At 63.5% G+C, this 341730-nt stretch carries 319 protein-coding genes, 3 tRNA genes, 2 pseudogenes and 2 riboswitches (1 of these 326 running past the window's edge); of the genes and pseudogenes, 185 read left to right on the top strand and 139 right to left on the bottom strand.

The features are described 5' to 3' along the window. A partial coding sequence (locus BBF93_RS15435) for a transposase (protein ID WP_162786651.1) occupies positions 1 to 173 on the bottom strand: 173 nt, incomplete at its 3' end. A gap of 217 nt (positions 174 to 390) precedes the next feature. Here BBF93_RS15435 and BBF93_RS15430 point away from each other — a divergent pair. Beyond that, a complete protein-coding gene (locus BBF93_RS15430; protein WP_114106517.1) occupies positions 391 to 741 on the top strand; it encodes a DUF2200 domain-containing protein in 351 nt (116 codons plus the stop codon). A gap of 11 nt (positions 742 to 752) precedes the next feature. On the opposite strand, the gene BBF93_RS15425 is transcribed toward BBF93_RS15430, so the two are convergent. Both BBF93_RS15425 and BBF93_RS15420 read right to left on the bottom strand, forming a co-directional pair. Continuing rightward, positions 753 to 3212 carry a DUF3488 domain-containing protein gene (locus BBF93_RS15425; RefSeq protein WP_114106516.1) on the bottom strand — a complete coding sequence of 820 codons (2460 nt, stop codon included), beginning with the start codon at positions 3210 to 3212 and terminating at the stop codon, positions 753 to 755. 103 nt (positions 3213 to 3315) lie between these two features. Continuing rightward, positions 3316 to 4827: an inorganic phosphate transporter gene (locus BBF93_RS15420; RefSeq protein WP_114106515.1), complete on the bottom strand. Its 1512-nt coding sequence runs from the start codon at positions 4825 to 4827 to the stop codon at positions 3316 to 3318. Positions 4828 to 5096: 269 nt separating this feature from the next. On the opposite strand from BBF93_RS15420, the gene BBF93_RS15415 reads away from it, so the two are divergent. After that, complete coding sequence (locus tag BBF93_RS15415) at positions 5097 to 6578, top strand: sigma-54 dependent transcriptional regulator (protein WP_114107116.1); 1482 nt, start codon at positions 5097 to 5099, stop codon at positions 6576 to 6578. A gap of 24 nt (positions 6579 to 6602) precedes the next feature. Here the strand turns inward: BBF93_RS15415 and BBF93_RS15410 are convergent, their stop codons facing one another. From BBF93_RS15410 to BBF93_RS15400, 3 genes are all read right to left on the bottom strand, one after another. Further along, a complete protein-coding gene (locus tag BBF93_RS15410; protein ID WP_035600297.1) occupies positions 6603 to 7586 on the bottom strand; it encodes a bifunctional helix-turn-helix transcriptional regulator/GNAT family N-acetyltransferase in 984 nt (327 codons plus the stop codon). An 85-nt stretch (positions 7587 to 7671) separates the two neighbouring features. Then, entirely contained in the window at positions 7672 to 8862 is a 1191-nt protein-coding gene (locus BBF93_RS15405) for an MFS transporter (RefSeq protein WP_114106514.1), read from the bottom strand. Positions 8863 to 8989: 127 nt separating this feature from the next. After that, a complete protein-coding gene (locus BBF93_RS15400; RefSeq protein WP_035600294.1) occupies positions 8990 to 9907 on the bottom strand; it encodes a hydrogen peroxide-inducible genes activator in 918 nt (305 codons plus the stop codon). 120 nt (positions 9908 to 10027) lie between these two features. Between BBF93_RS15400 and BBF93_RS15395 the strand changes: the two genes are divergently transcribed. The 15 genes from BBF93_RS15395 to BBF93_RS15325 all read left to right on the top strand — a co-directional run bounded on the left by BBF93_RS15395 (position 10028) and on the right by BBF93_RS15325 (position 26298). After that, positions 10028 to 10585: a peroxiredoxin gene (locus BBF93_RS15395; protein ID WP_035600292.1), complete on the top strand. Its 558-nt coding sequence runs from the start codon at positions 10028 to 10030 to the stop codon at positions 10583 to 10585. Between the two features lie 126 nt (positions 10586 to 10711). Further along, a complete protein-coding gene (locus tag BBF93_RS15390) occupies positions 10712 to 11254 on the top strand; it encodes a carboxymuconolactone decarboxylase family protein (RefSeq protein ID WP_035600291.1) in 543 nt (180 codons plus the stop codon). A 412-nt stretch (positions 11255 to 11666) separates the two neighbouring features. Then, on the top strand, positions 11667 to 12161 hold the full coding sequence (locus tag BBF93_RS15385) for a division/cell wall cluster transcriptional repressor MraZ (RefSeq protein WP_051612654.1): 495 nt from the start codon (positions 11667 to 11669) through the stop codon (positions 12159 to 12161). Next, the gene (rsmH, locus tag BBF93_RS15380; protein ID WP_114106512.1) at positions 12161 to 13189 is read left to right on the top strand and encodes a 16S rRNA (cytosine(1402)-N(4))-methyltransferase RsmH; all 1029 of its coding nucleotides are present in this window, start codon (positions 12161 to 12163) and stop codon (positions 13187 to 13189) included. The genes BBF93_RS15385 and rsmH overlap by 1 nt, the downstream gene beginning before the upstream one ends. Next, positions 13186 to 13566, top strand: coding sequence for a septum formation initiator family protein (locus tag BBF93_RS15375; RefSeq protein WP_051612653.1), 381 nt, complete (start codon positions 13186 to 13188; stop codon positions 13564 to 13566). The genes rsmH and BBF93_RS15375 overlap by 4 nt, the downstream gene beginning before the upstream one ends. Then, entirely contained in the window at positions 13563 to 15194 is a 1632-nt protein-coding gene (locus tag BBF93_RS15370; protein WP_035600288.1) for a penicillin-binding protein 2, read from the top strand. The genes BBF93_RS15375 and BBF93_RS15370 overlap by 4 nt, the downstream gene beginning before the upstream one ends. Continuing rightward, entirely contained in the window at positions 15191 to 16627 is a 1437-nt protein-coding gene (locus tag BBF93_RS15365) for a UDP-N-acetylmuramoyl-L-alanyl-D-glutamate--2,6-diaminopimelate ligase (RefSeq protein ID WP_114106511.1), read from the top strand. The genes BBF93_RS15370 and BBF93_RS15365 overlap by 4 nt, the downstream gene beginning before the upstream one ends. Then, complete coding sequence (gene murF / locus BBF93_RS15360) at positions 16624 to 18060, top strand: UDP-N-acetylmuramoyl-tripeptide--D-alanyl-D-alanine ligase (RefSeq protein ID WP_114106510.1); 1437 nt, start codon at positions 16624 to 16626, stop codon at positions 18058 to 18060. The genes BBF93_RS15365 and murF overlap by 4 nt, the downstream gene beginning before the upstream one ends. Continuing rightward, positions 18060 to 19253, top strand: coding sequence for a phospho-N-acetylmuramoyl-pentapeptide-transferase (gene mraY / locus BBF93_RS15355; protein WP_035600281.1), 1194 nt, complete (start codon positions 18060 to 18062; stop codon positions 19251 to 19253). Before murF ends, mraY begins: the two co-directional genes overlap by 1 nt. Before the next feature lie 10 nt (positions 19254 to 19263). After that, entirely contained in the window at positions 19264 to 20679 is a 1416-nt protein-coding gene (gene murD / locus BBF93_RS15350) for a UDP-N-acetylmuramoyl-L-alanine--D-glutamate ligase (protein WP_035600279.1), read from the top strand. Then, a complete protein-coding gene (locus tag BBF93_RS15345; RefSeq protein WP_114106509.1) occupies positions 20676 to 21827 on the top strand; it encodes an FtsW/RodA/SpoVE family cell cycle protein in 1152 nt (383 codons plus the stop codon). The genes murD and BBF93_RS15345 overlap by 4 nt, the downstream gene beginning before the upstream one ends. Beyond that, positions 21820 to 22920 (top strand): undecaprenyldiphospho-muramoylpentapeptide beta-N-acetylglucosaminyltransferase, encoded by a 1101-nt coding sequence (gene murG, locus BBF93_RS15340; RefSeq protein WP_114106508.1) that lies wholly within the window; start codon positions 21820 to 21822, stop codon positions 22918 to 22920. Before BBF93_RS15345 ends, murG begins: the two co-directional genes overlap by 8 nt. Continuing rightward, a complete protein-coding gene (locus tag BBF93_RS15335) occupies positions 22917 to 23276 on the top strand; it encodes a hypothetical protein (protein ID WP_114106507.1) in 360 nt (119 codons plus the stop codon). The genes murG and BBF93_RS15335 overlap by 4 nt, the downstream gene beginning before the upstream one ends. A gap of 16 nt (positions 23277 to 23292) precedes the next feature. Next, positions 23293 to 24717 carry a UDP-N-acetylmuramate--L-alanine ligase gene (gene murC / locus BBF93_RS15330; RefSeq protein ID WP_114106506.1) on the top strand — a complete coding sequence of 475 codons (1425 nt, stop codon included), beginning with the start codon at positions 23293 to 23295 and terminating at the stop codon, positions 24715 to 24717. Between the two features lie 93 nt (positions 24718 to 24810). Next, positions 24811 to 26298, top strand: a complete 1488-nt coding sequence (locus tag BBF93_RS15325; RefSeq protein WP_114106505.1) for an MFS transporter — start codon at positions 24811 to 24813, stop codon at positions 26296 to 26298. A gap of 9 nt (positions 26299 to 26307) precedes the next feature. On the opposite strand, the gene BBF93_RS15320 is transcribed toward BBF93_RS15325, so the two are convergent. From BBF93_RS15320 to BBF93_RS15310, 3 genes are all read right to left on the bottom strand, one after another. Then, positions 26308 to 26928: a TadE/TadG family type IV pilus assembly protein gene (locus BBF93_RS15320; protein ID WP_114106504.1), complete on the bottom strand. Its 621-nt coding sequence runs from the start codon at positions 26926 to 26928 to the stop codon at positions 26308 to 26310. Then, entirely contained in the window at positions 26928 to 27494 is a 567-nt protein-coding gene (locus BBF93_RS15315; RefSeq protein WP_233349159.1) for a TadE/TadG family type IV pilus assembly protein, read from the bottom strand. The genes BBF93_RS15320 and BBF93_RS15315 overlap by 1 nt, the downstream gene beginning before the upstream one ends. 102 nt (positions 27495 to 27596) lie before the next feature. After that, positions 27597 to 28040, bottom strand: coding sequence for a pilus assembly protein N-terminal domain-containing protein (locus BBF93_RS15310; protein ID WP_162786593.1), 444 nt, complete (start codon positions 28038 to 28040; stop codon positions 27597 to 27599). Positions 28041 to 28346: 306 nt separating this feature from the next. On the opposite strand from BBF93_RS15310, the gene BBF93_RS15305 reads away from it, so the two are divergent. The 10 genes from BBF93_RS15305 (at position 28347) to BBF93_RS15260 (ending at position 39014) form a co-directional block, all read left to right on the top strand. Continuing rightward, on the top strand, positions 28347 to 28526 hold the full coding sequence (locus BBF93_RS15305) for a Flp family type IVb pilin (RefSeq protein WP_114106502.1): 180 nt from the start codon (positions 28347 to 28349) through the stop codon (positions 28524 to 28526). A gap of 143 nt (positions 28527 to 28669) precedes the next feature. Beyond that, positions 28670 to 29185 carry a prepilin peptidase gene (locus BBF93_RS15300; protein ID WP_114106501.1) on the top strand — a complete coding sequence of 172 codons (516 nt, stop codon included), beginning with the start codon at positions 28670 to 28672 and terminating at the stop codon, positions 29183 to 29185. Between the two features lie 98 nt (positions 29186 to 29283). After that, complete coding sequence (gene cpaB / locus BBF93_RS15295; protein ID WP_114106500.1) at positions 29284 to 30129, top strand: Flp pilus assembly protein CpaB; 846 nt, start codon at positions 29284 to 29286, stop codon at positions 30127 to 30129. Positions 30130 to 30131: 2 nt separating this feature from the next. Further along, positions 30132 to 31739 (top strand): type II and III secretion system protein family protein, encoded by a 1608-nt coding sequence (locus BBF93_RS15290; RefSeq protein ID WP_035600266.1) that lies wholly within the window; start codon positions 30132 to 30134, stop codon positions 31737 to 31739. Positions 31740 to 31752: 13 nt separating this feature from the next. Next, positions 31753 to 32463 (top strand): CpaD family pilus assembly lipoprotein, encoded by a 711-nt coding sequence (locus BBF93_RS15285; protein ID WP_035600265.1) that lies wholly within the window; start codon positions 31753 to 31755, stop codon positions 32461 to 32463. A gap of 34 nt (positions 32464 to 32497) precedes the next feature. Further along, positions 32498 to 33901 carry an AAA family ATPase gene (locus tag BBF93_RS15280; protein WP_114106499.1) on the top strand — a complete coding sequence of 468 codons (1404 nt, stop codon included), beginning with the start codon at positions 32498 to 32500 and terminating at the stop codon, positions 33899 to 33901. Positions 33902 to 33926: 25 nt separating this feature from the next. After that, entirely contained in the window at positions 33927 to 35408 is a 1482-nt protein-coding gene (locus tag BBF93_RS15275) for a CpaF family protein (protein ID WP_199288418.1), read from the top strand. Beyond that, a complete protein-coding gene (locus BBF93_RS15270; protein WP_233349158.1) occupies positions 35408 to 36439 on the top strand; it encodes a type II secretion system F family protein in 1032 nt (343 codons plus the stop codon). Before BBF93_RS15275 ends, BBF93_RS15270 begins: the two co-directional genes overlap by 1 nt. Positions 36440 to 36452: 13 nt before the next feature. Continuing rightward, positions 36453 to 37472, top strand: a complete 1020-nt coding sequence (locus BBF93_RS15265) for a type II secretion system F family protein (protein ID WP_114106498.1) — start codon at positions 36453 to 36455, stop codon at positions 37470 to 37472. A 39-nt stretch (positions 37473 to 37511) separates the two neighbouring features. Then, the gene (locus tag BBF93_RS15260; RefSeq protein WP_114106497.1) at positions 37512 to 39014 is read left to right on the top strand and encodes an aldehyde dehydrogenase family protein; all 1503 of its coding nucleotides are present in this window, start codon (positions 37512 to 37514) and stop codon (positions 39012 to 39014) included. Between the two features lie 12 nt (positions 39015 to 39026). Here the strand turns inward: BBF93_RS15260 and BBF93_RS15255 are convergent, their stop codons facing one another. Further along, the gene (locus BBF93_RS15255) at positions 39027 to 39893 is read right to left on the bottom strand and encodes a tetratricopeptide repeat protein (protein ID WP_114106496.1); all 867 of its coding nucleotides are present in this window, start codon (positions 39891 to 39893) and stop codon (positions 39027 to 39029) included. A gap of 120 nt (positions 39894 to 40013) precedes the next feature. Between BBF93_RS15255 and BBF93_RS15250 the strand changes: the two genes are divergently transcribed. Further along, positions 40014 to 41384 carry a M17 family metallopeptidase gene (locus BBF93_RS15250; RefSeq protein ID WP_114106495.1) on the top strand — a complete coding sequence of 457 codons (1371 nt, stop codon included), beginning with the start codon at positions 40014 to 40016 and terminating at the stop codon, positions 41382 to 41384. A gap of 97 nt (positions 41385 to 41481) precedes the next feature. On the opposite strand, the gene BBF93_RS15245 is transcribed toward BBF93_RS15250, so the two are convergent. Then, positions 41482 to 42138, bottom strand: a complete 657-nt coding sequence (locus BBF93_RS15245) for a hypothetical protein (RefSeq protein ID WP_035600249.1) — start codon at positions 42136 to 42138, stop codon at positions 41482 to 41484. A 63-nt stretch (positions 42139 to 42201) separates the two neighbouring features. Between BBF93_RS15245 and BBF93_RS15240 the strand changes: the two genes are divergently transcribed. From BBF93_RS15240 to msrA, 4 genes are all read left to right on the top strand, one after another. Beyond that, entirely contained in the window at positions 42202 to 43065 is an 864-nt protein-coding gene (locus tag BBF93_RS15240) for an SDR family oxidoreductase (RefSeq protein WP_114106494.1), read from the top strand. An 87-nt stretch (positions 43066 to 43152) separates the two neighbouring features. Then, on the top strand, positions 43153 to 48150 hold the full coding sequence (locus BBF93_RS15235) for an alpha-2-macroglobulin (protein ID WP_114106493.1): 4998 nt from the start codon (positions 43153 to 43155) through the stop codon (positions 48148 to 48150). Between the two features lie 16 nt (positions 48151 to 48166). Further along, positions 48167 to 50233 (top strand): penicillin-binding protein 1C, encoded by a 2067-nt coding sequence (gene pbpC, locus BBF93_RS15230; RefSeq protein ID WP_233349157.1) that lies wholly within the window; start codon positions 48167 to 48169, stop codon positions 50231 to 50233. 150 nt (positions 50234 to 50383) lie between these two features. Continuing rightward, positions 50384 to 51031 carry a peptide-methionine (S)-S-oxide reductase MsrA gene (gene msrA / locus BBF93_RS15225; protein ID WP_035600245.1) on the top strand — a complete coding sequence of 216 codons (648 nt, stop codon included), beginning with the start codon at positions 50384 to 50386 and terminating at the stop codon, positions 51029 to 51031. A gap of 5 nt (positions 51032 to 51036) precedes the next feature. Here the strand turns inward: msrA and BBF93_RS15220 are convergent, their stop codons facing one another. After that, on the bottom strand, positions 51037 to 52614 hold the full coding sequence (locus BBF93_RS15220; RefSeq protein ID WP_114106492.1) for a glycosyltransferase family 39 protein: 1578 nt from the start codon (positions 52612 to 52614) through the stop codon (positions 51037 to 51039). A gap of 261 nt (positions 52615 to 52875) precedes the next feature. Here BBF93_RS15220 and BBF93_RS15215 point away from each other — a divergent pair, with 261 nt between their 5' ends. From BBF93_RS15215 to aguB, 3 genes are all read left to right on the top strand, one after another. Beyond that, positions 52876 to 56046 (top strand): carboxypeptidase regulatory-like domain-containing protein, encoded by a 3171-nt coding sequence (locus BBF93_RS15215; protein WP_035600241.1) that lies wholly within the window; start codon positions 52876 to 52878, stop codon positions 56044 to 56046. Positions 56047 to 56138: 92 nt separating this feature from the next. Next, positions 56139 to 57122 (top strand): agmatine deiminase family protein, encoded by a 984-nt coding sequence (locus BBF93_RS15210; RefSeq protein ID WP_114106491.1) that lies wholly within the window; start codon positions 56139 to 56141, stop codon positions 57120 to 57122. Positions 57123 to 57138: 16 nt separating this feature from the next. After that, on the top strand, positions 57139 to 57981 hold the full coding sequence (gene aguB / locus BBF93_RS15205) for an N-carbamoylputrescine amidase (protein WP_114106490.1): 843 nt from the start codon (positions 57139 to 57141) through the stop codon (positions 57979 to 57981). A gap of 15 nt (positions 57982 to 57996) precedes the next feature. Here the strand turns inward: aguB and BBF93_RS15200 are convergent, their stop codons facing one another. Next, entirely contained in the window at positions 57997 to 59733 is a 1737-nt protein-coding gene (locus tag BBF93_RS15200; protein ID WP_162786592.1) for a diguanylate cyclase, read from the bottom strand. 206 nt (positions 59734 to 59939) lie between these two features. After that, complete coding sequence (locus BBF93_RS15195) at positions 59940 to 62324, bottom strand: transketolase (protein WP_114106488.1); 2385 nt, start codon at positions 62322 to 62324, stop codon at positions 59940 to 59942. 138 nt (positions 62325 to 62462) lie between these two features. Between BBF93_RS15195 and BBF93_RS15190 the strand changes: the two genes are divergently transcribed. Beyond that, positions 62463 to 62894, top strand: a complete 432-nt coding sequence (locus tag BBF93_RS15190) for an ester cyclase (protein WP_035600232.1) — start codon at positions 62463 to 62465, stop codon at positions 62892 to 62894. A gap of 5 nt (positions 62895 to 62899) precedes the next feature. Here the strand turns inward: BBF93_RS15190 and BBF93_RS15185 are convergent, their stop codons facing one another. Then, complete coding sequence (locus BBF93_RS15185; protein ID WP_035600230.1) at positions 62900 to 63223, bottom strand: hypothetical protein; 324 nt, start codon at positions 63221 to 63223, stop codon at positions 62900 to 62902. A 110-nt stretch (positions 63224 to 63333) separates the two neighbouring features. Here BBF93_RS15185 and murI point away from each other — a divergent pair, with 110 nt between their 5' ends. Beyond that, the gene (gene murI / locus BBF93_RS15180) at positions 63334 to 64206 is read left to right on the top strand and encodes a glutamate racemase (RefSeq protein WP_114106487.1); all 873 of its coding nucleotides are present in this window, start codon (positions 63334 to 63336) and stop codon (positions 64204 to 64206) included. Here the strand turns inward: murI and BBF93_RS15175 are convergent. Beyond that, positions 64149 to 65345, bottom strand: coding sequence for a type III PLP-dependent enzyme (locus BBF93_RS15175; protein ID WP_035600227.1), 1197 nt, complete (start codon positions 65343 to 65345; stop codon positions 64149 to 64151). The genes murI and BBF93_RS15175 overlap by 58 nt on opposite strands. 271 nt (positions 65346 to 65616) lie before the next feature. On the opposite strand from BBF93_RS15175, the gene BBF93_RS15170 reads away from it, so the two are divergent. Beyond that, entirely contained in the window at positions 65617 to 66714 is a 1098-nt protein-coding gene (locus BBF93_RS15170; RefSeq protein ID WP_035600315.1) for a substrate-binding domain-containing protein, read from the top strand. 18 nt (positions 66715 to 66732) lie between these two features. Here the strand turns inward: BBF93_RS15170 and BBF93_RS15165 are convergent, their stop codons facing one another. Beyond that, the gene (locus BBF93_RS15165) at positions 66733 to 67839 is read right to left on the bottom strand and encodes a glycosyltransferase family 1 protein (RefSeq protein WP_035600225.1); all 1107 of its coding nucleotides are present in this window, start codon (positions 67837 to 67839) and stop codon (positions 66733 to 66735) included. Between the two features lie 192 nt (positions 67840 to 68031). Here BBF93_RS15165 and putA point away from each other — a divergent pair, with 192 nt between their 5' ends. Further along, positions 68032 to 71166: a bifunctional proline dehydrogenase/L-glutamate gamma-semialdehyde dehydrogenase PutA gene (putA, locus tag BBF93_RS15160; protein WP_114106486.1), complete on the top strand. Its 3135-nt coding sequence runs from the start codon at positions 68032 to 68034 to the stop codon at positions 71164 to 71166. A 10-nt stretch (positions 71167 to 71176) separates the two neighbouring features. After that, positions 71177 to 72061 carry an RsiV family protein gene (locus BBF93_RS15155; protein ID WP_114106485.1) on the top strand — a complete coding sequence of 295 codons (885 nt, stop codon included), beginning with the start codon at positions 71177 to 71179 and terminating at the stop codon, positions 72059 to 72061. 10 nt (positions 72062 to 72071) lie between these two features. Here BBF93_RS15155 and BBF93_RS15150 read toward each other — a convergent pair whose 3' ends face one another. The 3 genes from BBF93_RS15150 to BBF93_RS15140 all read right to left on the bottom strand — a co-directional run bounded on the left by BBF93_RS15150 (position 72072) and on the right by BBF93_RS15140 (position 73568). After that, a complete protein-coding gene (locus BBF93_RS15150) occupies positions 72072 to 72566 on the bottom strand; it encodes a DUF6265 family protein (RefSeq protein WP_114106484.1) in 495 nt (164 codons plus the stop codon). Positions 72567 to 72651: 85 nt separating this feature from the next. Continuing rightward, positions 72652 to 73080, bottom strand: a complete 429-nt coding sequence (locus tag BBF93_RS15145; RefSeq protein WP_114106483.1) for a PaaI family thioesterase — start codon at positions 73078 to 73080, stop codon at positions 72652 to 72654. Continuing rightward, positions 73077 to 73568 (bottom strand): PaaI family thioesterase, encoded by a 492-nt coding sequence (locus tag BBF93_RS15140; protein ID WP_051612650.1) that lies wholly within the window; start codon positions 73566 to 73568, stop codon positions 73077 to 73079. Before BBF93_RS15140 ends, BBF93_RS15145 begins: the two co-directional genes overlap by 4 nt. A 113-nt stretch (positions 73569 to 73681) precedes the next feature. On the opposite strand from BBF93_RS15140, the gene BBF93_RS15135 reads away from it, so the two are divergent. The 8 genes from BBF93_RS15135 (at position 73682) to BBF93_RS15100 (ending at position 82147) form a co-directional block, all read left to right on the top strand. Beyond that, positions 73682 to 75013 (top strand): NAD(P)/FAD-dependent oxidoreductase, encoded by a 1332-nt coding sequence (locus BBF93_RS15135; RefSeq protein WP_114106482.1) that lies wholly within the window; start codon positions 73682 to 73684, stop codon positions 75011 to 75013. A gap of 35 nt (positions 75014 to 75048) precedes the next feature. Next, positions 75049 to 75723 (top strand): M23 family metallopeptidase, encoded by a 675-nt coding sequence (locus BBF93_RS15130; protein WP_114106481.1) that lies wholly within the window; start codon positions 75049 to 75051, stop codon positions 75721 to 75723. Between the two features lie 41 nt (positions 75724 to 75764). Then, positions 75765 to 76448, top strand: a complete 684-nt coding sequence (locus BBF93_RS15125; RefSeq protein ID WP_114106480.1) for a DUF6498-containing protein — start codon at positions 75765 to 75767, stop codon at positions 76446 to 76448. Between the two features lie 198 nt (positions 76449 to 76646). Further along, complete coding sequence (locus BBF93_RS15120; protein ID WP_114106479.1) at positions 76647 to 78395, top strand: hypothetical protein; 1749 nt, start codon at positions 76647 to 76649, stop codon at positions 78393 to 78395. Between the two features lie 165 nt (positions 78396 to 78560). Continuing rightward, positions 78561 to 79193 (top strand): trimeric intracellular cation channel family protein, encoded by a 633-nt coding sequence (locus tag BBF93_RS15115; RefSeq protein ID WP_114106478.1) that lies wholly within the window; start codon positions 78561 to 78563, stop codon positions 79191 to 79193. Positions 79194 to 79420: 227 nt separating this feature from the next. Further along, complete coding sequence (locus tag BBF93_RS15110; protein ID WP_035598407.1) at positions 79421 to 80050, top strand: TetR/AcrR family transcriptional regulator; 630 nt, start codon at positions 79421 to 79423, stop codon at positions 80048 to 80050. An 85-nt stretch (positions 80051 to 80135) separates the two neighbouring features. Beyond that, the gene (locus BBF93_RS15105; protein ID WP_035598405.1) at positions 80136 to 81173 is read left to right on the top strand and encodes an alpha/beta hydrolase; all 1038 of its coding nucleotides are present in this window, start codon (positions 80136 to 80138) and stop codon (positions 81171 to 81173) included. Beyond that, positions 81173 to 82147 carry an NADPH:quinone oxidoreductase family protein gene (locus BBF93_RS15100; protein WP_114106477.1) on the top strand — a complete coding sequence of 325 codons (975 nt, stop codon included), beginning with the start codon at positions 81173 to 81175 and terminating at the stop codon, positions 82145 to 82147. The genes BBF93_RS15105 and BBF93_RS15100 overlap by 1 nt, the downstream gene beginning before the upstream one ends. Before the next feature lie 43 nt (positions 82148 to 82190). Here BBF93_RS15100 and BBF93_RS15095 read toward each other — a convergent pair whose 3' ends face one another. Continuing rightward, a complete protein-coding gene (locus tag BBF93_RS15095; protein ID WP_114106476.1) occupies positions 82191 to 83684 on the bottom strand; it encodes a M20 family peptidase in 1494 nt (497 codons plus the stop codon). Between the two features lie 121 nt (positions 83685 to 83805). Between BBF93_RS15095 and BBF93_RS15090 the strand changes: the two genes are divergently transcribed. Next, on the top strand, positions 83806 to 85209 hold the full coding sequence (locus tag BBF93_RS15090; RefSeq protein ID WP_162786591.1) for an MFS transporter: 1404 nt from the start codon (positions 83806 to 83808) through the stop codon (positions 85207 to 85209). A 2-nt stretch (positions 85210 to 85211) separates the two neighbouring features. On the opposite strand, the gene BBF93_RS15085 is transcribed toward BBF93_RS15090, so the two are convergent. Then, positions 85212 to 85823 (bottom strand): DUF924 family protein, encoded by a 612-nt coding sequence (locus tag BBF93_RS15085; RefSeq protein WP_114106474.1) that lies wholly within the window; start codon positions 85821 to 85823, stop codon positions 85212 to 85214. Then, positions 85820 to 86596 (bottom strand): bifunctional 2-polyprenyl-6-hydroxyphenol methylase/3-demethylubiquinol 3-O-methyltransferase UbiG, encoded by a 777-nt coding sequence (gene ubiG, locus BBF93_RS15080; RefSeq protein ID WP_114106473.1) that lies wholly within the window; start codon positions 86594 to 86596, stop codon positions 85820 to 85822. The genes BBF93_RS15085 and ubiG overlap by 4 nt, the downstream gene beginning before the upstream one ends. A gap of 94 nt (positions 86597 to 86690) precedes the next feature. Between ubiG and BBF93_RS15075 the strand changes: the two genes are divergently transcribed. The 4 genes from BBF93_RS15075 (at position 86691) to ispG (ending at position 92523) form a co-directional block, all read left to right on the top strand. Continuing rightward, positions 86691 to 87938 carry an aspartate kinase gene (locus BBF93_RS15075; protein ID WP_114106472.1) on the top strand — a complete coding sequence of 416 codons (1248 nt, stop codon included), beginning with the start codon at positions 86691 to 86693 and terminating at the stop codon, positions 87936 to 87938. Between the two features lie 24 nt (positions 87939 to 87962). Further along, entirely contained in the window at positions 87963 to 90230 is a 2268-nt protein-coding gene (gene ptsP, locus BBF93_RS15070) for a phosphoenolpyruvate--protein phosphotransferase (RefSeq protein WP_035598388.1), read from the top strand. 100 nt (positions 90231 to 90330) lie between these two features. Next, the gene (locus tag BBF93_RS15065; RefSeq protein WP_114106471.1) at positions 90331 to 91302 is read left to right on the top strand and encodes a helix-turn-helix domain-containing protein; all 972 of its coding nucleotides are present in this window, start codon (positions 90331 to 90333) and stop codon (positions 91300 to 91302) included. A gap of 81 nt (positions 91303 to 91383) precedes the next feature. Further along, a complete protein-coding gene (gene ispG / locus BBF93_RS15060) occupies positions 91384 to 92523 on the top strand; it encodes a flavodoxin-dependent (E)-4-hydroxy-3-methylbut-2-enyl-diphosphate synthase (protein WP_035598382.1) in 1140 nt (379 codons plus the stop codon). Between the two features lie 8 nt (positions 92524 to 92531). Here the strand turns inward: ispG and BBF93_RS15055 are convergent, their stop codons facing one another. Beyond that, positions 92532 to 93065, bottom strand: a complete 534-nt coding sequence (locus tag BBF93_RS15055; RefSeq protein WP_114106470.1) for a DUF1254 domain-containing protein — start codon at positions 93063 to 93065, stop codon at positions 92532 to 92534. After that, the gene (locus tag BBF93_RS15050; RefSeq protein WP_114106469.1) at positions 93065 to 93667 is read right to left on the bottom strand and encodes a DUF1214 domain-containing protein; all 603 of its coding nucleotides are present in this window, start codon (positions 93665 to 93667) and stop codon (positions 93065 to 93067) included. Before BBF93_RS15050 ends, BBF93_RS15055 begins: the two co-directional genes overlap by 1 nt. A 117-nt stretch (positions 93668 to 93784) precedes the next feature. Between BBF93_RS15050 and BBF93_RS15045 the strand changes: the two genes are divergently transcribed. The 7 genes from BBF93_RS15045 to clpB all read left to right on the top strand — a co-directional run bounded on the left by BBF93_RS15045 (position 93785) and on the right by clpB (position 102146). After that, positions 93785 to 95062 carry a hypothetical protein gene (locus BBF93_RS15045; RefSeq protein ID WP_162786590.1) on the top strand — a complete coding sequence of 426 codons (1278 nt, stop codon included), beginning with the start codon at positions 93785 to 93787 and terminating at the stop codon, positions 95060 to 95062. A gap of 38 nt (positions 95063 to 95100) precedes the next feature. Then, positions 95101 to 95532 (top strand): MAPEG family protein, encoded by a 432-nt coding sequence (locus tag BBF93_RS15040; protein WP_114106467.1) that lies wholly within the window; start codon positions 95101 to 95103, stop codon positions 95530 to 95532. Positions 95533 to 95580: 48 nt separating this feature from the next. Beyond that, on the top strand, positions 95581 to 96654 hold the full coding sequence (gene prfA / locus BBF93_RS15035) for a peptide chain release factor 1 (protein WP_199288417.1): 1074 nt from the start codon (positions 95581 to 95583) through the stop codon (positions 96652 to 96654). Next, the gene (locus tag BBF93_RS15030; RefSeq protein ID WP_162786589.1) at positions 96654 to 97541 is read left to right on the top strand and encodes a retropepsin-like aspartic protease; all 888 of its coding nucleotides are present in this window, start codon (positions 96654 to 96656) and stop codon (positions 97539 to 97541) included. The genes prfA and BBF93_RS15030 overlap by 1 nt, the downstream gene beginning before the upstream one ends. Beyond that, positions 97538 to 98395 carry a peptide chain release factor N(5)-glutamine methyltransferase gene (prmC, locus tag BBF93_RS15025; protein WP_162786588.1) on the top strand — a complete coding sequence of 286 codons (858 nt, stop codon included), beginning with the start codon at positions 97538 to 97540 and terminating at the stop codon, positions 98393 to 98395. Before BBF93_RS15030 ends, prmC begins: the two co-directional genes overlap by 4 nt. Before the next feature lie 220 nt (positions 98396 to 98615). After that, the gene (locus BBF93_RS15020; RefSeq protein ID WP_114106464.1) at positions 98616 to 99350 is read left to right on the top strand and encodes a DUF4167 domain-containing protein; all 735 of its coding nucleotides are present in this window, start codon (positions 98616 to 98618) and stop codon (positions 99348 to 99350) included. Positions 99351 to 99527: 177 nt separating this feature from the next. After that, the gene (clpB, locus tag BBF93_RS15015; protein WP_114106463.1) at positions 99528 to 102146 is read left to right on the top strand and encodes an ATP-dependent chaperone ClpB; all 2619 of its coding nucleotides are present in this window, start codon (positions 99528 to 99530) and stop codon (positions 102144 to 102146) included. Between the two features lie 68 nt (positions 102147 to 102214). On the opposite strand, the gene BBF93_RS15010 is transcribed toward clpB, so the two are convergent. From BBF93_RS15010 to BBF93_RS14995, 4 genes are all read right to left on the bottom strand, one after another. Then, positions 102215 to 102508, bottom strand: a complete 294-nt coding sequence (locus BBF93_RS15010; protein WP_114106462.1) for an addiction module antidote protein — start codon at positions 102506 to 102508, stop codon at positions 102215 to 102217. Beyond that, complete coding sequence (locus tag BBF93_RS15005; RefSeq protein ID WP_114106461.1) at positions 102498 to 102800, bottom strand: type II toxin-antitoxin system RelE/ParE family toxin; 303 nt, start codon at positions 102798 to 102800, stop codon at positions 102498 to 102500. The genes BBF93_RS15010 and BBF93_RS15005 overlap by 11 nt, the downstream gene beginning before the upstream one ends. Before the next feature lie 88 nt (positions 102801 to 102888). After that, a complete protein-coding gene (locus tag BBF93_RS15000; RefSeq protein WP_162786587.1) occupies positions 102889 to 104208 on the bottom strand; it encodes a M23 family metallopeptidase in 1320 nt (439 codons plus the stop codon). A 188-nt stretch (positions 104209 to 104396) separates the two neighbouring features. After that, positions 104397 to 105767, bottom strand: a complete 1371-nt coding sequence (locus BBF93_RS14995; RefSeq protein ID WP_114106459.1) for a M23 family metallopeptidase — start codon at positions 105765 to 105767, stop codon at positions 104397 to 104399. A gap of 198 nt (positions 105768 to 105965) precedes the next feature. Between BBF93_RS14995 and BBF93_RS14990 the strand changes: the two genes are divergently transcribed. The 9 genes from BBF93_RS14990 (at position 105966) to BBF93_RS14950 (ending at position 114210) form a co-directional block, all read left to right on the top strand. After that, entirely contained in the window at positions 105966 to 109271 is a 3306-nt protein-coding gene (locus BBF93_RS14990) for a YdbH domain-containing protein (RefSeq protein ID WP_114106458.1), read from the top strand. Between the two features lie 76 nt (positions 109272 to 109347). Continuing rightward, the gene (locus BBF93_RS14985) at positions 109348 to 109539 is read left to right on the top strand and encodes a YnbE family lipoprotein (RefSeq protein ID WP_035598353.1); all 192 of its coding nucleotides are present in this window, start codon (positions 109348 to 109350) and stop codon (positions 109537 to 109539) included. A gap of 26 nt (positions 109540 to 109565) precedes the next feature. Then, complete coding sequence (locus BBF93_RS14980) at positions 109566 to 109916, top strand: YdbL family protein (RefSeq protein ID WP_035598352.1); 351 nt, start codon at positions 109566 to 109568, stop codon at positions 109914 to 109916. A gap of 135 nt (positions 109917 to 110051) precedes the next feature. Beyond that, positions 110052 to 110282, top strand: coding sequence for a hypothetical protein (locus tag BBF93_RS14975; RefSeq protein ID WP_035598350.1), 231 nt, complete (start codon positions 110052 to 110054; stop codon positions 110280 to 110282). A gap of 99 nt (positions 110283 to 110381) precedes the next feature. Next, positions 110382 to 111029, top strand: a complete 648-nt coding sequence (locus BBF93_RS14970; protein ID WP_035598348.1) for a histidine phosphotransferase family protein — start codon at positions 110382 to 110384, stop codon at positions 111027 to 111029. 87 nt (positions 111030 to 111116) lie between these two features. After that, complete coding sequence (locus tag BBF93_RS14965; RefSeq protein WP_114106457.1) at positions 111117 to 111482, top strand: response regulator; 366 nt, start codon at positions 111117 to 111119, stop codon at positions 111480 to 111482. 69 nt (positions 111483 to 111551) lie between these two features. Then, a complete protein-coding gene (locus BBF93_RS14960) occupies positions 111552 to 112388 on the top strand; it encodes a protein-glutamate O-methyltransferase CheR (protein WP_114106456.1) in 837 nt (278 codons plus the stop codon). An 86-nt stretch (positions 112389 to 112474) separates the two neighbouring features. Beyond that, positions 112475 to 113659: a tRNA 2-thiouridine(34) synthase MnmA gene (gene mnmA / locus BBF93_RS14955; protein WP_114106455.1), complete on the top strand. Its 1185-nt coding sequence runs from the start codon at positions 112475 to 112477 to the stop codon at positions 113657 to 113659. Beyond that, a complete protein-coding gene (locus tag BBF93_RS14950; RefSeq protein ID WP_114106454.1) occupies positions 113659 to 114210 on the top strand; it encodes a chloramphenicol phosphotransferase CPT family protein in 552 nt (183 codons plus the stop codon). The genes mnmA and BBF93_RS14950 overlap by 1 nt, the downstream gene beginning before the upstream one ends. Positions 114211 to 114221: 11 nt before the next feature. Here the strand turns inward: BBF93_RS14950 and BBF93_RS14945 are convergent, their stop codons facing one another. The 3 genes from BBF93_RS14945 to carB all read right to left on the bottom strand — a co-directional run bounded on the left by BBF93_RS14945 (position 114222) and on the right by carB (position 119135). Next, positions 114222 to 115283: a mitochondrial fission ELM1 family protein gene (locus BBF93_RS14945; RefSeq protein ID WP_114106453.1), complete on the bottom strand. Its 1062-nt coding sequence runs from the start codon at positions 115281 to 115283 to the stop codon at positions 114222 to 114224. Between the two features lie 29 nt (positions 115284 to 115312). Then, complete coding sequence (greA, locus tag BBF93_RS14940) at positions 115313 to 115786, bottom strand: transcription elongation factor GreA (RefSeq protein WP_035598329.1); 474 nt, start codon at positions 115784 to 115786, stop codon at positions 115313 to 115315. Positions 115787 to 115856: 70 nt separating this feature from the next. Then, positions 115857 to 119135: a carbamoyl-phosphate synthase large subunit gene (gene carB / locus BBF93_RS14935; protein WP_114106452.1), complete on the bottom strand. Its 3279-nt coding sequence runs from the start codon at positions 119133 to 119135 to the stop codon at positions 115857 to 115859. A 267-nt stretch (positions 119136 to 119402) separates the two neighbouring features. Between carB and BBF93_RS14930 the strand changes: the two genes are divergently transcribed. Genes BBF93_RS14930 through BBF93_RS14920 form a run of 3 tightly spaced genes read left to right on the top strand, consistent with a single transcriptional unit; the run spans position 119403 to position 122342 of the window. Further along, entirely contained in the window at positions 119403 to 119849 is a 447-nt protein-coding gene (locus tag BBF93_RS14930) for a hypothetical protein (protein ID WP_233349155.1), read from the top strand. Beyond that, positions 119846 to 121069, top strand: coding sequence for a hypothetical protein (locus BBF93_RS14925; protein WP_114106451.1), 1224 nt, complete (start codon positions 119846 to 119848; stop codon positions 121067 to 121069). Before BBF93_RS14930 ends, BBF93_RS14925 begins: the two co-directional genes overlap by 4 nt. A 1-nt stretch (position 121070) precedes the next feature. After that, positions 121071 to 122342, top strand: a complete 1272-nt coding sequence (locus BBF93_RS14920) for a hypothetical protein (protein ID WP_114106450.1) — start codon at positions 121071 to 121073, stop codon at positions 122340 to 122342. 189 nt (positions 122343 to 122531) lie between these two features. On the opposite strand, the gene BBF93_RS14915 is transcribed toward BBF93_RS14920, so the two are convergent. Both BBF93_RS14915 and BBF93_RS14910 read right to left on the bottom strand, forming a co-directional pair. Next, positions 122532 to 122876 carry a YMGG-like glycine zipper-containing protein gene (locus BBF93_RS14915; RefSeq protein WP_114106449.1) on the bottom strand — a complete coding sequence of 115 codons (345 nt, stop codon included), beginning with the start codon at positions 122874 to 122876 and terminating at the stop codon, positions 122532 to 122534. A gap of 71 nt (positions 122877 to 122947) precedes the next feature. Then, the gene (locus tag BBF93_RS14910; protein ID WP_114107108.1) at positions 122948 to 123682 is read right to left on the bottom strand and encodes an MBL fold metallo-hydrolase; all 735 of its coding nucleotides are present in this window, start codon (positions 123680 to 123682) and stop codon (positions 122948 to 122950) included. A gap of 112 nt (positions 123683 to 123794) precedes the next feature. Here BBF93_RS14910 and BBF93_RS14905 point away from each other — a divergent pair, with 112 nt between their 5' ends. The 6 genes from BBF93_RS14905 (at position 123795) to BBF93_RS14880 (ending at position 131104) form a co-directional block, all read left to right on the top strand. Continuing rightward, complete coding sequence (locus BBF93_RS14905; protein WP_114106448.1) at positions 123795 to 124763, top strand: M48 family metallopeptidase; 969 nt, start codon at positions 123795 to 123797, stop codon at positions 124761 to 124763. A 399-nt stretch (positions 124764 to 125162) separates the two neighbouring features. Next, positions 125163 to 125762: a TetR/AcrR family transcriptional regulator gene (locus BBF93_RS14900; RefSeq protein WP_051612529.1), complete on the top strand. Its 600-nt coding sequence runs from the start codon at positions 125163 to 125165 to the stop codon at positions 125760 to 125762. An 89-nt stretch (positions 125763 to 125851) separates the two neighbouring features. Next, positions 125852 to 127042, top strand: coding sequence for an amino acid aminotransferase (locus BBF93_RS14895; RefSeq protein ID WP_114107107.1), 1191 nt, complete (start codon positions 125852 to 125854; stop codon positions 127040 to 127042). Between the two features lie 242 nt (positions 127043 to 127284). Beyond that, a complete protein-coding gene (locus BBF93_RS14890) occupies positions 127285 to 127680 on the top strand; it encodes a hypothetical protein (protein ID WP_233349154.1) in 396 nt (131 codons plus the stop codon). Between the two features lie 197 nt (positions 127681 to 127877). Next, on the top strand, positions 127878 to 128144 hold the full coding sequence (locus tag BBF93_RS14885) for a GIY-YIG nuclease family protein (protein ID WP_233349153.1): 267 nt from the start codon (positions 127878 to 127880) through the stop codon (positions 128142 to 128144). Positions 128145 to 128449: 305 nt separating this feature from the next. Further along, a complete protein-coding gene (locus BBF93_RS14880; RefSeq protein WP_114106446.1) occupies positions 128450 to 131104 on the top strand; it encodes a M1 family metallopeptidase in 2655 nt (884 codons plus the stop codon). An 85-nt stretch (positions 131105 to 131189) separates the two neighbouring features. Here the strand turns inward: BBF93_RS14880 and BBF93_RS14875 are convergent, their stop codons facing one another. The 3 genes from BBF93_RS14875 to BBF93_RS14865 all read right to left on the bottom strand — a co-directional run bounded on the left by BBF93_RS14875 (position 131190) and on the right by BBF93_RS14865 (position 133066). After that, positions 131190 to 131981, bottom strand: a complete 792-nt coding sequence (locus BBF93_RS14875) for an SDR family NAD(P)-dependent oxidoreductase (protein ID WP_114106445.1) — start codon at positions 131979 to 131981, stop codon at positions 131190 to 131192. A 78-nt stretch (positions 131982 to 132059) separates the two neighbouring features. Beyond that, positions 132060 to 132638, bottom strand: a complete 579-nt coding sequence (locus BBF93_RS14870) for a hypothetical protein (RefSeq protein ID WP_114106444.1) — start codon at positions 132636 to 132638, stop codon at positions 132060 to 132062. Next, on the bottom strand, positions 132635 to 133066 hold the full coding sequence (locus tag BBF93_RS14865; RefSeq protein ID WP_035598311.1) for a PaaI family thioesterase: 432 nt from the start codon (positions 133064 to 133066) through the stop codon (positions 132635 to 132637). Before BBF93_RS14865 ends, BBF93_RS14870 begins: the two co-directional genes overlap by 4 nt. A gap of 112 nt (positions 133067 to 133178) precedes the next feature. Here BBF93_RS14865 and BBF93_RS14860 point away from each other — a divergent pair, with 112 nt between their 5' ends. From BBF93_RS14860 to BBF93_RS14840, 5 genes are read left to right on the top strand one after another with little or no spacing between them, the layout of a single operon-like run. Beyond that, positions 133179 to 134339: an acyl-CoA dehydrogenase family protein gene (locus BBF93_RS14860; RefSeq protein WP_035598308.1), complete on the top strand. Its 1161-nt coding sequence runs from the start codon at positions 133179 to 133181 to the stop codon at positions 134337 to 134339. Continuing rightward, entirely contained in the window at positions 134339 to 135574 is a 1236-nt protein-coding gene (locus BBF93_RS14855; RefSeq protein WP_233349152.1) for a serine hydrolase, read from the top strand. The genes BBF93_RS14860 and BBF93_RS14855 overlap by 1 nt, the downstream gene beginning before the upstream one ends. A gap of 1 nt (position 135575) precedes the next feature. Beyond that, positions 135576 to 136184 carry a hypothetical protein gene (locus BBF93_RS19580; protein WP_162786585.1) on the top strand — a complete coding sequence of 203 codons (609 nt, stop codon included), beginning with the start codon at positions 135576 to 135578 and terminating at the stop codon, positions 136182 to 136184. Continuing rightward, positions 136177 to 136434, top strand: a complete 258-nt coding sequence (locus tag BBF93_RS14845; protein WP_114106442.1) for a DUF3253 domain-containing protein — start codon at positions 136177 to 136179, stop codon at positions 136432 to 136434. Before BBF93_RS19580 ends, BBF93_RS14845 begins: the two co-directional genes overlap by 8 nt. Before the next feature lie 25 nt (positions 136435 to 136459). Continuing rightward, positions 136460 to 136837: a TfoX/Sxy family protein gene (locus BBF93_RS14840; protein WP_035598298.1), complete on the top strand. Its 378-nt coding sequence runs from the start codon at positions 136460 to 136462 to the stop codon at positions 136835 to 136837. A gap of 2 nt (positions 136838 to 136839) precedes the next feature. Here BBF93_RS14840 and BBF93_RS14835 read toward each other — a convergent pair whose 3' ends face one another. Both BBF93_RS14835 and BBF93_RS14830 read right to left on the bottom strand, forming a co-directional pair. Further along, positions 136840 to 137328, bottom strand: a complete 489-nt coding sequence (locus BBF93_RS14835; RefSeq protein WP_035598295.1) for a DUF3291 domain-containing protein — start codon at positions 137326 to 137328, stop codon at positions 136840 to 136842. Between the two features lie 99 nt (positions 137329 to 137427). Beyond that, positions 137428 to 138228 (bottom strand): enoyl-CoA hydratase/isomerase, encoded by an 801-nt coding sequence (locus BBF93_RS14830; protein ID WP_035598292.1) that lies wholly within the window; start codon positions 138226 to 138228, stop codon positions 137428 to 137430. 165 nt (positions 138229 to 138393) lie between these two features. On the opposite strand from BBF93_RS14830, the gene BBF93_RS14825 reads away from it, so the two are divergent. Beyond that, positions 138394 to 139830: a coniferyl aldehyde dehydrogenase gene (locus tag BBF93_RS14825; RefSeq protein ID WP_114106441.1), complete on the top strand. Its 1437-nt coding sequence runs from the start codon at positions 138394 to 138396 to the stop codon at positions 139828 to 139830. 66 nt (positions 139831 to 139896) lie between these two features. Here BBF93_RS14825 and BBF93_RS14820 read toward each other — a convergent pair whose 3' ends face one another. From BBF93_RS14820 to BBF93_RS14810, 3 genes are all read right to left on the bottom strand, one after another. Continuing rightward, entirely contained in the window at positions 139897 to 141165 is a 1269-nt protein-coding gene (locus tag BBF93_RS14820; protein ID WP_114106440.1) for a dicarboxylate/amino acid:cation symporter, read from the bottom strand. Between the two features lie 15 nt (positions 141166 to 141180). Further along, positions 141181 to 141597, bottom strand: coding sequence for an endonuclease domain-containing protein (locus BBF93_RS20085; RefSeq protein WP_114106439.1), 417 nt, complete (start codon positions 141595 to 141597; stop codon positions 141181 to 141183). Positions 141598 to 141692: 95 nt separating this feature from the next. After that, on the bottom strand, positions 141693 to 143897 hold the full coding sequence (locus BBF93_RS14810; protein WP_051612525.1) for a lytic transglycosylase domain-containing protein: 2205 nt from the start codon (positions 143895 to 143897) through the stop codon (positions 141693 to 141695). 100 nt (positions 143898 to 143997) lie between these two features. Here BBF93_RS14810 and dapA point away from each other — a divergent pair, with 100 nt between their 5' ends. Continuing rightward, positions 143998 to 144879 (top strand): 4-hydroxy-tetrahydrodipicolinate synthase, encoded by an 882-nt coding sequence (gene dapA / locus BBF93_RS14805; RefSeq protein WP_035598289.1) that lies wholly within the window; start codon positions 143998 to 144000, stop codon positions 144877 to 144879. A gap of 9 nt (positions 144880 to 144888) precedes the next feature. Beyond that, positions 144889 to 145374, top strand: a complete 486-nt coding sequence (gene smpB, locus BBF93_RS14800) for an SsrA-binding protein SmpB (RefSeq protein ID WP_035598287.1) — start codon at positions 144889 to 144891, stop codon at positions 145372 to 145374. A gap of 4 nt (positions 145375 to 145378) precedes the next feature. Here the strand turns inward: smpB and BBF93_RS14795 are convergent, their stop codons facing one another. The 4 genes from BBF93_RS14795 to BBF93_RS14780 all read right to left on the bottom strand — a co-directional run bounded on the left by BBF93_RS14795 (position 145379) and on the right by BBF93_RS14780 (position 150132). Next, positions 145379 to 146656 carry a cytochrome P450 gene (locus BBF93_RS14795; RefSeq protein WP_114106438.1) on the bottom strand — a complete coding sequence of 426 codons (1278 nt, stop codon included), beginning with the start codon at positions 146654 to 146656 and terminating at the stop codon, positions 145379 to 145381. An 82-nt stretch (positions 146657 to 146738) separates the two neighbouring features. Then, positions 146739 to 147782, bottom strand: a complete 1044-nt coding sequence (locus BBF93_RS14790) for an alcohol dehydrogenase family protein (protein WP_114106437.1) — start codon at positions 147780 to 147782, stop codon at positions 146739 to 146741. Between the two features lie 26 nt (positions 147783 to 147808). Then, on the bottom strand, positions 147809 to 149035 hold the full coding sequence (locus BBF93_RS14785; protein ID WP_114106436.1) for an acyl-CoA dehydrogenase family protein: 1227 nt from the start codon (positions 149033 to 149035) through the stop codon (positions 147809 to 147811). Positions 149036 to 149079: 44 nt separating this feature from the next. Next, entirely contained in the window at positions 149080 to 150132 is a 1053-nt protein-coding gene (locus tag BBF93_RS14780; RefSeq protein WP_370454425.1) for a phosphotransferase family protein, read from the bottom strand. A gap of 61 nt (positions 150133 to 150193) precedes the next feature. Between BBF93_RS14780 and BBF93_RS14775 the strand changes: the two genes are divergently transcribed. Beyond that, a complete protein-coding gene (locus BBF93_RS14775; RefSeq protein ID WP_114106434.1) occupies positions 150194 to 150832 on the top strand; it encodes a TetR/AcrR family transcriptional regulator in 639 nt (212 codons plus the stop codon). Between the two features lie 17 nt (positions 150833 to 150849). Here the strand turns inward: BBF93_RS14775 and BBF93_RS14770 are convergent, their stop codons facing one another. Genes BBF93_RS14770 through BBF93_RS19575 form a run of 4 tightly spaced genes read right to left on the bottom strand, consistent with a single transcriptional unit; the run spans position 150850 to position 154486 of the window. Further along, the gene (locus tag BBF93_RS14770; RefSeq protein WP_114106433.1) at positions 150850 to 151434 is read right to left on the bottom strand and encodes a hypothetical protein; all 585 of its coding nucleotides are present in this window, start codon (positions 151432 to 151434) and stop codon (positions 150850 to 150852) included. Further along, positions 151431 to 152087: a uracil-DNA glycosylase gene (locus BBF93_RS14765; RefSeq protein ID WP_035598270.1), complete on the bottom strand. Its 657-nt coding sequence runs from the start codon at positions 152085 to 152087 to the stop codon at positions 151431 to 151433. The genes BBF93_RS14770 and BBF93_RS14765 overlap by 4 nt, the downstream gene beginning before the upstream one ends. 48 nt (positions 152088 to 152135) lie before the next feature. Continuing rightward, positions 152136 to 154052, bottom strand: a complete 1917-nt coding sequence (locus tag BBF93_RS14760) for a gamma-glutamyltransferase family protein (protein ID WP_114106432.1) — start codon at positions 154050 to 154052, stop codon at positions 152136 to 152138. Further along, on the bottom strand, positions 154049 to 154486 hold the full coding sequence (locus tag BBF93_RS19575) for a TIGR02301 family protein (protein WP_051612523.1): 438 nt from the start codon (positions 154484 to 154486) through the stop codon (positions 154049 to 154051). The genes BBF93_RS14760 and BBF93_RS19575 overlap by 4 nt, the downstream gene beginning before the upstream one ends. Here BBF93_RS19575 and BBF93_RS14755 point away from each other — a divergent pair. From BBF93_RS14755 to BBF93_RS14745, 3 genes are all read left to right on the top strand, one after another. Then, on the top strand, positions 154466 to 155461 hold the full coding sequence (locus BBF93_RS14755) for a D-2-hydroxyacid dehydrogenase (protein ID WP_162786583.1): 996 nt from the start codon (positions 154466 to 154468) through the stop codon (positions 155459 to 155461). The genes BBF93_RS19575 and BBF93_RS14755 overlap by 21 nt on opposite strands. Positions 155462 to 155485: 24 nt before the next feature. Next, on the top strand, positions 155486 to 156664 hold the full coding sequence (locus BBF93_RS14750) for a PQQ-dependent sugar dehydrogenase (protein ID WP_035598264.1): 1179 nt from the start codon (positions 155486 to 155488) through the stop codon (positions 156662 to 156664). Positions 156665 to 156728: 64 nt separating this feature from the next. Further along, a complete protein-coding gene (locus BBF93_RS14745) occupies positions 156729 to 157736 on the top strand; it encodes a magnesium transporter CorA family protein (protein WP_035598261.1) in 1008 nt (335 codons plus the stop codon). Between the two features lie 21 nt (positions 157737 to 157757). Here the strand turns inward: BBF93_RS14745 and BBF93_RS14740 are convergent, their stop codons facing one another. Continuing rightward, entirely contained in the window at positions 157758 to 158741 is a 984-nt protein-coding gene (locus BBF93_RS14740; protein ID WP_035598258.1) for a nitronate monooxygenase family protein, read from the bottom strand. A 216-nt stretch (positions 158742 to 158957) separates the two neighbouring features. Here BBF93_RS14740 and BBF93_RS14735 point away from each other — a divergent pair, with 216 nt between their 5' ends. Beyond that, the gene (locus tag BBF93_RS14735) at positions 158958 to 159173 is read left to right on the top strand and encodes a hypothetical protein (protein WP_035598255.1); all 216 of its coding nucleotides are present in this window, start codon (positions 158958 to 158960) and stop codon (positions 159171 to 159173) included. A 163-nt stretch (positions 159174 to 159336) separates the two neighbouring features. Then, on the top strand, positions 159337 to 159597 hold the full coding sequence (locus BBF93_RS14730) for a hypothetical protein (protein ID WP_035598252.1): 261 nt from the start codon (positions 159337 to 159339) through the stop codon (positions 159595 to 159597). Between the two features lie 133 nt (positions 159598 to 159730). Here the strand turns inward: BBF93_RS14730 and BBF93_RS14725 are convergent, their stop codons facing one another. The 3 genes from BBF93_RS14725 to BBF93_RS14715 all read right to left on the bottom strand — a co-directional run bounded on the left by BBF93_RS14725 (position 159731) and on the right by BBF93_RS14715 (position 162376). Then, positions 159731 to 160516 carry an SDR family NAD(P)-dependent oxidoreductase gene (locus BBF93_RS14725; protein WP_035598248.1) on the bottom strand — a complete coding sequence of 262 codons (786 nt, stop codon included), beginning with the start codon at positions 160514 to 160516 and terminating at the stop codon, positions 159731 to 159733. A 169-nt stretch (positions 160517 to 160685) separates the two neighbouring features. Then, positions 160686 to 161135: an NUDIX hydrolase gene (locus tag BBF93_RS14720; RefSeq protein ID WP_114106430.1), complete on the bottom strand. Its 450-nt coding sequence runs from the start codon at positions 161133 to 161135 to the stop codon at positions 160686 to 160688. Then, complete coding sequence (locus BBF93_RS14715) at positions 161132 to 162376, bottom strand: class I SAM-dependent RNA methyltransferase (protein ID WP_114106429.1); 1245 nt, start codon at positions 162374 to 162376, stop codon at positions 161132 to 161134. Before BBF93_RS14715 ends, BBF93_RS14720 begins: the two co-directional genes overlap by 4 nt. A gap of 82 nt (positions 162377 to 162458) precedes the next feature. Between BBF93_RS14715 and BBF93_RS14710 the strand changes: the two genes are divergently transcribed. Continuing rightward, positions 162459 to 163466, top strand: coding sequence for a patatin-like phospholipase family protein (locus tag BBF93_RS14710; protein ID WP_114106428.1), 1008 nt, complete (start codon positions 162459 to 162461; stop codon positions 163464 to 163466). Between the two features lie 87 nt (positions 163467 to 163553). Continuing rightward, positions 163554 to 163967 (top strand): hypothetical protein, encoded by a 414-nt coding sequence (locus BBF93_RS14705; protein ID WP_051612521.1) that lies wholly within the window; start codon positions 163554 to 163556, stop codon positions 163965 to 163967. Here the strand turns inward: BBF93_RS14705 and rsmD are convergent. Beyond that, a pseudogene (rsmD, locus tag BBF93_RS14700) lies at positions 163964 to 164530 on the bottom strand (16S rRNA (guanine(966)-N(2))-methyltransferase RsmD); the annotation flags it as partial. The gene BBF93_RS14705 and the pseudogene rsmD sit on opposite strands and share 4 nt — an antisense overlap. 138 nt (positions 164531 to 164668) lie before the next feature. Between rsmD and BBF93_RS14695 the strand changes: the two are divergent. The 3 genes from BBF93_RS14695 (at position 164669) to BBF93_RS14685 (ending at position 167668) form a co-directional block, all read left to right on the top strand. Further along, the gene (locus BBF93_RS14695; protein WP_114106426.1) at positions 164669 to 165337 is read left to right on the top strand and encodes a crotonase/enoyl-CoA hydratase family protein; all 669 of its coding nucleotides are present in this window, start codon (positions 164669 to 164671) and stop codon (positions 165335 to 165337) included. Between the two features lie 74 nt (positions 165338 to 165411). Further along, positions 165412 to 165873 (top strand): nucleoside deaminase, encoded by a 462-nt coding sequence (locus BBF93_RS14690; protein ID WP_233349151.1) that lies wholly within the window; start codon positions 165412 to 165414, stop codon positions 165871 to 165873. Positions 165874 to 165928: 55 nt separating this feature from the next. Then, on the top strand, positions 165929 to 167668 hold the full coding sequence (locus BBF93_RS14685; RefSeq protein WP_051612520.1) for a cation:proton antiporter: 1740 nt from the start codon (positions 165929 to 165931) through the stop codon (positions 167666 to 167668). Positions 167669 to 167675: 7 nt separating this feature from the next. Here the strand turns inward: BBF93_RS14685 and BBF93_RS14680 are convergent, their stop codons facing one another. Together BBF93_RS14680 and BBF93_RS14675 are read right to left on the bottom strand one after the other, a co-directional pair. Then, positions 167676 to 168569 (bottom strand): LysR family transcriptional regulator, encoded by an 894-nt coding sequence (locus BBF93_RS14680; protein ID WP_035598226.1) that lies wholly within the window; start codon positions 168567 to 168569, stop codon positions 167676 to 167678. 165 nt (positions 168570 to 168734) lie between these two features. After that, positions 168735 to 169481, bottom strand: coding sequence for a sulfite exporter TauE/SafE family protein (locus tag BBF93_RS14675; protein WP_035598219.1), 747 nt, complete (start codon positions 169479 to 169481; stop codon positions 168735 to 168737). Between the two features lie 130 nt (positions 169482 to 169611). On the opposite strand from BBF93_RS14675, the gene BBF93_RS14670 reads away from it, so the two are divergent. From BBF93_RS14670 to BBF93_RS14655, 4 genes are all read left to right on the top strand, one after another. After that, positions 169612 to 170913, top strand: a complete 1302-nt coding sequence (locus tag BBF93_RS14670) for an acyl-CoA dehydrogenase family protein (RefSeq protein WP_114106424.1) — start codon at positions 169612 to 169614, stop codon at positions 170911 to 170913. Positions 170914 to 170982: 69 nt separating this feature from the next. Beyond that, entirely contained in the window at positions 170983 to 171696 is a 714-nt protein-coding gene (locus tag BBF93_RS14665; protein ID WP_114106423.1) for a hypothetical protein, read from the top strand. Positions 171697 to 171739: 43 nt separating this feature from the next. Then, positions 171740 to 173053: an MATE family efflux transporter gene (locus BBF93_RS14660; RefSeq protein WP_114106422.1), complete on the top strand. Its 1314-nt coding sequence runs from the start codon at positions 171740 to 171742 to the stop codon at positions 173051 to 173053. Between the two features lie 85 nt (positions 173054 to 173138). After that, positions 173139 to 174428, top strand: coding sequence for an acyl-CoA dehydrogenase family protein (locus tag BBF93_RS14655; RefSeq protein WP_114106421.1), 1290 nt, complete (start codon positions 173139 to 173141; stop codon positions 174426 to 174428). Here BBF93_RS14655 and ttcA read toward each other — a convergent pair whose 3' ends face one another. After that, complete coding sequence (gene ttcA, locus BBF93_RS14650; protein WP_114106420.1) at positions 174429 to 175316, bottom strand: tRNA 2-thiocytidine(32) synthetase TtcA; 888 nt, start codon at positions 175314 to 175316, stop codon at positions 174429 to 174431. Positions 175317 to 175321: 5 nt separating this feature from the next. Beyond that, positions 175322 to 176725, bottom strand: a complete 1404-nt coding sequence (gene trmFO / locus BBF93_RS14645; protein ID WP_114106419.1) for a methylenetetrahydrofolate--tRNA-(uracil(54)-C(5))-methyltransferase (FADH(2)-oxidizing) TrmFO — start codon at positions 176723 to 176725, stop codon at positions 175322 to 175324. A gap of 98 nt (positions 176726 to 176823) precedes the next feature. Here trmFO and BBF93_RS14640 point away from each other — a divergent pair, with 98 nt between their 5' ends. After that, positions 176824 to 177639, top strand: a complete 816-nt coding sequence (locus BBF93_RS14640) for a hypothetical protein (protein ID WP_114106418.1) — start codon at positions 176824 to 176826, stop codon at positions 177637 to 177639. A gap of 55 nt (positions 177640 to 177694) precedes the next feature. Further along, positions 177695 to 178675: a hypothetical protein gene (locus tag BBF93_RS14635; protein WP_114106417.1), complete on the top strand. Its 981-nt coding sequence runs from the start codon at positions 177695 to 177697 to the stop codon at positions 178673 to 178675. Between the two features lie 22 nt (positions 178676 to 178697). Here BBF93_RS14635 and uvrA read toward each other — a convergent pair whose 3' ends face one another. Further along, on the bottom strand, positions 178698 to 181679 hold the full coding sequence (gene uvrA / locus BBF93_RS14630) for an excinuclease ABC subunit UvrA (RefSeq protein WP_114106416.1): 2982 nt from the start codon (positions 181677 to 181679) through the stop codon (positions 178698 to 178700). 226 nt (positions 181680 to 181905) lie between these two features. Here uvrA and ssb point away from each other — a divergent pair, with 226 nt between their 5' ends. The 15 genes and pseudogenes from ssb (at position 181906) to BBF93_RS14555 (ending at position 199129) form a co-directional block, all read left to right on the top strand. After that, complete coding sequence (gene ssb / locus BBF93_RS14625; protein WP_035598195.1) at positions 181906 to 182394, top strand: single-stranded DNA-binding protein; 489 nt, start codon at positions 181906 to 181908, stop codon at positions 182392 to 182394. 37 nt (positions 182395 to 182431) lie between these two features. Next, positions 182432 to 183277: an OXA-1090 family carbapenem-hydrolyzing class D beta-lactamase gene (gene blaOXA / locus BBF93_RS14620; RefSeq protein WP_162174035.1), complete on the top strand. Its 846-nt coding sequence runs from the start codon at positions 182432 to 182434 to the stop codon at positions 183275 to 183277. A 324-nt stretch (positions 183278 to 183601) separates the two neighbouring features. After that, a complete protein-coding gene (locus tag BBF93_RS14615) occupies positions 183602 to 184801 on the top strand; it encodes a DUF932 domain-containing protein (protein WP_114106415.1) in 1200 nt (399 codons plus the stop codon). A gap of 130 nt (positions 184802 to 184931) precedes the next feature. Then, positions 184932 to 187079, top strand: a complete 2148-nt coding sequence (locus BBF93_RS14610) for a ParB/RepB/Spo0J family partition protein (RefSeq protein WP_114106414.1) — start codon at positions 184932 to 184934, stop codon at positions 187077 to 187079. Positions 187080 to 187160: 81 nt separating this feature from the next. After that, positions 187161 to 188192 (top strand): toprim domain-containing protein, encoded by a 1032-nt coding sequence (locus BBF93_RS14605; RefSeq protein ID WP_114106413.1) that lies wholly within the window; start codon positions 187161 to 187163, stop codon positions 188190 to 188192. A gap of 292 nt (positions 188193 to 188484) precedes the next feature. Next, complete coding sequence (locus tag BBF93_RS14600; RefSeq protein ID WP_114106412.1) at positions 188485 to 189411, top strand: DUF2493 domain-containing protein; 927 nt, start codon at positions 188485 to 188487, stop codon at positions 189409 to 189411. 300 nt (positions 189412 to 189711) lie between these two features. Beyond that, on the top strand, positions 189712 to 189870 hold the full coding sequence (locus BBF93_RS19695) for a hypothetical protein (protein ID WP_199288416.1): 159 nt from the start codon (positions 189712 to 189714) through the stop codon (positions 189868 to 189870). 204 nt (positions 189871 to 190074) lie between these two features. Beyond that, positions 190075 to 191430, top strand: coding sequence for an IS1380-like element ISKpn23 family transposase (locus tag BBF93_RS14595; protein ID WP_003168745.1), 1356 nt, complete (start codon positions 190075 to 190077; stop codon positions 191428 to 191430). Between the two features lie 192 nt (positions 191431 to 191622). Beyond that, positions 191623 to 191709: riboswitch (ZMP/ZTP riboswitch) on the top strand. A 47-nt stretch (positions 191710 to 191756) separates the two neighbouring features. After that, positions 191757 to 191825 (top strand): annotated as a pseudogene (locus BBF93_RS14590) (QacE family quaternary ammonium compound efflux SMR transporter); the annotation flags it as partial. Continuing rightward, positions 191819 to 192658 carry a sulfonamide-resistant dihydropteroate synthase Sul1 gene (gene sul1, locus BBF93_RS14585; protein ID WP_000259031.1) on the top strand — a complete coding sequence of 280 codons (840 nt, stop codon included), beginning with the start codon at positions 191819 to 191821 and terminating at the stop codon, positions 192656 to 192658. The pseudogene BBF93_RS14590 and the gene sul1, both read left to right, overlap by 7 nt. A 331-nt stretch (positions 192659 to 192989) precedes the next feature. Next, positions 192990 to 194102, top strand: a complete 1113-nt coding sequence (dndB, locus tag BBF93_RS14575) for a DNA sulfur modification protein DndB (RefSeq protein ID WP_114106411.1) — start codon at positions 192990 to 192992, stop codon at positions 194100 to 194102. Next, a complete protein-coding gene (gene dndC / locus BBF93_RS14570) occupies positions 194102 to 195586 on the top strand; it encodes a DNA phosphorothioation system sulfurtransferase DndC (protein ID WP_114106410.1) in 1485 nt (494 codons plus the stop codon). Before dndB ends, dndC begins: the two co-directional genes overlap by 1 nt. Beyond that, the gene (dndD, locus tag BBF93_RS14565) at positions 195583 to 197592 is read left to right on the top strand and encodes a DNA sulfur modification protein DndD (protein ID WP_114106409.1); all 2010 of its coding nucleotides are present in this window, start codon (positions 195583 to 195585) and stop codon (positions 197590 to 197592) included. The genes dndC and dndD overlap by 4 nt, the downstream gene beginning before the upstream one ends. Next, positions 197573 to 197947: a DNA sulfur modification protein DndE gene (gene dndE, locus BBF93_RS14560; RefSeq protein WP_114106408.1), complete on the top strand. Its 375-nt coding sequence runs from the start codon at positions 197573 to 197575 to the stop codon at positions 197945 to 197947. The genes dndD and dndE overlap by 20 nt, the downstream gene beginning before the upstream one ends. 6 nt (positions 197948 to 197953) lie before the next feature. Next, positions 197954 to 199129 (top strand): cysteine desulfurase family protein, encoded by a 1176-nt coding sequence (locus tag BBF93_RS14555; protein ID WP_114106407.1) that lies wholly within the window; start codon positions 197954 to 197956, stop codon positions 199127 to 199129. Here the strand turns inward: BBF93_RS14555 and BBF93_RS14550 are convergent. The 5 genes from BBF93_RS14550 to BBF93_RS14530 are packed head-to-tail and all read right to left on the bottom strand — an operon-like array spanning position 199119 to position 205469. Beyond that, a complete protein-coding gene (locus BBF93_RS14550; RefSeq protein ID WP_114106406.1) occupies positions 199119 to 200939 on the bottom strand; it encodes a DUF262 domain-containing HNH endonuclease family protein in 1821 nt (606 codons plus the stop codon). The two genes, BBF93_RS14555 and BBF93_RS14550, sit on opposite strands and share 11 nt — an antisense overlap. Positions 200940 to 200969: 30 nt before the next feature. Continuing rightward, on the bottom strand, positions 200970 to 201455 hold the full coding sequence (locus BBF93_RS14545; RefSeq protein WP_114106405.1) for a hypothetical protein: 486 nt from the start codon (positions 201453 to 201455) through the stop codon (positions 200970 to 200972). Between the two features lie 2 nt (positions 201456 to 201457). Continuing rightward, a complete protein-coding gene (locus BBF93_RS14540; RefSeq protein WP_114106404.1) occupies positions 201458 to 203392 on the bottom strand; it encodes an AAA family ATPase in 1935 nt (644 codons plus the stop codon). Next, positions 203392 to 203547, bottom strand: coding sequence for a hypothetical protein (locus BBF93_RS14535; RefSeq protein ID WP_233349150.1), 156 nt, complete (start codon positions 203545 to 203547; stop codon positions 203392 to 203394). Before BBF93_RS14535 ends, BBF93_RS14540 begins: the two co-directional genes overlap by 1 nt. Positions 203548 to 203567: 20 nt before the next feature. Beyond that, positions 203568 to 205469: a DEAD/DEAH box helicase family protein gene (locus tag BBF93_RS14530; RefSeq protein ID WP_233349149.1), complete on the bottom strand. Its 1902-nt coding sequence runs from the start codon at positions 205467 to 205469 to the stop codon at positions 203568 to 203570. Positions 205470 to 206100: 631 nt separating this feature from the next. Here BBF93_RS14530 and BBF93_RS14525 point away from each other — a divergent pair. Beyond that, a complete protein-coding gene (locus BBF93_RS14525; RefSeq protein ID WP_114106402.1) occupies positions 206101 to 206430 on the top strand; it encodes a DUF736 domain-containing protein in 330 nt (109 codons plus the stop codon). A gap of 68 nt (positions 206431 to 206498) precedes the next feature. On the opposite strand, the gene BBF93_RS14520 is transcribed toward BBF93_RS14525, so the two are convergent. Further along, complete coding sequence (locus BBF93_RS14520) at positions 206499 to 206726, bottom strand: helix-turn-helix domain-containing protein (RefSeq protein WP_114106401.1); 228 nt, start codon at positions 206724 to 206726, stop codon at positions 206499 to 206501. A gap of 170 nt (positions 206727 to 206896) precedes the next feature. On the opposite strand from BBF93_RS14520, the gene BBF93_RS14515 reads away from it, so the two are divergent. The 22 genes from BBF93_RS14515 (at position 206897) to BBF93_RS14410 (ending at position 224717) form a co-directional block, all read left to right on the top strand. Then, the gene (locus BBF93_RS14515) at positions 206897 to 207166 is read left to right on the top strand and encodes a DNA -binding domain-containing protein (protein WP_233349148.1); all 270 of its coding nucleotides are present in this window, start codon (positions 206897 to 206899) and stop codon (positions 207164 to 207166) included. A gap of 133 nt (positions 207167 to 207299) precedes the next feature. Beyond that, complete coding sequence (locus BBF93_RS14510; protein ID WP_114106399.1) at positions 207300 to 207521, top strand: transcriptional regulator domain-containing protein; 222 nt, start codon at positions 207300 to 207302, stop codon at positions 207519 to 207521. 13 nt (positions 207522 to 207534) lie between these two features. After that, complete coding sequence (locus tag BBF93_RS14505; RefSeq protein ID WP_233349147.1) at positions 207535 to 208080, top strand: DUF2285 domain-containing protein; 546 nt, start codon at positions 207535 to 207537, stop codon at positions 208078 to 208080. A 127-nt stretch (positions 208081 to 208207) separates the two neighbouring features. Next, positions 208208 to 208474, top strand: a complete 267-nt coding sequence (locus BBF93_RS14500; RefSeq protein ID WP_370454385.1) for a helix-turn-helix transcriptional regulator — start codon at positions 208208 to 208210, stop codon at positions 208472 to 208474. After that, positions 208471 to 208971, top strand: a complete 501-nt coding sequence (locus BBF93_RS14495; protein WP_114106396.1) for a DUF2840 domain-containing protein — start codon at positions 208471 to 208473, stop codon at positions 208969 to 208971. The genes BBF93_RS14500 and BBF93_RS14495 overlap by 4 nt, the downstream gene beginning before the upstream one ends. Continuing rightward, complete coding sequence (locus tag BBF93_RS14490; RefSeq protein ID WP_114106395.1) at positions 208968 to 209513, top strand: S26 family signal peptidase; 546 nt, start codon at positions 208968 to 208970, stop codon at positions 209511 to 209513. Before BBF93_RS14495 ends, BBF93_RS14490 begins: the two co-directional genes overlap by 4 nt. A 37-nt stretch (positions 209514 to 209550) precedes the next feature. Then, positions 209551 to 209886: a DUF736 domain-containing protein gene (locus tag BBF93_RS14485; RefSeq protein ID WP_114106394.1), complete on the top strand. Its 336-nt coding sequence runs from the start codon at positions 209551 to 209553 to the stop codon at positions 209884 to 209886. Positions 209887 to 209890: 4 nt separating this feature from the next. Then, the gene (locus BBF93_RS14480) at positions 209891 to 210679 is read left to right on the top strand and encodes a lytic transglycosylase domain-containing protein (RefSeq protein ID WP_233349146.1); all 789 of its coding nucleotides are present in this window, start codon (positions 209891 to 209893) and stop codon (positions 210677 to 210679) included. Positions 210680 to 210917: 238 nt separating this feature from the next. Beyond that, positions 210918 to 212675: a DUF3363 domain-containing protein gene (locus BBF93_RS14475; RefSeq protein ID WP_114106392.1), complete on the top strand. Its 1758-nt coding sequence runs from the start codon at positions 210918 to 210920 to the stop codon at positions 212673 to 212675. 17 nt (positions 212676 to 212692) lie between these two features. Next, entirely contained in the window at positions 212693 to 214666 is a 1974-nt protein-coding gene (locus BBF93_RS14470; protein ID WP_114106391.1) for a conjugal transfer protein TraG, read from the top strand. A 9-nt stretch (positions 214667 to 214675) separates the two neighbouring features. After that, a complete protein-coding gene (locus tag BBF93_RS14465; protein WP_114106390.1) occupies positions 214676 to 215101 on the top strand; it encodes a CopG family transcriptional regulator in 426 nt (141 codons plus the stop codon). A 170-nt stretch (positions 215102 to 215271) separates the two neighbouring features. After that, positions 215272 to 216255 carry a P-type conjugative transfer ATPase TrbB gene (gene trbB, locus BBF93_RS14460; protein WP_114106389.1) on the top strand — a complete coding sequence of 328 codons (984 nt, stop codon included), beginning with the start codon at positions 215272 to 215274 and terminating at the stop codon, positions 216253 to 216255. Next, positions 216252 to 216584, top strand: a complete 333-nt coding sequence (locus tag BBF93_RS14455) for a TrbC/VirB2 family protein (RefSeq protein WP_114106388.1) — start codon at positions 216252 to 216254, stop codon at positions 216582 to 216584. The genes trbB and BBF93_RS14455 overlap by 4 nt, the downstream gene beginning before the upstream one ends. After that, positions 216584 to 216853: a VirB3 family type IV secretion system protein gene (locus tag BBF93_RS14450; RefSeq protein ID WP_114106387.1), complete on the top strand. Its 270-nt coding sequence runs from the start codon at positions 216584 to 216586 to the stop codon at positions 216851 to 216853. The genes BBF93_RS14455 and BBF93_RS14450 overlap by 1 nt, the downstream gene beginning before the upstream one ends. Beyond that, positions 216850 to 219291, top strand: coding sequence for a conjugal transfer protein TrbE (trbE, locus tag BBF93_RS14445; protein ID WP_114106386.1), 2442 nt, complete (start codon positions 216850 to 216852; stop codon positions 219289 to 219291). Before BBF93_RS14450 ends, trbE begins: the two co-directional genes overlap by 4 nt. Before the next feature lie 5 nt (positions 219292 to 219296). Further along, a complete protein-coding gene (gene trbJ / locus BBF93_RS14440; RefSeq protein ID WP_114106385.1) occupies positions 219297 to 220010 on the top strand; it encodes a P-type conjugative transfer protein TrbJ in 714 nt (237 codons plus the stop codon). Position 220011: 1 nt separating this feature from the next. Continuing rightward, on the top strand, positions 220012 to 220257 hold the full coding sequence (trbK-alt, locus tag BBF93_RS14435) for a putative entry exclusion protein TrbK-alt (protein WP_114106384.1): 246 nt from the start codon (positions 220012 to 220014) through the stop codon (positions 220255 to 220257). Further along, the gene (trbL, locus tag BBF93_RS14430) at positions 220254 to 221561 is read left to right on the top strand and encodes a P-type conjugative transfer protein TrbL (RefSeq protein ID WP_114106383.1); all 1308 of its coding nucleotides are present in this window, start codon (positions 220254 to 220256) and stop codon (positions 221559 to 221561) included. The genes trbK-alt and trbL overlap by 4 nt, the downstream gene beginning before the upstream one ends. A gap of 6 nt (positions 221562 to 221567) precedes the next feature. Beyond that, positions 221568 to 222251 carry a conjugal transfer protein TrbF gene (gene trbF / locus BBF93_RS14425; protein WP_114106382.1) on the top strand — a complete coding sequence of 228 codons (684 nt, stop codon included), beginning with the start codon at positions 221568 to 221570 and terminating at the stop codon, positions 222249 to 222251. Beyond that, positions 222248 to 223279 (top strand): P-type conjugative transfer protein TrbG, encoded by a 1032-nt coding sequence (trbG, locus tag BBF93_RS14420; protein ID WP_114106381.1) that lies wholly within the window; start codon positions 222248 to 222250, stop codon positions 223277 to 223279. Before trbF ends, trbG begins: the two co-directional genes overlap by 4 nt. Further along, positions 223276 to 224493, top strand: coding sequence for a TrbI/VirB10 family protein (locus tag BBF93_RS14415; RefSeq protein WP_233349145.1), 1218 nt, complete (start codon positions 223276 to 223278; stop codon positions 224491 to 224493). Before trbG ends, BBF93_RS14415 begins: the two co-directional genes overlap by 4 nt. Beyond that, complete coding sequence (locus BBF93_RS14410; RefSeq protein ID WP_114106380.1) at positions 224490 to 224717, top strand: DUF2274 domain-containing protein; 228 nt, start codon at positions 224490 to 224492, stop codon at positions 224715 to 224717. The genes BBF93_RS14415 and BBF93_RS14410 overlap by 4 nt, the downstream gene beginning before the upstream one ends. A gap of 3 nt (positions 224718 to 224720) precedes the next feature. Here BBF93_RS14410 and BBF93_RS14405 read toward each other — a convergent pair whose 3' ends face one another. The 8 genes from BBF93_RS14405 to BBF93_RS14370 form a co-directional block, all read right to left on the bottom strand. After that, on the bottom strand, positions 224721 to 225026 hold the full coding sequence (locus BBF93_RS14405; protein ID WP_233349144.1) for a hypothetical protein: 306 nt from the start codon (positions 225024 to 225026) through the stop codon (positions 224721 to 224723). Between the two features lie 11 nt (positions 225027 to 225037). Then, positions 225038 to 225970, bottom strand: a complete 933-nt coding sequence (locus BBF93_RS14400) for a LysR family transcriptional regulator (RefSeq protein WP_114106379.1) — start codon at positions 225968 to 225970, stop codon at positions 225038 to 225040. A 77-nt stretch (positions 225971 to 226047) separates the two neighbouring features. Continuing rightward, the gene (locus BBF93_RS14395; protein ID WP_114106378.1) at positions 226048 to 226914 is read right to left on the bottom strand and encodes an SDR family NAD(P)-dependent oxidoreductase; all 867 of its coding nucleotides are present in this window, start codon (positions 226912 to 226914) and stop codon (positions 226048 to 226050) included. A gap of 23 nt (positions 226915 to 226937) precedes the next feature. Then, complete coding sequence (locus tag BBF93_RS14390) at positions 226938 to 228356, bottom strand: coniferyl aldehyde dehydrogenase (RefSeq protein WP_233349143.1); 1419 nt, start codon at positions 228354 to 228356, stop codon at positions 226938 to 226940. Further along, entirely contained in the window at positions 228353 to 229681 is a 1329-nt protein-coding gene (locus BBF93_RS14385) for an aspartate aminotransferase family protein (protein ID WP_162786582.1), read from the bottom strand. The genes BBF93_RS14390 and BBF93_RS14385 overlap by 4 nt, the downstream gene beginning before the upstream one ends. After that, a complete protein-coding gene (locus BBF93_RS14380; RefSeq protein WP_114106376.1) occupies positions 229674 to 231062 on the bottom strand; it encodes an aspartate aminotransferase family protein in 1389 nt (462 codons plus the stop codon). The genes BBF93_RS14385 and BBF93_RS14380 overlap by 8 nt, the downstream gene beginning before the upstream one ends. Next, complete coding sequence (locus tag BBF93_RS14375; protein ID WP_114106375.1) at positions 231059 to 231985, bottom strand: alpha/beta fold hydrolase; 927 nt, start codon at positions 231983 to 231985, stop codon at positions 231059 to 231061. Before BBF93_RS14375 ends, BBF93_RS14380 begins: the two co-directional genes overlap by 4 nt. Next, positions 231985 to 234279: a TonB-dependent receptor gene (locus BBF93_RS14370; protein WP_162786581.1), complete on the bottom strand. Its 2295-nt coding sequence runs from the start codon at positions 234277 to 234279 to the stop codon at positions 231985 to 231987. Before BBF93_RS14370 ends, BBF93_RS14375 begins: the two co-directional genes overlap by 1 nt. A 100-nt stretch (positions 234280 to 234379) precedes the next feature. On the opposite strand from BBF93_RS14370, the gene BBF93_RS14365 reads away from it, so the two are divergent. Both BBF93_RS14365 and BBF93_RS14360 read left to right on the top strand, forming a co-directional pair. Beyond that, the gene (locus BBF93_RS14365; protein WP_114106373.1) at positions 234380 to 235903 is read left to right on the top strand and encodes a N,N-dimethylformamidase beta subunit family domain-containing protein; all 1524 of its coding nucleotides are present in this window, start codon (positions 234380 to 234382) and stop codon (positions 235901 to 235903) included. Positions 235904 to 235931: 28 nt separating this feature from the next. Continuing rightward, the gene (locus BBF93_RS14360; protein ID WP_162786580.1) at positions 235932 to 236582 is read left to right on the top strand and encodes a TetR/AcrR family transcriptional regulator; all 651 of its coding nucleotides are present in this window, start codon (positions 235932 to 235934) and stop codon (positions 236580 to 236582) included. Here BBF93_RS14360 and BBF93_RS14355 read toward each other — a convergent pair. The 5 genes from BBF93_RS14355 to BBF93_RS14335 form a co-directional block, all read right to left on the bottom strand. Further along, positions 236567 to 237535 carry a phosphotransferase enzyme family protein gene (locus BBF93_RS14355; RefSeq protein WP_114106371.1) on the bottom strand — a complete coding sequence of 323 codons (969 nt, stop codon included), beginning with the start codon at positions 237533 to 237535 and terminating at the stop codon, positions 236567 to 236569. The two genes, BBF93_RS14360 and BBF93_RS14355, sit on opposite strands and share 16 nt — an antisense overlap. Before the next feature lie 18 nt (positions 237536 to 237553). Continuing rightward, positions 237554 to 238774, bottom strand: coding sequence for an aspartate aminotransferase family protein (locus BBF93_RS14350; RefSeq protein ID WP_114106370.1), 1221 nt, complete (start codon positions 238772 to 238774; stop codon positions 237554 to 237556). 429 nt (positions 238775 to 239203) lie between these two features. After that, on the bottom strand, positions 239204 to 240412 hold the full coding sequence (locus BBF93_RS14345; RefSeq protein ID WP_114106369.1) for an integrase family protein: 1209 nt from the start codon (positions 240410 to 240412) through the stop codon (positions 239204 to 239206). Between the two features lie 128 nt (positions 240413 to 240540). Further along, positions 240541 to 241179 carry a glutathione S-transferase family protein gene (locus BBF93_RS14340; RefSeq protein ID WP_114106368.1) on the bottom strand — a complete coding sequence of 213 codons (639 nt, stop codon included), beginning with the start codon at positions 241177 to 241179 and terminating at the stop codon, positions 240541 to 240543. Between the two features lie 31 nt (positions 241180 to 241210). Next, the gene (locus BBF93_RS14335; RefSeq protein WP_114106367.1) at positions 241211 to 242266 is read right to left on the bottom strand and encodes a kelch repeat-containing protein; all 1056 of its coding nucleotides are present in this window, start codon (positions 242264 to 242266) and stop codon (positions 241211 to 241213) included. Positions 242267 to 242442: 176 nt separating this feature from the next. On the opposite strand from BBF93_RS14335, the gene gyrA reads away from it, so the two are divergent. From gyrA to queA, 4 genes are read left to right on the top strand one after another with little or no spacing between them, the layout of a single operon-like run. Beyond that, positions 242443 to 245223: a DNA gyrase subunit A gene (gyrA, locus tag BBF93_RS14330; RefSeq protein ID WP_035598186.1), complete on the top strand. Its 2781-nt coding sequence runs from the start codon at positions 242443 to 242445 to the stop codon at positions 245221 to 245223. Between the two features lie 52 nt (positions 245224 to 245275). Next, the gene (gene coaD, locus BBF93_RS14325; RefSeq protein WP_035598184.1) at positions 245276 to 245773 is read left to right on the top strand and encodes a pantetheine-phosphate adenylyltransferase; all 498 of its coding nucleotides are present in this window, start codon (positions 245276 to 245278) and stop codon (positions 245771 to 245773) included. Continuing rightward, positions 245770 to 246648 (top strand): peptidylprolyl isomerase, encoded by an 879-nt coding sequence (locus tag BBF93_RS14320; protein WP_114106366.1) that lies wholly within the window; start codon positions 245770 to 245772, stop codon positions 246646 to 246648. The genes coaD and BBF93_RS14320 overlap by 4 nt, the downstream gene beginning before the upstream one ends. A 35-nt stretch (positions 246649 to 246683) precedes the next feature. Next, positions 246684 to 247739, top strand: a complete 1056-nt coding sequence (gene queA / locus BBF93_RS14315) for a tRNA preQ1(34) S-adenosylmethionine ribosyltransferase-isomerase QueA (RefSeq protein ID WP_114106365.1) — start codon at positions 246684 to 246686, stop codon at positions 247737 to 247739. A 12-nt stretch (positions 247740 to 247751) separates the two neighbouring features. Here the strand turns inward: queA and BBF93_RS14310 are convergent, their stop codons facing one another. Continuing rightward, a complete protein-coding gene (locus tag BBF93_RS14310) occupies positions 247752 to 248216 on the bottom strand; it encodes a GIY-YIG nuclease family protein (protein WP_114106364.1) in 465 nt (154 codons plus the stop codon). Positions 248217 to 248264: 48 nt separating this feature from the next. Continuing rightward, positions 248265 to 248888, bottom strand: a complete 624-nt coding sequence (locus BBF93_RS14305) for a ribonuclease HII (protein WP_114106363.1) — start codon at positions 248886 to 248888, stop codon at positions 248265 to 248267. Between the two features lie 259 nt (positions 248889 to 249147). Here BBF93_RS14305 and BBF93_RS14300 point away from each other — a divergent pair, with 259 nt between their 5' ends. Then, positions 249148 to 249573, top strand: a complete 426-nt coding sequence (locus BBF93_RS14300) for a hypothetical protein (RefSeq protein WP_206742150.1) — start codon at positions 249148 to 249150, stop codon at positions 249571 to 249573. 104 nt (positions 249574 to 249677) lie between these two features. Next, the gene (locus tag BBF93_RS14295) at positions 249678 to 250451 is read left to right on the top strand and encodes an SDR family NAD(P)-dependent oxidoreductase (RefSeq protein WP_114107100.1); all 774 of its coding nucleotides are present in this window, start codon (positions 249678 to 249680) and stop codon (positions 250449 to 250451) included. A 25-nt stretch (positions 250452 to 250476) separates the two neighbouring features. Here BBF93_RS14295 and BBF93_RS14290 read toward each other — a convergent pair whose 3' ends face one another. Next, positions 250477 to 251199 (bottom strand): DUF3108 domain-containing protein, encoded by a 723-nt coding sequence (locus BBF93_RS14290; protein WP_162786579.1) that lies wholly within the window; start codon positions 251197 to 251199, stop codon positions 250477 to 250479. A 113-nt stretch (positions 251200 to 251312) separates the two neighbouring features. After that, entirely contained in the window at positions 251313 to 252296 is a 984-nt protein-coding gene (locus BBF93_RS14285) for an alpha/beta fold hydrolase (protein WP_035598176.1), read from the bottom strand. Between the two features lie 179 nt (positions 252297 to 252475). Between BBF93_RS14285 and BBF93_RS14280 the strand changes: the two genes are divergently transcribed. Further along, the gene (locus tag BBF93_RS14280; RefSeq protein WP_114107099.1) at positions 252476 to 253264 is read left to right on the top strand and encodes an enoyl-CoA hydratase/isomerase family protein; all 789 of its coding nucleotides are present in this window, start codon (positions 252476 to 252478) and stop codon (positions 253262 to 253264) included. Positions 253265 to 253268: 4 nt separating this feature from the next. On the opposite strand, the gene BBF93_RS14275 is transcribed toward BBF93_RS14280, so the two are convergent. Then, on the bottom strand, positions 253269 to 253637 hold the full coding sequence (locus BBF93_RS14275) for a VOC family protein (protein ID WP_114107098.1): 369 nt from the start codon (positions 253635 to 253637) through the stop codon (positions 253269 to 253271). A gap of 122 nt (positions 253638 to 253759) precedes the next feature. Here BBF93_RS14275 and BBF93_RS14270 point away from each other — a divergent pair, with 122 nt between their 5' ends. From BBF93_RS14270 to BBF93_RS14260, 3 genes are all read left to right on the top strand, one after another. Beyond that, positions 253760 to 254737: a quinone oxidoreductase gene (locus tag BBF93_RS14270; RefSeq protein WP_114106361.1), complete on the top strand. Its 978-nt coding sequence runs from the start codon at positions 253760 to 253762 to the stop codon at positions 254735 to 254737. Between the two features lie 69 nt (positions 254738 to 254806). Next, positions 254807 to 255274, top strand: coding sequence for a hypothetical protein (locus tag BBF93_RS14265; RefSeq protein WP_035598170.1), 468 nt, complete (start codon positions 254807 to 254809; stop codon positions 255272 to 255274). 98 nt (positions 255275 to 255372) lie between these two features. Continuing rightward, the gene (locus BBF93_RS14260; RefSeq protein ID WP_114106360.1) at positions 255373 to 256155 is read left to right on the top strand and encodes a hypothetical protein; all 783 of its coding nucleotides are present in this window, start codon (positions 255373 to 255375) and stop codon (positions 256153 to 256155) included. Here BBF93_RS14260 and BBF93_RS14255 read toward each other — a convergent pair. Genes BBF93_RS14255 through BBF93_RS14245 form a run of 3 tightly spaced genes read right to left on the bottom strand, consistent with a single transcriptional unit; the run spans position 256143 to position 258131 of the window. Continuing rightward, a complete protein-coding gene (locus BBF93_RS14255) occupies positions 256143 to 256982 on the bottom strand; it encodes a hypothetical protein (RefSeq protein ID WP_233349142.1) in 840 nt (279 codons plus the stop codon). The genes BBF93_RS14260 and BBF93_RS14255 overlap by 13 nt on opposite strands. 4 nt (positions 256983 to 256986) lie before the next feature. Further along, positions 256987 to 257922 carry a M23 family metallopeptidase gene (locus BBF93_RS14250; RefSeq protein WP_051612516.1) on the bottom strand — a complete coding sequence of 312 codons (936 nt, stop codon included), beginning with the start codon at positions 257920 to 257922 and terminating at the stop codon, positions 256987 to 256989. Next, positions 257922 to 258131: a DUF2093 domain-containing protein gene (locus BBF93_RS14245; RefSeq protein ID WP_035598164.1), complete on the bottom strand. Its 210-nt coding sequence runs from the start codon at positions 258129 to 258131 to the stop codon at positions 257922 to 257924. The genes BBF93_RS14250 and BBF93_RS14245 overlap by 1 nt, the downstream gene beginning before the upstream one ends. Positions 258132 to 258286: 155 nt before the next feature. On the opposite strand from BBF93_RS14245, the gene recA reads away from it, so the two are divergent. From recA to BBF93_RS14225, 4 genes are all read left to right on the top strand, one after another. After that, complete coding sequence (gene recA, locus BBF93_RS14240; RefSeq protein WP_035598156.1) at positions 258287 to 259378, top strand: recombinase RecA; 1092 nt, start codon at positions 258287 to 258289, stop codon at positions 259376 to 259378. A gap of 178 nt (positions 259379 to 259556) precedes the next feature. Then, positions 259557 to 262202, top strand: coding sequence for an alanine--tRNA ligase (alaS, locus tag BBF93_RS14235; RefSeq protein ID WP_114106359.1), 2646 nt, complete (start codon positions 259557 to 259559; stop codon positions 262200 to 262202). Between the two features lie 115 nt (positions 262203 to 262317). Next, positions 262318 to 262761, top strand: a complete 444-nt coding sequence (locus BBF93_RS14230) for an Rrf2 family transcriptional regulator (protein WP_035598150.1) — start codon at positions 262318 to 262320, stop codon at positions 262759 to 262761. A gap of 4 nt (positions 262762 to 262765) precedes the next feature. After that, on the top strand, positions 262766 to 263653 hold the full coding sequence (locus BBF93_RS14225; RefSeq protein WP_114106358.1) for an NAD(P)/FAD-dependent oxidoreductase: 888 nt from the start codon (positions 262766 to 262768) through the stop codon (positions 263651 to 263653). Between the two features lie 41 nt (positions 263654 to 263694). Here BBF93_RS14225 and BBF93_RS14220 read toward each other — a convergent pair. From BBF93_RS14220 to BBF93_RS14205, 4 genes are all read right to left on the bottom strand, one after another. After that, a tRNA-Pro gene (locus BBF93_RS14220) sits at positions 263695 to 263771 on the bottom strand. A 126-nt stretch (positions 263772 to 263897) separates the two neighbouring features. Further along, a complete protein-coding gene (locus BBF93_RS14215; RefSeq protein WP_035598144.1) occupies positions 263898 to 264263 on the bottom strand; it encodes a hypothetical protein in 366 nt (121 codons plus the stop codon). 27 nt (positions 264264 to 264290) lie between these two features. Beyond that, positions 264291 to 265121 (bottom strand): universal stress protein, encoded by an 831-nt coding sequence (locus tag BBF93_RS14210; protein ID WP_162786578.1) that lies wholly within the window; start codon positions 265119 to 265121, stop codon positions 264291 to 264293. A gap of 87 nt (positions 265122 to 265208) precedes the next feature. Further along, positions 265209 to 266264 carry a Glu/Leu/Phe/Val dehydrogenase gene (locus tag BBF93_RS14205; RefSeq protein WP_114106356.1) on the bottom strand — a complete coding sequence of 352 codons (1056 nt, stop codon included), beginning with the start codon at positions 266262 to 266264 and terminating at the stop codon, positions 265209 to 265211. A gap of 148 nt (positions 266265 to 266412) precedes the next feature. On the opposite strand from BBF93_RS14205, the gene BBF93_RS14200 reads away from it, so the two are divergent. Further along, on the top strand, positions 266413 to 267867 hold the full coding sequence (locus BBF93_RS14200; RefSeq protein WP_114106355.1) for a TrkH family potassium uptake protein: 1455 nt from the start codon (positions 266413 to 266415) through the stop codon (positions 267865 to 267867). Here BBF93_RS14200 and BBF93_RS14195 read toward each other — a convergent pair. The 8 genes from BBF93_RS14195 to BBF93_RS14160 form a co-directional block, all read right to left on the bottom strand. Then, complete coding sequence (locus tag BBF93_RS14195; RefSeq protein WP_035598137.1) at positions 267864 to 268688, bottom strand: sulfite exporter TauE/SafE family protein; 825 nt, start codon at positions 268686 to 268688, stop codon at positions 267864 to 267866. The genes BBF93_RS14200 and BBF93_RS14195 overlap by 4 nt on opposite strands. Before the next feature lie 77 nt (positions 268689 to 268765). Next, on the bottom strand, positions 268766 to 269002 hold the full coding sequence (locus tag BBF93_RS14190; protein WP_035598134.1) for a hypothetical protein: 237 nt from the start codon (positions 269000 to 269002) through the stop codon (positions 268766 to 268768). A 73-nt stretch (positions 269003 to 269075) separates the two neighbouring features. Continuing rightward, on the bottom strand, positions 269076 to 270200 hold the full coding sequence (locus BBF93_RS14185; RefSeq protein ID WP_157532772.1) for a hypothetical protein: 1125 nt from the start codon (positions 270198 to 270200) through the stop codon (positions 269076 to 269078). Positions 270201 to 270308: 108 nt separating this feature from the next. Beyond that, positions 270309 to 270725, bottom strand: a complete 417-nt coding sequence (locus tag BBF93_RS14180) for a DUF1489 family protein (RefSeq protein WP_114106354.1) — start codon at positions 270723 to 270725, stop codon at positions 270309 to 270311. A gap of 49 nt (positions 270726 to 270774) precedes the next feature. Next, positions 270775 to 271482 carry a hypothetical protein gene (locus tag BBF93_RS14175; RefSeq protein ID WP_035598125.1) on the bottom strand — a complete coding sequence of 236 codons (708 nt, stop codon included), beginning with the start codon at positions 271480 to 271482 and terminating at the stop codon, positions 270775 to 270777. Positions 271483 to 271647: 165 nt separating this feature from the next. Next, positions 271648 to 272919 carry an amidohydrolase family protein gene (locus tag BBF93_RS14170; RefSeq protein WP_114106353.1) on the bottom strand — a complete coding sequence of 424 codons (1272 nt, stop codon included), beginning with the start codon at positions 272917 to 272919 and terminating at the stop codon, positions 271648 to 271650. After that, on the bottom strand, positions 272916 to 274319 hold the full coding sequence (locus BBF93_RS14165; RefSeq protein ID WP_051612513.1) for an amidohydrolase: 1404 nt from the start codon (positions 274317 to 274319) through the stop codon (positions 272916 to 272918). Before BBF93_RS14165 ends, BBF93_RS14170 begins: the two co-directional genes overlap by 4 nt. Positions 274320 to 274415: 96 nt before the next feature. Then, positions 274416 to 274826: a hypothetical protein gene (locus BBF93_RS14160; RefSeq protein ID WP_233349141.1), complete on the bottom strand. Its 411-nt coding sequence runs from the start codon at positions 274824 to 274826 to the stop codon at positions 274416 to 274418. A 68-nt stretch (positions 274827 to 274894) separates the two neighbouring features. Here BBF93_RS14160 and BBF93_RS14155 point away from each other — a divergent pair, with 68 nt between their 5' ends. Then, entirely contained in the window at positions 274895 to 276268 is a 1374-nt protein-coding gene (locus BBF93_RS14155; RefSeq protein ID WP_114106352.1) for an acyltransferase, read from the top strand. A gap of 12 nt (positions 276269 to 276280) precedes the next feature. Here BBF93_RS14155 and gcvPB read toward each other — a convergent pair whose 3' ends face one another. From gcvPB to BBF93_RS14110, 9 genes are all read right to left on the bottom strand, one after another. Next, positions 276281 to 277852 (bottom strand): aminomethyl-transferring glycine dehydrogenase subunit GcvPB, encoded by a 1572-nt coding sequence (gcvPB, locus tag BBF93_RS14150; protein ID WP_199288414.1) that lies wholly within the window; start codon positions 277850 to 277852, stop codon positions 276281 to 276283. Beyond that, positions 277852 to 279195: an aminomethyl-transferring glycine dehydrogenase subunit GcvPA gene (gene gcvPA, locus BBF93_RS14145; RefSeq protein ID WP_114106351.1), complete on the bottom strand. Its 1344-nt coding sequence runs from the start codon at positions 279193 to 279195 to the stop codon at positions 277852 to 277854. The genes gcvPB and gcvPA overlap by 1 nt, the downstream gene beginning before the upstream one ends. Positions 279196 to 279198: 3 nt before the next feature. Next, positions 279199 to 279570, bottom strand: coding sequence for a glycine cleavage system protein GcvH (gcvH, locus tag BBF93_RS14140; protein WP_035598119.1), 372 nt, complete (start codon positions 279568 to 279570; stop codon positions 279199 to 279201). 18 nt (positions 279571 to 279588) lie between these two features. After that, entirely contained in the window at positions 279589 to 280743 is a 1155-nt protein-coding gene (gene gcvT / locus BBF93_RS14135; RefSeq protein WP_114106350.1) for a glycine cleavage system aminomethyltransferase GcvT, read from the bottom strand. 171 nt (positions 280744 to 280914) lie between these two features. Then, a riboswitch (glycine riboswitch) is annotated at positions 280915 to 281006 on the bottom strand. Between the two features lie 51 nt (positions 281007 to 281057). Beyond that, positions 281058 to 281834, bottom strand: a complete 777-nt coding sequence (locus BBF93_RS14130) for an isocitrate lyase/phosphoenolpyruvate mutase family protein (RefSeq protein ID WP_114106349.1) — start codon at positions 281832 to 281834, stop codon at positions 281058 to 281060. Between the two features lie 123 nt (positions 281835 to 281957). After that, entirely contained in the window at positions 281958 to 282323 is a 366-nt protein-coding gene (locus BBF93_RS14125; RefSeq protein WP_035598112.1) for a DUF6768 family protein, read from the bottom strand. Further along, positions 282320 to 282871, bottom strand: coding sequence for an RNA polymerase sigma factor (locus BBF93_RS14120; protein ID WP_035598110.1), 552 nt, complete (start codon positions 282869 to 282871; stop codon positions 282320 to 282322). Before BBF93_RS14120 ends, BBF93_RS14125 begins: the two co-directional genes overlap by 4 nt. A 50-nt stretch (positions 282872 to 282921) precedes the next feature. Then, positions 282922 to 283989, bottom strand: a complete 1068-nt coding sequence (locus tag BBF93_RS14115; RefSeq protein WP_114106347.1) for an endonuclease/exonuclease/phosphatase family protein — start codon at positions 283987 to 283989, stop codon at positions 282922 to 282924. A 91-nt stretch (positions 283990 to 284080) separates the two neighbouring features. Continuing rightward, positions 284081 to 285217, bottom strand: a complete 1137-nt coding sequence (locus BBF93_RS14110; protein WP_114106346.1) for a YcjF family protein — start codon at positions 285215 to 285217, stop codon at positions 284081 to 284083. Positions 285218 to 285356: 139 nt separating this feature from the next. Between BBF93_RS14110 and BBF93_RS14105 the strand changes: the two genes are divergently transcribed. Next, positions 285357 to 285815, top strand: a complete 459-nt coding sequence (locus BBF93_RS14105; protein WP_162786577.1) for a transposase — start codon at positions 285357 to 285359, stop codon at positions 285813 to 285815. Positions 285816 to 285919: 104 nt separating this feature from the next. Here BBF93_RS14105 and argS read toward each other — a convergent pair whose 3' ends face one another. Both argS and BBF93_RS14095 read right to left on the bottom strand, forming a co-directional pair. Continuing rightward, entirely contained in the window at positions 285920 to 287689 is a 1770-nt protein-coding gene (gene argS, locus BBF93_RS14100; RefSeq protein ID WP_114106344.1) for an arginine--tRNA ligase, read from the bottom strand. Between the two features lie 3 nt (positions 287690 to 287692). Further along, complete coding sequence (locus BBF93_RS14095) at positions 287693 to 288280, bottom strand: hypothetical protein (protein WP_233349140.1); 588 nt, start codon at positions 288278 to 288280, stop codon at positions 287693 to 287695. A 114-nt stretch (positions 288281 to 288394) separates the two neighbouring features. On the opposite strand from BBF93_RS14095, the gene ispH reads away from it, so the two are divergent. Both ispH and BBF93_RS14085 read left to right on the top strand, forming a co-directional pair. After that, positions 288395 to 289342 (top strand): 4-hydroxy-3-methylbut-2-enyl diphosphate reductase, encoded by a 948-nt coding sequence (gene ispH, locus BBF93_RS14090; RefSeq protein WP_114106343.1) that lies wholly within the window; start codon positions 288395 to 288397, stop codon positions 289340 to 289342. A gap of 107 nt (positions 289343 to 289449) precedes the next feature. Next, positions 289450 to 289917: a transposase gene (locus tag BBF93_RS14085; protein ID WP_114106342.1), complete on the top strand. Its 468-nt coding sequence runs from the start codon at positions 289450 to 289452 to the stop codon at positions 289915 to 289917. A gap of 214 nt (positions 289918 to 290131) precedes the next feature. On the opposite strand, the gene BBF93_RS19570 is transcribed toward BBF93_RS14085, so the two are convergent. Together BBF93_RS19570 and BBF93_RS14080 are read right to left on the bottom strand one after the other, a co-directional pair. After that, a complete protein-coding gene (locus tag BBF93_RS19570; protein ID WP_162786576.1) occupies positions 290132 to 290770 on the bottom strand; it encodes a DUF6338 family protein in 639 nt (212 codons plus the stop codon). Positions 290771 to 290955: 185 nt separating this feature from the next. After that, entirely contained in the window at positions 290956 to 291447 is a 492-nt protein-coding gene (locus BBF93_RS14080; protein WP_114106341.1) for a flavodoxin family protein, read from the bottom strand. A 615-nt stretch (positions 291448 to 292062) separates the two neighbouring features. Here BBF93_RS14080 and BBF93_RS14075 point away from each other — a divergent pair. Beyond that, positions 292063 to 293010, top strand: coding sequence for a rhodanese-related sulfurtransferase (locus BBF93_RS14075; protein ID WP_114106340.1), 948 nt, complete (start codon positions 292063 to 292065; stop codon positions 293008 to 293010). Here BBF93_RS14075 and BBF93_RS19860 read toward each other — a convergent pair. From BBF93_RS19860 to BBF93_RS14050, 5 genes are all read right to left on the bottom strand, one after another. Further along, positions 292994 to 294049 carry a hypothetical protein gene (locus BBF93_RS19860; protein WP_233349139.1) on the bottom strand — a complete coding sequence of 352 codons (1056 nt, stop codon included), beginning with the start codon at positions 294047 to 294049 and terminating at the stop codon, positions 292994 to 292996. The genes BBF93_RS14075 and BBF93_RS19860 overlap by 17 nt on opposite strands. A 150-nt stretch (positions 294050 to 294199) precedes the next feature. Further along, positions 294200 to 294718, bottom strand: coding sequence for a hypothetical protein (locus tag BBF93_RS14065; protein ID WP_114106339.1), 519 nt, complete (start codon positions 294716 to 294718; stop codon positions 294200 to 294202). Between the two features lie 4 nt (positions 294719 to 294722). Next, on the bottom strand, positions 294723 to 295460 hold the full coding sequence (locus BBF93_RS14060; protein ID WP_162786575.1) for a TlpA disulfide reductase family protein: 738 nt from the start codon (positions 295458 to 295460) through the stop codon (positions 294723 to 294725). 135 nt (positions 295461 to 295595) lie between these two features. After that, positions 295596 to 296804: an acetyl-CoA C-acyltransferase gene (locus tag BBF93_RS14055; protein WP_035600530.1), complete on the bottom strand. Its 1209-nt coding sequence runs from the start codon at positions 296802 to 296804 to the stop codon at positions 295596 to 295598. Between the two features lie 161 nt (positions 296805 to 296965). Next, positions 296966 to 298558, bottom strand: coding sequence for a phosphoenolpyruvate carboxykinase (locus BBF93_RS14050; protein WP_114106337.1), 1593 nt, complete (start codon positions 298556 to 298558; stop codon positions 296966 to 296968). 433 nt (positions 298559 to 298991) lie between these two features. Between BBF93_RS14050 and BBF93_RS14045 the strand changes: the two genes are divergently transcribed. Beyond that, positions 298992 to 300164, top strand: a complete 1173-nt coding sequence (locus BBF93_RS14045; RefSeq protein ID WP_035600534.1) for an aminotransferase — start codon at positions 298992 to 298994, stop codon at positions 300162 to 300164. Here BBF93_RS14045 and BBF93_RS14040 read toward each other — a convergent pair. The 4 genes from BBF93_RS14040 to BBF93_RS14025 all read right to left on the bottom strand — a co-directional run bounded on the left by BBF93_RS14040 (position 300152) and on the right by BBF93_RS14025 (position 304240). Further along, positions 300152 to 301798 carry a ShlB/FhaC/HecB family hemolysin secretion/activation protein gene (locus BBF93_RS14040; RefSeq protein ID WP_084324355.1) on the bottom strand — a complete coding sequence of 549 codons (1647 nt, stop codon included), beginning with the start codon at positions 301796 to 301798 and terminating at the stop codon, positions 300152 to 300154. The genes BBF93_RS14045 and BBF93_RS14040 overlap by 13 nt on opposite strands. A gap of 30 nt (positions 301799 to 301828) precedes the next feature. Beyond that, positions 301829 to 302860: a hypothetical protein gene (locus tag BBF93_RS14035; RefSeq protein ID WP_157532871.1), complete on the bottom strand. Its 1032-nt coding sequence runs from the start codon at positions 302858 to 302860 to the stop codon at positions 301829 to 301831. Between the two features lie 311 nt (positions 302861 to 303171). Next, the gene (locus BBF93_RS14030; RefSeq protein WP_035600538.1) at positions 303172 to 303582 is read right to left on the bottom strand and encodes an NUDIX domain-containing protein; all 411 of its coding nucleotides are present in this window, start codon (positions 303580 to 303582) and stop codon (positions 303172 to 303174) included. Positions 303583 to 303724: 142 nt separating this feature from the next. Then, the gene (locus tag BBF93_RS14025) at positions 303725 to 304240 is read right to left on the bottom strand and encodes an RcnB family protein (RefSeq protein WP_162786574.1); all 516 of its coding nucleotides are present in this window, start codon (positions 304238 to 304240) and stop codon (positions 303725 to 303727) included. 140 nt (positions 304241 to 304380) lie between these two features. Between BBF93_RS14025 and arfB the strand changes: the two genes are divergently transcribed. Both arfB and BBF93_RS14015 read left to right on the top strand, forming a co-directional pair. Next, positions 304381 to 304815, top strand: coding sequence for an alternative ribosome rescue aminoacyl-tRNA hydrolase ArfB (gene arfB, locus BBF93_RS14020; RefSeq protein ID WP_035600541.1), 435 nt, complete (start codon positions 304381 to 304383; stop codon positions 304813 to 304815). Positions 304816 to 304892: 77 nt separating this feature from the next. Further along, on the top strand, positions 304893 to 305855 hold the full coding sequence (locus BBF93_RS14015) for a UDP-glucuronic acid decarboxylase family protein (protein ID WP_035600543.1): 963 nt from the start codon (positions 304893 to 304895) through the stop codon (positions 305853 to 305855). Here the strand turns inward: BBF93_RS14015 and BBF93_RS14010 are convergent, their stop codons facing one another. The 5 genes from BBF93_RS14010 to BBF93_RS13990 form a co-directional block, all read right to left on the bottom strand. Continuing rightward, a complete protein-coding gene (locus BBF93_RS14010) occupies positions 305856 to 306605 on the bottom strand; it encodes a DsbA family protein (RefSeq protein WP_035600545.1) in 750 nt (249 codons plus the stop codon). Between the two features lie 89 nt (positions 306606 to 306694). After that, positions 306695 to 308128 (bottom strand): M48 family metalloprotease, encoded by a 1434-nt coding sequence (locus tag BBF93_RS14005; RefSeq protein ID WP_035600547.1) that lies wholly within the window; start codon positions 308126 to 308128, stop codon positions 306695 to 306697. Between the two features lie 91 nt (positions 308129 to 308219). Beyond that, positions 308220 to 309227, bottom strand: coding sequence for an ABC transporter ATP-binding protein (locus tag BBF93_RS14000; protein ID WP_114106335.1), 1008 nt, complete (start codon positions 309225 to 309227; stop codon positions 308220 to 308222). Continuing rightward, on the bottom strand, positions 309224 to 310789 hold the full coding sequence (locus BBF93_RS13995; RefSeq protein ID WP_035600552.1) for an iron ABC transporter permease: 1566 nt from the start codon (positions 310787 to 310789) through the stop codon (positions 309224 to 309226). Before BBF93_RS13995 ends, BBF93_RS14000 begins: the two co-directional genes overlap by 4 nt. A gap of 32 nt (positions 310790 to 310821) precedes the next feature. Next, entirely contained in the window at positions 310822 to 311898 is a 1077-nt protein-coding gene (locus BBF93_RS13990) for an extracellular solute-binding protein (RefSeq protein WP_035600555.1), read from the bottom strand. A 230-nt stretch (positions 311899 to 312128) separates the two neighbouring features. Between BBF93_RS13990 and BBF93_RS13985 the strand changes: the two genes are divergently transcribed. Genes BBF93_RS13985 through BBF93_RS13975 form a run of 3 tightly spaced genes read left to right on the top strand, consistent with a single transcriptional unit; the run spans position 312129 to position 314811 of the window. Beyond that, positions 312129 to 312392: a hypothetical protein gene (locus tag BBF93_RS13985; RefSeq protein ID WP_035600557.1), complete on the top strand. Its 264-nt coding sequence runs from the start codon at positions 312129 to 312131 to the stop codon at positions 312390 to 312392. 23 nt (positions 312393 to 312415) lie between these two features. Further along, positions 312416 to 313582, top strand: a complete 1167-nt coding sequence (locus BBF93_RS13980) for an FAD-dependent oxidoreductase (protein ID WP_035600560.1) — start codon at positions 312416 to 312418, stop codon at positions 313580 to 313582. A gap of 56 nt (positions 313583 to 313638) precedes the next feature. Continuing rightward, on the top strand, positions 313639 to 314811 hold the full coding sequence (locus BBF93_RS13975; protein WP_035600562.1) for an acyl-CoA dehydrogenase family protein: 1173 nt from the start codon (positions 313639 to 313641) through the stop codon (positions 314809 to 314811). Positions 314812 to 314823: 12 nt separating this feature from the next. On the opposite strand, the gene BBF93_RS13970 is transcribed toward BBF93_RS13975, so the two are convergent. Then, positions 314824 to 315450, bottom strand: a complete 627-nt coding sequence (locus BBF93_RS13970) for a sulfotransferase family protein (RefSeq protein ID WP_114107092.1) — start codon at positions 315448 to 315450, stop codon at positions 314824 to 314826. Between the two features lie 142 nt (positions 315451 to 315592). Between BBF93_RS13970 and BBF93_RS13965 the strand changes: the two genes are divergently transcribed. Then, positions 315593 to 316297 carry a hypothetical protein gene (locus BBF93_RS13965; RefSeq protein WP_114106334.1) on the top strand — a complete coding sequence of 235 codons (705 nt, stop codon included), beginning with the start codon at positions 315593 to 315595 and terminating at the stop codon, positions 316295 to 316297. Positions 316298 to 316303: 6 nt separating this feature from the next. On the opposite strand, the gene BBF93_RS13960 is transcribed toward BBF93_RS13965, so the two are convergent. Then, entirely contained in the window at positions 316304 to 317224 is a 921-nt protein-coding gene (locus BBF93_RS13960) for a hypothetical protein (RefSeq protein ID WP_114106333.1), read from the bottom strand. Between the two features lie 42 nt (positions 317225 to 317266). Then, a complete protein-coding gene (locus BBF93_RS13955; RefSeq protein ID WP_233349138.1) occupies positions 317267 to 318037 on the bottom strand; it encodes an RNA methyltransferase in 771 nt (256 codons plus the stop codon). A 146-nt stretch (positions 318038 to 318183) separates the two neighbouring features. Between BBF93_RS13955 and BBF93_RS13950 the strand changes: the two genes are divergently transcribed. Then, positions 318184 to 318268 (top strand) — tRNA-Tyr (locus tag BBF93_RS13950). Between the two features lie 40 nt (positions 318269 to 318308). Here BBF93_RS13950 and BBF93_RS13945 read toward each other — a convergent pair. After that, positions 318309 to 319403 carry an acyltransferase gene (locus tag BBF93_RS13945; RefSeq protein ID WP_114106331.1) on the bottom strand — a complete coding sequence of 365 codons (1095 nt, stop codon included), beginning with the start codon at positions 319401 to 319403 and terminating at the stop codon, positions 318309 to 318311. 223 nt (positions 319404 to 319626) lie between these two features. Between BBF93_RS13945 and BBF93_RS13940 the strand changes: the two genes are divergently transcribed. The 7 genes from BBF93_RS13940 (at position 319627) to BBF93_RS13910 (ending at position 326681) form a co-directional block, all read left to right on the top strand. Further along, positions 319627 to 319700, top strand: a tRNA-Gly gene (locus BBF93_RS13940). Between the two features lie 279 nt (positions 319701 to 319979). After that, positions 319980 to 321812, top strand: coding sequence for an SLC13 family permease (locus BBF93_RS13935; RefSeq protein WP_035600577.1), 1833 nt, complete (start codon positions 319980 to 319982; stop codon positions 321810 to 321812). Positions 321813 to 321931: 119 nt separating this feature from the next. After that, a complete protein-coding gene (locus BBF93_RS13930; protein WP_114106330.1) occupies positions 321932 to 323359 on the top strand; it encodes a circularly permuted type 2 ATP-grasp protein in 1428 nt (475 codons plus the stop codon). Between the two features lie 3 nt (positions 323360 to 323362). Continuing rightward, positions 323363 to 324304 carry an alpha-E domain-containing protein gene (locus BBF93_RS13925; protein WP_114106329.1) on the top strand — a complete coding sequence of 314 codons (942 nt, stop codon included), beginning with the start codon at positions 323363 to 323365 and terminating at the stop codon, positions 324302 to 324304. Between the two features lie 10 nt (positions 324305 to 324314). Next, positions 324315 to 325118, top strand: a complete 804-nt coding sequence (locus BBF93_RS13920; protein ID WP_035600584.1) for a transglutaminase family protein — start codon at positions 324315 to 324317, stop codon at positions 325116 to 325118. 24 nt (positions 325119 to 325142) lie between these two features. Further along, on the top strand, positions 325143 to 325874 hold the full coding sequence (locus BBF93_RS13915) for a proteasome-type protease (RefSeq protein ID WP_035600588.1): 732 nt from the start codon (positions 325143 to 325145) through the stop codon (positions 325872 to 325874). A 63-nt stretch (positions 325875 to 325937) separates the two neighbouring features. Continuing rightward, positions 325938 to 326681, top strand: coding sequence for a YdiY family protein (locus BBF93_RS13910; protein WP_114106328.1), 744 nt, complete (start codon positions 325938 to 325940; stop codon positions 326679 to 326681). Here BBF93_RS13910 and BBF93_RS13905 read toward each other — a convergent pair. The 3 genes from BBF93_RS13905 to BBF93_RS13895 all read right to left on the bottom strand — a co-directional run bounded on the left by BBF93_RS13905 (position 326678) and on the right by BBF93_RS13895 (position 328921). Next, positions 326678 to 327379: a hypothetical protein gene (locus BBF93_RS13905; protein WP_114106327.1), complete on the bottom strand. Its 702-nt coding sequence runs from the start codon at positions 327377 to 327379 to the stop codon at positions 326678 to 326680. The genes BBF93_RS13910 and BBF93_RS13905 overlap by 4 nt on opposite strands. Further along, positions 327380 to 327697 carry a hypothetical protein gene (locus BBF93_RS13900; RefSeq protein ID WP_114106326.1) on the bottom strand — a complete coding sequence of 106 codons (318 nt, stop codon included), beginning with the start codon at positions 327695 to 327697 and terminating at the stop codon, positions 327380 to 327382. It lies immediately after the preceding gene. A gap of 207 nt (positions 327698 to 327904) precedes the next feature. Next, on the bottom strand, positions 327905 to 328921 hold the full coding sequence (locus BBF93_RS13895; RefSeq protein WP_199288413.1) for a 2'-deoxycytidine 5'-triphosphate deaminase: 1017 nt from the start codon (positions 328919 to 328921) through the stop codon (positions 327905 to 327907). A gap of 61 nt (positions 328922 to 328982) precedes the next feature. Here BBF93_RS13895 and metZ point away from each other — a divergent pair, with 61 nt between their 5' ends. Both metZ and apaG read left to right on the top strand, forming a co-directional pair. Beyond that, positions 328983 to 330182 carry an O-succinylhomoserine sulfhydrylase gene (metZ, locus tag BBF93_RS13890; RefSeq protein ID WP_114106325.1) on the top strand — a complete coding sequence of 400 codons (1200 nt, stop codon included), beginning with the start codon at positions 328983 to 328985 and terminating at the stop codon, positions 330180 to 330182. Positions 330183 to 330207: 25 nt separating this feature from the next. Beyond that, positions 330208 to 330624, top strand: a complete 417-nt coding sequence (gene apaG, locus BBF93_RS13885) for a Co2+/Mg2+ efflux protein ApaG (protein ID WP_035600601.1) — start codon at positions 330208 to 330210, stop codon at positions 330622 to 330624. 21 nt (positions 330625 to 330645) lie between these two features. Here apaG and BBF93_RS13880 read toward each other — a convergent pair whose 3' ends face one another. Both BBF93_RS13880 and BBF93_RS13875 read right to left on the bottom strand, forming a co-directional pair. Beyond that, positions 330646 to 331722 (bottom strand): hypothetical protein, encoded by a 1077-nt coding sequence (locus tag BBF93_RS13880; protein ID WP_114106324.1) that lies wholly within the window; start codon positions 331720 to 331722, stop codon positions 330646 to 330648. A 118-nt stretch (positions 331723 to 331840) separates the two neighbouring features. Next, the gene (locus BBF93_RS13875; RefSeq protein WP_114106322.1) at positions 331841 to 332647 is read right to left on the bottom strand and encodes a PhoH family protein; all 807 of its coding nucleotides are present in this window, start codon (positions 332645 to 332647) and stop codon (positions 331841 to 331843) included. Positions 332648 to 332909: 262 nt separating this feature from the next. On the opposite strand from BBF93_RS13875, the gene BBF93_RS13870 reads away from it, so the two are divergent. Beyond that, complete coding sequence (locus BBF93_RS13870; protein WP_114106321.1) at positions 332910 to 333440, top strand: gamma carbonic anhydrase family protein; 531 nt, start codon at positions 332910 to 332912, stop codon at positions 333438 to 333440. A gap of 56 nt (positions 333441 to 333496) precedes the next feature. On the opposite strand, the gene BBF93_RS13865 is transcribed toward BBF93_RS13870, so the two are convergent. Both BBF93_RS13865 and BBF93_RS13860 read right to left on the bottom strand, forming a co-directional pair. Beyond that, complete coding sequence (locus BBF93_RS13865; protein ID WP_114106319.1) at positions 333497 to 334102, bottom strand: hypothetical protein; 606 nt, start codon at positions 334100 to 334102, stop codon at positions 333497 to 333499. Further along, a complete protein-coding gene (locus BBF93_RS13860) occupies positions 334102 to 334713 on the bottom strand; it encodes a PilZ domain-containing protein (protein ID WP_035600616.1) in 612 nt (203 codons plus the stop codon). The genes BBF93_RS13865 and BBF93_RS13860 overlap by 1 nt, the downstream gene beginning before the upstream one ends. 167 nt (positions 334714 to 334880) lie before the next feature. Between BBF93_RS13860 and BBF93_RS13855 the strand changes: the two genes are divergently transcribed. Continuing rightward, a complete protein-coding gene (locus BBF93_RS13855) occupies positions 334881 to 336518 on the top strand; it encodes a choline dehydrogenase (RefSeq protein WP_114106317.1) in 1638 nt (545 codons plus the stop codon). A gap of 164 nt (positions 336519 to 336682) precedes the next feature. Here the strand turns inward: BBF93_RS13855 and BBF93_RS13850 are convergent, their stop codons facing one another. Further along, on the bottom strand, positions 336683 to 337231 hold the full coding sequence (locus BBF93_RS13850) for a PAS domain-containing protein (protein ID WP_035600620.1): 549 nt from the start codon (positions 337229 to 337231) through the stop codon (positions 336683 to 336685). 410 nt (positions 337232 to 337641) lie between these two features. Here BBF93_RS13850 and BBF93_RS13845 point away from each other — a divergent pair, with 410 nt between their 5' ends. Beyond that, positions 337642 to 340236 carry a TonB-dependent receptor gene (locus BBF93_RS13845; RefSeq protein ID WP_233349136.1) on the top strand — a complete coding sequence of 865 codons (2595 nt, stop codon included), beginning with the start codon at positions 337642 to 337644 and terminating at the stop codon, positions 340234 to 340236. Positions 340237 to 340299: 63 nt separating this feature from the next. Here BBF93_RS13845 and BBF93_RS13840 read toward each other — a convergent pair whose 3' ends face one another. Then, complete coding sequence (locus BBF93_RS13840) at positions 340300 to 340680, bottom strand: DUF4345 family protein (protein ID WP_035600621.1); 381 nt, start codon at positions 340678 to 340680, stop codon at positions 340300 to 340302. Positions 340681 to 340787: 107 nt separating this feature from the next. Between BBF93_RS13840 and BBF93_RS13835 the strand changes: the two genes are divergently transcribed. Together BBF93_RS13835 and BBF93_RS13830 are read left to right on the top strand one after the other, a co-directional pair. Further along, the gene (locus BBF93_RS13835) at positions 340788 to 341501 is read left to right on the top strand and encodes a rhomboid family intramembrane serine protease (protein ID WP_114106315.1); all 714 of its coding nucleotides are present in this window, start codon (positions 340788 to 340790) and stop codon (positions 341499 to 341501) included. A 114-nt stretch (positions 341502 to 341615) separates the two neighbouring features. Continuing rightward, positions 341616 to 341730 carry the beginning of a CBS domain-containing protein gene (locus tag BBF93_RS13830; RefSeq protein ID WP_035600624.1) on the top strand. It continues 320 nt past the right edge of the window, so 115 of the gene's 435 nt are visible here — the first part of the coding sequence; the start codon lies at positions 341616 to 341618; its stop codon lies beyond the right edge, outside the window.

Raw genomic sequence — 341730 nt, 5'->3', positions numbered from 1 at the left:
GCTTTCATCTCAGACATCAGCGAGGCGTCCATGCCGCCATACTTGCTGCGCCAGTTGTAATAGGTTGCGTTGCTGATCCCATGCTCGCGGCAGAGATCAGGCACAGGCACGCCGCTCTCGCCCTGTTTCAGGATCGCAAGGATCTGGGGCTCGGTAAATCTCGATTTCTTCATTCTCGTCTCCGTCGATAATCAACGCCGGAGAAGTCCAGTTTTCAAGTCGATTAATTTCTGGGAGGATTACCGGATCATCTAGATCGTGTTCCTTCAGGTTGGCAAGCGCTTTCTAGTTTTCCGGGAATGCCCCAACCGGAGCGAGCGGCGGCGCGCTGGTTTGGGCTGTCCAGGCGGGCGTGACGCGGTTAAGTTCTCCGCCAAAAGGGAGGCACAAATGGCCGGGCACCGCATCTTCTCAATGGCATTTGCCAAGGTCTATCCGGCCTATGTCGCCAAGGCTGAAAAGAAAGGGCGCACGCAGGCGGAGGTGGACGAGATCATCCGTTGGCAGACGGGCTACAGCCAGGCGCAGCTGGACGCGCAGATTGCGGCGGGGGTGGACTTCGAAACCTTCTTCGCAGAGGCCCCGGCGATGAACCCGGCGCGGGAGCTGATCACCGGCGTCGTCTGCGGCGTGCGCGTGGAGGCGGTCGAAGACCCGCTGATGCGGGAAATCCGCTACCTGGACAAGCTCGTGGAAGAGTTGGCCAAGGGGAAAGCTATGGGGAAGATTTTGAGGAGCTAGTGCTGAAAGGTTCAGTTCACAGGTTCTTCTTCTTCGATCTCAACAAGGTCTGTTTCCTCCGGGCAGAAAGGATCACAGCCGCCCTCGTTGGAACATCCTAGTCTCTTGTAGGCATCTTTTGCGGCGGGGCGCGCTTTGGTTTTCGCCTCGATCCTGCGCATCAGGTCCAGATATTCGCAGATTTCCTTCGGCATTGAGCCGGAAACGCCATACGTCAGTGCGTGTTCCGCTATTGCCGCATAGCACAAGGCGCGCTCATCCTGGATGCCGAAGTATGGAGGGCTGTAAGCCCCGCTATCCGCAGTGACGGTGACGCCAAACCGCTTATGAACTTCAGACGTCCAGCGGGTGAACTTGCTGTCTCGTGGAGGGCATGTTTGGGCAACAAGCGCCCAGAAAGCGAGGGGGGCTGTCGTTTGAGCAAGTAGTTCGACGATCTCGGTCCTGACATAGTGGAACTCTGCATAATCGCCGCAATGCTTCAGGAGACGCATCAGGTTGAGAATGTCCATGTCGGACAGGTTTTTCGGTCCGGTTTCGCGGTCAGCACCGAGCAGTTCTTCTAGCACCCCTTCGATCCGGGGTTTCTGAAGGCGCCGCCACTCCGCATTGGTATGCAAATAGTCACGACGGGGTCTCCCGTTCGCGCTTTGAGATGACGTCCAGCTTCCATCCCAGCGGTCAGCCAGCAACTCAAGCTTTCTGGTTGGCTTGCCGACGATTACATCAAACATTGTCACCATCCACTCTGCGCCAGCGCGAACTTCTTCTTCAGGGTGATCCAGCAAATCCGTCAGTCTACGTTCATTGTAAGGTGTTTCTGGCAAACCAAGCACCGATCTGCGTTCAAGGTGCTTTTGCACTCTCTCCTCGAATTTGAGGCTGGGTATGAATGCGCTTCCTGCGGACTGCATGCCTTCCTTGAAGAACTGTTCTTCGAGGAAGGGATCGAATGCATCTATTTGTCCTGCATCATACAATCTTTGTTGCGTACGATTGCGCTGCCAGATGCCGATTGCCTGAAAGAGTGCTGCCATGATCACAAGATCGACCATCGCGCGTGAAAGAAATGTCAGGTGCTTCCCAAGCGCACTTGTTTCGCTTGGCTCGATTGGGCGTTTCAGATCAACCTGATAGATTTCCCACCAATCAACGAAGGGTACAGCTTTCGCAAGTTCGGCTCCGAAGAAGCTTAGCCAGGCGAAGAATGCGTTACTGACATCGGCGCCCTCCACGGGCTCGAAGGCGTCGCGTTGCCATCCCCAAAGCTGGTGCAGGGACAATGGGACGAGCACGAAAAGGAATGCGTAACCCAAAAGGGCTTCATCCTTCAGATCATTGTCAAAACCGATCTGGATTTCGCGTGCATCCGTTTTCAGGAGCCGGGAGGCGGTTTCACGATCTTCTTCAATCCACGCCCAGCGCCTGCCCAAGGCTGCCACCAGCAACATTCCGATGGCAATCGGCACGAGCCCCCAGGGGGCGGCAAGGACAAAACCAAGAGCAGTCAGCGGCAGTAAAATGAAGATAACCAGCAGGTGTGGAAGCCCCTTTTGGGTCGCGCCACTAAGTGGCGCGACGAGGCGCACCAAGCCTGAATCCAGCCAGCTAACGAAGACCGCCGGAGCTTCGAGCGGCGGCGCGCCTCCCGCCAGAATTTTTCCCTGGGCTGCGCGGCGCTCCTGCTGACCGACAAAGAACCGGCTGATATGCGGCACGAAAATGAAGGTCACGAACAGGGCAATCACAAAGAACGTGATCCAGAATGTGAGAACACCTGACAGCGCTGACCCGGCGTCCCGCGCCCCTGCCGCCCAGTTTGCTAGCAATACTATCAGGCCGACGAGGGCAAAACTGACCCAGAAGGAGGCTGGCGAAACTGCGTCACTTCGGAAGAGCTTGCCCGGTGGGCCTGGAAGGAGGGCGCGGTGTGAAAGTTCGGTCCGGGCGTAAAGGTAGGTCGCTCCAGCTGCCGGCAAGAAGGCTAACGCGAGGGTGCCTAGGAACACAATGATCGGGAGCGGAGTAGTTGCCGCCATCGTAGAGTCCACCAAGGCGATATCCGGCCACAGCTGGATAGAGTGAAGTGTCGACAGATACGCCACAGCCGTTAGAGCCGCCAATGCAACGATCAGCCAATAAAATAGCTCACGGAATCCGCGGTGCACCAATGCGTGATCATCCGGGCGGCGCTTAATCGGTGCCTTCGAAAGGGCTGGCCCCAACCGTCCCCATATCTGAAGCATCCGCGCCATGTTGGCGGTGAAGAGGCCGGTGATCAGGGTGGCGAGGGCGAGCCAGTCGGCGCGGACATTGGCTGGGGCGACATCTGGGAAGAAGGGCGCGGCCAGGAGGAAGGCGCCGGTGGCGGCGAGCGCCAGGCCGCAGAAGATCGCCGTTGCGCTCCAGCTCCATTCTGCCCGGAATTGTTTATAGCTGCCCCTGCTCGCGGCTGTGCCCTGGCGGCCCATGTCACGCGTCTCCTCACCCGATGTACCCCTCTTGGATTTCTACCTTTACGCTTTGTTAACCTTCGCGCAAGGGGAGAGTTTTGGGTGGGCGGGGCGGAGGGGATCAGACAATCCTGAAGAGGTGTTGCAGCGTCAGGTAGATAGCGCCGGAGAGGGTGGCGCTGGCGGGGACGGTTATGATCCAGGCGGCGGCGATGCTGGTGACGTGCTGGCGGCGGACGAGCTTGCGGGCCGATTTGCGCCGGGCGAGGCCGGAGAATTGGGTGGACGCGCCATTGGGCGATTTCATGTGAACATAGGCGACGCGCGTTTGCGACGTGGCGGTGAACCATTCGCGGAAGAAGCCGACGCCGAAGATCGCGCCCACGGCGATGTGGGTGGAGGACACGGGCAGGCCGAGCCAGCTGGCGATGATGACGGTGACGGCGGCGGCCAGGGCGACGCAATAGGCGCGCATCGGATTGAGCTTGGTGATCGAGTCGCCGACCATGCGGATGAGCTTTGGTCCGAACAGCATCAGGCCGAAGGAGATGCCCGAGGCGCCGATCATCATCACCCAGAGCGGGATGGTCACCCGGTCTGACACCTCCCCATCCTGCAGGGCGTGGACGATGGCGGCGAGCGGGCCGATGGCGTTGGCCACATCATTGGCGCCGTGGGCGAAGGAGAGGAGCGCGGCAGAAAAGATCAGCGGCCAGATGAACAGCTGGCGCAGCGACTGGTTGCGGTTTTCCATGCCTTCGGACTGGCGGCGGATCAGCGGATGGGTGAGTGCCCAGGCGACGAGCGCGATGGCGAGGCCGATCAGCAGGGAGTGGGGCAGGGAAATCTTGACCAGCTTGCTGACGCCTTTCAGCGCCATATAGGTGCCGAAGGCGCCAGCCATGACGGCGATCAGCACGGGCACCCAGCGGCGGGCGGCGGCGATCTTGTCTTCCCGGTAGATGATGGCGATCTTGATGAAGGCGAGCACGGCCGCCGCGATGATGCCGCCCATCACCGGGGAGATGACCCAGGAGGCGGCGATGCCGGCCATCACCGGCCAGCTGACGGCGCCGAAGCCGGCCGCCGCGATGCCTGCGCCCATGACGCCGCCGACGATGGAGTGGGTGGTGGAGACCGGCGCGCCCAGGATGGTGGCGAGGTTGATCCAGAGGGCGGCGGAGATCAGCGCCGCCATCATCAGCCAGACGAAGGTTTCGGTGTTGGCGACATTGGTGGGGTCGATGATGCCGCGCGAGATGGTGGAGACGACATCCCCGCCCGCGAGCAGGGCGCCGGCGCTTTCACAGATGGCGGCGATGATGATGGCGCCGGTCATGGTCAGCGCCTTGGAGCCGACAGCCGGGCCGACATTGTTGGCCACATCATTGGCGCCGATATTGAGCGCCATATAGCCGCCGATGGCGGCGGCTGCGACGATCAGCAGGCCATTGGTCTGGTTGCCGAACAGCGTGCCGCCGATCAGCACGATCGCGGCGAGAAAGAGGAAGGCAAAGCCGGGAGCCACCAGGCCGCGCGCCAGGGTGGCGGTGGCGGCTTCGGCTTTCCCGATCTTCGCAAGGTCTTTATCGAGCGTCTCCTTGACGATCGTTGGTTCCTTGCCATCCACCATTGAAGCCCCCGCGCTCGAGACGATGTGAGGCGCAGAAGCCGCAACCGCCGGCAATTTGCAAGCCGAACCGCCCGAGATTCCGGCGTGCAACTGCAGATGTCATACGGTTGTCACAAAACCCCCGGGCGGTGTCCGCGAAGATTTCGATGAAATTCAAACGGCTGGCGAAACCGTAACTCCATGCGTCTGTGTCAGAACGGGGCGTAACGAAACGGCACGGGGCGCCCGAGGGAGGCGTGCCGGCCGCAATGGATGAAAAGGGTGTGACCATGGCCAAGACGATCCTGGTGGTCGATGATGATCCGACGCAGCGCCGCCTGCTTCAGGCAGCCGTCGAGAAGGCCGGCTTTGCCTGCCGCACAGCGCCCGATGGCGAGACGGGCCTGCAGCTGGCGTCTGACGCGCGCGAAGGCGTGGATGTGGTGCTGCTGGATCTGACGATGCCGGGCCTTTCGGGCATGGAGACGCTGGAGCGGCTGAACACCAAGCGCCCGGACCTGCCGGTGATCATGCTGACGGCAACGAGCGGCATCGACACGATCGTGCAGACGATGCGGCGTGGGGCGGTGGACTTCATTGTGAAGCCGGCAAACCCGGAACGTGTGGTCGTCTCGATCCGCAACGCGCTGAAGATGCAGAGCCTGACGGGCGAAGTGAAACGCCTTTCGCGCAAGGCCGAAGGCGGCATGAAGTTCGAGGACATGATTGCCTCGGCTCCGGCGATGCGCAGCGTGATCCGCATGGCAGAGCGCGGTGCGGCGTCGGATATTCCGATGCTGATCCTGGGCGAAAGCGGTGTGGGTAAAGAGGTGGTTGCGCGCTGCATTCAGGGCGCAAGTGCGCGGGCGGGCAAGCCGTTCGTGACGGTCAACTGCGGCGCCATTCCGGAAAACCTCGTGGAGTCGATCCTGTTCGGCCATGAGAAAGGCGCGTTTACGGGGGCGGTTTCCAAATCCCCCGGCAAGTTCGTTGAAGCCGATGGCGGCACGCTGTTCCTGGATGAGGTGGGCGAGCTGCCGCTGGACGCGCAGGTGAAACTGCTCCGTGCCCTGCAGGAAGGCGAAGTGGACGCTGTGGGTTCGCGCCGCCCGACCAAGGTGGACGTGCGCATCATCTCGGCGACGAACCGCGACCTGGCTGGTCAGGTGAAGGCCGGCACGTTCCGCGAAGACCTGTTCTACCGCCTCAACGTGTTCCCCATCGACATGCCGTCGCTGCGCGAGCGCCGGGAGGATATTCCGGCACTCGTTGACCATTTCATCGCGCGCTTCAATGCCAGCGAGGGCACCAAGGTGACCGGCGCGGGCGAAGACACGCTGCAGATGCTGTATGCCTATGACTGGCCGGGCAACGTGCGCCAGCTTGAAAACTCTGTCTTCCGCGCTGTGGTGCTGTGTGACGGGGACGAACTGCGCCCGCAGGATTTCCCGCAGATTTCCAGCATGATGGGCGAAGTGAAGATGCTGCCCGCCATGCCGGCGCGCGCATCAGAGCCCCCGCCGGTGCCGGCCAATGACGCCCGCCCGGCAAGCGTGCCGATGGTGGGGGATGTGCCCGTCGCCATCAAGGACGCCGATGGCGAGATCCGCAGCCTGCAGGACATCGAGCGCGATCTCCTTCAGTATGCGATTGATTTCTATGACGGCCATATGAGCGAAGTCTCCCGCCGTCTCGGCATTGGCCGCTCGACGCTTTACCGCAAGGTGCGGGAATACGACCTCGACGTGCGCGGCGAACGCGAAACGGGTTGATGTGACTTTTGAAGCCGGCCCGGATCAGGTCCGGGGCGGTTTCGAGAGATCGTAGGACATCGCCACATTGGCCCGCGCATAGCTGGCGCCATAGCGTGCCATGATGCCAGCGTCATGCACGAAGCCGGCCTTTTCATAGAGATGGATGGCGGCGGCGCATTTTGAATTAGTGAGCAGGAACAGCTCGCCAATCGGCATCTGGCGGGCCCGTTCTATCGTCCGGTCAAGGAGGAATTCGCCTGCCTTCAGGCCGCGGGCGGAGGCGCGCACGCCCATCTTGGTCAGCTCGAAGATGTTTCCCTCCACCGGCATCAGCGCGCAGGTGCCGATGATGCCGAGGCCCTCTGCCTCAACGAACAGGATCTCTCCGCCCGGCGCGAGAATTTTTTCGCGCGGGTTTTCGATGATTTCGATGTCCTTCTTTTCCAGCGTGAACATGGCTTCCACCCATTCTCGGGTGATGGCGTCGAACTCCGGCGCGAGGCGGTCATCAAACTCGACCAGCCGCAAAGCCGGGCGGCTGCTGGCGCCCTCGTCGCGGATACGGTCGTGCAGGGAGCGTTGCTGAAGCGCGCCTTCCAGCCGGGCGATCCAGGAGAGGAAGCCGGTTTCTTCGCCTTCACAGAGCCCCTGCGCGGCGCGGCGCACCTGCGGCCAGAGATCGGCTTTCAACTCTTCCAGCAGGGATTCGCCCTCGGGCGTGAGGCGGATTAGCTTCTGGCGGTTGTCGCCCTTCACGCGGCTGGTCGTGGTGATGCCGATTTTCTGCAGGGCGTTGTGGATGCGGGTCACGGCCGGCTGGCTGATGCCGACGGCTTCGACGGCTTCGGTGACGCTCATCGGGCCATAGGTTGTGAGCGCGGCGAGCAAGGGAAAATGCGTGCCCTGAATGGGCAGGCCGCGATCAGCAAACACTTTGGTGGCGTCGGCCTGCATCTTCTCGGCCAGGCGCTTCAACCGGCTGCCGAGGGCGAGGTAGCCCATCTCTGCAAGAACGTCTCTGGCCATCAGGGCCTCCTTCAAATCATGAGTTATATAACCCGTTATATAATGGGCGTGTCAAGCGGGCGCGCGTGCGGGCGCTACAGGGATGTCAGGGTTGAGAAACAGGGTGGATCGGCTGGCGGGTGGCGCGCCAGGTGAGGGCGAGGCCGGCGAGGATGATGACGACCATCAGCCAGTAGAGTTTCGTCTGCGCCTCGATGCCGCCCGGCGCGAGGGCGTCATAGGCGAGGCCGGCGGCGAGGCCGGTGACGGCCATCGCCGGGCCGAAGATCAGCGCGCCATTGGCCGAATAGGCGAGCGAGAGCTTGTCATCCGGCAGGGCGGCCTGAAGGAAACGCATCGTTCCGATATGCGTCATGGCGAAGCTCGCGGCGTGCAGCGTCTGGAACACATAGACCGCTTCCACCGGCAGGACGAAGCCAGCGGCGGTCCAGCGGATGAGGGCGCCGAGGCCGCCGATCCAGAGCATGGTGTAGTAGTTCATGTTCATCAGAAGCTGGCGGGAGACCAGCAGCAGCAGGATTTCCGCCGCCACGCCGATGGCCCAGAGCGCGCCGATATGGCTGCCATCGATGCCCTGCGCGATCCAGATATTGGAGGCGAACGCATAGTACGCCCCATGGCTTGCCTGGATCAGGGCGGCGGCGAGCAGGTACACGAACACGCCGGGTATCCGGTAGAGGGTGAAGGAGTCGGTGAAGGTGGAGATCAGCGGGCGGCGGGCGACGGCGGCGCGGGCGCCCTGCTTGGTGAAAAGGGGCGCGATGGCGGCGACGACGCAGGCGGCGATCAGATAGACCAGAACCCAGTCCGGCCCCCAAGCGCCGAGGATGGCGCCGCCGGCGAGATTGGCAATGACAAAGGCGGCCGAGGCGATGGCGCGGCCTTCGCCATAATCGGGCCGGCCATTGCGGGTGCCGAAGACCAGGACCGCTTCAAACAGCGGGCCCATCACATTCATGGCGCTGTAAATCACGACGCAGAGAAAGAAATCGACCGCGCGCGGCGTATCCGGAAAGAGCAGCACATACCCGCCCAGCGCGATTGCCATGACGGCGGCCAGCGTGCCGCGCAGACCGTGATCCTGGGCGATTCCGGCCGTCAGCGGGCCGGCGAAGATGCGGATGAGGATGGCAAGCGTGCTGGCGCCGGCAATCTCGGCGCCGGACATGCCGGCGGCGCGCTCCATCCAGACCGGCAGGTAGGGCAGGTTTGCGCCGAGAACGAGGTTGACAGCGCCCGCCGCCAGGGCGGCGCGCCAGGATGCGCTCAGGCCCATGATGGCTTACCGCTGACCCCTGCTGCGTGCCCCCTCATGGCTTATGCAAAGTCCCTTGTCCGAAGCCCCGATTTTCCGCTGATACTCTGCTTGGTGAGTGTGCGGTAGGGGCCCGGCTCAAGACTTTTCAGGTCATGGCGCTGCCATCGGGCCGCAGGCGTTCGCGTACCAGTTCGCCGAGCTTGCGGGCTTCGGCTTCGCGCGGGCTGCCGGACTTCCAGGCAATGCCGACCTGGCGGCCGATGATCGGGTTGACGAAGGAGCGCACGGCGACATCCGGGCCGAGGGTGAGGCCGTTATCCGCAGCCAGGCGCGGGATCAGCGAGACACCAAGACCGCCGGCGACCATGTTGACCAGCGTGCCGAGCGAGGTGGCGGCGACCTGCTCGCGCCCGGCGCCGGCCTTCAGGCGGCAGACCGAGACAGCATGGTCGCGCAGGCAGTGGCCATCTTCCAGCAGCAGCACGTCTTCGCCCTGAAGGTCTTCCGGAGAGAGGCCGTTCTTCCGGCTGAGCGGGTGGCTGGCCGGAGCGGCGAGCAGGAACTCGTCGTCGAACAGGGTCATCACCTCGATACCGGGCGCTTCCCAGGGCAGCGCGATGAAGGCGGCGTCGAGCGTCCGGGCGCGCAGCTGGTCGATCAGGCGATGGGTGCGGTCTTCGGTGAGGTAGAGTTTGAGGTCGGGATAGCGCCGGGTGAGCTGGCCGACGATCTGGGGCAGCACGAAGGGCGCGATGGTGGGAATGGCGCCCAGATGGAACGGGCCGGAGAAGAGGGCGCCGGCGCTGGTGACCGCCTGGACGAGGGCGTGGGCGTCCGCCAGCAGGGCAGAAGCGCGCGCGACGGCTATTTCCCCGGCATGCGTCAATGTGGCACCGCGGGATTCCCGCTCGGCCAGGGCAACCCCGAAGAGATCTTCCAGCTCCTTTATGCCCGCCGAAAGGGTGGGCTGGGTGACGTGACAAGCCTCGGCAGCACGGGAGAAAGAGCCCGTTTCACCCAGGGCGACGAGGAATTGAAGCTGGCGGAGCGTCGGAAGGATCATAGGGATAATCTATACGATAAATCGGAATTATCAATTTTCTTTATTGCGTGCACTGCACCAATTCGGGAGCTGCCTGCAGCCACCGAAGCAGGCCAGCAAACCGTTTGAGGAGACCTCCCTATGCTTGGCATCGGCCAGAAACTGCCTGACTTCCAGATCACCGGCGTGAAACCGAAATTCATGCAACACGAACAGAATGGCGAAAGCGCTTTCGAGCCGCTGACCCAGGACAGCTTCCCCGGCCTCTGGAAAGTCATCTTCTTCTACCCGAAGGACTTCACCTTCGTCTGCCCGACCGAGATCGCCGAATTCGCGCGTCTTGCCCCGGAATTTGCTGACCGCGATGCGGTTGTGCTCGGCGGCTCGACCGACAACGAGTTCGTGAAGCTCGCCTGGCGCCGTGAACATGGCGACCTGAAAGAACTGCCGATCTGGCAATTCGCAGACACCAACGGCTCGCTCGTCGATGGCCTCGGCGTGCGCGAAGAAGGCGCCGGCGTTGCTTACCGCGCCACCTTCATCGTCGACCCGCACAATGTCATCCAGCACGTCTACGTCACCAACCTCAACGTTGGCCGTAACCCGCAGGACACCCTGCGCGTGCTCGACGCTCTGCAGACGGACGAGCTCTGCCCGTGCAACCGTCCGGTTGGCGGCAAGACGCTCGAACTCGCCTAAGCGAGACTGAATGCCAGCTGGTTCCGGGCCTTGCGCCTGCCCCCACGTCCCCCCGCCCATGGCGGGCGCGGCCGGGACCAGCTGGTTATTCGCCTTTCCATTTTCGAAGACTGACAGGAGTGCGCGATGTCGCTTGAAACCCTGAAGACCCTGATTCCGGACTATGCCAAGGATATCCGTCTCAATATCGGTTCTCTGGCGAACGAAACGATCCTGAACGACCAGCAGAAATATGGCTGCTACCTAGCCTCTGCTCATGCTGTGGGCGAGCCCCAGACGCTGCGCGCCATCGAAGCCGAAGCGCGCGGCAAGCTCTCGGCCGAAGCGCTGACTGCAGCCAAGGCCGCCAGCGCCATCATGGGCATGAACAATGTCTATTACCGCGCCACGCACCTGGTTTCGAACACCACCTACACCACACTGCCCGCCCGCCTGCGGATGAACGTGATCGGCAATCCGGGCGTGGAGAAGGCCGATTTCGAGCTGTGGTCGCTGGCGGTGTCGGCGATCAATGGCTGCGGCATGTGCCTCGACGCGCATGAGGCCGAGCTGCGCAAGCACGGCATGACCAGCGAGCAGATCCAGGCGGCGATCCGGATCGGCGCAGTGGTCAACGCTGCGGCGCGCATCCTGGCGGCGGAAGCGGCGCTGGCGGCAGAGCCTGCCTGACCGCGCTTCGCGAATCCCGAATGGGAGCCCCTGGGCCTTTATGGGCCCGGGGGCTTCTTTTTGGGCGGGGAGGGGCCGGGTGTGGGCAATACCCCGCCGCGCGCATGTATTCTTGGTAAGGAAACCGGCAAAAGCTGCGCGATTGCATCTCTGGCGGGCAAGCGATGCGGCATCGCAACACGGGCACCTAAGCCCCGGTTTCTGCTAAGGTTTTGCAGGGTTTCCCATGTCTGCCCATTTGAGAGTTGCGTAGCGTTCCGATGATGAGCGCTTTTTGTTCCTCAATTGGTCCAATGTGGAAATTCTGATTCGCCAGTGGTGCCCATTGAGGCCCATGCGTGCCCATGATACTCCAAATTTACACATGGTTTACCCATGGCGGGGTTTAGGCAGATAAGATTGGGCTAGGCGGGTGTTTGTTTCCACCTATGAGGGCGCTATTGACGCAAAGGGCAGGGTTTCGATCCCTGCACCTTTCCGCGCCGCATTGGGCGGGTCAAATCGCGTTTTCATCTGGCAGGCCCCGGATGGGTCCGGCGCGCTTGAGGGTGGCGGCGAGGAGCTGATGGAGCTCTACCGCGAGACCCTGGCCGAACTGCCGCTGCAATCGCCTATCCGCGAAGCCATCGTCACCTGCATCATCGCCGCGTCGGCCGATCTCAAGATCGACGATACCGGCCGGGTGAAGCTGCCCGAGGATCTCTGCGAAGCGGCAGACCTCAGTGGCAAGATCAAGTTTTCCGGCCAGATGGACAGTTTCCGCATCTGGAACCCGGAGCGCTTCAGCCTGCATCAGATGCGGATGCGCTCGATCGTCAACGCGCCTGAAACGCTCGATGCCTTTGCGTCGGCCTATAATAAGGTGCGCCAGCGCCGGGCCGCGGCCGGACGTGGGGAGGCGGGCTGATGTCGACACGCGCCACGCCCCGCACGCCCGCTGAGCCCGGCCATCTGCCGGTGATGCTGGCCGAAGTGCTGACCGCCCTCGCCCCGGCCGATGGCGATGTCATCATTGACGGCACCTTCGGCGGTGGCGGCTACACCACTGCCATCCTGCAGGCGGCGCGTTGCACCGTACTCGGCATTGACCGCGATCTCGACGCGATTGTCCGGGCCGAGAAGATGGCGGAGGTCAATCCCCGCCTCGTGCCCCTGCTCGGCTGCTTCGGCGATCTCGACACCCTGGCTGAGCAGGCGGGCCATTCTGCCGTGGACGGCGTTGTGCTCGATATCGGGGTTTCCAGTTTTCAGATCGACCAGGCCGAGCGCGGTTTTTCCTTCATGAAGGATGGCCCGCTGGACATGCGCATGGGCGGAAGCGGTCCGTCTGCGGCCGATGTGGTCAACAGAATGAGCGAAAAGGGCCTGGCGGATGTGATTTTCCGTCTGGGCGAAGAGAAAAACGCCCGCCGGATTGCCCGTGTTCTGGTGCAGCGCCGGGCGGAGGTGCCGTTCGAGACGACGGCGGATCTCGCCTCTGTGGTTGAAGACGCGGTCGGCGGGCGGCGCGGCGCGCGGGTTCACCCCGCCACGCTGACCTTCCAGGCGATTCGGATGTATGTGAACGACGAGCTGGGCGAGCTGGCGCGCGGCCTGCGCGCGGCCGAGCATATCCTCAAGCCGGGCGGGCGGCTGGTGGTTGTCACCTTCCATTCGCTGGAAGACCGGCTGGTGAAGCAGTGGATGAAGCAGAAAGCGGGCGCTGTGCCGTCTGGCTCGCGCCACATGCCGCTGCTCTCCAAGGGGCCGCAGCCGGCCTTTGAACTGCAGGAAAACAAGGCGGTGCAGCCGTCTGAAAAGGAAGTGGAAACCAATCCACGCGCACGGTCTGCAAAGTTGCGGGCGGCGATCCGCACCAACGCGGACGCGGCCCAGGATGAGGCGAGCGACGGTATGAACTTGCCGCCGCTCGCGGAGCTGGAGAAGTCGCGATGAGCCGCAAGGTATTTTTCTTTGGTCTTCTGGTTGCCGGGTTGCTGATCTTCAGCCTCTACCGGGCCAAATATGGCGCCAAGGACACCGCCGCCGAACTGATGGCGGTGGAAGCGCAGATCGAGGAAGCCCAACGCGAAAAGGCGCTTCTGGAAACCGAGCTCGCCCATATGAGCCGGCGGGACTGGATTGAGGAATATGCCCGCAAGGAGCTGGGCATGGCCCCGCCCAAGCCCGGCCAGATGGCCAATGAGGGCGACCTTGATGAAGTGGTCGGCCCGCCGGTGACCACGCTGCAGGTCATGTCGGTATCCAGTGAGGCCGCTGACACGGCGGACACGGATGAAGATGCCGGCAAGGCTGCGGAGGCGCCCAGATGAGCGAAGCCTCCCGGCATCGTACACGGCTCGCCGGGCTGGCCATCGGCCTGCTCTTCGTGCTGATGGCGGGCCGGGGCGGTTATCTGGCCCTGTCGGACGCGCCGTCCAATGCAGCGGCCCGGCCGATGACGGCAGCGCTTCAGCAGCGTGCGGACATTGTGGACCGGAACGGCGAATTGCTGGCCACGTCGGTTGTCTCCTGGTCGCTCTGGGCCAATCCGAGCCTGATCTGGGATGGCGCGGATGTCGCCGGGCAGCTTGTCCGTGTGCTGCCGGACCTGAACGAGGCCGACCTTGCTGCTCGCCTGTCTGATCCCAAACGCAAATTCGTCTGGGTGAAGCGCGGGCTGACGCCCCGCCAGCGCGAGCAGGTGGCGGCGCTTGGCCTTGAGGGCCTTGATTTCCGTGAAGAGGCCCGCCGGGCCTATCCGCGCGGCGTGCTGGCCGGGCAGGTGCTCGGCTATACCAATGTCGATGGGAAGGGGATCGCCGGGGTCGAGCTGGCGCAGGAGGCCGCACTTCAGGGTGGGGTGGCGCCTGTCCGGCTGACGTTGGATATCGGCGCCCAGGCGGCGCTGGAGGCAGAGCTCGCCACGGCGGCGATGGATTATGACATGAAGGGCGGCGCCGCGATCCTGATGGATACGCGCACCGGCGCCATTCGCGGCATGGCAAGCTGGCCGCCATTTGATCCCAACCGCGCGAGCGATACGCCTGCGGACGACCCTTCCCGCACCAACCGGGCGATCAGCGCGGTGTATGAGCTCGGCTCGATCTTCAAGCCGTTGACGATTGCTGCCGCGCTGGACGTGGGCGCGATCAAGCCGGAAGACCGGTTCCCGGTGGGCCAGCCCCTGCTGATCCAGGGACGCCGCATCTCCGATACGCACTGGTTTGCCCGTGAGGCGGACGTTTGGAAAATCCTGTCGGAAAGCTCCAACATCGGCACGGTGCAGGTGAATTACGCGCTGGGGGCCCAGCGCCAGCAGCAGTTTCTGGATCTGGCCGGCCTCACCCGCCGCGCGCCCGTCGGCCTGCCCGGCTCGGCCGCGCCGCTTGTGCCCGCGCGCATGGATGAGGTGACGGCGGCGACGGTTTCCTATGGCCATGGCATCTCGGTGACGCCGATGGCGTTTCTGGTGGCGTTTTCTGCCTTCGGGAATGACGGGGTGATGGCGGCGCCGGTGCTGGTGGAGGATGAGGCCGCACCGAAGGCTGAGCCTGTGCGCCTTTTCTCCCAGCAGACGGCGCATCTGGTGACCGAGATGATGCGCCAGAGCGTGGTGAATGGGACAGCGCGCCGCGCCGAGGTGCCCGGATACCGCGTGGCGGGAAAGACGGGTACGGCGGAGAAGCCGATCCCCGGCGGCTATGCCAAGGACCGCAATGTTGCGAGTTTTGCTGCGGTATTTCCTGCAGACAGCCCCCAATATGCCCTGATTGTGACGCTGGATGAGCCCAAGGCCATCGAGGACGGAACCATGACCGCCGCTGTGAACGCTGCGCCGGTTGCCGGGCGTATCATTGAGCGCGTGGCGCCGCTTCTCGAGGTCGATCCGCGCTTTGAGGATCTCCGGCCTGCCACCGCGCCGCCCAGACCCCTCTCCCAGAACAGGAGTGAACTTTGAACCTCTCGGACCTTTTCCCGCTCGCTGAGAATGGCGAGACCGAGATCCTCGGAATGACCGCTGACAGCCGCAAGGTTCAGCCGGGCTGGCTGTTTGCGGCCCTCAAGGGCAGTGTGCATGATGGCGGGCGGTTTGTGCCCCAGGCCATCGCGCAGGGCGCCGCGGCGATCCTGTCGGATGGCGATGCGGGCGAGGTGTCCGTGCCGCATGTGATTGCCGACGAGCCGCGCCGCGCGCTGGCGCTGGCGGCCAAGCGCTTCTATGGCGCGCAGCCGGAATTCGTGGTGGCCGTCACCGGCACCAATGGCAAATCCTCAACAGTCGATTTTGCCCGCCAGATATGGGGCCGGGCAGGGATCAAGGCCGCCTCGATGGGCACGCTGGGCGCCATCGGGCCGAGCGGCAAGATCGATATCGGCCACACGACGCCCGACCCGGTAACCGTCAGTGAAACGATGAAACTGCTGGCCGCCCAGGGCGTGACGCATTGCGCGATGGAGGCCTCCAGCCATGGCCTTGAGCAGCACCGTCTTGACGGGGTGGATCTCTCTGCCGTCGCCTTCCTGAATCTCACCCAGGACCATCTGGATTACCATCCGACGATGGAGGCCTATCTGGGCGCCAAGCTGCGCCTTTTCCGTGATCTGGCGCCCAAGGGCATTCCAGCCATCGTCAACGCGGACAGCGATCATCGCGAGATTGTCGAGGAGACGGCGCGCAAGGCCGGGCTTCAGGTGGTGTCATTCGGCTGGCGCGGCGAGGATCTCTGGATCGACGAGCTGATGCCGAAAGCGACCGGGCAGACGCTGTTCCTCTACTGGAAAGATGTGGAGCAGAAACCGATCGAGCTGCCGCTGATCGGCGAGTTCCAGACGCTGAACGCGCTGGCGGCCGCTGCGCTCTGCCTGTCGCTCGGCATGGAATTCCCGGCCGTGGCCGAGGGGCTTGCCAATCTGAAGCCCGTGAAAGGCCGTCTCGAATTTGTCGGCAAGACCGAGACGGGTGCTGCCGTGTTCGTGGACTATGCGCATACGCCTGACGGGCTGGATGTGCTGCTGCGCGCTGTCCGTCCGCATACGGCGGGACAGTTGAAGGTGATCTTCGGCTGTGGCGGCGACCGGGACGCGAAGAAACGCCCGATCATGGGTGAGATTGCCAGCCGCCAGGCCGATGATGTGATCGTGACAGATGACAATCCCCGCTCGGAAGATCCGGCCAGAATCCGCGCCTCGATCCTTGGCGGTGCGAAGGGGGGCCGCGAGATTGGCGACCGGGCCGAGGCTATCCACACCGTGATCCGTGAGCTGAAAAAAGGCGACACGCTGGTGATCGCCGGCAAGGGGCATGAGACGGGCCAGATTATCGGCTCGCAGGTCTTGCCCTTCTCTGACCAGGATGAGGCGCTGGCCGCCCTGAAAGCGAGTGCGCGATGACAGCCCCGCTCTGGATCTCCAGCGATATCGAACTCGTCACCGGCGGCGCGGCCAGCGCCCCCTTTGAAGTGACAGGCTCGATCTCCATCGATACGCGCACCCTGCAGAAGGGCGACCTCTTCGTGGCGCTGAAGGATCAGCGCGACGGGCATGACTTTGTGGAGGCCGCCTTCAAGGCGGGGGCTGCCGGCGCGCTTGTCTCCCGGCCCATGCCGGGCGGACCGGTAGTGCAGGTTGAGGATGTGCTGGACGCGCTGACGCAGCTGGGCATCGCGGCGCGCGTGCGCTGCGGCGCCCATCGCACGGCGGTGACGGGCTCTGCCGGCAAGACATCCGTGAAGGAGATGCTGGCGCAGATCTACCGCGCCTTTGGCCCGGCCCACTGGAACGTCAAGAGCTTCAACAATCACTGGGGCGTGCCCCTGACGCTCGCGCGGATGCCGGAGGAAACCCAGCGCGCCGTGTTCGAGATCGGCATGAACACGCCCGGAGAGATTGCCCCGCGCAGCCATATGGTGCGCCCGCATACCGGCATTGTGACCTGCATTGCGGCCGCCCATCTTCAGGGGCTTGGCTCGGTGGAGGGGATCGCCGAGGAAAAGGCGAACATCTTCGCTGGCCTGGAAGCGGGCGGTACAATCATTCTGCCGGCGGACGATAAATTTCTGGACTATCTCTCCGAACGGGCACGGAGTTTCTGTCCCACGGGCAATGTCGAGACGTTCGGAACCTCGCCCGATGCCACTGCCCGCATCGTGGCCTATGAAACCGATGGCCGCACCAGCCGCGTGGACGTGGAAATCGTCGGTCGCCGGGTGAGTGTGACGCTGGATGCTGTCGGCGCGCACTGGGCGCAGAATGTCGCCGCCGCCCTGCTCGCGGCCAGCCAGTCCGGTCTCTCCGTCACCGAATGTGCCGAGGCGCTGTCGGGCTATGCCCCGCCGCCGGGCCGGGGCACTTCTGAAACGCTGAACCTGCCGGAAATCGGCGAAATCACGCTGATCGATGACGCCTACAACGCCAACCCTGCCAGCATGCGCGCCGCCCTCAAGGGGCTGGCCCAACGCGCAGGAGCGCGCCGTCTCGCTGCGCTGGGCGACATGCGCGAAATCGGCGATTCCTCAGCCGAGGAGCACCGCAACCTTGCCGGGCCGATCGTTGAGGCGGGGGTTGATGGCGTCTTCCTGGCTGGTGCTGAAATGCAACACCTTTCCGAGGCGCTTCCGCGGGATCTGCAGCAGATATCTGCTCCGACCGCGGATGAGTTGTGGAATCAGCTGCAAAAAGCACTGCGCGCTGGGGATGTGCTCTTGATCAAAGGGTCGAATGCGTCCGGGATGGGACGAATAGCGGACCGGCTGCGCCAATGGAGCCAGCCGGCCGGATTGGGCAAGATGGATGGCGGCTCAGAAGGAGCTGCGAGGGTAAGCTGATGCTGTATGAACTGCTGGCCGCGGACAGCGGCGTATTCAACCTGCTGAATTACATTACCTTCCGCACCGGTGCGGCAGTCGTCACGGCATTTCTGGTGACGGTGCTGATCGGTGAGGGGCTGATCAACTTCCTGCGCGCGCGTCAGGGCAAGGGCCAGCCGATTCGCGATCTCTCGCTGGAAGCGCAGCTCTCGAAGAAGGGTACGCCCACCATGGGCGGCCTGCTGATCTGGGTGGGCCTGATCGTCGCCGTTGCCCTCTGGGGCAACTGGCAGAACCCCTATGTCTGGGTCACGCTCGTCGTCACCTTTTCCTATGCCTTCCTCGGCTTCCTTGACGACTATGCCAAGGTCACCAAGCAATCGACCGATGGGGTGTCTGCCGGGGCGCGCCTGATTGCCGGCTTCGGCATCGCGGCGCTCGCCTGCGCCATCATCATGGGCCTGCACGGGGCGCACACGCCCGCCGGCCATGCCGAATGGGGGCCGCTCAATCCGCTGGCAGAATGGATTGCCGGCTTTGCGCCGAAAACCTCTGTGCAGCCGGCCGACCCGAATTTCTCCGGCGGCGTGGCGGTGCCCTTCGTCAACAACTACTTCCTGCCGCTGGGCGGCTTCTTCATCCTCTTCGGCATGATCGTCATCGTCGGCGCGGCCAATGCGGTGAACTTCACCGACGGGCTCGACGGCCTCGCCATTGTGCCGATGACGTTTGCCGCCGCTGCCTATGCGATGATTGCCTATCTCACCGGTAACTTCGTGTTCGCCTCCTATCTCGGCATCCAATTTGCGCCGGGCGCGGGTGAGCTTGCCGTGATCCTTGGCGCGGTGATCGGGGCAGGTATGGGCTTTCTCTGGTTCAATGCCTATCCGGCGAAAGTCTTCATGGGCGACACCGGCTCGCTTGGCCTGGGCGCCATGCTCGGCGTGGTCGCCGTGGCGACGAAACATGAATTTGCGCTGGTCGTGATCGGCGGCCTGTTCGTGCTGGAGGCGCTTTCGGTGCTGACTCAGATTGGCTGGTTCAAGATCACCAAGCGCCTGACGGGCGAGGGCAAGCGCATCTTCCTGATGGCGCCCCTGCACCACCATTTCCAGAAGAAGAATTGGCCGGAAACGCGCGTCGTCGTGCGCTTCTGGATTCTCTCCGTCCTGTTCGCCCTGATGGGCCTTGCCACCCTGAAGCTGAGGTGATGCAGGCGCCATGATCCCCATTACCGAATACGCTGGAAAAGACGTTGCGGTGTACGGCCTTGGCCGCACCGGTCTCAGCGCGGCCAAAGCCCTCAAGGCTGGCGGCGCGCGCGTCCATGCGTGGGATGATAATGAGGAAAGCCGCGCAAAGGCCGAAGCGGCCGGCATCGCCCTCTCCGACATCAACAAGCGCGACTGGCAGACCTTTGCTGCGCTCGTCCTGTCGCCGGGCATTCCGTACAAATTCCCCCAACCTCACCGCCTGGTGCGGATGGCGGAGATGACCGGCGTTCCGGTGATCGGGGATATGGAACTCTTCGCGCGCGCCGTGCAGGCACTGCCCGAGCGGGCGCGGCCGAAGATCGTCGCGATCACCGGCACCAATGGCAAGTCCACCACCACGGCGCTGATCGGGCATATACTGAAACAGGCGGGCCGCGATGCGCGCGTTGGCGGTAATATCGGCACCGGCGTGCTCGATCTCGCCCCGCTGCATTCCAATGCCATCTATGTGCTGGAGATGTCGTCCTACCAGCTCGACCTGGTGAAAAGCCTGCGCTGCGATGTGGCCGTCTTCATGAACCTCTCGCCTGACCATCTCGACCGGCATGGCGGCATGGATGGCTATCAGGCCGCGAAGATGCGCATCTTCCAGAACCAGACGGAGAAGGATGTCGCCGTCATCGGGTTTGACGATGTCTATTCCCAGTCGATCGCCATCGGCCTGTCGGCCAAGGGGCCGCAGAAGGTGGTGCAGATTTCCTCTACCTACACGCTGGGCAAGGGCATCAGCGCGGTGGACGGCCGCCTTTATGACAATCAGTCGGGCAAGGCGGAATTCGTCGGCAAGCTGGATGAATGTCCGGCGCTGATCGGACGCCACAACTATCAGAACGCCGCGGCGGCGTATGCGGCGTGCCGGGCGCTGGGCCTTGATCCGGGTACGATCATGGCGGGACTGCGCTCCTTCCCCGGCCTTGCCCACCGGATGGAAGCGGTCGGCGAGATCGGCGGCATCCGCTTCATCAACGATTCCAAGGCAACCAACGCCCAGGCTGCCGAACAGGCGCTGCGCGCCTTCAAGAACATCTACTGGATTGCCGGCGGGGTTCCGAAGGCGGAGGGCATTGCCCCGCTCGCCCCGCTCTTTCCCAACATCACCAAGGCCTACCTGATCGGCCAGGCCGAAGATGCCTTCGCCGCTACGCTGCACGGCAAGGTGCCCAGTCAGGTGTGCGGCGCGCTCGACCGGGCGGTGGAGGCGGCCTATCGCGATGCCAAGGCGGCCGGAGAGCCGGGCGCGGTCATCCTTCTGTCGCCTGCCTGCGCTAGCTTTGATCAGTTCAAGGATTACGAGCAGCGGGGCGACGCGTTCCGCAGCCTTGTGCAGGGCATGATGCCGGCCAGTCTCAAGGTGACCGCGTGAGCTACACGGCCAACGCACCGCTTCTGCCGCGTTCGGATGCATCCTGGTTTACCGAATGGCGCCGCACGCTGGATTGGGGGCTGGTGGCCGGCGCCGTTCTGCTGATGGGGATCGGTCTCCTGATGTCGCTCGCTGCCGGGCCGTCTGCCTCTGCGCGGATCGGCTATGGCGACGCCTATTACTTCGTCTACCGGCAGGCGGGACTGGCGGCCCTCAGCTTTACGATCATGATGAGTTTCAGCGCGCTTGACCGGAAATGGGCGCGGCGCGCGGCAACCGCGATTTTCTTCGTCAGTATCATGATGATGATTGCCGTGCTTGGCATCGGGCATGAGGCCAAGGGCGCCCAGCGTTGGTTACGCTTTGCCGGCTTCTCCATCCAGCCGAGCGAGACGGTGAAGCCGGCGCTGATCCTACTCTGCGGTTGGCTGCTGGCGCAGCGCGAGCTTTATCCCAAGGGCCCCTGGGCGCTGGTGGCCTTCATCTTCTATGCGGTGACGCTCGGCCTGCTGCTGCTGCAACCGGATGTCAGCCAGTCGGTGCTGCTGACGGCCGCCTTTCTGACGACCTTCTTCGTCAGCGGCCTGCCCAAGCGCTGGGTGGGGATCTTTGGACTGGGCGGCGGCGTGCTGGCGATAGCGCTCTATAATCTGCTGCCTTATGTGAAGGCGCGGGTGGATGTGTTCGTGAACCCGGCTTCGGTGGACCGCTACCAGCTCGACAAGGCGGCCGAAGCCATCAGCCGGGGCGGCCTGTTCGGTGTCGGGCCGGGGGAAGGGCTGGTGAAGGCCCGCCTGCCGGACGCGCATACCGATTTCATCTTCGCGGTGATGGCCGAGGAGTTTGGTCTCGTGGCGATTGTGGTGCTGATGGCGATCTTTGCGATGATGGCGATCCGCGGTTTCCGCGCGGCTGCCCGTATCGAGGACGGCTATGCCCGCACGGCGGCGGCGGGCCTCTTCACCCTGTTCAGCCTCCAGGCGGCGGTCAATATCGGCGTGAACCTGGCCGTTCTGCCGCCAACCGGTGTGACACTGCCTTTTGTCTCCTATGGCGGCTCTTCCATGGTGGGTATGGGATTGACGCTCGGCCTTGCGCTTGCTCTCGTCCGCGGCGAAGGCACAAGGAGCCGTGGCCAGTATGGCTGACACACCCGATTCAAAACTCGTCATCATCGCAGCCGGGGGCACCGGCGGTCACATGTTCCCCGCCCGCGCCTTTGCCGATGAAATGCGCGCGCGCGGCTGGAACACGGCGCTGATCTCCGATTCCCGCGGCCTGAAATACGCTGCCGACTTTCCGGCAGACTGGAAGGAAGAGATCGAGGCGGCCAGCCCCAATTTCCGCAAGCCCTGGACGGTGCCCGGCGCGGCGTTGAAGATCAATGCCGGCATTGCCCGGGCCCGCCGCCTGATGAAGCAGCATCTGCCGGCGCTGGTCGCCGGTTTCGGGGGCTATCCGGCCTTTCCCGCGCTGGCGGCGGCGCGGCGCCTAGGCGTCCCGATCATCATCCACGAACAGAATGCCGTGCTTGGCCGGGTGAACCGCCAGTTTGCCAAACATGCCAGGCTGGTGGCCAGCGGCTTTGAGCGGCTCGACCGCCTGCCCCCCGGATCGGCGCACATGCCGATCGGCAATCCCGTGCGCGCCCCCATCCTGGAAGCCGGTAAGGTTCCCTATCCGCCTACGGACGAGACGCTGAACATCTTCGTCACCGGTGGCAGCCAGGGGTCGCGCATCATTGGCGAAGTCGTGCCGCTGGCGATCGCCAATCATATTCCCGCGCCGCTGCGTGTGCGCCTCAAGGTGGTCCAGCAGGTGCGCGAGGAACAATATGAGATTGTCTCGAACATCTACCGCAATGCCGGTGTTGCCTGCGAGCTGTCTGCCTTCTTCCGCGACATGCCGGAGCGTCTCGCTGCGTCCCATCTGGTGATCGCGCGCTCGGGCGCCGGCACGGTGAGCGAACTGGCCGCTGTCGGGCGCCCATCGATCCTCATTCCGCTCGCCATCGCCATGGATGACCATCAGGCGGCGAACGCTGAAGCGCTGACCGAGGTGGGCGCCGCCGACATGATCCTGGAAGCCAATGTGACACCCAAGCTGCTGGGCGAGCTGATCTCAGCGCGCCTCTCCGACGGGCCAGACCTTGCGGCGCGCGCTGCCGCGGCAAAGTCTGCAGCCCGCCCGGATGCGGCCCTGAAACTGGCGGAAATGGCGGAGAGGATCGCGGAACTATGATCCGCCGCTCTGCCTACATTGCACTCGTCTTCGGCCTGTTCCTCACGATCTTCGAGGTCGTGCGTAATTGGGGCCATTGGCTGCCCTGGCCGTTCTGGCTGGTCAGCTTCATTACGGCCGGGGCGCTGATCTGGGGCGCCATCCGCACGCTGTATCAGGGCTCCTCCCGCATGCTGTCGGCGGCGTGGGGTGTTACGGTCGGGATTTTCTGGATGTCGTATTTCACGCATGTGCAGGTTCTGGTCGAAGGCGTCGGTGTGCATAAGGGCGAAGGTCCGATGACACTGGTGATGGGCCTGATGCTGATCGTTGCGATTGCGGGGCTTTTGTTGTCACTGACGCGGCGGACGATTTAGAGGCGCGAGGTTTGCCATGACCACCCCAACCCCGTTTCCGGTAGGCCCGGCGCATATCGTCGGCATCGGTGGCATCGGTATGTCGGGCATTGCCGATGTGATGCTGACCATGGGCTATGAGGTTCAGGGCTCGGACGTGGCCGACAGCGCCAATGTCGAGCGCCTGCGGGCGCGCGGGGTGAAAGTGTTCATCGGCCACAAAGCCGAGAATGTGACCGGCGCGGGCACGGTGATCATCTCCACCGCTATCCGCCGCGATAATCCGGAAGTGCAGGCCGCGCGCGCTGCAGGCATCCCGGTTGTGCGCCGGGCCAACATGCTGGCCGAGATCACCCGCCTCAAATACACCGTCTGCATTGCTGGCACGCATGGCAAGACGACCACCACCTCGCTGGTCGCCTGCCTGCTGGACGGGGCGGGCATAGACCCGACGGTCATCAATGGCGGCATCATCCATGCCTATGGCTCGAACTATAAGGCGGGCGAAAGCGACTGGATGGTGGTGGAAAGCGATGAGAGCGATGGCACCTTCGCCAAGCTTCACCCCACCTGCGCCATCGTTACCAATATCGACCCCGAGCATATGGACCATTACGGCACCATGGAAAATCTGCGCGAGGCGTTCGACACCTTTGTCGAGAACCTGCCCTTCTATGGCTTTGCTGTTCTCTGTACGGATCACCCTGAAGTACAGGCGCTGGCTGCCCGCGTCACCGACCGGCGGCGCATCACCTATGGGTTCAACCTGCAGGCCGATGTGCGCGCGGTGAGCCTGCGCACCGATCTTTCCGGCGCGCATTTCGACGTCGAAATCCGGCGCGGGGCCGGCGAGCCGCCCCGCCGGATCGCAGGGCTGACCCTGCCGATGGCGGGCGAGCATAACGTCCAGAACGCGCTGGCGGCCATCACCGTGGCGCTCGAACTCGGCGCGAGTGATGACCAGATCCGGGGCTCTCTGGCAAAGTTTGGCGGCGTGAAGCGGCGCTTTACGCCGGTGGGCGATTGGGTGCCCGCTGCGGGGCAGGATCCGGTGAAGATCATCGATGATTACGGCCACCACCCGGTCGAGATTGCCGCGGTGCTCAAGGCCGGGCGCGCCATGCAGGGCGACCGCACGCTGATCGCTGTCTGCCAGCCCCACCGGTATTCGCGGTTGAGCGACCTCTTTGAGGAATTTTCCCGCTGCTTCGATCAGGCCGATCATCTTCTGGTCGCCCCTGTCTATGAGGCGGGCGAGACGCCCATACCCGGCATCACGCACGAAGCCCTTGTCCGCTCCATCCAGCGCCACGGCCATCGCAGCGCGCAGGCATTGTCGTCGCTCGCCGATCTGCCCGAAGCGGTCAAGGCGCTGGCGGGGCCGGGCGCGATGGTTGTCTGCCTGGGAGCAGGGGACATCACCCGCTATGCCGGGGAGCTTGCCGGCAAGCTTCAGGGCTGACGCTGGGTCACAGACAAAACCGCCTTCCGCTTTGTGCAATTGCGACTAGTCTCGCCGCACAACGCGCGGAGCACACGCGCCGGGAGGATGCGAATGGCGCAAGCGATTGTGGATGCCGGTGGCGGCAACCTGGCTCATACTCACAAGGGAGAAGGAGGCGCGCTCGGCAAGACCGGCTTCTCCTGGGCCTGGTTTGAGGCGGCGCGCAATCCCTACTACATCCTGATCGTCATCTATGTGTTCGCGCCGTATTTCGCGCGGGACATTGTCGGCGCCGACATTCTCGCCAGCGGCAAGCTGGATGGGCTCTCGCCTGAGGAGGCCCGCCGCGTTGCGGGCGCCGAAGGCCAGGCGATGGTTGCCAATCTTTCCAAGACGGCAGGCTATATCGCTGCCCTGACCGCGCCCTTCCTCGGCGCCGCGTTCGACCGGGGCCTGCGCCGCAAGCCGCTGATCTTCTTTTGCCTGTCGCTGATCTCGCTGGTGGGAATTTCCCTCTGGTGGGCCATTCCGGGACCGGTCGGCCTCTCGACCGGCGCGATCATGTCGCTGCTGATTATCGCCTATGTCTGCTACAGCTATAGCGAGGTGGCGCACAATTCGATGCTGCCGGATGCGGCGCGGCTGGACGCTTTGCCGGCCGTATCGGGACTTGGCCTTGCGCTCGGCAATGGCATGGCGACGCTGATGTTTGTCGCCATCGTGTTCATGTTTGCGCTGCCGGAGGTGCTTGGCTGGCCCTTTTCCGCCCCCTTGTTTGGAATTGATCCGGCCCAGTACGAACAGTTTCGCATTGCCGGGCCGATCTGCGGGGTCTGGATGCTGGCCTCCATGATCCCGTTTTTCCTCTATGCGAGGGATACGGGCGTACGGGGCACTTCGCCGGTACGCGCGATCCGGGAAGGCGCCCAGGGCGTGGTCCGCACCATTCGCCAGGCGGCGCATCACCGCGAGGCGTTCAAATTCCTCATTGCCCGGACCATCTATGCGGACGGGATGTTCGCGCTGCTGACCATCGGCGCGGTGTATGTCAGTCTGTTCCTCGGCTGGGGCCTGATCGAGTTGACCATCTACGCCATCTGGGCCTCGGCCTGGGGCGTGGCGGGCGGCATCTTCGGTGGTTGGCTGGACCAGCGGCTCGGTCCCAAGAATGCGCTGATCGTCGAGATCGCCGCGATTGTGCTGATCCTGTTCCTCGGTCTTTCGGTCACGCGAGACTCTGCCTTCTTCGGCCTGGTGCCAAACGTAAAGGTATGGGACGCGCCATTCTTCTCCGGCTCATCGGATCTTATCTATCTGTTCCAAGGCGCGCTGATTGCCATCTTCGCCACGGCGAACATTTCCTCGAGCCGGTCGATGCTGATCCATGTCGCGCCGGCGCATATGCGGGGCGAATTCTTCGGCCTGTTCGCGATCGCCGGAACGGTGACGGTCTGGCTCGGGCCGCTGCTGATCGAGCAGTTCACGCGCTGGTCAGGCGATCAGCGGATCGGCATGTCGGCCATCGCGCTGCTGTTCTTCCTCGGGCTCGCGGTGTTGCTGACGGTCAAGTCTGATCCGCCCCAGCGGCGCGCCGCCTAGCGTAATCTCTCAGCTCGCTGGGCCGAAGGCAGGCGGGCCGCCGCCGCTCTTGCGGATGCGTTCGATATTCGAAACACGCCGGGGGCGGAGATAAAAGGTGTCGCTCATCGTTATCGATGTATCGATCACGACGCTGAAGCCGCTTGTATAGTCATACTCGATCTCGGTCAGGATCACCGAACCGGGCTGGGGCACAATGCCATCAGGCACCGGCACGATGGAATTGACCACGCGCGGCTCCATCTTGTAGCCGTCTGACCAGGCAACCCGCTTCTGTCCATTGCCGCTATCGACGATGGATGTGATCCGCATGCGGGTTTCCGATGCCGGATAGGGCTGCATCATTACCGTGGCGGCGTTGTAGAGCTCTCGCATGTCCTCATCGGATACCGAGGCGAGGCGTGAGGTGAGATCCCCCAGGCTGGAGGCTGTTGCCGTAACGCGGCGATCAGCGCGCATTATGAAGCTCAGCTCGATACAGCCGAAGAAGATCAGCACCATGAGGGGCGCAATAAAGGCAAATTCGACGGCAGAAACACCATCCTCATTGCGAAGAAGACTTTTCAGGCCAAGTCGCCGGGGCGCGTTCTTCCGCTCCAGGCGGGCTTTGAAATAGCGATTGAGCAGCATTAGGATTCGCTCCCGAAGGGCTCGTTGCGGAACACTACATTGGACTGGATCAGGTGTTTGTGGCCGGCCATGTTGGCGAGGGGGGCGCTGAGGATCGGGGTCATCAGATCCCACTCATAGAATACGCGCACGGCCACGATATCGTTGGGGCCGCCCGGAATGAACCCGAATTCCTCGCCATTGATGGCGCCCGCGTCGTTTAGAGGCGAGCCCGTTGGCACGGAGCTGAAGCCATCAATGGTCTGGACGTCGAAATAAAGGCGGTTCTGGCAGTCCATCATACCCATCAGTTCACTGCAGAGCAGCTCGCGGAACTCTTCAGGTGTCATGCCCGCCTGCTGCACAGCGCCCGTGCGCAGCGGCCGGGCGGCATCGGCAATACCATGGTCAAGGATCGCCGCCATGATGAAGATCATGCAGACTTCCAGCAGGCCAAAAATCAGGAAAAAGAAGGGAGCCGCGATCAGCGCAAACTCCACCGCAGCGACGCCCCTGCGGTCGCTGGCGTAATCGCGAAGGCGCGCGTGAAGGCGCGCCGCAAGGCTGTATCGGATGCTGGGCATCATCAGGCTATTCCCCCCAATGGGATCAGCCTGAGGCTTTATCATGTTCCGGTTTGTGGCCCGTTGATCAGGTCGATGCAATTTTACGCATTGCCTGGCTGGCGGTCAGTTGCCTTCGGTCAAGGCCTGGGCTTGCAGCTGCTGCTGTATGAGCCCCGAGAAATAGGCCGGATCATCCCCCAGCGTCAGCGCTGACCGGCAGACCGGGGCGCAATCATAAGTCTGGTTCTGGCCGGCGCGGTTGATGGTCACCAGGTTGGAAGAGTTGGCGGTGACGACCACTTCGGCGCTGTAAACCTCTTCACCGGCCTTGTTGAACACCATCAGATTGGTGGTGCCATAGCTCTTGCCTGTCACGAAGATCAGCCGCTCGTCATGCACGGCGACATCGGCAATGTTCTTGTTGCCCACCACGATGCTGGAGGCAGGGCCGGAAAGGCGCAGGGGCACTGTTTTGGAAGCCTCGATGGACAAGTGCTGTGCCTGGGCGGCGCCGGAGAGAAGCAGGCTGGCGAGAGCAGCAAGGGCAGGCTTCACGAGGATCTTCATTATACGGAAACTCCGGCGCATGTTTTCCGGAACCTCGCCTATTTTGGTTTCCTATTTCCTAATGCCCCGCCGGCATGGCGAAAGCATTCCGCCGGGAAGGGGGATTTTCAAGGTATATATATAAGGAATCGCGCGCGCGTAGGGCCCGGGCTTGCTGCGGCGTAATCAGTAAACAACCCCCTGATTTCGCTTCATGAATTTTCTGACTCCGGAAACGAGATCTCAAAGTTGCGCGTGTAGAACCATTTCTGTTCCGGGAATAAAAGTTTCTAGCCGGAACTGTCAAACGCATGATGGGAGTTTCCAATGTTTGCACGTTTTCTGAAAGACGAGTCCGGCGCCACCGCAATCGAGTATGGCCTGATCGCCGCTCTGATCGCTGTTGCCATTATCGGCGGTGTTTCCGCTCTTGGTAGCTCGGCCAACGACACGTTTAACAACGTTTCGGACGAGATCAGCAAAGGCGCTGCTGCTCCTTCGACCTAATCGAAGTTCAGTTCGTATGAGAGAGCCGCCGGTCTTCCGGCGGCTCTTTTCATTTGTGCTGTGTGCCGTGTGCTGCGCTTCAAGCCTTCTTTCAGTCTTTTGCGGCAGACTGCTCACATAAACAAATAAACGGGAGATGCCAGATGGTGCTCATGATCCTTGCTGCCCTGTTCCTCAGCCTCTGTGTTGTGGCGGCGCTGTTTGATGTGAACCAGCTGAAGATTCCCAACTGGCTGAACCTCACGCTGGCGGGGCTTTTTGTTTCGGCTGCGGCTGTTTCAGGCCTACCGCTCGAAATCCTGGGGGGGCATCTGATAGCGGGTGGTCTCGCCTTCGTGATTGCCTTCGGCCTCTTCGCCTTCCGTATCTTCGGGGGAGGAGACGCCAAGATGATCCCGGCTGTTGTGCTGTGGATGGGCCCGGCGGCGGCGTTTCCCTTCGTTTACTACATGGCGCTGGTCGGCGGGGCCTGCGCGCTCGTCATCCTGATGGTCCGCCGCACCACGCCGGCCGAACTGATCCCCGGCTTCATGCGCGCTCCTTTTGAAGAAAAGGCGGGCGTCCCCTACGGCGTTGCCATTGCGGCCGGCGCGCTCCTGGCCGGCGTCAAATCGCCCCTCCTCGCAGATCTATTCCGTGTTGCGGGATTTACCGGTTAACGATCCTTTAGGCGGCGCGTGCAATTTTCCCCACAGTATGAACTGGCTGGCCGTATGCGTTTACCTTTGCATACGGAATTGGGAGGGAGAGGCGCCGCATGTCGCCGATACGCATTATTATCCTGTTGCTGGCGCTTGTGGCAGCCGGCGGGGCAGCCCTGCTTGTAAGCCGCATGAGCCAGCCGCAGGTCGTCACCGAGACGGTGACCCGCGACAACACCATCGTCCAGACAGAACAGGTCTCCGAGATCAAGGTTCTGACCGCCAAACGGGACTTCGCCATCGGTGAACAGATAAAGGCCGAAGACCTCCAATGGTCGGTCTGGCCAGAGAAAGGCGTTGTCGAAGGTCAGTATACCGAAGCGGCGGCCCCGAATGCGATCGAGGAGATCGCTGGCGCAGTTGTAAAAATGCCGGTCTACAAGCGCGAACCCCTGATGCCCCAGCGCATCGTCAAGCGCGGCGAGGCGGGCCTTCTGCCGGTGCTCATGGGCGCAGACATGCGCGCTGTCTCGGTTGGTATATCGCCTGAGTCTGCCTCGGGGGGCTTCATTCTGCCCAATGACCGGGTGGACCTGATCCTTACCTATGAACAGAAGCCGACCGCCAATAATGGCCTGACGGAAGAGCGCACCGTTTCCAAGATCATCCTTCAGAATGTGCGTGTGCTGGCGATTGACCAGGCCTATGCACCCGGCGCGCCGGAAGAGTCCACGCGTATCGGCCGCACCGCAACGCTTGAGGTAACCCCCTCCGAAGCAGAGCTGGTGGCCCTGTCGCAAAGCAAGGGACAGCTTTCCCTCGCACTGCGTCCGCTCAGCGAGGAAGCCGTCAGCGCCGCGCGCACGCCGCGCCTCGAGCTGAATGGCGGCGACGATGCCGGCAGCGCCGTGATGATTATTCGCAACAGCAGGCCGACCCTTACGGCCATGGGGAGCAACTGATTATGCGCATGATGAAGGCGCTGACCTGCGCTACCCTCATTACAATCGCAGCAGGCCCGCTGGCGGTGGCCCAGACCGTGCCGAACGGGATGGGAACCAGCATCACGAAGCCGGGCGACCAGGCCGTTTCCCGCCGGGTGACGCTCGGGGTCGACAAGTCGATGATCGTCGATCTGGAAGCGCCAGCCGCCGATGTGGTGATTTCCAATCCCGAGATCGCGGACGCCGTTGTCCAGACCGCGCAGCGGATCATTTTCCGCGGTATCCGGTTCGGCCAGACCAATGCGCTGATCTTCGACCGGGCAGGGCGCACGCTGCTCGACCTCAACATTTCCGTTGAAACCGATCTTGCCTCCCTTGAGGACACCATTTCCCGGCATGTTCCCGATGCGCGGGTAAAGATTGAAAGCATCAATGGCAGCATCATCCTGACCGGGATGGTGGATAATCTCTCCCAGTCCGATCAGGTCAGCCGTCTGGTCAAGGCCTTCTTCCCGGAAGCGGCTGCCGGCGGCAGCCTTCAGATCGTCAATATGCTGAACGTCAACGCGGCGGATCAGGTCCTGCTTGAAGTGCGCATCGTCGAGATGCAGCGCAGCGTAATCAAGCAGCTGGGGATCAATCTTTCCGGCTCCACCAGCTTTGGAGAACTTGCCAGCCAGTCGCTGCAGCAGGTGTTCCAGGGCGGCCTGCCCTTGTTCTTTGATCCGGATACGGGGCAGTACAATACCACCGGACAGGGCAATGCCGTCGAGATGCTCCAGCCCGACAGCCCCTTCACCAATTCCTTCTCCGGAAGCGCGTCCAATGGTTTCAACGTTCAGGGCCAGGCTCTGGGCGGGGTGTCTCTGAAAACGGGCTACACCAACTACAATAATGGCCGCTTGCAGTCCTCTGTCGGGGCGGCGATCGACGCGATGGAGCGTATTGGCATTGTCCGTACACTGGCGGAGCCCAACATCGTGGCAATGTCAGGTGAGAGCGCGAAATTCCTCGCGGGCGGCGAGTTCCCGGTGCCGGTCGGCCAGAACCAGAACGGCCAGATCACGGTGGAGTTCAAACCTTACGGGGTCGGCCTTGCCTTCACGCCGGTTGTCCTCTCCGAGGGGCGCATCTCGCTGAAAGTGTCGACTGAAGTGTCCGAGCTGACTTCACAAGGTGCCTTCCAGGGCGCGGCGCAGACCTTTACCGATCCGGATGGCAACACCACGATCATTCAGGGCGCCACCCTGCCAGCCCTTTCGGTGCGGCGGGCAGAGTCCGTGGTCGAACTTCCTTCGGGTGGCTCGATGATGATGGCGGGTCTCATTTCGGTGAAAGACCGCCAGACCGTCGATCAGCTGCCTGGTCTCAAGAAGCTGCCAATTCTGGGCGCCCTGTTCCAGTCGCGGGATTTCCTCTCGGATGAAACCGAACTGGTCGTGATGGTGACGCCCTATCTCGTCGGCCCGGCCAGCAAGGCGAACATGAAATCGCCCGCCGACGGTTATGCCAACGCCTCGGACGCCAAGACCATTTTCTTCGGCAAGCTGAATGAAACCTATGGCCGCGATGGCGCCCCCATCAAGGCTGACGAATATCGTGCCCCTGTGGGCTTTATGGAAGAGTAGGGCAAGACAGACCATGACCCGTCAGATCCGTTCGCTACCAGCTCTCATCGCCCTCGGCGCCAGCGCCGCGGCCATAACGGCCTGCGCCAGCGCCGCGCCGACCGCCGTGCCAGCGGCTTATCTTGAAACCTCACCGCTCGATCTCAATGCCATTCAGGTCGAAAAGCGCACCGAGTTTCTGGAAGTCGCCATCGATGCGCAGTCCAGCGAGCTTTCCAGCAGCGACCGGGCGCGTATCCGCGAATTCCTGGCAGGCTATGTGAAGCGCGGCCATGGGCCCCTGGTCCTGTCGATGCCCCAGGCCTCGGCCAATCCGCAACTCGCGGTCGCCGCCGTGGCAGAGGCCCGCGCCATCGCCTGGGATCTCGGCGTTGAGTATGAAGAAATGACAGGCCGCGCCCATGGCGCGGGCTCGCCCGTCAGTGAGCCGATGATCCTGGCCTATCAGAGCTATGAGGCGATTGCGCCCTATTGCCCACCCAAGTCGACGGTGGATTTCAGCAATATCGATTCCAACAACCAACTGCCGACGCTGGGCTGTTCGGTCCGCACCAATCTGGCCGCCATGATCATTGATCCAGGTGACCTTCTCGGGAAGCGCGCGCTTGACCCGTCTGATCTTTCCCGCCGCGAGGTCATTCTGGAGAAGTTCCGTGCTGGGGAATCCACGGCGTCCGAACGGTTGAGCCAGGAGTCCGGCGCTGTCTCGTCGGCAGTTCAGTAACGTCTAGGCGCAAGCCTCGGGGAGCACAAAGAAGATGGGTAAAGACAATCCGATGTTCGAAGACGACATCGACCCTGAGTTCGAAGATGTCTTCGGCGAAGAGGGGCCATCGACACCGATAGGCAAGGCGACGGCGGCAATCTTTGGGGAAGCGCCCGCGGCAGCTGCGCCCGTGCAGCCGGTGGTGGATTTCGCGGCTCGTCCGGCCAACTACAATATGCCGGTTTTCTCTTCCGGAGATGAGGGTGGCGACGCCCTGCTGCCGGCCATTTCGATCAAGCTGTTCTATGAGCGTGAAGAAACCCGTCTGCTGATGGAACTTTGCGCGCAGGACCGGCGCATGGGACGGGCCACCGTCGAGTGCCTGCCTGGCGGCATTCCGTCTGCGATCCATTATCTGCAGGGGAACCCCACCCCCAACCTCATCCTCATCGAGTCCGGCTCGGTGGCCGAGCAGGTGATCGCCGAGGTCGACGCGCTGGCCGAGCATTGCGACGAGCATGTGAAGGTCGTCGTCATCGGATCGGTCAACGACATCATGCTCTACCGCCAGCTGATGGCGCGGGGCGTATCGGAATACCTTGTTCCCCCGTTCCAGCCGCTTCAGATCATCCGCGCTATATCGAGCCTGTTTACCGATCCGGACGCGCCCTTTGTTGGCCGCCAGATATCCGTGGTCGGTGCAAAGGGCGGGGTAGGGGCGTCCACCATTGCCCACAACCTTGCCTGGTCGCTGGCGGAGAACATCAAGGTCAACACCACGCTGGTCGACCTCGATCTCTCCTTCGGCACCACCGCGCTCGACTTCAACCAGGAAACGCCCCAGACGATCGCCGATGCACTGCTGGCGCCGGAGCGGGCTGACGACGCGGTGATCGAGCGCCTGCTGGCGCGCGCCACTGAGCGCCTCTCCCTGTTCACAGCGCCGGCCCATATCAACCAGATCATCGATATTCCCGATGATGCGTACACGACCGTCATCCAGGGTGTGCGCCGGAACGTGCCCTTCATGGTGCTGGATCTGCCACATGTCTGGAACCAGTGGCTGCGCACCACGCTGATTCAATCTGACGAGGTAATCGTGGTCTGCCAGCCAGATCTGGCCTCGCTGCGCAATGGCAAGAACCTGATCGACCAGCTCAAGGGCCACCGGGTCAACGACAACGCGCCCCGGCTGGTGCTGAACATGTGCGGTGTGCCCAAGCGGCCGGAAATTCCGGTGAAGGATTTCGCCGCCGCCATCGGCGTGGAGCCCGAGATCATCGTGCCCTTCGACCCGGAAGTGTTCGGCACGGCGGCCAATAATGGCCAGATGATTTCCGAAACCGGCCCGGCCTCACGCCCGGCCATGGCCATCGATCAGCTGGCTGCGGCGCTCAGCGGGCGGGCGATCCAGAGGGTGGAGAAATCATTCCTCAAGAAACTGCTGGGTAAGTAGGGCGTTCAAGAAAACGGGATAGATCATGGCTTTTGGCAAACGCTCGGTTACATCTTCCGCAACGCTGCCGTCACCGGCGCCTGCGGCGGCGCCGAAGCCGGCTACCCCAGCGCCAGCCGCGCCGGCTGCGCCGGTCAAGCCGCGCGCGCCCGAGCCTGCACCTGTTGCGGCAGCAAAGCTTAAGACCCCGGAGGTGAAGCCCGAGCCCGTCCGCAAGGTCAATCAGCATTCCGATCAGTATTACGCGACCAAGACCACCATCTTCAACGCTCTGATCGACACGATTGACCTCTCCCAGCTCGCCCAGCTGGACACCGAGAGCGCGCGTGAGGAAATCCGCGACATTGTCGTCGAGATCATCAGCATCAAGAATGTCGTGATGTCGATCTCCGAGCAGGAATACCTGCTCGACGATATCTGTAACGATGTGCTTGGCTATGGCCCGCTTGAGCCGCTGCTGGCGCGGGATGACATTGCCGATATCATGGTCAACGGCGCCGACACAACCTATATCGAGGTCAACGGCAAGATCGAACGGACCAATATCCGTTTCCGCGACAATGCGCAGCTGATGAACATCTGCCAGCGGATCGTCAGCCAGGTTGGCCGGCGCGTGGATGAAAGCTCACCGATTTGCGACGCGCGCCTGCTTGACGGATCCCGCGTCAACGTGATTGCCCCGCCGCTCGCCATTGACGGCCCCACGCTCACCATTCGTAAGTTCAAGAAGGACAAGCTGAAGCTTGACGATCTGGTCCGCTTCGGATCGATCAGCGAAGCTGGCGCGGAGATCCTGCGCATTATCGGTCATAGCCGCTGCAATGTTCTGATATCGGGCGGTACGGGCTCAGGCAAGACGACGCTGCTCAACTGTCTTACCGGCTTCATCGAGCCGGGGGAGCGCGTCATCACCTGTGAAGACTCCGCCGAACTTCAGCTGCAGCAGCCCCATGTGGTGCGCCTCGAAACCCGCCCACCGAACATCGAGGGTTCGGGCGAAGTCACCATGCGCGAACTCGTAAAGAACTGTCTGCGTATGCGTCCCGAACGGATCATCGTGGGCGAGGTGCGCGGTCCTGAAGCGTTCGACCTTCTGCAGGCCATGAACACCGGCCATGACGGCTCGATGGGTACGCTGCACGCCAACAGCCCGCGCGAAGCGCTCAGCCGTGTGGAATCCATGATCACCATGGGCGGTTTCTCCCTGCCGGCAAAAACCATCCGTGAGATGATTGTCGGATCGATTGACGTGGTCGTTCAGGCGTCGCGTCTGCGCGATGGCTCCCGCCGCATCATGTGTATCACCGAGGTGCTTGGGCTTGAGGGCGACACGATCGTTCTTCAGGATATCCTCAAATACGAGATCGACGGCGAAGACGAGAACGGCAAGATCACTGGCCGCCACAGGGGCATGGGCATCGGCCGGCCGCGCTTCTGGGAGCGGGCCTCCTACTATAACCTTGAGCGCGAACTCGCCGCTGCTCTTGATGAGGTCAATGGCGGCTGATGGCTGGTTCAATGGTTCCCTACATTGTCGCGGCGCTCGCCTTCCTGGCGATTGTCGGCCTGGGCCTTGTGCTTACCAGCAACAATGACGACGCGGCCCGCAAGCGTGCCAGGGCGATTAGCGCTGGTCGGGGAGGGGGGCAGGTCAAGGGCGGCAAGGTTGCTGACGAAAACGCCCGCCGCCGGGCAAAAACGCAGGAGATGCTCGAAGGGCTGCGCAAGCAGGACAAAGAGCGCCGCCGGAATGATCCCATGCGGAATATCGGGTCCAAGCTCACCCAGGCGGGTCTTGAGATACCCGTGCCGATGTTCTGGTTGCTTTCGGCTGTGTGCGGGCTGGTCTGTGCCGGGGTTGTCTATATTTCCGGCGCCGATGGTCTGGTTATCAACGGCATTTCCCTGAAAAGCCGGCCCGTTCTGGTGGCGGCGGCCTTCTTCGGCGGCACGCTGGGCGTTCCGCAGTTCATCCTGAACTTCCTCATCAAAGGGCGCCATACCAAGATGGTGAACCAGTTCGCCGACGCGCTGGACATCATTGTGCGCGGCGTGCGGTCAGGTTTGCCGCTGAACGAATGTATCCGCGTCATTGCAAAGGAAAGCCCCGAGCCGCTGCGCAAAGAGTTCATGACCTTCGCCGACAACCTGGCCATGGGCGCGGGTCTCGACCGTTCGCTGGCCGCGCTTTACAAGCGCATGCCGCTACAGGAGATCAACTTTTTCGCCATCGTGCTGATGATCCAGTCGAAGGCGGGCGGTAACCTCTCCGAAGCCTTGCACAACCTCTCCTCTGTCATCCGCTCCCGCAAGATGATGCGCGAGAAGGTGAAGGCTCTCTCTTCGGAGGCCAAGGCCTCTGCGATGATTATCGGCTGCCTTCCTTTCGCGGTGGGCCTGATGGTCTTCCTCACCACACCCGATTACATCATGGAACTCTTCCGTACAGAGACAGGGCACGTCATCCTCGTGATGGCTGCCGGCATGATGGGCACGGGCATCACGGTCATGCGCAACATGATCAACTTCGACATGTGAGGCGCGGCGCGGGATGTATGAGTTTCTGCTCTCCTTCACCAAACCCCAGACGCTGGCCGCATGGCTGGTGGCGGCGGCCGTGTTCGGCACCTTCGTGACGATTTTCCTGCCCTATCTGCAGGGCAACAAACTGGAAACCCGCCTAAAGGCAGTGGCCAGCCAGCGCGAAAAACTCCGTAAGCAGAGCCGCGCGGCGCTGGAAAAAAAGGGTCTGCGCCGCAAGGACGACAGCGTTGTCGGGTCGATTTCCTCCAAGCTCAACCTTGCCCAGGCGCTGGAAGATCCCAACGTTGTCAAACTGATGAACCAGGCCGGCCTGCGCGGCCCGGGGCCGATCTCGGCCTTCTATTTCGCGCGGATGGCCATGCCCTTCGCCGGGGCAGGGCTGACATTCTTCTACATCTTCTTTGTCAATGACTTCGGCCTCAGCCAGTTCATGAAATATGGCTCGGTCATCTTCGGTGCCGCCGCCGGCTTCTATGCGCCAAACCTCTATATCTCAAACCTTGCCCAGAAACGGCAGAAGTCGATCATGCGCGCCTTTCCAGACGCGCTCGACATGCTGCTGATCTGCGTCGAGGCCGGCATGTCGATCGAGATGGGCTTCAACAAGGTCAGCCAGGAAATCGGCTCGGCCTCTCCCGAGCTTGCCGAAGAGTTCGGCATCACGGTGGCTGAGCTTTCCTATCTGCCAGACCGCCGCCAAGCCTATGAAAACCTTGCCCTGCGCACAGGGCATGAAGGCGTCAAGGCCGTCTGTATGGCACTGGGCCAGGCGGAGCGGTACGGTACGCCGCTGGGCGACGCGCTGCGCCTGATGGCCAAGGAAAACCGCGAAATGCGGATGTCGGAAGCCGAGAAGAAAGCCGCCGCGCTTCCCGCAAAGCTGACCGTGCCGATGATCCTCTTCTTCCTGCCCGTGCTGTTCCTGGTCGTGCTTGGCCCTGCCTACATCAAGTACAATGCGATGCAGGAGGATAATGACGCGGCCCCGCAGGTTACCCAGGTTGTGCCTTCCCGCGATATGGCCTGAGGGCTTTCCCCCGCCGCGCCGGGCGGCTAGACCGCTGGCATGACCCCAGTTGACCTTGCTGCCGCCAGCCTCGCTCGCCTTGGCGTTCCCATGCCCGCCGCCAAGGGCGGCCTTTCCTGCCGCTCGCCGCTTGATGGCTCCGTGCTCGGATATCTTCCCGCCGCTACAAGCCGGGACCATGAGTCCGCTGTCAGCGCAGCGGCCGATGCCTTTGTCGCATGGCGTGACGTGCCAGCCCCCCGGCGAGGGGAACTTGTTCGCCTGTTAGGGGAGGAGCTGCGCGCCGCCAAGGATGACCTGGCTGCGCTCGTCACGCTGGAGGCGGGCAAGATCCCTGCCGAGGCGGCCGGCGAAGTGCAGGAGATGATAGACATCTGCGATTTCGCCACCGGGCTCTCCCGTCAGCTGCATGGTCTCACCATCGCGTCGGAACGCCCCGGGCACCGGATGATGGAAACCTGGCATCCCGCCGGCATCACCGCCATCATCACTGCCTTCAACTTCCCCGTTGCCGTTTGGGCCTGGAACGCTGCGCTCGCCCTTGTCTGCGGCAATCCCGTGATCTGGAAGCCATCGGAGAAAACTCCGCTCACCGCGCTCGCCGTCAGCGCCGTGGCCGCCCGCGCCGCAAAGAAGTTCGGCGGCGTGCCCAATGGCCTCCTCACCTGCCTCATCGGCGGCGCGGAGACCGGCGCCCGTCTGGCTGCGGACGAACGCGTGGCCGTCCTCTCGGCCACCGGATCCACCCGCATGGGCCGCGCCGTGGCGCCCGTCGTCGCCGCCCGTTTCGGCAAGGCGATCCTGGAACTGGGCGGCAACAATGCTGGCATCGTTTGTCCGTCTGCGGATATGGACCTTGCGGTTCGCGCGATTGCCTTCTCCGCCCTCGGAACTGCCGGCCAGCGCTGCACCACCATGCGCCGCCTCTTCGTGCATCATGCTGCAAAGGAGGTGCTGATGGCGCGCCTGCAGACTGCCTTTGCCTCGGCAAAGGTAGGCGATCCGCGAGGGGAAGGGGTGCTGCTTGGCCCGCTGATCGATGAGGCCGCAGCTAAAGCCATGCAGACGGCGCTCGAAGAAGCCCGCGCCCTCGGCGCCATTGTCATGGGCGGCGAGCGTCTTCCTGGTCCCGGCGTCTATGTCCGGCCGGCCCTCGTGGAAATGCCCTGTCAGGCGGGGCCCATGCTGCGCGAAACCTTCGCGCCGATCCTCTATGTTCTGCCCTATACGGATCTTGCTGAAGCTATCGCTCTCAACAATGCGGCCAGCGCGGGTCTCTCCTCGGCCATCTTCACCACAGACCTGCGCGAAGCCGAAACTTTCCTCTCGGCGGCAGGCTCTGACTGCGGCATTGCCAATGTGAATATCGGCACATCCGGCGCTGAGATCGGCGGGGCGTTCGGCGGTGAGAAGGAAACCGGGGGCGGGCGCGAATCCGGCTCGGATGCCTGGAAGGGCTATATGCGGCGCGCCACCAATACCATCAACTATTCCCGTGCCCTGCTGCTGGCGCAGGGCATCCGCTTTGACCTGCCAGACTAATCCGCAGGCAGATTACTGGTTCAGCGTACCGCGCAGCTGGCGCTTCGTGCCCGGTGCCGTGGAGGTGGACGTGTTGCCCCCGCCGATCAGCGCGTCATAGGTGCGTGCCGGCTGCACCAGCCCGCGCAGCAGGGCGGCATTCTGCTCGGCCACCTTGTCCGGGGCGTTCTGCGCGCTGACTTCCTTCATCTCGTCAAACCGCCCCTGCAGGCCAATCACGAGGGCCAGGTTTTCCGTCACCCGGCTGCCCGCGCCCGGCTGGGCGGCCGCCGCGCGCAGCTGCGCTTCTGCGCCTGCCAGATCGCCTGACAGCAGTAGCGAAAGCCCGTAATTGGTCAGGGTCGTCACCCGGTCGGGCTCAAGGGTCAGGGCGCGCTGATAGTTCATCTGCGCCTGCCGGTGCATTTCCAGCTGGTCAAACGCCGTGCCCAGCGCCGCCCAGCCATCGGCCCGGTCGGGCGCGGCGCGCGTCACCTGCTCAAAGCTCGCCCGGGCGGCTTCATAATTGCCCTCCGACATCAGGATGCGCCCGTTCACCATCATCAGGTCAGCATTGCCGGGATGGAGGATCAGCGTCTTGTTAACCACATCCTTTGCCCGCTCCTGGCTGCCCATGGCGCGCAGGGCGACGGCAAACTGCAGGGCATTTTCAACGTTCTGCGGGTCTTTCTGGTATTCCTTGCCCCAGAAATTCGCGCGGGTGAGGGGATCGGCCCGGTTGGCGGCCTCGCGTTCCTCCGGTGAGGCCGGGGCCAGCGCGGCCTCCATCGCCTCGGCCAGCGCCTTCTCTTCCTTGGTCATCCCGGTGGACGCGCAGGCGCTGCTCAGCGCGGTCAGCGCGAGCGCAAAACCAAGAAGGGGCTTTTTGGCACTGGACATCAGCAGGCTCCGTGTATGTATCCCTGAAGGTCAGGCAGACATTGCCCTCGCCTGGGTCAAGTTTCGGTTAACGCCGCAGCCCCAGCCATTAACCACCGAGAAGCCCGGAAAGGCGCCGAAATGCATAAATCCTTCACCGCCGAAGCAACCGCTCCCGTCCAGGTCTGGCTCTATACGGCCAGCCAGTTCGGCGCCCTGGAGAACGATCCGTTCCCCAATGCGCGGGCGATTGCCGGGGCGCAGGGCTTCACCGGCGGGGCAGGGCAGACCGTGCTTGTGCCCGGCCCGGACGGGCGCACGGCGCATGTTCTCTATGGCCTTGGCGCCGGGCGAGACCAGCTTGCCGCCGCCGCTCTGTCGGCAAAGCTGCCGGCTGGTGACTATGAAATCGCCTCTGCCGGGGGCTACTCCTTCGCCAGCCTCGCTGCCGGCTGGGCGGACGGGGCGTACCGTTTCGACGGCTACAAGACCGAGAAGGCCGCCCCGCCGCGCCTCCTCGTTCCGGCCAGCGAAAACGCCGCCCGCCTGTCACAGGAGGCCGACGCCGTCGCCGCGCTGCGTGACCTCGTGAACACGCCGGCCGCTGATATGGGCCCCGAACAGATCCACGCTCGCATGACAGCCCTGGGCGAACGCCATGGCGCCCGCGTTGCCGCCGTGGTGGGCGAAGCCTTGATCGAAGAGAACTACCCCATGGTCCATGCTGTTGGCCGCGCGGCGGCGAAGGCCCCGCGCTTCCTGATGCTGGAATGGGGCACGCCCGGCGCGCCGAAAGTCTCGCTCTGCGGCAAGGGCATCACGTTTGATACCGGCGGCCTCAACATCAAGACCGGTGACGGCATGCGCATCATGAAGAAGGATATGGGCGGGGCCGCCCATGCCATCGCGCTGGCCCAGCTGGTGATGGAAGCGCGCCTGCCTGTCCATCTGCGCCTCTTCGTGTCAGCCGCCGAGAACGCCATCGCGGGCGACGCCTTCCGGCCCGGAGACATCCTGCAGAGCCGCAAGGGCCTGACCGTCGAGATCGACAATACAGACGCTGAAGGCCGCCTCGTTCTCGCCGATGCGCTCGCCCGCGCCAGCGAGGACCAGCCCGACCTCCTGATCGACTTTGCCACCCTTACCGGCGCGGCCCGCGTGGCGCTGGGGCCAGACCTTGCCCCTCTTTATACAGATGATGAGCAACTTGCCGCCGACATTCTCGCTGCCTCGGAAGAGACCGGCGATCCGGTCTGGCGCATGCCGCTCTGGGATCCCTATCTTGCCTATCTGCAAAGTCCCGTCGCTGACCTTGTAAACTCCGGCGGCGCCGGCATGGCCGGCTCAATCACGGCAGCGGTGTTCCTGAAACAGTTCGTTTCGGCCAAAAGCTGGGCCCATTTCGACATATGGGCCTGGCGCAAAGCCAAATATGGCCGCCCGGACGGTGCCGCCGCCTGTGGCCTGCGCGCCGTCTTCGCCATGCTGGAAAAACGCTATCCGGCTGTTTGATTCCGCCGCATCCCGGTTGGCCGGTTGAACTTCCGGCCTCTCCGGTTTGTCGCCGCCGACGGCCACACTTCTGCAGAAACCGGAAGGGGCGGAGGGCTCAGTTCCCCGCCTTGATCCGCATGGCTTCGCGCACGCGGCCGCGTACCAGCAGGGTGTCGATATTCTTCGGGTCGGCGGCCATGGAGGTTTCAACATCCTTCAGGGCGAGGTCGAGCGCGTCCTTGTTGAGGTGAACTTCGGCGCGCATCTGGTGGGCAATCGCGTCGCCAGGCTCGTTGGCAATGGCGGTGTTGAGATCCACCAGCGCCTCATCCCATTTGTCGATCAGCATATAGGCCGTTGCCCGGTCGAGCAGCAGGTCGTTCTCGCCTGGTGCCAGTTTCAGCGCTTCGGAGAAGGAAACGGCCGCCGCCTCTGCCGCGCCGATCTGCAGCCAGGCATTGCCCGCCTGTGAAAGATACACCGCGCGCTGCTCCATCGTGCCGCCATCGCTCGACATCGAGAGGTTTTCCAGCCGCACGGCGCCTTCTTCCACACTGCCAAGGGCAATCAGGGCGAGCGCGGTACACTGGCGCGCGCCGGGGCGGTTGCCTTCAAAGGTCCAGGCCAGGCCATCCTCATAGGCCTCTTCCGGCGTCCGCTCGATCTTGGCTACGCAAGCTTCCAGCCGTCTGGCTTCAGCAGCGGCAAACTCGGCGCCGGCATTCTGCTGCAGGAAAAGCGCCGCACCGGCGGCCATGGCAATCAGCGACATGGGCAGGACACTCCAAAGCCTCTATCTCATTGTTCTTAGGCGCAATCGGAGCACCCTTGGCAAATGACATCTCAGCCATCTCTGCTGTTTGTTTTCGGACTTGGCTACTCTGCCCAGCAGTTGGCCAGCCGCCTGATGGCAGCAGGCTGGCAGGTCGCCGGAACCGTCCGCAGCGAGGCCAAGGCTGCCGCGCTCCGGGCGCGGGGCATCGCGGCGCAGGTCTGGCCGGGGGAGGGGCCGGTGGACATACCGCCGGGCGCGCACTGGCTGGTCACCCTGCCGCCCGGCAAGGAGGGCTGCCCGGCCGCGCTGGCCGCCGCAAGCTGTCCGGATTTGTCCGAAAGTGTCACCTACCTGTCCACAACGGGCGTCTATGGGGACATGAAAGGCGGCTGGGTGACCGAGTGGAGCCCGGTTTCGCCGGCCTCGCCAAGGGGCGCGGCGCGGGTGAAAGCTGAAGGACAATGGCAGGCGCTGACGGGGGGCAAGGCCCGCCTTGTCCGCCTGCCGGGCATCTACGGACCCGGCCGGTCTACCTTCGACCGTCTGCGTGACGGCACCGCCCGCCGCGTTGTGAAAGAAGGCCAGGTGTTCTCCCGTGTGCATGTCGATGACATCGCTTCAGGCCTGGAGGCGCTGATGCTTTGCCCTGAAGTTACGGGGGTTTTTCATCTTTGCGACGAGCTGCCCGCCCCGCCGCAGGATGTCATCACCTATGCCGCTGAGTTGCTTGGCGTCGCCCCTCCGCCGGAAATTGCGTTTGAGGACGCAGACCTATCTCCCATGGCAGCGAGTTTTTATGCCGAGTGTAAGCGCGTCTCCAATACGCGCGCCAAGGCCGCCCTGGGCTGGCGCCCGGCCTATCCGACGTACCGGGAGGGCCTCGCCGCGATTCTGGCCGCAGAGTCCGACAAAATATTTCCCTGATTTTCGCGCCTTAGCCGCATTCGCGCCCTGTTGGCGCCGACCTTATCGGGTGTAAGGTGAGGTGGGCGGACTTCGGAGGACGTATTCATGGCATTGCAGGCTCGCGGGACTCTTAAGGGTCTCAAGACGGTTGTTTTTTCTCTGCTTTTGGCGGGTCTCGCCGCATGTGGCGGCTCTCAGACCGGCAAGACGGCGGATGAAGACGCTGATGCCACCGTGATGGTCGAACGCTCTCCGTCTGACCAGGTGGCTGCCCGCAAACGCGAAGAAGCCCGCCGCAAGGCGCGTGAAGCCGAGACGCAGGACTTCTCCTATTTCCGCTACCGGATCGATACCTCGACCGAACAGCCGCTTGCCTGCTTTGTCTTTTCTGCCGCGCTTGATCCGCAGACCGACTATTCTCCCTATGTCGAGTTCCGCCCCTCTTTCCGCGCCGCCCTCACCGTGGAAGGCCGCGAACTGTGCGTCGGCGGCCTCGCCTTCGGCACCAGCCGTACCGCCACCATCCTCGCCGGTCTCCCCGCCGCGGACGGCCGCACCCTGAAGCGCGGCGAAACAGTCCCGATCGACTTTGCAGACCGGCCCGCCTTTGTCGGCTTCAAGGGCACGGGCGTGATCCTTCCCCGCGAGAATGCCGACGGCCTGCCGGTGGAAACGGTGAACGTTGATGAGGTGAAAGTCACCGTCACCCGTATCAACGACCGCGCCATCGTGTTCAAGAATGTCAGCGAAGGGCAGACGACCCGGCAGGGGCAATGGTCCTGGCTTTGGGGAGAAGACTCGCCGGAAGATGTGGGCGAGGAAATCTTCACCGGCAAGATGGATGTCGCGAACGTCCAGAACGCGCCCGTCATCACGGTGTTTCCGCTGCAGGATGTTGTCGGCCCGATGAAGCCCGGCGCGTATTTCGTCCGCGTTGAAGATGCCGCCAAGATCACTGATAGCGAAGGCCCGGCCGCCGCCTCTGGCCGCTGGATCCTGCTGACCGATCTGGCGCTGACAGCCTATTATGGAGAGCAGGGGCTCGACGTGACCCTCCGCTCCCTGAAGGATGGCAAGACTGTCAGCGATGCCACCGTCCAGCTGATCGCGTCCAACAACACGGTTCTGGCTGAGAAGAAGCCGGATTCTTCCGGCCGCATTTCATTCGACAAGCCGCTGATGAGCGGCAAGGGCACAATGGCGCCCCGGCTGGTCGTTGCGACCAATGCGAGGGGCGAACTCGCCGCGCTCGATCTCAACCGGTCGCCGGTGGACCTCTCCGAATACACCGTTGGCGGGCGGCGCACGCCCGGCCCGGTGGACGCTTATGTCTATTCCGATCGCGGTATCTACCGCCCGGGCGAAACGGTCGAGCTGACGGCAATGCTGCGTGACCGGGCCGGCCGCCAGGTTACCGGCCGCAATGGCCATCTCGTGATCTATCGCCCGAACGGGCTTGTCGCCTCCAAGACCCGGTTCACCGATCCCAAATCCGGCGCGGTGACCCAGAGCTTCGCAGTTCCGCGCGGTGCCTCGCGCGGCGAATGGCGCGCCAGCATCGAGATCGACGGTCTCGAGGCGCCTGCGGGTGAGATGCGTTTTGCGGTCGAGGATTTCGTGCCTCAGCGCATTGCGGTGGATGTGACCGCCGATCAGGAAAAGCCAATGAAGGCAGGCGCCACGCGCCCGGTCGATATTGCCGCCCGCTTCCTCTATGGCGCGCCCGGCGCGGGCCTGACGGTGAAAACCGAAGCGCGGATGGAGCCTGACCCCAAACCCTTCAAGGCATTTGAGGGCTTCACCTATGGCCGCCATGACCAGACGTTCGAGCAGCAGATCCTCGAATTTGACGACGTGACCACCGATGGCGCGGGCAAGGCGCTGGTGCGCCTGTCGCCCGGCACGGCTGGCTCCAATTCCGGTATTCCGCTGCGCCTCAATACGGTTGTCAGCGTGCTGGAGCCCGGTGGCCGCGCCGTGTCCGAAAGTGTCCGCGTGCCCTACCGGCCGGAGAACCTTTATGTCGGCCTGAAGCCGGGCTTTGACAGCTCTGTGCAGGAAGGCGGCGAAGCGAAATTCGAAGTCGTCGCTGTGAATGCTGATGGTCAGGCCTCGGCCCAGCGGCTCAGCTGGAAAGTGCTGCAGGTGGACTTCCATTATGACTGGTACAGGGAAGGCGACAGCTGGAACTGGCGCCGGTCGCGCACGGTCACCAAGGTGAATGAGGGCGTCGTCAACACGCCTGCGGGCGGCACGGCGGAGATAAAGGTGCCCGCGCTCGACTGGGGTAGCCATGAACTCGTCGTCGAGGGCCAGGGCGCCAATGCGTCGGTCGGCGCCTCTACCAGCTTCTATGTCGGCTGGGGCGGCTGGACGAGCGCGGACGGCACCGAAGCGCCCGACCGCGTGAAGGTTGTCGCCGCCGAGAAGACCCCTAAAGTGGGCCAGAATGCCGAGCTGACGATCCTGCCGCCCTATGACGGCCAGGCGCAGGTCGTCGTCGCTACAGACCGTGTGCTGTCGGTTCAGAACCTGGCCGTCAGCGCGTCGGGCACCCGCATCACCCTTCCGGTTACGGAAGAATGGGGTGAGGGCGCCTATGTCATGGTGACGGTCTATTCGGGCCGTGATCCGGTCCTGCGGGCAAAGCCGCGCCGCGCCGTGGGCATTGCCCATGTGCCGGTAGATATGGCCGCGCGCACCTTTGCCCTGACGATCAATTCGCCTGACCTTGCCCGTCCCCGCGCGGAGCAGGTGGTGGAGGTCGACATCAAGGGTGGGCCGCGCGAGCCGGTCTTCCTGACTGTGGCCGCCGTGGACGAAGGCATCCTGCAACTTACCAAGTTCAAGTCGCCCGATCCGGTGGCCCATTATTTTGGCCGCAAGGCGCTCGGCGTGGAGCTCTATGACGATTACGGGCGCCTGCTTGATCCCAATCTCGGCATGCCTGCAGAGGTTCGCTCCGGTGGCGACCAGCTTGGCGGGGAAGGGCTCTCGGTTGTTCCGGTGAAGTCGGTCGTGCTCTATTCCGGCCTCGTCGAGGTTGGCCGGTCGGGCAAGGCGCGCATTCGTCTTGATATCCCCGAATTCAACGGCCAGCTGCGGATCATGGCGGTGGCCTGGTCGAAAGCCGGGGTTGGGTCTGCCGACAAGAAGATGACCGTGCGCGACCGCGCGCCGGCCGACCTGGTCATGCCGCGCTTCCTGGCGCCGGGGGATGAGGCGATCATCACCGCCAGCATCGACAACGTCGAGCTTGCCAGCGGCCAGTTCAATGCGCGGGTTGCCGGAACCGGCCAGATCAGCGTGGCTGAGGCAGCCCTGATGCGCACCCTGCAGAAAGGTCAGCGCGCGGACATTCCGGTGCGCGTCTCGGCCTCGGGTGAAGGTATTTCAAGCCTCAGCCTGAATGTCAGCGGCCCGGATAATTACAAGACCGACCGGACCTATGAAATCCAGACGCGCTCACCCTACCTGCCGGTAACGCGGGCCACCACGCAGCTGATGCGGCCGGGTGAGACCTTCTCGATCAGCCAGGCGGCGCTAGCCGGCTTTGTGCCAGGGTCTGCAGAAATATCGGTTGGCTTCTCGCCGCTGCCGATTGATGCGCCGACGCTTTATGCCTCGCTCGACCGCTATCCCTATGGATGCACCGAGCAGATCACCAGCCGCGCCGTGCCGCTGCTCTATTCGGAACAACTCGTCTCGATGGGCGCCAGGGAGGCGCGGGACAATCCGCGCGACAAGATTCAGACTGCGGTGAACACCGTGCTGAACCGTCAGGGGGCAGATGGTGCGTTCGGTCTGTGGCGGGAAGGGGATGGCTATGCCAGCCCCTGGCTCGGCGCCTATGCGACGGATTTCGTTTTCCGCGCCAAGGAGGCAGGCTATGCCGTGCCGGAAGAAGCCCTGACGCGGGCCTATGGCGCGCTGCGCACGGTGGCCACCGGGGACACCTGGCGCGTCTATGGCTACGACACCGATGTGTATGAAAGCCGCTATTCCAACGACAGCGTACAGCAGATGATGTACCGCTCCTCGGCCTATGCGCTGTATGTGCTGGCCAAGGCTGGCGAGGCCGACATCTCCCGCCTGCGCTATCTGCATGACCGGGAACTGAGCAATATCGAGAGCCCGCTGGCCCGCGCCCATATCGGAGCAGGCCTGGCCTATCTTGGTGACCGGGCACGCGCCGCCTCAGCGTTCAAGTCTGCGGAGCAGAAGCTCGGCTATCGCAATACGGGCGATTATTATCAGACCCCGCTGCGCGATCTGGCCGCCATCGTGGCCCTCGCCGGCGAAGCTCAGCTCCCGGATGTTGTAGGCCGTCTCGGCGAGCGGCTCGGCAAGGACGTGCCCGATGCGCCCAGTCTGACGACGCAGGAGAAGGCCTATCTTCTCCTTGCTGTGAACAGCCTCGGCAAGGGCGAAACCAATGTTCAAGTGAAGGCCGAAGGGCTCGGCACGGGCAATGACAATCAGCGTCAGTACAGCCTGACCGAAGCCCAGGCCCGCAGCGGCGTCAGTCTCCGCCTCGGCGGCGATACGCCTCTCTTCCGCACCGTGCTGGTGACCGGGGCCCCGTCGGCGCCGCCGCCTGCCGCCTCGTCCAAGCTCAGTGTAGACAAGCGCTTCTATGGTCTGGGCGGTGGGCAGATGCAGCTTGACCAGATCCGTCAGGGCGAGCGCGTCGTCGTGGCCCTGACCATCACGCCGGAGGAGCGCCGCGTGAACCCGGTCATCGTGGCAGACTTATTGCCGGCCGGCTTCGAGATCGAGGCGATCCTGCGCCCGGCAGATGGGCGCCTGGTGGAGTATGACTGGCGGACGGGAGAAGACCGGGTACGCGCCGGGGCCTTCGGTTTCCTGGGCGAAATCGCCCGGCCGCAAAGCTCTCAGTCCCAGGATGACCGCTTCGTGGCGGCGATCGATGTGACCGAGAACCCGGTGACGCTTGCCTATGTCGTTCGCGCCGTCAGCCCGGGCAGCTTTGCCATCCCCGGTGTTGTGGCCGAGGATATGTACCGCCCCGACGTCTTCGCCCGTTCGGCGCCCGGCCGTGTGACCGTGCTCGCCGCGCAGGGCGCAGCCGGCGGACGCTGACCGGAGGGAGGGTCGTTTGGGCCAGCATGTGCCGAAACGCCTCCTGGCCGGGCTGGCCGCGCTGATTGCGGCCGTCCTGCTGATTGACGTGATCTTCCCTCCGCCCCTTGAAAGGGCGGGGGGCGTTTCCGTTCTGGTGACGGATAGGGCCGGCAAACCTCTGCGGGCCTTCCCCACGCCGGATGGCCGCTGGCGCTTCGGTGTAGACCTTGACCAGATCGACCCGGATTTTGTCGATGCGCTGATCCGCGTTGAAGACAAGCGCTTCTGGGATCATCACGGCACTGACTGGCTCGGCCTGCTGCGCGCCGCGTTTGACAGTGCCGCAGCCGGGCAGATCGTCTCGGGCGGCTCGACCCTGACCATGCAGACCGCCAGGATGCTGGAGCCGCGCCCGCGCAATGCTGGCTCCAAGCTGATCGAGATCTGGCGGGCAAACCAGTTGGAGCGCCGCCTCTCCAAACGAGAGATCCTTGAGCTCTATCTCTCGCTCACGCCCTATGGCGGGAACCTGGAAGGCGTGCGCGCGGCCAGCTGGAGCTATTTCGGGCATGAGGCCGACCGGCTGTCTACTGACGAAATTGCCCTGTTGATTGCCCTGCCACAGTCGCCCGAGGTGCGCCGGCCGGACCGCCGCCCGGCATTTGCCGCCCATGCGCGCGACTGGGTGGCAGAGAAGCTCGCCCGCTATGGTGTCTTCTCCGAAAATGACGTTCTGGAAGTCGCCGCGAGCGCCATTCCGGCCCGGCGCCTCGATTTCCCGGACCGCGCCTGGCACGGGGCGGACGCGGTGCTGGCCAGCGGCCTGCGCGAGGATGTCCGCTCGACGCTGGACGCCGCCCTGCAGGCGGAGCTGGAACGCATCGCGCTTACGCGGGCGCAGCTTGAGGGGACGGATGTTCAGATCTCCGCCATCGTCGTGCATGTCCCGACCCGCGCCGTGCGCGCCCTCGTCGGGTCCGCCTCGCGGGAGCGTGCGGGGGGGTGGCTCGATCTCACCAACCGTCCGCGCTCGCCGGGCTCGACGCTCAAACCCTTCATCTATGCGCTCGCCTTCGATGATGGCACGGCCTCTGCGGATACGCGCATTCAGGATTTGCCCAGCCGCTTTGCCGGATATCAGCCGGAGAATTTCGACCGGATGTTCCATGGCGATGTTCGCGTCTCCGACGCTTTGCAGCATTCGCTGAACGTGCCGGCGGTTCTGATGCTCGACCGCATTGGCGCCGAACGTTTCTCGGCGCAGCTGGCGATTGCCGGCGCGCGGCCACGTGTGTCCGGCGCCAGGGGGCAGGCGGCCGGTCTGGCGATTGCCCTGGGCGGCGCCGGGCTCACTGCGCGCGAACTGGCCGTGCTCTATTCGGCGCTGGGCGATGGCGGGGTGGCTAAGCCGCTGGTCTGGCGCGCAGAGGAAGAACGCGCGAGCCTGGCCGATCCCGGCCGCCGCCTGATGGGGGAGGCCAGCGCAGCCGAAATTCTCCGTATCCTGCAAGGATCGCCTTCGCCGGAGGGCCGTATGCCGGGCCAGCTGACGCAGGACGCGCCCCAGATCGCGTTCAAGACCGGCACCTCCTATGGCTACCGCGATGCCTGGGCGGCGGCGGTTTCCGGACAGCATGTGATCATTGTCTGGGTCGGCCGGGCAGACGGTGCCCCGCGCACCGGCGTGACCGGTCGCGACATTGCTTTGCCCATCCTCTTCGAAATGGCTGACCGCGCTGCACATCATCTGCGCGACGATGGCGACAGCGAGCTGCGCCTCAGCGCTGCGCCGCTGACCCCGTCAAAAGGCGCCCTGCGTGCCTTCTCAACCGACCGGCCACCGGAAATTCTCTTTCCGCCCCAAGGCGCTGAACTCTGGGCGGGCACGGTGGACGGGCGCGCGCCGCGGCCTTTTGTGCTCGCCGGACGGGGCGCGGGGGCGCTCAGCTGGTTCATTGACGGGCAGCCGGCGAGCCTCGATGACGCCGGCGCGCCGGTCTGGCGGCCGGATCAGCCGGGCTTTTATCTTGTGACGGCGGTCGATGGGGCCGGACGGTCCAGCCGGGTGCGGGTCCGTGTGCTGACAGAAGACCCCGCCTGACTGCCTTGTGTGCATCAGGTCACATACGCAGGATAAAATACAGCATTACGCATTTGATGCCTTTTTTGTGCCGCCTGTAGCAACTAATTCGGATTTGCCGTGTACAAGTGCCCCTTCGGGTGCCGGCAAAGTAAGAGTTAACAGTCCAGCGTGCTTACCAATCGTCCCGCCGTCCTTATTGCCATTGCTTCGGGGCTCGCCGCTTCGAGCATCGCGTTCATGTCTGGCGGAGGCGTCGAGGATCGCCGGGCCGAAGACGCCCCGATTCGCGTGGCGACGGCGGTTTTTGCCGGCGGATGCCTTGCCTGTGTCGAGGCTGATTTCGACCAGATGAATGGCGTTATCGAGACGGTCGTGGGCTATACGGGCGGCAGCGTTGACCGCCCCACCCACAGGCAGGTTGAATCCGGGGAAACCGGACATTACGAAGCGGTCAAGGTTACCTATGATCCGGCGCGGATTTCTTACGAAACCCTGGCGGCCAATTTCATGCGCACCATCGACCCTACCGACGATACCGGCCAGTTCTGTGACAAGGGCGAGCCGTTCCGCAGCGCGATCTTCGTTTCCGGGGGCAGCGAGCGGAATGCGGCAGTTGCCACCGTGTCCGGTGCGCAGCGCGCGCTGGGCCAGGATGTAGTCACAGAAATCCGTCCACTGACGGTCTTCTGGCCTGCCGACGACCATTATCAGGACTACCATGTGAAGAACGCTTCGAAATACGCCAGCATGCGGGAAGCCTGCGGGCGCGATCAGCGGCTCATGGAAGTGTGGGGTACGCAGGCTCCGGCGCTCTGAGCCTTTCAGCCGCCATAGGCGGCTGTCGGGCAGGGCGGTTCGGGGAATTCCATCTCGCCGATGAACTGGTTCTCCCATTCGCGCGTGCGTTCGGGCGGGTTATACCCTTCTCCTATATAGAGCTGGAAAACCCGGCTGATCGGGCAGCCATTGCCGCGCTTGCCCAGGTCTATCCGCACCTGGCCAGCCGGCTCGAAGCTGGCAAAATCACTGCGCAGGCGTGGCCGCAGATCCGCATGAACCGAAGCGATCAGCACGCGCTCTGCAATCGCGCCCTCCAGCGGCTGCCTCTCCGAAAAGCTTTTCGGGCCAGCATAGCGGCGCCAGGAAATCAGCGGCAGCTTCCGGTCTCGGGCATAGAAGTCCAGCCCATGCCAGGCCTCGCGTTCATCCACCAGCACGGCAGTGGCGCCGAGGCGCTCGGCCTCCGCAAACACCTGCTGGGCAGAAGCCTCCCAGCCGCGGGTCCGCTTCATGGCATTGTCCAGTCCCAGATCGGTCGTGGAGGCGGGCGGCAGCATTGTCATCGCCATGAACAGACCAGCAACCAGCAGGTTCAGCCCCAGGCTCGCCCATAATGTCAGGGCCGTGCCCCGGCTGAACCAGATGGCCACCAGCAGCGCCGCGCCGGGATAGGCCGTGGCGGTCCAGTTGGCGTGCGCGCGCGAGAGAACGGCCTGGCCGAGGATGAAGATCAGCACCGGCAGGATGAAGCAGAGCAGCCAGCGCTCGGGGCTGGCCTCCTCGCCCCGGCGCGACCGGTAGAGGAACAGGCCGGCCAGCAGCGCCAGAAAGCTGACCGGTCCGAACATGCCAAGCTGGTCTGCAAACCAGGTCAGCGCGTTCTCCGGGTTGAACAGGTCGCCGCCAAGATTGGCGTTGTCGACCGTGTGGCTGACGGTGGCAAAATCATTGGCGGCATTCCAGGCAAAGTGCGGCGCCACGATCAGCGCGGCGATGACGCCCGCCAAGAGGCCGCGCGGCGTCAGGATTGCCCGCCGGGTCGGCGCATCGATCAGGCAGGCAAGCGCCAGGCCGATCAGGAAATACAGCATCGCATATTTTGACAGCATCCCCGCGCCGATCACGCCGCCGAGCAGCGCGGCAGATGCCCAACGCCCTTCACCGCTGCGCAGGCGCCAGAGAAGATAAAGTCCGGCGCACCAGAAAGGCATCAGCACCCCATCTGTCGACAGCACATTGGACGAGAGCACCACCGAGGGCATCAGCGCATAGAGCAGGGCGGCAAAGAAGCCCGCGCGCGCATCCAGCATCGCGCGCCCCGTCAGGAAGATCAGACCTGCGGCAGCCGTATGGAGGAGCGGCGCGGCCAGCCGCACCGACCATTCATGGGTTCCGAACAGCGCCGTGGTCAGATGGATCACCCAGGCGATCATCGGCGGTTTGGAATAGTAACCCCATTCCAGCGCTTGGCCCCAGCGCCAGTATTGCGCCTCGTCGGCATACAGTTCGAGCGGGGAGATGATAACCGCAATGATTCGCAGAATCAGCAGCAGACCAAGGGCGGCCAGGGTGAGCCGCTCAAAGATCTGAGGGCGCGCGGGTGCTGTCAAATTGGTCATTGCCACTTCCAGGGAGGTTGGTGCCTGTCTTATGGCCGCATTATCGGCACAGATACAGGGGCAGAGACCGCTCCCGGGGCCTCCGGGGTTATTAACAGCGTGTCATTTTTGCATCGCAGCGGAAAAACCGTACGCGAGCCGAAATGCGATGCTGAACCTTCAAACGCTTGTCACTAATCTGTCACTCAGCGGGGTTAAGGCCTCGCCAAACCCGGTCTCGCGAGGGGGCTGTGGTGATGGTCGAAATTCGGGGAAATCCAAATGATCAAGAATTTCTTTGCGCGCAGCGCATCGATTGCAGCGCTCGCGGCCCTGGCGCCGGTGGCTGCCGTCTACGCTCAGGTAACCACGTCTGACGCTCGCGGTGTCGTAACGGATTCGGCAGGACAGCCTGTTGCTGGCGCCACCGTTACCGTCGTTCACCAGCCCACGGGTACGGTTACGACTGCTACCACCGGTTCGAACGGCCTCTACACGGTGCAGAACCTGCGTATCGGCGGTCCGTTCAGCTTCACCGTCTCTGGCAATGACGTCGTCACAAGCCGCGTCGAGAACGTGTACACCGGTCTGGGTGAAACCTCCGTGGTTAACATCGTGACGGCTGCTGCCGACGACACCGCCCGTCTCGACACGGTTGTGGTGACCGGCTCTGCTGCCATCGCCAACGTCGCAACCGGCCCGTCCAGCTCCTACAACCTCGACACCCTTGAAAACATTCCGGCCATCTCGCGCGACCTGAAAGATGCCCTGCGTCTCGACCCGCGCATCTACATCGATGATGGTTTCGTGGATGCCATCAGCTGCGCAGGCGCCAACCCGCGCTACAACTCGCTGACCGTTGATGGCGCCCGCCTCTCCGACAGCTTCGGCCTGAACTCGAACGGGTACCCGACCGAGAGCATGCCGTTCAGCTATGACTCGATCCAGCAAGTGTCGGTCGAGCTGGCGCCGTTCGACGTTGAATACGGCCTGTTCACCGCCTGTAACATCAACGCCGTCACCAAGTCGGGCACCAACTCGTTCCATGGGGGCCTGTTCTTCGACTACACCAACCAGGACCTGCGCGGCGACTCCGTGGAAGGCAACAAGATTGCCACCCAGGATTTTGAAGACAAGCGCTACGGCTTCAACATCGGCGGCCCGATCATCCAGGACAAGCTGTTCTTCTTCGGCTCCTACGAGAAGAATGAAGCGGTCAACCAGTTCGACAACTCCCCGGCGTTCGCCCGCGTCGACCCGGCTGTGTACCAGCAGGTCATCGACATCGCCGTGAACCAGTACGGCTACGAAGCCGGCGGTATCCCGACCTCCATCCCGGTCGAAGACGAGAAAATCTTTGCAAAACTGGACTGGAACATCACGGACCGTCAGCGTGCCGCTGTTTCCTACACCAAGAATGAAGCCTTCAACTTCAACCCGTCTGACTCCAGTACGACGCAGGTTTCCGATGGCAACCACTTCTATAAGCGCGGCGGCCTGCTCGAGAGCTATTCCGCCTCGCTGAACTCTGACTGGACCGACAATTTCAACACCGAGCTGCGTTTTACCCGCGTCGAGTTTGACGCTGTCGCAGACCCGGTTGTCGGCAATAGCGGCTGGGGCGAAGTTCAGGTCATCGTGCCGAACACGGCGGGTGGCACGTCCACCATCTATCTCGGCGCCGATGACAGCCGTCACTTCAACGACCTGATCTACACCTCCGACGTCTACAAGGCGAAAGCCAACTGGCAGCTTGGCGACCACCGCCTGACCTTCGGCGCAGAGCGTGAAGAACTCGATGTGTTCAACGCCTTCATCCAGAGAACGCGTGGCCTTTGGATCTTCGGTCAGTTCGCCAACGGCGGCATCACCGGCATCTCCGATTTCGCAGCCGGAAACATCGACGACTTCCGCTATCAGAACGCCGCCGGCACCAACAATCCAAACGACGGCGCCGCCCAGTTCGGCTATGAGATCAATACCTTCTACCTGCAGGACAAATGGCAGGTCACGCCCGCCCTCGAACTGACGGCCGGTCTGCGCTACGACACCTACACCTCGGGCGACGAGCCGCTGCTTAACCCGCGTTTCCAGACGGCTTACGGCTTCGCCAACAATGCCACGATGGATGGCCGCGACCTTCTGCAGCCGCGTCTTGGGTTCAAGTATGACTACACGAACGACATCCGCTTCCATGGCGGCATCGGTCTCTATTCGGGCGGCAACCCGAACGTCTGGATCTCGAACAACTACTCCAACAACGGCGTGACACTGTTCGATTACCGCGTTCGCAACAGAAACCTCAGCACCTTCACCTTCGGCAGTGGCGATCCCTTCTTCACTGTGCCTGACGAAGCGATTGCGGCCATGGCTGCCGCAAATGCGTCGGCTGGTGCGGGCCCGGTCAATGCGCTCGACCCTGATTTCGAAATCCCGTCCGAGTGGAAAGCTGCCCTCGGCACCGTGATCGACTTCGGTTCGGCAGATGCCTGGTATGGTGATGACTGGCGCCTGATGCTCGACTTCCTCGTGTCGAAAACGAACGAAGCCGCTTACGTCCTGCCGATCTCGTTCACCCAGACCCGGACCGCAGCGGATGGCCGCCCGGTCTATACGGGCAACACGAACGACTTCCTGCTCACCAATGCCGAAGAAAAAGGCTGGGCACGCACTGTGTCGGTTGGCCTGTCGAAAGACTATGGCAACGGCATCGACTGGACCGCTGGCTACGCCTTCACCCAGGCCAAGGACGTCAACCCGATGACTTCATCGGTGGCCTTCTCGAACTGGTCGAACGTCCAGACCTTCGATCCGGTGAACATGGACCTCGGCAACAGCGACTACGTGATCCCGCACCGGTTCACGTTCAACCTGAACCTCCGTAAAGAGTTCATCAAGAACTTCGCCACGAAGGCATCGCTGTTCGCAACGGCCAACGAAGGCGCGCCTTACAGCTACACGATTGGCAGCACCAACGCGTTCACTGTGGGCAACAACTCCGCTCGTAACCTGGCCTACATCCCGACCGGCGTGAACGACCCGGTTCTGTCACCGTCGTCCAACGCCACGGCTGTGCAGAACCTCGTGAACTACATCAACAGCAACAGCGACCTGAGCGCGATGCGCGGTACGATCGCTGACCGTAACTCGCAGACCGATCCGTGGCGCTCGCGCTTCGACATCCGTCTCGCCCAGGAGTTCCCGGGCCTGCGCGCTGATGACCGCACCGAGGCATTCATGGTCATCCGCAATGTCGGCAACCTGCTGAACGATGACTGGGGCGTGATGAAAGAGCATGGCTTCCCCGGCAACGCCCAGCTGTACGGAATCAGCGGAATCGACGCACAGGGCCGCCTGATCGTCACTTCGTTCAGCCCGGCGGTCGACAACGCTTCGGCGATCAACTCGGCTTCGCTCTGGCAGGTTCGCCTCGGCCTGAAATACACCTTCTAAGCGGAAATTCGCTGAAGGCTCACTATATGAGGGGGCGGTCTTTCGGGGCCGCCCTTTTCGTTTGACCCAAGCTGTGGCAAGGCCCGGATGACATGACTGATACAACCCTGCATCTTCCGCCCGAATGGGCCCCGCAAGCGGCCCTCTGGGCCGGCTGGCCCCGCCTTGCCGAGGAATGGGGCGGCGATCTGACAGCGGCCCGGTCGGAAGTCTCCGCCTTCATCCGCAAGGCGGCTGAATACGTCCCAGTGAAGATCGCCTGTGGATCACGGGAGGCGGCTGCCTCTGCGCGGCTCGCCACCGGCGGGGCAGGGGAGATCGTCGAGATCCCGACCGGCGACATCTGGCTACGGGATACCGGCCCGATCGTGACCGGTGCCGGCGCTTCCCGCCAGGCGCAGGTGTTCCGCTTCAATGGCTGGGGCGGAAAATACCTGATGGACGGCGACACCGAGACGGCCGGCGCTGTTGCCGGCGTCGAAGGCCTGCCCATGCGCCGCCATGCCATGACCCTGGAAGGCGGCGGCATCGATGCAGACGGCGAAGGCCGTCTGCTGACAACCCGCCAATGCCTGCTCAACCCCAATCGCAACCCCCACCTTGCCCAGGCGGAGATCGAGGCGAGCCTGACAGCCGCCCTCGGCGTGGACGAGTTCATCTGGCTGGGGGATGGTCTGATGAACGATCATACCGATGGCCATGTCGATAACATCGCGCGCTTCATCGCGCCGGGCCATGTGCTTTGCCAGCATCCCTCTGATCAGAACGACCCCAATGCCGAGACCCTGCAGGAGATAGAGCGGACGCTCGTGTCCCATGGCCTGATGGTGTCGAGCATACCCTCGCCGGGCTTGGTGCACTTCGGGGATGGCGTACCGGTTCCGGCAAGCCATATGAACTTCACGATCACCAACCGCGCCGTGCTGGTGCCGATCTATGAAGACCGCTTCTCGGCGGTGGCCCTGTCTGAACTCAAGGCGCTGTTTCCGGGCCGCGAAGTCATCGGCCTGCCAGCGCGCGCCATTCTGGCGGGCGGTGGAAGCTTCCACTGCATGACCCGCGAAATCCCCGCCTGAGAAGGAGGCTCTGCCCATGACCCGCAAGATCACGCTCGCCGCCATCCAGTTCACGCCCACCGATGATGTTCAGCAGAATATCGACCGGGTTGCCGGTTTCGTTCGCGATGCCGCCGCCAAAGGCGCAGATGTCATTCTGCCTCCGGAGCTTTTCTGCGGCTATTATTTCTGCAAGACGCAGGAAGAAGAGCATTTCGCCCGCGCGATCGAATGGCAGGAGCATCCGGCCGTTCATCAGCTCTCGGAGCTTGCTGCAGAACTTGGGGTGGTTATTCCGGTCTCGATCTATGAGAAGGAAGGCCCGCTCTATTTCAACTCCATCGTGGTGATCGATGCGGATGGAACGCCGCTTGGCGTCTATCGCAAAAGCCATATTCCTGATGGGCCGGGCTATCAGGAGAAATTCTACTTCCGGCCGGGTGATACCGGCTTCCGCGTGTGGAACACGATGAAGGGCCGCATTGGCGTCGGCATCTGCTGGGACCAGTGGTTCCCGGAGGCGGCCCGCTCAATGGCGCTTATGGGCGCCGATGTGCTGCTCTATCCCACCGCGATTGGCGCCGAGCCACAGGACGCTTCCCTCGATACCGCCGCGCGCTGGCGCCGGGGCATGCAGGGGCACGCTGTTGCGAATGTCATTCCCGTCGTCGCAGCAAACCGTGTGGGCAACGAGCAGGGGCAGGTTTTCTACGGGACCAGCTTCATCACCGACGAGACAGGTGAGATCGTCACGGATATGGACCGCCATCAGGAGGGCGTGATCCTTGCCACCTTTGATCTGGACCATGTCGACCGGGCAAGGGCTGCGTGGGGTTTCTTCCGTGACCGGAGAACGGATCTCTACGAAATTCTGGTCTAGACGCCGCGCGCCGGTTCAGTTCCGGTTAGATGTGCCGAACATCCGGGCAACGCGCTCTTCAGTGTCATCATTGTCGGCAAAGATAACCGGTTCGCTGCGGCGGCGATCGCGCTTGCGCTGGTCTGCGATGCGGATTACGCCGCGTCCGGACGATTTCACATGGTATAGCTCTGCGTCGGCCTGGCGCAGCATGCCGGCAAAGCCCGTCCGGTGATCGTGGAAGGCGATGCCGATGCTCGCGCCCACGCTGATGTAATTTCCCTCATGCTGCAGGGCGGCCTGGGCCGATTGCAGGAAGGCGTTGGCCTGGGTGATGATGTCCATCCGGCTCTGCCAGTGGTATCCGAGGATCAGGAATTCGTCCCCGCCTGTCCGGAAAATATCGCCCCGGCCGCCAAAGTGCACTCGCAGCTTTTCGGCCATCGACACGAGGACGGCATCGCCAGCCGTATGGCCAAAGGTTTCATTGATCAGCCGGAAATTGTCGAGATCGATCGCGACGGCGGCGCTGTAGCGTTCGCTTGTCTGGCGGTTTTCCAGTTCGCAGATCCGGTCCAGCAGACGCCGGTTGCCAAGGCCGGTCATTGCATCTGAGTTTGACCAGAACTCGGCCTGCCGCGCCTGACCGCCCAGCACCGCGCTCAGATAGGCCAGCATGAAGGCAAAGGCGAGCGGCAGCAGGAACAGGTTGATCGGCAGATAGGGCGTCACGCCCGCCATGCGCAGGTGAATCCATACCGTTGCCAGCAGGCAGGGCAGCCAGGCGATCAACGCGCTGCGTGCTCCCGCAACCCCGCTCGATGCCATGATCGCCAACCCGGCCACCAGAATGACAGGACCTGCTCCGGTGGCGATGTAGAAGCTGGTCCGTCCGATCCAGGAGGGAAGGCCCGCGCTTATGGCGGTTAGTGTGCTGATGAAGGCAATGGCGTAGAATATACGATAAAGGCGCGGCGCCTGCTTCTCCATGCCGAGAAACACCATGATGAACATGGTGCCGAAGGCCATCATCATTGCCTGCGTGAAAAACACGATCCGGCCGAAATTGAAATGCAGGTGCATGCCGAAAATCGCGGTGACGAGCCCTGAAGAAAGCAGGATATAGATCGCCACCGAGAGGGCAAAGCAGATGTAGATGCGAAATGATCCGTTGGCTGCCGCAAACGACATGGAGCCCGCATAGACCGCAAAGGAGAGGGCAGCGCCGATAATCAGGCTCCAGATCAGCGTTTCCAAGGCGATGCGGCGCGCAAAATTGGCTTCTGAGGCAATAATCACCGGCAGAACGATCAGGGAGGAGCTGCGTACCCGGACAAAATATTCCCTGCTTTCGCCGGGGGGCACAAGCAGATGATAAGCGGGATAGGCCGCTGCGACGCCGGTGCCCGTAACCGCAACTGCAGATCCTGCAGTGCTCTGGTGCAGACTGCCGTCAGAATGTACTTCAAAAAGATCGGTGCGCTGCAGATAGGGAAACCGCAGGGCAAACTTTGCGGACTGCACATCCGAACTGGAATTCTTCAGCGCAAAGCGAAGCCATACATCGCTCTGCCAGGCGGAGAATTGGGGTATCCTGCTACTTGCTGGCTTGAAATCCAGTGTGCCAGCAGATGCGATCACATCTTCAGGCGCGCGGGCAGGGTCTATGTCCTCAGCAAACTGGAAAGTGGGGGTGAACGCCGCGTCGGTCGGCAGGCCGGCTATGTCCATCGCGCGGAGGGGTTCGCCGGCAAAGGCCGCAAGCGGTAGCAACAGCCACCCTAGCGCCGCGCAGACGGCGGTTGCCCAAAGGCCTGATTTTATCCTTAGGCAGATCATCATAAACCGCACCAGCTCCAACTCCTGGTTTATGATGAACCGGTAAATATCAAGTTGTTTTAACGCGTGAATTCTTCTCCCGAGTGCAAGAAAGTTTCAGCATATCTGCCCTGTCTGCAACAGGATGGGCCCTCGAGGGCTTAAAGACTCTTGCCGGGGGACAGGTGGCTGGCCGCCGAGACGATCGCGTCGGCATCAATCATGAAGTGCCGGTAGAGATCGGCGATTGTGCCCGTCTGGCCGAAATGCTCAACGCCCAGCGGCGTCACGGCATGGCCCTTCACGCCGCCAATCCAGGCCAGCGTTGCGGGGTGCCCGTCTGTCACTGTGATCAGCTGCGCATGGCGCGGCACACTCTCCATCAACCGTTCGATCTGGCTGAGGGCAGTCTTTTGTCCGCGCGCGCGGGCCCGGCGGGCAGCGGTCCAGCCCGAGTTCAGCCGGTCGGCAGACGTGACGGCCAGCACTCCGATATCCCGCCGGCCTTCGCCGATGCGGGCGGCCGCCTTGATGGCTTCCGGCGCGATGACCCCCTGATAGGCAATGATCACTTCGGCATTCGGGCCGGGTTTGCGCAGCCAGTAGCCGCCATCGATCACGCCCTGCCGGAAAGCGGCGTCCTCGCGGGACCAGGCGCGCACCTGCTCCACGGGCCGGGTAGAAAGCCGCAGATAGACCGAGCCGCCTGTCTCATCGCGCAGCCAGGTGCGTTCGTCCGGGTCGCCTTCGCCGTCGCGCTGCAGATAATCAAAGCTCCAGTCCATGATGATCGAGAGCTCATCAAGGAATGCCGGCTCGAAGGAAACGATGCCGTCCTGGCTCATGCCGATCAGCTGCGCGCCGATGGACTGGTGCGCGCCGCCCTCCGGGGCAAGTGTGACACCCGAAGGCGTGCCCGCGATGATGAAGCGAGCGTCCTGATAGCAGGCATAGTTCATGGCATCGAGGCCCCGGGCCACGAAGGGGTCGTAGACCGTCCCGACAGGAAGGAGCCGTTCGCCAAACAGGGAGTGGGAGAGGCCTGCCGCGCCCAGCAGCAGGAAAAGGTTCATCTCTGCAATGCCCAGCTCGATATGCTGGCCTTCCGGAGAGAATGCCCATTTCTGCGCGGAAGGAATCCTCTCCTCACGGAAGGTATCTCCCTTCGCTTCGCGGGCAAACAGGCCGCGCCGGTTCACCCAGCCGCCGAGATTGGTCGAAACCGTCACATCCGGGGAGGTCGTCAGGATGCGCTGGGAAAGGTCGCTGTCGCCGCGGGCGAGCGCGTCGAGGATCTTGCCAAGGCCCGCCTGGGTCGAGAGCATTTCGTCATCCAGAAATACCGGGCCGGGGGAGGGAACACGCGGCGCTGAATACCGGCGCGGGCCCTTGGCAAAGAAAGGCACCTGCGCGAGCGCGACCTGCAACTCGCCGGGCTCTCCAACCGTTGCAAAGGGCTCCCATTCCTCGCCGTCGGCCACACCCATGGATTTCTGGAAGTCTGCCATCTGCGCCTTGGTCATCAGGCCGGCATGGTTGTCCTTGTGCCCGGCCAGCGGCGTGCCCCAGCCCTTGATCGTATAGGCCAGGAACACGGTGGGGCGGTCATCATCCGCGCGGGAGAAGGCTTCAAGCAGCGTTTCAAGGCATTGCCCGCCCAGATTGTTCATCAGATCACTGAGCTCTGCGTCCGAGCGGCGCTCGATCAGGGCGGCCACATCTCCCTGATCGCCGAGATCATCCATCAGCCTTCTGCGCCACGCTGCGCCGCCCATGAAGGTCAGCGCCGAATAGAGAGAGTTCGGGCACGCCTCGATCCATGTTTTCAGCCGTTCACCGCCTGCTTCAGCAAAGGCCGCCCGCTGCAGCGCGCCGAAGCGCAACACTTCCACGCGCCAACCGAACGCCTTGAAGATCGCTTCGATCTTCGCCCACAGCCCCTCATGCACCACCCCGTCGAGGCTCTGGCGATTATAGTCGATGATCCACCAGGTGTTGCGCAGGCCATGTTTCCAGCCTTCCTGCAGGCATTCATAGACATTGCCCTCATCCAGTTCCGCGTCACCCACCAGCGCCACCATGCGGCCGGCGGGGCGTTTGCCTGACCCGAAATCCGTCCACGGACGGGCGATGAGGTAATCCTGAATGATCGATGCAAATGCGGTTTGGGCCACGCCAAGGCCAACCGAACCGGTGGAGAAATCCACGTCATCAATGTCCTTGGTGCGGGAGGGGTAGGACTGCGCCCCGCCAAGCCCACGGAAGTTTTCCAGCTTTTCGCGCGTCTGGCTGCCCATCAGATAATGCATCGCATGGAATACCGGCGCGGCATGCGGCTTCACGGCCACCCGGTCTTCCGGGCGCAGCACATTGAAATACAGCGCCGTCATGATCGACACCATCGAGGCGCAGCTCGCCTGATGCCCGCCCACCTTCACATCATCGTCGGCCTTCTCACGAAGATGGTTGGCGTTGTGAACGGTCCAGGCCGCAAGCCAGAGCAGGCGCTGTTCGATGGTTTTCAGTTGATCGATGGAAAGGGGCATGGATTTTGGCCATCTCGCTGGGGAAGGGCATTTCCTTCCGCCTAGTTCAGGAATGCGCGCAAGTCCATGGCCGGGTCTGATCAGCATGGCCCCTGCGGGCGTCTTGGGTTAGCCTCGGAAAAACAGGGAGGAGCGATCATGACGGATCTGGCAGAGCGCCGCATTCAGCTGGTTAAGGACCATATGGCGCTGGAGGTGACCCATGATTGGGACGCCGTCATCGCCACTTTCGAGCATCCCCGCTACGAAATGTATGGCTCCGGCAATGTGTTTGACGGTGAGGCGGCCGTGCGCGGCTATTTCGATGCTTCGCGCACGCCTTTTCCCGATCAGGGCAACGAGATCATCGCCATCGCCCATGCTGGCGATACGGTGCTGGTCGAGTTCTGGCTGACGGGAACCCATCTGGGGCCGCTGCGCCTGAAAGACAGGGTGGTGGCGCCGACGGGCCGGCGCTTCAAGGTGCGCATGGCGGCGAGTTTCGAATTTCCGCCCGGCGGCGACAAGATCATCTGCGAGCGGCCCTATTTCGATCAGGGGGCCGTTCTGCGGGCGCTGGAGCTCGCCTGAGGCATTTAGTCGAGTGAGCGGCGCGCCTTGTCGAACATGTCGGTCAGGACCGCGCCGGGGCCGTTGGCCGCCTGATGATACCAGTCGGGCATAGCCTGCAGCACGCCGGCTGCATCTGCCCAGCGGCGCACATTGGCATCAGCGGTCAACTGGAATGCCTGGCGCATATAGTTTTCATCCGCGCTGTCAAAACCGTCCGCAAGGGTGATTGAGGAGAAGCTCATCATGCTTTTCTGCACGGCCAGCATCGTGTCGAGCGATGCGGAGGTCAGGGCGAGAGAGGCGCGCCAGGGCGCCAGCCACAAGTCAAACATCGGTTTCATATCCATCAGCTTCGCTCTTTTTCTACGCCGCTATTGTGCGCCGCACAACAAATCTCATGCCAAAAGCCCGGCTCCGCCCCGTTTTCGCCGCTGAGGAATGGTCTTAATTGGCGAATATGACCGCCGACGCGCCCTTCCCGTTTGAACCTTCGCCCGCCAGGGGGCGTGTTCTCGTCTTCGATTCCGGGGTCGGCGGGCTGACGGTTGCCGGGGAAATCCGGGCGCTGGGGCCCCGGCTTTCGGTGCATTACGCCGCCGATACCGGCTTTTTCCCATATGGGGACAAGTCTGACGACGCCTTGCGCGCCCGCCTGCCGGTGGTGGCCAAGGCGCTAGTTGAGAATGTGCGCCCGGATGTGTTCGTCATTGCCTGCAACACGGCGAGTACGCTGGCGCTGGCCGAAGTGCGCGCCGCGCTGGATATCCCTGTCGTGGGCACGGTGCCGGCCATCAAGCCGGCGGCCCGGTTGACCGAGACCGGAACCATCGGCCTCCTCGCCACCCCCGGCACCATAAGGCGCGCTTACACCGCCCGCCTGATTGAGGAGTTTGCGGGCGACAAGCGCGTCATCCTGCATGGCAGCCTGGAACTGGTCAAACTCGCCGAGGCCCATGCCCGCGGAGAGGACGTGCCGCCGGAGGCCTTTGCCGCCGCGCAGGCACCCCTGTTCGAAGCGCCGGGCGGCGATGAGATTGACACAGTGGTGCTTGCCTGCACGCATTTTCCGCTGGTGCGTGGACAGCTGATCGCGACAGCGCCCCGCGCCGTCAGCTATATCGACAGCGGCGCGGCCATCGCCCGCCAGACGATCCGTGTGCTGCCTGCCAGAAACGAGTCAGGCGGACAGGGAGGCACAGCCTGCCTCACAAGTCCGCCTGAAAGGGAAGAAGCCACCGTCCGCGTCCTGAGACGCTACGGTTTTCCCGAGGTTCAGTTCGTGGCCATAGAGCCGATCGAGATGACTTCGGCGCCTTCGGCCGAGCCATAGAGCGACGGCCAGGGGCTATCCTGGACAATCGCCAGCTCGGACTCGCCAAAGCCGTTGAAGCGCGTCGCCATCGAGCGGCCATAGGCGCCGATATTGCCGATCTCGACATAGTCGCCCTCGGTCAGCCCGGCCGGCAGCCAGACCTTGTAGGGAAGCATGTCAGCCGAATCGCAGGTCGGTCCGTAGACGGTGTATTCCACCATCCGGCCCAGCTTGCGCCCGTCACCCGAGATCGCGCGCATCGGGAACACCCAGTTCTCGTGCACGGCGTCATACAGCGCGCCATAGGAGCCTTCATTGATGTAGAGCGCATCGCCCTTAACCAGATCGACGCCCACCAGCAGGCTTTCGGCTTCAGCCACCAGCGCGCGGCCCGGCTCGCACCACAGGTCAGCGTTTTCCAGAACGAACATGTTCTCGAACGAACGCATCACCATGGCGACATAATCGTCCATCGCCGGCGGGTTCTTGTCGGCATAGATGGCCGGGAAGCCGCCGCCGACATCCACGATGTCCACGGTCACGCCGGCGTCGATGATGACGCGGCTGGCATCTGCCATCGCCTGTGCCCAGGCAGAAGGCTTCATCGCCTGGCTGCCCACATGGAACGACACGCCCAGCTCATCGGCATAGCGGCGGGCAACGCTGAGGATATCAGCAGCTTCCGCGGCGCCGGCGCCGAACTTGCCCGACAGCGGCAGGGCCGATCCTTCGTTCGACACGGCAATGCGCACAAGGATCGTCAGATCCTTTGCAAAGTCGGTCGCGTCGAGAATCTTCTGCAGCTCGGCCATCGAGTCGGTGACGAAGATGCGCACGCCATGATTGAAGTAGGCGCGGCGGATCGCCTGACGCGGTTTCACCGGGTGCAGGAAAGCGATGCGGGCGTCCGGGAAGCGGCCGCGAATCAGCTCGATTTCCTTTTCGGAAGCCGCGTCAAAGCTACGGATGCCGCCTTCCCACAGCGCGTCGAGGACGTGCGGGGCAGGGTTCACCTTCACGGCATAGAAAGCCTGGGCCGGGAATTTCTCCACGAACCAGCTCGCAGCGGCCGTCACGCGCTCCGGACGGAAGCAATAGGTCGGCAGCTCGGGCTTTTGCTCGCGCGCAATATGATACGGGGTCGCGTAAGTGTGCATGACACCTAACCTCCAAAGGGCTTCAAACCAGCTTTGGGCGTTAGTACAGGGGGCCCCCCTTATCGGGTTAGCCCAGATGTCCGCCACATCGAATTTCAGGGGTCGAAATAGTGTACAATGCCCGGGCATGCAAGAAGAAATTTTGCCCGTTACATAAGCTTGTCACAAAAGGGTAACGGTGCTGCGCCAGATAGCGCTTGCAAACATGGTAAAATGGCGCTCCGAAAGCCGCGATCTCTGCGGCATTGGCGCTGTTCCCGGAGGTCTCCCGATGTTCTTTCGCCGTATCAGCCTGCTGGGCGCCGGCCTGCTTGCCCTGGCCGCCTGCAGCCAGAGCGACCTCTCGCAGCTCGATACCGGTGAGCCGGGCACCAAGCCTGTCCCGGCGATCGCGCGCGATCAGAAGATCAAGATTGTCGGGTCTTCCACGGTGGCGCCTTTCTCCCGGCCGGTTGCGGAGCGGTTTGGTGTGGTCACGCGGTTCTCGACCCCGATTGTGGAATCCACCGGCACCGGCGGCGGCTTTAAGGCCTTCTGTGAAGGCGTAGGCCCGATCACCCCTTCGATTGCCAACGCCTCCCGCCCAATGACCGATTCCGAGCGCGAGCTTTGCCGGAGAGCGGGGGTCACAGACATTACCGAAGTGGCCTTTGGCTATGACGGTATCGTGCTGGCGAACGCCAAGGGCGGCCCGGATTTCAGCATGACAAAAACCCAGATGTTCCTTGCGCTCGCCAAGGACATTCCGGACGGCAAGGGCGGCTTCATCCCGAACCCCTACACCCGCTGGAGCGAAGTCTCGCCCGAACTGCCTAACGTTCCGATCCTGGTGTTTGGCCAGCCGCCCACGTCCGGCACGCGGGACGCTTTCAACGAGCTGGGCATGGAGAAGGGCGCCCTCGGCATCCCTGAGCTGGCCGCCCTGAAAGCTTCAGATTCCGACGCGTTCAAGCTGCGGTCCCACACCATCCGCACGGATGGCCGGTGGATCGATTTCGGCGAGCATGATTCGGCGATTGTGCAGTCTCTGATGAAGTCTCCAGAAGCGCTGGGCGTTTTGGGCTTTTCCTTTCTGGAGCAGAATGCAGACCGCATCAAAGGCACGGCTTTCAGCGGCATTGCGCCCACATTCGAGAACATCAATTCCGGGGAATACGGACTTGCCCGTCTGATGTTCTTCTATGTGAAGGAACAGAACTTGCCGCTGGTCGATGGACTGGCAGAGTTCGTGGAATTTTCGGTCGATGACGGCGCCGCCGGGCCGGACGGTTATCTTCTGGAGCAGGGGCTCGTGCCGCTGCATGAAGACGAACTGCTTGAGCAGCAGCAGATCGCAGCCCGGCTTGTTGCCAAAAGCCGCGGCTACTGATCGGCCTGAGCTACGCGCCTAGAAGCCCGGCCCTGCCGGCTGCCTGCGGCGCCGGATACGGATTTTCTGCCAGAAGCGTTTACGCTCGGGCGCGGGCAGGGGCTGCAGGTTCTCGATGAACGCCTCGGCGCAGGCCCGCCAGCTATAGGTCTCCGCATAGGCCCGGCAGGTCTCGCGGCTGAGGCGCAGGCAATCAATGGCCCCTTGGCGCAGATTGCCGCCCACCGGCGTGATCGTGCCCGCGCCCGAACCAGGGATCACATCGCGCGGCCCCGTGGCATCATAGGCGGCCACCGGCGTCCCCGCGGCCATCGCTTCGAGCACCACCAGCCCGAACGTATCGGTCAGGCTGGGGAACACGAACACGTCCGCGCTGGCATAATGGGCGGCCAGGTCATCGCCGAACTTGGCGCCCAGGAACACGACATCCTTGTATTTCTTCTTCAGCTCTTCCAGCTGCGGCCCATCGCCGACGATCACCTTGGTGCCGGGCAGGTCCAGCTCGGCAAAGGATTCGATGTTCTTTTCCACCGCGACGCGGCCGACATTCAGGAAGATGGGCCGCTTCAGGCCCGCAAACGGGTCGCCCGGCGCGCCTTCCTCGATGCGTTTGGCCGGATTGAACAGTTCGGTATCCACCCCCCGGCTCCAGGAGACGAGGTTGATGAAGCGCTGCTGGCGCAGCTCGTCCAGCAGAGACGGTGTCGCCACCATCACCTTGCCCGAATATTTGTGGAACCAGCGCACGAAGGAATAGCCCCAGCTGACCGGCACCGGCAGGCGCGCCGAGACATATTCGGGAAAGCGCGTGTGATAGGCGGTGGAGAAAGGGTGTTTCTCTGTCAAGCAGACCGCGCGCCCGGCCATGCCAAGCGTACCCTCGGTGGCGATATGCACCGCGTCGGGTTCAAACTCGTCAAACCGCTCGCGGATCTTGCGGCGGGCAAACAGCGCCAGCTTGATTTCCGGATAGGTCGGCAGCGGCATGGTCATGAAACCATCCCCCGGATGCACGATCTCCCAGACATGGCCCATGGCCTCTGTCTCGGCGATAACGCGCTTCATCGTGCGTACGACGCCATTGACCTGAGGGTCCCAGGCATCGGTGACGAGCATGATGCGCATGCCGGCTCCATGGTTGTGGGCCCCCCGCGGGCCTTTCGCGGGCGCAATCTGACGGGCTTGGCGCGGGGCGTAAAGGGGGACACTGCGGCGCAGGGGTGTTTTGGGACACTCCCCCGATGGGGGTATTCTTGTCTGAAGGCTCAGGTATAAGCGGCAGAATATTGCCCCGACCTCGCCAGACGGACCCACACTATGCCCGATACCCTGCCTCAGACCGCGCTCGACTGGGATGCGCTCGACGCCCTGAAATTCGCTGATGAGGAGGCCCTTCTCGAGGGCCTGCTGAAGGAAGGAGTACTGTCGCAGCCGATCCGCGAAGGCGCGGTCCGCCGGGGCAGGGAGCTGGTCATGATCGCCCGCGCCAAGGGCCGCCGCAAAGGCATGATGGAAAGCTTCCTGGAAGAGTTCGGCCTGTCAAACTCCGAAGGCCTTGCCCTGATGTGCCTCGCCGAAGCGCTGCTGCGCGTGCCGGATGCCGAGACGAAAGACGATCTCATCGCCGAAAAGATCCGCTCGGGCGATTGGGGTGCCCATAAGGGCCAGTCCGACAGCTGGCTGGTCAACGCTTCCACCTGGGGCCTGATGCTGACAGGCCGTGTCATCGGGGCGCCGGAAAATGCCCAGAAGGGCGCGGGCAATTTCGTCTCCGGCCTCGTGCGCCAGAGCGGCGAGCCTGTCATCCGCGCTGCCATGATGCAGGCCATGCGCATCATGGGGGAACAGTTTGTCCTGGGGCGGACGGTCTCCGAAGCGCTCAAACGTGGCCGCCGCATGGTGAAATCGGGCGATGCCGCCCATTTCAGCTTCGACATGCTGGGCGAAGGCGCCCGCACCACCGAAGACGCCAACCGCTATTACAAGGCCTATCACGACGCCATCGCCGCCGTGGCAGCGGATAAAGATCCGGCGCTGCCGCCTGAGAAGGCCAATGGCGTCTCGGTCAAGCTCTCCGCCCTCCATCCGCGCTATCTCGCCGTCAAAGAAGCGCGCGTGATGGCGGAGATGTATCCGCGTGTGCTCTCCCTCTGTCAGGCCGCTGCCAAGGCAAATATCGGTCTCTGCCTGGATGCTGAGGAAGCCCACCGCCTGGTCATCAGCCTAAAGATCTTCGAGCGTCTGGCGCGCGAGCCCTCGCTGAAAGACTGGACTGGCCTCGGCCTCGCCGTGCAGGCCTACCAGAAACGCGCCCGCGCCGTGATTGAGCGTCTCGCTGCCCTGGCAAGGCAAACCAATCGCCGTTTCATGGTCCGCCTCGTCAAGGGTGCTTATTGGGACAGCGAGATCAAGAACGCCCAGGTCGAGGGCTATTCGAACTTCCCGGTCTTCACCACAAAGCAGGGTACGGATGTTCACTACCTCGCCTGCGCCAAGGCCATGCTGGAAGCCTCTCCCGCGATCTACCCGGCCTTTGCCACCCACAACGCCCACAGCCTGGCCGCCGTTGATCTGCTCGCCCAGGCGGCCGGCGTTACCAATTTCGAATTCCAGCGCCTCCACGGGATGGGCGAGCCCCTCTATGAAGCCGCGGACGCCGGAAACCGTGTGCGGGTCTATGCGCCGGTCGGCGCGCATGAAGACCTCTTGCCCTATCTTGTCCGCCGCCTGCTTGAGAACGGCGCCAACACAAGTTTCGTTCATTCCTTCCTCGATCCCGATGTGCCTGCAGAACATGTCGTCGCGGATCCCATTGCAAAGGTGGAGATCGGCCCCCGCCGCCATCCGCGCATCCCGACGCCGCCGCGCCTCTATGGCGCCGGCCGCCGCAACTCTGCCGGTCATGATCTCAGCCAGTTAGGTGTGCGTGGTCAGTTTGCGGCCGCTGTGAAAGTGCTGGATGACGGCCCGGCCTATGCAGCAGGCCCCATCGTGTCCGGAAAACCTGAAACCGGCGGCGGAGACCTCGTCCGTATGCCCGCAGAAACCGGCCGGGCGCTGGGCGCGGTGAAAGAGGCAGACACTGACGCCATCCATCGCGCGCTGGACGCGGCCACCGCCTTCCAGCCTGAATGGGACCATCTCGGCGGCCCCAAGCGCGCCGAATATCTCCACGCCATGGCAGATGTGATGGAGGCCAATGCCGCCCAGCTCATCGCCCTGATGGCGCGAGAAGCTGGCAAGACGCTGCCTGATGGCATCGCCGAAGTGCGTGAGGCGGTCGATTTCTGCCGCTACTATGCTCAGCAGGCAGAGCATGATTTTGCCGGGCCCGTGCGTCTTCCGGGGCCAACGGGTGAGACCAACCATCTCTCCCTGCATGGGCGCGGCGTCTTCTGCTGCATCAGCCCCTGGAACTTCCCACTGGCCATCTTCACCGGCCAGCTCGCCGCCGCCCTCGCCGCCGGTAACACCGTTGTCGCCAAGCCTGCCGAACAGACGGCGCTGACGGCGTTCGAGGCTGTCCGCCTCTTCCACAAGGCAGGCCTGCCGGCCGATGCGCTGCATCTTCTGCCGGGCAGGGGCGAAACCGTCGGCGCCGCCCTCACGGCAGACCTGCGCGTCTCCGGCGTCTGCTTCACCGGCGGCACCTCCACCGCGCGTCTCATCAACCGCACCCTGGCAGGCCGCGATGCCCCGATCATTCCACTGATCGCCGAAACCGGCGGCCTCAACGGCCTCTTCGTCGACACCACCGCCCTGCGCGAACAGGTGATCGACGACATGATCATCTCCGCCTTCGGCTCGGCGGGGCAGCGCTGCTCGGCCCTGCGCATCGCCTTCCTGCCGAACGCGACCGCAGACCATCTGATCGAAGGCCTGATCGGCGCGATGAATGAACTCGCCCTCGGCGATCCGGCGCTGCCGGAAACCGATACTGGCCCTGTCATTGATGCGGATGCCCGCAAGGCACTTGGGGCGCATCTGGAGCGCATGCGCCGCGAGGCAAAAATCCTCCACCAGCTGGACGCTGGAAGGATCGGCGCAGAAGGCTATGGCTTCGGTCCGGCCCTGGTGGAGCTTTCCTCGCTCGACCAGATCAGCGAGGAAACCTTCGGCCCCGTGCTGCATATCCTGCGCTATGATCCGGATAATGTCGCCGCCGTCGCCGCGGGCCTGAAAGCCAAGGGCTATGGCCTCACCCTCGGCATCCATTCGCGCCTCGAAAGCTTCCATAACGCGGTCAAAACGGCTTGCCCCGTCGGCAACACCTATGTGAACCGCTCGATGATCGGCGCCGTTGTCGGGGTCCAGCCCTTCGGCGGGGAGGGGCTCTCCGGCACCGGCCCGAAGGCGGGCGGCCCCCATTATCTCCATCGTTTCGCCACAGAGCGCGTGGTAAGTGTCAACATCACCGCTCAGGGCGGAGACCCCGAACTGCTCAGCCTGTAAGGAATATCCGATGAAACCTCTTTTCCTCACCGCATCGATCGCTGCGCTGGTGCTGGCCGCCTGCGCTCCGGCAAATGAGGCGCCCGCCGGGGATGCCGCTTCGGGAGAAGAGGCCGGGGCAGAAGAAACCGTCTCGCCTGAAAGCGCGCCGCTGCCGGTAGACCTCGGCAGCCCGGTTTTCGAGGAAACGGCGGATGATTACACCATCCGCGCCGTGGTCGATTCCCGCATTGCAGCGTTCCAGCCGGCGCTCGCGGAAGATCTGATGACTTCCGCCAAGTCCCGGCTCGAGGCCTTCAAGGCCGATGCCATCGCTGATGGCACAGCTGCGCGTGAGCGTTCTGCCGCCACAGGCGAGGAAAACTGGTTCCGCCCCTATTCGATGGAAATCCGCTTCACCCCGTCTGCCCAGGCCGGCGATGTGATCGGCATTGAGCAGTTCAGTATGGTCGACACCGGCGGGGCCCACCCCAACTACATTCTCACCGGCCTCGTGCATGAGCGCGGCGATGAATACCCCATTTCGCTGGAGGCGGTCGTCACCGATATGTCCGGCTATGGCGCCAGCCTGAAGAAGCATCTGATCGAAGCCAAATCAGAGCGCGCCTATGATGACACCCATCGGCAGAATGTGCCCGCTGAAGTCGAGGAAATCCTCGGCAGCGACGCTGAGGCGGCCAGCAAGTTCGGGCAGAACTTCACCCTTGCCCCCTCCACCGAGGCTGGCAAGTTCGGTGGCATCACCGTGCTCTTCTCGCCCTATGATGCCGGCCCGTATGCGGAAGGGTCCTATGAGATCACTGTTCCGGCGGCTGAGCTTTCCGGCAAGCTGACACCCGCCTGGGAAGGCCGGTTCGGCGGCGAGCCCGACCTGCCGGCCGAAAACCCTCAGTAACAGGCGCTGCCTAGCAGCGGCGGAACTGGAAGGTCTGGGCCCGGTCACCATTCATGCGCGAGATCGTCGCCGTCATCCGGCGGCCATCACGCGTATAGGTGATCAGCTGCGGAAAATCGTGGGAGGGATTGGCGAAGGTGATCGTGTTCCGGCCGCGGCTTGCCTCAGTGAAGGCCGAAGGCCCGAAGCCACCCGGATAGGCATTGAACGTTGCCGGCGCGCCTAGCTCGATCCGCGTCTGCTCGAAATAGGTCGCCACCTCCCCATTGAGGTTCAGCGCATAGCCGAACAGATAGCCATGCTCGGGCTTGGTCCACACTTCCTTGTAGCTGCGGTCGTCATTGCGCCAGCAGCCGCTCATCCAGTCGAGATCGTCGGCATGGGCCGCTGAAGGGGCGCTGGCACAGGCCGTCAGGCCAAGGGCGAGGGCTACAAAGGCGCGTTTCATATGTCCACCAATCTCCGGTCCGTCCGGGCCTGTCTGCTTTGCGTGCGAGCGGATCATCCGCAAGTTCCCCTTAAAGGATACCACCCCGGCGCCGGGTGTGAAGCCATGAGTGCAGCTTCTCGGGGGCGGGCAGGGGCCCTGGTCAGTCCTGCGCCACCATGAAATGCGCCGTGATGGCCGAAACCGGGTCTGCCCGGTTCTCCTGCCAGGCCTCGGCCCGGACTGATGCCATTCGCCGCCCCATCTTCATCACGAAGGCGCGCGCATAGAGATCCTTGGCATGGCCCTGGCGCAGATAGTCGATGGTGATGTTGATCGGCCTCGGCGGGCGCGGCATATCGGAAACGAGGAAAACCTGCAGCATTGCCGTCAGCTCCAGGAAAGACGCAATCGCCCCGCCATGCAGCGCGCGGATGGTGACGTTCCCGATCAGCTTTTCCTGGAAGGGCAGGATCGCCGTCATCTCGTCGCCCATCACCTCGCAGCGCATACCCAGCGTCTGCGCAAACGGCACGCGCTTCAGGATGGCGTCCACTTCATCCGCCCGCGGATTTGTCAGGTTCGGGTTCATGGCAGCGTCTTTCCTTGCGGGCTCTGAGAGCCAAAGCGCGGCTTGTTGATGGCAAAGGTGCCCGCCGATGTCGCGATCAGCCGGTCGCGCGTCTCGTGATAGGCCCAGGCGCGGGTAAAGCACACGCTTTTGGTCACCCGGTAGCATTCGGCCTCGCCGATGATGTCGAGGCCCTTTTCAGCCGGGCGCATATAGTCGATCCGCAGATCGATCGTCGCCACAAAGCGCAGCTTCGTCATTGCCGCCGTGCAGGCCATGCCGGAAAGATTGTCGAGGAAGGTGGTGATCACCCCGCCATGGATCACGCCCGTCTCCGGGTCGCCCACCAAATTCTCCGCCCAGGGCTGCAGGCCCCAGACATGCCCACGCTCCACCTTCGTCACCTGGAACCCCACCTCATTGCCCCAGGGCACGGCCGAGTTCATCAGGTCGACATGTTCGCGCATCACGGCGGCGATACGGTCGGGATCGTTTTTGTCATCATTCATAAGAGGCTTACCCCGCGTCCGGATTTGACGCTTTATCCAAGCCGGATAACATCGCACCAATTCCAAAGAAACGGCAAACGTGACCCGCCCCGGCGGAAGAGGAGACGCCCCAAATGGCATTTGACGCAGCGGCAAAGCCCAAAACATGTATCATCGGCGCTGGATGCTCCGGCTTCACCATGGCCAAGCGCCTGAAAGATGCCGGCCTGCCGTATGACTGTTTCGAGAAGTCCGACAATATCGGCGGCAACTGGTATTATAATAACCCCAACGGGGTTTCCTCCTGCTACCAGTCCCTGCACATCGACACCTCCAAATGGCGCCTTGCCTTTGAGGATTACCCGGTGCCTGCCGACTGGCCGGACTTCCCCCACCATGCCCAGCTGCTGCAGTATTTCCATGACTATGTGGACCATTTCGGCCTGCGTGAGACCATCACCTTCAACACCTCTGTCACCGATGTCGCCGACCTCCCCGGCGGGCGTTACCGCGTCACCCTCTCCACCGGCGAAACCCGCGACTATGATGCCGTCTGCGTCGCCAATGGCCATCATTGGGATGCCCGCACGCCCACCTATCCGGGCAATTTCACCGGCTACCAGGTCCACTCCCACCACTACCGCGACCCGTTCGACCCCTATGATTTCCGCGGCAAGCGCGTGATGATCGTCGGCGCCGGCAATTCGGCCATGGATATCTCCTCCGAGCTCTCCCAGCGCCCGATTGCCGGGAAACTCTTCATCTCCATGCGCCGCGGCGTCTGGGTGATGCCGAAATACATGGATGGCCGCCCCGCCGATAAGGCCGTGCTGCCGCCCTGGATGCCGCCCAGCCTCGGCCGCTCGCTGGCCAAGAAGAAGATCAAGAAAACCATCGGCAATATGGAAGACTACGGCCTGCCCAAGCCCGACCATGAGCCGCTGGAAGGCCACCCCTCCGTCTCCGGAGAATTCCTCACCCGCGTCGGCTGCGGCGACATTCTTCCCAAGCCCGGTATCGACCGGTTCGACGGCAACACCGTCCACTTCACTGATGGCACCACCGAGGAAATTGACGCCATCGTCTGGGCCACCGGCTACAACACGACCTTCCCCTTCTTCAAGCAGGATGAGCTGACCCCGAAGGACAACGTCTTCTCCCTCTACAAGCGCATGGTGAAGCCCGGCCGCGAGACGCTGTTCTTCCTCGGCCTCGCCCAGCCGCTGCCCACTTTGGTTAACTTTGCAGAACAACAGTCAAAGTTGGTGGCCGCCGCGCTGCAGGGGCGCTACGCTTTTCCTTCGCATGAGGAGATGGACCGCGTGACGATTGCCGATGAACAGGCCCATCTGGGCCATTTCTACGACAGCCCGCGCCACCGGATGCAGGTGGATTTCAATCTCTATGTCCGCGACCTGCTGAAAGAGATCGAGCGCGGGGCAAAACGGGCAAAGGTCGGCGCGTGAGGGCAGGGGCGTCCGGTCTGGCTCTGGCGGCGCTTATGCTTGCCGCCGCCTGCGCCTCCGCGCCCGCGCCCATCGATCAGCGCCCTTCCCGGGCCATTCTGCGGATGCCGCCGGTGGATTTCGGCCCGCCCGGAGACCTGCGCAATCCGCCCCAGGGCCCGTTTCAGCCAAACGCCTATCTGCGCGCCTGTCCCGGCATGCGTGTGTCCAATGCGCCGCTGATGGATGGCGAGCGCTGGTTGACCGAGTTCAAGCCCATCATCGTCGTCTATGGCGTGATCCTGGCGTCGGCGCCGGTCAATGATGTCTGTCTTTCCTCCGGCTATGGCCAGCGGGATGGGCGCCCGCATGCCGGCATTGATCTGACAAACCGCCCGCCCGGCATCGTCTATTCCGGCGCGCCCGGCCGGGTGATCGAGGCGAGGAATTCCTCCGGCTACGGCCTGAATGTCGTGCTCGATCACGGCCACGGCGTCTACACGCGCTACGCCCATCTCGATTACTTCGCCCCCGGCATCACGCCCGGCGTCTCCATCGGCTTTGGCCAGCCCGTTGGCCAGATGGGCGCCACTGGCAATGCCCAGGCCGCCCACCTGCATTACGAAATCCTCACCGGCAATATCGACAATCCCAGCGGCTCCTTCGGCCTCACCTCGCATGATCCCTTCTCCTTCCCCCCCTATGAAGGGGCGTTGCAGGCCGGATACTGATCTGCAACTCTCCCCGGCGGTGATCGGGGCAGGGGGCCGCCATGACAGGAAAATACACGCCATCGCTGATCGCGCGCGCTTATGCCGATCCGCTGTCCTGGCTCAATCTCGCCGTTGATCTTCTGCCCATCTGGGCCATCTTCCAGTTCGGCTGGGGCGCTACACCGCTGGTGGCGCTTTACTGGCTGGAAAATCTCGTCATTGGCCTCTTCGCCGCCGCCCGTATGCTGGGGGCTGGCCTCACCCAGCTCAGCAAGCGGATAATGAGCGGGGCGGCTGTCTTCTTTCTCGTGCCCTTCTTCTGCATCCATTATGGTGCCTTCTGCTGGGGCCATGGCGTCTTCATCGCAAATTTTTCGAACCAGGATATCGGCCTGCCCTCGCCCCAGGGCCTACTCGTCTGGGCGCTCGGCACGGGCCCCCACATGCTCTGGTTCCTCGGCGCCATCCTCGCGGCAAACCTCGCCGTCTTCTTGATCGATTTCATCGGCCGTGGAGAAATTACCCGCGCCAGGCTCGACGCCGAAATGACCGCCCCCTATGGCCGCATCGTCACCCTGCACGTCGCCATTATCCTGGGCGCCATGTTCGCCTTCGGCACGGAAGAGCCCCTGATGGGCGTCCTCCTCCTCATTCTCATCCGCGTCGCCTTCGGCGTTATCCTCGCCATCCGCCGCCGGATGAAACGGGATCGTCAGCTGGCGGAGGGCGTAGAATCCTTGTGACGCTTAATTTGCTGGCACCAAGTGCCGGTTGCTTGGCGGTTGCACTAAACATCTGCTAAATCGCAACGCGCAGTCAATTTATGGTTGACGCTTGCTTTTTATCATTTTTTATCCTGCTCGCGATTGGTCTTTAAGGGCGGCTTCAAGGACTTGGCTGCGCTCGCTGATGGCCAAATGCATCTAGGGGAAGGGTGGATTATGGAACTGATGAACTTATTCTGGTCCGGTCTAGAGGCCATGTCTCAGCGGTACAGCGCCATCACAATGCTTATTGGCATTATCTTGGCTGTGTTGACAGCGATTGGCTTCGTTTTCTTGGGCCAGTTTTCGAAAAGCTTTCGGCTATTTCGAAATGTCTACGCTGGCACGGAAAGATCCAGAACTTGGCTCGTCTTTCAAACGCTGTTCAGCATCGCGGTCAAGATGAAGGTCCTCGATAAAAACGAACGTCTCACTTTCTTTAAGCGCGCGAGAATGCGCTTAGAGCACGAAATTTTCAATCCGAGACCGGTCCGCAGCTGGCCCCCGCTGGATGAAGACGGAAACACAGTGCGTATCAAATCATTCACGCGGCAGGCACGCCTCGAGGAAAAGAAAGAATACAATGAGCGCCTTGCTGAATGGCGCAAAAACATGTCGTTGATTTATACGCCAGGTAAACAAATCATAGAAGTCGATGATGCGGGTGACGTCACCGGCCTTATGGAGACCATATCCAGATATTTCATTGTTGTAAGAACTGTTGATGGTGAAAATCAGCAGAAAGGCTTGGACGAGCTAAAATTCATTTGTCCAATTGAGATCAAGCAGGGCTTTGTAAGCCCACAGCACCTGCTTTCAGGCCTGCTCGTGAAATTTAACGAAAAGTGGCAAAAGATTCTGAATAAATTTAATTCCGATACGGAGGACTTTGCCAGGCTTGGTCTTCCTAACGCCAATGCGTTCGCAAGAGATTTTCGTCAGTTGCAGATGTTCATCTACAATTGTTGGCTCATGTGGGGCCCCAGTATTCCCATCTGTTCAAGCAACTGTGGTCTCTCCAAGGGCGCCTATATTTCGCTTCAATACGGCTATGGAGATGAAAACAATTCTCTCGAGATTGTTGGTGAAAGGACTTTTCTCTCTAGCAAGCTCAACAAGTTAGCTCGGGGCTCTGAGGGGGTCATGGCAATCAATGCGCGTGTTGAAGGAAGGTTGCAGCTCAGCAAGCTCTCGGATTCGAAGTTCATGGGGAACCAGTTGCCTGAGTTTATCCGGCAGTCTTGGACCGGGCTTCAAGATGAAAGGCCTGTTTTGCATTTGACGGAAACTCAGCCTACAGATCTGTTGCAATCGCCCATTGTGGGTGTGGAGAATCCAGTTGGTGATTTGCGGGCAGCGCGCGCTGATACGGTGTCCAGTTATTTCTCTTCGTATCTTTGGGTAATTTTTGTCTTGCTCAAAGAAGAACGAGGGTCGTGGTACCCAGTCAGCTCTATCCAGTGCTCTCCATTGAAACAAAAGTCAGCAAGCCCGTGGAAGGATTTTCTTCCATTTTTCGAACATGGAAATATCGCCGACGCTGAAACCTGCAATTTTTGCAAAGATCAGCTCGCGCACAAAGCCGTGCTGGGCATTATACACCTTGTGGAGAAATCCATGCAGGGTGAGGATGCAACGTTTCCGCTTAGATTTGCGTATGCATGTGCATCCGATGACCCCGGATGTTTTAATGGGCTGGAGTTTCCCAGATTCAGCGGTGGCCAATTGATATTGGAACGGATGAAAGAATTTTTGTCGAAAGAAGCCGAGAGCAATCCAATTGCGAAGCGGCTTGTTGAAGATCAGGTTATTGTTTTTGATAGCTATTCCGGCGGACATCACATGCATCCTCATTCGTCCTGCTTTCTGCCAGAGCATATCAAAAAGCACTATGACACCTTCGGCCAAAGCGAAGCCCCCTGTTAGGTTTGAGAGGCGGCGAGCGAGGCAGTTGCACCTTTGGCAAATCTGCAGAATGAATTGGGGTAAGCCGGGGTGCCTACACGTTGGGTTGCCTCACGTGCCAATTCCCCCAATTGACGCCCGCGCCCCGCTCCCCCATCCCTCTCCCTCCGCCACAGGGAGCGCGCCATGAACCCCATCCTGATCCTTGACTATGCTGGCATCGCCGTCTTCGCCGCCACCGGCGCGCTGGCCGCTTCGCGCAAGCAGCTCGACATCATCGGCTTCCTGTTCTTCGCCGCCTTTACCGGGGTAGGGGGCGGCACGGTGCGTGATCTCATCCTCGATGTCCCCGTCTTCTGGGTGGTCAATCACGACTATCTGATGATCTGCCTCGTCACCGCCGTGCTGGTCTATTTCACCGCCCACCTCTTCGAGTCCCGTTTCAAGCTCCTCCTCTGGCTCGATGCCATTGGCCTTGGCGCTTATTGCGTGTTCGGCGCATGGAAGGCGCTGGAGGCAACCGGATCTCCCGTCATCGCCGTGGTGATGGGCGTCATCACCGCCAGCTTCGGCGGCATCCTGCGCGACCAGCTTGCCGGCGAGCCCTGCATCCTCCTGCGCCCGGAAATCTACATCACCGCGGCGCTGGCCGGCGCGGCCACCTATACCGGGCTGCACCTGGCCGGGCTTTCCGTCATGGTCGCCGCCATCCCCGCCGCGCTTGTCGCCTTCGCCATCCGGGGCGGGGCCATGAAGTTCGGCTGGTCCATCCCCGGCTATAAAAGCCGCCCAGGCCGCCCATCGGACGAAATCCTATAGGCAATACGTAATTCTCCGGACTTGCGCCTTTCGGGCGCAATGTGTCCCATCCTGCGCTGGGAGGGGTTCATGGATTGTCCCGCTCGGGCCGCGATATGGCCTGTGTCGGGCGCGGGCAGGGCGGAGATTGACCAGTGCCGGACGCATGGCTGCTCTACGAGATCGCAAAGTTGACGCGAGATGACGCCGGGTGCAGTGTCAGCCCACATCACTCGGGAAGACCCTCCATGGCCGATACCACACTCCCCGCCCCCCTCTCCGGCAAGCGGGCCAGCACCAAGGCTGCCAACCGCCGCGCCATCCTGCAGGCCGGCCGCCAGGTCTTCGCCCGCATCGGGTTTGAGGCCACCACGGTGCGCGACATTATCCGCGAAACCCAGCTCGCCTCGGGCACTTTCTACAATTATTTCAAGTCGAAAGAGGAGGTCTTCCAGGCCATCGCCGAAGATTCCACCCAGCGTTTCCGCGACCGGCTGGCCGATGTCCGCGCCCGCGCCGAAAGCCTCGAAGACTATATGGAACACGCCTACCGCGCCTATTTCGGCTTCATCGCGCGGGAGAATGAAGAGGCCATCGACAATGGCGCCCCCCATATCGCCCTGATCGGCGTGCGTGTCGATACGCCCGAAATGCAGGCCGTGGCCCAGGAAATCCGGGCAGACCTGGAGCACATCCTTGAAAAACAGGGCATCAAGCCGACTGTCGACACCGAATATCTCACCGCCGCTGCCATCGGCATCGCCCGCGAGATGGGCGACTATATGCTGAAGCGCCGGCCCATCGATGTCGAAGGCGCCACGCATTTTGCCTGCACGCTGCTGCTTTCAGGCATGAAAACGCTCGACGCGCAGAGATAAGTCTCCCGCCGCCGGGGAACCCCTTGGCGGCGGGCGAAAATGCCGTCACCTTCTTGCCCCAGAGAGACAAGAGGGAGGAAGTTCCATGAGCCTTCAGCGCGTGATCGCCAAGGCGATCGCCAGCCTGCCCGGCGGCATGATCGTCAATATGGCCGGCGGCAAGCCCGTGACCGTCGAAGGCCGCACGCTGGAGCCACAGCTCCAGCTCGTCGCCTGGAACGGCCGCAACGCCCCGCCCATGTCCACCCTCCCGGCAGAGCTGGTCCAGCAGGCGGTGAAAGCCCAGCTTGCCCTCTTCCAGGACAAGCTGCCCGGCGGCGTCGGCGTTGAGGAGTTCACCATTCCGGGGCCGGACGCAAACGAGATCCCCGTGCGCCTCTATACGCCCGCCTCGCAGGATCCGCGTCACCCCCTGATCGTCTATTTCCATATGGGCGGCGGCGTCATCGGAGACATGGATACCTGCCACGCCTTCTGCGGCATGCTCGCCCAGGGCGCCCAGGCGCCTGTCCTCTCGGTCGATTATCGTCTGGCCCCTCCGCATATCTATCCGGCAGGCCTCAACGATTGCTTTGCCGCCTACAAATGGGGCGTGGCGAATGCGGAGAAATACGGCGCCCCCGCGGGCAAGGCGGCCGTCGGCGGCGACAGCATGGGCGGTAACTTCTCCGCTATCATCAGCCAGCGGATGAAACGGGAGGGCGGCCCGATCCCCGCGCTCCAGCTGCTCATCTATCCGGCCATCGACATCTCGAAGCACTATCCCTCCAAGACCGCCTTCGGAAACACCTTCTCCCTCAGCCAGGACACGATGGACTGGTTCATGAAACAATATCTGCCCGAAGGGTTTGACTATACCGACCTCAACGTCTCGCCCGGTCAGGAGCAGGATCTCACCGGCCTGCCGCCTGCCGTCGTCATCACCGCCGGGCATGATCCGCTGGTGGATGAGGGGGATGAATATGCCGAGCGCCTGAAGGCCGCCGGCGTGAAAGTGAAACACAAGCGCTACGACACGCTCGCTCACGCCTTTACCGCCTTCACCTTCCTCTCGCCAGGCTCGCGCGCGGCCTGCGCCGAAATCGCCCGGATGGTTCATGATATGTATGCGGCCAAAAAATAATGAGATCTCTTGTTGTCAGTGAACTGGCCCCCGACTTCGCTGGTACGGGCCTGAAAGAAGTGCCTCTGCCTCAGCCCAAATCGGGCGAGGTGCGCGTGGCCATAAAGGCCGCCAGCCTCAACTTCCCAGACCTTCTGATGACGGAAGGAAAATACCAGCTGAAGCCGGAGCTTCCCTTCACCCTCGGCATGGAGCTTGCCGGCGTGGTCGACGCTGTGGGGGAGGGGGTAGCGGAGTTTCAGCCCGGCGATGAAGTCGCCGGGGGCAGCCGCATCGGCGCCTTCGCAGACTACATCGCCATGCCCGCCGCCGGCCTGCGCAAAAAGCCCGCCGCGCTTACTTTCGCTGAAGCCTCAGCCTACGGCGCGGCCTATCTAACTGCCTATGTCTCTCTCGCCATACGCGGCAATCTCCAGCCGGGCGAAACCCTGCTTGTCCACGGCGCCAGCGGCGGCGTCGGCATGTCGGCAGTTGAGGTCGGCAAATTGCTCGGCGCCACCGTCATTGCCACCTCGGCCTCGGATGAAAAGCTGAAAGTCGTGAAGGCGCGCGGCGCCGATCACGTCATCAATGTCACGCACGGCTTCCGCGAAGAGGTCAAGGCGCTCACCGGCGGGCGCGGGGCAGATGTGATCTACGATCCGGTCGGCGGCGATGTGTTCGATGAAAGCGTGCGCTGCATCGCTTTTGATGGCCGCCTGCTCGTCATCGGCTTCACCTCGGGCCGCATCCCCACCGTCAGTGTGAACATGCCGCTGATCAAGGGCTTCTCCGTCGTCGGCGTCCGCGCCGGTGAATATGGCCGTCAGTTCCCGGAAAAAGGCCGCCAGAATCTCGAAGCCATCTGGAAATGGGCCGAGGAAGGCAAGGTAAAGCCCTGCATTCACGCCGAAGTCCCCCTGGCAGACTGGCGCCGCGCCTTCGACATGATGCGCAGCCGGCAAGTTGTCGGCAAGGTCGTTCTGGTGCCTTGATGCACCTGCCCGATCCAACAAAAATCCGGCCAAACCTGCCGGCTTATTCTCCGGCGTCCATTGCCAGGATGATCTGGGCATAGCCCGTGGCCAGCCGGCCCATATTCTCCACCGCCAGGCGTTCGTTCGTGCCGTGAAATCCGGTCAGATCGTCGGGAGACATGATCGCCGGGGCAAAGCGATAGACATTCGGCGTGATGGCGCTGGCATAGCGCGCATCCGTCGCCCCCAGCACCAGGCCCGGCGCCGCGGGCGCGCCGCCAGACGTTGCCTCGGCCACGCTGGCCAGAACCGCATAGGCAAGATTGTCCGTAGGCGAAACCGGCGAAGCGCCCTCACCGCGGATGCCCTGTTGACCAACCTTGATTTCGATGCCCTCGATCCCGGCGGTCACCGTGCGGACATGTTCGATAATGTCCTCTTCGGTATTGTTGGGGTGTATACGGAAGTTCACCATCGCGCTGGCGCGCTGGGCCAGAACATTTTCCTTCGCCGATCCCGCCAGCATCGTTGGGGCCGTGGTCGTACGGATCATCGCATTGCCCGCCGCAATCCCACTCATCTGCTGATCGATCATGCCCTCAAAGAGCCAGAGATTGGCAAACGCCATCTTCTGCATGAAGGGCATGTCATTGGCCGCAGAGCGGAAAAGGTCAGACACCGGAGGTTTGCTGAAATCCGCTTTCATCTGATTGTCGTCCAGCGCCACCACCGCGCGGGCAAGGCGCACGGCTGCCGAATCACGCGGCGGCGTGGAAGAATGCCCACCCTCGCCGGTGGCGATGATTTCCAGCGTCAGATATCCCTTCTCGGCAATCCCGATGAACCCCATCGGCTTGCCTGTCAGCGGGGAGGGGTCAACGATCATGAAGCCTTCATCCAGCGCCATTTCCGGCTCGACGCCGCGCGATTTGAGCAGGGCAATGCCCGCCTCCGCGCCTGATCCGGAAACTTCCTCGTCATGGCCGAACATCAAATACACGGTGCGGCGTGGCTCGAAGCCTGATGCGGCCAGCGCCTCGGCCGCTTCCATCAGCGCGACCAGCGAGCCTTTGTCGTCAATCGTTCCGCGCCCATAGATGTAGCCGTCCACGATATCGCCATCGAAAGGCGCGCCCGTCCAATCGCCCTCGGTGCCGATATTTACCGGCACCACATCCTGGTGCGCCATCAGAAGAATTGGCTTCAACGTGGGGTCAGATCCGGCCCAGGTGTAGAGCAGCGTCAGCGTGCCGGGCACCAGTTCCTTTTGCATTGCAGCATGCGCGGCTGGGTAGGTCTCATCCAGCCATTGATGAAGCTGGATCCACGGTTCCTCCTGACCCGGACGAGGATCGCCGGGGGCCACTGTGATGGTGCGGAAGCGGATCGCGGCTGAAAGATTTTGTGCGCCGCGTTCAGAGGAAATGGCCGGTGCTTGCGGAAGCTCAACCCGCCCGCCAACCGGCTCGGCGCCATAGCTTGCCGTGCGGAACAGGACGACGGCAACGATGATGCCGATGATGGCTCCGAGGCCGATCACTATGTTGCGGATCATGGCGCCGCATCCTCCCTCTGCTTTTGGCGCTGCAGTTTGCGTGGCATCGCCGCCACGTCAAGCGACCGGACAGTTAAAAATTGACTTGGCCGTCACCTTCGCCCAAGGCACTGTGCGCGGCATGTCCCAATCACAGTCAAAGCGTTTGTCGTTTCCGCGCGTACTGGCGTTCGCGTCCCTCAGTATACCCATCGCCGGTGTCGGGTTGCCTCTGGGCGTATATCTCGCCCCGCTCTACGCCAATGAAGCGCCCCATGGCGTTGGCCTCGGCCTGGAGCTGACGGGTCTCCTGTTCATGCTCCTGCGCTTCTGGGACATCGTGACCGATCCGGTCATGGGCTACATGGTCGACCGCTACCGCACGCCGCTCGGCCGGGTGCGCCACTGGATCATCCTGTGCGTTCCGATCCTCGGCATCTCCACCTTCTTCGTCTACATGCCGCCTGTCGGGGCCGGTCCGGGCTATTTCATCGGCTGGATGCTGGTCTTCTATGTCGGCTTCACGCTGCTGCAGACGTCGCGCTCCTCCTGGGTGCCGGCAATCGCGAGTGACTATGACGACCGCTCGCGCCTCTTCCTCTGGCCGGAGATCATCTCGGTCTTCTCGATGCTCATTCTGCTCGCCGTTCCGCTGATCCTCTCCACCCTCGGCGTGGAGGCAGACCGGTTTGGCCAGGTGGCCGTGATGGGCTGGATGATGATCCTCACCTTGCCGGTTGCCGCCGCGCTCTCCTGCTTCTTCGTGCCGGATCCGCGCCTGCGGGGGGAGTCAAAGTCTGTCGAGAAGTTTGAAATCCGCCCACTGATCGAAGCCCTGCGCGGGCCGATGTTCAGCCGCCTGGTGACCATGGAGTTGCTCGTTTCCACGGCCATCTCGGTGACGGCGGCAAACTTCCTCTTCGTGGCCGAATATGCCTTTGGCGCAAACGACGCGCAGACCAGCATGACGCTGATGCTGTTCTTCGTCATGGCGATCCTCGCCTTGCCCTTCTGGCTCTGGCTGGCGAAGAGGACGGAGAAGCGCAACGCCTTCTTCATTGCCACCACCTTTTCCGGCGTTGCCTTCATCGCCTTCATTCCGCTGGCGCCCTTCGGCAACTTCACCACCTTCCTGATTGCGTCTCTGATTGCGGGCATTCCGTTCAGCGCGCCGATCTTCCTGTCGCGCGCCATGACGGCAGATGTGGTTGAGTGGCAGGCCGCCCAGACCGGCGAGAACCGGGCGGGAAATTTCTACGCCCTGCTGACCAGCTTCAACAAAGTTGGCTCCAGTCTTGCCTTCGGCGTGGGGTATTTCCTGGTTGGCCGGATTGCGGGCTTCCGTCCAGGGCAGGAGAATTCGGACGGGGCAACCTTTGGCCTCGTCTTGGTGTTCGGTTTCCTTCCCGGGCTTCTCTATCTGCTGGCCGGCCAGCTGGCGCGCCGGTATCCGCTCACCCGCGCCGTGCAGGAAGAAACCGCCCGCAAGCTGGAGGGCCGTGTCGAGATTGCCTCGGGCCCGGCAGAAGGCACCGCGGGCAGCTAAGCTCAGAAACCGCCGCCCTCGGCCAGCCATTCCTTCTCCGCGTCAGTGCTTTCGCGGCCCACAGCCTTGTTGCGGTGCGGGAAGCGGCCAAAGTCGGCTATCACCTCGAGATGTTGCTGGGCATAGTCGCGCGTGGTCTTCGTGAAGTCTCGGAACGGGCCGCGTGCCTCGTCTGCCAGGCGGGTGAAGAGGGCCACCGACTGCTCCTGATCGCCCATCGCTTCGGAATGTTCCAGCGGCAGATAGAAGAAAACCCGCTCGGTCTCGGAAAGTGAGCTGTCTTCCCCGGCGGCGAGGCCTTCCTTGCACAGATGAAGCGCCAGCATGTCCTGCGCAAAGGCGCGCGGGCTGCCCCGGAAGATGTTGCGGCTCATCTGGTCCAGCACGATGATTGCCGCCAGGCGCTCACGTGCCCCGCGCGCGGCCCAGTCATGCGCCAGCGGCCCGGCCGACAGCGTTTCCAGCAGCGGCTGGAACTGCGCGGTCAGCAACCGGTCAAAGGCTTCCCCGCCATTGAACCAGAGCGGGGCATGGGTCTCGAGCACGTCGGGGGACGAAGCCGATCCGCCAAACCAGAAGCCGTGGACGGTCGCGGGGGAGGGAAGGGCGATCATGCGGCAGGCCTCCGGGCAACAATCATATAATTGACGCTGGTGTCCCCGGAGAGTTTCCACGCGCCGCTCAGCGGCTGAAAACTCACCCCGATGGCCGGCTCGGTTTCCAGGCCGGCGCGTTCCAGCGGCCCGGTCACCTCTTCAGGCGCCAGGAACTTCGACCAGTCATGCGTGCCCGGCGGCAGCCAGCGCAGGATGTATTCCGCGCCGATGACCGCCGTGGCGAGCGCCTTGGCGGTCTTGTTGAGCGTCGCGACAATCATCAGCCCGCCGGGGCGCACGAGGCGCGCGGTATCCATCAGGAACTGCGCCGGGTCGGCCACATGCTCGACCACTTCCATGTTCAGCACGATATCGAACGCCGCCTCGCCAGCGGCCAGCAGGCCCTCCGCAGTGCCGGCGCGGTAGTCGATTGTGAGCCCCTGTTCGGCGGCATGGGTGAGGGCGGTCTTGATGTTGGCCTCGGAGGCATCCACCCCGGTCACCAACGCGCCCAGCCGCGCCATCGGTTCAGAGACGAGGCCCCCGCCGCAGCCGATATCGAGCAGGCGCAGCCCTTCCAGCGGGCGCAATTGCCGGGGCGGCAGGCTGAAATGCTGCTCGGCCGTCTCCCGGATGAACCGCAACCGGGTGGGGTTGAACCGGTGGAGCGGCTTGAACTTGCCGTCGGGGTTCCACCAATCTGCTGCCATGGCCGAAAATTTTGCAACTTCCGCGGGGGCTATGCTGGGGGTCACCGGCGGGGCATCAGACGCGTCAATTGTTCTCGCCATTGTTTAGCAATCCTGTTTGATCCCGGCCGAACTTTCTTCTAGAGGGGCCGATAAATGAGCGGGCCTCAAGGGGCCAGAAGGTATTTGGGGCGAAATGGCGCGGACAGTACTCAAATTCGGCGGCACCTCGGTCGGCGATCTCGATCGTATTGCGAATGTGGCGGAGATCGTAGCCGCGCGGGCGGCGAAAGGCGAGAAGATGGCTGTCATCGTCTCGGCCATGTCGGGCGAGACCAACAAGCTCGTCGCCCTGGCAGACGGCGCTGCCGGCAAGGATCTGCCCCGTCACCTCTATGACGACGAGTATGACGTGGTCGTCGCCTCTGGCGAGCAGGTGACCGCTGGCCTCCTCGCGCTGGCCCTGCGCCGCCGCGGACTGAAAGCCCGGTCCTGGCTTGGCTGGCAGCTCCGCCTGAAGACCGATAACAGCCATGGCCGCGCCCGCATCATGGGCTTTGACGACAGTTCGCTGCCTGATTCGGTCGACAGCGGCGAAATCGCCGTGGTCGCTGGCTTCCAGGGCGTGACCGACGAGTTCCGCGTCACCACGCTCGGCCGGGGCGGGTCTGATACCAGCGCCGTGGCCGTCGCCGCCGCCCTCGGCGCGCAGGTCTGTGACATCTATACCGATGTGGACGGGGTCTACACCACCGATCCCCGCATCGTTCCCAAGGCCCAGCGCATCGACAAGATTTCCTATGAGGAAATGCTCGAAATGGCCTCGCTTGGCGCCAAAGTGCTTCAGACGCGCTCGGTCGAGCTGGCGATGAACCATGGCGTGCCGGTGCGCGTGCTGTCCAGTTTTGTGAAACCCGGCGAGGAGAGCCCCGGCACCCTCGTCTGTTCAGAGGAAGAGATCGTGGAAAAACAGGTCGTCAGCGGCGTTGCCTATTCGCGGGATGAGGCCAAGGTCACGCTGTATGGCGTGCCCGATAAGCCCGGCTCCTCGGCCAAGATCTTCTCCGCGCTGGCCCGCGCTGGCGTGAACGTGGACATGATCGTCCAGGCGTCCTCGCGCGAAGCCTCCAAGGCAAACCTCGTTTTCACCTGCACCGATCGCGACAGCCCGTTTGCGCGCGAGACGCTGGAGAAGCTCCAGGCCGAAGTCGGTTACGAGCGGATCGAGGTTGCCCGCGACGTGTCGAAAATCTCGATTATCGGCGTTGGCATGAAGAGCCATACCGGCGTTGCCGAAAAGATGTTCACTGCCCTCTCCGAGAAAGGCATCAACATCGATGTCATCGCCACTTCCGAGATCAAGATTTCCGTTCTGATCGCGGCGCCTTATACAGAATTGGCGGTCCGGGCACTTCACACTGCATTCGGGCTGGACGCAGACTGACGGGTCACCGTAGACCGGGGGAACATGCCGTATAACCTGCCGGCCACCCGAGTTCTGATGAACAGCCTTCGCCAGGTTATGGCGGAGGATGGAGAGACCCGTTCGCGCCTTGATCAGGTCGTGCATCTGATCGCGTCCACCATGGTCGCCGATGTGTGCTCGATCTACCACCGTGAAGCCGACGGCACCCTGCTGCTGATCGCCACCGAAGGTCTGAAGCCTGAAGCCGTCAACAAGACGCGCATGGGCTCAAGTGAGGGCCTTGTCGGCTATGTCGCCCGAACGGCCGAGCCCATCGCCATCGAGGACGCCCCGCGCCATCCGGCCTTCTCCTATCGCCCGGAAACGGGGGAAGACCCGTTCCATGCTTTCCTGGGTGTGCCGATCCTGCGCACCGGCGGGGTGATCGGCGTCCTCGTCGTCCAGAACCGCACCGAGCGGGTCTACCGCGATGAAGAGGTCGAAACCCTCCAGACCATCGCCATGGTGCTGGCCGAGATCGTCCACCGGATCAGCGAAGACCAGTCCAGTGCCCAGCCTGACCGCCGCGCGCGCGGGCAGAATGGCGGCAATCTGCGCGGGCGTATCTTCTGCGAAGGCCTCGGCTATGGCCGCGCCGTGCTACACGATCCGGTGGTTCCCGCTGCCCGTTTCTTTGCGGCAGACCAGAAACAGGAAGCCCTCCGCCTGGAGCAGGGCCTGAAAGATCTGCGCGCCAGCATCGACCGGATGATGCTGATCGACGGGGCCGCGCTGGGTGAAGACCCGCGCGATGTGATGGAGGCTTACCGCCTCTTGGCGCATGACACGTCCTGGGCTGAAAAGCTGCAGGAGGGCGTGCGCTCGGGCCTGTCTGCAGAAGCCTCGGTCGACCGGGCCCGCCGCGAACACCGCGCCAAGCTGCAGGCCGCACGCGATCCGTACCTGCGCGAGCGGCTGCATGATCTGGAAGATCTCGACAACCGCCTGCTGCGCGTTCTTGGGGGGGAAGAAAGCAAGCCCCAGATTACCGGCGAGAGCAGCGTGCTCGTGGCCCGGCGCCTCGGCCCGGCAGAGCTGCTGGAATATGCCAAGCTGGGCCTCAAGGGCATCCTGATGGAAGAGGCCGCCGCCTCCTCCCATGCCGCGATCGTGGCGCGCGCACTGTCCATTCCCGCCATCGGCGGCATTGAGGGGCTGACCACGCTGATCGAGCAGGACGATTATGTGATCGTCGATGCCGAGCAGGGGCAGGCGCATATCCGCCCCGATGATGCGGTGTATGACGCCTACAAGTCCCGTGTGGCGCTGCGCTCGGAGCGTCAGGCCGTCTATGCCAGCCTGCGTGGCCTCCCGGCGCAGACGAAAGACGGCAAGACCGTTTCGCTGATGCTCAATGCCGGTCTCGATCTTGACCTCGACATGATGGATCAGGCCGGGGCAGACGGCGTTGGCCTCTTTCGCACCGAGTTCCAGTTCCTCGTCTCCGAAACCCTGCCGCGCCTGGAAGATCAGATCGCGCTCTACCGCCGCGTGCTGGACCGGGCAGCGGGCCGGCCCGTCATCTTCCGCACGCTCGATCTCGGCGGGGACAAGGTGCTCCCCATCCTCAACCAGCTGCGCGAGGAAAATCCGGCGCTGGGCTGGCGGTCGATCCGGTTTGCGCTCGATCACAAGGGCCTTTTCCGCCGCCAGCTGCGTGCGCTCGTCCGCGCGGCGGGGGAGGGGGCGCTGACCGTCATGTTCCCGATGGTCACCACTCCGGAAGAGTTCCGCGAAGCGCGCGCCTTGCTCGAGGAAGAAGTGGCCTGGACCCTGAAGCGGACCGGCCAGAAGCCTTCGAAGCTGGAAATCGGGGTGATGCTGGAAACGCCCGCCCTTGCCTTTGCCTTGCCGGATCTCGCCGGGGAGGTCGATTTCCTGTCGGTCGGCACCAACGACCTGTTGCAGTTCTTCTTTGCCGCTGACCGGATGACGCCGTCTGTGTCAGACCGGTACGCCCTGATCAGCCCGTCGGCGCTGCGTTTCCTGCGGATGGTGGCGGAGACCTGCCAGACCGCCGGTATCCGGCTGTCGGTCTGCGGTGAGGCGACAGCCACGCCGCTGGCGGCCTTCTGCTTTGCCGCTTTCGGCTATACCAGCCTGTCGATGTCGGCCTCCTCGATCGGCCCGGTCAAACAGGCCCTCCGCTCCATCGATCTGGCAGGGTTCCGGCGCGGGCTGGATCAGGCCCTGAATGAACCAAACGACGCGTTCCGTAACCAAGTGTTAAGGATAGCACTGGAGCATGGGGCGGATATACCGGACGCCTGAAGCCGGATTATGACGGGATGATGGCGGATTTTTCTTGGCCTGGACCGTTTTTTGCCAAATTTGACACCCATATGGCAGCGGTCGAAGAGACTGGTAGAATATGGCACACATCATGACGCCTGAACCGGTAGAGGACGGACAGAAGTCCGAAGCAACTGTGGCTGAAAACGGAACGGACCGTTCTAACGTTACGCCCATCTCGCCGCGCGCCGCGCGGGAGCTGGAAGTGCGCGAGGGCCGTGTCCGCGCCGAAGAGATTTTCCGCACCGCCGAATATGAAGGCGAAGCCCTTCGCATGGGGCAGGTGCTGCGCCGCGTCCGCGAATCCCTCGGCTTCCAGCTGACCGACATCGCCAAGGAAACCCGCATCCGCGAGAATTTCCTCATGGGGATCGAGCGGATGGAGGTGCAGTCCATCGCCCCGGGCTATCTGAAGGCCTATCTGCTGACTTATGCGCGCTATCTGGGCCTGCCCGAGCAGGAAGTGGTGCAGCGCTACACCCGCGAATGTGGCGGCGTGGATGAGGTCAAGACGGCCGCGCCGGTGCCCAAGATCGGCCAGATCCAGAAACAGCGCACCAAATGGCCGCTGATCGTCGCGGGCGCGGCCATGCTGGCTGCTGTCATTGCGGCAGGCGTCACCGCCATGGTGATGATGAACAATGCCCCCGAGGAGCCCCTGAGCGAGGCCCCGGTGGCCGTTTCCGGCGCGCGGGACAGCCTGTTTGACAATGTGCGCACTGAAACGCGCCCGGTGGTCGATCTGCCGCTGGAGGTCGTGGCCGTCCGTCAGGGCTGGCTGGAAGTGCGCGGCGCCGATGGCACCATCTTCCTCAGCCGCACGCTGGCGCAGGGCGAAACCTTCTTCCCGCGCCTGAATGCCGGCTGGACCGTATCGGCCCGCAATGGCGGTGATTTCGAGTGGCGCGTCGGCGATGTCGTGGTCGGAACCGTAGGTCCGGAAGGCGCGCAGGTTTTCTCCCTGGCGGTTGATGAGCAGCTGCCGCGCGCCGCCGAACTTCTGGCGCCGCCGGAAGTGGCTGCCACCGAGAGCACCAAGGCGACACCTTGAGGCCTTTACGGCGCGCGTTCCACGCGCCACATCTGGCCTGATCTCATCTGCCGATGAGCCCAAGCCCGTGCGAGACGCCTCATGAGCCACAATCCGATCCGTCCCTGGCGCAATATCGAGCGCCGCAAGTCCCGTCAGGTGCGGGTGGGGAATGTGCTGGTGGGCGGGGACGCGCCCATCGCCGTGCAGACGATGACCAACACCCCGACCGAGGACGCGGCCGCCACCATCGCGCAGATCCTGCGCTGCGCCGAAGCGGGCGCCGACATCGTGCGCGTCTCCTGCCCGACCGAAGAGTCGACGCAGGCCATGCGCGAGATCGTCAAGGCGAGCCCCGTGCCGCTCGTGGCCGACATCCATTTCCACTACAAGCGCGGCATCGAGGCGGCGGATGCGGGCGCGGCCTGCCTGCGGATCAATCCCGGCAATATCGGGTCGCCCGCGCGCGTGAAGGAAGTCGTCGCTGCGGCGCGCGCCAATGGTTGCTCAATGCGGATCGGCGTCAATGGCGGCAGCCTTGAGCGCCACCTGCTGGAGAAATATGGCGAGCCTTGCCCGGACGCGATGGTGGAAAGCGCGCTTGATCACGCGCGTATCCTGGATGATCTCGGCTTCCATGATTACAAGATCTCGGTGAAGGCGTCGGACATGTTCCTCACCGTCGCCGCCTATCAGGCGCTTGCCGAAGCCACCGATGCGCCGCTGCACCTTGGCATCACCGAGGCGGGCGGCCTTCGTACGGGTACGGTCAAATCCTCGATCGGCATGGGCGCGCTGCTCTGGGCCGGCATCGGCGACACGATCCGCGTCTCGCTTTCGGCTGAGCCGGAAGAGGAAGTGAAGGTCGGGTTCGAGATGCTGAAATCCCTCGGCCTGCGCACACGCGGGGTCAACATCGTGGCGTGCCCGAGTTGCGCGCGCCAGGGCTTTGACGTAATCCGCACGGTCGAAACGCTGGAGAAGCGGCTGGCGCATATTTCCGAGCCGATTTCGCTCTCCATCATTGGCTGCGTGGTCAACGGCCCCGGCGAAGCGGCGATGACCGATCTCGGCTTCACCGGCGGCGGCAAGGAAAGCGGCAAGATGTTCGTCAACGGACGGGCTGACCATAACGTCTCGAACACCGATATGGTGGAACACATCGTCAAGCTGGTAGAGGAAAAGGCCGCTCGCCTCCAGGCTCAGCGCGAAGCCGAAACAGCAGAAGTGCCCGCCGAATAAAAGTCAGGTCAGAGCGGCGCGCAGCGGCTTGCCGGGATCAGTGCGGCGGCCGCCTCATAGGCCGCCTGTGAAGGCGCCAGCCTGCGGATCAGGGCAAGGGCCTCGGGCTTTGACACGATCACCTGCTCGGCCTCACCATACTGGTAGAGATCCTGCCCCTCCAGGGCCACGATCACCCGGCGAATGCCCGGCGTGCCCTCTGCCCGCGCATCCAGAGAGCCGGCATAGACATTGTCCGTATCCGCCTCAAAGATCGAGAGCGAGCCATATTCCGGCCAGGCTGGCACGGAAAGCTCCACCGGCCCGTTGGAGAGGTCAATCAGGCAGATGGCATAGGCCAGATCGGGGGAGGGGCGCACCACGGGCTGGCTTTCCGGGGTAACACGCGGGCTCATCGCCCAGGCATGCACGGGCATGCCCCGCTCGACCATCTGTCCACGGACCGTGGACATGATCTTGCCCGGCAGGGCGCTGAGCACCACGAAATGCGCAATCAGAAAGGTGATGGCAAAGGCGGCAAGCCCGGTGAGGAAGGCACGCATCAGGCAGCCCCTCCGCAGGAAAGGCGTTTGATAACCGGCGCGGGCAGCACGTCCTCAGGGGTCGCGATCAGCTCCGGCGTGGGTTTGTAGATGCGCAGCATCAGATCGAAGGTGCCGGCATTCTGGCTGGACACCCAGTTCCCGGTCTCCGGCCCATCCGCCGCCACGGTGAAGGACCAGGCGCTGCCGTCGCTGGTGGCTGCCGCCTTGGTCTTGTCGAAGGAGGGGGCGTTGTCCTTGTTGAGCGGCAGGTAGCTCTGGGCATCATAAAGCGTAACCGACCACCAGAGCCCCGGCATGTCGCCGCCGCTCACTTCATAGCGGCAGTCTTCGGAGAGACGCTGGCCGCCTTCATCGACGCCCTTGGTGAAATAGACCGCTTCTTCCTTGGTCAGGGCCAGGAGGCCGTGGCGGGCGACCCGCGCCCGCGTCCAGGGATTGGCCGCCGTGGACCCGATGGTCCAGTCGCTTTTCCAGCCGTTTACATTGATCTCATCGCTGAAACCCGCGCCCGCGCCGAACATGCCAGCCGCAAAGAGAGCCGTAACCGCCCCCGCCGCCAGGCCCAGCACACCACCAATCAGAAGAACCACAATCCGCATCCGGTCACGCTATCGTGACTGCAGCCGCCTGCAAGAGGAAAACAGAAGGGGGCTGGGAGGCGCCCCCGCAATGCGCTAGCAACACATGCCTTAGCGGGCATCTTTCCAGGTTTGTTCATGGTGTTGAGAGTTTTGCGCTGGATCGGCCTCAGCCTTCTGGCGGGTGTGATGCTCCTTGTCGGGTCAAGCTGCACCATGCTCGGCCTGAACTATGCGAGCCTGGATACCGCCAACAAGCCCGCCGCTACCCCGCCCATCGATGTCGCCGCGCTGGTTTCCGATCCAGGCGAGCGGGCGCGCCTCAAGGGGCTGCTGCAGGACACGCTGTATGGCGCCTGGCCCGAAGGCCTGCCGGTCAGCTTTGGCGACTGGCGGGTGATCGTTCCGGACTATCTGGAAGGCCGCGGCACGCTGGAAGAACTCGACATCACCATCGGCGCAGGCCCCGGCGCGCGCACTTTCCAACTCGTGGCGGCCTTCCCTTCGGGCGCGGTGCAGGTGCCGGTCGTCATCGCGCAGACCTTCGGGTCCAACTGCGCCACCTTTCCGGAGCAACCTGTCACCAGCATGGATGGGGATGCCTGCACCGTCCGGGATTTCGGCAAGTTTGCCAGCATGGTCATTTCCGCCGTGTTCGGGGAGTATATCGCCGAGGCGCCCATCGACCTCTATTTCGACGCCGGCCTTGCCTATGCCAGCTTCCATGCGAGCGATTTCGTGCCCGATGACGAGGACGAAGCCGGCCCTGCGATCGAGGCGCTTGGCGGAAACCCTAATCCCGGCAGCACGCTGATGGCCTGGGCCTATGCCTATTCCGCCGTGATCACGGCGCTGGAAGCCGATGACCGGGTAGACAATCAACGCATGGCGATCCTCGGCCATTCCCGCCATGGCAAGGCCGCGCTACTGGCGGCCGCCTGGGATCCGCGTGTCGATGCGGTGATCGCCCACCAGACCGGCTTTGGCGGCGCGGCGCTTTCCCGGTCGCCCTCTGGCGAGCGGCTGGACCGGATGGTGAAATCCTATCCTCACTGGCTGGCCCCCAGCGCGGCGCCCTACGCGGCCGACCCGGCCACGCTGCCTTTCGATCAGCATCACCTGCTGGCGCTGATCGCGCCCCGTCCGCTCTTCCTCGGCAATGCGCGCCGGGATGTCTGGGCCGACCCCAATTCCAGCTATCGGGCGGCTTATGCGGCCAGCGCCGTCTGGCGCGCCCATGGCGAGACGGGCCTGAAGGACGACATGACCCATTTCGATCCGGCTGCCGATATTGCCTTCTTCTTGCGTCCCGGCGGCCACAGCATCGTCGACGATGACATTGAGGCCTTTGTGGCCTTCCTGAAGGCGCATCTGCAGAAAACAGCTCAGTTGCCAAGCCAGGTGACAGCGCCCTAATCTCTCCCGCAACAACACTGCTGTGGGAGGCAACAACAATGGCAATACCTGAAATCGAATTCCTGAAACCGGTGCTGGCGCTGGTAATCTGGACCTGCGTGCTGTGGATCTGGATGTATGCGCTGCGCCTGCCAGCCTTCGGCAAGGCGGGCATCAAGCCGGACGAGGCGCGCCATCCGGGCACCTATTCGGACAAGCTTCCCCCGCATGTCCGCTCGGCAGCGGACAATTACAACCACCTGCACGAACAGCCGACGATCTTCTACGCCCTCATGTTCTTCGCGGCGCTCACCGGGGGCGGGGACAATCTCTCCACCCTGGTTGCCTGGGCCTATGTGGCGCTGCGGGTGATGCATTCCTTCGTGCAGATCGTGATCGGCTCGGTGCCGCTGCGCTTTCTGGTCTTCTCGCTGGGCACATTCTGCCTGTTCTTCCTGGCGGGGAAGGAAGCCCTGCGTATCTTCGCCTGACAGCGGCGCGGGCTTCCATGCCGCCTGAAAGCGGATTAAAGGGCGGGCATGTCAGCCCTGTCCCAGATGCGCCTTCAGCAGGTGATCGACCGGTTCGAGGAGGTTGAGGCCCGGATGGGCGCAACCTCCGACTCCTCGGAGATCATCACCCTTTCCAAGGAACACGCCGAGCTTCGCCCGGTGGTCGAGAAGGCGCGCGACCTGATGTCGGCCCGCAAGGGGCTGGCCGAAGCCGAAGCGATGCTCGCCTCCGGCGACAGGGAAATGGCCGAACTGGCCGAAATGGAGATTGAGGATCTGCGCGAGCGCCTGCCGGAGCTCGAACAGGAAATGCAGATCCTGCTTCTGCCCAAGGATGTCGACGACAAGGCCGACATCGTGCTGGAGGTGCGCGCGGGCACCGGCGGGGATGAAGCCGCGCTGTTCGCGGGCGACCTCTTCCGCATGTATACCCGTTTCGCCCAGATCATGGGCTGGAAGGTAGAGATCGTGGACGTCTCTCCGGGGGACGCGGGCGGCTATAAGGAAATCATCGCCAATGTGTCCGGCGACGGCGTGTTCGGGCGGATGAAGTGGGAAAGCGGTGTTCACCGCGTCCAGCGCGTGCCCGCCACCGAAACACAGGGCCGCATCCATACGTCAGCCGCCACGGTCGCCGTTCTGCCGGCCCCGGAAAATATCGAGATCGAGGTGCGCCCCGAAGACATCCGTATCGATACGATGCGGGCCTCCGGCGCAGGCGGCCAGCACGTCAACAAGACCGACTCGGCCGTGCGCATCACCCACCTTGCCACCGGCATCGTGGTCACGAGCTCTGAGAAATCCCAGCATGTGAACCGCGACAAGGCAATGCAGCAGCTGAAGATCCGTCTCTACGAAAAGGAACGCTCCGAGAAGGACGCCGCCCGCGCAGAGGCCCGCGCCAGCCAGATCGGTTCCGGTGACCGCAGCCAGAAAGTGCGCACCTACAACTATCCGGAAAACCGCGTCACCGATCACCGTATCGGCCTGACGCTCTATTCGCTCGACCGGATCATTGCCGGCGACAAGCTCGGCGATGTGATCGAAGCTCTGATCACGGAAGACCAATCGCGCCGTCTGGCCGCGCTGGAGTCAAGTTGATGCGTCCGCGCTTTGCCTGGCTTGGTGTCTGCATGGCCGGTCTCGCCGCTTGCGCCAGCGCGCCTGCGGCCGTTCCGGCTGCAACACCCTCGCTGGCCGCAGCGCAGGCCAATCTGCGCGTGGTGGGCAACAGGGTTTTCCTGCCGGTTGACGTTCAGGGCATCGCCACGGAGGCGCTTCTGGATTCCGGCGCGGAGATGACCCTGCTGGACACCGCCTTTGCCGCCACTGCCGGTCTCGCCGCCTTCGGCGAGGAAGAGGCAAGGGGCACGGGCGCGGGCACGCAAAGCGTTCAGTTTGCAGAAGGCGTCACGCTGAAGGCGGCGGGAAAGACGCTGCAGGACCGGATGGTGGCCATCCTTGACCTGACGGATATTTCGCAGCGCGTCGTCGGCGCGCCGCTGACCGTGGTGCTCGGCCGGGAATTTTTTGACGCCGGCATCTATGCGATGGACATTGAGGCTGGCCGCATCGAAGAGACCGGCGCGGAGGCTCTGCCCGCGTCCGATCCGCTGCCGCTGCAGGACGCCCACGGCATCAAGCAGCTCGGCGCGGCAATCAACGGGGCTCCGGTGCTGGCCGATTTTGATCTTGGCAATGGCAATGAAGTTCTGCTCAGCCGGGCTTTTGCTGAGCGCGCCGGCCTGCTGGCGCCGGATAACATCCTTGGCACCAAGATGGGCGGCGGCATTGGCGGAGATGTCGAACGCACGCTCGTCCGTATAGAGACGCTTGAGATTGGCGGATTGACGCTGAAGGATGTGACGGCGGCCGTCTCCCCTCATGAGAAGGGGGCAGATGCCAATGTCGGCGTCTCGGTGCTGCGCCATTTCCGCATTGTCGTCGATTATGAAGGCAACCGGATCTGGCTGGAGCCGCGTGCGTGAAGCCGCCCACCTATGACGAACTGATCAGCCTGGCGGCCCAGCGCTTCCGGGAAGCGGGCTTGGACCGCGCGCGGTCAGAAGCGATGATGCTGATGATCCATGCTTTCGGCGGGTCGCATCTGGCGTTGATTTCGGCCGGAAATTCGCCGGTGCCCAAAACGGTGGAAGAAGATTTCCTCGCCGTCGTTGCGCGCCGGGCCGCGCGCGAGCCGGCCCAGCACATCATGGGCGAGACGCATTTCTACGGCCTCGACATCCTCACCGATGCCCGCGCCCTCATTCCGCGCACCGATAGCGAGTGCGTCGTCACTGCGGCGCTCGATCGCCTGCCCAAGGATGGCCCGCTCTGGCTGGCAGATCTCGGCACCGGCACCGGCTGCCTCCTCGCCGCGCTGCTCACCCAGCGCCCGGAGGCCAGCGGGGAGGGGGTGGAAGCAAGCCCGGAAGCTGCGCAGCTCGCCCGCGCGAATCTGGAAAAGCACCGCCTGACGGACTGCTCGGCCATCTTCATCGGCAGCTGGGTAGACTGGCAAGGCTGGCCCAAGGCGGACCTCATCATCTCCAACCCGCCCTATATCGTCTCGGATGTGATTGCCGGGCTTGAGCCGGAAGTGCGCGAACATGAGCCGCTGATGGCGCTTGATGGCGGCCAGGACGGGCTCAACTGCTACCGGGAGATCATCGCGCTGGGCGCGGCCGGCATGAAGCCCGGCGCCTGGCTGGTGCTGGAGATCGGCTATGACCAGAAAGAGGCCGTTCTGGGCCTGATGGCGCTGGCGGGCTTTGAAAGCCTCGCCTCCGGTCAGGATCTGGGCAGCAATGACCGCTGGGTGGCGGGCTGCAGACCCCGTTAATTCTGCTTACATTTTCCCTTGGCGGACCCCGCATTCCACGTTACATAAGGGTTCGGTGAGGGGCCGCCCGCAATTTCCTGCGGGTGTAGATGCAAGCTCCCGCCAGGGATCGGTTGAAACGGCAGCGTCGATACTCAGGCCCCACCTGCACGCAGAAGCTGACGGTTCTGACAACTGCTTGCCGGCAATTTTAGGCACACTTTGAAACAGGATATCCCGAATGAAACGCTCACGCGGGCGCAACAGACGCTCAGGCGGCAATCCGCAGAATGCTTTCAACAATCCCAACCGCCACTATGAGAGTGTCGGTCCGGACGTGAAGATCCGCGGTTCCGCCCAGCAGGTTCTGGAGAAATACCTCCAATACGCCCGTGACGCGCAGACCAGCGGCGACCGCATTCTCTCCGAAGCCTATTTCCAGTTCGCCGAGCATTATCAGCGCATCGTCGCCAAGCAGCTCGAAGCGCGTAACCAGCAGCAACAGCAGCACCAGAACCGGGGCGACCGGCGCGATGATCGCGACAATCGCCCGAACGGCGACCGGGATTATCGCGGCAACCAGCCCTCCGAAGGCGCCGATGCCGGCGAAGAGGATGCAGGCGAGGCCGTCGTTGTCACTTCCACCCATCCGCGTCATGAGGACGACGGCGAGCGTGCTGATTCGCTCCGCGTGATCGACACCGATGACGAGGCAGACGATTCGTCTGCTGAGCAGGCCGAGGAAGCCGCTGCCGAAGAGGCCGCCCCGGCTGAGCGCGACCGCGCAGAACGTGGCAGCCGCAGCGCAGGCCGCCGCAAGCCCTACAAGGCCCGCGAGGAGCGCGCTCCCCGCCAGAAGGAAGAAGACGGCGCCTCCGAGGCTGTTTCCGAAACCGATGGCGTGATGAAAACCCTCTCGCGCGGCCGCCGCCGCCCGTCGGCCGAGGAAACCGCGCCAGCCGAGACAACCGACTGATCCGCCACCGGTCTACGTAAATCTACTGCGACGCCCCGCCCTCCAGCGGGGCGTTTCGTTTTGCGCGGCAAGTGCTTGCAGCTTTCGCCCGGCATTCCCACATCGGCTTCAACGAGACGGCTGCCGCTGAGCGGGGCCGACAGGCATTACAATCTGCCTCCAGAAGGGGATGAACCCATGAACCTTGACCAATACACCGAACGTGCCCGCGCCATTATTCAGGGCACGCAAACCTCCGCGCTGGCCGCTGGCCATCAGGTGCTGACACCGGCGCACATTCTGAAAACCCTGCTTGAAGACCGTGACCAGCTCGCGGTGAACCTCATCCGCGCGGCCGGTGGCCGGCCGGAGCTGGCCGTGCAGGGCGTCGACACGGCCCTTGGCAAGCTGCCAAAGGTTTCCGGCGCCGGGGCAGGTGGCCTGCGCCTTGAACAATCGGGCGCAAAACTCTTCCAGGACGCTGAGGCGGGCGCCAAGAAAGCCGGTGACGCTTTCGTCACCGCCGAGCGCCTGCTGCTCGCCATTGCCGGCCTTGCCGGAGACCCGGCCGCTGACGTTCTGAAGAATGCCGGCGTGACGCCCAAGACGCTGGAAGGCGCTATCGCTCAGCTGCGCCAGGGCCGAACGGCAGACAGTCAGAATGCGGAAGAAGGCTATGAAGCGCTGAAGAAATACGCCCGCGACCTGACCAAGGACGCCCGCGAAGGCAAGCTGGATCCGGTGATCGGGCGTGATGAGGAAATCCGCCGCGCGATCCAGGTGCTTTCCCGCCGCTCCAAGAACAACCCCGTCCTGATCGGTGAGCCGGGCGTCGGCAAGACGGCCATCGCCGAAGGCCTTGCCCTGCGCATCGTCAATGGCGATGTGCCCGAGAGCCTGAAGGACAAGAAACTCCTCGCGCTCGACATGGGCGCGCTGATTGCGGGCGCCAAATTCCGCGGCGAGTTCGAGGAGCGCCTGAAAGCCGTTCTGAACGAAGTTCAGCAGGCGGAAGGCGGCATCATCCTCTTCATTGACGAAATGCACACGCTTGTCGGCGCTGGCAAATCGGAAGGCGCCATGGATGCGTCCAACCTTCTGAAACCGGCGCTCGCGCGCGGCGAACTTCACTGTATCGGCGCCACGACGCTGGACGAATACCGCAAATATGTCGAAGGCGACCCGGCGCTCGCCCGCCGTTTCATGGCCGTCTATGTCGACGAGCCGACGGTGGAAGACACAATCTCGATCCTCCGGGGTCTGAAGGCCCGCTATGAGGCCCATCACGGTGTGCGCATATCGGATGCGGCAATTGTTGCCGCCGCCACGCTTTCGAACCGCTACATCACGGACCGCTTCCTGCCCGACAAGGCCATCGACCTGATGGACGAAGCCGGCTCGCGCCTGCGCATGCAGGTGGATTCAAAACCTGAGGAACTCGACGAGATCGACCGCCGCCTGCTGCAGCTGAAGATCGAGGCTGAAGCCCTCAAGAAGGAAAAGGACACCGCCTCGCAGGACCGGCTGAAAACGCTGGAAGGCGAGATCGCGGGCCTCGAAACCCGCTCGCGCGAACTCACCACCGCCTGGAGCGCGGAGAAGGACAAGCTGAAAGGCGCCGCCTCTGCCAAGGAACAGCTCGACCGGGCTTACTCCGACATGGCCGAGGCCCAGCGCCAGGGCGACCTTGCCAAGGCCTCTGAGCTGAAATTTTCCACCATCCCGCGGCTGGAAAAGATGATTGCGGAAGTCGAGGCCAAGGGGGACGCCGAAGGCGGCCTCGTGTCCGAAGTCGTCCGTCCAGAGCATATCGCGGGCGTCGTCTCCAAATGGACCGGCATCCCCGTCGACAAGATGATGGAAGGGGAGCGCGAGAAACTGCTGCGCATGGAAGATTCCCTGCGGGGCCGCGTCGTCGGCCAGGAAGACGCGCTCGTCGCCGTCTCCAATGCCGTGCGCCGGGCCCGCGCCGGCCTGCAGGATCCGAACCGTCCCATCGGCTCGTTCCTCTTCGTCGGCCCCACGGGCGTCGGCAAGACGGAGCTGACCAAGGCGCTCGCCGAATTCATGTTCGATGACGACACCGCCATCCTGCGGCTCGACATGTCCGAGTTCTCGGAGAAACACTCCGTGGCCAGATTGATCGGCGCGCCTCCGGGCTATGTCGGTTATGATGAAGGCGGCGTGCTGACCGAGGCTGTCCGGCGCCGGCCCTATCAGGTCGTCCTGTTCGATGAGGTGGAGAAGGCCCATCCGGACCTTTTCAATACGCTGCTTCAGGTACTCGATGATGGCCGCCTCACCGATGGCCAGGGCCGCACGGTGGATTTCAAGAACACGATCATCATCATGACCTCGAACCTCGGCGCAGACGCGCTGGCGAGCGGGGAAGAGGGCGAAGTCTCCGAGAGCGCCCGCGAGCATGTGATGGCCGCCATCCGCCGTCATTTCCGCCCGGAATTCATCAACCGGATCGACGAGATCGTCTTCTTCAAGCGGCTGGGCCGCGGCGAGATCGACCATATCGTCGACATCCAGATGAGCCGCCTCGAAAAGCTGCTCAAGGACCGGAAGATGAAGCTCGACCTCAGCCTGGACGCCCGCAACTGGCTGGCCGCGCGCGGCTATGATCCGGTCTATGGCGCGCGGCCCCTGAAGCGCGTGATCCAGAAAGAGCTGCAGGACCCGCTCGCGCGCCTCCTGCTGGAAGGCCGCATCCTCGATGGCGAGACAATCCATGTCGGCGTCGAAGGCGATGGCCTCTCCATCAACGGCGTGCCCAACACCTTCGCCAAGGGCAAGGTGGCGCTGAATTAAGCGACAGGGATCATCCCGGATCGAACAAAAGCCCCGGCGTCTGAAGGCGCGGGGGCTTTTACACGTGGTTATGCCGCTTCCTTGGGAACCACTTGAAGCTGAAGCCCGAGGCTGTCGAGAATGGCCGTCAATGTCGAGAGTTTCGGATCGCCCTCTTCGCTCAGGGCTCGGTAAAGTCCCGCGCGCGTAAGGCCAGACTTCTCGGCGAGAGCCGTCATTCCCACGCTGTCAGCGATCGCGCGAAGGAGTGGCTTGATGTTTTCAGGCCCGACTTCCTCCATCGCCGCTTCAATGAAGACAATAACATCCTCAGCCGTCTGAATATGATCGCCGGGGCGGAAAGGTTTTGTCTTAATTGTCACCTTCGGTCTCCTCTACCAGCCGGACAGCTCTGGCAATATCCTTGTCCTGAGAGTCTTTGTCCCCGCCGCCAAGAAGAAGAACAAGTTCTTCTCCTCTGAGCGTGAAGTAGACCCGGTATCCCGGTCCGAAATGAAAGCGCAGTTCCGAAACCTTATGGCCGACAGATTTATGGTCGCCGAAATGCCCGCCCTCCTGGATCGCAACAAGTCGCGCCGTGATGCGGATTTTGGCTTTTCTGTCCTTCAGCCCGCTGAACCATTGTTCAAAGGCATCGGTCTGTTCGATTTTCATTCGGCCTCCGGCGAATTTTGTATACTCCAGTATCCATATGATGTCAACTGTAGTATACCTGTACGGCTGAGCTGATCGCGGGCGCCCCTCAGGGCGCCGGGGCGTTTGTCATCCGGGCGGTGCTGGCGGTGGCGGCGAAAAGCTGGCTGCCGGCCGCTTCATTCCGGAAAGTGTCGATCGCGTCGCGCTGGGCCTCGAAAGCGGCAAGCACGGCCTTGTTACCGGAAATGTCGCGCCCCGTCGGCAGCGCCAGCGTTTCCGGGTTCACATAGAAGCCGTTGCGCAGCACTTCATAATGCAGATGCGCGCCGGTGCTGGAGCCGGTGGAGCCGACATAGCCGATCACCTCGCCGCGCATCACGGTGCGCCCGGGCGTCAGGTTTTCGGCAAAGCCGGACATGTGCGCATAGACGGTTTCATAGCCGCGCTCATGCCGTATGCGGACGAACCAGCCATAGCCTTCGCCATACCGCATGTCGGTCACGAGGCCCGAGCCGGCCGCGCGGATCGGCGTACCCACCGGCGCACGGAAATCGATACCGGCATGCAGCAGCATTTCGCCGGTGATGGGGTGCATGCGGTTGCCGAAGCCGGAGCTCATCTCGCCCCCGCGCACCGGATTGCGCAGCAGGAATTCGTCGCCTGCAACGCCGCTGCGGCTGAAGAATTCGGGCAGGCCCGTATCTTCCGGCGTAAACCGGTACCAGCTGCCGGAGGTTTTGGCGCCATTGAAGGCAGCAAAGACAAGATCGCCTGCCTCCAGGAAATTGCCGCGCTCATCGGTGACCACTTCAATCACGGCATCAAACCGCTCGCCCTTGCGCCCGCCTTTGGCCAGGGCAGGGTCTTCGGGGAAAAGGCCGGCAAACATGTCGGCATGCTGGCGGGTACCGCCTCCGGCGATGATGGCGTCGGCGAGGCTCGTGTCGATGCGGCCCGCGACGCGGTGCAGGGCTGTGGTCGTGCGGGCGGATAGAAGATTGGCCTTGAAGCGGCCATCGCTGCTCCGGCTGGCCACCAGGGTGGCCTTGGGGCTCAGCTTGGCGCTGACGCCGGCCAGGCGCTCGCGCCCGTCTTCGCCCGCCTCGAACCAGGCCGACAGCGCCGTGCCGGGGCGCAGGCGCTGGCCGCGCGTGGGCGAGGCGTCACGCAGCGCAACGGCGGCGGACGTGGCATCTTCCGGGCTCGCGCCCAGCACTTCGAGCACATCCATAGCCGAAACACTGGCCGTTACCGTGCCATTGCGGGTCACGGTTTCAGTTTGCCCCGCTTCAGCGCGCAAATCGTTGATCTGCAGCAGGCTCAGCGGCTTCAGGGTTTCCGGTTCGGCCCGCACCAGCAGGAAAAGCGCCAGTATGATGAGAATGACCGCGCCCCCGCCGATGCGTTCGGCGGTACGGGAAGTCATGTCCAGACGCCGTACGGCGACAGGAATCCGAGGCGGCTTTCGCGTTCGTTTCATGCCGTTTCTCCCATCCAGGGGCCGAGAAGGGCCTAGGTCTGGCAGTCAGGAAGCAAGAAAGGGACCAGAATCGCCCCAGAGGAGAGATTCTTGCGCAGCCAGTCTCGCTGTGGGTTAAGAATTCTGATGGCTGTTCAGGGGCTTACAGACACTTCCTGAGGCATCAGTTGAGCCATCGGCCCGGTCCCGCCATTGCGCAGGGAGTCGATGCTCTGCTTGTACTGCATGAACTCGGCCAGCATGGCCGGTTCTTCGGAAAGCTTCCGCCCCGTCGGCAGTTTCAGCGACATCGCATTCACCGGCTTGCCGTCCACATACACTTCATAATGCAGGTGTGGGCCGGTCGAAGCGCCGGTGGAGCCGACATAACCGATCACATCCCCCTGGCGCACTTTCATGCCCGGCTTCAGGCCCTTGGCATAGCGCGAGAGGTGGGCATAGGCGGTCTCATAACCGCGCGTATGCTTGATCTTGATGAAGTTGCCATAGCCGCCATTCCAGCTTGCCCGCTGCACGGTGCCCGAGCCGGCAGCGTAGATCGGCGTGCCCGTGGGGGCGGCAAAATCGGTACCCTTGTGCAGGCGGGTATAGCCCGAGATGGGGTGGCGCCGCGTGCCGAAATTGGAGGAGATGCGTGCCCCGTTGATCGGCGTCTTCATCAGGAATTTCGTGGCGCTTTCGCCCTTTTCATCGAAATAATCCGGCACGCCGTCATCGCTGGGCGCAAAGCGGTAGAAGCCGCGCTTCAGCGCCTTCCCGTCGAGCGCCGCATACAGCACCTCGCCATGGCGCACGGGGTTGCCGCGCTCATCTACGAAGGTCTCGAAGAAAATCTCGAACCGGTCGCCGGGGTGAATTTCCCGTTGAAAGTCAATGTCATAGGCAAAGGCGCTGGCAAAATCGACGACCTGCTGATCCCCCGCGCCCAGCTTCAGGGCTGCGTTATAGATCGATCCGTCAATCTCTGCGGCCACCCGCTTGTAGCTGGGGATCAGTTTCGCGTTCAGCTGTGTTGCCTGCCAGCCGCCCTCCAGCGTGCGCGTCACCAGCAGGCTGCGATCGGCGTCCGCCTTGATCGCCAGCGCCGTCAGCCGGCCGTCTTCCACGAAGGTTTCCGCTTCCAGGCCGGGGCGCAGGCGGCGGTGATCGATCAGATCCTTGCTGTAGACAGCCTGCAGCGCGGCATTGGCCTCGCCCACCGGCGCGCCCAGCCGGCTGACCAGGCCCGTCAGGGTTTCATTCCGCTCCAGCTTGCCTTCAGCCTTCACCAGCTGGCGCGGCATATCGGCCACGTCCACCGCTGACACCAGCCGCGCGGCCAGGGGCAGGGGCACTGCCGCGTCTGCCGTATGCACTATCGCCGCGTCCGGCCGCCCGGCCATCACCAGTCCTGCCAGCGCGGAAGCTGACCCAAGAACACCCAGCACAACGAGGCTTTTCATGCCCTGGGAAAGGTTGCGTTTCGGCGGGTTTGCCGGGGCGATGGGAAAGTCGTCCTGGTTCAAGCTCGGTATCCTGTCTTCTGACGCCCCCCGGCCCTTCGGGCTGGAATGGAACTTCAGCGCCCTATTTTCGTCTCCTGATCAACTTAAGGATTCGAGAGGTTGGAACGCCTGAATTACATGCCACTTTAGGAACTTTATGGCGTAGTGGAAGCAAGAAGCAAGCCGGTCGGACCAGTGAAGCCTGTCGACTCTTCAGAAATGAAGCGCCTCTCAGGGGAGGCGTCACCTCGCCAGCATGTCTGGCCGAGACGGCTGCTCTATGGCTCTGCCATCCTCATCGTAGCCTCCACCGGCCTTGTCTGGATGCTGCGAAAACCCCTTGCAGAACAAGCGCTTGACGTCTGGTGCGCCGAGCGGGATCTGATCTGCGACGCCCGTTTTACCCGTATCGGCCTTGGCGGCGCCACCCTGACAGGCGTGCGCATCGCGTCGGGTCCGGACGTGCCGGCAGAAGCCGAGGAGATCGTTGCGCGCCTTTCCTGGCCGAAGCTGTTTACCCCCCGGATTGATGGAATTTCGATCACCGGCCTCCAAATGCGGGGCACTCTGGATGCCACAGGATTGAAATTTTATGGGCTGGAACGTCTGGCCGCGCCCTCCGGTGAGGGCGGCGCCGCCGCGCCCCCCATCGATATCCGCGACGCCCGCATTTACCTTCAGACACCCTTTGGCGCGGCGGCTGCCACGCTGAACGTCTCCGGCAGCTTTCCGGAGAATGCCACCGCCTCCCTGGCGCTTGATCCGGCACGTCTGGCGCTGGGTGACGCGCGGATGGTGCTGGGCGAAGCGCTGCTGAAAGCCCGGATCACCGGCGGCGAGGTCACCGGCGAGCTGCGTCTGGCGTCAGATTCGGCGCAGGCTGGCGGCTATACCGCTTCCGGTTTCAGCCTTGCGGCAGAAACGAGTTTCCCGCTCAGCGGCGACGGCGCCACTTCGTTTGAATGGTCCGCCCGCCTGGCGCAGGGGGCCTCGCCTGAGGCAAGCCTCAGCGGTCTGCGCACGCGCGGCCGGGCGGAGTTTGACGTCCTCCCGGATATGTCCGCCGGCAGTATCCTCGACCCGCTCACCCTTGCCGTTGCGCAGGTCGAGTTCGACCGGGCAGAAGCCTCCGGCTGGTCGGTCGGCGAAAGCGCTTTCAATACCGAGCTTGAAGGCAGCAGCGGCGCCTTCCAGGGCCCGGTCTCGCTGGAGGCCAGCAATCTCGCTGGCCCGCCCGGCACGGCCACCGAATGGCGCCTCGCCGGCGATCTGGCCCGCTCGGCTGACCGCCGCGTCGATTTCACCGGTGGCGTCCAGCTTAACGGCACCGCGCTGACGGCAGAAACGCTCGCCCCGGTCACCAATGCCCTCAAGCTGCCGGGCGTTCTGGAGGCGCATGGCGCGGCCCTCTCCGGCGCATTGACGCGCGCCTCGAAGGATTTCGACACCGCCTTCGGCCTGCGCGCCACCCTGCGGGACGGCGATCTGCGCGTGGCTGCGGATGGGCCTTCCGCGCTGGCGGCGGCTTCCGGGCTTCGTCTGGAGGCGGATGGCCCCGATGGCGGCAGCTGGCTGCGCGTGCAGGGCGGGGACGTGCTGATGAGCGGCAGCCTGCGCCTTTCCGGCGGAGGTATGCCCCGCATGGCGGCAGACCTCGGCACCACGCGGCTCAGCCAGACCTCGCTCAGCCTCGAAGGCGCCTCGCTGAACCTCGCCCCCTGGTCGGCGGGCGGCCGCACCATCGCGGCAGATTTCAGCGCTTTTGACTATACCGCAGAAGCGGGCGGCTACCAGGCGCGCGGGCAGGGGGAATTTACCCTCACCGGAGAGCTGGAAGGCGTCACGCTCCAGCGCACGCGCCTCGCCGGCGGGCTCAGCGCCGTGCAGGATGCAGCCGGCCTGCGCGTTCAGTCCGATGGCAAGCCATGCCTCGCCGTCACCTCTGATGGCATCGTCACCGGCGGCATCACCATTCCGCGCGCCGCTTTCAATATTTGCCCCGTAGACGGACGGTTCATCCGCCAGGGCACCCCGCTCAGCGGCGCTGCCAGCCTCGGCAATGTCGATGTCCCGATGCAGTTTTCCGGAGGCGAGGGCACACTCGCCCTGCGCAGCGCCAAGGTGAACTGGACGCTCTCAAACGGCTTTCAGATGATTGTCGGCGCCGATACGCTCAGTATGCCGCTGACACTGGGCGAGAACACGCTCACGATAGACAGCGGCGCGCCGGAAATCCGCCTCGCCACCGGCTCCGGGCCGGTGCGCATCCTGGCAGGTCTTGGCCAGACCCAGTTTGGCGGCGGCATGATCCCGGCGAATGTCTCGGCGGCGCATTTCGGCTTTGAAGGCACCAGCGCCCCTGGCGGTCTGTCGGGCGATGTCTCGGCCAGCAGCGTCCGGATCGCCGACACGCTGGAAGACCCGATCTATGAGCCTGTGCTGGGGGATTTTGCCGGCCGCATCGAAGGCCAGCGCCTGGTGGCCTCCGGCCCCCTGCGGCTGGAAATGTCCGGCACGCAGATCGCCGAAGCCCGGGCTGACCTCAACATCTTCGATCTGGAAGGCACCGCTGCCATCAATTCGGAGCGGCTGGTCTTCTTCCCCGGCGGCATTCAGCCGTCGATGATCTCCCGCCGCCTCGTCGGTCTCTTCACCGCCGCTGAAGGCGAGTTCCACGGCGACGCGGCCTTCACCATCAATGGCGGAGATATTCAGGGCACGGCGGATCTCACGCTCAGCAATTTCGGCTTCCAGACCACCCGTCTTGGCAGGGTCAGCGGCATCGCCGGCAATGTCCGCTTCACCGATGTGATGAAGCTCACCACGGCGCCGCAGCAGGAAATCACCATCAGCAGCGTCAATCCCGGCATTCCTTTCTCCAATGGCCGGGTCCTGTTCAATCTGGAAGAGGGCAAGACCCTGCATCTGGACGAGGTGTCCTTCCCCTTCGCCGGGGGAGAGCTGGCGCTTGCCCCGCTTGACTGGTCGCTTAGCGAAGGCGCAGACCAGCGTGTCGAGGTCACCGCCAGCCGGATCAACCTCACCCAGCTGATCGAAGTGCTGAAACTGCCCGACACGGCCGCCGAAGGCACGGTCAGCGGGTCCTTCCCGATCGAGTTCACGCCTACCTCCGTCTTTGTGCGTGACGCGCGCCTGCGGGCCGATGAGGGCGGGCGCCTCTCCTATACCGGCGGGGCGGTGAATGCCGCCGCCGAGAACGATCCCACCGCGGCCATGGCCTTCAATGCGCTGCGGGATCTTGAATTCTATGTACTGGAAGTCAGCCTGTCGGGAGATCTGGCAGACCAGATGCAGGCAGGCATCATTCTGGCCGGGCGCAATATCCGCTCTGTACCTGTGGGCGGGGCCATCACCATGCCGCCCGGCCAGGCCTTCGAGTTTTCCATGAACTTCAACCTGCCGCTCACCCAGCTGATCGAGCAGGGTCTCCAGTCAGCCAATGCCAGCACGCTGATCGACATTGCCACCGGCCTGGAAGAGGGCGGCCAGCCGCCACCTGAATGACAGGCAACAGCTGCGTCGATTGACGTTAAGAACGGGCATGTCATTGTCCGCCTGCAATATGAGGAGTTTTCGCCTTATGAGGTTCCAGCCAGTCATACTTGCCGCGGCAGGGGCCATCGCCCTGTCGGCCTGCACGCACGTCGTGAAGCTCGAGCCGTCGGACAAGCCCATCAAGATCGACCTTAACGTCAACATCACGCAGGAAGTGCGCATCAAGCTGGACCGTGAAGTGTCCGACCTGATCGCGAACAACCCTGACCTGTTCTGATAGCCAGGTCCCCTGGGGAGATACACATGACCATTCTTCGTACTCTGATCCTCGGCCTTGTTCTGGTGTTCGGTGGCATCACGGCCAGCCAGGCCTTCGCGCAAGGCGACCCGCAGATCCAGACCGCCCGGTCAACCGGCGTCATCGGCGAGCGTATCGACGGCTATCTCGGCGTGGTCGGCTCGGCTGACGCTGAAATCGTCCGCAAGGTGCAGGACATCAACAACCGCCGCCGCGCCCTCTATGAGAGGACGGCGGCTGAAACCGGCACAACCGTTCAGCAGGTCGCCCGCATCGCCGGCGAGAAGCAGCTCGCCGAGCGCGTCCAGCCGGGTGAGTTCTACATGGACGAGTCCGGTTCCTGGAAACGGAAGTAAGCTTCGGCAACAGCATGGCCCCGGATGGCGAAAGCCGTCCGGGGCTTGCCTTTTCGGGCGCCAGGCTGTCCATCCGGTGTCCGGAAATGTCCAAAATTGTCCGGAACTATCCGGACCTGTCCTGGTTATGACCCCATGTCGCTCCGCCTGATCTTCTGGATTGCCGCCGCTTTTGTCGCCCTGGGCGCCCTGCTCTGGGGCCTGGCCATTTTCTGGCAGGGAATGGGAATCGGCATCAGCGGCCATGGCTGGTTTGCCTTCATTCTGGGCGGCGTGTTCACCCTGGCGCTCTCGATGGGTCTGTTCCTGCTGACATTCCACAGCGCCCGCCATGGTCACGATGATATTGATGGCCCCAGCACCTGAGCCTTTGGGCTGTTATCGGAGTGTCATCGCTCATTTGTTGACAGTCCCGGCGGCTCACCTGATCCTGCAGCACATGCTGACAACACACGGGCTGAACCAATGAACCTCGATCATGCGCGATTTGCCGCGTTCCTCTCCGCGCGGCTCTGTCACGACATCGTCTCTCCTGCAGCCACGATGTCGCTCTCGCTGGAAATGCTCGACAGCCCCGGCAGCGCCGAGGAAAAGGAGCAGTCCGAACGGATGCTCCGCGAGGGTGCTCATGGGGTGACCGCAACGCTGCAGTTCCTGCGCTACGCCTTCGGTTCGATGGGCCTTCAGGCCGGCACCGCAGATGTTCATCAGTTCAAGAAGCTGACCGACGACTATCTCCGCTTCCAGAAGCCCAGCATCGACTGGGATCTGGGCGCGCCCGAGCTCAGCTTTGCCGAAGCCCGGCTGATCATGAACCTCGTCATGGTCTGCCTCACCGCCACCGTGCGCGGCGGGATCATCCATGTGAATGTCCGCGAGGATAACGGCCAGAAGACGCTGACACTGACCTGCAAGGGCGACCGGCTCAAGCTCAAGGAAGATGTGGTGAAGGCCCTCAAGGGCGATGAGCCAGACCATGGCTGGCGCCCGGAGAATATCCAGCCCCTGTTCGCCAAGCTCACCTGCGACAGCCTGGGCGGCACCCTGCATGCCCGCCAGATGGCCGATGGCACCGTCGTGTTCATGGCCACCGGCCTCAAACCTCAGGGCTGATCCCGCCCGGTCAGGATTTGTTAACCCGCTTCAGGCAGGCATGTGGCCGGTTAGCCGCATTCCCGCCCATCCGGAGCCCCGCCGCCCATGCGCACCTGCCTCATCGTCGACGATTCCCGCGTTGTCCGCAAAGTGGCCTCCCGTATCGTCCGGGATCTCGGTTTCTCGGTCACCGAGGCTGGGGATGGCGCCGAGGCGCTGAAAATGTGCCGGGAATCCATGCCGGACGCGATCCTGCTGGACTGGAACATGCCCACCATGAATGGCATCGACTTCCTGCGGGCGCTTCGCCGGGAAGAGGGCGGCAAGGTGCCGCGCATTGTGTTCTGTTCGATTGAAAATGATCCCGAACACATCAATGAAGCCCTGCGCTCCGGCGCGGATGAATTCATCATGAAGCCATTTGATGCGGACATCCTGGAGAGCAAATTCGCTGAAGTTGGGCTGATCTGAAGCCTTTCTTAAGAAAAAGCGGCCTAACGGTAACCTTTGGGGCGCCCGCGCCTCGTGGCGGAGCAGGATATGCAGGAGACGGTGTTCAACGTGCTCGCAGACCTGGCCTTGAAGGCCACGGGTCAGGCGATCCCGCCGTCACGCGCCTATCTCATGGAAGCGCGCCTGGCCCCGCTGGCCCGCCGCGAAGGCTTCGGCACGCTGGCCGATCTCGTCCATTGCCTGGAATCCCGCCAGAATGCGGTGTTCCGCAATGAAGTCGCCTCGGCCCTGCTGACGCATGACACCTGGTTTTTCCGGGAACGATCCGTCTTCGATACGGTGATCAACACCATCCTGCCTGAGCGTCTGGATGCCACCCAGTCCGGCCGCCTGCGCGTCTGGTGCGCCGGGGGCAGCTCCGGCCAGGAGGCCTACTCCCTCGCCATGCTGCTGGAGGACGAGCCCGGTTCCAGCCTGCGCAGCGCCAAGATCGAGATCCTCTCGACCGATTACTGCAAATATTCGACCGAAAAGGCCCGCCTCGGCGTCTATAACCACTATGAGGCCCAGCGCGGCCTCTCGATCTTCCGGCTGATGAAACACTTCAACCGGATGGACAGTGGAGACTGGCAGGCAAACGAGACGATCCGTTCCCGTGTCAGCTTCCGCCAGCACAACCTCATGGAAACCGCCTCGGGCCTCGGCAAGTTCGACCTGATCTTCTGCCGTCATGTCCTCTCGGGCATGTCCAAGGCCGCGCGGATGCGCGTCGCCGAAGTCCTGGTGGCCCAGATGGCGCCCGGCGCCGTCATCATTCTCGGGGAAGGGGAAACCTTCCAGGGCCTCACCGAAAGCCTCGAACCCGCCCGCGACATCCGCCAGGGCTGGGTGGCGGCAGGCACGGCGAACCGGGCAGCGGCCTGAAGCCTCTCGCATTTCCGCGCCGGAACCGTTATATCCCCCACCAACCAACCAGCTGCTCCGGGCCTTGACCCCGGTGGGAGTGAGAGATGACGACCGATACCGCTGCGTGGCCCGCTGGCCGCGTCAATTCGCTTGGCTTTACCAGGCCCCCCCATGAAACCCGCGTTGTGGCGGCCATGTCCGGCGGCGTCGACAGCTCCGTTGTGGCCGCGATGCTGAAAGCCGAAGGCTATGACGTGATCGGCATCACGCTGCAGCTTTACGATCATGGCGCAGCCATCGAGAAGAAGGGCGCCTGCTGCGCGGGCCAGGACATTCACGACGCGCGCAACGTGTCCGATGCCATCGGCATTCCCCATTATGTGCTCGATTACGAATCCCGCTTCCGCGAGCAGGTGATGGAGGATTTTGCCGACACGTACCTGTCGGGCTCCACGCCCATCCCCTGCATCCGCTGCAATCAGACGGTCAAGTTCGCTGACCTCCTCGCCACCGCGAAGGAGCTGGGCGCCGATTGCCTCGCCACCGGCCATTATATCCGCCGCACGGATGGCCCCGATGGGCCGGAGCTTCACCGCGCCCATGATGCCAGCCGCGACCAGTCCTACTTCCTGTTCGCCACCACGCGCGAACAGCTCGATTTCCTGCGCTTCCCGCTGGGCGGTCTTCCGAAGAGCGAAGTTCGCGAGCTGGCCGAGAAATTCGGCCTGCAGGTCGCCGCCAAGCCCGACAGCCAGGACATCTGCTTCGTGCCCGATGGTTCCTACGCGAAAGTCGTCGAGAAGCTGCGCCCCGGTTCGGGCCGCGGCGGCGAGATCGTGCATCTGGATGGCCGCATCCTCGGCAATCATGACGGCGTCATCCATTACACCATCGGCCAGCGCCGGGGCCTTGGCGTTGCCACCGGCGATCCGCTGTTCGTGGTGAAGATCGACGCGCCGAACCGCCGGGTCATCGTTGGCCCGCGCGAAGCGCTGATGACGCGCGGCCTGCTGCTGGAAGAACTCAACTGGCTGGGGCAGGGCAGCCTCGAGGAAGCCGCCACCAAAGGCGCGCGCGTGCTGATCCGTGTGCGGTCCACCCGTCCGCCCGTGCCCGGCTGGCTCGGCTATGAAGACGGCGCCCCGGCGGTGTTTTTCGACGCGCCCGAAGAAGGCGTCGCGCGCGGCCAGGCGGCTGTGCTTTATGATCCAGATGGCGGCACGCGCATCCTCGGCGGCGGCTTCATCGCCCGGCCCCTGCCGGCCGACGCGCGCGTGGCGGCGGCCTGATGCCGGCGATCGTTGTCCTCAACGGCACCAGCAGCGCGGGCAAGTCGTCGCTTGCCCGCGCTTTGCAGCAGGCTGCCACAAGGAATTTGCTGCATGTGCAGATGGACGCTTTCCTTGGCATGCAGCCGCGCCGGTTGAATAATCATCCCGATGCGTTTGTGTTCCGGCCTGTCGAGGGCGCTGATCCGCCGGAGATCGCCATTGAAACAGGGGCTTTCTGCCAGCAATTGCTAGACGGTATGCGCCGGTCAGTCAAAGCCCTTGCCGATGCGGGGCTGGATCTTGTCGTGGACGATGTCTGGCTGCAGGGGAGTGAGCAGCAGGCCTACGAAGCGCTCCTCCGTGAGCATACGGTTCATTTTGTGGGGGTGTACGCCTCGCTTGAGGCCTGTGAGGCAAGGGAGCGGGCGCGGGGAGACCGGGACCTGGGCCAGGCGCGCTGGCAGCACGCCAGAGTGCATGTAAATGCGCGATATGATCTTGAGGTCGACACCACTGAAGCCACGCCCGCACAGGCCGCAGAGGTCATTGCAAAAAGGTTTGAACTCTAGGTTCCAGTGGCTCAGCTGAGCCAGTCCGGCGCCTTCACGCTGCCTGAAAAGCTCGGCGGCGGGTAGCGCTCCAGCAGCTTCTCCACGATGAGATCGGCCACGCGGTCGGCCTCCCGCAGCGGTTCGTACGACCACTGATCAAGCTGGCCGCCAAACCAGCGGGCCACGCCGCGCTGGATCAGGCTGTCATGCAGCCGGTCGAACTTGTCAGCGCGCCCTTCCAGCCGCGCGATATGCACCGGCAGGCCATGCCAGGCGGCCTCCGACAGCATGTTGGAGCTGTCCTCGGTCACGATGGCCGCATTGGAAAACAGCAGCCAGGCCAGATAGGGGTTGGGCCCGTCCTGCGGCCCGGCCCAGAAAGCGGCGCCGATATCGCCCGCCATCTGGCGGAAGCGCGCGGCAACCGGTACCGGCGTGCGCCGCGAACTCGTCAGCCGCAGGCGCCAGCCATCGGCCGCCAGCGCGCGCATCTGGCCTTCCAGCCGGTCAGCGGCGGCGTTGGTGAAGGTGTGCACCCGCGAATCCCCGCCCAGGATCACAATCGCAGACCGGCGCGTTTCATCGGCAAGGTCGGCAAAGGCCTGCGCCGCTTCTTCCAGCGCCTCAGGCGAGAAGTAAGCCGGCGAGCCCACCGTGCGCACCACATTCGGCCCGCTCACCGCGTCATGCTCGGGTACCACCAGCAGGTCGAAGTTCGACGGGTCCACATAAGGATCCAGGATCTGTACCGTGAAGGTTTTCCCGCCCGACGCCGCGCGCGCATATTTCGTCATCGGCGCCGAGCGCCGCCCGGCGGCAATCCAGACTGTCGGCCAGGGCGGGGTCAGCAGCGCGCGCTGATCCTTCGGCAAGGCGTGCAGGAGGGAGGGCCACCGGTCCGCCGGCAGCCAGCGCCAGGGCGCGCGGGGGGTAAGCACCAGCGGTTCCTGCCGGTGGGCCTCTCCGGCGATGTGCGCAATCTTCATCCAGCGGCTGGTCGCGCCCAGCGCCGCCGTCAGCGCGCGCACCTGCGCGGCATTGCCGGCGCGGCCATCAGAGACCGCCCAGATCGATGGGCCGAGGGAGGCCATGCTGGCCGGTCCTTTGTCTGCAGTTGGGCTTACTTGTAGACGACCTTGATCACTTCATAGGCGCGGGCGCCAGCGGGCGCGGCCACTTCGGCCTCGTCGCCTTCTTCCTTGCCGATCAGGGCGCGGGCGATGGGGGAGGTCACAGAGATCTTGCCCTGTTTCACATCCGCCTCGTCTTCACCGACGATCTTGTAGGTCTGCTCTTCCTCGGTATCGACATCGGCAATCGTCACCGTGGCGCCAAAGCGCACCTTGCCGCCGCTGAGCTTGCTCACATCGATCACATCGGCGCGGGCCAGCTTGTCGTCGAGCTCGCTGATGCGGCCTTCGATGAAGCTCTGCTTCTCCTTGGCGGCATGATATTCAGCGTTCTCCGACAGGTCGCCATGCGAGCGGGCTTCGGAAATGGCCGCAATAATGCTCGGGCGCTCAACGGATTTGAGCACCTTCAGTTCAGCCTGAAGCGCGGCATGGCCTTCAGCGGTCATCGGAATGCGTTCCATCGAGAGTATCCCTCATTCTTAGCGGCAAAAAACGTTGTCGCAAAAATCAAGGGCGTCAAGTGGGAGCCATTCAGGCGCTTTGCAAGGCGCGTACGGAGATTTCCTGTGATTTCATGCTGGCAATGGCTTTGACCGCTGCCAGAGACGCTGCGAGCGTTGTAAAATAAGGAATTTTTCTGGCCACCGCCGTCCGGCGAATGGACGCAGAGTCCGACAGCGAGGCGGCCCCTTCGGTGGTGTTGAACACCAGCTGCACGTCTCCGTTGATCATCGCGTCCACGATATGGGGCTGGCCTTCCAGCACCTTGTTGACCCGTTTGACCGGAATGCCCTTCGATTCGAGATGGTCGGCCGTGCCGCTGGTTGCCAGAATGGTGAAGCCTAGCTGGGCGAGGCTGCGGGCGGCTTCTTCGGCGCCCTTCTTGTCGCTGTCGCGCACGGAGATGAACACGGTGCCTTCTTCGGGCAGGCGCACGCCGCCGCCCAGCTGGCTCTTCAGGAAGGCCATGCCGAAATCATCATCCCAGCCCATCACTTCCCCGGTCGAGCGCATTTCCGGGCCAAGCTGCGGGTCAACGCCGGGGAAGCGGGCAAACGGGAACACCGCTTCCTTGATCGCGATCCGGCGCGGGCGGGCGTTGGAAAGGTCAAAGCTGGAAAGCGCTTCGCCCGCCATCACCTTCGCCGCAATGCCGGCAATCGGCGCGCCGACAGCCTTGGCCACGAAGGGCACGGTGCGGCTGGCGCGCGGGTTGGCTTCCAGCACATAGATCTCGTTATCCTTGACCGCGAACTGGATGTTGATCAGCCCCCGGACGTTGAGCGCCATGGCAAGCTGAGCGGCCTGCTCGGCCAGGCGTTTCTGCAGGTCAGCCGAAAGCGTGAAGGGCGGCAGGGCGCAGGCAGAGTCGCCCGAATGCACGCCCGCTTCCTCAATATGCTCCATGATGCCGGCCACATGCACGGTCACGCCGTCACAGATCGCGTCCACATCCACTTCGATGGCATCGGCCAGATAGCGGTCGATGAAGAGGGAAGCGTCGCCCGAAACCTTCAAGGCCTCGGCGGCAAACTTGCGCAGGTCTTCATCATTGCGGGCAATTTCCATCGCCCGGCCGCCCAGCACGAAGGAAGGCCGCAGCATCACCGGATAGCCAATCTCGTTGGCCTTCACCTCGGCCTCTTCCACGCTGCGCGCGGTGCGGGAAGGTGCCTGCTGGATGTTCAGCTTGTCGAGCAGGGCCGCAAACTGTTCGCGGTCCTCGGCGAGATCGATGGACTCCGGGCTGGTGCCCAGGATCGGTACCTGCTCATGGAAGAGGGGGCCTGCCAGTTTCAGCGGCGTCTGCCCGCCGAACTGCACGATCACGCCGGCGAGTTCACCGGCGGACTGTTCCACATGGATGATCTCCAGCACATGCTCGATGGTCAGCGGTTCGAAATAGAGGCGGTCGGATGTATCATAGTCCGTAGACACCGTTTCCGGGTTGCAGTTGACCATGATGGACTCGATGCCAAGGTCTTCCATGGCGAAGGCCGCATGGCAGCAGCAATAGTCGAACTCGATGCCCTGGCCGATGCGGTTGGGCCCGCCGCCCAGGATGATCGCTTTCTTGCGCGAAGAGGGCCCGGCTTCACATTCTGCGGCTGCCTGGCCGAATGGGGCGTGCTCATAGGTGGAGTAGAGATAAGGCGTCTTGGCTGCAAACTCTGCCGCGCACGTATCAATCCGCTTATAGACAGGGCGCACGCCAAGGCCGTGGCGATGGGCGCGCACGCCGTCTTCGGTATTGCCGGTCAGCTCCGCCAGGCGCTTGTCGGAGAAGCCCATGGCCTTGATCTCGGTCATGCTGGCAACAGTGCCCGGCAGGCCGTTGGCCACGATCAGGGCTTCGGTCTTCACGATCTCTTCGATCTGGCGCAGGAACCACGGGTCAAACGAGGTGACGGCCTGCACGTCTTCCACGCTCAGCCCCATGCGGAAGGCCTGCGCAATCACGCGCAGCCGGTCGGGAGACTGGATGCCGAGCGCCTGGCGCAGCGCGCTCTCGGTTTCGAAGGGCAGTTCATTGAGGCCCGAAAGCCCCGTCTCCAGCGAGCAGAGCGCCTTCTGCAGGCTCTCCTGGAAGCTGCGGCCGATGGCCATTGCTTCGCCCACGGATTTCATCGCCGTGGTCAGCACAGGCTCGGCGCCCTTGTATTTCTCAAACGCAAAGCGCGGGATCTTGGTGACGACATAATCAATCGTCGGCTCGAACGAGGCGGGCGTCACGCCCGTGATGTCATTGTCCAGCTCGTCCAGCGTGTAGCCAACGGCCAGCTTGGCGGCGACCTTGGCAATTGGGAAGCCCGTCGCCTTGGAGGCCAGCGCCGAGGAGCGCGACACGCGCGGGTTCATCTCGATCACGACGAGGCGCCCATCCTTGGGGTTCACCGCAAACTGCACGTTGGAGCCACCGGTCTCCACGCCAATCTCGCGCAGCACCGCGATCGAGGCGTTGCGCATCACCTGATATTCCTTGTCCGTCAGCGTCAGGGCAGGGGCCACGGTAATGGAGTCGCCAGTGTGCACGCCCATCGGGTCGATATTCTCGATCGAGCAGATGATGATGCAGTTGTCCGCCGTATCGCGGACCACTTCCATTTCATACTCTTTCCAGCCGAGCAGGCTCTCGTCGATCAGGATCTGGGCGTTGGGCGAGGCGGCCAGGCCCGAGCGGCAGATCTCTTCATACTCTTCCACATTGTAGGCAATGCCCCCGCCGGTGCCGCCCAGGGTGAAGGCCGGGCGGATGATCGCGGGCAGGCCGACCGTTTCCAGCGCGTCCATCGCCTGTTTCAGGCCTGTCAGGCGGTCATAGCGCTTGGGCTTGCCCGGTTCGGCGGGCAGCTCTGGCGAGGCGATGATCGCTGCGCGCGGGTTTTCCAGGCCCAGCCGGTCCATCGCCTCGCGGAACAGCTTGCGGTCTTCGGCCATCTCGATGGCCTCGGCCTTCGCGCCGATCAGTTCGACGCCGTATTTCTCGAGGATGCCGGCATAATGCAGGTCCAGCGCGCAGTTCAGCGCCGTTTGTCCGCCCATCGTCGGTAGCAGCGCGTCCGGGCGCTCGGCCTCAATGATCTTTTCGACCACTTCGGGCAGGATCGGCTCGATATAGGTTGCGTCCGCCAGCTCCGGATCGGTCATGATCGTGGCGGGGTTGGAGTTCACCAGGATCACCCGGTACCCCTCCGCCTTCAGGGCTTTGACGGCCTGAACGCCGGAATAATCGAACTCGCAGGCCTGGCCGATAATGATCGGGCCGGCGCCGATAACGAGGATCGAGGAGATATCTGTGCGCTTGGGCATGGGTCGTGGTCTCCTCACAGGCGGTCAAACGGCTGCCCGATAGCAGGGAGTCGGGCGCGGGGGCAAGGCGCAAGGTGCGCTCAATACCCCTCTTCGGGGGGAAGCGCTGCGTCTGGCGCGGTGCTACGGGCTGAAGCGGAGGAAATCCAGATGAATCACGCGCGTTTCGTTCCGCTTCTGCCCGGTCTTATCGCCGCACGGGCCCGGAAGGGGAACGCAGGTCGCCGATCAGGTGACATCTGCCAACTGCTTCAGGAGGGAAGACCCATGAAAACCACGTTCGCCGCCGCCGCCCTGGCCCTGCTTCTGGCCGCCTGTGACAATGCCCCGGCGCCCGCGCCCGCCGCAGACGCCCCGGCCAGCACGGTGGACGCCGTCAGGCAAGCCCCGGCCGAGGTTACGACCAACCTCTTCATCCTCTACACGCTGAAAGAGGGCGTCAGCCCCGAGCAGTTCGAGGAATGGGTGCGCGTCACTGACCAGCCGGCCATGCGCAGCCTTGCCCGCGTGCAGTCCTTCCGCACCTACCGGGCCGAGCGCCTGCTCGTCGGCGAGGGCGCCCCCGGCATCGCCTATATCGAAGCCTTCGCCATCCCGGACCTTGATGGCTTCACCCATGAGGACATGGCCGGTGAGACCGTCCAGGCCGTGATGGGCGAATTCATGGGCTTTGTTGAGGCGCCCCAATTCATCATCGTGTCGGAAGTGGAATGATCGGGGCGGTCGCATACCGCCTCGCGGCTCTGTGCCTGCTGGCCGCGCCTCTGATGGGCGGCGCGGCCCAGGCCGAAGCAGACCCCTGCGAGACGGTGCATCTGCCCAAGGCGCTGGAAGCCAGCCTGAGGCAGACCAATACCGCCGAGCAGTTTCAGCAGGCATTGACGGAAATTGACTGGCAGGTCTCCCGCTGCCCGGACCATCCCTGGCTGAACATGATGGGCGCGCTGATGGATATGCGCGCCTATGATGTTCTGGTGCGGGGCAACAACAACCAGGTCAACCAGTCAGCGGTGGACTACCTGATCCGCGCCTATGGCCGGTCCAGCAAATACATCGCCGTGCCGTCTGAAGACCGGCAAGACCGTTTCGGGGTCCAGGCCGGCGCGCAGAGGGGAAACCTCACCTACAGCGCTGCGGCCGATAACCGGAAAGCCATCATCACCGCGCTCATGCAGATTGCAAAGCTGGGCACGGTGCATCCCTATCTCGCGGCCGAAGCGCCCCCGGCCTGCAATGGCTGGATCGCCTCGGACTCCCAGACCGTCGCCTATGCCATGAAGACAGAGGCAGACCTGATTTTCCGGCCTTTCCTGGAGGCCGCAGCAAAGTCGTGCAGCACGGATCAGACCCGTAAAAACGACACCCCGGCCGGCGCTCTGGCTTATTCCTACACCAATCTTGTGCGGACAGGGGCGATCACCGATCCGGCGCAGGTCAGGGATTTGCTGCTTGCCGCGCGTGCGGCGCGCGACACCTATTTCGAGATGAATCACGGCCAGTTCGGCATCCTGTTGTCGAAGATCACCTCTGGCGAACTCGACAGCCAGTTGCGCAAGCATGGGGTTGATCCGCAGGCAGGTCTCCTGCGTCGGGATCAGTGGTTCGCGGGTAAGCGCATGAGCGGCGATGAGGTGAACTTCACCCTCGCCTGGACCCTCAGCGATACATGGGCCGGTCTTGTTGCCGAGATGGCGGCAGGCACAAAAACACTCGCGGAGGCTGGCACGGCCTATACGAATTTCGTTTCCGGCATCGTGGCCGAAGGCCGCGCCGCCGGGCTGGAGGCCGAGACGCGCGCCGCCATCCTCTTTGCCCTGACCAATGTGCAGGAAAGCCGGACGCGCGCGCATACGATGGATGGCTACGATCTTCCGCCGCCCTGGCTGTTTGACATGCTGAAGAAGGTTTATGGGCCCCAGAAAGCGGAGGAGTAGGATGCAGCCTTGTTTCAGAATCGCCGGTCTCGCCTTCGCGGCAATGCTCGGCGCTGCCCCGGCGCTGGCTTCGCCTGCGACTTGCGGCCCGGATCGGATTGTCAAGGCTGCCACGGCCTATAACGCGCTCGGCGAGTCGCCCGTCCAGGCGGCGCTTGCCGGCCGCACGCCGGTCACCGATGAAGTCTTTGCGGAGAAGCTCGCGGAGATACGTCTGGATGCCGGCCAATGCCCGCAGACAGGCTGGGTACGGATCATCGCTGCGGGCGCCGAGCTGAAATGGGTTGAACGGCTTGAAGCCGATACGCCTCCCGGCGAGGGCCGCAAGGCGGCGCATGTCCCGTATGTTACCCAAGCCATGGACCATATCCTCGCCGCCCAGCAGGATGCACCGAAATACCTTAGAACTGCGCAGTTCAATCTGCGCTATGAAGACTGGTACGGGATCGTCAAAGAGGCCGTCAAATCCATGACCAGCTATGCGGAAGCAGGCCATGACGTTCATCCGGTCCTGACGGAGACGCGCCCGCCGCTCACGTGTAACGAGGTCACAATGGCGATGGCGACCGCAGCAGCGGCCTATGAGACGATTGGCCGGCCAGCTTCGCTGAAGCTGCTGGACCGACTGGCGGATGCCTGCCGCGGCTCGCAGGACAGGGCGCACTGGAGCCCCCTGGTCCAGCGCGCCAAGGCGATCACGCAGCAGGTTCAAGACAAGAAAATAGCCGGGAAGGTCGATGTCCATATCTACCTGCGCGGAGCGCTGCGCGATGTCTCGCAATATCTGGAAGGCAAATCGGCGCCCTTCGGTCTCTGGCAGACGCGGGATCAGGCGCTGCTCGACAAATTGCTGGACGAGCATGGCGTCAGCCGCGTCCTGTATGACCCGGACAGTCTGAAGCATGTTGCGAGGGAAGACTGGTTTGCGCCGGGCGTAATCGGCACCGAGTCGGCCAAGATTTCGGTTGCCCTGGAAATCAGCCGCAACTGGACCCCGAAGGCGGCCGGCATTGGCGCGCCGACCGTCGAGGAAACCGGGCCTGCCCGGTCCGCCTTCCTGCGCGCAGTCAGCGAGATGTCGGCCGAGGCAGATGCCGCCGGACAGGGGATCGCCGGACGCTTGATGATCAATGAGGCACTGGACCTTTTCCAGTCGGGGGATATCCGCACGCCGGAAACAGCCGACCTGCCCGGTATGCCGGGCTGGCTGCATGACGTGCTGCGTAACACCAATCTCCGCAAGATTGCGGAGTTGGAGGGGGAAACGCCCTAGCCCGTCAACGGGCCTGGCCGGACTGCTCCATCCAGCGCCGGAACGGGCTCGGCCCTTTCATCGGCTCCTGCCGGTGAGGGGCGTCTTCATCTTTTGTCTGTGGACCGATCATGCCGGAAGCCCCGCCCCCGGATGAGGGGGCAGGGCTGTCGGCGCGCTCAGGTTCGCCGGAAGTGCGCCGCATGGGGCTTACCAGCGGCGGGCATCGTCGGGATAGCGGTCGCGCGCATCGACCACGCCGTCGCCATCGCTATCGTAATTGTACGCATCATAATTGGCGGGGCGGTTGCCCGTGCCGCAATCCCCGGCCTGGCTGCAGCCGCGGGCTGCGCCGGCAACGCCGCCGACTGCTGCGCCAATGGCGGCGCCGCGTGTGGCATTGCCATCGCCCACATTGTTGCCGATAGCAGCGCCGGCGGCTGCGCCAAGGGCGGCGCCTGCAGCTGCGTTGCGTTCTGCCGTGCCTGAAGAGGTGCACGCGGCCATGGCCAGCGCACTGGCGCCGATCGCAGCAAGTTTCACGTATCCGATCATGGGTCGTTCCTTTCCTGTTAGTGGAATGGAAACGCCGGCTTTCCGCATCGGTTCCTTAAATTACATGGAGTTCAGGTATAGCGCTTGGACAGACGCTGCAGCATTTCATCGGCGTCGCCGCGCTCTGCGCCGTTATAGCCGGTCACCGCATCGGCCACGAAGGGGTTGTCCCGGCGTTCCTGGCCAAAGGTCGACATCGGCCCATGGCCGGGCACAAACCTCATCTGATCGCCCAGCGGCCACAGCTTGCCGGTGATGGAATCGATCAGCTGCTGATGGTTCCCACGCGGAAAATCCGTGCGCCCCACAGAGCCGCGGAACAGCACATCGCCGACGAATGCCAGCGCCCCGTCCTGATGATAGATCACCACATGGCCCGGCGTATGGCCGGGGCAGTGGGCTACGCCGAATGTGTTGCCGGCCAGGTCGAGTTCGTCGCCATCGTTCAGATAGCGGTCAGGCTGCACATTCTTCCCGTCGCGGATGCCATAGCGCGCGCCGCTGGCTTCCACCTCGTCCAGCAGCCACTGGTCGTCCTTGTGCGGCCCGATGATGGGGCAGCCGGTGCGTTCTTTCACGTCCATTGCCGCGCCCACATGATCAAGGTGCCCATGGGTCAGCCACACGCCGACAATCTTGACGCCGAAATGGTCGGCCGCCTGCATCAGCTTGTCCACCTCGCCGCCGGGGTCGACAAAAACGCCTTCCTTGGTCTCGGTCGACCAGATCATCGACGTGTTCTGCTGCAGCGGCGTCACCGGAATGATCCGGATCTCGAGTTTCGGGGCAGGGGCTTGTTCGGTCATGGGGGCAAACATAGCGATCCGGGCCCACTTCGCAATGCGGCGCTTCCTGTCTTTTCGCCTGCCAGACGCTGGGTTAACTATTGCAGCGACATATCTTCAGGAGCGCCCGGCGATGCAGCAGTCCAGACAGCCCATACGGGCCAACGGCCTTGGAGACATCGGAGGGCGCGGCGGGATCATCCTAATCGCCCTCATCGGCCTCTTCATCTACTGGCAGTCAAACCAGAAAGAGGTGCCCTTCGCGCCCGGCAAGAAACAGTTCAACACCCTGTCGGTGGCTGACGAGATCAAGCTCGGCCAGCAATCCTATCTGCAGATCCTCCAGCAGGAACACAGCCAGGGCAACACCGTGCTCTGCGCTGAGGAAGCCAGCTGCCGGGGCGATGCGCGCCGGCTGACGGAAACGGTCCGCGAGATCGGCGCCCGGCTGGAGCGCGCCGCGCTGGAACTGGAAAACGACTATCGCACGCAGGGCTACCGGATGCCCGGCGTCGTCGAACAGTTCGACTGGACCTATTATGTCGTGGACTCGCCCACCCCCAACGCCTTCTGCCTGCCGGGTGGCTATGTGGCGGTCTATACCGGCATTCTCGACATCACCGGCAATTATGATGGCCGCGTCACGCTGGAGGATGTCGCCGATGTCAACAAGCTCGCCGTCGTCATGGGGCATGAGATCGGCCATGCCCTGGCCCATCACGGCGCCGCGCGGATGAGCACCCAGCAGATGCTGCAGATCGGCCAGGTCGCCCTCGCGGTTGGGGTAGGGGATATGGAGGCGGGCCAGCGTCAGGCGGTCCTGCAGGCTTTCGGGGTCGCTGCCCAGGGCGGCTTCCTTGCCTTCTCGCGCGAACACGAGACCCAGGCTGACAAGATCGGCCTCGATCTGCTCGTGCGCGCCTGTTACGATCCCCGCGAAGCGCCCGAGCTGTGGGAGCGGATGGGCGAGATCGGCGGCGGCCAGCGCCCGCCCGAATGGATGAGCACCCACCCGGCCTCCGCCACCCGGGCCGAAAACTTCCGCAAATGGATGCCCGAAGCCATCGCCGAATATGAGCGCCGCTGCGGAAAGCTGAACTGAAAACGGCCCCCGCCGCAAAGCGAGGGCCGCCAAGGGCCATTCCCCATCGTGGAAGCGCGCCGCCTTGTGAGCTTTGCCCTTCCGCCCTTAAAATATGAGTAATAGTGCCAGTCTGAACGTTTGATAACAATCTGCGCACGGCGCGTTCAGAATACTTTCCCGCCCGCCCGGGGCCCGTCATGCCCGCTCAGGCCGCTGGTTCTTCAGCGCAAAAAAAAAGCCGCGAAGGCTCCTCCTCCCGAAGCGCTTCGCGGCTGTGCAATGCAGTCCGTGCCGTCCACCGGCGTCACCCAGCCTGCAGTGTATCAAGTGAGCAGCGTGGGCCCCGTAAGACCCGCAACCAAAAAAGGTTACCCTTTTTACATACCACTGGTATGGTGAGACGCAAGAGGTGTGGGGATGCCGAAACGCACAAAAGAACAGGCGGCCGAAACGCGTGAAGCCTTGCTGCGCGCGGCCAGGGAATTATTTACAAATCAAGGCTTTGCGGCGACCAGTATCGCCGCCATCGTCGCGGCTGCAGGCACGACCAAGGGCGCGCTGTTTCACTATTTTAGCAGTAAGGAAGACATTTTCCTCGAGGTCTGGACCGCGCTGCAGCTGGAAATGGACGCCGCCGCGCGTGACGCTGCCGCGGCCGCCCGCTCGAAAACAGACCCCTACGCGGCCTTTCTGGCCGGGTGCCGGGTCTATCTCGACTGGGCCATGCGGCCCGATTACCAGTCGATCGTCCTGATCGACGGCCCCTCGGTCCTCGGCATGGCCCGCTGGCATGAGCTCGATTTCCAGCTCGGCATGAACAACATGACGCGCGGCGCCGCCTATCTCGCCAGCCAGGGCCTCGTCCCGGAAGACCGCATCCGCCCGGCTGCTGTCCTGCTCCAGTCGGCCCTCAATGGCGCGGGCTTTGCCCTTGCCTCGAGCTACCGGGATGTCACCCGCGAAGAACTCTTCGCCGGCTTCGAAGCGATCGTGCGCGGCCTGAAGCATTCTGCATAATCCTCGCGCGCAGATGCCAGCGGGCGGGGTTTATTATGCGGCGGAAAGCCGATACGGGTCAGCGCGAAAGAAAAGGGAAGGCCCTCCTCATGTCGCATTTCTCGCCGCTCTCCACGCTCCCGCCCGACGCCCTCCTGGGCCTGATGACCGCCTACCGCGCCGATGAGCGCTCGGAGAAGTTCGATCTCGGCGTCGGCGTCTACAAGGACGAGCATGGCGAAACCCCGATCCTTTCCGCCGTGCGCAAGGCCGAGGCCAAGCTCCTCGCCGCCCAGACCACCAAGGTCTATGAGGGCCCGCGCGGCAACACCGATTTCTGCGCCCATATCGAGAAGTTCGTGTTCGGCGCCGATCATCCGGCGCTGAAGGAAAACCGCGTCCTGTCTTTCACCGCCCCCGGCGGCTGCGGCGCGCTGTTCCTCGGCGTCGGCCTGATGCGCCGCATGGGCACCCGCCGCGTCTGGGTGTCCAAGCCCACCTGGCCCAACCATCCCAACGTCGTCAAATCCCTCGGCCTTGAGGTCAAGGATTATGCCTATGCCCGCGACGGCGCCTTCTACAAGCTCGGCGCGCTGGCAGACCTCTCCACCGCCGAGCCCGGCGACGGCATTATCCTGCAGGGTCCCTGCCACAACCCCACCGGTATCGATCCGTCAACGGACGATTGGCGCGCGCTGGGCAGGCTCTGCCGCGAGAAGGGCGTCATCGCGCTTCTGGATGTCGCCTATCACGGCTTCGCCTCCGGCCTCGACAAGGACATGGACGGCGTGCGCGCCTTCATCGAGGAGGCCGGCGAAGCGCTTGTCTCCTATTCCTGCTCGAAGAATTTCGGCCTTTACCGGGAGCGTACCGGCTGCTTCCTCGCCATCGGCAAGGACGCCGAAGGCATCGCGGCGGCCACCACCCATGTTGCCGATATGGGCCGCGCCACCTGGTCCATGCCGCCCGCCCATGGCGCCGGCATCGTCGCCGCAGTGCTGGATGATCCGGATCTGCGCGCTGAATGGGAAGCCGAGCTGACGGCGATGCGCACCCGGATGATCTCCCTGCGCACGGCGCTCTCCGATGCCCTGGTCAGCCATACCGGCTCAAACCTGCTCGCCGCCCTCAAGACGCAGAACGGCATGTTCTCGCAGCTGCCGATCTCGGCAGAGGACACCGCCAAGGCGCGCGAAGCCGATGGCATCTACATGCCATCCTCCGGCCGCATCAACATCGCCGGTCTCCACGCCAGCGACATCCCCCGCCTCGCCGAAACCCTCGCGCGGTATCTGGTCTAGGGCAGGGCGGCCGCCCACAAGACCCTCACCTCCCACGCCCTGACGGGCGCGGGTAAGGTTTAGCCCCTCTCCCTCCGGGAGAGGAGGGGCCCATTGCGCAGCAATGGGAGGTGAGGGCCTTCCGCCCCATCCAACACATCCCGCCCCCTCCGCGCCCAAAATCCCCAATCCCCTCAACGCCTTAAAAATAAATCCCGCAACCCTTGTCCACCCCCTCCCGCGCCGGGCGTATGCTCCGTGGCATGATGAGTATCGCCCGCCTCAGCAAGGAACCAGCGCTCGCGGAGTATTTCGCGCTCGTGCATCCTTTCTTCTGGTGGGTGTTCGTCTGGCAGATGCGGATCGCCGCAAAACACGTCCAGGCCGCCGGCCGCACGGGCGCCCTCATCCGCATCAGCTGGTGGGGCAGGGTCCGCATCGAATATCTCGGCGACCCACGGCCCGATCCCTCCGCCCACAGACCAGCAGAACCCACACGCAAGGCGTGGGATGATCCCAGTTGGTCAAGCGCGTTCCCGGCGATCTTCAACGCCGATGCGCCGCACACCCTTTTCGTCCTCCGTGCAAGCGGGGAAAAGGGCAGTCCGCGCAGCGTCCTGACGAAGGGGGCCTGCGCGCCAATCACTGACACGTCCTGACTTTGATCTGACCCCGAATTCAGCCCCAATCACCGGCCAGCGCCCGCTGCGACCGGCCAAACCTGCTGCGCATTTGGTGGCCCGAAACTCTCCCCTCGTCATCCCGGCTTCGCCGCAGGCGAAGACCGGGACCCAGGCAGAAGAGGGCAGAGCAAAGAGGTGCCGCCAAAGATGTTTCCAGACTACCGGAAAAGCACATGACACGGACGAATGTTCCGCGTATGTTCCGGGCCATGAAATTCAGCTATGTCTATATCCTCGCGTCCCGGCGCAATGGCACGCTCTACACAGGTGTCACATCCGATCTTGTTGCCCGGATTTGGCAGCATAGGGAGGACGTACTGCCTGGTTTCTCGCGTAAGTATGGCTGCAAGCAGCTCGTATGGTTCGAAGTTCATGACGATATTGAAGCGGCTATCCGAAAGGAGAAGCAGATCAAACGCTGGCGTGGGGCCTGGAAATAGCGGTTGATCGAAGAATCCAATTCTGGCTGGCGCGATCTGTGGGACGATCTCACCGCTGGGTCAGCAGAGGCTATGTCTTCCTGAAGGGCGCGCCTTGCGCCTCACTGGGTCCCGGTCTTTGCGCGAGCGCGCAAAACCGGGAAGACGAAATCGAGAGCGATGTCTAGGAAGGCGTCATCCCGGTTTCGCCGCAGGCGAAGACCGGGACCCAGAGCCCCAAAACACTGCGCCCCTGTTCACGATCAAGGGTTCCCTCCCGCGCCTGATGCGGTATTCAGAAGAATACGGGCAGCCGGGGAGTATTCATGCGGTTTCTGATGGTGGCGATTGCGGCGGGCGTCTGCCTTCTGGGGGCCTGTGCCCAGCGCTCTGCCTGGACAGTCCCGGTCCAGCCTGTGGACGAAGCCGCCCTGGCGCGCGTCGCCCCGGCGGGCCGCCTGCCGGCCATGGCCCGGCCCAAGGCCTACCGCGTCGCCCTCGATCTCGATCCGCGCGAAACCCATTTCTCCGGTTATGTCGAGATTGATGTAGAGCTGGCCGCCGCCACCAATGGCATCTGGCTGCACGGCGATGATCTCGACGTCTCCCGCGTCACGGCCACGGCCGGGGGCGAAACGGTCGAGGCGAGCTGGGCGGAAGTCCTCGATACCGGCGTCGTCTGGGTCGGCTTCCCCCGCCGTCTGCAAGCGCACCGCGTCACGCTGGCCATCGACTATACCGCCGCCTTCGATACGGGCCTGGCCGGTCTTTTCCGCGTCGAATCCCAGGGCAACTGGTATGCCCTTGCCAAGTCCGAAAGCATCCAGGCGCGCCGCTTCCTGCCGGGCTTTGACGAGCCGGGCCTGAAGGCGCCGTTCGAAGTGGCAATCACCGTGCCCGAAGGCATGCACGCCATCGCCAACACGCCGGAGGTCTCCCGCGCGCCGGCCCAGCCTGGCTTTGAAACCATCACCTTCGCGCCCACCCGTCCGCTCTCCACCTATCTGCTCTCCACCGCCGTCGGCAATTTCGACAAGGTCGATCGCGCCCCGCTCCCGCCAAATGATGTGCGGCGCACGGAAATTCCGCTCACGGGCTATGCCCGCGCCGGGAAGGGGGAGGAGCTTGCCTTCGCGCTGGATCTGACGCCCGAAATGATGCGCGTCTTCGAGGAAATGCTGGGCCAGCCTTACCCCTATGAAAAGCTCGATATCATCGCCGCCCCGCAATGGCCCTCGGGCGCAACAGAGCTGGCCGCCGCCATCACCTATCGCGAAGGCCGCATTCTTGTCGGCCCCAATACCGGGCCGTCCCTCCTGCGCAGCGTCAAGGAAATCCATGCGCATGAGATTGCCCATATGTGGTTTGGCAATCTGGTCACGCCGCCCTGGTGGGATGATCTCTGGCTGAAGGAAGCCTTCGCCACCTGGAGTGAAACCGTCGTGCTGGAAATCATGGAGCCCCAGGGCAATCATGATCTGGCCGCCGTGGTCGATGGTATCCGCGCCATGTCGCTCGACAGCCTGCAAGGCGTGCGCGCCGTGGCAGAGCCGATCAGCCGCAATGAAGATGTGCGCAATGCCTATGACGCGATCACCTATTCCAAGGGCCAGTCGGTCATCCGGATGATCGACACCTATTTCGGCCCGGATGTGCTGCGCCCGGCGCTCGGGCGCTATATTGCGCAGTATGCAGATGGTGAGGCCGACAGCGCGCGCTTCTATTCCGCCATCGGCAAGGCCAGCGGCCAGCGCGCCATCGGCACTGTCTTCGAAAGCTTCGTCACCCAGCCTGGTGTGCCGCTCGTCTCGGCCCAGCCGATCTGCAGCGGCACGTCTGCCAAGATCGAATTCAGCCAGACGCGTTATCGTCCCATCGGTTCGGAAATTGCCCCCGGCGGCCTGTGGAACATTCCGGTCTGCGCCGCCTGGAAGGATGGCGCCAATACAGGCGAAGTCTGCACGCTGCTCAGCGCGCCCCAGCGCACGGTGGATGTGCGCGGCGCCATCTGCCCGGAAGTCGTCGTGCCCAATGCCAAGGGGGCAGGCTATTACCGGTTTGATCTGCCAGCGGAATATTGGCGCGCCCTGACGGATGATTTCGCCGCGCTTGAGCCGCGCGAGGCTCTGGTCTCCATCGACAGCGCCCAGGCCGCCTTCAATGCCGGGTCGATGGGCGGGGCGGAGTATCTCGGCCTTCTCGAAGCCAGCCTCGCCCATCCCCATGGCACAGTGCTGATCTTTGCGCTGAACGCCTGGGACGCGCTTCTGGCCCAGCTTGGCGAAGAGGCAGAGCCGGCAAAGGCCCGCGCGTCTGTCGCGCTCGCCCGGCGGGATGACCCATCCGAGCTGGAAGCCGGGATGCGCCTGCGCGGTTTCCGGGCCGCCTCCCTGCACGAGCCTGAGGCCCGCGCCGCCCTTGTCGCCGAGGCCGACGCGTTCCTCTCAGGCACGGGCGAGCTCTCCAGCGACCTCTACACCTACGCCCTGCGCGCCGCGCTGGAGGAGGGGGGCACGGCGATGTTCGACAAGGTGCTCGCCGCCATCACCCGCCTGGACGATGCCGTCTTTCTCCAGGCCGCTGCCGACAGCCTCGGCAGCGCCGCTTCGCCGGAGGATGCTGCCCGCGCGCTCGATCTCATCTATGAGGGCGGCATCAGCCAGCAGGTCACCTTCTCCCTCGCCCAGAGCCTGATGAACAATCCAGCCCACCGCGACAGGACCTGGGCCCGCCTCACCGGAGACTTCCCCGGCTTCACGGCCCGGGTGCCTTCCCAGCTGCGCCGCAACACGCCGCGCCTGGCACGGGCCTTCTGCGACCCCGCCGTGATCCCGGATCTGGAAGCGCTGTTCGCCGCCGGCAGCCGCGACCTTGCCGGGCATGAACGCGCGTTGGGCGAAACGAAGGAATATCTGACGCTCTGCGCCGCGCAGAGAGAGAATGCCCGCGCGATGATCCTGCCTGTCCTGGCGCGTCCCTGATCTGTCCGGAAATGTCCGGATTTGTCCGCTGGATGTCATCCCGTGTCCGCGTTTTGACACGGGATGACACCGGTTTGGCGCGGGGTCAGGCGTTCTTGATCGTCAGCCCGCCATCCACCGGAATGTGGACACCGTTGAGGAAGCTCGCCGCCGGCAACACGAGGGAAAGCGTCATGTGCGCCACCTCTTCGGGGATGCCATACCGGCGCAACGGCACCCGGCGTTTGGCGTATATCTCCTTGTGTTCATCGGAGATTCCGGCGGTGATCCCGGTGATGATCGGGCCCGGGCAGATGCAGTTCACCGTGATGCCTTCCCGGCCCAGATCCACCGCCAGGCCGCGCGTCAGGCCGATCACGCCATGCTTGGCCGCCACGTAAGGGGAATTGCCCGGCGTTGCCCCCAGCCCTTCGGTGGACGCGATGTTGACAATCCGCCCCCAGCCATTCTTCCGCATATAGGGCAGGGCCGCCCGGATCGCCCGCTGGTGCGAGGTCAGCATGACGTTGATCGAGGGGCCCCAGCTGTCCTCATAGCTTTCCTCTCCAACCTGGCCGGGGATGGCGAACCCTGCATTGTTGACGAGGATATCCATCCCGCCAAAATGCGCGGCCGCCTCGTCCACCACCCGCTTGATCGCGGCGCCATCGCCCACATCCAGCGCCCAGCCCTTCACATGATCGAAGCCGGCTGCCTTGATTTCATTGACGACATTGTCGACGTTTTCCTGGCGCAGGTCCGTCACCGCCACATTCGCGCCCTCGCGGGCAAAGAGGTGGGCGGTCGCCCGCCCCATGCCGCTGGCCGCGCCGGTGATCAGCGCGGTCTTGCCTTTGATACTTCTGGATAATTCCTGATAGGGTGGCTGCTCTCGCATGTCTGTTTCCTCCGTTTCGTTATGTTTCCGGAGGAGGTCCGCACTGGCCGGCCATCCTCCCCGTATTGATCCTGCTGGTTAGTTGAATCCCGCCAGGCATTGGCGGGCCCAGGCCACCGCCCCTGTGGCTTTGCCGGTATCGAACCGCATCCCTTCGGCGGCGCCGTCTACGGCGATCCCAACCCAGTCAGCGGCGGCGATCTGGTCCACCATCGCCCGATCCGCGTCCATCGACAGGGTCACATAGACCGAATTGGCGTCGATATACTCCCAGCCCACATGGCCGGGCGCCCTGCGGGCATCGGTGCCGTTGAGGGCATAGATGAGATCGGCGGGTTCAAGGTAACCCCAGTCAATCTCATCAGGATCAGGCACGGACTCAGCCCGGGGCACGGCGAAGACAACCGCCGTCTCCTCCTCACCCGGCTCGAACCTGTAGGTGACATAAATAGGGCTGGGGTCCTTGGTGAGTGTCTTGTAAAGGACGCAGGCCTGTCCCAGCCAGATATCGTCGCTGTCGATCTTTCCGGCCCGCCATCCATCGACAACGCCGTGATCGGCAAGATCGGGGATGCCAGCAAACAGGTCCTGGGCCGCAGCGGTCGCCGGCGAGATCAGCAGCACAAGTCCTGCCAGCAGAGCGCCAATCCGGCTCATGCCTGTTTCCTCCGCTTCTTGATAGTGCCCGAGAAGTTCAGCACTGGCCGGCCATCCTGGCCTGTCACCAGTCCGCGCACAAAGCTGAGAGACCCGCCTTTGCGCAGCGTGTCCCCACGCGCCTCCAGCCGTTCTCCTTCCAGTGCCCCGTCGATGAATTCGGCGGTAAACGCCACCGTGACCCCGTAAGAGCCTTCCATGGCCTCATGGCCAATCGCGAACAGGGCAAAGTCGGCAAAGGTCATCAGGCAGCCGCCATGCACCACGCCCCCGGCATTCATATGCTTGCGCGCCACCCGAAACGCGGCGACCGGGCCTTTCTCATCGACCCGGAAATAGAACGGGCCGGCCGTTTCATGCTCGAAGGGCTCCTCGGCCCATGTAGTCCAGCCTGCAAACTCACCGCTCTCGACAATCGTTGTGGACATGGGGCTCCATCTCTTTTTTGACTGCGGCACCTTACCGTCATGCGCCCCTTCGACAAGCGCCGCATTGGGGCATAGAGTGCGCGCCGAAGAGAAATGACGGGAGAAGAAACCCATGGCCTTTGATGCTGAAACCCGCGCCGCCCTGATCGAGCAGGTGCGCCGCTTTGTGACCGAAACCTGCGTGCCCGTGGAGGCCCAGGTCTCAGAAGAAGACGCAGTGCCTCAGCATGTGGTTGACGCCATGAAGGAGCTTGGCCTGTTCGGCGTGGCCGTCCCGGAAGAGTTCGGCGGGCTCGATCTCGACATGGAAACCGAATGCCTGGTCGCCATGGAACTCGGCCAGACTTCGCCAGCCTTCCGTTCGGTTGCCGGCACCAATATCGGCATCGGCAGCCAGGCTCTCGTCCTTTTCGGCACCCCTGAGCAGAAGCAGAAATGGCTCCCCGGCATCGCCTCGGGCGACCTGATCGCCTCTTTCGCCCTGACTGAGCCCGAAGCCGGCTCTGACGCGGCCGGCCTCAAGACCAAAGCCGTGCGGGATGGGGACTATTACATCCTCAATGGCACCAAGCGCTATATCACCAACGCCAACAAGGCCGATCTCTTCACCGTCATGGCACGGACAAATCAGGACGAGCCCGGCGCGAAGGGCGTCTCTGCCTTCATCGTGGAGCGCGGCACGCCCGGCCTCTCGGTTGGCAAGCCGGAGAAGAAGATGGGCCAGCAGGGCGCCCATATCTGCGACGTGATCTTCGAGAACGCCCGCGTGCCCGCCGCCAACATGATCGCCAAGGAGGGCGAGGGCTTCAAGGTGGCCATGAGCGTGCTGGATAAAGGCCGGCTGCACATCTCGGCCGTGGCGACCGGCGTTTCCAAACGCCTGATCCGCGAGATGGTCAATTACGCCCTCGAGCGCCGCCAGTTCGGCAAGCCGATCTTCGAGCATCAGATGCTGCAGGCCCTGATCGCTGACAGCCAGGCAGAAACCTATGCCGCCGAATGCATGATCCTGGACGCCGCGCGCCGCCGCGACGCGGGCGAGGACATCACCATGCTTGCTTCGTGCACGAAGCTTTTCGCCACCGAGGCCTGCGGCCGCGTGGCCGACCGCGCCGTGCAGATTTTCGGCGGGGCAGGGTATGTGGCCGATTACGGCATCGAGCGGTTTTACCGCGATGTGCGCATCTTCCGCCTCTATGAAGGCACCAGCCAGATTCAACAGATAATCATCGCGCGTGAACTGGCCCGCGCGGCCAAAGCGGGGAGCCTCTGATGTTTGAACATGATCTGACTGATCCGAGTGAAGTTGGTTTGAATGCGGAGCGTCTGGACGCGATTCCGGACTTCTTCCAGAAGAACTATATCGACAGCGGCAAGATCCCCTGCATGGCCACACTGGTTTCGCGCGGGGGCGAAATTGCCCATGAAAGCTATATCGGCGCGACCGAGATGGGCGGCAGCCAGCCGATCAATTCCGAGACGATCTTCCGCATCTATTCGATGACCAAACCGGTCACCACGCTGGCCATCATGATGCTGTTCGAGGAGGGCAGGCTGCGCCTGGAACATCCCGTCAGCCGGTACATTCCTGAATACAAGGATGTGAAGGTCTGGGCGGGCGGCACGGCGGCGGCGCCGAAGCTGAAGGATCCAGACCGCGAGATGACGATCCTTGATCTGATCACGCACACGGCGGGCCTCACCTATGGCTTCCTGATGCAGGATGAAAGCGACGAGATCTACCGCCGCGAAAAGGTTGGCAATCACAAGCAGACGCTGCAGGAAATGGCGCGCCAGATGGCGGGCCTGCCGCTGGCCTTCTCGCCGGGAACCGAATGGCGCTACAGCCATTCGATCGATGTGCTCGGCGCGATTGTGGAGATCATCACCGGGCAAGAGCTGGACGTGTTCTTCCGGGAGCGGATTTTTGGTCCGCTGCAGATGAACGATACCGATTTCTGGGTGCCGGAAGACAAGATCGGCCGGCTGATGGCCTGCTATCAGAAAGACGCCAAGACCGGCGAAACCACGCTGGCTGATCCCGGCGGCGCGGCCTCGAAACTCTATGCCAAGCGCCCGGTTCAGCTGAATGGTGGCGGCGGGCTTGCTTCCACGGTGCGGGATTATCACCGCTTTGCCCTGATGCTGCTGCGCGGGGGCACGCTGGACGGCGCGCGGATCATCAGTCCCAAGACGTGGGAGTTCATGCGCCAGAACCATCTGCCCGGCGGGCAGACCATGCGCGGCATGGGGCGCTCGACATTCACCGAGGTGATGGCCGAAGGCGTAGGCTTCGGGCTGGGCGGATCGGTTGTCACCGATATCGTGCAGACCCGCCAGCCGGGTAGCGATGGCACATTCAGCTGGGGCGGCCTTGCCTCCACCTTCTTCTGGATCGATCCGGAAGAGGAGTTGATCGCGGTTCAGGCCACCCAGCTGATGCCGTCATCGACCTATCCGATGCGGATGCAACTTCAGCAACTTGTCTATGCGGCGATCGACTGGTGACATGAACGGGCTTCGGGTTCTAGTCTGCGCAACGGCAATACTGGCGACAGTATCGTCTGCTCAGGGGCAGGCACTCAGGGAACCAGGATTACTCTCTCGTTATCATCAGTTGATAGCGGAGTTTGATCGGCCGGGATTTGCAGCCTTCGAGAATGACTACCTTTCGGAGCTTGGGCCGCAGGGTGATCCTTGTCTTTTTGGCTGCAATTCGGGCTTCTCGGGGAATAGCCCTAATGTGCACGGTGACGGATACCGCGAATTCCTCATCCGCGCCGACCTTGTTACGCTTGCGCGAATGCTGCACTACTCGGAAAGCGCACTGATCAATCTGGAGCGGTCTACGGAACTTCTGCAAGCGTATCACGAATCTTATCTTGCAAACGATCCATACGCCGAGTCATCGACCGGTCTTGATGAGCGCTTTTGGGGTGCGGCATGGAAAGACTATGCGGGCTGTGTCGGCACTATCATCCCGCCGGTTCTTCCCGCAGCAGTCCTTCGCGGCGAAGTGCAGCAGTTGAGGTATCGTGTTTCTTTATCTCCTGAAGACAGACTAAGACTTAACTTGATCGACCAGACACTTAGAAAGATGACGGCAGAAGATGACTGAGGCAAAGCCCGTTTCGGTTCGCGAGGCCATCCTGACGCTTACGGCGGCAAAAGGCGCCGGCAAGACCATCGCCCCGGAGGAGGCCGCGAAAGCTATCAGCTCTGAACACTTCGTCCGGGTGCTGAAGGATGTGCGCGCCGAAGCCGTTCGCCTGCACAAGGCGGGTCTCATCACGATTTACCGCAAGGGTAAGCCGGTGGAAGACCCGGACACGTTCAAGGGTGTGTACCGCCTAGGGGTGCCGGTTTAGCCGCGTGGGACGTTAGTGAGGATACATGCCGAAGCCGCCCGACCCATTCCACGAATTCGTGCTGGAACTGTTTTCCGGCGTTGGGCCGGTCAACATCCGGCGCATGTTCGGCGGGGCGGGCGTGTATCAGGATGGCGTGATGTTTGCGCTTCTTGCCGATGACCAGATTTTCCTGAAGGTGGACCCTGCTCTGCGGGATGATCTGTCAGCGGAGGGCGGGGCGCCTTTCCTCTATCTGCGTTCAAGCGATGCCAGGCCGATAGACCTTGGCTATGTCAGCCTGCCGTCTTCAGCGATGGATGATCCGGATGAGGCCGCCCTCTGGGCGCGCCGGGCGCTGAGCGCGGCGCGGGCAGCAAAGGCCAAGAGCCCGCCGAAGAAGCGCAAGCCGAAACCGGCGTAAGCTCAGGCGACGGCTGGGCGCAGGGCGGGCTGATCCAAGGAAAATGCGTGGTCGGACGATCCGTGGCGGCGCAGATGCTGCAGGCGCTGGAAGCCGTCTTCCAGGGTGAAGCGTTCGCCCTTGCGGGCCCACCACATGACGAAGCCGGGGCCGTCGCTGCGGTCGATCTCCTGACCAAGGCGGCGCATGCCCGGCGGGTGGGTGCGGCCATTATAGGTAAAGGCTTTCAGGTCTTCGAGCGAGCGCCAGACGGCCATGGTCGAGACTTCAGGCGAGCGCCAGTCATCGGGGTAGGGGAAGGCGTCCTTGTACGTCCGCCAGCTCTGATCCGGGCAGCGCAGGCCGTGTTCGTGATAGTGCAGGCCTTCAAACTGATCGGCATCTGCAAAGATGCGCGGCAGAATGGACAGGAAGGTCACGACATAAGGGTTTTCAAGCGTGAACGACCCGAGCGGGCGCACGCAATTGAAGTGTAACAGCCTGAAATCCATCTTATCTCGTCCCCAAGAGGTTCGATTTTTCGCGAACCCTATGGGGACAAGGTTGCATAATCCTTAAGGTGCAACAGATTTAATTTAAGCAATCAAAGGTTACTTGCCTTTGAACTCCGCAGGGCGCTTCTGGAGGAAGGCGCTGACGCCTTCCTTGAAGTCGTCCGTGCGGCCAGCCGTGCGCTGGGCAACACGCTCATTGTGCAGGGCGGCGCCGAAGTCTGCCTCGCTGGCGTCCCAGATGATCTTGCGGGTGAGGGCGAGGGCCACCGTCGGGCCGGCGGCGAGCTTGCCGGCAAAGTCCAGCGCCGTCGGCAGCAGTTCGGCGTCATCGACGACCCGGTTGACGAGACCCCAGCTCAGCGCCTGATCGGCGGAGACTTTCTCGCCGAGGAGGGCCATTTCCATGGCGCGGACACGGCCGATGGTGCGGGCGAGCAGCCAGGTGGAGCCGCCATCTGGCACAAGGCCGATGCGGCGGAAGGCCTGGAGGAAGTAGGCGCTCTTGCCGGCGATCACGAGGTCGCCCATCAGACCGAGCGCGCAGCCGACGCCAGCAGCGGCACCATTGACCGCCGTGATGACCGGATGGGGGTGTTCGCGAATGGCGGTGACCAGCGGATTGTAGAAAGCGTCCAGCGCCTTGCCCGCGTCGGGTTTGGAACCGGGGTAGGCGATTTCGGGGCCAGAGCCCATGCCGCCGAGATTGGCGCCCGAGCAGAAGCCGCGGCCCTTGCCGGTGAAGATGGTGCAGCGGGCTTCATTGGCCGCCACTTCAAAGGCATGCAGCAGCTCGATGGCGGTATCGACGCCGCAGGCATTCAGCGTCTTGTCATCATTGAAGGCGATGATCGCGGTGTCGCCATTGCGCTCATAGGAAATCTTTTCGTACGTCGCCATTGGCGTCTCCCTCTGTAAATCCGGTCTTGCTGGCAAGGTTCTAGAGGCAAGCTTTGCGTCCGTGAACGCCTCACGCCGGGTAAGCGGTTTTCGATGCCTCTTGGGGAAACGCTGAACAGGCGCTACAGTGTTCAACGAACACAAGGGATTGGGAGATATCAGCACATGGCCCTCGACGCCGCGCCGGCTTCCGGCATGAATGCACTGCTTGCCAAACAGAAGGCCGCGCATCTGCGCGACGGGATCCCGTCGGTGCAGAAACGGATCGAATGGCTCGACAAGTCCATTGATCTTCTGGCCACGCATGGCGCCGCGCTGAACGATGCGATGGCGGCTGATTTCGGCCACCGGTCGAAAGACCAGTCGAACCTGACCGACATTGCCGGCTCCATCGGCGCGTTGAAACATGCCAAGGCGCATGTGGCCAAATGGGTGAAGCCGGAGAAGCGCAAGGTGGAGTTTCCGCTGGGGCTGCTGGGCTCGAAGGCTGAGTTGCAGTTCCAGCCCAAGGGTGTGATCGGCGTGATCAGCCCGTGGAACTTCCCGGTGAACCTGACCTTCACGCCGCTGGCCGGCGTGTTTGCCGCTGGCAACCGCTGCATGATCAAGCCGTCCGAATTCACCGAGGCGACTTCGGAGCTGATGAAAGAGCTGATCGCGAAATATTATGCGCCCGAAGAATGCGCCGTCGTCACCGGCGGGCCGGATGTGGGGGCGGAGTTCACCAAGCTTGCCTTCGATCACATCCTCTTCACGGGGGCGACCTCGGTGGCCAAGCATGTGATGCGGGCGGCGGCGGACAATCTGGTGCCGCTGACGCTGGAGCTGGGCGGCAAGAGCCCGGTGATCCTCGGCCGCTCGGCAGACCTGCAGAAGGCGGCAAACCGGATCATGGCCGGCAAGACGCTGAATGCCGGGCAGATCTGTCTGGCCCCGGACTATGCCTTCGTGCCGAAGGAGAAGACCCAGGACTTCGTGATGGCCGCGACCAAGGCGGTGGAGACGATGTATGCTTCCGGCCTGAAGGACAATGACGACTATACCTCCATCGTCAATCAACGCCATTTTGACCGGATCAACGGCTATGTCGAAGATGCCCGCGCCAAGGGCGCCCAGGTGATCGAACTCAACCCCAAGGGCGAGAACTTCTCCCAGCAGCCCCACCACAAGATCCCGCCGACGATCATTGTGGACCCGACCGATGACATGCGGGTGATGCAGGACGAGATTTTCGGGCCGATCCTGCCGATCAAATCCTATGGCGATGCCAAGGACGCGGTGGCCTATATCAACGCGCATGACCGCCCGCTGGGCCTCTATTATTTCGGTGAGAACGAGGGCGAGAAAAGCTTTGTGCTGAACAACACCACGTCGGGCGGTGTGACCGTGAATGATGTGATCTTCCATGTGGCGCAGGAAGAACTGCCCTTCGGTGGTATCGGCCCGTCGGGCATGGGTTCCTATCATGGCCGCGAGGGCTTCCTCGAATTCAGCCACAAGAAGGCGATCTATACCCAGACGAAGAGCGAATTGCTGGCCATGATGCGCCCGCCTTATGGCGACAAATACCGCGCGCAGGTGAAGGGCCGGATTAAGAAATAAGCCGTAAGCTGATTATGTCGGAAGCGCCGGTGGGGAGACCTGCCGGCGCTTTTTTGCGCGGAGAGTTCAGGCCGTTTCGGGGGCGATGGTGCGCACGCCCTTGTCGTTCTTATTCAGAATGGTGGTGACGGCGAGGTCTGCGGTCACGTTGCCGACCGTGCGGAAGATGTCGGGGATGACCTCTACGGCCAAGAGGAGAGGGAGGAGTTCGATCGGGGCGCCCATGGCGAAGCAGATGGGGGCGATCGAGACGAAGAAGCTGACCTGGCCGGGCAGGCCGACCGAGGAAATGGAGACCGCGAAGGCGACGAGGCCCGCAGCAATCATCTGACCGGGCGACGGGGTGATGCCGGAGACATGGCAGATGAAGAGAACCACGGCCAGATTGGCCACCGGGCTGGTGAGGCGGAAGACGGCGACCGAGAGCGGCAGGACGAGGCCGGCAACATGTTCGGGCACGCCGAGATTGCGGCGGGCGGTTTCCACCATGACCGGCAGGGTGCCGATGGAGGACTGGGTGGAGAAGGCAACGACCTGCGCTTCGGAGACGGCGCGGGCAAAGCGCAGCGGGCCGACGCCGCCGAAGAGGGCGGCGAGCGGATAGCAGATCAGCACCACGGCGATACAGCCTGCCGACACAAGCACCACATAATGGAAGAGCGCGCCGGTGGCGCCGAGGCCGCCGCGCAGGCCGAGCGTGAGCGCGAGGGCGAAGACGCCGAGGGGCGCGGCGAGCAGCACCCATTTGACGATGACGATCATCGCATCGGCCACCGCATCGAAGAACTTCACCAGCAGGACGCGCTGTTCCTCCGGCAGGCGGGTGACGGCGAAGGCGAAGAAGAGGGCGAAGATCACCAGCGGCAGGATGGCATTGCTGGCGGCGGCCGCGAGCGGGTTGGACGGGATGAGCGAGGTGAGCCAGGCGGCAAAGTTGATTGTCTGGGGCGCGGCCACTTCACCCCCGGTGGCCCCGGCGATCAGGGCGCGGGCGCTTGCCTCATCCACCGGGAAGGCCGCGAGAGCCGCCTCGACGCCCAGGAAGGTGAGCACGGTGGCCCCGGCAAGCAGCAGCGAGAACCAGAGGATAGCGCGCATGGCGAGGCGCCCGGCGGTCATGGCATCGGACACGGCGGCCACGCCGACTACCAGCAGGGAGAAGACCAGCGGGATGACGGTCATCTGAAGGCAGCCGAGCCAGACCGAGCCGACGGCCTGGGCCGCTTCGGGCAGCCAGTCGGGCACATCGCCCGCGCCCGCGACCAGCGCGCCGCCGACAAGGCCGAGCAGCAAGGCGGCGAGGACTTGCGCGGAAAGCGATTTCAGAAAGGACATGGATTGGCTCCCGGCTTACCCTGCCTGTTTCTGAGCATCGCCGGGGCGAGGGCGCAAGCACTGATGGCCGGGAAGGGCGCGCGGGAGAAGGTATCTGACCCGATCAGGGGCGTTATCTCCCCTCTCCCTTGGGAGAGGGGCCGGGGGTGAGGGGGCGCTGCCTGTCAGCCAACCGCGTAGCTCGAGATCTGCTTGACGCAGGTCATCGCGGAGCTGCACGGTATCAAGATTATGAATGCCGCCATCTATTTCTATCACCAGCATGGCCTTCTGAATGGCGAAGTCGACAATGTAAGGTCCGATAGGATGCTGCCGCCGGACGGCGTATCCATATTTCCTCAGCTCCCGGAGCGCTTGCCAGGCTATGTCTTCCGGGGCATTTGCCGACTGTCTCAGACGTCTGGCACTGTGGATAATGGGCCTGCGGGACATGCGCAGGAGATTACCACGTGCGGGGTGTTTTGTCGTTATCTTGCGCTCCCTCACCCCCAACCCCCTCTCCCCAGGGAGAGGGGGCTAGCAGGGGGTCAGCGGCGGCCGCGTTTCAGGTCTTCGGTGATCTGGATGTCGGCTTCCTGGCCGGAGATGCGGTGGCGGTAGACCTGGATGTTTTCGAGGACGCGCTGGATGTAATTGCGGGTCTCGGAGAAGGGGACGAACTCCACCCAGTCAACCGGGTCGATCTGGCCTGTGCGGGGGTCGCCATAATCGCGCACCCACTGGTTGGGCCGGGAGGGGCCGGCATTGTAGGCGGCCGCCGTCATGATGTAGCTGCCGCCGAACTGGCTGAGCAGGGTATCGAGGTGCAGGCCGCCCAGGGTCATGTTGTAGGCGGGGTCGGTGGTGAGCCAGGACTGCTGATAGGGCATGCCGCGCAGGCGGGCCTCGTTGCGCGCGGTGGACGGCATGAACTGCATCAGGCCGAGGGCGCCGACGGGGCTGCGGGCGTTGGGGTTGAACTCGCTCTCCTGGCGCGTGATGGCGAGCATGAAGGCGCGCTCCACCTGGGGCTGGCGCGAGAGGGGATGCATCAGCACCGGATAGGCCGCTTCGGGCGCCAGCACGCCCTTGAACAGCCCCGCCTTGCCGGCGCGCACGGCGGTATCGGGCTGGTCCATCTGGTGATTGAGCTGGGCGAGCAGCTCGAACTCCGCCGGGGTGGAGAGCACGTCATCGAGATGGTGGGAGAAGGTGCGGTAGGTGCCCATCTCGCCGGTGGCGCCGATGAGGCGCAGCGCGCGGACCATCGGGTTTGCCTCGAAGGCGGCGATTTCTTCCGGCGACGGAACGATTGGCGGGCCGAAATGGATCTTGCGGTCCCCGATCCGCTCCGCCGAGAGCTGGCCGTAATAGGTGTATTTATGAGCGGCGGCGGCGCTGTAGGCGATCAGGGCCTGGTCTGACTGGCCGAGGGCGTCGCGCGCGCGGCCGGTCCAGTACTGGCCACGCGTGAGACTGACGGGCGAGGAGACGCCGTTGGTCATCGTCTCGAAATGTTTCACGCCGCGGGTGGCGTCGCCATTCAGGCGCAGGGCGATCCAGCCGGCGAGCCATTCGGCCTCGGCAAAGTCAGAGCCGCTGGACATGCCATGCGGCGCGGTGAGGCTGTAGGCGCGGGCATAGTTGCGGGCTTTGAGATCATTGCGCACGGCGATGGCGCGCTCGCGCCAGAGACGGCTGCGCCCGGCGGCAGGCACGTCCTTCCCGTTGATCTGGGTCAGCAGCGGGGCGACAGCATCGTCCATGTTCTTGGCGCGGCGCCAGTTGGCGCGCTCATAGAGCAGGCCCGGATGGTTTTCGAGATTGGCCGGCACTGCGCGGATGGCGGCGTCGACATTGTTGGCGCGCTTCATCAGGGCGAGGCGCGCATCGGTGAGCTGGCGATAGTCGGTCGTGAGCTGAGGCTTAAGGGCTTCAGCGTCCGAGCGCTGGCCGGTCCAGAGGAGGAAATCGACGCGGGCGCGGTGGTCGTCCTGGCTGAGGGACTGGCCCCAGCGGGCAAGCACGGTGCGTTGAAGCGAGGAGTCCAGCGTGTTGCTCCGCCAGACATCGCGGATCACCTCTTCGGCCTTCGCGCTCTGCCCGGTCTGGCGCAGGGCATTGGCCAGGGCGACCTTGCCGGCGCCGGTGATGGGCCCGGACTCGGTGAGCCATTTCACCTTGGCTTCGGCAGAGAGCGAGCTGTCGTCGATGATCTCCTCGGCGCGGCGGCGCATCTTGTCGGTCTGCGGCCAGGTGGAGAGGGTGGTGAGGGCGAAGTTCAGCTCGTCGAAAGTGGTGCCGGGCACACCGTCAGCGGCGCGCTTCCAGAGGATGAGGTCGCGCACGGTGGGGTCGGCGGCGTCATATTGGAGGCGGGAGGCCTCACTCCAGGCGCCGCGATTGATGGCGGTGAAGGCGGCCTGCAGCTGGGCAATACTGGCCGGGCTGACCGGCTGGGCCGGCAGCAGGCTGGGCATGGCGGCGGGCAGCGGGGCGGGCGCGCCTGTGGGGGTGGCGAGCGGGGCGGCGCCCGGGCTGGCCGGAGCGGCGCCGGGCAGCTGAACACCAGGGGTGAGGGCGCGCAGCACCGGGGCGGGCGTGGCTTCCTCAGCCTGCGCGATAACCGGAGCCGGCGGGGAGGGCGAAGAATCGGCGCGCGGCTTCAGACTGGGGCTCTCGGGCCGGGAGGCGGCCGATGTGCCCGCAATCAGGAAAGAAATCGCCACAAAAACAGCGGAAATGCGGAGCATGGTTCGGCTCACCCAAGTTTATTTCTGCGCCAAAGCGTGACAAGTCTGAAGACAGAGCCTAGCACGCAAATCCCAACCAATCCCTGAACGGCACGTTAAAATGTTTCACGGCTCAATCCCAGCCCTTGTAACACCCTTCAAGAACGGCGCGATCGACGAAACCGCGTTTGCGGCGCTGGTCGAGCGCCAGATCGCAGGCGGATCGGCCGGCCTTGTGCCCGTTGGCACGACGGGCGAAACCTCGACGCTCTCGACCGAGGAGCACAAGCGGGTGGTCTCGCTTTGTGTAGAGGTGGCAGCAGGACGCGTGCCCGTGATCGCCGGGGCGGGCTCTAACTCGACCGATGAGGCAATCGATCTCGTGGCCCATGCCAAGGCTGCCGGGGCGGACGCGGCCCTCGTGGTGTGCCCCTATTACAACAATCCCAATCAGGATGGGCTGTACGCTCACTTTCGCGCGATCAACGACGCGGTCGCCCTGCCGGTGGTGCTTTACAATGTGCCGACCCGAACGGTGGTGGACCTGAAACCGGAAACCGTGGCGCGGCTGGCCGAGCTGCCCAACATTGTCGGCATCAAGGATGCCACCGGCGATATGGACCGGGTGACCTATCACTCCGCGCTGATCGGGGACCTCGAACAGTTCGTTCAGCTCTCGGGCGATGACCCGTCCGCTCTGGGCCATCTGGCCATGGGTGGGGCGGGGTGCATCTCGGTGACCGCGAATGTGGCGCCCGAAATGTGCGCGGCGATGCATGCGGCGTTCCGTGACGGCGACCTGGAAAGCGCCCGCGCCATCGAGCGGCGGCTGATCGCCCTGCACCGGGCAATGTTCTGCTCGCCTTCGCCGGGGCCGGCGAAATATGCCCTCTCGCGCCTGGGCCTCTGCGCGCCGGAGGTTCGCCTGCCGCTGACCGGGCCGGATGAAGCTGCGCGCGCGCAGATCGAAGCCGCCATGGCGCTGGCGGGGATCAATCCCTAAGTAGCGCGTATGGCGACGAAGAAGAACGAGCAGATCAAAGGGCGCACCGACGGGCTGGTGGCGGAGAACCGCCGCTCCCGGCGCGAGTATTCCGTGGAGGATACGCTGGAGGCCGGCATCATGCTGGTCGGCTCGGAAGTGAAATCCCTGCGCGAGGGGCGGGCGAACATTGCCGAAGCCTATGCCTCGGTGGAGCAGGGCGAGCTGTGGCTGATCAATGCCGAGATCCAGACCTATGGCGGGGCCAACCGCTTCAACCATGAGCCGCGGCGCAAGCGGAAGCTGCTCGTTTCCCGGCGCGAACTGGCAAAGCTTTCCCAGGAAGTGGAGCGGGCCGGGCGCACGATCGTGCCGCTGAAACTCTATTTCAACGACAAGGGCCGGGCGAAACTGCTGATCGGCGTCGCCACAGGCCGCAAGGCCCATGACAAGCGCGAGAACGAAGCCAAGCGCGACTGGCAACGCCAGAAGGCACGGATCCTGAAGGCGGGCTGAGCCCTCAGGCAGCGTGTTGCCGCTGAACCTGTAGCCGCATGTGGGGCAGCTGGGACATGGCGTGGTTGCCGAGCCAGTCATACGGGGCGTCGGTTAAGGAGAAGGCCAGCCTGCGGGCGGCGATTTCTTCCAGCAGCAGGCGGATGAGCATCATCGCGACATGGCGGCCGGGGCAGATATGCGCGCCGCCGCCAAAGGTGGTGATGCCGCGATGGTCACGGTCCAGCCGGAAACTAGCCGGATCGGTGAATACGGACGGATCATGATTACCCGCTGCCCAGAGCATGACGACAGGCGTGCCCTTCGGAATGCTGACACCGGCATAGCCTGTGTCCCGCAGGATGTAGCGCTTGAGGAAGACAACCGGCGGTTCGATGCGGAGCGCCTCCATGATGGCAGCGGGCAGTTTTTCCGGCGCGGCGAGCACGTCTGCATAGGCGGCGGGATTATGCAGCAGGGCGAAGAGGGTGTTCACGGCGCCGACGGCGGCCGTGTGGAATCCTTCCACGAGATTGCCTGCGAGCAGCTTGCCGACATTGGGGGGCACGATGCCCGCTTCTTCCGGATCGTCGGACGCGTCCACCCTGGCAAGGTCTGCTGCCAGTTCACTGACGAAAGGATGGGCGCCTTGTGACAGGCTGCGCAGGGCGGCGGTTTCCACGAGGCGGCCATAGGCGGCGGTGGAGGTGTCTGCCAGATGCAGGTCTTCCCGTGTCATCTGTATCAGGAACATGGCGGTCATGCCGCGCACGGCAATGATCGTCTCGGCCATTTCCGTATCCGTCATGCCGATGAGGCGGCCCCAGAAATGGGCGGTGAGCGGCTCGGCAATGTCTTCCACGAAGTCGATCTCGGGGCGCGTTTCAGCGGCGGCGAGAAGCTCGCGGACAACCTCGCGCGCAACCGGCTCCAGCAGGGTGGCCTGTTTGGGATTGAGCTGGCGCAGCAGCGTCATGCGCACCGGCATGTGGACGGGCGGATTAGCCGTGAACACCTGATGCGAGATGACCCCACCGATGCCCCCGCCGGGCGGCGGGGCCGCGCCATTGGGAAGCTGGTGGAGGCCGGGAAACATCACGCCGGGTGGCAGGGCGCCCACCTCGGGCAGGGCACCGAAAGCACGCAGGTCGCCATGGCGGAAGACGACGAGTTCGCCCGCTTCGGTGCGCAGGAGACGATGCGTGTCATCGGCAAAAATCCGCGCGCAGAAGGCGTGGAAACTGTCGCGGCCACCCAGGAAGCCGAGCGATTCGAGGCTGGTGAGCGAGGAAATGTCGGACATGGCAGCTTGCCTCCCCAAATTCAGTAGTTATCACTACTGAACATGAAGAGAGCACGCTGGCAATGATTTGTTGGGCTGGGCCTCAGAGCGTGAGGTCGAAGACCATTTTCATGGCACCTTCGGTGCGTTTGTCGAAGATGTCATAGGCGCGGGCGCCGTCTGAGAGCGGAAGGTTGTGGGTGATGTATTTTTCCGGCTTGAGGCGGCCGGACTGGACCAGCGGGATGAGTTCCGGCCATTCCTGCGGGACTGAACATGTCCCGATACGGAAGGTGAGGCCCATGCCGAAGGCTTTCGAGATGGGGAATTCCATTGTGCGATCCTGGGCGACGCCGATGACCGAGACCGTGCTGCGTTTGCCCGAGAGGCCGAGGGCGGCGCGGATGGTGGCGGTGTGGCCGACCGCTTCGATGACGCTGTCGCACATGCGGCCCTTTGTGGCCTCCTGGATGATGGCGCGTGCGTCTGCCGGGTCTGGCGTTTCAAGGCCGATGGCGCGGCCGGCGGCGCGGCGTTCTTCCACAAGATCGATGCCGAAGACGCGCGAAGCGCCCATGATGAAGGCGGCTTCTGCGGCGAGCAGGCCAATTGGACCAAGCCCGACGACGGCCACTGTGGCGCCGCGCTGGATATCGGCATTGCGCGCGCCGAACCAGGCGGTGGCGAGGGCATCGGTCATCATCAGGGCTTGATCGAGGCTGACACCGTCCGGAATTTTCTGGGCGTTGAAATCGGCGGCGGGCACACGGACGAATTCGGCCTGGCAGCCCTGCAGCTTTGACGAGAGGCCGTAACAGCCGCTGGCATTGTATTCGCAGCGGTTGACGACCCCGGCGAGGCAGGCGCGGCACTGGCCGCACCCGACGGCTGCCGAGATCATCACCTTGTCGCCGGCTTTCAGCTGGCGCACGCCCCGGCCAGCCTCAACCACTTCGCCGACTGCCTCATGGCCGACGCAATAGCCGGTATCCTCGGAGAAGGTTTCACCATGATAGATGTGCAGGTCACTGCCGCAGATGGCGCATTTGTCGACCTTGATAATCGCGTCGCGGTCATCGTGCAGCTCGGGATCATGCATCGTTTCATAGGCGATGTCGCGGGGGCCGCGATAGACGAGGGCTTTCATGGGAAACTTCTCCTTGAGCGGATGGATCAGCGCGCCGGAAGGGCGTTGTATTCCTGGATCTTCATCTTGCCGAGCTGGGACATGTGGACTTCATCCGGGCCGTCCGCGATGCGCAGGAAGCGGTTGAGGGTGAAGAAGTCTGCCACCGGCGTATCACCGCTGACGCCCATGCCGCCATGAGCCTGGATGGCGCGGTCACACACGGTCTGCGCCATCTGCGGGGCGATGACCTTGATGGCGGCGATGAGATCCTTGGCGACCTTGTTGCCATAGCGGTCCATCGCGTCGGCCGCTTTCAGCGTGAGCAGGCGGGCCATCTCGATTTCGCAGAAGCTTTTGGCAACGTCCTGGCGGATAGAGGATTGGTCGGCGAGCTTGCGGCCAAAGGCGACGCGGTTTTCGACGCGGCGGGCCATGATTTCCAGCGCGCGCTGGGCCTGGCCGATGGAGCGCATGCAGTGGTGGATGCGGCCCGGCCCGAGGCGGCCTTGCGCGATTTCAAAGCCGCGGCCTTCGCCGAGGATGAGGTTTTCCTTCGGCACGCGCACATTCTCAAAGCGCAGTTCGCATTCGCCGCCGGGGGAGTTCTTCGAGCCGAAGACGGTCTGCTGGCGGACGATAGTGATGCCCGGCGTGGTGGGCTCCACCAGGATTTGTGAATGCTGGGCGTGGCGCGGATTATCGAGCAGCGTCTTGCCCATGACGATCCAGATCTTGCAATTGGGGTTCATCGCGCCGGAGATCCACCATTTGCGCCCGTTGAGGACGTAATGGTCGCCGTCCGGAATGATGGTGAGCTCAAGGTTTGTCGCGTCAGAGGAGGCGACCTGCGGCTCGGTCATCACATAGGCCGAGCGGATGGTGCCTTCGAGCAGGGGTTTCAGCCAGCGCTCCTGCTGGGCAGGCGAGCCGAACTTGGCGAGGACTTCCATATTGCCGGTGTCAGGCGCCGAGCAGTTGAAGAATTCCGAGGAATGCGGCACGCGGCCCATGATTTCCGCCAGCGGAGCATATTCCAGATTGGTGAGGCCGGGGCTGAACTCGCCATATTCATGTGGCAGGAAGAGGTTCCACAGGCCTTCGCCGCGCGCGATATCCTTCAGCTTGTCAATGCCCGGCCAGCGCTTCCAGAGATTTTCCGGATCATCGTTCCAGTCTACCTGTTCCTGCTCGGAGGGGTAGACGTGCTTGTCGAAGAAGGCCTCCAGGCGGGCAATCAGGTCTTTGGTCTTGGCACTATGTTCAAACTGCATGGGGTGGTCCTGTCTGCGTTTTCGTTTCTTGTGGGGAAGGGGTGTCAGCTGATCCAGCGCAGGGCGCGTTCGAGCAGCCAGATGGTGCGGCGGTGGAGATCGTCGCCGGTCTCCTTCGGGGCCTTGCCGGCGCAGGCGCGCGCATAGGTGCCCTCAAGGATGATGCCGAGCTTGTAGCAGGCGAGCACGCTGTACCAGTGGAGGCCTGAGAGGTCGCGGGTGGTCTGCCCGGCATAGTGGGCGACGAGTTCGTCCGCTGTCGGAAAACCTTCCCAGGGCTGGACAGCGACTGTGCCGGCGCTGGATTTGTCGGCTTCATCCGGCCAGGTGGCGAGGAGCCAGCCGAGATCGAGCAGGGGATCGCCGATCGTGGTCAGCTCCCAATCGACGATGGCAGCAAGGCGCGGGGCATCAAAACGGAACATGACATTGGCGAGGTGATAGTCGCCATGGATGATGCCGGGCTGGAAGCTCCGGGGACGGTTTGCGTCCAGCCAGTCGCCCACCCGGTTTATGCCGGGAATGTCCTTGCGGCCGTCCCATTCGGGGATTTCGGCATAGCTTTCCAGCTGCGCCTTCCAGCGGCCGACCTGGCGTTCGAGATAATTGTCGACCTTGCCGAGCCCTTCGAGGCCGAGGGCGATATAGTCCTGCGCGCCAAGGGCAGCGATGCCATCGACCAGAGAGAGGCCCATCTGGTGGCGCAGCTCTGGCGAGGCGGCGAAGGGTTCGGGCAGGCCGGTGGTGGCGTTGTAGCCGTCGATGGGTTCCATCAGATAGAAGGCAGCGCCGAGGACTGTTTCGTCCGGGCACGCCGCAATCAGACCGGGATGGGGGACATTTGTGCCCTTCAGGGCGGCCAGCATGCGGGCTTCGCGGCGCATTGTTTCGTTGGAATTGACCCGCAGCACGGGGGGCGGGCGGCGCAGCACATAGGTGCGCCCGGCGCGCATGAATTTCAGGAGGATGTTCTGCGTGCCGCCCGCGAGGCGAACATCATTCTCGATGGGGCCGCTGCCGAGGCCCTGGCTGTCCATCCACGCCGCCAGCGCAGCGAGATCTACAGGATTGCTCACGATTTTCCTCCCGGCGGTTATTCTTTTAAATCAATTGGATAATATGGTTGACTGAAAGCGCGGCTTTTTGCAAGCATGCCGTATGGTCCGCCTGCACGAAAAAACCGAGAGTGAAGCTGTCGAGGCGCTGAAACGCGCCGCGATGAAGCTGTTTGCTGAGCGCGGCGTGGACGGGGTGACCGTGCGGGAGATCGCCGCCGCGGCCGGGCAGCGGAATCACGGCGCGGTGGGGTATCATTTCGGCTCGAAGGCCGATCTTATCCGGGCGCTGATCGTGGACGGGGCAAAGCTGATCAACGACCGGCGCAACGCGGCGCTGGACGCGCTGGAGGCGTCTGGCGAGACGCTGACGCTGGAAGATGTGCTGGGCATCATCGTTTACCCGTCCGTGGACCTCACCCCGGAGGGGGAGGAGGAATGCTATAACCGGTTCATCGTCCTCTTTTCGATGACGCACCGGGCACTGTTCATGGAGGCGCTGGGCGGACAGTGGAACTCCGGCTTCAAGCGATGCCTTGAGCATTTGCGCGGCTTCATGGGGCATCTGCCACGGGCCAAGCAGACCGAGCGGATCGTGTTTCTGGAATCCTATCTCGGCTCTGTGCTGGCAGCGCGGGAGGCGCGGCTGGCCGATACGAGCCGGGCACATCCCACCTGGTCGCGCCCCGCGATCCTGCAGCATCTGGTGGCAACCATGGTGGCGATCGTGCGGGCGCCCTGAGGGCGGGAGGATCTGCTTCAGGCGTGATCCGGGCCGATGCGGAACCAGTCACATATCTTCACCGCGAGCGCCTGACCCTCGGCGCCGGAAACCTCCGTCAGCCAGGCGTCAAGGCGCAGGGCAAATTCGCTGAAGGTTTCTTCGGCCCGTTCCAGCGCGGCGGCGAGTTCATCATAGGTGATCGGGAGGGTTTCATCCTCTGCCTCATTGTCCATGTCCGTATGCAGAAGGAGACCGCTGGGCAGGGGCTCGACACCGGGAGAGGGATCATGGCCGAGCCAGGGCGTGCCTTCGCCTTCCAGCGCCCAATACCATTCCCGCCAGCTTTCCAGGCCGCAGCAGCAGGACGGCTCGATCATGTAATCGCCCTTCAGGAGGATAAGACCGCCGGGAAGGATCTGTTCCTCGCGGGCAAGCAGGCCGGCCGTGATGGCGGGCAGGGTGGCGGGGGTTTCCTCATCGTGTTCCTTGCCATAGTCGAAGAGGGCGATGAGGAAAGCAGACAGCGCTTCCGGGGGCATGCTGCCATCAAGGAAATGAAAAGGGGTGTGCCGGCCAGGATAGCTCTCGCCTTCATAGCAGGGGCACAGCTGCAGGATCATGCCACCGCCTTGCGGGCCTCAGCGAAGACGGCTTCGAACATTTCCGGGGTGAGCCGGCCGGTGTTCGTGTTGTAGCGGGAGCAGTGATAGGAGGAGAGGAGGGTGACGGGTTTGCCGTTTGCCGCAACCTCATACTTTGTTCCGTGGCCGAACGGATATTGAGCAACCTTGAGACCCAGCGCGCGCAGCGTGGAATCGTGGCTGATCTTGCCGAGGCAGAGGATCACTTTGAGCTTAGGCAGGGAAGCAATGCGCGCTTCCAGAAAGGGGCGGCACTGGTTAATCTCGGCGCCGACGGGCTTGTTTTCCGGGGGCACGCAGCGCACGGCATTGGTGATCATCGCGCCGGTGAGTTTCAGACCGTCATTGGGATCGGCGGCGAAGGTGCCTTCGCTGAAGCCGAACTTGTCGAGCGTGGCATAGAGCAGATCCCCCGCCCAATCGCCCGTGAACGGACGGCCCGTGCGGTTGGCCCCGGTTACGCCGGGGGCGAGGCCGACGATGAGCAGTTCTGCATTGTCCTTGCCGAAGCTGGGCACGGCCCCGTTGAACCAGGTGGGTTCCTTGGCCTGCACCGCTTCGCGGTAGGCCACTAGGCGTGGGCAGAGGGGGCAGTCGCGAGGGGCTTCAGGGGCGGCGGTGATTTTTTTCATGGCCGCCTCTTAACCCCTTCTCCCCGGGGGGAGAAGGGGTTTCAAGGGTTAGTATCCGTCCGCGCTGCCGTCCTTACGCATCTCTGTGGCGGCGATCCAGGCGCCGGAGCGGAAGTCGCGCATGATGGCCTGGTAGCCGCCATAATTGGCTTCGCAGCAGGCGACTTCATAGCCGCGGGCTTCGAGGTCATCGGCAATGCCGGCAAAGCCACGCTCCAGCATGACCTTGCCGGTGCCGGTGTTGCAATCATCGCCGAGGGCGTTAGTGGGCTCACAGCCGCCATCATGTTCCCAGCGGGCCGCGTCGCCGGCTTCCTGGAGGCCCATGCCAAAGTCGATCAGGTTGGTGATGATCTGGACATGGCCCTGCGGCTGGGTGGCGCCGCCCATCAGGCCGAAGCTGAGCCAGGGCTCATAAGGGCAGGCGAGTTCCGGCGCGGTGGCGCGGACCTGGCAGCCGGGCAGGTCTTTCCGGAAGGCGAAGGCCGGGATGATGGTGTGGAAGGGCCGTTTGCCGCCCTCGAAGACGTTGGGATGATCCGGATCAAGACTGAAGAGTTCGCCCCGGTCCTGGAACATAAAGCCCATGCCATCGGCCACGAGACCGGACCCCATGCCGCGATAGTTGGACTGGATCAGGGAGACCATCATGCCGTCCTTATCGGTGACGGTGAGGTAGGTGGTGTCGCCCTGGCGCAGGACGGCATCGGTGACTTCCGTGCCCGGAGCAACCTCCGGCATGGCGCGGGAAGGGTCGATCAGCTCAGCTTTCCTGGCATTATAGCCGGGGGCCACGAAGATTGACGGATCAACGCCGGAGAAAGCGGGGTCTGAATATCCGAGCGCCCTGTCTGCGAAAGCAAGGCGCTTGGCCTCGACCATCGCCGTGACCGTATCTGCGGAGCCAAAGCCCATGGATTTCAGATCAAAGGTTTCCAGCATTTCCAGCATCTGCAGGGCGGCGACGCCTTGCGTATTGGGGCCAAGCTCGCAGACCTTCACTTCGCCGCGATACTCGATACAGATCGGCTCAATCCACTCGCCCTTGTGGGCGGAGAAATCATCATAGTCGAGCTTGCTGCCGGCGCGGCCGAGATAGTTTGCCATGTTCCGGGCCATGACGCCCTTGTAGAATTCGTTGCGGCCTTTGGCGCCAAGGGTTTCCAGCGTATTCGCGAGGTCCGGATTCTGGAACAGGGAGCCGGCCACCGGGGCGGGGCTGAAATAGGTTTTCTTCGCGTTGGCGTATTCTTCCAGCTCGCCGCGCTCAAAAGCCGGCTCGAAACGGCTCTCGCCGCGCGACCAGTACCAGGCGATCATTTCCGGGATGGGGGCGCCGCTGCGGGCATAGCGGACGGTGGGGGCGAGATTGTCCGCCATCGGACGCTTGCCGAACTTTTCATGCAGGGCGAACCAGCCATCGACTGTGCCGGGCACGGTGACGGTGATCGCGCCATATTTCGGCAGCTTTTTTCCGTCCTCGAACTGATCGGCTTTCGCCTGCGCGTCAGCCAGTGTGGCATCCATCGCGGAGAGGCCCGATCCGTTATAGCCATAGAGCTTTTGCGTTTGCGGATCCCAGACGATGGCAAAGAGATCCCCGCCAATGCCGTTGCCGGTCGGCTCGACCAGGCCAAGCATCGCATTGGCGGCGATGGCGGCGTCAACGGCCGAGCCGCCGGCTTTCAGCACGTCAATTGCGGTTTGCGTGGCCAGCGGGTGCGCTGTGGCGGCGGCCCCATTGGGGGCGACCACGGCAGAGCGGGTGGCGATGGGGTGGCCGCTTTCGGGGCGCTGGCCGGTCATCGGGAAGGCGGCGTTGTCGAGCTGGGGCGCAGCATCTGGCGCCGGGCTGACAGCCGCGGCGGGGGCCGCTTCCGGGGCGGGCGCCGGCGTCTGGGCACAGGCGGAAAGGGCAAAGGCGCAGGCGCCGCCGATGAGAGCGGGCAACAGGGCGGGTTTCACTCGAATCCTCCTCCGCCACGGCGGGCGTCTTTCGGGAAATAATGGCTGGCAAGGCGCCCGGCGATCTGTTCACCGGTGCGGGCAAAGCGGGCTTCTGCCTCGACCGCGCGGCCATCGCAGATGCGGAACTGGTCGCTGGTCTGGCTGTAAGTCTGGTTGAAGGCAGAAACGAGCGAGGAGCGCAGATTGCCAGGCTCGGGCGCTTCCACGGCCAGCAGGTCGGCCATATAGCGGCGCCAGTACTGGTCTTCATTGCCATTGCAGAGCACGCGGATGGCATGGGCCCCGCCCAGAACGCCTGCCAGATCGGCGGCGTCGCGGAAATAATCTGGCCCCCGAACGGGCAGGTTTCCCTGCGGCAGGGCAGGCAGCGCGCTTGTGCTGGCCGCAAGGGCCAAGCTAAGCAGGCAGGCATGAAAACGCTTCTTCTTCATGCGCGGACTTTCGCGCGCATCGCGCCCCGGCTCAAGGGGCTGAACGCCGCTCTGAACATCGTGACGGTGGACGACGCCCAACGCTTCCATGATGCCTGGACCTCCACCGCCCTGGAGACGCCGCCGGAGGTGCATCTGGCGTTTGGCAACATTGATGCCTTCTATTCTCCGTCTGTGCGGGAATTCATGACGGCGATCCTCAAGAGTCCCGACTTTGACTGGTTCCAGTCGGCCGCCGCCGGCATTGAAAACCCGGCCCTGGTGGCCATCGGCCAGAAGGCCAAGCGCTACACCACCAACCATACCCAGGCCGAAGCGATGGCCGAATGGGCGATCTGGCAGGGGCTGGACTTCCTCCGGAATGGTCCGGGACACCGGGCAAACCAGGCGCAGGGCAAATGGGAGCGCATCCGCGTGCGGGAGATGAACGGCTCGCGCTGGCTGATCGTCGGCTATGGCTCGATCGGCCAGGCGGTGGGCAAGCGGGTGACCGCCCTGGGCGGGGTCGTGACGGGCATGCGGCGCACGCCGGGACCGGCCGAGGGCGCCGCGCGGATTGCGCCGCCAGATGCGCTGATGGCGGAATTGCCCGGGGCGGATGTCGTGCTGCTCTGCCCGCCGCATACGCCGGAGACCGAGGGCATGGCGAACGCCGGCTTCTTTGCGGCGATGAACCCCGAGGCCCTGTTCCTCAATCTGGGGCGCGGCGCGCTGGTGGATGAGGCGGCACTGATGGCGGCGCTGGACGCCGGGCGGCCGGCCTTTGCGGCGCTGGATGTGACGCAGATCGAGCCTCTGCCGGCTGAAAGCGCCCTCTGGCGACATCACAAGATCGTGATCACGCCGCATGACAGCTCCGATACGCCCGGAACCATTGCGCGCGGGGACGAGACTTTTCTTGCCAACCTGCGGCACTATCTGGACAATGAAACGTTGAAGCATCTCGTAGACCGGTCTGCCTTTGTGACCGGTTGATCCGGATACAGAGGAGTTACCCCTATGCGACATCTGAAACTTGTTTCCGCCGCGGCCCTTGCGGCGGGCATGGCACTTGCCGCCTGCGCGACACCTGCAGAAAACTCAGCTGCCGGCGGGGAGGGCAGTTTTGCCGTCACAGGCTCTGACCGGGTAAAGCTGACGGCCACCCCGCTGGAAACCTTTGATGCGCCCTGGGCGATGACATTTCTTCCCGATGGGCGCGCGCTGGTGACCGAGAAAGCGGGCACCTTCTGGCTGCTGAACAGCGATGGCACCAAGGCGGGCGAGATCACCGGCGGGCCGGAAGTCCAGCCCTGGGGGCAGGGCGGACTTGCTGACGTGATCCTTCATCCTGACTTTGCCGAGACCGGCGAAATCTATCTTTCCTATTCGGCGCGCGAGCCCGAAGACATGGAACAGTCGAATGCCGTGGTGGAGCTTGCCAGGCTGAGCCTGACAGAAACGGGCGGCGCGCTCAGTGAGCGGAAGGTCATCTGGGAGCAGACGCCCAAGCATACCGGCAGCGGGCACTACGCCCACCGGATGGTTGTCTCGCCGGACCGGCACCTCTTCATCACCTCGGGAGACCGGCAGCTGTTCACGCCCGCGCAGGACATGAACAGCAATATGGGCAAGATTGTCCGCCTCAATCTGGATGGCAGTGTGCCGGCGGATAATCCGTTTGCCGATCAAGGCGGCGTTGCTGCGCAGGTCTGGACACTGGGCCATCGCAATCCGCTGGGCATCGACTTTGATAGTTCCGGCCGCCTCTGGGCGCAGGAGATGGGCCCGGCGCATGGGGATGAGCTGAACCTCATCGTGCGCGGCGAGAATTACGGCTACCCGGAAGTCTCCAATGGCGATCACTATGATGGCCGCAAGATTCCCAACCATGACACACGGCCTGAATTTGCCGCGCCGGCAGTCTATTGGGTGCCGGCGATCAGCCCGGCTGGGCTCGTCATCTATTATGGCGGCGTGTTCCCGGACTGGAGCGGCAATGCGTTCATTGGCGGCCTTTCCTCGCAGGCGCTGATCCGCGTCGAGATCGATGAGGAGACCGCGAGCGCTTCGGAAGGCGGGCGGTATAGCTGGGACAAGCGTATCCGCGAGGTGGAAGAAGGACCGGACGGGGCGATCTATGTGCTGGAAGATGGCGATAATGGCCGTCTGATCCGCCTGACGCCTGCCAGCAACTAGCCGGGCGGTTGCCATCCGGCGCGACTTTGAGCAGACATGGGCGGACCAGTTCCGGGGGCCGCCCATGATCCGCACATTCACCAATACCGATGGCCGCTTCGTCCATTCCGGCGATACGCTCGAGCATCTGGATGGAGCCGTATGGGTGGATATCCTGCGGCCGAGCAGGGACGAAGAAAGCGCCGTCGAGCGCGCGCTTGGCATTGATGTGCCGACCATCGAGGAAATGAGCGAGATTGAAGTGTCCAGCCGTCTCTACACGGAGGACGGGGCCACCTTCATGACCACCATGATGCTGTCGCACACCGATGGGGACAACGTGATGCTCTCCCCCATCACCTTCATCCTGAAGGGGGAACAGCTGGTGACCGTACGCTATGCCGAGCCGCGCTCCATCGACGCGTTCATCGCGCGGTGCCAGAAAAACGCGACCTATACTGCAGACGGCGTGGTGACCGGCCTGCTGGAGGGGTTGATCGAGCGAATCGGGGATGTGCTTGAGCGGACAGGGCACGAGCTTGACGATCTCTCCGACAATATCTTCGTTATCCCGCAGCCCCAGACGAAAGAAGCTGCGCCAGCGAGAAACCCTGCGAAGCCGGAAAAACGCAAGCCGCGCAATTACCAGTCCGTGCTCGAACAGATTGGCCGCAAGGGGGATCTCTTGTCGAAAGTGCGCGAAAGCCTGGTTTCTTTTCAGCGTCTCCTGGCTTTTGGCGCCGAGATTGCCGCCAGCCGTAAGCCGGGCAAGGAATATGAAGGGCGCATCCGCACCCTGTCGCGCGATGTGCAGTCGCTGAGCGATCACACAACCTTCCTGACACAGAAGATCAACTTCCTGCTCGATGCCACGCTCGGCATGATCAATATCGAGCAGACGGGCATCATCAAGATTTTTTCGGTGGCGGCGGTGGTTTTCCTGCCGCCGACGCTGATCGCGTCGATCTACGGCATGAACTTCGAATACATGCCGGAACTTTCCTGGCCTTACGGCTATCCGATGGCGATTGGCCTGATGATCCTCTCGGCCATCGTGCCTTACCAGTTCTTCAAGTGGCGCGGCTGGCTTTAGGCCCGCCGCGCCCTGAAGGGATCAGGCTGTCGTCTTCACACGGAGCGCTGACATGCGGTCGATGGTGGCTTCCGCGTCGCGCATGATGTCGGCAACGATTTCGGCAACAGGCTTCACTTCCTTCACGCCGCCGGCCGACTGGCCCATGGCGAAGCAGGACTTGTCCATCGAGAGTTTGGCTTCATCCGTGATCCCCCCAATGCCGCCGATAACACCGGTCTGGGTGGAGTGGATCGCCTGGAAGGGGAAGGGCTTAATGTCCTGCGGGCGGCTTTCCCAGTCATTGATGTAGTCGTTCGTGCGGCAGCGCATCGGTTTGCCCGAATAGCAGCGGGTGCGGGTGGTGTCGGTGTCGTCTGCCGTGACGACGGCGTCTTTGTACATGTTGGCGGCGTGCGCTTCGGCCGAGGCGATGAAGCGCGTGCCCATCCAGACGCCTTGGGCGCCAAGGGCGAGGGAGGCGGCCAGGCCGCGGCCATCATAGATACCGCCGGCAGCAATAACCGGGATCTTCACCGCTTCGACGGCCTGGGCGACGAGCGGAAGGGTGCCGACGAGGCCGGTATGGCCGCCGCCTTCGCCACCCTGCAGGATCACGGCGTCGCACCCGGCCTGCTCGGCCTTGATGGCATGTTTAACGGCGCCGCCAACGACCATGACTTTCAGGCCGGCTTTTTTCAGGCGCTCCATGATCGGCATCGGCACGCCGAGACCGGCGACGAAGCTGTCAGCGCCGCCATTGATGATCACATCGACCGATTCTTCGAGGCTTTCCGGGCTGGCGGCCAGAAGGTCGACGCCGAACGGCTTGTCGGTCAGCTGGCGCACCTTTTTCATCTGCCCGGCAATGAAATCCGGCGAGGTGCCGGCCATGCCGAGGACGCCATAGCCACCCGCATTACACATGGCGGCGCAAACTTCCGCATAGGAAACCCCGCCCATGCCAGCGAGCATGATTGGGTGCTGAACTTTTAGCAGATCAGTGAGGCGTGTCTTGATGGCCATCTTCTTTGTCCCTTTACCGGAGCGAATGCTTGGGTTGAGGGCTAAACTGCCGCCGCAGCGTCAACGCAAGAGCAGAAGCGAAGTGCCAATCTTGCCTTTTTTGCCGCCACTTTGCCGCAATCTGGCCGTGATCGCCCGCCAGAGTTTTGGACGTTGGCCGGGTTGATCCGGGTAACGGGTGTCATCAGACAATAAACTTTAAGAGGGGAAGCTCTTATGAAGAAACTTTTCGCAGGTGTTGCCGCTGCAGCTTTCGTCGCCGGTGTGGCCTTTGCCGCCGAGCCGCCGGTTGAAGCAGAAGCAGCCGCAGAAGCCGCTGAAGTTGCGGAAGAGGTGGCTGAAGAAGCCGCCGAAGAAGCTGAAGAAGCTGCTGACGTTGCCGAAGAGGCCGCCGAAGAAGCTGAAGAAGCCGCTGACGAGACTGCTGAATAAGCAGGCAAAGATTGCGATAATCGCCCCTTCCCGTAGCGGGAGGGGGCTTTTCCGTAAACAACCCGCGAAAGGCCTTCCCGATCTGAAGAATGAACTTTCAGTAACGGGACAATGGTGCTAAAGCACCGGCCGTTCGCAAGAACACAACAGGGGTACTACCAACATGAAAAATCTGTTCCTGATCGGCGCTGCTGCGCTCGTTCTGGCCGCTTGCGGCGCCACCGAAGAAGCTGCTCCGGCAGCTGAGCCGGCGACCGTCGAAGAAGCTGCTGCTGAAGCTGGCGAAGCCACTGAAGAAGCAGTCGTCGAAGCATACGAAGCAACTGAAGAAGCTGCTGTCGAAGCTGCTGACGCTGTCGAAGGCGCTGCTGAAGAAGCTGCTGAAGCGACCGAAGAAGCTGTCGAAGAAGTTGCTCCGCAGTAACCTGCGGGCCGGCTTGATCGGCTAAAAAGATAAGGCCGCTTCCCTCGGGAGGCGGCCTTTTTCTTTTAAGGTTAATTCTTATACGGACCGCTTCGGGGCGCAAAGGGCGTGGCCCCCGCGCCCCGGCGCAGAATCAGAATTTTGCGTAGCCGCCGTCGATGACCAGCGTGTCGCCCGAATGGTATTTCGAGGCGTCGGAAGCAAGGTAAACGGCCATGCCGCCGAAGTCTGCCGGCTCGCCCCAGCGGCGAATCGGAACGCGGGAGATGACTTTGGACGTGAACACTTCCTGGCCTTGGGCGCCTTCAGTCATGTCGGTCGCAATCCAGCCGGGGAGGATGGAATTGGCGCGGATTCCGTAACGGCCGTATTCCACGGCGCAGGCGTTCATCATGGCGATGAGGCCGCCTTTGGTGTGGGCGTAGGCCTGGTTGCGGCCAGCGCCTTCGATGCCGGCGAGGGAGGCGGTGCCGACGAGGCTGCCGCCAAGGTCGCCCTTCTTGGCGCGGGCGACCATCGACTTGGCCGCTTCGCGCAGGGTGAAGAAGGCGCCGACGGAATTGATGCGGGCGTTATATTCCCAGGTTTCCAGCGTCATGGTTTCGAAAGAGGCAGCGCCCCGGCCGACGCCGGCGTTGGCGATGCAGCAATCGATGCGGCCGAACTCTTCCTCAGCCTCTTTCATTGCCTTGATAACCTGAGACTCTTCGCCGACATCGACGGCCCAGGCCTTGACCTTGCCGGTGCCGAGACCGGAGGCAGCTTTCACGGCAGCGTCGTTGTCAGCCGTCTTGCGGCCCCAGATCACGACATCGGCGTTCGAGGCGGCGAGAGCCTCCACCATGCCGAGGCCAATGCCCTTGTTGCCGCCGGTGACGACGCAGACCTTGCCGCTCAAATCGAAGGGTTTGTAGACCATGAACCTGATTCCTCCCTGGTATCTTCTGGATGACTGGAGCGTACAGACAGACCTGACGCAGGGGCGGGTCAAGAAAAATAAATGGGGGATAAGGGCCGCAAAAAACTCCAACGATTGCTCCAACCGATGGGGCAAAAACTCCAACGGTGACCCAACGAGGCGGCGTTTTTCAGAGGCCGGTGGCCATCGCGCGGGCCTTTTCGATCACCCGGCGGGTTTCGTCCCAGAGGGGCAGGGTGGCGAGGCGGGCGGGCGAGATCCATTCGGCGTGGGCGGCATCATCGCCCGCGATAGGATCGCCCGAGACCCAGACGGCGGCAAAATCGAACAATACATAATGGCGTGCAACCTCGCCCGAGCGGCGGGAGGCGAAGAGGGCATCGACTACATCGACCAAGCCGATGAGGCGGGCCTCCACCCCGGTTTCTTCCTTGAGTTCGCGCAGGGCAGCGGCCTCGGTTCGCTCGCCAAACTCGATACGGCCACCGGGCAGCGACCAGTCTCCGGCGAGCGGGGGCGTGCCGCGCCGGATGAGCAGCACGTCGTCTCCCCGGAAGCAGACGGTGCCGACGGCGGGGGTGGGGCGGCCGGGCGCGGGCGCAGAGGGTGGGGCGGTCATGGCTTCTCCAGAAGCGCGACGGCTTCGACATGGGCCGACCAGAGGAACTGATCGATGGGATGAACGCGCAGCAGGCGGTAGCCGCCATCGGCCAGCGTGCGCAGATCGCGCGCCAGGGTGGCGGGGTCACACGAGACATAGGCCACGCGCGGCACGGAGGATTTCGCAATCTCCGCCGACTGGGCGGCCGCGCCGGCGCGGGCGGGGTCCAGCACCAGGGCGTCAAACCGGGCAAGTTCCGGCGCGGAGACGGGATTGCGGAAGAGATCGCGCACTTCGGCGGTGACCGGATGCAAGCCCTGCGCGGCGCTGGCGGCGGCGCGCAGGGCGCCGATGGCCGCGCGCCCGCTTTCGGCGGCATAGACGGGCATATGCTCAGCCAGGCGCAGGGCAAATGTTCCGCAGCCGGAGAAAAGATCTACGCTGCGCTTTGCGCCTTTCAAATGATCGAGAACCAGCCGGGCCATTTCAGCCTCAGCCTCGGCGCTGGCCTGAAGGAAGCCGCCGGGTGGGGGCAGGAGGCTGGCGGCGCCAACCGGAAGGCGCGGGGCGCGCTCGGTCAGCACGTCTGCGCCCTCCAGCGATACGCGGGCAAAGCCCGCCCGCAGGGCGGCGCTGCTCGCCTCGGCGCGGGCGAGGGGTTTGGCCTCTTTTGAAAGGCCGGTGATGTGGAGGTCAAGGCCCGTGGCGGTGTCGGTGACGAGGACGCTCAATTCCTCCTTGCCGGTGAAGAGGAGGGCGAGAATGTCTTTCAGCTTCGGGACGGCGGCGACAATGGGCGGGCGCAGGACGGGGCATTCTTCCAGTGCGATCAGATCATGGCTTTTGCGGCCATGGAAACCGAGAATGACGGCCTTGCCGGATTTGCGTGCGGCGAAGGCGGCGCGGCGGCGAGAGGCGGGCGGGGTGACCCATGTGTCTGCCACCTCTGCCTCCAGTCCGCGAGCCTTCAGGGAGCGGATGATCAGATCCCGCTTGAAGGCGGCATAGGGCGCGGGCGCCATATGCTGCAGCGTGCAGCCGCCGCAGCGGGTGAAATGACGGCAGGCCGGGGCGATGCGCTCCGGTGAGGGGGTGAGGATACGCTCGAGCTTCAGCCGGTCGCCTTCGCCGCTGACCTCCACACTCTCTCCGGGCAGGGTGAAGGGTACAGACACCCAACGTTCCTGCTCGCGCGCGCGGCCATCGCCCTGGGCACCGGCATGATCAATGGTCAGCGTGCGGGCGGGGCTGGCGGACATCCGGTTTCCTGGAAGGGTGGGGGTGGTGATTGTCAGCTTCCTCCGTTAGCAGGGAGAGGGCGCAGCCGGAAGGAGCCGCAACATGGCAAAAGCCAATGGCAACGGGAAAGCGCGGCCGGTCAGCCTGGCCCTGCAGGGCGGGGGCGCGCACGGGGCCTATACCTGGGGCATTCTGGACCGGCTGAGCGGGGAAGAGACCCTCGCGATCGAAGCGATTTCGGCGACCTCTGCCGGGGCGCTCAACGCCGTGGCTTATGCGGCAGGGCTCGCGGCGGGCGGGCCGGAGGGCGCGCGCGCCTCGCTGGAGCAGATATGGCGGGCTGTATCCGATGCCGGGGCGGGCATGAATGTGTTCGGCGCGGCAGGCTTCCAGATGGCGAGCGCGTGGCAGAACTTTGCCAGCCCGTATGATTTCAACCCTTTCAACTTCAATCCGCTGCGCCGGGTGGTGGAGCGGCAGGTGAATTTCGAGGCGGTGCATGCCTCCGGCCTGAAGCTTTTCCTTTCGGCGACGAATGTGGAGACGGGCAAGGTGCGCGTTTTCTCCAAGGATGAGATTACTGCAGACGCGGTGCTGGCCTCGGCCTGCCTGCCGCAGACTTTCCAGGCGGTGGAGATAGGCGAGGAAGTGTTCTGGGATGGCGGCTTCATGGGCAATCCAAGCCTCTTTCCGCTGATCTATTCGGGGGCGCCGCAGGATGTGCTCCTTGTGCTGCTTAATCCGCTGGTGCGGCCGGGCGTGCCCAAGCGCGCCGCCGAAATTCAGGAGCGGCTGAACGAGATCAGCTTCAATGCTTCGCTGATTGGCGAGTTGCGTGCGATTGCCTTTGTGCAGCGGCTGATTGATGACGGGATGCTGAAAGAGCCGATGCTGAAGAAATACCGTAGGCTGAATGTTCATGCCATTCGCGGCGGGCAGGATCTGCTGAGCTATGGGATGGCGACCAAATATGAGGCGCGCTGGCGGTTCCTGCTGGAACTGCGCGACAGGGGGCGGGCCGCGGCAGATCGGTGGCTCTCCAGCTGCGCGCAGCATGTGGGCACGAAAACGTCGAGCTTTGATATCCGGAAAGAGTTTCTGGAGGGGTGAGGCGGAGACCACCGCTTGCCGGAGCCTGAATAAGCGGCTTGGCCGTGTTGGGGTTTCGGGTAGAGTTGGCGCGGAAAGGATACGTCCATGCAGCGTTTTCTGATGTCTTTTCTTTTGGGCGGGCTGGTTGCGGGCGGCGCCGTTGCCGATTCCAAGCCTGTGGGGAACGAGCCGCTGACGGCAGAGGCCATGAAGGCGGAGCTGTTCGGTATACAGATGTCCGGCATCGTGGTGCAGACGGGCCAGCGCTGGAGCGAATGTATCGAGCCGGGCGGACGCACGCTGTATGAGTTTGAGGGATACCGGTCTGAAGGCCTGCTGGAGGTGACCGACAAGGCTGAGGCCTGTTTCACCTATCCGGGCACCGGGACCTCCTGCTTTCGCGGCCAGCGCGCACCCAGGGGCTATATGTTCCGGCCGGTGGGCGGTGGGGCAGCCTTCCATGCCAACAAGATCGAGCGCGGCGTGAAGAAGTGCATCACCAGTGATCTGGTGGGTTAGGCACGCTTCAGAAACTGCACGCGGGCGGCGCCGAAGTCGCGCGTGTCGATGGCCCCCCAGCCGGGGAATATCAGGGCTTCGTCCGAGCCGGTTTCGACCATGGCGATGGCGTCCTCGCTAAGCCAGGCGCCTTTTATCAGGCAGTCTAGCGCGGGGGCGACGAGGCCCTTGTGATAGGGCGGGTCGAGGAAGGCAATGTTGAACGGGCTGCCGACGCCGGCGGGCTTCTCGCCGAGGTCTGTGGCCGAGCGGCGGTGAAGCCGGGTGTTCCCGAAAAGGCCGAGGGCTTCGATATTGTCGCGAATGGCGCCGCGCGCGCCATGGTCTGTCTCGACAAACAGGCAGAAAGCGGCGCCCCGGCTCATCGCCTCAAGGCCGAGCGCGCCGGAGCCGGCGAAGAGGTCGATCACGCGGGCGCCTTCGAGAGGCGGGGCCCAAGGCGCATGGGCGAGGATGTTGAAAATACTTTCTCGCGTGCGGTCGCTGGTCGGCCGCGTGGTCATGCCCTTGGGGGCGGAGAGGGCGCGGCCCTTGTGCTGTCCGGCTATGATGCGCATGGCTGGAGTTCCGTGATGAGTGCGCCCTGCCTCTAGGGCCGGGCCGCGCGAATGACAACCGGCACGGCTTGACCCGGCGCGAAGGCTTGATTTCTACTCTGACTAGAGTTTTATCTTGGATTCAACCAGGGAGACGTGCCGCCGATGACCGCCAGCGTTAAAATAGAGAACGAGATTGCCGTGATCACCATGGATGATGGCAAGGCAAATGCCATCAGCCTGACCATGCTGGACGCGGTGAATACGGCGCTGGATGAGGCGGAGAAGGCAGCCAAGGTGATCGTGCTGGCCGGGCGGCCGGAGCGGTTTTCGGCGGGGTTTGACCTGAAGTTTCTCGCTTCGTCCGAGCCGGAACAGGTGCGCAGGCTGGTGATGGGCGGCGGCAGGCTGGCCTTCCGGCTGTTTACCTCTGACAAGCCTATCGTCATTGCGTGTACGGGCCATGCGATTGCCATGGGGGCGTTCCTCCTGCTGGGCGGGGACAGCCGGATTGCGGCGCGGGGCGCCTACAAGATCGGCGCGAACGAGACGGTCAATGGCATGACGCTGCCGGGCTTCGGGGTGGAGCTGCCGCGGGCGCGGCTCAATCCGATGTATCTGACGCAGGCGCTGGCGCAGGCGAAACTCTATACGCCGGATGAGGCGGTGCCGGTGGGCTGGGTGGATCAGGTGGTGGAGCCGGGCGAGGTGATGAGCGCGGCAATGGCCGAGGCAGAGCGCCTGCTGCCGATTGCGACCTATGCCTATGGGCGGAACAAGAACCTGGCGCGCCAGCCGGCGATTGACCTGATAGCGCCAACGCTGGAGGGGTAAGGCGGCCTTCCTGGCTGCAATCCGTTGACGGATTTCCCTTTACTTTCAGGGGCTGAGACGCAATCTGCTGCCTTATGACTATACAGGTTGAGGCGATGGCCCGCGCGGTGGAACTGGCGCGTGAGGCGGCGGCAGCGGGCGAGGTGCCCGTGGGCGCGGTGGTTGTCGATCCGGAGACGGGGGAGATTGTCGGCGAGGGGTATAATCGTCCCGTCGCCAGCCATGACCCCAGCGCCCATGCCGAGATCATGGCGATCCGTGCGGCGGCGCAGAAGCTCGGCAATTACCGGCTACCGGGGCTGGACCTTTATGTGACGCTGGAGCCGTGCGCGATGTGCGCCGGGGCGATCAGCTTTGCGCGGATCGGGCGGCTGATCTTTGCGGCGGCCGACATCAAGGGCGGGGCGGTGATGCATGGGCCCCGTTTCTTCGAGCAGCCGACCTGCCACTGGCGGCCCGAATGGCGGCAGGACCCGCTGCACGAAGCCGAGGCGGCAGACCTGCTGCGCGATTTCTTCCGGCAACGCCGGGGCTGACAAGGCGCGAGCAGCGCGCCATTACTGAACCCGGTAAGCAGGGGACAGGTTGCCTATGGAACATGGCGTAGCACACGGGCCGAGCCCGACCCTGATCAAGGATCTTCTGGTCTTCCTGCTGGCGGCAGGCATCCTTGTGCCGGTGCTGCGGCTTCTGAAGATGCCGACAATCATTGCCTTCATGCTGGCGGGGATCGCGCTGGGGCCGTTTGCGCTCGGGCATTTTGCGCAGGCTTATCCCATCCTCGAATATTTCTCGATTACCGAGCCGGAAGCGGCCTTGCCCTTTGCCGAGCTGGGGGTGCTGTTCCTGCTGTTCCTTCTGGGCGTGGAGTTTTCCTTCCAGCGTCTCTGGTCGCTGCGCCGGGTGGTGCTGGGGGCAGGCTCGGTGCAGACCGGGCTGAGCGCAGCGGCGATTGCCGCGGTGGGCTGGGCGCTGGGGCTGGATCTGGCGGTAGCGATGATCATCGGCCTTGCGCTGGCGCTCTCCTCGACGGCCATCGTGATGCAGGTGCTGGTGGAGGAGCGCCGGGCCGCCCAGCCTGTTGGGCGCACCTCTCTGGGCGTGCTGTTGTTCCAGGACATGATGGTGGCGCCGATCCTGATCTTCGTCGGTTTTGCGGCGCTGAAAGGCGGGGCCAATATCGGCGGGGTGCTGCTGGACGCGCTAATCCGTGGACTGATTGCCATTGCCATCATCTGGGTGATCGGGAACTTCCTGCTGGACCGGATATTCCGGCTGGCGGCGGCCAGCGGCGGGCGGGACTTCCTGATGGCACTGACCCTGCTGACCGTGGTGGGGTCTGCCGCGATCACCTACAGCGCCGGGCTTTCGGTGGCGCTGGGCGCGTTTCTGGCCGGCCTGCTGGTGGGGGAGACCGAGTTCAAGCATCAGACCGAAGTGGACCTTGAGCCCTTCAAGGGGCTGCTGCTGGGCCTCTTTTTCATGACGGTGGGCATGGGCCTGAACCTGCCGCAGATTGCCAGTCAGATTGGCTGGATCCTGGCCGCGCTGGCGGGGCTGGTCGTCCTGAAAGTGGTGATTGCCTATCTGGCCTGCCGGGTGTTTGCCGGCGGGCATCCCGTTTCACTGGAGGCGGCGCTGCTGCTGGCGCCGGCAGGGGAGTTCGCGTTTGTTGTGCTGACGGCCGCGCAGGCGGGCGGGGCGGTGACGCCGGAGCTGGCCGCCTTCGTGGCGGCGATCGCCGGGCTCTCGATGCTGCTGACCCCGCTGCTCGGCGATTTCGGGCGGCGGCTGGCCGGGCGGCCCTCCCGGCGCCAGGCGACGAGCGAGATGGCGCTGACCGAGGCTGCAGAGCTGCAGAACCATGTAATCCTCGCCGGCTATGGCCGTGTGGGGCAGGCGGTGGCGCATGTGCTGCGCCAGGAGGGCGTTACCCTGCTGGCCCTTGACCGTGACCCGGAGAAGATCCACCGCGCGCGGCTGGACGGCCTTGCTGCCTTTGTCGGCGATGCCTCTCGCCCGGAAATCCTTACACTGACGGGTATTGCCAAAGCCGATCAGTTCATTGTGACCGTAGACGATCCGGAGCGGGCCGAGGCGATGGTGCGCTGCGCGCGGGGGCTGCATCCGGACATCCTCATCCTGGCGCGCGCCCATGACGGGGAACATGCCGACAAGCTGGAAGCAGCCGGAGCGGGGCATGTGGTGCCCGAAGCGGTAGAATCCGGCCTGCAGATGGGGGGCATGTCGCTGGAGGCATTCGGCTATGAGCCAGAGACCGTGCGCGACCGGCTCGCCCTGATAAGGGACGAGGAATACCGGCGGGCCTGACCCGGCTTCAGAGCGTAACGGAAATATCCCGGATCAGGCCGCGCAGCCAGGTGAGCGCCGGATCCTGGGCAAACTCCCGGTGCCAGTAGAGCATCGAGCCGGGGGAGTGGAAATCAAAGGGCAGCTCCAGCATGGCGAGACCCGATCCGGCCGCAACGGGCTTTGGCGCAGCAAGCGCAAGCTGGGTGCAGCGAACGATCTCCAGAGCCGGCTGGTAATGGGGGAGGCGGTGGACCGGGGTGATCCGCTGGCCCATGGAACGCGCCATTTCCTCGATCAGGCTGCGCCCCTCCCGGCGGCTGGAAACGGCGATATGGCGCATACTGAAGAAGCCTTCGACAGTCAGCGGCGCCTGGGCAAGAGGATGATCGGCGGCCAGGACACAGGTGTAATCGGTCGACGAGAGCAGCACGCGCTCAAGGTCTGCCCCGCGCAGGTCCTGGATGTCGATGGCAAGGTCCAGCCGTCCGGAGGCAAGCTCGCTGGAAATGGCCGAGCGGTGAAGCTGGCTCCAGGCGATACGGATGCCGGGGGCCTGGGTTTCCAGCCGGCGGGCGATGGGCGGGGCGAGGATAAGCGCACTGGCATCGCGGCAGGAGATGTTGAACACGCGCGTGGAGCGTGAGGGCTCAAACACCGAGCGCGGCTCAAGGCCATTGCGCAGCTTGTCGAGCGCTTCGCGGACCGCCGGCATCAGCGCTTCGGTCATCGCGGTGGGTTTCACGCCGCGGCCTTCGCGCACGAAGAGAGGATCTTCAAAATGCAGGCGCAGGCGGGAGAGGGCATTGCTGACGGCAGGCTGGGTGATGTGCAGCATCTCGCTCGCCCGGGTCAGGCTGCGTTCGGCATAGATCGCCTCCAGCACGGGGAGGAGATTGAGATCAAGCGCGCGAAGGTTCATGGCCAACCTGTGGGAGGAACAGGAGAGTTATCACGGTGAGTGATGATATTGTTTCATAAAATAAAGTAGCCGAATAGTCTTGCGGGGCGCATTATCGCAACTGTGATGTGGATGTCCCTGCCTGTTTGCTCTGCAAGGCTGCCGGAAGGTGGCGCCATGCCTGTCTCAGAGCCAGCCTGCAGCGCGCGCCAGCATGAACAGGCCAACCGCGGTGACCAGCAGGCGCATCCAGCGGCGGAAATCGATATCCGTCATTCTTTCCAGCAGCTTGCCGCCCAGCGTCGTGCCCAGCATCGACAGCGGCACAGCCGCCACAAAGAACCAGAGTGGGGGCAGGGAGCTCATCGTTTCAGCCGCCCAGAGGGCCGAGCCCCAGAAGGCCACTTTCACCAGATGGGCAAACACCTGCGTGATCGCCTTGGTGGCGACCACCGCGCGCCGGTCCATCACGGTGCGGGCGAAGAAGATATCCAGCAGCGGGCCGGTGACGCCGGCGAGCGTATTCATGGCCTGCAGCAGGAAACCGGCCACTTCCGCCTGGCCCCGGCGCTGGACGTCAATGTCGATCCAGGCCTTGGGAATCCAGACGGTGAAGGCGGCGGCTGCCAGCAGCAGGTAAACGGCGGTGGCTTCCGGGCGCCAGGAAATGGCGAACAGAAGCAGGATCGCCGCAACCGAGCCGAGGGCGTAACGGCGGAAGATCGCCCAGTCGATATACTTGCGCCAGAGGATCGCGCGGTAGCCGTTGGACACCATCTGCACCGCGCCGTGAACGACCATCGCGGTGGCCACCGGCACAATCGCGGTCAGCACGGCCATCAGGATCAGACCGCCCGCCATGCCGAAAACGCCCGAGATGAACGATGTGATCAGTATGGTGATCAGCAGGACAAGGGCGGTGACCGGGCTCATGCTCCGCGCCTTAGCGCATTTTATTCCGCCTCACGAGGGGGCGAAAGAATTTGCACGCGCCCCCTCATCTCAGCTACCCTGATCTCAGGGAAAAGTAACAAGCACACCCATCCAGAGAGGAAACACAGCCATGGCTGATACCCAGCACACGCCCGACGCCTATGCCGAGCTGAACGACCTGCGCATGTCCGAAAGCGTTCGCCCGCTTTACGACCATGTGAAGAAGTTCATCGAGGAAACCGTCAACCCGATGAGCGTCGAGTTCCACAAGCTTGGCGAAGGCAACAAGGACATCTGGAGCTACGCCCCCGGCCAGCTCGAATGCCTCGAGAAGGCCAAGGACGAAGCCAAGAAGCAGGGCCTCTGGAACTTCTTCCTACCCGACGCCGAAACCGGCGAGGGCCTGTCGAACCTCGACTATGCCTATATCGCCGCCGAACTGGGCAAGAACCCGATGGCCTCGGAAACCATGAACTGCTCGGCGCCTGATACCGGCAACATGGAAGTGCTCGAGCGCGTCGGCACACCGGCCCAGAAAGAGAAGTGGCTGAAGCCGCTGCTCGAAGGCAAGATCCGCTCCGCCTATGTGATGACCGAGCCGCACATGGCGTCTTCGGATGCCAAGAACGTGTCGATGAAGTGCGAACTGGACGGCGACGAGTATGTGCTGAACGGTGAGAAATACTACGCTTCCGGCGCCGGCGATCCGCGCTGCAAGATCATGATCGTCATGTGCCGCTCGAACAACGGCCCGGACGTCAACCGCCAGCAGTCGCAGATCCTGGTGCCGCTGCCGCATCCGGGTGTGACCATCGTGGGTCCGATGCACGTGTTCGGTGAGCCCGACGCGCCGCATGGCCACATGCACCTGCGCTTTGAGAACGTCCGTGTGCCGAAGGAAAACATGCTGCTCGGCGAAGGCCGCGGCTTCGAGATTTCGCAGCTGCGCCTTGGCCCCGGCCGTATCCACCACTGCATGCGCTCCATCGGTCAGGCCGAACGCGCGCTTGACCTGATGTGCATCCGCGGCCTGTCGCGCGAAGCCTTCGGCAAGCCGCTGGCCAAGCTCGGCGGTAACACCGAGATCATCAGCCGCGCCCGCATCGAGATTGAAGCGATGCGCATGATGGTTCTGAAAGCTGCCAAGGCGATGGATGTTCTGGGCAACAAGGAAGCCCGCATCTGGATTTCGATGGTGAAGGCCATGGTTCCCGAGCGTGTCTGCAAGATCATCGACGATGCAATCCAGATCCATGGTGCGACCGGCGTGTCGCAGTGGACCCCGCTCGCCCGCATGTATGCCAGCCAGCGCACGCTGCGCCTGGCAGACGGCCCGGATGAAGTTCACCACATGGTGGTTGGCCGCCACGAGCTGCGCAAGTATGAAGGCGGCGTGGAAGATCCGGCGCTGGCCGCAATCTGGCGGAAATAGGATTTCAGCCTGATTGACAGGCAAACCCAAGAAGCAGACCCTCCCTGTACGCACAGGGAGGGTTTTTTCATGCGCAGGATGTTTGGTTTTCTGATGCTTGCCGCCATCGCTTCGGGGGCGGCCTTGCCGGTCAGCGCCCAGGGTATGGAGCGGATGATGGTGACGTCCAATCAGGTGGAGGAAAGCGCGCGGATCAGTGCGCCGGCCATCTACCGGCAGATACCGGCCGATTTCGTTATGGTCGCCATCACTTATCAGAGCGCGACGCGGGACGCCGCCGAGCGGCGCAAGGAACTGGAAACGATGTTTGACCGGCTGAAGGCACGCGCCTCCAGAACCGAGGGTTTCAGCCTGGCTGGCGGCACGCTCGGCCGCTCGATGGCAGATATTGATACCGTTCTGTTTACGGATGTCTATGGCAGTGATTATTCCGGCACCGGCCGCTTCACGCTGACGCTGAGCATTGACACCAAACCGGAGGAGTCGTTCGAGGCGCTGATGAAGCGGGCTCAGCAGTTTGTGACGTCTATCGAAGCCCAGGGCCGGGCGGAGGCCTATCTTGGCGATACGCAATATATCGGGGCGCGCGACGTGGCCAAGCATCGCGCGGATCTGATCGCGGACATCGCCCGGGAGGTGTCCGGCTTGCAGACGGCGTTTGGCCCGAACGGATCGAAAGTGACGCTGACGGGACTGGAAAGCCGTATCATCACCCAGCCTTCCGGGCCATTGGAGCTGGAAATCTTCATCCCCTACACGCTGATGCTGGAGGCGGGCGGCTGAGCGGCTTTCCTGCGCGGCACAAACCGGATAATCCCGCCAGCGCATGACTGCCGCCATCCTCACCCGTTCCCGCGCGCTGGCGCTTGCCTGGCCGATCATGCTGGCGCAGGTGGCGATGGCGACAACCGGCATTGTCGATACCGCCGTGATGGGGCGCTATGGCACGGCGGTTGAGCTGGCCGCCGTGGGGCTGGCCGCGGTGGTGTTCAGCTTCCTCTATTGGGGCTTCGGCTTCCTGCGCATGGCGACCACCGGCCTCACCGCTCAGGCCGATGGGGCAGGGGATGGGCTGGAAGTGCGCGCGATCCTGATGCGCGCGCTGATGCTGGGCGCAGGCCTTGGCGTCCTCCTCGTCCTCTCCTTTCCGCTGACCTCCCGGATCGCGCTGGCATTGTTCCAGGCAGAGAGCGCCGTCGAGATCGAAGCATCGGGATATTTCTGGGCACGGATCTGGGGCGCGCCGGCCATCCTGATGGGTTATGCCATTTCCGGCTGGCTGATCGGCACGGGGCGCACGCGCGCCCTGCTGGCCATGCAGATCGTGCTCAATGGCATCAATGCCGGGCTCGACTATGCCTTCGTGGCGATCTGGGATTGGGGCGCGACCGGCATCGGCGCGGGCACGGCGATTGCCGAATGGGCAGCGCTCGGTTTCGGATTGGTCATCGTGCGCAAAGGCCTTGGCTCCGGCGCGCGCCTCTTTGACCGGGCAAAACTTCTGGCGCTGTTTAACGCCAACCGCGACATCATGATCCGTACGCTGGCGCTGCTCTTCACTTTCGCCTGGTTCGTCAATTCCGGCGCAAAGCAGGGCACAGCGGCGCTGGCGGGCAATCAGGTGCTGTTGCAGTTTATCGCTGTCTCCGCTTTCGTGCTGGATGCCTTTGCCTTTGTGGCGGAGAAGGAAGCGGGCGCCGCCTATGGCGCGCGCGACAGGGCAAGGCTCAAGCGGGCGATGCGCGTGACGAGCGAGATCGCGGTCGTCTGCGGCGCGGCGTTTTCGCTGATCTTCTGGCTGGGCGGCGGCGCCGTGATCGAGGCCTTCATACTGGACCCGGCGGCGCGGGAAGCGGCCCTGACCTATCTGCCCTGGTGCGCAGCTGTGCCGCTGATCGGTGTGGCGGCCTGGCAGCTGGACGGGCTGTTCCTGGCCACCACGCAGGGGGAGGCGGTGCGCAATGCCGGCGTGATGGCCATGCTCGCCTATCTGGCGAGCGATCTTCTGCTGGCGCCGTCCTTCGCGAATGCGGGCGTATGGACGGCGTTTCTGCTGAGCTATGTCTACCGCGCCGGGGCATTGGCGCTCTATTGGCCGCGCCTGATGGGACAGATGGCGCCGCGCGCAGCGGCGAGCTGACGCGGGCGCATCCGCAAACATCCGTATTCCCCCCATTCCCCCGCCAGCGCAGGCTGATCCGGATCAGTGAGACCGGAGAAAGACGATGCAGTTCGACTACAGCCCGAAGACGAAGGAATACATGGCCCGCGTCACCCAGTTCATGGACGCGCATGTCTATCCCGCCGTGCCTGCTTACAAGGCTCATCACGAGAAAGACCGGTGGGGCGTCAATCCAGTGCTCGAAGGGCTGAAGGAGCGCGCGAAGGCGGAAGGGCTCTGGAACCTGTTCCTGCCGCCGAACGCGGATCATGATGAGGGCATGTTCCGCGGCGCCGGGCTGACGAACGCCGAATATGCGCCGCTTTCGGAAATCATGGGGCGCGTGGGCTTTGCCTCCGAAGTATTCAACTGTTCGGCGCCTGACACAGGAAATATGGAAGTGCTGCACCGCTATGGCTCGCCCTTCCAGAAGGAGCGCTGGCTGGGGCCGCTGCTACGCGGAGAAATCCGCTCGGCCTTCCTGATGACAGAGCCGCTGGTCGCCTCTTCAGATGCAACCAATATCGAGACATCCATCGTCCGCGAGGGCGATGAATATGTGATCAACGGGCGTAAATGGTGGTCTTCCGGCGTGGGGGATCCGCGCTGCAAGGTGGCCATCGTGATGGGCAAGACAGACCCCGCCGCCGAGCGCCACCGCCAGCAGAGCCAGATCCTGGTGCCGATGGACGCGCCGGGGATGAAGATTCTCCGTATGCTGCCTGTGTTTGGCTATGATGACAGCCCGCATGGCCATGCCGAGGTGCTGCTGGAGAATGTCCGCGTGCCGGTGGCAAACCTCATCCTTGGCGAAGGGCGGGGATTTGAAATCGCGCAGGGCCGCCTTGGGCCGGGGCGTATCCACCATTGCATGCGCACCATCGGAGCCGCCGAAGTGGCGCTGGAAAAACTCTCCCGCCGCGTGCTGACGCGGGCTGCCTTCGGCAAGGCGCTTTATCAGCAGTCCATCTGGGAGCAGAGGATCGGGGAAGCCCGCCTCGACATCGAGATGACGCGCCTGCTGACGCTGAAGGCGGCTTACATGATGGACACGGTGGGCAACAAGGGCGCGGCCAACGAGATTGCGATGATCAAGGTGGCCGCTCCGCGCGCCGCACTGAAGGTGATCGACGACGCCATTCAGGCCCATGGCGGGGCAGGGGTTACCGATGATTTCGGCCTGGCTGAACTCTATGCCGGTATCCGCACGCTGCGCCTCGCGGACGGGCCGGACGAGGTTCACCTGCGCGCGATTGCCCGCAATGAACTGAAGAAATACCGGGAAGTGCCCGATTATCCCGCACACCGGCCGGAGACTGGCATTGCCTGGCCGCCTGCGCGCGAGATTGCATGATCAAAAGGGGACGTTCGGGTCGTCTTCGCCTTTGCCCCCCAGCATCAGCCCGGCAAAGTCGAACACCCGAGGATCATGCAGATGGCTCGGGCGCACATTCGTGAGCGCCCGGGCCATCACTTGCCGGGTGCCCGGTTTCTTCTGTTCCCACTCCGTCAGCAGGCGGTTCATCGCCACGCGCTGAAGGCCGTCCTGGCTGCCGCAGAGATTGCAGGGGATGATCGGGAATTCCATCGCCTCGGCAAACTTTGCCAGATCGTCTTCAGCGGCTGTGATCAGGGGACGGAATACCTGTACATCACCCTCATCATTGAGCAGCTTGGCCGGCATGGCCGCAAGACGCCCGCCATGGATGAGGTTCATCATGAAGGTGGCGAGCGCGTCATCCCGGTGGTGGCCGAGCACGATGGCCTCGCAGCGTTCTTCGCGCGCGACGCGGTAAAGGATGCCCCGGCGCAGGCGGGAGCACATGGAACAATAGGTGCGCCCCTCGGGCACTTTTTCCGTCACGATGGAATAGGTGTCCTCGGTGATGATCTTGTGGGGCACGCCGTTTTTCGTCAGCCAGTCAGGCAGGATGTGTTTGGGGAAGCCCGGCTGACCCTGATCGAGATTGCAGGCGATGAGGTCTACCGGAAGCGCGCCCTGCCATTGCAAATCCAGCAGCACGGCCAGAAGCCCGTAGGAATCCTTGCCGCCGGAAAGGCAGACGAGCCATTTCGGGCGCGGCTTTTCGCCGGTTTCGATGGCGCGGCGATCTACCAGGCCATAGGTATCGATCACCTCCAGCACCCCGCGCACCAGCCGTTTGCGCAGCTTCTTGAAGCTGACGCTGGAGGGCGTATTCGCGAACAGCGGCAGGACGGGGGAGAGGGAGGTGTCGGCCATGATGTCTACTCCGCCGCTACGGCCGCTTCGCCTGCCAGCCAGGCGTCAAAGTCGTTCAGAGCACGGATAGCCTGAGCTGCTTTCTTGGCGCGGCCCTTGTCCTTGCCGCGCAGGCGTTTGCCGTCCGGTCCCTTGCGGTCATACTCTTCGATATCCGGGAAGAGGCCGAAATTCACGTTCATCGGCTGGAAGGTCTGGCCTTCGGCGAGATGCCCGCCGGTGATGTGGTTGACGAGGGCGCCGATAGCGGTTGTGGGTGGGGGCGGCTCGAGCTTCAGGCCAAGGCGTTCGGCCGCGGCGAGGCGACCGGCGAGCAAGCCCATTGCGGCGCTCTCCACATAGCCTTCCACACCGGTCACCTGGCCGGCAAAGCGCAGGCGCGGCATGGACTTCATCCGGAGTTGCCGGTCGAGCAGTTTGGGCGAGTTGAGGAAGGTGTTGCGGTGGATGCCGCCAAGGCGGGCGAACTCGGCCTTCTCCAGGCCGGGGATCATCCGGAAAATGTCCGTCTGCGCTGCATATTTCAGCTTCGTCTGGAAGCCGACCATGTTCCAGAGCGTGCCCAGCGCATTGTCCTGCCGCAGCTGCACGATGGCATGGGCCTTGACGGTTGGGTTATGCGGATTGGTGAGGCCGACCGGTTTCATCGGCCCAAAGCGCAGCGTCTCGCGCCCGCGCTCGGCCATCACTTCGATGGGGAGGCAGCCTTCAAAGTAAGGCGTGTCCTTTTCCCAGTCGCGGAACTCTGTCTTCGGCGCGGCGAGCAGGGCATCGAGGAAGGCGTTATACTGGTCTTCCGTCATCGGACAGTTGATATAGGCGGCTGTATCTCCTGCAGGGCCGGCCTTGTCATAGCGGCTCTGGCGCCAGGCTTTGTCCATGTCGATCGAGTCGAAATAGACGATCGGGGCGATGGCGTCGAAGAAAGCAAGATCTGTCTCGCCGGTATGCGCGCGGATGGCTTCGGCGAGGGCAATGGAGGTCAGCGGCCCGGTGGCCACGATCACGCTGTCCCACTCCTCGGGCGGAATGCCGGCGATTTCCTCGCGTACGATGGTGACGAGGGGATGGGCTTCCAGCTTGGCCGTCACGGCCTCCGAGAATCCTTCCCGGTCTACCGCGAGCGCGCTGCCGGCGGGCACCTGATGGTCTTTCGCGGTGGTGATGATGATGCCGCCTGCGCGGCGCATCTCTTCATGGATCACGCCGACGGCGTTGGTCGTGTGGTCGTCCGAGCGGAAGGAGTTGGAGCAGACGAGTTCGGCCAGCTTGTCGGTCTGGTGGGCGTCCGTGCCGCGCACGCCGCGCATTTCGTGCAGGATCACGGGCACGCCGGCAGAGGCAATCTGCCAGGCCGCTTCGGAGCCGGCCATGCCGCCGCCGATAACATGGATGGGTTTCAGGGTCATGCCGCGGACATGAGGCCGCCGCTCCGGCGCGTCAAGATAGCGTTTGCCGGGCAGGGCGGGAGGCTTTAGGTGTGCGCCCCGAGATGAGACGAGCCGAGATGACGACGCGCCTTGCCATTTTCCCCCTGATTTCCGCTGCCTGGAACGGTGCGGGCCGCCTTCTTGTGCCCACCGCGCCATGGCTGATCCTGTTCGCGCTGGCAGCGGGACTGTACAGTTTCGCCCTGCGTTCACAAAGCGGCCTCTGGCTGCCGCTGGGCGCGGCGATGCTGGCATTTCTCGCCGGAACGGAGCTGTCGCGCCGTGCCTATCAGCGGCTTATCCCCGGCGCGGCGGCAAAATTCCTGCCTCTGGCCCATGCCAATCTGGCGGCCTATGCGGCGTTTCTGTTCATCGGCTTCTTTGTTGTATTCTTCCTGATGATGCTGCCGGGCATCCTGATCAATGAGGCCGGGCAGTATCAGCTGAATGACGAGTCCGATCCGGCGCTGGTGCGCGAGGCGTTCATTGCGCTGCTGGGCACGCCCTATGGCGCGGTGTTCATTGCCTGCTGCGCGGTAGGGGCGGGGCTCCTCGGCTGGATCGCCCTGCGCCTGACGCTCTATGGCGCGGCGACCAGCGCGCTTGGCAAGGCGCAGGTGTTTCGCACCTGGGGTCGCACAAAGGGGCATCTCAGGACGCTCGGCCTGGCGAGCCTTGCGACACATATCCTGCCCTTTGCCCTCGGGGTGGCGGTCAATGGCGCGCTTCACCGCGCGCTGCCAGACACCGGCATTGGCCATTTCATTGGCGGGGCAGCGGGCGTCCTCGTCTTCGCGCCCTTCCTGCTTGCTGGCCATGGCATGGCGGCGGCCGCCTGGGAGAAGCTGAAACCGGCAGAGCTGGCGCCGGAGCCCCCCTCTTCGGGCGATTGATGCGGCGGCCCATTCAGGTTTAGGTGCGTGTGTACCGGCTGATGGGGAGACCGAGATGAACACCGGATTTTCGTTCGATCGCGCGCTGACCTACCCGTTCAAGGCGCCGCATTTCAAGAGTTTCCCCTGGCTGTTTGGGTTGGCGTATGCCGCGGTCTATGTGGCGCTTTTCCTGTTGATCGGGCTTCTGGGCTGGCAGGCGCTGGCCGAATGGTTCCTGGCTTTGCAGCAGCTGGAGAACGATCCCAACCCCATGCCGGCGGATGTCTTTGGCCTCTTCTTTGGCGGCTTGGGCGATCTTGTTCCGCTGATCCTTATGGGCTCGGTGGCCGGCTGGGTGGTTTGGGCGATGTTCGAGACTGCGTCCCAGCGGCGCTATATCTTCGGCGCGAAATTCTCCCTCGGTTTTGGCGGAGACGAAGTGCGGATGATGGTCGTGGGACTGCTCTGGGCGCTGATGAGCCTGGTGATCTTTGCCATTCCGATGGTTGTGATGTTTGGCGCCTTCGGCACGCTGGCAGCAATGGACCTCAACGGGCCGATGGACGATCAGGCCGCCGCCCGCTTCCTGGGCACCTTCTTCGCCGGTTTCGGTCTGATGTTTCTTTTCTCGCTGCTCTACATCTTTGTGGCGACGCGGCTTGCGCCCTGCTTCGGGCTGACGGTGAAGGACAAGGAGATACGGTTCTTCGATGCCTGGAACGTGTCGCGCGGCCGCTTCTGGCCGATCCTCGGCGCCTATGTGATCATCGTCGTGGTCGTTTCGGTGCTGTCGCAGATCATCTCGGCCATCGCGCAGATGCTGATGATGCCCTTCCTGATGAGCCTGCGCGTGGACGGCGGTTCGCCCACAGAGGAAATGGCAGCGATCTTTCTGTCGCCGGCCTTTATCGCGCCGATGGCGCTGCTCTATTTTGGCCTTCTCTTTGTGCAGGGCCTGATGCAGCATTTCGTCGGCGCCCCGGCCGCGCTCGCGGCCCGGCATGACCCGCGCAATGATCTGGGTGACGCCGAGCGGGTCGATATCTTCAGCTGAAGAAGCAGGGCAGGCGGGGCGCTTATTTCGCGCCCGCGCCTGCCTTGGTTTTCTTCACGGGCTTTTTCGCCTTTGGCTTTTCTTCCGGGGCGGCCGCTTTGGACTTTGTGGCCGCTTTCTCCCGCTTGTTGCGGGCGGCGCGGCGTTCGTCCTGGCGGCGGAAGGTTTCAGCGAGGAACCTGCCGGTCCAGCTTTCCTCCACCGCGATGATGTCTTCCGGCGTGCCTTCGGCGACCAGCCGGCCCCCGCCATCGCCGCCTTCGGGGCCAAGGTCGAGCACCCAGTCAGCAGTCTTCACCACGTCGAGGTTATGCTCGATCACCACCACCGTATTGCCCGCATCCACCAGCTCGTGCAGCACTTCGAGCAGCTTTTTCACATCCTCGAAATGCAGGCCGGTCGTCGGCTCGTCGAGGATATACAGGGTACGGCCGGTTGCCCGCTTGGAGAGTTCCTTGGCGAGCTTCACCCGCTGCGCCTCCCCGCCCGAAAGCGTGGTGGCCTGCTGGCCCACCTTGATATAGCCAAGGCCCACCTGATTGAGCGTATCGAGCTTTGAGAAGATCGCGGGCATCGCCGCGAAGAATTTCGCTGCGTCTTCCACCGTCATGTCCAGCACATCGGCAATCGACTTGCCCTTGAACAGGACTTCCAGCGTTTCGCGATTATACCGTTTGCCCTTGCAGGTTTCGCAGGTGACATAGACATCCGGCAGGAAGTGCATCTCGATCTTGATGACGCCGTCGCCCTGGCACGCCTCGCAGCGCCCGCCCTTGACGTTGAAGCTGAACCGGCCGGGCGCGTAGCCACGGGCCTTGGCTTCCGGCAGGCCGGCATACCAGTCGCGGATCGGCCCGAAGGCGCCGGTATAGGTCGCCGGGTTGGACCGCGGCGTGCGCCCGATGGGCGACTGGTCGATGTCGATCACCTTGTCGAGATGCTGCAGCCCTTCGAGGCTTTCATAGGGAGACGGGGCATCCGACGCGCCGTTGAGCTTGCGGGCAAGCGCCTTGTAGAGCGTCTCGATGATCAGCGTGGACTTGCCCCCGCCCGAAACGCCCGTGATGGCCGTGAACGTGCCGAGCGGAATTGAGGCGGTAACGTTCTTGAGGTTGTTGCCACTCGCGCCTTTCAGCGTGATGCGGCGCGAGCCCTTGACCACCGGGCGGCGTTTCGGGATTGCGATCTCGCGCGTGCCGTTGAGATAATCCGCCGTCAGACTTTTGGGGTTCTGCATCACCTCATCAGGGGTGCCTGAGGCAATGATCTGCCCGCCATGCACACCGGCTGCCGGCCCCATATCGATCACATGGTCGGCCAGCAGGATCGCGTCCTCGTCATGCTCCACCACGATCACGGAATTGCCAAGGTCGCGCAGGCGTTTCAGCGTTTCCAAGAGGCGCTCATTGTCCCGCTGGTGCAGGCCGATGGAAGGCTCGTCGAGCACATAGAGCACGCCGGTGAGGCCCGAGCCGATCTGGCTGGCAAGACGGATGCGCTGGCTTTCGCCCCCAGACAGCGTGCCCGAGCCGCGATTGAGCGTGAGATAATCAAGGCCCACATCATTGAGGAAGATCAGCCGGTCGTTGATCTCCTTCAGGATGCGGCTGGCAATCTCGTTCTGCTGCTTGGTCAACGATTTGTGGACCTTGCCGAACCACTCGCCTGCCTTGCGGATCGAAAATTCTCCGGCCTCGGAGATATCGAGCCCGGCAATCTTCACCGCCAGGGCCTGCGGCTTCAGGCGTTTGCCGCCGCAATCGGGGCAGGGCGCGGCAGACTGGAAGCGGCTGATTTCTTCGCGCACCCAGGCGGAGTCCGTTTCACGGTAGCGACGGTCAAGATTGGGGATCACGCCTTCGAAGGTTTTCTTCACCTTGTAGCTGCGCATGCCGTCATCATAGACGAATTGGATTTCCTCGTCGCCGGTGCCGTAGAGGATGATGTCCTGGACCTTTTCCGGCAGCTTGTTCCAGGGCTTGCCGAGGTCAAACCGGTAATGCGCCGAGAGGGCCTGCAGGGTCTGGGTCTGATAGGGGGAGGAGGATTTCGCCCAGGGCGCAATCGCGCCGTTCAGGAGATCAAGATCCTTGTCCGGAACAATCAGGGCTGGGTCGATCTTCAGCTGCTCGCCGAGACCATCGCAGGTCGGGCAGGCGCCGAAGGGGTTGTTGAAGGAGAAGAGGCGCGGCTCGATCTCCGGAATGGAAAAGCCGGAAACCGGGCAGGCGAAATTGGCGCTGAAGGTAATGCGTTTCGGTTCAGTTTCTCCCGGCGCGATGTCGGCATATTCGGCCACCGCAATGCCCTGAGCGAGCCCGAGCGCAGTCTCGAAACTCTCGGCCAGACGCTGTTCCATACCGGCACGGACGACCACCCGGTCGACCACAACATCGATGTCATGCTTGAACTTCTTGTCGAGCTTCGGCGGGTCTTCCAGCTCATGGAATTCACCATTCACCTTGACGCGCTGGAAGCCGTTCTTCAGCAGCTCGGCAAATTCCTTGCGGAACTCGCCCTTGCGCCCGCGCACCATCGGGGCGAGCAGGTAAAGCCGCGTGCCGTCTTCCAGTTCCATCGTCCGGTCGACCATCTGGCTGACGGTCTGGCTCTCGATCGGCAGCCCGGTCGCGGGCGAATAGGGAATGCCCGCGCGCGCCCAGAGGAGGCGCATATAGTCATAGATTTCGGTCACCGTGCCGACGGTTGAGCGCGGGTTCCGGCTCGTCGTCTTCTGCTCGATGGAAATCGCCGGTGAGAGGCCCTCAATGCTCTCCACATCCGGCTTCTGCATCAGCTCCAGGAACTGGCGCGCATAGGCTGAGAGCGACTCCACATAGCGGCGCTGGCCCTCGGCATAGATCGTGTCGAAGGCGAGGGAGGATTTGCCCGAGCCCGACAGGCCGGTCATCACCACAAGCTCGCCGCGCGGGATGTCCACGTCGATGTTCTTGAGATTGTGTTCCTTGGCGCCGCGCACGCGGATGAAGGGGGATTCGGCCATGAGGGAGGGTCGCTCAACAGGTCAGGAGGGATGGAGGATCAGATGGGTATATGTTGGTCCGAGTCTGGCTTGACGACAAGAACAAAATGTGAACTTCATATGCAAGCTGCTTTTGGACGCGGGCGGGGCGGTGGAATTTCATCGCTGTCAGGCGACAGGGCGCGCATAGCAGAGTAGAACAACTCGAATCGGACTCGAAACAGAATTTCAGCGCGGAGGCCCCATCATGGCGGGTTCAGTCAACAAGGTGATCCTGGTCGGCAATCTCGGGGCAGACCCGGAGGTGCGTCAGTTCCAGAATGGCGGGCAGGTGTGCAACCTGCGCATCGCCACTTCGGAAACCTGGCGCGACAAGGCCAGCGGCGAGCGCAAGGAAAAGACCGAATGGCACACCGTTGCCATCTTCTCCGAAGGCCTCATCAAGGTGGCCCAGAATTATCTGAAAAAAGGCTCGAAGGTTTATCTGGAAGGCAAGCTGCAGACCCGCAAATGGCAGGACAAGGACGGCAATGACCGTTACTCGACCGAGATCGTGCTGCAGGGCTTTGATGCCACGCTTGTGATGCTTGATGGCCGCGGCGAAGGCGGCGGCATGGGCGCGGGCGGCGGTGGCCGCGACCGTGACATGGGCTATTCCGGCGGTGGCGGGCGCCAGCAGATGAGCGGCCCGAAGGAAAGCTTCAGCCAGGATCTCGACGACGAGATCCCGTTCTGAGGGTGGCGTGATGCTGGCTGCTGCGTCTTCTGCAGGAATGCGCCTTCGGGCTGGCCTGCTGATGCTTGCGGCGGCTTTGCTGGCCGCTTGCGCCAGTTCCGGCTGGAACTTGCCAGCGCCGGAAGAAAACCCGCTCGAACAGGCGCTGATGCTGGAAGGCGTGAGCCCGGCAAAATCCGCACTGGTGATCTACCGGCTGGAGGATGAAAAGGTCTGGGCCAGCGGCGGCGCGCGTATCCGCGAGCGGTTTACGCCTGCCTCCACCTCCAAGATCCCCCACACCCTGCTCGCCTATGAGTTCGGCGCGGTCACGGGGCCGGACGAGCGCTTCGAGTGGGATGGCCAGAAGCGCTTTGTGGACAGCTGGAACGAGGACCAGACGTTCAGCCAGGCCTTCCAGCGCTCCACTGTCTGGATCTATCAGATCGTCGTGCCGCGCATCGGCGCCGCGCGCCTGACAGAGGGTCTCAAGGGCTTTGGCTATGGCAATGCCGATATTGGCGGGCCGGAGCAGAGCACGCGCTACTGGCTCGAAGGCCCGCTTGCCATTTCGGCGACCGAGCAGGTGGAGTTTCTCGCCCGTCTCGCGCGCCGCACGCTGCCGCTTTCGGCCAGCACTTATGATCTTGCCGTGCCGGTGATGGTGCTGGAGCGCGGCGAGGGCTGGACGCTTTACGGCAAGACCGGCTGGAAAAGCGTCGAGGGGCAGATGGACATTGGCTGGATTGTCGGCTGGCTTGAGCAGTCCGCCGGAGACGCGCCCGGCACCTATGTCTTCGCCCTCAACATGGACATGCCCGGCGGCATGGAAGAAGCTCCGCGGCGGCGCGCTGCCGTCGAGCGCGCGCTGCGATCACTGGGCGCCCTGCCGGCAGAGCGCTAATCCCGATCCGGCGCGCCGAGCGGGAAATAGGGCCGGAAATACCACACCTTAACGGCTAAATCCGTATAAGACGTTGATTGACGGACACAAAACAGCCGGTTTACCTTCGCAGCTTTCGCGAGAGTAATCACCGGGTAATCACCGCTTCTCGTACAAATGGCGGCATGTGTCTTCGCCGTAACCATAGGAGCGCGCACGACGTGTGTCACGCTGACGCGCGGGATGTGGTGACTTCCTTTTGAGAGGAAGAGGGCGGCGGCTGTCGCCGTGACGGTTCGAGTGTCGGGAGAGAGGCTCCCGGCCGGGCCGTCGCGGAGACATGTCATGACACAAGTTCAAGTTCTCGACGCGAGCCCCGACCGGAGCGGTGGCTACAAGGTCGATGTCGGTCGCGGTCAGCGGGTCGGGCGGGTATCGTCGGAATGGTTCAGCCGTCCTGCCGATGAGCGCTATCTCTCGCTCGATGCACTGATGGCATCGGTGAAGTGCCGCGCGGAGCGCAGTCGCACGCGCACGGTCGAAAGCGCGGCGGTGCGGGTCGAAGCCAGCCGCGACAATGCCGAACGGCTGGACCTGATCCTGCCCGGTGCCGACCAGCCGATTTCCCCAACGCATTGGAGCTTCGGCCAGCTGGCAGCCTTGGTCGGCGCGCCAGCGGCGTATCTGCGCCAGCTTCCAGCACCGCTGGCCGGCATCAACCTGCAATATGGCCTCACCAACCACCGCGCCGAGCAGGTCAAAACGCTGGAGACAGACGATGGCCGGCTGGAACTGCGCGCCGTCACCGGCCCCGATTATGGCCGCATCTACGACCATGAGTTGGTCGCTGCCGTACAGAAGATCGCTGGCAACGGCACCGGCGATACCCGCTGGAAGGTTCCCGGCGTGCTCGACTGGTCGACCGGCATCTACAACCCGATGGTCGATATCAGCGCCGATACGACCACGCTCTATGCGTCGGATCGCGATGTCTTCCTGTTCCTGGTCGACGACCTCAACCCGATCGAAGCCGGCAAACTGCCCGATGGATCGCCCGACCTCTACTTCCGCGGCTTCTACTGCTGGAACAGTGAGGTGGGCGCCAAGACGCTGGGCATCTCCAGCTTCTACCTGCGTGCCGTCTGCCAGAACCGCAATCTCTGGGGTGTCGAGGACTTCGAAGAGATCAGTATCCGGCACAGCAAATACGCCGCCAACCGCTTCGCGCACGAAGCGGCTCCGGCGCTGACCCGGTTCGCCGACTCCTCGCCGCTCCCGTTCGTCAACGGCATACGCCAGGCGCGCGAGCGCATCGTCGCACGCTCGGACGAAGATCGCATAGAGTTCCTGCGCAAGCGCGGCTTCGGGAAGGCCGAGACTGCGAAGATTATCGACACGGTACTCGCCGAAGAAGGCCGCCCGCCCGAGTCCGTGTTCGACTTCGTGCAGGGCATCACCGCCTTCGCGCGCGACAAGGCACAGCAAGATGCCCGGCTCGATCTGGAGAGCCGGGCCAAGAAGCTGTTCGACCGGGTCACGGCGTAAGTCTTCGTCTCCACGGTCGTTCCGATACGCGGCGTCGCTCTCTTCGAAAGGAAGAGGGCGGCGCTGCGCTTCGTGACGGTTCGAGGTGTCGGGAGAGAGGCTCCCGGCCGGGCCGTCACGGAGAAGTGTCATGTCCAAGTCCAGTCCCAAGCTCGCGCTCAGCGCATCGCGCGACATTCCGTTCGACAAGCTGGTGCTGTCGCAGTCCAACGTCCGCCGCATCAAGGCTGGCGTCGGCATCGAAGACCTCGCCGAGGACATTGCCCGGCGCACATTGCTGCAGTCGCTCACTGTTCGTGCCGTGGTCGATACCGATGGCAACGAGACCGGCATGTTCGAGGTGCCATCCGGCGGACGCCGCTATCGCGCGCTCGAACTGCTGGTGAAGCGCAAGAAGCTCCCCCGTAATGCGCCGGTCCCGTGCATCGTCCGCACCGCTGGCGATGCCGAGGAAGACAGCCTGGCCGAGAACATTCAGCGGGCACCGCTGCACCCGCTCGACCAGTTCCGCGCCTTTCTTGCGCTGCGCGAGAAGGGCCAGTCCGAGGAGGAGATCGCCGCGCACCAGTTCGTGTCGGTCGCGGTGGTCAAGCAGCGCCTCAAGCTCGCCAGCGTCAGCCCGAAGATCCTCGACGCCTATGCCGAGGATGCGATCACGCTCGACCAGCTGATGGCATTCACCGTCAACGGCGATCACGAACGGCAGGAGCAGGTCTTCGAACGTCTCGCCGGTTCCTATGACAACCAGCCCTATGCCATCCGCCGGATGTTGACCGAGGGTGCTGTGCGTGCGTCGGACAAGCGTGCACGGTTCATCGACATTGATGCCTATGTCGAGGCCGGCGGCAGCGTCATGCGCGACCTGTTCCAGGGTGACGATGGCGGGTGGCTGCAGGACGTTGGCCTCGTGGACCTGATGGTCTCGGAGAGGCTGCGCGAGGAAGCGATGAAGGTGCAGGCCGAAGGCTGGCGCTGGATCGATGCCGCACCGGACTTTCCTTATGGCCACACCTATGGGCTCAGGCAACTGCGCGGCATGCCGGTCGCAATCAGCGCCGAGGAGCAGGCGACGCGCGATGCGCTTCAGGCCGAATATGACGCACTGATCGCCGAATATGAGGACGCGCCCGAACTGCCCGACGAGGTGGACGAGCGGCTCGGTGAGCTCGAAACCGCCATTGAGGCGCTCGACCAGCGACCGCTGGCTTACGACGCCGACGAGGTGGCACGCGCCGGTGCCTTCGTCAGCATCGCCCCCGATGGCAGCTTGAGAATCGAACGCGGGTTCGTCCGGCCGGAGGACGAGTTGCCGGTCGAGCCCGAGCAAGGTGCTGTTGTGGAAGCGGACCAAGACCATGCCGACAACGGCACAGACATTGGCGGTGGGCAGGCCGGCATCGACAGCAATGTCGAACCCGCACCCGAGCCAGAAGAGGACGAGGGCCTGCGCCCGATCCCAGACCGGCTCGTGTCCGAGCTCACCGCGCATCGCACGCTCGCACTGCGGGATGCGGTGGCCCGGTCGCCCGAGGTGGCGTTCCACGCCTGTCTGCACGCGCTCGTATTGCGGCTGTTCTATCGCTACGCGCTCGACAGCTGCCTCGAACTCGAGGCCAAGCATGTCGGGTTCGGCCAGCAGGCACCCGGCCTTGGCGACACCGCATCGGCACAGGCCATCGACGCGCGGCATCAGGCGCTTGCCGACCTGCTGCCTGCGCAGCCCGAGGCTTTGTGGAACGCGCTTGGCGACATGGACGGCGAGCAGCAGAAGGCGTTGTTCGCCCACTGCGTCGCCTCCACGGTCAACGCTACGTTCGAGGCCTACAACCGCCGTCCGCGCGCACTCGCCCATGCCGACCGGCTCGCGCAGGCGGTCGATCTCGACATGGCGGCGGCGGGCTGGACCCCGACGGTCGACACGTTCCTCGGCCGTGTCACCAAGGCGCGCATCGTCCAGGCGGTCACCGAGGCCAAGGGCGAACGGACCGCCGAGGGCATTGCTCATCTCAAGAAGGGCGACATGGCCGCGCGCGCAGCCGTGCTGCTGGAAGGCAGCGGCTGGTTGCCCGAACCGCTCCGCACGCCCGGCCGCGCGTTGCCGAAGCCGGTCGAGAGCGAGGCCGAGTCGCCGATCAAGGAGGTGATCGTCGAGAACGCGATCAATGGCGAAGTGTCGTCGGCGGAAGATGACGGCACACGGCCCGTGGCGGACGAAGCGCCGCTCGGCGACAATGACATGGTCGAGGGCGACACCCCCTTCGCCGTCGCCGCCGAGTAGGTCGCGCTCCCCGGACCCACTCGCAACTGAGGGTCCGCCGTTCCCCCGCGGCGGACCCTTTTCTTGTCTCAGGAGGATCAGATGCCTGATGCATCCGACCTTGCCCGGCAGCTCGCTCGTAACGCCGAACGCGTATGCCGCCACTATCTTCCCCAAGGCCGGCGTCATGGTCGTTACTGGCTCGTTGGTGATGTCGAAGGCACGCCCGGACGCAGCCTGTTCGTGCGGCTGACCGGACCCAATTCCGGCAAGGGTGCCGCGGGCAAATGGACCGATGCCGCCACCGGCGAGCATGGCGACCTGCTCGACCTCATCGCCGCCAATCAGCGACACGCATCGCTGGCCGACACGCTCGACGAAGCACGGCACTTCCTGTCGCTGCCGCCACCGGAACCCACGTCGTTCGAACCGCTGCCGCCGGTTCCGACCGGATCGCCCGCCGCCGCTCGACGCCTTTGGGCCATGTCGCAGCCGATCAAGGGCACGCTCGCCGAAGCCTACCTGCGCCACCGTGGGATCACCGACCTGCGCGGATGTGGCAGTCTCCGCTTCCATCCCAACTGCTGGTATCGCACTGATGCCGGCGATCCGCCCGGTACAGCGGAAGCGTTCCCGGCACTGATCGCAGCCGTACGCGACAACGACGGCGACCTGACCGGCGTCCATCGCACGTGGCTCGATCCCACCGGCAACGGCAAGGCGGCAATAGCCACGTCGCGTCGCGCCATGGGCAATCTGCTCGGGCACGGTGTTCGATTTGGTCAGCCCGGGCCTGTAATTATCGCCGGTGAAGGCATCGAGACCATGCTGTCGCTGCGCCAGATCCTGCCCCAGATGCCGATGATCGCAGCACTCTCGGCAGCCCATCTGGCTGCCCTTCAAACGCCTTCGAATCTGCGCCGACTCTACATCGCCCGTGACAAAGACCCGGCGGGGATAAACGCTGCCGCAACGCTGGCGGGTCGCGCGCAAGCGATCGGTATCGAAACGCTCATGCTCGACGCCATGCTCGGCGACTTCAACGACGACCTGCGTCAGATCGGCTGGGAAGCAATGCAAGCCGAGGTCCGAGTCCAGCTTGCGCCCGAAGATGCCGAATTGGTCATCGCCTGACGACCGGGATGGAAGCGGTGTCCGCCCGTTCTCGTTTCTGCCGTTCCCTTCGCCTATAACGCCGCGCCTCGGCCTTCGAGAGGGGCGAAAGGACCGGAGCCGGACCGGGCCGGCAATGGCTGCGCGCGACTTTCTTCCCCGCGCCGTGACGGCGCTCCTCGCGAAACAAGAAAGCCGCGCTCCGCCATCCTTCGCTGCGCTTCGGCCTGACAGGTGCCGCCCCGGTCCACCCCCGCTCTTTGCTCGCCCATGAAGGCCGCGAGAGGCGCGGTCCAGCGACGGAGCAGCCCCGATGACCGAATTCGACGAACCCCAGGACCAATCCCCAACCGGCCATATCCTCGACGAGCTGCAACTTTACGGCTTCCGCCCATTCCAGGACGACCCCGACCCGCGCCCGCTTCCCGAGGGCGACCGTGTGGCCGGTGCCGTCGCCGACATCTTCGACGCGCTGATCGGGACTCTTGCCGACACCCGGCTCGAACCCGATCTCGACGATCTGCTCTGGTCGACGGTCAACCTGTTCCACCGCGCCGCCGAGCGCGTCGAACGCGAACTCGACGACAACGAGCAGGCGCAGCGCCGGTCACAGAGTGAACAGGACGGCTCCGAGGTCGCATCGGTCGAACTGGAGCGATTGCTGGCGCAGGGTCTGACCCTGATCGAACGGCGCAACGCCCATGAGCTGATGCGCGATGCCGCTTGCGATCTCTATCGCACCCATACCGGCTCGGCCTGGCATCCGCGCCACGGCAGTCTCGTCAATCGCCGGGCGCTGACCGCAGCGATGGTCGACAGCCGCGATTTCATCGCCGCACGCCGCCGTGCGGAAACCACGGTCATGCTGCCCGCAGGGCCGAAGGTCGCCTTCACCGGTGGGAAGGACTGCAACGACACCAACGCGATCTGGGCCGCACTCGACCGGGTCCGCGCCAAGCATCCCGACATGGTCCTGCTGCATGGCGGTGCGCCATCCGGTGCCGAACGCATCGCGGCCTGCTGGGCCGACAATCGCAAGGTGGCGATGGTGGCATTCAAGCCTGACTGGTCGCGGCACGCCAAGGCAGCCCCATTCAAGCGTAACGATGCCATGCTCGATGTGTTGCCCATCGGGGTCGTCGTGTTCCCCGGCACCGGCATTCAGGACAACCTCGCCGACAAGGCCCGCAAGCTTGGTATCCCCGTGTTCGACTTCCGCAAGACCCAGAATCGGTCTTGACGAGACTGACAGCACGCCGGTGCTGGCCGGGACTCGGTCAGAGCCGACGCGCTTTCTCGGCTTCAGGCAAACTTCTGGACGGAGGAGACACTGTAGCTCCCGTTCCGAAGCGGGCGCGCCCCGCTCTCTCTGGCTACCCTCTGACCTTAGCGCTGCCTTGTGACGATCAACCCGCAAGGGGTCCGCTAAGCAAAGCTTGCGGCCTTCGGCTTCGCTTTCGGTGATCGCGGCCGCGCGTCGGTCGCCCGTGCGCCTGTCGAGCGGGGACGGTCCTCGCTCCGGAAAACAGGAGCAAGGATCATGTCGCTTCCCACCGCCCAGAAATTCGCCTGGAGCCTCGCCAAGACGCTGATGACCTGCGTCGTTCTCATTAAGACCAGCGATGGCTACGCCGTCATGACCGATGCCGATTACGATGGCGACCCATTGCTGATTGTGCGGGTTTACGATCCCTTCTGAGCGTGATTTTCCTCGTGCTTCAGGTCATAACTGCCCGTATGCTGCAACCTCGCTAGCTTCACGAGGGTACAAAGATCGCTCTGCCTTCAGATGCATGCTCAACTACTCAGCCCACATTCCCCAAGTAAATCGCTGATTTTGCTGTCAGGATCTCAATATTTCCGATATAAATCATGGTGTTGATGGCCGTGAGGGGCGCGTTTGATGGATCACCCAGAGGGTGCGGGTTCGAAGCGGGCAGATCGGGTCGAGTTCGACCGCCGGGTGCATGTGGAGTTCCGAGGTGCGCAGCTCAGTTCCGACGGCGGCCTGCTGGTGATGCGCGAGCTGGATGACGCGCTCGGGCTGTCCGATCTGGCGGCAAAAGCATTGCGCGACACCCGGCGCGGCAAGAACACGGTCCACCGGCTTGACGGGTTGTTCCGGCAATCGGTGTTCGGGCGACTGGCCGGATACGAGGATGTGAACGACGCCGACCGCCTGGCCCTCGATCCGGTGATGCGCCAGGTCGTGGGTGGAAGGGCTGTCGATGCGCAAGCGGCCTCGGCCTCGCAGATGGGACGGTTCGAGACCGAGACACTGGCACAGCCCGAGAACCGTGCCGCGCTGGCCGACCTGAATGGCCAATGGATCGACCGGTTCCATGACCGTAACGGGCTGAAGTACATCGTTCTGGACATGGACAGTTCGGTCAGCCCCACCCATGGCGATCAGGAGGGCGCGGCCTGGAACGGGCATTTCGACTGCACCTGCTATCACCCGAACTTTTTGTTCAACCAGTTCGGCATGCTGGAGCGCTGCGCCTTGCGCCATGGCAACGTCCACAGCGCCGATGGCTGGCGGGACGTTCTCGACCCCGTCATCGCCCGCTACGCGGAGCGCGACCTTTGCGGCCGGTTCTTCCGGGCTGACGCCGCCTACGCGATCCCCGCGATCTATGAGCGGCTGGAAGAAGCCCGATTCTTCTACGCCATCCGGCTGCCTGCGAACAACGTCCTGCGCGAGAAGATCGCGCATCGGCTGACGCGCCCTGTCGGGCGACCTTCGCTGACCAAGGTCAAGCGCTTCTACGAAGACTTCGAGTATCAGGCGGCATCCTGGGACAAGGAACGCCGGGTGATCGCCAAGATCGAATGGCATCCGGGCGAACTGTTCCCGCGTGTCGGCTTCATCGTCACCAACCTGCCGATGGAGCCCGACTGGGTGGTGCGGTTCTATAACCAGCGCGGCACCGCCGAGCAGCACATCAAGGAAGGTAAATATGCCTTCCACTGGACGCGGCTGTCATGCCGGAAGTTCCGCGACAATGAGGTGCGACTGCAACTGCATGCGCTGGCCTACAACCTGGCCATCTTCTTGCGCTGCATCGAGTTGCCCGAGACGATGGCCGACTGGTCGTTGACCAGCCTGCAACTGAAGCTGATCAAGATCGGGGCACGTGTCGTCCGCCATGCCCGCGCCATCACCTTCCAGCTGGCCGAGGTGGCCGTCACCGGTCCGATGGTCCGCGCCATCCTCGCCGCCATCCGCCGATTGCGAGCGCCTCCGCTATGCGCATGACCGCCATCCACGCCCAAACTGAACGAAAACGGCAGGATGGGTCTGTCCGCTGCGCTGAAAAACACCGCCACCAGGGCACAACACGGCGGCTTCGCGGGCCGATCTGCCCTGTCTCAGCGCCTTGCGCGCCCGACGACGCCGCTCGGGACGGAAAATGATTGTCCTGCGGTCGGATTCAGGCGAAACTCACGTCAGACGGCATGCCACTTGGGGAATGTATGCTAAGTGGAGCACCACTAGGGAGCGTAGCGTAAATGGCCGTTCGCCTGGGCCCGCCGAGTCAGCTCGGTGAAACTTCCACGTGGAAGTCGCCAATGTGCCACGGCGTCATTGCTGCCTTTTTGCTCGCCCGATCCCCATCGTGGAAGTCGCTGCGGAGGCCGACGCCATGGTGACGGTGTTCGGCATTCTGAATCTCACCGAGGACTCCTTCTTCGATGAGAGCCGGCGGCTAGACCCCGCCGGCGCTGTCACCGCGGCGATCGAAATGCTGCGAGTCGGATCAGACGTCGTGGATGTCGGACCGGCCGCCAGCCATCCGGACGCGAGGCCTGTATCGCCGGCCGATGAGATCAGACGTATTGCGCCGCTCTTAGACGCCCTGTCCGATCAGATGCACCGTGTTTCAATCGACAGCTTCCAACCGGAAACCCAGCGCTATGCGCTCAAGCGCGGCGTGGGCTACCTGAACGATATCCAAGGATTTCCTGACCCTGCGCTCTATCCCGATATTGCTGAGGCGGACTGCAGGCTGGTGGTTATGCACTCAGCGCAGCGGGATGGCATCGCCACCCGCACCGGTCACCTTCGACCCGAAGACGCGCTCGACGAGATTGTGCGGTTCTTCGAGGCGCGGGTTTCCGCCTTGCGACGGAGCGGGGTCGCTGCCGACCGGCTCATCCTCGATCCGGGGATGGGATTTTTCTTGAGCCCCGCACCGGAAACATCGCTGCACGTGCTGTCGAACCTTCAAAAGCTGAAGTCGGCGTTGGGGCTTCCGCTATTGGTCTCGGTGTCGCGGAAATCCTTCTTGGGCGCCACCGTTGGCCTTCCTGTAAAGGATCTGGGTCCAGCGAGCCTTGCGGCGGAACTTCACGCGATCGGCAATGGCGCTGACTACGTCCGCACCCACGCGCCTGGAGATCTGCGAAGCGCAATCACCTTCTCGGAAACCCTCGCGAAATTTCGCAGTCGCGACGCCAGAGACCGAGGGTTAGATCATGCCTAGCATTCACCTTCCGGCCGCCCGCTAGCGGACCCTGGTCAGGTTCCGCGAAGGTGGGCGCAGACATGCTGGGCTCGTCAGGATCAAACTGCACTATGAGGCGGCGGTTCATACCGCGCCAGGGGAGCGAATGGACAGCGAGGAGCCTCCGAACGTTCGGGTCGCCTGCTCGGGTGATATCGACTCAGGCGTCCACCACCGGCGGCGCGCATCCGCAATGGGCTGCCAGGGTGATAACCAAAAGCAGGAAGTTATTTGAATAAACGTCCAAACGAAGAAAATTGACTTCCATCGTTAGCTCAGCCATATGACTGGCTTGGCGAGGAGGTCCGATATGGACGGCGACAGTCTCGAGTTTACGGCTATCCGCGGTGTCCAAGCTGGGGTCGCCTATTATGTCATAATGGTGCCGCTCAAGGTCGTGCCGCGCCTCTTCAAATTCGATGACGATGCGATGCCGGCAGATTTGCGCGCTCAGCGTGTGCTTAACAAAGCGCGAGTGCCAGCCATCGCAAGCTATATCGCGAACAATGCCAGCGAGTACATCTTATCCTCGTTGTGCGCGTCAATCGATGGCGAGATCGAATTCGTCCCTGCGGCCGCTGAGGGCGCATTGCGGAAAGTTGGCCAGCTTCGAATTGACTTAGGCGCAACAATTCTAATCAATGATGGCCAGCATCGCCGCGCGGCGATTGAGGAGGCGATCCGCGAGCGCCCTTCTCTGGGAAACGAGACAATCTCCGTGGTCGTCTTTGCCGATCGCGGCCTCAAGCGCTCTCAACAGATGTTCGCCGACCTCAATATTCACGCGGTCAAGCCCACGAAGTCGATCAAGCTGCTTTACAATCACCGCGATGCGCTTGCCGCGCTGTCGCGGGAGGTGACGTCGGCCATTCCGCTGTTCCGCGACTTCACCTGCTACGACAGCACCAGCATTTCGAACCGCTCTACCAAATTCTTTACGCTGAGCAGCATCCATCAAGCCACCATGGAACTGATCGGCAAGTCGAAGTCTGGAACGGTCGACGAGTGCGATAAAGCATTAGCAGTCGAGTTCTGGACGGCGGTAATAGCGAACATGCCCGATTGGCAGCGCGTCGCGAAGCGCGAGGTGTCGACCTATGAGCTTCGCCGCGACTGCATTCATGCTCATGGCGTCGCCGTCCAGGCGATCGGTAAGGCAGGCGCGCAATTGATTGCCTTGCACCCCAAGGACTGGAAGAAGCGGCTGACTCGGTTGAACGACATCGACTGGTCGCGGGCCAACCGAACCCTTTGGGACAATCGCGCGCTGGTCGCGGGCAAGGTCAACATTTCCAAAAACAATGTGACGCTGGTCACCAACGTCATCGTTCGCACGCTGGGCATGGCCCTGACTCCCGACGCACAGAAGGTCGAGGATCTGTATGCCCCGGCCGAAATGCCGAAATTGCGGGCCGCAAGCTGATGGCGAAGGCGTCTGCACTTGATGGTGGCGGTCTTACCGACCGCTATCGCGAAATCCGTGAGGTCTACCTTTCGGACAACCGCCCGTGGGTGGTCGGTTATTCGGGCGGCAAGGATTCTACATGCGCGCTGCAGATGGTCTGGACCGCGCTTTCCGAGTTGCCCGCCGAGCAGCGACAGAAGCCGATCTATGTGATCAGCTCGGATACGCTGGTCGAAACGCCGGTGATCGTTCGCTACATCGATGTGACGTTGGAGCGGATTGCCAAGGCGGCCGCCGAGCAGGGCCTGCCGATCAAGACCGAGAAGGTCACGCCCAATGTCGACCGCAGCTTCTGGGTCAACATGATCGGGCGCGGCTATCCTGCCCCGTCGCGGCGCTTTCGCTGGTGCACGGAGCGGTTGAAGATCGAACCCGCCAACGACTTCATCCGGGGTCGGGTCGCCGAGTTCGGTGAAGTTGTCATGGTGCTTGGGGTTCGTACATCTGAAAGCGCGACCCGCGCCCAGGTCATGTCATTCCATAAGATCAAGGGATCGGCGTTGTCGCGGCACTCCTCGCTGCTCAACGCCTTCGTCTACGCGCCGATCGAGCCTTTCTCGACCGATGACGTCTGGACCTATCTGCTCCAGCATCCCTCGCCATGGGGCAACGACAATCGCGATCTCGTTGCGATGTATCGCAACGCCCAGGCCGGCGAATGCCCGCTTGTCGTCGATACGACTACGCCGAGCTGCGGCAATTCGCGGTTCGGCTGCTGGGTGTGCACGGTTGTCGAGCGAGATCGCTCGATGGAAGCAATGATCGATTCAGGCGAAGACTGGCTTGAACCGTTGCTCGATTTCCGCGATTTGCTCGCCGAAACCCAGTTGCCCGAAAAGAAGAAGCTCTACCGCGAGTTCAGGCGGCGCAGCGGTCAGGTCGCTTTCATCAAGGGCACCGACACGCCGGTGCCCGGTCCTTATACGCTCGATTTCTGCAAGACGCTGCTCAGGCGCCTGCTCGAGACGCAGATCAAGGTGCAGCGCGAAGCGCCTCCGGGCGACGACACGCTGTTGGTACATGATGCCGAGCTGCACGAGATCCGCCGCATCTGGCGCGCCGAACGCGGCGACTGGGCGGATTCGGTGCCGCTGATCGTCCGCGAAACGCTCGGCCGCGATCTTGACTGGGTGATCGAAGACAGCATCGCGTTCACTGTCGATGATGGTCGCCTGCTCGACGAGCTCTGCCGCGAGCGGGACGTGCCGACGGAACTGGTGATCAAGCTGCTCGACGTCGAGCGCGCGGCGCATGGCCTCAAGAGACGCCACGCGGTCCACACGCGGATCGAGGACCTGTTCCGTCAGGAATGGCGTGATCTCGACGCGGTGTTGGAAGAGCGTCTCGCCGGCCGGCAGGCCGAGGAAGTCGAGAGCGACGAGGAGCTGGAAGCGCTGGCGATGCAACCGGCGCTCGATTTCGAGAAGGACCTGCCGGCGTGATCCTGCGCAACGTCACGCTTCAAGACTTCGGCGTCTATGCCGGCACGACCACGCTCGACCTGATTCCCCGGCGGCGCGAGGGAAGCAGCGCACCGGTCATCCTCATCGGTGGCAAGAATGGTGTCGGCAAGACCACCTTTCTCGAAGCCGTGCGCCTCGCGCTCTATGGTCGCCGGGCGCTCGGCGCGCGGGTCGCCCAAGCTGACTATGACGCCTATCTGCGCGACCGGGTGAACCGAGTTTCCGGTAGTGACGGCGCGGCAGTCTCGCTCGAATTCGACTATGCCGAGGCCGGCACGATCCATCGTTATAAGATCCGCCGTGAATGGGCGACACGGGGACGCAGCGTTGTCGAGACGCTCGACCTCCTGAAGGATGGCGAAACGATCACCTCGGTGCCCCGCGAGGAGTGGCACAGCTTTCTCCAAGAGCTGGTCCCGCCAGGCGTCTCGCAGCTGTTTTTCTTCGATGGTGAGAAGATCAGCGAGATTGCCGAGGGCGACGAGGACGATGAACAGTTGGGCAGCGCCATTCGCAGCCTGCTAGGCATCGATCTCGTCGGCCGGCTCAGGGTCGATCTCGGTCTCTATATCGCCCGGCATCAAAAGGATGATGACAGCGCCGCCATCGCGCGGCTCGAGGCGGTCAACCGCGACATTCAGGTCGCTGAACGACGGGCTGCGACCTTGGGCGACGAAGTCGCCGAGCTTGTCGCGCAGCGCGATTCCCAAGCACGTGCGGCCGAGCAGGTGCGGCGCCAATTCGTCGCCGAAGGCGGCGACGCGGCCGTGCAGCGTGACAAGATCGAAGCTGAGCGCGGCGATGTCCGCCGCGCCATGGCTCAGGCCGAACATGAATTGCGCGATACCGCCAACAAGCTGCTGCCTTTCGCGATGGCGCCCAAACTCACTGCCGCGTTCCGCGAGGCGCTGACCGGAGCGGGTGTCGGCTATGATGCCAGCGCGACCGCGTCGCTGCTCGAGGCGATCGCGGAATGGCGGGCCGATGGAAACCCGGCCCGCACGGCCAAATGGGGCACCGCGCATTGGGGCGATCTTGAAGCCTTCCTGCATTCGCGGACCCGTGCGCCGGGCGCTGCGGCCGACTGCCCGGCCATCCGCGAGGTCGGCGACGGCACGGCCGCTATTGCGCGCCTTGACGAGGTCGAATCGATCGTCCGGCCGCGCGCGGCCGATCTTTTGTCTGAAATGGACCGATTGAGCGCCCGTGCCCGCACGCTGGAGACGGCACTTGATCGCGCCGACAATGCGTCCGCCGGACTGCTGCTCGATGAGCTTCAGCTGAGCGAACGCAAGTTAGGGGCAACCGAGGCGGAGTTAGCGGCACGCCAGGAAGAATGGAAGCTCATAAAGGGGCAGCTCGTCACGCTCGAACGCGAGCAGAAGCGGCTGCTGAACGAGCAAGCGGGTTCCGATAAGGCCCAGCAGCGCTCGGCGCTCGCCGCGCGCGCCGCACAAGCGCTGGGCGATTATGAGGAACGGCTGCTCGCCCATAAGCTCGGCCAGCTCAAGAATGAGTTCGTGCGGTGCTTCAATCATCTCGCGCGCAAGGAAAATCTGCTCGTCGGCATCGAGATCGACCCGGTCAGCTTCGCCACCACGCTGATCGATCGCGCCGGCAATGCCATGCCCAAGGCGTCACTGTCCGCGGGCGAAAAGCAGATCTATGCGATTGCGATGCTCTGGGCGCTGGCCCGCACAAGTGGTCGCCCGCTGCCGATGATCATCGATACGCCGCTCGCCAGACTGGATTCTGAGCACCGGGCGAAGCTGGTCGAGCGCTATTTCCCGCGCGCGTCTCATCAAGTGATCCTCCTGTCGACCGACACCGAGATCGACGAGCAACTGCTGAACACGCTCAAACCCAGCATCTCGCACAGCTTCCGATTGGATTTCGACCAGCACGACGGCCGGACCGACGTGACGCCAGGCTATTTCGGCAGCGATAGCTCTACGGAGAGCCCCCGTGCACTACAGCAAGCTTAGGATCTCAAGCGACGCGACGAGCAAGCTGCGCTCGCTTCGTCAGCGGACCGGGTTGACCCCCAATCTGCTGTGCCGGATCGCATTGATGACCTCGCTTGAGGAAGGTCCGCTCGGCGGCGCGCATCCGCCCGACGAGGAGGGATCGGAGTTCAATGCTTACACCCTGACTGGCGAATATGGCGCGCTGTTCGCGGCACTTCTGCGCTGGGTCGAGGAGGGAGCCGCCCCCTCCGACCCGCTCGAAAATGACGAGCTTCTCATGCGGCTGCGCGGTCATATCCACCGCGGCGTCGGGACATTGTCGGTGCGAGCCAAGACACCCGCCGATGTGCTGCGTCTCGTTCCAGCGGCCTAGGTTCGCGTGGCGCACGGCATCTATCTCGACCACAATGCGACCACGCCGGTCGATCCGCGCGTGCGGGCGGCGATGCTGCCCTATCTCGACGAGGTGTTCGGCAATGCCTCGAGCGTCGAACATGCCCATGGTCACGCGGCGAGCCAGGCCGTCGACCATGCGCGCGAGCAAGTCGCGGCGGCCATCGGCGCCCGTCCCAACGAGATCCTGTTCACCAGCGGCTGCACCGAAGCGAACAATATCGCCGTTCTGGGCGTGGCGCGTGCCAATCCGGACAAACGCCATATCGTCACCAGCGCGATCGAACATCCGGCGGTGCTGGAGCCGTGCCGGGCACTCGAGCGCGAAGGCTGGCGTATCACCGTGTTGGGGGTCGACGAAGCGGGCCGGATCGACCTCGGTGCCCTCGAAGCATCGCTCAACGAAGATACCGCGCTGGTCTCGATCATGGCGGCCAACAATGAAGTAGGCACGCGTCAACCCGTGGCCGAAATAGGAGCGCTCTGCGCCGCACGCGACATCCTGTTTCATTGCGACGCCGCCCAGGTCGGCGCCTACGGGCTGCTCGACGTCGAACGCGACAATGTCCATCTGGCGAGCCTGTCGGGACACAAAGCCTATGGCCCCAAAGGGATCGGGGCGCTCTATGTCCGCTCGCGGCGGCCCCGTGCCCGTCTGGCCCCGATCCTTTTCGGCGGTGGTCAGGAGCGCGGTCTGCGGCCCGGCACGCTCAACACGCCCTCGATCGTCGGTATGGGGGAAGCGCTGGCACTGGCGAAGAGTGAGGGCAATGGTGACGCCGCGCGTCTCCACGGCATGTTGGCGCTGGCGCGGGCACAGTTCGAGGCGGCTATCGCCGGTGTCCAGTTCAACGGCGATCTGGACCAGCGCATCGCCAACAACCTCTCGCTGTCGATTCCAGGGGTTGAACCTCTCGCGCTGATCCGGCGGCTCCGCGACGATGTCAGCTTCTCGGCTTCTTCGGCCTGCGCCACCGAGAAAATCGAGACTTCGCCTGTTCTCCTTGCGATGTTCGGCGACACGCCCCGCGCCCGCACCGCTTTCCGCCTCTCACCGGGTCGGTTCACCACCGAGGAGGAGATGGCGCGCGCGACCGATCTCCTAGTCGCCGAAATTCAGCGTCTCTCCGCGTCAGCGCCAGATATCGTCGCTACAGCCTGAACACGCTCAGGCCCATTTGCACGAGACGTTCCTGGCGCTGACGCACCGCGTCGGCCGTCCAGTTTGCCTCTGCCGCAACCTGACGATTGAGGGTGTTCTGCGACGCCTCGAAATAGCGCCTCTTGTCGGCGAAGCTCTTATGGCCGGCGGCATCGTTGTCTTCCGGGCCGAGGATGGTGAGGTTCCCCAACGTGTCCAGATAGGGCTCAAGGAGGGGATCGGGCTCCGCGGCATTCTCGGGGTAAATATGCTCGATCGTACTGTTCTCGAAATCGAGGACGCGCGTGTTGTCGCGGCAGGTTGGGCGCCCCTGGGCACCATCGTCGAACCAGCGTGCGAAATGCTCCAGCGTCATCAGGTAATATTTAAGCGGCTTGCGACTCTCCGAACGTGTGTAGTGCAGTGCCTCCAGCCGCGGGCGGAACACCTCGTCTGGCGCCAACCGCTCGATCAACTCGCGCAGCTCCTGGACCAGCCCACCCGGCCGGTAGGCGGCTGGATCGCGGCGAATGTCGACGGCATGGCGATCATAGATGGCGATGGCCTCGAGCGGCGGTCCGTCGACCGCGATGCTGTAGCGGAAGCAGAAGCGCTCGAGCACCTGGACGATCTCGGAAAAGTGCTGCGGCGGCAGCAGGCTCGCCGCGATCAACAGCGGCAAACAATCGACCTGGCGAAGATGCACGACAAGGAGTCGCAGCCGATCACGATCCCAGGCGCGGATGGCGGCGTGCGCTGTCACCGGCCATTCGCCGGCGAGAATCTCGTCGAGGATCTTGAAGTCGCGTTGGACCGAAGCGACCGAGGCCGCCACTTCGTCCGCTTGGACGCGGGTGAGCGGCTCTTCGGACGCCAAGGGCGGGAACAGATTGCGCGTCAAATCGGCGAGCAAGGTCGAACGTCCCGGCCATTCGCCGACTTGCGACGCATGAACCCATTGCAGGCCCATCCGGACGTCGTGGTTTCGCCCCGACAGGATCGCGTCCCAGCCTTGCTCGACGGCTTCCATCACATGGGCGGGCGCGACCGGTTCGATTGCTTCCAAGGTGCTTGCTCGCAACAGCTCGCCCTCGGTCAGGCTTCGACCCCGGTCGTTCAGGACCTGAAACAGCATATAAGCGTCTTTGCGCTGGGTGGCGGCCATGTGGATCACCGTCCAGTCCATCTCGACCACCTGCACGATCGTCTCGAGAGCGGCGGTTCTCGCCGCAACATCGCCTAGACTGCCAACGATCGTCGCGAGATGCTGGCCAATGGCCGCAAATCCGCTAGCGAGCAGTTCGTGCGACCGGCGCTGCGGCGGCGGTGTTGCACCACGCAGCATTGCATCGAAAAAGGGCTGGTCGGGTGCCGACAGCTGGACTCGCGGAACCTGCACGATCCGCATGTTGATACTGTCGCTGAAGGTCTCGTAGCGATCGGCGATAAGTTTGGCCTTGGCAACGAGAAAGTCGTGAAGTTCCTGATCGCCCCCGGTCTGCGCGTCGTGGGCCAGACGCAGCATGGTCTGTTTGACCTGCACCATCAGCATCATGAAGGTGGCAAGCCGCTGCTGGCCGTCGATCAGCTCATTGTTGGGACGCGTGCTGCCTGTCGCTGTCGCGCTGGCGGTTACGATGCCACCGAAGAAATGATGCCGCGGCTTGTCGGAATCAGCCAGGCGTGCGCCGCGACACAGTTCGAGATCCTTGAGGAAGGAAGCAATTTGGCTTTCGTCCCAAGCGTAATTGCGCTGGTACTTTGGCACCTCGAAGGTGCCGCGATTGGACAGCATTTCGCCGATACTGACTTGGGCAGGGTTTATGTGCATGGCCGATTGGCTCCCCGGCGCAGTCCGGAATTACGGCTGCACCCAGATACGGTGATAGCCGACTAGGAAATCCTCGAGATTGTCGCATTCGGTCATCGCGGTCCGCAGACGCTCAAAGCCGGTGACCGCGTAGCGATTGAGCAGTTGGTCGCCATCGGCACTAAGGCGCGAGGGAGAGGACAGGTCGAGCAAATGGACCATTTGCCGCTCGATGTCCTCCCGGTCGTCGGGGCCGATATCGAGCCGGCGAATTTCGGCATCGACCAGAAGTCCAGCGATCAATTCCGCTTGGCCCTTGTAAGCTTCAGGGTAGCCGACGGTGAAATTGGCGGGCTCAAGGCGACTTTCGTCACCGAGCTTGGCCTGATCGAGGCCGAGTAGCATGCAGCAGTAGAAGGCGTCGAACATCAAAAAGCGCACCGCGCTCTCGCGTTTGGGCGTCAGGGAGCGCGCAAATGCGCGTTGCCCCTCAAAGCCGAAGAAGCTGCGTGCATTGACGGGAAGAATGAAGCTCACGCTCAGCTCTCCCGTCCATGAAAGGCCTTGAAGGCATCGAGGCCCTCGGCGATGTCGACCGTCCCGCCACCCATTGGCGTCACCGTCAGGTAACGAACATCGCTCGGCCGGTCGTAAAAGGCCTCGGCAAAACCTTCGCGCTCGCTTGAGATGACGAACATGATCATCTGGTTGAAGAAATCGGGAATGAGATCGCCAACCTGACGCCGGTTCGCCGTGTCGAGCGACACCGCAGGACTATCGACGATGAACGGCAGCCGATAAGGCGCATCGGCGAGGAGCGAGGTGAGGAACGCGTAAGCGATCGCCAGCTTCTGCCCTTCACTCGCCCCGCCTTTGGCACCCAGCCCGACGGTCCGAAGTTCGAGCCCACCGCCGATCTTGGCGACTTCGATTTTCTCGGTCGAGAAAATCTGTGCGAGCTTATCGTTGGTCGAGGTCCTGACCCGCTCTCGCAGGATGTCGAGCGCGCGGCGGCTTGTGGCAGTGACTATTGCCTTCAGCTTCTCGCCCTGAAGCGCGAAGGTACGCGTCCGCGTGGCGGTCTGCAGCCGCGTCTCGCGCGTCTTCAGTTCGACTTCGCAGAGCGGCTGGTTGGATTCCCAGGTAAGACGCAACGCGCGCTGGCGGCTTGGATCCTTAGTCGTCAGGCGTTCCAGCGTGTTGGACAGCGTGGTGACTTCGGCGGTGAGCGTGGCAACGTCCTCATTCAGCTTCTTGAGAATCTCGTCACCCTCGGCGATCTTCTCGGAGGCGAGGCGGTCGCGTTCCGCCTTGATCCGGCGGCGCTCGTCAAGTTGCGACTGGAGCGACGTGACGGTGGTTGCAAGCTCGTCCGGGTCGGCCTGGCTTTCCCGTAGCGCAAGCTTCATCTGATTGATGACCGAGATCTGATCCTGCGCCAGATAGCGCTTCGCGCCGCTCAGGATCTGGTGGCGTTCATCCTCGCCAATCAGCGTTCCGCACACGCAGCGATCCTGATCGGCAAGCTCGTTAAAAAATTCGCGCGAGATCGTTTCAGGCAGCTTCAACTCGTAGAGCTTACCGCCGAGATTTTGGAGCCGCGCGAGCAGGGTCGGATGCACATACGCCGGCCGGCGAAGGGCCTCGAGCGCTTGCACGCTGAGGTCGCCGGTATTGGCATCGACTTCCTGTTGCCGCTCGTCCAGCGCCTGGATTTGGGCGCGGATGCCGGCGTCTTCGGACATGCGCGCCTGGATCTCTTCCAGGAGCCGCGTGCGCTCGCGTTCTACCTCGATGAGCCGCGCCGACGCCGCCCTTTGCTGCTGATCGAGCCGTTCGCTCGCCCGTCGCACCTCATCGAACGCATTTTGCAGCTGAGTGATGCCCTTGCGTTCTTTCGCGCTGGTGATCGCCGCAGCGCGACGCTGTTCGAGTTCGACCAGCGTGTCGACGCGTTGTGAAAGCGCGTCCAGCGTGTCTAGGCCGTAGAGCGCGCGGATGGCCTGCGCGGCCGCGCTCTTCGACAGGTCGATGATGTCGGTCGCAAGCTCGCCATTGAACACGAAGAGTTCGGTCAGGGTGGGCTTCAACAGGGTCTGTAGGTCGAGCGGCAGGTTGCGCCCTTCTTCGCGCCCGCCGCCACGCTCGCGTTCCTGCACCGTCCAGTTGGTCGCGCTACCATCGCGGAAATCGAGTTCGAGCTGGAGGCGATAGGATTTGTCGTCCACGAGCAGGCGCGCCTCGAAAAAACCCTTCTCGACATGATCGTCCGCACGCAGCTCGCGAACGGTCTTCGCCGCCAACTCGCCGCCATTCAGCGTCGCGCGGAGCAATTCCATGGTGGTGGTCTTGCCCGTCCCGTTGGGCATCTGAATGAGGGTCCAGCGACAGGGATCGTCGCCGAGGTCGATCTCGACATCGCGCAGACCGCCGCGGAGATTCGTGGCCTTCCAGCCAGTGAGACGAACATCCATCAGTCGTCGACCTCAAGGCTGACGCTCAAGAGTTCCATCACGCGGCGAACATCGGCATCCTGATAGTTTCCGGAAAGCACGAGCTCGACCAGGTTGCGGTAACGCCGCTGGAACGATTCCGATTGGTCCGGATGACCCGCCAAAACGGTGTCCATCGCTTCTGAAATGGCGGGATCTACCTCCACGTATTCGCCCCTTCTTCCGAGACCCCCGCGCCCGCCATAGGCTCGTGACGAAGCGATGATAGCGCAAGAAACCAAGCTTCGCGCTCTTCGTCTGCGCCAAGCTCACCCGTTGGATCGTCGATGTCGTCCGGTTTGTGCTCGATGAAGTCAACCACACGCGCCCGCTTGTCGGGATTGTTCGGATCGACGCGCAGGCACCGGCCCAGCCGCTGGACGGTCTCAAGCCGGGCGCGCGCCGATGCAAACAGCACGATGTTGTTGACCGACTGAATGTCGATCCCTTCGGAGATGCGGTGACAGGTCAGGAGGCAGTCCAGCTGGCCCTTGGCAAAATGCCGCAGATTGTCGCGATCGTCGTCCTGGTAGTAGGTATGAAAATCGGTGCGCATACGCATGAGGATCGGCTGAATCAGCGCGCCATATTCGGCGGTCTCGACGAAGATGATGCAGCGATCGAGCACCGATGGGTTGGCCTCGACATAGGCATCAAACGGCGCGATCTTCTCCTGGCTCAACTTTCGGACCCGCGCGATGTCGCGGTAAAGCGCCTCGATCGGCGCCGCTTCGCCCGCCCGTGCCTTGGCGTGATAGCGCTTGATGGCCTGGCGCACCGCGGCCTTGTCCTCATCCGATAAGGCATAGGGCAGCGGTACATAGTCGAACTCACACAATATGCCCCGCTGGATTGCCTCCTCGAGCCCGAAGCGGAAGATGACCGGGCCGATCTCCTCTTCGATGAAGCGGTTGCCGTCGGCATCGTAGGTTCGCTCGGGGGTGGCGCTGAGGCCGAGGCGGTAGGCGAAACGCTGCAATTTTCCGGTGAGCGCGGCGACCAGCGCCGGTGAGCCCATGCCGTGGACCTCGTCGCAGATCAGTAGAGCTTTGGCGTACACCGCCGGATCGAGCCGGGGCAGCACCTCGGCGAGATTAGCCCGCGCTGTTAGCAGCACGGCCCCCCGCGGCGAATTCAGAAAGGCCTGCGCCTCGCGATGCTTCTCATAGGCGCGATAGACCGGAATCCCGCTGTGTTTGACTAGCTCCCCGTACCATTGGTCTAGGAGGTCGGTGCCATACGTCGAGACGACGCTGGTTTCGACTAGCCCGCGCTCGCCGAGCTCGTTGAGGATCGACAGAGCGGTTCGCGTTTTACCCGTCCCGGTCGCCATTTCGAGGATGCCGCAACGATCCTTGAGGAAGGCGGCAGCGGCCTGCTTTTGATGAATCCAGCGGTCGCTTTGCTGTTCATCCTTCGGCGGCTTGTATGGGCGTGGCATCCGCGTCGTGAAAGCGATCAGGTTGCGCTTCACCGCATCGGGCAACGGATAAACCCGCAGGTTGAGGTCACCATTCGCCCATAGCAAGTCGAAGCGCGCAGACTCGGCAGTGACCCGGCTCGCTTCGCGCCGATCAATCCAAGAATAATAAATGCTGATGGACTCATAGTTGCGGAAGGCTTGGGCGCTGTCGTTGGGCGAACCGTGGAAGGCGACAGCATTGCCTTCACTATCGCGCATGATGCCGAACTTGTCATGGAAGTCGCCATCGAGATCGGCGGTGGGGATGGCGATCCGGAAATCGAGCAATCCGTCCGCAATCATCCAAGCGAGCGCGGCGAGCGTGTCTGTGGCCAGATCCTGCTCGAGATCGGAGATAGCACCGTCCAGCGCGTCCTTGAGCTTTCGATCGGTGCGCGCGTCCGCACCATGCGCCAACGCCACGCAGTCGTCGCGATCAAGCATAGGACTGGCGATGATCCGTGCCCGGCCGCCGTTTGCCGCGAGGCCAGCAAGGCCCGATGCGGCTAGCCGAAGCCAATGTGAGGTGAAGAAACCCACGCCACGATCATAAATGACTGACTGCTTGAGTGCGGGCACGTAGAAGACTTTGAGCAAGTTGCTCGTCGATGTCGCAAGGTGCGGGTCCGTTGGCAAAACTCGTAGAGTCATGACCACCTAGGACTATGTTGTATATGGTCCAAGCCCGTGCCCCCTATGCAGCCGGACGCGGAGTTCTGATTCGACGCCGTACCCTTGGCTGTAATCTGCCGCCAAAGATGCTTAGCCTTCCCGGTGTTCTCCCGCCACCCCTCTTGGCGCCGATAAGTATCATAAACAGTCTGAACCACTACGTTGAGGCGCATCCTGCTGAGAGGGTGCCAAAATGCCTAAGCTTGACATCGACTATCAGGGTTCGGTTGCACTCGTGCTAGCGCCTAATCTCGTTCCGGTACAGCGCCAGTCCAGCCTGCGATGAGCGCCCATCATTGGGGACTCGCCCGGTATCGGTCTCTTAGCGGGTTGGATCTGGCCGGGACCGGCTTCGCCTCGTCCACCTAGCCGCAACGGCGGGCTTGCGACTTTCTTCCCCTGACCTTCGGCCATTCCTCGCGAGACAAGAAACTCGCCACCCACCGTCCTCCGCTGGCGCTGCGGCCGCAAGCGGTGCGGCGGCGTCCGTCCCGGCCTTTGGATCACCCATCGAGACCGCAATCGGGCGGTTCGATCCAAGGAAAGGAACTTCATCATGGCTACCATCGGCACCTTCAAGAAGACGGCTTCGGGCGAGTTCACCGGCGAAATCGTCACCCTCTCGGTTCAGGCCAAGGGCGTCCGAATCGTCCCGCAAGATACCCGCACCAACGACAACGCACCATCGCACCGGGTTCTGGTCAACCGCGCCGAGATCGGTGCCGCCTGGAGCAAGACTTCGAACGAAGGCCGCGACTATCTGGCGGTCAAACTCGACGATCCCAGCTTCAACGCACCGATTTACGCCAACCTCTTCGACGACGAAGGTGGCGAGAGCTTCAGCTTGATCTGGTCGCGTCCCAACGGCCGCCGCAGCGACAGCTGAGCCAGCCAGCCGCCCCGCCCGGCATCGCCGGGCGGGGCTCTTTGCGTGTTCAGGCGAGCGGCTCGAACCTAGTCAGCACCTTCATCGTCGATCTTCGCCACGAGATCCGATGCTTCGACACCGAGCGGCGAGGCCAGGTGGAACAGCGTCACCACGGTCGGGTTGCGACGCCCGCGCTCGAGATCGCTGACATATTGCTGGGTGAAGCCCGAGAGCTCGGCATATTGTTCCTGGGTCAGGCCCTTGGCGCGCCGCAGTCGCGCGAAGTTCAATCCAACGAGGCGGCGCATGTCCATGCGCAGCACGCTGGACGATACACCTGATGAGGTTTATCTCCTATAAGGTGTATCGCCGCGACTGGCGCTTCGGCGCTGCAAAAGGTGCGTTCAGCAATGCATGACTTGCAACTATTTCGCGGATGCCATTGCGCTATTGGCGTTGGCACTGCGCGGGGGGATTCGCTTTCATGACATGTCGGTTCGAGGACATTGCGCCCGATTCTCCTGCGCTCACGCCGTACGATGAAGCGCACTTCGTCGATTATATTCGGCTGCTCGATGCCGACGCCGAAGGGGCCGATTGGCGAGAGGTCGTCGCGATCGTTTTCGCGCTCGATCCGGACGCCGAACAGCACCGCGCCGAGCGGATGCACGCCAGCCACCTGGCCCGCGCGCGCTGGATGACCGAGGTGGGCTACGCGCATCTGCTGGCGCGCAATGGCGAGCTAAAGCACTAGAATTTCGCTCCATTCCGGAGGGAAGGCGCGGCAAATCGCGCATCATTGCGCGCAGTCTCGGCGCTAGTCGCGGCGAAAGATCGACAACAGGCTTGGCACGCAGGCCGCGACGGTCGCGGCCAGGAGACAGCAAATGTCGAGGTCGCCCAGTAAGCGTAGCAAGCGTATCAGCACCGCATCCAGCATTCCCGGCCGCGCCGAACTGGCCGCCGAGTTCCTGAAACGGAACCACAACTACCGCGCCGAACATGCGCAGATGCAGCAGCGCATCCGCAGCGGTTCGGTCGCACGCTCCGCCGCCGAAGCCGCGTTCGCCAAACGTTGGGGGTTGTCCTTTCGCCTATGCGCCGGATGACCTTTCGCAAACGGTGATCTGGCGGCCTGAGCTCTCCGCCGTCACCGTCATCCTCGATGCCGTGCCAGACGGGTTCGGCGGCACTGCCGTCGATCCGAACACGATCGGCGCGCTGCTCGCCGATCAGGCAGGCGTCGAGGGTCGCCATGTCGTCGTCGCGGATGACGCGGGCGCGCACTGGTTGTGGCTGCGCGATGCGACGCCCGGCAAGCCGCTCGGGGCAATCGTGCCGCTCGACAAGGATTTCACGACGCGCATCGCCACGCTGCTGCGCTTCCATCGCCGCCTGTTCGGCAAGGAAGCGGGGCCGCTGCCGCGCGGCTGGCCGCTCACCACCTACCGCCTGGCGCGCATCGAACTGATGCTGCGCGCGCTCGACCTGCGCCAATCCGGCGCGAGTTATCGCGAGATCGCCGCAGAACTGGGCCGCAAGGATGACGCCGCGCTGCCCGCAACGGAATGGAAGGTTTCGGCGGCCCGCTCCTTCGTGATCCGCCTCGTCCGCGACGCCACCGCCCTGATGAACGGCGACTATCGCAAGCTGCTCCGCATCCGCTGACATTCTGCCCCACCTGCGCTGGCGCGGGGTGGTCGCATCGGCGCGATCGCAATTCTTCATACTCCACCGGCCCGCGCCCGCTTCGCCATCATCGCCTCCTGCCACCCCCGACCGCAGGAGCATGATCTTGCCCGATACGACCCACAATCTGCCGCCGCGCTATCTTCGCACTCCGGAAGCCGCTCGCTTCCTCGGGCTTTCGGGCCGGACGCTCGAGAAGCACCGCTATTTCGGGACCGGGCCACTCTATCGCCGGATCGGCGGGCGGGTGGTCTATTCGGTCGACGATCTTCAGGCCTGGGCCGATCTCGGCACCAAGCATTCGACCAGCGAGCCTGGTCAGAACGACCTCCTGCCGCGCGCAGATTCGGCGTTTGCCCGGAGCCGGCGATGAGCGCCCCCGCTGCCAACCCGTTGCCCTCGCATGACGATGCGCTGACCCATGTCGAGCTGAACTGGATCGAGAAGCGGATCGAGAACTGGATACGCTTTGGCCGCATCGCGCATGACCGGATCATCGACCGGCGGCGGCGCGTCGTCAGCTTCCGTCCCGGCGCGATCTTCGCGTTCGTCCGCTGGGCGGCGAACGACTATGGGACCGTAAGCTCGCGGATCGACATCATGCGCGCCGTTGCACCCGGCGAGTCACTCACGACGGTGCCGTTCGTGCGTCCCGGCGGCGAGATCCTGCTGCAGATCGAGGGCTGGCCCAAGGTCAGCCAGGTACTCGCCGCGATCGATGCGACCGACGCGGCCGACGTCGATCCGTGCGACGCCGCGCCCGATCACTGGCGGCACGTCGGCAACCGCATCGCCGCCGGACATCAGCCACGCCCCTACACGCTGGAGCGGCATCGCGCCTGGCTCAAGCGCCGGGAGATCGAGGGATGACCCGCCGTTTCTATGTCCGGGCGACCGCTATCGTCGCGTCGCTGTTCGGCGCATCGTTTGCCGCAGTTGCAGCGTTCGACCCGACCCCGCGCCTCATCTGGAACGCCAGCGCCAGCGCGCCGATCGGACTCTACCGGATCGAGCCGATGGCCGACCTGCCACACGGTACGCTGGTTGCCGTGACGCCGCCCGCACCGCTGGCGCGCTGGCTGGCGCAGCGCGGCTATCTCGGCGAGCGCGTGCCGCTGTTGAAGCATGTCGCCGCGCGGTCAGGGCAGCACGTGTGCCGGATCGGCGCGGTCGTGAGCGTCGATGCACGACCCGTCGTGTTCGCCCGCGAAAGTGACAGGTTCGGCCGTCCTCTGCCCGTCTGGCAGGGTTGCCGCACGCTGCGCAGCGGCGAACTGCTGATGCTCAATCCCGACCGCCCCGACAGCATGGACGGTCGCTATTTTGGCCCATTGCCGACGTCAACCGTGCTCGGCCGCGCGATTCCGATCCTCACCCGCGACACGCCGGACGCGCCGCTTACTTGGCGCTGACCTCCTGCCTCAAACTCCAACCGAAAGGATCATTTCCATGCAGATCGGCAGCTTCATCCGCACCGACAAAGGTTTCGAAGGCGTCATCGAAACGGCGACGCTCGACATCCGCATCTCGCTCGTCCCGGTCGAACCCCGCGGTGCTGACAAGGCGCCTGACTGGCGCGTCCATCGCGGCAATGATGGCGACGGTCCGGAGATCGGTGCGGGCTGGAACGAGAGCGCCGAGCGCGCCGGCGATTACGTCTCGCTGCGCATCGACGATCCCAGTTTCCCGCAGCCGATCCGCGCAGCCCTGTTCCAGAATGCCAATGATCCGGCGTCCTGGTCGCTGCGCTGGAACCGCCCGCGCAAGGCTCGTGAGCAGGACTGAGGCAATGCGTCTAACCCCGATCGATCGACCTATGAAGCTTCATTTGCGCGCCGCAGCGCTAACCGTGGCGGGACTGCTTGTCGCATTGCCGATCGGCCAGGCACCGGCATTGGCGCAGGACCCGAACCCGCCGCCTTCGCCGTCCGCCGTCGGTCATCCGTACGCGCCGCATGTTGCAGACGCCGCGCGGCAGTTCGGCATTCCCGAAGCGTGGATCTGGGCAGTGATGCGCGTTGAAAGCGGAGGCGATGCCCGCGCAGTGTCGCGCGCCGGGGCGATGGGTCTGATGCAGATCATGCCCGGAACCTGGGGGCAGCTTCGCGCCCGCTACGGCCTCGGTGCTGACCCTTTCGACGTGCGCGACAACGTCATGGCAGGCGCTGCTTACCTGCGCGAGATGCACGACCGCTACGGCAACCCAAGCGCGATGCTGGCGGCCTACAATGCGGGGCCGGGCCGATACGACGACCACCTTTCGCGTGGCCGCCCTCTGCCTGCCGAGACGGTCGCGTATCTGGCGCGGCTCGGTGCGGTCACAAGCACCGGAAGCGCTCCGCAAGTCGCGATTGCGCCGCCAACTGATCGCTTTGCTTGGCGTCGTGCGGCGCTGTTCGTCCGCACAAACGGTGTCACAGCGGACGCCGACATGTCGCAGTCTGAGAACGAGATTGCCACCGCTGACCGACCGGCCGCTACGCCGGAAGTCGGCAACTCGACGTCAGCTGGTCCGTCACCAACCACGCCGACAGACGGCCTCTTCGTTCCCCGCGCTGGCGCGGGTCGACCGCAATGATCGCCGCAGTGCTCCGGTCGCTCGCGAGGGGGGCAAAGAGGATGGCTCAGGGAGAAGAGTGGGTAAGAAGACGATTGCAAGATACAAGGCGCACCCCGTTTCGCCGGAAAACCATTGATTTTCCGTGGCTTCACATGGGGGCGTCGGTCGACGAGCGTGCCGCTCGGAAGGAAAAAGCCAGCAATTTCAACACATCAGATGGCACCATGCGCCTCTATGGGCGGAAATCGGCTAGGCTATGAGCGAGGACAGCGAGTTTCGCGTTCGACCGGGCAAGGCCAAGCGCAGCAAGGCGCAGGGCCGCAATGCGCGCGGTCTGGTGGCCGAAGTGCTGCGCGTCGCCGCCAAACACGGTGGCAAGCAGCGAGGTGGGTGGGGCAGTCCCCGCCGCCGCGGCCAATCGAGCTTCGGCAAGGGCCGCACTGCCTTCGCGCGCAGCCGCCTGTTCGGCTCTGGCCGGCGCGTGCTGGTGAAGGCTCTGCCGGTGCGTCACCGCATCGGCGGCCGGCGCATGGCGCCGCTGTCGGCCCATGTCTCATACCTCCAGCGCGAAGGCGTCACCCGCGATGGCTCGCTCGCCGAAATGTTCGATGCCAATTCGGATCGTGCCGACACGTCCGCCTTTGCCAATCGCTGCAAGGATGACCGGCACCATTTCAGGATCATCGTGTCACCTGAAGACGCCGCCGAGTTGACCGACCTTCGTGAGTACACCCGCGATCTGGTCCGCCAGATGGAGGCAGACCTTTGCACGCGGCTCGATTGGGTCGCCGTCGATCATTGGAACACCGACAATCCCCACGTCCATCTGCTGGTGCGTGGCGTGAACGACCAGGGCAGTGATCTCGTCATTGCCCGCGACTATATCGGCCATGGCCTACGCTCGCGCGCCGAGGAGCTGGCGTTCTCGGAGTTGGGGCCGAAACCCGAGCATGAAGTCCAGCGCGCGCTTGACCGGGAAGTCACTGCCGAGCGTTGGACGCGGCTCGACACGGAGATCGGCCGCGCGGCCGATGAGCTGGGCGTGATCGACCTGCGCCCCGAGCAACCCGGTCCGGAAGATCCGCGTCTACGCCGGCTGATGATCGGTCGCTTGCAGCAGCTGGAAAGGATGGGTCTGGCGGCCGAGGGCGAAGCCGGCCAGTGGGCCATCGCCGAGGGCGCGCAAACCAAGCTGCGCGAGCTGGGCGCGCGCGGCGACATCATCCGCACCATCGGCGCCGCGCTGAAGGATCGCGGTCAGGAACGGCCGCTCGACAGCTACGCCGTCGTCAGCGGCCCGCCCGAGAAGCCGATCGTCGGCCGGCTGATCGACAAGGGGCTGCACGACGAGCTGACCGGCACGGCCTATGCTGTCATCGACGGCACCGATGGCCGCACCCATCATGTCCGGCTGACTGGCATCGAGGCGCTGGAGCACAGCCCGGCGCTCGGTGGCGTCGTCGAGCTGCGCGCGATCGGACGACCGGGCGAAGCAAAGCCGACACTTGTGCTGGCCACGCGATCGGACCTCGACCTTGCCGCGCAGGTGAAGGCTCCCGGCGCGACCTGGCTCGACCACCGGCTGATCGAGCGCGGCGCCGGCATCGCGGACGGCGGGTTCGGCGCAGAGGCACGCCGGGCGATGGGCGCGCGCACCGATCATCTTGTCCGTGAGGGACTGGCGCGCCGCTATGGCGAACGCACGGTGTTCGAGCGCGGCCTGATCGATGCGCTGCGCAAGCGCGAGCTGGATTCCGTTGGCGCGAAGATCGCGGGCGAGACCGGGCTTGCGTATCGGCCGACGCAGGCCGGCGAGAAGATCGCCGGTGTCGTCCGCCAGCGTCTCGCGCTCGCATCCGGGCGCTTCGTTATGATCGACGATGGCCTCGGCTTCCGCCTCGTGCCCTGGGCCAGCACCCTGGAACAGCAGCTTGGCCGTCAGGTCGCGGGTGTGGTCCGCGACGGGGGCGGCATCGACTTCGCCCTGAGCCGCAAGCGCGGCCTCGGCCTGTAACCCACGAGGAGACTACAATGTCCGCGACCAAGATCCTTTGGGGCCAGGTCTTCACCGTGTTCCTGATCGTGCTCGCCGCGGTGTGGGGCGCGACGCAGTGGACGGCCGCTGCGCTCGCCTATCAGCCCGAGCTGGGGCCGCCCTGGTTCATGGCGTTTGAATGGCCGATCTATCCGCCGCCCGCTTTCTTCTGGTGGTGGTTCAGCTTCGACGCTTACGCGCCCGACATTTTCAAGACGGGCGCGTTCATCGCCGCGTCGGGCGGGTTCGTCTCGATCGCCGTCGCCATCGGCATGTCGGTTTGGCGGGCGCGCGAACTGAAGAATGCGGAAACATACGGCTCGGCGCGGTGGGCGACCGAGCGCGAGGTTCGTGCCGCAGGACTTCTCGGCGACAACGGCGTGGTGCTCGGCAAGCTCGCCGCCGACTATCTCCGTCATGACGGCCCCGAGCATGTGCTGTGCTTCGCGCCAACCCGCAGCGGCAAGGGCGTCGGCCTGGTCGTGCCGTCGCTGCTGACCTGGCCGGCCTCGGCGATCGTGCATGACATCAAGGGCGAGAACTGGACGCTCACGGCCGGCTTTCGCACGCGCCACGGCCGCGTACTGCTGTTCGATCCGACCAACGCCGCATCGGCTGCCTACAATCCGCTGCTCGAAGTGCGGCGCGGCCAGTGGGAGGTGCGCGACGTGCAGAATGTCGCCGACGTGCTGGTCGATCCCGAAGGCAGTCTCGAGCGCCGCAACCACTGGGAGAAAACCTCGCACGCGCTGCTGGTCGGCGCGATCCTCCACGTCCTCTACGCCGAGCCAGACAAGACTCTGGCCGGGGTCGCCGGGTTTCTCTCCGACCCGTCGCGAACGATCGAGCAGACGCTGGCCGCGATGATGGCGACGCCGCATCTCGGCGAAGCCGGAGTGCATCCCGTTGTCGCAAGCGCCGCGCGCGAGCTGCTGAACAAATCCGACAACGAGCGATCGGGGGTGCTCAGCACCGCCATGTCGTTCCTCGGCCTCTATCGTGATCCCGTCGTGGCGCAGGTCACGCGCGCCTGCCAGTGGCGCATAGCGGACTTGGTCGAGGGCGAGCGCCCGGCGACGCTCTATCTGGTCGTGCCGCCCAGCGACATTTCGCGAACAAAGCCGCTCATCCGCCTCATCCTCAACCAGATCGGGCGCCGGCTGACCGAGGAGCTGACGCCGAAGCAGAGCCGGCACCGCGTGCTGCTGATGCTCGACGAGTTTCCGGCACTCGGTCGGCTCGACTTCTTCGAGTCCGCCCTTGCGTTCATGGCCGGCTATGGCCTCAAGGCGTTTCTGATCGCGCAGAGCCTCAACCAAATCGAGAAGGCCTACGGCCCGAACAACGCGATCCTCGACAACTGCCATGTGCGAGTGAGCTTCGCCACCAATGACGAACGGACCGCCAAGCGCGTGTCGGACGCGCTCGGCACGGCAACCGAGATGCGTGCGATGAAGAACTATGCCGGGCATCGGCTCTCGCCCTGGCTCGGTCATCTGATGGTGTCGCGGTCGGAGACCGCCCGCCAGCTCCTCACGCCGGGCGAGGTGATGCAGCTTCCCCCCGACGACGAGATCGTGATGGTCGCGGGCGTCCAACCGATTCGCGCGAAGAAGGCACGATACTTCCGCGACCGCCGTTTCGCCGAGCGGATCATGGACGCGCCGAAGCCAGTGACCGGCACGGCCCGGCCCGATGACTGGACCGGGCGCGCCGCTGCCGCCGATCCGGCCGACGTGGCGCGGATCGTGCGCGCGCAGGAGGACGCCGCCAACGGCGGCCTTCGTCGTGAGCCAGAGCTGCCCGAACATGTCGCCATCACGCCGGAAACGACGGCCCCGCCAGCCCAGGAATTCGCCATCGTCGATGATGAGCAGGACGACGCGACGCGGCAGGCGGCCGTGCGGCGGAGGATGCAGGGGATCGCGCGGCAGGCGTCGCTCGACCCCGGCGACGGCATCGAGCTGTAGGCCGCCGTCATGCGAACCCGGCTCAACGTCTATTTTCCGCCCGCGCTCGCCCGCCAAGTCGATGAGCTGGCGATCCGGCGGCGCATCTCGCGCTCCGCAATCGTGGAGGCGGCGGTGGCGTCCTATCTGTCACCCGACGGTGCCGATCGCATGGAGGCCGCGTTCGCCCGTCGGCTCGATCGGCTGTCGCGTCAGGTGCAGCGACTGGAGCGCAACACGGGGCTCTCGACCGAGGCGCTGGCGCTGTTCGTTCGGTTCTGGCTGTCCGTGACGCCGCCGCTCCCCGACGAGGATCAGGCTGCCGCGCAAGTGAAGGGCCGGAAACGCTACGAGGGCTTTATCGAGACGCTCGGCCGGCGCTACGCCAGCGGCAAGAGCCTGCTCGACGAAATTCCCGAAGATGTCTGGCCGAAATCGCCGATCGATTCGGAATAAACAGGCCGAGGCGGAACGGGCATCCGGCAAGGCGGCCCGCACCGCGTAAGTATCTGCCGCCGCCCCTACTACGCCCCAAGCTATCTGTTGCAGCACCCCGTTTTCTGCGTCTCTTGATGTGCTCCTGACGCCGGGCGGCGGTTCGCCCGGTCCACTTGAGGGGCCAGTCGTTGACCATCCACCCGACCCGTTCCGAAGCCAGCACACGCGGCGCACGGATGCTACGCACGGCGCTCGGGCCGTCGATCGCGGCCTGGCTCGACGACCCCGCCGTGATCGAAGTGATGCTGAACCCGGATGGCCGGTTGTGGCTCGATCGGCTCGGCGAAGGCATCAGCGACACCGGCGAGGTGCTGAGCCCCGCCGACGGCGAGCGCATCGTGCGCCTGGTCGCCCATCACGTCGGCGTCGAAGTCCATGCCAAGTCGCCGCGCGTGTCGGCCGAGCTGCCCGAGGGCGGCGAGCGCTTCGAGGGTTTGTTGCCGCCTGTGGTGGCCGCGCCCGCCTTCGCGATCCGCAAGCCGGCGGTCGCCGTGTTCACGCTCGACGACTACGCAGCAGCCGGGATCATGTCGGCCGCCGAGGCTACCGCGCTACGTGAAGGCGTCGCCGCTCGCGCCAACATCCTTGTCGCGGGCGGCACCGGCTGCGGCAAGACGACGCTCGTCAATGCACTGCTCGCCGAGGTGGCGAAGACCGCCGACCGCATCGTTCTGATCGAAGACACGCGCGAGCTGCAATGCGCCGCGCCGAACCTCGTCGCCATGCGGACCAAGGATGGCGTCGTCTCGCTGTCCGAACTCGTCCGGTCCTCGCTGCGCCTGCGGCCGGACCGCATCCCCATCGGCGAGGTGCGCGGCGCCGAAGCGCTCGACCTTCTCAAAGCCTGGGGCACCGGCCACCCCGGCGGCATCGGCACCATCCACGCGGGGACCGCGCTCGGCGCGCTCCGCCGCATGGAGCAGCTCGTGCAGGAGGCTGTGGTGACGGTCCCGCGCGCGCTGATCGCCGAGACCATCGACGTGATTGCCGTGCTGGTCCGCGACGGGCACGGCCGCCGCCTCGCCGAGCTGGCCCGTGTCGAAGGACTCGACCCGGCCACCGGCGACTACCGCCTGACCCACCTCACAGCCCCCCAAGGAGACGACCGATGATCCATGCTCTTCGGCATGGCGCACGCCGCGCCATGCTCACCGCCACTGCCAGCGTCATCGCGCTGACCTTTGCCGTTCCGGCTCACGCGGGCGGCTCGTCGATGCCGTGGGAAGCGCCGCTTCAGAGCATCCTCGAAAGTATCGAGGGTCCGGTCGCCAAGATCATCGCGGTCATGATCATCATCGTCACCGGCCTGACGCTCGCGTTCGGCGACACCTCGGGCGGCGCGCGGCGCATGATCCAGATCGTCTTCGGCCTGTCGATCGCATTCGCCGCAAGTTCCTTCTTCCTCAGCTTCTTCAGCTTCGGCGGCGGGGCGCTGGTCTGATGGAAGCCGGTGAGCCGACCCCTGGCTTCTACGCCCCCGTTCACCGGGCGCTGACGGAGCAAATCCTGCTCGGCGGCGCCCCTCGTTCGCTTGCCATCGTCAACGGGACGCTGGCGGGCGCGATCGGCCTCGGCCTGCGGCTCTGGATCGCCGGCCTCGTCATCTGGGCCATCGGCCATGCGCTCGCGGTCTGGGCCGCCCGCCGCGACCCGCAGTTCGTGGACGTGGCCCGCCGCCACCTCCGCTTGCCCGTTTGGATGCAGCCATGATGAGCTTGCGTGAGTACCGCAGCAAGGCGGCGACCCTTGCCGACTTTCTGCCCTGGGCCGCGCTGGTCGGTGAAGGCGTCGTGCTCAACAAGGACGGCAGCTTCCAGCGCACCGCCCGGTTCCGCGGGCCCGATCTCGACAGCGCCACGCCGGCCGAGTTGGTCGCGGTAACGGCGCGGCTCAACAATGCGCTGCGCCGACTCGGCTCGGGCTGGGCGATCTTCGTCGAGGCGCAGCGCGCGCCCGCGCTCGACTATCCCGACGGAGAGTTTCCCGATCCGGTTTCCGTGCTGGTCGACATGGAACGGCGCGAGCAGTTCCGCGAGGAAGGGGCGCATTTCGAGAGCCGCTATTTCCTGACGCTGCTCTGGATGCCCCCAGCCGAGGAAGCCGCGCGCGCCGAAGGCTGGCTCTACGAGGGCCGTTCGACCACCGGCGTCGATCCCTGGGAGCTGCTCGCCGGCTTCACCGACCGTACCGACCGCGTGCTCAGCCTGGTCGAAGGTTTCGTGCCCGAGGTCCGCTGGCTCGATGACGCCGAGACGCTGACGTACCTGCACAGCACGATCTCGACCCGCCGCCAGCGTGTGCGCGTCCCCGAGACGCCGATGCACCTCGACGCGCTACTCGCCGACGAGCCGCTGACCGGTGGCCTCGAACCGCGCCTGGGCGAGCATCACCTCCGCACGCTCACCATTATCGGCTTCCCGAGCGTCACATTCCCCGGCCTGCTCGACGAGCTGAACCGGCTGGCGTTCGAGTATCGCTGGTCAACCCGCGCGATCATGCTCGACAAGACCGACGCGACCAAGCTGCTGACCAAGATCAGGCGGCAATGGTTCGCCAAGCGCAAGTCTGTCGCCGCGATCTTGAAGGAGGTGATGACCAACGAGGCGAGCACGCTGCTCGACAGCGACGCCTCGAACAAGGCCGCCGACGCCGACACCGCCCTGCAGGAGCTGGGCGCCGACTATGCCGGCATGGCCTATGTCACCGCGACGGTGACGGTATGGGACCGCGATCCGGCCATTGCGGCGGAAAAGCTGCGGCTGGTCGAGAAGGTCATTCAGGGCCGCGACTTCACAGTTATACCCGAGGGGATGAACGCCATTGAAGCGTGGCTGGGGAGCCTGCCCGGCCACGCCTACGCCAACGTCCGTCAGCCCCCCGTTTCCACCATCAATCTCGCCCACCTGATCCCCCTGTCAGCGGTATGGGCGGGGCCGGAACGGGACGAGCATTTGGGTAGCGCCCCCTTGCTCTATGGCAAGACCGAAGGTTCGACCCCGTTCCGGTTTTCCCTTCATGTCGGCGATGTCGGCCACACGCTGATCGTCGGCCCGACCGGCGCGGGCAAGTCGGTGCTGCTCGCCCTCATGGCGATGCAGTTCCGCCGCTACGAGAACGCCCAGGTCTTCGCCTTCGATTTCGGCGGCAGCATCCGCGCCGCCGCTACGGCCATGGGCGGTGATTGGCAGGATCTCGGCGGGATGCTCGCCGACGAGGCCGGCGACGGCGTGCAGCTCCAGCCGCTCGCCCGCATCCACTTGTCCGAAGAGCGCGCATGGGCGGCCGAGTGGCTGGCGGCAATCCTTGCGTCGGAAGGCGTAGTAGTCGATCCGCAAGCCAAGGAGCATCTCTGGTCGGCGCTGACCTCGCTCGCCACCGCGCCGGTCGCGGAACGGACGCTGACCGGCCTTGCCGTGCTGTTGCAAAGCCAGCAGCTCAAGCAGGCGCTCGCGCCCTTTTGCATCGGCGGGACATGGGGTCGCCTGCTCGACGCGGAAGCCGAGCGCATCGGTGAAGCCCGCGTCCAGGCGTTCGAGACCGAGGGCCTGGTCGGCGCGGGATCGGCGGCGGCGGTGCTGTCCTATCTGTTCCACCGCATCGGCGACCGGCTCGACGGCTCGCCGACGCTAATCATCATCGACGAGGGCTGGCTGGTGCTCGACAGCCCCGCCTTTGCCGCGCAGCTCCGCGAATGGCTGAAGACACTCAGGAAGAAGAACGCGAGCGTGGTGTTCGCCACGCAGAGCCTCACCGACATCGAGACCAGCGACATCGCGCCGGCCATCATCGAGAGTTGCCCAACGCGCATCTTCCTTCCCAATGAGCGCGCCGCCGAGCCGCAGATCGCGGCCATCTACGAGCGGTTCGGGCTCAACGCCCGCCAGATCGAGATATTGAGCCGGGCGACGCCCAAGCGCGACTATTACTGCCAATCGCGGCGCGGCAACCGGCTGTTCGAACTTGGGCTGGGCGAGGTCGCGCTCGCCTTCGCCGCCGCCTCGTCGAAGACCGACCAGCTCGCCATCGCCAACATCGTCGAGACCCACGGCCAATCCGCCTTCGCCGCCGAGTGGCTGCGTCATCGAGGGCTCGCCTGGGCCGCCAAGCTTCTTCCCCCAAATTCCGACCTTCCACCCCAGCAGGAGTAATTGCCATGAGAACCCATCCACTGCGCCGTGCCATCCTGGCCGGTGTCCTCGCGACGTCGAGCGTCGTCTGTGTCGGCGTCGCGACGCCCGCCTTCGCGCAACTGGTCGTCAAGGATCCGACCAACTACGCCCAGAACGTGTTGCAAGCGGCGCGCGCCCTCCAGCAGGTCAACAATCAGATCACCCAGATCCAGCAGCAGGCCGAGAGCCTGATCAACGAGAGCCGCAATCTCGCCTCGTTGCCGTTCAGCTCGCTCGAGCAATTTCAGCAGCAGGTGCAGCGCACCCAGCAGCTGATGGGCGAGGCCAAGCGGATCGCCTATGACGTCCAGAACGTCCAGCAGGCCTTCGATGGTCGTTATCGCGGCGGTGCGCTGACCGGCAGCCACGCCCAAATGGTCGCCAATGCCAATGCGCGCTGGGAAGACAGCGTCGCGGCGTTCGAGGATGCGCTCCGCGTCCAGGCCGGTGTCGTCGGCAACATCGACGGCGCGCGCGGCGTCATGGACCGACTGGTATCATCGAGCCAGTCGGCTACGGGCGCCCTGCAGGCGGCACAGGCGGGCAACCAGCTGCTCGCGCTTCAGGCGCAGCAGCTCGCCGACCTCACCGCGCTCGTCGCCGCACAAGGCCGCGCACAGGCGCTGGAGTCGGCGCGGACGGTGGCGACCGAAGCCGAGAGCCGCGAACGGTTCCGCCGCTTCCGTGCGCGCGACTGACATGAGCCGGACCGCCAAGATCGCGGGCGTCGCGGCGCTGGCCGGGATGATGGTGACGGTAGCAACCGTCACCGTCTCCCGCCCGGAGCGGCCCGTCGCGGCCCCTGCCGCCGCGCGGGCACCTGACGATCAGCGCCTGGCGGCCGGCCTTCGGCGCTGTCGCACCATCACCATGCCTGACAGCGGGTGCGAAGCCGCATGGGAAGCCAAGCGTCGTCACTTTTTCGGGTGGGACGATACACCATGAACGATACTGGCGTCATCGATACCTTCCTGAGCGTCTTCACCAGCTACATTGACAGCGGGTTCGGGCTGCTCGGCGGCGAGGTCGCGTTCCTTTCGACCACACTGATCGCCATCGATCTTACCATCGCCGGGCTGTTCTGGGCCTGGGGCGCCGACGAAGACGTGCTCCAGCGCCTGATCAAGAAGACGCTCTATATCGGCACCTTCGCTTTCATCATCGGCAACTTCGGGACGCTCGCGACCATCGTGTTCGACAGCTTTGCCGGGCTTGGCCTTCAGGCGAGCGGCGGTACGCTGTCGATCGCCGACTTCATGCGGCCCGGCAAGATCGCCGAGACCGGCCTCGATGCCGCCGACCCGCTGCTCGCCGCGACCGAAGACCTGCTCGGGCCGGTCGGGCTGTTCACCAACTTCGTCCAGATCCTGGTGCTGCTGCTGGCGTGGATCATCGTCGTCCTCGCCTTCTTCATCATCGCCATCCAGGTGTTCGTGACGCTGATCGAGTTCAAACTCGTGACGCTTGCAGGCTTCGTGCTGCTGCCCTTCGCCTTCTTCAACAAGACCGCCTTCATGGCCGAGCGGGTGCTCGGCCACATCGTCTCGAGCGGCATCAAGATCCTCGTGCTCGCCGTCATCACCGGGATCGGCACGACGCTGTTCGGCCAGTTCACCAGCGCCGGCGTGGGCGCGGAGCCCAATCTCGAACAAGTGATGGCAATCGCATTGGCCTCGCTCTGTCTTTTGGGCCTCGCGATCTTCGGCCCCGGTATCGCCAACGGCATCGTCTCGGGTGGTCCGGCGCTCGGTGCAGGGTCGGTGGCCGGCACCGCGCTGATGGCGGGCGGCGTGGTCGCGGGCGGCGCTGCCGCCGCGACGCTCGGCGCCAGTGCGGCGGCGGGAGCAGTAGCCGGTGCGGCACGCGGCACGGCGTTCGCGAGCGGCGCTGCGAACACCGCCTATGCCCTCGGTTCGGCCGGAAAGAGCGGCGGTGCGGCGGTTGCAGGCGGGGCCGCTGCGGTCGGCAAGGCGGCGGTAGGCGCGGCCCTGTCGCCGCTGCGCAAGGCGGCCGCCTCGCTCAAGGACAGCTATCGTTCGGGCGGGCGCGCCGCCGTCACCGCCAGCGGCGGCACCATCTCGGGCGGTGCGCCGTCCGATCCCGCTGCCTCAGACGGAAGGCCCGCATGGGCAGCCGCGATGAAGCAGCGCCAATCCATGACCCACGGCGCGACCATCGCCGCTCATACGCTGCGCTCCGGCGACGGCGGGGGAAGCGGTGCGTCGGTCGATCTCAGCCAGAAGGACTAACCGCCCATGTTCCGACGACCCTCGATCCGCTACGGCCAAACACCCGAACCGGTCACGCCCTATCAGCGCGCCGCACAGGCCTGGGACGACCGCATCGGCTCGGCCCGCGTGCAGGCCAAGAACTGGCGGCTTGCCTTCTTCGGTTCGCTCGCACTCTCCGGCGGGCTCGCCGGCGGCCTCGTCTGGCAGTCGGCGCGCGGCCATATCGTGCCCTGGGTAGTCGAGGTCGATCGGCTCGGTGAGGCGCAGGCAGTCGCGCCTGCCGAGGCGGGATACCGCCCCACCGATCCGCAGATCGCGTTTCATCTGGCGCGCTTCATCGAGCAGGTGCGCAGCATCCCCGCCGATCCGGTCATCGTCCGCCAGAACTGGCTGCGCGCCTACGACTTCACGACTGACAAGGGCGCGCTGGCGCTCAACGACTATGCGCGCGCCAACGACCCGTTCGCCAATGTCGGACGGGTGCAGGTGGCGGTGGAGGTTTCGAGCGTCATTCGGGCCTCGCCCGACAGCTTCCGCGTCGCCTGGACCGAGCGACGCTATCAGGACGGCAGTCTCGCCGCGACCGAGCGGTGGTCGGCGATCCTCACCGTCGTCGTGCAGCCACCGCGCACCCCCGACGCCCTGCGCAAGAACCCGCTCGGCGTCTTCGTCAACGCCCTCAACTGGTCGAAGGAGCTGTCACAATGACCGGCAATGCCCTCCGCCGCGTCGCGATCGCGGCGCTTCTCGTCTCCGCGTCCGCGCTTGCGGGCTGCGCCACCACATCCACGAAGCCGCCGGCCATTACGTATGACGATCCACCGCCCGCGATTGCGGCGACACTCACGCCGGAGCCGCCAAGCCCCGTTGAGGTCGTGACGATCCCCGAGCCGCTTCCCTTGCCGGGCCAGTTGAAGCCGGTGGTCGAGGTTGCGCCACCGGCCGAGCCCGCCGATCCGCGCCGCCGGGTCGGGGCAGCCAACGCCGCCGCGCGCGTGCAGCCGGTGCGCGACGGCTTCATCAACGCGATCCAGCAATATCCGTGGTCGGACGGCGCGCTCTATCAGGTCTATGCCGCGCCCGGCCAGGTGACGGACATCGCCTTGCAGGAAGGCGAGCAGCTCGTGGGGCCGGGGCCGGTCGCTGCGGGCGATACCGTGCGCTGGATCATCGGTGACACGGTGAGCGGCAGCGGCGCGACCGCGCGTGTGCATATCTTGGTGAAGCCCACCCGGCCCGACCTCTCGACCAACCTCGTCATCAACACCGACCGCCGCACCTATCACGTTGAGCTGCGGGCGACGGCCTCGACTTACATGGCATCGGTGTCGTGGACCTATCCGCAGGACCAGCTCATTGCGCTGCGTAGCGCCAATGCCGCCGCTGCAGCCGCCGCGCCGGTCGCGGCGGGCGTGGACATATTGGCGCTAAGGTTCCGCTACCGCATTGAGGGCGACCGTGCGGCGTGGCGCCCGGTCCGCGCCTTCGATGACGGGAAGCAGGTGCTAATCGAGTTTCCCGCTGGGATCGCGCAGGGCGAGATGCCGCCGCTGTTCGTTATCGGCGCTGGCGGCGACGCCGAGCTGGTCAATTATCGCGTGCAGGGCCGCTACATGGTGGTCGATCGCCTGTTCGCCGCCGCCGAACTGCGCCTCGGCGACCGGCGCAGTGAGCAGCGCGTGCGCATCGTGCGCGACGCCGAAGAAACGAACCAGCGTCGGCGGGGGCGGCCGTGAGCGAGGCCGTTGACACGCCGGTCGGAGAACCGGCGGCGCCGCGCTCCGATCCCCAAGCCTTCCAGCTCCGGGGGGACCCGCCGCGCGTCATGCGCCTTTCGCGCAAGGCGCTCGCTGTCGTCGGTGTCGCCGCCGGCCTCGGTATCGGCGGCTCGCTAATCTACGCGCTTCAACCAGCGGGCGAAAAAGCCGCACAGGAACTCTACAACACCGAGAGCAACGGGGCCGCAGAAAACATCACTTCCGGCCCGCGGGATTATGCGCAGGTGCCCAAGCTCGGCCCGCCGCTACCCGGCGACCTTGGCGGTCCGATCGTCTCGGCGCAGCAGCGCGGCGAGAACGTGCCGGTGCCGCCGGTCGGCGCGCAGCCGGGGCAGCCCGATCCGCGCGCGCAAGCGGCAGAAGCGGCGCGCCAGCGCATCAGCCAGGAACGCGACGCCGCCCGCTTGAGCGGCGTGTTCCTCGGCGGCAGCTCCGCTAGTGCTGGCGGTGCTGCCGCAGCGACGTCGCCCGCGCTGCCCGACCCGGCCGCCCAGCCGCCACAGCAAACGGCAGCCACCCGCGGCGACCAAGCCGCCAAGCGCGCCTTCCTGGCGCAGGCGCCCAACCAGCGCACGGTCAGCGTAGAGCGGCTCGTTGCGCCTCCTTCGCCCAACATCGTACAAGTCGGCAGCGTCATCCCGGCGGCGCTCATTACCGGCATCCGTTCGGACCTGCCCGGCCAGATCACCGCGCAGGTGACGGCCAACGTCTATGACAGTCCTACGGGGCGCATCCTGCTCATCCCGCAGGGCGCGCGTCTGATCGGCGAGTATGACAGCGAGGTCGCCGCCGGGCAGACCCGCGTGCTGCTCGCCTGGGACCGGCTCATCATGCCCGACGGACGCTCGATCGTTCTCGAACGCCAGCCCGGCGCGGACGGCGCGGGGTTCGCCGGGCTACAAGACCGCGTCAATCAGCATTGGGGCAGTCTTCTCAAAGCTGCCGCGATCTCGATGCTGCTCGGTGTCGGCGTGGAACTGGGCGCCGACAGCGAGGATGACCTCATTCGCGCACTGCGGCGCGGCCCGCAGGACACCATCAACCAGGCCGGACAGCAGATCGTAGGGCGCGAGCTCAACGTGCAGCCGACGCTCACGATCCGGCCGGGACATCCGCTTCGCGTGATCATCACGCATGATCTCATACTCGAGCCGATCGGAGGACCACGGTGACGAAACTCAAGCTGGGGCCATTGGCTGACGACCGGCCGGTCAAGCTGACGGTGGAGTTGCCGGCTGCCGTCCACCGCGATCTCGCTGCTTATGCCGCTGCGCTTGCGGCAGAGACGGGTGGCGAGGCAGTGACGCCGGAAAAGCTGATCGCGCCGATGCTGGCCCGGTTCATGGCGAGCGACCGGGGATTTGTGCGCGGGCGGCGGAGCCGCAGCGACGGGTGAATATCAGCGGTCTTCGCGAAAGCGACGGAAGCGTTCTCTAGATTCGACCGTTGTCACGGCTGTCTCTGCATTCGTGCATTCGCCGCCCCGCACGGTCCCGTCACGACAGCCAGCGACGACCCTACGGGCTTCGTCAACATGCGCGACGAAATACGCTACACCTCGTGCTTCCTGGGGGTTCGCTTCGGAAGCCAGAGCCGAGGTCACCGCTTGCGGCGGCAAGAGAATGGGCCGCAACACAAAACCGCCGACGAAGCCGATCACCAAGGCGATTATGATCGCAAAAAGCATAGAGCGTGACATCATCATTCCTCCGGAAGTTATTCCGACCCGTGTTCCTCGCCCCTTTGGCCGAACGAGAGCGCGTATCGTCTGCGCACGAGATCGAGAAACCGCTTCAACGCCGGGTTGCCGTTATCCTCGCGCCAATAGCCGGAATAGCTGATCAGTGCTGGACCTTGCTCGCCATGGACAGGTCGATAAGCGAGATTGGGATAGTGGGTGCCGGTAGATCCTTCGCAAACGATCGAGAGGAAATCCGTTTCACCGATCATGCTCAGGACGGCTTCACGGCTGACAGCATGCAAAGCGATGCTCGTATCAGCACCCGACTTCCATAGCCTGCCGAGCAGCATATCGCGAATGTCTGGTCCCGGATCAGCCGCCGGCAGAATGAACCGCTGGTCGCGAAGATCGGTCCAATGGACGATGTCGCGGGCCGTTAGCGGATGACCGGCCGCGAGCGCTGCGAACACACGCTCGCTCCAGAACGTGGCATGAAGATATTCACAGCGATCCACTTCCCCCAAGAGAATGGCAATATCGACGGCGTCGCTGTCCAAGCCGGCAAATAGAGCGCTCCGGTTGGCCTCCATTCCTTCGATAGCAAGGTCCGGGTTTGCTCGCTTTGCCTCTATCAAGGTCGCTCGGAGATTACCGGCAGAAACCGAGCTGTTGAAACCGATCGTAAGAACACCCGCGCGTCCCGAGCCCGCTGCCCTACTTGCTTCCAACATCCGGTCCGCACTTTCCAGCATTGTCTTCGCACCGCGCAAAAACTGCACGCCAGCATCCGTTAGGCTGACCCCGGCGCGAGACCGGATGAACAATTCCGCCCCTAATGTCCGTTCCAGTCGAAGTATGGCCCGGCTCAGCGTCGATTGCTCAATGTTCAATGCCCGAGCCGCACGATAGAAGCTGCCGTGATCTGCAGCGGCAAGGACGTAACGAAGCTGGCGGATGTCAAACGACAAATGCAGATCCCTTTCTACCTGCCAGTCGTCGTTAGCTGAACCGTGACTTTGTCTAACTCATCAGCTGAACGGTAAAATTAAAGCAATTCTTGTCCGCCAGTGATTGGAATGGCGGCGCCGGTGATGTATCCGCTGGCAGCCGAGGCCAAGAACAGCACAAGTCCAGCTACGTCTTGAGGAGTGCCCAAACGGCCAAGAGGAATCTTTTGAATGATCGACGCGATGGCGTCGTCTCGGCTCATACCTTCCATCGTCGCGATAAAGTCATACTCCAGATCGCCCAGCCGCGTACGGATCGCTCCGGCACAGATCGCGTTGCAGCGAATACCGAAACCCCCGAATTCAATCGCAACCGATTGAGTAAGGCCGATGACCCCGAATTTTGAGGTGTTATACGCAGCAAGGCCCGGCAGCGCGCGCTGGCCCGCGATCGAGGCATTGTTGATGATCGACCCGCCACCACTTTCGACCATCAACGGCAAGGCGGCCCGGATTACGTTGGCCGTGCCGCGGATGTTGACGTCGAGCGATCCGCTCCACTGATCGTCGGTCAGGTCCGTGAACGCCCCGGCCCCAAACGCAACACCGGCATTGTTGAAGAGGATGTCGAGGCGACCGAAGCTGGCCCGCGCAAGCGCAACTGCCGCTTCGGCCTCAGCAGGGCTGCGAATGTCGAGCGGGGCTGCCTCAGCCCGCACCCCTTTGGCACGCAGTTCGGCGCACAGGCGACCGAGATCGGCCTGCGCGTCGTCACCGCTGCGTTCTTCGCGCGCCAGTACAGCGACGCTACCCAGATCGAGCGTATGCGACAATGGCTGGCGAGCATAAGCGGTTACGAGAATGTCGGCACCCGCGTCGGCGAGCGCGTGGGCGGCGGCCCAGCCCATGCCGTCGGAGCGTCCCGCGCCTGTGACAAGTGCGACCTTGCCTGCAAGCTCTGCCATCAACTTTCCTCTCTCGATCTCTGTCACCCGATGATCTTCAGAAATCTGCGGGTGAGACCGAACATTGGTCCAAAAGGGGGGCGGATCAGCGCCATGGCCGACAACGCGTGTTCGATGAACACCGGCTTTTCATGCGAGAACCGCAAGAAGCCCGCTTTGCCGTGATAAGCCCCAAGGCCACTGTCGCCGATGCCGCCAAAGGGAAGATCAGGCTGCGCCATATGCCAGATCGTGCCGTTGACGGTGACACCGCCAGCATGGGTTTGACGTAGGATCGCGTCTCGCTTCACACTATCACTGCCAAAATAATAGAGCGCCAGCGGGCGAGGGCGCGCGTTAAGGAAAGCGACCGCTTCCTTTTCGTCATCATAGCAAATGACTGGGAGCAGTGGGCCAAAGATCTCCTGCTGCATGATTGCGGCGTCCAGCGGTGGATCGACGATCAAAAGGGGGGCAATTTGCCCCACCCGCAAGGCGTCTGGTTCGAGCACGGTTTCAATGCGTGCGCCGCCTGCGCGGGCATTGTCCACCAGCGCAGTGAGCCGGTCACGATAATGCTGATTGAGCACCGCACAATAATCGCTTGCAACACTCGGTGCCGGATAAAATGTCTGCGCGGCTATGCGATAGGCATCGATGAAGCGTTCGCACAGCGCACGCGGAACAAGCGCATAATCGGGGGCGACGCAGGTCTGCCCGGCATTGAGTAGCTTGCCGTGGGCAATGCGCGCCGCCGCCATATCGATGTTGGCATCGGCGTCGATCAGCGCGGGCGATTTGCCGCCAAGTTCGAGCGTGACGGGGACCAGATTGGCCGCCGCGGCCATTGCAACCTTGCGCCCGACGGCGGTCGATCCAGTGAAGAACAGATGGTCAAAGCGCAGTTGCGAAAATTGCGCAGCGATATCCGCCCCGCCCTCGACCACCGCCACCTGAGCGGCGTCGAACCGTTCGGCGAGCAGCTTGGCCAGTAGGCCAGATGTCACCGGCGTCATCTCGCTGGGTTTCAACATCACCCGGTTGCCCGCAGCCAGCGCCGAGATCATCGGCGTGAGTGCGAGCTGGATCGGGTAATTCCACGGACTTATGATGCCGACGACGCCGAGCGGCTGGCGCATGATGAAGCCGCGTGAGGGCTGAAAATGCAGCGGCGTCGAGACAGTGCGTTCGCGCATCCAGCGGCCCAACATCGCCTGCGCTTGCCGGGCCTCGCTCCTGATAACGAATAATTCGGTCAGCCAACTTTCCTGTTCAGGGCGGTGACCGAAATCGGCGGACACAGCCTCGCACAGCGCCGGGCCGTGATCGTCGATCAGGCTTTCAATGGCGCGCAGATGCGCCCTACGTGCTGCCCGTTCCGGATAGGGGCTTGCGGCAAAGCTGGCGCGCTGCCGGATCAGGATGTCCTCCATCCCGTCGATCTTCGCTACCGTTTCAATCACGCCATCGCCTTCAGCACAGCTGCAATGATGGCATCGGCTTCATCATCGCCGATGGTCAGAATGGGCCGGAACTCGACCGCATGGGGATGGTGGAGGGCGGGGACTGTCAACACGCCTTCTCCGGCCAGAAGGGCCACCGATTCAAAATTGCTGCGCCGTGTGTCGATCAACGCCATGCAAAGGCCGTTGCGATTGAGCGTGAACGGCGTGCCGGCAAACCCGGCTGCAAAGCGCGCGCTGAGGCTCCGGACGCGGGCTTGAAGTGCGGGATCAGCGAGCAGGTCGATCACCGTCGAGGTGACAACCGAGCCGATATCCGATCCGCCGAATGTGCTGGGATGCGGCATGAACACGCCCGCGGTCAGCGCATCGTGAATGTCGCCGCGCATCAGGGCAAAGCTGTTAGGGAAATAACCGCCGCTCGGCCATTTGCCGCTGACCAGGATGTCGGGGGTAAAGCCTAGCTGCTGATAGTGCCAGAAGCTGCCCGTTGCACTGCCGCCTGTTTGCACTTCGTCGAGGATCGTCAGCGCGCCGACGCTGCGGCAATGATCGGCCAGGGCGGACCAATATCCCGGCACCGGTTCGGGAAAGCCGAGCTGTGCAACCGTCGGCTCGCCGATCAGCGCAGCAACCGTGCCGTCGATGGCGGCGCGCGCCGCAGCCAGATCATTGAATGGGATGCGGATGATGTCGGGCGATTGCAGCTGATAGGCGGCAATCTTGTCATCGTCCCCGCCCACGGCCAGTGTCATCATCGTATCACCGTGATAACCGCCATCGAAACAGATGAACCGACGCCGTTTTGTGAAGCATCGTGCCGCCTTCATCGCCACTTCGTTGGCCTCGGCCCCGCTGACGGTGAACACCGTGCGCGGCAGTTCCTCGGCGGTCGTTGCAGCGAGCTTTGCGGCGGTGCGTGTGCGCTCGCCTGACAGGAGCATGAAATTGCCCAGATCGAGCTGATCAACGGCATCGCGCAACGCGCTGAGCACGCGCGGATGGCGATGGCCAAGATTATAGGTCGAGCCGAGCCGGTGACAGTCCCAATACCAGCGCCCGCTATGCGCGTCGCGCACCCGGCCGCCGGTCCGTTCACCATACACCATCTTCAGCCCGACCATTTGCAGCACGTCGACCTGCGGGCTGCCAAGGCGGCGGCGATGCTCGCGCTCAATTTCGCTCAGCGGTGCCACTGATAGCCTCTGCCGCCTTGGGATTGCTTCAGCCTGCGACGCGCCGCCAAGCGCGGCTGCGACCGCTGAACCGCCGGCCAGTGTAAGAAACTGTTTGCGATCGATAGAGATGGGGGCGCTGTCATCCATGAAGGGGCTCCGGGGCTGACGCATGGGCCGCATCGAATTCATCGACCGCCAGACGCAGTGCGGCGATGAAGGTGTCGGCCTCCGCATGGGTCACGATCAGCGGGGGCGAGATCATCAGTGTCGATCCGGTGCTGCGCATGATGAAGCCGCGTTGCAGCATCGCAATGACGATCGGGGCGGCTAAATCGTTAGGATCGGCATCCGGCGCTCCGGCAAAGCGTGCGCGGTTCAGCTCGACCCCCAGCATCAACCCGCCGCCACGCACTTCGGCGACGGCCTGATGCAGACCAAACGCCGCTCTCAATCCGCGCTGGAAATGAGGGCCGATGTCGTCCCGCACCCGCTCGACCAGATTGTCGCGCTCGAAGATGTCGAGATTGGCGAGCGCCAGAGCAGCACAGGTGGGATGGGCTGAGCATGTAAAGCCATGAACGAAATATTCGCCTGATTTAACCAGCACGCTCATGACGCGGTCGTGAACGCCGGTTGCTGACATCGGCAAATAGGAAGAGGTCAAACCCTTTGACATTGTCATCAAGTCGGCAATGAATCCGAAATGCTGCTGCCCGAACCAATGACCAAGCCGTCCAAACCCCGTCATCACTTCATCGGCGATCAGCAGGATGTCGTGCCGGTTGCAAATCTCGCGAATTTTTGGCCAATAGTCTGCTGGCGGATAAATGCCGCCGCCTGTCCCTTGCACGGGCTCGCCAATGAAGGCAGCAATGTTTTCAGACCCCATTACAGCAATTCGTTCTTCTAGCCACTGCGCTGCTATGTGCCCAAAAGCAGGGTTTTGGCCTTCGGGTTCGTGCAAGGCATAGGGCGCGCGAACATGCGCCTGTGCATCGGGCACGATGCCGAAACCATGGTGATAGTGGCCGATGCCCGTGAGTGAGGACGCGAAAATGGTGTTGCCGTGATAAGCGTGTTCGCGGGCCAGAACGATGCGCTTTTTGGGCTGGCCCAAGGTCTGCCAGTATTGCCACGCGATCTTGACCGCAGTTTCAACGGCATCGGACCCGGTCGCTCCGAAAAAGAAATTGTCGATGCCTGCGGGAGTGATCGCCGCAAGCCGTGCGGCGAGCTTGGCCGACGGCTGGTTCGCCATGTGAAAAAAGCTGTGATAATAGGGCAGTGTGCGCAACTGCTCGGCCGCCACTTCGGCAAGTTCCGGGTTGGAATAGCCGATGGGGACGCTGGCGAGGCCAGCAATCGCGTCGAAATAGCGGTTTCCATCTGCGTCAAAGAGATAGCATCCTTCGCCGCGTACGATCTGCATCCCGGGCTGCACTTTCAATTCCGCAGGATTACACACCGGATGAAAATGATGCGCACTGTCCGACGCGGCATAATCGAAGTTGCTGGTCTGTATGGTCATGCTCCCGCACCTCCATGCTGAGTTGCCCAGTCGATAATCAATGGCGTCACAATGTCGGGCGCTTCGAGTTGCAACCAGTGGCCGAGGCCTTCGAGCCGCACATAATCGAAGGCATTGTCGACCAGTTGCGCCGATTTCTGCATCGGCACGGCATCGGCATAGCAATCCTTGCTGCCCCATATTCCGCGCGTCGGTGCGCGAAGTTTTGAAAACTGCGATACAGATTTGGTCAGGCTTTCACGCAGCAGCGGCCCAATCGGATTACCCAGTTCCCATGCCCGGATATAGGCAGGCGCGTCATCTGACTGGAGCAAGGCTACAACTTGCGCCTGATCCGGGTGCTGACGCATCGCCCAGCGGAAGAAGGCCGCGTTGCGGGCTTTGTAACCGCGCACCGCGAACGGAAGCGAATTGTAGATGAGGAACCAGCTTTTGATGCTGTTGGCGATCGTCGGGTATTTGACGATAGCGACGGGATGCCCGACCGACAGCGCGCAATAGCTGCGGACCAGGTCTGGATGGATTGTGCAATATTGCCAGCCGACCACCGCGCCATAATCATGGGCGACGCAGTGGACCCGTCCCCAGTTGAACCGGTCCCCCAGCGCCGCCAGGTCACTCGACAACAATGTCCGGTCATAGCGGGCAAAGTCAGTGACGCGCTCGCTCGCGCCATGCCCGATCCAGTCGAGCGCAATCGCCCGGTAACCGGCCCCGCTCGCGGCGGCATACTGATGGCGCCATAGCGAGCTGTCGTCGGGCCAGCCGTGCAGGAACAGCATCGTCTGCCCCGACCCGCCGCTGTCGTAACCGTGATAGCCAACGCCGTTCACCTCGGCATAGAATCGCTCGGATTCGTGCGCCAGCCCCATCGGTCCAGGGCGCCGACGCCAGGATTCGGAAATCGTCGGTTCGGCCTGCATCAGAACCGCACATCAAGCTGGATGCCGAATTGCTGCGGGACGCCGGTTACGCGCTGGTTGAAGCCGAACGAGCTGAAATCGATCGCGTAAGAGATATAACGGCGATCAAACAGATTTCTGGCAAAGCCTGTCAGACGCCAACGGTCATCTTGGGCCCCGACCGACAATGATGCATTAACGAGCGCATAGCCCGGCTGCGACAAAAGCGGGTCGTTCGACGGATCAAAGAAGATCCGTGACTGATAAGACCCATCGACGCTGCCGCGCATACTGAGGTTGCTGCTGATCGGCCGTTCATAGCTGATCGAACCGCTCAGGCTCATCGCCGGAGCCAACGCCAGCCGGTTGCCGGTGAAATCAGCGCCGCCCAATGTGGGATCGACGGTGAAGCGGGTGAATTTGGTGTCGATCAGGCCAAGCGACGCGTTGACGCTCAGCCCCTCGGCCGGACGCAACGTAGCTTCGGCCTCAAAGCCGTAAATTCGCGCATCACCCGCGTTCGACAAAATCGTGACTGGAAGGTTGCCGCTGTTGATGAAGCTGAACACCTGAATGTCGCTATAGTCATAATAGAATGCTGCGGCGTTGAATTGCAGCAACCGATCGAACAGGGTCAGCTTCGCGCCTGCTTCATAAGCTGTCAGCCGCTCATCCCGGAAAGGGACGACCTGAGCCGGATCGAGCAGAAAGCCACCATTAAACCCACCACTTTTGAATCCTGTGGAAACGCTGGCGTACAGCAACTGGTTGTCCTGCGGCCGGAATTCCAGCCCGGCCTTGAACGTGACGTTGCTGGACCGGACGCGCAGCGGCGTTGTGTAGAGCGGGACGGCAAAGCCGGGCTCCTCAAGCGTCGCGATCGTCAGGAAATCGCGGCGTTCGTTGGTATAGCGCAGGCCGCCGATCAGCCTCAGGCGCTCTGTCAGATTCTGCTCAACCTGGCCGAACAGCGCGAAGGTTTCGGTATCCTGATCGTTGTTGAAACGCGCAAATAAAGTTGGCGCACCGGTTACCGCTCCGGTCGGATTGAACCCGCCGGGGAAGCCGACCGGAGCGATGCTGATCAGCAATGGCCGCAATTCACGGAACACATCGGCGGTCTGATCCTGAACGAGGTTTTCGGTCAGATAAAATGCGCCGAATGTCGCATTCGTCGTATCGCTGGTATAAGAACCACGCAGTTCCTGGCTGAAAGTCTGGCTTTTGACTCCGAACTGCACGTCGAGAATCGACAAGGGCGAGCTGTCGGTATCTTCGAGTTTGACCGAATTCACATCTTCATAGCCAGTGACCGACGTGATGGTGACACTACCGAGATCGAGCGTCGCGACGCCGGACAACAGATAGGAATCGCGCCGTGTCGATCCGATGGTATTGGCATTCGTTTCAAAAAAGCCATTCTCGCCGGTGTAACCCAGCGCGTTGCCGCACGCTCCCGAGAGAATAGCTGCATTCGGGCAGCGTGCTCCCGTTGCGTCAAGAAGCCCCTGAAAAGTGAATCCAGCAGCACCATTGCGGACATGCGCGCCTTCGGCAGACAGCAGGACGTCGAAGCTGCTCGAAGGCTCAAGCAACAATTGCGCGCGCCAGCTGGTGTAATCATAGCCCGCCGCGCGCGTTCCATCGGCAACATTGCGAATATATCCATCCGATCGCGTGGTCACCCCCGCAGCGCGAAAAGCGATATTGTCGCTGATCGGCAGATTGATCGTGGCATCGAAGCGGCTGGTGTCGAAACTGGCATAGCTTGCCGACCCGAAGGCGGAAAATGCACTTTCCGGGCGATTTGAGATTACCCGGACTGCACCGCCCGTGGCATTGCGGCCGAACAGCGTGCCCTGCGGCCCCTTGACCACTTCGACGCGGTTGACGTCAAACAGGACAAAGTTCTGGCCGACGATGCTGCTGCGATAGACTTCGTCAGCATAGACCGCGATCGGGCCATTGTTGTTCGAGTTGAAATCGTTGAGCCCGACGCCGCGCAAGGAAATTGCTGGCTGATTTCCCGGACCATTGGGCTGAGCAATGGAAAGGTTGGGAGCGAGCTGTTCGAGCTGAGCAACATCGAGCACATTGCGTTCACGCAGCGTATCGCCGGTAACCGCCGAAATGGACAGCCCCACATCATTGAGCCGCTGCTCGCGCTTTTGTGCGGTGACCACGATGTCGCCGTCGTATGCGACCTCCGGATCCGCCTCAGCCGTCTGCGCAAACGCTGGTGCGGCCAGTGTCATCACAGCGATCAGCGATGTCGCGGCTAAAAATCGCTCTCCCGATTTCCCGTTGATCCTCATGCCCAACCCCCTTATACGATAATTATCGAATAAGTAAGCCGGGTGTTTCGGACTTGTCAATGCCAAAGTCACGATGGCCCGAGATACGGGAGCCGTGCTCATGATCGAATGCTATTGCGACCGACCCAGTTACCGCTCGGGCGATGCAGTCGATGTGCATGTCAGCACTTCATCGCCACGCTTCGACGTCGAAGTCCTTGATGTGACACGTGAAGGGCGTGTGCTTTGGGCCGGCAAGGAGCTACCCGGCATTGCACATCCAGCGCCTGACGACGTGGCCTCGCGCGGGTGCGAATGGCCGGTGTCATTCACCGTCCCGACCACGCACGACTGGGTATCGGCTGTCTGCTTGATCCGTCTGACGGCATCTGATGGAGATCAGTGTGAAGGCTTCTTTGTCTTGCGACCATATCGCCCGCGCGCGGCCCTGCTGATGGTCATAACCACCAGCACCTATCAGGCGTATAATGACTACGGCGGTGCAAATGCCTATGCGACCGGGGGCCTTGCCTATACTGGGGGCATCCCGGTCGTATCATGGCGGCGACCTTTGCCACCGGGCTATATAACGAAATCTGCCGATTTTGTTCGCCTTGCCAGCACGACGCCGGGTGACGAATCCATCCCTTTTCTTGGTTGGGCGATTGAAAGTGGGATCAGTATCTGGTCGGGCGGCACCGGCTGGAGCAATTGGGAGCACCCATTTGTCGAATGGGTACGCGCGGAAGGCTATGAGCTGGATTTTGCATGCAGCCACGATCTTCATGATGACCCCGGGGCGCTTGATGGCTATCAACTTATGCTCAGCGTTGGCCATGATGAATATTGGTCATGGGAAATGCGCGACTGTGTTGAAAACTTCATTGCTGCGGGCGGCAACGTCGCCTTCTTCAGCGGCAACACTGCTTTCTGGCAGGTGCGTTTCGATGACGCATTCAGGATGACGACCTATAAAGGACGCTGGCGCGATGATCCCTTGTTGGGCAGCGACCGCGAGGCGCGCGTGACTGGATTATGGTCTAATCCGATTACGGGTCGGCCGGAAAACCACATGACCGGCCTTTCATTCGTCGCGGGAGGATATGCTCGCATCGCCGGAGCATCGCCGGCCGGACAGGGTGGATATGCCATCTACCGTCCCGAGCATTGGATTTTCACTGGCACTGGCCTTCGCTATGGCGACCTCTTGGGGCGTGAATCGGTGTTGATTGGTTATGAAGTTGATGGCTGCCGCTTCCGCTTTGCCAACGGAAGACCAGAGCCGACCGGGGAAGATGGCACGCCGTCGTCGTTTCAAATCCTCGGCCTCGCTTCGGCGGCCCTGCTCAGCAAGGAAAGCGCGCCGGATTTTTATCCCGATGGCGCAATGTCGGACCTTGAGATCGTCACTGACCAGATGACCGGCAGTTGCACAGCTGAAAACCTAGCACGTTTCACTTATGGTCATGCGACGATGGGAATTTTTGAACGCGGCGGCACGGTTTTTGCGGCGGGCACCACTGAATGGGCTTGTGGCTTGGCCAGCCGCGATCCGCAGATCATGCAAATCACCCGCAACCTGCTCGACCGGCTGGGTAAACGTGACGCCCACCGTGTAAATGCGGGTTCGATACCTATCGACTAATCAGGCGCGACGAGCCATGAATGGTGCGATGATCGATGCCGAATCTAGCACTGCCGACACAACTGTTCCACGAAAACCGGAACGGATTAATGGCAGGCGGCGCTATGCCGAGCTGGTGGCGGCCGCCGAAAGGCTTCTCGAACGCAATGGTCTGGCGCATCTGACCATTCAGAAAATCGCGCGTGAAGCAAAGGTGCCGATGGCATCGGTCTATCATTTCTTCCCTAGCCCGACCGCCGCCTGCCTTGCCGTCGCAGAGACATTTCTCGACGGTTTTGCAGCCGCTTTGAACGAAGAGATCGATAATCTTGAAGCGATGGCTTGGCGTGATGTCATTGCTGTCCTGCAAGCGCGAACAGTCGAATTCTATGCGAACCACCCGTATGCCGGATCGCTGCTGCTCGGTTCGGATCGCAGCTGGCATATCCGCCAGCATGACTTGGCCAATAACCGCGCGATGGCAGAGACGATTTCAAGGCTGATCGCGCCGCATTTTCCCTGGGTGGAGCCGAACGCGCTGGAGCGCGGCATAGTCAACGCGATAAGCGTCGGCGATGCCATCTGGGCGCTGTCGATCGCCGAGCATGGGCGGATCACCCCGGACTATGCTGACGACGCGCTGCTCGCCGCATGCAGCTATATCGAGGCACGTTTTGCCAGCGATCAGCCAGACAAATAGTTCTCGGCAAAGTCCACAGTTGCCCCGATCACAAACGGAGTCATCTGTCGTGCGACTTCGCTGTCGCGCCGCGTGTGCATCCAGCCCAGTCCTTGCAACAGCCGCGCCCCGATCAGGGTCGGCAGGCGTTCAAGGCCAATCACTTCTGGATCGGCAACGCTGGCGTAGCCCTCCAGCCAGGCGGCCATGAGCGGATCGAACATGTCGGTCCCCAGATACATGCCAAGCGAGGTCGCCAGATCGCCGACAAACCAGCTTTCGCCACCATCATCGAAATCGATAACGATCGTGCCGCTGGGCGATTTCAAGATGTTTTCCGGCATCAGATCACCGTGGATCAGTCCCCATGTCTCGCGCGTCTTAGCAAAACCAGACAGGTCAGCGCGTACGGCGTCTGCTAAACGCGCAAATAGCTGTTGTTGTTGCGCACTAGTCCCGGCAAGTTGCGCGAAATCGCCCCACACCCCGTTCTTGCCGAACAGGCTGTTCTGATCGAGCAAAGGCCGATCAAAACCGGCGGGTCGCTGCCAAATCTTGCTATGTTCGTGGATCAAGGCGGTCAGCCGCCCGACTTCGGCAAATGTCGGGACCAGTTGCTCATCGGAAGCGGGCGCGCCATCGACCCATTCGAGCAGATCGACATATATCGCGATGCCGTCAGCCGTCTTAACGATCTGAATCGCCTCACCATCCGTACCCGGAATATGGGCGGGTGTTGGCACCGATGCTCCGCGCAGATCGCTGGTCCAGGCCGCCTCGGACTGCAGCTGGGCGATCGTGCGATAGCCGGGGCGATGCATCCGCAGCACCGCCTTCAGACCGGCGTTTTCCACTTTGAAGACCGCATTCTCACGATGTTTGATCAGTGTGACATGCGCGCCCGGATCAACACCGAAGGCCGCAAGCGCCGATCTGGCCGCCGATGTGTAAAAGGCTTCGTTAAATACGCGCATAATCCCCGTTTCCCCTTGTCACTGACGTTCGAGCGCGCGTTCGAAACGGCCCAGAATCTCGGCGGCGTCATCGTCGGTCAGCAGCAGCCCGGGCTTGAATTGCAGAACGGCGCTGTCAAAATTGGCAACAATCGCCCAGATGCCTTCGTCATAAAGCGCCTTCATCATCTGCGCGCCGCCCGCCGGGGCGTCGAACTCTAGCCCCATAACAAGCCCGGTCTGGCGCACGTCTTTCAGGAACGGATGGCGTTGCCGAAGATGAGCGAAACCCTCGGCGAAAATCTGCGACAATGCCGCCGTGCGTTCGCTGACCTCTCGGGATTGCGCCAATTTCAGTACTTCGAGGCCGACGACACAACCCGGCTCAGCGCCGCCAAAGGTCGAAACATGGCCCCAACCATTGTCCGCCAGCCATGCGGCATAGCGCGCGCCCAGCACGCAGGCCGAGATCGGATAGAGCCCGCCCGACAGGCTTTTCCCGGTAATCAGCATGTCAGGCTCGACGCCAAAGGCTTCGCACCCCCATAATTTCCCCGTGCGCCCGAGTCCTGTCTGCACTTCGTCGGAGATGAATGGGATTTTGTGATCGACGCATAATTGCTTCAGGCGCGGCAAGAAGCCGGGCGCAGGTGTCGGGAAGCCATATGTGGCGGGAATGATCTCGACGAGCGCGCCTGCAAGATCATGGTCGACAAACACGCGCTCGAGAGCGGCAAAATCGTTGAACGGTAGCTTGACGAATTCGTCTGGCATATCGCTCAAAAAATAGGCGGCGGCGCTGTCGTCGCCAGCCGCACCCGACAGTCCGGTGCGACCATGATAGGCACGATCAAAGGCCAGGATCTTCCGCTTGCCCGTTGCCCGGCGTGCTGAACGGATCGCGATGTCGACCGCTTCACCGCCGCCCGATGCATAAACAGTCGACACCAGATCGCCCGGTGTCGATGCGGCCAGCGCCTCTGCCAGATCGACGCGGTGCGGGCTGACGAAATGATGATTGCCGATATCGAGTTTTGCCAGCGCCGTCATCAGCGCATCGACCAGCAGTGGATGCCGATGCCCAAAGCTGTAGGTGCCGCCGTTCAGGTGGCAATCCCAATAGGGGGTGCCGTCGATGTCGTATATCTTGAAGCCTTCGCGCTTGCCGATGATGAGATCGACGCCGGACGCCATGAACACGTTGATCCGGTTCGACGATTGAACACGCGCTGCTCGCGCTAACAGGGAGGCTCTGTCCATGGCGAGTGTCTAACCGATAAATATCGATTAGTCTACAGTGATCGTTCAAAGCGACCGCCGTTGGGGCAACAATCATTATCCCACACAGTTGATAGCGGCCATTGCATGGCATCAGGCGTGCGGCTCGCACGACGCCTCAGCTCCGCTGAGACTCTTACATTTAATTCATAACATATCGGAAGATTGGCCAAGACTCCTAGTCCAGCATTCAACCGATAATGCTAATAAGCTATTGGCCTACAACATCCGACGCGGCGCGACGACTGGCGCGATGCAACGACCTGATCGTAGTGTAAACGGCGACACATATTCGTTAGCTTTGTCCGGTGCGGGGCGGCGCGCCCCGCAGGATTCGAACTTGGCTATGCGGCCTAGGACTTCGCGTCGGCGAAGGATGTTAAACGAACCGATTACATAGGCCGTGTAGAGTTACTTTCGCGCCGCCTCGATCGCGCTTGAAACGTGATTGCTCCAAGTTGCTAACGCCTCACGCTTCTCAGGCTTCCAGTCGTGTCGCTGATAGATTCCCGCAACTCCAGACCGTGATCCACCAACGTGGTTGAGGACTGCTTCGGTTACCTCGAACCGCACACCGAGCCTTTGAAACCCTGTTGCCAGTGTTCGTCTGAGGTCATGTAGCCGCCACGGCGGCATGGAATTGCGACCGTCCTCTGAAAGCAGTTTATCGAGCTTCGCTTTACCCTTGTGATAGCCGGTGAAAGCGGCGCCAGTAGCGGTTGGAAACACCCGACCTCTGGACGGCCATTTTTCGCTACCTGCCACTCTGTCGAGTTCGGCGACTGCAAGATCATTCAGCGGTATGATGGTCGGCTCACCATTCTTCGTCCGATCGCCGGACAGCCGCATTTCCCGTTCTGACCGGCCCAGTTCCTGCCAGTGAAGCCCGCCAATCTCCTCCCGCCGCTGGCCAGTAGCGATCAGGAGGCGAACGATAGCACCAAAGCACCGGTGACATTCCGCCGCTTGAATCCAAACCCTCGCAAGCTCGCTGTCGCTCAGCCAGCGCTCGCGCGGTTTAACCGCCTTCGGCGTTTCCATGCCTTCCATTGGGCTTCTGTCGATATCGCCGCGGCTCACCGCCCATCGAAACAGGCGCCGCAGAACCGCGAACACGTTGCGGCGATTAGCGGCCTGCTCCGCAGGCATGCGATCGAACACAGCCACCACATCGATGCGCGTGATCGTCGGGAGTGCCTTTTCCCGCAATACGGGTTTAACGTGCAGATGAAGCGACCGCTTTACCAGTGTCGACCAACCTTTCCCTTTGCAGTCCGCTGCGAACCGATCGGCGTAGTTAGAAAAAGCAAGGTCGACAGCCTCGCGCCGTCGCTGCTTGTCCGATTCTACTGGGTCGATCCCTTGGGCGACGAGGCGGAGGAGTCTCGTTGCCTCCTCGCGGGCGGTGAATGGCGTCCATGGCGAGCCATGACCGCCGATGGTGTAGCGACGCGTCTTCGCCTCGCGGCCACCCATCCGATACTGGATTACATAGGAGGCCGAGCCGCCTGCCGTAATCTTGAGCCCGAACCCCTTTAGTTCGTCATCCCAAAGGAAGCCGGTGACCGCGCCTGCCTGGAGAGCATCGAGGGTTCGCTTGGTGATTTTTCCGGTAGCCATGACGAACCTCATGTACCAGAAAAGTAATCACCGGGCAATCACCGGAACGGAAATGAGCGGCGGCAGGCGGCGGTGCGTTTCGGTATAACTTACTGAAATGCGGCTATTCTTGGCCTTAGCCCACTGATCTAAATCCGCCGGTAACGGAAGTACCGCGCTTCATCTACCGCCCGCGCGAAGGCTGGCCGCGCCAGCAGCCGGGAGCGATAGGCACGCAGGGCGGGGTAATCGCCTGAAATCTCATGCACCCAATCGGCATAGAAGAGGGAGGGGGAAGCGGCGCAATCTGCCATCGTGAAGGCTTCACCCGCCGCCCAGTTGCGCCCCTGCAGCGCGCCCTCCAGCCAGGCATAGGCCCGCTCCAGCTTCTCCTTCGACAGCGCTGCGCCGTCTGCCCGCTTGACCGGATCCCCGGTGAGCGCGCCGTTCACCGCATGCTGGGCCGCGTCCATCACATGCAGGTCAAAAAACCGGTCAAGGAAGCGCACGTCCAGCGCCGCTGCCGGATCATCCGGCAACAGGCGCACCGGGCCGGGGTGGTGAAGGTGAAGATGTTCGATGATGATGCTGGTCTCCGCAATGTTCCGGCCGCCATCCACCAGCAGCGGAAACTTGCCGATCGGCCAGCGCGCCAGCCAGCTTGCCGAGTGTTCCGGCGTTTCCGGGCTCACCGCCCGGAATTCAAACGGCGTGGCATTCTCATAAAGGGCGATCAGCACCTTCTGGGTGTAGGAGGAGAAGGGATGGCCATATAGCGCGAGTGACATTGCGGGTTCCTTCAGGCAATCGGGTCCGGGGTCAGGGACGATAGATTTCAACCAGGGCGCTTGTCTCCACGCCACTCGCTTTCAGCGCTCCGCCGATCACATAAATCGCCCCGTCCAGCGTCACTGCGCCCAAGCCATGACGGGGATGGGGCATTGGGGCAATGGTCTCCCAGGCGTCGCGGGCCGGATTATACGCCCAGGCTTCCGGATAGACCCCGCCGCCATTGTCGAAAAATTCCCCGCCGAAGGCGTAAAGCTTACCGCCAGCTGCGGCCGCAGCCAGCCCGCCTTGCGCCTGGGGCATCGGCGCGGCGCGGCGCCAGCGGTCTTCGCGCGGATCATAGATTTCATGCTCGGCAGAATTGCCGCCTTTCACGCTGCGCCCGCCCACCACATGCAGGGTTCCGCCAATTTTCGCGCCCGCCGCGCTGTTGCGTGCCGTCAGGCAGGGCGCGGCTTCCTCCCACCGCGCGTCCGGGCTGGTCAGAACGAAATGGTGCGTCTGGTCGGCCTGATCGGTCCAGGCGGCGTTCGATTGTCCGGTCGGTGACCGCCCCCCCATCAGGTGCAGCGCGCCGGCCGTATCAGCCAGAACCACCGCTTCGGCGCAGGGCCGGGGCAGGGCAGGCGCCGTTTCCCAGCGCCCAGTGGCTGCATTCAGGCGCCAACCGGTGCCCTGCATCTCCCACATGGCGGCGGGCGAGGAAGACTGGAACCCGCCGATGGCGTAAAGCGCCCCGGCATAACTGACGAGGTGGGGGTGATGCCGGGCCACCGGCAGGGGCGTCTCTGCGCGCCATCCCCGCCCGTCTGGCCGCCAGGAGTGATGCGCCGCCGTGGGGCCGGTGATCTGGCCATTTTCCGCGATGAAGCCGCCTGCCAGATGGATCGAGCCCTCGTGCCGGCAGGGGTAAATCTCCTGCACCGGGAAGGGTAGTGTCTCGCCCATGGACCAGCCTTCGGGCAGCGGCTGAAGGGGCCGGGCCGCCGGATCACCGGGGCCGGTGCAGGCGGTTGCCGCAAGGGCGGCGCCCAGACCCAGGCAGGCCTCACGCCGCGAGAGGCGAAACTTCAATGATTCTGGCATGTTAGGCTCCTTGCGGCCGGGGGCGAAAACTTGCCCGAAAGCCCGGATTTCACTGCAAATAAAGGCATCTGGACGGTAGCCCCCGGCGGGCGCGGCTGCTAGTCTGGAATCCAGCAAAAATGGCGATTCGAACGTCCCGTTCAGAACTTTGCCGGACCAATGCAGAAGGCCTTTCCATGAGCGATCCGACCACCCCTCCGGACGAGCCGGGAACCCCGGAAAATGGCGCGGGCAAGCCCCCGCCCGAGGACGGCATCGAAGCGATCTCCATCGAGACAGAGCTGAAATCCTCCTATCTCGATTATGCGATGAGCGTGATCGTCAGCCGCGCGCTGCCGGATGTGCGCGACGGCCTGAAGCCGGTTCACCGCCGCATCCTCTTTGCGATGAACGAAGGCGGCAACACGCCCGACAAGCCCTATTCGAAATCGGCCCGTATCGTCGGCGATGTGATCGGTAAGTATCACCCCCATGGCGACTCGGCGGTCTATGACGCGCTCGTGCGGATGGCGCAGCCCTTCTCGATGGGCGTGCCGCTGGTCGATGGCCAGGGCAATTTCGGCTCGATCGACAACGATCCGCCCGCAGCCATGCGCTACACCGAGAGCCGCATGACGAAGGAGGCGACCTATCTTCTTGCCGATCTCGACAAGGACACGGTCGACTTCCAGGACAACTATGACGGAAAGGAAAAAGAGCCTGTCGTCCTGCCGGCGCAGTTCCCGAACCTGCTGGTCAATGGCGGCGGCGGCATCGCGGTCGGCATGGCCACCAACATCCCGCCCCACAATCTGGGCGAGGTGATCGACGCCACGCTCGCGCTGATCGATGATCCGCAGATTTCCGAAGAAGCCCTGTGCGACATCGTTCCGGGGCCGGACTTCCCCACCGGCGCGCTGATCATGGGCCGTTCGGGCAGCCGCAAGGCGCTGCTCACCGGGCGCGGCAGCGTCATCATCCGCTCAAAGACAGACATCGAGCAGGCCAAGAATGGCCGCGAAGCGATCATCGTCAGTGAGATCCCCTATCAGGTGAACAAGGCGGCGATGATCACCAAGATCGCCGAACTCGTCCGTGAGAAGAAGATCGAAGGCATTTCGGATCTCCGCGACGAGTCTGACCGCAACGGCATCCGCGTCGTCATCGAGATCAAGCGCGATGCCAGCGCGGACGTTGTGCTCAACCAGCTTTACCGGTTCAGCCAGCTGCAAAGCTCCTTCGCCGTCAACATGCTGGCGCTGAATGGCGGCCGGCCGGAGCTGATGAACCTGCGCAAGGTTCTCGAATGCTTCATTGCCTTCCGCGAGGAAGTGATCGTCCGGCGTACGAAACATGAGCTGGGCAAGGCGCGCGACCGCGCCCACGTCCTCGTCGGCCTTGCGCTGGCCGTTGCCAACATTGACGAGGTGATCCGTCTTATCCGCACGTCGCCTGATCCGGCAACAGCGCGCCAGCGCCTGCTCGACAAGGCCTGGCCGCAGCAGGATATGGGCCCGCTGATCGACCTGATCGCCGATCGGCGCACCCGCCGTGGCACCGAAGACGGCACGATCTATCTTTCCGACGAGCAGGCCCGCTCGATCCTCAACCTGCCGCTTCACCGGCTGACAGGTCTGGGCCGTGACGAGATTGGCAATGAGGCCAGAGGGCTGGCCGACAAGATCGCCGAATATCTCGACATCCTCCGCTCCCGTCCGCGCATCCTCGGCATCATCAAGGCCGAGCTTGCCGAGGTGAAGGAAAAGTTTGCCGTGCCGCGCCGCTCGCAATTTGTCGATGGCGGCGTCGATATGGATGACGAAGACCTCATCGAGGTCGAGGATATGGTCGTCACGGTGACCCATGGCGGCTATGTCAAGCGCACGCCGCTGTCGACCTACCGTACACAGAACAGAGGCGGGAAGGGCCGCTCCGGCATGTCGATGAAGGATGAGGATTTCATTGTCCGCGTCTTCTCGGCAACGACGCATACGGAAATCCTGTTCTTCTCCTCGGCCGGCATGGTCTACAAGGAGAAGGTGTGGCGCTTGCCTGTTGGCGGGCCGACTTCGCGCGGCAAGGCGCTGGTCAACATCTTCCCGCTGGCCACGGATGAACGCATCGAAAGCGTGATGCCGCTGCCCGACAGCGAAGAGGCCGCCGAGCATCTCGATGTGATGTTCGCCACGCGCTCGGGCAATGTCCGCCGCAACCGGCTGGCTGATTTCACGCGCGTCAACCGAGCCGGCAAGATCGCGATGAAGCTTGATGAGGGCGATGGCATCGTCTCGGTCCAGCTCTGTTCGGAGAAGGATGATGTCCTGCTGACCACAGCGCTCGGCCAGGCCATCCGGTTTGAAGTGACGGATGTGCGCGTCTTTGCGGGCCGGGATTCCACCGGTGTGCGCGGCATCCGCCTGGCCGGGGGGGATGAAGTCATCTCCATGGGCATCCTGCGCCATATGGATGTCACCTCCGAGGAGGCGCGCGCCTATCTCAAGCACGCTGCGGCCATGCGACGCGCAGCCACCGGCGAGGAAGAGGAAATCTCCGACGACGAGGAAGAAGCCGTCGCCGAGGCTGCGCTCTCGGCCGAGCGCATTGCCGAGCTGGGCGCCGCCGAAGAGTTCATCTTCACCGTTGCCGATGACGGCATGGGCAAGCGCTCCTCCGCCTATGATTACCGGGTCACCGGCAGGGGCGGGAAAGGCCTCGTTGCCCAGAATATCTGGGGCCGCGACAAGAAAGGCGGGCCGGTCAAGAAGGTCGCTCAGTCCTTCCCCGTGGGCGATGGCGATGAGGTCATGCTGGTCACCGATGGCGGCCAGCTGATCCGCACGCCGGTGGATCAGATCCGCATCGCGGGCCGCTCCACGGCCGGGGTCTGGGTGCTGCGCACGGGCGAGGGCGAGCGGGTTGTCTCTGCGGCGCGGCTTGTCGATGACGGCGAAGGCGGTATGGATAAGGCGGAGGGTTGATGTTGCAGCGCGGCGGAAGGCTCTCGGTATAATTAACGAGAGGAGGCGCCCCGTGCATCGTATCGGCCTTTACCCTGGCACTTTCGATCCGCCGACAGCCGGCCACATCGACATTTTCAGCCGTGCCATGAAGCTTGTGGACACGCTGATCATCGGTGTGGCCATCAACGAGGCGAAAAAGCCGCTCTTCACCCTGGAAGAGCGTGTCGCCATGGTCGAATATGAGTGCGACAAGCTGAAAGGGCCGGGTCTGGCAGAGATCAAGGTCCAGCCCATGCACGGCCTGCTGATGCATTTTGCCGAAAAGTGCAACGCCAATATCATCGTACGCGGTCTGCGCGCCGTTCAGGACTTCGAATACGAGTTCCAGATGACGGCAATGAACGAGCAACTGAATCCGAACATTGAAACCGTCTTCCTGATGGCCGATGTTCGTCATCAGGCGGTGGCTTCGCGGCTGGTCAAGGAAATCGCGAGCCTCGGCGGCGATATCACGCCGTTCGTAACCCCGTCGGTGAAAAAGGCTCTGCTGGAGAAGTACAAGCAATGAAGATACGTGGCTTTGCAGCGGCGGTGGCTCTGGCGGGACTTCTCCTGCCGGCCTGCGCCGAACCGGTCGATGGCGCCTGGTCCTTCGATACGCCGGAAGATGTCGCTGCCAGCCCCGATTGGCGCCCGGTTGATCCGGAGCGGCTGTTCATCTTCGACACCAATAAAGGCCGCATCCTGATCGAGGCTTTTCCCGAAGTGGCGCCCAACCATGTGGCGCATTTCGCGGCCATCACCCGTTCGGGCGACTATGACGGCACGAGCTTCCACCGCGTGATCGATGATTTCATGGCGCAGGGCGGAGATATCTTCGCGCTGAAGGGCAGGGAGTCCGGCCAGCCGAGCGTGAAGGGCGAGTTCACCTTCCGCCGCGATGTGGAGAAGATGCCGCTGGAGGCCACCATCGGCCCGGAAGACAGCGCCAAGCATGGCTATTATCACGGTGTCCCGATCCAGACCCAGCCTTCCTTCTTTGCTGAAATGTCGGTGGACGGACTGGTCGAAAGCTCCATTCCCCACTGCGCCAGCATCGTCTCCACCGCGCGCACCAGCGATCCGGACTCGGCCAATGGCCAGTTCTTCCTGATGCGCGGCTACTCCCCGCATCTTGACCGCCTCTATTCCTCCTGGGGCCGGGTGATCGATGGCCAGGATGTGGTGATGTCCATCAAGACAGGCTCGGAGCAGAATAACGGCTCGGTCAGAGATCCGGATATTCTGGAATCGGCCAGGATTGCGGCTGATCTTCCGGAGGCGGAGCGTCCGAAGGCCTATGTCCTGCGCACCGATACGGATACCTTCCGCGCGGCGCTTGAGGCAAAGGGCGAAGTCAACATCTGTGAGCTTTCCCCGGTTCCGGCCGTCATCCTGGAATAGAGAGGCCGCGCGCCGGCTGCTCCGGTAAAGGCATCATGGACCTCTCCGTCTTCCAGTTCGATCTTCCCGAAGATCTCATCGCGCTCCGCCCGGCTGAGCCGCAGGACAGCGCACGCCTGCTCGTTGTGCATGGCGATGGCCGGCTGGAAGACGCAACCGTCCGTGATCTGCCGAAATACCTGAACGCTGGCGATGTGCTCGTCTTCAACGATACGCGCGTTCTGCCCGCCGCTCTGAAGGGCATCCGCCCGGCGCGCGACGGGGCGAGCCGCGATGTCGAGGTGGATGTAAACCTCGTCGAGCGGCAGGGCGATTGCGTCTGGCTGGCGCTCGCCCGGCCCGGCCGCCGCCTGAAGGAGGGCGACGAGATCCATTTCGCCGAAGGCTTTACCGCCACGATCGGCGCGCGCCGCGAAGGCGGGGAAATCCTCCTGAACTTCAACTGCGAGGGCGAGGCGATGATCGCCGCGCTGGACGCGCACGGCGCCATGCCGCTGCCGCCCTATATCGCCCGCCGCCGCCCGGCGGATGCGAAGGACCGGGAAACCTACCAGACGCGCTTTGCCGGGGAGGAGGCCGCCAGCGTGGCTGCGCCCACCGCCGGTCTGCATTTCACGCCTCGCCTTTTGGGGGAGGTGGAGGCGGCAGGCCTGAAACGCGAAACCGTCCGCCTGCATGTCGGGCTCGGCACATTCAAGCCGCTGGAAGAAAGACACCTCGCCGAAAACCGTCTGCATGAGGAATGGCGCCGCGTGACGCCGGAAGTGGCAGACCGCCTCAACGCCGCGCGCGCGGCTGGCGCGCGCCTTGTTCCGGTGGGCACAACGGCCATGCGCACGCTGGAAAGCTGCGCAGGAGAAGACGGCCACATCCACGCCGCGTCAGGGCCAACCGACATTTTCCTCAAGCCCGGCGACCCCGTTCGCGCCACAGACGCGCTGATGACCAACTTTCACCTGCCGGGCTCCAGCCTCTTCATGCTCGTCTGTGCCCTGATGGGAACAGACATCATGCGCGCGGCCTACGCCCATGCCATCGCGGAAAAGTATCGCTTCTATTCCTATGGCGATGCGTGTCTGCTGTTGCCGTAAGGCCAGCCGGCCTCAGCCCGCCTTGCGCTTGCCAAAGCCGATCAGCCCGGCAAAGAACTCCGCCCACCACCTGCGCCAGCGCCAGGCACGGCGCAACTTGGCATTGCGCGGCGCGTCCAGCTCCCCGCGGGGAATGAGGATGTCGTTCATCTTGGGCTGATAGCGGCGGATCAGGTCTTCCTCGATGCGTGCCCGCTCCATCCCCCCACGGATGACCAGTACATGCCGCTCGGTAGCCCCGCGCTTCCACCAGGCCTCCCACCAGCGCTCATGCCCGTAGAGGCGGGACTTAAAGTTCGTCGCCTTGCCGATATAGAGCGGGAACAGGAAGAAGGCGAAGCGGCGCACCACGAAGATGTAAACCCCGCCGCCCTCGGGAATGCCCTTGCGCGTCAGCGTGATCTTGAACCGGTAAGCCTGGCCGCTTTCGCCATACCAGGTGTGCCAGCCGAAAAGAAACCAGTTGAGAAGAAACATCTGCGGCGCGTCCCCATGAGAGCCTGCCGGGAAACTCTTCGGTGCCGGTTAACAGTGTCTTAAAAGGGCCCGGACCGGGGCAAAGCTTTGGCGATGCACCGCGCACGGACCAAGCCGGGCTAGCGCCTCGGCATGGGCGGCGGTGCCATAGCCTTTGTGCCCGGAAAAGCCATATCCTGGATACGAAATGCAGAGTGAGGCCATCTGCGCGTCCCGGTGCGTCTTGGCCAGGATCGAAGCGGCTGAAATGCAGGGCTCGGTCAAGTCACCCTTGATGATCGCGCGCGCCGGGGCGGGCAGGTTTGCCGGCAGGGCGTTGCCATCGATCAGAATGACCGCGGCGGTGCCGGGCCTTGTCCTGTTTTGTCCGGATTTGTCCGAAACGGTCCTGAAAAGATCCGCCACCGCCCTTTGCATGGCCAGGAATGTGGCCTGCCGGATGTTCAGCGTGTCGATCTCTTCCACGCTCGCTTCGGCGACGCTCCAGGCCAGCGCCCGCTCCCGGATCAGCGGGGCCAGCCGGTCGCGGGCCTTCTCCGACAATTTCTTGGAATCGGTCAGCCCCTCCACCGGCCGGGTGGGATCGAGCACCACCGCTGCCGCCGTCACCGGCCCCGCCCAGGGGCCTCGGCCTGCTTCGTCCACGCCGATGATCAAGGAGAAACTGCTCATCCCGCCATCACAGCAGGAGTCGCCGTGCCCTGCCAAGATCGCGGCTGTTGACGCCTGCGCGGCACGGGCTTACCCCGGTGCCCATGTGCCGCGCAAAACGCCTGCTCCAGCAACAGACCCGCCTGCAATTGCTGGCGGCGCGCGGCCGCATGGGGAAACACAGGGCCGGTTAAGGCCCATCCGATCCTCCGCTGAATGTCGCGCCCGCCCGGTTCTCCCGAGGCGGGTTTTTCAATTATGGAACAAGGAATTACAAGCAATGTCTGAGATCACGGATGAAGAGATAGAGCATATCGCGCGCGGCGTTCTGGCCTGCACGCTGCCCAGGGAAGCGTGGACCCATACGGCCCATTTCGCCTTCGCCATCTGGATGCAGGCAGAGCGGGGCGGGGATATTCTCCCGGCCGTCCGCGCGGCAATCTGCGCTTATAATGTCGCGGTGGGCGTCGAGAACACCGACAGAGCCGGGTATCACGAGACGATCACGGCTGCCTCGCTCGCGGTCGTTGCGGCGCATGTTGCGGCCCATCCGGGGGCCAGCAACGCCGCGCTTCTGGCGGCTCTGCTGGCCGGCCCCTGCGGCCGGTCCGACTGGATCTTCGCCCATTGGTCCAAAGAGCGTCTCTTGTCTGTGGAAGCCCGCCGTGAATGGACCCCGCCAGACCTTCAACCGCTGCCCGCCTGAGGCCGCTTCCTGGTGAAGGCTCGCGTTGGGACCTCGCGTTGGGGAAGGGCTGGCCATCCCTCCCGGCCTTGGCCAGCATGATCGCTGAAAAACTGGAGGAACACATGGATCTCGGCCTCACCGATAAAGTCGTCTTCATCGCCGGCGCCAGCCGGGGCATTGGCCACGGCATCGCCAAAAGCCTGCTGGAAGAGGGGGCAAAAGTCGCGCTCACCGCGCGCGGCGCCGAAGCGCTGGAGGCCACGCGGAAAGAGTTCGCCGCCGCCTATGGCGAGGGCAAGGTGTGGTCCTTTGCCGGCGATCTGACGCAATCGGAAGGCATCAATGCCGCTGTCGAGGCGTGTGAGAAAGCGTTCGGCCCCATTCGCGGCGCGGTCGCCAATGTCGGCCTTTCGCCTTCGCCGCTGGGGCTCGATGTCAGCGATGAGGAATGGCAGGGCGGGCTTGATCAGAACCTGAACTCCGCCTTCCGCCTCGCCCGCGCCGGGATCCCGCGCATCTCGGCCAATGGCGGGGGCAGCTTCCTCTTCATCTCTTCCATTGCCGGCCTGGCCTCACTCGGCTCGCCGCTGATCTATGGCGCCACCAAGGCGGCGGTAAATCACCTCTCCACCTCCATCGCGCGTTTCTCGGGCAAGACGAATGTGCGTGTAAATACGATTGCGCCGGGCAACATCATCTTCCCCGGCGGGGACTGGGAGCGGAACGCCACCGGCCCGCGCGCCGAGGCCTGGGCCAAATGGATCAAGCGCGAAGTGCCGCTCAATCGCTTCGGCACCCCGCAGGAAATCGGTGATACCGCCGCCTTCCTCCTGTCGGACCGGGCAAGCTTCATCAACGGCGCCGTGGTCGCGGTAGACGGCGGTCAGACGCGCTGAAGCGCGGTTGACCGGGCTGCTGGCGTCAGCGGATGATGTTGAGTTCTTCCAGCTCGAACGTCCAGTTGTAAGGCGCGGCCACAGCGCCTTTGACGAACAGGAAATCGCCATCCGTCGTCACCCAGAATTCATAGGGCGGATGATCATTGCTGGTCATCACGAAGGCGAATTTGTAGCATTCAAACGTGCCTGCCGGCACGGTCACAGTCTCGACGCCGGAATATTGCAGGCTGCTGGTGGTCGTGCGCTGAAAGTCCGGCCCGGTGGCGCCGCGATGGTCGATGGAGCTCAGCAGGTTGTTCTTGAAGGTCTGGATGCCTTCACCTTTCGAGCGGTCAAACCGCGCGGCCAGCCAGGCATCACCGGTCAGATTGTGTGTGCCGAAACCGCGGATATTGCGGTCAATCTCCACCGTCTCGCTGATGCGGCCGCGCTCGATATTGAAGCCCTGATATTCGGCCTGCGTATCCGTCCAGCGATACCAGGTGCTGCCATAGAATTTGTTGTCCTTGGTCAGGCGCACGAAGGTGTCATGCGGGTGGAAATCGGCGTCCACGGTGGCTACCACATCGCGGGTCAGGGCAACGTCATGCAGCTCGCAATAGGCGCGCATTACCCGGTGCCCGTCGCCATGATGGGTCATGTGAAACCGCTCGATACCCCAGTTCCGGTCCGGAAAGTCCGGATGCCCGTCGATCTGATAGCTGATGGTGCCGGAAATCTCGCGGTGCTTGGGGCCAGATGCCATGGGGGAGGAGCCTTTCTGCATAAGCTGGACCTGCTGGCCCGGCATGCGCCGGGGCAGGCTTTGGTATAACCTTTGCAGACTTTGGTATATCTTTTGCGCGGATGCAAGCGCTGTCAGACAACCCGCCCCTTCAGCGAGGCCAGCCAGGGCACCAGCGCGGCATTGACCTCCGCCGGGCGCTCCTGCTGCGTCCAGTGCCCGCAGCCAGGCAACACTTCCGCCACTTCCAGGCCCGGCACAAAATTCCGCATACGGCCGATTGGATCGTCGATCATGCCGAAACCGGAATAGGCGGGGTCTTTATCCCCTGCGATGAAAAGGGCGGGCTGCTCGATCTTCCGGTCCTTGTAGGCCTGCAGGAATTCCCAATCGCGCGTATGATTGCGATAGCGCGAGAGGGGGCCGAAAAAGCCCGAGCCTTCAAATTCGCGCGTATAGTAATCAAGATCCGCTTCGCTCATCCAGGCGCCGATGGTTTCGGGCGGATGGAGGCCGTCGAGCAACGGGAAGTCCGATGGCTGGTCCACTGGGAAATCCCCGCGCTTCGCCTCGCCGGAAATCGCATGGTAAAACCCCTTGAGGAACCGGCGCGGCTCCGCCTCGAAGGCTGCCTCCGCGCGGCCCGGATCGCGGAAATAGGACTGGTAGAAGAACTTGTTCTTGTCGTCCCATACCTGCTTGATGACGAGATCGAAGGACACCTGCGGCACCCCGAAATAGGGCACCGACATTGCAGCCACCGCCGCGATGCGATCAGGATGGATCAGGGACGTGTTCCACACCTGCGGCGCGCCCCAGTCATGGCCGATCAGAATGAAAGGGGCGTCCGGCGACAGCGCCTTGCCGACGCCGAGAATATCCCCGATCAGCGCTTCCATCCGGTAGTCCGGCACCGCGCCAGGCTTTGACGAGCCGCCATAGCCGCGCACATCCATCGCCGCCGCCGTGAACCCCGCCCCGGCCACCGGCCCGATCTGATGGCGCCATGAATACCAGCTCTCCGGAAAGCCATGCACCATCAAGGCCAGCGGGCCTGAACCCTCCAGCGCCACGCGGATCTGCGCCTCGCCCGCATCAATCGTCCGGAATTCCGGCATGGCTTATCCTCCCAATCTCTCCCCGCAAAGCTGCGACAGGGCAGGGCCGCTGGCAAGCAGGGCCGCCACGTAAAGCCGCGCGGGCGGGGAAGAGTTTACGCCGGGGCGGGGATTGCGCCCCGGCCTCGCCAGACGCAAGCTTTTCCCAAAACAAGAACAACACCTTGGGAGGAATGGATATGACAGCCCATCATATCAAGCTTGCAAAAGAGGATGATGGCATTGCCATCCTGACCATAGACCGGCCGGAAAAGCGCGGCGCGATGACCTTTGCCATGCTTTACGCCTTCATCGAAAAGGTGCGGGAGGTCTCCGCCGATGACGCCGTCCGTGTCCTGATCGTCACGGGCTCAGGCGGCAGTTTCTGCGCCGGAACGGACCTTGCCGATCTTTCCACCAAGCCGGGCGAAACGCGCGGCGTACGCGGCGAGGCGCATGAGGGCGATGTGTGGTGGCCGCTCGTTTCCTGCCCGAAACCGGTGATCGGGGCGATCGACGGCAATGCGGTCGGCATGGGCGCGGAATTTTCCAGCCAGTGCGATGTACGCATCATCACCCCGCGCACGCGCTTTGCCTGGAACTTCGCCCATCGCGGCCTTGTGCCCGATACCGGTGCTGGCAGCTGGCTGCTGCCCCGCATCATCGGGCCGAGCCGGGCGCTGCGGCTGCTCTATTCCGGCGCCTTCCTCGAAGCGGAAGAAGCCCTCGCCATCGGTTATGCCAATGCCATCGCCGAGCCCGAGACCCTGTTGGACGCCGCCCGCGCCGAAGCCCGCCGCTATCTGGCGTCCTCGCCTTTCTCCATCCGGCGGATGAAGGAGCTGGTGTGGAAGGGCCTTGAGCGCGACGTGGCCGATCACATGCAGGCGCATGTCACGGCGCTGTCCGCCTGTTTCAAATCCGCCGATCACAAGGAAGGGGTTGCCTCCTTCCTTGAGAAACGGCCGGCAAAGTTCACGGGCAAATAGCGCCTCACCCCATCACGAAGGCGTTGAGCTTGTTGCCGTCAAGATCGCGGAAATAGCCGGCATAGAAGGTGTCGCCGCGCGGGCCGGGCGGGCCTTCGCAGGTGCCGCCCTGGCTGAGCGCGATGGCGTGCAGCCGGTCGACCTGCGCCTTGTCCTTTGCCTGAAGGGCAACCATCACGCCATTGCCCACGCTCATCTTGTTGCCATCATGGGGATAGCAGAGACCGATGCCGGCGGGGCCATCAGGCGTGCCCCAGGCAATGAAGGTGTCGGTGGCGAACATGCGAGGTGTGCCAAGCTCCTCCGCAATCGCGTCATAGAATTTGGCGGCCGGCTCCAGGTCCGTCGTTCCGAGTGTTACATAGCCGATCATGTTTGCCTCCTTCAGCCACGAATCGAACATAACAGGAACAAATTTGCCTGTCGAGCGGCATGATCGAAAATTGACGTTAGCGGGCATATGCGCTTCATAGCGGGCCCAAGAGGAGATACCCCATGACGCAGACCGCCCCCTATGCCATCCGCATACAGAAAACAGGTGGGCCGGAGGTGCTCGAGGTTCAGGCCATGGAGCCGCGCGCGCCCGGCGCCGGCGAGGCGCTGGTGCGCCAGACCGCCGTGGGGCTCAACTTCATCGACACCTATCACCGCTCCGGCCTCTATCCGCTGAAGCTTCCGGTGACGCTCGGCTCAGAAGCGGCCGGTGTGGTCGAGGCAGTGGGCGAAGGCGTGAGCGATGTGAAACCCGGCGACCGGGTGGCCTATCTGGCTGGGGGCACCTACGCGACCCACTATACCGGCCCGGCGGCGAGCATGGTGAAGCTGCCCGATTTCGTCAGCGATGAAGAGGGCGCGGCGATCATGCTGAAGGGGCTGACGGCCTGGATGCTGCTGTTCGAGATCCGCCCGGTCCAGCCGGGAGATACGGCGCTGATCTGGGCACCGGTCGGCGGCGTCGGCTCTATCCTCACGCCCTGGGCAGCGCATCTGGGCGCCCGCGTGATCGGCGTGACCTCCAGCCAGGAGAAGGCAGAGAAGGCAAAGGCGCTCGGCGCGGCGGAAGTGGCGGTCGGCTATGACGGCGTGGCCGCGAAAGTGCGTGAACTGAATGGCGGCAAGGGCGTCGATATTGCTTTCGACAGCGTCGGCAGGATTTCGGCCGAAGGCTCGCTCGGCAGTCTCAAGCCACGCGGCTGGTTCATCACTTATGGCAACGCGTCGGGCCCGGTCGATCCGATCCCGCCCTCCCGCCTTGCCCAGGGGGGCAGCCTTGTGATGACGCGCCCCGGCGTGTTCAATTTCATCCAGGCGCCCGGCGCGCTGGCGCGCGGGGCGGGGCTCGTCTTTGATGCCCTGAAGGCAGGCGTGTTCAAGGCAGACATCGGCCAGCGCTTTGCCCTGAAAGATGCCGCCGAGGCGCACAAGGCGCTCGAAAGCGGCAAGACAACCGGCGCGACGATCCTTCAGCCCTGACCCATCACCTCCATTCCGCCGCAATCGGCGCGCACTGATTGCGGTGTGAACGGAGGAGGACGCAGGTTCATGAGGGTGGGAATTGCAGGGCTGGCCGTGCTGGTGGCCGCGTGCGCCCATGGGGCGGGCAAGCCTCAGACAGTTGCCGAAATTCATCAGGCCAATGACTGGCAGCATGGAGAGGGCGCGCGGCTGCAGGCGGCGCTGGCGAATGACTTTTCCCGCATCGCGCAGGAAGCGGGCCGCGCCGCAACGCTGGCCCAGATTCAGGCGGCGGGCTATGAATGCACTTATGGCGAAGGCCATGAGGACTATCCCGAGCCTGCTGCCGTCTGCACCTACAGCTTTGCCACACGCGCCTGCCAGATGGACTGGGAATTGAGCCTGACCAGCGACCCGGCCCGCCCAGACAGTGTGGACTGGACGGATGCGGCCTTCCGGCGAGATTGCGTGGGCACGGCCGATGACTGGCCGGGGCCGGTGGCTTCCGAAATCGACAGCCATCTCGCGCCGGTGGCGCCGCCAGAGGCGCGGTAGCCCCCCCGGCTCAGGGGTGTTGACGCCAGCGTGCGGCCGGATCAACTCCGGATGCAGGTCTGGCCTGCGCTGAGCCTCATCACGGGAGCATTGCGAGAATGATGTATGCTGATCTTATCCGCAGGGTTGGCCGCTCTGAGAGCGCGGCGCCTCCGCGCGTTCTTTCATGGCTGATCCTGAGCCTTCTGTTGCCCTTCGGCGCAGGCGCCGTGCAGGCTGAAGAAGCAGCGCCGCAGATCAACCCCATCGTTGTGGAGATACAGGCCGCGATGGCGTCTTTCTCGGCCATCGTGCCCGTGGATACGGCCACCGGCGAGCCGCGCCTGGTCCAGAATGAGGGGGGCGGCGTGACGGTTACCCGCCCCTTCGCCTATCTCGACATGGACGCGGCCTATATCGACATGCTGGGCGCGGGGCTTGCCGACATGACCGAAGCAAGGATTGTCAGCGCAGCAGATCTGATCCTCTCCGGCGGCGACCATATTTGGCTGACATCCCAGCGCCAGGCCGAACGGGCAGGCACAACCCCGGAGGCCCCGGCGCTGTTTCTGGTGCAGTTTGCTTCCGGAGAGGCGGTGAATATTGATGCCGGCGGGGTATTCCGTATACCGCTTTTCGTGCGCTATGAGGATGCCGAAGCGCTGGCCCGGCGGGCGCAGGCAAGCCTACCGCAATCTGGCGAAGCTGAGGAGATTTCAATCACCATAACCCCGTTTCTCAGCGTTGTTCAGGGCATGCTGTCGGGCGAGTTTTCTGGTCTTTATTTCGTTTCCCCCAGCGCCAACCGCAATTGGCTGCGCCAGGTGGAAGCGGGCGAAACGCTGATCAGCCGGTATGAAACGGAAGCCAGCCTTGCTGCCCGAGAACTCTATGAAGACTGAGGCGGGCGCACGCGCCGCTGGGCATCAATCAGAATATCCGCCCCCGGACGGCGCCCGCCGGAAAGCATTCGGCGGGTGATCCGCTCATAATGCTGGATGAAACGGGCCGCCCAGGCGCGCCGCTCATGCGGCATCGCCTCGCCCCGCGCGCGCCACAAGGCCTCTTCCTGTTCCAGCCGCCAGCCCAGCACCGTGTCAAAGCCAGGGGCGAGGATGTGGCAGAAGCCATCGGCGCTGTCCCATAGCGCAGCATAGTCCCCGGCAAGGGCGTCTCCCTGATAGCGGCGCCACACGCCGGAAGCATCTTCCTCCTCCACCGCATTGAGGGGCGGGGCATCGGCGGCGCCCGCCTCGGGCAGCGCGCCCATCATCCAGCCTTCGATCACAATGGCCGCCGGGCGCCCCGAGAAGCTGTACCAGGTCTCGCGCGCGGACCGGTCGTCGGCGAGCTTGTCGAAGGCGGGGATCAATGTGCCGGAAGTGCCGGTGGCGCCGCGCAGAAGGGCAACGGTTTCGCGCAGAAGCGCAAGATCATGCGTGCCCGGAGGACCGCGCGTTGCAAAAAGCGGACTGACGCGGCGGGCAAGGCCTGCCCGCTCGGCTTTCGTCAGGTAAAAATCGTCAAGGCTCGCCCCGGCTACCGGCTCGGGCAGCATCGAAACAGCCTGGCGCAATGCCGTTGACTTGCCCGAGCCTTGCGCGCCGGAGAGAAACAGCAACGGGATATGTCCGGCGGGGGCCGCATCGATCGCGCGGTGGATCCAGACGGCGACATGCAGGGCAATTTCGCTCTGCGGCTCGCGGGCGTGGGTGGCGGCGCCGGGCATGGCGTCAGTCGATTACGGGCAGTTCAAGCAGCAGCGCGGGGTCGATATAATAGTCCCCGCCCCGGTTCTCCGTATCCGGATTACGCCATTTTACCGCCCAGTGAAGATGCGGGCCTGTGCTGCGCCCGGTGTTTCCCGTCTTCGCGATGAGGTCGCCACGTCTCACTTCGTCGCCAGCGGCGACCGTGACTTCCGACAGGTGCATGAACACCGAAAGCAGGCCGTGGCCGTGATCGAGGAAGATTGTGCCGCCTTCATAATAAAGGTCGGGGTCTGCCAGCGTCACAATCCCGGCGGCCGGGGCGACCACGGGCGTGCCAACCGGCGCAGCAAGGTCAAACCCCTGATGCACCGATAGCGACTCGCAGGGTTTGCCGCTGCTCTTTGATACGCCGACATATTTCCGCGTGGGCCCGAAGGGGGAAGAGGGCGGGGCATCCGCCGGCAGGATGAACCCGTCCAGCGCGCCCCGGCCCGGATTGAGGCTGGCAAAGCCCGCCTGTTTCTTGGTCCAGCTATCGGCGGCATGCGCCTTCTGGGCCGGCGTGCGCGCATCGATCTTGTCGCAGTCAAAGCCAGGCACGACGCGGAGTTCATCCTCGCGCGGCGCGATGGGCAGGCGCGTGGCGATCCCGTCCCGGCGGACTTCGATTTCCGCCGGCAGGGTGCGGGGCAGGCCATATTGCGCGGTTCCCGTTTCGCCCACGCTCAGGCGCATCTCGCCGAACTCGACGAGACTACCTGTCTCAGCCGGGCAGATGATCAGGCCGCCCTGCCTCAGAATGCCAAAACAGGTGGCCGCGTCTGCCGCCGGGATGGCCGCTTCCGTTTCCGGGGGCGCCATGGCGGGCAGTTCGGACGGGGTTGCCGCTACCGAGCATCCTGCAAGCAGCAGCGCGGCAATTAGTGGTGTGGAAAAGCAGCCGGCTGCGGCCCGCATCAACGCTTGGGCGCCAGCCTCTGGGAAGCGGCTTCAGCGTCCCAGTATGCTTCCTGAAGATCGACGCTCCAGTAGCGCAGGGCGCCGAGCGGGATTTTGCGGCCAGTGACCGCGCATGTGACGTAACTTCCAGCAGATAGCTGCTCGAAGTCGTTGTCTCCAAAGATCACGCGGGCTTCGCCGCCATCGGAACCGGGTCGTGTAAGCATGAGGTCACCTTGCCTGAAAAAGGGGGGTATGGAAAGTCAGGCTGATCACAAGTTTCTGCTTTGTTCACGAGAACAAACATGGTACATCTGCGATTGAGATGGCAATCGGGGGCCTTGCCAAACGGGCCCTCATGGTAGACCTAAGGAGACGACTCGTGACCAAACCCGCTCTCACTCTCGTGGACAAGGAATCCGGCGTGGATAAGCAGAAGGCCCTTGAAACTGCGCTCAGCAATATTGAGCGGTCCTTTGGCAAGGGCTCGGTCATGCGCCTGGGCGATAAGAAAGCTCTCGATATCGAGGCGGTTTCGACCGGCTCGCTCGGGCTGGATATCGCCCTTGGCATCGGCGGCCTGCCCAAAGGCCGTATCATCGAGATTTTCGGGCCGGAAAGCTCGGGCAAAACGACGCTGTCGCTGCATTGTGTGGCCGAAGCTCAGAAGAATGGCGGCGTCTGCGCCTTCATCGACGCGGAACACGCCCTGGATCCGGTCTACGCCTCCAAGCTCGGCGTGGATCTGGACGATCTGCTGGTGTCGCAGCCCGATACGGGCGAGCAGGCGCTGGAGATTGCCGATACGCTGGTGCGTTCGGGCGCGGTGGACCTTCTGGTCATCGACTCGGTGGCGGCCCTGACCCCGCGCGCCGAGATTGAAGGCGAGATGGGCGACCAGCTGCCGGGTCTGCAGGCCCGTCTGATGAGCCAGGCGCTGCGCAAGCTGACCGGCTCGATCTCCAAATCGAAATGCATGGTCATCTTCATCAACCAGATCCGGATGAAGATTGGCGTCATGTTCGGCAACCCGGAAACGACGACAGGCGGTAACGCCTTGAAATTCTACGCTTCTGTGCGCCTCGACATCCGCCGTATCGGCCAGATCAAGGACCGCGAGGAAGTCATCGGCAACCAGACGCGCGTCAAAGTCGTCAAGAACAAGGTGGCGCCGCCTTTCCGCCAGGTCGAGTTTGATATCATTTATGGGGAAGGCATCTCCAAGACGGGCGAGCTGATCGATCTCGGCGTCAAGGCGAATGTCGTGGAAAAATCCGGCTCCTGGTTCTCCTATAATGGGGAGCGTATTGGCCAGGGCCGTGAAAAGGCGCGGCAATTCCTCAAGGATAATCCGGCGATGGCCAACGAGATCGAAGATGCCGTCCGCCGGAATGCAGGGCTTCTGGCCGAGGAACTTCTCTCGGCCGGCATGGCAGCTGAGGATGGCGACGAGGACGAAGCCGCCGAAGGCTGACATGACAAGGCTTCCGGTCCTCTATCTGATCTCCTGACCGGAAGATTCCCCCCTTTGCGGTACGCCGAGCTTGGCGGGCCGCAAAGGGGCCTTTATATCGCCGGTGTACTCATGTGCCGGTTTCCTGTCTGATTCCGGCATATCCTCTTGTTGAACCGGTAAGGGCCAGAAACGACACATGAACGGCGTCAATGATATCCGGGAAACTTTCCTCGGCTTTTTCGAGAAAAACGGGCATGCTCGGCGCCCCTCCGCGCCGCTGGTGCCGCAGAATGATCCCACGCTCCTGTTCGTGAATGCGGGCATGGTGCCCTTCAAGAATATCTTCACAGGCGCCGAGAAGCCGTTCGCGCCCCGCGCGACCACCTCGCAGAAATGCGTTCGCGCCGGCGGCAAGCATAACGACCTCGACAATGTCGGCTACACCGCCCGCCACCACACCTTCTTTGAAATGCTGGGGAACTTCTCCTTTGGCGACTATTTCAAGGATGACGCCATCGCGCTGGCCTGGGAGCTGGTGACAAAGGAATACGGCCTTGACGCCAAGCGTCTGCTGGTCACCGTCTATGCCGAAGATGACGAGGCCGCTGCCATCTGGAAGAAAGTGGCAGGCTTTGACGATTCCAAGATCATCCGCATCGCCACCAGCGACAATTTCTGGTCGATGGGCGATACGGGCCCCTGCGGTCCCTGTTCGGAAATCTTTTTCGATCATGGCGACAAGGTCTGGGGCGGCCCCCCCGGCAGCGCCGAGCAGGATGGCGACCGGTTCATCGAGATCTGGAACCTCGTTTTCATGCAGTTCGAGCAGCATGAAGGCGGCGCGCGCACCAACCTGCCCAAGCCCTCCATCGATACCGGCATGGGGCTCGAGCGGGTGGCCGCCGTGCTGCAGGGCGTTCACAACAATTACGACATCGATCTCTTCAAGGCGCTGATCGCGGCCGAAGAAGAGGTCTATGGCCAGACGGCCGCCGGCGACAAGACCGCCTCCTTCCGCGTCATTGCCGACCATCTGCGCACCTCTGCCTTCCTCGTGGCGGATGGCGTGCTGCCGTCGAATGAGGGCCGCGGCTATGTGCTGCGCCGGATCATGCGCCGCGCCATGCGCCACGGCCACATGCTGGGCGCGCGCGAGCCGCTGATGCACAAGCTGGTGCCGGCGCTGATTGCCGAAATGGGCAAGGCCTATCCCGAACTCGGCCGCGCCAAGGTAGCCATTGAGGCGGCCATCGAGCAGGAAGAGGCCCGCTTCCAGCGCACGCTGGGCAACGGCCTCAGCCTGCTGGACAAGGCGGTTTCCGAACTCGCGCCCGGCGCGGCATTGCCCGGCGATGTGGCCTTCCGCCTGTCGGATACCTACGGCTTCCCGCTCGACCTGACGCAGGACATCCTGCGTGGCCGCGGTCTTGAGGTCGATGTCGCCGGCTTTGAAACGGCGCTGGACGCCCAGCGCGAGACCAGCCGCGCTGGGGGCTTTTCCTCGGGCGATCAGGCAACGGATGAAATCTGGTTCTCCGTACGCGACGAGAAGGGCGCCACGAAGTTTACCGGCTATGCCGGCACGTCGGGTGAGGGCAAGCTCGTGGCCATCGCCACCGGCGGCGCACTGACAGAGACGCTCGCCGCAGGCCCTGCCGAACTCGTGTTCGACACGACGCCCTTCTATGCCGAATCCGGCGGGCAGGCGGGCGACCATGGCGAAATCGTCTTCGAGGGCGGCGCCCGTTTCATCGTGCGCGACGTTCAGAAACGTGCGGGCGACCTGCATGTGCATATCGGCGAGCTGGTGTCCGGCTCGGTCAAAACCGGCGCCAAGGCCCAGATGATGGTCAATGCTGCGCGCCGCAAGGCCATCATGGCCAACCATTCGGCCACCCACCTGATGCATGCCGCGCTGCGCCGCGTGCTGGGCGAGCATGTCACGCAGAAAGGCTCGCTGGTGGAGGCAGACCGTTTCCGGTTTGACTTCTCGCATGGCGCGCCCGTCACCCCGGCCCAGCTGGAGGCGATCGAGGATCAGGTCAACGCCCAGATCCGCGCCAATATCGAAACGGGCATGAAGGTGATGACGCCGGAAAAGGCGATCGAGGCGGGCGCGCTGGCACTTTTCGGTGAGAAGTATGGCGATGAAGTCCGTGTGCTGTCGATGGGCGAGCCCGGTGAGGGTAACCGGCCCTATTCGGTTGAGCTGTGCGGGGGCACGCACGTGTCCCGCTCCGGCGATATTGCTGTCTTCACGATCATTTCCGAAAGCGGCGTGTCTGCCGGTATCCGGCGGATCGAGGCGACAACCGGCGCCGAGGCGCTGGCCTATCTGAAGGGCCGCGCGCAGATTGCTGCGGACATTGCCGAGAGCCTCAAAGTTCCGCTCAAGGATCTTCCGCGCCGTGTGGCCGCCCTCACCGAGGAGCGCCGCACGCTCGAGCGGGAGCTCAGCGAGGCCAAGCGCAAGCTGGCGATGGGCGGGGGCGGCGGCGCGCCGACCGGGCCGGAAGTCATCAATGGCGTGAATCTGATCGCCCGCGTCGCAGAAGGCGTTGGCGGCAAGGAGCTGCGCGCGCTGGTGGATGAAGCCAAGTCGAAAATCGGCTCGGGTGTCGTGGTGTTTGTCGGCACCGATGGCGGCAAGGCCGGCGTCGCGATCGGCGTTACAAAAGATCTGACGGACAGATTCTCTGCCGTCGAACTGGTGAAGGCCGCCGCTGGCGCCATCGGTGGCCAGGGCGGTGGCGGACGTCCGGATATGGCGCAGGCCGGCGGCCCGGATGCCGACAAGGCCAATGACGCGCTTGAAGCAGTTCGCGCTGCGCTGAAGGGCTGATCCTTCACGCCGCAAGGCAGATCCAGGACCAGGAGCGGCAGGGGGTAATTTCCCTGCCGCTCTTTTTTATGTGCTATCCCTTGAACGACGCCAATAACGTAATAAATGAAGTTACATGAAAAGAGATAGCCGCCTTTCTTCCGTGCTCCATGCCCTGCTGCATATGGCCGAGCAGGACCGCCCGATGACATCGGACGAGCTTGCTGCCTGTATGCGGACAAATCCGGTCGTAGTGCGCCGCACGATGGGCCTTCTGCGCGAGGCGGGCCTTGTCAGCTCCGAACGCGGACATTCCGGCGGCTGGCGGATCGAGGCAGACCTTGCGAGCGTCACGCTTCGCCAACTTCATGAGGCCTTGGGCGAGCCCACCGTATTTGCCATCGGCAACCGGCATGAGACGCCCGAATGCCTGGTCGAGCAGTCGGTCAATGCGGTGCTGGACGAGGCCTTTGCGCAGGCCGAGGCGCTGCTGCTGGAGCGGTTTGCGTCCGTGACGCTGGCTGATCTGTCGGCGGAATTCACGCAGCGTTTCAAGGAAATCAAACTCCGAAAGGGATAGACCCATGGGTCATGACGTGATCGTCATCGGGGGCAGCTATGCCGGTATGGCTGCTGCCCTCCAGCTGCTGCGTGCGCGCCGCAAGGTTCTGATCATTGATGCGGGCCAGAGGCGGAACCGCGCGGCAGAAGCGTCGCACGGCTTCCTGGGGCAGGACGGGGCAGACCCCGCCCTCATCGCCAGCAAGGCGCGCAGCCAGCTTGAGGCGTATCCCACCCTGCAATGGCTGGATGATCTGGCGCTGGAAGCGGCGCGCAACGAGGAGGACGCCAGCTTCACGGTGCGCAGCTGGAATGGCGCACGTCATCAGGGCGCGCGTCTGATCCTGGCCACCGGCGTCAGCGATACCCTGCCGGAAATCAACGGCCTGGCCGAGCGCTGGGGCCAGCATGTGTTCCACTGCCCTTATTGCCATGGCTATGAACTTGACCAGGGAGCGATCGGCGTGATTGCCACCGGCCCGATGTCGCTCCATCAGGCAGAGCTGCTGACGGAGTGGGACGAGGTGACGCTGCTCGTCAATGGGGCCATGGCGCTGGACGAGGCAACCCGCGCGAAACTCGCGGCGCGCCGTGTACGGATCGAAGAGGTGCCCATTCTTGGCATCGAGGGAGGCGCCGATGTCAGGCTGGCCGACGGGCGGCGGCTGCGCTTTGCCGGCCTGTTTACCGCGCCGCGCAATGCCCCGGCCACGCCGATTGCGCAGCAGCTCGGCTGCGAATTGGAGGCAACGGTAAGCGGCACGCAGATCCGCCGGAACGAGATGCACGAAACAAGCGTGCCCGGCGTGTTTGCCTGCGGAGATGCCGCGCACATTCCTCATTCGGTATCGATTGCCGTGGGCGATGGCGCCTTGACGGGCATCATGGCTCACAGGTCTCTGGTCTTCTGAAGGCGGGAGAAGCGGCGGCCGGGACCCGCAGCAGGGATCGATGGTCGGAGTGAGAGGATTCGAACCTCCGGCCCCTAGCTCCCGAAGCTAGTGCTCTACCAGGCTGAGCTACACTCCGCCGTCCATCGCCGGGCGGCCCTTGGGCTGCCCGAAGCCCGCGTGTTTACGCCGGGCCGGGGATTTTTCAAGGGGCAAAAGCGGTAGATTGGGCGCATTCGGCGCGAACCTCTCCGCTGGCACGAATTTAGATGTCCGCGATGTCGATGACCTTGTAAGTCAGGGGCGTTTCGCCGTGGAATTCGACGGTAATGTACTCGCCTTCGCGGAAAATATGGTCGCCGAGCCGGTGAACCGGTTCATCCTCGCCCTCTTCTTCCTCGTCATAGCGGAAGAACCAGCGATTGCCCCGATGGGTCAGCCAGCCATCGGCGCGCTCGGCCGGGTCGGGATGCAGGCGATAAACGCGGGCGTCTTTGCGGTTTTCGCGCCAGGCGTCCACATCAAGGCGTCCCTCCGCCGTCAGCGGGGCGATGATCGTATAGCCTTGGCCGGGCGTCGCCTCGGCGCCGGGATTGAGGGCAAGTTGCAGCGATATGCGCTTGAGCGACATGGCAGTCTCCTGAATGTGAAACGGAAATCAGCGGGCGAGGGCGAGCGCCGGGGCTTCGTCGGCTGATAGCAGGCGTTTGCTTGTGCCGCCGAACAGCCGCTCGCCAATGCGCGAATGGCCATAGGCGCCGGCCACGATCATGGTTGCGCCACTGCCCTTGGCCAGCGCCAGCAGGGCGGCGGAAACCTCGCCTTCGATTGGAGAAACGCTGGTCTTGATGCCTTTCCGTTTCAGCCAGTCTTCCAGGGAACCGGGTTCAATGCCCGGCCGGGCGCCGTCACGTTCGGCATCCTTGCGGTTCTGCGCGATGATCACCTCGCCGGCGGCTTTGAGCAGGGGTGTATGGAACCGCAGGGCGCGGGCTGCGCCGTTCGATCCATCCCAGCCGATGATGACCGGGCCGGGGGTGTAGGGGGTCGTGCCGGCCAGAACCAGCGGCAGGCGCGCATCCATCATCACATAGTCAAAAGCGATGGAAAGCGGCTCGCCACTGCGCGCGGCGCTGCGGGGAAAGACAATGGCATCGGCCAGGGTCGCCGCACTCGCCGCCGCCGCTTCGGCATTGGCGACCTGGTGGAGGAACACGCAGTCAATGCCGGGCGCAGAGCCTACCCCTTGCCGGAAGGCGGCCTCGGCCTTTTCCAGCATTTCTTTCTGCAGCTCTATGATGTTGGTCGCCGCGGCCGCCGTCAGGCCGGTCGATTCCGGGGTGGTGACGAGCATTACGGCGGCCTGCGGGTCGGGCAGAGCGCACAGACCCGTCAGGCCGGTGCCGATCTTTTTGGCCATGGCCAAGGCAGATTGGGTGGTCTCGACATCCGTTTCCGGTGTGCCCTGAAGCATTGCGACGACTGACATGGGTTCTCTCCTGCTCTGCCTGCATCTCCCTGCAAGAGATGATAACATGAACGTAGCAGCAGAGGCATGGTTCCTGAGTAAGGAACTCTACTTAGGCGCGCCAGTTTTCGCCTCGGCGATACGCGTGCGGGCAATCCGGTCGGCCACGGCGTTTGCCGGCTGATCGGTGGAGAGGGCTTCATCAAGCACCTGCCCGAGCGTTTCGATCAGGCGGTTGAGCTTCCCGTCGACCCATTCGCGCGAATAATTGCCGGAGATTTCAGCCGCCACATTGATGATGCCGCCGCCATTGATGACGTAATCCGGGGCGTAAAGAATGCCCTGGCGGCGCAGGAACTCGCCCATTTCCGGCACGATCAGCTGATTGTTGGCGGCGCCCGCCACGCCTTTAACGCGCAGGCGGCCGAGGGTTTTCTCATTGATCACGGCGCCCAGCGCGCAGGGGGAGAAGATGTCGGCGTCCACATCATAGATATCGTCAGGCGGCACGATGGTGGCCCCGGTCACCGCCGAAACAGCCTTCAGGGCCTCTTCGTCGATGTCGGAAATGACGAGCTTGGCGCCGTCCCTGGCGAGATGCTCGCAGACATGCCCGCCAACCGAGCCAACGCCCTGCACCGCGATGATGCGGTCTGAAAGGTCATCGGACCCGTAAAGGCGTTTGGCGACCTCCTTGATGCCGAGATAGACGCCCATGGCAGTGACCGGCGAGGGATCACCGCTGGCAGCGGCGCCTTCGTCCAGCCCGGCCACATAGCGGGTTTCCTTGCGCACAAGCGCCATGTCAGAGGTGTCGATGCCGACATCTTCGGCCGTATAGTACGATCCGTTCAGGCTTTCGACCGCCCGGCCGAAGGCGCGGAACAGGGCTTCGGACTTGTCCTGGCGCGGGTCGCCCCAGATTACCGATTTGCCACCGCCCAGCGGCAGGTCCGCCATGGCATTCTTGAAGCTCATGCCCTGGGAGAGGCGCAGCGCGTCGGTCAGCATCGCGTCGCCGCTGGCATAGTTCCACATCCGGCAGCCCCCGGCCGCGGGGCCCAGAGCGGTGGAATGAACGGCAATGATGCATTTCAGCCCGCTCTCGGCATCGTGAAAAGCATGAACGCCCTCATGGGCGTCGAATGAGGGATGATCGAACATGACGGGCCGGATTGGTTGCAACTGAAACGGGTTGCCAGCGCTCTAGCCGGGAGGGCGCCGCTAGGTCAACTGGCGGGCCCAGCCCGCAGCGGGCGGCCCGTCCCATATTGACACCTTTTCAGGGAATAAGGCGTAAGGTGCCCGCCGAATGCAGCTGCGCCCGGTCCTCCTCGCTCTCGGCATCATGACCGTCCTCCTTGCCGGGGCGATGGTCCCGTGCGCGCTGCTCGATCTCGCAGACCGGAATGACGACGCGCATGTCTTCTGGTTTTCGTTCTTTGCGTCGGGCCTGGTGGGCGCTCTGCTCTGGGTGCTGGCGCGGGGTGGGGATACGCGCATCGGCCAGCGGGAAACCTTCCTGCTGACGGTGGCGGTCTGGGTGCTGGTGCCCGCGGTTGCCGCGGTGCCGTTTGTGGTGTCCGGTATTTCTTTCACCGACGCCATCTTCGAGGCTGTCTCGGGCCTCACCACCACAGGCGCGACGGCGCTGTCGGGTCTGGATGACATGCCGCGTGGCCTGCTGCTGTGGCGCGGGATCCTGCAATGGATCGGCGGCATCGGCATCGTCGTCACCGCCGTCGCCATCCTGCCCCAGCTGCGGGTCGGCGGCATGCAGCTTTTCCAGATCGAGAGCTCTGACATTACCGGCAAGTTCCTGCCAAGGATCACCGACATCGCGGCCTATATGGGCCTCACCTATCTGATCATTTCCTGCGCTTGCGCCTTTTCCTACAGCCTCGCCGGCATGAACTGGTTCGATGCCATTGTGCACGCCATGTCGACGGTCTCCGCCGGGGGCTTTGCCAATTATGACGCCTCCTTCGGCCACGAGACCCTGCGCCCGGCGATGGGGCCGGCCATCTTCTTCATGGCGCTCGCCGGATTGCCCTTTTCTCTGCTGACGATGCTGGTCCTGCAGGGCCGGATCAAGCCGATGCTGCGCGATCCCCAGCCCCGGCTCTATTTCGCATTGCTGCTGACCTTCAGCGCCATCATCGTCGTCTGGCACGAGGCGGTGGTGGAGCCTCCGGTCTTCGATCACATCTTTCACGGGATCACTGAAACCACCTTCAACATTGTCTCGGTGATGACCGGCACAGGCTATGCCTCCACCGCCTACGACACCTGGGGGCAGCCCGCAGTGATCGTATTCCTGCTGGCCACGTTCATGGGCGGCTGCGCGGGGTCTGCTTCCTGCGGCATGAAGATGTTCCGGCTGGAGATTACCGCCAAAGCGCTCGTTGCCTGGTCGCAGCGTATGGTGCAGCCCCACCGGCGCACGCCGGTGCGCTATGCCGGCAAGCCGGTGGATGAAGAGACGCTGCAATCGGTGATGGTGTTCATGTTTCTCTACCTCACCACCTTCATGGTGGCGGCCGCGCTCCTGTCCTTCACGGGGCTGGACGCGCTGAGCGCCATTTCGGCCTCTGCCACGATGGTCTCGAATGTGGGGCCGGGGCTCGGGCCGATTGTCGGGCCCTCGTCCAACTTTGCCGGCGTCACAGATTTCGCCAAATGGGTCTGCTCGGCGGCCATGCTGCTCGGCCGGCTGGAATTTGTGGCGGTGTTTGTGGTGCTGACCGGCCGCTTCTGGCGCGGCTAGAGGCCGGCGGCCTGCCACAGCATCCTGGCGGAGACGACCGCCAGCAGAATACCGAACAGGCGCCGCAGCCGGTCTGCATTGAGCTTGTGGGCGAGGGCCGCGCCCACCGGCGCCATCAGCACGGTAAACACCGAGATCAGCGCAAAGGCAGGCAGGTTGACGAAGCCTGCCGAAAACGGCGGCAGCCCGTCCCGTCCCCAGCCGACAATGATCGCGGCGATGGCGCCGGGCAGGCCGATGGCGACACCCCAGCCGGCAGCGGTGGCTACGGCACGGTGCATCGGCATGGCGCACAGCGTCATCAGGGTTACGCCCAGCGTGCCCCCACCAATGCCCATGATGGATGAGAGCGCACCGTTGACCGAGCCGATGACGGCCCGGGCGATGCCCTTTGGCATCTCGGGCGCCAGCTTCCAGCTCGGCCGGCCGAAATAGAACTGCGCGGCAAAGAGGATCAGGATCGTGCCGAAGATGCCCAGCATCACCTGTTTGGAGAAATACCCTGCCAGCAGCATGCCGATCACCGCGCCCAGCACGATCCAGGGAGACCAGCTGCGGATGATATACCAGTCAACCGCGCCGCGCTTGTTATGGGCGGCCACGCTGCGCAGCGAGGTGAGGATGATGGTGGCGAGCGATGTGGAAACGGCCACATGCATGGCTGTCTCCTCATAACCCATATTGGAGAGGAGGAAGAACAGCGTGGGCACAATCACCACGCCGCCACCAATGCCGAAGAGGCCCGCGACGAGGCCGGCAAATAGGCCCGCCGCCGCCAGGGCAAGCAGCATGGTCCCGTAGGTGCTGAGAAAATCCATCATCTTCCAGCCCTTAGCCGGGGCCGCCCCGGCTGTCGATTGAGCTTATCTCGCCGGCCGCTGAAGCGGCGCGGGCAGCGTCAATGATGGTGGTGATGGTGGGCTTCGGTATTGAGGCGGCCGCACTTGCCGCACTGGATCACAACGCCGTGGACATCGCGATGGGCGACATTGATCATCAGCTTGGTCTTGCAGGCGCCGCAGCGATGGGTCTCGTCGCCGCCGCCTTCGCGCACCGGCTTGCCGGCGGTATGCTCCAGGATCTCGGCGCCTTCTGCCTGTTGCGGGGTAAGGAGGATCATGTCGAACTGGGGCATGGCAGGGCCTTTCTGAAGCCGGAAGAGGATTTCCCGCCTTTCCTCTTCACCAGCCCGGCGGCTTTTTCAATCCTCAGCCGCCAATCAGCAGAAGCGTGTCGCGCTTGCCGGTATCGCTGAGCCCGGCCTGCAGGGCGTAGAGATGGCCGATCAGATCGAGGGTCGATTTGGCGGATTTGCAGGTGTCGTCAATATAGAACCAGACACCGCGATAGGGCACGGCGACGGACGCGGTCGCAGGCATTTCGCGGCTCCAGGAAACTCCAAAATAATCTCCAATCACATGCGTCCAAACTCCAACGGGCGTGCAAGGCGTGGGCGCGCGCGCAGGCCCGTTCAGCGGAATGACCAGATCGCTGTGCTCTGGCGGAATGTCCACCGCATGGGAGAGGGTCGCCATCATGCCCAGAACGCTGCGGCCCCGAAGCGGAGAGTCCCCCTTGCGGGTGGAGCGGGTGGCGAGTTCAGCAGAGTAGAGGCCGTCCTCCACGGTGAATTCCGCGGCGGCGCTGTGGTCCTTGAAGAGCCGGGCGAGGGCTTCGCCATCTTCAGAGCCTGTGTGCCAGGTGACGACGACACGGGCAGCCTTGTCTTCGTCATCATTCATCACCTGCACCAGCAGATCGCCGGACAGCTGAAGCCGCCGCATGAGGCGGGCGAGTTCCCGGAATGCGGAGTTGTCGGGCAGGATTTCCGGCGTCGGCCCGGCCGCCGAGCGGGCATTGTCCACGTCCCCGATGCGCGCGACGCAGCAGAGCATCAGCCGCTCCACGCTCCAGCCTGACTGGCTGAGCAGGAAGATGGACTCCGGTGATACCGGCTGCAGCAACTGCTGCGCATAGGCCCCGCCTCTGAGCACATTATAGACCGCTGTGGGGGTCTGCGAGCGCTGCATCCCGAAGTCGCCGGCGAGCACCTCATTGAAGGGCCCGTCATCGAGGCCTAGGGCCGTGGCAATCCCGCCGGACCGGCCGGAGAAATCTTCGGTGGTCAGCGTCTGCACTTCAACGAAGCTGACCGGATCATTGTAGCGCAGCTTGACGATGTTGAGCAGCAGCTGGCGCTGCTGGGCGGTGGCGATCTCGTTGGAATAGGCGAGCATATCCTGCGAAACCGGCGCGGTGGTGCGCGGCGTCGCGCAGGCCCCCAGCATCGGCGCAAGGGCGGCGGCGAGCGCCAGAGCAGTCCAGAATTTCATGGCGAACGTCCCCTTCTTCCACATCAGAATATGCGCAGAAGAACAGCAAAACGGGTCAGCGCCGGACATTTTCGGACAAATCCGGACAGTTTCGGGACAGGCAGAAGCCTACCAGACACCTGCATTCTTGAGGGCCGCGTCGAGATCGGCGGGCAGGTCCACCGCCTCGGCGCCAGACTTCAGATCACGCGGGGCCTCTTCCGGTTTCAGATAACGCCAGCCCTGGAAGGGCCGCTTGGGCTGGGCATATGTGCGCACGAGTTCAGGATCGAAGACAAGTTCGCACATGTCCTTGCCTTCCTCATCCTTGATCGTGCGAATATCGATGATGCGCTGGCGCACGCGGATGGCGCGCTTGATCACCCAATAGATCGATCCGCCCTTCAGCATCTCTTCGGCGCGCTTGGGATACATGCGGGTGTGGTGAACCGGGGCGGGCAGCTTCTTCAGCAGCCTTGCCTGCCAATCGGCCAGGTCGTCGATGTCATCGGCACCGACACAGAGTTTCACCATGTGAATCGTCATGTGCCCTATCGTAGGGCGCGGCGGGACGAGCGCAATGTGGTGTGTGCTGTCAGAGCCCGGCGCCGGTGGTCGCCAGATAGGTCTGCTCGGCTTCCGGGCTGGCGAAGAAGAACTGCACGTCGGTGACGTTGGCTTCATAGCGGCGGGTGATGCGCTTGAAGGCGGCGCGCGCTTCCAGGTCGATGCTGAAACCGGAAACATAGGAGAAACCCCAGCGCGGCTCGGTGCTGAGGATGTAGGATTGGTTGTATCTTGTCAGCTTGCCGCCCGACGGGCCGTTGACGGCCTTGGGCAGCGTATAGTCGATCTGCAGGAAACGCTCGCCGACCGGATCGAGCAGGGCGATGGCCTGCAGCCGTTCGGCGGCCCACCGGTCAAACTCGTTGTCATTATAGTTGGGGTGGTGGCGGAAGCCGACGCGCCAGGCATGGCCGGTGGTTTCCACCTGCACCGTCTGGCCGAGACACGCCCGCAGATCGTCCGGAAAGAGACGGCCATCAGGGGCCGGTTCGCTCGCCCAATTGGCGGCGACAGCATCCAGCTCCTGATCCTGCCCCTGGCGGGAAACAAGCTGCCAGCGCTCTGCCTTCGGCAGTCGGGGGTCAAAGGTATAGACATGCCGGGCAGCCTGCGAGCGCAGCTCCACCGTAAACGCCGCGCGGAAGGTTTCCGGCGCTTCGGTGGCGGCCAGGGCGGCGTGCATCGGGCCTGTGCCCGTTGTCATCGTCAGAGACGCAAGGATTACCTGCAGGATCATCCGTCCACCCGTCGCATTCGGCGCCAACTCATCCCGGCTGATTGCGGCAACATCACGGCAGGAAAACCCTGCTGCGCGATTGCGTCAATGATCAGCGTCTGGAAGCGCCAACCTTGCCCGCCGAACATTTACGGGAGTTGAACAGAAGGCAACAACGCCCGAGTTTTAATGTTTGTAGGCCAGCGGGCGATCCGTGTGGTCGAGGCTGAGATACCGGTCACGCAGCTTGGTCTGGCGGGATTCCATCGGTTCGCTGACGCCGTCGATAAACACAGCCGTTGGCGCCGAGGTGATCTCCAGCGGGTCGCCGTCCCAGGCCACCACATCGGCGCGGGCGCCGGGGGCGAGGACGCCGAGGCCGCTCATGCCGAAGATTTCCGCCGGCACCGTGGTCAGCGCTTTCATCGCGGTGTCGAAGGGCAGGCCATTGGCCACGGCGTTGCCCGCGATCTGCGTAGCAAGGCGCGCCTGATGGCTGCTGTCATCCAGGTTCACGATGGCGACCGGAACCCCGGCCTTGGCCAGACGCCCGGCGTTCTCACTGGTGGCGGCAAGCTGGGAAAAGCTCGCCGGCAGGTTCGAGAAGGCATCCACGATCACCGGGATCTTCATTGCGGCCAGCCGGTCTGCCACCCGCCAGCCTTCATCGGCGCCGACAATGGCGATCTTCAGCATCGGATTTTCCTGCTTGAAGTCCATGATGGCTTCCAGGTCGCTCGTCCGGCGGGCCTCGATCAGGATCAGCTGATCGCCTTTCACCGCCGGCATGAAAGCCTGCGCGTCCATGCGTGTCAGCACGTTGCCATCATTATGCGTCATGTAGCGCGCAGTGAAGAAGCGCACATCGTCAAACGCGCCGCGCAGCGCCGCCCAGGCCGCAGGCCGCGAGCCGCCCGAGAGCGAGGCGCCACGCTCGCCCAGCACGATGAAGGCAAAGGCGCGGTCCTTGAAGACCGAGCCGGGCAGGCCGCTGGTATCAGCCAGGAAGCCCTGACCGGCGAAGAGTTTGGCGCGCGCATCCGGCGCCACGGCAATGCGCGTGAAGCCTTCAAGCCGGGTGACGGCGATCGGGGTGGCGTCGGGGTTGAACCCATCGGCGGCGTTCAGCGCGGCAGAGAAGGGCGAGCCGCCCGCGCCGGTGTCATTGGCAGACTTCTCGCCGGGCACTTCGGCTATGCCGGTGCGCGAGAAAGCGGAGATGAGGCCGGGGGTGACCCATTCTGCCTTCACCTGCGGCATGCCGGCAGGGGCCGCTCCGGTGCCGACCGAGACGATCCTGCCATTATCGATCACGACGACGCCATTGGTGAGCGTGCCCTGCGCGGTGCCCGTCCACACCTTTTCGCCGAGGATGGCGACAGGCTCAGCGGCAGCCGCGGGGGCCGCGGAGAAGGCGGCAAGGCCAACGGCGAGGGAGGAGATCAGGGAACGGATCATTTCTTGTCTCCTTCGCCGGGCTGGCCAAGTTCAAAGTCCATCACCGGCTGAATGGCCGGGTCGTTACGGTCATACATCAGGGCGCCGTCGATATAGACCTGCTCGGCCTGGGCGTAGACGCTGAAGGGGTTGGCCGACCAGACAACCACGTCGGCCATCTTGCCGGGCTCGAGACTGCCGGTCTTGTCTTCGATGCCCAGGGATTTGGCCGGGTTGAGCGAGAGCCATTGCCAGGCCACCTCGATGGGAATGTCGATCCCGGCCCGTTTGCCATCCGACCAGGCCTTGGCGGCTTCCTGGTTGAGGCGCTGGATGCCGATATCGCTGTCGGAATGCACGATGGCGCAGGCGCCCGCATTGTGGACCATCGGGATGTTCTCGCGGATGCCGTCATAGGCTTCCATCTTGAAGCCCCACCAGTCTGCCCACATCGATGAGCAGGTGCCGTATTCGGCCAGCTTGTCGGCGATCTTGTAGGCTTCGACGGCATGGTGGAAGGAGGCGACCTTGTAGCCAAACTCCTTGGAGAGATCGAGGATCACGGCCATTTCGTCGGCGCGGTAGCAGTGCATGTGGACGAGAATGTCGCCATTCAGGGCGCCGGCCAGGGTTTCCAGTTCCAGATTACGGGCAGGCTGTTCGCCTTCCCCGTCCAGGAACTTGTCCCATTTCTTCTTGTAGTCGGTGGCCTCGATCCAGGCAGTGCGGTAGCCGGCGACATTGCCCATGCGCGAATAGGGTGCGCCGCCAGGGAACGCGCCGCGGCCATAGCCATAGACGCGCTTGGGGTTTTCGCCGCAGGCCATCTTCAGCGTGTGCGGGGCGCCGGGGAACTTCATCTCCTGAACGCTCCGTGCAGGAACGTTTTTCAGCACCACGCCGCGCCCGCCGAAGAGGTTTGCGCTGCCCGGCAGGATCTGCAGGGACGTGATGCCCCCGGCCAGCGCGCGGGTGAAGCCGGGATCCTGCGGCCAGACCGAATGTTCCACCCAGACTTCCGCCGTGACCGGGCCGGAAACCTCATTGCCATCGCCATGCGCGTCCACGCCCGGAGAGGGGTAGGCGCCCAGATGGCTGTGATTGTCGATGATGCCGGGGGTGACCCATTTGCCTGCCGCGTTGACCGTAACGGCGCCTTCGGGCGCGGTCAGGTCTGTGCCGACGGCCATGATCTTGCCGCCCTCGATCAGAACGCTGCCGCCCTCGATCAGCCCGCCCTTGCCATCCAGCACAGTGGCATTGGTGATCAGTGTGGGGGCCGAAGGGTAGGCGGCGTAGGTGGACGGGAAGGGATCGAAGACGCGCGGAACGTCATCCTTCTTTTTCCCATCGCCCGAGCCTCCGCAGGCGCCAAGGGCCAAGCATACGCCCAGGCCCGCGCTCAAAAGCAGCTTCTTCATTATTGCCCCGTAAGTCAGCTAATCCTTGCCCGGTATCAGGGCAAAGTTTGCTGCAGCTTGCAAGGGGCCGAGGGCAGGTTTGACCCCCGGAGGGATTTATTTGGAGATGATCCGTTTTTCGCGGCCGAAAACGCTGCGCATCAGCCAGCCCGGCGCGAATCGCTCGACCTGCGGATGACGGGCCATGACGCTTTCCATCCAGCGGCGGCCCCAGACCGCATTGCGGCCGAGCAGCACGGCGCCGACGATTGCCATCGGCAGACCGATCGGGAGGAAGGGGGTCGCGATGCCCACCGGGATGGCCAGCACGATCATGCCGAGCCCCGTCACCGCCAGTGTCTGGCGAGCAACGACATTCACGCCGTTACGCAGGACGTGAATAGGTTTGGGCGGCGCGTAGACCGGTTCGTTCATCAGGGTGGTGTTTTCGTGCGACATGGCGATCAATATGGGTTTGCTGTTGATACTTACCAGAGTAACGCGCGAGATGTGTCGAAACTCTGGCAAGGGCGTGACCCCATTGCTACACTTTCAAAAAAATCCACATAACGAACCGGAAGTTGGCACCGCCAGACATGAAGCTTTACTCCATCCAGCTTCTTCGCGGCATCGCGGCCCTGCTTGTAGTGTTCTACCACGCGGTTGGTTTACAGCTCCTCACGATCGGCCCGGAAAAAGCGGACAATGCCATGCTGGGCGGCGTTTTCGCCAGCGGCTTTGCGGGCGTGGACCTGTTCTTCGTGATCTCCGGCTTCATCATGGTGTGGGTGACGCGTCGAGGTGAGCCGGGTCTGCCAGGGGTGGGGGAGTTCCTTTTCGCGCGCATCACGCGGATCTATCCGCTCTGGTGGGCCGCGGCGGCGCTGGCGGCGACATACTATATTTTCCTTCATGTTCCGGAAGCGGACGACCCTGCCTGGCGCACCGCTGTTCAGAATGGCGAGGGGGTAGGCTTCCTGATGAAGTCTTTTCTTCTGATCCCCCAGCCGGACCTGCCGGTGCTCAGCCTTGGCTGGACGCTGATGCACGAGATGTACTTCTACGCGGTCTTTGCCTGCCTGCTGTTGGTTCCGCGCGCGGTTATCCCGCTCGCACTTCTTGGCTGGGGCGGTTTGGTGGTGGCCGCTTCCCTGCTGGGGCTGTCAGAGCCGGTGGCGATCAATTTCCTCACCCTCGCCATTCACCCGCTGACGATGGAATTCATCTTCGGCGCAATGATCGGGCTGATGGTGAGCTCGGGCTTTGTTGCCCGCTCAGGTATCCTAACGCTTGGGGCGGCCCTTTGGTTCACCGCGAGCCTCTGCCTGCAGGGAGAGTTTACGCCCTATACCCACCAATGGGGCCGGGTGCTGGCCTTCGGCATTCCCGGCGCGCTGCTGGTTTATGGTTTTGCCGCGCTGGAACAGCATGGGCGGCTGGTGTGGCTGGTGCCGGTGGCCGGCGCGGTGATCGTGTGTGCAGCGGTTTACCAGATGCAGGGCGTTTCCCCGGCTGCAGACCTTGCCCTGCGCCAGAGTGCCACCCTGGTCGCCGTACCTGCCGGGGCGGTGGCAGCGGGACTGGTGCTCGGCCTTGGCTGGCTGGGCGGGCGGTATACGCCGGGGCTGCTCTACGCCCTCGGCCGCCCGCTGGAGATGCTCTATGCCGCCGGCCGACATATCGGCGACTGGTCCTATTCCATCTATCTGGGGCACATCTTTGCCATTGGCGGCCTGGTCTTCCTCCAGCGCTGGCTGGCGACGGCGGGCGATTGGGCTGCGCCCTTCGTGCTGGGCGCGCCGGGCGTGCTGGATGATCTCATCTATATCGCGGGCGCCTTTGCCGGCGCGCTGTTGGCCGGCTGGTTCGGCTACATGCTGGTGGAGCGCCCGGCGCTCTCCCTGTTCCGGATGGTGAGACGGCGGCTGTTTCCCTACAGCCGCCGTGCCCGTGAAGATCAATTGCCCTAAGTCAGGCGCGGCTTATTCGGCCGCCACCTTGCTGGCGTCCGGCGCAGCCCATTTCAGCACCGGCTTGCGGGCCGCACGCGTCTCGTCGAGGCGTTTGGCGGGGGCAAGGTAAGGCGCGCCTTTCAGCGTGTCGTCACCCTGCGCGGCGCGGCGGGCGATGGATTCCAGCGCGTCGCAGAACCGGTCGAGCTCAGCCTTGGACTCTGTCTCCGTCGGCTCGATCAGCATGGCGCCGTGGACGACCAGCGGGAAATACATCGTCATCGGATGATACCCCTCATCAATCAGCGCCTTGGCGATGTCGATGGTCTCGATCCCGTCTGCCGTGAAGGCATCCGAGAAGAGCGCCTCGTGCATGCAATAGCCGTCGAAGGCCGGGCTCATCACATGTTTCAGGCGCGCCTGGATGTAGTTGGCGTTGAGCACAGCATCTTCCGCCGCCTGTTTCAGCCCATCTGCGCCATGGCTCAGCATATAGGCGAGCGCCCGCACGAACATGCCCATCTGGCCATGGAAAGCCACCATGCGCCCAAAGCTTTCGGAGGCTTCGCCCTCGGTCTGCTCGACGAGGCGGTAGATGCCGTCCTCATCCTTCGTCACGAAGGGCACGGGCGCGTAGGGGGCCAGCGCCTCGGACAGCACAGTCGGGCCAGAGCCCGGCCCGCCGCCGCCATGGGGCGTGGAGAAGGTCTTGTGCAGGTTGATGTGCATCGCATCGACGCCAAGGTCGCCGGGGCGCACACGCCCAACGATGGCGTTGAAGTTTGCCCCGTCGCAATAGAAATAGCCGCCGGCCTTGTGGATCAGATCGGCAATCTCGCGAATGTCGGTTTCAAACAGGCCGCAAGTGTTCGGGTTGGTCAGCATGATGCCGGCGACATCATCGGACTTTTCCAGCTTCGACTTGAGGTCTGCCATATCGACCCGGCCACGCTTGTTGGCCTTGATCTCGTCCACGATGAAACCGCATTGGGCCGCCGTCGCCGGGTTTGTTCCGTGGGCGGACTCAGGTACCAGCATGCGCTTGCGCACCTCGCCTTCGCCGCGCGCGATCAGCGCCTGGCGGATGGCCAGCAGGCCGCACAGCTCGCCATGCGCGCCGGCTTTCGGGCTCATGGCCACGGCGGGCATGTTGGTCAGCGTCTTCAGCCAGGTGGAAAGCTCGTCGATCAGTTCCAGCGCGCCCTGAACGGTCGCCTGTGGCTGCAGCGGGTGAATGTCGCCAAAGCCGGGCAGGCGGGCCATCTTCTCGTTAAGGCGCGGATTGTGCTTCATCGTGCAGCTGCCCAGCGGGAAGAGGCCAAGATCGATGGCATAATTCTTCTGGGAGAGGCGCATGTAGTGGCGCACGGCCTGGGGCTCGGAAAGGCCCGGCAGGCCGGTATCCACCTTGCGGGCAACCCCGCCGAGACGGGATTTCAGGCCCTTGGGCTTGGGCAGGTCCACGCCGGTGGTTTCGGGCGTGCCGATCTCGAAGAGAAGATCCTCACGCTGAAGAAGCCCGCGCGAACCCGAAACGGTCTCGATGGCGGTGGCGGAGACAGAAGTGGGCGCCGTGGGGCGGCCCGTGGAGTTCATAGACATCAGATGATCTCCTTCAGAGCGTCGGCATAGGCGGCGATATCGTCCGCTGTCGTGCATTCAGTGGCGGCGACGAGGATAACGTCACCCAGATGGTCGCCGGGGAAGAGGCGGGAGGCGCGCACGCCGCCCACGATGCCGGCTTCGTCCAGCATGGCGAGCACGGCTTCAGCGTCCATCGGTGTACGGATGGCAAACTCGTTGAAGAAGCGCGGGGTGAGGACTTCCACGCCTTTCACAGAAGTCAGTGCATCGGCCAGCTCAATGGCGGCTTCATGGTTTAGCTCTGCCAGTTGCTTCAGGCCCTTGCCGCCCAGCAGCGTCATGTGCGACGTGAAGGCAAGCGCGCAGAGGCCGGAATTGGTGCAGATGTTAGAAGTCGCCTTGTCGCGGCGGATATGCTGCTCGCGGGTGGAGAGGGTCAGCACGAAGCCGCGATTTCCGTCCGCATCCACCGTTTCGCCGCAGAGGCGGCCCGGCATCTGGCGCACCAGCTTGTCGCGCACCGAGAAGAGGCCGACATAGGGCCCGCCAAAGTTCAGGCCATTGCCGATCGACTGGCCTTCGCCAGCCGCAATGTCGGCCCCCATTTCGCCGGGCGGCGTGACAAGGCCAAGACTGACCGCTTCGGTGAACACCGAGACGAGCAGGGCGCCCTTGCCATGGGCGGCGTCCGCCACGGCAGACAGATCCGTCACCGTGCCGAACACGTTCGGGCTCTGGCCGATGACGCAGGCGGTTTCTCCGTCCACGGCCTTTGCCAGCTCGCCTTCGCCATCAATGGCGACAGGCAGCTGCACCACGTCCAGCCCCTGCGCTTCGCAGAGCAGGCGCGTGGCGGCGGCATAATGCGGGTGCAGGCCGCCCGACAGGATCACCTTCTTGCGGCGGGTGACGCGCGCGGCCATCACGGCGGCCTCGGCGCAGGCGGTCGAGCCATCATACATCGAGGCGTTGGCCACATCCATGGCGGTCAGCGCGGCTACCTGCGTCTGGAATTCAAACAGGGTCTGCAGCGTACCCTGCGCGATTTCCGGCTGATAGGGCGTGTAGGTCGTCAGGAATTCCGAGCGCTGGATGATCATGTCCACGCTGGCGGGCACATGATGCTTGTAGGCGCCCGCGCCGACAAAGAATGGGCCGGAGGACGCCGACCGGTTCTTCGCGGCGAGCTTGGTCAGGTGCCGCTCGACCGCGAGTTCGCCCTGATGGTCAGGCAGGCCGGCAACCTTGCCCTTCAGGCGGGCGGCTTCGGGAACATCCGTGTAAAAATCATCGACGGACTTTGCGCCGATGGTGGCCAGCATGCTGGCGCGATCCTCGGGCGTGAGCGGCAGGTAGCGCATGTATCAGAGACCTTCGCAATAGGCGGTGTAGGCAGCTTCATCCATCAGGCCGTCAAGCTCGCCGGCGTCGGCAATCTTGATGCGGACGAACCAGGCGTCGCCCTCGGCGGCTTCGTTGACCTTTTCCGGCGCGTCGGCAAGCCCGGTATTGGCCTCGACCACCGAGCCGGAAATCGGGGCGTAAACGTCAGACGCGGCCTTGACGCTCTCGACCACGGCAAAGCCGTCGCCCTTGGCAATCTTGGCGCCGCTCTCGGGAAGCTCGACATAGACAACATCGCCCAGCTGGCCGGCGGCATAGGCGGTGATGCCCACGGTGCCGGTGTCGCCCTCGACGCGGATCCATTCATGGTCCTTGGTGTAATAGGTGGTCATGTGCGTGCCCCTTCTGGTCTAGCGTTTGTAATTTTGCGGAACGAATGGAAGGGCGGCCACTTCAGCGGGGCGTGCCTTTCCGCGAACGATGAGATCGATCTTTGTGCCGGGCGCGGCATGCGCGGCGGCGATATAGCCCATGGCGACGGGGCCATCGACGCTGGGGCCGAAGCCGCCGGAGGTGATGGTGCCAACGGCCTCGCCACCCACCTGGATTTCGGTGCCTTCCCGCGCGGGCGCGCGTTCCAGCGGGCGGATGCCGACGCGCTTGCGGGCGGGGCCTTCCTTCAGCTCACGGAGAATGCGCGCGGCGCCGGGGAAATCCCCCGCCTCGCGGCGGCGCTTCTGGATCACCCAGGCAAGGTCTGCCTCGATGGGGGAAATGTCCGGGGATAGGTCGTGGCCATAGAGGCAGAGCCCGGATTCCAGGCGCAGTGAGTCGCGCGCGCCCAGGCCGATAGGTTTTACCCGCTCGTCCGTATACATCTCTTCAATCAGCGGCAGGCCGGCCTCTGCCGGGATCAGAACTTCAAAGCCGTCCTCACCGGTATAGCCGCAGCGCGAGACGATGCAGCGCTGGCCGTTCATTTCAAACGGCATGTGGTGCATGAATTTCAGCTCTTCGCAGCCGGGGAAGAAATCGGCCATCACATCCACCGCCTTCGGGCCCTGCAGCGCGAAGAGGATGCGGTCGTCAGCGCGCGTCAGCACGGCCTTGCCGGCCAGCGCCTTCTCGAAGATGCCCCAGTCCTGCTCCTTCATCGCGCCATTGACGACGATGTAAAGCGTGCCTTGGGCCTCGTCGCCGATCGGGCGGGTGATGATCAGGTCGTCCAGGATGCCGCCGTCTTCATTCAGCAGAACCGTCAGGCGTGCCTGGCCGGGTTTGAGGCTCGCTATGTCGGACGGCACCAGTGTTTCGATCAGCGCGGCAATCTCGGCATGGGCCGCGTCGCCCCCGCCAATGCCCGCTTCCAGCGTCAGGAAGCAGGGGCCCATATGGGACACATCGAACAGGCCCGCCTGACTGCGGGTCCACAGGTGTTCGGCCATCACCCCTTCAAACTGGACGGGCATTTCATAGCCGGCAAACGGCACCAGCTTGCCGCCCATCTTGACGTGGGAAGCGTAAAGCGGCGTGCGCTTCAGGTTTTCTGTTGAGGCCTCGGCCATGGCGCCCTTCCATAGAGTGACGGACACAGCGCGGCAGCGCTGCTTGGGTCCGTCGCCCCCGCTGTCCGGGCGCCTGAGAGATTCCGCGTTCCTGACCTGCTCTTCCTGAGCGAAGTCGAAGGCCAGCTTGCTCCTTCGGCGAGGCGTGTTGCAGCCTCTTTCCAGCGTGTTGACCCTCTTCCGGCCCTTTTGCCTGAGCGTTTCCGGGGCGGTTGCGCCTTCGGCGGCGGCTACCGAATGCCGCTCTCTCCCGGAAGAGGATGATGTGAGGGTCAGCTAGCCCGGATTCTCGGGCGCGGCAAGGGCTGGGCGTGTCAGCCGGCCTCGCCTGCGCGCTTTGCATAGGAAGTGAGCGTTGCCATCGCCGCCCGCCACGGGAACGGGCCATAGCTGATGCGGCGCACGCCCGCCTCGGCCAGCGCCCGGAAGGAAACTGCCTCCGGCCCGGCCATCACATTCACCGGCAGGGGAGAGCCCGCGCACACCTGGCGGATGAGCGACATGTCCCGCAGGCCCGGCACGAAGAAGCTGCTGGCGCCCGCCTCCGCATAGGCCTTCCCACGCGCGATCACGCTGGCGATCAACGCGTCATGCGCTTCGGGTTTGGCGTTGAGGCAGATATCGGTGCGCGCATTGATCCAGAAGCCGGGCAGCTTTGCCTCTGCCGCCTGGCGCGCGGCGCGGAGGCGGGCGGCGGCCTCCTCCAGCGGGCGCACGCCTTCGCCATCCCCGGCCGGGTAGCCATCCTCCAGATTGATGCCCACCGCGCCGGCATCGATGACGCGGCCAATATTCTCGCTGAGCCCTGCCTCGCCCGCCGCATAGCCAGCTTCAAAGTCCAGCGAGACGGGCAGGTCCACCGCGCCGGTAATCCGCGCGGCGTTCTCCAGCACGGCGTCCAGCGGCACCGTCTCCCCATCGCCAAAGCCGAGCGCCCCGCCCACCGAGGCACTGCCCGTAGCCAGCGCGGCGGCGCCGGCGGCGGCCACCGTGCGGGCAGAACCGGCATCCCAGATGTTCACCAGCACCAGCGGCGCGTCCCCGCTATGCAGCTGGCGGAACAGAGCAAGCTTTTCAGTCTGTGTGGGCATGGGGCGGCTCCTTCTATGGCGCGTGGCAAAGCAACGGCTTGCCAGCGCCTGCGTTCCGCAGCGACCCGTTTCTTGCGGGTTTGAGTGTCAGCAGAAGGCGGCGACCCGGCAATTGAGATTTGCTCAGGCCGCGCGGTGCATCAGGCGCAGCTCGAGGCGTTTGAGTTCACGCAATGTGGCGAGGTGGTTCATCCGCAGCCAGAACCAGGTCTTGATCATGCCGGTCGCCACCATGGCGAAGACAAAGCCCGCCAGCCACAGGCCAACCTGCTGAACGCTGGCTGCCCGGCTGATTTCCACCGCGCACCAGATCATGCCCAGGAAGAATACAAAGCCCAGCATGAAGGCAAAGCCGGTCCAGAATTTCATCGGGCCGGTAAAGGTTGCGCCCAACTGGCCGAACAGGCTTTCGCCTTCCTCCAGGTTTTTCAGGAACGCCTCGTCCTCGGCGCTGAGGCTTTCTTTCAGGCGTGTTTCAAAGCTCGTCATGTCAGGTCTCCTTCAAGAAGCACTTTCAGGTGTTGGCGCGCATGAAAGATGCGCGATTTGGCCGTGCCGACCGGAACGCCGGTGGCGGCGGCTGTTTCGGCAAGGGTGAGACCCTCGCTGAAATAGAGAATGGCGGCGATGCGATGCTCGGGGCTGAGCTGGCCCAGCGCCTCCAGGATCGCATGGCGCAGCGGCGCGGCCGCAGCGATGGCAGGCTCGGCAGCCTCCGCCTCCAGGGCCGGGGCGAAATACTGCCGCTCGCCGCTTCGCCGCCGGATACGGTCCGCGCATTTGCGGGTGAGAATGCTGTATGCCCAGCCCGGAAACATTGCCGGATCAGACAGGCGCAGCCAGCCCCGGCAGATACCGCCCCACGCTTCCTGCGCCGCCTCGCGCGCTTCTTCCCTGTCGCCCAGCATCCGCCTAGCCGCGCGCAGCAGCCGGGGATGCCAGCGCGCCGCCAAGCGTTCGCCCGCCCGCACATCGCCCGCGCGAACCAGCGTAACGAGCAATTCGTCATAGATCCGGTCTGTGTCGCTCAGTGCCATGCCGCGCCCTTGTCTTTCATGGGGATAGTCGCGCGGGGCAGCCGAAAGGTTCAATCCACCGGAGGGCTGCTGTCTTCAGGCACGGGCCCATCGGTTCGCCGCAGCAGGGCCACCACGGGCTGGTGATCAGTAAACCGGAAACCAAGGTCGATGCCGCGCACCTCATCCACCCCCACATTGGGAGAGGCGACAAAGCCGTCGATGATCGTCGTATAGTTCACGCCTGCCGTGTAAGGCTGCTCATTGGTGCGCGTGGTGGGCACGGCCGGGTCGATCAGGATCTGCCAGCCCCGGCGCAGGGTTTCCTGCGGAAAATCATGCACCCAGAAGAGGGCTTCCTCCGCGCTCTGATAGGCAAAGTCTGTCTGCGCCAGGCGCATGTTCCAGTCCCCGCCAATCACCACCGCCGCGCCCCGCTGGTAATAGGATTGCGCCAGATCCAGCACCTCGCGCAGCTGCCGCATCCGTGTATTGGCGCCCTCATCAAAGGCGGACAGATGCACATTGATGATCACCCAGGGCTGCCCGCTGACCTCCAGTTCGGTGACCTGCAGATGATAGCGCCGCTGGATGAAGCCCATGATCGGTTCAGGCTCCTCGGAAAGGCGCACCAGCTCTGTCTCCTCCGCCGCCACCTTCAGGAATGTGCCAAGGCCATGGCGCATCGAAAGCGGGCCGGGGAAAAGCCGTGTACGGATGTCTGAGGAAAACACCATGCCATAGCCGGGCAGGGCCGCCTTCACGCCCCCCAGCACATCGACAGTGTGATTAAGAAAGCCCGGCGCGGCGAGTTCCTGCATCAGGAGGATGTCCGGCGCCTCTTCCTGCAGCACGGTCTGAATGCCGGCCAGGTTTTTCTCCACCGCCTTGCGGCCCGGCGGGCGCAGCATCTCTCCGCCATCCATCTGGAAATCGGATTCTTCGCCAAGCCCCGAATAGCCGATGTTCCAGATCATCAGCTTCAGTGGCGCCTGCGCGGCGGGCAGGGCAGAGGGCGCTGCCTCGCGCCGCTCCGGAATGCCCTCATCGGTCAGCGTCACGAAGATCGCTGCGCCCGCATAGAGCGCCGCCAGCATCACCAGCAGGGAGACGTAGACGAGTATCCTGCGCAGCCACATGTGCCCACCCGGTCAGCCATCATCCACCCGCGCCTATCTAGAACGGGGCAGGGCGCCTGTGTCCAGCCGCGCAGCTGACGCAGCGTTCACTTTATGCGCCGCCGGCCATTCTGCCGCCGCCAAACCAGCTGCGGATCAGTTCCCAGGTGCTGCGCGAGCCGGCCATCACGCGCTCTGTGGCGCGGGAAGCGTGGGTGGTGAGGCCGCCAACCCGTTTCAGAAGATCGGTAATCACCGAGCCCGATTCGGCCTTCACCTCCTGCAGCGCCCCTTCGGAAATCGCCGCCGCCTGCACCGCCGTCCAGCCCTTGAAACTGCGGCAGCGGCGCTTGGCGAGATAGCCGAGCTTCAGCGTCATCATCGCATTGATGCCGCCATCCATCACCGGCCCGGCGATCAGCCCGCCCATCCGGCCGAGCAGGCTGCCGACAACCTCGCCGGTAAGGTCGGTCACATCCTCCAGCGCGCGGGCGGCCACCACGATGGCGGCCACATCGCGCAGGATGCGCAGGCTGCCCATCAGGTGCGGCCGGCCGAAATAGATGCGCGAAACGCGCGCCACCAGATTGGCATTGCGCCACAGCACGATGAAGGCATCGACCGTGCCATTCATGGAAATGGCGGTGGCCACGCCAACGCCAACCGCTTCGGCATGGATGATCTGGTTCACGCGGCGGTCGAGCGGGACGAGCAGCGCCTCGATATGCGCCCGCTCAAATGTCTGGAGTTCCAGAGACAGGGCGAGAGCCTCTTCCGGCTTGGCGCGGCCAGCGCGCGCGGCGAGGGCTTTCCCCTTGGCGATGGCGTCTTCGATGGCGGCGCGCTCGGCCTGCACTTCGGGATTGGCCGCCAGCATTTTCAGATAGCGGACGTCATAGCCGAGGCGCGCCGCAATCGCCTTCGGGTCCGGCGCCTTGGGATCAATCAAAATGTCCGGCGGCCGGGCCGCCACCGGCATGGAAAGAAACGCCGCAACGGGCCGCGCCACCAGCCAGGCCAGCGCCGCGGTCAGCGCCACAATGTAAACAAACCCCGCCACCGGATGGAGATCATCAAACAGTCTGTAGAAGAGGTACGCCTGCCCAATCACCATCAGAAACGCGATCACCACGGCCACGGACGCAGCCACCTTCAAAACCCGCCACCCCTGCGCCCATTGCGCGGCAAGCTCCCATTGCTGCGGCGGCTTCTCGGCAGGAACCGGAACCGGAACGGGCGCGTTGGCCATGAGCAGTGTCCTCCAGAATGAGGCTCCATTAAGGCCCGCAACCCGTAGGTCGGATAGAGGCCAAAGGCCGAAATCCGACACTCCGCCCTCTCCCGCATTCCAATTGCAGTGCCCTCAATCCCCGTTAAGATTGCGGCCCATGCCCGCCTATCGCCGCCTTTACATTCCCGGGGGAACCTACTTCTTCACGGTCAATCTCGCAGACCGCTCGCGCCGGCTGCTCACCGATCACGTCACGGCGCTGCGGCAATCCTGGCGCGAGGTGGAGCAGGACCATGCCTTTTCGACGCTGGCGGCCGTCGTGCTTCCCGACCATCTGCATGTAATCTGGACGCTGCCGCCCGGCGACGCGGATTTTTCAACGCGCCTAAGACTTTTGAAATCGGGTTTCACCCGCCGCCTGCGCGCGTCCGGCGTCATCGAGGGGCATGAAAAAATCTGGCAAAACCGCTTCTGGGAACGCGCCATCCGAGACGACCGCGACCTGGAGAACCATATCAACTATGTTCACTTCAACCCGGTCAAACACGGCCATGTCGCGGAAATTCCGGATTGGCCGTATTCGACATGGAGGCGGTATCATGCGCCGGACTTCTAAATGCGGCGCCCGTGTTTGTCGGATTTCGCTTCGCTCTATCCGACCTACGAGGCGCAACGCAACACCACCCGTAGGTCGGATAGAGCGAAGCGAAATCCGACGCCCTACATCCGCGCCGGCACATCAATGCCTAGCAACCCCAGCCCCGTCTCCAGCTGGTGCCTTACAGCGTCCGCCAGCGCCAGCCGGCTGGCGCGTTTCTCGCCATCGGATTCCGCCGCAATCGGCAGCGCCGCATAGAAGCTGCTGAAGGCCTGGGCGAGGCCGTAGAGGTGTTCGCAGAGAATATGCGGCATGCGCTTTTCGCGCGCGCCCAGAAGCGCCGCGCCGAAGCCGTCGAGCTGGAGCACGAGGGCGCGTTCGGTGTCTTCGGACACCACCACCTTGCCTGCCGAATGGCCGTTCTCGGCGGCCTTGCGCAGCACGGATTTCACGCGCACGGCGGCATACATCAGGTAAGGCCCGGTCTTGCCCTCGAAGCTCGTGAAGCGGTCAAGGTCGAACACATAATTCGTCGTCCGCGTGTTCATCAGGTCCGAGAAGCGCAGGGCGGCGACGGCCACCTTCTTCGCCACGTCGAAGCGTTCTTCGGCGCCCATATCGGCGGGCAGGTTGGCGGCAGAGAGTTTCTTCTCCGCTTCCTCCATCGCCATCGCCTGCAGGTCAGCCAGGCGCAGCACGCCGCCTTCGCGCGTCTTGAAGGGCTTGCCGTCCGTGCCGTTCACCGTGCCGAAGCCGATATGCTCCAGCCTGTCCTCGGCGATGAGGCCCAGCTTGTCTGCCGCGCGGAACACCTGCTCGAAGTGCAGCGCCTGGCGCTGGTCCACCACATAGAGCATCCGCTCCGGAAGCGGCCTCAGATTGTCCATCCGGTCAAGGATCGTGGCAAGGTCGGTCGTGTGATAGCCCGTGCCGCCCCGGCTGTTGACCAGCATGACGGGCGGCATCTCTTTCTTGTCGCTCTCGCGCGCCACCGGCACGATCCATGCCCCGTCGCTCAGCTCGGCAAGGCCGGCTTCCTTGAAGCGCTCGACCAGGCCGGGGATGAGGCCGTCCACATCGCTCTCGCCCTTCCAGAGGTCGAACGAGACATTGAGGAAGCCATAGTCTTTCTTCAGCGCTTCCACCGACACATCGATGAAATGGCGCAGCAGCGCGCGGTATCCCGCCCGGCCTGCCTGCATCTCGGCGACGGCGCGCTGTGAGCGCTCATTGCGCGCCTCATCCGCCTTCGCCTTGTTGCTCGCCTGCGGATAAAGCCGGCCCAGATCGTCAATCGTCACCGGCGGCTCAGCCGGGTAGGGGCCGGTATAGCTCGCATCGAAATAGATGAGATCGGGCTGTTCGTCCTGCAGCTCGGTTACAAGGTGGCCCATCTGCAGGCCCCAATCGCCAAGGTGCACGTCAGAGGTCACCTCGTCGCCCAGGAAGCGCAAGAGGCGCTGCAGCGTATCGCCGATTACGGCAGAGCGCAGATGGCCCACATGCATCGGCTTGGCCACATTCGCCCCGCCAAAGTCGATCACGGTCACTTGGGCGTCAGCGGCTTTCTCCGCCCCCGCCATCGCGTCCCCGCGCACGCCTTCCGCCCGGGAAGACAGCGCCGCGTCCGATACCCGCAGATTGATAAAGCCCGGCCCGGCCACTTCGGCAGACAGCACGCTGGGGTGTTCTTTCAGCTTCGCGGCAATCTCCCCGGCAATCTCGCGCGGGTTTTTGCCAGCCGCCTTGGCCGCCGCCATGGCGCCGTTGCACTGGAAGTCTGCCAGCTCCGGCTTGTCGCTGCGGCGCACCTCGCCGAAACGCGCCTCCAGCCCCATGGCGTCGAAGGCGGCGCCAGCGGCTGCCGATAATTCCTTTGCGAGGCTGGCCATGGCTTACTCCGCCAGCTTCGCGCCCGCATCGAGGCGGAAACGCTTGCCGGCGCGGTTGAATTCCAGCTGCTCGGGCGTCAGGTCAAAGCCCACCACCACCTCGAAGTTCACCCCCGAGATCGAGCCATCGGCGCGCGGGATGGAGATGCGGTTCACCAGTTCAGACTTGCCCGTCAGCGTCTTGCCGCGGAACTCGGCCTCACTGGCGAAGGTTTCCTTGGCCAGAACCTTGCCATTGCGGCGCGTCACGGCCACGAAATACGGGTAGATATGGCTGTCGGCGCCTGCCTTCGGGCCCTTGCCATAGGCAAAGTCGATCTCGATCTCGGCGGCCAGCGGAATGTCGTCGGTATAGCGGCAATAGATGCGCACATCGGTGATCTCGCCGGTATAGGCGATATCGGAGTAAAGCTCGCCCGACCCATCGGCGAATTTCACATACCGGGCCGCGTCATAGACAGAGCCGACCACCGGGCAGGGGCCGGCGTTCGGCGTATTGTCGAGGCTCTGCGCCAGGCGGCTGCTGCGGCAGCCGGTCACCGCCGTGGCGGCCAGGAACGTAGCGGCGAGGATCAGGGCAGTTCTGCGCATGCGTCGGCGTGTCCATCTTGGCCTTATGCAAAGGCCTGTCCATGTGATAACCCGCCCCGTGTTAAAGGCCTTGCGGCGCCCACGCAACGCATTCGGCGCAGGAGACGTGCCCAGATGACGACCAAACCGCCCCTCACCCTGCGCCTGGCCGCCCCGCGCGGCTTTTGTGCGGGCGTCGACCGCGCCATCCAGATCGTCGAGGAAGCCCTGAAAAAGTGGGGCGCGCCGGTCTATGTGCGCCATGAAATCGTCCACAACCGGCATGTGGTGGAGCGGCTAGAGGCCCTCGGCGCCGTCTTTGTGGAGGAGCTGGAAGAATGCCCGGATGACCGGCCTGTCATCTTCTCCGCCCATGGCGTGCCCAAATCCGTCCCCGCCGAGGCGCGACAGCGCAACATGATCTATGTGGACGCCACATGCCCGCTGGTCTCCAAGGTGCATGTCGAGGCCGCCCGCCATCATGACCAGGCCCGCGAGATCCTTCTCATCGGCCATGCCGGCCACCCCGAGGTCATCGGCACCATGGGCCAGCTTCCGGACGGCGCCGTCACCCTGATCGAGACGGTGGAAGACGCGAGAGCGTACCAGCCCAAAGACCCGGCCAACCTCGCCTTCCTCACGCAGACGACGCTCAGCGTGGACGACACTGCCGAAATCGTCGGCGCCCTGCAGGCCCGCTTCCCCGGCATCGCCGTGCCCCACAAGGAAGACATCTGCTACGCCACCACAAACCGTCAGGAGGCGGTCAAAGTCCTCGCGCCGGGCGCGGGCCTCGTCCTGGTGATCGGTGCCCGGACGAGTTCAAACTCGGTCCGCCTCGTCGAAGTCGCCCTCCGCGCCGGCGCCGCAAGGGCAGAACTGATCGCCTCCGCCGAAAACATAGACTGGTCCTGGTTTGAAGGCGTCACCACCCTCGGCCTCACCGCCGGCGCCAGCGCCCCGGAAGACCTGGTGCAAGGCGTCATCGACGCCTGCCGCGAACGCTTCGACGTGACGGTGGATACGGTCAAGACGGCAGACGAAACCGTGACGTTCAAACTGCCGCGGGTTTTGGCAGGATAACCCCGTAGGGTGCATTAAGCGAAGCGCAATGCACCAAACAACCCATCGCAAGATGGTGCATTGCGCTCCGCTTAATGCACCCTACAATAGAGCGCGGGGGAGCAGTCATGCCGGATTATCGCCGTCTCTACGTGCCGGGAGGAACTTACTTCTTCACCGTCAATCTCGCCAACCGACAGTCCACTCTGCTCACCGACGAAATCGAAAAACTGAGAATAGCCTACCGGGCGGTAAGCAAAACATGGCCTTTCGAGACCATCGCCATCTGCATCCTGCCAGACCATCTCCATTGCATCTGGAGCCTGCCCGAAGGCGATGCCAATTTTTCCACACGCTGGCGCCTCATAAAGCTGAACTTCTCGAAATCCGTAGCGAAATCTGATGATCCCGCCCAAGGCCGCCGCCCCGGCGAACGCGGCATCTGGCAACGCCGCTATTGGGAACAACTCGTTCGCGACGAACGAGATTTGGAGACATGTATAAACTACGTATACGGAAATCCCGTAAAACACGGCCTTGTCGCCGAAATCCCAGACTGGCCGTATTCAAGTTGGCACAGAGACCACAAAGCGTAAAAAACGTAGGGTGCATTAAGGCCAAAGGCCGCAATGCACCATTCAACGTTCGAAATGGTGCTATTTCTTACTTGGTGGTTTAACGCTCGAGCCTCCTGATGGGGGAGTGCTTGGCTTTCCGCTTCCTGTGGGTCCTTGGTATCCTCCTTCGACTTTCGGGCGCGGAGAATGTCCTTTTTCCGTCAGTTTATATCCGTTGGCATGCGTAGGACGATCAGGCTTTTTCTTGTCCGACATCTGAGGGTTCCTCTGTTTCTTCAAGTGGTTCGGAAATTAGTTCAACGGCTTTGATATCTCTACCACAAAGGAGTACCCCTTTGTGTCGGTCGGGTTTTTGCCAAGTCCCTTCGTCAATGTCCCATACTTCCGAAATATACACATCTCTTTCATTTGAGTCAGATGAGGCGAAAGATCCGACTCCGTATTTTCCGGCAACTTGTGATCCATCATTTAGGGTAACAATTATCCATTTCTGGTCATCAAGCTCACTGAAAACAAAATCCCACGCTGAAGGAATGTGATGCAACGGATTTAGACCAAATTTATACCACCAACGATCAAGTGGACGTTTTTTTGTGAGCCAAGTGAAAGTCAGCCCAAGGAAGATAGGCAGTGCGAAATATTCTAAAGCCCTATATGCCTCTGGCGCGACATTCCAATTCTGTTTCAGAAATGCAAAAAAAGGAACGCTGAAAGCGAAATAAACTGCCGAAATTGCAGCGTATGAAATAGCTCTATCTTCAAAACTCTTCGGAATAGATATCGTAAACTGTCTTCGAACGAATAGAATAAGGAATCCTGGGGCAAGCGCGGAAAAGAACGAGGTTAGCTTGGGGGCATCGAGGTCATTCATTCCAAATCGTGAAAATGATTCTGGATATACTGCAACCAGTAATTGCCTGCGCGCAACTTTTGGGGAGGCTTGACGGCTAAAGTTCAAGTAGTTTGAGCTAAATGTAGGCTCGTAACAGCGTTGTTCCCGGCCTCAAGGTGCATTGCGCTGCGCTTAATGCACCCTACGGGTTACCGTCTGCCCCCTCACCAAATCCCCGCCCCAATCCCCGCTGCCATCCCCGCGCCCAGCTCGCGGCACTTCTCCAAATCCGCCGCCCCCAGCACCTTCGGCGCCAGGATTTCCTCCGCCGTCTGAGCGCGGGTGCCCACGATCATCGGCGGCTGCACCTCCCTCAACCGCCAGCCGGTGCAGATGCGCGCCGCCTGCCGCGCCGCGCCTTCCCCGTCGCTGCCGGCGGCGATCATCAGGGCGTAGGGGCGCCCTTCGATCCGTCCGAGCACGGGATAATAGCAGCGGTCAAAGAACTCCTTCATCTCGCCCGAAAGGCTGGCCAGGTTTTCCGGCGCGGCGAAGAGATAGCCATCGGCGGCGAGCACATCTTCCGCCTGCGCCGCCCGCGCCCGCACGAGCCGCGCCCCGCACGCCTCGTCCCCGCGCGCGCCCTGAAACGCCGCCCGCGCCATCGCCTCGGCCGCCCCCGTGCGCGAATGCCAGATGATCAGAAGCTGTTTCATGGGGGCAGGATAGGGGGCGCCGCGCGCCGTGTCACTTGGCTCCCTTTTCCCCCTGGGGAGAGGGGCTGGGGGTGAGGGGGCGCAACGCTAGGGGTGGTCTGCCTGCCTCCCCCCTCATCCCCAACCCCTTCTCCCTCAAGGGAGAAGGGGCTTTTTGAGGGATAAGCCCCCGCCTCTCCGCCCCCCAATCCCTGCGCCCGCCGGCCATCCCGGCCCGCCTGTCCGCCGCCTATCTGCGCCATGCGAGGCTTCTCCCGTCGCTTCCGGCCGGTTTCATCTCCCGGCCGGGGGCGGGGGCCTGACCAGCCCCGGCACCGGAGGCGGAAGGCGTCGCGATCCTTCCTTCTCGCACTGTCCATCATCGCATGCGGCGCTATCTGCCTCCGCCTGCTACATCTGCGCAAAACCGGAAGGGGCGGCCCTGTCCGGCCTTTGGTGCTGGCGTGAGGAATGTGCGCCCGCTCATCCTTCGACTTCGCTCAGGATGAGCTTCTCTGGCGGACGGCTCTGAGCTCATCCTGAGCGAAGTCGAAGGATAGAGCGGGCATTCCCAACGCTGGCGCATAAGGGATTCCCCCGTTTTCGCGGGCGCTGCCTTCTGTCATAAGGCGGGCCATGACGATCCAGATTGCCGCCCTCTACAAATTCTTCCGCTTTCCGGACTATGCCGAGCGCCGCCAGGCCCTCGCGGCGAAGCTGTGCGGCCTTGGCATCAAGGGCTCGCTGCTGCTGGCCGAAGAAGGCATCAACGGCACCCTCGCGGGCACGCCTGAGGCCATCGCCGAAGCCCTCGCCACCCTGCGCGCGCTGCCCGGCGCCGAGACGCTGGAGGCGAAGTTTTCAGAGGCAGATGAGATGCCCTTCCTGCGCCTCAAGGTGCGCCTGAAGCGCGAGATCGTCACCATGGGCGTGCCGGGCACCGATCCCAACAGCCTCGTTGGCACCTATGTGAAGCCGCAGGACTGGGACGCGCTGATTTCAGATCCGGGCACCGTTCTGATCGACACGCGCAACGATTATGAAGTCGCCATCGGCACCTTCGAGGGCGCCATTGATCCGCAGACCGAAACCTTCCGCGAATTCCCCGCCTGGTTCCGCCAGTTCCGGGAGAAGCTGGAAGCGGAAGGCCGCAAGCCGAAGATCGCCATGTTCTGCACCGGCGGCATCCGCTGCGAAAAGGCGACGAGCTTTGTGAAGGCCGAGGGCATCGACGACGTGTTCCATCTGGAAGGCGGCATCCTGAAATATCTCGAAGAGGTGCCCGCCGAGGGCAGCCTTTGGCGCGGGGAGTGTTTTGTCTTTGACGAACGTGTCTCTGTTTGTCCGGATTTGTCCCCGGGCAGTCACGTCCTGTGCCATGCCTGCGGCCATCCTGTCTCGGAAATGCAGCGAAAAGACCCCGCCTATGTCGAAGGCGTGTCCTGCCCGCACTGCATTGAAAAGATGACAGATTCTCAGCGCGCCCGCTTTGCCGAGCGGCAGAAGCAGATCGAGCTGGCGAAGAAACGCGGCCAGGCCCATGTCGGCCCGCGCGCAGAAAACTCTTTTAATTCCAGGGATTAAACCGGCGCGGAATGGCTGGCGGGGCGTCCGTGTCCTCGCTCTCGGCCCGGCGGGGCGCCAGCGGCGCATCGTCCAGCTGCGGCATCACGTCGGGCAGGTCTTCGGTGCCGTCGATGATCAGTGTGCGCGGCTCTGAAGGCTTTGTTTCTGCAGGCTTTTCTTCGGGGGCTGGCACGGCCTGCGTGCCCGCAAACCCGACGCCATAGGGAATGCCCGACAGCGAGAAACGCTGCTGCATCGGCGCCGGCGCAGGGACGGGCTCCGGCTCGGGTGCTGCTGCAACGGCAACAGGTTCAGGCTCTGGCTCAGCCTCTGGTTCAGTCTCTGGCGCGGCCAGCGCAGCGGCCTCCTCCATCGTTTCTTCCGGGGCCTCTTCGGCGGCGTCCTCGGTTTCGGCATAGGCCGCCGGCAGCGCATGCAGCAGAGGGGCTGGCTCGGCTTCAGGTTCCGGTGCCGGTTCTGGCGTGGCAGCTACAAAGTCGGGCTCCGGCGGGGGCTCCGGCTCAGGCTGGGGCTCAGCTTCCGGCTGAGGCGCCACGGCGACTTCCGGCCCGGCCATCGGCGCGGTGTTGTTGATCTGGTCAGCCAGCGTCGCCACGGCAGCCGTGATGGCCGTTTCCCCGTCCAGAGAGGTCGTCTCGTCGGTCACTGTTTCCGGCTCCGGCTCCGGTTCAGGCGCGGCCGCGACAGTTTCAGGTTTTTCATCGGCCGCTTCCAGCCCCGCCAGCAGCGTGCGGATCGCCTTTTCGGCGCCGCGCGCATGGCGGTGGGCCTCGCGGAACAGCTCCCCGATGAACAGGGCATAAGGGCGCCCGGCCGCGTCTTTCTCGTCGGCGATTTCCTCGGGGCTGCAGGTCTCTATCTCGCGGCCTACGGCATCAGTCAGGATCACGCCATGAGGCTCCGGCGTCAGCACGACGCGGTAACCTTCGGTGTCATGAACGATGGTGCCGTTCTCTCCCTCGATCCAGGAGACGCGCTGCTTGCGCGTCATCTCGCCCAGCTTGTCGATCAGCTTCTTGGTCGAAGGATGCAGCATTCTTTTCCCGCCTTCTCATCCGTTTTGTTCATCACCGCGCATAGGACTAGCCGGTCAGCGCGGAAGATTCAAACCTTGCATCCACGCAGAGGCGCCGCGTGGCTGCATTACGGTTTGGTCAACCATCTTTCGCGTCACAGGCGAGTGATTTCAGGGCACCGGAGGCAGGTAAGTCTGGCGAGCCAGCAGCGGATCGGCGCCGGTGCCCCTGAACTCAAGGCGGAAATGCGGGCTCTCGCAGACCAGTCCTATGTCGCTGACCGTAGGGGGCGGCGCGCAGCGGGTCTTCAGCGCTTCGGGCACATCGGCAAGACGGCTTGCCCCTACGCGAACCCCGCCGGGACCGGCCACATCGGGTGAGGTGGTGGCCACCGCCCCGGCATAGCCGCGTGTCCAGTCTGGCGTCACAACATAGAGCGGCGCGGTGCTGCCCGCCTCGCGAACATGAAAGGCCGGCATGTCCGCATCAGGGATCGTCACCACGTCCAACCCAAGAAAGGCGCGCTCAAGGGCCGGCACGGTGAAGGGCGTCTCAGCCGTCAGATTGGCGGCGCCCTCGGGCCCGATGAAGTAGGCCGCTTCACCGCCGGACTGGCCGACAGGCGTCCCGCAGGCAGCCAGGATCAGCGCCAGACACAGAGAGAGGGCGGGCAGGGCCGGGTGGGTCATCCCCTCATTCTATGTCAGAAGGGGTAGAGGCGAGAAGGTCCCGCACCTCTTTTCTCACTTCGGCAATATCCTGGATGAAGGTCTTCACCGGCTGATCCTCGATCACGCGCAAATCGGTGCGGAAGCCGCGCACCACGCCGTCCGGGGACACTAGCAGATAGCTCGGCGTCCAGCTGATCTGCAGCAGCTGGCGCAGGCTCGCATCATTATCCAGCACCACCGACGGCACCGAATAGCCCGCCGATGCGAAATACGCCTCCAGCGAGCCATACTTGCCGTAAAGCTCCTCCGGCGTGGCGCGGTTGGCGTTGGCCGGCACATGGATCGACAGGAAGTCGAGGTCGGGATCCTGCGCGATGGCGCGGGCGAGCGCATCGACATAGGGGCCATCGGCCACACAGTCTGCGCACCAGGCGCCCCACACATCGATTACGGTCCAGCGCGAAATGTCAGCCGAGCTGAAGGTTCCGCCATCAGACGTGGGCGCGGTAAACTCCGGCAGCTTCTGGCCGAGCAGGGCATACTGGAAGGGCCGGCCGTAATCGTCGCGGAACACGCCGTCGCCCTTGGGGTCGGCGGCGCCTTCCGGGGGAGCGGCGTTCTGCGTGATGAAGCCTTGTGCCTTTGGGCCGGCGCTCTCGCCGGTCGCCGCTTCGGGCGCGCTGGCCAGATCAGGCTGTGGGGCGGGCCCGCAGGCGCTGAGCATCGCGGCGGCGGCGAGCGCAATCAGGAAAGCTTTCATCGGCATGACTCCGGTTAACCCCTGAAGCGTGCCATCAACCGGTGACCGGATGAAGGCAGCTATCCTCAACCGACCCATAAGCAAAAGGGCGGCCTTTTGGGCCGCCCTTCGCAATTCGTCACTGAAGCCTCAGGCTTAGCTGTAGATTTCGAACAGGCCGGCAGCGCCCATGCCACCGCCGATGCACATGGTGACAACGCCCCACTTGGCCTTGCGGCGCTGGCCTTCCAGCAGGATGGAGCCGGTGCAGCGTGCGCCGGTCATGCCGAAGGGGTGGCCGATCGAGATGGCGCCGCCATTGACGTTGTATTTCGCGGGGTCGATGCCGAGACGGTCGCGGCTGTAGAGGCACTGCGAGGCGAAGGCTTCGTTCAGTTCCCACAGGTCGATGTCGTCCACCTTCAGGCCATGGCGCTCCAGCAGGCGCGGAACGGCGAAGACCGGGCCGATGCCCATTTCGTCCGGGTCGCAACCCGCCACGTTGAAGCCGGCAAAGCGGCCGAGCGGCTTCAGGCCACGGCGGGCGGCTTCCTTGGCTTCCATGACGACCACGGCAGCGGCGCCATCGGACAGCTGCGAAGCGTTGCCGGCGGTGACAAACTTGCCTTCCTTGACGACCATGCCGCCGGAGAAGACCGGCTTCAGGCCAGCGACCATCTCATAGGTCGTGCCCGGACGGTTACAGTCGTCGCGGTCGGCGATCACGTCCTCGAAGGTTTCTTCCTTGGTTTCCTTGTTGACCAGCTTCATGCGGGTTTTCAGCGGCACGATTTCCTCGGCCATGTAACCCTTCTGCTGGAACTCGGCCGTGCGGCGCTGGCTCTCGACCGAATACTGGTCCTGGTATTCGCGGCTGACGCCATAGCGCTCGGCGACGATCTCGGCGGTTTCGATCATCGTCATCCAGATGGCCGGCCAGGTCTTGGCCAGTTCCGGTTCGAAGTATTTGTAGCGGTTGGACTGGCCCGAGCCCTGGACGAGGCTGATGCTCTCCACGCCGCCGCCCACGGTGACGGCTGCGCCTTCGTTGATCACGGTGTGAGCGGCGTTGGCGATGGCCTGCAGGCCCGAGGAGCAGAAGCGGTTGATGGTGGCGCCCGATGTGGTGGACGGGCAGCCAGCGGCAAGCGCGGCGTTGCGGGCCACATTGTGGCCGGTGGCACCTTCGGGGGCGGCGCAGCCAAGGAATACGTCTTCCACGGCGGCCGCTTCGACGCCAGCACGCTCCAGCGCGCCCTTGATCACATGGCCGGCCATGGTGATGCCGTGGGTGTCATTCAGGGCGCCGCGACCAGCTTTGGTCAGGGCAGTACGGGCTGTTGAAACGATTACGGCTTCACGCATGGCTTCCTCCTTGTTCGATGCTCACGTCTTTGTGCGGCGCACCCTAGTGAGGGAATTGCCCGAACGGAAGCCTTCCCTTTACGTCAACGTTCATTGGTCGCAGCAAAAAGCCCGCCAGCGCTGGGCTGGCGGGCTTGATTGTTCGGAGCGGTCAGAAGCGCTTACGCGGTGACCTTCGGCTTGGGGGCGGAGGCTTTCACGGCCTCGTCCACATAGGCTTCGAATTTCTTGAAGTTGGCCACGAACTCTTCAGCCAGTTTTGCCGCCTGCTTGTCGTAAGCGGCCGGATCGACCCAGGTGCTGCGCGGGTCGAGGATCTTGGCGTCGACGCCGGGCACGGAGACCGGCACGAGGAAGCCGAAGGTCTCATCCTTGCGGAATTCGACCGTGTTGAGCGAGCCATCGAGGGCAGCGTTGAGCAGGGCGCGGGTTGCCTTGATCGGCATCCGGCTGCCCTGGCCATACGGGCCGCCGGTCCAGCCGGTGGAGACGAGCCAGCAATCGACGTTGTAGCGGGCAATCAGTTCGCGCAGCAGGTTGCCGTATTCGGACGGGTGGCGCGGCATGAACGGGCCGCCGAAGCAGGTGGAGAAGGTGGCCGAAGGCTCGGTCACGCCTTTCTCCGTGCCAGCCACACGCGCGGTGTAGCCGGAGAGGAAGTGATACATCGCCTGGGCCGGGGTCAGCTTGGCGATCGGCGGCATGATGCCATAGGCGTCTGCCGTCAGCATGATCAGGTTTTTCGGCTGGCCACAGCGGCCTGTCAGCGAAGCGTTCGGGATCGCTTCGATCGGGTAGGCGCCGCGGGAGTTTTCAGCCAGCGCTGCGGAGTCGAGGTCGAGTTCGCGCGTGGTGGGGTCCATCACGACGTTCTCGAGCACGGTGCCCCATTGTTTCGTGGTGGCGTAGATTTCAGGCTCGGCCTCGGGCGAGAGCTTGATCATCTTGGCGTAGCAGCCGCCCTCAAAGTTGAAGAGGCCGTTCTCCGACCAGCCATGCTCATCGTCGCCGATCAGCGTGCGCGAGGCGTCTGCCGAAAGGGTGGTCTTGCCGGTGCCCGACAGGCCGAAGAAAATCGCGGCGTCGTCCTTGTCAGATGTGTTGACCGAGCAGTGCATCGGCATCACGCCCTGATTGGGCAGCAGATAGTTGAGGATGGTGAACACCGACTTCTTCGTCTCGCCGGCATAGGACGTGCCACCGATCAGCACGAGGCGCTTGGCGAAGTTGACGGCGATCACCGTCTCGCTGCGGCAGCCATGCTTGGCCGGGTCAGCGCGGAAGCTCGGGCAGTTGATGATGGTGAATTCCGTCTTGAAACCGGCCAGTTCGTCTGCCGTCGGAAGACGGAGCAGGTGGCGGATGAAGAGGGAGTGCCAGGCAAATTCAGTCACCACGGTGACAGGCAGGCGATAGTCCAGGTCAGCGCCGCCGAAGAGGTCCTGCGAATACATGTCCTGCTTGGCAAGGTGGGCCTTGAAGTCCGTCCACAGAGCTTCGAACTGCTCCGGCGTCATTGAGGCGTTGTTGTCCCACCAGACGGTTTTCTCGGTCGTCGCATCGCGGACCGTGAACTTGTCCTTGGCAGACCGGCCGGTGTGCTGCCCGGTTTCCACGACCAGGGCGCCGCCTTTGGCCACGCGGGCCTCGCCAGCGGCCACAGCCGTTTCATACAGGCGTGCCTCGTTCCAGTTCTTCCTTACGGATTTTGTCTGCACACCCAGCTCGGCCAGGATTGCTACGGTATCGCTCATTACGCTGTCCTCGAATTTTAGCGAACTCTTAGGGCGCCCCGGCCCTTGCACCATGGGGCCCATTAGCGCTTCGTGAGAAGCTTTTGCAACATCCGTGCCCATGCGAATTTGGCTGCAGCGCAGCATTTCTGGCGGTTAATGACGCTGAGTCTCCGATGTCTTCCGTTGTCAAATTTTGGCACCGGTGTCATTTTTGGGGGGCTCTCAATTCGCGCCTCCAATTCAGGCAGCTAGGGCTGACCAGAATGGCACATTAATCCCTTCGATTTCCGGGCAAGCGGGCAGGATGGGCGTGGGGGAAGGAGAGGCCGCCTTCCCTTAAAAGATAACCTGTATGGGTGTTAACTCCGTAGGCAGACGAAGGCGGGCGGTAGTGGCGGGCGGGCGCCCCCTCGATTGCCCGCGGGCGGCGCCTTCTGTAAACCGGGGCGGCATGAAACCGCTCAATCCAGACTTCGCCGGCCTCGGCACCACGATCTTCACCACCATGTCTGCCCTCGCGGCGGAGCATGGCGCCATCAATCTGGGGCAGGGCTTCCCCGACGAGGACGGCCCGGCGGATATAAGGGAGGCGGCTGCGCGGGCAGTGATCGAGGGGCCGAACCAGTATCCGCCGATGACCGGCCTTCCGGCCCTGCGCCAGGCGGTGGCCGATCATGACCGGCGCTTCTATGGCCTTGCCTATGACGCGCGCGATGAGACCTTGGTAACCTCCGGCGCCACCGAGGCGCTTGCCGCATGCCTGATGGCAATGCTCGCGCCGGGCGATGAGGTGGTCGTGTTCGAGCCTCTGTATGACAGCTATCTGCCGATCATCCGCCAGTGCGGCGCGGTCCCGCGCATCGTGCGGCTGGAGGCGCCCGGCTGGAACGTCCCGCAAGGCGCGCTCGCCGCCGCTTTCAGCCCGGCGACAAAGCTGGTGCTGCTGAACACGCCGATGAACCCCACCGGCAAGCTGTTCGCCGGAGAGGAGCTTTCCGCCATCGCGCGCCTCGCCCTTGCGCACGATGCTTATGTTCTCTGCGATGAGGTGTACGAACATCTTGTGTTTGACGGCGCCGCCCATCACCCCATCGCCGCGCTGCCAGAGATGCGCGCGCGCACCCTCCGCATCGGCTCGGCGGGCAAGACCTTCTCCCTGACCGGCTGGAAGGTCGGCTATGTCAGCGGCCCGCGGGAGCTGATCGCCACCGTCGCGAAAGTTCACCAGTTCCTTACCTTCACAACCCCGCCGGGTCTGCAGGCGGCGGTGGCCTATGCGCTGGGCAAGGAGGATGCCTATTATGCCAGCCTCGCTGCGTCTCTGCAGGCAAAGCGCGACCGGCTGGCAGCCGGGCTGGCCAGCGTGGGGTTCACCGTGCTGCCGGCGCAGGGCACTTACTTCCTCACGGTACTGACGGATGGCGCCGGACCGTCCTTTGCCACCGATGTGGACTACGCACGCTGGCTGACGGTGGAAGTGGGCGTGGCTGCCGTCCCGTGCAGCGCCTTCTATGCCGGGGATAATCCGCCGCAGAACATGATCCGCTTCTGCTTCTGCAAGAAGGATGAAGTGCTCGATGCGGCGATCGCGCGGCTCGCCGAAAGGCTGCCTCAGTCAGGCTGATAGCGCAGGGCCCAGGTCACGGTGAACACGCCGTCCTCATTGATCCCGCGCACGGGCAGGCTGAGCGGCTCGGCCCATTCCAGCCCCAGGGTGGCGTACTTCTTGTAGGAAATGCGCGTGCCGATACCGGCAGAACTGAGATCGAATGTCTGTCCGCCAGCGCCCAGCAGACTGCCATCGGCATAATCGGCAAACAGATAGACTTCGCTGCGGGCAAAGGAACCCTCATCCAGCGGCCGCCAGGCTGGCTCCAGCGAGACCACATAGCCCTTGTCGAAGCTGATAAGCCCGTTGCTGAAGCCCCGGCCGTATTCGATGCCGCCGATCATCAGCCGCTCATTGGCGGGCAGAATGTCGTCGGTCCATTGTCCCGAGGCTTTCAGGCGGAGGAAGAGGTCTTCCCCGATCGCCTGAACGAAGCTGCCGGTTGCGTTTGCCTTGGTGAAGGCCGTATCCGATCCGGCCACGGACGAACGGGCATCACCAACGTCCAGCCCCTGCGCCACAATGAGATTGAGGCTGGCAGACCGTTTGGGCGCTACCCATGTTCCGCGTGCCCCAAAGCGCGCTGCGGTGATGTTTTCGTCGGCAATCACCGATCCCAGCGCCGAATTGCTGCTCTCAATATGGTCGATGGAGGCGTTGACCGTCAGGTCCCGGGTGAAGTTCAGCAGCACAGGATAGGCAAGTCCCGCCGTCAGGAAAGTGGCGTCGCCCTCAATGGGTATGGAGGTGGGCCGGGTCTCCTGATACGCGCCGGCGGCAGACAGGGTCAGGCCATCGGTGCCGATCGGCGTGGTATATTGCAGGCTGGCAGAGCGGGACTGGCGCCCGTCCGGCGTGAAAGAAAGGCGGCCGCGCAGGGCATCTCCCGCACGCAGCTTGCTGTAGAGGAAACCGGATGCGCTGAAACGACCGGAATCGACCAGCCGCGATTCGCGGCTGTCATAGCCCACCGCAAAGCCGTCCTTCTTGTCTTCCACATCCAGCACAAGGATCACCGCGCCAGGTTCGCGCGCGGTGCGAAGACCTGGGGTTACCTTCACGCCTTCCTCGCGCCGCGCCAGGGTCATGCCCCGCTCGAAACTTTCGCGGGTGGCGGGCTTTTCCGTAAGGAGCGGGCGCAGATACCCCCGCAACTGACGGCGCTCGCTGATTTCGTCATCCGTCCGTGTAATGATTTCAGAAACATGGCCTTCGGCGATCAGCACGTCGACCACGCCGTCCGACAGATCCTGCGCTGGAATGGCCAGGGTGAAGAGGGCTACATTGGATTTCTTGTAGGCGGCGCTCATGGCCGCTGCCATTTCTTTCAGTGTTTGCGTATCGGCTGGCCGCCCCAGGAAGGGCTGGGTGGCCTCTGCCACAATGGCGGGCACATCGGTGCCCTTGAACTGGACGCCGCGAATTGGCACGGCGGAGGCCGTTGCCACAGATGCGGCAACATCCACCACGCCGCGCTCAGGCGCTTCTGCCGTATCCGGATCAATAACGGGCGTTTCGGGGCGGGAGCCCGGATTGAGGCGTTCGTCCGGCGTAGCCTGAGGGGCGGCCAGGGCTGCCGGTGAGTAAAGGGAGGAAAGCGCCACGCTCAATAGCAGGGTGTGTGAAAATCGAACGTGGCGCTTTCTCATATGGTCTTCTTCTTTCGTTGTGTCCGTAGGCTAATTTGCACCACCGCCCAGCAGCCCGCCGAGAAGTCCCGTCGTGCCGGAAAGGATAGGGGTGAGGGGTGTTTCAGGGACGTCTCCGCCGCTGGTCAGCAGATCCTGCACCGGCGCAGTCAGGCCGGAGAGAAGGCCGCTATCGACAGTGCCGCCCTCCAGCAGGCTGGTGACTTCGGTAAGGCTCGTCTCACCCAGCAGGTCGTTCACCCCGCCCGTCAGCGGGCCAAGGTCCACGCTGGCCACAGAGCCGAGCACCAGAGCTGTATCCGTGCTGGTCGACAGATCCGCACTCAGCAGAGTGCCGTCCGACGCAACCCCGATTTCGGCAAGCGTGCCGGACTGCTGGTCTGGGGACAGGAGGCTGACGCCGATCAGCGAGCCGGCGCTCTCGTCGCCGGCAAGGGTGCCGCCGCCAAGGCTGGCCGTCAGGACCGGGGAGACCGCAGAGGTGACCCCATCGACAAGCGGAGCGCCGTCAGTGCCGAAGCTTTCCAGCGCGCCGCCCAGATTGGTCACCGTCTGGGTTACAGCGCCGGTTACACTAGCAAGCTCAGTGGGAAGGTTTGTTTCGCCAAGGGCTGCGTCGAGGTTGGTGCCGGTCGCTGATATGATCGATCCGGCGGACGTGCTGACATCGGAGACGACCGGGATACTGGTGGAGGTGTCGCCGAGGTTGGCCAGCAGGCCGGTGCCGCCGATACCACTCGGGCCAACCAGGCCGCCGGTGGCGATCAGACCGGTGTCGCCCAGGGCGAAGTTGCCGCCGGGTTCACCTTGCGGGCCGGTGGGGCCAGCCGGGCCTTGAGGACCGGCAGGGCCTGCGGGACCGGGTGGGCCCTGAACACCTGGACCACCGTTTTGTCCATCCGAGCCGTCCGAGCCGTTGCCGCCATCTGATCCGTCGCCGCCGTTCGAGCCACCGGGGCCGACGGTGCCGATGCTGGCATAGCGGGTATGGCCATTGGATTCGCAGGCAGCCAGAGCGGCGATGGCAACCAGCGCGATTGCTGTCATGGGTAGTTTGGGCATTGATCACTCCTCCGTGAATCGACACGCTGGCCCAACCGGAGGCTAAAAAATTGGCAATGCCTCGGGTGCCAACAATGCTATCTTGGAGAGAATGTGATTTCCTAAACGTCGTCAGTTTTTTCGCGATTTTAGCGTTTTGTTTTACCAAACGGCGGGATTTTGCGGCGCAGTAATGGAAAAAACAACATAAAAACAGGGATAAAAAGGCATTTCTGGAGAATTGAATGCTGCGCCGGAAATAGCCGTTCAAAATTGGATGGTTTTGTAAGTTGCGCGCCCAGCGCGTCAATTTCTGGCTGTCGCGTTAGGTATTACACGCCGGCGAGCCCTTGGGCCTTCAGCCAGTCCCTGACCGGGCTTGTCAGTGGGCCGGGCAGGGCATCGAGCGCAAACCATCCCCAGCCGCCATGCTTCTCCGGCTCCATCACTTCGGGCGCTCCCGAGACAATCCGGGCAGCGTAAACCGGCGCCACCCAATGGCGGCCATCGCCGGCATCAATCGTTTCGGCGATACAGGCCAGGCCGGTGATCTCGATCACGATCCCCAGTTCCTCCTGGATCTCCCGCCGGGCGGTGTCCTCAGCGCGTTCACCAAAGTCGATCTTGCCGCCGGGCAATCCCCAGGCGCCCGCCTCGGGCTGGCGAAGGCGCTGGATAAGCAGCAGCCTGCCCTCGGCATCCACTATGGCGGCGCCGCAACCGGCCTCGACGGGTTTTGTCATTTGCCTGTGTCCTGATCTGTCCGAAAATGTCCGCGCTCTGTCACGGATTAGGGCGGTTCCGGCAACAAAAAAGACACCCGGAGCCGGGGTTTGTCCCGGTCCGGGTGTCTGAGCCTCATTTCAGGGGTACGAGGCGAAGAGATCAGTTGGTGGCAAGCGCGCCCACGACGAGGCCAATGATGGCGCCGGTTGCCACAGAGGCGAGAATGGCATCGCCCCTGTCATTGTCGCGCACCCAGTGATAGCCGCTCGGCGGGGCATAGAGGCCATACCGGTCATACTCGGTGATGTAGACGGTGCGCGGGGCATAACCGTAATAGCTGCCCACATTGTAGCGGGGCGCATATCCCCGATAATAGTGAGGCCCGTAGGTGTAGCCATAGGTGACCGTTACCGAAGACCGCGGCGGCGGCACATAGCGAACCGGTGGGCTGTAATGATAATGCGGCTTGGAGCTGTGGCGGTAGTGATACTTGTGATCATGCTTGTGGCCGCGGCTGCGGTCGTAACCGCGATCATGTCCCCGGTCATAGCCGCGTTCGTATCCGCGCTTGCCTTTGCCGCCACGGTCGCGGTCGGCATAGGCCATGGGCGCAACCAGAAGGCTGGCTGCAGTGGTTGCCGCAATGAGGCGCGTAAAGGATTTGCTGAGGCGCATGGCGCTGCTCCATCTTACGGTTTCGGGCCGCCGGCTCAGGGGCCGGGCAATCCGGGAGGCTGGGACATCCAGCATTGCAGGTTGATTTGTGCGGGCGATTGCCTGAACTCCCGCTGAACACTTGCTTCAGGAATCATGTCATGGCGGAATTCGGCGATCTGCGGGTGTCTGAGGCCATTACCGTCCCGGCTTGGGAACTCAGCGAATCTTTCGTGCGCGCCTCAGGCCCGGGCGGGCAGCATGTGAACAAGGTATCGAGCGCGGTGCAGCTGACCTGGCAGGTGCAGGCCTCCTCGCTGCCGGCGGGCCTGAAGGCGCGGTTTGAAAAGCTCTATGCCAACCGTATCACCGCCGATGGCCGCCTGATCCTGGAAGCGAGCGAGCATCGCAGCCAGGTGCAGAACCGCACGGCTGCACGCCAGCGTCTTGCCGAGATGATCCTGAAAGCCTCCATCCCGCCCAAGCGCCGGGTGGCCACCAAGCCGACCGCCGGCAGCGTGCGTCGGCGCATCGCCGCCAAGAAGCGCCGCAGCGAGGTCAAATCCCTGCGCGGTAATGTGCCGGGTGAGGAATAGGGGCCTTTCCTGCGAGGGGCGATATCCGGTAGACCCTGCTGAGCAGCATTTTTGTTCGAGTTCGGGATTTGAAGACCATGCATCTTGAGAAGCGCGTTCTGATTACGGGCGGGGCCGGCTTTATCGGCTCGTTCCTCTGCGAGCGGCTTCTGGAGGCGGGCGCCACCGTGCTCTGCGTCGATAATTTCTTCACCGGCACCCGGATGAACGTGTCCCATCTGATCGGCCATCCGCGCTTCGAGCTGATGCGGCATGACGTGTGCTTCCCGCTCTATGTCGAGGTCGACGAGATCTACAACATGGCCTGCCCGGCAAGCCCGGTGCATTATCAGTTTGACCCGGTGCAGACCACCAAGACCAGCGTTCACGGCGCCATCAACATGCTGGGGCTGGCCAAGCGGGTGAAGGCCAAGATCCTGCAGGCCTCCACATCGGAAGTGTATGGCGATCCTGTCATTCATCCGCAGCCGGAAGAATACTGGGGCAATGTGAACCCGATCGGGCCGCGCTCCTGCTATGATGAAGGCAAGCGCTGCGCCGAGACGTTGTTCTTCGATTATTACCGGCAGCACGCGTTGCGGATCAAGGTGGCCCGCATCTTCAACACCTATGGTCCGCGGATGCATCCCAATGACGGGCGGGTTGTCTCCAACTTCATTGTCCAGGCGCTGAAGGGGGAAGAGATCACCCTCTATGGCGATGGCTCGCAGACGCGCAGCTTCTGTTATGTGGACGATCTTGTGCGCGGTCTTATCAGCCTGATGGAGACGCCCGACAGCGTGACCGGGCCGATCAACATCGGTAATCCCAGCGAATTCACCATCCGTCAGCTGGCGGAGAATGTGATCGACCTGACGGGCTCGAAATCGAAACTCGTTTTCCGCCCGCTGCCGCAGGACGATCCCCGGCAGCGCCAGCCCGACATCACCAAGGCCCGCGATCTTCTGAAATGGGAGCCATCCGTCGAGTTGCGCGATGGCCTGTCAAAGACCATCGCCTATTTCGATGCGCTGCTGGCAGACCGGAATATGAAGGTCTGATCAGCCCGCGATTTCAGCGCGGATGACTTCATCGATCCGGGGAAGGTTTGCCCCTTCGATAGCCTGATCGCCGATGAAATAGCCCGGCGTGCCATTCACATTGAGCTTGCGGCCGAGAGCCTGCATGTCGGCGAGCTGTTTCTTCACGCCGTCGGATTTCATGTCGGCGCGCATCCGCTGCACATCGATGCCCAGCTGCATGGCCAGTTCATCGATCTTCTTTTCCGTCAGATCGTCATTGGATTTGAGCGCCATCAGGGCAAGGTGCATGTCGATGTATTTTCCCTGTCGGCCGGAGGCGAGCGCGGCGAGGGCGGCGGTTTCACTGATGCCGCCGAAGATCGGGTATTCCTTGAACACGACGCGGACATTGCCGTCATAGGTCTTCGGCAGATTGGCCGTCCATTCCGCCGAGCGTTTGCAGTAACCGCACCGGTAGTCGAAGAACTCAACCACGGTGACGGGCGCGTCCGCGTCGCCGACGAAATAGTCCGCGCTGTCATTGTAGAGGGCGCTGGCATTGTCCGAAATGGCTGCCTTGGCCGCGCTGGCCTGGGCCTGACGGTCCTTCTCGGTCAGGGCGATCAGCGCTTTCTCGATGATCTCGGGATTGGCGAGAATGTACTCTTCCACGATCTTTTCCACTTCCGCCCTGTCGGTCGTGCCGCCGCCCTGCGCGCAGGCTGGCAGCAGCGCGAGGCCCGCAAAGCCGAGGGCGAGAAAAGGAGAAAGACGAAGCGTACGGTTCATTTCGGGAATCCCTGATTTAGCTGGCCGGACTATAGGCACGCCGCCGGGCGCGTCCACCCGTCCTCACAGAGGGTTTATCAGCCGCGCCCTCAGGGGCGCTGACGCGAGAAATCGCCAAATGGCATGTCGCGGTTGCTGGTTTCGATGGACAGGCGCTGGCCACGGTTCTGGCGCTGGTAGAATTCCCGGTTCTCCGGATTGTTCGGATCGGTGATCAGGAGAATGTCGTCAGCCCGGCGATAGTTGGGCGTGCCACGCTCCAGCTGGTCTACGGCGCGGTGGGCAAAGCTGTTGGCCCGCACGATATCGCCCACCCAATAGGCGGACTCGGCAGTGGCCAGCTGCGCTTCGGGGCGGCGGCCCTGCTTCTCCATCGTGATTGCCAGCTGCGCCCAGGCAAAGGCGTTGTCCGGCTCCGCGATGAGCGCATCGCGCAGCGCCACTTCAGCCAGCTGCACATCGCCCTCATCATCCCGCGCGTTGAGGGAGCGGGCATAGTTGATCAGCAGCAGGGGTTGGCCGGGCTTCAGCTCCAGGGAGCGTTTGTGCGGCTCGACCGAGTCAGCAACCCGTCCGCTCTCGAACAGGATCTGGCCCTTGAGTTCGTGGAAGTAAGGGTTTTCGGGCTCCTCGGCGAGGAGCGAGTCGATATCGCGCATGGCGGACTGGATATCGGCAGCGCGGTAAGCAGAGATCGCTCTGGCATAACGGGCAGGCTTGCTGGTGTCGGTTGCCGGATAATCACGCCGCACTTTCACCGGGGAGTCGAGGAAGCCGACCAGCTTGGCCCGGAGCATCTGGTATTGCTGCAATTCCCGGTCCGTAGGCGGAACGTCCATCAGGCCGGTGGCTTCAGCCAGGGCGCGGGTTGTGCGGATACGGTCGGACGCCAGCGGGTGGGCGCGGAAATACGGATAGCGGCGCGCTTCCGACATCACTTCCTGATAGCGGAAGTTCTCGAAGAATTCGACGATACCGGCGGGGGATTGCCCCAGCGTGGCAAGGTATTTGACGGCGTGGGCATCCGCAGACGCTTCTTCGGGGCGGGTGTGCGTGAAGAAGTTGATGGCAGCGAACTGCTGCGAGCTGCCGATCAGGGCCGCGCCTGCGCCGCCTTCGCCCGCCGCAATGGCGAGCAGGCCAAGGCCGATCGACAGGAGGGCCGGGCGCATGGCAACGCCCGCCGCACGCGAGCGCGAGACAGTATGGCCGCAGGCGATGTGGCAGGTTTCGTGGGCGATGACGCCCTTGATCTGGCCGGGTGTTTCGGCCGCGATCATCAGGCCGGTATGGATGTGGATGCGCTGGCCGTTGGCGACAAAGGCGTTCAGCGAGGGGTCGTTGATGATGTAGATGCCGACATCCTCGGGAACGAGGCCGGAGACTTCCAAAATCGGGTCGGTCCATTCGCGGATGGTTTCCTCGATCTCGGCATCGCGGATCAGGCTCTGGGCTGACGCGCTGAAGGCCATGATCGCCGTTGCGGCGACCGCGGTTGCGATCCGGATGACTTTGTGTGCCACGAAGCGGCTCCTGTGGTCATTGCAATGACCATGTTAGATTAGGACTTTGCCGCGCGTATGGCGAGGTGCCCCTTGCGGTCTAACTGATTTGTCAGACTTTGCCTGACGCGAAAGTGAACGTGAGGGCCGGATCGAGGCGGACCCCGGTTTCCGTTCCCTGGACAATTCCGGACATCGGCGGGACAAGCGCGGTCAGTTTCAGGCCCTTGAGGTCCAGCGTCAGGCGCGTCAGCGGCCCGGTCATGCGGGCAGAGAGGATAGTGGCGCGGATCGGCGAAGCCGGGTCGATGCAGACGCCTTCCGGCCGCACCAGGATCAGCGCGCCGGGATCCTGTCCATTGAGAAGGCCGGCCGGCGCGGTGCCGGCTGGAAAACGGTTCAGGGGGCCAAGGGCGCCTGCCACGGCGGCGCTGACGGGGCGGGTGTAGATCTCGCTGGCCGCGCCTTCCTGCAACAGCTTACCCTGGCTCAAGATCGCAATGCGGTCTGCATGTTCCAGGGCTTCGGCGGGATCATGCGTGACCAGCAGGGCGGGGATACCGGCGGCGCGAATGGCGTCGAGGGCGGCGTCGCGCACGCTGTCGCGCAGGCTGGGGTCGAGGCCCGAGAACGGCTCATCCATCAGGATGGCGGCAGGCTCCGGCGCCAGAGCGCGGGCGATGGCAACGCGCTGCTGCTCGCCGCCGGAAAGCTCATGCGGATAGGCATTGGCGCGCGGCTCAAGGCCGAGGCGGGCGAGCCAGGCCTGCGCGCGGGCCGCAGCCTCAGCCTTGGGCAGATGCTTCAGGCCGAAGGCGACATTGCGCGCCGCGGTGAGGTGGGGAAAGAGGGCAAAATCCTGGAAAATCAGGCCAATGCGGCGTTTTTCGGCGGGCACCGTGCGGCCGGGCGCAGAGAGAATTTCCTCGCCGAGGCGGATTTCGCCTTCATCTACGCCTTCAAGACCTGACAGCAGGCGCAGCAGAGTAGACTTGCCAGCGCCGGAGCCGCCGAGCAGCGCGGTGATCTGGCCTGGGGGCAGGCTGAGGCTGACGCCATCGACAACCGCACGGTCGCCATAGCGGCGGGTTACCCCATGAGCAGAAAGAGGCGCGCTCATTGATCCTCACCGGGGCGGGAGCGGGAAAGCTGCCAGGAGAGGAGGATCACCGGCACAAGACCCGCTGCCGTAATCAGCAAAGCCGGCAGCGCGGCAGCGGCAAGGCGTTCGTCGCTGGCATAGGCATAGGCGCGCACGGACAGGGTATCCCAGTTGAAGGGCCGCAACATCAGGGTGGCCGGCAGTTCTTTCAAGGCCTCAACGAAAAGGATGAGGGCGGCGACCGCTGCCCCGGAAAGGGCGATGGGAAGGTCAACCTCGAAGGCCTGGCGGGTGGGGCTGGCGCCGAGGCTGCGGGCGGCATTGGAGAGAGAGGCGGGCGCGCGGGCAAGGGCGGCGGCCATCGGTTCGGTTCCGGCAGCGGTGAAGCGGGAGGCATAGACCCAGGTGAGGGCAAGAAGGGCCACGCCGCCAGAGAGGGTAACCGGGAAAAGCGCAATGATTGCAAGGGCCCCGAGCGCAAGAACAGCGCCGGGGATGGAGTAGCCGGAGACAGCGCTGGCGCGGGCAAAAAGAGCTGCCGGGCCTTTGGCGCGGGCGGCCAGTACGATCATCAGGGCGAGGACAAAGGCGAAGATCGCGCCAGCGCCAGCCAGCATCACCGAGTTTACCAGGGCGTCCCAGATGGGCGCTGCGCGGGTGCCCGTCTCGATACTTCTCCAGACAAGGCGGCCCACCGGCAGGCCAAACGCGATCAGAAACAGGACAAAACAGGACAGGCTGGCCCCAAGAGCGGGCAGGCCGGTCAATTGCGTGCGCGAGACGTGCCGCCAGCGGATGGAGGAATGCTGGCTGCCCGCGCGGCCCCGCCCCCAGCGCTCGGTGAGGATGAGGACGGCGATCACGCCGATCAGCACGAAGGCCAGCCGGGCAGCGGCGGCGGGCTCGCCAAAGCTTTTCCAGGCGCGGACGATGCCGAAGGTAAGGGTGGGAACGCCCAGGAACTCGGCGGCGCCATAATCGGCTGCCGCCTCCATCAGGGCAAGGGCAAGCCCGGCGGCGATGGCCGGGCGGGCGGCGGGCAGGGCAACCGCCCAGAAGCTGCGCCCGGGGCTGGCGCCGAGGCTGCGGGCCGCCTCAAGGGCGCAGACCGACTGGGACACGAACGCCGAGCGCGCGGTGAGATACACGTAGGGATAGAGAGTGCAGGCCAGGACGAAAGCGAGGCCCGGCAGGGAGCTGATGTCCGGAAACCAGTAGTCGCGCGCCGACCAGCCGGTTACGTCGCGCAGGGCGGACTGGAGCGGGCCGCCCACCCCGGCAAGGTCTGCCCAGGCATAGGCGAGCACATAGCCCGGCGCGGCCAGCGGCAGGATCAGCAGCCATTCGAACACGGCCCGGCCCGGAAAGCGGAACATGGTGACCAGCCAGGCGGCCGGCACGGCAAACAGCAGGCAGAGCGCGCCGGTGAGCGCAAGCACGCTGATTGTGCCGCCCAGATAGCGCAGCAGCAGCGTCTCGCGGATATGCGTCCAGGTGGGGCCGCCGCCGTCAAACAGGCCGGCCAGCAGCACCATGATCACAGGCACCGCAATGACGATGCCGGCGACGAGCGCCGGCACCTGTCTTGAGATCGGAATGGCGGTGGCCTGTGTCAGTTCCAGCCCGCGCGATCAAAGATCGCCTGCGCCTCTGCCTGATGCGTGCCCAGCTCCGTGAGGGGGAAGTCGCTTTCCTCGAAGCCGGTCACCTGTTCGAGGCCGGCCGGAACTGTAGCACCGGCAACAATGGGGAAGTCCTTGTTCTCGGTGGTCAGCAGCTCCTGGCCCTTGGGGGTGGCGAGGTATTCGATGAACTGGATGGCAAGATCCGGGGATGGCGCGTTGGCGGCAACCGCAGCAGCGACGACGTTCACATGGGTGCCATTGCCGTTCTGATCAGGGAAGGAGAGCTGGGTCTTGGCCGTCTTCAGCCGCTCTTCCGGCGTGCCGGTGGCAAGGCGCACCCAGTAGTAGTGGTTGACGAGGGCAACCGCGCATTCGCCGGCAGCGACTGCTTCAATCTGGGCGGTGTCGCCGCCCTGCGGCTTGCGGGCGAAGTTTGCGACGACGCCTTTTGCCCATTCTTCTGCGGCTTCAGGACCGTTGCGGCCGATAAGCTCGCCCATCAGGGAGAGGTTGTAGATATTGGTGGACGATCGCACGCAGACTTCGCCTTTCAGGCGCGGATCGGCGAGATCGGCATAGGTGGCAACTTCATCGGCCGAAACGACCTGGGGATCATAAACGATGATGCGGTAGCGTTTGGTGAGGCCGAACCAATGGCCGTCTTTTTCACGCAGCTGGGCGGGAATGGCGGCGGAGAGTTTTTCGGAAGTGACGCCCTGCGTGAAGCCAGCTTCCTGGAAGCGGTAAAGCGCGCCGGCATCCGACGCGATGATAACATCCGCAGGAGAGCGCGAGCCCTCGGCCCTCATCGTTTCCAGAAGTTCGGGCGCGCCGGATTCGCGGACATTCACGCGTATGCCGGTCTCAGCCTCGAAGGCGGCGTACATCGCTTTGTCGGAATCATAGTGACGCGCGGAATAGACATTGATCGTGCCGTTGAGGCCGGCCGCCGGTGCGGCGGTTTCTTCGACGGCGGCGGGCGTTTCCGGCGCGCTTGGCGCATCCGGATTGCCGCAAGCCGCAAGGGCGAGCGCCAGACCGGCAACGGCGAGAATACGTTTCATATCAGGTTCCTTAAGAGCTGGCGGGACCAAACCATGTTTGAGAATGAATCGCAACTCTGTGATGTCGCGACGTTTTGCCCAAATATTGCACAGACCGCCCATGATCCCTGCTGTTTCCGGAAGTTACAGGGAACCAACGGGGCAATGGCAGAGTTTTTGCAGTTGCGAAAACACTTCAGGCTTCTGGTACAGTCTGTTAATAGACTGGTAACGAATAGACGGGTGGTGGAATGACGGATGTCATCGTCGACTTCGATATAGCGTCTTCGGACGAAGATCTGCGCCTTGCTGCTCTGATCGACGCGTTCGTGGAAAAGCAGGATGCGATGGGGCAGTGGGATGCCGCATCGTTGGAACTGATGGTGCGCACGGGTTTTGGCCCGGCGGGCGAGCGCCTGAAACAGCTGATTTTCCAGAGCCGTGAAGCGGCCGAAGCCTTCTGCAATTTCTGGATGACCGAGACCGGGCTTCAGGTCGCCCACTTTCCGTACTGACACTGCGCGCCTAAAAGGCCCCCATGATCAGGGCCGGTTCGCGTAATTCTTCCTCTCAGCCACGGGTCGCCATCATTGGCGCGGGCATTATTGGCCTCAGCCTTGCGTTCGAGCTGGCGTTTCGCCGTGGCACACAGGTTACCCTTTTTGACACGCGGGCATGCGGGCGCGGCGCAAGCTGGGCTGCGGCCGGCATGATTGCCCCGGCCTTCGAGGCGGCGGCTGAGGCGGGCGTTCACCCCCGGCTGTTCGATCTTTGCCTTGAGAGCGCAAACTTGTGGCCGGACTTCGCCGCCGAGATTGAGCGCGCCTCTGGCCTGCCGTCCGGTTTTGAGCCTGCCCCGGCGCTGGCCGTGGCGATGGAGGCAGGCGAGGCGGCGCATCTGGCGGCAATCGGGCGGGTACTCGCCGCGCGCGGGGTGGCGCACAGGGCGCTCAGTGGCGAAGACGTTCGCAGGCTTGAACCCGCCCTTTCCGGTGAGGTTCTGGGCGGGCTGGAGCTTGAGACCGATACCCGCGTGGACAATCGCCGGACGGTGACCGCGCTGCTGGCGGCCCTCATGGCCAATCCGCGTGTGAGCTTTGTGGACGGGCCTGCGCCGCTCAGATCCAGCGGCGGACGCATTGTGCTGGAGGGGCATGACCCCGTGATCGCGGCGGCGGGGTGGGAAACGTCTGTCATCAAGGTGGAGGAGCAGGGCGCGCTCTACAGCCTGGTGAATTGGGACACGGCGCTGGACGATATAGATTGCCATGGCGGGCAGATGCTGTCGGTGGCAGCCGGAGAGGGCGCGCCGCAGCGCGTGGTGCGTGCGGGGCATGTGTATCTGGTGCCGCGTGGCGGGCAGGTGGTGATCGGGGCGACGATGGAAACCGGCCGGGTGATCGATACGCCGGAAGACGAGGTGATCGAGGCGCTGCGGGCCGAGGGCGTGAAACTCTGCCCGGCGCTCGCGGGTGCGCTGGTGACCGAGCGGTGGGCCGGTGTGCGCCCCGGAACGCCCGATCACGCGCCCTTCATCGGGGAGACTGCGGCGCCGGGCGTCTATGTGGCGGCAGGGCATTACCGGAATGGCATCCTGCTGGCACCGGTGACGGCGCAGATCATTGCCGATCAGATTCTCGGGCAGGACGCGGGCGCGCTTGCCGCTACGTTCACCCCGCGCCGGGCCTGTTCCGCGACGGCCTGACGCTGGACGTGCCTGCCCGCGCGCCTTAAGTCTCGGCGCCAAAGGGAGCTTACGCCATGCATGTGATCCAGCCGATGACCGAAGATCAGGCCGCCATCCGCGACGCGGTGGCCAAGACGCTGGAGCCGTTTGACGACGCCTATTGGGCCAAGACCGACGAAACGGGCGAATGGCCGGAAGCTTTCTGCGATGCGATGGCCAAGGGCGGTTGGCTCGGCATTGCGTTTCCCGAAGAATATGGCGGGGCCGGCCTGGGGCTCACCGAAGCGGCGCTGATGATGCAGACGGTGACCCGCACAGGTGCAGGCTTTTCGGGCGCCTCGGCGATCCACCTCAACATCTTCGGGCCCAAGCCGCTGGAGAAGTTTGGTAACCCGGAGCTCAAGCGCGAGAACCTCCCGAAGATCATCTCCGGCGAAGAAAAGATGTGCTTTGCCGTGACCGAGCCGAACTCGGGCCTCGACACGTCCAGCCTGGAGACCAAGGCCGAGCGGACCAACAAGGGCTATGTGATCAATGGCCGGAAGATCTGGACGACGGGTGCTCAGCGTGCGGACAAAATCCTGATCATCGCGCGCACCACGCCGAAAGACCAGTGCGCCAAGCCCTATATGGGCCTCTCCCTGTTCTATACCGATCTGGATCGCGGCAAGATCGACGCCAAGCCGATCCCGAAAATGGGCCGCAAGGCGGTGGAGTGCAACGCGCTGTTCATCGACGGGCTGGAAGTCCCCAAGGAACACCTGATCGGTGAGGAAGGCGACGGCTTCAAATACCTGCTGCAGGGCCTCAACCCGGAGCGCGTGCTGTTTGCGGTGGAGTCCGTTGGCCTCGGCTTTGCGGCGCTGGAGCGGGCGACGCGCTATGCCAATGAGCGCGTCGTGTTCGGCCGGCCAATCGGCCAAAACCAGGGCATTGCTCATCCCCTCGCCAAGTCGTGGGCGGAGCTTTCAGCCGCAGAGCTGCTCGCCTACAAGGCGGCGGCGCTTTATGATGCGGGCGCTGATTGTGGCGCGGAAGCCAACGCGGCGAAATATCTGGGTACGGAGGCTGGCTTCACCGCCTGTGAAACCGCCGTGCTGACCCATGGCGGCATGGGCTATGCCAAGGAATACCATGTCGAGCGGATGATGCGTGAGGCGATGCTGGCGCGGATTGCGCCGGTCAGCCGCGAGATGATCCTGAATTTCATCTCCGAGCGCGTGCTGGGCCTGCCGAAGAGCTACTGATCTGTAGGCGGACTAAAGGCCATCTGCACCCTTCATCAGCTGGAAGAATTCTTCCTTGCTGTTGGTGCGCGGATAGGGCGTGGCGGGAACCGGTGCGCCGAGGAAGGCGCAGAGTGGCTCCCAGCCATCCTTGGCGGAGTGAATCAGCAGGCGGTTTGCCGGAATTTCGGCCTTTACGGCGGCTTCATGCGCATGGAAGGCGGCGATGACGCTTTCCTTGTCGAAGGTTGGCCCGAGACTGCGGTGAAGGACTTTCAGCACCATGTTGAACCATTCGACCGCTGGCGGCGGCCAGTTGTCGGGCGCGGTCAGCGTGGAGAGGATCGTCTGGGAAATGCTGTCATACCAGCTTTCGGCGGAGCGCGTTGAGAGGATGATTTTGGCCTGCGGATAGGCTGCAGCGAGTTCGCGCCAGAAGGCTGCCGTTGGCCAGTCCACCGCTGCCTTGTAGCCTTTGTAGATCGCCTCAAAGTCAGGCTTTCCGGCTACTGCCGCATTCCAGAGCGGCACCTGGGACGCGCCATTCTCCAGTACCTCTTTCATGTGGTGGCAGGGGCCGAAGCCGATTTCTTCCAATGCCAGTTTGAGAGAGAGCGTGCCTGTGCGGCCAAAGCCTGCGCTGATTACAGAGAGTGTCATTTTGTCCCCCATAGCGCTCTGAACGGCGCTTGTTTCAAGACACTAGCACGGGCGAGCTCTGCGCAAAACGCTCTGGCGATTGACCCGCCCTTTGCGGGCCGGGTAAGCGACAGGCACAGGTTTCAGACAAGGCGCTCCTCCCATGCCGCAGATATTCGTTCCAAAGCGTTTCAATGGCCCGCCGGATACAGCCAATGGTGGCTATGTGGCTGGGCTGATTGCGAGCGAGATGCGCAAGGCCGGCATGGGCGGGGCGATCGAAGTGTCGCTGCGCGCGCCGCCGCCGGTTGAGGCGGCGATGGACCTCGTGATTGCAGACGGGGCCTGTGAGTGCCGCCATGGAGAGACGGTTGTGGGGGCCGCGCGGCGCGTGGAGACGCTAGGCCGTGCGCCGGCCGCGCCATCGCTCGATGTGGCTGCGCAGGGACGGGACAATTTTCCGCCGGCAGCTGATCATGCTTTCCCCCATTGCTTCGTGTGCGGACCAGCACGGAGCGAGGATGGGCTCTGCATCTTCACCGGACGCCCGCATGGCTATGACGGGGTGACCGATGTGTGGACGCCTGAGGCAGATTATGCCGATGCCGAGGGCCTGGTGCGCGAGGAAGTGTTGTGGGCGGCGCTGGATTGCCCCGGAGCGTTTGCCATTGGCTTTCAGGAGCGGCCAATGGTGCTGGGGCGGATCAGGGGCGAGGTGCTGCGCCGGCCCGAGGCAGGCGCGCCGCTGATCGTGGCGGCCTGGCATCTCTATGACGATGGCCGCAAGCATGGCGCGGCGAGCGCGCTGTTCACCGCGGAAGGCGAACTGCTGGCGCAGACTGAACAGCTCTGGATCGAGCTGAAGTAGGGCCGCTTACTTCTTCAGCACAAACCGCGCCACGCCGATGACCCCGGCGAGGATGGAGCCGAGGCCGCCGAGCAGGACGAAGAGCGGGTTGGCCTGATCTGCGAAGGCGATGGCGCGGTTGAGGCCGGAGACCTTCACTGTCACCGTGTCGCGATAGGTGCGCAGGGGCACGACTTCATTTGCGTCCACCGCGAAGATCTCGAAGGTGAGGTCATGGTCGCCAGCGCTGAGCGCGGTGACCGACCAGCGCCAGGTATTCTCCGTCAGCGGAGAAAGCGACTGAACGGGCGGCGAAGTCGGTACGATGGTGAAGGCGGCGCCGGAGAGGCGGACTTCCACACGGTCTGACACGCGGGCGGTGCCTTCCTCGATCACGCCGCGGCCGGGCAGGGCGTCCACGGCGCTGTCGCCGCCGGTCGCGTCGATGGCGAAGGTAACGTCGAAGGCGCGCTTGTATTCGGCTGAGGCGGGCGTCTCATGCGCGACGGGCACGGTCTTCAGCGTATCGATGAAGGATTCGGAGACGGCGGCGGTGACGTTGGGATCGTCGATGTCCACCGCTTCGGGTGGCGCGGGAGCGGCGGCCTCTTCGCCCGCCGAGGGCTCGGCCCGCATCGCGCGCGCCATGGGGGCGCTATCTGCCGGGCCTTCCTCGACCATCGGCTGGAAATTGAAGACGTCATCGGTAACCGGCGCCGATTCGATGCTGGCTTCCGGTTCTGCCGGAGAAGCTGCCGGGGGCGTTTCGTCCTGGACGGGCGGCGGCGGCGCTGGTGCAGGCGCCTCAGCGAGGGGGATATCCTGCGGGGCCGCTGTGATCGCCGGGGCAGCGTCCTTCGGGAAGTAACGCTCCATCAGGGCGGCGCCCCCGAGACCAGCCGCCGCCAGCCCGGCAATAACCAGAAGGATGGAAATCAAGCGCATCATGCCGGCGTCTCCCCGATCGCGTTGCGGAGCAGTGTAACAGAGTCAGGTGGCAGGGAAACTGCCCCGGCTAGCCTCATAGAAGGCAATTGCGGCAGCATTGGACACGTTGAGGCTTTCCATTTCCGCCGCAATCGGGATGCGGGCAAGCTCGGCGCAGGCTTTGGCTACGGCGGGGCGCAGGCCGGGCCCTTCGGCGCCCAGGACGATGGCAACCTTTGCCGCCCCTTTGACCGCCTGATCGAGCGGGCGGGCGCTTTCGCCGGCAAGCCCAACCGTGTGGAAACCGGCCTCGCCGAGTTCTTCCAGGGCGCGGGCAATGTTCACAGCGCGGATTTCGGTGACGCTTTCAATCGCCCCGGCAGCGCTTTTGGCGACGACCCCTGTGATCGGCGGGGCGTTGCGGGTTTGCAGGACCAGGCCGGTGAAGCCGAACGCGGCGGCCGAGCGGAAGATTGCGCCGAGATTATGCGGGTCTGAAACCTGGTCGAGCACGGCAATGCGCGTGGCGCCCGCAGCAATCACGTCCTCCAGCACGGCCTCTTCCAGCGGGTCGGCCCGCAGGGCGATGCCCTGGTGCACTGCGCCGGGGGGCAGGCGCTGATCGATTTCCTTGGCGGTGACGATCTGCGGGGAAAGCCGTCCTGCCGGGAGTTTCTGGGCGGCGTTTTCGGTGGCCAGCAGCGTGTGGAAACGCCGGGCGGGGTTGGCCAGGGCCGCCATCACGGCATGGGTGCCCCACAGCCAGACGGGGCCGCCTTCTTCCTCGCGGCGGGAAAACCGTTGAGTTTCCGGGCGGTCGGGGCGAGTTGCCACATCTGTGTTCTGACGCCGTTTTGGGTGGTTGCGCCGCATGATGTTCGTCCTTATAAGGCCGCTTCCAGCGTAGAGCCGGGGCGGGAAACCGCCCTTGTGAAGCGACTGCGCGGCGGCGTCAAATGGCGTATGTCGCGGGGGCCCGTGGAGGGATGGGAGAGTGGTTAAATCCATCAGACTGTAAATCTGACCGCCTAGCGTACGCTGGTTCGAATCCAGCTCCCTCCACCACCCCCGCGCCGCCGGCCGCTTGCCGGAATGGGGTTTTTTCCTACAGAGACTTTTCCTTTGCCAGGGCCGGGGCAGACCGCGTCTCCGCAGGCTGATACGCGGCATTGGCCGTTGGCGCCGGGGATTTGCACCACCTGCGGGTCAACCAGTCATAGGCAGGCTTTTCGATTGCGTGGTGAGCGACGATCGCCAGCAGGATCGACAAGCCCCAGGCAAACAACAGGCCCGGCACGTAGTCCTGCGGCCAGAAGCCTGTCTCTTTCATGATCTTCAGCACGATCATGTGCCCGATATACATCGCGAAAGAGATTTCCCCGAGGAAGCGAAATTGCCGGGCAATGCCCGTCCAGAAAGTGCCCGGGCTGGCGAGCAGTAGGATGACGGCCCCGTAGAGCGGCAGATAAAGGAAATCCGTCTTGTAGGGGCTCGGCAAGGAGAGCGTTGCCACGAACAGGAGCAGGAGAACGCCGACACCGAGTGTCCGCAGCCGCGATTCGTGTTCGAACCAGTCCCTGTGCGCGGCGAATATCCGATAAGCGAGGATGCCCATCGGCATGGTGATGAAGCCGCGCAGCAAGCCGATATTGAGAAAGCCGAATACGTTGGAAACCTGCTTGTTCAGACTGTCGACCGTGAAGAAAAGGATAGCCGCGCTGATCAGGCCGAGGGCGGCAAGCAACAGGGTGTTCCAGCGGCGGTTCGGTATCGCCAGGATCACGACGGCGAGCGCCAGATTGACGATCAGCTCCACTGACAATGACCAGGAGGGATAATTGAAGGCGTTCGTGTGCCAGTCGCCGAAACCGGCATTGTGAAGCAGCAGGACGTTGAGCAGCAGACCGAGCTCGTTGATGGCATCTCCGCTGAGATACATCACCAAAACAAAGCAGAAGAGGGAAGCCAGATGCAGCGGCCAGAGCCGGAAGGCGCGCTTCTTGGTGAACTCCCAGATATCGAAGCTAGGCCTGTCGTAAAAAGCATATGCCAGCACGAAACCGGAGAGCAGGAAGAACACGTCCACGACCAGATAGCCGCGCGAACTCGTGATCAGGCCGCCCCGGTCGGGCCAAAGCTCAAAATGGTAATGGCCGTAAATCACCAGCAGGGCGCCGATGCCGCGCAGGGCATCAAGCATGATAAACCTTGGGCCCCGAGTGGGGAGGCGGGATTTCGCCAAATGGCCTGTCAGCGCCGGTGGAGGCAGTTTGGTAAACAAAGAAAATTCCCAGATGGCCGGCTTGCCTGATTGTAGAGCAAGACACGTGCCACTCGCGGGGAGCGAAAGAAGCGGTGAAAAATGTGCAGGCTGAGCTTGTTTGGCGGCTCAATCGCTCATATTACCAAGCGCTCGGAAGCGGGCGGGTATAGCATAATGGTAATGCACCAGCCTTCCAAGCTGTGTATGTCGGTTCGATTCCGTCTACCCGCTCCAGCCCGTTTCCCCTGATCGCCTGACAAATCGCGCCCTTGGGCGAGGCCGCCGGATGAACGGGCGCTCTTCGGCGCGTTTCGCCCTATGCAAATGCAGGTGTGCGCTTTAGGGCGCGGGGGATTTGCCGGGCGCTTGTTGCCGTTGGGCGACCCCCGGAAGGCGAATTGAATCAATGCCCAGCATTTCCTCCCCCGTTCGGTTTACCGGACGGGTTTTACATTGCGCTTTCGGTCTGTTCCGGCTTTCTAGGGAATAAGCGCAACAGTTTCAGGACACCGCATGCTCGCTCCGCTCCTCGAGAGTTCGGTCTTCCAGATCAGTTTCGTTCTGGTCCTTGTTGTCTTTGTATTTTTCGGTTTCATCCGGGAGAAGATACCGGCCGATGTGGTCGCCCTGATCGCGATGGGCGCGCTGATGCTGACGGGTATCCTGTCCGTCAACGAGACGATTGCGGTCTTCTCCAATTCGGCGCCGATTACAGTCGCGGCGATGTTCATCCTGTCGGCGGCGCTCGAGCGAACCGGGGTCATCGACTATGTGGGGCGCGCCGTCGTCAGGCTGGCGAACGGCGGGTCACCTGCCATCGCCGTCGTGGTGATGATGGCGGCTGTCATCTTTCTCTCGGCCTTCATCAACAACACGCCGGTTGTGATCATCCTGATCCCTGTCGCCATTCGCCTCGCCAAGGCGATCAATATTACCCCCTCCAAGCTGCTGATGCCGCTGTCGTTCGCGGCCATCTTCGGCGGCACCACGACACTGATCGGCACCTCGACCAATATTCTGGTCGATGGCGTTTCCCAGAACCAGGGTATGGCGCCCTTCGGGATGTTCGAGATTACGCTGGCCGGGATGATCTTTGCGGCCGTGGGGGTCACTTATACTTCTGTGCTCGGTCCCTTCCTGCTGCCCAAGCGCGAGACGCTGGCGGCGATGCTGCCCGATCAGAAGGAACGCCGCTTCATCGCGCAGATCCTGATCCCGCTGAATTCTGACCTGATCGGCAAGACGATCGCCGAGACCGGGTTCACGGCGGAAAAGGGGTTCACCGTGATCGACGTGTTCCGGGAGGGCGTGTCGCTGCGGGCGGATCTGAAGAAAATCGTGCTGCAGGCGGGCGACCGGATCGTGCTGCGCTCGCCGGTTTCGGAAATGCTCACCCTCAAGGAGGCGGGCAGTATCGCGATTGGAACGCAGGGCGGGAAACAGGCTTCCTTCGAGCCGGTGCAGACCACCGAGACGGTGATCATGGAAGGCGTGATCGGCCCCCATTCGCGCCTCATCGGGCGGCGCCTGGCCGGCCTTGGCCTCGCCCGCCTCTATGGCGTTTATGTGCTCGCTATTCACCGGCGCGGTGAGAACATGGCTTCCCAAATCAACGAGCTGCGCTTTGAAGTGGGCGACACCGTTCTGCTGGAGGGCCCGCCGCGCGGCATGCGCGAGATGTTTGACGAGGGCCTGCTGAACAACCTCACCGAAAGCTCCGACCGGGCCATCCGGCGCGACAAGGCGCCGGTGGCGATTGCCGCCGTGCTGATGGTGATGGGCCTGGCTGCCATCGAGTTGATGCCGATTGCCGGCCTTGCCCTGATTGCCGCCACGGCTGTGGTGGCTTTCGGCTGTCTTGATCATCAGGAAGCCTACCGGTCGATCCAGTGGGATATCCTGATGCTGATCTTCGGCATGCTGGCGCTCGGCACGGCGATGGACAAGACCGGGGCAGCGGCTGTGGTGGTCGGTCTGCTCTCGCAGGTCGCGGGAGGGGCAGGGCCCCTTATTCTCTTGATCATCGTCTACGCCTTCACCTCCATGGTCACGGAGATCATGAGCAACAATGCGGCGGCGATCCTGATCACACCGCTGGCGATTGGGCTTGCCCACGGCCTGGGCGTCGACCCGCGCCCTTTCATCGTGGCGGTCATGTTTGCCGCAAGCGCCAGTTTTGCCACCCCCATCGGATACCAGACGAATACGCTGGTTTACCGGGCGGGGGGGTATGCGTTCATGGATTTTGTCAGGTTCGGCTTGCCTCTGAATCTGATCTTTGTGGCGGTTGCCGCGATCGTGATCCCGATTTTCTGGCCGCTCGTGCCGGTCACACCACAGGGGTGATGCTCTCCTTTTGTGCAGCAAAAGCGCCTGTTTGCATGATTTTCGGGCGGGTTTGGCCGCAAGTGAGCGCCTAAGAGAAGGGCGTTGAGTGCTGCAAAATACGGCGTAAGGATACGTCGATGGCTGAAACTCCACGGTTTTTCAACGAGATGGACGGCAGCGGTGAAAAACCCCGCGCTCCCTATGCACGTTATTGCGATTGGTTTGCCGACGAACCTCCCGAGCGTCTCCGCCGGAAGGCACGCGAGGCGGAGACGTTCTTCCGCCGGACCGGCATTACCTTCAACGTCTATGGTGCCGCCGATGCGGACGAGCGGCTGATCCCGTTCGACGTCGTGCCCCGGATCATTTCCGGCAAGGAATGGGCGCGGCTGACCAAAGGCATCGAGCAGCGGGTGCGGGCTATCAACGCCTTCCTGCACGACATCTATCACCGCCAGGAAATTCTGCGCGCCGGGCGTATTCCGGTGGATCTGATCCAGAACAATGACGCCTTCCTGCCGAAGATGATCGGCGTGGTGCCCCCGGCCAAGGTTTATACTCATATTGTCGGCGTTGACCTGGTGCGCACCAGCGAGAACGAGTTTTTCGTTCTGGAGGATAATGCCCGCACACCGTCGGGCGTTTCCTACATGCTGGAGAACCGGGAAACGATGCTCCACATGTTTCCGGAGCTGTTCACCAAAATCCGTGTGCGCCCCGTCAGCGACTATCCTAAATCCCTGCGCCGCTCCCTGGCGGCCTGCGCGCCGGCGGCCTGCACGGGCCGTCCCGTGGTGGCGGTGCTGACGCCCGGCATCCACAACTCGGCCTACTACGAACACGCCTTCCTGGCTGACCAGATGGGCGCCGAACTGGTGGAGGGGCATGACCTGCGCGTGGTCGATGGGCGGATCGCGATGCGCACCACGCTCGGCTACACGCCTATCGATGTGCTCTATCGCCGGGTGGATGATGATTATCTCGATCCCCTGAACTTCCGGCCCGACTCAATGCTGGGCGTGCCGGGGATTCTCGATGTCTACCGCGCCGGCGGTATCACCATCGCCAATGCGCCGGGCACCGGAATTGCCGACGACAAGGCGATCTATTCCTACATGCCTGACATTGTTCAGTTCTATACCGGCGAGAAGCCGATCCTGAAGAATGTGCCGACCTGGCGCTGCTCTGAGCCCTCATCCCTGGCCTATGTGCTTGAGCATCTGCACGAACTCGTCGTGAAGGAGGTGCATGGATCGGGCGGGTACGGAATGCTGGTGGGGCCGGCCGCGTCGAAGAAGGAAATCGAAGCCTTCCGCGCCAAGCTGCAGGCGCGTCCATCCGCCTATATTGCCCAGCCCACACTGGCGCTTTCCACCGTGCCGATCCTCACGCGAGCGGGCCTTGCGCCGCGCCATGTGGACTTGCGGCCTTTCGTGCTCGTCTCGCCCGATGGCATCGAGATCACCCCCGGGGGCCTGACGCGCGTGGCGCTGAAGAAGGGCTCCCTGGTCGTGAACTCCAGCCAGGGCGGCGGCACGAAAGACACCTGGGTTCTGGAGGAATAGGCGATGCTTGGGAAAACCGCAGGCGGCCTCTTCTGGATGTTCCGTTATCTGGAGCGGAGCGAGAATACCGCGCGTCTCGTCGACGCCGGCTTCCGCATGGCGCTCACCCGTTCTGATCATGCCGAGGACGAATGGGCCTCGATCATTGATACCGCCTCCGCCCGCCATGATTTCCTGGCTGCCGGCGGAAAATTCGATGGCCAGAGCGTCGTCAATTTCCTGCTGCGGGATCCGGGCAATCCGTCTTCGGTCATCTCTGTAACCGAGGCGGCGCGGAACAATGCCCGCCTGGTGCGCACGGCGCTGACGCGGGAAGTGTGGGAGGCGGTCAACGAATCCTGGATCGTGCTCAAGGATGTCCTGGCGCGGCCCATCAAGGAAACGGAGCTGCCCGAGGTTCTGGGGATCATCCGCAAGCAGAGTTCACTTGTGCGCGGCGCGACGGTCGGCACCATGCTGCGCAATGACATCTACAACTTCGCGCGGGTTGGCACATTTGTGGAGCGGGCGGACAACATCGCGCGTATTCTGGACGTGAAATATTATGTGCTGCTGCCATCGGTGACGCTGGTGGGGTCCACGCTGGACAATGTGCAGTGGGAGACGATCCTGCGCTCGGCCTCGGCTGAGCGGGCATTCCGCTGGCTGTATGGCGGAGAGGCGCGCGCCAGCACGATTGCCGACTTCCTGATCCTTGACCGGCGGATGCCGCGCTCGCTGCTGTATTGCCTGCGCAAGATTGCCGGAAACCTGGGACATCTGTGTTCGGACTACAACACCCGCGCGCCGAGCCTCGACATGGCGCTGTCGATGCGGGATGATCTTGAGGATCGCAGTATCGAACGCATCATGGATAGCGGCCTGCATGAATTTCTGCTGGCCTTCATTCAGAACAACAACGCGCTCGCCCATCAGGTCGAGCAGGACTTCCGCTTCTACAACTGAGGACAGGAACATGCTTCTCAGGATCCTGCACAAGACGCGCTCAGTGTATGATAATCCGGTCGGCTACGGCCTGCTGCAGCTTCGCATGACACCCAAGCCGCGCCCGAACCAGCAGGTGTTAAACTGGAAGACCGTCATCGAAGGCGGAAAGGTCGAGGCGGAGTTTGATGATCAGCATGCAAACCGTGTGCATCTCGTCAGCATGGAGGCGGGGCATTCGGAACTGACGATCACCTGTGAAGGCGAGGTCGAAGTGCGTGATACGGCCGGGGTGGTCGGGCCGCATACCGGTTTTGCCCCGCTCTGGCTGTTCCGTCGCGCGACGCCGCTGACCCGGCCCGGGCCGCACATCCGCAGGCTCGCCAAGGCTGTTCCCGATGCCAGCGGCGGCGATGTTCCCCGCCTGCATGCGCTGGCCGAGATTGTGCGCGGCGCGGTGCGCTATGAAACCGGCCGCACGGACCCGGACACGAAGGCCGAGGAGGCGGTCGAGGCTGGCCATGGCGTATGTCAGGATCATGCGCACATCTTCATTTCGGCGGCGCGCCTGCTGGGCTATCCGGCGCGCTATGCGGGCGGCTATCTGATGATGAATGACCGCGTGGAGCAGGAGGCGGGCCATGCCTGGGCAGAGGTGCATGTGGAGGGGCTTGGCTGGGTCGGGTTTGATGTCTCCAACGCCATCTCGCCGGATGACCGCTATGTTCGCGTGGCGACAGGTCTTGACTATGCCGAGACCGCTCCTGTTTCAGGTATGCGCTTCGGTGAGGCCACCGAATCGATGAATGTCCTGATCCAGGTACAACAACAATAAGAAGGCGCTGAAAGCGGCTCACCCATGACGTATTGTGTCGGAATGAAGCTCGATCGCGGACTGGTCTTCATGTCGGACACCCGCACCAATGCGGGCGTCGACAATGTTTCCAAGTTCCGCAAGCTGTTTACCTGGTCCAAGCCCGGCGAGCGTGCGCTGGTGTTGATGACGGCAGGCAACCTTGCCACCACCCAGTCAGTAGTCAGCATTCTGGAGGAGCGCACCAAGGCGCCTTCGGAGCGGCGCCCCTCGATTCTCGAACTGCCGACAATGTTCCAGATCGCGCGGCTGGTCGGGGAAACATTGCGGGAGGTGATCCAATCCAACGCGGCCACCGGGCAGAAGGCTGATTCCACCTTTAACTCGACCATGATCCTCGGCGGCCAGATCAAGGGCGTCGAGCCGCGGCTGTTCCTCATCTATCCGGAAGGCAATTTCATCGAGGCGAGCGACGACACGCCCTTCTTCCAGATTGGTGAGACCAAATATGGCCGGCCCATTCTGGTACGCGCCTATGACCCGGCGATGGAGGTGGAAGAAGCCGTGAAGCTGCTGATGGTGTCGTTCGATTCCACGATCAAGGCGAATCTCTCGGTGGGCCTGCCGCTGGATCTGCAGATCGTCGAGAACGACACGCTACAGCTTGGCGCCTCCAAACGGATCGAGGCAGATGATCCCTATTTCGCGCAGATATCCAGCGGATGGGGCGAGGCACTGAAAAAAGCGTTCGACTCCTTGCCCCCATTCAAGTTTTGACAGGAGGCGCGGTCGCATATCCAGCGGCCGGCCCAGTCAGATATGAGAACAGGGAGCCCTTGCATGAAGGTCATTCTCGCCGCCATCACCACCGTGAGCTGTCTCGCCTTGCCGGCGATTGCCGAAGAAGGCACGTGGAAAGGCGAAGGCTCTTTCAGCGCCGGTCTGAACACGGGCAACACGGAGACAAGTGATCTCGGTATTGGCCTCAAAATCAGCCACGAGACGCAAGCCTGGCGCAATGGCGTGGAATTCATCGCCGATTATGGCACGAAGAATGGCAGTCAGACCAAGAACCGGCTGTTTTTCGCAGGCCAATCGGACCGCACACTGAATGATCGCCTTTTTGGCTTTGCCCGCCTGTCGCACGAGATTGACGAGTTTTCCGCCTTCGATAGCCGCTCATTTCTCGGAGGCGGTCTGGGCTGGCAGGTGCTCGAGGGCGGCGCGGCCACCTGGTCGCTTGAGGGTGGCCCCGGTGTGAAATTTGACCGGTTGAAAGCATCCACCACAGGCATTCCGCCAGAAACGGTGCCAGCGAACTGGGAAGAGTCTTTCTCGTTCATCGCCGCGTCGAAATTCGGATACACCTTCAATGACGCTGTGAAATTCGGGAACAACACGAACCTGCTCTACGCCGATACTTCCACCCAGATCGGCAACAAGACTACGCTGACCGCGCTCTTGACCAAGAGCCTCTCGGCCCGGTTCTCGTTTGAAGTGCGCCACGACACAAACCCGCAGCCGCGCTTTGAAGCGACCGACACGGCGACGCGCTTTTCCATCGTCTATGCGTTTGGGGGTTAGTCCGGCGCGCTGAAAACGATGGCGGCATTACCGAAGGCTTCGCGGTAGCGCGCCAGCCTTTCGGCGCTGATCGTCCGTAGACCCATGATCGGTTCCATCACGATGAACGTGTCTCCGTCATACCCCGAGACCAGGACATAGTGATTGAGGAGATTTCTGCCGGTCTTCTCCGACAGCCAGGCGGCCCGCGATGTGATGAAATTTGCCGGAAAACCAAGGACCGGCACATTTGCGCCGGGCAATTGCCAAGTCTGGACATAGATGGATGGCACCTGCACCGGAACCAGAACGGGCCGGCCCGCTTCCAGTTCTGCCTTCAGCCCGCCAGCGGGCAGGCGCACGGCGCTGCTGACAAGATTCTGGGATTGGGCGAGGGCCTGTAATTCGGCCATCGAATAGCCCGCCTTGGTATCAGCCGGGGGATGGGCGAGAAAAATGTCATTGCCAGCAACCGTGGCAGGACCACGCCAGTAATTCACGACGCTTGCAAGGGCATGCGCCCCGCAGGCCGCGCCATCTATCTGCTGGTCATGCTGGACCGGCAGCAGCAACGTTTCGGGCGGTGAAACAGCGCCGCCGAACATCTCGAAACTGTTGTTCGATGTCCGGCTGGCAAAGCTGGCCGGATCTGGATTGGGTTGCGTGGCGCAGGCGCTGAGCGTCAGCGACATGGCCGCAAACAGCGCCTGCGCTTTCATTTACAGAACGGAGGCCACAACGATGACGATCGCCACGAGGCCGACAATGGCGAGGAAGTTGTTGGTCGACATGCCGCCCGTATATTCGGCTGCTTCTTCCGGCGACATCACCTGAACTTCATAGCCCTGCTGTTGGTAGGACTGGACGGTCGCGATCTGATCGTCGGACAGGCCGTAGCGCTGCAGGTCATTGGCGCTGAAAGTCTGGGCTTCAACGCTGCGGAAAGGCGACGGAGCTTCCTGCGCAAACGCAGCTGCAGGAGCAGCGAGCGACAGAGCCAGGCTCACGGCAATAGCGGTCGGAACGCGGAGTTTCATGGGCAATCCTCTTCTATTTTAATTGAGCAACACCCGGGCTACCCGGCCACCTCCGGTGCGGGAGGTAAGGGGCACCGGCGGTTGCGAGCCCGAAACAATCCGGGTCAGCCGATCAACGCAGGGGCCGGGGAGTTGTTCCCTACTGTCTGGTTATTTTCGGATTTTTATCGATCTGGCTCAGGCAGTCACATGCCGGCGGTTTCCCGGTCAAACCGCGAAATGTTTGGAGAGCTTCAGGCCCTGGCCCTGATAGTTCGAGCCTTGGCCCCCATAAAGGTGCCGGGGCTTTTCCGTCATGGGCTCATAGATCAGCTTGGCGACCGGCTGGCCATGCTCAAGGATGAACGGCACGTCGCGGGAGCGCACTTCCAGCACGGCGCGGCTGCCGCCTTTGTTGGTGCCGAAGCCCGGATCGAAGAAGCCCGCATAATGCGCGCGGAACTCGCCCAGCTCCGGCGCGATGGGCGCCATTTCGGCGGCCTCATTTGCGGGCACCTTCACGGTCTCGCGGCTAACGAGAATGTAGAACTCTTCGGGATTGAGCACGATGCGGCCATTCTGCGGATAGACCGGTTCCCAGAACTGGCTGACCTCATGGGCGCCAAGTCCGCGCAGATCGACCACGCCGGAATGGGCCTTGGCGCGGTAGCCGGCCGGCTCTCCCGCCGGGGGCTCAAGGTCAATCGACACGACCTTCTCGCGCAGCGTTTCAGGCTTCTTCTTCTTGAAGCGCAGCTGGGCGAGGCGGTCTCCGGGGCGCACCTTGATCGGGAAGGTGCGCGGGCTGACCTCCAGATAGAGCGGGCCGGAATAGCCCATCGGCACTTCATCGAACGCCTTGCCTTTGTTGGTGACAAGGCGGGTGAACACGTCAATCCGGCCGGTGGAGCTTTTGGGATTGGCCCGCGCCGAGAGGCCAGCGGGCAGGCGCAGGGACTCCTGCAGCGGGACCAGATAGACACAGCCGGTTTCCAGCACCGCGCCTTCCTGGGTGAGGTCGATCCGGTGAAGGTGGATGCCGGGCTCCTGCAGCATCTCGGCAACGGTGCGATCCTTGCCGGGCAGGAAGCTGGCCCGCAGGCGATAGGCGTCCACCGCCAGGCGCAGATCGAGGCTGGCGGGCTGAATCTGCCCCGATTCCGGCGCTTCATCGCACCGGATCGCCCCGCTTTTCAGCAGGTCTTCAATCTCGAAGTCGGGAATAACCCCGCTAATATCAGCCATCACTTGCACCCTGTTGGGCTCAGGCATAAGACCCGCTGCTGGAAACACAAGGATCAGAGCCATGGCCGATGCATCGGGCAACGACAAGAAGGGCTGGAAGCCCGCCACCCAGGCGGTGCGCGGCGGCCTGATGCGTTCCCAGCATGGCGAGATTTCCGAAGCGCTCTACCTGACCTCCGGTTACGCCTACGACTCGGCCGAACAGGCGATGCGCCGCATGGCCGGGGACGAGGAAGGCTTCGTCTATTCCCGCTATGGCAGCCCGACCAACGAGATGCTGCAGCAGCGCCTCTGCCTGATCGAAGGCGCCGAGGCCTGCCGGGTGACCGGATCGGGCATGGGCGCCATTTCCTCCGCCATTCTGGCGCCGCTCAAGGCCGGCGACCGGGTGGTGGCAGCCACAGCGCTGTTCGGTTCCTGCCGCTGGATCATCGCCAATCAGATGCCGAAGTTCGGCATCGAGACGGTGTTCGTGGACGGGGCGGATCTTGATGCCTGGAAGCGCGAAATCGACAAGGGCTGTCAGCTGGTGCTGATCGAGAGCCCGGCGAACCCGCTGCTCGACGGGGTAGACATTGAGGCGGTGGCGAAGCTTGCCAAGGCCGCTGGCGCGCTGCTGGTAGTGGACAATGTGTTCGCAACGCCGGTGCTGCAGCGCCCGCTGGAGCTGGGCGCCGATGTGGTCGCCTATTCGGCCACCAAGCATATGGACGGGCAGGGCAGGGTTCTGCTGGGCGCGATCCTGACAGACGCCAAGCGGGTGAGCGACGTCTACGATCCGTGGCTGCGCCATATGGGGCCTGCGGCGTCGCCGTTTAATGCCTGGGTAGTGCTGAAAGGTCTTGAGACGATGCAGCTGCGCGTCGAGGCGCAGAGCCGGACGGCGGCGCGCCTGGCCGACGCGCTGGCAGCGCATCCGGCGGTCAATGCCGTGCGCTATCCCCACCGCCAGGACCATCCTCATTATGAGGTGCACAAGAAGCAGATGAAGATGGGGGGCACGCTGCTGGCCCTGTCGCTGAAGGGCGGGCAGGACGCGGCGTTCCGTTTCCTGAACGGGCTGAGCCTGGTCGATATCTGCAACAATCTGGGCGACACCAAATCGCTGGCCTGCCACCCGTCGACCACGACCCACCGGGCGCTGAGCGATGCCGAGCAGGCGGCGATGGGGCTGGACCGCAGCTGGATCAGATTGTCTGTCGGGCTGGAAGATGGCGACGATCTGGAAGCCGATCTCCTTGCCGCCCTTAACAGCTTGTGAACCTATGCCGGGGAAGGCTTGGTCCATGGCAAGACGCCCCGCTCCTCCGCAATATGAGGCCATCACTGATGGCGTCCGCATCCGTGTGCGGCCGAAATTCCTGCACGACGAATCCGAGCCCGCGCGGGCGAAATTCATGTGGCAGTATACGGTGGAAGTGGAGAATGAGAGCGACCGGACCTGGACCATCATCCGCCGTCACTGGCGCATTGTGGACTCGGCGGGGCGGCTGCAGGCGGTCGATGGCGAGGGCGTGATCGGCCAGACTCCCACGGTCGGGCCGGGTCAGCGCTTCAGCTATACATCCGGCGCGCCGCTGGCCACGCCATCGGGCATGATGACCGGCACTTACGACCTTGTGGACGATGAGGGCGAAGAGATGGTGGCGCGGATCCCGGCCTTCTCGCTCGACAGCCCGTATGACACCTCCCGCCCCAGCTGAGGCGGGGATGTGCTGCCGGGGCTAACGCCAGGCTTCCGGGCGGCCGGGCATCTGTTCGCCAAGTTTCAGAACCCTGAAATTGCGGCCCATCATGTCTTCGGTGAACAGCAGGCTGAGGTCGGCGGGGGCCAGCAGGCCCTGCCAGGCTTCGAGCTGTGCCGGCGCGGATTCGGCGAAGAGAACGGTTGAGCCGGTCTGGTCCACAACGATGGCGCCATATTCCTGCAGCGCGCGGGCGATGACTTTGGCAGCGGGCGTGAGGTTCGTGTTCTCTATATCATAGGCCGGGTCTAGCTGGATGCGGGCCCCCATCGGCAGGCCGACAAGATTAGGCTCGGCGCCTTCGGGGGCTTCCAGCGCCATGCTGGCGGGCGAGACGAAGCTGCCGGTACGCGGCGCGGGGTAGGCAATGGCAAGGGCATGATCGATGCGGCCCGCCTTGATCTCGTCAATCCGGATCAGGCCTGCAATCAGCGGAACGCCCGAGGGGCGCGGGGAGGCCGACAGGTTGGCGTCCGACGCCGTCATCCAGGGGGCGGCAACGCCTGTACCTGTCAGGTCCACTTCGGCGCCGAAGGAGGTGCCCCAGTAACCTGTTTCCGGGTCTTGAGCGCCCTGCTTCATTTCCCAGGCACGGCCGGCGGCAGGGTCGATCATGGCGAGATAGGCGGTGCTGCCTTCGGGGCCGGGAGGCACAGCGAACGCCGGCGCAGGAATGCGCGTGCCCGGCTCGAAGCCGCGTCCGTAATAGCCTTCAAAGTAAGGGAAAACCTTCTTCTTCGGCGTCTTGGCGGAGTCGATATAGTAGGTCGCTACCGAATAGAGCGGCATGTTGATGGCCAGCGAGCTGTGGCTGGCGAAATCTTCGATCAGGACTTCGGAGAGCGGGTCGATCGTCGCATCCGCGGGGATTTTGGTGTTCCAGGGGCTGTCTGCCGAGAAGGGGCGCCAGCCTGCAGGCGCCTCCGCAGCGGCAGCGATCTCAGCGGGCGTTGGCGCGGCGGCGGGCGCCGATTTTGTATCAAATCCGGTCTGCGCGCAGGCTGCAACGGCCAGAACCGACAGCGCGACAGCAAGTTTGGAGCCTGATTTCAGCATGTTTCCCTCCTGGGGACAGGTATCTTCCCGTCGGCAGGCAAGAAACAGGCCAATTAAGAAGCCGGGCCCCGCGAGAGACCCGGCTTTAAGGTTAATCAGCGGCAAGGGCGCGCCGGGTTCAGAGAACGTCCAGCATCTCCGCAACGAGGGGGTGGCGGACCACATCTGCCGCCTCCAGCCGGATGACCGAGGCGCCAGACAGGGCTTCCAGCTTGTCTGCGGCTTTGGCCAGGCCGGAGAATTCGGGCAGCAGGTCCGACTGGTTCGGATCGCCGGTGATGACCATGGTGGAGTGCCAGCCAAGGCGTGTCAGCAGCATCTTGAGCTGGGTGTAGGTGCAGTTCTGCGCCTCGTCGATGACGATGAAGGCATTGTTGAGCGTGCGTCCGCGCATAAAGCCGATGGGCGCAATCTCGATCACGCCTTCCGACAGCATGTGCTTGAGCTGCGCCGGGGAGAGCCGGTCTGACAGGGCATCGTAAAGCGGGCGCAGATAGGGGGCGAGCTTGTCTTCCATGCCGCCGGGCAGGAAGCCGATCTGTTCGCCCGCCTCAACCGCCGGGCGGGAGAGCACGATCTTGGAAACGCGCCCCTTCTGCAGGGCTTCAACGGCTTTGCAGATGGCCAGGTAGGTTTTGCCGGTGCCGGCGGGCCCCAGGGCGCAGACCAGGGCATGGCTGTCCATAGCCGCCATAAGCTGGGCCTGGTTTTCCGAGCGGGGCTTGACGGTTTTCTGATACCGCTGGGTGCGGTCCTGCTGGGGCGAAAGATTGGTCACCGGATGGGCATCGTCAGGGTGCCAGCCGCGCCCGCCTTCTATGGCGTGGAGATGGGCGCCCTTGCTGCGTGCCGGCTCGTCGAACCAGGCTGACGAGCGCACTTCCGAAGCGGCTTTCAGGCGTTTGGCAGGATTGCGTTTACCCATGGGAGGCCTCCTTGCTTGCAGGCATGAAAAAAGCCGCTGGCAGGAATGCGCAGCGGCCCGGTGAAGAGAAGGAAGAGAGAGGCCCCAGCCTTGCAGGCGGCGAGCCCGTATCCGGAAGGGGCGCTTCCGGTGGTGAGGTGAAAATGGGCACCAAGCGAGCCATTGCCTCTCCGAATCTGAGATGACTATACACTACCAGTATTAGCCGACGGTTAAGTGACATTCCGCGAGCGTAACGATTTGCGGGCAGGAGGAGATTGATATGGCCATTTTCGAACTGGATGGGGTGGCGCCGCAATTGCCGGGCGAGGGCAAGTTCTGGATTGCCGAAAGCGCCGAAGTGATGGGCAATGTGATCCTGAAGGAGAACGCCTCGGTCTGGTATGGCTGTGTCCTCCGCGGGGATAATGACCCTATAATCATTGGAGAAAATTCCAACATTCAGGATCTTTCAGTGATCCATACCGACATCGGCGCGCCGGTGACGATCGGGAAGAATGTCACCATTGGCCACCGGGTGATCCTGCACGGATGCGAAATTGGCGATGACACGCTGATCGGCATGGGATCGACGATCCTCAATCGGGTCAAGATTGGCCGAAATTGCATCATCGGGGCTAATGCCCTGATTCCGGAAGGAAAAGAGATCCCCGACAACTCGCTTGTGATGGGCGCGCCGGGAAAAGTGGTCAAAGATGTATCAGAGGTCCAGCTTCAGGTGATCAGGATGTCCGCGATCCACTATGTCGAGAACTGGCAGCGCCATTCAAAGGGCATCAAGCGTATCGGCTGAGCCGTTTGGCGGACACCTGCAGGACAAATCCGGACACTTTCGGACAGATTTAGAGGTCAGGAGAGGGGCGCGTTCCAGACGGGGCGCACCGCCTCCGCCATGTCTTCCTCAAAACCGACCCAACCGAGCCGGGCCTCACGGGTCTGCAACACGAAGACCTGCGCTGTCTTCGGCAGGGCCTCGGCAAGGGTGGCGCGTACTTCCGAAAGAGAACGGGCCGAGCGCAGGAGGAACGTGCCGGGAATGGGTTGCATATGCTTGCCGAGCGTGTCGAGGCAGGCAGGCAGGTCGCGCCAGAGCGCAGCTTCGGCCGGGGCAGGGGCGCGGGCGGTGATCAGATAGTTGGCCGCTTCAGCCCGGCGGCGGGCGCGTTCAGCAAAAGCCGGGGCCAGCGCTTCGGCAAGCCGGGGCATGTCGCGGATCGGCAGGAAGGGCTGATCATCGCCGCCGGAGATGCGTGAGGCGGCGTGAAGCCGGCCTTCGATGGCAAATTGCTGTATCTGGCCGAGCGTGTAAGGACCGTGAACCTCGCCGCCGGCAAGCACCCGCCAGATGGCGGGGTCTATGCGGGAGAGGTCGATCGGGGCGGCGGCAGCGCTGGCCGGCGCGCCGGGCGCCTGGCCGGTAACCTGTTTCACCCGGCGGCCAAGATCATCTGCCATCAGTTGGAAGCGGCGGGTTTCTGCCCATGGACATAGCGGACGGCGAACTTGTCGCCGGTGACGCGGACAACTTCGCCGACAAGATTGCCGACGGTCACGCGTTCGCCCACGAAGGGTGGCTTGCCGGTGGTTTCAAAGGCAGCGCCGGTGAGGGAGATGTCCGTCACGCTGCACTTGAGCTGACTGCCATCGGCCAGATTTACGATGGCTTCACCGCTGGCGCGGTAGCGGGTTTCGCCCCGCTCTTCCTCAAGACCGAGCTTGTCGCGATTGATCAGCCAGGTGAGACGGTCGGCGAGCTTGTCGCGCTTGTGCGGCGAGGTGTGGAAGCGCACGGCGAAGCCTTCGGGCGAAACGCGCACGACATTGGCCACAACCCGGCCAACCTCGTCGAAATAGCAGACGACCTGCTGATCAAGTCCGGGGCGTTCCGAAGAGACGATGAAGGCGCCATCGCAGGAAATGTCGGCCGTGCTGAGCACATGGTCTTCACTGTCGCCGATCAGGAAACGGCCGGTCAGTTTCAACTCGACCCGCTTGAAGCCACGGCGGTCACGGCGGGAAAGCCGTCCGGACTCAGCGTCCTGGGGATGGGCGAGCGGTCGCGTCATTATCGCTACTTCCTGCTTGGCCGATTGCGCTCACCCCAACGCAATAAAGGCAATATGTCACGTCTGACAGATAGTTCATGATCGTTGACAATTTCTTGCGCACACCCGTGAACAAGATAGTTTACGGCTAACAATGAAGAACGGCCGGCCGCCGGGAGGAAAACAAGATGGACAGCTTCGACTATATTATCGTCGGTGCCGGCAGCGCGGGATGCGTGCTGGCAAACCGCCTCTCTGCAGATCCCACAGTGAAGGTCTGCCTGATCGAGGCGGGGAAAAAAGACACCTCCCTGATGGTAAAGATGCCTGCGGGCGTCGGCGGCCTGATCAAGCAGGCGAACGACCATAACTGGGGTTTCTTCACCGAGCCTCAGCAGTATATGGAAAACCGCCGCCTCTACTGGCCCCGCGGCAAGGGTTGGGGCGGATCGTCCTCCATCAATGGCATGGTCTATATCCGCGGCCATGCGGGCGACTATGATCTCTGGGGCCAGATGGGCCTGAAGGGCTGGAGCTTTGCCGATGTGCTGCCCTATTTCCGCAAGTCGGAAAGCTATGAGGGCGGGGCCAATGATTTCCATGGCGGCAGCGGCCCGCTGAACGTGACCGAGAGCCCGATGTCCGGCCCGGTCTACCAGGCTTTTATCGATGCCGGACGCGAAGCCGGTTATCCGGTTACGGAAGACTTCAACGGCGCCAGCCAGGAAGGCTTTGGCCGCTATCAGCGCACGATTTTCAAAGGCGGGCGCTGGAGCGCATCTTTCGCCTATCTGCGCCCGATCGAAACTCAGCGGCCCAACCTCAAGATCATTTCCACCGGTGTGGTGACGCGCGTGGTGATCGAAAAGGGCAAGGCCGTGGGTGTGGAAGTCGTGGAAGGCAAGGGGCGCATTGCCCGGCAGATCCGCGCTGACCGTGAAGTGATCCTCTCGGCAGGCGCAGTGCAGTCGCCGCAGATCCTGCAGCTGTCCGGCGTGGGCGATCCGGAGGTACTGAAGCGCCATGGCATCGAGACGACGGTGAAATCCACCGGTGTGGGCCGCAACCTTCAGGACCATCTCGACGTGACGGTGATCCATGACATGCCGGTGCCGCTGTCGGCCTATTCGCTGCAGAAGGGCATCAAGAAGCTGGGCGTGGGTCTGCAATATCTCTATAACCAGACTGGTCCGGGGGCGGATAACTTCCTGCAGGCGGGCGCGTTCCTCTCCTCACGGCCGGGCCTTGCGATGCCGGACATTCAGCTGCACCTCGTCAATGCCATCATGATGGACCATGGCAATGCCGGGCCGGAGAAGGATGGCTATACGGTCCACGCCTGCCAGCTGCGTCCGGAAAGCCGGGGCACGGTTATGCTGGCCTCGAACGATCCGTTTGCCCATCCGGCGATCGACCCGAACTATCTCGCTACGGAAGAAGACCGCCGCGTGATGCGCGAGTCGGTGAAGATGGTGCGCGAGGTTTGCCGCCAGAATGCGCTGAAAGCCTATACCGGCGGGGAAATCCTCCCCGGTGCATCGGTGAAGACCGATGCCGAGATCGACGCCTTCATCCGCCAGAAGGGCGAGACGATCTATCACCCGGTCGGCACGGTTTCGATGGGCGCAACCGAAGCAAGCCCGGTCGACGGAGAGCTGCGCGTGCGCGGTGTGGAAGGTTTGCGCGTGGTGGATGCCTCGGTGATGCCGACACTGGTGGGCGGCAACACCAATGCGCCGACCATCATGGTGGCGGAGAAAGCTGCCGACATGATCCTCGGCCGCGCCGCGTTGGCCCGCGAGGAACCCGCGCTGGCGAGGGCCTGAGCTGTCTTTGAAACCGATAGCGTGAAACCTGGCGCGGGACGCGGAGATTATGGGGATCTCGCGTTCCGCCCGGTGATGCGCGCCATTCTGGCGCGCTCAGCCCCCTGACCACCGGCAAGGCCAGGCTTCACGCAGGCTGCCCTTGTGGGCAGAGCCTGTTCTTTTCAGTTCGATGCCACCAAGCGCAGCTTCGGGCCGACGCGGCGGGTATCGGGGGGCACGATCATCGAGACGCGGTGACGGAAGACTGGCTGGCCATTGAGCGCGCCTTCGCTGCCGAGCGTCTGATAAAGGCCGAGCATACGGCTGCGCGTTGCGCCGGTCATACCAGCCGATAGCGGCATGAGGGTGACTTCCAGCTCAGCGCGGGCGCCCGATAGGGTTTCACCGCGCCCGCGGATGACACCCGGGCCGCCATCCAGGCGGATCGCCTCAAGGCAGGCATCGACCATAACGCGGTCCGGACCAGTCCAGAGATCCAGGAAATTATGATTCGACAGGCGGCGCCCGACCAGTGAGGTGACGGCTTCGCCGGCGGTGCGCACAAGCCAGGTGCGATCGTCCATCAGCTCGAGCACGAAGATGCGCTCGATCAGGTCTTCATGTTCGGCCACGTTGGGGCCGGCGGCGGCGTGCACATCCGGCTCGGTCTGCATGCGGCGCCAGGCGTCCAGCAGGACACGGGTGTTCGGGTGGATCGAATGCTCGACCATGTTCTGGATTGCTCCTGGTGTTCCATCGGGCCAAGGGGAGGCCCTTTCCGGCTCCTCAATCGCAATAATTGTTCCAGTTCGCGGGCCGCGGTGTAATTCACGCAGTGGGGGAATAAACGTGCGTGCGAGGGCGGTTTAATACGCTTTAGAGGGAAGAATTGGTGGGGCGGGGCGGGCGGGGGCGAACGCTTGTGCCTCGCGCGCGGCCACCAAGCGTTTCACGCCGGAACACATGCGCCAGGGTTACGCCCGGTGCGCCTGCCGGTTGTCTGTGGGCAGGTCTTGCCTTGCCGCGAATCTGCCGATTACAATCTATTCATAATAATAAGAAACTTTGCTGGCGCCCGCGTTCCCACCGGACAGGGCGATGGCACACACGATCAGCAGAACTCCCAGGAAGGAAACTCCACGTGTCAAAATCTGAAGTGACGCCAGCAGGCCGCAAGGCCCTGAGCGCCGTGCTTTGCCTTGGCGTCGGCCTGACTGCCCTTTCGGCCGCCGCCCCGGCGCTGGCCCAGGAACAGGAAGCCGCCGAAGAAACCCGCACCATGCAGACCGTGACGATCACGGCCACCAAGCGCGAACAGACGCTGCAGGATGTACCAATTGCCGTGTCGGTGGTGGACGATACCACCATTGAGCGGGCGGCCATTGTCGACCTCAACGACCTGCAGTCGATCATTCCGTCGCTGCGCGTTGGCCAGCTGCAGTCTTCGGCCAACACCAACTTCGTGATCCGCGGCTTCGGCAACGGGGCGAACAATGCCGGTATCGAGCCGTCGGTCGGTGTCTTTATTGATGGCGTCTACCGCTCGCGGTCTGCCTCGCAGATTTCCGACCTTCCGAACATCGAGCGCGTGGAAGTGCTGCGCGGGCCGCAATCGACCCTGTTCGGCAAGAACGCCTCGGCAGGCGTGATCTCGGTCGTCACCAAGAAACCGCAATACGAGTTTGGCGGCGTGGTTGATGGCACGATCAGCAATGAGAATGGCTACCGCGCAAACGGCTATGTCACGGGTCCGCTGGCGGAGAACCTCGCCGGCGCCGTGGGCGTCACCTACAACAAGCGTGATGGCTATGTCGAAGATATCGGCACGGGCACCGAGACGAACGAACGCAACCGCTGGGGTATCCGCGGCGACCTGCTGTTCGAACCGGATGTGAACACCTCTTTCCGTCTGATGGCGGACTATGACCAGATCGACGAGCTGTGCTGCGCAGCGGCCAACGTCGTCAACGGACCGACCGGCGCTATCGTGCAGGCCATTGGCGGGCAGATCGTTCCGGAAGATCCCTACAGCTATCGCGTGGCCTACAACCTTCCGTCCACGAACAAGGTCGACAATGGCGGCCTGTCGCTGCAGGCAGACTTCGACTTCGAAAAAGTGCGCCTGACCTCGATTACCGCGTACCGCATGTCGCGCCTGGAGACTAACCAGGATTCCGACTTCACCGGCGCTGACCTGCTGGGCGAGAACTCCAACAAGACCGATATCGATACCTTCACCCAGGAATTCCGCCTGACATCGACCGATGGCGAGCGCCTCGACTGGATGGTCGGCGGTTTCTATTTCGACGAAAAGGTTGATATCCAGAATGCGCTGCTCTACGGGACGGACTACCGCGCCTATGCCAACGCGCTGGCGGGCGGCCTTAACCCCAATACGGGCGTGATCACCGACATTCTGGCGGGCCTTGAAAGCGCGCTGGGGCTTCCGGTGGGCACGACGCTCGCCCAGGCAGGCCAGGGCTTCCGCGACGATGCCGGCCAGGACAACACCGCCTGGTCGCTTTTCGGAACGGTTGACTACCGCCTGACGGACCGCCTGACGGCAACGATTGGCCTCAACTATACTGAAGACAAGAAAGACGCGCGCAACAGCATCCAGGCGACGGACGTGCTCTCCTCGCTGGACTTCGTTGCGATCGGCTTTGCCCAGACGATGGCGGGTTTCGGCGTGAACGCGCAGAACCCGGCGCAGGTGGCTGCTTTCGCGCAGGCCAACCCGGCGGCCTTCGCCGCCATTCAGGCCGCTGTTCAGAACCCGGCACAAAACCCGCTGCTGGCCCTCCAGCCGCTGCAGTTCCTGCCGCCCTTCCTGGGCTTCCCGAACGCCGTGGAAGATGGCCGCTCGAAAGATTCCGCCACGACCTACACGCTGCGCCTCGCGTACGATGTGAACGACAACCTCAACACCTATGTGTCGTATGCCACGGGCTTCAAGGCGACGTCCTGGAACCTGTCGCGCGACTCGCGTCCTTTTGCGTCGGACTTCATCCCCGGTTCGCCGGTGACGAGCCCGCCTTCCTCTCCCATCCGTGACGCAGGCCTTGCCCTACCGAACCTTACGACCGGTTCACGCTATGCCGGGCCGGAAGATTCGACTGTGTTCGAAGTGGGCCTGAAAGGCGTCTATTCCAACGTCGCGTTCAATCTCGCCTATTTCGACCAGACGATTGAAGGCTTCCAGTCGAACGTGTTCACGGGCACGGGCTTCGCGCTGGCGAATGCCGGCAAGCAGTCCAACAAGGGTCTTGAATTCGACGTGACCTGGAACCCGATCAGCAATCTGCAGCTGATGGTGGCCGGGACGCTTCAGGATCCGGTCTATGACAGCTTCCCGAACTCGGCGAGCGGCGACCTGTCCGGAGAAAAGGTCTACGGTATCCCGGAAGTGGCCACCTCCACGGCGGCGACGTATTTCTTCGATGTCGCGGGTTGGGACGCTTATGTCCGCGGGGACTGGCAGTATGAAAGCGCCGTCGACCATTTCGACAGCGACGCCGAACAGGCCGCCTTCGGCGAACAGAAGAAGGTCAGCACCTTCAATGCCTCGACCGGCTTCACCAATGAGTCGGGTCTGGGCGTGACGCTATGGGTGCGTAACGTGTTCAACGACGAATACATCACGACCGCCTTCCCGGCCGTGGCGCAGGCTGGCTCCTATATGGGCTATCCGGTAGCGCCGCGTTCCTATGGTGTGACGCTGCGCAAGACGTTCTGAGACGGCTCCGGCCAGTGTTTCTTATGGAAGCCCCGCCTCGCTGGCGGGGCTTTTCTTTTGGGATCAGGGCTGCCGGGTGGCTCTGAGCGCGAGAATCGCCCCGGCCAGAACGATCACCTCAAAGGCCACGAAGCCGATATACGCGCTGGTGGGGGCGGGGCCGAGCAGCAGGGCAAAGCCGCGCGCGAACACATAGCCGCCCATATATACAATGAGAAACCAGAGCGCGGGCAGCGTCAGGGAGGGGCGAATCGCGCCGCCGGCGCAGAGCAGGGCGGCAGCCAGGCTGACCCCGCCATAGATGCCGCGCAGCTCGTAAGCCCCATTTGGGCCGCTCACAACGACGCCGAGGCTGCCGGCCATGCCGACAGGGTTTGCTAGGGAGGCGGCGCCGAAGAGGGCGAAAAGGGCCGCGACGAGCCCGAGAAACAGCTTCACGTACATAAGAGAAGAACTAGCTTCAGGCGTCGGCGAGGCAAATTTAACGTTCGCGCCTACATGAAAGGACGCGCCGTAGGCCGATTCTGGCCGCGCGAAATGAGGATTTCCGGATGCAACCTGCTGAAAAGCGCCCCCCGATCATCAACGCGCCGCTGCCTTTGACAGTGTTTGCGCTGCTGCTGATCGCGCTTCACGGCGCTCGCGTCTTCGCTCCGCAGGAGCTGGAAATCGCGGCGCTGTATCATGGGGCGCTGTTTCCGGAACGCTTCTGGGGGTGGATCGGCGGTCCCGTTCTGCTGCCCGGCGTGGCGCCGCCCTACGCCGGATGGATGGGCGCGATGGCGCCTTTTATGCTTAGCACCCTGCTGCACGGGGACTGGTTTCACGTTATTCTGAACGCCGTTTTCATGATCGCCATCGGCAAGCCGGTGCTGGAAATGCTCTCGGCTCTGCGCGGTGGATATGGTCCCGGTGCGATCATAATGCTCTTTGTGCTGATCTTCTTTTCCCAGGCGGGAGGCGGGCTGGTTTATCTGTTGCTCAACAATCCATCCGGCCCGATTGCGGTGGGCGCTTCGGGCGGAATCAGTGGTCTGATGGGAGCCTTTTTCCTGATGCGGGAAGGCGCGTCATCGCGGCTTCTGTCTCGCAACTTCCTGACGGTGACCAGTATATTCATCATCGCAAACTTTCTGTTTGCCCTGGTTGGGCCGGCCCTTCTGGGCGCATCGATTGCCTGGGAGGTGCATGCGGGCGGCTATGTTGCTGGGGCGCTTTTTGCCCGTGTGCTGATTTGGAACGCTCTGCGCAAACTCGATATATAGACGGAAACAGGGCATTTAACGCCGATTTCATGGGAGTCGCATCGCGTTCCCGCTTATGGTATCCTTCGTTCAGGTGAGACGGCCTGAAGGCCGCCGCCGCGATGGAGGACCGGAATGATCATTGAACAGATTCTCAACGACAAGGGCCGTGAAGTCATCACGTTGCGGGCCGATGATACCCTGCGCGCAGCGGCGCGCCTGCTGGATGAACGGCGGATCGGGGCAGCCG

Source organism: Hyphomonas sp. CACIAM 19H1 (genome assembly GCF_003325995.1).
Classification (GTDB): Bacteria; Pseudomonadota; Alphaproteobacteria; order Caulobacterales; family Hyphomonadaceae; genus Hyphomonas; species Hyphomonas polymorpha.
The sequence above is the reverse complement of the archived record's forward strand: the minus strand, read 5'-3'. Positions and strand labels throughout refer to the sequence as shown.

Excerpts from the sequence above, each read along its gene's own strand:
- BBF93_RS15430 (WP_114106517.1), top strand. The coding sequence starts at position 391 with ATGGCCGGGCACCGCATCTTCTCAATGGCATTTGCCAAGGTCTATCCG.
- BBF93_RS15425 (WP_114106516.1), bottom strand. The coding sequence starts at position 3,212 with ATGGGCCGCCAGGGCACAGCCGCGAGCAGGGGCAGCTATAAACAATTC.
- BBF93_RS15420 (WP_114106515.1), bottom strand. The coding sequence starts at position 4,827 with ATGGTGGATGGCAAGGAACCAACGATCGTCAAGGAGACGCTCGATAAA.
- BBF93_RS15415 (WP_114107116.1), top strand. The coding sequence starts at position 5,097 with ATGGCCAAGACGATCCTGGTGGTCGATGATGATCCGACGCAGCGCCGC.
- BBF93_RS15410 (WP_035600297.1), bottom strand. The coding sequence starts at position 7,586 with ATGGCCAGAGACGTTCTTGCAGAGATGGGCTACCTCGCCCTCGGCAGC.
- BBF93_RS15405 (WP_114106514.1), bottom strand. The coding sequence starts at position 8,862 with ATGGGCCTGAGCGCATCCTGGCGCGCCGCCCTGGCGGCGGGCGCTGTC.
- BBF93_RS15400 (WP_035600294.1), bottom strand. The coding sequence starts at position 9,907 with ATGATCCTTCCGACGCTCCGCCAGCTTCAATTCCTCGTCGCCCTGGGT.
- BBF93_RS15395 (WP_035600292.1), top strand. The coding sequence starts at position 10,028 with ATGCTTGGCATCGGCCAGAAACTGCCTGACTTCCAGATCACCGGCGTG.
- BBF93_RS15390 (WP_035600291.1), top strand. The coding sequence starts at position 10,712 with ATGTCGCTTGAAACCCTGAAGACCCTGATTCCGGACTATGCCAAGGAT.
- rsmH (WP_114106512.1), top strand. The coding sequence starts at position 12,161 with ATGTCGACACGCGCCACGCCCCGCACGCCCGCTGAGCCCGGCCATCTG.
- BBF93_RS15375 (WP_051612653.1), top strand. The coding sequence starts at position 13,186 with ATGAGCCGCAAGGTATTTTTCTTTGGTCTTCTGGTTGCCGGGTTGCTG.
- BBF93_RS15370 (WP_035600288.1), top strand. The coding sequence starts at position 13,563 with ATGAGCGAAGCCTCCCGGCATCGTACACGGCTCGCCGGGCTGGCCATC.
- murF (WP_114106510.1), top strand. The coding sequence starts at position 16,624 with ATGACAGCCCCGCTCTGGATCTCCAGCGATATCGAACTCGTCACCGGC.
- mraY (WP_035600281.1), top strand. The coding sequence starts at position 18,060 with ATGCTGTATGAACTGCTGGCCGCGGACAGCGGCGTATTCAACCTGCTG.
- murD (WP_035600279.1), top strand. The coding sequence starts at position 19,264 with ATGATCCCCATTACCGAATACGCTGGAAAAGACGTTGCGGTGTACGGC.
- murG (WP_114106508.1), top strand. The coding sequence starts at position 21,820 with ATGGCTGACACACCCGATTCAAAACTCGTCATCATCGCAGCCGGGGGC.
- BBF93_RS15335 (WP_114106507.1), top strand. The coding sequence starts at position 22,917 with ATGATCCGCCGCTCTGCCTACATTGCACTCGTCTTCGGCCTGTTCCTC.
- murC (WP_114106506.1), top strand. The coding sequence starts at position 23,293 with ATGACCACCCCAACCCCGTTTCCGGTAGGCCCGGCGCATATCGTCGGC.
- BBF93_RS15325 (WP_114106505.1), top strand. The coding sequence starts at position 24,811 with ATGGCGCAAGCGATTGTGGATGCCGGTGGCGGCAACCTGGCTCATACT.
- BBF93_RS15320 (WP_114106504.1), bottom strand. The coding sequence starts at position 26,928 with ATGCTGCTCAATCGCTATTTCAAAGCCCGCCTGGAGCGGAAGAACGCG.
- BBF93_RS15315 (WP_233349159.1), bottom strand. The coding sequence starts at position 27,494 with ATGATGCCCAGCATCCGATACAGCCTTGCGGCGCGCCTTCACGCGCGC.
- BBF93_RS15310 (WP_162786593.1), bottom strand. The coding sequence starts at position 28,040 with ATGAAGATCCTCGTGAAGCCTGCCCTTGCTGCTCTCGCCAGCCTGCTT.
- BBF93_RS15305 (WP_114106502.1), top strand. The coding sequence starts at position 28,347 with ATGTTTGCACGTTTTCTGAAAGACGAGTCCGGCGCCACCGCAATCGAG.
- BBF93_RS15300 (WP_114106501.1), top strand. The coding sequence starts at position 28,670 with ATGGTGCTCATGATCCTTGCTGCCCTGTTCCTCAGCCTCTGTGTTGTG.
- cpaB (WP_114106500.1), top strand. The coding sequence starts at position 29,284 with ATGTCGCCGATACGCATTATTATCCTGTTGCTGGCGCTTGTGGCAGCC.
- BBF93_RS15290 (WP_035600266.1), top strand. The coding sequence starts at position 30,132 with ATGCGCATGATGAAGGCGCTGACCTGCGCTACCCTCATTACAATCGCA.
- BBF93_RS15285 (WP_035600265.1), top strand. The coding sequence starts at position 31,753 with ATGACCCGTCAGATCCGTTCGCTACCAGCTCTCATCGCCCTCGGCGCC.
- BBF93_RS15280 (WP_114106499.1), top strand. The coding sequence starts at position 32,498 with ATGGGTAAAGACAATCCGATGTTCGAAGACGACATCGACCCTGAGTTC.
- BBF93_RS15275 (WP_199288418.1), top strand. The coding sequence starts at position 33,927 with ATGGCTTTTGGCAAACGCTCGGTTACATCTTCCGCAACGCTGCCGTCA.
- BBF93_RS15270 (WP_233349158.1), top strand. The coding sequence starts at position 35,408 with ATGGCTGGTTCAATGGTTCCCTACATTGTCGCGGCGCTCGCCTTCCTG.
- BBF93_RS15265 (WP_114106498.1), top strand. The coding sequence starts at position 36,453 with ATGTATGAGTTTCTGCTCTCCTTCACCAAACCCCAGACGCTGGCCGCA.
- BBF93_RS15260 (WP_114106497.1), top strand. The coding sequence starts at position 37,512 with ATGACCCCAGTTGACCTTGCTGCCGCCAGCCTCGCTCGCCTTGGCGTT.
- BBF93_RS15255 (WP_114106496.1), bottom strand. The coding sequence starts at position 39,893 with ATGTCCAGTGCCAAAAAGCCCCTTCTTGGTTTTGCGCTCGCGCTGACC.
- BBF93_RS15250 (WP_114106495.1), top strand. The coding sequence starts at position 40,014 with ATGCATAAATCCTTCACCGCCGAAGCAACCGCTCCCGTCCAGGTCTGG.
- BBF93_RS15245 (WP_035600249.1), bottom strand. The coding sequence starts at position 42,138 with ATGTCGCTGATTGCCATGGCCGCCGGTGCGGCGCTTTTCCTGCAGCAG.
- BBF93_RS15240 (WP_114106494.1), top strand. The coding sequence starts at position 42,202 with ATGACATCTCAGCCATCTCTGCTGTTTGTTTTCGGACTTGGCTACTCT.
- BBF93_RS15235 (WP_114106493.1), top strand. The coding sequence starts at position 43,153 with ATGGCATTGCAGGCTCGCGGGACTCTTAAGGGTCTCAAGACGGTTGTT.
- BBF93_RS15220 (WP_114106492.1), bottom strand. The coding sequence starts at position 52,614 with ATGACCAATTTGACAGCACCCGCGCGCCCTCAGATCTTTGAGCGGCTC.
- BBF93_RS15215 (WP_035600241.1), top strand. The coding sequence starts at position 52,876 with ATGATCAAGAATTTCTTTGCGCGCAGCGCATCGATTGCAGCGCTCGCG.
- BBF93_RS15210 (WP_114106491.1), top strand. The coding sequence starts at position 56,139 with ATGACTGATACAACCCTGCATCTTCCGCCCGAATGGGCCCCGCAAGCG.
- aguB (WP_114106490.1), top strand. The coding sequence starts at position 57,139 with ATGACCCGCAAGATCACGCTCGCCGCCATCCAGTTCACGCCCACCGAT.
- BBF93_RS15195 (WP_114106488.1), bottom strand. The coding sequence starts at position 62,324 with ATGCCCCTTTCCATCGATCAACTGAAAACCATCGAACAGCGCCTGCTC.
- BBF93_RS15190 (WP_035600232.1), top strand. The coding sequence starts at position 62,463 with ATGACGGATCTGGCAGAGCGCCGCATTCAGCTGGTTAAGGACCATATG.
- BBF93_RS15185 (WP_035600230.1), bottom strand. The coding sequence starts at position 63,223 with ATGGATATGAAACCGATGTTTGACTTGTGGCTGGCGCCCTGGCGCGCC.
- murI (WP_114106487.1), top strand. The coding sequence starts at position 63,334 with ATGACCGCCGACGCGCCCTTCCCGTTTGAACCTTCGCCCGCCAGGGGG.
- BBF93_RS15175 (WP_035600227.1), bottom strand. The coding sequence starts at position 65,345 with ATGCACACTTACGCGACCCCGTATCATATTGCGCGCGAGCAAAAGCCC.
- BBF93_RS15170 (WP_035600315.1), top strand. The coding sequence starts at position 65,617 with ATGTTCTTTCGCCGTATCAGCCTGCTGGGCGCCGGCCTGCTTGCCCTG.
- BBF93_RS15165 (WP_035600225.1), bottom strand. The coding sequence starts at position 67,839 with ATGCGCATCATGCTCGTCACCGATGCCTGGGACCCTCAGGTCAATGGC.
- putA (WP_114106486.1), top strand. The coding sequence starts at position 68,032 with ATGCCCGATACCCTGCCTCAGACCGCGCTCGACTGGGATGCGCTCGAC.
- BBF93_RS15155 (WP_114106485.1), top strand. The coding sequence starts at position 71,177 with ATGAAACCTCTTTTCCTCACCGCATCGATCGCTGCGCTGGTGCTGGCC.
- BBF93_RS15150 (WP_114106484.1), bottom strand. The coding sequence starts at position 72,566 with ATGATCCGCTCGCACGCAAAGCAGACAGGCCCGGACGGACCGGAGATT.
- BBF93_RS15145 (WP_114106483.1), bottom strand. The coding sequence starts at position 73,080 with ATGAACCCGAACCTGACAAATCCGCGGGCGGATGAAGTGGACGCCATC.
- BBF93_RS15140 (WP_051612650.1), bottom strand. The coding sequence starts at position 73,568 with ATGAATGATGACAAAAACGATCCCGACCGTATCGCCGCCGTGATGCGC.
- BBF93_RS15135 (WP_114106482.1), top strand. The coding sequence starts at position 73,682 with ATGGCATTTGACGCAGCGGCAAAGCCCAAAACATGTATCATCGGCGCT.
- BBF93_RS15130 (WP_114106481.1), top strand. The coding sequence starts at position 75,049 with ATGCTTGCCGCCGCCTGCGCCTCCGCGCCCGCGCCCATCGATCAGCGC.
- BBF93_RS15125 (WP_114106480.1), top strand. The coding sequence starts at position 75,765 with ATGACAGGAAAATACACGCCATCGCTGATCGCGCGCGCTTATGCCGAT.
- BBF93_RS15120 (WP_114106479.1), top strand. The coding sequence starts at position 76,647 with ATGGAACTGATGAACTTATTCTGGTCCGGTCTAGAGGCCATGTCTCAG.
- BBF93_RS15115 (WP_114106478.1), top strand. The coding sequence starts at position 78,561 with ATGAACCCCATCCTGATCCTTGACTATGCTGGCATCGCCGTCTTCGCC.
- BBF93_RS15110 (WP_035598407.1), top strand. The coding sequence starts at position 79,421 with ATGGCCGATACCACACTCCCCGCCCCCCTCTCCGGCAAGCGGGCCAGC.
- BBF93_RS15105 (WP_035598405.1), top strand. The coding sequence starts at position 80,136 with ATGAGCCTTCAGCGCGTGATCGCCAAGGCGATCGCCAGCCTGCCCGGC.
- BBF93_RS15100 (WP_114106477.1), top strand. The coding sequence starts at position 81,173 with ATGAGATCTCTTGTTGTCAGTGAACTGGCCCCCGACTTCGCTGGTACG.
- BBF93_RS15095 (WP_114106476.1), bottom strand. The coding sequence starts at position 83,684 with ATGATCCGCAACATAGTGATCGGCCTCGGAGCCATCATCGGCATCATC.
- BBF93_RS15090 (WP_162786591.1), top strand. The coding sequence starts at position 83,806 with ATGTCCCAATCACAGTCAAAGCGTTTGTCGTTTCCGCGCGTACTGGCG.
- BBF93_RS15085 (WP_114106474.1), bottom strand. The coding sequence starts at position 85,823 with ATGATCGCCCTTCCCTCCCCCGCGACCGTCCACGGCTTCTGGTTTGGC.
- ubiG (WP_114106473.1), bottom strand. The coding sequence starts at position 86,596 with ATGGCGAGAACAATTGACGCGTCTGATGCCCCGCCGGTGACCCCCAGC.
- BBF93_RS15075 (WP_114106472.1), top strand. The coding sequence starts at position 86,691 with ATGGCGCGGACAGTACTCAAATTCGGCGGCACCTCGGTCGGCGATCTC.
- ptsP (WP_035598388.1), top strand. The coding sequence starts at position 87,963 with ATGCCGTATAACCTGCCGGCCACCCGAGTTCTGATGAACAGCCTTCGC.
- BBF93_RS15065 (WP_114106471.1), top strand. The coding sequence starts at position 90,331 with ATGGCACACATCATGACGCCTGAACCGGTAGAGGACGGACAGAAGTCC.
- ispG (WP_035598382.1), top strand. The coding sequence starts at position 91,384 with ATGAGCCACAATCCGATCCGTCCCTGGCGCAATATCGAGCGCCGCAAG.
- BBF93_RS15055 (WP_114106470.1), bottom strand. The coding sequence starts at position 93,065 with ATGCGTGCCTTCCTCACCGGGCTTGCCGCCTTTGCCATCACCTTTCTG.
- BBF93_RS15050 (WP_114106469.1), bottom strand. The coding sequence starts at position 93,667 with ATGCGGATTGTGGTTCTTCTGATTGGTGGTGTGCTGGGCCTGGCGGCG.
- BBF93_RS15045 (WP_162786590.1), top strand. The coding sequence starts at position 93,785 with ATGGTGTTGAGAGTTTTGCGCTGGATCGGCCTCAGCCTTCTGGCGGGT.
- BBF93_RS15040 (WP_114106467.1), top strand. The coding sequence starts at position 95,101 with ATGGCAATACCTGAAATCGAATTCCTGAAACCGGTGCTGGCGCTGGTA.
- prfA (WP_199288417.1), top strand. The coding sequence starts at position 95,581 with ATGTCAGCCCTGTCCCAGATGCGCCTTCAGCAGGTGATCGACCGGTTC.
- BBF93_RS15030 (WP_162786589.1), top strand. The coding sequence starts at position 96,654 with ATGCGTCCGCGCTTTGCCTGGCTTGGTGTCTGCATGGCCGGTCTCGCC.
- BBF93_RS15020 (WP_114106464.1), top strand. The coding sequence starts at position 98,616 with ATGAAACGCTCACGCGGGCGCAACAGACGCTCAGGCGGCAATCCGCAG.
- clpB (WP_114106463.1), top strand. The coding sequence starts at position 99,528 with ATGAACCTTGACCAATACACCGAACGTGCCCGCGCCATTATTCAGGGC.
- BBF93_RS15005 (WP_114106461.1), bottom strand. The coding sequence starts at position 102,800 with ATGAAAATCGAACAGACCGATGCCTTTGAACAATGGTTCAGCGGGCTG.
- BBF93_RS15000 (WP_162786587.1), bottom strand. The coding sequence starts at position 104,208 with ATGACTTCCCGTACCGCCGAACGCATCGGCGGGGGCGCGGTCATTCTC.
- BBF93_RS14990 (WP_114106458.1), top strand. The coding sequence starts at position 105,966 with ATGAAGCGCCTCTCAGGGGAGGCGTCACCTCGCCAGCATGTCTGGCCG.
- BBF93_RS14985 (WP_035598353.1), top strand. The coding sequence starts at position 109,348 with ATGAGGTTCCAGCCAGTCATACTTGCCGCGGCAGGGGCCATCGCCCTG.
- BBF93_RS14980 (WP_035598352.1), top strand. The coding sequence starts at position 109,566 with ATGACCATTCTTCGTACTCTGATCCTCGGCCTTGTTCTGGTGTTCGGT.
- BBF93_RS14975 (WP_035598350.1), top strand. The coding sequence starts at position 110,052 with ATGTCGCTCCGCCTGATCTTCTGGATTGCCGCCGCTTTTGTCGCCCTG.
- BBF93_RS14970 (WP_035598348.1), top strand. The coding sequence starts at position 110,382 with ATGAACCTCGATCATGCGCGATTTGCCGCGTTCCTCTCCGCGCGGCTC.
- BBF93_RS14965 (WP_114106457.1), top strand. The coding sequence starts at position 111,117 with ATGCGCACCTGCCTCATCGTCGACGATTCCCGCGTTGTCCGCAAAGTG.
- BBF93_RS14960 (WP_114106456.1), top strand. The coding sequence starts at position 111,552 with ATGCAGGAGACGGTGTTCAACGTGCTCGCAGACCTGGCCTTGAAGGCC.
- mnmA (WP_114106455.1), top strand. The coding sequence starts at position 112,475 with ATGACGACCGATACCGCTGCGTGGCCCGCTGGCCGCGTCAATTCGCTT.
- BBF93_RS14950 (WP_114106454.1), top strand. The coding sequence starts at position 113,659 with ATGCCGGCGATCGTTGTCCTCAACGGCACCAGCAGCGCGGGCAAGTCG.
- BBF93_RS14945 (WP_114106453.1), bottom strand. The coding sequence starts at position 115,283 with ATGGCCTCCCTCGGCCCATCGATCTGGGCGGTCTCTGATGGCCGCGCC.
- greA (WP_035598329.1), bottom strand. The coding sequence starts at position 115,786 with ATGGAACGCATTCCGATGACCGCTGAAGGCCATGCCGCGCTTCAGGCT.
- carB (WP_114106452.1), bottom strand. The coding sequence starts at position 119,135 with ATGCCCAAGCGCACAGATATCTCCTCGATCCTCGTTATCGGCGCCGGC.
- BBF93_RS14930 (WP_233349155.1), top strand. The coding sequence starts at position 119,403 with ATGAAAACCACGTTCGCCGCCGCCGCCCTGGCCCTGCTTCTGGCCGCC.
- BBF93_RS14925 (WP_114106451.1), top strand. The coding sequence starts at position 119,846 with ATGATCGGGGCGGTCGCATACCGCCTCGCGGCTCTGTGCCTGCTGGCC.
- BBF93_RS14920 (WP_114106450.1), top strand. The coding sequence starts at position 121,071 with ATGCAGCCTTGTTTCAGAATCGCCGGTCTCGCCTTCGCGGCAATGCTC.
- BBF93_RS14915 (WP_114106449.1), bottom strand. The coding sequence starts at position 122,876 with ATGATCGGATACGTGAAACTTGCTGCGATCGGCGCCAGTGCGCTGGCC.
- BBF93_RS14910 (WP_114107108.1), bottom strand. The coding sequence starts at position 123,682 with ATGACCGAACAAGCCCCTGCCCCGAAACTCGAGATCCGGATCATTCCG.
- BBF93_RS14905 (WP_114106448.1), top strand. The coding sequence starts at position 123,795 with ATGCAGCAGTCCAGACAGCCCATACGGGCCAACGGCCTTGGAGACATC.
- BBF93_RS14900 (WP_051612529.1), top strand. The coding sequence starts at position 125,163 with ATGCCGAAACGCACAAAAGAACAGGCGGCCGAAACGCGTGAAGCCTTG.
- BBF93_RS14895 (WP_114107107.1), top strand. The coding sequence starts at position 125,852 with ATGTCGCATTTCTCGCCGCTCTCCACGCTCCCGCCCGACGCCCTCCTG.
- BBF93_RS14890 (WP_233349154.1), top strand. The coding sequence starts at position 127,285 with ATGATGAGTATCGCCCGCCTCAGCAAGGAACCAGCGCTCGCGGAGTAT.
- BBF93_RS14885 (WP_233349153.1), top strand. The coding sequence starts at position 127,878 with ATGACACGGACGAATGTTCCGCGTATGTTCCGGGCCATGAAATTCAGC.
- BBF93_RS14880 (WP_114106446.1), top strand. The coding sequence starts at position 128,450 with ATGCGGTTTCTGATGGTGGCGATTGCGGCGGGCGTCTGCCTTCTGGGG.
- BBF93_RS14875 (WP_114106445.1), bottom strand. The coding sequence starts at position 131,981 with ATGCGAGAGCAGCCACCCTATCAGGAATTATCCAGAAGTATCAAAGGC.
- BBF93_RS14870 (WP_114106444.1), bottom strand. The coding sequence starts at position 132,638 with ATGAGCCGGATTGGCGCTCTGCTGGCAGGACTTGTGCTGCTGATCTCG.
- BBF93_RS14865 (WP_035598311.1), bottom strand. The coding sequence starts at position 133,066 with ATGTCCACAACGATTGTCGAGAGCGGTGAGTTTGCAGGCTGGACTACA.
- BBF93_RS14860 (WP_035598308.1), top strand. The coding sequence starts at position 133,179 with ATGGCCTTTGATGCTGAAACCCGCGCCGCCCTGATCGAGCAGGTGCGC.
- BBF93_RS14855 (WP_233349152.1), top strand. The coding sequence starts at position 134,339 with ATGTTTGAACATGATCTGACTGATCCGAGTGAAGTTGGTTTGAATGCG.
- BBF93_RS19580 (WP_162786585.1), top strand. The coding sequence starts at position 135,576 with ATGAACGGGCTTCGGGTTCTAGTCTGCGCAACGGCAATACTGGCGACA.
- BBF93_RS14845 (WP_114106442.1), top strand. The coding sequence starts at position 136,177 with ATGACTGAGGCAAAGCCCGTTTCGGTTCGCGAGGCCATCCTGACGCTT.
- BBF93_RS14840 (WP_035598298.1), top strand. The coding sequence starts at position 136,460 with ATGCCGAAGCCGCCCGACCCATTCCACGAATTCGTGCTGGAACTGTTT.
- BBF93_RS14835 (WP_035598295.1), bottom strand. The coding sequence starts at position 137,328 with ATGGATTTCAGGCTGTTACACTTCAATTGCGTGCGCCCGCTCGGGTCG.
- BBF93_RS14830 (WP_035598292.1), bottom strand. The coding sequence starts at position 138,228 with ATGGCGACGTACGAAAAGATTTCCTATGAGCGCAATGGCGACACCGCG.
- BBF93_RS14825 (WP_114106441.1), top strand. The coding sequence starts at position 138,394 with ATGGCCCTCGACGCCGCGCCGGCTTCCGGCATGAATGCACTGCTTGCC.
- BBF93_RS14820 (WP_114106440.1), bottom strand. The coding sequence starts at position 141,165 with ATGTCCTTTCTGAAATCGCTTTCCGCGCAAGTCCTCGCCGCCTTGCTG.
- BBF93_RS20085 (WP_114106439.1), bottom strand. The coding sequence starts at position 141,597 with ATGTCCCGCAGGCCCATTATCCACAGTGCCAGACGTCTGAGACAGTCG.
- BBF93_RS14810 (WP_051612525.1), bottom strand. The coding sequence starts at position 143,897 with ATGCTCCGCATTTCCGCTGTTTTTGTGGCGATTTCTTTCCTGATTGCG.
- dapA (WP_035598289.1), top strand. The coding sequence starts at position 143,998 with ATGTTTCACGGCTCAATCCCAGCCCTTGTAACACCCTTCAAGAACGGC.
- smpB (WP_035598287.1), top strand. The coding sequence starts at position 144,889 with ATGGCGACGAAGAAGAACGAGCAGATCAAAGGGCGCACCGACGGGCTG.
- BBF93_RS14795 (WP_114106438.1), bottom strand. The coding sequence starts at position 146,656 with ATGTCCGACATTTCCTCGCTCACCAGCCTCGAATCGCTCGGCTTCCTG.
- BBF93_RS14790 (WP_114106437.1), bottom strand. The coding sequence starts at position 147,782 with ATGAAAGCCCTCGTCTATCGCGGCCCCCGCGACATCGCCTATGAAACG.
- BBF93_RS14785 (WP_114106436.1), bottom strand. The coding sequence starts at position 149,035 with ATGCAGTTTGAACATAGTGCCAAGACCAAAGACCTGATTGCCCGCCTG.
- BBF93_RS14775 (WP_114106434.1), top strand. The coding sequence starts at position 150,194 with ATGGTCCGCCTGCACGAAAAAACCGAGAGTGAAGCTGTCGAGGCGCTG.
- BBF93_RS14770 (WP_114106433.1), bottom strand. The coding sequence starts at position 151,434 with ATGATCCTGCAGCTGTGCCCCTGCTATGAAGGCGAGAGCTATCCTGGC.
- BBF93_RS14765 (WP_035598270.1), bottom strand. The coding sequence starts at position 152,087 with ATGAAAAAAATCACCGCCGCCCCTGAAGCCCCTCGCGACTGCCCCCTC.
- BBF93_RS14755 (WP_162786583.1), top strand. The coding sequence starts at position 154,466 with ATGAAAACGCTTCTTCTTCATGCGCGGACTTTCGCGCGCATCGCGCCC.
- BBF93_RS19575 (WP_051612523.1), bottom strand. The coding sequence starts at position 154,486 with ATGAAGAAGAAGCGTTTTCATGCCTGCCTGCTTAGCTTGGCCCTTGCG.
- BBF93_RS14750 (WP_035598264.1), top strand. The coding sequence starts at position 155,486 with ATGCGACATCTGAAACTTGTTTCCGCCGCGGCCCTTGCGGCGGGCATG.
- BBF93_RS14745 (WP_035598261.1), top strand. The coding sequence starts at position 156,729 with ATGATCCGCACATTCACCAATACCGATGGCCGCTTCGTCCATTCCGGC.
- BBF93_RS14740 (WP_035598258.1), bottom strand. The coding sequence starts at position 158,741 with ATGGCCATCAAGACACGCCTCACTGATCTGCTAAAAGTTCAGCACCCA.
- BBF93_RS14735 (WP_035598255.1), top strand. The coding sequence starts at position 158,958 with ATGAAGAAACTTTTCGCAGGTGTTGCCGCTGCAGCTTTCGTCGCCGGT.
- BBF93_RS14730 (WP_035598252.1), top strand. The coding sequence starts at position 159,337 with ATGAAAAATCTGTTCCTGATCGGCGCTGCTGCGCTCGTTCTGGCCGCT.
- BBF93_RS14725 (WP_035598248.1), bottom strand. The coding sequence starts at position 160,516 with ATGGTCTACAAACCCTTCGATTTGAGCGGCAAGGTCTGCGTCGTCACC.
- BBF93_RS14720 (WP_114106430.1), bottom strand. The coding sequence starts at position 161,135 with ATGACCGCCCCACCCTCTGCGCCCGCGCCCGGCCGCCCCACCCCCGCC.
- BBF93_RS14715 (WP_114106429.1), bottom strand. The coding sequence starts at position 162,376 with ATGTCCGCCAGCCCCGCCCGCACGCTGACCATTGATCATGCCGGTGCC.
- BBF93_RS14710 (WP_114106428.1), top strand. The coding sequence starts at position 162,459 with ATGGCAAAAGCCAATGGCAACGGGAAAGCGCGGCCGGTCAGCCTGGCC.
- BBF93_RS14705 (WP_051612521.1), top strand. The coding sequence starts at position 163,554 with ATGCAGCGTTTTCTGATGTCTTTTCTTTTGGGCGGGCTGGTTGCGGGC.
- BBF93_RS14695 (WP_114106426.1), top strand. The coding sequence starts at position 164,669 with ATGACCGCCAGCGTTAAAATAGAGAACGAGATTGCCGTGATCACCATG.
- BBF93_RS14690 (WP_233349151.1), top strand. The coding sequence starts at position 165,412 with ATGACTATACAGGTTGAGGCGATGGCCCGCGCGGTGGAACTGGCGCGT.
- BBF93_RS14685 (WP_051612520.1), top strand. The coding sequence starts at position 165,929 with ATGGAACATGGCGTAGCACACGGGCCGAGCCCGACCCTGATCAAGGAT.
- BBF93_RS14680 (WP_035598226.1), bottom strand. The coding sequence starts at position 168,569 with ATGAACCTTCGCGCGCTTGATCTCAATCTCCTCCCCGTGCTGGAGGCG.
- BBF93_RS14675 (WP_035598219.1), bottom strand. The coding sequence starts at position 169,481 with ATGAGCCCGGTCACCGCCCTTGTCCTGCTGATCACCATACTGATCACA.
- BBF93_RS14670 (WP_114106424.1), top strand. The coding sequence starts at position 169,612 with ATGGCTGATACCCAGCACACGCCCGACGCCTATGCCGAGCTGAACGAC.
- BBF93_RS14665 (WP_114106423.1), top strand. The coding sequence starts at position 170,983 with ATGCGCAGGATGTTTGGTTTTCTGATGCTTGCCGCCATCGCTTCGGGG.
- BBF93_RS14660 (WP_114106422.1), top strand. The coding sequence starts at position 171,740 with ATGACTGCCGCCATCCTCACCCGTTCCCGCGCGCTGGCGCTTGCCTGG.
- BBF93_RS14655 (WP_114106421.1), top strand. The coding sequence starts at position 173,139 with ATGCAGTTCGACTACAGCCCGAAGACGAAGGAATACATGGCCCGCGTC.
- ttcA (WP_114106420.1), bottom strand. The coding sequence starts at position 175,316 with ATGGCCGACACCTCCCTCTCCCCCGTCCTGCCGCTGTTCGCGAATACG.
- trmFO (WP_114106419.1), bottom strand. The coding sequence starts at position 176,725 with ATGACCCTGAAACCCATCCATGTTATCGGCGGCGGCATGGCCGGCTCC.
- BBF93_RS14640 (WP_114106418.1), top strand. The coding sequence starts at position 176,824 with ATGACGACGCGCCTTGCCATTTTCCCCCTGATTTCCGCTGCCTGGAAC.
- BBF93_RS14635 (WP_114106417.1), top strand. The coding sequence starts at position 177,695 with ATGAACACCGGATTTTCGTTCGATCGCGCGCTGACCTACCCGTTCAAG.
- uvrA (WP_114106416.1), bottom strand. The coding sequence starts at position 181,679 with ATGGCCGAATCCCCCTTCATCCGCGTGCGCGGCGCCAAGGAACACAAT.
- ssb (WP_035598195.1), top strand. The coding sequence starts at position 181,906 with ATGGCGGGTTCAGTCAACAAGGTGATCCTGGTCGGCAATCTCGGGGCA.
- blaOXA (WP_162174035.1), top strand. The coding sequence starts at position 182,432 with ATGCGCCTTCGGGCTGGCCTGCTGATGCTTGCGGCGGCTTTGCTGGCC.
- BBF93_RS14615 (WP_114106415.1), top strand. The coding sequence starts at position 183,602 with ATGACACAAGTTCAAGTTCTCGACGCGAGCCCCGACCGGAGCGGTGGC.
- BBF93_RS14610 (WP_114106414.1), top strand. The coding sequence starts at position 184,932 with ATGTCCAAGTCCAGTCCCAAGCTCGCGCTCAGCGCATCGCGCGACATT.
- BBF93_RS14605 (WP_114106413.1), top strand. The coding sequence starts at position 187,161 with ATGCCTGATGCATCCGACCTTGCCCGGCAGCTCGCTCGTAACGCCGAA.
- BBF93_RS14600 (WP_114106412.1), top strand. The coding sequence starts at position 188,485 with ATGACCGAATTCGACGAACCCCAGGACCAATCCCCAACCGGCCATATC.
- BBF93_RS19695 (WP_199288416.1), top strand. The coding sequence starts at position 189,712 with ATGTCGCTTCCCACCGCCCAGAAATTCGCCTGGAGCCTCGCCAAGACG.
- BBF93_RS14595 (WP_003168745.1), top strand. The coding sequence starts at position 190,075 with ATGGATCACCCAGAGGGTGCGGGTTCGAAGCGGGCAGATCGGGTCGAG.
- sul1 (WP_000259031.1), top strand. The coding sequence starts at position 191,819 with ATGGTGACGGTGTTCGGCATTCTGAATCTCACCGAGGACTCCTTCTTC.
- dndB (WP_114106411.1), top strand. The coding sequence starts at position 192,990 with ATGGACGGCGACAGTCTCGAGTTTACGGCTATCCGCGGTGTCCAAGCT.
- dndC (WP_114106410.1), top strand. The coding sequence starts at position 194,102 with ATGGCGAAGGCGTCTGCACTTGATGGTGGCGGTCTTACCGACCGCTAT.
- BBF93_RS14550 (WP_114106406.1), bottom strand. The coding sequence starts at position 200,939 with ATGCACATAAACCCTGCCCAAGTCAGTATCGGCGAAATGCTGTCCAAT.
- BBF93_RS14540 (WP_114106404.1), bottom strand. The coding sequence starts at position 203,392 with ATGGATGTTCGTCTCACTGGCTGGAAGGCCACGAATCTCCGCGGCGGT.
- BBF93_RS14535 (WP_233349150.1), bottom strand. The coding sequence starts at position 203,547 with ATGGACACCGTTTTGGCGGGTCATCCGGACCAATCGGAATCGTTCCAG.
- BBF93_RS14525 (WP_114106402.1), top strand. The coding sequence starts at position 206,101 with ATGGCTACCATCGGCACCTTCAAGAAGACGGCTTCGGGCGAGTTCACC.
- BBF93_RS14520 (WP_114106401.1), bottom strand. The coding sequence starts at position 206,726 with ATGGACATGCGCCGCCTCGTTGGATTGAACTTCGCGCGACTGCGGCGC.
- BBF93_RS14515 (WP_233349148.1), top strand. The coding sequence starts at position 206,897 with ATGACATGTCGGTTCGAGGACATTGCGCCCGATTCTCCTGCGCTCACG.
- BBF93_RS14510 (WP_114106399.1), top strand. The coding sequence starts at position 207,300 with ATGTCGAGGTCGCCCAGTAAGCGTAGCAAGCGTATCAGCACCGCATCC.
- BBF93_RS14495 (WP_114106396.1), top strand. The coding sequence starts at position 208,471 with ATGAGCGCCCCCGCTGCCAACCCGTTGCCCTCGCATGACGATGCGCTG.
- BBF93_RS14490 (WP_114106395.1), top strand. The coding sequence starts at position 208,968 with ATGACCCGCCGTTTCTATGTCCGGGCGACCGCTATCGTCGCGTCGCTG.
- BBF93_RS14485 (WP_114106394.1), top strand. The coding sequence starts at position 209,551 with ATGCAGATCGGCAGCTTCATCCGCACCGACAAAGGTTTCGAAGGCGTC.
- BBF93_RS14480 (WP_233349146.1), top strand. The coding sequence starts at position 209,891 with ATGCGTCTAACCCCGATCGATCGACCTATGAAGCTTCATTTGCGCGCC.
- BBF93_RS14475 (WP_114106392.1), top strand. The coding sequence starts at position 210,918 with ATGAGCGAGGACAGCGAGTTTCGCGTTCGACCGGGCAAGGCCAAGCGC.
- BBF93_RS14470 (WP_114106391.1), top strand. The coding sequence starts at position 212,693 with ATGTCCGCGACCAAGATCCTTTGGGGCCAGGTCTTCACCGTGTTCCTG.
- BBF93_RS14465 (WP_114106390.1), top strand. The coding sequence starts at position 214,676 with ATGCGAACCCGGCTCAACGTCTATTTTCCGCCCGCGCTCGCCCGCCAA.
- BBF93_RS14455 (WP_114106388.1), top strand. The coding sequence starts at position 216,252 with ATGATCCATGCTCTTCGGCATGGCGCACGCCGCGCCATGCTCACCGCC.
- BBF93_RS14450 (WP_114106387.1), top strand. The coding sequence starts at position 216,584 with ATGGAAGCCGGTGAGCCGACCCCTGGCTTCTACGCCCCCGTTCACCGG.
- trbE (WP_114106386.1), top strand. The coding sequence starts at position 216,850 with ATGATGAGCTTGCGTGAGTACCGCAGCAAGGCGGCGACCCTTGCCGAC.
- trbJ (WP_114106385.1), top strand. The coding sequence starts at position 219,297 with ATGAGAACCCATCCACTGCGCCGTGCCATCCTGGCCGGTGTCCTCGCG.
- trbK-alt (WP_114106384.1), top strand. The coding sequence starts at position 220,012 with ATGAGCCGGACCGCCAAGATCGCGGGCGTCGCGGCGCTGGCCGGGATG.
- trbL (WP_114106383.1), top strand. The coding sequence starts at position 220,254 with ATGAACGATACTGGCGTCATCGATACCTTCCTGAGCGTCTTCACCAGC.
- trbF (WP_114106382.1), top strand. The coding sequence starts at position 221,568 with ATGTTCCGACGACCCTCGATCCGCTACGGCCAAACACCCGAACCGGTC.
- trbG (WP_114106381.1), top strand. The coding sequence starts at position 222,248 with ATGACCGGCAATGCCCTCCGCCGCGTCGCGATCGCGGCGCTTCTCGTC.
- BBF93_RS14405 (WP_233349144.1), bottom strand. The coding sequence starts at position 225,026 with ATGATGATGTCACGCTCTATGCTTTTTGCGATCATAATCGCCTTGGTG.
- BBF93_RS14395 (WP_114106378.1), bottom strand. The coding sequence starts at position 226,914 with ATGGCAGAGCTTGCAGGCAAGGTCGCACTTGTCACAGGCGCGGGACGC.
- BBF93_RS14385 (WP_162786582.1), bottom strand. The coding sequence starts at position 229,681 with ATGGATGACAGCGCCCCCATCTCTATCGATCGCAAACAGTTTCTTACA.
- BBF93_RS14380 (WP_114106376.1), bottom strand. The coding sequence starts at position 231,062 with ATGACCATACAGACCAGCAACTTCGATTATGCCGCGTCGGACAGTGCG.
- BBF93_RS14375 (WP_114106375.1), bottom strand. The coding sequence starts at position 231,985 with ATGCAGGCCGAACCGACGATTTCCGAATCCTGGCGTCGGCGCCCTGGA.
- BBF93_RS14370 (WP_162786581.1), bottom strand. The coding sequence starts at position 234,279 with ATGAGGATCAACGGGAAATCGGGAGAGCGATTTTTAGCCGCGACATCG.
- BBF93_RS14365 (WP_114106373.1), top strand. The coding sequence starts at position 234,380 with ATGATCGAATGCTATTGCGACCGACCCAGTTACCGCTCGGGCGATGCA.
- BBF93_RS14360 (WP_162786580.1), top strand. The coding sequence starts at position 235,932 with ATGATCGATGCCGAATCTAGCACTGCCGACACAACTGTTCCACGAAAA.
- BBF93_RS14355 (WP_114106371.1), bottom strand. The coding sequence starts at position 237,535 with ATGCGCGTATTTAACGAAGCCTTTTACACATCGGCGGCCAGATCGGCG.
- BBF93_RS14350 (WP_114106370.1), bottom strand. The coding sequence starts at position 238,774 with ATGGACAGAGCCTCCCTGTTAGCGCGAGCAGCGCGTGTTCAATCGTCG.
- BBF93_RS14345 (WP_114106369.1), bottom strand. The coding sequence starts at position 240,412 with ATGGCTACCGGAAAAATCACCAAGCGAACCCTCGATGCTCTCCAGGCA.
- BBF93_RS14340 (WP_114106368.1), bottom strand. The coding sequence starts at position 241,179 with ATGTCACTCGCGCTATATGGCCATCCCTTCTCCTCCTACACCCAGAAG.
- BBF93_RS14335 (WP_114106367.1), bottom strand. The coding sequence starts at position 242,266 with ATGCCAGAATCATTGAAGTTTCGCCTCTCGCGGCGTGAGGCCTGCCTG.
- gyrA (WP_035598186.1), top strand. The coding sequence starts at position 242,443 with ATGAGCGATCCGACCACCCCTCCGGACGAGCCGGGAACCCCGGAAAAT.
- BBF93_RS14320 (WP_114106366.1), top strand. The coding sequence starts at position 245,770 with ATGAAGATACGTGGCTTTGCAGCGGCGGTGGCTCTGGCGGGACTTCTC.
- queA (WP_114106365.1), top strand. The coding sequence starts at position 246,684 with ATGGACCTCTCCGTCTTCCAGTTCGATCTTCCCGAAGATCTCATCGCG.
- BBF93_RS14310 (WP_114106364.1), bottom strand. The coding sequence starts at position 248,216 with ATGTTTCTTCTCAACTGGTTTCTTTTCGGCTGGCACACCTGGTATGGC.
- BBF93_RS14305 (WP_114106363.1), bottom strand. The coding sequence starts at position 248,888 with ATGAGCAGTTTCTCCTTGATCATCGGCGTGGACGAAGCAGGCCGAGGC.
- BBF93_RS14300 (WP_206742150.1), top strand. The coding sequence starts at position 249,148 with ATGTCTGAGATCACGGATGAAGAGATAGAGCATATCGCGCGCGGCGTT.
- BBF93_RS14295 (WP_114107100.1), top strand. The coding sequence starts at position 249,678 with ATGGATCTCGGCCTCACCGATAAAGTCGTCTTCATCGCCGGCGCCAGC.
- BBF93_RS14290 (WP_162786579.1), bottom strand. The coding sequence starts at position 251,199 with ATGGCATCTGGCCCCAAGCACCGCGAGATTTCCGGCACCATCAGCTAT.
- BBF93_RS14285 (WP_035598176.1), bottom strand. The coding sequence starts at position 252,296 with ATGCCGGAATTCCGGACGATTGATGCGGGCGAGGCGCAGATCCGCGTG.
- BBF93_RS14280 (WP_114107099.1), top strand. The coding sequence starts at position 252,476 with ATGACAGCCCATCATATCAAGCTTGCAAAAGAGGATGATGGCATTGCC.
- BBF93_RS14275 (WP_114107098.1), bottom strand. The coding sequence starts at position 253,637 with ATGATCGGCTATGTAACACTCGGAACGACGGACCTGGAGCCGGCCGCC.
- BBF93_RS14270 (WP_114106361.1), top strand. The coding sequence starts at position 253,760 with ATGACGCAGACCGCCCCCTATGCCATCCGCATACAGAAAACAGGTGGG.
- BBF93_RS14265 (WP_035598170.1), top strand. The coding sequence starts at position 254,807 with ATGAGGGTGGGAATTGCAGGGCTGGCCGTGCTGGTGGCCGCGTGCGCC.
- BBF93_RS14260 (WP_114106360.1), top strand. The coding sequence starts at position 255,373 with ATGATGTATGCTGATCTTATCCGCAGGGTTGGCCGCTCTGAGAGCGCG.
- BBF93_RS14255 (WP_233349142.1), bottom strand. The coding sequence starts at position 256,982 with ATGCCCGGCGCCGCCACCCACGCCCGCGAGCCGCAGAGCGAAATTGCC.
- BBF93_RS14250 (WP_051612516.1), bottom strand. The coding sequence starts at position 257,922 with ATGCGGGCCGCAGCCGGCTGCTTTTCCACACCACTAATTGCCGCGCTG.
- BBF93_RS14245 (WP_035598164.1), bottom strand. The coding sequence starts at position 258,131 with ATGCTTACACGACCCGGTTCCGATGGCGGCGAAGCCCGCGTGATCTTT.
- alaS (WP_114106359.1), top strand. The coding sequence starts at position 259,557 with ATGAACGGCGTCAATGATATCCGGGAAACTTTCCTCGGCTTTTTCGAG.
- BBF93_RS14230 (WP_035598150.1), top strand. The coding sequence starts at position 262,318 with ATGAAAAGAGATAGCCGCCTTTCTTCCGTGCTCCATGCCCTGCTGCAT.
- BBF93_RS14225 (WP_114106358.1), top strand. The coding sequence starts at position 262,766 with ATGGGTCATGACGTGATCGTCATCGGGGGCAGCTATGCCGGTATGGCT.
- BBF93_RS14215 (WP_035598144.1), bottom strand. The coding sequence starts at position 264,263 with ATGTCGCTCAAGCGCATATCGCTGCAACTTGCCCTCAATCCCGGCGCC.
- BBF93_RS14210 (WP_162786578.1), bottom strand. The coding sequence starts at position 265,121 with ATGTCAGTCGTCGCAATGCTTCAGGGCACACCGGAAACGGATGTCGAG.
- BBF93_RS14205 (WP_114106356.1), bottom strand. The coding sequence starts at position 266,264 with ATGTTCGATCATCCCTCATTCGACGCCCATGAGGGCGTTCATGCTTTT.
- BBF93_RS14200 (WP_114106355.1), top strand. The coding sequence starts at position 266,413 with ATGCAGCTGCGCCCGGTCCTCCTCGCTCTCGGCATCATGACCGTCCTC.
- BBF93_RS14195 (WP_035598137.1), bottom strand. The coding sequence starts at position 268,688 with ATGATGGATTTTCTCAGCACCTACGGGACCATGCTGCTTGCCCTGGCG.
- BBF93_RS14190 (WP_035598134.1), bottom strand. The coding sequence starts at position 269,002 with ATGCCCCAGTTCGACATGATCCTCCTTACCCCGCAACAGGCAGAAGGC.
- BBF93_RS14185 (WP_157532772.1), bottom strand. The coding sequence starts at position 270,200 with ATGAAATTCTGGACTGCTCTGGCGCTCGCCGCCGCCCTTGCGCCGATG.
- BBF93_RS14180 (WP_114106354.1), bottom strand. The coding sequence starts at position 270,725 with ATGACGATTCACATGGTGAAACTCTGTGTCGGTGCCGATGACATCGAC.
- BBF93_RS14175 (WP_035598125.1), bottom strand. The coding sequence starts at position 271,482 with ATGATCCTGCAGGTAATCCTTGCGTCTCTGACGATGACAACGGGCACA.
- BBF93_RS14170 (WP_114106353.1), bottom strand. The coding sequence starts at position 272,919 with ATGATCCGTTCCCTGATCTCCTCCCTCGCCGTTGGCCTTGCCGCCTTC.
- BBF93_RS14165 (WP_051612513.1), bottom strand. The coding sequence starts at position 274,319 with ATGAAGAAGCTGCTTTTGAGCGCGGGCCTGGGCGTATGCTTGGCCCTT.
- BBF93_RS14155 (WP_114106352.1), top strand. The coding sequence starts at position 274,895 with ATGAAGCTTTACTCCATCCAGCTTCTTCGCGGCATCGCGGCCCTGCTT.
- gcvPB (WP_199288414.1), bottom strand. The coding sequence starts at position 277,852 with ATGTCTATGAACTCCACGGGCCGCCCCACGGCGCCCACTTCTGTCTCC.
- gcvPA (WP_114106351.1), bottom strand. The coding sequence starts at position 279,195 with ATGCGCTACCTGCCGCTCACGCCCGAGGATCGCGCCAGCATGCTGGCC.
- gcvH (WP_035598119.1), bottom strand. The coding sequence starts at position 279,570 with ATGACCACCTATTACACCAAGGACCATGAATGGATCCGCGTCGAGGGC.
- gcvT (WP_114106350.1), bottom strand. The coding sequence starts at position 280,743 with ATGGCCGAGGCCTCAACAGAAAACCTGAAGCGCACGCCGCTTTACGCT.
- BBF93_RS14130 (WP_114106349.1), bottom strand. The coding sequence starts at position 281,834 with ATGCCCACACAGACTGAAAAGCTTGCTCTGTTCCGCCAGCTGCATAGC.
- BBF93_RS14125 (WP_035598112.1), bottom strand. The coding sequence starts at position 282,323 with ATGACGAGCTTTGAAACACGCCTGAAAGAAAGCCTCAGCGCCGAGGAC.
- BBF93_RS14120 (WP_035598110.1), bottom strand. The coding sequence starts at position 282,871 with ATGGCACTGAGCGACACAGACCGGATCTATGACGAATTGCTCGTTACG.
- BBF93_RS14115 (WP_114106347.1), bottom strand. The coding sequence starts at position 283,989 with ATGTGGCTGCGCAGGATACTCGTCTACGTCTCCCTGCTGGTGATGCTG.
- BBF93_RS14110 (WP_114106346.1), bottom strand. The coding sequence starts at position 285,217 with ATGGCCAACGCGCCCGTTCCGGTTCCGGTTCCTGCCGAGAAGCCGCCG.
- BBF93_RS14105 (WP_162786577.1), top strand. The coding sequence starts at position 285,357 with ATGCCCGCCTATCGCCGCCTTTACATTCCCGGGGGAACCTACTTCTTC.
- argS (WP_114106344.1), bottom strand. The coding sequence starts at position 287,689 with ATGGCCAGCCTCGCAAAGGAATTATCGGCAGCCGCTGGCGCCGCCTTC.
- BBF93_RS14095 (WP_233349140.1), bottom strand. The coding sequence starts at position 288,280 with ATGCGCAGAACTGCCCTGATCCTCGCCGCTACGTTCCTGGCCGCCACG.
- ispH (WP_114106343.1), top strand. The coding sequence starts at position 288,395 with ATGACGACCAAACCGCCCCTCACCCTGCGCCTGGCCGCCCCGCGCGGC.
- BBF93_RS14085 (WP_114106342.1), top strand. The coding sequence starts at position 289,450 with ATGCCGGATTATCGCCGTCTCTACGTGCCGGGAGGAACTTACTTCTTC.
- BBF93_RS19570 (WP_162786576.1), bottom strand. The coding sequence starts at position 290,770 with ATGAATGACCTCGATGCCCCCAAGCTAACCTCGTTCTTTTCCGCGCTT.
- BBF93_RS14080 (WP_114106341.1), bottom strand. The coding sequence starts at position 291,447 with ATGAAACAGCTTCTGATCATCTGGCATTCGCGCACGGGGGCGGCCGAG.
- BBF93_RS14075 (WP_114106340.1), top strand. The coding sequence starts at position 292,063 with ATGACGATCCAGATTGCCGCCCTCTACAAATTCTTCCGCTTTCCGGAC.
- BBF93_RS19860 (WP_233349139.1), bottom strand. The coding sequence starts at position 294,049 with ATGCTGCATCCTTCGACCAAGAAGCTGATCGACAAGCTGGGCGAGATG.
- BBF93_RS14065 (WP_114106339.1), bottom strand. The coding sequence starts at position 294,718 with ATGACCCACCCGGCCCTGCCCGCCCTCTCTCTGTGTCTGGCGCTGATC.
- BBF93_RS14060 (WP_162786575.1), bottom strand. The coding sequence starts at position 295,460 with ATGAAAGCTTTCCTGATTGCGCTCGCCGCCGCCGCGATGCTCAGCGCC.
- BBF93_RS14055 (WP_035600530.1), bottom strand. The coding sequence starts at position 296,804 with ATGCGTGAAGCCGTAATCGTTTCAACAGCCCGTACTGCCCTGACCAAA.
- BBF93_RS14050 (WP_114106337.1), bottom strand. The coding sequence starts at position 298,558 with ATGAGCGATACCGTAGCAATCCTGGCCGAGCTGGGTGTGCAGACAAAA.
- BBF93_RS14045 (WP_035600534.1), top strand. The coding sequence starts at position 298,992 with ATGAAACCGCTCAATCCAGACTTCGCCGGCCTCGGCACCACGATCTTC.
- BBF93_RS14040 (WP_084324355.1), bottom strand. The coding sequence starts at position 301,798 with ATGAGAAAGCGCCACGTTCGATTTTCACACACCCTGCTATTGAGCGTG.
- BBF93_RS14035 (WP_157532871.1), bottom strand. The coding sequence starts at position 302,860 with ATGCCCAAACTACCCATGACAGCAATCGCGCTGGTTGCCATCGCCGCT.
- BBF93_RS14030 (WP_035600538.1), bottom strand. The coding sequence starts at position 303,582 with ATGACAAAACCCGTCGAGGCCGGTTGCGGCGCCGCCATAGTGGATGCC.
- BBF93_RS14025 (WP_162786574.1), bottom strand. The coding sequence starts at position 304,240 with ATGCGCCTCAGCAAATCCTTTACGCGCCTCATTGCGGCAACCACTGCA.
- arfB (WP_035600541.1), top strand. The coding sequence starts at position 304,381 with ATGGCGGAATTCGGCGATCTGCGGGTGTCTGAGGCCATTACCGTCCCG.
- BBF93_RS14015 (WP_035600543.1), top strand. The coding sequence starts at position 304,893 with ATGCATCTTGAGAAGCGCGTTCTGATTACGGGCGGGGCCGGCTTTATC.
- BBF93_RS14010 (WP_035600545.1), bottom strand. The coding sequence starts at position 306,605 with ATGAACCGTACGCTTCGTCTTTCTCCTTTTCTCGCCCTCGGCTTTGCG.
- BBF93_RS14000 (WP_114106335.1), bottom strand. The coding sequence starts at position 309,227 with ATGAGCGCGCCTCTTTCTGCTCATGGGGTAACCCGCCGCTATGGCGAC.
- BBF93_RS13990 (WP_035600555.1), bottom strand. The coding sequence starts at position 311,898 with ATGAAACGTATTCTCGCCGTTGCCGGTCTGGCGCTCGCCCTTGCGGCT.
- BBF93_RS13985 (WP_035600557.1), top strand. The coding sequence starts at position 312,129 with ATGACGGATGTCATCGTCGACTTCGATATAGCGTCTTCGGACGAAGAT.
- BBF93_RS13980 (WP_035600560.1), top strand. The coding sequence starts at position 312,416 with ATGATCAGGGCCGGTTCGCGTAATTCTTCCTCTCAGCCACGGGTCGCC.
- BBF93_RS13975 (WP_035600562.1), top strand. The coding sequence starts at position 313,639 with ATGCATGTGATCCAGCCGATGACCGAAGATCAGGCCGCCATCCGCGAC.
- BBF93_RS13970 (WP_114107092.1), bottom strand. The coding sequence starts at position 315,450 with ATGACACTCTCTGTAATCAGCGCAGGCTTTGGCCGCACAGGCACGCTC.
- BBF93_RS13965 (WP_114106334.1), top strand. The coding sequence starts at position 315,593 with ATGCCGCAGATATTCGTTCCAAAGCGTTTCAATGGCCCGCCGGATACA.
- BBF93_RS13960 (WP_114106333.1), bottom strand. The coding sequence starts at position 317,224 with ATGATGCGCTTGATTTCCATCCTTCTGGTTATTGCCGGGCTGGCGGCG.
- BBF93_RS13945 (WP_114106331.1), bottom strand. The coding sequence starts at position 319,403 with ATGCTTGATGCCCTGCGCGGCATCGGCGCCCTGCTGGTGATTTACGGC.
- BBF93_RS13935 (WP_035600577.1), top strand. The coding sequence starts at position 319,980 with ATGCTCGCTCCGCTCCTCGAGAGTTCGGTCTTCCAGATCAGTTTCGTT.
- BBF93_RS13930 (WP_114106330.1), top strand. The coding sequence starts at position 321,932 with ATGGCTGAAACTCCACGGTTTTTCAACGAGATGGACGGCAGCGGTGAA.
- BBF93_RS13925 (WP_114106329.1), top strand. The coding sequence starts at position 323,363 with ATGCTTGGGAAAACCGCAGGCGGCCTCTTCTGGATGTTCCGTTATCTG.
- BBF93_RS13920 (WP_035600584.1), top strand. The coding sequence starts at position 324,315 with ATGCTTCTCAGGATCCTGCACAAGACGCGCTCAGTGTATGATAATCCG.
- BBF93_RS13915 (WP_035600588.1), top strand. The coding sequence starts at position 325,143 with ATGACGTATTGTGTCGGAATGAAGCTCGATCGCGGACTGGTCTTCATG.
- BBF93_RS13910 (WP_114106328.1), top strand. The coding sequence starts at position 325,938 with ATGAAGGTCATTCTCGCCGCCATCACCACCGTGAGCTGTCTCGCCTTG.
- BBF93_RS13905 (WP_114106327.1), bottom strand. The coding sequence starts at position 327,379 with ATGAAAGCGCAGGCGCTGTTTGCGGCCATGTCGCTGACGCTCAGCGCC.
- BBF93_RS13900 (WP_114106326.1), bottom strand. The coding sequence starts at position 327,697 with ATGAAACTCCGCGTTCCGACCGCTATTGCCGTGAGCCTGGCTCTGTCG.
- BBF93_RS13895 (WP_199288413.1), bottom strand. The coding sequence starts at position 328,921 with ATGGCTGATATTAGCGGGGTTATTCCCGACTTCGAGATTGAAGACCTG.
- metZ (WP_114106325.1), top strand. The coding sequence starts at position 328,983 with ATGGCCGATGCATCGGGCAACGACAAGAAGGGCTGGAAGCCCGCCACC.
- apaG (WP_035600601.1), top strand. The coding sequence starts at position 330,208 with ATGGCAAGACGCCCCGCTCCTCCGCAATATGAGGCCATCACTGATGGC.
- BBF93_RS13880 (WP_114106324.1), bottom strand. The coding sequence starts at position 331,722 with ATGCTGAAATCAGGCTCCAAACTTGCTGTCGCGCTGTCGGTTCTGGCC.
- BBF93_RS13875 (WP_114106322.1), bottom strand. The coding sequence starts at position 332,647 with ATGGGTAAACGCAATCCTGCCAAACGCCTGAAAGCCGCTTCGGAAGTG.
- BBF93_RS13870 (WP_114106321.1), top strand. The coding sequence starts at position 332,910 with ATGGCCATTTTCGAACTGGATGGGGTGGCGCCGCAATTGCCGGGCGAG.
- BBF93_RS13865 (WP_114106319.1), bottom strand. The coding sequence starts at position 334,102 with ATGGCAGATGATCTTGGCCGCCGGGTGAAACAGGTTACCGGCCAGGCG.
- BBF93_RS13860 (WP_035600616.1), bottom strand. The coding sequence starts at position 334,713 with ATGACGCGACCGCTCGCCCATCCCCAGGACGCTGAGTCCGGACGGCTT.
- BBF93_RS13855 (WP_114106317.1), top strand. The coding sequence starts at position 334,881 with ATGGACAGCTTCGACTATATTATCGTCGGTGCCGGCAGCGCGGGATGC.
- BBF93_RS13850 (WP_035600620.1), bottom strand. The coding sequence starts at position 337,231 with ATGGTCGAGCATTCGATCCACCCGAACACCCGTGTCCTGCTGGACGCC.
- BBF93_RS13840 (WP_035600621.1), bottom strand. The coding sequence starts at position 340,680 with ATGTACGTGAAGCTGTTTCTCGGGCTCGTCGCGGCCCTTTTCGCCCTC.
- BBF93_RS13835 (WP_114106315.1), top strand. The coding sequence starts at position 340,788 with ATGCAACCTGCTGAAAAGCGCCCCCCGATCATCAACGCGCCGCTGCCT.